This is a genomic window from Microbacterium sp. HD4P20, from assembly GCF_019449275.2.
In the GTDB taxonomy this organism is placed as follows: domain Bacteria; phylum Actinomycetota; class Actinomycetes; order Actinomycetales; family Microbacteriaceae; genus Microbacterium.
Genome location: NZ_JAHZQZ020000014.1, coordinates 226,249 through 687,621 on the forward strand (window position 1 = coordinate 226,249; position 461,373 = coordinate 687,621).

General features: G+C 68.8%; 431 protein-coding genes, 12 tRNA genes, 1 other RNA gene and 1 pseudogene (2 of these 445 cut by a window edge). 223 read left to right on the forward strand and 222 right to left on the reverse strand.

Going from position 1 to position 461,373, the window contains the following annotated elements:
• From K0817_RS09315 to K0817_RS18530, 12 genes are all read right to left on the reverse strand, one after another.
• Positions 1–468, reverse strand: partial view of a hypothetical protein gene (locus tag K0817_RS09315; RefSeq protein WP_219981182.1) — the start only. Its footprint begins 492 nt before the window's first position; the window shows 468 of its 960 coding nt (coding positions 1–468); its start codon is at positions 466–468; its stop codon lies beyond the left edge, outside the window.
• Positions 469–723: 255 nt separating this feature from the next.
• Complete coding sequence (locus K0817_RS09320; protein WP_219981183.1) at positions 724–1,086, reverse strand: hypothetical protein; 363 nt, start codon at positions 1,084–1,086, stop codon at positions 724–726.
• Positions 1,083–1,292 carry a hypothetical protein gene (locus tag K0817_RS09325; RefSeq protein WP_219981184.1) on the reverse strand — a complete coding sequence of 70 codons (210 nt, stop codon included), beginning with the start codon at positions 1,290–1,292 and terminating at the stop codon, positions 1,083–1,085. Before K0817_RS09325 ends, K0817_RS09320 begins: the two co-directional genes overlap by 4 nt.
• On the reverse strand, positions 1,289–1,555 hold the full coding sequence (locus K0817_RS09330) for a hypothetical protein (protein ID WP_219981185.1): 267 nt from the start codon (positions 1,553–1,555) through the stop codon (positions 1,289–1,291). The genes K0817_RS09325 and K0817_RS09330 overlap by 4 nt, the downstream gene beginning before the upstream one ends.
• Positions 1,555–1,989, reverse strand: a complete 435-nt coding sequence (locus K0817_RS09335) for an HK97 gp10 family phage protein (RefSeq protein WP_219981186.1) — start codon at positions 1,987–1,989, stop codon at positions 1,555–1,557. Before K0817_RS09335 ends, K0817_RS09330 begins: the two co-directional genes overlap by 1 nt.
• Positions 1,989–2,186 (reverse strand): AlpA family transcriptional regulator, encoded by a 198-nt coding sequence (locus K0817_RS09340; protein WP_219981187.1) that lies wholly within the window; start codon positions 2,184–2,186, stop codon positions 1,989–1,991. The genes K0817_RS09335 and K0817_RS09340 overlap by 1 nt, the downstream gene beginning before the upstream one ends.
• 6 nt (positions 2,187–2,192) lie before the next feature.
• Positions 2,193–4,088 carry a hypothetical protein gene (locus K0817_RS09345; protein ID WP_253735277.1) on the reverse strand — a complete coding sequence of 632 codons (1,896 nt, stop codon included), beginning with the start codon at positions 4,086–4,088 and terminating at the stop codon, positions 2,193–2,195.
• A 597-nt stretch (positions 4,089–4,685) separates the two neighbouring features.
• Positions 4,686–5,057 carry a hypothetical protein gene (locus K0817_RS09350; protein ID WP_219981189.1) on the reverse strand — a complete coding sequence of 124 codons (372 nt, stop codon included), beginning with the start codon at positions 5,055–5,057 and terminating at the stop codon, positions 4,686–4,688.
• 73 nt (positions 5,058–5,130) lie between these two features.
• The gene (locus K0817_RS09355) at positions 5,131–5,988 is read right to left on the reverse strand and encodes a helix-turn-helix domain-containing protein (RefSeq protein ID WP_219981190.1); all 858 of its coding nucleotides are present in this window, start codon (positions 5,986–5,988) and stop codon (positions 5,131–5,133) included.
• Complete coding sequence (locus K0817_RS09360; protein ID WP_219981191.1) at positions 5,975–6,217, reverse strand: hypothetical protein; 243 nt, start codon at positions 6,215–6,217, stop codon at positions 5,975–5,977. The genes K0817_RS09355 and K0817_RS09360 overlap by 14 nt, the downstream gene beginning before the upstream one ends.
• Positions 6,214–6,690, reverse strand: coding sequence for a hypothetical protein (locus K0817_RS09365; RefSeq protein ID WP_253735278.1), 477 nt, complete (start codon positions 6,688–6,690; stop codon positions 6,214–6,216). The genes K0817_RS09360 and K0817_RS09365 overlap by 4 nt, the downstream gene beginning before the upstream one ends.
• A 23-nt stretch (positions 6,691–6,713) precedes the next feature.
• Positions 6,714–6,839 carry a hypothetical protein gene (locus K0817_RS18530; RefSeq protein ID WP_301339804.1) on the reverse strand — a complete coding sequence of 42 codons (126 nt, stop codon included), beginning with the start codon at positions 6,837–6,839 and terminating at the stop codon, positions 6,714–6,716.
• Positions 6,840–7,278: 439 nt separating this feature from the next.
• Between K0817_RS18530 and K0817_RS09370 the strand changes: the two genes are divergently transcribed.
• Positions 7,279–8,340, forward strand: a complete 1,062-nt coding sequence (locus K0817_RS09370; RefSeq protein ID WP_219981193.1) for a site-specific integrase — start codon at positions 7,279–7,281, stop codon at positions 8,338–8,340.
• Positions 8,341–8,394: 54 nt separating this feature from the next.
• Here the strand turns inward: K0817_RS09370 and K0817_RS09375 are convergent.
• Positions 8,395–8,468: transfer RNA gene (locus K0817_RS09375), tRNA-Gly, on the reverse strand.
• Between the two features lie 128 nt (positions 8,469–8,596).
• On the opposite strand from K0817_RS09375, the gene K0817_RS09380 reads away from it, so the two are divergent.
• The 6 genes from K0817_RS09380 to K0817_RS09405 all read left to right on the forward strand — a co-directional run bounded on the left by K0817_RS09380 (position 8,597) and on the right by K0817_RS09405 (position 14,261).
• A tRNA-Pro gene (locus K0817_RS09380) sits at positions 8,597–8,670 on the forward strand.
• 78 nt (positions 8,671–8,748) lie between these two features.
• Entirely contained in the window at positions 8,749–10,188 is a 1,440-nt protein-coding gene (gene tig, locus K0817_RS09385) for a trigger factor (RefSeq protein ID WP_219981194.1), read from the forward strand.
• A gap of 166 nt (positions 10,189–10,354) precedes the next feature.
• Positions 10,355–10,939 (forward strand): ATP-dependent Clp protease proteolytic subunit, encoded by a 585-nt coding sequence (locus K0817_RS09390; RefSeq protein ID WP_219981195.1) that lies wholly within the window; start codon positions 10,355–10,357, stop codon positions 10,937–10,939.
• A 32-nt stretch (positions 10,940–10,971) separates the two neighbouring features.
• Complete coding sequence (locus tag K0817_RS09395) at positions 10,972–11,643, forward strand: ATP-dependent Clp protease proteolytic subunit (protein ID WP_219981196.1); 672 nt, start codon at positions 10,972–10,974, stop codon at positions 11,641–11,643.
• A gap of 190 nt (positions 11,644–11,833) precedes the next feature.
• Entirely contained in the window at positions 11,834–13,102 is a 1,269-nt protein-coding gene (gene clpX / locus K0817_RS09400; protein WP_219981197.1) for an ATP-dependent Clp protease ATP-binding subunit ClpX, read from the forward strand.
• A gap of 43 nt (positions 13,103–13,145) precedes the next feature.
• The gene (locus tag K0817_RS09405; protein WP_219981198.1) at positions 13,146–14,261 is read left to right on the forward strand and encodes an epoxide hydrolase family protein; all 1,116 of its coding nucleotides are present in this window, start codon (positions 13,146–13,148) and stop codon (positions 14,259–14,261) included.
• 13 nt (positions 14,262–14,274) lie between these two features.
• Here K0817_RS09405 and K0817_RS09410 read toward each other — a convergent pair whose 3' ends face one another.
• Positions 14,275–16,326: a M3 family metallopeptidase gene (locus K0817_RS09410; protein WP_219981199.1), complete on the reverse strand. Its 2,052-nt coding sequence runs from the start codon at positions 16,324–16,326 to the stop codon at positions 14,275–14,277.
• Positions 16,327–16,434: 108 nt separating this feature from the next.
• Between K0817_RS09410 and K0817_RS09415 the strand changes: the two genes are divergently transcribed.
• From K0817_RS09415 to K0817_RS09425, 3 genes are read left to right on the forward strand one after another with little or no spacing between them, the layout of a single operon-like run.
• Entirely contained in the window at positions 16,435–17,064 is a 630-nt protein-coding gene (locus K0817_RS09415; protein ID WP_219981200.1) for a transcriptional regulator, read from the forward strand.
• Positions 17,061–17,288, forward strand: coding sequence for a hypothetical protein (locus K0817_RS09420; protein WP_219981201.1), 228 nt, complete (start codon positions 17,061–17,063; stop codon positions 17,286–17,288). The genes K0817_RS09415 and K0817_RS09420 overlap by 4 nt, the downstream gene beginning before the upstream one ends.
• Positions 17,285–18,631: an MFS transporter gene (locus K0817_RS09425; protein WP_219981202.1), complete on the forward strand. Its 1,347-nt coding sequence runs from the start codon at positions 17,285–17,287 to the stop codon at positions 18,629–18,631. The genes K0817_RS09420 and K0817_RS09425 overlap by 4 nt, the downstream gene beginning before the upstream one ends.
• 38 nt (positions 18,632–18,669) lie before the next feature.
• Here the strand turns inward: K0817_RS09425 and K0817_RS09430 are convergent, their stop codons facing one another.
• The 3 genes from K0817_RS09430 to K0817_RS09440 form a co-directional block, all read right to left on the reverse strand.
• Positions 18,670–18,924 (reverse strand): hypothetical protein, encoded by a 255-nt coding sequence (locus K0817_RS09430; RefSeq protein WP_219981203.1) that lies wholly within the window; start codon positions 18,922–18,924, stop codon positions 18,670–18,672.
• 1 nt (position 18,925) lies between these two features.
• Complete coding sequence (gene valS / locus K0817_RS09435; RefSeq protein ID WP_219981204.1) at positions 18,926–21,505, reverse strand: valine--tRNA ligase; 2,580 nt, start codon at positions 21,503–21,505, stop codon at positions 18,926–18,928.
• Positions 21,506–21,637: 132 nt separating this feature from the next.
• The gene (locus K0817_RS09440) at positions 21,638–22,978 is read right to left on the reverse strand and encodes an MFS transporter (RefSeq protein WP_253735279.1); all 1,341 of its coding nucleotides are present in this window, start codon (positions 22,976–22,978) and stop codon (positions 21,638–21,640) included.
• A 311-nt stretch (positions 22,979–23,289) separates the two neighbouring features.
• Between K0817_RS09440 and ileS the strand changes: the two genes are divergently transcribed.
• From ileS to ndk, 4 genes are read left to right on the forward strand one after another with little or no spacing between them, the layout of a single operon-like run.
• A complete protein-coding gene (gene ileS, locus K0817_RS09445) occupies positions 23,290–26,661 on the forward strand; it encodes an isoleucine--tRNA ligase (RefSeq protein WP_219981205.1) in 3,372 nt (1,123 codons plus the stop codon).
• Positions 26,658–28,016: a folylpolyglutamate synthase/dihydrofolate synthase family protein gene (locus K0817_RS09450; RefSeq protein WP_219981206.1), complete on the forward strand. Its 1,359-nt coding sequence runs from the start codon at positions 26,658–26,660 to the stop codon at positions 28,014–28,016. Before ileS ends, K0817_RS09450 begins: the two co-directional genes overlap by 4 nt.
• Complete coding sequence (locus K0817_RS09455) at positions 28,004–28,408, forward strand: DUF4233 domain-containing protein (protein ID WP_253735280.1); 405 nt, start codon at positions 28,004–28,006, stop codon at positions 28,406–28,408. The genes K0817_RS09450 and K0817_RS09455 overlap by 13 nt, the downstream gene beginning before the upstream one ends.
• Positions 28,409–28,448: 40 nt before the next feature.
• Positions 28,449–28,865, forward strand: coding sequence for a nucleoside-diphosphate kinase (ndk, locus tag K0817_RS09460; RefSeq protein ID WP_219981208.1), 417 nt, complete (start codon positions 28,449–28,451; stop codon positions 28,863–28,865).
• A 15-nt stretch (positions 28,866–28,880) separates the two neighbouring features.
• On the opposite strand, the gene K0817_RS09465 is transcribed toward ndk, so the two are convergent.
• Positions 28,881–29,483, reverse strand: a complete 603-nt coding sequence (locus tag K0817_RS09465) for a vitamin K epoxide reductase family protein (protein WP_219981209.1) — start codon at positions 29,481–29,483, stop codon at positions 28,881–28,883.
• A gap of 324 nt (positions 29,484–29,807) precedes the next feature.
• Here K0817_RS09465 and K0817_RS09470 point away from each other — a divergent pair, with 324 nt between their 5' ends.
• A complete protein-coding gene (locus tag K0817_RS09470; RefSeq protein WP_219981210.1) occupies positions 29,808–32,105 on the forward strand; it encodes an Rne/Rng family ribonuclease in 2,298 nt (765 codons plus the stop codon).
• Between the two features lie 27 nt (positions 32,106–32,132).
• Here K0817_RS09470 and K0817_RS09475 read toward each other — a convergent pair whose 3' ends face one another.
• Positions 32,133–32,405: a DUF4031 domain-containing protein gene (locus tag K0817_RS09475; protein ID WP_219981211.1), complete on the reverse strand. Its 273-nt coding sequence runs from the start codon at positions 32,403–32,405 to the stop codon at positions 32,133–32,135.
• A 163-nt stretch (positions 32,406–32,568) separates the two neighbouring features.
• On the opposite strand from K0817_RS09475, the gene rplU reads away from it, so the two are divergent.
• The 12 genes from rplU (at position 32,569) to K0817_RS09535 (ending at position 41,786) form a co-directional block, all read left to right on the forward strand.
• Positions 32,569–32,877 (forward strand): 50S ribosomal protein L21, encoded by a 309-nt coding sequence (rplU, locus tag K0817_RS09480; RefSeq protein WP_219981212.1) that lies wholly within the window; start codon positions 32,569–32,571, stop codon positions 32,875–32,877.
• 19 nt (positions 32,878–32,896) lie between these two features.
• Positions 32,897–33,154 (forward strand): 50S ribosomal protein L27, encoded by a 258-nt coding sequence (gene rpmA, locus K0817_RS09485; RefSeq protein WP_219981213.1) that lies wholly within the window; start codon positions 32,897–32,899, stop codon positions 33,152–33,154.
• Positions 33,155–33,247: 93 nt separating this feature from the next.
• A complete protein-coding gene (gene obgE, locus K0817_RS09490) occupies positions 33,248–34,756 on the forward strand; it encodes a GTPase ObgE (RefSeq protein ID WP_219981214.1) in 1,509 nt (502 codons plus the stop codon).
• The gene (gene proB / locus K0817_RS09495) at positions 34,753–35,592 is read left to right on the forward strand and encodes a glutamate 5-kinase (protein WP_219981215.1); all 840 of its coding nucleotides are present in this window, start codon (positions 34,753–34,755) and stop codon (positions 35,590–35,592) included. The genes obgE and proB overlap by 4 nt, the downstream gene beginning before the upstream one ends.
• 93 nt (positions 35,593–35,685) lie before the next feature.
• Positions 35,686–35,910, forward strand: a complete 225-nt coding sequence (locus K0817_RS09500) for a hypothetical protein (RefSeq protein WP_219981216.1) — start codon at positions 35,686–35,688, stop codon at positions 35,908–35,910.
• Between the two features lie 9 nt (positions 35,911–35,919).
• Complete coding sequence (gene nadD, locus K0817_RS09505; RefSeq protein WP_219981217.1) at positions 35,920–36,516, forward strand: nicotinate-nucleotide adenylyltransferase; 597 nt, start codon at positions 35,920–35,922, stop codon at positions 36,514–36,516.
• Positions 36,513–37,784 (forward strand): hypothetical protein, encoded by a 1,272-nt coding sequence (locus K0817_RS09510; protein WP_253735281.1) that lies wholly within the window; start codon positions 36,513–36,515, stop codon positions 37,782–37,784. Before nadD ends, K0817_RS09510 begins: the two co-directional genes overlap by 4 nt.
• Positions 37,784–38,164 carry a ribosome silencing factor gene (gene rsfS / locus K0817_RS09515; RefSeq protein ID WP_219981218.1) on the forward strand — a complete coding sequence of 127 codons (381 nt, stop codon included), beginning with the start codon at positions 37,784–37,786 and terminating at the stop codon, positions 38,162–38,164. Before K0817_RS09510 ends, rsfS begins: the two co-directional genes overlap by 1 nt.
• A gap of 70 nt (positions 38,165–38,234) precedes the next feature.
• Positions 38,235–38,307, forward strand: a tRNA-Ala gene (locus K0817_RS09520).
• Positions 38,308–38,405: 98 nt separating this feature from the next.
• Positions 38,406–38,882, forward strand: a complete 477-nt coding sequence (locus K0817_RS09525; protein WP_219981219.1) for a VOC family protein — start codon at positions 38,406–38,408, stop codon at positions 38,880–38,882.
• Complete coding sequence (locus K0817_RS09530; protein WP_219981220.1) at positions 38,879–40,039, forward strand: PQQ-dependent sugar dehydrogenase; 1,161 nt, start codon at positions 38,879–38,881, stop codon at positions 40,037–40,039. The genes K0817_RS09525 and K0817_RS09530 overlap by 4 nt, the downstream gene beginning before the upstream one ends.
• Before the next feature lie 67 nt (positions 40,040–40,106).
• A complete protein-coding gene (locus K0817_RS09535) occupies positions 40,107–41,786 on the forward strand; it encodes an acyl-CoA dehydrogenase family protein (protein ID WP_219981221.1) in 1,680 nt (559 codons plus the stop codon).
• A gap of 220 nt (positions 41,787–42,006) precedes the next feature.
• On the opposite strand, the gene K0817_RS09540 is transcribed toward K0817_RS09535, so the two are convergent.
• From K0817_RS09540 to K0817_RS09555, 4 genes are all read right to left on the reverse strand, one after another.
• A complete protein-coding gene (locus tag K0817_RS09540; protein WP_301339853.1) occupies positions 42,007–42,795 on the reverse strand; it encodes a 3-methyladenine DNA glycosylase in 789 nt (262 codons plus the stop codon).
• A 121-nt stretch (positions 42,796–42,916) separates the two neighbouring features.
• Positions 42,917–43,630: an SOS response-associated peptidase gene (locus tag K0817_RS09545; RefSeq protein ID WP_219981222.1), complete on the reverse strand. Its 714-nt coding sequence runs from the start codon at positions 43,628–43,630 to the stop codon at positions 42,917–42,919.
• Positions 43,631–43,657: 27 nt separating this feature from the next.
• The gene (locus tag K0817_RS09550; protein WP_219981223.1) at positions 43,658–44,707 is read right to left on the reverse strand and encodes an App1 family protein; all 1,050 of its coding nucleotides are present in this window, start codon (positions 44,705–44,707) and stop codon (positions 43,658–43,660) included.
• 4 nt (positions 44,708–44,711) lie between these two features.
• Positions 44,712–45,401, reverse strand: a complete 690-nt coding sequence (locus K0817_RS09555) for a DedA family protein (RefSeq protein WP_219981224.1) — start codon at positions 45,399–45,401, stop codon at positions 44,712–44,714.
• A gap of 41 nt (positions 45,402–45,442) precedes the next feature.
• On the opposite strand from K0817_RS09555, the gene K0817_RS09560 reads away from it, so the two are divergent.
• The 5 genes from K0817_RS09560 (at position 45,443) to holA (ending at position 53,578) form a co-directional block, all read left to right on the forward strand.
• Positions 45,443–46,762 (forward strand): anthranilate synthase component I family protein, encoded by a 1,320-nt coding sequence (locus K0817_RS09560; RefSeq protein ID WP_219981225.1) that lies wholly within the window; start codon positions 45,443–45,445, stop codon positions 46,760–46,762.
• A 55-nt stretch (positions 46,763–46,817) separates the two neighbouring features.
• Positions 46,818–49,430 carry a leucine--tRNA ligase gene (gene leuS, locus K0817_RS09565; RefSeq protein ID WP_374209544.1) on the forward strand — a complete coding sequence of 871 codons (2,613 nt, stop codon included), beginning with the start codon at positions 46,818–46,820 and terminating at the stop codon, positions 49,428–49,430.
• A gap of 90 nt (positions 49,431–49,520) precedes the next feature.
• A complete protein-coding gene (locus tag K0817_RS09570; protein ID WP_253735284.1) occupies positions 49,521–50,156 on the forward strand; it encodes a ComEA family DNA-binding protein in 636 nt (211 codons plus the stop codon).
• Positions 50,153–52,513: a ComEC/Rec2 family competence protein gene (locus K0817_RS09575; protein WP_219981227.1), complete on the forward strand. Its 2,361-nt coding sequence runs from the start codon at positions 50,153–50,155 to the stop codon at positions 52,511–52,513. Before K0817_RS09570 ends, K0817_RS09575 begins: the two co-directional genes overlap by 4 nt.
• Positions 52,514–52,540: 27 nt before the next feature.
• Positions 52,541–53,578, forward strand: a complete 1,038-nt coding sequence (gene holA, locus K0817_RS09580; RefSeq protein ID WP_219981228.1) for a DNA polymerase III subunit delta — start codon at positions 52,541–52,543, stop codon at positions 53,576–53,578.
• An 85-nt stretch (positions 53,579–53,663) separates the two neighbouring features.
• Here the strand turns inward: holA and rpsT are convergent, their stop codons facing one another.
• Both rpsT and K0817_RS09590 read right to left on the reverse strand, forming a co-directional pair.
• Positions 53,664–53,924 (reverse strand): 30S ribosomal protein S20, encoded by a 261-nt coding sequence (rpsT, locus tag K0817_RS09585; RefSeq protein ID WP_219981229.1) that lies wholly within the window; start codon positions 53,922–53,924, stop codon positions 53,664–53,666.
• Between the two features lie 115 nt (positions 53,925–54,039).
• On the reverse strand, positions 54,040–54,801 hold the full coding sequence (locus tag K0817_RS09590; protein WP_219981230.1) for an alpha/beta fold hydrolase: 762 nt from the start codon (positions 54,799–54,801) through the stop codon (positions 54,040–54,042).
• A gap of 143 nt (positions 54,802–54,944) precedes the next feature.
• On the opposite strand from K0817_RS09590, the gene lepA reads away from it, so the two are divergent.
• The 12 genes from lepA (at position 54,945) to leuA (ending at position 67,864) form a co-directional block, all read left to right on the forward strand.
• Positions 54,945–56,795, forward strand: a complete 1,851-nt coding sequence (gene lepA / locus K0817_RS09595; protein WP_219981231.1) for a translation elongation factor 4 — start codon at positions 54,945–54,947, stop codon at positions 56,793–56,795.
• 9 nt (positions 56,796–56,804) lie between these two features.
• A complete protein-coding gene (locus tag K0817_RS09600; protein ID WP_219981232.1) occupies positions 56,805–57,455 on the forward strand; it encodes a DUF1990 family protein in 651 nt (216 codons plus the stop codon).
• Positions 57,456–57,460: 5 nt separating this feature from the next.
• Positions 57,461–58,678: a radical SAM family heme chaperone HemW gene (hemW, locus tag K0817_RS09605; RefSeq protein WP_219981233.1), complete on the forward strand. Its 1,218-nt coding sequence runs from the start codon at positions 57,461–57,463 to the stop codon at positions 58,676–58,678.
• A gap of 110 nt (positions 58,679–58,788) precedes the next feature.
• Positions 58,789–59,829 (forward strand): heat-inducible transcriptional repressor HrcA, encoded by a 1,041-nt coding sequence (gene hrcA / locus K0817_RS09610; RefSeq protein WP_219981234.1) that lies wholly within the window; start codon positions 58,789–58,791, stop codon positions 59,827–59,829.
• Positions 59,830–59,880: 51 nt separating this feature from the next.
• Positions 59,881–60,990 carry a molecular chaperone DnaJ gene (gene dnaJ / locus K0817_RS09615; protein WP_219981235.1) on the forward strand — a complete coding sequence of 370 codons (1,110 nt, stop codon included), beginning with the start codon at positions 59,881–59,883 and terminating at the stop codon, positions 60,988–60,990.
• 3 nt (positions 60,991–60,993) lie between these two features.
• Positions 60,994–61,725, forward strand: coding sequence for a 16S rRNA (uracil(1498)-N(3))-methyltransferase (locus K0817_RS09620; protein ID WP_219981236.1), 732 nt, complete (start codon positions 60,994–60,996; stop codon positions 61,723–61,725).
• A 53-nt stretch (positions 61,726–61,778) separates the two neighbouring features.
• Complete coding sequence (locus K0817_RS09625) at positions 61,779–62,126, forward strand: HIT domain-containing protein (RefSeq protein WP_219981237.1); 348 nt, start codon at positions 61,779–61,781, stop codon at positions 62,124–62,126.
• Positions 62,127–62,184: 58 nt separating this feature from the next.
• Positions 62,185–63,210, forward strand: coding sequence for a PhoH family protein (locus tag K0817_RS09630; RefSeq protein WP_253735339.1), 1,026 nt, complete (start codon positions 62,185–62,187; stop codon positions 63,208–63,210).
• Complete coding sequence (ybeY, locus tag K0817_RS09635; protein ID WP_219981239.1) at positions 63,207–63,677, forward strand: rRNA maturation RNase YbeY; 471 nt, start codon at positions 63,207–63,209, stop codon at positions 63,675–63,677. The genes K0817_RS09630 and ybeY overlap by 4 nt, the downstream gene beginning before the upstream one ends.
• A complete protein-coding gene (locus K0817_RS09640; protein WP_219981240.1) occupies positions 63,674–65,026 on the forward strand; it encodes a hemolysin family protein in 1,353 nt (450 codons plus the stop codon). Before ybeY ends, K0817_RS09640 begins: the two co-directional genes overlap by 4 nt.
• 20 nt (positions 65,027–65,046) lie before the next feature.
• Positions 65,047–65,949: a GTPase Era gene (era, locus tag K0817_RS09645; protein WP_374209545.1), complete on the forward strand. Its 903-nt coding sequence runs from the start codon at positions 65,047–65,049 to the stop codon at positions 65,947–65,949.
• 154 nt (positions 65,950–66,103) lie between these two features.
• Complete coding sequence (gene leuA / locus K0817_RS09650; protein ID WP_219981242.1) at positions 66,104–67,864, forward strand: 2-isopropylmalate synthase; 1,761 nt, start codon at positions 66,104–66,106, stop codon at positions 67,862–67,864.
• A 55-nt stretch (positions 67,865–67,919) separates the two neighbouring features.
• On the opposite strand, the gene K0817_RS09655 is transcribed toward leuA, so the two are convergent.
• From K0817_RS09655 to K0817_RS09665, 3 genes are read right to left on the reverse strand one after another with little or no spacing between them, the layout of a single operon-like run.
• Complete coding sequence (locus tag K0817_RS09655; protein WP_219981243.1) at positions 67,920–68,606, reverse strand: TRIC cation channel family protein; 687 nt, start codon at positions 68,604–68,606, stop codon at positions 67,920–67,922.
• Positions 68,607–68,643: 37 nt separating this feature from the next.
• Positions 68,644–69,261, reverse strand: a complete 618-nt coding sequence (locus K0817_RS09660; protein ID WP_374209539.1) for a hypothetical protein — start codon at positions 69,259–69,261, stop codon at positions 68,644–68,646.
• A gap of 5 nt (positions 69,262–69,266) precedes the next feature.
• On the reverse strand, positions 69,267–69,734 hold the full coding sequence (locus K0817_RS09665; protein WP_219981245.1) for a MarR family winged helix-turn-helix transcriptional regulator: 468 nt from the start codon (positions 69,732–69,734) through the stop codon (positions 69,267–69,269).
• A gap of 123 nt (positions 69,735–69,857) precedes the next feature.
• On the opposite strand from K0817_RS09665, the gene recO reads away from it, so the two are divergent.
• The 9 genes from recO to K0817_RS09710 all read left to right on the forward strand — a co-directional run bounded on the left by recO (position 69,858) and on the right by K0817_RS09710 (position 79,182).
• A complete protein-coding gene (recO, locus tag K0817_RS09670) occupies positions 69,858–70,598 on the forward strand; it encodes a DNA repair protein RecO (protein ID WP_219981246.1) in 741 nt (246 codons plus the stop codon).
• On the forward strand, positions 70,595–71,407 hold the full coding sequence (locus K0817_RS09675) for an isoprenyl transferase (protein WP_219981247.1): 813 nt from the start codon (positions 70,595–70,597) through the stop codon (positions 71,405–71,407). The genes recO and K0817_RS09675 overlap by 4 nt, the downstream gene beginning before the upstream one ends.
• A 138-nt stretch (positions 71,408–71,545) precedes the next feature.
• Positions 71,546–72,940: a glutamate decarboxylase gene (locus tag K0817_RS09680; protein WP_219981248.1), complete on the forward strand. Its 1,395-nt coding sequence runs from the start codon at positions 71,546–71,548 to the stop codon at positions 72,938–72,940.
• A gap of 57 nt (positions 72,941–72,997) precedes the next feature.
• Positions 72,998–73,678, forward strand: a complete 681-nt coding sequence (locus tag K0817_RS09685; RefSeq protein ID WP_219981249.1) for a DsbA family protein — start codon at positions 72,998–73,000, stop codon at positions 73,676–73,678.
• 138 nt (positions 73,679–73,816) lie between these two features.
• Entirely contained in the window at positions 73,817–74,983 is a 1,167-nt protein-coding gene (gene dusB, locus K0817_RS09690) for a tRNA dihydrouridine synthase DusB (RefSeq protein WP_219981250.1), read from the forward strand.
• A complete protein-coding gene (locus tag K0817_RS09695; RefSeq protein WP_219981611.1) occupies positions 74,973–76,337 on the forward strand; it encodes a deoxyguanosinetriphosphate triphosphohydrolase in 1,365 nt (454 codons plus the stop codon). Before dusB ends, K0817_RS09695 begins: the two co-directional genes overlap by 11 nt.
• Positions 76,337–78,187 (forward strand): DNA primase, encoded by a 1,851-nt coding sequence (gene dnaG, locus K0817_RS09700; RefSeq protein WP_219981251.1) that lies wholly within the window; start codon positions 76,337–76,339, stop codon positions 78,185–78,187. The genes K0817_RS09695 and dnaG overlap by 1 nt, the downstream gene beginning before the upstream one ends.
• 62 nt (positions 78,188–78,249) lie before the next feature.
• On the forward strand, positions 78,250–79,035 hold the full coding sequence (locus K0817_RS09705; RefSeq protein WP_219981252.1) for an ATP-binding cassette domain-containing protein: 786 nt from the start codon (positions 78,250–78,252) through the stop codon (positions 79,033–79,035).
• 74 nt (positions 79,036–79,109) lie between these two features.
• Positions 79,110–79,182, forward strand: a tRNA-Asn gene (locus K0817_RS09710).
• A gap of 70 nt (positions 79,183–79,252) precedes the next feature.
• Here the strand turns inward: K0817_RS09710 and def are convergent.
• Positions 79,253–79,819 (reverse strand): peptide deformylase, encoded by a 567-nt coding sequence (gene def / locus K0817_RS09715; protein WP_219981253.1) that lies wholly within the window; start codon positions 79,817–79,819, stop codon positions 79,253–79,255.
• A 42-nt stretch (positions 79,820–79,861) separates the two neighbouring features.
• Between def and K0817_RS09720 the strand changes: the two genes are divergently transcribed.
• Together K0817_RS09720 and K0817_RS09725 are read left to right on the forward strand one after the other, a co-directional pair.
• Complete coding sequence (locus K0817_RS09720; protein WP_374209540.1) at positions 79,862–80,950, forward strand: DMT family transporter; 1,089 nt, start codon at positions 79,862–79,864, stop codon at positions 80,948–80,950.
• Between the two features lie 52 nt (positions 80,951–81,002).
• Positions 81,003–81,076: transfer RNA gene (locus tag K0817_RS09725), tRNA-Ile, on the forward strand.
• Positions 81,077–81,167: 91 nt separating this feature from the next.
• On the opposite strand, the gene K0817_RS09730 is transcribed toward K0817_RS09725, so the two are convergent.
• The gene (locus K0817_RS09730) at positions 81,168–82,217 is read right to left on the reverse strand and encodes a BtrH N-terminal domain-containing protein (protein ID WP_253735285.1); all 1,050 of its coding nucleotides are present in this window, start codon (positions 82,215–82,217) and stop codon (positions 81,168–81,170) included.
• A 259-nt stretch (positions 82,218–82,476) separates the two neighbouring features.
• Positions 82,477–84,483: a DUF262 domain-containing protein gene (locus K0817_RS09735; RefSeq protein WP_219981254.1), complete on the reverse strand. Its 2,007-nt coding sequence runs from the start codon at positions 84,481–84,483 to the stop codon at positions 82,477–82,479.
• 142 nt (positions 84,484–84,625) lie between these two features.
• On the opposite strand from K0817_RS09735, the gene K0817_RS09740 reads away from it, so the two are divergent.
• Positions 84,626–85,399, forward strand: a complete 774-nt coding sequence (locus tag K0817_RS09740; protein ID WP_219981255.1) for a hypothetical protein — start codon at positions 84,626–84,628, stop codon at positions 85,397–85,399.
• Positions 85,400–85,557: 158 nt separating this feature from the next.
• Positions 85,558–86,061: a DUF3145 domain-containing protein gene (locus tag K0817_RS09745; RefSeq protein ID WP_219981256.1), complete on the forward strand. Its 504-nt coding sequence runs from the start codon at positions 85,558–85,560 to the stop codon at positions 86,059–86,061.
• A 155-nt stretch (positions 86,062–86,216) separates the two neighbouring features.
• Here K0817_RS09745 and K0817_RS09750 read toward each other — a convergent pair whose 3' ends face one another.
• The 6 genes from K0817_RS09750 to aceE form a co-directional block, all read right to left on the reverse strand.
• A complete protein-coding gene (locus K0817_RS09750) occupies positions 86,217–87,455 on the reverse strand; it encodes a beta-ketoacyl synthase (RefSeq protein WP_219981257.1) in 1,239 nt (412 codons plus the stop codon).
• Between the two features lie 55 nt (positions 87,456–87,510).
• Positions 87,511–87,759: an acyl carrier protein gene (locus K0817_RS09755; RefSeq protein ID WP_168913989.1), complete on the reverse strand. Its 249-nt coding sequence runs from the start codon at positions 87,757–87,759 to the stop codon at positions 87,511–87,513.
• A 73-nt stretch (positions 87,760–87,832) separates the two neighbouring features.
• Positions 87,833–88,834: a beta-ketoacyl-ACP synthase III gene (locus K0817_RS09760; RefSeq protein ID WP_219981258.1), complete on the reverse strand. Its 1,002-nt coding sequence runs from the start codon at positions 88,832–88,834 to the stop codon at positions 87,833–87,835.
• Positions 88,835–88,845: 11 nt separating this feature from the next.
• Positions 88,846–89,757 carry an ACP S-malonyltransferase gene (locus K0817_RS09765; protein ID WP_219981259.1) on the reverse strand — a complete coding sequence of 304 codons (912 nt, stop codon included), beginning with the start codon at positions 89,755–89,757 and terminating at the stop codon, positions 88,846–88,848.
• 103 nt (positions 89,758–89,860) lie between these two features.
• On the reverse strand, positions 89,861–91,078 hold the full coding sequence (locus K0817_RS09770) for a CdaR family transcriptional regulator (RefSeq protein ID WP_253735286.1): 1,218 nt from the start codon (positions 91,076–91,078) through the stop codon (positions 89,861–89,863).
• A gap of 8 nt (positions 91,079–91,086) precedes the next feature.
• Positions 91,087–93,816 (reverse strand): pyruvate dehydrogenase (acetyl-transferring), homodimeric type, encoded by a 2,730-nt coding sequence (gene aceE, locus K0817_RS09775; RefSeq protein WP_219981260.1) that lies wholly within the window; start codon positions 93,814–93,816, stop codon positions 91,087–91,089.
• Positions 93,817–93,957: 141 nt separating this feature from the next.
• Between aceE and K0817_RS09780 the strand changes: the two genes are divergently transcribed.
• From K0817_RS09780 to rnpB, 4 genes are all read left to right on the forward strand, one after another.
• Positions 93,958–94,030: transfer RNA gene (locus tag K0817_RS09780), tRNA-Val, on the forward strand.
• Between the two features lies 1 nt (position 94,031).
• On the forward strand, positions 94,032–94,763 hold the full coding sequence (locus K0817_RS09785) for a zinc ribbon domain-containing protein (RefSeq protein WP_219981261.1): 732 nt from the start codon (positions 94,032–94,034) through the stop codon (positions 94,761–94,763).
• A 6-nt stretch (positions 94,764–94,769) separates the two neighbouring features.
• Positions 94,770–96,500 (forward strand): bifunctional 3'-5' exonuclease/DNA polymerase, encoded by a 1,731-nt coding sequence (locus K0817_RS09790; protein ID WP_219981262.1) that lies wholly within the window; start codon positions 94,770–94,772, stop codon positions 96,498–96,500.
• 49 nt (positions 96,501–96,549) lie between these two features.
• Positions 96,550–96,919, forward strand: an RNA gene (gene rnpB, locus K0817_RS09795) — RNase P RNA component class A.
• A 24-nt stretch (positions 96,920–96,943) separates the two neighbouring features.
• On the opposite strand, the gene ppgK is transcribed toward rnpB, so the two are convergent.
• A complete protein-coding gene (gene ppgK / locus K0817_RS09800; RefSeq protein WP_219981263.1) occupies positions 96,944–97,708 on the reverse strand; it encodes a polyphosphate--glucose phosphotransferase in 765 nt (254 codons plus the stop codon).
• A gap of 96 nt (positions 97,709–97,804) precedes the next feature.
• Between ppgK and K0817_RS09805 the strand changes: the two genes are divergently transcribed.
• The 3 genes from K0817_RS09805 (at position 97,805) to K0817_RS09815 (ending at position 102,457) form a co-directional block, all read left to right on the forward strand.
• Positions 97,805–98,029: an SPOR domain-containing protein gene (locus K0817_RS09805; RefSeq protein ID WP_219981264.1), complete on the forward strand. Its 225-nt coding sequence runs from the start codon at positions 97,805–97,807 to the stop codon at positions 98,027–98,029.
• A 74-nt stretch (positions 98,030–98,103) separates the two neighbouring features.
• Positions 98,104–99,441 (forward strand): type I glutamate--ammonia ligase, encoded by a 1,338-nt coding sequence (gene glnA, locus K0817_RS09810; protein ID WP_219981265.1) that lies wholly within the window; start codon positions 98,104–98,106, stop codon positions 99,439–99,441.
• A gap of 13 nt (positions 99,442–99,454) precedes the next feature.
• On the forward strand, positions 99,455–102,457 hold the full coding sequence (locus K0817_RS09815; RefSeq protein ID WP_219981266.1) for a bifunctional [glutamine synthetase] adenylyltransferase/[glutamine synthetase]-adenylyl-L-tyrosine phosphorylase: 3,003 nt from the start codon (positions 99,455–99,457) through the stop codon (positions 102,455–102,457).
• Between the two features lie 100 nt (positions 102,458–102,557).
• Here K0817_RS09815 and glnA (K0817_RS09820) read toward each other — a convergent pair whose 3' ends face one another.
• Positions 102,558–103,982 carry a type I glutamate--ammonia ligase gene (glnA, locus tag K0817_RS09820; RefSeq protein WP_219981267.1) on the reverse strand — a complete coding sequence of 475 codons (1,425 nt, stop codon included), beginning with the start codon at positions 103,980–103,982 and terminating at the stop codon, positions 102,558–102,560.
• Between the two features lie 134 nt (positions 103,983–104,116).
• Here glnA (K0817_RS09820) and K0817_RS09825 point away from each other — a divergent pair, with 134 nt between their 5' ends.
• Positions 104,117–104,527, forward strand: a complete 411-nt coding sequence (locus tag K0817_RS09825; RefSeq protein WP_253735287.1) for an RDD family protein — start codon at positions 104,117–104,119, stop codon at positions 104,525–104,527.
• Positions 104,528–104,550: 23 nt separating this feature from the next.
• On the opposite strand, the gene K0817_RS09830 is transcribed toward K0817_RS09825, so the two are convergent.
• Positions 104,551–105,261 (reverse strand): DUF4191 domain-containing protein, encoded by a 711-nt coding sequence (locus tag K0817_RS09830; protein ID WP_219981269.1) that lies wholly within the window; start codon positions 105,259–105,261, stop codon positions 104,551–104,553.
• Between the two features lie 124 nt (positions 105,262–105,385).
• On the opposite strand from K0817_RS09830, the gene K0817_RS09835 reads away from it, so the two are divergent.
• Positions 105,386–106,687: a hypothetical protein gene (locus tag K0817_RS09835; protein ID WP_219981270.1), complete on the forward strand. Its 1,302-nt coding sequence runs from the start codon at positions 105,386–105,388 to the stop codon at positions 106,685–106,687.
• A gap of 18 nt (positions 106,688–106,705) precedes the next feature.
• On the opposite strand, the gene sucB is transcribed toward K0817_RS09835, so the two are convergent.
• From sucB to K0817_RS09850, 3 genes are all read right to left on the reverse strand, one after another.
• Entirely contained in the window at positions 106,706–108,481 is a 1,776-nt protein-coding gene (sucB, locus tag K0817_RS09840; RefSeq protein ID WP_219981271.1) for a 2-oxoglutarate dehydrogenase, E2 component, dihydrolipoamide succinyltransferase, read from the reverse strand.
• 64 nt (positions 108,482–108,545) lie between these two features.
• The gene (gene lpdA, locus K0817_RS09845; RefSeq protein ID WP_219981272.1) at positions 108,546–109,919 is read right to left on the reverse strand and encodes a dihydrolipoyl dehydrogenase; all 1,374 of its coding nucleotides are present in this window, start codon (positions 109,917–109,919) and stop codon (positions 108,546–108,548) included.
• Positions 109,916–111,394 carry a leucyl aminopeptidase gene (locus K0817_RS09850; RefSeq protein ID WP_219981273.1) on the reverse strand — a complete coding sequence of 493 codons (1,479 nt, stop codon included), beginning with the start codon at positions 111,392–111,394 and terminating at the stop codon, positions 109,916–109,918. The genes lpdA (K0817_RS09845) and K0817_RS09850 overlap by 4 nt, the downstream gene beginning before the upstream one ends.
• A gap of 85 nt (positions 111,395–111,479) precedes the next feature.
• Between K0817_RS09850 and K0817_RS09855 the strand changes: the two genes are divergently transcribed.
• From K0817_RS09855 to K0817_RS09865, 3 genes are all read left to right on the forward strand, one after another.
• Positions 111,480–112,400, forward strand: a complete 921-nt coding sequence (locus tag K0817_RS09855; RefSeq protein WP_219981274.1) for a proteasome assembly chaperone family protein — start codon at positions 111,480–111,482, stop codon at positions 112,398–112,400.
• 229 nt (positions 112,401–112,629) lie between these two features.
• A complete protein-coding gene (locus K0817_RS09860) occupies positions 112,630–114,000 on the forward strand; it encodes an RNA polymerase sigma factor (protein ID WP_219981275.1) in 1,371 nt (456 codons plus the stop codon).
• Positions 113,997–114,692 carry a coenzyme F420-0:L-glutamate ligase gene (locus K0817_RS09865; RefSeq protein WP_219981276.1) on the forward strand — a complete coding sequence of 232 codons (696 nt, stop codon included), beginning with the start codon at positions 113,997–113,999 and terminating at the stop codon, positions 114,690–114,692. Before K0817_RS09860 ends, K0817_RS09865 begins: the two co-directional genes overlap by 4 nt.
• A gap of 44 nt (positions 114,693–114,736) precedes the next feature.
• On the opposite strand, the gene K0817_RS09870 is transcribed toward K0817_RS09865, so the two are convergent.
• Positions 114,737–115,759: a sugar-transfer associated ATP-grasp domain-containing protein gene (locus tag K0817_RS09870; protein WP_219981277.1), complete on the reverse strand. Its 1,023-nt coding sequence runs from the start codon at positions 115,757–115,759 to the stop codon at positions 114,737–114,739.
• 44 nt (positions 115,760–115,803) lie between these two features.
• Here K0817_RS09870 and K0817_RS09875 point away from each other — a divergent pair, with 44 nt between their 5' ends.
• Both K0817_RS09875 and K0817_RS09880 read left to right on the forward strand, forming a co-directional pair.
• Positions 115,804–116,535: an alanine racemase C-terminal domain-containing protein gene (locus K0817_RS09875; RefSeq protein ID WP_253735288.1), complete on the forward strand. Its 732-nt coding sequence runs from the start codon at positions 115,804–115,806 to the stop codon at positions 116,533–116,535.
• Positions 116,532–117,581 (forward strand): alanine racemase, encoded by a 1,050-nt coding sequence (locus K0817_RS09880; protein ID WP_219981278.1) that lies wholly within the window; start codon positions 116,532–116,534, stop codon positions 117,579–117,581. Before K0817_RS09875 ends, K0817_RS09880 begins: the two co-directional genes overlap by 4 nt.
• A gap of 6 nt (positions 117,582–117,587) precedes the next feature.
• On the opposite strand, the gene K0817_RS09885 is transcribed toward K0817_RS09880, so the two are convergent.
• Positions 117,588–117,812: a hypothetical protein gene (locus K0817_RS09885; RefSeq protein ID WP_219981279.1), complete on the reverse strand. Its 225-nt coding sequence runs from the start codon at positions 117,810–117,812 to the stop codon at positions 117,588–117,590.
• 168 nt (positions 117,813–117,980) lie between these two features.
• Here K0817_RS09885 and K0817_RS09890 point away from each other — a divergent pair, with 168 nt between their 5' ends.
• A complete protein-coding gene (locus K0817_RS09890) occupies positions 117,981–120,050 on the forward strand; it encodes a type IIA DNA topoisomerase subunit B (RefSeq protein WP_374209541.1) in 2,070 nt (689 codons plus the stop codon).
• A gap of 16 nt (positions 120,051–120,066) precedes the next feature.
• Here K0817_RS09890 and K0817_RS09895 read toward each other — a convergent pair whose 3' ends face one another.
• Positions 120,067–122,526 (reverse strand): DNA topoisomerase (ATP-hydrolyzing) subunit A, encoded by a 2,460-nt coding sequence (locus tag K0817_RS09895; protein WP_219981280.1) that lies wholly within the window; start codon positions 122,524–122,526, stop codon positions 120,067–120,069.
• 68 nt (positions 122,527–122,594) lie between these two features.
• Here K0817_RS09895 and K0817_RS09900 point away from each other — a divergent pair, with 68 nt between their 5' ends.
• Positions 122,595–123,710, forward strand: coding sequence for an alkaline phosphatase family protein (locus tag K0817_RS09900; RefSeq protein WP_219981281.1), 1,116 nt, complete (start codon positions 122,595–122,597; stop codon positions 123,708–123,710).
• Positions 123,711–123,725: 15 nt separating this feature from the next.
• On the opposite strand, the gene sepH is transcribed toward K0817_RS09900, so the two are convergent.
• The gene (gene sepH, locus K0817_RS09905) at positions 123,726–124,775 is read right to left on the reverse strand and encodes a septation protein SepH (RefSeq protein WP_219981282.1); all 1,050 of its coding nucleotides are present in this window, start codon (positions 124,773–124,775) and stop codon (positions 123,726–123,728) included.
• A gap of 211 nt (positions 124,776–124,986) precedes the next feature.
• Here sepH and K0817_RS09910 point away from each other — a divergent pair, with 211 nt between their 5' ends.
• Positions 124,987–125,280, forward strand: a complete 294-nt coding sequence (locus K0817_RS09910) for a DUF4193 domain-containing protein (protein ID WP_219981283.1) — start codon at positions 124,987–124,989, stop codon at positions 125,278–125,280.
• Here K0817_RS09910 and K0817_RS09915 read toward each other — a convergent pair.
• The gene (locus tag K0817_RS09915) at positions 125,255–125,743 is read right to left on the reverse strand and encodes a DUF3093 domain-containing protein (protein ID WP_219981284.1); all 489 of its coding nucleotides are present in this window, start codon (positions 125,741–125,743) and stop codon (positions 125,255–125,257) included. The two genes, K0817_RS09910 and K0817_RS09915, sit on opposite strands and share 26 nt — an antisense overlap.
• Positions 125,744–125,755: 12 nt before the next feature.
• Between K0817_RS09915 and dut the strand changes: the two genes are divergently transcribed.
• From dut to dxs, 5 genes are all read left to right on the forward strand, one after another.
• The gene (gene dut, locus K0817_RS09920) at positions 125,756–126,208 is read left to right on the forward strand and encodes a dUTP diphosphatase (RefSeq protein ID WP_219981285.1); all 453 of its coding nucleotides are present in this window, start codon (positions 125,756–125,758) and stop codon (positions 126,206–126,208) included.
• On the forward strand, positions 126,205–126,804 hold the full coding sequence (locus K0817_RS09925; RefSeq protein WP_219981286.1) for a DUF3710 domain-containing protein: 600 nt from the start codon (positions 126,205–126,207) through the stop codon (positions 126,802–126,804). The genes dut and K0817_RS09925 overlap by 4 nt, the downstream gene beginning before the upstream one ends.
• A complete protein-coding gene (locus K0817_RS09930) occupies positions 126,801–127,565 on the forward strand; it encodes a DUF3159 domain-containing protein (protein ID WP_253735289.1) in 765 nt (254 codons plus the stop codon). Before K0817_RS09925 ends, K0817_RS09930 begins: the two co-directional genes overlap by 4 nt.
• A 134-nt stretch (positions 127,566–127,699) precedes the next feature.
• On the forward strand, positions 127,700–130,534 hold the full coding sequence (locus K0817_RS09935) for an aconitate hydratase (protein ID WP_308211898.1): 2,835 nt from the start codon (positions 127,700–127,702) through the stop codon (positions 130,532–130,534).
• Positions 130,535–130,632: 98 nt separating this feature from the next.
• Positions 130,633–132,609, forward strand: a complete 1,977-nt coding sequence (dxs, locus tag K0817_RS09940; protein ID WP_219981288.1) for a 1-deoxy-D-xylulose-5-phosphate synthase — start codon at positions 130,633–130,635, stop codon at positions 132,607–132,609.
• 66 nt (positions 132,610–132,675) lie between these two features.
• Here the strand turns inward: dxs and K0817_RS09945 are convergent, their stop codons facing one another.
• The 4 genes from K0817_RS09945 to K0817_RS09960 form a co-directional block, all read right to left on the reverse strand.
• Entirely contained in the window at positions 132,676–134,820 is a 2,145-nt protein-coding gene (locus K0817_RS09945) for a 3-hydroxyacyl-CoA dehydrogenase NAD-binding domain-containing protein (RefSeq protein WP_219981289.1), read from the reverse strand.
• 11 nt (positions 134,821–134,831) lie between these two features.
• Positions 134,832–136,037, reverse strand: coding sequence for a thiolase family protein (locus tag K0817_RS09950; RefSeq protein ID WP_219981290.1), 1,206 nt, complete (start codon positions 136,035–136,037; stop codon positions 134,832–134,834).
• A gap of 72 nt (positions 136,038–136,109) precedes the next feature.
• A complete protein-coding gene (locus tag K0817_RS09955; RefSeq protein ID WP_219981291.1) occupies positions 136,110–137,309 on the reverse strand; it encodes a ribonuclease D in 1,200 nt (399 codons plus the stop codon).
• Positions 137,302–137,898: a DUF3000 domain-containing protein gene (locus K0817_RS09960; protein WP_219981292.1), complete on the reverse strand. Its 597-nt coding sequence runs from the start codon at positions 137,896–137,898 to the stop codon at positions 137,302–137,304. Before K0817_RS09960 ends, K0817_RS09955 begins: the two co-directional genes overlap by 8 nt.
• Before the next feature lie 25 nt (positions 137,899–137,923).
• Here K0817_RS09960 and K0817_RS09965 point away from each other — a divergent pair, with 25 nt between their 5' ends.
• Positions 137,924–139,144, forward strand: coding sequence for a S9 family peptidase (locus K0817_RS09965; RefSeq protein ID WP_219981293.1), 1,221 nt, complete (start codon positions 137,924–137,926; stop codon positions 139,142–139,144).
• A gap of 23 nt (positions 139,145–139,167) precedes the next feature.
• Here K0817_RS09965 and K0817_RS09970 read toward each other — a convergent pair whose 3' ends face one another.
• Both K0817_RS09970 and K0817_RS09975 read right to left on the reverse strand, forming a co-directional pair.
• Entirely contained in the window at positions 139,168–139,611 is a 444-nt protein-coding gene (locus K0817_RS09970) for a SufE family protein (RefSeq protein ID WP_219981294.1), read from the reverse strand.
• Entirely contained in the window at positions 139,608–140,522 is a 915-nt protein-coding gene (locus tag K0817_RS09975; RefSeq protein WP_219981295.1) for a sulfurtransferase, read from the reverse strand. The genes K0817_RS09970 and K0817_RS09975 overlap by 4 nt, the downstream gene beginning before the upstream one ends.
• Before the next feature lie 141 nt (positions 140,523–140,663).
• On the opposite strand from K0817_RS09975, the gene zapE reads away from it, so the two are divergent.
• The 5 genes from zapE to K0817_RS10000 all read left to right on the forward strand — a co-directional run bounded on the left by zapE (position 140,664) and on the right by K0817_RS10000 (position 144,745).
• Complete coding sequence (gene zapE, locus K0817_RS09980; RefSeq protein ID WP_219981296.1) at positions 140,664–141,692, forward strand: cell division protein ZapE; 1,029 nt, start codon at positions 140,664–140,666, stop codon at positions 141,690–141,692.
• 186 nt (positions 141,693–141,878) lie between these two features.
• Complete coding sequence (locus tag K0817_RS09985; protein WP_219981297.1) at positions 141,879–143,150, forward strand: ammonium transporter; 1,272 nt, start codon at positions 141,879–141,881, stop codon at positions 143,148–143,150.
• Positions 143,151–143,219: 69 nt separating this feature from the next.
• Positions 143,220–143,723, forward strand: a complete 504-nt coding sequence (locus K0817_RS09990) for a type II toxin-antitoxin system PemK/MazF family toxin (RefSeq protein WP_219981298.1) — start codon at positions 143,220–143,222, stop codon at positions 143,721–143,723.
• A 10-nt stretch (positions 143,724–143,733) separates the two neighbouring features.
• Complete coding sequence (locus K0817_RS09995) at positions 143,734–144,453, forward strand: helix-turn-helix domain-containing protein (RefSeq protein WP_253735290.1); 720 nt, start codon at positions 143,734–143,736, stop codon at positions 144,451–144,453.
• Positions 144,454–144,583: 130 nt separating this feature from the next.
• Entirely contained in the window at positions 144,584–144,745 is a 162-nt protein-coding gene (locus K0817_RS10000; RefSeq protein ID WP_219981299.1) for a hypothetical protein, read from the forward strand.
• Positions 144,746–144,764: 19 nt separating this feature from the next.
• Here the strand turns inward: K0817_RS10000 and K0817_RS10005 are convergent.
• Positions 144,765–144,840 (reverse strand) — tRNA-Val (locus K0817_RS10005).
• A gap of 154 nt (positions 144,841–144,994) precedes the next feature.
• Between K0817_RS10005 and K0817_RS10010 the strand changes: the two genes are divergently transcribed.
• The 3 genes from K0817_RS10010 to K0817_RS10020 all read left to right on the forward strand — a co-directional run bounded on the left by K0817_RS10010 (position 144,995) and on the right by K0817_RS10020 (position 145,291).
• Positions 144,995–145,067 (forward strand) — tRNA-Gly (locus K0817_RS10010).
• Positions 145,068–145,120: 53 nt separating this feature from the next.
• A tRNA-Cys gene (locus K0817_RS10015) sits at positions 145,121–145,191 on the forward strand.
• Positions 145,192–145,219: 28 nt separating this feature from the next.
• Positions 145,220–145,291: transfer RNA gene (locus tag K0817_RS10020), tRNA-Val, on the forward strand.
• A gap of 572 nt (positions 145,292–145,863) precedes the next feature.
• Here K0817_RS10020 and K0817_RS10025 read toward each other — a convergent pair.
• The 3 genes from K0817_RS10025 to K0817_RS10035 all read right to left on the reverse strand — a co-directional run bounded on the left by K0817_RS10025 (position 145,864) and on the right by K0817_RS10035 (position 147,411).
• Positions 145,864–146,454 carry an FAD-dependent monooxygenase gene (locus K0817_RS10025; protein ID WP_253735291.1) on the reverse strand — a complete coding sequence of 197 codons (591 nt, stop codon included), beginning with the start codon at positions 146,452–146,454 and terminating at the stop codon, positions 145,864–145,866.
• Entirely contained in the window at positions 146,384–147,085 is a 702-nt protein-coding gene (locus K0817_RS10030; protein ID WP_253735292.1) for an FAD-dependent monooxygenase, read from the reverse strand. Before K0817_RS10030 ends, K0817_RS10025 begins: the two co-directional genes overlap by 71 nt.
• Positions 147,086–147,198: 113 nt before the next feature.
• Positions 147,199–147,411 carry a KTSC domain-containing protein gene (locus tag K0817_RS10035; RefSeq protein ID WP_219981300.1) on the reverse strand — a complete coding sequence of 71 codons (213 nt, stop codon included), beginning with the start codon at positions 147,409–147,411 and terminating at the stop codon, positions 147,199–147,201.
• Between the two features lie 188 nt (positions 147,412–147,599).
• On the opposite strand from K0817_RS10035, the gene thrS reads away from it, so the two are divergent.
• The gene (gene thrS, locus K0817_RS10040) at positions 147,600–149,591 is read left to right on the forward strand and encodes a threonine--tRNA ligase (RefSeq protein WP_253735293.1); all 1,992 of its coding nucleotides are present in this window, start codon (positions 147,600–147,602) and stop codon (positions 149,589–149,591) included.
• The gene (locus K0817_RS10045; protein ID WP_219981301.1) at positions 149,588–150,172 is read left to right on the forward strand and encodes an HIT domain-containing protein; all 585 of its coding nucleotides are present in this window, start codon (positions 149,588–149,590) and stop codon (positions 150,170–150,172) included. The genes thrS and K0817_RS10045 overlap by 4 nt, the downstream gene beginning before the upstream one ends.
• 13 nt (positions 150,173–150,185) lie before the next feature.
• Here K0817_RS10045 and pdxY read toward each other — a convergent pair whose 3' ends face one another.
• Both pdxY and K0817_RS10055 read right to left on the reverse strand, forming a co-directional pair.
• Positions 150,186–151,037, reverse strand: coding sequence for a pyridoxal kinase PdxY (gene pdxY, locus K0817_RS10050; RefSeq protein WP_219981302.1), 852 nt, complete (start codon positions 151,035–151,037; stop codon positions 150,186–150,188).
• 7 nt (positions 151,038–151,044) lie between these two features.
• Positions 151,045–152,388 (reverse strand): aminotransferase class I/II-fold pyridoxal phosphate-dependent enzyme, encoded by a 1,344-nt coding sequence (locus K0817_RS10055; RefSeq protein WP_219981620.1) that lies wholly within the window; start codon positions 152,386–152,388, stop codon positions 151,045–151,047.
• 122 nt (positions 152,389–152,510) lie between these two features.
• Between K0817_RS10055 and pdxS the strand changes: the two genes are divergently transcribed.
• From pdxS to K0817_RS10105, 10 genes are all read left to right on the forward strand, one after another.
• The gene (gene pdxS / locus K0817_RS10060; RefSeq protein ID WP_219981303.1) at positions 152,511–153,401 is read left to right on the forward strand and encodes a pyridoxal 5'-phosphate synthase lyase subunit PdxS; all 891 of its coding nucleotides are present in this window, start codon (positions 152,511–152,513) and stop codon (positions 153,399–153,401) included.
• On the forward strand, positions 153,395–154,000 hold the full coding sequence (gene pdxT, locus K0817_RS10065) for a pyridoxal 5'-phosphate synthase glutaminase subunit PdxT (protein ID WP_219981621.1): 606 nt from the start codon (positions 153,395–153,397) through the stop codon (positions 153,998–154,000). Before pdxS ends, pdxT begins: the two co-directional genes overlap by 7 nt.
• Positions 154,001–154,135: 135 nt before the next feature.
• On the forward strand, positions 154,136–154,897 hold the full coding sequence (locus K0817_RS10070; protein WP_219981304.1) for a YebC/PmpR family DNA-binding transcriptional regulator: 762 nt from the start codon (positions 154,136–154,138) through the stop codon (positions 154,895–154,897).
• A gap of 52 nt (positions 154,898–154,949) precedes the next feature.
• Positions 154,950–155,525: a crossover junction endodeoxyribonuclease RuvC gene (gene ruvC, locus K0817_RS10075; protein ID WP_253735294.1), complete on the forward strand. Its 576-nt coding sequence runs from the start codon at positions 154,950–154,952 to the stop codon at positions 155,523–155,525.
• Positions 155,526–155,608: 83 nt separating this feature from the next.
• Positions 155,609–156,235, forward strand: coding sequence for a Holliday junction branch migration protein RuvA (gene ruvA, locus K0817_RS10080; RefSeq protein ID WP_219981305.1), 627 nt, complete (start codon positions 155,609–155,611; stop codon positions 156,233–156,235).
• Complete coding sequence (gene ruvB, locus K0817_RS10085) at positions 156,228–157,256, forward strand: Holliday junction branch migration DNA helicase RuvB (protein ID WP_219981306.1); 1,029 nt, start codon at positions 156,228–156,230, stop codon at positions 157,254–157,256. The genes ruvA and ruvB overlap by 8 nt, the downstream gene beginning before the upstream one ends.
• Positions 157,257–157,334: 78 nt before the next feature.
• Positions 157,335–157,793, forward strand: coding sequence for a preprotein translocase subunit YajC (yajC, locus tag K0817_RS10090; RefSeq protein WP_219981307.1), 459 nt, complete (start codon positions 157,335–157,337; stop codon positions 157,791–157,793).
• Positions 157,794–157,840: 47 nt separating this feature from the next.
• The gene (gene secD / locus K0817_RS10095) at positions 157,841–159,595 is read left to right on the forward strand and encodes a protein translocase subunit SecD (protein ID WP_219981308.1); all 1,755 of its coding nucleotides are present in this window, start codon (positions 157,841–157,843) and stop codon (positions 159,593–159,595) included.
• On the forward strand, positions 159,595–160,584 hold the full coding sequence (gene secF / locus K0817_RS10100) for a protein translocase subunit SecF (protein WP_219981309.1): 990 nt from the start codon (positions 159,595–159,597) through the stop codon (positions 160,582–160,584). The genes secD and secF overlap by 1 nt, the downstream gene beginning before the upstream one ends.
• Before the next feature lie 71 nt (positions 160,585–160,655).
• Positions 160,656–162,908 (forward strand): bifunctional (p)ppGpp synthetase/guanosine-3',5'-bis(diphosphate) 3'-pyrophosphohydrolase, encoded by a 2,253-nt coding sequence (locus tag K0817_RS10105; RefSeq protein WP_219981310.1) that lies wholly within the window; start codon positions 160,656–160,658, stop codon positions 162,906–162,908.
• On the opposite strand, the gene K0817_RS10110 is transcribed toward K0817_RS10105, so the two are convergent.
• The 3 genes from K0817_RS10110 to K0817_RS10120 form a co-directional block, all read right to left on the reverse strand.
• Entirely contained in the window at positions 162,887–163,447 is a 561-nt protein-coding gene (locus tag K0817_RS10110) for a hypothetical protein (protein WP_219981311.1), read from the reverse strand. The genes K0817_RS10105 and K0817_RS10110 overlap by 22 nt on opposite strands.
• 73 nt (positions 163,448–163,520) lie before the next feature.
• Positions 163,521–164,795, reverse strand: a complete 1,275-nt coding sequence (locus K0817_RS10115) for a DUF349 domain-containing protein (RefSeq protein ID WP_253735342.1) — start codon at positions 164,793–164,795, stop codon at positions 163,521–163,523.
• Between the two features lie 427 nt (positions 164,796–165,222).
• Positions 165,223–165,531 carry a dioxygenase gene (locus tag K0817_RS10120; RefSeq protein WP_219981313.1) on the reverse strand — a complete coding sequence of 103 codons (309 nt, stop codon included), beginning with the start codon at positions 165,529–165,531 and terminating at the stop codon, positions 165,223–165,225.
• 227 nt (positions 165,532–165,758) lie between these two features.
• Here K0817_RS10120 and K0817_RS10125 point away from each other — a divergent pair, with 227 nt between their 5' ends.
• From K0817_RS10125 to K0817_RS10345, 45 genes are all read left to right on the forward strand, one after another.
• The gene (locus K0817_RS10125) at positions 165,759–167,048 is read left to right on the forward strand and encodes a replication-associated recombination protein A (RefSeq protein ID WP_219981314.1); all 1,290 of its coding nucleotides are present in this window, start codon (positions 165,759–165,761) and stop codon (positions 167,046–167,048) included.
• Positions 167,049–167,230: 182 nt separating this feature from the next.
• A complete protein-coding gene (gene rpsD, locus K0817_RS10130; RefSeq protein ID WP_219981315.1) occupies positions 167,231–167,860 on the forward strand; it encodes a 30S ribosomal protein S4 in 630 nt (209 codons plus the stop codon).
• 168 nt (positions 167,861–168,028) lie between these two features.
• On the forward strand, positions 168,029–168,313 hold the full coding sequence (locus K0817_RS10135; protein ID WP_219981316.1) for an ATPase: 285 nt from the start codon (positions 168,029–168,031) through the stop codon (positions 168,311–168,313).
• 62 nt (positions 168,314–168,375) lie between these two features.
• On the forward strand, positions 168,376–171,033 hold the full coding sequence (gene alaS / locus K0817_RS10140; RefSeq protein WP_219981317.1) for an alanine--tRNA ligase: 2,658 nt from the start codon (positions 168,376–168,378) through the stop codon (positions 171,031–171,033).
• Between the two features lie 13 nt (positions 171,034–171,046).
• Positions 171,047–171,514, forward strand: a complete 468-nt coding sequence (gene ruvX / locus K0817_RS10145) for a Holliday junction resolvase RuvX (protein WP_219981318.1) — start codon at positions 171,047–171,049, stop codon at positions 171,512–171,514.
• 1 nt (position 171,515) lies between these two features.
• Entirely contained in the window at positions 171,516–173,264 is a 1,749-nt protein-coding gene (mltG, locus tag K0817_RS10150) for an endolytic transglycosylase MltG (RefSeq protein ID WP_253735295.1), read from the forward strand.
• Positions 173,231–174,109: a shikimate dehydrogenase gene (locus K0817_RS10155; RefSeq protein ID WP_219981319.1), complete on the forward strand. Its 879-nt coding sequence runs from the start codon at positions 173,231–173,233 to the stop codon at positions 174,107–174,109. The genes mltG and K0817_RS10155 overlap by 34 nt, the downstream gene beginning before the upstream one ends.
• Positions 174,110–174,139: 30 nt before the next feature.
• On the forward strand, positions 174,140–175,363 hold the full coding sequence (gene aroC, locus K0817_RS10160; RefSeq protein WP_219981320.1) for a chorismate synthase: 1,224 nt from the start codon (positions 174,140–174,142) through the stop codon (positions 175,361–175,363).
• Positions 175,360–175,923 (forward strand): shikimate kinase, encoded by a 564-nt coding sequence (locus tag K0817_RS10165; RefSeq protein WP_219981321.1) that lies wholly within the window; start codon positions 175,360–175,362, stop codon positions 175,921–175,923. The genes aroC and K0817_RS10165 overlap by 4 nt, the downstream gene beginning before the upstream one ends.
• On the forward strand, positions 175,920–176,996 hold the full coding sequence (gene aroB, locus K0817_RS10170) for a 3-dehydroquinate synthase (RefSeq protein WP_219981322.1): 1,077 nt from the start codon (positions 175,920–175,922) through the stop codon (positions 176,994–176,996). Before K0817_RS10165 ends, aroB begins: the two co-directional genes overlap by 4 nt.
• Positions 176,993–177,523, forward strand: a complete 531-nt coding sequence (locus K0817_RS18710) for a GNAT family N-acetyltransferase (RefSeq protein ID WP_219981323.1) — start codon at positions 176,993–176,995, stop codon at positions 177,521–177,523. Before aroB ends, K0817_RS18710 begins: the two co-directional genes overlap by 4 nt.
• A gap of 49 nt (positions 177,524–177,572) precedes the next feature.
• The gene (locus K0817_RS10180) at positions 177,573–179,180 is read left to right on the forward strand and encodes an MFS transporter (protein ID WP_219981324.1); all 1,608 of its coding nucleotides are present in this window, start codon (positions 177,573–177,575) and stop codon (positions 179,178–179,180) included.
• Positions 179,181–179,231: 51 nt separating this feature from the next.
• Positions 179,232–179,690 carry a type II 3-dehydroquinate dehydratase gene (gene aroQ, locus K0817_RS10185; protein ID WP_219981325.1) on the forward strand — a complete coding sequence of 153 codons (459 nt, stop codon included), beginning with the start codon at positions 179,232–179,234 and terminating at the stop codon, positions 179,688–179,690.
• A gap of 97 nt (positions 179,691–179,787) precedes the next feature.
• Complete coding sequence (gene efp, locus K0817_RS10190; RefSeq protein WP_219981326.1) at positions 179,788–180,348, forward strand: elongation factor P; 561 nt, start codon at positions 179,788–179,790, stop codon at positions 180,346–180,348.
• A 19-nt stretch (positions 180,349–180,367) separates the two neighbouring features.
• Positions 180,368–180,778: a transcription antitermination factor NusB gene (gene nusB, locus K0817_RS10195; RefSeq protein WP_219981327.1), complete on the forward strand. Its 411-nt coding sequence runs from the start codon at positions 180,368–180,370 to the stop codon at positions 180,776–180,778.
• Between the two features lie 40 nt (positions 180,779–180,818).
• On the forward strand, positions 180,819–183,794 hold the full coding sequence (locus tag K0817_RS10200; RefSeq protein ID WP_253735296.1) for a DEAD/DEAH box helicase: 2,976 nt from the start codon (positions 180,819–180,821) through the stop codon (positions 183,792–183,794).
• Between the two features lie 64 nt (positions 183,795–183,858).
• Entirely contained in the window at positions 183,859–185,427 is a 1,569-nt protein-coding gene (locus K0817_RS10205) for a Rieske 2Fe-2S domain-containing protein (protein WP_219981329.1), read from the forward strand.
• Positions 185,428–185,525: 98 nt separating this feature from the next.
• Complete coding sequence (gene pyrR / locus K0817_RS10210) at positions 185,526–186,056, forward strand: bifunctional pyr operon transcriptional regulator/uracil phosphoribosyltransferase PyrR (protein ID WP_219981330.1); 531 nt, start codon at positions 185,526–185,528, stop codon at positions 186,054–186,056.
• Complete coding sequence (locus tag K0817_RS10215; RefSeq protein WP_219981331.1) at positions 186,053–187,045, forward strand: aspartate carbamoyltransferase catalytic subunit; 993 nt, start codon at positions 186,053–186,055, stop codon at positions 187,043–187,045. The genes pyrR and K0817_RS10215 overlap by 4 nt, the downstream gene beginning before the upstream one ends.
• Positions 187,042–188,388: a dihydroorotase gene (locus tag K0817_RS10220; protein ID WP_219981332.1), complete on the forward strand. Its 1,347-nt coding sequence runs from the start codon at positions 187,042–187,044 to the stop codon at positions 188,386–188,388. The genes K0817_RS10215 and K0817_RS10220 overlap by 4 nt, the downstream gene beginning before the upstream one ends.
• Positions 188,385–188,894 carry a hypothetical protein gene (locus K0817_RS10225; protein ID WP_219981333.1) on the forward strand — a complete coding sequence of 170 codons (510 nt, stop codon included), beginning with the start codon at positions 188,385–188,387 and terminating at the stop codon, positions 188,892–188,894. Before K0817_RS10220 ends, K0817_RS10225 begins: the two co-directional genes overlap by 4 nt.
• Positions 188,891–190,045, forward strand: a complete 1,155-nt coding sequence (gene carA, locus K0817_RS10230; RefSeq protein ID WP_219981334.1) for a glutamine-hydrolyzing carbamoyl-phosphate synthase small subunit — start codon at positions 188,891–188,893, stop codon at positions 190,043–190,045. The genes K0817_RS10225 and carA overlap by 4 nt, the downstream gene beginning before the upstream one ends.
• Positions 190,038–193,337: a carbamoyl-phosphate synthase large subunit gene (gene carB / locus K0817_RS10235; RefSeq protein WP_219981335.1), complete on the forward strand. Its 3,300-nt coding sequence runs from the start codon at positions 190,038–190,040 to the stop codon at positions 193,335–193,337. The genes carA and carB overlap by 8 nt, the downstream gene beginning before the upstream one ends.
• Positions 193,334–194,197, forward strand: a complete 864-nt coding sequence (pyrF, locus tag K0817_RS10240; protein ID WP_219981336.1) for an orotidine-5'-phosphate decarboxylase — start codon at positions 193,334–193,336, stop codon at positions 194,195–194,197. The genes carB and pyrF overlap by 4 nt, the downstream gene beginning before the upstream one ends.
• A 1-nt stretch (position 194,198) precedes the next feature.
• On the forward strand, positions 194,199–195,095 hold the full coding sequence (gene gmk / locus K0817_RS10245; RefSeq protein WP_219981337.1) for a guanylate kinase: 897 nt from the start codon (positions 194,199–194,201) through the stop codon (positions 195,093–195,095).
• A 90-nt stretch (positions 195,096–195,185) separates the two neighbouring features.
• On the forward strand, positions 195,186–195,440 hold the full coding sequence (gene rpoZ / locus K0817_RS10250; RefSeq protein ID WP_219981338.1) for a DNA-directed RNA polymerase subunit omega: 255 nt from the start codon (positions 195,186–195,188) through the stop codon (positions 195,438–195,440).
• Between the two features lie 91 nt (positions 195,441–195,531).
• Positions 195,532–196,725, forward strand: a complete 1,194-nt coding sequence (gene metK / locus K0817_RS10255; protein WP_219981339.1) for a methionine adenosyltransferase — start codon at positions 195,532–195,534, stop codon at positions 196,723–196,725.
• A 51-nt stretch (positions 196,726–196,776) separates the two neighbouring features.
• Positions 196,777–198,753: a primosomal protein N' gene (locus K0817_RS10260; protein ID WP_219981340.1), complete on the forward strand. Its 1,977-nt coding sequence runs from the start codon at positions 196,777–196,779 to the stop codon at positions 198,751–198,753.
• Between the two features lie 20 nt (positions 198,754–198,773).
• Positions 198,774–199,697: a methionyl-tRNA formyltransferase gene (gene fmt / locus K0817_RS10265; protein WP_219981341.1), complete on the forward strand. Its 924-nt coding sequence runs from the start codon at positions 198,774–198,776 to the stop codon at positions 199,695–199,697.
• Positions 199,694–201,064, forward strand: coding sequence for a transcription antitermination factor NusB (locus K0817_RS10270; RefSeq protein ID WP_219981342.1), 1,371 nt, complete (start codon positions 199,694–199,696; stop codon positions 201,062–201,064). Before fmt ends, K0817_RS10270 begins: the two co-directional genes overlap by 4 nt.
• A gap of 50 nt (positions 201,065–201,114) precedes the next feature.
• Complete coding sequence (rpe, locus tag K0817_RS10275) at positions 201,115–201,804, forward strand: ribulose-phosphate 3-epimerase (protein WP_219981343.1); 690 nt, start codon at positions 201,115–201,117, stop codon at positions 201,802–201,804.
• Positions 201,805–201,907: 103 nt separating this feature from the next.
• Positions 201,908–202,171 carry a phosphoribosyl-ATP diphosphatase gene (locus K0817_RS10280; protein WP_127819928.1) on the forward strand — a complete coding sequence of 88 codons (264 nt, stop codon included), beginning with the start codon at positions 201,908–201,910 and terminating at the stop codon, positions 202,169–202,171.
• A gap of 43 nt (positions 202,172–202,214) precedes the next feature.
• Positions 202,215–203,057 carry an ATP phosphoribosyltransferase gene (hisG, locus tag K0817_RS10285; RefSeq protein WP_219981344.1) on the forward strand — a complete coding sequence of 281 codons (843 nt, stop codon included), beginning with the start codon at positions 202,215–202,217 and terminating at the stop codon, positions 203,055–203,057.
• Positions 203,057–203,830: an imidazole glycerol phosphate synthase subunit HisF gene (gene hisF, locus K0817_RS10290; RefSeq protein ID WP_219981345.1), complete on the forward strand. Its 774-nt coding sequence runs from the start codon at positions 203,057–203,059 to the stop codon at positions 203,828–203,830. The genes hisG and hisF overlap by 1 nt, the downstream gene beginning before the upstream one ends.
• Positions 203,827–204,189 carry a phosphoribosyl-AMP cyclohydrolase gene (gene hisI, locus K0817_RS10295; RefSeq protein WP_219981346.1) on the forward strand — a complete coding sequence of 121 codons (363 nt, stop codon included), beginning with the start codon at positions 203,827–203,829 and terminating at the stop codon, positions 204,187–204,189. Before hisF ends, hisI begins: the two co-directional genes overlap by 4 nt.
• On the forward strand, positions 204,186–204,779 hold the full coding sequence (locus K0817_RS10300; protein ID WP_219981347.1) for a Trp biosynthesis-associated membrane protein: 594 nt from the start codon (positions 204,186–204,188) through the stop codon (positions 204,777–204,779). The genes hisI and K0817_RS10300 overlap by 4 nt, the downstream gene beginning before the upstream one ends.
• 43 nt (positions 204,780–204,822) lie before the next feature.
• Positions 204,823–205,053, forward strand: a complete 231-nt coding sequence (locus K0817_RS10305; RefSeq protein WP_219981348.1) for a DUF6704 family protein — start codon at positions 204,823–204,825, stop codon at positions 205,051–205,053.
• Positions 205,054–205,055: 2 nt separating this feature from the next.
• A complete protein-coding gene (gene trpC / locus K0817_RS10310) occupies positions 205,056–205,832 on the forward strand; it encodes an indole-3-glycerol phosphate synthase TrpC (RefSeq protein WP_219981349.1) in 777 nt (258 codons plus the stop codon).
• The gene (gene trpB, locus K0817_RS10315) at positions 205,829–207,082 is read left to right on the forward strand and encodes a tryptophan synthase subunit beta (RefSeq protein WP_219981350.1); all 1,254 of its coding nucleotides are present in this window, start codon (positions 205,829–205,831) and stop codon (positions 207,080–207,082) included. The genes trpC and trpB overlap by 4 nt, the downstream gene beginning before the upstream one ends.
• On the forward strand, positions 207,079–207,891 hold the full coding sequence (gene trpA / locus K0817_RS10320) for a tryptophan synthase subunit alpha (RefSeq protein WP_219981351.1): 813 nt from the start codon (positions 207,079–207,081) through the stop codon (positions 207,889–207,891). The genes trpB and trpA overlap by 4 nt, the downstream gene beginning before the upstream one ends.
• A gap of 53 nt (positions 207,892–207,944) precedes the next feature.
• Positions 207,945–208,907, forward strand: a complete 963-nt coding sequence (lgt, locus tag K0817_RS10325) for a prolipoprotein diacylglyceryl transferase (protein WP_219981352.1) — start codon at positions 207,945–207,947, stop codon at positions 208,905–208,907.
• Between the two features lie 193 nt (positions 208,908–209,100).
• A complete protein-coding gene (gltB, locus tag K0817_RS10330) occupies positions 209,101–213,621 on the forward strand; it encodes a glutamate synthase large subunit (protein ID WP_219981624.1) in 4,521 nt (1,506 codons plus the stop codon).
• Entirely contained in the window at positions 213,614–215,080 is a 1,467-nt protein-coding gene (locus tag K0817_RS10335; RefSeq protein WP_219981353.1) for a glutamate synthase subunit beta, read from the forward strand. The genes gltB and K0817_RS10335 overlap by 8 nt, the downstream gene beginning before the upstream one ends.
• 51 nt (positions 215,081–215,131) lie before the next feature.
• The gene (pyk, locus tag K0817_RS10340) at positions 215,132–216,580 is read left to right on the forward strand and encodes a pyruvate kinase (protein ID WP_219981354.1); all 1,449 of its coding nucleotides are present in this window, start codon (positions 215,132–215,134) and stop codon (positions 216,578–216,580) included.
• Positions 216,581–216,653: 73 nt separating this feature from the next.
• A complete protein-coding gene (locus tag K0817_RS10345) occupies positions 216,654–217,046 on the forward strand; it encodes an SHOCT domain-containing protein (RefSeq protein ID WP_219981355.1) in 393 nt (130 codons plus the stop codon).
• Positions 217,047–217,107: 61 nt separating this feature from the next.
• On the opposite strand, the gene K0817_RS10350 is transcribed toward K0817_RS10345, so the two are convergent.
• Positions 217,108–217,190 (reverse strand) — tRNA-Leu (locus tag K0817_RS10350).
• 45 nt (positions 217,191–217,235) lie between these two features.
• Here K0817_RS10350 and K0817_RS10355 point away from each other — a divergent pair.
• Positions 217,236–217,859, forward strand: coding sequence for an ANTAR domain-containing response regulator (locus tag K0817_RS10355; RefSeq protein WP_109209425.1), 624 nt, complete (start codon positions 217,236–217,238; stop codon positions 217,857–217,859).
• 46 nt (positions 217,860–217,905) lie between these two features.
• On the opposite strand, the gene K0817_RS10360 is transcribed toward K0817_RS10355, so the two are convergent.
• Positions 217,906–218,337: a PaaI family thioesterase gene (locus K0817_RS10360; protein WP_219981356.1), complete on the reverse strand. Its 432-nt coding sequence runs from the start codon at positions 218,335–218,337 to the stop codon at positions 217,906–217,908.
• 70 nt (positions 218,338–218,407) lie between these two features.
• Here K0817_RS10360 and polA point away from each other — a divergent pair, with 70 nt between their 5' ends.
• Together polA and K0817_RS10370 are read left to right on the forward strand one after the other, a co-directional pair.
• Positions 218,408–221,074, forward strand: coding sequence for a DNA polymerase I (gene polA / locus K0817_RS10365; protein ID WP_219981357.1), 2,667 nt, complete (start codon positions 218,408–218,410; stop codon positions 221,072–221,074).
• Positions 221,075–221,158: 84 nt separating this feature from the next.
• Positions 221,159–222,832 (forward strand): DUF885 domain-containing protein, encoded by a 1,674-nt coding sequence (locus tag K0817_RS10370; RefSeq protein ID WP_219981358.1) that lies wholly within the window; start codon positions 221,159–221,161, stop codon positions 222,830–222,832.
• Between the two features lie 35 nt (positions 222,833–222,867).
• On the opposite strand, the gene K0817_RS10375 is transcribed toward K0817_RS10370, so the two are convergent.
• The gene (locus tag K0817_RS10375; protein WP_219981359.1) at positions 222,868–223,500 is read right to left on the reverse strand and encodes a phosphoribosyltransferase; all 633 of its coding nucleotides are present in this window, start codon (positions 223,498–223,500) and stop codon (positions 222,868–222,870) included.
• Positions 223,501–223,611: 111 nt separating this feature from the next.
• Here K0817_RS10375 and K0817_RS10380 point away from each other — a divergent pair, with 111 nt between their 5' ends.
• Both K0817_RS10380 and K0817_RS10385 read left to right on the forward strand, forming a co-directional pair.
• Positions 223,612–224,982: an MFS transporter gene (locus tag K0817_RS10380; protein ID WP_219981360.1), complete on the forward strand. Its 1,371-nt coding sequence runs from the start codon at positions 223,612–223,614 to the stop codon at positions 224,980–224,982.
• Between the two features lie 19 nt (positions 224,983–225,001).
• Positions 225,002–225,763 (forward strand): SGNH/GDSL hydrolase family protein, encoded by a 762-nt coding sequence (locus K0817_RS10385; RefSeq protein WP_219981361.1) that lies wholly within the window; start codon positions 225,002–225,004, stop codon positions 225,761–225,763.
• A 23-nt stretch (positions 225,764–225,786) separates the two neighbouring features.
• Here K0817_RS10385 and K0817_RS10390 read toward each other — a convergent pair whose 3' ends face one another.
• Positions 225,787–226,347, reverse strand: a complete 561-nt coding sequence (locus tag K0817_RS10390) for a dihydrofolate reductase family protein (protein WP_219981362.1) — start codon at positions 226,345–226,347, stop codon at positions 225,787–225,789.
• 28 nt (positions 226,348–226,375) lie between these two features.
• Positions 226,376–227,722 (reverse strand): MFS transporter, encoded by a 1,347-nt coding sequence (locus K0817_RS10395; protein ID WP_219981363.1) that lies wholly within the window; start codon positions 227,720–227,722, stop codon positions 226,376–226,378.
• A gap of 132 nt (positions 227,723–227,854) precedes the next feature.
• On the opposite strand from K0817_RS10395, the gene K0817_RS10400 reads away from it, so the two are divergent.
• Positions 227,855–228,118: a DUF6458 family protein gene (locus tag K0817_RS10400; protein WP_219981364.1), complete on the forward strand. Its 264-nt coding sequence runs from the start codon at positions 227,855–227,857 to the stop codon at positions 228,116–228,118.
• Between the two features lie 358 nt (positions 228,119–228,476).
• On the opposite strand, the gene K0817_RS10405 is transcribed toward K0817_RS10400, so the two are convergent.
• From K0817_RS10405 to K0817_RS10425, 5 genes are all read right to left on the reverse strand, one after another.
• Positions 228,477–229,172, reverse strand: coding sequence for a GNAT family N-acetyltransferase (locus K0817_RS10405; RefSeq protein ID WP_219981365.1), 696 nt, complete (start codon positions 229,170–229,172; stop codon positions 228,477–228,479).
• Positions 229,173–229,377: 205 nt separating this feature from the next.
• Positions 229,378–230,649 (reverse strand): HNH endonuclease signature motif containing protein, encoded by a 1,272-nt coding sequence (locus K0817_RS10410; protein ID WP_253735297.1) that lies wholly within the window; start codon positions 230,647–230,649, stop codon positions 229,378–229,380.
• A 175-nt stretch (positions 230,650–230,824) separates the two neighbouring features.
• Positions 230,825–231,523 carry an AAA family ATPase gene (locus tag K0817_RS10415; protein ID WP_253735344.1) on the reverse strand — a complete coding sequence of 233 codons (699 nt, stop codon included), beginning with the start codon at positions 231,521–231,523 and terminating at the stop codon, positions 230,825–230,827.
• Positions 231,524–231,606: 83 nt separating this feature from the next.
• Complete coding sequence (locus K0817_RS10420; RefSeq protein ID WP_219981368.1) at positions 231,607–233,304, reverse strand: long-chain-fatty-acid--CoA ligase; 1,698 nt, start codon at positions 233,302–233,304, stop codon at positions 231,607–231,609.
• Positions 233,305–233,555: 251 nt separating this feature from the next.
• On the reverse strand, positions 233,556–234,125 hold the full coding sequence (locus K0817_RS10425; RefSeq protein WP_219981369.1) for a DNA modification methylase: 570 nt from the start codon (positions 234,123–234,125) through the stop codon (positions 233,556–233,558).
• Between the two features lie 4 nt (positions 234,126–234,129).
• On the opposite strand from K0817_RS10425, the gene K0817_RS10430 reads away from it, so the two are divergent.
• Entirely contained in the window at positions 234,130–234,402 is a 273-nt protein-coding gene (locus K0817_RS10430; protein WP_219981370.1) for a hypothetical protein, read from the forward strand.
• A 489-nt stretch (positions 234,403–234,891) separates the two neighbouring features.
• Here the strand turns inward: K0817_RS10430 and K0817_RS10440 are convergent, their stop codons facing one another.
• Positions 234,892–235,653: a hypothetical protein gene (locus tag K0817_RS10440; RefSeq protein WP_219981371.1), complete on the reverse strand. Its 762-nt coding sequence runs from the start codon at positions 235,651–235,653 to the stop codon at positions 234,892–234,894.
• Between the two features lie 201 nt (positions 235,654–235,854).
• Positions 235,855–236,379 (reverse strand): VOC family protein, encoded by a 525-nt coding sequence (locus K0817_RS10445; RefSeq protein WP_219981625.1) that lies wholly within the window; start codon positions 236,377–236,379, stop codon positions 235,855–235,857.
• 94 nt (positions 236,380–236,473) lie between these two features.
• Between K0817_RS10445 and K0817_RS10450 the strand changes: the two genes are divergently transcribed.
• Complete coding sequence (locus K0817_RS10450; RefSeq protein WP_219981372.1) at positions 236,474–237,430, forward strand: YafY family protein; 957 nt, start codon at positions 236,474–236,476, stop codon at positions 237,428–237,430.
• Between the two features lie 27 nt (positions 237,431–237,457).
• On the opposite strand, the gene K0817_RS10455 is transcribed toward K0817_RS10450, so the two are convergent.
• Together K0817_RS10455 and K0817_RS10460 are read right to left on the reverse strand one after the other, a co-directional pair.
• The gene (locus tag K0817_RS10455) at positions 237,458–238,054 is read right to left on the reverse strand and encodes a DUF1349 domain-containing protein (RefSeq protein ID WP_219981373.1); all 597 of its coding nucleotides are present in this window, start codon (positions 238,052–238,054) and stop codon (positions 237,458–237,460) included.
• Between the two features lie 26 nt (positions 238,055–238,080).
• The gene (locus tag K0817_RS10460; protein WP_219981374.1) at positions 238,081–238,530 is read right to left on the reverse strand and encodes a pyridoxamine 5'-phosphate oxidase family protein; all 450 of its coding nucleotides are present in this window, start codon (positions 238,528–238,530) and stop codon (positions 238,081–238,083) included.
• Between the two features lie 89 nt (positions 238,531–238,619).
• Here K0817_RS10460 and K0817_RS10465 point away from each other — a divergent pair, with 89 nt between their 5' ends.
• Positions 238,620–239,540 carry an AEC family transporter gene (locus tag K0817_RS10465; RefSeq protein WP_219981375.1) on the forward strand — a complete coding sequence of 307 codons (921 nt, stop codon included), beginning with the start codon at positions 238,620–238,622 and terminating at the stop codon, positions 239,538–239,540.
• Between the two features lie 9 nt (positions 239,541–239,549).
• Here K0817_RS10465 and K0817_RS10470 read toward each other — a convergent pair whose 3' ends face one another.
• The 3 genes from K0817_RS10470 to K0817_RS10480 are packed head-to-tail and all read right to left on the reverse strand — an operon-like array spanning position 239,550 to position 241,131.
• Complete coding sequence (locus K0817_RS10470; protein ID WP_219981376.1) at positions 239,550–239,819, reverse strand: DUF6510 family protein; 270 nt, start codon at positions 239,817–239,819, stop codon at positions 239,550–239,552.
• Complete coding sequence (locus K0817_RS10475) at positions 239,819–240,544, reverse strand: ferredoxin reductase (RefSeq protein WP_253735298.1); 726 nt, start codon at positions 240,542–240,544, stop codon at positions 239,819–239,821. Before K0817_RS10475 ends, K0817_RS10470 begins: the two co-directional genes overlap by 1 nt.
• Positions 240,541–241,131, reverse strand: coding sequence for a sulfite oxidase-like oxidoreductase (locus tag K0817_RS10480; protein ID WP_219981377.1), 591 nt, complete (start codon positions 241,129–241,131; stop codon positions 240,541–240,543). Before K0817_RS10480 ends, K0817_RS10475 begins: the two co-directional genes overlap by 4 nt.
• Before the next feature lie 143 nt (positions 241,132–241,274).
• Between K0817_RS10480 and K0817_RS10485 the strand changes: the two genes are divergently transcribed.
• Positions 241,275–241,835, forward strand: coding sequence for an HdeD family acid-resistance protein (locus K0817_RS10485; RefSeq protein ID WP_219981378.1), 561 nt, complete (start codon positions 241,275–241,277; stop codon positions 241,833–241,835).
• A 65-nt stretch (positions 241,836–241,900) separates the two neighbouring features.
• Here the strand turns inward: K0817_RS10485 and K0817_RS10490 are convergent, their stop codons facing one another.
• Together K0817_RS10490 and K0817_RS10495 are read right to left on the reverse strand one after the other, a co-directional pair.
• Positions 241,901–243,889, reverse strand: a complete 1,989-nt coding sequence (locus K0817_RS10490; RefSeq protein WP_219981379.1) for a S9 family peptidase — start codon at positions 243,887–243,889, stop codon at positions 241,901–241,903.
• 2 nt (positions 243,890–243,891) lie between these two features.
• Positions 243,892–244,656 carry an SDR family oxidoreductase gene (locus K0817_RS10495; RefSeq protein ID WP_219981627.1) on the reverse strand — a complete coding sequence of 255 codons (765 nt, stop codon included), beginning with the start codon at positions 244,654–244,656 and terminating at the stop codon, positions 243,892–243,894.
• 65 nt (positions 244,657–244,721) lie between these two features.
• Between K0817_RS10495 and K0817_RS10500 the strand changes: the two genes are divergently transcribed.
• The 4 genes from K0817_RS10500 to K0817_RS10515 all read left to right on the forward strand — a co-directional run bounded on the left by K0817_RS10500 (position 244,722) and on the right by K0817_RS10515 (position 247,581).
• Positions 244,722–245,222, forward strand: a complete 501-nt coding sequence (locus K0817_RS10500; protein WP_219981380.1) for an NfeD family protein — start codon at positions 244,722–244,724, stop codon at positions 245,220–245,222.
• Complete coding sequence (locus K0817_RS10505) at positions 245,219–246,286, forward strand: SPFH domain-containing protein (protein ID WP_219981381.1); 1,068 nt, start codon at positions 245,219–245,221, stop codon at positions 246,284–246,286. Before K0817_RS10500 ends, K0817_RS10505 begins: the two co-directional genes overlap by 4 nt.
• Positions 246,287–246,293: 7 nt before the next feature.
• Positions 246,294–247,070, forward strand: coding sequence for a glycerophosphodiester phosphodiesterase family protein (locus tag K0817_RS10510; RefSeq protein WP_219981382.1), 777 nt, complete (start codon positions 246,294–246,296; stop codon positions 247,068–247,070).
• 127 nt (positions 247,071–247,197) lie between these two features.
• Complete coding sequence (locus tag K0817_RS10515) at positions 247,198–247,581, forward strand: RNA polymerase-binding protein RbpA (RefSeq protein ID WP_219981383.1); 384 nt, start codon at positions 247,198–247,200, stop codon at positions 247,579–247,581.
• 26 nt (positions 247,582–247,607) lie between these two features.
• On the opposite strand, the gene lnt is transcribed toward K0817_RS10515, so the two are convergent.
• From lnt to K0817_RS10560, 9 genes are all read right to left on the reverse strand, one after another.
• Positions 247,608–249,179: an apolipoprotein N-acyltransferase gene (gene lnt / locus K0817_RS10520; protein WP_219981384.1), complete on the reverse strand. Its 1,572-nt coding sequence runs from the start codon at positions 249,177–249,179 to the stop codon at positions 247,608–247,610.
• Between the two features lie 59 nt (positions 249,180–249,238).
• The gene (locus K0817_RS10525; RefSeq protein ID WP_219981385.1) at positions 249,239–251,752 is read right to left on the reverse strand and encodes an RNA helicase; all 2,514 of its coding nucleotides are present in this window, start codon (positions 251,750–251,752) and stop codon (positions 249,239–249,241) included.
• Positions 251,749–252,507: a twin-arginine translocase subunit TatC gene (gene tatC / locus K0817_RS10530; RefSeq protein ID WP_219981628.1), complete on the reverse strand. Its 759-nt coding sequence runs from the start codon at positions 252,505–252,507 to the stop codon at positions 251,749–251,751. The genes K0817_RS10525 and tatC overlap by 4 nt, the downstream gene beginning before the upstream one ends.
• A gap of 67 nt (positions 252,508–252,574) precedes the next feature.
• Positions 252,575–252,817, reverse strand: a complete 243-nt coding sequence (tatA, locus tag K0817_RS10535) for a Sec-independent protein translocase subunit TatA (RefSeq protein WP_219981386.1) — start codon at positions 252,815–252,817, stop codon at positions 252,575–252,577.
• Between the two features lie 72 nt (positions 252,818–252,889).
• On the reverse strand, positions 252,890–253,867 hold the full coding sequence (locus K0817_RS10540) for a YafY family protein (protein WP_219981387.1): 978 nt from the start codon (positions 253,865–253,867) through the stop codon (positions 252,890–252,892).
• On the reverse strand, positions 253,864–254,874 hold the full coding sequence (locus tag K0817_RS10545; RefSeq protein WP_219981388.1) for a WYL domain-containing protein: 1,011 nt from the start codon (positions 254,872–254,874) through the stop codon (positions 253,864–253,866). Before K0817_RS10545 ends, K0817_RS10540 begins: the two co-directional genes overlap by 4 nt.
• Positions 254,875–254,918: 44 nt before the next feature.
• A complete protein-coding gene (locus K0817_RS10550) occupies positions 254,919–255,881 on the reverse strand; it encodes an FKBP-type peptidyl-prolyl cis-trans isomerase (RefSeq protein WP_219981389.1) in 963 nt (320 codons plus the stop codon).
• Between the two features lie 9 nt (positions 255,882–255,890).
• Entirely contained in the window at positions 255,891–256,940 is a 1,050-nt protein-coding gene (locus K0817_RS10555; protein ID WP_253735299.1) for a tRNA (adenine-N1)-methyltransferase, read from the reverse strand.
• On the reverse strand, positions 256,937–257,626 hold the full coding sequence (locus tag K0817_RS10560) for an HAD family phosphatase (protein WP_219981390.1): 690 nt from the start codon (positions 257,624–257,626) through the stop codon (positions 256,937–256,939). Before K0817_RS10560 ends, K0817_RS10555 begins: the two co-directional genes overlap by 4 nt.
• 70 nt (positions 257,627–257,696) lie before the next feature.
• Here K0817_RS10560 and K0817_RS10565 point away from each other — a divergent pair, with 70 nt between their 5' ends.
• Positions 257,697–258,560 carry a PAC2 family protein gene (locus K0817_RS10565; RefSeq protein ID WP_219981391.1) on the forward strand — a complete coding sequence of 288 codons (864 nt, stop codon included), beginning with the start codon at positions 257,697–257,699 and terminating at the stop codon, positions 258,558–258,560.
• Positions 258,561–258,568: 8 nt separating this feature from the next.
• Here K0817_RS10565 and K0817_RS10570 read toward each other — a convergent pair whose 3' ends face one another.
• The 3 genes from K0817_RS10570 to K0817_RS10580 all read right to left on the reverse strand — a co-directional run bounded on the left by K0817_RS10570 (position 258,569) and on the right by K0817_RS10580 (position 261,384).
• Positions 258,569–259,390 carry an undecaprenyl-diphosphate phosphatase gene (locus tag K0817_RS10570; RefSeq protein WP_219981392.1) on the reverse strand — a complete coding sequence of 274 codons (822 nt, stop codon included), beginning with the start codon at positions 259,388–259,390 and terminating at the stop codon, positions 258,569–258,571.
• A gap of 57 nt (positions 259,391–259,447) precedes the next feature.
• Complete coding sequence (locus K0817_RS10575) at positions 259,448–260,749, reverse strand: M20/M25/M40 family metallo-hydrolase (protein ID WP_219981393.1); 1,302 nt, start codon at positions 260,747–260,749, stop codon at positions 259,448–259,450.
• A gap of 89 nt (positions 260,750–260,838) precedes the next feature.
• Positions 260,839–261,384 carry a small multidrug efflux protein gene (locus K0817_RS10580; protein WP_219981394.1) on the reverse strand — a complete coding sequence of 182 codons (546 nt, stop codon included), beginning with the start codon at positions 261,382–261,384 and terminating at the stop codon, positions 260,839–260,841.
• 180 nt (positions 261,385–261,564) lie between these two features.
• Here K0817_RS10580 and K0817_RS10585 point away from each other — a divergent pair, with 180 nt between their 5' ends.
• A complete protein-coding gene (locus K0817_RS10585) occupies positions 261,565–262,770 on the forward strand; it encodes a sensor histidine kinase (RefSeq protein ID WP_219981395.1) in 1,206 nt (401 codons plus the stop codon).
• Positions 262,767–263,369, forward strand: coding sequence for a response regulator transcription factor (locus K0817_RS10590; protein WP_219981396.1), 603 nt, complete (start codon positions 262,767–262,769; stop codon positions 263,367–263,369). The genes K0817_RS10585 and K0817_RS10590 overlap by 4 nt, the downstream gene beginning before the upstream one ends.
• Before the next feature lie 58 nt (positions 263,370–263,427).
• Here K0817_RS10590 and K0817_RS10595 read toward each other — a convergent pair.
• From K0817_RS10595 to K0817_RS10605, 3 genes are all read right to left on the reverse strand, one after another.
• Positions 263,428–263,512, reverse strand: a tRNA-Leu gene (locus K0817_RS10595).
• A 69-nt stretch (positions 263,513–263,581) separates the two neighbouring features.
• Entirely contained in the window at positions 263,582–264,670 is a 1,089-nt protein-coding gene (locus K0817_RS10600) for a VIT1/CCC1 family protein (protein ID WP_253735300.1), read from the reverse strand.
• Between the two features lie 168 nt (positions 264,671–264,838).
• Positions 264,839–266,695 carry a DEAD/DEAH box helicase gene (locus K0817_RS10605; protein ID WP_253735301.1) on the reverse strand — a complete coding sequence of 619 codons (1,857 nt, stop codon included), beginning with the start codon at positions 266,693–266,695 and terminating at the stop codon, positions 264,839–264,841.
• Positions 266,696–266,800: 105 nt separating this feature from the next.
• On the opposite strand from K0817_RS10605, the gene K0817_RS10610 reads away from it, so the two are divergent.
• On the forward strand, positions 266,801–267,670 hold the full coding sequence (locus tag K0817_RS10610) for an SGNH/GDSL hydrolase family protein (RefSeq protein ID WP_219981398.1): 870 nt from the start codon (positions 266,801–266,803) through the stop codon (positions 267,668–267,670).
• Between the two features lie 3 nt (positions 267,671–267,673).
• Positions 267,674–268,363 (forward strand): SDR family oxidoreductase, encoded by a 690-nt coding sequence (locus K0817_RS10615; protein WP_219981399.1) that lies wholly within the window; start codon positions 267,674–267,676, stop codon positions 268,361–268,363.
• Positions 268,364–268,381: 18 nt separating this feature from the next.
• Here the strand turns inward: K0817_RS10615 and K0817_RS10620 are convergent, their stop codons facing one another.
• Complete coding sequence (locus tag K0817_RS10620) at positions 268,382–269,200, reverse strand: RNA methyltransferase (RefSeq protein ID WP_219981400.1); 819 nt, start codon at positions 269,198–269,200, stop codon at positions 268,382–268,384.
• Between the two features lie 71 nt (positions 269,201–269,271).
• On the opposite strand from K0817_RS10620, the gene K0817_RS10625 reads away from it, so the two are divergent.
• A complete protein-coding gene (locus K0817_RS10625; RefSeq protein WP_253735302.1) occupies positions 269,272–270,132 on the forward strand; it encodes a Sir2 family NAD-dependent protein deacetylase in 861 nt (286 codons plus the stop codon).
• A 323-nt stretch (positions 270,133–270,455) separates the two neighbouring features.
• Positions 270,456–271,058, forward strand: a complete 603-nt coding sequence (locus K0817_RS10630) for a histidine phosphatase family protein (protein ID WP_219981401.1) — start codon at positions 270,456–270,458, stop codon at positions 271,056–271,058.
• A gap of 6 nt (positions 271,059–271,064) precedes the next feature.
• On the opposite strand, the gene K0817_RS10635 is transcribed toward K0817_RS10630, so the two are convergent.
• The 5 genes from K0817_RS10635 to K0817_RS10655 are packed head-to-tail and all read right to left on the reverse strand — an operon-like array spanning position 271,065 to position 277,323.
• Positions 271,065–271,874, reverse strand: coding sequence for a CoA ester lyase (locus tag K0817_RS10635; protein WP_219981402.1), 810 nt, complete (start codon positions 271,872–271,874; stop codon positions 271,065–271,067).
• Positions 271,871–272,383 carry a MaoC family dehydratase gene (locus K0817_RS10640; protein ID WP_219981403.1) on the reverse strand — a complete coding sequence of 171 codons (513 nt, stop codon included), beginning with the start codon at positions 272,381–272,383 and terminating at the stop codon, positions 271,871–271,873. Before K0817_RS10640 ends, K0817_RS10635 begins: the two co-directional genes overlap by 4 nt.
• A gap of 10 nt (positions 272,384–272,393) precedes the next feature.
• The gene (locus K0817_RS10645; protein WP_219981404.1) at positions 272,394–273,569 is read right to left on the reverse strand and encodes an acyl-CoA dehydrogenase family protein; all 1,176 of its coding nucleotides are present in this window, start codon (positions 273,567–273,569) and stop codon (positions 272,394–272,396) included.
• An 8-nt stretch (positions 273,570–273,577) separates the two neighbouring features.
• The gene (locus K0817_RS10650; RefSeq protein ID WP_219981405.1) at positions 273,578–275,713 is read right to left on the reverse strand and encodes a biotin carboxylase N-terminal domain-containing protein; all 2,136 of its coding nucleotides are present in this window, start codon (positions 275,711–275,713) and stop codon (positions 273,578–273,580) included.
• 5 nt (positions 275,714–275,718) lie between these two features.
• Entirely contained in the window at positions 275,719–277,323 is a 1,605-nt protein-coding gene (locus tag K0817_RS10655) for a carboxyl transferase domain-containing protein (protein ID WP_219981406.1), read from the reverse strand.
• A gap of 137 nt (positions 277,324–277,460) precedes the next feature.
• Here K0817_RS10655 and K0817_RS10660 point away from each other — a divergent pair, with 137 nt between their 5' ends.
• Positions 277,461–278,057: a TetR/AcrR family transcriptional regulator gene (locus K0817_RS10660; RefSeq protein WP_219981407.1), complete on the forward strand. Its 597-nt coding sequence runs from the start codon at positions 277,461–277,463 to the stop codon at positions 278,055–278,057.
• 30 nt (positions 278,058–278,087) lie between these two features.
• Positions 278,088–279,908: an alkaline phosphatase family protein gene (locus K0817_RS10665; RefSeq protein WP_219981408.1), complete on the forward strand. Its 1,821-nt coding sequence runs from the start codon at positions 278,088–278,090 to the stop codon at positions 279,906–279,908.
• A 5-nt stretch (positions 279,909–279,913) separates the two neighbouring features.
• Here the strand turns inward: K0817_RS10665 and K0817_RS10670 are convergent, their stop codons facing one another.
• The 3 genes from K0817_RS10670 to pdhA are packed head-to-tail and all read right to left on the reverse strand — an operon-like array spanning position 279,914 to position 283,493.
• The gene (locus tag K0817_RS10670) at positions 279,914–281,329 is read right to left on the reverse strand and encodes a dihydrolipoamide acetyltransferase family protein (protein WP_219981409.1); all 1,416 of its coding nucleotides are present in this window, start codon (positions 281,327–281,329) and stop codon (positions 279,914–279,916) included.
• 2 nt (positions 281,330–281,331) lie between these two features.
• Entirely contained in the window at positions 281,332–282,345 is a 1,014-nt protein-coding gene (locus K0817_RS10675) for an alpha-ketoacid dehydrogenase subunit beta (RefSeq protein WP_219981410.1), read from the reverse strand.
• A complete protein-coding gene (gene pdhA, locus K0817_RS10680; protein ID WP_219981411.1) occupies positions 282,342–283,493 on the reverse strand; it encodes a pyruvate dehydrogenase (acetyl-transferring) E1 component subunit alpha in 1,152 nt (383 codons plus the stop codon). Before pdhA ends, K0817_RS10675 begins: the two co-directional genes overlap by 4 nt.
• A 165-nt stretch (positions 283,494–283,658) precedes the next feature.
• On the opposite strand from pdhA, the gene K0817_RS10685 reads away from it, so the two are divergent.
• Positions 283,659–284,132 (forward strand): Lrp/AsnC family transcriptional regulator, encoded by a 474-nt coding sequence (locus K0817_RS10685; protein WP_219981412.1) that lies wholly within the window; start codon positions 283,659–283,661, stop codon positions 284,130–284,132.
• 8 nt (positions 284,133–284,140) lie between these two features.
• On the opposite strand, the gene K0817_RS10690 is transcribed toward K0817_RS10685, so the two are convergent.
• The gene (locus K0817_RS10690) at positions 284,141–285,139 is read right to left on the reverse strand and encodes a DMT family transporter (RefSeq protein ID WP_219981413.1); all 999 of its coding nucleotides are present in this window, start codon (positions 285,137–285,139) and stop codon (positions 284,141–284,143) included.
• Between the two features lie 73 nt (positions 285,140–285,212).
• On the opposite strand from K0817_RS10690, the gene K0817_RS10695 reads away from it, so the two are divergent.
• Positions 285,213–285,767 carry a CGNR zinc finger domain-containing protein gene (locus tag K0817_RS10695; protein WP_219981414.1) on the forward strand — a complete coding sequence of 185 codons (555 nt, stop codon included), beginning with the start codon at positions 285,213–285,215 and terminating at the stop codon, positions 285,765–285,767.
• On the opposite strand, the gene K0817_RS10700 is transcribed toward K0817_RS10695, so the two are convergent.
• A complete protein-coding gene (locus tag K0817_RS10700) occupies positions 285,727–286,626 on the reverse strand; it encodes an alpha/beta fold hydrolase (protein ID WP_219981415.1) in 900 nt (299 codons plus the stop codon). The two genes, K0817_RS10695 and K0817_RS10700, sit on opposite strands and share 41 nt — an antisense overlap.
• 76 nt (positions 286,627–286,702) lie before the next feature.
• Here K0817_RS10700 and K0817_RS10705 point away from each other — a divergent pair, with 76 nt between their 5' ends.
• Positions 286,703–287,434, forward strand: coding sequence for an exonuclease domain-containing protein (locus tag K0817_RS10705; protein WP_253735303.1), 732 nt, complete (start codon positions 286,703–286,705; stop codon positions 287,432–287,434).
• A gap of 57 nt (positions 287,435–287,491) precedes the next feature.
• On the opposite strand, the gene K0817_RS10710 is transcribed toward K0817_RS10705, so the two are convergent.
• The 3 genes from K0817_RS10710 to glgA all read right to left on the reverse strand — a co-directional run bounded on the left by K0817_RS10710 (position 287,492) and on the right by glgA (position 289,850).
• Positions 287,492–287,746: a type B 50S ribosomal protein L31 gene (locus K0817_RS10710; protein WP_219981417.1), complete on the reverse strand. Its 255-nt coding sequence runs from the start codon at positions 287,744–287,746 to the stop codon at positions 287,492–287,494.
• A 115-nt stretch (positions 287,747–287,861) separates the two neighbouring features.
• Positions 287,862–288,647 (reverse strand): ABC transporter ATP-binding protein, encoded by a 786-nt coding sequence (locus K0817_RS10715; RefSeq protein WP_219981418.1) that lies wholly within the window; start codon positions 288,645–288,647, stop codon positions 287,862–287,864.
• A 9-nt stretch (positions 288,648–288,656) separates the two neighbouring features.
• Positions 288,657–289,850, reverse strand: a complete 1,194-nt coding sequence (gene glgA / locus K0817_RS10720; RefSeq protein WP_219981419.1) for a glycogen synthase — start codon at positions 289,848–289,850, stop codon at positions 288,657–288,659.
• Between the two features lie 47 nt (positions 289,851–289,897).
• Here glgA and K0817_RS10725 point away from each other — a divergent pair, with 47 nt between their 5' ends.
• Genes K0817_RS10725 through K0817_RS10735 form a run of 3 tightly spaced genes read left to right on the forward strand, consistent with a single transcriptional unit; the run spans position 289,898 to position 292,570 of the window.
• Entirely contained in the window at positions 289,898–291,142 is a 1,245-nt protein-coding gene (locus K0817_RS10725; RefSeq protein WP_219981420.1) for a glucose-1-phosphate adenylyltransferase, read from the forward strand.
• A 46-nt stretch (positions 291,143–291,188) separates the two neighbouring features.
• Positions 291,189–291,830, forward strand: coding sequence for a phosphoserine phosphatase SerB (serB, locus tag K0817_RS10730; RefSeq protein ID WP_219981421.1), 642 nt, complete (start codon positions 291,189–291,191; stop codon positions 291,828–291,830).
• Between the two features lie 32 nt (positions 291,831–291,862).
• A complete protein-coding gene (locus K0817_RS10735) occupies positions 291,863–292,570 on the forward strand; it encodes an alpha/beta fold hydrolase (protein WP_219981422.1) in 708 nt (235 codons plus the stop codon).
• 27 nt (positions 292,571–292,597) lie between these two features.
• On the opposite strand, the gene fabG is transcribed toward K0817_RS10735, so the two are convergent.
• On the reverse strand, positions 292,598–293,308 hold the full coding sequence (gene fabG, locus K0817_RS10740; RefSeq protein WP_219981423.1) for a 3-oxoacyl-ACP reductase FabG: 711 nt from the start codon (positions 293,306–293,308) through the stop codon (positions 292,598–292,600).
• Between the two features lie 134 nt (positions 293,309–293,442).
• Between fabG and K0817_RS10745 the strand changes: the two genes are divergently transcribed.
• The 4 genes and pseudogenes from K0817_RS10745 (at position 293,443) to K0817_RS10760 (ending at position 295,598) form a co-directional block, all read left to right on the forward strand.
• Positions 293,443–293,961, forward strand: a complete 519-nt coding sequence (locus K0817_RS10745) for a DUF4190 domain-containing protein (RefSeq protein WP_253735304.1) — start codon at positions 293,443–293,445, stop codon at positions 293,959–293,961.
• A 40-nt stretch (positions 293,962–294,001) separates the two neighbouring features.
• The gene (locus tag K0817_RS10750) at positions 294,002–294,367 is read left to right on the forward strand and encodes a DUF3099 domain-containing protein (RefSeq protein WP_219981425.1); all 366 of its coding nucleotides are present in this window, start codon (positions 294,002–294,004) and stop codon (positions 294,365–294,367) included.
• A pseudogene (locus tag K0817_RS10755) lies at positions 294,364–294,570 on the forward strand (hypothetical protein); the annotation flags it as partial. The gene K0817_RS10750 and the pseudogene K0817_RS10755, both read left to right, overlap by 4 nt.
• 170 nt (positions 294,571–294,740) lie before the next feature.
• The gene (locus tag K0817_RS10760; protein ID WP_219981631.1) at positions 294,741–295,598 is read left to right on the forward strand and encodes an SURF1 family protein; all 858 of its coding nucleotides are present in this window, start codon (positions 294,741–294,743) and stop codon (positions 295,596–295,598) included.
• Between the two features lie 7 nt (positions 295,599–295,605).
• Here the strand turns inward: K0817_RS10760 and K0817_RS10765 are convergent, their stop codons facing one another.
• Entirely contained in the window at positions 295,606–297,204 is a 1,599-nt protein-coding gene (locus K0817_RS10765) for an ABC-F family ATP-binding cassette domain-containing protein (protein ID WP_219981426.1), read from the reverse strand.
• A 190-nt stretch (positions 297,205–297,394) separates the two neighbouring features.
• On the opposite strand from K0817_RS10765, the gene K0817_RS10770 reads away from it, so the two are divergent.
• From K0817_RS10770 to K0817_RS10795, 6 genes are all read left to right on the forward strand, one after another.
• Complete coding sequence (locus tag K0817_RS10770; protein ID WP_219981427.1) at positions 297,395–298,042, forward strand: biotin transporter BioY; 648 nt, start codon at positions 297,395–297,397, stop codon at positions 298,040–298,042.
• 141 nt (positions 298,043–298,183) lie between these two features.
• Positions 298,184–299,224 carry an iron-siderophore ABC transporter substrate-binding protein gene (locus K0817_RS10775; RefSeq protein WP_219981428.1) on the forward strand — a complete coding sequence of 347 codons (1,041 nt, stop codon included), beginning with the start codon at positions 298,184–298,186 and terminating at the stop codon, positions 299,222–299,224.
• 38 nt (positions 299,225–299,262) lie between these two features.
• Positions 299,263–300,309, forward strand: a complete 1,047-nt coding sequence (locus K0817_RS10780; protein ID WP_219981429.1) for an iron ABC transporter permease — start codon at positions 299,263–299,265, stop codon at positions 300,307–300,309.
• The gene (locus tag K0817_RS10785) at positions 300,306–301,373 is read left to right on the forward strand and encodes an iron chelate uptake ABC transporter family permease subunit (RefSeq protein ID WP_253735305.1); all 1,068 of its coding nucleotides are present in this window, start codon (positions 300,306–300,308) and stop codon (positions 301,371–301,373) included. The genes K0817_RS10780 and K0817_RS10785 overlap by 4 nt, the downstream gene beginning before the upstream one ends.
• A complete protein-coding gene (locus tag K0817_RS10790) occupies positions 301,370–302,257 on the forward strand; it encodes an ABC transporter ATP-binding protein (RefSeq protein WP_253735306.1) in 888 nt (295 codons plus the stop codon). The genes K0817_RS10785 and K0817_RS10790 overlap by 4 nt, the downstream gene beginning before the upstream one ends.
• Entirely contained in the window at positions 302,241–303,149 is a 909-nt protein-coding gene (locus K0817_RS10795) for a siderophore-interacting protein (RefSeq protein ID WP_219981430.1), read from the forward strand. The genes K0817_RS10790 and K0817_RS10795 overlap by 17 nt, the downstream gene beginning before the upstream one ends.
• A 77-nt stretch (positions 303,150–303,226) precedes the next feature.
• On the opposite strand, the gene K0817_RS10800 is transcribed toward K0817_RS10795, so the two are convergent.
• From K0817_RS10800 to sufB, 8 genes are all read right to left on the reverse strand, one after another.
• On the reverse strand, positions 303,227–304,597 hold the full coding sequence (locus tag K0817_RS10800) for an MFS transporter (RefSeq protein ID WP_219981431.1): 1,371 nt from the start codon (positions 304,595–304,597) through the stop codon (positions 303,227–303,229).
• A 50-nt stretch (positions 304,598–304,647) separates the two neighbouring features.
• Complete coding sequence (locus K0817_RS10805) at positions 304,648–305,805, reverse strand: aminotransferase class I/II-fold pyridoxal phosphate-dependent enzyme (protein WP_219981432.1); 1,158 nt, start codon at positions 305,803–305,805, stop codon at positions 304,648–304,650.
• 43 nt (positions 305,806–305,848) lie between these two features.
• Complete coding sequence (locus tag K0817_RS10810) at positions 305,849–307,447, reverse strand: serine hydrolase (RefSeq protein WP_219981433.1); 1,599 nt, start codon at positions 307,445–307,447, stop codon at positions 305,849–305,851.
• Between the two features lie 69 nt (positions 307,448–307,516).
• Positions 307,517–307,846 (reverse strand): metal-sulfur cluster assembly factor, encoded by a 330-nt coding sequence (locus K0817_RS10815; protein ID WP_141882678.1) that lies wholly within the window; start codon positions 307,844–307,846, stop codon positions 307,517–307,519.
• A 9-nt stretch (positions 307,847–307,855) separates the two neighbouring features.
• The gene (sufC, locus tag K0817_RS10820) at positions 307,856–308,650 is read right to left on the reverse strand and encodes a Fe-S cluster assembly ATPase SufC (RefSeq protein WP_219981434.1); all 795 of its coding nucleotides are present in this window, start codon (positions 308,648–308,650) and stop codon (positions 307,856–307,858) included.
• Positions 308,651–308,664: 14 nt separating this feature from the next.
• On the reverse strand, positions 308,665–308,994 hold the full coding sequence (locus tag K0817_RS10825; protein WP_219981435.1) for a non-heme iron oxygenase ferredoxin subunit: 330 nt from the start codon (positions 308,992–308,994) through the stop codon (positions 308,665–308,667).
• Positions 308,991–310,196, reverse strand: a complete 1,206-nt coding sequence (gene sufD / locus K0817_RS10830; RefSeq protein ID WP_219981436.1) for a Fe-S cluster assembly protein SufD — start codon at positions 310,194–310,196, stop codon at positions 308,991–308,993. Before sufD ends, K0817_RS10825 begins: the two co-directional genes overlap by 4 nt.
• Positions 310,196–311,614 (reverse strand): Fe-S cluster assembly protein SufB, encoded by a 1,419-nt coding sequence (gene sufB, locus K0817_RS10835; RefSeq protein ID WP_301339812.1) that lies wholly within the window; start codon positions 311,612–311,614, stop codon positions 310,196–310,198. Before sufB ends, sufD begins: the two co-directional genes overlap by 1 nt.
• A gap of 286 nt (positions 311,615–311,900) precedes the next feature.
• Between sufB and K0817_RS10840 the strand changes: the two genes are divergently transcribed.
• Together K0817_RS10840 and K0817_RS10845 are read left to right on the forward strand one after the other, a co-directional pair.
• Positions 311,901–312,872: a COX15/CtaA family protein gene (locus K0817_RS10840; protein WP_219981633.1), complete on the forward strand. Its 972-nt coding sequence runs from the start codon at positions 311,901–311,903 to the stop codon at positions 312,870–312,872.
• Positions 312,873–312,985: 113 nt separating this feature from the next.
• Positions 312,986–313,405: a dinucleotide-utilizing enzyme gene (locus K0817_RS10845; RefSeq protein ID WP_219981438.1), complete on the forward strand. Its 420-nt coding sequence runs from the start codon at positions 312,986–312,988 to the stop codon at positions 313,403–313,405.
• Between the two features lie 73 nt (positions 313,406–313,478).
• Here the strand turns inward: K0817_RS10845 and K0817_RS10850 are convergent, their stop codons facing one another.
• On the reverse strand, positions 313,479–314,441 hold the full coding sequence (locus K0817_RS10850; RefSeq protein ID WP_219981439.1) for a heme o synthase: 963 nt from the start codon (positions 314,439–314,441) through the stop codon (positions 313,479–313,481).
• Between the two features lie 332 nt (positions 314,442–314,773).
• Between K0817_RS10850 and tkt the strand changes: the two genes are divergently transcribed.
• From tkt to pgl, 6 genes are read left to right on the forward strand one after another with little or no spacing between them, the layout of a single operon-like run.
• Positions 314,774–316,882, forward strand: coding sequence for a transketolase (gene tkt, locus K0817_RS10855; RefSeq protein ID WP_219981440.1), 2,109 nt, complete (start codon positions 314,774–314,776; stop codon positions 316,880–316,882).
• A gap of 17 nt (positions 316,883–316,899) precedes the next feature.
• Positions 316,900–318,021, forward strand: a complete 1,122-nt coding sequence (tal, locus tag K0817_RS10860; protein WP_219981441.1) for a transaldolase — start codon at positions 316,900–316,902, stop codon at positions 318,019–318,021.
• The gene (locus K0817_RS10865) at positions 318,018–319,640 is read left to right on the forward strand and encodes a glucose-6-phosphate isomerase (protein ID WP_219981442.1); all 1,623 of its coding nucleotides are present in this window, start codon (positions 318,018–318,020) and stop codon (positions 319,638–319,640) included. Before tal ends, K0817_RS10865 begins: the two co-directional genes overlap by 4 nt.
• Positions 319,641–319,654: 14 nt before the next feature.
• A complete protein-coding gene (gene zwf, locus K0817_RS10870) occupies positions 319,655–321,205 on the forward strand; it encodes a glucose-6-phosphate dehydrogenase (RefSeq protein ID WP_219981443.1) in 1,551 nt (516 codons plus the stop codon).
• Positions 321,202–322,161 (forward strand): glucose-6-phosphate dehydrogenase assembly protein OpcA, encoded by a 960-nt coding sequence (locus tag K0817_RS10875; RefSeq protein ID WP_219981444.1) that lies wholly within the window; start codon positions 321,202–321,204, stop codon positions 322,159–322,161. The genes zwf and K0817_RS10875 overlap by 4 nt, the downstream gene beginning before the upstream one ends.
• Before the next feature lie 25 nt (positions 322,162–322,186).
• Positions 322,187–322,966 (forward strand): 6-phosphogluconolactonase, encoded by a 780-nt coding sequence (gene pgl / locus K0817_RS10880; protein WP_219981445.1) that lies wholly within the window; start codon positions 322,187–322,189, stop codon positions 322,964–322,966.
• Between the two features lie 6 nt (positions 322,967–322,972).
• On the opposite strand, the gene K0817_RS10885 is transcribed toward pgl, so the two are convergent.
• The 15 genes from K0817_RS10885 to coaE all read right to left on the reverse strand — a co-directional run bounded on the left by K0817_RS10885 (position 322,973) and on the right by coaE (position 340,909).
• Positions 322,973–323,329, reverse strand: coding sequence for an RNA polymerase-binding protein RbpA (locus K0817_RS10885; RefSeq protein WP_219981446.1), 357 nt, complete (start codon positions 323,327–323,329; stop codon positions 322,973–322,975).
• Positions 323,329–323,577, reverse strand: coding sequence for a preprotein translocase subunit SecG (gene secG, locus K0817_RS10890; RefSeq protein WP_168914505.1), 249 nt, complete (start codon positions 323,575–323,577; stop codon positions 323,329–323,331). The genes K0817_RS10885 and secG overlap by 1 nt, the downstream gene beginning before the upstream one ends.
• A 131-nt stretch (positions 323,578–323,708) precedes the next feature.
• Complete coding sequence (gene tpiA, locus K0817_RS10895) at positions 323,709–324,500, reverse strand: triose-phosphate isomerase (protein ID WP_219981447.1); 792 nt, start codon at positions 324,498–324,500, stop codon at positions 323,709–323,711.
• Positions 324,491–325,705, reverse strand: coding sequence for a phosphoglycerate kinase (gene pgk, locus K0817_RS10900; protein ID WP_219981448.1), 1,215 nt, complete (start codon positions 325,703–325,705; stop codon positions 324,491–324,493). The genes tpiA and pgk overlap by 10 nt, the downstream gene beginning before the upstream one ends.
• 6 nt (positions 325,706–325,711) lie before the next feature.
• Positions 325,712–326,722, reverse strand: a complete 1,011-nt coding sequence (gap, locus tag K0817_RS10905; protein WP_219981449.1) for a type I glyceraldehyde-3-phosphate dehydrogenase — start codon at positions 326,720–326,722, stop codon at positions 325,712–325,714.
• 103 nt (positions 326,723–326,825) lie between these two features.
• Positions 326,826–327,452 carry a superoxide dismutase gene (locus K0817_RS10910; protein ID WP_219981450.1) on the reverse strand — a complete coding sequence of 209 codons (627 nt, stop codon included), beginning with the start codon at positions 327,450–327,452 and terminating at the stop codon, positions 326,826–326,828.
• 132 nt (positions 327,453–327,584) lie between these two features.
• Entirely contained in the window at positions 327,585–328,562 is a 978-nt protein-coding gene (whiA, locus tag K0817_RS10915) for a DNA-binding protein WhiA (RefSeq protein ID WP_219981451.1), read from the reverse strand.
• A 54-nt stretch (positions 328,563–328,616) separates the two neighbouring features.
• Positions 328,617–329,558, reverse strand: a complete 942-nt coding sequence (gene rapZ, locus K0817_RS10920; protein WP_301339814.1) for an RNase adapter RapZ — start codon at positions 329,556–329,558, stop codon at positions 328,617–328,619.
• Between the two features lie 29 nt (positions 329,559–329,587).
• Positions 329,588–331,525, reverse strand: a complete 1,938-nt coding sequence (uvrC, locus tag K0817_RS10925) for an excinuclease ABC subunit UvrC (RefSeq protein ID WP_219981452.1) — start codon at positions 331,523–331,525, stop codon at positions 329,588–329,590.
• Between the two features lie 4 nt (positions 331,526–331,529).
• A complete protein-coding gene (gene uvrA, locus K0817_RS10930; RefSeq protein WP_374209542.1) occupies positions 331,530–334,454 on the reverse strand; it encodes an excinuclease ABC subunit UvrA in 2,925 nt (974 codons plus the stop codon).
• Between the two features lie 122 nt (positions 334,455–334,576).
• Positions 334,577–336,478 (reverse strand): bifunctional UDP-sugar hydrolase/5'-nucleotidase, encoded by a 1,902-nt coding sequence (locus K0817_RS10935; protein ID WP_219981453.1) that lies wholly within the window; start codon positions 336,476–336,478, stop codon positions 334,577–334,579.
• Between the two features lie 170 nt (positions 336,479–336,648).
• On the reverse strand, positions 336,649–337,098 hold the full coding sequence (locus tag K0817_RS10940) for a MarR family transcriptional regulator (protein WP_253735308.1): 450 nt from the start codon (positions 337,096–337,098) through the stop codon (positions 336,649–336,651).
• A 317-nt stretch (positions 337,099–337,415) separates the two neighbouring features.
• The gene (uvrB, locus tag K0817_RS10950) at positions 337,416–339,497 is read right to left on the reverse strand and encodes an excinuclease ABC subunit UvrB (RefSeq protein ID WP_219981454.1); all 2,082 of its coding nucleotides are present in this window, start codon (positions 339,495–339,497) and stop codon (positions 337,416–337,418) included.
• Positions 339,498–339,590: 93 nt separating this feature from the next.
• Complete coding sequence (locus K0817_RS10955) at positions 339,591–340,253, reverse strand: hypothetical protein (RefSeq protein ID WP_219981455.1); 663 nt, start codon at positions 340,251–340,253, stop codon at positions 339,591–339,593.
• Between the two features lie 26 nt (positions 340,254–340,279).
• A complete protein-coding gene (gene coaE / locus K0817_RS10960; RefSeq protein ID WP_219981456.1) occupies positions 340,280–340,909 on the reverse strand; it encodes a dephospho-CoA kinase in 630 nt (209 codons plus the stop codon).
• Positions 340,910–341,279: 370 nt separating this feature from the next.
• Here coaE and K0817_RS10965 point away from each other — a divergent pair, with 370 nt between their 5' ends.
• On the forward strand, positions 341,280–342,116 hold the full coding sequence (locus K0817_RS10965) for a response regulator transcription factor (protein ID WP_253735310.1): 837 nt from the start codon (positions 341,280–341,282) through the stop codon (positions 342,114–342,116).
• 21 nt (positions 342,117–342,137) lie between these two features.
• Here the strand turns inward: K0817_RS10965 and K0817_RS10970 are convergent, their stop codons facing one another.
• The 4 genes from K0817_RS10970 to rpsA form a co-directional block, all read right to left on the reverse strand.
• Positions 342,138–343,298, reverse strand: a complete 1,161-nt coding sequence (locus K0817_RS10970; protein WP_219981457.1) for a hypothetical protein — start codon at positions 343,296–343,298, stop codon at positions 342,138–342,140.
• Complete coding sequence (locus tag K0817_RS10975; protein ID WP_219981458.1) at positions 343,295–344,971, reverse strand: cell wall metabolism sensor histidine kinase WalK; 1,677 nt, start codon at positions 344,969–344,971, stop codon at positions 343,295–343,297. Before K0817_RS10975 ends, K0817_RS10970 begins: the two co-directional genes overlap by 4 nt.
• Positions 344,972–345,003: 32 nt before the next feature.
• Positions 345,004–345,570: a GIY-YIG nuclease family protein gene (locus tag K0817_RS10980; protein WP_253735311.1), complete on the reverse strand. Its 567-nt coding sequence runs from the start codon at positions 345,568–345,570 to the stop codon at positions 345,004–345,006.
• A gap of 98 nt (positions 345,571–345,668) precedes the next feature.
• On the reverse strand, positions 345,669–347,117 hold the full coding sequence (gene rpsA / locus K0817_RS10985; RefSeq protein WP_219981459.1) for a 30S ribosomal protein S1: 1,449 nt from the start codon (positions 347,115–347,117) through the stop codon (positions 345,669–345,671).
• Positions 347,118–347,397: 280 nt separating this feature from the next.
• Here rpsA and K0817_RS10990 point away from each other — a divergent pair, with 280 nt between their 5' ends.
• Positions 347,398–347,691, forward strand: coding sequence for a DUF503 domain-containing protein (locus K0817_RS10990; protein WP_219981460.1), 294 nt, complete (start codon positions 347,398–347,400; stop codon positions 347,689–347,691).
• Positions 347,692–347,694: 3 nt separating this feature from the next.
• Here the strand turns inward: K0817_RS10990 and K0817_RS10995 are convergent, their stop codons facing one another.
• On the reverse strand, positions 347,695–348,339 hold the full coding sequence (locus tag K0817_RS10995) for an SDR family oxidoreductase (RefSeq protein ID WP_219981461.1): 645 nt from the start codon (positions 348,337–348,339) through the stop codon (positions 347,695–347,697).
• Positions 348,340–348,494: 155 nt separating this feature from the next.
• Between K0817_RS10995 and K0817_RS11000 the strand changes: the two genes are divergently transcribed.
• Both K0817_RS11000 and K0817_RS11005 read left to right on the forward strand, forming a co-directional pair.
• Complete coding sequence (locus tag K0817_RS11000) at positions 348,495–350,102, forward strand: sodium-dependent transporter (protein WP_219981462.1); 1,608 nt, start codon at positions 348,495–348,497, stop codon at positions 350,100–350,102.
• A complete protein-coding gene (locus K0817_RS11005; protein WP_219981463.1) occupies positions 350,099–350,266 on the forward strand; it encodes a methionine/alanine import family NSS transporter small subunit in 168 nt (55 codons plus the stop codon). Before K0817_RS11000 ends, K0817_RS11005 begins: the two co-directional genes overlap by 4 nt.
• Positions 350,267–350,317: 51 nt before the next feature.
• Here the strand turns inward: K0817_RS11005 and K0817_RS11010 are convergent, their stop codons facing one another.
• The 8 genes from K0817_RS11010 to K0817_RS11045 form a co-directional block, all read right to left on the reverse strand.
• Positions 350,318–351,097: an isocitrate lyase/phosphoenolpyruvate mutase family protein gene (locus tag K0817_RS11010; protein WP_219981464.1), complete on the reverse strand. Its 780-nt coding sequence runs from the start codon at positions 351,095–351,097 to the stop codon at positions 350,318–350,320.
• Between the two features lie 42 nt (positions 351,098–351,139).
• A complete protein-coding gene (locus K0817_RS11015; protein ID WP_308211902.1) occupies positions 351,140–351,580 on the reverse strand; it encodes a YchJ family metal-binding protein in 441 nt (146 codons plus the stop codon).
• A 1-nt stretch (position 351,581) separates the two neighbouring features.
• Complete coding sequence (locus tag K0817_RS11020; protein WP_219981466.1) at positions 351,582–351,947, reverse strand: TraR/DksA C4-type zinc finger protein; 366 nt, start codon at positions 351,945–351,947, stop codon at positions 351,582–351,584.
• Between the two features lie 49 nt (positions 351,948–351,996).
• The gene (locus tag K0817_RS11025) at positions 351,997–352,368 is read right to left on the reverse strand and encodes a hypothetical protein (RefSeq protein ID WP_219981467.1); all 372 of its coding nucleotides are present in this window, start codon (positions 352,366–352,368) and stop codon (positions 351,997–351,999) included.
• A 275-nt stretch (positions 352,369–352,643) separates the two neighbouring features.
• Positions 352,644–353,954, reverse strand: coding sequence for a DUF6716 putative glycosyltransferase (locus tag K0817_RS11030; RefSeq protein WP_219981468.1), 1,311 nt, complete (start codon positions 353,952–353,954; stop codon positions 352,644–352,646).
• The gene (locus K0817_RS11035; protein WP_219981469.1) at positions 353,951–354,823 is read right to left on the reverse strand and encodes an N-acetylneuraminate synthase family protein; all 873 of its coding nucleotides are present in this window, start codon (positions 354,821–354,823) and stop codon (positions 353,951–353,953) included. The genes K0817_RS11030 and K0817_RS11035 overlap by 4 nt, the downstream gene beginning before the upstream one ends.
• Positions 354,820–356,022: an acylneuraminate cytidylyltransferase gene (locus K0817_RS11040; RefSeq protein ID WP_219981470.1), complete on the reverse strand. Its 1,203-nt coding sequence runs from the start codon at positions 356,020–356,022 to the stop codon at positions 354,820–354,822. Before K0817_RS11040 ends, K0817_RS11035 begins: the two co-directional genes overlap by 4 nt.
• Positions 356,019–356,930, reverse strand: coding sequence for a hypothetical protein (locus tag K0817_RS11045; protein ID WP_219981471.1), 912 nt, complete (start codon positions 356,928–356,930; stop codon positions 356,019–356,021). Before K0817_RS11045 ends, K0817_RS11040 begins: the two co-directional genes overlap by 4 nt.
• A 182-nt stretch (positions 356,931–357,112) precedes the next feature.
• Between K0817_RS11045 and K0817_RS11050 the strand changes: the two genes are divergently transcribed.
• Complete coding sequence (locus K0817_RS11050; RefSeq protein ID WP_219981472.1) at positions 357,113–358,036, forward strand: 5'-3' exonuclease; 924 nt, start codon at positions 357,113–357,115, stop codon at positions 358,034–358,036.
• 68 nt (positions 358,037–358,104) lie between these two features.
• Here K0817_RS11050 and K0817_RS11055 read toward each other — a convergent pair whose 3' ends face one another.
• Both K0817_RS11055 and trpD read right to left on the reverse strand, forming a co-directional pair.
• A complete protein-coding gene (locus tag K0817_RS11055; protein ID WP_219981473.1) occupies positions 358,105–359,106 on the reverse strand; it encodes a PHP domain-containing protein in 1,002 nt (333 codons plus the stop codon).
• Positions 359,107–359,271: 165 nt separating this feature from the next.
• The gene (gene trpD / locus K0817_RS11060; RefSeq protein ID WP_219981474.1) at positions 359,272–360,333 is read right to left on the reverse strand and encodes an anthranilate phosphoribosyltransferase; all 1,062 of its coding nucleotides are present in this window, start codon (positions 360,331–360,333) and stop codon (positions 359,272–359,274) included.
• A 187-nt stretch (positions 360,334–360,520) separates the two neighbouring features.
• Here trpD and K0817_RS11065 point away from each other — a divergent pair, with 187 nt between their 5' ends.
• From K0817_RS11065 to K0817_RS11085, 5 genes are all read left to right on the forward strand, one after another.
• The gene (locus tag K0817_RS11065; protein ID WP_219981475.1) at positions 360,521–361,165 is read left to right on the forward strand and encodes a heme-copper oxidase subunit III; all 645 of its coding nucleotides are present in this window, start codon (positions 360,521–360,523) and stop codon (positions 361,163–361,165) included.
• 21 nt (positions 361,166–361,186) lie between these two features.
• The gene (locus K0817_RS11070) at positions 361,187–361,990 is read left to right on the forward strand and encodes a c-type cytochrome (RefSeq protein WP_219981476.1); all 804 of its coding nucleotides are present in this window, start codon (positions 361,187–361,189) and stop codon (positions 361,988–361,990) included.
• Between the two features lie 35 nt (positions 361,991–362,025).
• A complete protein-coding gene (locus K0817_RS11075; RefSeq protein ID WP_219981477.1) occupies positions 362,026–363,105 on the forward strand; it encodes a ubiquinol-cytochrome c reductase iron-sulfur subunit in 1,080 nt (359 codons plus the stop codon).
• Complete coding sequence (locus tag K0817_RS11080; protein ID WP_374209543.1) at positions 363,102–364,964, forward strand: cytochrome bc complex cytochrome b subunit; 1,863 nt, start codon at positions 363,102–363,104, stop codon at positions 364,962–364,964. The genes K0817_RS11075 and K0817_RS11080 overlap by 4 nt, the downstream gene beginning before the upstream one ends.
• A gap of 161 nt (positions 364,965–365,125) precedes the next feature.
• On the forward strand, positions 365,126–365,545 hold the full coding sequence (locus K0817_RS11085; protein ID WP_219981478.1) for a rhodanese-like domain-containing protein: 420 nt from the start codon (positions 365,126–365,128) through the stop codon (positions 365,543–365,545).
• 7 nt (positions 365,546–365,552) lie between these two features.
• Here K0817_RS11085 and K0817_RS11090 read toward each other — a convergent pair whose 3' ends face one another.
• The 6 genes from K0817_RS11090 to K0817_RS11115 all read right to left on the reverse strand — a co-directional run bounded on the left by K0817_RS11090 (position 365,553) and on the right by K0817_RS11115 (position 371,590).
• On the reverse strand, positions 365,553–366,359 hold the full coding sequence (locus K0817_RS11090; protein WP_253735313.1) for a PP2C family serine/threonine-protein phosphatase: 807 nt from the start codon (positions 366,357–366,359) through the stop codon (positions 365,553–365,555).
• Positions 366,360–366,416: 57 nt separating this feature from the next.
• Positions 366,417–366,881 carry a cytochrome c oxidase subunit 4 gene (locus tag K0817_RS11095; protein WP_219981479.1) on the reverse strand — a complete coding sequence of 155 codons (465 nt, stop codon included), beginning with the start codon at positions 366,879–366,881 and terminating at the stop codon, positions 366,417–366,419.
• A complete protein-coding gene (gene ctaD / locus K0817_RS11100) occupies positions 366,882–368,645 on the reverse strand; it encodes a cytochrome c oxidase subunit I (RefSeq protein ID WP_219981480.1) in 1,764 nt (587 codons plus the stop codon).
• 2 nt (positions 368,646–368,647) lie between these two features.
• Positions 368,648–369,541 (reverse strand): cytochrome c oxidase subunit II, encoded by an 894-nt coding sequence (coxB, locus tag K0817_RS11105; protein ID WP_219981481.1) that lies wholly within the window; start codon positions 369,539–369,541, stop codon positions 368,648–368,650.
• 169 nt (positions 369,542–369,710) lie between these two features.
• The gene (erpA, locus tag K0817_RS11110) at positions 369,711–370,085 is read right to left on the reverse strand and encodes an iron-sulfur cluster insertion protein ErpA (protein WP_219981482.1); all 375 of its coding nucleotides are present in this window, start codon (positions 370,083–370,085) and stop codon (positions 369,711–369,713) included.
• 104 nt (positions 370,086–370,189) lie between these two features.
• Entirely contained in the window at positions 370,190–371,590 is a 1,401-nt protein-coding gene (locus tag K0817_RS11115; RefSeq protein WP_219981483.1) for a dipeptidase, read from the reverse strand.
• 48 nt (positions 371,591–371,638) lie between these two features.
• Between K0817_RS11115 and K0817_RS11120 the strand changes: the two genes are divergently transcribed.
• The gene (locus K0817_RS11120; protein WP_219981484.1) at positions 371,639–372,235 is read left to right on the forward strand and encodes a DUF3043 domain-containing protein; all 597 of its coding nucleotides are present in this window, start codon (positions 371,639–371,641) and stop codon (positions 372,233–372,235) included.
• A 26-nt stretch (positions 372,236–372,261) separates the two neighbouring features.
• Here the strand turns inward: K0817_RS11120 and K0817_RS11125 are convergent, their stop codons facing one another.
• The 7 genes from K0817_RS11125 to K0817_RS11155 all read right to left on the reverse strand — a co-directional run bounded on the left by K0817_RS11125 (position 372,262) and on the right by K0817_RS11155 (position 381,428).
• Positions 372,262–373,287, reverse strand: coding sequence for a quinone-dependent dihydroorotate dehydrogenase (locus tag K0817_RS11125; RefSeq protein ID WP_219981485.1), 1,026 nt, complete (start codon positions 373,285–373,287; stop codon positions 372,262–372,264).
• A gap of 63 nt (positions 373,288–373,350) precedes the next feature.
• Positions 373,351–373,842 (reverse strand): transcriptional regulator NrdR, encoded by a 492-nt coding sequence (nrdR, locus tag K0817_RS11130; protein ID WP_219981486.1) that lies wholly within the window; start codon positions 373,840–373,842, stop codon positions 373,351–373,353.
• A 12-nt stretch (positions 373,843–373,854) separates the two neighbouring features.
• Positions 373,855–375,204 carry a histidinol dehydrogenase gene (hisD, locus tag K0817_RS11135; RefSeq protein ID WP_219981487.1) on the reverse strand — a complete coding sequence of 450 codons (1,350 nt, stop codon included), beginning with the start codon at positions 375,202–375,204 and terminating at the stop codon, positions 373,855–373,857.
• Between the two features lie 52 nt (positions 375,205–375,256).
• A complete protein-coding gene (locus K0817_RS11140) occupies positions 375,257–376,288 on the reverse strand; it encodes a hypothetical protein (RefSeq protein WP_253735314.1) in 1,032 nt (343 codons plus the stop codon).
• A gap of 119 nt (positions 376,289–376,407) precedes the next feature.
• On the reverse strand, positions 376,408–379,878 hold the full coding sequence (gene dnaE, locus K0817_RS11145) for a DNA polymerase III subunit alpha (protein WP_253735346.1): 3,471 nt from the start codon (positions 379,876–379,878) through the stop codon (positions 376,408–376,410).
• Positions 379,879–380,384: 506 nt separating this feature from the next.
• Positions 380,385–380,834: a hypothetical protein gene (locus K0817_RS11150; RefSeq protein ID WP_219981489.1), complete on the reverse strand. Its 450-nt coding sequence runs from the start codon at positions 380,832–380,834 to the stop codon at positions 380,385–380,387.
• 18 nt (positions 380,835–380,852) lie between these two features.
• On the reverse strand, positions 380,853–381,428 hold the full coding sequence (locus K0817_RS11155; protein WP_219981490.1) for a GNAT family N-acetyltransferase: 576 nt from the start codon (positions 381,426–381,428) through the stop codon (positions 380,853–380,855).
• A gap of 53 nt (positions 381,429–381,481) precedes the next feature.
• On the opposite strand from K0817_RS11155, the gene K0817_RS11160 reads away from it, so the two are divergent.
• Complete coding sequence (locus K0817_RS11160) at positions 381,482–381,958, forward strand: NUDIX domain-containing protein (protein ID WP_219981491.1); 477 nt, start codon at positions 381,482–381,484, stop codon at positions 381,956–381,958.
• A gap of 13 nt (positions 381,959–381,971) precedes the next feature.
• Here K0817_RS11160 and K0817_RS11165 read toward each other — a convergent pair whose 3' ends face one another.
• The 9 genes from K0817_RS11165 to murC all read right to left on the reverse strand — a co-directional run bounded on the left by K0817_RS11165 (position 381,972) and on the right by murC (position 389,678).
• Entirely contained in the window at positions 381,972–382,892 is a 921-nt protein-coding gene (locus K0817_RS11165) for an RluA family pseudouridine synthase (protein WP_219981492.1), read from the reverse strand.
• 1 nt (position 382,893) lies between these two features.
• Positions 382,894–383,589, reverse strand: coding sequence for a signal peptidase II (lspA, locus tag K0817_RS11170; RefSeq protein WP_219981493.1), 696 nt, complete (start codon positions 383,587–383,589; stop codon positions 382,894–382,896).
• 3 nt (positions 383,590–383,592) lie between these two features.
• Positions 383,593–384,186 (reverse strand): DivIVA domain-containing protein, encoded by a 594-nt coding sequence (locus K0817_RS11175; protein ID WP_219981494.1) that lies wholly within the window; start codon positions 384,184–384,186, stop codon positions 383,593–383,595.
• A gap of 130 nt (positions 384,187–384,316) precedes the next feature.
• Entirely contained in the window at positions 384,317–384,616 is a 300-nt protein-coding gene (locus K0817_RS11180; RefSeq protein WP_219981495.1) for a YggT family protein, read from the reverse strand.
• 9 nt (positions 384,617–384,625) lie between these two features.
• The gene (locus tag K0817_RS11185; protein ID WP_219981641.1) at positions 384,626–385,090 is read right to left on the reverse strand and encodes a cell division protein SepF; all 465 of its coding nucleotides are present in this window, start codon (positions 385,088–385,090) and stop codon (positions 384,626–384,628) included.
• Between the two features lie 32 nt (positions 385,091–385,122).
• Positions 385,123–385,809 carry a YggS family pyridoxal phosphate-dependent enzyme gene (locus K0817_RS11190; protein WP_219981496.1) on the reverse strand — a complete coding sequence of 229 codons (687 nt, stop codon included), beginning with the start codon at positions 385,807–385,809 and terminating at the stop codon, positions 385,123–385,125.
• Between the two features lie 36 nt (positions 385,810–385,845).
• Entirely contained in the window at positions 385,846–387,000 is a 1,155-nt protein-coding gene (ftsZ, locus tag K0817_RS11195) for a cell division protein FtsZ (RefSeq protein ID WP_219981497.1), read from the reverse strand.
• 176 nt (positions 387,001–387,176) lie between these two features.
• The gene (locus K0817_RS11200) at positions 387,177–388,247 is read right to left on the reverse strand and encodes an FtsQ-type POTRA domain-containing protein (protein ID WP_219981498.1); all 1,071 of its coding nucleotides are present in this window, start codon (positions 388,245–388,247) and stop codon (positions 387,177–387,179) included.
• Between the two features lie 6 nt (positions 388,248–388,253).
• A complete protein-coding gene (murC, locus tag K0817_RS11205) occupies positions 388,254–389,678 on the reverse strand; it encodes a UDP-N-acetylmuramate--L-alanine ligase (protein WP_219981499.1) in 1,425 nt (474 codons plus the stop codon).
• A 223-nt stretch (positions 389,679–389,901) separates the two neighbouring features.
• Between murC and K0817_RS11210 the strand changes: the two genes are divergently transcribed.
• Together K0817_RS11210 and K0817_RS11215 are read left to right on the forward strand one after the other, a co-directional pair.
• Entirely contained in the window at positions 389,902–390,816 is a 915-nt protein-coding gene (locus tag K0817_RS11210) for a hypothetical protein (RefSeq protein ID WP_219981500.1), read from the forward strand.
• The gene (locus K0817_RS11215) at positions 390,813–391,184 is read left to right on the forward strand and encodes a GntR family transcriptional regulator (RefSeq protein ID WP_219981501.1); all 372 of its coding nucleotides are present in this window, start codon (positions 390,813–390,815) and stop codon (positions 391,182–391,184) included. The genes K0817_RS11210 and K0817_RS11215 overlap by 4 nt, the downstream gene beginning before the upstream one ends.
• 2 nt (positions 391,185–391,186) lie before the next feature.
• Here the strand turns inward: K0817_RS11215 and K0817_RS11220 are convergent, their stop codons facing one another.
• From K0817_RS11220 to K0817_RS11265, 10 genes are all read right to left on the reverse strand, one after another.
• On the reverse strand, positions 391,187–392,272 hold the full coding sequence (locus K0817_RS11220) for a glycosyltransferase (protein WP_219981502.1): 1,086 nt from the start codon (positions 392,270–392,272) through the stop codon (positions 391,187–391,189).
• Between the two features lie 82 nt (positions 392,273–392,354).
• Entirely contained in the window at positions 392,355–393,623 is a 1,269-nt protein-coding gene (gene ftsW / locus K0817_RS11225) for a putative lipid II flippase FtsW (protein ID WP_219981503.1), read from the reverse strand.
• The gene (murD, locus tag K0817_RS11230; RefSeq protein ID WP_219981504.1) at positions 393,580–395,127 is read right to left on the reverse strand and encodes a UDP-N-acetylmuramoyl-L-alanine--D-glutamate ligase; all 1,548 of its coding nucleotides are present in this window, start codon (positions 395,125–395,127) and stop codon (positions 393,580–393,582) included. Before murD ends, ftsW begins: the two co-directional genes overlap by 44 nt.
• Positions 395,124–396,236, reverse strand: coding sequence for a phospho-N-acetylmuramoyl-pentapeptide-transferase (gene mraY, locus K0817_RS11235; protein WP_219981505.1), 1,113 nt, complete (start codon positions 396,234–396,236; stop codon positions 395,124–395,126). The genes murD and mraY overlap by 4 nt, the downstream gene beginning before the upstream one ends.
• Positions 396,233–397,663, reverse strand: a complete 1,431-nt coding sequence (gene murF / locus K0817_RS11240) for a UDP-N-acetylmuramoyl-tripeptide--D-alanyl-D-alanine ligase (RefSeq protein ID WP_219981506.1) — start codon at positions 397,661–397,663, stop codon at positions 396,233–396,235. Before murF ends, mraY begins: the two co-directional genes overlap by 4 nt.
• 22 nt (positions 397,664–397,685) lie before the next feature.
• On the reverse strand, positions 397,686–399,473 hold the full coding sequence (locus K0817_RS11245) for a penicillin-binding protein 2 (RefSeq protein ID WP_219981507.1): 1,788 nt from the start codon (positions 399,471–399,473) through the stop codon (positions 397,686–397,688).
• A gap of 4 nt (positions 399,474–399,477) precedes the next feature.
• A complete protein-coding gene (locus K0817_RS11250; RefSeq protein ID WP_219981508.1) occupies positions 399,478–400,086 on the reverse strand; it encodes a hypothetical protein in 609 nt (202 codons plus the stop codon).
• The gene (gene rsmH / locus K0817_RS11255; RefSeq protein WP_219981509.1) at positions 400,083–401,036 is read right to left on the reverse strand and encodes a 16S rRNA (cytosine(1402)-N(4))-methyltransferase RsmH; all 954 of its coding nucleotides are present in this window, start codon (positions 401,034–401,036) and stop codon (positions 400,083–400,085) included. Before rsmH ends, K0817_RS11250 begins: the two co-directional genes overlap by 4 nt.
• A 115-nt stretch (positions 401,037–401,151) precedes the next feature.
• Positions 401,152–401,583 (reverse strand): division/cell wall cluster transcriptional repressor MraZ, encoded by a 432-nt coding sequence (mraZ, locus tag K0817_RS11260; RefSeq protein WP_219981510.1) that lies wholly within the window; start codon positions 401,581–401,583, stop codon positions 401,152–401,154.
• Positions 401,584–401,781: 198 nt separating this feature from the next.
• Positions 401,782–402,150: a DUF3040 domain-containing protein gene (locus K0817_RS11265; RefSeq protein ID WP_219981511.1), complete on the reverse strand. Its 369-nt coding sequence runs from the start codon at positions 402,148–402,150 to the stop codon at positions 401,782–401,784.
• A 64-nt stretch (positions 402,151–402,214) separates the two neighbouring features.
• Between K0817_RS11265 and K0817_RS11270 the strand changes: the two genes are divergently transcribed.
• Positions 402,215–403,309 carry a polyprenyl synthetase family protein gene (locus K0817_RS11270; RefSeq protein ID WP_219981512.1) on the forward strand — a complete coding sequence of 365 codons (1,095 nt, stop codon included), beginning with the start codon at positions 402,215–402,217 and terminating at the stop codon, positions 403,307–403,309.
• Positions 403,310–403,312: 3 nt separating this feature from the next.
• Here K0817_RS11270 and K0817_RS11275 read toward each other — a convergent pair whose 3' ends face one another.
• Positions 403,313–403,663: an Rv2175c family DNA-binding protein gene (locus K0817_RS11275; protein ID WP_253735315.1), complete on the reverse strand. Its 351-nt coding sequence runs from the start codon at positions 403,661–403,663 to the stop codon at positions 403,313–403,315.
• Between the two features lie 162 nt (positions 403,664–403,825).
• Between K0817_RS11275 and K0817_RS11280 the strand changes: the two genes are divergently transcribed.
• On the forward strand, positions 403,826–405,025 hold the full coding sequence (locus K0817_RS11280; RefSeq protein ID WP_253735316.1) for a LysM peptidoglycan-binding domain-containing protein: 1,200 nt from the start codon (positions 403,826–403,828) through the stop codon (positions 405,023–405,025).
• A gap of 134 nt (positions 405,026–405,159) precedes the next feature.
• Entirely contained in the window at positions 405,160–407,100 is a 1,941-nt protein-coding gene (gene pknB / locus K0817_RS11285) for a Stk1 family PASTA domain-containing Ser/Thr kinase (RefSeq protein WP_219981513.1), read from the forward strand.
• A gap of 86 nt (positions 407,101–407,186) precedes the next feature.
• On the opposite strand, the gene K0817_RS11290 is transcribed toward pknB, so the two are convergent.
• From K0817_RS11290 to K0817_RS11300, 3 genes are all read right to left on the reverse strand, one after another.
• Entirely contained in the window at positions 407,187–408,524 is a 1,338-nt protein-coding gene (locus K0817_RS11290; RefSeq protein ID WP_219981514.1) for a class II 3-deoxy-7-phosphoheptulonate synthase, read from the reverse strand.
• Between the two features lie 61 nt (positions 408,525–408,585).
• Positions 408,586–409,275, reverse strand: coding sequence for a 1-acyl-sn-glycerol-3-phosphate acyltransferase (locus tag K0817_RS11295; protein WP_219981515.1), 690 nt, complete (start codon positions 409,273–409,275; stop codon positions 408,586–408,588).
• Positions 409,276–409,278: 3 nt separating this feature from the next.
• Positions 409,279–410,214, reverse strand: coding sequence for an ROK family glucokinase (locus tag K0817_RS11300; protein WP_219981516.1), 936 nt, complete (start codon positions 410,212–410,214; stop codon positions 409,279–409,281).
• Positions 410,215–410,367: 153 nt separating this feature from the next.
• Here K0817_RS11300 and K0817_RS11305 point away from each other — a divergent pair, with 153 nt between their 5' ends.
• Positions 410,368–412,194 (forward strand): AMP-dependent synthetase/ligase, encoded by a 1,827-nt coding sequence (locus tag K0817_RS11305; RefSeq protein WP_219981517.1) that lies wholly within the window; start codon positions 410,368–410,370, stop codon positions 412,192–412,194.
• Between the two features lie 59 nt (positions 412,195–412,253).
• Here K0817_RS11305 and K0817_RS11310 read toward each other — a convergent pair whose 3' ends face one another.
• Genes K0817_RS11310 through K0817_RS11320 form a run of 3 tightly spaced genes read right to left on the reverse strand, consistent with a single transcriptional unit; the run spans position 412,254 to position 418,034 of the window.
• Complete coding sequence (locus K0817_RS11310; RefSeq protein WP_219981518.1) at positions 412,254–412,745, reverse strand: peptide deformylase; 492 nt, start codon at positions 412,743–412,745, stop codon at positions 412,254–412,256.
• Positions 412,746–412,753: 8 nt separating this feature from the next.
• The gene (locus K0817_RS11315; protein ID WP_253735317.1) at positions 412,754–414,574 is read right to left on the reverse strand and encodes a MinD/ParA family protein; all 1,821 of its coding nucleotides are present in this window, start codon (positions 414,572–414,574) and stop codon (positions 412,754–412,756) included.
• Positions 414,575–414,626: 52 nt separating this feature from the next.
• Positions 414,627–418,034: a pyruvate carboxylase gene (locus tag K0817_RS11320; RefSeq protein ID WP_219981519.1), complete on the reverse strand. Its 3,408-nt coding sequence runs from the start codon at positions 418,032–418,034 to the stop codon at positions 414,627–414,629.
• An 86-nt stretch (positions 418,035–418,120) separates the two neighbouring features.
• Between K0817_RS11320 and K0817_RS11325 the strand changes: the two genes are divergently transcribed.
• The gene (locus K0817_RS11325) at positions 418,121–418,930 is read left to right on the forward strand and encodes a ParA family protein (protein ID WP_168914422.1); all 810 of its coding nucleotides are present in this window, start codon (positions 418,121–418,123) and stop codon (positions 418,928–418,930) included.
• 270 nt (positions 418,931–419,200) lie between these two features.
• Here K0817_RS11325 and K0817_RS11330 read toward each other — a convergent pair whose 3' ends face one another.
• The gene (locus K0817_RS11330) at positions 419,201–420,067 is read right to left on the reverse strand and encodes a hypothetical protein (RefSeq protein ID WP_219981520.1); all 867 of its coding nucleotides are present in this window, start codon (positions 420,065–420,067) and stop codon (positions 419,201–419,203) included.
• Between the two features lie 243 nt (positions 420,068–420,310).
• Between K0817_RS11330 and K0817_RS11335 the strand changes: the two genes are divergently transcribed.
• Complete coding sequence (locus K0817_RS11335) at positions 420,311–421,540, forward strand: PLP-dependent aspartate aminotransferase family protein (RefSeq protein ID WP_219981521.1); 1,230 nt, start codon at positions 420,311–420,313, stop codon at positions 421,538–421,540.
• Positions 421,541–421,565: 25 nt separating this feature from the next.
• Here K0817_RS11335 and K0817_RS11340 read toward each other — a convergent pair whose 3' ends face one another.
• The 3 genes from K0817_RS11340 to K0817_RS11350 all read right to left on the reverse strand — a co-directional run bounded on the left by K0817_RS11340 (position 421,566) and on the right by K0817_RS11350 (position 423,419).
• Positions 421,566–422,108 (reverse strand): MerR family transcriptional regulator, encoded by a 543-nt coding sequence (locus tag K0817_RS11340; protein ID WP_219981522.1) that lies wholly within the window; start codon positions 422,106–422,108, stop codon positions 421,566–421,568.
• 115 nt (positions 422,109–422,223) lie between these two features.
• The gene (locus K0817_RS11345; protein ID WP_219981523.1) at positions 422,224–422,916 is read right to left on the reverse strand and encodes a MerR family transcriptional regulator; all 693 of its coding nucleotides are present in this window, start codon (positions 422,914–422,916) and stop codon (positions 422,224–422,226) included.
• Positions 422,916–423,419 (reverse strand): FHA domain-containing protein, encoded by a 504-nt coding sequence (locus tag K0817_RS11350; RefSeq protein WP_219981524.1) that lies wholly within the window; start codon positions 423,417–423,419, stop codon positions 422,916–422,918. Before K0817_RS11350 ends, K0817_RS11345 begins: the two co-directional genes overlap by 1 nt.
• Positions 423,420–423,588: 169 nt before the next feature.
• Here K0817_RS11350 and K0817_RS11355 point away from each other — a divergent pair, with 169 nt between their 5' ends.
• Positions 423,589–423,939 (forward strand): hypothetical protein, encoded by a 351-nt coding sequence (locus K0817_RS11355; protein ID WP_219981525.1) that lies wholly within the window; start codon positions 423,589–423,591, stop codon positions 423,937–423,939.
• Positions 423,940–423,968: 29 nt separating this feature from the next.
• On the opposite strand, the gene K0817_RS11360 is transcribed toward K0817_RS11355, so the two are convergent.
• The gene (locus K0817_RS11360; RefSeq protein ID WP_219981526.1) at positions 423,969–424,370 is read right to left on the reverse strand and encodes a hypothetical protein; all 402 of its coding nucleotides are present in this window, start codon (positions 424,368–424,370) and stop codon (positions 423,969–423,971) included.
• 103 nt (positions 424,371–424,473) lie between these two features.
• Here K0817_RS11360 and K0817_RS11365 point away from each other — a divergent pair, with 103 nt between their 5' ends.
• Both K0817_RS11365 and lpdA (K0817_RS11370) read left to right on the forward strand, forming a co-directional pair.
• Entirely contained in the window at positions 424,474–425,172 is a 699-nt protein-coding gene (locus K0817_RS11365; RefSeq protein WP_253735318.1) for a copper resistance protein CopC, read from the forward strand.
• A 10-nt stretch (positions 425,173–425,182) separates the two neighbouring features.
• Entirely contained in the window at positions 425,183–426,580 is a 1,398-nt protein-coding gene (gene lpdA / locus K0817_RS11370) for a dihydrolipoyl dehydrogenase (RefSeq protein WP_219981527.1), read from the forward strand.
• A 49-nt stretch (positions 426,581–426,629) separates the two neighbouring features.
• On the opposite strand, the gene K0817_RS11375 is transcribed toward lpdA (K0817_RS11370), so the two are convergent.
• A complete protein-coding gene (locus K0817_RS11375; RefSeq protein ID WP_253735319.1) occupies positions 426,630–427,274 on the reverse strand; it encodes a CYTH domain-containing protein in 645 nt (214 codons plus the stop codon).
• Positions 427,261–427,494 carry a response regulator gene (locus tag K0817_RS11380; RefSeq protein ID WP_219981529.1) on the reverse strand — a complete coding sequence of 78 codons (234 nt, stop codon included), beginning with the start codon at positions 427,492–427,494 and terminating at the stop codon, positions 427,261–427,263. The genes K0817_RS11375 and K0817_RS11380 overlap by 14 nt, the downstream gene beginning before the upstream one ends.
• Before the next feature lie 120 nt (positions 427,495–427,614).
• Here K0817_RS11380 and glgP point away from each other — a divergent pair, with 120 nt between their 5' ends.
• The 3 genes from glgP (at position 427,615) to K0817_RS11395 (ending at position 433,638) form a co-directional block, all read left to right on the forward strand.
• The gene (glgP, locus tag K0817_RS11385; RefSeq protein ID WP_219981530.1) at positions 427,615–430,173 is read left to right on the forward strand and encodes an alpha-glucan family phosphorylase; all 2,559 of its coding nucleotides are present in this window, start codon (positions 427,615–427,617) and stop codon (positions 430,171–430,173) included.
• Positions 430,174–430,298: 125 nt separating this feature from the next.
• On the forward strand, positions 430,299–432,824 hold the full coding sequence (locus tag K0817_RS11390; protein WP_219981531.1) for a rhamnogalacturonan lyase: 2,526 nt from the start codon (positions 430,299–430,301) through the stop codon (positions 432,822–432,824).
• Between the two features lie 82 nt (positions 432,825–432,906).
• Positions 432,907–433,638 carry a glutamine amidotransferase gene (locus tag K0817_RS11395; RefSeq protein ID WP_219981532.1) on the forward strand — a complete coding sequence of 244 codons (732 nt, stop codon included), beginning with the start codon at positions 432,907–432,909 and terminating at the stop codon, positions 433,636–433,638.
• A 36-nt stretch (positions 433,639–433,674) separates the two neighbouring features.
• Here K0817_RS11395 and K0817_RS11400 read toward each other — a convergent pair whose 3' ends face one another.
• Positions 433,675–434,409, reverse strand: a complete 735-nt coding sequence (locus K0817_RS11400; protein ID WP_253735320.1) for an NAD(P)H-hydrate epimerase — start codon at positions 434,407–434,409, stop codon at positions 433,675–433,677.
• Positions 434,406–435,473 (reverse strand): YihY/virulence factor BrkB family protein, encoded by a 1,068-nt coding sequence (locus tag K0817_RS11405; RefSeq protein ID WP_219981533.1) that lies wholly within the window; start codon positions 435,471–435,473, stop codon positions 434,406–434,408. Before K0817_RS11405 ends, K0817_RS11400 begins: the two co-directional genes overlap by 4 nt.
• Positions 435,474–435,654: 181 nt before the next feature.
• Between K0817_RS11405 and K0817_RS11410 the strand changes: the two genes are divergently transcribed.
• Complete coding sequence (locus K0817_RS11410; RefSeq protein WP_253735321.1) at positions 435,655–437,346, forward strand: GspE/PulE family protein; 1,692 nt, start codon at positions 435,655–435,657, stop codon at positions 437,344–437,346.
• Between the two features lie 31 nt (positions 437,347–437,377).
• Here the strand turns inward: K0817_RS11410 and K0817_RS11415 are convergent, their stop codons facing one another.
• The 15 genes from K0817_RS11415 to K0817_RS11485 form a co-directional block, all read right to left on the reverse strand.
• Complete coding sequence (locus K0817_RS11415) at positions 437,378–438,619, reverse strand: type II secretion system F family protein (protein ID WP_219981534.1); 1,242 nt, start codon at positions 438,617–438,619, stop codon at positions 437,378–437,380.
• Complete coding sequence (locus tag K0817_RS11420) at positions 438,619–439,764, reverse strand: type IV pilus twitching motility protein PilT (RefSeq protein WP_253735322.1); 1,146 nt, start codon at positions 439,762–439,764, stop codon at positions 438,619–438,621. Before K0817_RS11420 ends, K0817_RS11415 begins: the two co-directional genes overlap by 1 nt.
• A 1-nt stretch (position 439,765) precedes the next feature.
• On the reverse strand, positions 439,766–440,449 hold the full coding sequence (locus K0817_RS11425; protein ID WP_219981535.1) for a hypothetical protein: 684 nt from the start codon (positions 440,447–440,449) through the stop codon (positions 439,766–439,768).
• On the reverse strand, positions 440,446–441,090 hold the full coding sequence (locus K0817_RS11430; protein WP_219981536.1) for a hypothetical protein: 645 nt from the start codon (positions 441,088–441,090) through the stop codon (positions 440,446–440,448). The genes K0817_RS11425 and K0817_RS11430 overlap by 4 nt, the downstream gene beginning before the upstream one ends.
• Positions 441,090–442,148 (reverse strand): type IV pilus biogenesis protein PilM, encoded by a 1,059-nt coding sequence (pilM, locus tag K0817_RS11435; RefSeq protein WP_219981537.1) that lies wholly within the window; start codon positions 442,146–442,148, stop codon positions 441,090–441,092. Before pilM ends, K0817_RS11430 begins: the two co-directional genes overlap by 1 nt.
• 44 nt (positions 442,149–442,192) lie before the next feature.
• Positions 442,193–443,044: an A24 family peptidase gene (locus K0817_RS11440; protein ID WP_219981538.1), complete on the reverse strand. Its 852-nt coding sequence runs from the start codon at positions 443,042–443,044 to the stop codon at positions 442,193–442,195.
• Entirely contained in the window at positions 443,041–444,687 is a 1,647-nt protein-coding gene (locus K0817_RS11445) for a pilus assembly PilX N-terminal domain-containing protein (RefSeq protein WP_219981539.1), read from the reverse strand. The genes K0817_RS11440 and K0817_RS11445 overlap by 4 nt, the downstream gene beginning before the upstream one ends.
• Positions 444,678–445,154 (reverse strand): hypothetical protein, encoded by a 477-nt coding sequence (locus K0817_RS11450; protein ID WP_253735323.1) that lies wholly within the window; start codon positions 445,152–445,154, stop codon positions 444,678–444,680. Before K0817_RS11450 ends, K0817_RS11445 begins: the two co-directional genes overlap by 10 nt.
• 65 nt (positions 445,155–445,219) lie before the next feature.
• Positions 445,220–445,642, reverse strand: coding sequence for a prepilin-type N-terminal cleavage/methylation domain-containing protein (locus K0817_RS11455; RefSeq protein WP_219981541.1), 423 nt, complete (start codon positions 445,640–445,642; stop codon positions 445,220–445,222).
• A gap of 36 nt (positions 445,643–445,678) precedes the next feature.
• Complete coding sequence (locus K0817_RS18540; RefSeq protein ID WP_219981542.1) at positions 445,679–446,071, reverse strand: type II secretion system protein; 393 nt, start codon at positions 446,069–446,071, stop codon at positions 445,679–445,681.
• Between the two features lie 220 nt (positions 446,072–446,291).
• Positions 446,292–446,591 carry a DUF1905 domain-containing protein gene (locus K0817_RS11465; protein ID WP_219981543.1) on the reverse strand — a complete coding sequence of 100 codons (300 nt, stop codon included), beginning with the start codon at positions 446,589–446,591 and terminating at the stop codon, positions 446,292–446,294.
• A gap of 48 nt (positions 446,592–446,639) precedes the next feature.
• Positions 446,640–447,068 carry an SRPBCC domain-containing protein gene (locus K0817_RS11470; RefSeq protein ID WP_219981544.1) on the reverse strand — a complete coding sequence of 143 codons (429 nt, stop codon included), beginning with the start codon at positions 447,066–447,068 and terminating at the stop codon, positions 446,640–446,642.
• Positions 447,069–447,086: 18 nt separating this feature from the next.
• Positions 447,087–447,884 carry a glycosyltransferase family A protein gene (locus K0817_RS11475; RefSeq protein WP_219981545.1) on the reverse strand — a complete coding sequence of 266 codons (798 nt, stop codon included), beginning with the start codon at positions 447,882–447,884 and terminating at the stop codon, positions 447,087–447,089.
• Between the two features lie 77 nt (positions 447,885–447,961).
• On the reverse strand, positions 447,962–448,615 hold the full coding sequence (locus K0817_RS11480; protein ID WP_219981546.1) for a response regulator transcription factor: 654 nt from the start codon (positions 448,613–448,615) through the stop codon (positions 447,962–447,964).
• Positions 448,612–449,808, reverse strand: a complete 1,197-nt coding sequence (locus K0817_RS11485; protein ID WP_219981547.1) for a sensor histidine kinase — start codon at positions 449,806–449,808, stop codon at positions 448,612–448,614. The genes K0817_RS11480 and K0817_RS11485 overlap by 4 nt, the downstream gene beginning before the upstream one ends.
• 122 nt (positions 449,809–449,930) lie before the next feature.
• Here K0817_RS11485 and K0817_RS11490 point away from each other — a divergent pair, with 122 nt between their 5' ends.
• Positions 449,931–450,710, forward strand: coding sequence for an ABC transporter ATP-binding protein (locus tag K0817_RS11490; protein ID WP_219981548.1), 780 nt, complete (start codon positions 449,931–449,933; stop codon positions 450,708–450,710).
• Positions 450,695–452,392, forward strand: a complete 1,698-nt coding sequence (locus tag K0817_RS11495; protein ID WP_219981549.1) for a hypothetical protein — start codon at positions 450,695–450,697, stop codon at positions 452,390–452,392. Before K0817_RS11490 ends, K0817_RS11495 begins: the two co-directional genes overlap by 16 nt.
• Positions 452,393–452,399: 7 nt before the next feature.
• Here the strand turns inward: K0817_RS11495 and K0817_RS11500 are convergent, their stop codons facing one another.
• Positions 452,400–453,392, reverse strand: coding sequence for an aldo/keto reductase (locus K0817_RS11500; protein WP_219981550.1), 993 nt, complete (start codon positions 453,390–453,392; stop codon positions 452,400–452,402).
• A gap of 156 nt (positions 453,393–453,548) precedes the next feature.
• Here K0817_RS11500 and K0817_RS11505 point away from each other — a divergent pair, with 156 nt between their 5' ends.
• Positions 453,549–454,640 (forward strand): FUSC family protein, encoded by a 1,092-nt coding sequence (locus K0817_RS11505; protein ID WP_219981551.1) that lies wholly within the window; start codon positions 453,549–453,551, stop codon positions 454,638–454,640.
• A gap of 25 nt (positions 454,641–454,665) precedes the next feature.
• On the opposite strand, the gene K0817_RS11510 is transcribed toward K0817_RS11505, so the two are convergent.
• Positions 454,666–455,619, reverse strand: a complete 954-nt coding sequence (locus tag K0817_RS11510) for a L,D-transpeptidase (RefSeq protein WP_219981552.1) — start codon at positions 455,617–455,619, stop codon at positions 454,666–454,668.
• Between the two features lie 116 nt (positions 455,620–455,735).
• Between K0817_RS11510 and K0817_RS11515 the strand changes: the two genes are divergently transcribed.
• Positions 455,736–456,449: an NAD(P)-binding domain-containing protein gene (locus K0817_RS11515; RefSeq protein WP_253735324.1), complete on the forward strand. Its 714-nt coding sequence runs from the start codon at positions 455,736–455,738 to the stop codon at positions 456,447–456,449.
• Here K0817_RS11515 and K0817_RS11520 read toward each other — a convergent pair.
• The 5 genes from K0817_RS11520 to K0817_RS11540 all read right to left on the reverse strand — a co-directional run.
• Complete coding sequence (locus K0817_RS11520; protein WP_253735325.1) at positions 456,427–456,921, reverse strand: DUF2809 domain-containing protein; 495 nt, start codon at positions 456,919–456,921, stop codon at positions 456,427–456,429. The two genes, K0817_RS11515 and K0817_RS11520, sit on opposite strands and share 23 nt — an antisense overlap.
• Complete coding sequence (locus tag K0817_RS11525; protein ID WP_219981554.1) at positions 456,918–457,487, reverse strand: mismatch-specific DNA-glycosylase; 570 nt, start codon at positions 457,485–457,487, stop codon at positions 456,918–456,920. Before K0817_RS11525 ends, K0817_RS11520 begins: the two co-directional genes overlap by 4 nt.
• Before the next feature lie 46 nt (positions 457,488–457,533).
• Positions 457,534–457,848, reverse strand: coding sequence for a hypothetical protein (locus K0817_RS11530; protein ID WP_219981555.1), 315 nt, complete (start codon positions 457,846–457,848; stop codon positions 457,534–457,536).
• A 188-nt stretch (positions 457,849–458,036) separates the two neighbouring features.
• Complete coding sequence (locus K0817_RS11535; protein WP_219981556.1) at positions 458,037–459,083, reverse strand: NADP-dependent oxidoreductase; 1,047 nt, start codon at positions 459,081–459,083, stop codon at positions 458,037–458,039.
• Positions 459,084–459,182: 99 nt separating this feature from the next.
• Positions 459,183–461,373 carry the 3' portion of a LuxR C-terminal-related transcriptional regulator gene (locus K0817_RS11540; RefSeq protein ID WP_219981557.1) on the reverse strand. Its footprint extends 125 nt past the window's final position, so 2,191 of the gene's 2,316 nt are visible here — the last part of the coding sequence; the start codon falls outside the window, past its right edge; the stop codon is at positions 459,183–459,185.

A 461,373-nucleotide genomic window follows, 5' to 3' on the forward strand; every position in this document is an offset into this window, starting at 1 on the left:
CCACGCTTCGCGCAGCCGGCCACGGTCGGCGTCCGACACGTGGTCCCACGGCGTACCTGTGGCGCGACCGTTCGCCTCGGCTGTTACGCCGCCCACGAAACCAGGGCCATCAGGATCGCGGTTCCTCAGCACGCCGATGACTCGGCTTGCTTCGTGCTCTTTCAGATCATGCGAACCGACCACGGCAAGCAAGATTGTGGATGCCGCACGCTTCTCGGCTTCGGCACGAGCGCACATTGCACAGGTGCGCCGCCAACCGTCCACGTCACCGGGCTGCCGAGAGAGCCAGTAGGCGTGGTCTGCCTTGTCGCGGGCATCGGCGAACTCGGGTTCGCGGGTCCTCTCGCCCTCGCCCTTGCGCGCCCAGCCTCCGCAGACACGACACTTGGCCCGAGGTAATGCCCGTTCGCGCTCATCCCGGGCACTCAGCGTCTCCCTCAGTCGCTGAATGGTGGCCGCGCGGTTCATCCGAGCCACCGCCCCAGATCGCGCGTCAGGTGTTCCTGCAGCGTCGTCATGCTCACACCCCCATCCCGTGCGCGCGCAGCATGCCTGCCAGCGTGACCCGTGTCGACCAAACATCGAGGGCGTGCGCGTCCACGTCCGCCGCCGAAGCCGTCAGCGACCGCAGCGGGTACCGGCATGCGGTATGACGCAGTCCTGCCGCCAGCGTTGCCCTCGTAATGGGCATTGGCCCGCCACACTTCACGCACGTTTCGATAGTCATTCGTTTCCCTCCTTCATCTCCATGCACTGAGCGCACATCGCCAAGAACGCGATCACGGAGGCGTTCACGGCGAACACCGCCGCATAGTCGCCGCGAGCCGGATCGACGGACACGCGGCAGCGCCCGCACCGCATGGCGCAATCCAGCAGCCCCGTGGCCTGTGCGCAGTCCGGGCACAGCGCCGACCGCACCGGCATGGCCGTGAATCGCACCTCGGTCGCGTGTCCGCATCCGTGATCCACGGAGGCTAGCCATGCGGCGACGTACTCGCGCGCGCGTCCGGTCAGGCCGAGCGGCCCATGCGTCGGCGCGGTGTCCTGTTCCATCGCGCCCACGAACAGCGTTTCGTCGGCGTTCATGCTCCGCGCCTCTCATCGAGCCAGTCACCACAGACGGCCAAGGGCAGATGCAGGCCGATGCCGCCAAGCGCGGACTGCACCTGTTCGGGCGTGCAACGGCGAATGTCGAGCCGTCCGAGCACCACCCGGGCAGCGTCGTCCACCGATTCGGCCAAGTGACGAGGGGCGACCTTCGCGAGCAGGTTCGGTGTCGGTGCGGCGTTCATCCCAGCGCTTCCTTGAACTCGTCGCTTCCGACCACGCAGCGGGCCAGAATTTCGGTCTGGGGGATGGACGCGCGCGGCAGGTTGGCTGCGACGATCGCCACGATGAGGGCATTCGGCAGAGGCTTGCCGATGCCGCTGCGGACCTTGAACCGGTAGGCATTACGCCGGTACACGACGCGACCGCGAAGCGCCGATGCGACCTCCACCGCGAGAGCCGCCACATCCACGCCGCCCGGAGCGGGCGTCGCACTTGCCGTGCCCATCAGACCAACCCCCGCAGGGCGAAGGTGGCGCGAAGTGATTCGGTCAGGAAGTCGTTGGCGGCCTGGCCGCGCACGCTCTTGAACGGCCAGCGGCCACCGCTTCCGGGGCTCGGGTTGACCGGCAGGTGAGAGTAGGGGGCAGGCCTCATCATGAGCCTGGGGCCGCGCTTCGCCGTGATCGGTCCTGAAGTACCGCCGAGAACGAACGGCGCGTAGTCCTCGCCGACGCCGACCCGATAAGTCGTGGAGAAGACGCCCGAAGGCTGCACGTCGCTCTCGATCGAGTCACGCACGCGGCCTGTGCGCACAGGTGCGTTCGCTTTCGCGATGGTCCGATTCTGACGGCTCATCGAGCGCATTTCGCCGAACACCATGCCACCGGGCTGGAAGGCGGCAGCGATACGGGAGTCGTAGACCTGCACGATGACGGGCATCAGACTGCCTCTCGACTGTCGTTCAGGTATCGGATCAGGTCATCGAGCGGATACCTGACCGTGCGGTGACTGAGCCGTACCGAAGCAGGACCGGTGTTCTTGTCGCGCCAGCGCTGGAGCGTCCGAGGTTCGACGCCGAGAATGTCGGCGACCTCGGCGGGTGTCAGAAGACGCGGCATCCGGTTTCGAGTAGTCATGATCCCTCAGCCCGCCACACTCTCGACCAGACGCCGAACCACGTCATTAGCGGTCCTGCGCGAGTCACCTGCTTCGTTGATGTAGAAGGTGTTGCTCATGGTCCGGCCAGCGGCGACGTGCCCGCCACCTGTCGTGCTCTTGCCCTGTGCGACTGCGGACAGCCAGCGCACGGACGGATCGACCTGGTTCAGGTCGCGGCGCAGAGGAACGATCGCCTCCGGTCCGGCCTCGCCAGCCAGGATGCGCCGAGGGCCGAGAAGAACGCCGCCAGCAGCCATCCCGCCGCCACCACCGCCGCCACCAGGCAGGCGGAGCGCCTTGCCGACAGCGTTCGACAGGCTCTTGCCAGAGAAGAAGTTGAGCACGCTCTGCCACCAGTTCGGAAGCGTGACCGTGAGGAAGTTGCGCAGGCTTCTGCCCCAATCGGCAGCCAGGTCCGCGATCGGATTCCTGCCGTGGCCGATGAGTGACAAGCCGTTGAACCAGTTCGTGATGTCCCTCCACCACGCGGGCAGCGTGACGGCGAAGAAGTTGCGAATCGTCTGACCCCACTCGTAGGCGACATCGGCCCAGGGGTTGTTGCCCGCGCCGATCAGCGTCAACCCGTTGAACCACGTCGTCACGTCGCTCCACCACGCAGGTAGAGTCTCCGTGAAGAAGGCGCGGATCGTCTGGCCCCACTCGTACGCCACGTCGGCCCACGGATTGTTGCCTTCTCCGATGAGCGACAGGCCCTTGAACCACGACGTGACGCCCGCCCACCAGGCGGGCAGCGTGTTGGTGGCGAAGTTCTGCAACGTCGCAGCGACGAGCACGAAGCCTGCGGAAGCCAGAATGGGCAGTTTGGTGAAGAAGGTGCCGAATGCGGCGTCCATACCTGCCAGAGCGCCCATCAGAGCGCCGATGGCCGCACCGACCCCGCCGAAGGCCGAGCCGATGACAGCAAACCCGCCAATCGTGCTCAACAGCCCGGTGATCTTGGTGGACGGGTCGTCCTGTGTCGCGAGTACCAGCCCGCTCCAGGCCACAGCGGCCCCGGTGAGCGCAGCGGAGAACTTGCTGACCTTATCGGTGTTCCGGCCGCTCATCACGCCCATGAATCCAGCCAGCGGGCCGACGATAGCGGTGGTGATCTTTACTGCGGCAATCGCACCCAGAGCGGTGCCGATGCCGACCAGACCGGCGCGGACGGCGTCCGGGTTCGCCCTGATGAAGCCGGTCGCGAAGTCCAGGATCGGCTTCAGCGCGTCGCCGAGGTTGTTGAGCGCGCCGACCACGGCACCAGGAATGTCCAACTGGTCGAAGAACTCGACAAGGCTCTTGCCCGGGCCTTCGAGGAACCGAGCCAGACCGTCGATGAAGTTGTTGAGGTTGTCCGTGCTCTGCTGATCGAACAGCCCGCTCAGGGCGTCGCCCAGGCTTTCCAGCAGCCCGCCGAGATGCTCGAACACCGACGCGCCACGAGTCACCCATTCGCTGTAGCCGGGTCCGTTCACGAAGTTGTCGAAACCTGTCGCGAGGTCGTTGAGCCACCCGGCAAGACCTTCGACGGCCTGCTGCATCGCGGGGTTCGCGAACGCCGCGAGCAAGGCAGCCCCGAACGTCCCTGCGGCGCGCGCGAGTCGGTCGAAGATCGGAGCAGACCCCTCGACAACCTTCGACAGGTTCTCGAAATTCCTGGTGCCAGGAGCGAGGTTCTTCGCGAAGTCTTGGATCAGGCCGTTGACGACATCGGCCACCTTCTCCAGCGGCTTCTGCAACCCTTGCACCGTGTCCGTCAGCGACTTCCACGCCTTCTCGGTATCGCGGAAGACGCGAGCCGTCAGTTCGCCGTTCAGGTCGCTGAGAGTGTCCTTCAGCCGGTCGAAGGCGGCACGCGCGGGACGCACGGCATCCGGCACGTCTTCGATGTCCCCGGCGAAGCGAGCGAATGCCGCGATCGTGACACCGAGTCCGATGCCGACAGACGTGAACGCAGAACCGAGAGTGAGGATGCCCGATGCCGCCGCCGAGGCCAAGGTGACGATCTGCGGGAGAGCGGCGGTGACCGCGCCGACAATGAGGGTCCACTGCCGCGTGTTGTGAGAGAGTCCGCGCCAGCCGTTCGAGAAGTGCTGGAGCGCGCCACCCGTCCGCTTCAGCGAGCCGGTAAGGCGAGTGAACGAGTCGTTCTTGCGGAGCAGGTTGCTCAGCGACCTATTGAACGACTGGCCGAAGTCGCGGCCAGCCCGTTCGCCTGCCCGCCGAGCGATGATCCGCACCTGACGCGGGAGGTCGCGGCCATCAGCATCAACGACGATCGTTGCGTGACCCCACACGGCGGCGATGACTCAGCCCGCCAGATCAGGGAGGCTGAACGCCTCGATAGCCGCCGTGTTCCGCATGTTCTTCACCTGAGTCTCGTGTCAATTCTCGCTGCCCATTCTACCTCGTGGAGCCACTAAAGCCCAGGTCAAACGCATTATGTGGTACACAACGAGACTGGTTCTGAGCCTGTGCTACTCCAGCCAGATCGACTCTGCGATGACGCCGTTCGCCGACCGCGAGAGACGCGCAATCGCGTCGGTCATCTCGTCGGAAACCTCTTCGACCGACACATACGCGCGCTCATGCAGACGCGCGAGCAGCGAGAAGAAGGCGGACGTGGCCTCGATCAACCGCACTCGTTCCTCGTCGAGCGGACCCGCACCGCCATTCACGATCTGTTCGACGCGCCTCTGCTCAGCGGTATCCGCGGCGACCGCAGCCACGCGTGCGGCATCCCAGCCATACGCGTACCAGTCATCTGAAGACGTGACGCGTGCGATCACGAGGCCGTCAGCGTCGTGCACGATGCAGCGGAAGGCATCTGACTGCGCGTCCTGGCTCATCACGTGATCGCTCTCGTTGACGGAAAGTCGGACTTTCCAGCGTGCGTGGCGCGATCGGTCTTAGCCATGATTTTCAGAACGGATCGTCGTCCTTGAATGCGTGAGGCGCATGTGATTCCGCCGCACTCGGAACAGAGGGCCACGGCTCAGCCCGCTTGGAAGCCGCACGTTCGGTATCCGAGAGCCGCCCGTTGAACGCCAAGACCTCGCGTACCTCGCCACTCGTGATCGAAGCGAGCGTGTCCGCTCTATACCTGCGATCGAGCGCGAAGGCATCTCCGCGCATCTCGCGATCGAGGTAGGCATGCCCACAGGTAGCGAGTTCGTACTGCACTGCGGACAGGTCCGGGTTCGGGTCGTCGGCGATCAGGCGAGCAAGGTCGGTGAGGACTTCGCGAGACTCGTCACTCAGTCGAGCCCATGCATCAGTCGGTGACACGGATGCCGCATCAGCGGCAGGAGTGTCACGCTTCGCGACTTGCTCGCGGGAGTTAACTCCGTTAGGGGAGTTATTCCGCAGATTCTGAGGCCTATGGTTATTCCGCAGATTCTGAGGCTCATTTTCTGCGGTTCTCTTCGCCAGCCGACGGGACTGAACCGCAGATTCTGAGGTTCTGTTCTTGGCGATAGCGTCGTCGGTCGCCAGCCATACGGGCACAGCCTCGAAGGCGCTGACCGCGTAGACGTTCTTCTGGTCGCCGTTGCGCCAGACCTTCTTCACGTGCACGAGGCCCGCGTCAGCGGCCTCCCTGATGTAACCGCGCAGTGCGTTCTCGCTCACGCCGAGCCTGCTGCACAGCGTTCTCATCGACGGAAAGCACTCGCCTGTTCTGGTGTTGCGCATCGCCAGCAGCGTGCCGTACGCGGCACGAGCCTGCATGCTCAGCGCACCAGGGCGCACGTCGTTCCACACCCACTCAGGCGTTTTCACGACGGGCTTCCTTGTAGTAGCCGATCCGCAGATCGTGGCGGAGCGCAATGTCATTGCCCGATGCGCGCACCTCGATGCAGCACGGCGTGACGGTGTACGACTCCAAGACGCCGATGCCCGCGAACTCCTTGCCGATGTGATGCGGGCGCAGACCGTCAGCCCTCATGGCCTGCACGCGAGCGATGCGCTCAACGCTCAGCACGTCCGGGCTCGTGGCGACGCCGATCATCGGCCGGCCTCCAGCCGGTCGGCGATGCGCTTCACGGCGCTCTCGATCGAGCGCAGCACGTCGATCACGTCGGTATCAGCAACCGTGCGCGACGGCGGGGGAGTGCGGTGTGCTGTCTCGGGCCATGCGGCATCCGCCCGCGCATGGAGTGAGGCGAGCGGGTCATTGCCCTTCTCGATGTCTGCGACCAGCCCGCGAACCTCATCGGCGGACAGGTTCTTGATCACCCACGCCTTGTCGAGCGGCTTCAGTCTGTGCTCCAACGCCACCTTGTAGAGCCAGCCTGCCTGCTTGTCGGTGGCCGGATGCCGCGCCGACTCGTGACCGCTCTCTGTGCACTCGCGGCCAGCGAAGTAGTCACGGCCAGCCTCCAGAGCCTTGAGTGCCGCGCTGACCTCGGCGTTGTCGAACGGAGCAACGTACTCATCGCACGGCTTCGCCAGGCCACGCTTCTCGGCAGCGGCGGCGAGCATGGCGATCTGCCTTTCGGACGCCATCAGTCACGCGCCTCGATGGCCTCGGCGCGAATGAACTCGCACAGCACGTCCGCCTGTTCGGCAGTGAGCCGCACGTCAGTCTCGGCGAGACGCGTGCGCACGGCCTGCGCGATGTTCGCGACCATGAGCCGCTGATAGGCGAAGGTCGTGAGCGGCCCGCCTTCCGAACCTTCGACGGAGCGTGCCCGTCCGACATAGCCACGCGCGGACGGCGGGCGGAGAATCTCGGTCGCGGGACCGGGGTGAGAGGGCTGCATCAACGTGTCGACCTTCCAACACTCGTGCACGGCATCCGGGGCCGTACTGCCCGCTCTCTCTCGCTCTCAAGTGTACAGGACGACCGCAGACTGTGAGAGCAATAAACGCCAGGTCAAGTTACCAAACTGGTGGACCAGACTGGTGGTGTGGACTGATTCGCGTTAATCTCGCTGTAACGGCTAGGCCTATCAAGGTGCAGACAGAGAGGCGTTACACATCATGGCCAGGAGAAACGGCTTCGGCTCGATCCGACAGATGCCATCGGGCCGATGGCAGGCACGCTGGACGACTGATGCAGGGGAGCGGATGACCGCGCCGCGCACGTTCGACACGAAGCGCGACGCCCAGCAGTTCCTCGCGCAGACGCAGACGGACCTCTCTAGAGGCGCGTTCATCGACCATCGCGCCGGTCAGGTCACGTTCCTTTCGTACGCCACCGAGTTCATCGCGAACGGCGGCACGCGGGGCCGACTCGCACCGAGAACAGCGGAGTTGTACACCGACCTGATCACGCGTGACCTAGAACCGCTCCACCGGGTCACCATCGCCAGCGTGAAGCCACAGGACGTGCGGTCTTGGTACACGAGCCGTGCCGCCCATCCAACGCGCCGCAGGCAGGCGTACGCCCTCGCGAAGGCTGTCTTCGGAACAGCCGTGCGCGATCGACTCATCGCGTCGAACCCGTGCACCATCGTTGGCGCAGGTGTCGCCAAGGCCGATGAACGGCCATACCTCTCACCCGACGTGCTCGCGACCATCGTTGACCGGATGCCGCAGCACTACCGAACCCCTCTGCACGTCATGTTCGGTGCGCACCTGCGGCTCGGTGAACTCGTCGGCCTGCAACGCGGAGACTTTGACGCCGAGGCCGCGACACTGCGCGTCGAGCGTCAGGTGATCGACGTGAACGGGCGACGACTGACGACGCCGACCAAGACCGGCCAGGCTCGCACCGTGGCGCTACCGCCGAGTACGGCAGCCATGCTGAAGGCGCACATTAGCGCGACGAAGGGCGCAGCCAAGAGCCCGATGTTCCTTGACTACACAGGCCGATCTTCGTTGACGAGGAACGCGACACAGCAGGCATGGCGGAAGGCGACCAAGGCTCTCGGCCTAGATCAGTTCCACGTGCACGATGTGCGGCACGCAGGCCTCACGCTGGCGGCGCAGGCAGGCGCGACGACCCGCGAACTGATGGCACGCGCAGGGCACCGAACGACGGCAGCGGCGATGACCTATCAGCACGTCGCCGAGGAACGTTCAGCCCTACTGGCAGAGCGCATGGACGCGCTCTCTGCGGCATCCGCTACGGGCACATATAGAGACGCGTCGGGCACGTATCGGGCACGCGAGGCCATCGTGGCTTGAGCCTGACCTAGCCGAGACATGAAGAAAGCCCCGAGATATCGGGGCATTCTTGTTTGGAGGGGATGACGGGAATCGAACCCGCACCATCAGTTTGGAAGACTGAGGCTCTACCATTGAGCTACATCCCCGCAGCGGCGAGCCGCGGCATCCGCCATTCTATGCCACGAATGCGCGCGGCCCGTGCGCGAGGCGAGTGCCGGGCGCGTCGGCTAGACTTCTCGGGGCCGAATGGCGCATGCACGTGCGCGAACCCGCCCGGGGCGTAGCTCAGCTTGGTAGAGCGCCCGCTTTGGGAGCGGGAGGCCGCAGGTTCAAATCCTGTCGCCCCGACATCACGGCCCACAGAATTCCAACCCCAGACTCAACCGCCGCGCTCGCGCGCGGTCCGATAGAGGAGAACGAACAGGCATGGTGAACAGCACCGTCGAGAAGCTCAGCCCGACCCGGGTGAAGCTGCACATCACGGTCAGCCCCGACGAGCTCAAGCCGTCGATCGCACACGCGTACGAGCACATCGCGCAGGATGTGCAGATCCCGGGCTTCCGCAAGGGCAAGGTGCCGGCGCCGATCATCGACCAGCGCGTCGGCCGCGTCGCCGTGCTCGAGCACGCCGTGAGCGAGGGTCTCGACACCTTCTACCGTGAGGCCGTCACGGCCAATGAGCTGCGCGTGCTGGGCCGCCCGAGCGCCGAGGTCACCGAGTGGCCGAACGAGAAGGACTTCTCAGGCGACCTCGAGGTGCAGGTCGAGGTGGACGTGCGTCCCGAGTTCGAGCTTCCTGCCCTCGAGGGCACGACGATCGAGGTCGACGCCGTCGAGGTCGACGAGGCCGCCATCGACGAGGAGCTCGACCGCCTTCGCAGCCGCTTCGGCACGCTGGTGACCGTCGACCGCCCGGCCGCGACCGGCGACTTCGTCGAGCTCGACCTGGTCGCCGAGATCGACGGGACCGAGATCGACCGCGCCGAGGGCGTGTCGTACGAGGTCGGGTCGGGCGAGCTGCTCGAGGGCATCGACGAGGCGATCGAGTCGCTCACCGCCGGTGAGGAGACCACCTTCCGCTCGAAGCTCGTCGGCGGCGATCACGCCGGTGAAGAGGCCGAGGTCGCCGTCACCGTCAAGGCTGTGAAGGAACGTGAGCTTCCCGAGGCCGACGACGACTTCGCCCAGATCGCGAGCGAGTTCGACACCATCGCCGAACTGCGTGACAGCCTCAGGGAGCGCGTCGGCCAGCAGTCGGTGTTCACGCAGGGCTCCGCGGCTCGCGACAAGCTGATCGAGACGCTGCTCGAGCGCGTCGAGATCCCGGTTCCGCCGCAGCTCATCCAGGACGAGGTGCACAATCACCTCGAGGGCGAAGGCCGTCTCGAGGACGACGTGCACCGCGCCGAGGTCGCCGAGGCGAGCGAGAAGCAGTTCAAGACGCAGATGCTGCTCGACAAGATCGCCGAGTCGGTCAACGTGCAGGTCTCGCAGGACGAGCTCACGCAGTACCTCGTGCAGTCCGCCAGCCAGTACGGCATGGCGCCGCAGGACTTCGTCAACGCGCTGCAGGAGGGCAACCAGCTGCCCGCGATGGTCGGCGAGGTCGCCCGCAACAAGGCCCTCGCGGTGGCCCTCGGCAAGGTCACCGTCGTCGACACCAACGGCGCCACCGTCGACCTCACCGGTTTCGTCGCCGTCGAGGACGAGGAAGCAGCTGAGGAAGAGGTCGTCGAAGAGGCGCAGGAGATCGCGGATGCCGCGGCCGACGCCGACGCCGTGATCGAGGCCGAAGAGGCCGAGGCCGAGGCGAAGCCCGCCAAGAAGAAGGCGCCGGCCAAGAAGAAGGCCGCCGACAAGGAGTAGCCGCTGCGACAGCAGCGACGAAGGGGGACGGATGCTGCGGCATCCGTCCCCCTTCGTCATCGAGGAGCGCATTCGAGCGCGCCCTGATCTGCCCAGGGCGAACACGGCCGGGTCGCGCCGGACGCGCCGGTAGATTCGACGAGGACCCAAGGAAACAGGAGCACACATGGCCGAACCACTTGTCGCGACGAGCGTCTTCGACAGGCTGCTGAAGGACCGCATCATCTGGCTCGGGTCGGAGGTGCGGGATGAGAACGCGAACGAGATCTGCGCGAAGATCCTCCTTCTCGCCGCCGAAGACTCGCAGAAGGACATCTACCTCTACATCAACTCGCCCGGCGGTTCGATCACGGCCGGCATGGCGATCTACGACACGATGCAGTTCGTGCCGAACGACATCGTCACCGTGGGCATCGGCATGGCCGCCTCCATGGGGCAGCTGCTCCTGACCGCCGGCACCAAGGGCAAGCGTTACATCACCCCGAACGCCCGCGTGCTGCTGCACCAGCCGCACGGTGGCTTCGGCGGCACGGCGAGCGACATCCAGACGCAGGCGCAGCTGATCCTCGACATGAAGAAGCGGCTCGCCGAGATCACCGCGGCTCAGACCGGTAAGAGCGTCGAGCAGATCAACGCCGACGGCGACCGCGACCGCTGGTTCGGCGCCGAGGAAGCCCTCGAGTACGGCTTCGTCGACCACATCCGCGAGTCTGCCTCCGACGTCATCGGCGGCGGCGGAACCGCCAACTGAGCGCACCGAAGGCGAAAGAGAGAGAACCCGCAATGCAGACACCCACCTTCGGAGCAGGCGCCCCGCAGGCGCTCCAGATGCCCGGCAGCCGCTACATCCTGCCGCAGTTCGAGGAGCGCACCGCCTACGGCTACAAGCGCCAGGACCCGTACAACAAGCTGTTCGAGGACCGCGTCATCTTCCTGGGCGTCCAGGTCGACGACGCCTCGGCAGACGACGTCATGGCCCAGCTGCTGGTGCTCGAGAGCCAGGACCCCGACCGCGACATCATCATGTACATCAACTCGCCCGGCGGCTCGTTCACGGCCATGACGGCGATCTATGACACCATGCAGTACGTCTCGCCGCAGATCCAGACGGTGGTGCTGGGCCAGGCGGCGTCGGCTGCCGCCGTGCTCCTCGCGGCCGGTGCCCCGGGCAAGCGCCTGGCGCTGCCGAACGCCCGCATCCTCATTCACCAGCCCGCGATGGGTGAGGCCGGCCACGGTCAGGCCTCCGACATCGAGATCCAGGCTGCCGAGATCATGCGGATGCGCACGTGGCTGGAGCAGACCCTGTCGAAGCACTCGAACAAGACGCCCGAAGAGGTCAACAAGGACATCGACCGCGACAAGATCCTCTCCGGCGAAGAGTCGGTGGCGTACGGTCTCGTCGACCAGGTGCTCACCACCCGCAAGCGCGGTCAGCAGGCGCTGACCAAGTAGCCCTCGACGCGCTTCGACGCCCCGTCACCCGGATCCGGGTGACGGGGCGTCGGCGTTCGCCCACTGCGCGTTCTGCTCTGGGCGGACGCCCCTCCACAACGTGCGTCGCAATCCCGCCGGATGTCGCCGCCAGAGGTTAGGCTCGGAAGACAGCCGGGGGACTGGGCCCCACGTCACGAGGAGGAGCCGCATGGCACGCATCGGTGAGAGCGCGGACCTGTTCAAATGCTCCTTCTGCGGCAAGAGCCAGAAGCAGGTCCAGCAGCTGATCGCCGGTCCCGGGGTCTACATCTGTGACGAGTGCGTCGAGCTGTGCAACGAGATCATCGAAGAGCGCATGGCAGAGTCCTCTTCGGGTGTCGTGGCCGAGTTCGACCTCCCCAAGCCGCGCGAGATCTACGCCTTCCTCGAGGAGTACGTGGTCGGGCAGAACGACGCCAAGCGCGCGCTGTCCGTGGCCGTCTACAACCACTACAAGCGAGTTCGCGCGCACGGCACGATCCAGTCCGCCGAGCAGCGCGCCGACGAGATCGAGATCGCCAAGAGCAACATCCTCCTCCTCGGGCCCACCGGCTGCGGCAAGACGTACCTCGCGCAGACCCTGGCCAAGCGGCTGAACGTGCCCTTCGCGGTCGCCGACGCCACGGCCCTGACCGAGGCGGGCTATGTCGGCGAAGACGTCGAGAACATCCTGCTCAAGCTGCTGCAGGCCGCCGACTTCGACACCAAACGTGCTGAGACCGGCATCATCTACATCGACGAGGTCGACAAGATCGCCCGCAAGGCCGAGAACCCGTCGATCACCCGTGACGTGTCGGGTGAGGGGGTTCAGCAGGCCCTCCTGAAGATCCTCGAGGGCACCGTCGCCTCCGTTCCGCCGCAGGGCGGCCGTAAGCATCCGCACCAGGAGTTCATCCAGATCGACACGACGAATGTGCTGTTCATCGTCGCGGGCGCCTTCGCCGGGCTGGAAGACATCATTTCGTCGCGCGTCGGCAAGCACGGAGTGGGCTTCGGCGCGCCGCTGCACAACAAGGGTGACGACCTCACCCTGTTCAGTGAGGTGCAGCCGGAAGACCTGCACAAGTTCGGGCTGATCCCCGAGTTCATCGGCCGCCTGCCGGTGGTCGCGTCCGTGGCGCCGCTCGACCAGGCGGCCCTCATGGAGATCCTCACCGAGCCGAAGAACGCGCTTGTCAAGCAATACCAGCGCATGTTCGAACTCGACGGTGTGACGCTCGAGTTCGACCGGGAGGCTCTGGAGGCCATCGCTGATCTCGCCGTCGCTCGCAAGACCGGTGCGCGCGGGCTGCGGGCGATTCTCGAGGACGTGCTCGGTCCGATCATGTTCGAGATCCCTTCCAGCGACGACGTCGACAAGGCGATCATCACGCGCGCCGCCGTCGAAGAGGGCGCGACTCCCACCCTGGTGCTGCGGCAGAAGCGCAAGAGCGCCTGACACGTCCGCCGCGGGTGTCGGACCCCGCCACTAGCGTCGCAGGATGACCTTGCGACCGTTCACGATCCACGTTCCCGACGCGGAGATCGCCGATCTCCACGAGCGCCTCGAACGGTTCCGCCCGCTGCCGGACTCACCACGTCGTCCTGATTCGGGAATGGACGCCGCGTATCTGCGCGAACTCGTCGACAGCTGGCGCCGATTCGACTGGCGTGCACGCGAAGCCTGGCTCAACGGGCATCCCCAGTTCCTTGCCGACATCGACGACACGACCGTCCACTTCGTCCATCTGCGCTCTGCACGAGACGATGCGCCGCCGCTGCTGGTGATGCACGGCTGGCCGCACACCTTCGCCCTGCAACTCGAGTTCGCCCAGCTGCTCCCGGACTTCCACGTGATCGTGCCGAGCTTCCCCGGATTCGGCTATTCGACGCCGTACGCGTCAGGCCCCATGACCGAGGTCCGTCTGGCTGCGACGATGCACGCCCTCATGACCAGCGTTCTCGGCTACGAGCGCTACTTCACATACGGCGAGGACGTCTCCGCCAACGTCAACGACCTCATCGCGGGCACTTACCCGGAGTCGGTGAGAGGCGTCCTCGTCACGCATTCGCACTTTCCGGCCAGCGCCGAGCGCGAATCCCTCACCGCGCCCGACGAAATCGCGTTCTTCGAGCGTCTGGATCAATGGGGAGGAGCGAACGGGGGGTACGGGCACATCCAGGCGACGAGGCCCGACACGCTCGCTGCGGCGCTCAACGACTCTCCGGCCGGGCTGCTGGCCTGGCTGGCCGAGAAGCTGGTGGAGTGGAGCGACGGGCCCGCGGAGGATCCGCGGGCCGTCGAAAGCCTGATCTCGCGTGAGCGCATCTTGACCGAGGCCATGATCTACTGGACGACCCAGTCGATCGGCTCGTCCTTCCGGCCCTACTACGAGGGTGCCGACCAGCCCGATGCGATGCCGGCCGTCGAGATCCCGGCATCCGTTCACATTCAGCGCCATGAGTGGGATTACCCGGAATCGCTCGCACGGCGCTTCTACCGCGACATCCGCGCCTTCGAGCGCCTCGAAACCGGCGGCCACTTCACGGTCGGCGAGGCGCCGCAGATGATGGCCGACCGCATGCGCGCTTTCGCGAAAGGGCTCGGCGCCATCTGATCGGGCGGCCGCGTCAGTCGGCGAGTCCCCGGCGCTTCAGAAGAGGCTTGATCTCGGCATCCCGCCCACGGAAGTCGCGGTATGCCTCGAGCGGATCCTTCGAACCGCCGACACCGAGCAGCCGCTCGCGGAAGCGATCGCCGTTCTCGCGTCGGAGGCCGCCGTTCTCGCGGAACCATTCCACGGTGTCGGCGTCGAGGACCTCGCTCCAGATGTACGAGTAGTATCCGGCGCTGTAGCCGCCCGAGAAGACGTGCGCGAAGTAGGTGGAGGAATACCGCGTGGGCACGGCGGGGTTGTCTAGCCCGACGTCGGCGAGAGCGGCCGCCTCGAAGGCGGCCACGTCGAGATCAGTGCCCGCCTCACTGGTCGATAGTGAGTGCCACGCCTGGTCGAGCCATGCGGCGGCGAGATACTCGCTCGTGGCGAAGCCCTGGTTGAACGCCTCAGACGCGTGCAGCTTGTCGACGACATCGGCCGGAAGCGGCTCGTCGGTCTCGATGTGACGGGCATAGGCCGTCAGGATCTCGGGCCAGTAGATCCACATCTCGTTCACCTGGCTGGGGAACTCGACGAAGTCCCGGAAGACGTTCGTGCCCGCGAAGTGAGGGTATGTCACGGTCGCAAACAGGCCGTGCAGGGCGTGGCCGAACTCGTGGAAGAGCGTCGTGACCTCGTCGAGCGTGAGAAGCGTCGGACTTCCCGGCGCCGGCTTCGGGACGTTGAGGTTGTTCACGACGATCGGGGCGGTTCCCCGGAGGTGCGACTGCAGCACGATCGAGTTCATCCACGCGCCGCCACGTTTGGTGTCGCGGGTGTACAGGTCGAGGATGAACAGTCCGAGCGCACTGCCGTCGGCGTTGTGCACCTCGAAGATGCGGGTATCGGGGTGATAACCGTGAAGATCACCGCGTTCGGTGAAGTCGATGCCGTACAGCTCGGTGGCGGCGCGGAACACCCCGTCCCTCAGCACGCGCTCGGCCTCGAACCACGGACGCAGCGCAGCGCGGTCGAGGTTGTACTCGGCGGCGCGCACCTTCTCGGTGTAGTAGGCCCAATCGTGAGCGGCGAGCGGGAACGGGTCCGGCTCGGCGTCAATGATCTTCTGAAGCTCGCCCTGCTCACGAACAGCATTGCGGGCGGCGGGGACGGCGAGTCGCCGCAGCAGATCGTGGACGGCCTCGGGGGAGCGGGCGGTCTCGTCGGAGGTCACGTACGCCGCGTGCGAGTCATAACCCAGGAGCTGTGCCCGTTCGGCCCGGAGTCGGACGATCTCGAGGAGCGTCGCACGGTTGTCGTTCTCGTTGCCGCGCGACCCGCGGGAACGAGATGCCTCGAGCAGGCGCGCACGCGCTGACCTGTCGGTGAGGCTCGAGAGGTAGGGGTGCCCCGTGAACAGGGTCAGAGTCACCACCCACTTGCCTTGGAGCCCTCGGTCGGCGGCGGCCCGAGCGGCCGCCGACAGCTCGCCCTCGGTGAGACCCTCGAGTTCTGCGGCGTCATCGAACACCACCGCGAGGTCGTTGGTGTCGGCGAGCAGGTTCTTTTCGAACTGCGTCGTGAGCGTCGACAGGCGCTGGTTGAGGCCGGTGAGCCGCTGTTTGGCGTCATCGTCGAGCCCGGCGCCCGCGTGGGACATCTCTGTGTAGTGCCGCTCCACGAGGTACCGCTCCTCCGGAGTCAGCCCGAGCTGATCGAGCTGCTCGTGGAGGGTCTTGATCCGCCAGTACAGTGCGGCATCGAGCTGGATCGAGTCCTGGTGCGCCGACATGAGGGGCGCCAGCTGCTCGTCGATCGCCTGAATCTCTTCCGTCGCGTCAGCCGACGACACCGTGTAGAAGGTGCGCGCGATATCGCCCAACAGGCGCCCGCTCTCTTCGAGGGGGACCATCGTGTTCTCGAAGGTGGGCATCGAGCGCACTCGTGTGATGGCCGAGATCTCGGCGGAGTGCTCGGCAAAGGCATGCTCGAAGGCGGGGAGATAGTGCTCAGGCCGGATGACCGAGTAGTCGGGCAGGCCGTAGGGGAGCGCGGTGGCAGTCAGCAGCGGGTTGTCCGTGGGCATGCTGTTCAGCCTAGTTGTCGGCGCCAGTCCGGGCAGCGACTCCTTTGCAAACTTCCAATTGCAAACTAATGCTTGCAAAGAAGTCTTTGCATGGCTATCGTGAGAAGCATGACAGACAACGACCCGGCCCAGCCGGCGTCTTCGGACAGCGCTTCGGAACGAGCCGACCGCGTCCTCGACGCGGGGGCGCTGCGCGCACTTGCACATCCGCTCCGTGTCAAGATCTACGACATCCTGAGCCAGTACGGCCCGCAGACAGCGAGCTCACTCGCGGAGCGGCTAGGTGAGTCGTCAGGTTCGACCAGCTACCATCTGCGGGCGCTGGCCAAGCACGACCTCATCCAGGAATGCGTCGACAAGGGGTCGGGGCGCGAACGGTGGTGGGAGCGTCCGGCGGGCGGCGTGTCGTTCGCCAATCCCGAGGCGCTCAAGACCCCTTCCGGCAGAGCCGCCAGTCAGATCGTCATGCGGGAGTTCTTTCAGCTCCGCCACGAGCAGCTCCTGCAGTTCGTCGACCGCGGGGTTCTGGACGAAAACGACGTCTGGCGGAAGGGAAGCATGATCTCCACCGCCACCGCTCGGCTCACCCCCGAGCAGAGCGAGGAACTCGCCGCGAAGATCATGGCGCTCATCGACGACGTCGTGGACAACTACCGAAACCAGACCGGCGAGAACGTCCGGCCCGTCACGATCAGGGCCGATCTCTTCCCGCTTCCCGAACTAGGAGGACAATCATGACCGCCCTCACCGCACACCGCGTCGCTGCGGCAGGCGTGCCTCGCGTCACGTTCCTCGATCGTGCGCTGTTGTCTGCCGCGTCGGCGCTCGACGGCATCGTGGCGGCCCGGGTCTCCCGTCGTCATCGTCCCGAGCGGCGCAGCATCATGGCAGCGCGGGATGCCGCGGCAGCTGCCCGCAGGCACGCCGAGGCGCTGGCATCCGTCGGCATCATGCCGCGATGACCGGCGCCCTCGACACCGCGACGGCGCCGGGACGGCCCGCCGGCCGACCGAAGCGCACGCCGCTCGGCCGCGACTTCGGCAAGCTGTGGACCGCGGCTGCGTTCAGCAACCTGGCCGACGGCCTGGGACGCACCGCGGTTCCGCTCATCGCCACCACGCTGACGCGCGATCCACTCGCGATCTCGGTGATCGGCGCCCTCGCGTTCCTCCCCTGGCTGGTCTTCGGACTCCCGGCCGGCATGATCGTGGATCGCTTCGACCGACGCGTCATCATGGCGGCGGCCAACACACTCCGTGGAGGCGCAGCCCTCTGGCTCGCGGTCCTCACGGCGACCGGCTCTCTGGAGCTCTGGGCTCTGTTCGTCGGAACGCTCATCTTCGGGCTGGGTGAGACGCTGTTCGACAACGCGACGAACGCGGTCATCCCGGGGGTGGTCACCAAGCCGCAGCTGGACCGGGCGAACGGACGAATGCAGGCCGCGCACATCACGATCGACATGTTCGTCGCACAGCCGATCGCCGGGCTGCTGTTCGCGGTCTCGCTCGCACTGCCGTTGTGGCTGGGGGCGGCGGGATACATCGTGCCCATCGTCCTGGCCTTGCTTCTGCCGATCTCTGCGGCGCGCCCGCTCCGCGAGCCGGCGCGCGTCACCGACCCGGGAGCGCCGGATGTGGCGGCCGGGGGCTCCGCGATGCCGGTGCCGGTGCCGCCGTCCCCGAGCAGGGTGACGGCGAGAGAGGCGATCGTCTACCTGTGGCGCAACCGCTATCTGCGTGCGATGGTCCTCTACACATCGCTCGTGGGTAGCGCCCTCTCGTTCGCGCAGGCGAGCACCATCCTGTACTTCCTCGACGACCTGGATGTCGTCCCAGCCGCCATCGGGTTCGTCACGGCGGGCGTGGGCGTCGGAGCGCTCCTCGGATCGCTCGTCGCGCCGCGACTGGTCGAGCGGTTCGGTCGCGGACGCGTCATGCTCGCCGCGAACGTCGGGGCCGCCGTCGGGCTGGGCCTGACCGGCCTGGCCCCCGAAGTGTTCTCCGCCAGCGCCGCCTATGCGCTCGGGGCCTTCTCGATCTCGGTGTGGAACGTGCCCTGGGGCGCCCTCCGTCAGCAGATCGTTCCCACCGAGCTGTTCGGCCGGGTGCTCGGCATCATCCGCATGCTGACGTGGGGCATGTTCCCGATCGCCACTCTGCTGGGCGGCTGGGTGGCGCGGATCGATCTGCGCCTGCCGTTCGTCGCGGCCGGGATCTTCATCCTCATCGCGACCATCCTCGGCTCACGGCTCCTGGTCGTGGGCACCCGCAAGGCGGGCGCGGAGGTCGACGCGGCGCACGCCTGACCCGGCGCACGCCTGACCCGGCGCGGGCCTGGTCGCGGTCAGTGGCCGCCGAACCCGGTCTCGTCGTCGTGGCGGACGACAGCTTCGCCCTCCGCATCGAGCGTGACGATGACACCCGTGTCGAGCTCCGCGATCGGGCGGCCCTCGAGCCAGGTCAGGGTCCAGCGCGGACGCGGCTGACCGAGATCGTCGCCGGGGATCGCCTCGTCGACGTCCCGGATGCTGGGGTGCAGCGCCTCGGGGACGGCGCGCGGCGGTTCGTCGCCGGAAGTCCAACGGGTTCCGAGTTGCATGTCAGTCCTCCTGGGGTGCGAACTGGATGTCGGAGACGGTCAGCTCCTCGGCATCCGCGTAGTGAATCTCGGCAATCCGGCCGACCGCCTTCAGGTCGCCCTCGGCCAGGCGAAGGGCGTCGAGGGATGCCGCCGGAGCTGAGATCGTCACGTGGTCGACGGACGTCTTCTGCGAGACCTTGGCCTCCGTCTTAGCCCGACGGATGCCGATGAGGGCGCTGCCCACGACGCTCAGCACGCCGGGGTCGCCCTCGATCTCGAGCGCCTCGGGCCACGGTGCGGTGTGCACCGAGCCGTCGTTGAACCACGACCAGGACTCCTCTGCGGCGAACACCAGGACCGGCGCGAACAGGCGCAGCATGGTCGACAGCGCGATCCGCAGGGCGAGGGCGGCCGATGCCTGACCCACGTCCGCCTGGTTGTACGCACGTTCCTTCACCAGCTCGAGGTAGTCGTCGCAGAACGTCCAGAAGAACGACTCGGTGATCTCGAGTGCGCGCGCGTGGTCGTAGGCCTGCAGGGCCTTCGTGGCGTCGCGCACGACGCCGTCGAGGGCGGCGAGCATCGACGCGTCGAGCGCGTGGGTGACCTGCGCACCTTCGGGCACCGGGAACGACAGCACGAACTTGGCGGCGTTGAGCACCTTGATGGCCAGACGCCGGCCGATCTTGATCTGCGTCGGGTTCTGCGGGTCGAACGCCGCATCGGTGCCGAGGCGACTCGAAGCCGCCCAGTAACGGACGGCATCCGAGCCGTGCTGAACCAGGATGTCAGCCGGCGTGACGACGTTGCCCTTCGACTTCGACATCTTCTTGCGGTCGGGATCGACGATGAAGCCGGAGATGGCGGCATCCGTCCACGGCGCACGATCGTCTTCCAGCGCACTGCGCAGCATGGTGGAGAACAGCCACGTTCGGATGATGTCCTGGCCCTGGGGGCGTACGTCGAAGGGTGCGACGAGGTTCCACAGCTCGGGGTCGCGCTCCCAGCCGCCGGCGAGTTGAGGCGTCAGCGACGAGGTCGCCCACGTGTCGAAGATGTCGTTCTCGCCCTCGAAGCCGCCGGGCACGCCGCGCTGGTCCTCGGTGTAGCCCGGCGGGACGTCGCTGGACGGGTCCACCGGCAGCGCGGCGGAGTCCGGCGTCAGCACGCGGCTGTAGTCGCGCTCGCCGTTCTCGTCGAGCGCGTACCAGACCGGGATGGGCACGCCGAAGAACCGCTGACGCGACACCAGCCAGTCGCCGGTGAGGCCGTTGGTCCAGTTCTCATAGCGCACACGCATGAAATCCGGATGCCACGACATCTGCTGACCGAGGGCGATCAACTTGTCGCGCAAGGACTCGTCACGAGCGCCGTTGCGCAGATACCACTGGCGCGTCGAGACGATCTCGAGGGGCCGGTCGCCCTTCTCATAGAACTTGACGGAGTGCGTGAACGGCTTGGGATCGCCGTCCATGTCGCCGGACTCCTGCAGCAGCTCGACGATGCGCTTCTTGGCGCTGAACACCGTCTTGCCGGCGAGCTCCGCGTATGCCCCCCTCGCGGCATCCGTCACGATCACATCCGGCGCTTCGGCCAGAACGCGACCGTCCTGTCCGAGGATCGTCCGGTTGGGCAGATCGAGCTCACGCCACCACACGATGTCGGTCACATCGCCGAACGTACAGATCATGGCGATGCCCGAGCCCTTGTCTTTCTGTGCGAGGGGATGCGCGAGCACGGGCACCTCGACGTCGAACAAGGGCGTGCGCACCGTCGTGCCGAAGAGCGGCTGGTACCGCTCGTCGTCGGGGTGGGCGACGAGCGCAACGCACGCGGGGAGCAGCTCGGGGCGGGTGGTCTCGATCACGACGTGACCGCTGCCGTCGGTCTTGTGGAAGGCGACACGATGGTACGCGGCGGGCTGATCCCGATCCTCGAGCTCGGCCTGGGCCACCGCCGTGCGGAAGTCGATGTCCCACAGCGTCGGAGCGAGATCCTGGAAGGCTTCGCCGCGCTCGAGGTTGCGCAGGAACGCGAGCTGGCTGACGCGCATCGTTTCGTCGGAGATCGTCCGGTACGTCTGCGTCCAGTCGACGCTGAGACCGAGCGAGCGCCAGAGCGCCTCGAAGTGCTTCTCATCCTCGACGGTGAGCTTCTCGCACAGCTCGATGAAGTTGCGGCGGCTCACCGGGATCTGGTCGGCGGCTCGGCTGGACTTGTTGTCGCCGCCCTCGTACGGCGGAGTGAACTCCGGGTCGTACGGCAGCGACGGGTCGCAGCGCACCCCGTAGTAGTTCTGCACACGGCGCTCGGTCGGCAGGCCGTTGTCGTCCCAGCCCATCGGGTAGAACACCGTCTTGCCTTGCATACGCTCGAAGCGCACCTTGACGTCGGTGTGCGTATAGCTGAAGACGTGCCCGATGTGCAGGCTTCCCGACGCCGTCGGCGGGGGAGTGTCGACCGAGAAGATGCCCTTGCGGCCGACCTCGGCGGCGCGGATCCGGTCGAACAGATACGTGCCCTGCTCGGTCCACCTCGCATCCCACTTGGTCTCGAGACCCTCGAGGGCGGGCTTGTCGGGAATCTGCGCGTCGGCCATCGGGTCTCCTCGATATGTGCGGCACCGTGTGAGCGTGCCTGAGTGTGGGATGCGGCTCGATTCTACCCGGGTGCAGTCACCAGAGAGAGCGGATGCCGGGGGCCTCCGGCATCCGCTCTCTCTTCCGTGCGATCAGACCGCGGCGGAGGCCGTCTCGGGTGCGGAGGCGAGCTCGGGCTCGGGGCGCCGGCGCGCGGCCAGCCATGCCGAGACCAGGGTCACAGCCGACATGACCGCAAGGATGATGCCCGGATGCCACCACACGAAGCCGGTCGCGGTCCCCAGTTCGAACGTCACGTACGGCACGAAGCCGCTGATCGTGGCCGCGAGGGCATACGCGAACGAGAGCGCCGAGTAGCGGAAGTTGTCGGGAAAGAGGTCGTTCATGAGCCCGCCGAGCGCCGCCCATGCCATCGTCGGGAGGATGCCGCCGACGATCATCGTCCCCACCAGGATGGGGAAGGTCGCGGACTGCAGCAGGTAGTACATCGGGAACGTGATGAGCAGCGTGCCCAGCGCGCCCCACATCACGACCTTCGCCGAGCCGATGCGGCTCGCCCAGGCCCCGAACAGCGGGATGGTGATCAGCTGCAGGAGGCCGCCGATGGTGGTCGCGATGAGGAGATCCTGGAAGCTGAACCCGAGCCGTTCCACACCGTAGTTGACCGTATAGGTGTTCATCAGCGAGTAGGAGCCGATGCCCAGCAGCGCCGCCCCGATCGCGATCGCCATCGCCGCGGGGCGCTTGGCGAACATCGTGACGAACGGGATGCGGTCGCGCCGGCCCTCCGCCACGACGCCCTGGAAGACCGGGGTCTCAGAGATCGTGAGCCGCAGGTACAGCGAGACGGCCAGCAACGGCAGCGCGAGCAGGAACGGAATGCGCCAGCCCCACTCGGCGAGCTGCTCGGCGGGGAGCGCGACCGTCATCACGATGAACACCACGGCGGAGAGGATCGAGCCGACGGGCGACCCGAGCTGCGGGATGGCGGCATAGAACGCTCGCTTGACGGGACCGGAGTGCTCGGTGGCGATGAGGATCGAGCCGCCCCATTCGCCGCCCAACGACAATCCCTGCACGATGCGCAGGAGGATCAGCAGCACGGCGCCGAGCCAGCCGGCTTGCGCGTAGGTGGGGAGCATTCCGATGAGGCCCGTCGCGACGCCCATGATCCCGATGGTCCACAGCAGTGTCGCTCGTCGGCCCAGGCGGTCGCCCATGTAGCCGAAGAGGATCGCGCCGATCGGGCGGACGACGAAGGCGACGGCGATCGTGAGGAACGCCACGCTGGTCGCGCCGATCGGGCCCAGAGGGTCGAAGAACAGCGGGCCGACGAAGAACGCCGAGAAGTACGCGAAAAGGTAGAAGTCGAAGGACTCCAGCGACGTGCCCACCATCGACGCCCACGCGACGCGGCGGGCGGGGGTTGTCGTGGCGGCGGGGGAGGTGTCGGGAGTAGCGCGGGAGCTCACGGTCGTCAATCTTGGCACGAGTCCAGAAACCACGGAGACCCTCTCATCATTCCCTGCTCGCGCGGCAACGGTAGACTCGATGCACCAGCGCTGATCCGGCCATCACCGGGGAGCTCTCGGAAGAACCGGGCCCGTCACGACGAGCCCTTACTAGAACCGAGCGGGGCAGGCCCGTCACAGCCGCAGTGAAAGAGGGCGGATGCCGGTGGATGGCATCCCGTCAATGCAGGGTGGTACCGCGGTCCGCCGGGAGACATCTCCGGGCAGGTCGTCCCGGCAGGACGCACACCAGCGAGCACCTGCGAGAGATGATGACCTACCCGAAGCCCTCACCGTTCGGACCGGCAGCCGATCCAGCACCGGTCGTCCCGAGCCCTCGCTTTCCCGATGTCGAGCGCGAGACGCTGACGTTCTGGGAGGCTGACCAGACCTTCCGCGCCTCGGTCGACCAGCGCGAGGGCGCCGAGGAATGGGTGTTCTACGACGGCCCCCCGTTCGCCAACGGGCTGCCGCACTATGGTCACCTCCTCACCGGCTACGCGAAGGACCTCTTCCCGCGCTTCCAGACCATGCGCGGCAAGAAGGTCGACCGTGTGTTCGGGTGGGACACCCACGGCCTTCCGGCCGAGCTGGAGGCGATGAAGCAGCTGGGCATCACCGAGAAGAGCGAGATCGAGGCGATGGGCGTCGCGGCGTTCAACGCCAAGGCGCGGGAGTCGGTGCTGGCCTACACGCGCGAGTGGGAGGACTACGTCACGCGCCAGGCGCGCTGGGTCGACTTCGAGCGCGGCTACAAGACCCTCAACGTCTCCTACATGGAGTCAGTGCTGTGGGCGTTCAAGACGCTGTACGAGAGGGGCCTGGCCTACGAGGGCTACCGCGTGCTGCCCTACTGCTGGCGCGACGAGACGCCGCTCTCGGCGCATGAGCTGCGTATGGACGACGACGTATACAAGATGCGGCAAGACCCCTCGGTCACGGTGACCTTCCCGCTCGTCGGTCTGAAGGCCGAGGCGCTCGGGCTCACCGGCGTGCGTGCCCTCGCGTGGACGACGACCCCGTGGACCCTGCCCACGAACCTCGCCCTCGCTGTGGGCCCCGAGGTCCGCTACGCCGTGGTCCCCGGCGGCCCGAACGGCGCCGCCGACGTGCACCACACCGCCGACGGGCAGGCCGACGAGCCCGAAGAGGCGTACGCCCACCGCTACCTGCTGGCCGAGGAGCTGCTGGGCAACTATGCCAAGGATCTCGGCTACGACTCGCCCGAGGCGGCACGTGCGGCGGTCGTGCAGACCGTCCAGGGCACAGAACTCGCAGACGTCGCCTACGACCGGTTGTTCGACTACTACGCGGATGCTGACACGTGGGGCACCCAGAACGCCTGGCGCATCCTCGTCGACGACTACGTGACCACTGCGGACGGCACCGGGGTCGTACACCAGGCCCCGGCGTTCGGCGAGGATGACCAGCGGGTGACCGAGGCCGCCGGCATCCCGCTCATCATGAGCCTCGACGACGGCGGCCGGTTCCTGCCGCAGGTGACGGATGTCGCCGGAGAGCTGTGGATGGATGCCAACCGGCCTCTCATCAGGCAGCTGCGCCAGGACGGGCGGCTGCTGCGCGAGGCGAGCTACGAGCACTCGTATCCGCACTGCTGGCGATGCCGGAATCCCCTCATCTACCGCGCGGTGTCGAGCTGGTTCGTTCGCGTGACCGAGGTCAAGGACCGGCTGCTGGCAGGCAACGAGCAGATCACGTGGGTCCCCGAGAACGTCAAGCACGGACAGTTCGGCAAGTGGCTCGAGGGCGCGCGCGACTGGTCGATCAGCCGCAACCGCTACTGGGGCTCGCCGATCCCGATCTGGAAGAGCGACGACCCCGAGCACCCGCGCATCGACGTGTACGGGTCTCTCGAAGAGATCGAGCGCGACTTCGGGCGCCTGCCGCGCAATGCCGAGGGCGAGGTCGATCTGCACCGCCCCTTCATCGACGACCTGACGCGCCCGAACCCGGACGACCCCACGGGTCGCTCCACGATGCGGCGCATCGAGGACGTGTTCGACGTCTGGTTCGACTCCGGGTCCATGCCGTACGCGCAGGTGCACTACCCGTTCGAGAACCAGGAATGGTTCGACGAGCACGCGCCGGCCGACTTCATCGTGGAGTACATCGGACAGACGCGCGGCTGGTTCTACGTCATGCACGTGCTGTCGACGGCGCTGTTCGACCGTCCGGCCTTCACGGGGGTGTCGTGCCACGGCATCATCCTGGGCAATGACGGATTCAAGGCGTCCAAGTCCCGGGGCAACTATCCCGACGTGTACGAGACGTTCGATTCGGACGGCTCGGATGCCACGCGCTGGTTCCTCATGGCCAGCAACGTCCTGCGCGGCGGGAATCTCATCGTCACGGCGGAGGGCATCCGTGCGGGCGTGCGCGAGTTCATGCTGCCGCTGTGGAACGCGTGGTACTTCTTCGCGACCTACGCGAACGCCTCCGGCTCACGCGGGTACGAGGCCTCCTGGCGCACAGACTCCACCGATGTGCTCGACCGGTACATCCTGGCGCTCACGGGCGACCTCGTGCGTGAGGTCGCAGCAGACCTCGACGGCCTGGACTCGACGATGGCGGCGGCGAAGCTTCGAGACTTCGCCGAAGCGCTGACGAACTGGTACATCCGGCGCTCTCGTGACCGCTTCTGGGTCGGCGTGACCGACGATCCGAAGAGCCGCGAGGCGTTCGACACCCTCTACACCGTGCTCGAGACGCTCACGCGCGTGGCGGCGCCGCTCATCCCGCTCGTGTCCGAGAAGGTCTGGCGGGGTCTGACCGGTGGACGCAGCGTGCACCTGCAGGACTGGCCGGATGCGTCGGCGTACCCTGCCGCCGACGACATCCGCGCCGCGATGGACGCCGTCCGGCAGGCATCCAGTGTCGCGAACGCCCTGCGCAAGAAGGAGGGCAAGCGCGTGCGTCTTCCGCTTTCGAAGCTGACGGTGGCGATGACGGATGCCGCGTCCCTCGCACAGTTCGAAGGGATCCTGCGCGACGAGCTCAACGTCAAGGCGGTCGAGCTCGTCGAGCTCGGCGACGACGTCGCGCAGCGCTACGGAATCACCAGCCGCTTGTCGGTGAACGCGCGTGCGGCCGGGCCCCGCCTGGGCAAGCAGGTCCAGCACGTCATCGCCGGTGCGAGGGCAGGTGTCTGGGAGGAGAAGGACGGCGTCGTCGTGGTCGACGGCATCGAGTTGCACGAGGGCGAGTACGAACTCACCCTCGAGGCAGGCGGTGTCGATGAGGGAACCGCGATCGCGCTGCTCGATGAAGGAGGGTTCGTGCTGCTGGACACCACCACGACACCGGATCTGGAGGCCGAGGGCCTCGCACGTGACATCATCCGAGCGGTGCAGGACACCCGCAAGGCCGCCGGGTTCGATGTGAGCGACCGCATCAGGCTGGAGCTGGCATTCGACGACGTCGAGGATCGCGTCGCGGTGGAGTCCGCGTTCGATGCAGCCGGCGTCGCGAGCGAGACGCTCGCCGTGGAGCACTCGCTCTACGGCCCCCGCGGCAGCCGCCCCGTCACGCCGGCTCCGGAGCACGTGGCATCCTTCGACGCCGGCGCCTTCGCCAATTCGGGTCCGTTCGAGGTGGCCGTCACGAGGGTCGAGGCGAACGCATGACCGACCGCGATCGCGCCCGCGCCGACGCCGTCTACGCCGCGCTGCTGGAACGCCAGGGCGAGCGCTGGGTGCAGCCGCGCGTCGAGCGCACCCGGCGCGTCCTCGAGCTGCTGGACGACCCGCAGCGGACCTACCGCGTCGTCCACGTCACGGGGACCAATGGCAAGACCTCTACGAGCCGCGTGATCGAGAGCCTCATCCGTGCCCACGGCCTGAGGACGGGACTGTTCACCAGCCCGCATCTCGAACGCTTCACGGAGCGGATCATGGTCGACGGCGAGCCGATCTCGGACGCGGCCGTGGCCGATGCGTGGGACGAGATCTCTCCTTTCGTCGACCTCGTCGACGCGGAGCTTGCCGCTGCGGACGATGCCGCACTGACGTTCTTCGAGCTGCTCACGGTTCTTGCGTTCGTGGCCTTCGCCGATGCCCCGATCGATGTGCTGGTGCTGGAAGTCGGCATGGGCGGCTCGTGGGACTCCACCAATACCGCCGACGGCGACGTCGCGGTCTTCACCCCGATCGACATGGACCACGCCGATCGCCTCGGCGACACCATCTCCGAGATCGCCGCCGTGAAGGCCGGGATCATCAAGGACGGGGCCGCGGCTGTCTCGGCGCGGCAGAACCCCGCAGCCGAGGCGGAACTTCGGCGGGCCGCCGCTGAGCGGGGCGCGACGATCGCGTTCGAGGGCGAAGGATTCGCTCTGGCTCAGCAGCGCCTGGCGGTCGGTGGCCAACTGATCAGCGTCCGCGGACTCGCCGGCGTCTACGACGACGAGTATCTGCCGATGTACGGCGCGCACCAGGGGTTCAACGCCACCCTCGCCATCGCCGCGGTGGAGTCGCTCCTCGGAGGAGGCACCCAGCCCATCTCGGGGGAAGTGCTCGCGGAGGGCCTCGGCGGCGTGACCTCTCCGGGTCGCCTGCAGTTGGTCGGCGCGAGCCCCACGGTCGTCGTGGACGCCGCGCACAACCCTCACGGTGCGCGCGCGCTCGTGGCCGCGCTGCAGGAAGCGTTCGACTTCGACGAGTGGGGCATGGTGCTGGGCGTGCTCTCCGACAAGGACGCCGACGGGATCGTCGCCGAACTGGCACCCGTGGCCGCGCACGTGTTCGCCACCGCGCCGGACTCCGAACGCGCCAACGACGCGGACGCGATCGCCGACCTGGCTGAGGCCCGCGGCGTTCCCGTCACCGTGCACACCGACCTTGCCGATGCCGCGGAGTCCGCGCGGGAATGGGCGGCGGCATCCGAACGTCGCGCGGTGGTGATCGCCGGTTCCGTCGTGCTCGCCGGCGAGGCACTCGCGCTGTCGTCCGCCGAGGACTGGAAGAGCGGGTGGGCGCGGTGACCGCCGCGGCCGAGCGGCCACGGCGGGCGCGTGGGGCGGCGGAGTCGCTGGGGGCCATCGTGCTCGGATTCGAGTCGATGATCGCGTTCCTCGCCGGTCTCGTCATCTACGGCCTGCGGGCGCTGCCCGAACCGATCGCGCCGTGGTGGGGGATCGTCGGCGGTGCCGTGCTCGCCGTCACCATGATCCTCACCGCGCGAGTGCTTCGCCATCGGTGGGGTATCGCGCTCGGATGGTTCCTGCAGCTCGTCGTGGCGCTCGGTGCGCTCCTCGTGCCGGCGCTCGCCCTCGTCGCCCTCATTTTCGGAGGCATGTATGCGTATGCGACGATCAAAGGAGCCTCGCTCGACCGCCGCAATGCGCAGCGGGCGACGGATCCCCCCACGTCCTGAACACCCTCGACTGTGCCGGTGACGGCGAACGGAGACACCCATGGCAACCGAAGAGACCCTCGTCCTCGTCAAGCCCGACGGCGTTGCGCGCGGGCTGACCGGCGCGATCCTCGCCCGCATCGAGGCGAAGGGCTATGCACTCGTCGACATCCGCCTGGTCGAGCCGGACCGCGAGCGGCTCGAGCGTCATTACGCCGAGCACGCGGGCAAGCCGTTCTACGAGCCACTCGTCGAGTTCATGATGTCGGGGCCCTCGGTCGCGATCCGACTCGCGGGCAACCGCGTCATCGAGGGCTTCCGCTCTCTCGCGGGCACGACCGACCCCACGACCGCCGCCCCGGGAACGATCCGCGGCGACTTCGGCCGTGACTGGGGGCTGAAGGTCCAGCAGAACCTCGTGCACGGCTCCGACAGCCCGGAGTCCGCTGCGCGTGAGCTCGAGATCTGGTTCCGCTGACCTTGCACCCAGGACTCAGAATGCGCGCCCGAGCACGTCCAGCTGCAGTTGGGCGAGGACGGCGATGATCGCGTAGCTCACCACCGTGATGAGCGGCATCCATCCCATCAGCCGCTCCGCGGCGCGACGGACGCCGACCGGCGCGGGCAGCAGGCCCGCCCGTAGCACGTGCAGCGTCACGGCATAGAACGTCGGGATCGTGACCGCCCACGTCACCATGCACCAGGGGCACAGCGTGCCGAGCACGAACAGGCTCTGGAAGATGAGCCAGCACACGAAGCCGAAGGCGAACAGCAGTCCCAGGGCAAACAGCAGCCAGAACCAGCGAGCGAAGCGGGCGCGGGCCAGAAGCGCCATGCCGACCACGACCGGGGCGACCCAGCCCGTGATCCCCAGGATCGGGTTGGGGAAGCCGAAGAGGCTGCCCTGCCAGGATTCGAGGTTCGCAGAGCACTGCACCAGCGAGTTGAAGTCGCACGAGGCTATGGCGTTCGGGTCGGCCAGCTTGTGCAGACGCTCCATCAGGAGGGTGAACGCCGCCCACCAGCCGATGACCCCGGCGAGCACCAGCCACACGGCGAGCACGGTGGGACGGGTGTGGGTCTGACGCTCGGGCATGCTTCGGATTATGGCATCGAGGGCTGGGCGGATGCCGCGTCGCGGGGCCGCCGCGGGCGGACGGCCGGCGGAGTGAGACTCCCGGCGTGCCGTGAATGAGCAATCCGGCGGGGGAAGTGCGATAATGGGGCTCGATGACGCGCGGCCGCGCCGCGATGAGCATCACCGAAGACTTCAGGGCGATGGACGCCCGTGGCAGCGAGAACATCCGCCCAACGCAGGATTCCGCTGCAGACCGAGTGAGTTCGCGGCACCGCAGGTGCGGCGCCGCACGAGATTTCGCCGGGCGGCGCGCGGTGCCGCCCCGCAGGGAGTGCGCCAGTGATGGCAGATGGAAACGATTCAGACCTCAATGCTCAGACCGATTCGGGTGCTCCGCTGACGACGGAGCAACCGGAGACGCCGCTGACGGAGCATTTCGAGGAGCCGAAGTCTCTCGCTGAGGAGCCGCAGACTCCCACTGAGGAGCCGCAGACTCCCGCTGAGGAGCCGCAGACTCCCGCCGATGAGCCGGCGACGGCCGCGAGCGAACCGGCGACCGCCGACGAGCCGCGAGCCGAGCAGCCCTCCGAGGAGGACGCCGACCCTTCGCAGCCGCTCACCGCGGTGAGTCTGGGCCTGCTCCCTGAGGACTTCGTGTCCGCGGTGTCGACTCAGCTCCACTTCTACGCACCCGAGATTCCCCCTCTTCCGCCGTTGCCTGCAGGGGCAGTCGAGCCGGAGGCAGAGCCTGCGTCGCCCGGCGCATCGCGCCGTCGCAACCGACGCCGCGGGGGAGAGGGCAAGGAAGAGGCATCCGCCCCCGACGAAGGCCACCCGCGCAAGCGCGCAGTGGAGCTGATCACCGAACCGCAGCGCATCAAGGGCTCCACCCGCCTGGAGGCCAAGAAGCAGCGGCGCCGTGACGGACGCGAGGCGGGTCGCCGGCGCGCCGTGGTCACCGAGGCCGAGTTCCTGGCGCGCCGTGAGGCCGTCGATCGCGCGATGATCGTGCGCTCGCGCAACGGGCGCATCCAGATCGCGGTGCAGGAGGACAACGTGCTCGTCGAGCACTACGTCGCCCGCAACCAGGACGCGTCGCTCATCGGCAATGTCTACCTGGGGCGCGTGCAGAACGTGCTGCCCAGCATGGAGGCCGCCTTCGTCGACATCGGCCGCGGCCGCAACGCCGTGCTGTACTCGGGAGAGGTCGACTGGGACGCCGTCGAGACCGGCAATCAGCCGCGGCGCATCGAGCTCGCGCTCAAGACCGGCGACAAAGTGCTCGTGCAGGTCACGAAGGACCCCATCGGGCACAAGGGTGCGCGCCTGACGAGCCAGATCTCACTTCCGGGCCGCTACCTCGTGTACGTGCCCGGCGGCGCGATGAACGGCATCTCGCGAAAGCTGCCCGACACCGAGCGTGCTCGGCTGAAGAAGATCCTCAAGGAGGTGCTGCCGGAGTCGTCGGGCGTCATCGTCCGCACGGCCGCCGAAGGCGCGACCGAGGACCAGCTCACGCGCGATGTACAGCGCCTCACGAATCAGTGGGAGCACATCAGCAAGCAGATCGAGACCATCCAGGCGCCCGCACTGCTGCATTCCGAGCCCGACCTGCTGGTCAAGATCGTGCGAGATGTCTTCAACGAAGACTTCACGAAGATGCTGATCCAGGGCGACGATGCGCATCACACGATCACGAAGTACCTCGAGTCCGTCGCTCCGGATCTGCTCGACCGTGTCGAGCGCTACGACGGCGACCAGGACCCGTTCGACGAGTTCCGCGTGACCGAGCAGATCGAGAAGGCTCTGGATCGCAAGGTCTGGCTGCCCTCGGGCGGTTCGCTCGTCATCGACCGCACCGAGGCGATGACCGTGGTCGACGTCAACACCGGCAAGTTCGTGGGTTCGGGCGGCAACCTCGAAGAGACGGTCACGAAGAACAACCTCGAGGCCGCCGAAGAGATCGTCCGTCAGCTACGCCTTCGCGACATCGGCGGCATCATCGTCGTGGACTTCATCGACATGGTGCTGGAGTCGAACCGCGACCTCGTGCTGCGACGGCTCGTGGAGTGCCTCAGTCGCGACCGCACGAAGCACCAGGTCGCCGAGGTCACGTCGCTCGGTCTGGTGCAGATGACGCGCAAGAAGCTGGGCCTGGGCCTCCTCGAGACCTTCAGCGAGCCGTGCGAGGTCTGCGCGGGCCGCGGAGTGATCGTGCATCACGACCCCGTCGTCAAGCACCGCCCGACAGGCGGGGGCGGAAGCTCTTCGTCCGGACGCCGCAACCGGGGCGGCTCGACGCCGCCGACGGGTGGCTCGAACGGCACCCATGTGATCACCGAGGGCGTCAAGTCGGCGCTCGCCCAGATCGCGGCCTCCACGATCCATCACGGTGAAGAAGCGGTCGCTCCGGTGGAGCCCGCGGTCGAAGAGCCCGTCGTGGAGCGTCCGAAGAAGGCGCGCAAGAAGCGATCGGATGCCGGGGCCAAGACTCCCAGGACCGAGAAGGACCTGCTTCTTGACTCGGTGCTCAACGCCCTGCCCGAGCCGAAGGCACCCGGTCAGGGCCGGGCGCGCCGCCGGGTGACGACTGCCGCCTTGACCGGGACTCCGGTCTCGCACACTCCCGCGGAAGACTGAGCACGCTCACGCGGGAACGTCGCGGACTCAGCGTCCGCGGCGCTCCCGCGCTGTGACGCGCAGCCCTGAGGCGATCAAGCGACGTACCAGTTCGTGGCCGCTGACGTGTTCCGCACCCGCGGCGACCAGCCGTGCGTGCGCCTCTTCGGGCACGTCGTAGTGATCCAGATCGAAGCCACGCCCGGGGATTCCGTTGGCGGCGGCGAAGGCGTGCAGTTCATGCAGGTCGGAGTCGCTCACCAGATGCGCCCAGAGCCGGCCGTGCGCGGGCCAGCGGGGGTCGTCGATGAGGATAGCCACGTGCAGATCCTATGCACCCGCCCCGCAGTGGGAACGCGTGGGCGCTTTCGCGGAGTGATGCCGCATCTGGTAAAGTAGACCCTTGGTGCGTCGAGATTTCCGCACCGAAACTTTCCTGACGTCCTGAGCGCGTGCGCGTGCTCCTAGAAGAAATAGGTGTGAAGTGGTTTACGCAGTTGTGCGCGCCGGCGGCCGGCAGGAGAAGGTCGAGGTCGGCACGATCGTCGTTCTCGATCGTCAGGCCGCGAAGATCGGCGACAAGATCCAGCTCCCCGCGGTGCTGCTCGTCGATGGCGACGCCGTCACGACCGATGCGGACAAGCTGTCGAAGGTCACCGTCACCGCCGAGGTTCTCGGTGAAGAGCGCGGACCGAAGATCGTGATCCAGAAGTTCAAGAACAAGACCGGATACAAGAAGCGCCAGGGCCACCGCCAGGACCTCACGCGCGTCAAGGTCACCGGCATCAAGTAAGCCCAGGGGAGACGTAGAGATGGCACACAAAAAGGGCGCAAGCTCCACCCGCAACGGTCGCGACTCCAACGCTCAGCGACTGGGCGTGAAGCGCTTCGGCGGTCAGCGGGTCCTCGCCGGCGAGATCATCGTCCGTCAGCGCGGCACTCACTTCCACCCCGGCGCCAACGTCGGCCGCGGTGGCGACGACACGCTGTTCGCTCTGGCAGCGGGCGCTGTCGAGTTCGGCCAGAAGGGCGGCCGCAAGGTCGTCAACATCGTGGCGGCCGCGGAGTAATCCACGGACTCACACATTCTCGAGGAAGGGGCGGGCTTCGGCTCGCCCCTTCCGTCATTACCCTGGGCTTGACCCAGAGCTGAGGGGGACCGCATGGTCACGTTCGTCGATCGGGTGACGCTGCACCTGAGTGCCGGCAAAGGCGGCAACGGCTGCGTGTCGGTGAAGCGCGAGAAGTTCAAGCCGCTCGCCGGTCCGGACGGCGGCAACGGCGGTCATGGCGGCGACATCGTGCTCGTCGCCGATCCGCAGGTGACCACGCTGCTGTCGTACCACCACTCGCCCCACCGCTCGGGTGGCAACGGCGGATTCGGAATGGGTGACCATCGCTCGGGTGCGCACGGCGAATCGCTCGAACTGCCCGTCCCGGTCGGCACAGTCGTGAAGGATGCCTCCGGCGAGACCCTCGTCGACATGATCGAGCCCGGCATGCGGTTCGTGGTCGCGCCCGGCGGTCTCGGAGGCCTCGGCAACGCCGCGCTCTCCAATCCCAAGCGCAAGGCGCCCGGCTTCGCGCTCCTGGGCACGCCCGGTTGGGAGGGGGATGTCCTCCTCGAGCTGAAGACCGTGGCCGATGTCGCTCTGGTGGGCTTTCCGTCCGCCGGCAAGTCCAGTCTGATCGCCGCCGTGTCGGCCGCGCGACCCAAGATCGCCGACTACCCGTTCACGACGCTGCACCCGAACCTCGGCGTCGTGCAGGCGGGCGACGTGCGGTTCACCGTGGCCGATGTTCCCGGCCTGATCGAGGGTGCCAGCGAAGGCAAGGGCCTCGGCCTGGAGTTCCTGCGCCACGTCGAGCGCTGCACCGCGCTCGTGCACGTGCTGGACTGCGCCACCCTCGATCCGGGCCGTGACCCGCTCTCGGACCTGGAGGTCATCCTCGCCGAGCTCGCGGCGTATCCGGTGCCCGAAGGACAGCTCCCACTGCTGGAGCGCCCGCAGCTCGTCGCACTGAACAAGGTCGATGTGCCCGAGGCGAAGGATCTCGCAGAGCTCGTCCGCCCCGAACTCGAGGCGCGGGGCTTCCGCGTGTTCGAGATCTCCACAGTGAGTCACGAAGGACTGCGTCAGCTGACCTTCGCGCTCGGCGACATCGTGGCGGCCCACCGCATCGAACGGGCCAAGACTCCGGCACCGGAGCGCGTCGTCATCCGCCCCAAGGGCTCGCAGAAGGAATTCTGGGTGCGCGTGGAGGGTGGCACGTACGGGAACATCTACCGCATCCTCGGGGAGAAGCCGCTTCGCTGGGTGCAGCAGACCGACTTCCAGAACGAGGAAGCCGTCGGGTACCTGGCGGATCGTCTGGAGAAGCTCGGCGTCGAGGACGCGCTGTTCCGCTCCGGTGCGACACCCGGTGCGACGGTCGTCATCGGCGAAGGCGACGGCATCGTGTTCGACTGGGAGCCGTCGCTGCGATCCACCGCTGAGCTGGCCACTGCACCGCGGGGTACCGATCCGCGCCTGCTGCAAGACGGCCGTCGGACGACGTCGGAGCGGCGCGAGCGCTATCACGACATGATGGATGCCAAGGCGCAGGCGCGCGCCGAGCTCGAGGCGGAGCGGCTGGCAGCGGCGGAGCGGAGCGCGGAGGGCGACGAGTGAGGTCGCTCGAGCGCGAAGGGATCGCCACCGCCCGTCGTGTCGTCGTGAAGGTCGGGTCATCGTCGATCAGCGGCGACAGCGCCCACAAGATCGGCCCGCTCGTAGACGCGCTGGCTGCTGCGCACGCCCGCGGCACGGAAGTCGTGCTGGTGTCATCCGGTGCCATCGCGACCGGGATGCCGTACCTGCTCCTCGACGAGCGTCCGAGTGACCTCGCCACACAGCAGGCTGCGGCCGCTGTGGGCCAGAACGTGCTGATCTACCGCTACCAGGAAGCGCTGCGCCCCTTCCGCATCGTCGCGGGCCAGGTGCTGCTGACCGCCGGCGACCTCGAGAACCCGACGCACCGCTCGAATGCGCGACGGGCCATGGAGCGTCTGCTGGGGCTGCGGATCCTGCCGATCGTCAACGAGAACGACACCGTCGCCACCCACGAGATCCGCTTCGGCGACAACGACCGGCTCGCGGCGATGGTGGCACAGCTCATCGGCGCCGACGCGCTGGTTCTGCTGAGCGACATCGAGTGCCTGTACACCCGGCCGCCGGACGAGCCCGGGGCCGTGCCGATTCCTCACGTCGCGTACGGCGCCGATCTGCACGACTTCGAGTTCGGGTCCGTCGTGGTCAACAGCGTGGGCACCGGCGGAGCAGCCACGAAGGTATCGGCGGCGCGGCTGGCCGCGGCATCCGGAATCGGTGTGCTCGTCACGAGCGCCGACCTCGTCGACGCGGCGCTGACGGGTCAGAGGATCGGCACCTGGTTCCAGCCGAATCCCGAGCCCGCCGCACCGGCAGCCACCGGCCCCGTCCGCACGGCCGCCGATAGGCTGGGATGAAGACCCGATCAGCCCCTCGTCGGCACCGCGGGCGCGTGAGGCATAAACTGGATCAGTCCCGCGCCTGCTGAGGCGAATCCGAACGGAGCACGAATGACACTCGCCACGATCATCGCCCTGGCCGCCGAGGAAACCGAGCACCACGGCAACGTCGCACTCGAGACGGTCGGCTACGGGATCGTCGCGATCGTGGTGTTCGCCGGGCTCGCGCTGGTCACGCTGTCGTATCGGAACGTGGCCAATCGCCACGCGCACAAGGCAGAGGCCTACGCCCGAGCCCACGCGAATGACGTACAGCGATCGGGGCACGGCCACTAGGCCGACCGTATGTCGGCGACGGGTGCCCCGAGGATCGGGGTCATGGGTGGGACGTTCGACCCCATCCATCACGGACACCTCGTCGCCGCCAGCGAGGTCGCACAGTGGTTCGACCTCGATGAGGTCGTGTTCGTTCCCACGGGCGAGCCTTGGCAGAAGGCGGAGGTGTCGCCGAGCGAGGATCGCTACCTCATGACGGTCATCGCCACGGCCTCCAATCCTGGCTTCACCGTCAGTCGCGTCGACATCGACCGCACCGGCCCCACCTACACCATCGACACGCTGCGCGATCTGAAGGCGTTGCGTCCCGACGCGGAACTGTTCTTCATCACGGGCGCCGACGCCTTGGCGCAAATTCTCAGTTGGAGGGACCATGATGAGTTGTGGGACCTCGCCCACTTCGTGGCGGTGTCCCGCCCGGGACACGTCCTCAACACCGACGGGTTGCCCAGCGACGACGTCAGTCAGCTCGAGATTCCCGCCCTCGCCATCTCGTCGACGGACTGCCGAGATCGGGTGAGTCGGGGGCACCCGGTGTGGTACCTCGTTCCCGACGGGGTCGTCCAATACATTGCGAAGCACCACCTCTACCGGAGCAAGGAATGAGCACACCCGAGCAGCCGGCAACGCCACCCCTCACGCGCAAGCAGATGCGCGAGATCCGCAACACGGGTTCGAACCCGGTGATTCCGCCCGCATCGGCATCCGAGCCTGCGCCCGACGCGGGCACGCCCGCCGCCGCGCCAGAGCAGTCGGAGCCCGTCTCGCCGGCCCCGTTGCCGCGACCCTCCACACCGGCCGTCGTGCCGCCCCCGCCCGTGGCCGACTCGGCTGTGGACCTCGGAGTCTCGCCCCTCACACGTCGTCAGGCTCGTCAGCAGGAGCGCATTCGCACAGCATCCGTGCCCGTCATCACCCCCGAGGTCGTGGCCGCCCACGCCGGCGCCCCCGCATCGCCTGCGCCGACCTTCGCGTTCCCCGCCGCCGACCGACCCGTCGAAGACGCCCGATCGGCACTTCTCGCAGAGCCCGAGACCACGGAGCCCGAGACCACCGAGCCCGAAGACACCGCGACGTCCGCCGAAGACACGGATGCCGAGCGCGAGGACCCCGAGACCGTCAGGGCCGACAGTGGCCTTCACTCGGCGTTCGGCTTCTCGGGGCAGCAGCCGGAGCCGCAGCGCGCGCCGGTCGAGGCCGCGTTCCCGTGGGCACAGCACGAAACCGCCGTCGCGCCCGCCGATGCGCAGATGGACGCGGTCCCCGGCGCGGAAGCCGGGGCGACGTCACCGTTCGGGGATCTGCCGTTCGCCCCCGTCGTGGACGCCCCGAACGAGGCTCCCGCTGATGATGAAGTCGACGAGGGAGCGCGAGCCGTCGTCAACCCGCTGCTCGGGGCCGGGCTTCTCGGCACGGCACCCACCGTAGAGCCCCTCGTGGACCTTCCCGCCTCCTTCGATCAGCTCCTCTCACGCTCGACGGGGTCGGTCTCGATGCCGAACGCGCTCATCGTCTCGCAGGCGCCCGAAGTGTCTCCGCTCGTCGGGCCCGTGACGGCCACGGGCGATGTCCTCGTGACGGGGACCTTCAACCTTCCCGAAGGCCTCGGTTCGACCGGGCACGCCAGGGGCACAGCCGACGGCAAGGAGATCGACGCGACACTGGTCGACGGCGAGCTTCCGTCGCACTCGTCGCCCACGCCGATCGCCGCGAGCTCGGCAGTCAGCACGGTCAAGACGCCGGGCGAGGTCATCAAACCGCCCGTGCCCGAGAAGGGCAACCGCCTGATGATGTCGCTCGCGATCACCGCGGGCGTCTTGGCGCTCGCACTCGCGGGCGTGCTCATCCTCGCCTTCGTGACAGGAGTCTTCTGATGACGGCGAGCACGCAGTCCCACGACATGCTGAAGATCGCGGCGGCAGCCGCGGACTCGAAGGGCGGCGAGGATCTCGTCGCCCTCGACGTGTCGGGGCCGCTGCCGCTCGTTGACATCTTCCTGCTGGTCACCGGCCGCAGCGAACGCAACGTCGCGGCCATCGCGGACGAGATCGAAGACAAGCTTCTCGAGGGCGGCCACAAGCGGCTCCGACGTGAGGGCCGCCAGGAGTCGCGGTGGGTGCTGATCGACTTCGGTGACCTCGTCGTGCACGTCTTCCACGAGCAGGAGCGCGTCTACTACGGCCTCGAGCGGCTGTGGAAGGACTGCCCCGTCGTACCCGTCGACGTGCCCGCGTCAGCGGTCACCGAGGACTGACGGTGTGCGGAGCACACTCGCGGATGTTGTAGGCTAGATGAGTTGTCCCGCACGGTTCGGGACGGCATCCGGGCCTGTGGCGCAGCTGGTAGCGCACCTGCATGGCATGCAGGGGGTCAGGGGTTCGAGTCCCCTCAGGTCCACCGAAGCAGACGCCCCGCGCATGCGGGGCGTTTCCTTTTGCGCCGATCCGATCGAAGCCGCCATTGCGCCCGAGGATGCCGTGAGCAAGGGTGAATCCATGACCTCTGTCATCCCGTTCCTGTGGTTCGACGACGCCGCTGAGGAAGCGGTGACGTTCTACACCGGTCTCATCCCCGACTCCGAGATCGTGTCGATCGGCCGCTACCCGGACGAGGTCCCGGGGCTGGGCGGCAAGGTCACGCACGTGCACTTCCGGCTCGCCGGCCGGGACTACCACGCGATGGATGCGGGCCCGCAGTTCCCCTTCACGGAGGCGATCTCGCTCTACGTGTCGTGCGCCGACCAGGCAGAGATCGATCGCTACTGGGATGCGCTCACCGCCGACGGCGGCCAGGAGCAGCCGTGCGGCTGGCTGAAGGACCGGTGGGGACTGTCGTGGCAGGTCATACCTGACCGGCTCGTCGAGCTGATCCGGAACCCCGACCCCGAAATCGCACACCGTGCCGTCCAGGCGATGCTGCACATGCGGCGCATCGACATCGCTGCCCTCGAGGCGGCCGCCGCCCAATCGTGAATCGCCCTGGAAGGTCGAAACCGTGCGTTCGCGCCGCGTTCCCCGCAGCCCTCGTCCTGACGCTGGCTGTGGCATCCGGATGCACCTCGGTACCGCTCTCGCCGGCACCTCCCTCCATCTCGGCGACCGCGGCTCCCGCGCCGACGGCCTCGGATCCCGCGCAGTGGTGGCGGGCAACGGACGATGTCGCGACGCTGGCGGCGGGACTGCAGGCGCCATGGTCGGTGGTGCCCCTCGCCGAGGGCGGCGCGCTGATCTCGCAGCGCGACGACGGCCAGATCCTCGAACTCGCGCCGGGCGGCGCACTGCGCGCCGTCGGCACGGTTCCCGGGGTGGTCTCAGGAGGGGAGTCCGGACTCCATGGTCTCGCGCTCTTCGCGCGCGACGGCGAGATGCTCCTCTACGCGTACTTCGGAGCAGCGGACGACAACCGGGTGATCCGGATGGCGCTCCTCGGTGAACCCGGGTCGCTGATGCTGGGCGAACCGGAGACGATCCTCACCGGCATCCCGCGCGCGAACACGCACAACGGCGGGAGGATCGCGTTCGGACCGGACGGACACCTGTACATCACCACGGGCGACGCGCAACGGCGCGACGCGTCACAGGATCCGGAGGCGCTCGGCGGCAAGATCCTCCGCGTCACGCCGGACGGGGATCCGGCGCCCGGCAACCCCTGGGGCAACGCGGTGTACTCCCTCGGCCACCGCAACGTGCAGGGCATCGCCTGGACGGCCGACGGCACACTGTGGGCGAGCGAGTTCGGCCAGAACACGTGGGACGAGCTGAATCGCATCGAGGCCGGCGGCAACTACGGCTGGCCGCTCGTCGAGGGCGAGGGAGGAGCACCGGAATTCATCGACCCCGTCGCGGTGTGGGCGACCAGCGAGGCGAGCCCGAGCGGGATCGCAGCACGAGACGCCACGGTGTTCATCGCCGGTCTGCGCGGAGAGCGGCTGTGGATGCTCGATACGCGCGGGGGAGCGGCCGCCGCCGAACCCGTCGCGGCGCTGGCGGGTCAGCAGGGCCGCCTGCGGGACGCCGTCGTGGCGCCCGACGGGTCGCTCTGGATCCTGACCAACAACACCGACGGGCGCGGCAGCCCGCGGCCGGAAGACGACCTGCTGCTGCGGGTGGAACTGGCGCCGGCGGAATGAGGCGACATCGTGGCGTTCCTCGTCCGTGCGCGGACGATCGTCGGACGCGGGACGCTACGGTGAGTGCATGACGCCGTTCTCTCGTGGCCAGCGCGTCATCGGCGCAGCGACGCACCACGTCGAGAATCAGCCACCGTGGCGGGTCGATGTCGATGAGTTCGCGCTCAACGCGCCGCTGCGCTCAGCCGTCGACGCGTTCGGCGCCGGCTGGGCGAGCGGTGCGCTCGACGAAGCCGGGGGACTGGTCGGATCTGCAGATTTCCAGCGCGACGCGCACCTTTCCAATGTGCACACGCCCGTCGCCCACACCCACGATCGGTGGGGGTTCCGCCTGGACGAGGTCGAGTACGACCCGTCCTATCACCGTGTGATCGCCGCGGCTCTCGCGCGCGGCGCCCACACATCCGCCTGGGCCGAACCCCAACCCGGTGCGCACACCGCCCGCGCGGCCATGTTCATGCTCTTCGCGCAGGTCGAGCCGGGCCACGCGTGCCCGGTCTCGATGACGCACGCGGCGGTCGCCTCGATCAAGGATTCGCCGTGGATCGCGCAGGAGTGGCTTCCGCGGGTGTACTCGCGCGACTACGAGCCTCGACTGCTGCCCAACGAGCAGAAGCGCAGCGCGTTGATCGGCATGGCGATGACCGAGAAGCAGGGTGGATCGGACGTACGAGCGGGCACCACCGTCGGCACGTCGATGGGCGGTCACGCGTATCAGCTGACCGGACACAAATGGTTCTGCTCGGCCCCCATGTCGGATGGGTTCCTGGTGCTGGCGCAGACGCGGCGCGGAGCGACCGACGAAGGGCTCTCGTGCCTGTTCGTGCCACGGACCCTCCCGCACGGCACGCGGAACGTCTTCCGCATCCAGCGGCTCAAGGACAAGCTCGGCAACCGCGCCAACGCGTCGGCCGAGGTGGAGTTCGACGGGACGGTCGGCCTGGTCGTCGGCGAGCCGGGGCGCGGCGTCCGCACCATCATCGAGATGGTGCAGCGCACGCGTCTTGACTGCGTGCTGGGCACAGCCGCCGGAATGCGGCAGTCCGTCGCCGAGGCGCTGTGGCATACGCGTGGACGCGCGGCGTTCGGTGCGCTGCTGGTCGACCAGCCTGTCATGACGGCGGTGCTGGCCGATCTCGCGCTCGAGTACGAGGCGGCGATGCTCACCGGGATGCGCCTCGCGCAGTTGTTCGAGGATGAGGCATCTGATCGCGATATCGCCTTGCGTCGGCTGGCGACGCCTGTGTCGAAGTACTGGGTCTGCAAGCGAGGCCCGCATCACGCGTACGAAGCGCTCGAGTGCCTGGGCGGCAACGGGTACACCGAGGCGTTCCCGCTCGCGCGGCGATACCGCGAGCAGCCGGTCATGGCGATCTGGGAGGGGTCGGGCAACGTGATCGCACTCGACGTGCTGCGCGCTCTGACACGGGACAGCACCTCGGGCGAAGCGTTCGCCGACGAACTCGCGTCCACCAAGGGCCTGTCGCCGGTGCTCGATGCCCACGCTGCCCGGACCCTGTCGCTCCTGTCCCGGCTGGCCCGCGCGGAGACCGCCGATGCCCAGCCGCAGGCCCGCCGGCTCAGCGAGGACCTCGCTCTCGCGTTTCAGGGGTCGCTCATGCTCCGGCATGCGCCGGTGCACGATGCCGAGACCTTCATCCAGGCGCGTCTGGGCGACGATCGAGGCCAGCAGTACGGCGTGCTCCCCGCGGGAACGGATGCTGCGGCCATCCTCGCCCGTCACTGAGAGCGGGCGGCGGCGGACCGCCTCGACCCAGGCTGGTCAGGTGAGAATTGCACAGCGGGTCGCGGGCGCTGTGATCGCCGGCGCCGCCGTCGTCTGCGCGGCACCGCTCCACCGAAGGACCTCGGTTCGAAGGCGTGACAGCGACGGACGACTCACTCTGGCTGCGGAGGGGCGCGGCTTGACCACGTGCGCGGAGTGGCCCTCGGTCGATTGACGTGCCTCAGCCGGCCGCGATCGCGAGCAGGCGGCGGCGGATCCGCTGCCCGCGGGCGGCGAACCCGCGCTGTTCCCGCACGTACCTCGCCTTGCCCTCGGCGGTCTCGATCGGCACGGGGTCATACCCCCACTCGCTGAGATCGTAGGGCGAGGCCCGCATGTCGAGCACCCGGACGTCGCGCGCGAGGGCGAATGCGTCCAGCAGCAGCTCTCCGGGCACGAGCGGGCCGAGCTTGACGGCCCACTTGTACAGGTCCATCCCGGCGTGCAGGCATCCCGGCTGCTCGTTCTCGGCCTGGCGATCGCGCGCCAGCGTCTCGCGATTGCGGGGCACGGCTTCCGGCGTGAAGAAGCGGAAGGCATCGAAGTGGGTGCACCGCAGATCGTGCGCTTCGACGACGGCGTCCGTCGCCGCCGCGCCGAGACGAAGGGGAATCGGATGGCGGTGCTCGCGGTGTCGGTACACCATCGCCCATTCGTGCAGGCCGAAGCAGCCGAAGCCCGGCGCGCGATCGGCCGTGGCCTGCAGAATCGTGGCGACGTTCGCGAGCAGGCGGCCTCGCTCGGCCCGGAAGGCGGTGCCGTCGACGGCTACGGAGCCGCGCGCCGCGCCCGGGCGATACCATCGCCACCCGCCGCGGGGTGAGTCGGCGGCATCCGCGAGTTCCGCGCCCTCGCCCGGATGCCAGCGACGCAGCACCGACGGCTTGTACGAGTAGTAGGTGAAGAGGAAGTCCTCGACGGGGTGTGACTCACCGCGTCCGGCACGTTCGCGGTGCGCAGCTGAGAGCATGTCGGCGCGTCGTTCGTGCGCGCTCTGGCGGGCTCGCCAGTCCGCGGCGCGGAGTACCGGCACACCGGTGGGAGCAGCGATCGTCACCGTTCGAGGATACGTGCGGCGCTCGAGCGGACACTCACTCCTCGACCGGCTCGATCAGCTCGGGGGAGTTGTTCCGCACGTTGCCCACAGCCTTGGACACGGGGTGGTCCTCGAGCGCGTCGGCCAAGGCCGGCGCGGCGTCGATCGCGGCATCGAGGACATCGCGCACGTTGTCGGTTGTGGGATCCAGCCATGCGTCGGCGTGGTCGGGATCCAGGAACAGGGGCATGCGGTCATGGATCGAGCCGAGATGGCCGATGGAGTCCCGCGTCAGGATCGTGAAGCTCAGCAGCCAGCGCTCGGGATCGTCGTCATTCTTGGTCTTGTCGCGCCACCATTCGTACAGGCCCGCGAGGAACAGGGGCTGCCCATCCGCGGGGTGGATGTAGTGAGGTGTCTTGACGCCGTCGGCGGTCTTCCACTCGTAGTACCCGGAGGTCGGCACGACCGCCCGACGCTTCTCGAGCGCGGTGCGGAACATCGGCTTGTCCTCGAGCTCTTCGGCACGTGCGTTGAACGCGCGCGCGCCGATCTTGGGGTCCTTGGCCCACCCCGGTACGAGCCCCCAGCGGGCGGCTTCGAGCCGCCTGGTGGGAGGCTCGGTCTTGGCCGAGTCGATCACGATCGCCGCCCGATCAGTGGGAGCGATGTTGTACGAGGGCTCCGGCAGGTCGTCGGCCTCCACATCGACCCGGAGCACGCCGACCAGTTCGGAGCCGGCATTTGCCACCACGAAGCGTCCGCACATGCGGCCAGCCTACGCCCGACCCCGACGTCAGCGCGGCGCGTCGGGGCTCAGCACGCCGACGCCTTCCAGCCGCTCGAGGAGACCCGCTCCGTCGCTGTCGGTCACCCACGGCACCTCGGCGGCGGCGTGATCGTTGACCGCCGTGCGGCCGCCGGCGAGCACTGCCTCGGCGGGCGAAAGCCGCCGAATGGCGACCGCCACGACGTTGTGGGGGTTCTCGTCGGTGAAGGTGGTGTAGATCTCGTCGTCGTGCTGTCCGTCATCGCCGACCAGAAGCCACTTGACCTGCGGAAACTCCTGCGCGAGACGGCGCAGGTTCGCCAGCTTGTGGTCCTTGCCGCTGCGGAACCAGCGATCGTGGGTGGGGCCCCAGTCAGTGAGCAGCAGCGCACCCGGCGGGAAGACATGACGACGCAGGAACCGCATCAGGGTGGGCGCGACGTTCCAAGCACCGGTGGACAGGTAGATCAGCGGGGATCCGGGATGGTCTCGCACGACGCGCTCCATCAGGACCGCCATGCCCGGCACCGGCTGCCGCGCGTGCTCATCGACGACGAACGAGTTCCACGCCGCCAGCAGCGGGCGAGGAAGCGCGGTCACCATGACGGTGTCATCCACGTCCGAGACCACGCCGAAGCGGATGTCGGGACCGACGATGAACGCGCGCGTCTCGATCGGCTCGCCGCCTTCGACCGACATCGTGAACGTCTGCCATCCCGGCTCCAGTTGCGCCGGGAGGCGTGTGTCGATCACCCCACCGCGGTCAGCCACGACGACGTGCTCGCTGCCGCCGATCGTCACCGTCACCTGCGCGTAGCCGATGGGGACCGCGACGAAGCTGCGCCAGCCGCGCACGCTCGCGTACTCGCCGGACTCGGTCTGCTTCACCGGGGGCACGATCATGACCCGTCCGAGCACCCGCACCCAGTCGGGCCCGGCGTAGCACGGGAATGGAGTGACCGTCGGCTTCTGACCGCGACGACGGGCACGACGCTCGCGCCAGGAGTGGAACCGGTACTCGAGGCGTGCCAGCCACAGCACCTTCGCGCGAGCGGGCGCGGCAGTGGAATCGGGCATCCCCTCAGTCTTCCACGTCCGTCAGACGGGCCCCGTCCCGTGGCTCGTCCTGACCGTCGTGATCCAGGTGCTTGCGCTCGACGCGTTCGATGACCTTCTTGCTGGCATAGACGAGCACGAGGAACACCACGATGATCGCGACGAAGATGTAACCGGCGTAGTGCAGGCGATCGGCCAGCTCGCGGTACGTGCCGGCCGCGAGAGAGGCCACCGAGATGTACAGCGCCGCCCATACGAGGCACGCGGGAACCGTCCAGGCGAGAAAGCGACGGTACGGGTAGCCGCTCATGCCGACCGTGAGGGGGACGAGCGAGTGGAGCACGGGCAGGAATCGTGACAGGAAGATCGCCGGTCCGCCTCGGCGACGCAGATACCGCTCCGAGCGCTGCCAGTTCTTCTCACCGATCCGGCGTCCCAGCCGGGAATGCTGGATCCGCGGACCCAGGAAGCGCCCGAGCCAGAATCCGATGCTCTCGCCGAGCAGGGCGCCGAGCACCACGGTGATCCCCAGCAGGATGCCCTCCGTGGGCGAGGCCACAGCAGTCGCCGCGACGATCACGACGGTGTCTCCCGGGACCACGAGACCGACGAGGACACTGGTCTCGAGCATGATGGCGACACCGGCCAGCAAAGTCCTGATCACGGGGTCGACGCTCTGCACCGCATCGAGCAGCCACGTGAGGAACTCGTTCACGCCATGAGCCTAGAGGGCTGGCCGCCCTTTAGCCTGAGAACATGTCGGAACCCCTCGTCGCCCTCCCCGTCGAACGGTGGGTGGATCCGGCGTCGGTGTTCGAGGCTCGGTTCGGCACCGACGAGCATGTCTTCTGGCTGGATGCCGGTCCCGAGGCGCGCGAGGGCTGGAGCTGGGTCGGATCCGGTGCGCCCGACGATCCGGCCGCGGTGCGCGCGACGGTGTGCGCCGGCCCAGGGGGAGTCGCGGACTCCGGGCGGTTCGCCGGCGGCTGGGTCGGCTGGGCGGGATACGACGCCGCCGCGGCCCGGGCCGGAGCTCCCTCCAGTCGGGACGACGACAGCGTCCCGCACGAACTGTGGCTGCGGACCGAGCGCATGATCGGTTTCGACCACACGCGCCGCCGTGCGTGGGCGTTCGCACCCGCGCCGGACGTTGCGCGGCTCGCGGCGGAAGTGTCGGCCATCCAGCCGACGGCAGGCGGCGGTGAGGGCACCTCGGCCGCGCCGCGCCGCGTGGCGGAGGCACGCCATCGACCGGACGAGTATGCGCAGCTGATCGAGCGCTGCCGCGAGGCGATCCGTGAGGGCGATGCGTACCAGTTGTGCCTCACGACGAGGTTCGACATCGAGGCATCCGTCGATCCCGTCGCCGTGTATGCACGGCTGCGCGCGGCCACCCCCGCCCACCACGGCGGCTTCATCCGCTCCGGTGGCGTCGCACTGCTGAGCGCGAGCCCCGAGCGATTTCTCGAGGTCGGCGCAGAGGGCGAGGCGGGCATCGTGCGCACGCGGCCGATCAAGGGGACGCGGCCCCGGGGACGGACTCCCGCTGCGGACGCAGCCCTGGTCGCGGAGCTCACCGCGAGCGACAAGGAGCGCGCCGAGAACATCATGATCGTCGACCTCATGCGCAACGACCTGTCTCAGGTCTGCCTGCCCGGCTCGGTAGGCGTCGACGGGCTGCTGCAGGTCGAGTCGTACGCGGCTGTGCATCAGTTGGTGAGCACGGTCTCGGGACGCCTCATGCCCGGCACGACGCTCGACGGGCTGCTGGGCGCGGCGTTTCCCGCCGGGAGCATGACCGGCGCGCCCAAGCTGTCGGCGATGTCGATCCTGCACCGGCTCGAACACGGTCCGCGCGGACTCTTCGCCGGTTGCTTCGGATGGGTCGGCGCCGACGGCGCACTGGACCTCGCCATGGTGATCCGCTCCATCGTGGTCGACCCCGACCGGGCGTATGTCGGGGCAGGCGGGGGAATCACGTGGAGATCGGATGCCGCGGCCGAGGTGGCCGAGGTCGGCATCAAGGCGAGGGGACCTCTGGCCGCTCTCGGCGCCGAACTGCCCTCCGGCTGGTGAGCGCGTCATTCCGCTAACCTGGAGGTCGCGCCTTGCGCGCCCCCGGCATCCCATGATTGGTTCTTCCCCCGTGAGTCAGACCCCCGACACTTCTGTGCCCGCCGACGGCAGCTCGCCCTCGGACGGCGGCTATGAGGCCTTCGCAATCCAGGAGAAGTGGCAGGCTCGGTGGGCCGAGGCCGACCCGTTCCGCGCCGGCGGCGACGAAGACACCCGCCCGCGCAAGTACGTCCTCGGCATGTTCCCCTACCCGTCCGGCGACCTGCACATGGGCCACGCCGAGAGCTATGCGTACGTCGATGTGGTGGCGCGCTTCTGGCGTCATCGCGGCTACAACGTGCTGAACCCGATCGGCTGGGACTCGTTCGGGCTGCCCGCCGAGAATGCGGCGATCCAGCGCGGCGCCGACCCGCGTGAGTGGACCTATTCCAACATCGAGCAGCACAAGAAGAGCTTCCGCCGATACGGCTCCTCGTACGACTGGAGCAGGATCCTCCACACCAGCGATCCCGAGTACTACCACTGGAATCAGTGGCTGTTCCAGCGCCTTTTCGAGCGAGGCCTCGCGTATCGCAAAGAGAGCCCGGTCAACTGGTGCCCCAACGACCAGACGGTGCTCGCCAACGAGCAGGTCGTGGACGGCCACTGCGAGCGCTGCGGCGCGGAAGTGGTCAAGAAGAAGCTCACGCAGTGGTACTTCAAGATCACCGAATACGCCGACCGCCTGCTGGATGACCTGAACCAGCTCGAGGGCTTCTGGCCCCAGAAGGTCATCCGCATGCAGCGGAACTGGATCGGCCGTTCGATCGGCGCCGACATCGACTTCGAGATCGAGGGCCGCGCCGACAAGGTGACGGTGTTCTCGACCCGGCCCGACACCCTCCACGGCGCGACCTTCATGGTGGTCGCTCCCGACAGCGACCTTGCGGCGGAGCTCGCGGCGGGATCGTCGATCGAGGTGCGCCTGCGCTTTCAGGACTACCTCGAGCGTGTTCAGCGCGAGACCGACATCGAGCGTCAGAGCACCGATCGACCCAAGACCGGCGTCTTCCTCGACCGCTACGCGATCAACCCGATCAACGGTGAGCGGCTCCCGATCTGGGCCGCGGACTACGTCCTGGCCGACTACGGCCACGGAGCGGTCATGGCCGTGCCGGCGCATGATCAGCGCGACCTCGACTTCGCGCGGGCTTTCGATCTTCCGGTGAAGGTGGTCGTCGACACCACCGCGCCGATCACTGGCGCGATCCCGGTCATCGAGCTGGATGACGAGGGTGTGCCGATCGATCCGGGTGCCGGCGACTCGCTGTCGGATCTCGACCCTGCCAAGACAGGCATCGCGCTCACCGGTGACGGTCGGATGATCAACTCCGGTTCGCTGGACGGGCTGTCGAAGCGGAACGCGATCACGCGCATCGTCGAAGAGATGACCGCAGCCGGCACCGGCCGCGCCGCGAAGTCGTACCGGCTGCGCGACTGGCTCATCTCGCGCCAGCGATTCTGGGGCACGCCGATCCCGATGATCCACACACAGGACGGTCGCATCGTGCCCGTTCCGCAGGACCAGCTGCCGCTGGAGTTGCCGGATGCCCGTGGGCTCGACCTCGCCCCCAAGGGCACGTCGCCGCTGGGCGGGGCCGCCGAATGGATCCAGACCGTCGACCCCGAGACGGGGGAACCGGCCCTGCGGGATCCCGACACGATGGACACGTTCGTCGACAGCTCGTGGTACTTCCTGCGATTCCTCGGCGCGAACGACCCGACGCAGGCCTTCTCGTCGCGCGAAGCGGACCGCTGGGCGCCCGTCGACTCGTACATCGGCGGCGTGGAGCACGCGATCCTGCACCTGCTGTACGCGCGGTTCATCACCAAGGTCCTCTTCGACATGGGGCTCGTCGACTTCACCGAACCGTTCTCGAGCCTCATCAACCAGGGCATGGTGCTGCTCGGCGGCACCAAGATGTCGAAGTCCAAGGGGAACCTCGTCGAGTTCGCGGCCAGCATGGTCGATCCCGGTGCCGACGCCTCGCGCGTGGCGATCGTCTTCGCCGGTCCCGTCGAGGACGACATCAACTGGGAGGACGTCTCGACGACGGGCGCGCAGAAGTTCCTCGCACGTGCGTGGCGCGTCGCCAAGGATGTCGCCAGCGCCCCCGATGTGGTGTGGGCAGAGGGGGATGCGTCGCTGCGTCGTGTCACGCATCGCCTGCTGGCGGATGCCCCGGGGCTGGTCGAGCAGACCAAGTTCAACGTCGTCGTCGCGCGGCTGATGGAGCTGGTGAACGCGACCCGCAAGGCCATCGACACGGGAGCGGGTCCCGCCGATCCCGCAGTACGGGAGGCGGCCGAGGCCACGGCGATGATCCTCGACCTGTTCGCCCCGCACACCGCGGAGGAGATGTGGGAGATCCTCGGATACGACGGCTTCGTCGGCCTGGTGCCGTGGCGCAACCCGGATCCGACCCTCCTGGTCGAAGAGAGCGTCACCGCTGTCGTCCAGATCGACGGCAAGGTGCGCGCCACGCTCACCGTGCCGGCACGCATCGACGCGGCCGACCTGGAGAAGCTCGCTCGAGCTGACGAGCGGGTCACCCGTTCGCTTGCGGGACGTGAGATCACGCGCGCGGTGGTGCGGCCGCCGAAAGTCGTGAGCTTCAGCACGCACTGAGGCTCCTCCCCAGGCGGTCCGCCGCTGCGGGTCTGCACAGATGATCCGGATCGGGGCCATCCACCCATCGGTGCTCTCTAGCGTGGGTGCGTGACTGGAGCCGACAGCCCCGAAACCGGCGAACGTCGCCGATTCGGGGTCGGGGCGGTGGTCGTCCTCGTGATCGCTGCCCTCGCGATCACGGTCGTCATCGGCATCTTCCGAGGGGCGGCCGCACCGGTCGACGAGATCGTCATCGACCGCACTCCGCCGCCAGGCGCCTCGGCAACCTCGACGGGCGCGGCACCCGCGGCAGGGGCGACGGCAGACCTCTACGTGCATGTGTCGGGCGCCGTCGCCGTGCCCGGGCTGTACGTGCTCCCGGCAGGCTCCCGCGTCGTCGATGCCGTGGCGGCAGCGGGCGGGTTCGCCCCGACGGCGGACCGTGCCGCCGTCAACCTCGCGCGGCAGCTCGACGACGGTGAGCAGCTTCACGCGCCGGTGGTAGGGGAGACGATCCCCGACGCGAGCGGAGCGTTCACCAGTGACGATGACGGCCCGGTGAACCTGAACAGCGCCGATGCCGCGCAGCTCGATACCCTCCCGCGCATCGGTCCCGCCATGGCGGAGCGGATCATCGCCTGGCGGGACGAGAACGGCGGCTTCACGAGCGTCGAGGACCTCCTGGCGGTGCCCGGGATCGGTGACAAGATGCTGGCCTCCCTGCGCGATCTCGTGACGGTATGAACACACGCCTCAGTGCGTCGCTGCGGCTGGTGCCCGTCGCCGCGGCCGCGTGGGCAGCCGGCGGCGCCGCCATCCTGCTGCCCGCCGCGGCCGCCGGGATGGCGGTCGCATTCTGGACGGTCGCGGTGGCGACGACGGCCGTTCTGGCTCTGCGCACTCGCGCCGCGCGAGCGCGCCGCGACGGGCAGGCGGGTGTCCGCCGCACGGCGCTCGTCCTGGTGCTCGCGGCAGCGGCGTCAGCGGCCGTCGCCTCGCACGTCGCTCTCGCCCTGCCCGCGCGCGAGGAGGCCGCAGCGTTCACGAGGGGAGATGGCCGGGCAGTCGCCGTGCTGGCGGATGTTGTGGGCAAGATCGAGCGTCGCGCCGACGGGACTCTCGCGTTCGATGCGACCGCGCTGCGCTGGGCGGCCGGGCCTCGCATGCTGGAGACGCGCGCCGAGGTCGTCGTGCGCGTGGACCCGGCCGCGGTGGATGACTTGGGGGCGCTGGATGTCGGCGCGCGCGTCAGGGTCAGCGGGACGGCGGGACCCGCGCGGCCGGGGGAGCGGGCGATCGCGGCGCTGTGGGCATCGCGTGGTGTGGAGGTGCTCCGGGCGCCCGACGGGATCGCGGGCGTCACCGCGCATCTGCGTCAGGGGCTCGTCCGTTCGGTCGCGGGGCTCCCGGGCGCGGGTGCCGGGCTGGTGCCGGGCCTGGCGGTGGGCGACACGTCGGCGGTGACGCCTGGGCTGGACACCGCCATGAAGGAGTCCTCCCTCTCACACCTGACGGCGGTGTCAGGGGCGAACTGCGCCCTGGTCGTCGGCATCGCGTTCGCCGGTGCGGCGGCCATGGGCGCACCGCGCGCCGCCCGCGTCGGGATCGGGGTGGCGGTGCTGCTCGCCTTCGTCGCCCTTGTCACGCCGGAACCCAGCGTCGTACGGGCTGCCGGCATGGCAGCGATCGCGATGCTCGGTCTCCTGCTCGGACGCACCGGCACGGGAATGGCGGTGCTCTCCATCGCCGTCACCGCCGCGCTGGTCGCAGATCCCTGGCTGGCCGCGTCGCTCGGGTTCGCACTGTCGACGGCTGCCACGGCGTCACTACTGCTGGGCGCCCGGGCCCTCGCCGACGGCTTGGCCCGCGCCATGCCCCGGCCGCTCGCCCTCGCCGTGGCCGTCCCCCTGGCGGCGCAGCTGGCCTGCGGTCCACTTCTCGTGTTGATCGCCCCGCAGGTGTCGCTGCTCGGCGTCGCCGCCAATCTGCTCGCCGGTCCGGCCGCACCTCTCACCACGATGCTGGGCCTGGCGGCCTGCCTGACCGCGCCCCTTCCCTGGATGCAAGCCGGCCTCGCCGCCCTGGCCTGGTTGCCGGCGTCGTGGATCGCCGCGGTGGCCGGCACCGTGTCGCAGATGCCGGGGGATCTGCTGCCCTGGTTCGAGGGATGGCCGGGAGCGGCAGCCCTCGCGGTCGTGAGCGCGGCGATCGCCGCCGTCGTGGTCGTGCCGGGAGCGAGCCGGCGTTCTCGCCGGCTGCGCTTGGCCGCGACCGTCGTCGTGGCGAGCGTCACGGGCGTCCTCCTCGGGGTGGGGGCACTGAGTTCGCTGGCCGGCCGCTGGACGCTGCCTGCCGACTGGACCGTACTGGCCTGCGACATCGGACAGGGCGATGCCGTTCTGGTCCGATCCGCAGGCGCCGTCGCGCTGATCGACACCGGCCCCGATCCTGAGACTCTCGCCGCCTGCCTTTCACGCGCCGGCATCGAGCGGATCGACCTGCTCGTGCTCACGCACTTCGACATCGATCACGCGGGCGGAGTGTCCGCGGTCGCCGGGCGCGTCGACACCGTCCTGCACGGCCCGCCGGACGACGGCGCAGCGGCCGGTCTCACCGTCCTGTCGCACGCCGGAGCGCATGTGGTCGAGGCATCGGCAGGACTGACCGGATCGCTCGGAGACGCGCGGTGGCGAGTGCTGTGGCCCCGGGCCGGGGGCACCGCGTTTCCTCCTGGCAACGACGCCAGCGTGGTGCTCGACGTGCGCGGCGGCGGAATACCGTCCATGCTCCTGCTCGGCGATCTTTCGGAGTCGCCGCAGCGCGCCCTGACCGCGTCCGGCGCACTCGCCGCGCCCTACGAGGTCGTGAAGGTGGCTCACCATGGCAGTGCGGACCAGGATGCCGCCCTCTACGCTGCCGCCGATCCCGCGGTCGCGATCTTCACGGTGGGTGCCGACAACACCTACGGTCATCCGCGTGACGAGATCCTGGATGTTCTCACCCGTACCGGGGCGGTCGTCACTCGCACGGATCAGGACGGGATGATCGCGGTGTGGCCGGGGGACGAGCGACTGTCGGTCTGGCGCGAGCGCGGCGGCTGAGTCGGCGCTGCTGGGTAGGCTGGTGACATGCCGCCCACCCCTCGCCGCCCGTCGGCGAAGACCGCCCGCAGCGCGATCCCACAGCTGTCGTGGCGCGCCCCGCAGCCGGCTCCGATCGTGCTGGTGTCCGGCCCTGAGGAGGTCTGCGCCGAGCGGGCCATCGCAGGCGTCCGGGACTACCTGCGGGCGGAGGACCCAACGCTCGAGGTCTCCGATCTGCGCGCTGACGACTACGCAGCCGGGACTCTTCTGGCCGTCACCTCTCCGTCCCTGTTCGGTGAGCCGCGTCTGGTCAGGGTGACCGGTGTGGAGAAGTGCTCCGACGCGTTCCTCGCCGAGGCGGTTTCGTACCTCGCGGCGCCGCAGGATGGCGCGACGGTCGTGCTTCGTCACACCGGCGCGAGTGTGCGGGGGAAGAAGCTCCTCGATGCGATCCGCGCCGGTGAGGGCGGCGGCGTCGAGATCGCATGCCCCGCGGTCAAGCGCGACTCCGACCGCTTCGATTTCGCAGCGGGCGAGTTCCAGGCTTCCCACAAGCGCATCGCGCCGGCGGCGTTGCGGGCGCTCGTCTCGGCCTTCGCCGACGACCTCACCGAGCTGGCCGCCGCGTGTCAGCAGCTGATCGCCGACGTGCCGGGCGACGTGAGTGAGCAGATCGTCGAACGGTACTACGGCGGCCGGGTGGAGATCTCATCGTTCGCCGTGGCTGACACCGCAATCGCAGGCCGGTACGGCGAGGCACTGATCGCGCTGCGGCACGCGCTAGCGTCGGGAGCCGACCCCGTGCCGCTGGTCGCGGCGTTCGCCATGAAGCTGCGCACGATGGCGCGGGTCGCCGGCAACCGTGAGCCCTCTGCGGCGTTGGCGGCGCGGCTGGGTATGAAGGACTGGCAGGTCGACCGGGCCCGGCGGGATCTCACCGGCTGGAACGAGTCGACACTCGGCATGGCGATCCAGGCGACGGCGAGGGCGGATGCCGAGGTCAAGGGTGGGTCGCGGGACGCCGTCTTCGCACTCGAGCGCATGGTCACCGTGATCGCGACGCGCCTGCCCTACGGTTCCTGACCAGCGCCCTATTCGCGCGCGAAGGACTGCTCTCGATGCGCGAAAAAGCCCGCACCCCGGAGGAGGCGGGCCTTTCGACGGCGTGTCAGAGCGCCGAGACCTGCTTGGCGATCGCCGACTTGCGGTTGGCCGCCTGGTTCTTGTGGATGACGCCCTTGCTCACGGCCTTGTCGAGCTTCTTGTTCGCTGTCGCCAGCGCCTTCTCGGCGGCGGCCTTGTCGCCGGCGGCGACAGCCTCGCGCGTACGGCGCACGTGCGTCTTCAGCTCGCTCTTGACGGCCTTGTTGCGCTCGCGGGCCTTCTCGTTGGTCTTGTTGCGCTTGATCTGCGACTTGATGTTCGCCACGTGTCGACGTTCTTTCGTTCGGAGTGAATCGGATTGAATGTGCCGTTCGGCGAGAGAGGGCGCCTGGCGGCGGTCGTGAGGGACAAACCCACACGCAAGCCAAACAAGGATTCTATCAGGTATCGGACGCGGGCCGTGCCGGGAGCCCTCCCGACGTGGTGTCTCGCTCGATGGTGGCGATCGCCACATCGAGGAGCGCGTTGAACACCGTCGGACGCATCGCGCTCACCAGGTGGCTGGTGCGCGGCACGACGATGAGTTCAGCGTGCTGAGCGACGCTGACGAAGAGTCGCTCATTGACCCGCAGCTGGTCGTACTGACCATTGATGAACCACAACGGCACCTCGATCCTGCGCAGGGCCGCGAGCAGATCGAGCACCGACAGACTGCGCAGCGCCGCGTCCTGGGTGTCGAAGGCGTAGCCGCCGGCGCCGAAGTCCTCGCGCGTCTCGGGCGGGAGCGTGCGAGCGAGCATCCGATTCGTGAACCACATGCCGCGATCGGGCAGTGAGTCGAAACCGCGCGCGAGCAGACGGTAGGTCGCCAGGCCAAGCCCCCGCGGGATCCCCGTGCACGATGCCGCGATGAATCCGGCGACGGGAGGAGGATCCTCCCGCCCGACGTACTCGACGCTGAGCAGACCACCCATCGAATGGCCCACGAGCAACACCGGTCCTCGGGCAGCGGCATCCCTCACCGCACCGTCGATCGTCGCGAAGGCCCCTTCGAGAGTGAAAGTCTCGGCCATCCGCGCGCCATGTCCGGGAAGGTCGAGGGCGTTGACCGGTATGCCGCGTCGCTCCAGGTGGGCGACCTGCGAACGCCACATCGTCGCGGACGTCCGGATCCCGTGCACGAGCACGACCTGAACGACCACCGTCTCAGGGTAGCCGGGCGCCGTGACCTCGCGGGGCGGCATGCCGCAGATCGCTGCCCGAGGGCTCAGCCCGAAAGGCGTCGCCGTGGCGTAGCCGCGAGCGGAGCGGGAGCGGGGACCTGCACCCGTAGAATCGTCTGGACATGTCACCGCGCGCCCTGAAGTCTCTCGAGCCGTCCGCAACCCCTCCTGAGCTGATCCGCAACTTCTGCATCATCGCCCATATCGACCACGGCAAGTCCACGCTGGCCGACCGCATGCTGCAGATCACCGGCGTGGTCTCGGACCGCGATATGCGCGCGCAGTATCTGGACCGCATGGACATCGAGCGCGAGCGCGGCATCACGATCAAGTCGCAGGCCGTCCGGATGCCCTGGCTTGCCGAGGGTTCCACGTTCGCACTCAACATGATCGACACGCCCGGGCACGTGGACTTCACCTACGAGGTGAGCAGGTCGCTCGCCGCCTGCGAGGGCGCGATCCTGCTCGTCGACGCAGCGCAGGGGATCGAGGCTCAGACGCTGGCGAACCTGTATCTCGCCCTCGAGAACGATCTGCACATCATTCCGGTCCTCAACAAGATCGACCTGCCCGCCGCCGACCCGGATCGATTCGCCAGGGAACTGGCCAACCTCATCGGCGGCGATCCCGACGACGTGCTGCGCGTGAGCGGCAAGACGGGCCAGGGGGTCGAGGAGCTCCTGGACCGACTGGTGCACGAGATCCCCGCGCCCAAGGGCGACCCGGATGCCCCGGCCCGGGCGATGATCTTCGATTCGGTGTATGACTCGTACCGCGGAGTGATCACCTACGTGCGGATGATCGACGGCAAGCTCTCGCCGCGCGAGCGGATTCAGATGATGTCGACGACGGCGACCCACGAGTTGCTCGAGATCGGCGTCTCGAGCCCCGAGCCCACCCCGAGTCTCGGGCTCGGCGTCGGCGAAGTGGGGTACCTCATCACCGGCGTGAAGGACGTGCGCCAGTCCAAGGTCGGTGACACCATCACGACGCTCCGCAAGCCCGCCAAGGACGCGCTGCCCGGGTACACCGACCCCAAGCCCATGGTGTTCTCGGGCATCTACCCGATCGACGGCAGCGACTACGGCGAGCTGCGCGAGGCCCTCGACAAGCTCAAGCTGTCGGACGCGGCACTTCAATACGAACCCGAGACCTCGGTCGCGCTCGGCTTCGGCTTCCGCTGCGGCTTCCTGGGGCTGCTGCACCTCGAGATCGTGACAGAGCGACTGGCGCGAGAGTTCGATCTCGACCTCATCACGACGGCTCCGTCCGTGGTCTACGAGGTGACCACAGACACCGGTGACACTGTCACGGTGACCAACCCCAGCGAGTACCCCGACGGTCGTGTGGCGTCGGTGTCCGAGCCGATGGTGAAGGCCGCGATCCTGCTCCCCAAGGACTATGTCGGCACGGTGATGGAGCTGTGCCAGTCCCGCCGCGGAACCCTGCTGGGCATGGAGTACTTCAGCGAGGAGCGGGTGGAGCTGCGCTACAACATGCCTCTCGGCGAGATCGTCTTCGATTTCTTCGATCAGCTGAAGTCGCGCACGCAGGGCTACGCGAGCCTTGATTACGAGCCCAGCGGCCAGCAGGCTGCCGACCTCGTGAAGGTCGACATCCTCCTGCAGGGCGACAAGGTCGATGCGTTCTCCTCGATCGTGCACCGAGACAAGGCGTACGCCTACGGCACGATGATGACCGAGCGACTGCGCAAGCTGATCCCGCGTCAGCAGTTCGAGGTGCCGATTCAGGCAGCGATCGGAGCGCGCATCATCGCGCGCGAATCGATCCGCGCCATGCGCAAGGACGTGCTCGCCAAGTGCTACGGCGGTGACATCAGCCGCAAGCGCAAGCTGCTCGAGAAGCAGAAAGAGGGCAAGAAGCGCATGAAGATGGTCGGCAGGGTCGAAGTTCCCCAGGAGGCGTTCATCGCCGCGCTGTCGGGAGACGTCGAGGGGAAGACCGCGAAGTAGGCTGGTGAGATGCGTCGAGGGACATTCCGGGACGACACCGTCGACTACGCCGCCGTCGGGGCTACCCAGGCGCCGGATCTGATGCACTACCCGCCGGAGCGGAGCCTGCCGGCCGAGGAGTCGTGGCGCATCGGCAGCGGCGAGGCGCGCTTCCACGCCGCCGGCGATGCGCTGCTGTCGTGGACGGCACAACGAGGCGCCGGTCTCGCGCTGACGGACGTGCGCCCGGCGTCGGGACCGATGTACTCCGGTGTGAGCTTCGACGCGGAGGGCCATCCGATCGCGCCGGCGCGCTCCGAGTCCGACCTGCGTTACGACAGCGACGGCACCCCGTACGTCGGCGCCGGTACCACGATCAGGGTCGCGGGTCGCGTCAAGGGGCTGCGGGCGGATGCCGAGCTCAGGGTCATCTTCGCCGTCGAGGAGCCGCGACGCGTGGGGTTCGCCCTCGGAACCGTGGGCGACTCGGTCGTCAGCGGCGAGGAGTCCTTCATGCTGGACTGGTATGACAACGACGAGGTGTGGTTCACGGTGCGGGCTTTCGACGCGCCCCGCGCGATGCTCTACCGTCTGCTCCCGGCGCTGACGCGACGTCGCCGCCGCGAGCTGTTCACCCGCTACCTGCGGGCGATCTCACCGCTCTACGCGACACCGGCCTGAGCCCGATGGGCTCCGCGCTTCCCCTCGGCGAGCCGGTGCCGATCGACGGGCCGCTTCCCCCTGAGCTGCGGGTCGATCCGAACGGCGACTTCAGCGTCTATCTGCACGTCCCCTTCTGCCGCGTCCGCTGCGGCTACTGCGACTTCAACACGTACACCGCGACCGAACTGCGCGGCACCCGTCAGGACGAATACGCCGACACGGTGTTGCGCGAGATCGAGCTGGCTGCCGGCCTGCTCGACCGCGCGGGCGGCCGCCGCGGGGCCGGGACGATCTTCTTCGGCGGTGGGACGCCCACCCTGCTCCCGCCGGGCGACCTTGCCCGCATGCTGGACGGGGTCCGGGCGGGGATGGGCGTCGCCGACGACGCCGAGGTCACGGTCGAGGCCAATCCCGACACCGTCTCGGCGGACGTGGCGGCGCAGCTGGCGGTATCCGGTGTCACCCGCATGTCGATCGGGATGCAGTCGGCCGTACCCCACGTGCTGGCGACCCTTGACCGAACCCATCGTCCCGAGAGCGTCCGCGCCGCGGTGTCGGCCGCACGGGCCGAGGGACTCGACGTCAGCGTGGACCTCATCTACGGCGCACCGGGGGAGTCGCTCGACGATTGGCGCCGATCCCTCGAGGTCGCGATGGACCTCGAGCCGGACCATCTCTCGGCGTACGCGCTCATCATCGAGGACGGCACGAAGCTCGCGCGGCAGATCCGCCGAGGCGAGCTGCCCGCACCCGACGACGACCTGCAGGCGGACATGTACGAGCTCGCCGACGAACAGCTGACAGTCGCGGGCTTCGAATGGTACGAGGTCTCGAACTGGGCGCGCGGGGCCGCTCATCGCTCCCGGCACAATCTCGCGTACTGGACCGGCGCCGACTGGTGGGGCTTCGGGCCCGGTGCCCACAGCCACATCGGCGGCGTGCGCTTCTGGAACGTGAAGCATCCGGCGGCCTATGCGCAGCGGCTGGCGGCGGGGGAGTTCCCCGCTGCGGCGAGGGAGGTGACGGATGCCGCGGCCCGGACGCTCGAGCGGGTGCTGCTGCGCACGCGCATCCGCGAGGGCCTTGCCTTCGCAGACCTCTCGGAGCGTGCGCGCGGGCAGGCCGCCGCGCTCATCGCCGATGGACTCGTCGACGCACCGTCGGCGCTGGCGGGACGCGTCGTACTGACACGACGCGGGCGGCTCCTGGCGGATGCGGTCGTGCGAGCGCTCACCGATTGACGCGCCTTCGGGGATCGTTGTCGCTCATCCGGTAGAATTGGCACTCCAGTCATGCGAGTGCCAGAGGTGTGATCTCCACACCCGGCGCCCAAGCAGCGTGAGGAGGCGGGATGGTCAGCGAACGCGGACTCGAGGTGCTGCGCGCGATCGTCCAGGACTACGTCGACACGCGCGAGCCGGTGGGCAGCAAGACGATCGTCGAGCGACACGCCTTCGGCGTCTCCGCCGCCACCATCCGCAACGACATGGCGCTGCTCGAGGATGAGGAGCTCATCGCAGCTCCGCACACCTCGTCTGGCCGCGTGCCGACCGACAAGGGCTATCGCGTCTTCGTCGACCATCTCGCACAGCTGCGGCCGCTCAGCTCCGCGCAGCGATCTGCCATCGCCGCCTTCCTGGACGGATCCGGCGACCTCGACGACGTGCTGGCGCGATCGGTGCGCGCGCTCACGCGACTGACCGGTCAGGTCGCCATCGTGCAGTACCCCTCCTTCGCCCGCGCGACGGTCACCCACGTCGAGCTTGTGCAGCTGGGCGGCGGACGGATGCTGGTGATCGTCGTCACCGACACCGGTCGCGTGTCACAACGGCTGACGTTCGTGCGCGCCGAGTTCGACGACGCCGATCTCGGGCGGATGCGCGCCGAACTGGGCACCCTGCTCGTCGGCCGCCCGGTCCGCGAGGGCCTGCAGCGGATCGCCGACCGGCTCGCCGCGGCGACACCCGAGCCGCCCGCGCGAGAGGCCGCGACCGATGAGATCGTGAAGGCCGTCGCCGAAGAGCTCGAGGAATTCCGTCAAGACAAGCTCGTGATGGCCGGCAGCGCCAACCTCGCCCGAAGCGAAGCGGACTTCCGCGGCAGCATCTATCCGCTCCTGGAGGCCATCGAGGAGCAGGTGACGCTGCTGCGGCTCATGGGCGAGATGGTCACCGACGAGCACGGACTCTCGGCGAGCATCGGCCGCGAGAACGAGCCGTTCGGACTGGCCGAGGCATCCGTCCTCGCCAGTGATTACGACGCGACGGGCTCGCGGGCTCGCGTGGGGGTCATGGGCCCCACACGGATGGACTACCCCACCAATCTTGCGGCGGTACGAGCCGTCGCACGCTATCTCACGCGGATGCTCGAAGAAGACGAGAGCAGCCGCTGACGCGGACGCGTACACACGATCCCGCGGCGGTGCCGCGGCAGGAAGGCGAAAGTGGCTGACCACTACGAGGTCCTCGGCGTCTCGCGAGACGCCACTCCGGACGAGATCAAGAAGGCCTACCGGCGGCTCGCTCGCGAGCTGCACCCGGATGTGAACCCCGGTGACGACGCATCCGAGCGGTTCAAGCTCGTGACACACGCCTACGACGTGCTGAGCGACCCGGAGCAGCGGACACGGTACGACATGGGCGGCGACACGCCCTTCGGCGGGGCCGGCGGGTTCGGCGGTTTCAACGACATCTTCGAGACCTTCTTCGGCGCCGGTGGCGGATCCCGCGGCGGACGCCCGCGTTCGCGCCGCGAGCGCGGGCAGGATGCGCTCGTACGGGTCACCCTCGAGCTCGGCGACGTCGTCTTCGGCGTGCACCGCGACATCGACGTCGACACCGCGGTGCTGTGCGAGACCTGCCAGGGCTCGTGCTGCCAGCCCGGCACGACTCCCGTCACGTGCGACATCTGTCACGGCACCGGACACGTGCAGCGTCAGGTGCGGAGTCTCCTGGGCAACGTCATCACGAATCAGCCCTGCAACGTGTGCCAGGGCTACGGCACGACCATCCCCTACCCCTGCGCGACCTGCCAGGGCCAAGGCCGGGTCCGCGCCCGCCGCACGGTGTCGCTCGACATCCCCGCCGGCGTCGAGACTGGTCTGCGACTGCAGCTGCCCGGCTCAGGCGAGGTCGGTCCGGCGGGCGGCCCGAACGGCGACCTGTACATCGAGGTCACCGTGGCGCCGCACGAGGTCTTCAGCCGCGACGGCGACGACATCCTGGCGACCCTCGAGGTCTCGATGCCCGACGCGATCCTGGGGACGACGACCACGATCCAGTCCATCGACGGTCCGGTCGACCTCGAGGTGCGCCCGGGGGTCCAGGCCGGCGACATCCTGACGATCAAGGGGCGGGGCATCACGCCTCTGCGCGGCACCCAGCGGGGAGATCTGCGCGTCGGGGTGCACGTCGTGACCCCCACCCGTCTCGACGCGAAGGAGCGCGCGCTCATCGAAGACTTCGCCAAACGCACCAAGGCCCCCGCGCCCAAGCTCGCCGAGTTCCATCAGGGCCTCTTCGCCAAGCTGCGCGATCGCTTCCGAAACAGCTGACGGATGCCGCTGCACTTCCTCGTCGAAGAGGCCGCGGCCGCGCAGCCTGGCGACGCCGTGGCGCTCACGGGCGCCGAAGCACACCACGCCGCGGCAGTGCGTCGTGTCCGCGCGGGGGAGCAGGTGACCGTCGGAGACGGGCGCGGCACGTGGCTGTCGGGCGTCGTGGAGTCCGCCGCGGCGCGCGAAGTCGTCGTGCGGGTCACGTCGCGCGACGACATCCCACCCGTGCGGCCACGACTCGTGCTCGCCCAGGCGCTCGCGAAGGGCGACCGCGACGAACTGGCCGTGCAAGCGGCGACAGAGCTCGGCGTCGACCAGATCATCCCGTGGCAGGCGGCGCGCAGCGTCTCGCGCTGGGACGTGAGCAAGGAGCAGAAGGCCCGTCAGCGGTGGGCAGGCATCGTGCGCGAAGCCGCGAAGCAGGCGCACCGCGCGTGGGTGCCCGACATCGCCCCGCTGCACACCACGAAGGACATCGCAGCGCGGGCCGCGGCATCCGTCGTCCTGGTCCTCGAGCCGTCCGCGTCGGTTGCGCTGTCTGCTATCGGACTCCCCGACGACGGCGACATCGTGCTCGTGGTCGGGCCCGAGGGCGGCATCGCACCCGAGGAGCTGGAGGCACTGGTCACCGGTGGCGGCCGGCTCGTCCGCTTGGGCGACACCGTGCTGCGCACCTCCACCGCCGGTCCCGCGGCGCTGGCGGTGGTGAGCACGGCGCTCGGCCGGTGGTGAGCACCGTGCGGCCATGGCGACCGGTTCGGATGCTCCGCCGATAGACTGGGCCCATGAGCGAACCCTCGATCTTCACGCGCATCCTGGGCGGAGAGATTCCGTCCGAGATCATCGCCGAGACCGAGAACGCGTTCGCGATCCGCGACATCGCGCCCAAAGCGCCCGTCCATCTGCTGGTGATCCCGAAGAGCGAGCAGTACCGGAACGTCGTCGAGCTCGCCGCGGGCGATCCCGACCTCCTCGCCGAACTGGTGGGTCTGGCGAACACCCTCGCCGCCGAACACGCCGACGGCGATTTTCGATTGATCTTCAACACCGGCCCGAACGCGGGCCAGACCGTCTTCCACGTGCACGCCCATGTGCTCGCGGGAGGACTCCAGGAAGAGAGCCTTGGTGCCTGAGGAACCCACGACCGAGCGTGACGGCGCTGTCGAGCGGATCTATGCCGATGGTGTTGCGATGGTGCAGCTGCTCGGCCCCCAGGACCGGCTGCTGCGCGTCGTCGAGAAGGAGCATCCGGACGTCGATGTCCATGTCCGCGGAAACGAGATCACGCTGACCGGGGATGCCACCGCCGTCGCGGCCGCCCGGTCGCTCGTGGACGAACTCCTGGCGATGACCAAGGCCGGTCACGCGCTGGGAGAGGACGATGTGACCTCGTCCAATCGGATCCTCCGCAACGAGGGCGGACCCCGCCCGTCCGAGGTGCTCGGCGAGGCGATCCTGTCGTCGCGCGGCAAAGTCATCCGGCCCAAGACCCTCGGGCAGAAGGCGTACGTCGACGCGATCGAAGAGAACACGATCGTCTTCGGCATCGGCCCCGCCGGCACCGGCAAGACCTACCTCGCGATGGCCAAGGCTGTCCAGGCGCTGCAGCGCAAAGAGGTCAGCCGCATCATCCTCACGCGTCCAGCCGTCGAGGCGGGAGAGCGGCTCGGCTTCCTGCCCGGCACCCTGACCGACAAGATCGACCCGTATCTGCGGCCGCTGTACGACGCGCTCAACGAGATGATGGACCCCGAGCTCGTGCCCAAGCTGATGGCCACGGGCACCATCGAGGTCGCCCCGCTCGCCTACATGCGCGGGCGAACACTCAACGACTCCTTCGTCGTGCTCGACGAGGCGCAGAACACCACGCCCGAGCAGATGAAGATGTTCCTGACGCGTCTCGGGTTCGGCACGCGCATGGTCGTGACCGGTGACATCACGCAGATCGACCTGCCGCAGGGGGCATCCGGACTCCGCCTGGTGACGCGCGTGCTCGACACGATCGACGACATCCACTTCGCCTATCTGACCAGCGATGACGTCGTGCGCCACACGCTCGTCGGGCGCATCGTCGACGCCTACAGCCAGTACGACGAGCGTCGCCTGGCCTCGCGGCGTGAGCGGGACGAGGCATCCGAGTTCGCTAACCGCGCCGAACGGCGCGCCACGCGTCCCGCGGGCCCGCGCGATCACAATCCCAAGCGAGGGCGCTCATGACCATCGAGATCGGCAACGAATCCGGCGTTGAGGTGGACGAGACCGTGCTCCTGCGGCTCATGGAGCACAACCTCGCCGAGCTGCACGTCAGCCCCGAAGCGGACGTGGCCATCCTGCTCGTGGACGAGGGCGCGATGGAAGCACTGCACGTGCAGTGGATGGACGAGCCCGGTCCCACCGACGTCCTGAGCTTCCCGATGGACGAGCTGAGGCCCGGAACAGAGGATGCGCCCGCTCCGGCGGGCCTGCTCGGCGACATCGTGCTGTGCCCGCAGGTGGCTGAGGCACAGGCCGTCGCCGCGAAGCACAGCACCCTCGACGAGCTGATCCTGCTGACCACGCACGGTCTGCTTCACCTGCTCGGGTTCGATCACGGCGAGCCCGAGGAGGAGCGCGAGATGTTCGGGCTCCAGCGCGAGCTCATCGCATCCTTTCACGCGGCAGAACGGCGACGACCCCGCGCATGACCGAAGCACTCCTGCTGGTCGGCGCGGCGCTCCTCCTCGCATTCGGCGCCCTGATGGTCGCGATCGACGCCGCTCTCGGGGTGACCTCGCGCGCCGACCTGGCAGAGCTCGGCGCCGAGGGGCGCAATGCGCGGTCCCTGCAGCGCATCGCTGCGGACCCGGAGGCGCACGCCAATGCCGTGATCTTCATCCGCGTACTCGCCGAGACGACCGCCGCCGTGCTGGTGACCGTCGCCTTCATGCTGCTGTTCGACAACATCTGGTGGGCGATGCTGGCTGCGGCGCTGCTGATGACCGGTGTCTCGTACGTCGTCGTGGGCGCCAGCCCCCGCACCGTCGGACGCCTGCACGCCAAGGGCCTGCTGCGTGGGGCTGCGCCCGTGATCCGGGGCGTTCGCATCTTCCTCGGTCCGCTCGCACACGGGCTGGTCGCCTTGGGTACGCGGATCACCCCCGGCGCGTCACGCGGTTCGTCGTTCGCCTCCGAGGAGCAGCTGCTGAGCATCATCGACGAGGCGGCCGAGAACGAGCTCATCGAGCAGGACGACCGCGAACTGATCCACTCGGTGTTCGACTTCACCGACACGTTCGTAAGGGCCGTCATGGTCCCGCGCACCGATATGGTCACCGTGGATGCCTCGGCCTCGACACGCGAGGCCATGTCGACCTTCCTCGACAGGGGCATCTCGCGCGTGCCGATTGTCGATGACGACGCCGATGACGTGGTGGGCGTGCTGTACCTCAAGGATCTCGTGCAGTTCGGCTTCCGCGATGAGGCGGGCTGGCGCGACGCGCCCATCAGCCGCATCGCGCGGCCGGCGGTCTTCGTGCCGGAGTCGATGAAGGCCGAGACGTTGCTGCAGCAGATGAAGCGGGACGCGGTTCACGTGTGCCTGGTCGTCGACGAGTACGGTGGCGTGTCCGGTCTGGTCACGCTCGAGGACCTCATCGAAGAGCTCGTCGGCGAGATCTCCGACGAGTACGACCCTCGCGGCGACGAGGTGACCGAGCTCGAACCCGGACACTTCCGGGTGAGCGCCCGCATGGGCCTCGACGAGGTCGGGGACCTGTTCGGCATCGAGCTCGAAGACGAGGACGTCGACTCGATCGGCGGCTTGCTCGGGAAGGCCCTGGGCCGTGTGCCGCAGCCGGGCGCGACGGCCGAGTACGCCGGGCTGGTGCTCACCGGGGGCGCATCTCGCGGTCGAGGCCGCGGCATCTCGACGGTCTTCGTCGAACGCGGCGAAGCGCGGCCAGAGACAGGGCGGTTCCCGCGGACCGGCGAGATCCGCACCGTCGGAGTCCGCACCGGCGAGGTGCGCACTCCCAAGAAGGGGGAGAGCCCATGAACGAACCGCACACCCCCGCGATGGAGGAGCAGCCCACGGGGCGCTCGGGCTTCGTCACCTTCGTGGGCAGGCCGAACGTCGGAAAGTCGACCCTCACGAATGCGCTGGTCGGCGAGAAGGTCGCTATCACCAGTGACAAGCCGCAGACCACGCGGCGCGCGATTCGCGGCATCCTGAACCGGCCGGCAGGCCAGCTCGTGATCGTCGACACACCAGGGCTTCACAAGCCGCGCACTCTGCTCGGGGAGCGGCTCAACAACCTCGTCGAGCAGGTGCTCGGCGATGTGGACGTCATCGGCTTCTGTGTCCCCGCCACGGAGAAGGTGGGCCCGGGCGATCGCCGCATCGCGCAATCGCTGGACGGATACCGTCGCGCCAAGAAGGTCGCGATCGTGACGAAGACGGATGCCGCTTCCCGCGAGCAGATCACCGAGCGACTCCTCGAGGTGGACCAGCTGCGCGAGGACTGGGCGGCCGTCATCCCGCTGTCGGCACTCACCCGCGACCAGCTGGACGTGCTCACCGACGAGTTGCTGTCGCTCATGCCGACGGGACCAGCGCTGTATCCCGAGGACGTCGTGACCGACGAGTCCACCGAGGACCGCATCGCCGAGATCATCCGGGAGGCCGCGCTGGAGGGCGTGCGGGACGAGCTGCCGCACTCGATCGCCGTGACGATCGAGGACATGTCCCAACGCGAGACCGGCAGCATGACCGACATCTACGCGAACATCGTCGTGGAGCGCGACAGCCAGAAGGCGATCATCATCGGGCACAAAGGCTCCCGGCTGCGGGACGTCGGAGCCCGTGCTCGCGCGCAGATCGAGCCCCTCGTGGGCACCCGCGTGTTCCTGAAGCTGCACGTTCGCGTGGCGAAGGAATGGCAGCGCGACCCTAAGCAGCTGGGCCGTCTCGGGTTCTAGACCGAGATGCACACTCGGCTGCACGGGTGTAGCCTGAAGCCATGCGTGCACGCTCGCTTCTTCTTAGCTGCCGCGACGAGGCCTCGATCTAGGGCCCTTCTCGTCGCGGAGCTTCGTGGTGGGCCCGCTCATAAGACGAGGAAGAAGCGACACCATGGAGAACACCCAGAGGCCTTCGGGCATGCCGATCCACAAGTATCGGCCGTTCCACGAGCAGATCCGTGTGGATCTGCCCGACCGCACGTGGCCGTCCCGGCGGATCACGCACGCACCGCGCTGGTGCGCCGTCGACCTGCGTGACGGCAACCAGGCGCTCATCGATCCGATGAGCCCGGAGCGCAAACGCGTCATGTTCCAGCTGCTCGTGAGCATGGGCTACAAAGAGATCGAGGTCGGCTTCCCCTCGGCCAGCCAGACGGACTTCGACTTCGTACGCCAGCTGATCGAAGAGGGCCTCATCCCCGACGATGTCACCATCCAGGTGCTGACGCAGGCGCGCGAACATCTCATCGAGCGCACCTACGAGTCGATCGCGGGAGCGAAGCAGGCGATCGTCCACCTGTACAACTCCACGAGCGTGCTGCAGCGGGAGGTCGTGTTCCGCACCGACCGCCAGGGCATCATCGACATCGCCGTGGACGGTGCCCGGCTGTGCCGGCAGTTCGAGAAGCGCATTCCCGAGACGAAGGTGTTCTACGAGTACTCGCCCGAGAGCTACACCGGCACGGAGCTCGAGTTCGCCGTGGACGTGTGCAACCAGGTGCTCGACGTCTTCGAGCCCTCGACCGACCGCAAGGTGATCATCAACCTGCCCGCCACCGTCGAGATGGCCACCCCCAACGTCTACGCCGACTCGATCGAGTGGATGTCACGACACCTGAACCACCGAGAGAACGTCATCCTCTCGCTCCACCCGCACAACGACCGCGGCACCGCGGTCGCGGCGGCCGAGCTGGGCTACATGGCCGGCGCCGACCGCATCGAAGGATGCCTGTTCGGCAACGGAGAGCGCACCGGAAACGTCGACCTGGTCGCATTGGGCGTAAATCTTCTGACCCAGGGCATCGACCCGCAGATCGACTTCGGCGACATCGACCAGGTCAAGCGCACCGTCGAGTACTGCAACCAGCTGCCGGTGCCCGAACGGAGTCCGTGGGCGGGTGACCTCGTCTTCACCGCCTTCAGCGGCTCCCACCAGGACGCCATCAAGAAGGGCTTCGAGGCGATGGAGGCACGTGCGGCGGCCGCCGGCGTAACCGTCGATGACATCGAGTGGGCGGTGCCCTACCTGCCCATCGACCCCAAGGACCTGGGCCGCTCGTATGAGGCCGTGATCCGGGTGAACTCGCAATCCGGCAAGGGCGGCGTGGCGTATCTGCTGAAGTCGGATCATGCGCTGGATCTGCCGCGGCGACTCCAGATCGAGTTCTCGGGCGTCGTGCAGGCCAAGACGGACGCCGAAGGCGGCGAGGTGACGAGCGACCAGATCTGGGCGATCTTCACCGACGAGTACCTGCCGACCACCGTCGCCCACGATCGGTGGGGGCGGTTCGAGCTGCTGGCCACCAGCACGCGCAGCGATATGTCCGGAGACGTTTCGCTGGATGTCACACTGCGCGACGGCGACACCAGCTATGACGCATCCGGGCACGGCAACGGTCCGGTCGCCGCCTTCCTCGAGGTGGTGCGTGCTCAGGGCTTCGACGTCACGCTCTACGACTATGTCGAGCACGCGCTGAGTGCCGGCGGTGACGCGCAAGCGGCGGCGTACGTCGAGCTGCAGGTCGATGGCGAACGCCTGTGGGGCGTCGGCATCGACGGCGACATTTCCACGGCATCGCTCAAGGCGATCGTGTCGGGTGTGAATCGTGCGATCCGCACCCGCGAGCATTCCGGAGCCCTCGCCGGCGTCTGACTCCACACACGAAGGGAGCGGGCTGACGGTCGAGGGGACTTCCTCCCCTCGACCGTCAGCTCTTGACGATGGGGATCGTCGACGTCTCGACCGCGACCTTGCGCCGGTACAGCGCTCGCTGCTCGGGGAGCGAGATGTCGAAGATCACCGCAAGCAGCCGGATGACCGCGGTCACGGCGATGCCGATGACGGCTGCCACCACGACATCCGCTCCAAGCTCGTATGAGCCGGCCAGGACGAGACAGCCGGCTCCCGCCGCGACGGCGTAGAGAGAGCCGACATGCATGATCGCCACCGGAAGACCCATGATCACGTCGCGCAGGATGCCGCCGCCGACGGCGGCGCACACCCCGACGAACACCGCCGGCACGAGGGGCAGGCCGAGCACGAGCGCCTTGCTGGTGCCGAAGGCCCCGAACAGCCCGATCACGAGCGCGTCGAGACCGACGATCACGGCATTGAGTCTCTGAAAGAGTCCCGCCAGCAGCATCCCTAGAAGAGCCGCTCCCGTCGCCGTCAAGAGGTACCAATTGCTCTGGAGCGTGGTGGGTGCCACGTTGAGCAGCAGGTCGCGGATGAGCCCGCCGCCCATGCCCATGACGACGCCGATGATCGCGACGCCGAGCAGATCCAGGCGCCGTTCGCCACGGAAGCCCGACGCGAACAGGGCTCCCTGGATGCCGCCGAGGCCCACGGCGATGAGGTCGGCCCACAGCGGGATCACGAAGAGCGGCTCGTCCACCGTTCCATTGTCGTCGCAGGAGTCGCAGGACGCGGGATCAGGGGATGTGAGTCCGCACTGCAGACATGAAGCCGTCCGGATCGTCCACCCACAGCCGGACGGCGTCGAGCTCGGCCGGTTCGCCGGAAACCTGCGTGATGACGGGGTGCTCGAGCATCACGAGGATGTTGGTCTCGTCGGCGATGCGGATCGCCAGCGTGCGCCCGTGCGCCTCATCGCGGATCTTGGGTGCCTTCTCAGTGACGTCGCGTGATCGCTCGACCGAGGCGACCGCCTCCCATGGCATGTCGATGTCGAGGTCGGTGCCCAGGCGGGCACGGATGCCGTCAGGTCCCACTGCGTGCGGCCGTGTGAGGTAGCCGAGCAAGAGGCCCAGCATCCAGGTGACGCCCCAGATTCCCAGAGCGAGGAGAGGGATCCTCACCCACGGCCATTGGTGGACGATGAGATCCACGATCGGAATCTCGACGGCCGAGAGCACGATGAAGATGACGAGGATCGTCATGATGGGGGAGTGGTACGCGAAGGCGCTCGCCCCCGTCGGCACGCGCGGGCGGCGGAACAGCCAGCGATAGAGGCTCTGCCACACGCCGACCTCCGCGCGCCACGCGGCGCGGGCGATCCGCGTGACGCGGCCGGGTGCCTTCTCGGTCACGACGCTCATCCGACGTCGCTCCGCTCGGCCTGGCGAGCGGCGTGCTCGGCGATCAGGGACTGAAGCCGATCGAGGATGTGCTGCAGCGCGCGGGAGGTGACCTGCAGGTCCTCGTCGTCGAGCCCGGCGACGAGGTCGCCGCCGAGAGCGGTGTGCTCAGCGTCCATGGTCTCCATGATCGACCGGCCCCGTTCGGTGAGGGTCACGAGAACCGCGCGCCGGTCGGTCGGGTGCGGTTCGCGCCGCGCGAAACCGGTGGCGTCCAGGGCATCCACGAGGGCGGTGACGTTGCGCGGGGTGACGCCGATGGCTTCGGCCAGCTGGACCTGGGTTGAAGGCCCGCTGTGATGAAGCACCCACAGCAGGTGCGTGCGGGAGGTCGTCAGGCCGCGCCGCTCCAGCTCGCTCGCCTGATCCGCTTCGAGCAGCTGCGAGATCGCGAGGAGCGTATCCAGAATCTGCGTGCCTGACATAGTGAATAGAATACATAATGTATCTCTGGAGCCGCAAAAGGGCCCGCGCGGACAGCCGGCCGTGCGTCAAACCGAGACCGCGGCGGACCGCCGCCTTCGGCCGCCTCCGGAGATAATTGACGAGTGCCCACCTACCGCGATGAAGTCGTGGTCCTGCGCACCCACAAGCTGGGTGAAGCCGACAGGATCGTGACCATGCTCAGCCGCCGGCACGGCAAACTGCGTGCCGTTGCGAAGGGCGTGCGGCGCACATCCTCCCGCTTCGGATCGCGGCTGGAGCCGTTCATGGTGGCTGATGTGCAGCTGTACCAGGGGAGGTCGCTGGACATCATCCAACAGGCCGAGTCGCTCGGCTCATACGGTGCCGACATCGCGGCGCACTACGACCGGTACACCACGGCTCACGCGATGGTCGAGACCGCCGACCGTCTCAACGAGGCCGAGGCCACACCCCAGCAGTACCTGCTTCTGGTCGGGGGACTGCGCGCGCTCGCGCGCGGTGAGCACGCGTCACGAAGCGTGCTGGATTCCTACCTGCTTCGCGCGATGGCTCTGTCCGGGTGGGCACCGGGTCTCGGTGAGTGTGCCCGCTGCGGGCGCCCCGGACCGCACGACACGTTCGTCGCTCAGCAGGGCGGGGTCGTGTGCGGCGACTGCGCACCCACCGGGGCGGCGCGCGTCGACCGCGCCACGGTCGGGCTCCTCCAGTCGCTCATGGCGGGGGAGTGGGAGCAGGTGGACGCCGCCTCAGCGGGATCCTCGGCGGCGGCATCGGGGCTGATCGCCGCCTACGCCCAGTGGCACCTCGAGCGCGGCATCCGTTCGCTGTCCCATGTCTCCGCACCACAGGAAGGCGCCCGGTGAGTCCGAAGCCCTACACGCATCGCGATGCCGTGCCCTACCGCCCGCTGGACTGGACGGGCGTGTACCCGCCCGCATACGCGAAGGGCACCGTACCCGAGCACGTCGCCCTGGTGATGGACGGAAACGGCCGCTGGGCCAACCGGCGGGGCCTGACCCGCATCGAGGGCCACAAGGCCGGCGAGGCCGCGCTCCTGGACGTCGTCGCCGGTGCGATCCAGGCGGGCGTCAGGCACCTCTCGGTGTACGCCTTCTCTACGGAGAACTGGTCGCGCTCGCCCGACGAGGTCCGCTTCCTCATGGGGTACAACCGCGACGTGCTCCACAGGCGACGCGATCAGCTCAACGAGTGGGGTGTGCGCATCCAGTGGGCCGGCCGCAAGCCACGCCTGTGGGGCTCGGTCATCAAGGAACTGCAGTACGCCGAACGGCTGACGGCGGGCAACGGTGTGCTCACGCTGACGATGTGCGTCAACTACGGCGGACGGATCGAGCTCGTCGACGCGATGCGCTCGATCGCAGACGACGTCGCGGCGGGGCGGCTGAAGCCCTCGGCGGTGTCGGAGAAGCTGATCCAGCGACGGCTCTACCAGCCGGGGATGCCTGACGTCGATCTGTTCATCCGCTCGAGCGGAGAGCAGCGCACTTCGAACTTCCTGCTGTGGGAGTCGGCGTATGCCGAGTTCGTCTTCCTCGACACCCTGTGGCCGGACTTCACCCGCGAAGACCTGTGGCACGGAATCGATCTGTACCTCGGTCGGGAGCGGCGATTCGGCGGTGCCGTGGACGTGCCTGATTCGCCGGCCGGTTGATCCGGGGCGTCCTCACCCACTCCGAGTGATGGCGCCGGGCCGGCGCACCTGGTATGCCGGTTGCAGCGGCTCGTCCCCATCGACGAGCGGCGTGAGACGGTCGTGCACCGGCCGCAGCCGGCCGATCAGGAGGAACACATGCTGCACAAGCGGGAATCCATCCGGGATGAAGTGCTCGACGGCGTCTACACGTCCACCGACCTGTCGGCCTCCATGCCCAAGTACCGCATACCCGACGACGAGCATCTCCCGCGGCACGCCTACGAGGCGGTGGCCGACGAACTCATGCTGGACGGCAACTCACGTCAGAACCTCGCGACCTTCTGTCAGACCTGGCTCGAGCCCGAGGTCAGGAGGCTCATGTCCGAGACGCTCGACAAGAACATGATCGATCGCGATGAGTATCCGCAGACGGCGGTCATCGAGGAGCGATGCGTTCACATACTCGCCGACCTATGGAATGCGCCGGACGCCGAGAACACCGTGGGGACCTCCACGACGGGTTCCAGCGAAGCGGCCATGCTCGGGGGAATGGCGCTGCTGTGGAACTGGCGCGCGCGGCGGCGCGCGGCGAACAAGCCGACCGACCGGCCCAACCTGATCACCGGGCCGGTGCAGGTCTGCTGGCACAAGTTCGCGCGCTACTGGGACGTCGAGCTGCGTGAGATTCCAATGGACGGCGACCGCTTGCTGATGACCCCCGACGAAGTGATCGCCCGCGTCGACGAGAACACGATCGGCGTCGTCCCGACTCTCGGCGTCACCTTCACCGGTGCATATGAGCCGGTCAAGGCCGTCAGTGAGGCGCTCGACGCTCTCGCCGCGGACACGGGACTGGACGTGCCCATCCACGTCGACGCGGCCAGCGGCGGCTTCCTCGCGCCGTTCGTGACACCCGACATCGTGTGGGACTTCCGCCTGCATCGCGTGAAGTCCGTCAACAGCTCGGGCCACAAGTTCGGGCTGGCGCCGCTCGGTGTCGGCTGGATCATCTGGCGGGATGCCGCGGAGCTGCCGGATGATCTCGTGTTCAACGTGAACTACCTGGGCGGCAGCATGCCCACGTTCGCGCTGAACTTCTCACGCCCGGCGGGCCAGGTCGTTGCGCAGTACTACAACTTCCTGCGACTGGGTCGCGAGGGATACCGCAAGGTGCAGCAGGCCGCTTACGACACCGCTACCCACCTGGGCGAGCAGATCGCCGGACTCGGGCCATTCGAGATCATCAACGACGGCCGGCCCGAGCACGGGATCCCCGCCGTCTCGTGGAAGCTGCGCGAAGACCAGGACCACGGATTCACCCTGTTCGACATCGCGGACCGCCTCCGCACGCGTGGGTGGCAGGTGCCCGCCTATACGCTGCCCGCCCATCGTCAGGACCTCGCGGTCCAGCGCATCCTGGTGCGCCAGGGCTTCAACCCGGACGAGGCGTCGCTCCTGATGGACGACTACCGCGCAGCGATCGCCCACTTCGACCGGCATCCGATCGTCACCCCCATGTCAGAGGAAGAAGCCGGGAGCTTTCATCACTGACGCACGCGGCATGCCTTCGACGGAATAGACCGCACCGCGCCCGCTGTTGAGTCCGGTATGACGGATGCCATCAAGATCGACGTGTGGAGCGACATCGCGTGCCCCTGGTGCTATATCGGCAAGCGCAACCTGGAAAAGGGGCTGGCCGCAGCAGCCGCCGACGAGGATGCCCCCAACGTCGAGGTGACCTTCCACTCGTTCGAGCTCTCACCCGACACACCCGTGGACTTCGAGGGCGACGAACTGGACTTCCTCTCGAAGCACAAGGGCATGCCGCGGGAGCAGGTTCAGCAGATGCTGGAGCGCGTCACGGGCGTCGCCGCCGAGGTGGGGCTGGAGTACCGATTCGACCTGCTGCAGCACACGAACACGGTCAAGGCACATGAGCTCCTGCACTTCGCCAAGGAGAACGGCCGCCAGCACGAGCTCGCCGAGCGGCTGATGTCGGCGTACTTCACCGAGGGCCGCCACCTCGGCCGCGAGGACGAGCTGGTGGCTCTGGCGACGGATGCCGGCCTCGAGGCGGAAGCCGCCCGCGACGCCCTGCGCAGCGGGCGATACCTCGACGCGGTGCGCGCTGATCAGGCCCAGGCGCAGGCGTACGGGATCAGCGGCGTGCCGTTCTTCGTGATCGACGGCAAGTATGGCGTCTCGGGTGCTCAACCCGCGGATGCTTTCGCGCAGATCGCTCGGCAGGTGTGGCAGGAGCGGCGAGAGCCCGCCGTCGTCGAGGGCTGACGGGGCCCGGACTCAGCGGGGAGGCCCGCCTCGATGACCCCGGCGATGGCGGGGTCGTCGGGCTTCAGCTGGGTCATAATCCCCAAGCTGGGCCCCGGCATTCAGCCGCGGGTCGGATTGCTATAAGAGAATGGGACAGTGACCATTGCCATCGCCCCCGCGCGCCCCCTGCGCATCGGGCCCATCGAACTCGACGCGCCCGTCGTGCTCGCGCCGATGGCGGGTATCACCAACACCGCCTTCCGTCGCTTGTGCCGCGAGTACGGTGCCGGCCTGTACGTCAGCGAGATGATCACGACGAGGGCACTGGTCGAGCGCAACGCGACCACCATGCGCCTCATCACGCACCACGAGTCCGAGACGCCTCGCTCGATCCAGCTCTACGGCGTGGACCCCGCCACGACCGAGGCCGCGGTGCGTCTGCTGGTCGAGGAGGATCGGGCCGACCACATCGATCTGAACTTCGGATGCCCCGTCCCCAAGGTCACCCGCAAGGGCGGGGGAGCCGCACTGCCCTGGAAGATCGGCTTGTTCCGCGAGATCGTCACCCGGGCGGCCCGTGCCGCCGGCGACATCCCGCTGACGATCAAGATGCGCAAGGGCATCGATTCCGACCACCTGACCTACCTGGACGCCGGGCGGATCGCCGAGGACGCGGGCGTGGCGTCGGTCGCGCTGCATGCCCGGACAGCGGCGGAGTTCTATTCGGGCACAGCGGACTGGTCGGCCATCGCGAAGCTCAAAGAGACCGTGACGAGCATCCCGGTGCTGGGCAACGGCGACATCTGGTCGGCCGAGGACGCCATGCGCATGATGGCCGAGACCGGGTGCGACGGCGTGGTGGTCGGACGCGGATGCCTCGGCCGGCCGTGGCTCTTCGGCGACCTCGCCCGATCGCTCGGGCGGCCCGGCGCAGCCCCCTCGGCGCCCGTCGACGCGACACTGGGATTCGTCGCGGCTGCGTTCCGCCGTCACGCCGAGCTCCTCGTGGACTTCTTCGAGGACGAGACACGTGGCTGCCGTGACATCCGCAAGCACGTCGCCTGGTATCTGAAGGGCTACCCGGTGGGAGGCGAAGCGCGCGCGGCGCTGGCAACCGTGTCGAGCCTCACCGAGATCGACGATCTGCTCGCGACGCTCGACCTCGACGCCCCCTATCCGGGTGCGGCCGCCGAAGGTCAGCGAGGCCGCGCCGGAACGCCGAAACGGCCCGCGCTTCCGGACCGCTGGCTGGATTCCCGGGATCTTGCCACGGAGGAGTCCTGTGCCCTCGCCGACGCGGAACTCGACCACAGTGGCGGCTGACGCCCTGGGCGCCGCTGAGCGCCCGGCGGGCTACGACGACGCTGACGCCGCTCGCTTCCACGCCGAACAGCACCGGTCCCAGCGCGACGACTTCGCGCGGGATCGGGCCCGCGTGCTGCACTCGGCCGCGCTCCGCCGCCTTGCTGCCAAGACCCAGGTGCTGAGCCCCGCCAGCCCCGCCGACTTCGCCCGCAACCGCCTCACGCATTCCCTCGAGGTGGCCCAGGTGGGTCGAGAGCTCGCGACGTCGTTGCGCCTGGCCGCCGATGTCGTCGACACGGCGTGCCTGAGTCACGACCTCGGACACCCGCCGTTCGGGCACAACGGCGAGCGCGCTCTCAATGAGTGGGCCGAGGACTTCGGCGGATTCGAGGGGAACGCGCAGACGCTGCGCATCCTGACACGACTCGAGCCTAAGGTGGTGGACGCCGACGGCCGAAGCTTCGGGTTGAACCTCACACGCGCGAGCCTCGACGCCTCATGCAAGTACCCGTGGACGGCCGATCACCCGCTCCCCGATCCGGGCGGGCGCCTGAAGTTCGGCGTCTATCCGGAGGACGAGGACGTCTTCGCGTGGCTGCGGTCGGACGCGCCGGGGCGAGTGCGGTGCATCGAAGCCGAGGTGATGGACCTCTCGGACGACATCGCCTACTCCGTGCACGACTTCGAGGACGCCGTCGTGAACGGCTATCTCGATCCGGCTCGGCTCGCCGACCCCGCCGAGCATCAGGCGCTGCTCAGCGCGATCCAGTCGTGGGTCGGGTTCGACTTCGCGCGTGATGAACTCGAGGACGCGCTGTACCGGCTCATGCGGATGCCGGAGTGGATCGACGCATTCGACGGCACCCGCGCCTCGCTGGCGCGGCTGAAGAACCTCACGTCGGACCTGATCGGCCGATTCGCCCGCGCGGCGACCACGGCGACCCGCGAGGCCTACGCGACCACGGTCCTCACCCGATACCGCGGGCACCTCGTGGTGCCGCGGGTGGTCGAGGCCGAGATGGCGGTGCTCAAAGGCATCATCGGCGCTGTGGTGGTGTCCATCGAGGGGCGCAAGGACCTCTACAAGGAGCAGCGGCGGGTTCTCAAGCGCCTCGCGACGGCACTGTGGGAGCATCCCGAGGCCTTGGACCGGCTCCACTCCCAGGATCTCGCGCTGGCCGACACGGACCGCGCGCGCCGCCGCGTGATCGTCGACCAGGTGGCGAGCCTGACCGATCAGCTCGCGATCGCGTGGCACGGTGCACTGGTCGGGCCCATCGACGCGGCGTCGCTCGGGGTGTGGGCCCCGGGGGCGCGGCCCGCCGTCGACGAGCGCCACTCCGCATCGACCGTGCGACTCGAAGGCCGCTGATGGCAGGGCGCATCCGGCAGGCCGACGTCGACGAGGTCAAATCGCGGACCAACATCGCCGACATCATCGGAGAGCGCGTCGCCCTCAAGTCGGCGGGGGTCGGGTCGCTCAAGGGCTTGTGCCCCTTCCACGACGAGCGCAGCCCGAGCTTCAACGTGCGCCCGCAGGCCGGCTTCTATCACTGCTTCGGGTGCGGCGAGTCCGGCGATGTGTACTCGTTCCTGCGGGCGATGGACCACGTCACGTTCACCGAGGCCGTCGAGCGCCTCGCCGGACGGCTCGGGTACACGCTTCACTACGAAGACGGCGGCGCAGCCCCCGAGACCGCGGGCCGCTCCCGGCTGTATGCGACCAACGCGGCGGCGGCGGAGTACTTCCGGTCCCAGCTGGCCACACCGGAAGCCGACGCGGCCCGCAGCTTTCTCGGACAACGCGGGTTCGACGCCGGCGCGGCCGCGCACTTCGGGGTGGGCTACGCCCCCAAGGGGTGGTCCAACATGCACGGCGCGCTGCGCCGGCTCGGGTTCAGCGATGAGGAACAGAGCGCCGCCGGACTGGTGTCGCAAGGGCAGCGAGGCGTGTACGACCGGTTCCGCGGGCGGGTCGTGTGGCCGATCCGCGACGTCACGGGTCAAGTGATCGGCTTCGGCGCCCGCCGCCTGTACGACGACGACAACGGGCCCAAATACCTCAACACCCCCGAGACCACCATCTACAAGAAGGCCCAGGTCCTCTACGGTCTCGATCTGGCCAAGCGCGACATCTCCCGCGAGCACCGGGTCGTGGTGGTCGAAGGCTATACCGACGTCATGGCCTGCCATCTTGCGGGTATCACCACCGCGATCGCGACATGCGGCACGGCCTTCGGGTCGGATCACATCACGGTGCTGCGACGCGTGATGGGCGACGATTCCACCGCCGGTGAGGTCGTCTTCACGTTCGACCCGGATGCCGCGGGTCAGAAGGCGGCGCTGCGCGCCTTCGCCGACGCCAAGAGGTTCAACGCCCAGACCTACGTCGCGACGGGACCCGAGGGCCTGGACCCGTGCGATCTCCGCCTCACCAGGGGAGACGGCGCCGTACGCGCATTGATGGATGCCAAGGTGCCGATGGTCGAGTTCGTCCTCGACCAGCGTGTATCCGGTTACGATCTCGCCAGTGTCGAAGGACGCGTGGGCGCGCTGCGCGCCGCCGCACCCGTCGTCGCCGAGCTGCGAGATCCGTTGCTGCAGCCGGAGTACGTGCGGGTTCTTGCTCGTCGCTTGGGCATGGACACCGAGGCGGTCCGGCGCGAGGTCGGCCGCGTCGGGCGCAGCGCCCGCGCGGATGCCGCAGGCGCCGCCGGGCCGTCGCGCGCGCCGGCGGATGAGGTCGCGATGCGCGTCTCTCTCGCGACGCTCCCGCGCAGCCCCGAGGTCGGACTCGAGAGGGACGCACTGATGGGGGTCATGCAGTTCGGCCACCGGATGGACGACACACTCGTCGCGCGCGCGCTCGACCTGCCGTTCCGGCATCCGGCACTGGACGCGGTCCGCGTCGCGACCCAGAGCGCTCCCGATCGACAGCGCCCCGGCTGGGCCGTCGATGCCGTCGCGACGGTGCGCGAGCCGTATCGGTCTTTGGCGGCCGAGCTCCTCGCCGGGGATTTCCCCGCCCTTCACGACGACGAGGCGGTCGCATCCGCGCACGACCTCGTGCGCAGGCTGATCATGCGCGGCCTCGAGAGTGAGAAGAGCGAGCTGCTCGGCGCGATCCAGCGCGTGTCGGCGGCTTCTGACGAGGGACGGCGCGTTCGGCTTCGCCTGCGTGAGATCGACGCGGAGCGCCAGGCTCTGGCCGATGGCTTCTGAAACAGGCCCCGCGCCGACGTGCCGGCTGGCGCACACACCATGCGGCACGGCAGGATGAATTCATGCCTCGACGTCGAGAAGCCGAAGTCGCCGTCCGGTGCGTGGATCTCTCCCTCGCGCGATCCGGACGGGGCGGGGTCGGTCAGCGTGTGGTCGACGGCGTGTCGTTCGACCTTCCGCATGGAGGCACGCTGGCGCTCATGGGTCCGACCGGGGCGGGTAAGTCCTCGCTGGCCGCGGTGCTGGCCGGTGCCGGCGAGCCCGGCCTGAGTGTGGCGGGCGGCTCGGCCGAGGTCGAGGGCATCCCCGTGCGAAACCCCGGGCGCGCCCATCGCCAGCTCACCTACTACGCGGGCTACCTCCCGCAGTCCGCCGGGGCACGGCTTCCCGCTCGACTCACCGTCGGGGACGTGATCGGCGAGCCGATCACGAGCCGCGACAAGCGCGTCAACCCACGCGCACTCGCGGTGCGCGTGGCGACTCTTCTCGACGAGATGCTGCTTCCGCTCGGCGCAGCGGCGAAGTATCCCTACGAGCTGAGCGCGGGGATGCGGCAGCGGGTCGCCCTCGCTCGAGCCCTCGTCCTGCAGCCCCGCGTCCTCATCGCCGACGAGCCGTTCTCGAACCTGGACGTCGAAGTCCGCAAGGCCGCCAGAGAGGCGCTGGTACGCCGCCGGCATGAACTCGGGATGGCGATGCTGGTCGTCACGAACGAGCCTGAGGTGGTGCGAGAGCTCGATGCCGACGTGCTGGTGCTGCGAGGCGGTCATGCCGTGGCGTTCGGTCACGGCACGCGCGACCTGTTGTGGACTCCCAGCGCAGAAGCAGACCGGCGCCTGGTCAGCTGACCCCGCCCGGTGTCACGACCACCCTGCGAGCTTTGCTAACATGGACTGGTTGCCCGCGCCGCGGCGCGGGCCATTCCTCCATAGCTCAATTGGCAGAGCAATCGGCTGTTAACCGATAGGTTCTTGGTTCGAGTCCAAGTGGGGGAGCGAAGGCCTCGAGGCTCCACCCTCGGGGCCTTCCTTCATTCCGCGGCCTCCGGTGTCGTGTGCGAAGCCGTCAACCCTCGAGATCGTCGATCCCGGGAGTCCAGGACTGACCGGGCCTACCCCACCCGCGCTTGCGCGCGATCTTCTGCACGGTCTTCCAGTCGCCGTCGCCGAGGCGGTCGACGTACAGGATGCCGTCGAGATGATCGAACTCGTGCTGCATGATGCGGGCGCGCCAGCCGTCGACCTGAATGCGCACCGGCCGGCCCTCGGCATCCAGGCCGGTCACCATCACCTCGTCCGAGCGGCGTAGCGCGAACCGCTCGCCAGGAAACGACAGGCAGCCTTCCGCCTCGTCGTCGGGGTCCGGGTCGCCGGGTTCGAGCGGGCGCATCCACAGCTCCGGGTTGACGATCACGCCACGCCACGGTGCGCCCTCGTCGTCCGCGTAGGCGTAGGTGTAGATCCGCAGCGGGACTCCCACCTGGGGAGCGGCGAGCCCCACACCGGGCGCGGTATCCATCGTCTCGAACATGTCGGCGATCAGCGTGCGGATCTCGTCGGTGATCTCATCCACCGGCGCGGCGGGCGAGTGGAGGACGGGATCACCCATGATGCGAATCGGGAGAACAGCCACGCCTTGAGCCTATCGACCGGCGTCGCAGGTTAGTGTCGGTGTGTGGTGTGGATGGTGGCCGAGCTCGAGGACGTGGGCGATCAGCTCGTCGGCGCGTTTCAGAACCCCGGCCTGCTCATCGGCATCCCGCTGGCCCTGCTCGGCGCAGTGTTCATGTCGTTCGGCGCACAGTACCAGCACCGCGGCGTCACCAAGGTCGAGCAGCTCAGCGGTGCGACCGGGCACGAGGGGCTGAGCGCCGGGAACCTGTTCAAACTGCTCTCGCGACCGTCGTGGGTGCTCGGAACGGTCATGCTGGGCATCGCGATCATCTGCCAGCTGACGGCCCTCGCATACGCGCCGCTGATCGTCGTGCAGCCGCTCGGGGCGATCGCCCTGGTCATCACCACGCTCCTGAACGCGCAGATCAGCGGTCACAAGCCCACCAAGCGGTCGCTGATCGCAATCGCCGCGTGTGTCGGCGGCATCTTCGTGTTCGTCACGATCGCCGCCCTGTTCGCGACCGAGAGGCCGGTGTCGAACCAGCAGCTGATCACGATCCTCGTGCTGCTAGGCGTGGTCACCCTCGTCTTCGCGGGGCTGTTCATCTGGTTCCGCAAACGCATCGGCCCGCTGTTCTACATCACCGCGGCCGGCGTCATCTATGGTTTCGTGGCAACGCTGGCCAAGGTCGTCATCGTACGCATCCAGCGCGGCGACTTCGAATGGCTCACGATGCTGTGCCTGGCCGCGCTGATCGTGACCGCCATCGTCGGTGCGTATTTCGTCCAGACCGCGTACTCGTCAGGCCCGCCCGATCTCGTCGTCGCGGGGCTGACCGTGGTGGATCCGATCGTCGCGATCCTCATCGGCCTGATCGTCCTGCAGGAGGTCGCCGGGGCGCCACTGTGGGTCTACATCGCGTTCGGCGCGGTGGGTGCCGTTGCGGTGTGGGGCGTGTTCCAGCTCGCCCGCCATCACCCGCAGATCATCAGCGACAGCCAGGAACTCCCAATCCAGCGCGGCAGCAGCGGGCACGGGATGGATGTCGCGGAGCCGCGCACCGGCTCCATCCGCGTCACGGAGGCTGTCGCCAAGGTCTGGCCGGAGCCGCCGGTGAACGACCCGGCGGACGGATCCGAAGAACGCTGAAGCGTCCGCGGCGACGCGCGCGGTAGGCTCGTCTGCGCACGGAGACGTGCGAGGGGCGGTGGCCAAGCTGGTCAAGGCAGCGGGCTCATAACCCGACGATCGTGGGTTCAAGTCCCACCCGCCCTACGAGCGTCCCCGTCCGCCCCAACGGCGGCGGGGACACGCGCAGAGCGAGCCTGCGGACGATGGCCCGCGCCGACGGCATGACGAGCACGCGTCAGCGCAGTTTTTCAGCCAGGAGCGCTGTGCCCTCCGCCTCCAGGTCGCGGATACGCCTCACCTCGTGTGCGAGTTGAGAATACGTCAACGTTCCTGACCCGGCCCGATGCGAGATCGTCCGCCAGTGGCCCGCAGAGCGCTCGAACGCCGCAGCGGCCGCGTCGAGGTTCGCGAGGCGAAGCGTCCGCGCGAAGAGAGGGCGGCCCGCGGTGGGTGCAGTGTGCTCGCGCTCGATCCCGTCCACCAGACGCGTACGCCACACAGGATTCGACCCGAAAAGGGCGGGCCAGTCGTCCCTCCCTACTCCGTCGGCGCGCTGCGCCCACTTCTCCAACCCCGAGAGGCCGAAGTTCACGTCGAAGGAATTGCCGAGCACGGGTCCGGTCATGCCTGCCACACACGCTCGGAGGCCCGCCCTCAGCGGGGTGGCGACATCGAGCTGCGCGCCCGCTGCTTCCTCCACAGCGATGACCGGATGCTTGCGCCGAGACAGCATGTATGCCGTGACGATGTCCTCCACCGACATCGTCTGCGCTGACCCCGACCCATCGAGGACACGACACCCGCCCTCCTCCGCAGGAAGGATCAGGACCACCTGTTCCTCGCGTTCGTCGGCCGACGGGTGCAACCAGTTCAATGAACCGCGCGCGAGAGGAAGGATGACCGGTCTCCGGTCGCGCAAGAGCGCGACGGTGAGTGCCTTCGTCTTGACCTGGACGTGGGGGATGCCGAGCCGATCGAGCATCGTCGGAGCCCATGGCGCGGGATGATGCTGGCAGACGATGGTCAGGAGCGGGTGGTCCACCTCGGCGTAGGTGAAGACCGCGTACATGAAACCGATGCCGCCCCCTACGCCGAAAGCGGCCTCCGGAGCGAGATCCATGCCGTGGGCACGCAAGAGGGCGACCACCAGAGCAGACGCCGGGTGCGCGTCTGCCGGCCTGGCGGGATTCCCCGCCTCCAGCATCGCCGCCGCCTGTGCGTAAGTGCGCCCGGATGCCGACATCTCGGCCCGCACCCGGGCTTTGAAGGCTTTGCGCGCGGTCATCGCATACCGCCGGCGCGTAATGTGTCGTCGTTCATCACTCACAGTTTCCGGCCGGCCGCCGACGTCCCCCACGCATCTCCCGGCGACGACCCGTGTGAATGCACCGTCGACATGTCGTCCGCGATGACCGAGTCACCTTTGCCTGGGATGCCACCGGGCGTGGGCCGGAGGACGGGCTGGCGGGCGGAGCCGCGCGCTCAGCATACCGCCGGGTTCGAGGCTGGTCGAGAAGAAGTGTCCCGGCGTCCGCCGCCGTCACTCACATCGCGTTGCCGATGTAGGAGTACTTGACGAACACCTCGGGCGCCAAGCCCGCCTCTGCGAGGACGCCCTGCACGGCGCTGAGCATGTAGCTGGAGTCCCAGCCCATGTAAAGCGAGTGCTCGTCATCCAATCGGTCCCATTGCCCGTTCCACGATTGCGCCGTGTACACCGGTCCGCCGCGCCCGCGGCTGTAGGCGACGACGGCTTCGCGCGAGTCCGCCCACAGCCGCTTGAAGATGCGGTTGAAGAGGTGCTTGACGTCGTACACCTCCCAATGCTCGCCGCAGTACTCCACGTACGACCACTCACGCTGCCAGCCGGGTGGCCAGCCGCGCCGTCGGATCGCATCGAGGATGGGAGTCAGGCCGTCATCGTCGATGGCGGGTCCACCCGGCCGCTGCCAGATCTCGACGAATCGGCCGGCGAGCTGCGCCGAGCGCGCGGCGATCGCCGCGGTGCTCCAGCTGTCGAGGGTGCCGATCGCCGCCGTGGTGGCCACGGCGCTGCGTGCATAGAGCGCGCGCTTCTCGGGGAAGGAACGGTCGAAGGCGCGTAGGGCGAGATCCTCCTCGAGCAGAGTCAGATTGCCGATCGTGTTGGCGAGGGCCCGGTGGCTGTTCTGCTCGTCCTCGCTGTACGCCGCCCATTCCCGCATGCCGTCACCGGTCCACGCGTCTGAGGGCGCGAGCGGCACGATGTGCTCGAGGTCCATGCCACCGGCGCCGTCCACGCCGGCGATGCGGCCGAGCACGTAGCGGGGGTGCGGGAGGTCGACGTACTTGAGCGCCGCAGCGACGCGCTCGTCCGACGGAGTGATGCGTGAGATCGCCGAGACGAGGGCATCGGCACTGTCGCCGCGGGCGCGACACAGTCGTGCCACGAGTCGCTCGGTACCCGTGCCGACGACGGAGCGCCGAACGAGAAGCGCCTGCACCATCTCGAGCGTTGCGATCAGGTCGTTCCGATCGAGGGCGCCGAGCTCGAAGTCGCGATACGCGAGCATCACGAGCGGGTACATCGTCGTGCCGAACGTGTTCAGATAACCGAGATGACGGCCGACCTCGGGATCCGGCGCGTCCTCCGGGACGAGCATCGTCCGATACACCCGCGAGAGCGCCCGCCACTCCTGCGCGTAGCGAATGAGCTCCGAGTAGTCGAGGCGAGGAAACTCGTGTCGGAACGCGTCGTAGACGCCACGCCCGCCGACGATTGAGACCTCGCGGCCGGTCTTCATGACGAGATACTGACGCCAGAAATCCGCAATCGACTCGCCGGTGTTCTGCTCGATCACGCGCCAGTACTCGGACTCGATCCCGCGCTGCTCGACGTGACCGAGCCCCATGAGCACGTAATTGTGGATGAGCTCGTGGTCGCGCAGCGGCTCACCGGTGGAATTGAGGCTCTCGAAGATCTGTTGCGCGTTGGCACCGGTGCCCAGGGTGATCGCCACATGCTCGAGCTTCTGCAGACCGCGCCAGATGTGGGGCGCCTCGTCGAGGCTGATCTGGCTGCGGAAAAAGGCGTAGTTGTCGTCGAAGCGCGAATCGCGGGACTCACCGGCGGGAAGCGCAAGGTCGAGCACCACTCGCTCGAACACCGACGCCCACGCGTGGTGAGGGCGCAGCTTCGTCAGCGTCGGGTCGTCGGAATGCACGAGTACGCGGGCGAGCTCATCGGCCAGCGCGGGGTCGGACTCACGGACGGTGTGATGCAGTGCCGCGACCAGCAGCATGAGGGTCGTCGTACGCTGCTGGCCGTCGATGAGGACGAGCTCCGCGGTGTCGGTGCCCCCACCCGCGGAGGACAGGATCGACCCGATGAAGTGCATGTGTCCGTCGTCCAGGTCGGCGACCGCGCGGATATCGGCGAGCAACTGCTCGCAAGCGCCGATATCCCACCGGTACTGCCGCTGGTATACCGGGACGACGATGGTCCAATCGGCTGCCGACAGCCACCCGATCGTGTTGACAGCGGTGGCGTCGACATTCGTGGCACTGACCATGGCGTGTCCAGTCTACGGGCCGGGCACGCGCGGACGAGAGTTGCCGGAGCGTCCCGGCGGGCGCCCGGAACCCCGAGGTAGGCTTGCCTAAGTTGGGCCTGTAAAAACGCGCTGGCCCGCTGACCGAAAGGCATGATTCGTCATGGGTTATATCAAGTCCGCCGCGCTCGAAGAGACCGGCTATGTCGTCCTCGACCGCTACAACCAGGAGCTCGACCCCAAGGAATGGCTCGACATCGAGTACAACGATTGGAAGTCCTCGGGCGACACACGATTCGCACCGCTGGCCAGCGCCTTCGGTGAGATCGAGTGCAACGGCTTCTGGAACCACAAGCCGCCGCGCACCGACAAGGACGGCGTGTGGATCGACTCGCAGGTCGAGAAGGCGCCGAACCTCGTGCGCCGCGCACAGGAGCCGGGCGCCAACGTCGGCCGTTGCCGCGTCATCGAGCTGCAGCCCACTCCTTACGGGGAGTGCCTGTACAACCTCCACCAGGACGACAACAACCGGCTGAACCCCGACGGGACCGGCTGGGTTGTACGCGGATTCTTCAACCTCACGGATGACAAAGACAGCTTCTTCGTGCTGCGTGAGAACCGCACCGATCCGGCGGGCGAGGTTCGCATCGCGCTCCCGGCCGGCGCTCAGCTGATCATCGACACGCAGCGCCTGTGGCACGCGGCGACCCATGTGGGCAGCGAGCCGCGCTACTGCCTCATCACCTCGTGGACCTCCGGTCCCGAGCTGGATGCGTACATCGAGAAGCACAACGGTGTGAACAGGGCCGAGAGCGTCGACGTGCCGCAGGACGTGCTCGAAGCGGGCTACGCCGAGCAGGCCCGCAAGGACGCCGCCCGGGCCGCGTACTACGCCGCGAAGGGCCAGCTCGAGGTGCAGGCGATGAGCGAGGCCTGAGCCTCACCGGAGCACCTCGGCAGGGCGGCCGAATCACACTCTTGTGATTCGGCCGCCCTTTCGGCGATAATGGCGACAGCACAACCGAAAAGCACGCTGTGAGCTCAACTCAGTGAGTCAGGTCGTAGGGGAAGACGCACCTGACGAACGGAGAGATCATGGCGACACCACAGGCGCGCGGAGTGATCTACATTCACTCGGCGCCACGGGCGTTGTGCCCCCACCTCGAGTGGGCGGTAGGGCGTGCTCTCGGGCGCGCCGTGAACTTCGACTGGACCGACCAGCCGGTTCTCACGGGCAGCCGCCGGTGCGAGTTCTACTGGGAGGGCGCCGCCGGCACCGGTGCTGCGCTGGCCACGGCGATCCGCGGCTGGGAGCACTTGCGCTTCGAAGTCACTGAGGACCCGACGCCGCGCAGCGACGGCGGGCGGTGGCTGCACACGCCGGGCCTGGGCATCCACTACGCGCAGACCGACTCCGCCGGCAACGTCGTGATCGGCGAGGATCGCATCCGGTACGCCATGGACATCGCGAGCGGCGATGCCTTCGAGTTGCAGCGCGAGCTTCAGGTCGCGCTCGGGGCGGCATGGGACGACGAGCTCGAGCCCTTCCGTCACGCCAGCGACGAGGCCCCTGTGGTCTGGCTGCACAAGGTGGGATAGTCGCCAGCGTGGAGAGACGTCAGGCGGGGCGCGGCGTGACTACCGGATGCCGGTGAAGACACTCCTGGCGCTGAGAAAGCGAATCGCCACCGCCTGAGAACGACAGACGCCCCCGGCCGGCTTCGCCGGGGGCGTCTTCGTGTCGTGTGCCGGCCCTACGCCGATGCGAAGGCCGCGACGGCGTTGTGGCCGCCGAAGCCGAACGAGTTGCTGATCGCCAGCTGCTGACCGTCGCCGAGCGGCGTCGTGGAGCCGGAGATCCGGAACGGAACCTCGGGATCCTGGGTGGTGATGTTGATCGTCGGGGGAGCGACCCCGTCCCGCAGCGCAAGGATCGTGAAGATCGCCTCCAGCGCGCCGGTGCCTCCGAGCAGGTGCCCTGTCGACGCTTTCGTCGCCGAGACGGGGATCTCTTCGACGCGCGCCCCGAACACGGCCTTGAGCGCCTGGTACTCGTTCGGGTCACCGACCGGCGTCGACGTGGCGTGTGCGTTGATGTGCGTGACATCGTCGGGGGAGGCATCCGCCATCGCCAGCGCCATGCGCACGGCACGTGCGGCGCCGAGCCCCTCGGGATCGTTCGCGGTGATGTGGTACGAATCGGCCGTCACGCCGCCACCGACGACCACGCCGTAGATCTTGGCGCCGCGAGCGCGCGCGTGCTCCTCGGTCTCGAGGATGAGCGCACCGGCGCCCTCTCCCATGACGAAGCCGTCGCGGTCGACACTGCACGGCCGGGAAGCGGTCGCCGGGTCGTCGTTGCGTCGCGAGAGGGCCTGCATCGAAGCGAACGACGCGATCGTGATGGGATGGATGGCGGACTCGGTGCCGCCGGCGATCACGACGTCGGCAAGGCCCGCACGGATGTGCTCCACGGCGTTCACGATCGACTCGGTGCTCGAGGCGCACGCACTCGCGACCGTGCGGGCGTATGCGCGGGCGCCGAAGTGCAGCGAGAGGTTTCCCGCGGCGGCGTTCGGCATGAGCATCGGCACCGTCATCGGCATGACCCGCCGCGGGCCCTTCTCACGCAGGGTGTCCCACGCGTCCAGGAGCGTCCAGACGCCGCCGATGCCGGTGGCGAAGTCGACTCCGAGCCTCTCCGGCTCGACGTCGGGGCTTCCGGCATCCGCCCATGCCTCCATCGCCGCGACCAGCGCGAACTGCGACGCCGGGTCGAGACGCTTCGCCACGGGGCGATCCAGGACCGTGTCGGGCCGCACCTTCGCCTGTGCGGCGAACGTGACCGGCAGCTGATACTGCTCGACCCATTCGTGCTCGAGGGTGCTGGTGCCGGAGGCGCCGTCCAACAGCGCCGACCAGCTCTCTGGTGCCGTCCCACCGAGAGGCGACGAAGCGCCGATGCCGGTGACGACGATGCGGGAGTTGCTCATGTGGTCCAGATCCTCGTGGGTGAGCCGGTGGGGGCCGCAGCCCCCACCGGGGCTGCTACGCCTGGTTCGACGTGATGTAGCTGACGGCGTCGCCGACGGTCTTGAGGTTCTTCACCTCGTCGTCGGGGATGGTGACGCCGAACTTCTCCTCGGCGTTGACGACGATCGTCATCATCGAGATCGAGTCGATGTCGAGGTCATCCGTGAACGACTTCTCGAGAGCGACCTCGTCGGCCGAGATGCCCGTCTCATCGGTGATGAGCTCGGCGAGCCCGGCGAGGACCTCGTCGGTGGTGAATGCCATGGTTTCTCCTGTTTCTTGGGGGGTACGACAGCCCGGGCGGGCGGATCTCAGTCTAGAGTCGTGCGGTCCGGCCTCACGGAAGGACGACGACCTGCGCGCCGAACACGAGGCCGGCGCCGAACCCGATCTGCAGCGCGAGGCCGCCGCTGAGACCGGGGTTCTCCTCGAGGAGACGGTGGGTTGCGAGCGGGATGGAGGCGGCCGACGTGTTGCCGGTCGTCTCGATGTCACGGCCGATCGCCACGGTGTCGGGCAGGCCCAGCTGCTTCGCGAACTCGTCGATGATGCGCATGTTCGCCTGGTGGGGCACGAATGCGGCGAGATCGGATGCCTCGATCCCGGCCGCCTCCAGGGCCTGTCGGGCGACCTTCACCATCTCCCACACCGCCCACCGGAAGACGGTCGGGCCCTCCTGGCGGAGCGTCGGCCAGGGAGCGAGGCCGTCCCGGAAGTCGGTGAGGGTGTGGTTCATCCCGACAGCATCTGCCTTCGAGCCGTCCGATCCCCAGATGGTGGGGCCGATGCCGGGCGTGTCGCTCGGCCCGATGACGACTGCTCCGGCGCCGTCGCCAAGCAGGAACGAGATGCTGCGATCAGTGGGATCGACGACATCGCTCAGCTTCTCCGCGCCGATGACGACCGCGTAGTGCGCGGCTCCCGCGCGGATGAGCGCGTCGGCCTGAGCGACGCCGTAGGCGAAGCCGGCACACGCGGCATTGAGGTCGTACGCCGCGGCGGGGTTCGCTCCCACGCGATCGGCGACGATCGCCGAAACGGACGGCGTCTGCTTGGGATTGCTGACGGTGGCCACGATGACGGCGTCCACCTGCGCCGGGTCAACCCCGGACCGCACGATCGCTTCGCGGGCGGCATCCGTCGCCAGATCGATCGCGTCGGTCTCGCGGACCGCACGCGTGCGCGTCACGATGCCGGTGCGCTGACGGATCCACTCATCGCTCGAATCGATCGGACCGACGAGATCGTCGTTGGGGACGGCGATCTCGCCGCGGGCAGCGCCGTAGGCATAGATGCGCGTGTGAGCGGCACCGGTGGGCTGGACGAGCGTTCGAGTCATGATGTCTCCGGTCACACGTCGGCGGCGAGCAGCGCTGCCGCGGCGTCCAGGTCGTCGGGGGTCTTGACCGCCACGGCGGGGATGCCGCGCAGAGCGCGCTTGGCGAGTCCCGTCAGCGTACCTGCAGGGGTGAGCTCCACCAGCCCGTCGATCCCCGCGTCGGCGAACGAAGCCATACACAGATCCCAGCGCACCGGAGATGCGACCTGGTTCACCAGCAGCTCCACGAAAGCCACGCCCGACGTGACGGCCGCGCCATCGCTGTTGGTCCAGAGGGTCACGGTCGGATCGGAAGCGGCGGCCGCTCCTGCAGCGGCGCGGAGCTTCTCGACGGCGGGCGCCATATAGCGCGTGTGGAACGCGCCCGCGACCTGGAGCGGGATCACCCGGGTGCCGGTCGGCGGCTCGGCGGCCAGCGCGCGGAGGCCCTCGGCGGTGCCCGCCACGACGAGCTGACCACCGCCGTTGTAGTTGGCCGGCGCCAGTTCAAGCTCTTCGAGACGGGCGAGGACGGTTGCTTCGTCGCCGCCGATGACGGCGCTCATTCCGGTGTCGGCAGCCGCGGCGGCCTCGGCCATCGCACGCCCGCGAGTGCCGACGAGGCTGAGCGCCGCCTGCTCGGTGAGGACGCCGGCGGCTGCGGCAGCGGCGAACTCGCCGACCGAGTGTCCGGCGACACCGTCGATGCGCTCGCGGCCCGGCAGCGCGTTCCACGACAGCAGACTCGCCGCGACGATCAGCGGCTGGGCCACCTGCGTGTCGCGGATCCGGTCAGCGTCCCATTCGGTGCCCGCTGCGAGGAGGTCGACACCCGACCACTCGGAGTACTGCGCGAGACGCTCGCGTGCACCCTCGACCGCGAGCCAGGGGGCGAGGAAGCCGGGGGACTGGGAGCCCTGACCGGGGAAGACCGCAATTCTCACTGTTCCATCCTGTCAATGTTCACGAGGCGGGTTCTGGCGGTTTCGTCACAAGAATGCGGGCATGCTTTGTGCGTGGCGTCCACACAGTGCACGACTCGGCCCGTCAGGATGCTCCGCGCCGAGCGGCCGTCGGGCGCCGGCGCGTGGCATCCGTGCCGATCGAGCCGAGGATCAGCGCGGTCTGGAGGATCAGCGCCTCCCGTGGGCCGGTCGCATCCCAGCCGATGACTTCCGACACGCGCTTCAGGCGGTAGCGCACCGTATTCGGGTGGACGAACAGTTCGCGCGCGGTGGCCTCGAGAGACCGGCCGTTGTCGAGGTAGGCCCACAGCGTCGAGACGAGGTCAGAGCTGTGCGCCTGCAACGGGCGGTAGATGCGCTCCACAAGGGTCTGCTTCGCGAGTGGATCGCCGGCTAGCGCCCGCTCCGGGAGCAGATCGTCCGCTTCGACCGGACGCGGCGCATGGCGCCATGCCCGCGCGACCGCGAACCCGGCGAGGGCACCCCGTGCGCTCTGTCCGGCGTCGACCAGGGCCGGCACCGTCGGACCCAGCACCAGGTATCCGCTCCCGAACCCGGGCTCCAGGCGTTTCGCGATCTCGTCGAACGGCAGGTCCGCGGCCGGCTCGTCGGCCCGTGCCGACAGCTCGGCGCGGCCGAGCACCAGCACCAGGCGCGAGCCCTGGACGCCGATCAGCACATCGACGCCGAGCTTTCGAGCGGTCCGGCGCAACTGGTCGACATCGAACTGGGGAGGTGTGGTCCCCACCAGCACCGAGACCTCGCCGTGTCCGTGCCAACCCAGAGCGGCGATGCGGCTCGGCAGCTCCTCGTCGGCCTCGCCGGTGAGGATCGAATCCACGACGAGCGCCTCGAGCCGTGCATCCCACAGCCCGCGTGCTTCTGCGGCTCGCGCGTAGACGTCCGCCGCGGCGAAGGCCACTTCGCGGGAGTAGAGCAGGATCGCCTCGCGGAGGTGCTCGCCCCTGCCCGCGACACGCTCCTCGGTCACCTCGACGGTGACTCGGATCAGCTGCAGCGTCTGCTGGAGGCTGACGCTGCGCAGCAACTCACGCGGCGCTGCCGCGAAGATGTCGGAGGCGATCCAGGGAGTGGATTGGGGATCGTCGTACCACTGGATGAACGACGTGATGCCGGCCTGCGCCACCAGCCCGACGGCGGAGCGCCGGGCCGGTGGCATCTCGGCATACCAGGGCAGGGTGTCTTCGAGCCGCTTGATGGTGACGGTCGCGATGTCGCCTGAGATGCGCCGAAGCCACGCGAGCGTGTCGTCTTTGTCCATCGCAGCGGTCGAGGGCATGCGACGCGTCAGCTCTCGCCGCCGGCGTTCCCGCTCGTTCCCGCGGTCACATCGTGTAGACGGTACTTCTCGATGGCCTGTGCCGCCAGACCACGGTCGACGACGCCGTCCGCGGCGAGTGCCTGGAGCGTGCGCACGACGATCGACGGTCCGTCGATCTTGAAGAATCGACGTGCCGCGGGACGCGTGTCCGAGAACCCGAAGCCGTCGGCCCCGAGCGTTGCGAAGCGGTGCTCCACCCAGGGCCGGATCTGGTCCTGCACCGCGTGCATGAAGTCGCTCACCGCGACGACCGGTCCCGGGGTGTCCTTCAGCTTCTGCGTGATGTACGCGGTCTTCGGCTCGGAATCCGGGTGCAAGAAGTTGTGCTCGTCGGCGGCGAGGCCGTCACGACGCAACTCGGTCCACGACGTGACCGACCACACGTCGGCCTGCACGCCCCAGTCGTCCCGAAGCAGCTGCTGGGCCTCGAGCGCCCACGGCACGCCCACGCCGGACGCGAGGAGCTGGGCACGCGGTCCGTCTCCCACGGGGGACGAGATGCGGTGGATGCCGCGGACGATGCCGTCCACGTCCACGTCCTCGGGCTCGGCGGGCTGAACGAGCGGCTCGTTGTACACCGTCAGGTAGTACATGACATTGGGGTCGGGATGGTTCCCGCCGTACATGCGCTCGATGCCGGCGCGCACGATGTGCGCGATCTCGTAGCCGTATGCCGGGTCGTACGACAGCGTGGCCGGATTCGTCGAGGCGAGAAGGTGGGAGTGGCCGTCGGCGTGCTGCAGGCCCTCGCCGGTCAGCGTGGTGCGGCCTGCGGTCGCGCCGATGATGAAGCCACGCGCCATCTGGTCGCCCGCCGCCCACTGCGCGTCGCCGGTCCGCTGGAAGCCGAACATCGAGTAGAAGACGTACACCGGGATGAGCGGCTCGCCGTGCGTCGAGTACGACGTGCCTGTGGCGGTGAATGCCGCGACGGCACCCGCCTCGTTGATGCCGACGTGCAGGATCTGCCCCTGCGGGCTCTCCTTGTACGCCAGGAGCAGCTCGCGGTCGACCGAGGTGTAGTTCTGGCCGTGGGGGTTGTAGATCTTCGCCGTCGGGAAGTAGGCGTCCATGCCGAACGTCCGCGCTTCGTCGGGAATGATGGGCACGATGCGGTGCCCGAAGTCCTTGGCGCGCAACAGGTCTTTGAGCAGCCGCACGAAGGCCATCGTGGTGGCGATCTCCTGCGTGCCCGAGCCCTTCTTCGGAAGCGCGTACGCCTCGTCTCCCGGCAGCTGAAGCCCCACGTGATGCGAACGGCGCTCCGGCAGGAACCCGCCGAGCTCGCGTCGACGATCGAGCATGTACTGGATGGTCTCGTCTTGCGCGCCGGGGTTGTAGTACGGCGGTTCGTACGGGTTCCGGTCGAGCTGCTCATCCGTGATCGGAATCCGCATCGAGTCGCGGAAGTACTTGAGATCCTGCAGCGTCATCTTCTTCATCTGATGGGTCGCGTTGCGGCCCTCGAAGTGGTGGCCGAGACCATAGCCCTTGATCGTCTTGGCAAGGATGACGGTGGGCTGGCCCTTGTGCTCGCTCGCGGCCTTGTATGCGGCGTAGACCTTGCGGTAGTCCAGACCCCCACGGCGCAGGTTGCCCCAGATGTCCTCGTCGGACCAGTCCTTCACGAGCGCGGCGGTGCGCTCGTCGCGTCCGAAGAAGTGCTCGCGGATGAAGGCGCCGTCCTCGGCCCGATAGGTCTGGAAGTCGCCGTCGGGTGTCGTGTTCATGAGGTGCACGAGGGCCCCGTCGACATCCTTCGACAGCAGCTCGTCCCACCCGCTGCCCCAGACGACCTTGATGACGTTCCAGCCGGCTCCGCGGAAGAAGCTCTCGAGCTCCTGGATGATCTTGCCGTTGCCGCGGACCGGACCGTCGAGGCGCTGCAGATTGCAGTTGACGACGAAGGTCAGGTTGTCCAGGCCTTCGTTGGCGGCGACCTGAAGCTGCCCACGACTCTCGACCTCGTCCATCTCCCCGTCGCCGAGGAAGGCCCACACCCGGGAGCTCGAGAGGTCCTTGATCCCGCGGTTGGTGAGGTACTTGTTGGTCATCGCCTGGTAGATCGCGTTGATCGGGCCGAGCCCCATCGACACGGTCGGGAACTGCCAGTACTCGGGCATCAGACGCGGGTGCGGGTACGACGGCAGACCCTCAGGTGCCTTCGACTTCTCCTGACGGAAACCGTCGAGCTGCGCTTCGCTGAGACGTCCTTCGAGGAAGGAACGTGCGTAGATGCCGGGGGAGGCATGCCCCTGGATGAAGATCTGGTCGCCACCGTTGGGGTCGTCGAGCCCGCGGAAGAAGTGATTGAAGCCGACTTCGTACAGTGACGCCGATGAGGCGTAGGTGGAGATGTGGCCGCCGACCCCGATGCCCGGACGCTGTGCCCGATGCACCGTGACGGCGGCGTTCCACCGGATCCAGCGGCGGTAACGTCGCTCGAGTTCTTCGTCACCGGGGAACTCGGGCTCGTTGTCGGGCGCGATGGTGTTGATGTAGTCGGTGGTGGGAACCTGCGGCACGTTCAGCTGCAGCTCATGCGAGGTCTGCAGCAGGCTGAGCATGATCTCGCGGCCGCGGCCGTGGCCCTTGGCCTGCACGAGCTGCTGGAGTGACTCTCGCCACTCAGAGGTCTCATCGGGATCGCTGTCGAGGGGTTCCTGCGAGTACGGATCCTGATCGTTGACAGTCACAGATGACCTTTCGTCGTCTGGCAGATCGTGCCAGGTAATCGCTACCGTGCGGCGCAGGCTTTGTCTGCCGTGCACAACGCACCATCTGCCAGCCTACCGAGTTCGAGGGGCGACGGACGCACCTCGTAGACTGGGTTACGAGGGCCTTTAGCTCAGCTGGTAGAGCGCCACGTTTACACCGTGGATGTCGTCGGTTCGATCCCGGCAGGGCCCACGTGAATGCCAGCCCCGCCGACCAGCGCCGCCTCATCGACCTCGCGCAGCTCGACGCTCGCATCGGTCAGGCGGACAACGCCCGCAAGAACCCGCCGCAGGCAGCTCGCGTGCAGGAGCTGCTGGCGCGTCGTCAGCAGCTCGCGCAAGAGTTGAGCGTGCGCCTCGGAGCGCGCGACGACCTGCGCACCGAGCTGTCGCGGATCGAGTCCGACGTCGCCGTCGTGGACGCGCGCGCCGCTCGCGATACCGAGCGGCTCGCCGCGTCGAGCAACTCCAAGGAGGTGCAGGGGTTCCAGAGCGAACTCGAGGCCCTTGCCCGCCGCAAGAGCGACCTCGAGGACGCGGAGCTCGCGGTCATGGAGCGCCTCGAGGAGGCCGACGCCGCCGTCGCCGAGCAGGAGGCGCTGATCGCGGCGACGAACGCCGAAGGTGCCGATCTGAGCGCAGACGGCAAGCGAGCCGTCGCCGAGGCCAATGCCGTCTTCGAAGCGGCGACGCGCGACCGAGCAGCCGTGGCGGGCGCGGTGCCGGCCGACCTCCTCGCACTGTACGAGAAGCTCGTGGTGCGGACCCCGGGCGCTGCGCTGCTGCGACGGCGCACGTGCGAGGGCTGCAACATGGTGCTGTCCGGAAGCGACCTCAACACGCTGCGCCATGCGGCGGACGATGCCGTCGTGACATGTCCCGAATGCGGCTGCATCCTCGTCCGGGATGAGGAGTCCGGTCTGTGACACACCGTGGGCGCCGCTGACCCGCCCGCCTGGATCGTCCTCGGGCGCAGCGGCGACGGTGTGGTCGCCGTGGAGCTGGATCAGTCCGGTGACGAGCGTGATCGGCACCGCCTTCCGGCATCCGGGCTCGCGGAGTGGGTCGCCGACGAGGAATCCTCGTGGTCTCCCCGGTGGGTCTGGAACGACACACCACCGTGGTATGGCGGCCTCCTCGCTCGGGGCGTACGCGTGGGCCGCTGCCACGATCTGCGTCTCAGTCACGCGATTCTCCGCGGATCCGCGCTCGTGAGCCCGGATGCGGCGGTGCGCAGCGCGGTCGGCTGGGATGCCTCGCCGTACGTCGAGCCGGACCCCGAGGCCCCCGGACTGTTCGACCTCGAGGACGCCAAACCCCCAGCCGGGACTCCCGTGGATGTGGATGCCGCACTCGCGGAGTTCGCGAGCCAGCGCGAGGCCATCGCGGAGAGCACCGATCCGGGACGGCTCCGGCTTCTCACGGCAGCCGAATCGGCGGGAGCGCTGATCGCCGTGGAATTGCGCGCTGCCGGGCTGCCGTGGGACGCCGCCGAGCACGACCGAATCCTGACCGAGACGTTGGGGGAGCGTCGCACCGGCGGCGCTCAGCCGGCACTTCTGGCGGCAGCCGCCGCGCGCGTCCGCGAGGCGCTCGGCGATCCGGCGGTGAGCCTCGACTCGCAGCCGAAGCTGCTGCGCGCGCTTCACCGCGTCGGCGTCCTCGTGGATTCCACGAGCCGGTGGGAGCTGGCCGAGCAGCGGCATCCCGTCATCCAGCCGCTCTTGGAGTACAAGAAGCTCTCGAGACTGCTCTCGGCCAACGGCTGGGCGTGGCTCGACGAATGGGTGCACGATGGCCGCTTCCGTCCGGTCTATGTGCCTGGCGGTGTCGTGACCGGGCGGTGGGCGTCTTCCGGCGGCGGCGCATTGCAGCTGCCGCGTCAGCTGCGCGAGGCGGTCCGCGCCGATCCGGGCTGGAGCCTCGTGGTCGCCGATGTCGCCCAGCTCGAGCCACGTGTGCTGGCGGCGATGTCGGGCGACCATGCCCTCGCCGCGGCGGCGCGTGGTCGCGATTTGTACGCCGGCATCGTCGACAGCGGAGCCGTCGCGACGCGCCAGGAGGCGAAGATCGCACTCCTGGGCGCCATGTACGGAGCGACGACGGGAGAGTCGGGCCGCCTCGTGCCGAGGTTGCGGCGAACGTACCCGCGTGCCATGAGCCTGGTCGACGACGCCGCGAGGATCGGCGAGGACGGCGGGCTGGTCTCGACGTGGCTCGGTCGCACGACCGCGCTGCCCTCGGCCGAGTGGTCTGTCATGCAGTCACAGGCGACACAGGTCGAGGCATCCGGCGCCGACGAGACGCGCGCACGCCGATCGGCCCGTGATCGCGGCAGATTCACGCGCAACTTCATCGTCCAGGGCACGGCGGCCGAGTGGGCCCTGGCGTGGCTTGCCGATCTGCGGGCCCGGCTCGCTGCGCTGCCGGCCGTTCCTCTCGCAGATGCAGCGCCCCGCTCCGGTCCGGTCTTCGCTCGACAGGCGCACCTTGCCTTCTTCCTCCACGACGAGGTCATCGTCCATGCCCCGCAGGAACAGGCTGAGGCCGCTGCGCAGGCGGTGACCGATGCCGCCGCCACAGCCGGCAGGATCCTGTTCGGTGAGTTCCCCATCGACTTCCCGCTGGACGTGCGCGTCGCCGACACCGCACTCAAGGCGTGAGGCGACGCAGTCCGTGGTCAGGGCGCGCCGGTAGACTCGACTGTGCGAATGGGTCGGCTGGACGGTCGCGTCGCGGGCGGTTCGCCGTCTCGCGCCGAGGAACGTCCGGGCTCCACAGGGCAGGGCGGTGGGTAACACCCACCCGGAGAGATCCGCGAGACAGTGCCACAGAGAGCAGACCGCCGGGACATCCGTCCCGGTAAGGGTGAAAGGGTGGTGTAAGAGACCACCGGGGTCGTGGTGACACGATCCGCACGGCAAACCTCGCCCGGAGCAAGGCCAGACAGGGGATGACGACGCGGCCCGCCGAGTCCCCGGGTAGGCCGCTGGAGCGGCACGGCAACGTGTCGCCGAGAGAGATGACCGTCCACGGGGCTTCGGCCCCCGGACAGAACCCGGCGTACAGGCCGGCCCATTCGCACTCTCGTCCGAGGCCGCCCGAGTCAGTCCCGGGCGAGCGCGGCAGCCCCGATGATTCCCGCGTTGTTCCGATGCACGGCCGGCACGATCGGCGTCTTGAGGTCCAGCAGATGCAGGAACTTGTCAGCGTGCTTGGACACCCCGCCGCCCACGACGAAGAGATCCGGGCTGAACAGGAACTCGATGTGGCTGTAGTACCACTGCAGGCGCTGCGCCCATTCCTCCCACGTGAGCTCGTCTCGCTCCATCGCGGAGTAGGCCGCGTACGCCTCAGCATCCTTCCCGTGCTTGGCCCGCTGCACGTGACCCAGCTCGGAGTTGGGGACCAGCACGCCGTTGTACAGCAACGCCGACCCGATGCCGGTACCGAGCGTCGTCAGGATCGTGAGCCCTCGCTGGTCCTTGGCGGCGCCGTAGCGCATCTCGGCGACTCCGGCGACGTCGGCGTCGTTCGCGAAGTGGATGTCGCGTCCCAAGCCCTTCTCGAAGAACTTCTCGGCCTCGAAGTCGATCCACTTCTCCGACACGTTGGCTGCCGACAGCGTCATGCCGTTCTTCACGATGGCGGGAAAGGCCACCCCCAGCGGCACCGTCTCGTCGTCCGCGACGCCCAAGGTCGAGAGCACCTCGGTGACCGCCGCCAGCACGTCGGGCGGCTGGGCGCCCTCGGGCGTGGCGACCTTGACGCGATCGCTGATCAGCTCGCCGCGGTCAAGATCCACGATCCCCGCTTTGATGCCCGTGCCGCCGATGTCCACGCCCACGGCGCGCGTCGCGAGTGATGCCATGCCACCACCCTATCGAGGCGATCGCCCTACGAACCGTGGCCCGTTACTAGGATCGACCAGACAGAGCACCGCAAGCCGTGATGTGAGGAGCGCGCGATGACCAGCGACAGCGAGAAGTACTGGTACAACCTCAAGACCGGCGAGGTCGAGAAGGGCTTCGAGTCGCCCGCGGTCGATCGTGCGGGGCCGTTCGAGACGCCGGAGGAAGCGGCACGGGCACCCGAGATCCTCCGTGAGCGCTCCCGCGCCTGGGCCGAGGAAGAGGCGCGTGACAATGACTGGGGGAGCGGCGTGTCGGGCGACGCGCGCGGCGACCAGTAGTCTGGCATCGGCCGTGCGGCCAGCCCAGCGAGCCGTGCGGGCAGGCCAGCGCAGCGGGCGCCGGAGAGGATGCGATGGACAAGCAGCGTGACTTCGTTCTGAGGACGATCGAGGAGCGGGGCGTGAAGTTCGTCCGCCTGTGGTTCACGGACGTCATCGGCACGCTCAAGTCGGTGGCGATCGCCCCTGCGGAGGTCGAGGGAGCCTTCGGCGAGGGCCTCGGCTTCGACGGCTCGGCGATCGAAGGGCTGACCCGCTCGTACGAGTCGGACTTGCTCGCCCATCCCGATCCGACGACGTTCCAGATCCTCCCCTGGCGGGGAGAGATCGACCCGACCGCGCGCATGTTCTGCGACATCACGACGCCGGACGGACAGCCCGCGGTGGCCGATCCGCGACACGTGCTCAAGCGCACGCTCGCTAAAGCGGCCGACGCCGGCTTCACCTTCTACACTCACCCCGAGATCGAGTTCTACCTGCTGAAGTCCTCGACGTTCGGCGCTGAGGGGCCCGAGCCCGTCGATTCCGCCGGCTACTTCGACAACGTTCCGGGCGGCACCGCGCACGACTTCCGCCGGCGGTCGGTCCGGATGCTCGAGGATCTCGGCATCTCGGTCGAGTTCAGCCACCACGAGGGCGGACCGGGGCAGAACGAGATCGATCTGCGGTACGCCGATGCGCTGGCGACGGCCGACAACATCATGACGTTCCGCACCGTCGTGAAGGAGGTGGCGATCGAGCAGGGCGTGTATGCGACCTTCATGCCCAAGCCCCTCACAGGCAAGCCCGGCAGCGGCATGCACACGCACATGTCGCTCTTCGAGGGCGACGTCAACGCCTTCTACCAGGAGGGTGCGCAGTACCAGCTCTCGAAGGTGGGCCGTCAGTTCATCGCCGGCCTGCTGCGGCACGCCAACGAGATCTCGGCCGTGACGAACCAGTTCGTGAACTCGTACAAGCGGGTGTGGGGTGGCGACGAGGCACCGAGCTTCATCTGCTGGGGTCACAACAACCGCTCGGCGCTCGTGCGCGTTCCGCTGTACAAGCCGAACAAGGGCCAGTCGTCCCGCGTCGAGTACCGAGCGCTCGACTCCGCCGCCAACCCCTATCTGTCGTTCGCGCTCATGCTCGCGGCAGGTCTCAAGGGCATCGAGAACGAGTACGAGCTTCCGGCCGAGGCCGAGGACAACGTGTGGTCGTTGACGGATGCCGAGCGCCGGGCTCTGGGCTACGCACCGCTGCCGGCGAGCCTCGACCACGCGCTGGAGTACATGGAGGAGTCGGAACTGGTGGCCGAAACGCTCGGCGAGCAGGTCTTCAACTACGTGCTGCTGAACAAGCGACGCGAGTGGCAGGAGTATCGCTCCCAGGTGACGCCCTTCGAGCTCAAGAGCAACCTCGAGATGCTCTGACGCCGGCCGACGCATGTCCGCGAGCGAACGACCGGGAGCGCTGACTCCCCTCGCGAAACTCGGCTTCAGCCGCCTGGGCGACGCCGACGACTTCCTGCGCGAGCTCGCCGACGAGGCGCGCGTACCCCGTGACGCGGCCCTGGAAGGGGCGACCTTCGCCGCCGATCCGGACGAGGCCCTCAGCGCGCTCACGCGGCTGGCAAGACGCGATGCGCAGGCCGTGAGGGCGCTCCGCGATCAGCCGCGGGGATGGCGCGCCCTGTGGGCGCTGCTGGGCGCGTCGTCGGGATTCGGCGACTTCTTCTTCCGCCACCCCGAAGAGCTCGCCGAGCTTCAGTACGCCGGGGTGAGCCTCCCGTCCGAGCATGAGATGCGCACGACGCTGCTCGAATCCATCGGAGCAGTGGATGGCTTCGCCGCCGACGGCAGCGAGTCGGCGTGGGTCGCGCTACGCGTGCGCTACCGCCGCGTTCTGGCCCGCATCGCCGCGTTCGATCTGCTCAGCGCTTCGCCGGTGGACGAGATCGCGGCCGTCTCGGCGCGACTGGCCGACGCCGCCGGTGCGGCGCTGGAGGCATCCCTCGCGGTGGCGCGCACGCGGGTCTCGGGCGGTGTCGCCGGAGTGAGCCTCTTTCCCCGCGACCAGGTGGCCCGTACGGGGCTCGCGATCATCGGGATGGGCAAGGCCGGCGCCCGCGAACTCAACTACGTCAGCGACGTCGATGTCATCTTCGTCGCCGGGGCCGACGACGACACGACGCACGAGTTGGGGGAGAGCCGGATCGTCGACATCGCCACGCGGCTCGCGGTGCAGACCATGCGGGGCATTTCGGGGGTCGAGCTGGAGCCACCGCTGTGGGAGGTCGACGCGAACCTCCGGCCCGAGGGCAAGCAGGGCGCCCTCGTGCGCACGCTCGACTCGCACGCGGCGTACTACGAACGGTGGGCCAAGAGCTGGGAGTTCCAGGCGCTCCTGAAAGCTCGCCCGATCGCCGGCGACGAAGCGCTGGGCGGTGCGTACATCGATGCCGTGCAGCCCAAGGTGTGGACCAGCGCTGCCCGAGAGAACTTCGTCGACAGCGTCCAGCGCATGCGCGAGCGCGTCACCGAGCACATTCCGGCGCAGGAGGTGGCGTACCAGATCAAGCTCGGGCCAGGCGGCATCCGCGACATCGAGTTCACCGTGCAGCTGCTGCAGCTCGTGCACGGGCTGAGCGACGAGGGCATCCGACAGCGAGGCACGCTGGCGGCACTGGACGCGCTCGTCGTAGAGGGTTACATCGGCCGCGCCGAGGCATCCGCGTTCTCCCGTGACTACCGTGTGCTGAGGCTGCTCGAGCATCGTGCGCAGCTGCGGCACCTGCGCCGCACCCACTTGATGCCTTCCCGGCCCGAGGAGCTGCGCGTCCTGGCCCGCTCCTCGTCACTCGCAGAAACCGGCGAGGACGTCTGGAAGCTGTGGGAGGCGGTCAAGCGCGAGGTGCGTGACATCCACGTCCGGCTTTTCTACCGGCCACTGCTCTCGGCGGTCGCCGCCCTTCCCGCCGACGAACGGGCCCTGTCCACCGCACAGGCCCACGATCGACTCGCCGCCATCGGTTTCACGGATCCGGCGGGGGCGCTCCGCCACATCGCGGCGCTCACCGGCGGGCTCAGCCGGAAGGCCACGATCCAGCGCCACCTCATGCCCGTGATGATCCGGTGGTTCGCAGACGGCGTCGATCCCGACTACGGGCTCCTGGCGTTCCGTCGCCTGAGCGAGAAGCTGGGTGACACGCATTGGTTCCTTCGCATGCTGCGCGACTCGTCCGGCGCGGCCGAGAGCCTCTCGCGCGTGCTGTCGGGCTCCCGCTACGTCGGCGAGCTTATGGAGTGGATCCCGGAATCGGCGGCCTGGCTCGACGATGCCGCCCTGCTGAGGCCCCGGTCCGGCGTCGCTCTGCAGGAGGAGGCGCGCGCCATCCAGGCGCGGCACGACACGATCGACGACGCGATGCGAGCCGTGCGCGCCCTTCGGCGCCGCGAGCAGCTTCGAGTCGCGATGGGGGCGATCCTCGGCACCATCACCATCGGCGAACTCGCCGCGGCGCTGACGACCATCACGGATGTCACGATCCAGGCCACGCTGCGGGCGGTCCGCCGCGAGATCGTTCCTCCCGCCGACGCCGATCTCGACTTCTCCGTCATCGCGATGGGTCGCTTCGGGGGCGCTGAACTCGGGTTCGGCTCCGACGCCGACGTCATGTACGTCTATCGCGCGAACGCAGTGGAACCACAGCGGGCGCAAGATCTCGCGGTCAAGCTGGTCTCGGCGCTGCGCAGCTACTCCGAGGACCAGCGCGTACCGCTCGAGCTCGACGCCGATCTGCGGCCGGAAGGCCGCAACGGGCCGATCGCGCGCTCGCTCGAGGCGTACGAGGAGTACTACCGTCGCTGGGCAGTCCCGTGGGAGGCCCAGGCGCTGCTGCGTGCCCGGGGGGTTGCGGGCAGTGTGAAGCTGATCGACGCATTCACTCGCATGGCCGATCAGGTGAGGTACCCGACGCGGATCGATGCCGCGGCGGTGCGTGAGATCAAGCGCATCAAGGCACGCGTTGAAAGCGAGCGACTGCCGCAGGGCGTCGATCCGACGCGGCATCTCAAGCTCGGGCCAGGCTCGCTCAGCGATGTCGAGTGGCTCGTTCAGCTGCTGCAGCTGCAGCACGCCCATGCTGTGCCGGCGATGCGCACGACGGCCACGCTCGGCGCGCTCGAGGCCGCTCAGGATGCGGGGCTGATCGCCTCCAGCGCCGCCGATCGGCTCGCCGAGGCGTGGCGGCTGGCCAGCCGCCTGCGCTCGGCCAACACCCTGCTGTCAGGGCAGACCAGCGACGTCCTGCCGGTGGACCGCAACAAGCTCGACGGCATCGGGCGCCTCCTGGAATACCCGGCCAGATCAGCGACACAGGTCGAAGAGGACTACCTCGGCACGACCCGGCGGGCACGTCGGGTGTTCGAGAAGCTCTTCTACGGCTGATCTCGGACACGCCGCACTTCGCGCGGCCACGGCGTGCCGGGTCGCCGGCGGCAAAGCACGAGGGCTCCGGTCTCCGGAGCCCTCGTACTGCGAAACGAACTCAGACGCTGAAGTACAGCTCGTACTCGAACGGGTGAGGACGGGCGTTGAGCGGCTGGATCTCGTTCTCGATCTTGTACTCGATCCAGGTCTCGATCAGCTCGGGGGTGAACACGTTGCCGCGCGTGAGGAACTCGTGGTCGGCGCGCAGCGCTTCGAGCGAGTCCAGCAGCGAGTTCGGCACCTGCGGGATGTTCTTGGCCTCCTCGGGCGGGAGCTCGTAGAGGTCCTTGTCGACGGGCTCGTGCGGCTCGATCCGGTTGATGATGCCGTCGATGCCGGCCATCAGCTGCGCGGCGAAGGCCAGGTACGGGTTGCCCGAGGCGTCCGGCGCACGGAACTCGATGCGCTTGGCCTTGGGGTTGGAGCCCGTGATGGGGATCCGGACGGCCGCGGACCGGTTGCCGGCCGAGTACACCAGGTTGACCGGTGCCTCGTAGCCCTTGACCAGCCGCTTGTAGGAATTGAGCGTCGGGTTGGTGAACGCGAGCACCGCCGGCGCGTGCGCGAGCAGGCCGCCGATGTACCAGCGCGCCGTGTCGGAAAGCTGCGCGTAGCCCTTCTCGTCGAAGAACAGCGGCTTACCCTCGAGCCACAGCGACTGGTGGGTGTGCATGCCCGAGCCGTTGTCGCCGAAGAGCGGCTTCGGCATGAACGTCGCGACCTTGCCCCACTCGAGGGCGGTGTTCTTGACGATGTACTTGAACTTCAGGATGTCGTCGGCCGCGTGCACCATCGTGTCGAAGCGGTAGTTGATCTCGGCCTGGCCGCCGGTGCCCACCTCGTGGTGCGCGCGCTCGAGCTGCAGGCCCGACTCGATGAGCTTCAGCGAAATGTCATCGCGCATGTCGGCGTGCTTGTCGACGGGCGAGACCGGGAAGTAGCCACCCTTGTACGGGGTCTTGTTGGCCAGGTTGCCGCCCTCTTCGACACGACCGCTGTTCCACGCTCCCTCATCGGAGTCCACGAAGTAGAAGCTCTGGTTTTGCTTCACCTCGTAGCGGACGTCGTCGAAGATGTAGAACTCCGCTTCGGGGGCGAAGAACGCCGTGTCGGCGATACCGGTCGAGGCGAGGTACTTCTCGGCCTTCTTGGCGACCTGACGCGGATCCTTGCCGTAGATCTCGCCGGTGCGCGGGTTGTAGATGTCGAAGACCATGATGAGGGTCTTCGCCTCCCGGAACGGGTCGAGGTATGCGGTCGACACATCGGGAATCAGCTGCATGTCCGATTCGTGGATGTTCGCGAAGCCCCGGATGGAGGAGCCGTCGAACAGCTGGCCGACGGTGAAGAACTCCTCGTCGACGGTGGCTGCCGGAATGTTGAAGTGCTGCTGCACGCCAGGAAGGTCCGTGAACCGGATGTCGAGGAACTTCACGTCCTCGTCCTTGATGAACTTCAGCACCTCGGATGAATCTTTGAACATTAAGACTCCAGAGGTAGGGCATTCGGGACCGCCCGCGCGAGGCGCGGACTTGCTGGCAACGTACCGTCAGGGGATTGCCCCGCAGTGTCACCAATGTTTCCGGCATGTTACAGGCGCCTGGATACGCTGGTGTCGTGACACAGAGCGTGCAGGACTATCCCGGGGAGCGGCTCGGCCTTCCTCGAGAAGGCGCCGGCTCGATCGGCCGGCCGGGTCGGCGGATCGGCGCCCTTTTCATCGACTACGGCGCGGCGTATCTCATCTCCGGATTCTTCGGATGGGATCCGCTGGTGATCCTGGCCCTGTTCGCCGCGATCCAGATCGTCTTCCTGCCCACGCTGCAGGGCAGTCCCGGACATCGACTGTTCGGACTGCGCCTGCTGCGCGTGGGTGGCGCCGATCAGGGTGGGGGAGGCTGGGTCGGCCTATGGCGGCCGGTCGTGCGCACGGCACTGCTCATCGTGGTCATCCCCGCGGTGATCTGGGATGCCGATCAGCGCGGTCTTCACGACAAGGTCGCCGGAACGGTGCTCGTACGGTCGTGACGGCCCCCCGAGGCCCCCGAGTGTCAGCGGGGACGGGGTGCGCGCACCTTCGTCGGGTCGACGCCCTTGGGAATCGGCAGTGAGGTCAACGACTGCGAAACGGACTCGATGCGCTTGATGACGGCGGCCATCGTCGCACGATCGATCTTCTTGGGGAGCGCCTTGATCGTCGATGCCAGCTTGGCGATCGGCACCTCGTCGGCGCCGTGCCCGACGTACAGCACCGTGACCGGCACTCCCGAGGCCACGCGCTGAACCTTTGCGCGCTCATCGTTCACGAGCCTGGTGAGACGCCCGCGAGCGCCTTCGCCGATGATGACGACACCGCCGCGTCCGACAGCGCGGTAGACCGCCTCTTGGGTCTTGGGGTTGATGCCGACCGGCATCTCACTGGCCTGCCAGCGGCGGCCGAGAGAGGTGGACAGCACGTGACCGGTCGCTCCCGGCATCCCGTCGATCTTCTTGTACATCGCCCGAGTCGACATGCGCGTCATGGTCATGAGCGAACCGAGGACGCCGAGCATGAGTCCCGTGATGCCCCACAGCACCACGCTCCAGGGCGCAACCGGCGGGATGGCGAAGCCGATCCCCACGCCGACGGCGATGCCGAGCAACAGGACGCCGGCCAGCAGGAACGGAAGCCAGCGGAACTCCTTCTGCGTGAAGGTGAAGAGGGTGCGGATCTGCGAGAAGAAGCCGGGGCGTTTCTCGGGCGTCGTACTGCGGGCGGCCATGCCGACAGCCTACCTTTTGCGCAGGCTCGCCTCGGCTCCTCCCCAGGTGGCAATCAGCGTCTGTTCGCCCACAGCTTCGGAAGATGAGCCCGACGGCACCCGGCGGAACGTCGAGACTGGCGCTGTGACTGCCGAAGGACCCTTGAGCGCCCACTATCGGATCGTGCGGGCCGTGCGTGCGCCCGAGGACGGGCCGTGGCCGGGCCGGCTCGTGCGCGCAGCATCGGGCGAGACCGGGGTGCTCGTCGACGCCGCCGTGCTCGGCAGCGCTTGGAGCGGATGGGATGCCGCGGCCGGGGGTCACATCCTGACACCGCTGGACATCGTCCGCAGGATCGACGGACACGACGTGTTGCTTCCCGTGTGCACCGAGCCGCTCGAGGCGTTCCTTCGACGCCGCGCGATCCGGATGCCGGTCGGCGCCGGCGAAGCGGTCACCCTCGCCGTCAGCGTGCTGCGGGGGTGCGCGGAACTGGCCGCGACCCCCGAGATCGCCGGGGAGTGGTGGCTCGATGACACCGGGCGACCGGTGCTCGCCTCCGAGCTCTCGTCCCGGCGCGCGTTGGACGCCGCCGCCGAGGCGCTCCGGTCCGTCGTCGTCGACGCGCGCCTCGAACGCGTCTGGGACCTCGCCCTCCGCGCGATCAGTGCTCAGCGTGTCTCGGCGCGCGAACTGCTCGACGCCGAGGACGCGCTGTTCGCCGCCGCAGCGCCTGAGCCGCTGACGACCGTGACGCTGAGTCCACGCAGCGCCGTCGATGCGGCACCGACATCGCGGGACACCGCCGCGGCCGTGGCCGCGGAACCGCCGCGCAGCACGTGGCAGACGCTCGTCGGCCACGTGGACGCCGACTTCGCAGACACCCTGTCGCGCGTGACGACCGGCATCTGGCGGCGCGCACGTGCCCGTGAACGACCACGGCGCGCGCCATGGGTCGTCGGCGGTGCGGTGGCCGCTGCCGTGCTCGCCGGTGGCGCTCTCTGGCCCGCCGCAGGTGGCGAGATCACCGAGGGGGAAGCCGCGCCGACGGCGCCCGCAGTGGAGCCGGCCCCAACCGGTCCGGCCGGTGCGGGAGCGGCGACGGAGGAATCCGTCCCTGAGACTGCACCTGACGCCACGACCGAGGCGCCCGCGCAGGATCTGGCCGCCGTGGGAGCCGCACTGCTGACGGAGCGCCTCGCGTGCGGTGACGACGAGACGTGCCTCGCGCGGGTCCTGTCCGACCCGTCGACGCCGCTCGGAAGCGGGGCCATCGACCTCGCCGCCTCCGAGCGCGTGGTGACGCTCCTGGACGATTTCGGAGACGTCGCGGTGCTCCGTGTCGACGCAGCGGACGAATCACTGCCGGCGCAGCTCGCCGTGCTCGTGCGCCAAGACGAGGAATGGCTGCTGCGCGACGTGCATGACGTCGCGCAGCAGCCGTAGTCGGACCGCCGGAGCGGATCAGATGCCGAGCTGAGCCTGGAAGTCGGCGGCCTCGAGTCGCGCCTTGACAGCGCCGAGGAAGCGGGCGGCGTCCGCGCCGTCGATGATGCGGTGGTCGTACGAGAGCGCCAGGTACACGTAGGAGCGCACCGAGATCGCGTCCTTGCCGTCCACCACGACGACGCCGGGCTTCTTGACGACGGCGCCGAGTCCCAAGATCGCCGACTGCGGCAGGAACACGATCGGAGTGTCGAAGAGCGCCCCGCGGGAGCCCGTGTTGGTCAGCGTGAAGGTGCCGCCGGCCAGCTCATCGGGCTTCAGCTTGTTGTCGCGCGTGCGGGCGGCGAGGTCGGCGATCTCACGAGCGAACTGCGCGAGGTTCTTGCCGGCGGCATCCTTCACGACCGGCGTGAGCAGGCCGCGCTCGGTGTCGACCGCGATCGAGATGTTCTCGCTGGCCGGGTAGACGATGTCGTTGCCGTCGACGGTCGCGTTGATGATCGGGAACGCCTGCAGCGCTTCGACCGCCGCGACCGCGAAGAACGGAAGGAACGACAGCTTGTCGCCCGTCTTGGCCTGGAAATCGGCCTTGACGGCATCCCGGTAGGCCGCCAGCTTCGTCACGTCCACCTCGACGACCGTCGTGAGCTGCGCGGTCGCCTGCATCGAGGCCACGGCTCGCTCGGCGATGACCTTGCGCAGGCGCGACATCGGCTGAGTGGTGCCGCGCAGTTCCGAGACCTCGAGCGCGGGAGCGGATGCCGCGGCGGGAGCGGGGGCGGATGCCGCCTCCGCGGCCTTGAGCACGTCCTCCTTGCGGATGCGCCCGCCGACCCCGGTGCCCTTGACGGTGGCGAGGTCGACACCCTGCTGCTGAGCGAGGCGACGCACGAGCGGGGTCACGTACGCCACGCCGTCGGAGTCTTCGCTCGACCCGAGCGACGGCGCCGAGGCAGCCGGTGCTGCGGGAGCAGGCGTGGTCTGGGCGGCCGGTGCGGCTTCCTTGGTGGGCGCGGGCGCTGCCTCGGCAGCCGGCGCGGCCTGCGCTTCAGGCTCTGCTGCGGCCTCGGGCGCGGGGGCGGGCTCAGCAGGAGCCTCGGCCTTCGCGGGAGCCGGTTCCTCGTCCGGCGCTGCGCCCGCCTCGCCGATACGGGCGAGCGGCGATCCGACCGCGATGGTCTCGTCTTCCTGGACGAGGATCTCCTGGAGCACCCCGGCGAACGGCGAGGGGATCTCGGTGTCGACCTTGTCGGTCGATATCTCGAGCAGCGGCTCGTCGACCGCAACATCGTCGCCGACCTTCTTGAGCCAGCGGGTCACGGTTCCCTCGGTCACGCTCTCGCCTAGTTCGGGCAGGACGACGTCCTTGCCGTCGGCGGCGGGCGCGGGCGCTTCGGCGGCGGGCGCGGGCGCTTCGGCTGCGGGCGCGGGAGCCTCGTCGGCGGGCGCGGGAGCCTCGTCGGCGGGCGCAGCGGGCTGCTCGGCGGCGGGAGCCGGCGCAGGGTCGGGCTCGGCGGATTCGGCGGCGGGCGTCTCGGGCGCTGCCTGCGCACCGGAGCCGTCCCCGATCTTGGCCAGCACGGCGCCGACCTCGACGGTCTCGTCCTCTTGGACCAGGATCTCCTCGATCACACCGCTGACGGGCGACGGGATCTCCGTGTCGACCTTGTCCGTGGAGATCTCGAGCAGGCCCTCGTCCGCCTGGACCGTGTCGCCGACCTTCTTGAGCCAGCGGGTGACCGTTCCCTCTGTGACGCTCTCACCGAGAGCGGGGAGGACCACGGAAGTGCTCATGACGATGTCTCCTTCGGAATGGATATCGGATCTAGCTTAGTGATGGCGGGGGCGCCCCTGGGCGTCACAGGGCGTGCAGCGGTTTGCCCGCGAGCACGAGGAACGCCTCGCCGAGGGCCTCGCTCTGCGTCGGGTGCGCGTGGATCAGCGGCGCGATGTCTTCGGGGTGCGCCTCCCAGCCGACGGCGAGCTGGCCCTCGGTGATGAGCTCGCCGACCCGGTCGCCGATCAGGTGGACCCCCAGCACCGGACCCGCCTTGGCGCGGACGACCTTGACGAGGCCGCTCGTGCCCAGGATCTCGCTTTTGCCGTTGCCGGCCAGGTTGTACTCGTACGCCACAATCCCTTCAGACCCGTGGGTCTCGGCTGCTTGAGCTTCGGTGAGACCGACGGACGCGACTTCCGGGTGGCTGTACGTCACCTTCGGGATCTGCGCGTCGGGCACGACGGCGGGCGACAGCCCGGCGATCTCCTCGGCGACGAAGATCCCCTGCTGGAAGCCGCGATGCGCCAGCTGCAGCCCCGGAACGATGTCACCGACTGCCCAGACGTGATCCACCGCGGTGCGCAGACGATCGTCGGTGACGACGAAGCCGCGGTCGAGGCCGACGCCCGCCTCCTCGTAGCCGAGGCCTGTCGTCACCGGCCCCCGTCCGACCGCGACGAGGAGATAGTCCGCCTCGAACGACTGCCCGCCCTCGAGGGTCACGGTGACGGCGTCGGCGGTCTGCGCGGCGGACTGGAAGCGCACGCCCAGCGACGAGGCGATGCCGCGGCGCCGGAACGCCCGCTCCAGCCCTTTGCTCAGCGCGATGTCCTCGTTGGGTACCAGGTGGTCAAGCGCTTCGACGATCGTCACCTCGGCGCCGAAGGAGCGCCAGACGCTGGCGAACTCCACGCCGATGACCCCGCCACCGAGGATGACGACGCGACCGGGGACTTCGTCGAGCTCGAGCGCCTGCTCGCTCGTCAGGATCCTTCCGCCGATCTCCAGTCCGGGCAGCGTGCGGCTGTAGGACCCCGTGGCCAGGATGACGTCGGCGGCGCGGTAGACATCGTCGCCTACCCGCACCGACGGTCCGCCCTCGAGCCGGCCCTCGCCGTGCACGACCGTGATCCCGCGCGCCTTGACAAGGCCTTCCAGCCCCTTGAACTTCTTGGCGACGATGCCCTCACGGTAGGCGCGGACGCCGGCCGGGTCGATGCCGTCGAACGACGCACGGATGCCGATGGCCGAGGCATCCCGTGCCGTATCGGCGACTTCCGCCGCATGCAGCAGAGCCTTCGTCGGGATGCATCCGCGATGCAGGCAGGTGCCCCCCACCTTGTCCTTCTCGACGAGGGCGACGGACTTTCCCAGTTCCGCGGCGCGCAGCGCGGCGGCGTACCCACCGCTTCCGCCGCCCAGGATCACCAGGTCGAAGCTGTGATCGGTCATCGGGTCTCCTCTGCAAGGGCCAGGCGGATGAGGCTGCGCACGGTGGCAGCCGTCGGTCCCTTGTCGACGTGGCCGTAAGCGCCGCCCTTGTTCATGCCCACTCCGGCGATGTCCAGATGCACCCACGGGATGCGCGGGGAGTCGGCATCTTCTCCGACGCGTCCGACGAAATGCTGCAGGAACAGGCCGGCGAACAGCGACCCGCCGGCGGGATCGCCGATCTTGGCGTTCTGCAGATCGGCGATCGGCGAGTCGAGCTCGTCGACCATGTGTAGCGGCAGCGGCAGCTGCCAGGCAGGCTCGCTCGCCTCCGCAGCGGCCGCGAGGTACTCGGCGACCGCCTCGTCGTCGCCCATGACGCCGGCGTGGCGCGTTCCGAGAGCGATGGTGATGGCGCCGGTGAGGGTCGCGACATCGATGAGGAGGTCGGGCTTCTCGCGGCTCGCGGCGACCAGTCCATCGGCGAGCACGAGTCGTCCTTCGGCATCGGTGTTCAGCACTTCGACCGTTGTGCCGTCGAGCATGCGCAGCACGTCGCCCGGGCGAGTGGCGCGACCCGACGGCATGTTGTCGGCGATGCACAGCCACGCGGTCAGCTTCACGGGCGCACCGATGGCGGCGACACCGCGCAGCACGGCCAGTACCGTCGCCGCCCCGCACATGTCGTACTTCATACCCACCATCGAAGCGGCCGGCTTCAACGAGAGGCCGCCGGTGTCGAAGGTGATGCCCTTGCCGACGAGCGCGATGTGACGGCGTGCGTCGCTCGGGGCGTATTCGAGCCGCACGAGGCGAGGCGGTCGGTCAGACCCCTGCCCGACACCCAGGATGCCGCCGTAGCCCTGTGCCCGCAGCGCGACCTCGTCGAGCACTTCGATCGTCACCGCGAGGTTCTCGACGGATTCGGCGGCGCGCTCGGCGAAGTCTGCGGGGCCGAGCCATTCAGCGGGCGTCGAGACGAGGTCCTTCACCAATGCGACCGCGGAGGCCGTCTCGATCACGATGGCGAGGGCGCGGTCGTCGGCGGGGGCCGTGCCATGCACGATGACGCGCGAGGCGCGGGCCTTCGGCGGGTCGGTCTTGTAACCGTCGAAGCGATAGCCCCCGAGCGCAGCGCCTTCGGCCGTCGCCGTCCACAGCGCGGCGTCGGCGAACGGCGTGGCGACAGCGACCGTCGCGAAGCCGGTCAGGATCCGGATCGCCGCGCCGATCGCGTCGCGCAGGGCCGCGGCATCCGGTGCGGTGCCGGTCCCCACGACCGCGAGAGGACGAGTGGTCGTCTCCGGGGCGTGGACGCGGACCAGGGCCCCCACTGCGCCGGTGAATCCCACTGCCAGGAGCGCCTCTCGAAGCCCGGGCCAGTCGGCGAGATCCGGGGCCTCGTCACCCTCGAGCGGGGGAAGCCCCAGCACGAGCGCGTCGGCGTCGGTCTCTCGGATCGGGACAGTGCGGTACTCGAGGTCGGGAAACGACATGACGTCCATCCTAGGGACGCGACGTGTTCGCTCTGAGCGCCACTGTCGCGACCCGGCTCCCGCGCGCTGCTCGTACCATGGACGCATGCCCTTTCCCGGTCCGCTTTTCGAGCGTTCGGCATCTGCGCCGCCCGTCCCGCGCGGGCTGCCCTTGGTCATCGCCCTCACCGGATTCACCGACGCGGGCAGCGCCGTCAGCCGCGTGATCGACTATTTCCGAGACGAACTGTCGCCGACGCCGCTCGTGGTGTTCTCCAACGATGCGCTGCTGGATTACCGCGCGCGGCGCCCGCTGGTCTCGTTCGAGAAGGACCACCTGACGGACTACCGTCCGCAGCGGCTCGAGCTGTCGTTCGCGCACGACGCGCTCGGCCAGCCGTTCCTGCTGCTGGCGGGGTACGAGCCGGACTTCGGGTGGGATGCCTTCGCCCAGGCCGTCCTCGACTTCGTCGAGGCGTTCGGCGTATCGACCGTGACGTGGGTCCATGCGATTCCGATGCCGGTGCCGCACACGCGTCCGATCGGGACCACGGTCAGCGGCACGCGCGCCGAGCTGACCGAGGCGCACTCGGTCTGGCAGCCGCACACGCAGGTGCCGGCGACGGCGGGACACCTTCTGGAGTACCGTCTCTCGGCGGCCGGGGTTCGGATCGCAGGGTTCGTCCTGCTGATCCCGCACTACCTCGGCGACACCGAGTATCCCGCCGCCGCGCTGGCGGCCTTGGACAGCCTCACGGTCGCGACCGGGCTCGTGTTCGCCGGCGACGAGCTGCGCGATGAGAACCGGGATTACCTCACGAAGGTGAGCGAGCAGATCGAGGGCAGCGAAGAGCTCGCGCGAATGGTGCAGGGCCTGGAAGAGCGGTACGACGCGTACATGGCCGGCTCGACACTGGCGACGCCCATGGTCCACATGGGAGATCTGCCCAGCGCCGACGAACTGGCCGCTGAGCTCGAGCGATTCCTCGCGACGCGTCCGGGCGACGACGACAAGCGCGGCAGCTGATTCGGAATGCCCCGGCGGGCCAGGGCGTTGCACCTCGAAGAGATAGAGGTGCGCGAGCTGGCAGGGGTGATGCTGGCGGCGCACGGCAAGTATGAGATACTGGATGCCCTGACCCGTTGTCAACCGTCTCGGTGAGGCTTCTCATCGAAACGTGGACTTGACAAGGGTCTTACTAGTGTCCGAAATCGACCGGGGCGTGAGGCGAACGCCCACCGGTGAAAGGCGAAACGTGACTCCAGGCACGAACACCAAGGCCCGCGCGGCCGCGAAGGACACCGAGGCGGAGGAGGAGACGACGACGCCCACCGCGGCGAAGGCTCCCGCCAAGACGCCTGCCAAGAAGGCGCCTGCCAAGAAGGCCGCTGCCAAGGGCAAGGCGACCAAGACCGCTTCCGCGCGCGCCACGAAGACCGACGACGAGTTCGAGGATGACGTCGAGGTGATCGACGAGGACGTCGAGCTCGAGTCGGCCGACGATGTGGCCGAGGTCTCCGCAGACGACTCCGAGCAGCCGGCGAAGGGTGAGGCGAAGGCCGCCGGCGATGCCGCCGGTGCGACCGACGACGACGAGGAGGACGAGGAGAGCACCAAGCCGGCGTTCACCGAGCCTCTTCCCACCGGAGCGATCGTCATCTCCTCGAGCGACGAGGACGACGTTCCCGTCTACTCGACACAGATCACCGGTGCCACCGCCGATCCTGTCAAGGACTACCTGAAGCAGATCGGAAAGGTCCCGCTGCTGAACGCGGCCGAAGAGGTCGAGCTCGCGATGCGTATCGAGGCGGGCCTGTTCGCCGAGGAGAAGCTCTCGCACATGTCGACGGCCGAGAAGTCGTCGCAGCTGGGCCTGGATCTGCAGTGGGTCGCCCGAGACGGCCAGCGCGCGAAGAGCCACCTTCTGGGCGCCAACCTGCGCCTCGTGGTGTCGCTCGCCAAGCGGTACACCGGGCGCGGCATGCAGTTCCTGGACCTGATCCAGGAGGGCAACCTCGGCCTCATCCGCGCCGTCGAGAAGTTCGACTACACCAAGGGCTTCAAGTTCTCGACGTACGCGACGTGGTGGATCCGCCAGGCGATCACGCGCGCGATGGCCGACCAGGCCCGCACCATCCGTATCCCCGTGCACATGGTCGAGGTCATCAACAAGCTGGCCCGCGTGCAGCGGCAGATGCTGCAGGACCTCGGGCGCGAGCCCACTCCCGAGGAGCTCAGCCGCGAGCTGGACATGACTCCCGAGAAGGTCATCGAGGTGCAGAAGTACGGCCGCGAGCCGATCTCGCTGCACACGCCGCTCGGTGAGGATGGCGACAGCGAGTTCGGCGACCTCATCGAAGACACCGAGGCCGTGGTTCCCGCCGATGCGGTGGGCTTCACGATGCTGCAGCGTCAGCTCGAGTCGCTCCTGGACTCGCTCTCGGAGCGTGAGGCAGGCGTCATCCGCATGCGCTTCGGGCTCGGCGACGGACAGCCGAAGACTCTCGACCAGATCGGCGACACGTTCGGGGTGACCCGTGAGCGCATCCGCCAGATCGAGTCGAAGACGATGGCCAAGCTCCGCCACCCGTCGCGATCGCAGTCGCTGCGGGACTACCTCGAGTGAGTGAGGCGAACGCCGGCAAGGCGCTCACCGTCTCGATCGAGGGCTCGTCCTACGCCCGCATCCCGATCCGCACGCGGGTCGTGATGCCGGGTGACGACCTCGATGCATTCGTCCGCGAGTACGCCGAAGAGATCGTGAGACCCGACGACCTCCTCTTCGTCACCGAGAAGATCGTCGCGATCACCCAGGGCCGCTCGTACCTGGTCGACGACATCGAGCCCCGCCGGCTCGCGCTGTTCCTTTCGAAGTACGTCACCCGCACGCCGTATGGAATCGGTCTGGGCATGCCCGAGACGATGGAGATGGCGCTGCGGGAATGCGGCACCATCCGCATCCTGTTCGCGGCTGCTGTGTCGGCCGTCACGAAGGCGTTCGGACGCAAGGGCGACTTCTATCGCATCGCCGGCGACAAGGCCCGCGCGATCGACGGCCCGACCAGCGGCACGATTCCGCCGTACAACAAGGCTGTCGTCCTGGGTCCGGAGCGTCCGCGCGAGGTCGCCCGGCATCTGAAGTCGCTGCTGGGTGGCGTTCCCGAGGTCGCCGTGGTCGACATCAACGACCTCGGCGGCAACATTCTCGGCTCGACGCTCGACAAGGCGGGGGAGAAGCGCCTGGTCGCGATCCTCAAGGACAACCCGCTCGGTCAGGGCCATGAGTCGACGCCGCTGGGCGTCGTCCGCGCGGTCTGACGCTTCTGTCGGAGGGCTGGCCCGCAGTGCTCTGCCCTCTGACGTCAGAAGCCGATCGCGGCGCGATAGCGCGGCTTGTGCCCGGTACGGATGCCGGTGACGCTCGGCTTGTTCTCGTAGACGCCGGCCCCCCAGTTGCCCTCCACGAGCACGGGTCCCTCGGGAGTGACCACGATGTCCCACCCGACGTACTGCACCTGCGGCACGACACGCGCGACCTCGTCGACGAAGGCACGGACTTCGTCGATCATCGGCAGCCGGAAGTCTGCGATGACGAAGCCGCTGTCGGGATGCCGCTCGTGTACATGCCCGTGTGAGTCATAGCCGGGCCCGACGGCTTTCCCGTCGTCGTCGAGCATCGTGTAGAAGCCGCCGAACGACATCTGATCGCTCACGGCGCCACGGCCGAACTTCTGAGCCATCGCCAGAATGTGCGTCTGCTTTCCGTCGAAGAACGCCGTCACGCGCGTGGTGTTGACCGTTCCCGGACAGACGGCGGCGATGTCCTCGTGCTGCCGGATCACCTCTTCGAGCAGCAGCTCTCCACGTTCGAGCAGGCCGCGATGGAACACATCCCAGTCCTCGACCTCTTCGGCCCGATACCGGTGCACCCCGGTTCCGGCTTGGCCGACCGGCTCCTTGGTGACCACGGTGCCGTGGCCTTCGACGAACGCGCGCACGGCGTCGGCATTGCCCCGTTCGACGACCATCCAATCGCGGCGGAGGAAGTCGCTGAAGATACCGTCGAACTCCACCTTGTCCTGGAAGACGTGGCGGAAATCAGGGTGGTCGTACTTCTGCGACAGCTGGTTCGACACCGGGTGCGTCATGTAGGTCTCGCGCTCGGCGCGGCTGAGGATCGCGAAGTCGTAGTCGACGTAGTCCTGGAAACCCACCTGGCGGAAGCCCGCCGACCACAGCATGTCGGCCAGCACGACGGGCGTCCACCGCCCGTGATCGCGAGCGCTCTCTTTGGCGCGGGCGAACACCGACCCGACGTCGATGCGGCGGGCTCGGCCGGCGAGATAGCGAAGGCGGGGCGCGAGGCCGAGGCCGTGAGAGGGCATGCGTACTCCGGGTCGGGAACGGGGGACCCGGATAGTCTAAAGGCGTGAGTTCCCCCGACCCTGGCCGCGACGTGTGGGCGGACAGGGCAGTTGCTTGCAGCTCGCCCGTGGCATGGATCTCACGCTCGGCGCTGTCCGCGAACGCGCGCTTGGCCTGGGGCGATGGCCTGCGTCTCTTCTCGCCCTCGATCGTCGAAGCGGATGCATGGGGGCACGGCGCAGGTCTGGTGAGCGAGGTGCTCGCCTCCGAGGGTTTCGTCCCGGCTGAAGAGCATCGGCGATCTTCTGCCGCTCGCGACTCCCCGCCGCCCGTCGCGGAGCGCGGTGCCACACTCTCGCCCGAGACGCTCTTCGGGCTGCCGGGTGGCTCCGAGGCCACGAGACCGGCCCTGCGGCTGACCGGTACCGTGCTGTCGGTGAAGGACCTGCGTGCCGGTGAAGGGGTGTCGTACGGCTTCGCGTACCGCGCACCTGTCGACACCCGGGTCGCGCTCGTCACCGGCGGGTACGCGCAGGGGATCGTGCGCGCCCTCGGCGGCACGGCGGACGTCGCGATCGCGGGGGAGCGCCATCCGATCGTCGGGCGTGTCGCGATGGATGTGTGCGTCGTGGAGATTCAGGATGCCGCTGCCCGGCGCGCCGACGATGTCCTCTTCCTCGGCGACCCCGCACGGGAAGAGCCATCGCTTGCGGGTTGGGTGCGGGGGACGGGCCTGCGTCCAGCGGAACTGATCACCACCGTGGGTTTGCGGGCGATCCGCCGGGAGGCGCCATGACCGCACGGCTTCACGTCGACCTCGCGGCGCTCGCGGCGAACATCACCCGTGTACGAGCGACGGTGGGCCCCGCCGAACTCATGCTCGTGGTGAAGGACGACGCGTACGGGCATGGGCTGGAGCCCGTCGTGCGTCGCGCCGCGGCGTCGGGCGTCCGCTGGTTCGGGGCGTTCGACGTGCGCACCGGCACGGCTGTACGCGCGGCTGCGGGCGATGACGCCAGGATCTTCGCCTGGATCGCGGCGTCGCGGGCCGACCTCGATGCCGCCCTCGCCGGTCGGCTCGACCTGGGCGTCGGTGACGCCGAACTGCTCGAAGAGCTGGCGGATGCCGCACGCGAGCGCGGCGTGACGGCGCTCGTTCATCTGAAGATCGATACGGGCCTGCACCGCAACGGCGTACGCCCGGAGAACTGGCCGACGTTCGTCGGGCGGGCCGCCGAACTCGAAGCCGAGGGCGTGATCGAGGTGGTGGGCGTCTGGAGCCACATCGCCGAGGCATCCGACGCCGAGGACGACCAGGCGCGCGTCCTGTTCGAAACGGCGCTCGGCCAGGCGTCGGCGGCCGGGCTTCGCCCCGTCCTGCGCCATCTCGCGGCGAGTGCGGCGTCCTTCGCGCGTCCGGAGTTCCGCTACGACCTGGTCCGTGTGGGGGCGTTCTGCTACGGCATCCGCTCCGCCGGGGGACCTCCCGCAGAAGAGCTCGGGCTGGTCCCGGTCGCACGGCTCGAAGCCGATGTGGTCCAGGTGACACGAGACGAGGTACGCGTCGGGCTCGGCGCGCTGGACGGGTTGCCGTCGTCGTTGCAAGGCCGCGCATTCGTGGGTACGCCGGCCGGGGCTCGCTCGCTGCGGTCCATCGGCGACCGCGAGTCTGTGGTCGCCGGCTGGCCGGGCGCGACCGCTACTGACATCGTGACGTTCTTCGGTCCGGGCCGGCGAGGAGAGCAGGCCACGACCGATCTGGCCGAACTGATCGGCACCATCGGGGAGGAGATCGCCGTCAGGATCTCTCCGCTCGTCCCCCGCCACTACGACGGGGACTGAGCCGGATCAGACGGTCTCGGTCAGGCGGGCCGTCTCGTCGTGCCACGACGTGGCGATCGAGCGGAGCTTCTCTTCGTACTTGCGCCCGTGGTGCGCGCAGAACAGCAGCTCACTGCCGTTGACCTCGGCGGCGATGTAGGCCTGAGCGCCGCACGAATCGCAGCGATCCACCGCGGTGAGACGGTATTCGAGGACGGCGGTCTGCTCTTGGGTAGTCGATAGCGTGGTCATCTCGGTGCCTCCTCGTATGCGTAGAACTCCGTCGCGGTCATGAAATACAACCACGTCCAGGTTCGGAGAATGCCCGGAAGCCTCCACATTTCGCTGAGCGCGTACGCGCGGGGCCGCGGACGCGTGTCGCCGCGGTCCCGTCGTCGCCCGCGATTACGATGAGAGATTGTGACCGCCGAGTACTCTGCCCATCATCTCCAGGTGCTTGAAGGGCTCGAGGCGGTCCGCAAGCGCCCGGGCATGTACATCGGCTCGACGGACTCTCGCGGCCTCATGCACTGCCTGTGGGAGATCATCGACAATGCCGTCGACGAGGCATTGGGGGGTCACGGCACACGCATCGATGTAGTGCTCCACTCCGACGGCAGCGTCGAGGTGCGCGACCGTGCCCGGGGCATCCCGGTGGACATCGAGCCACGCACCGGGCTCTCGGGCGTCGAGGTCGTTTTCACGAAGCTCCACGCGGGCGGCAAGTTCGGCGGCGGCTCGTACGCGGCATCCGGCGGGCTCCACGGCGTGGGCGCCTCCGTCGTGAACGCGCTGTCGGAGCGACTGGATGTCGAAGTCGATCGAGGCGGCAAGACGTGGGGGATGTCGTTCCATAGGGGCGAGCCCGGAGTCTTCGCCAACGGCAGCCCCAGTTCGGTCTTCACACCCTTCGAGAAGAGTTCCGAGTTGCGCGTGGTCGGCAAGGCCGCCCGCGGCGTCACCGGCACCCGCATCCGGTATTGGGCAGACCCGCAGATCTTCACCAAGGACGCCGCGTTCAACGTCCAGGAACTCGAGCAGCGGGCTCGTCAGACCGCGTTCCTGGTTCCGGGACTTGAGATCGTCATCAGCGACGAGCGCGGCGAAGAACCCGTCGAGACGAGCTATCGCTACGACGGAGGCATCTCGGAGTTCGCAGAATTCCTCGCACCCGACAGCGCCATCACCGACACCTGGCGACTGACCGGCACCGGCACCTTCACCGAGACCGTGCCGGTGCTGCAGCCGACGGGCGCGATGGTCCCCACCGAGATCGAACGCGAGTGCCACGTGGATGTCGCGGTGCGCTGGGGCACCGGCTACGAGACCGCGACGCGATCGTTCGTGAACATCATCGCCACGCCCAAGGGCGGCACGCACCAGACCGGCTTCGAGCAGGCGCTGATGAAGGTGCTGCGCACGCAGGTGGAGCAGAACGCCCGGCGCCTGAAGGTCGGAAGCGACAAGCTTGAGAAGGACGACATCCTCGCCGGACTCACCGCCGTCCTCACGGTGCGTCTGCCCGAGCCCCAGTTCGAAGGGCAGACGAAGGAGGTGCTCGGCACGCCGGCCGTCCGCCAGATCGTGACCAACGTGGTCACCCGTGAGCTGACGGCACGCTTCACCTCCGCCAAGCGCGACGACAAGGCCCAGACGTCGCTGCTGCTGGACAAGGTCGTCTCCGAGATGAAAGCGCGCATCTCGGCGCGTACGCACAAGGAGACACAGCGACGCAAGAACGCGCTCGAGTCCTCGTCGCTTCCCGCCAAGCTCGCCGACTGCCGCGCCACCGATGTGGGCGAGTCCGAACTGTTCATCGTCGAGGGTGATTCTGCGCTCGGCACGGCGAAGCTCGCGCGCAACAGCGAGTATCAGGCCCTCCTGCCCATCCGCGGCAAGATCCTCAACGTGCAGAAGGCTTCTGTCAGCGACATGCTCTCGAATGCCGAGTGCGCCGCGATCATCCAGGTGATCGGCGCGGGCTCAGGGCGTTCGTTCGATCTCGACACCGCGCGCTACGGCAAGATCATCCTGATGAGCGACGCCGACGTGGACGGCGCGCACATCCGGACGCTGCTGCTCACGCTGTTCTTCCGCTACATGCGCCCCCTGATCGACGACGGGCGCGTCTACGCGGCGGTCCCGCCACTGCACCGCGTGGTGGTGATGAACCCCGGAACCAAGCCGAACGAGACGATCTACACCTACTCCGAGCAGGAGCTGCACACTCTGCTCACCAAGCTCAGCAAGGCCGGCAAGCGCTGGCAGGAACCGGTCCAGCGCTACAAGGGTCTGGGGGAGATGGACGCCGACCAGCTCGCGACCACCACGATGGATCGTGCCGGCCGCACACTGCGGCGCGTGCGGATGCAGGATGCTGAGGCCGCCGCCTCCGTCTTCGAACTTCTCATGGGCAACGACGTCGCACCGCGCAAGGAGTTCATCGTCGACTCCAGCGACCGCCTGGCGCGGGACCGCATCGACGCGTGACGCGGAGGAGCGCTCGCTAGCGGATGCCGGTGCCCACGGCGCCGATGACGCCGTCCAGCGGCACGCCCGAGGCATCACGCTTCGCCTCGCCGGGCGGCAGCGCGCGCGTCGCACCGTCGGTGCCCACGGCCCGCGGTTCGGTTCCGACCCAGGCGAGAGTGAGAGCGTCCTCGCCCTTCAGCAGGCGCTGAGCCCGCACGCCGCCGGTCGCCCGGCCCTTGGCGGGGAACTCACTGAACGACGACACTTTCGCGCTTCCGGCATCCGTCCCCGCCAGGGCGGTCGTGGAACCAGCGACAGTGACGACCACAGCCTCGAAGTCGGACGGACCGACGACGTCGAACGCGATCACCTGCGCGCCGTCGCTCAGGCGGATGCCCGCCATGCCGCCGGCTGATCGGCCCTGAGGGCGCACCGACGACGCGTCGAAGCGCAACAGCTGCGCATCGCTTGCGACGAAGACCAGCTCGGCGCCGTCCGAAGCCGGTGCGGCACCCACCACACGGTCGCCGTCCCTGAGCGCGATGATCTCGATGTCGTGCTTGGTGCCGAGCTCCGTGGCGGAGACCCGCTTGACGATGCCCTGTTGGGTGCCCACCGCGATGGGCGGTGTGTCGGTGAGCGGCACCACCGCGACGACGTGCTCGCCGCCGGACAGCCCGAGGTACTGGTCGGCGCGGGTGCCGGCCGCCAGCTGGACGGAGTTGCCGGGCACCGAGGGCAGGTCGACGGGCGAGAAGCGGATGAGACGCCCCGCGCTGGTCACCGCCCCCACATCGCCACGCGTCGTCGTGTCGACCGACGAACGGACGGCGTCATGCTTCGAGCGGCGCGAGGGCGGCACGATCCCGCTGCTCGCGGCATCCGCCGACAGCACCGCACGCACCATGCGGCCGGTCGCAGAGAGGAAGACGCGGCACGGTTCGTCCGCGATCTGGAGGTCGGCGGCCGCGGCGGCGGCGCGAGAGCGCGGCGCGACCGGTCCACCGTTGAGCAGAAGAGTCCGACGCGGGGTGCCGAACTGCTCGGCCGCGGCATCCAGTTCGCGGGCGACCTGCGCGCGCAGGAGCACGTCGCTCGCGAGCAGCGTCTCGAGCTCGGCGATCTCGGTCTTCAGCTTGTCGCGCTCGGCCTCGAGTTCGATGCGTGAGAACTTGGTGAGCCGGCGCAGCCGCAGCTCGAGGATGTACTCCGCCTGCAGCTCCGACAGATCGAAGACGTCCATCAGGCGTCCGCGCGCCTGCTCGCCGTCGTCGGAGGTACGGATGACCTGGATGACCTCGTCGATGTCGAGGATCGCGATCAGCAACCCCTCGACGAGGTGCAGCCGCTCTTTGCGTCGCGCAAGGCGGAATCGGCTGCGTCGCGTGACGACGCTCAGCCGATGGTCGAGGTAGACGCGCAGCAGCTCCTTGAGTCCGAGCGTCTGGGGCTGCCCCTCGACGAGCGCCACGTTGTTGATGCTGAAGGAGTCCTCGAGCGGCGTGAGCCGGTACAAGTGGTCCAGGACCGCCTGCGGGTCGAATCCCGTCTTGATGCCGATGACCAGGCGCAGACCCTTGTGCCGGTCGGTGAGGTCCGTGACGTCGGCGATGCCCTGCAGCTTTTTCGCGGTCACGGCGTCTTTGATCTTCTCGATGATCCGCTCGGGGCCCACGAGATACGGGAGTTCGGTCACCACGAGCCCGGTGCGGCGGGGCCCCAAGGGCTCCACCGCGACCTTCGCGCGCGTGCGGAAGCTTCCGCGCCCGGTGGCATAGGCATCCTTGATGCCGTCCAGCCCGACGATGATCCCGCCGCCGGGAAGGTCGGGCCCGGGAACGAACTCCATGAGCTCTTCGACGGTCGCGTCGGGATTCTCGAGCAGATGAGTCGCAGCCCCGACCACTTCGATGAGGTTGTGGGGAGCCATGTTGGTCGCCATGCCGACCGCGATCCCGGTGGTGCCGTTGACGAGCAGGTTGGGGAACGCCGCGGGAAGCACCTCGGGCTGCTGGAACTGGCCGTCGTAGTTCGGGATGAAGTCGACGACGTCTTCGTCGAGGTGCTCCGTCAACGCCAGCGCCGACGGCGCCAATCGGGCCTCTGTGTAGCGGGGAGCGGCGGGCCCATCGTCGAGCGACCCGAAGTTGCCGTGACCGTCGACCAGAGGCACCCGCAGCGAGAACGGCTGCGCGAGGCGGACGAGCGCATCGTAGATCGGCGCGTCGCCATGCGGATGCAGCTTTCCCATGACCTCGCCCACGACGCGCGCGCTCTTGACGTGTCCTCGGTCGGGGCGCAGGCCCATGTCGGCCATCTGGAAGAGGATGCGCCGCTGCACCGGCTTGAGGCCGTCGCGCGCGTCGGGGAGCGCGCGAGAGTAGATGACGGAGTACGCGTACTCGAGGAAGGACGTCTGCATCTCTGACGAGACGTCGACATCCTCGATGCGGCCGTGGTCGGCGGGGACGGGTTCGGTGCGGGAAGCGGGCATAGACGAATGGGGCCTCGGGTGACGGAGGAGCGGCAGGGGGCTTCAGGCGGTGTGCGAGACTGGCCCCGATGTCCCTCAGCCTACCCGCGGACCCGCCCCACGCCCGGAGCCTCACCCGTGTCGTGCCCGAGATCTCGGCGGCGCTCGACGGCCGCTCGGACTGGTTCGGCCCGGCGCGCAGCGCGATCGTGTGGGTGCTGGACGGGCTGGGCGCCCACAACCTCGCGGCGCGAGCCGGACACGCTCGATTCCTCGCTGGAGCACGCTCGAAGAAGGATGCCGCACGGACCGTCTTCCCCTCGACCACGGCGGCGGCGCTCACGAGCCTGCTCACCGGTACGATGCCCGGTCAGCACGGTCTGGTCGGCTACCGCGTCCGCGTCCCGGGCACCGACGATGTCGTCAACCAGCTTCGCGGCTGGGACACCGACGGACTGCCGCTGTCGTTCCAGCGCGCCACGTCGCTCGCCGATTCGCTGGGCCGGCCGTTCTTCACCGTCTCACGGACCGAATACGCCGGCACGGGATTCACCGCCGTGACACTCGGCGGCGCCGCGTTCCACGGGGTCGACGATCTCACCGATCGCGTCCGCCTCGCGGCCGACCTCGCGGCGCGGCATCCGGGATCGATCGTCTATCTCTACGCCCCAGACCTCGATTCGATCGGGCACAAGCGCGGCTGGGAGTCGGGTGACTGGATCTCGGTGCTCGAGAGCGTCGACGCCGCCGCGCGGACGCTTGCCGCGTCGCTCGCGCCCGGTATCGGCGTCGTGGTCACCTCGGACCACGGGATGGTCGACGTGCCGCGGCATCGCCACGTGCTCCTCGGCGAGTCGGACGCCCGACTTGCCGGCGTGCGATTGATCGGGGGCGAGCCCCGGATGCTGCACCTCTACGCCGAGCCGGGGGAGGAGGCCGCCGTGCTCGCGCGATGGCGCGAAGCCGAAGGTTCGCGATCGTGGGTCCTGTCGCGAGCCGAGATCGTGGCGTCGGGCCTGATGGGCGTCATCGATCCGAGCGTGATCGAGCGGATCGGCGATGTGGTCGTCGCACCGCGCGCCGGCATCGCGTACTACGACGATCGTCTGGCCGACAAGGCGCCACAGCGGATGGTCGGCCAGCACGGATCGCTGACCGACGAGGAACGGATCGTGCCGCTGATCCGCCTCGGGGCCTTCGCCTGAGGGGGCGCGCGGCGCTCAGTCCTCGGTGCGTGCGCCGAAGACGATCTCATCCCACGAAGGCATCGACGTTCGACCTTTGCGGCGCCCCGCCTCGGCGACCGCGGGGGCGGCAGCGGGGTAATCCGGCGAGGCATCGGGCGACTCGGTCTCGTCCTCCGCGGGCACGCCGTCGTATCCGGGTTCGAGCGCGTCGAACAAGGCGACAGGCGCCGTTCCGCGCGTCGGGGCGGCCATCTCTTCGGATCCGGGGAGCGGCTCGCGCTGACCACGACGACGGCGCAGCGCCTCGAGCAGATCGGCCGTCTCGGCCGAGGTGACGAGAGGCTCGTCTGCGCGCTTGATGGCAGCCTGCTGCACGGCAGGCGCCGTGGGGGCCGGGAGATCGGGCGACTCGAGATCCGCGTCAGGAAGCCGCCGCGGACCGAAGGCGCCGCTGTCGAAGCGGGAGTCGTCTTTCGGCGGCGCGCTCTCGAGGGCGCGCAGGCGCGGTATCAGCCCCTCCGGCAGCGATCCCTGACGCGAGAGCTGGATCGCATCGGCGTTCAGGGGCGACAACGTGCTGCGGCGCGGGTCGAAGCCCCACCGCGCATCGTGCTCGACATCCTTCGAGGCGAACTCCAGCTTGATCACCCAGCCGGTCGGTTCCTTCCAGCTGGTCCAGCGTTCGCCGGTGGCGCTGGCTTCGGCCAGCTTCGCCCGCACCGCCGAGCCGAAGGTGGCGTGGCCCTCGACATCGAAGTCGCCGCCGAGGAGCACCGGCACCGCGAGCGCCTGGCCGACGATGTGCTCACGCTCGGCCAGCACAGGGCCCTCGAAGCGGGTGACGTCCTCGACGCGGGCGCCGAGCATCTCGGCGACCTCTCTGGCCGACAGACCGGCACGGATATGGGCCTGGATCTCACGCGGACTGGGACGATCCGCCTGTGGGTCTGCATCGCGGTCACGACGGGTCCGGCGCAATTCCGCGCGGAGCACCTCGTCGACCACGAGAGAGAACCTGTCGCCCGAGTCGGTCGCCAGGATGAGCTTGTCGTCCTCGGTTCCGATGACCTTGAGCTGTTCCATGCGAAAAGCCCCTCCGATCCCTGCGTGTGGCCCCATGGTGTCACAGCGGGTCGCGTGCGCCGGGAATATCCGGCGCGTGGCGCGAGTTTCACGCCACGCACCGACGAGCCCGACCGGATCGCATTTGCGAAATGACAGGCGGTCGTGCAAACTATCGCCGCCCCGCAAGGGCGAGCGCAACCCGCGATCCCGGAAGTAGAGACCTTCACGAATGGCCACCGATTACGACGCCCCCCGCAAGACCGAGGACGACAGCGAGTCGATCGAGGCTCTGAAGGAGCGCGTGCCCGACAAGCTCTCGGGCTCTGTCGATGTGGAGGACTCCGACAACCCGTCCGGCTTCGAGCTGCCCGGCGCGGACCTGTCCGACCTCGAGCTCGATGTCGTTGTGCTGCCTCCGCAGGAGGACGAGTTCACGTGTGCGAACTGCTTCCTCGTGAAGCACCGCTCACAGCTCGATCACGACAGCGCCGACGGGCCTATCTGCTCGGAGTGCTCCGCGTAACCTGAGCACGTCTCACCGCGGCGGCGAGGCGATCCGGCGTTCGCGACGAGATCGTCCACGCCGTCGTCGGATCGTCGGGGTCGGTCACCGGAATCACGACGACTCCGTCGATCCCGCCCCGGATGAGGTGCCAAGATCGGGGATCCAGGCCCGCGCCGCGGGCGTGGCGCGCGGCATCCCCGAGGTGCACCTCAGGCACGCCGAGGAACTCCACACCGATGTGCGCGCGACCGGTGCGTAGCTCGCCGCCCCGCACTTCGACGACGGGAGACGCCGCGAGCAGCAGTCCGATGATCGCAATGCCGACGACCGCGCCGATCACGAGCGCGATCGTCGTATCGATCGGCGAGAACACCAGCGCAGCCATGGGCGCGGCGATGGCGGCCGAACCGAGGATCCACAGCGATGGGCCGAGCCTCTCACGATAGACGTCGGCTCCCACACTGCGCGCTGTCTTCTGCATTACCCTCGTTGGGTGACTGAAACGGTGGACGTCCCCATTATCGCCCCCGAGGTACCCGCGTACGCCCACCCCGGTGATGCGGGGGCCGATCTGGTGTCATCGGAAGCGCTGCGCCTGGCGCCCGGGCAGCGCGCGCTCGTGGGCACCGGCGTGCGGATCGCCCTCCCCGAGGGCTACGTCGCCTTCGTCGTTCCGCGCAGCGGGCTGGCCGCCAAGCACGGCATCACGGTCGTCAACGCACCCGGAACGGTGGATGCCGGCTACCGGGGGGAGATCAAGGTCATACTGCTCAACACCGACACCGAACACGCACACGACATCGCTGTGGGCGATCGCATCGCCCAGATGATCGTGATGCCCGTGCCACGCGTGCGATTCATCCCGGTGGATTCACTGAGCGAGAGCGCACGGGGCGAAGGCGGCTTCGGCTCCACCGGCTACAAGAAGGACGGAGTCCCCGCATGACAGACCCCACCCCCACCGACGCGCCCCGCAAGGTCGCCCCTCTCGACCGCACCGAAGCGGGACCGTTCGACGAGTCCGAGGCCAACCCGGTGCGGCCCTACATCGACCTCGGGGGAATCAAGATCCTTCCCCGGGAGGGACTGAACCTGCGGCTGGAGGTCGAGGAGCAGACCAAGCGCATCGTGGCGGTCGGCCTCGACTACGCCGACTCCACGCTCCAGGTGCAGCCGTTCGCAGCACCCCGCTCGGCCGGGCTGTGGGAGGAGACGCGCGAGCAGATCCGCCAGCAGATCCGCCAGCAAGGCGGCCGGGTCGAGGAACGCGAAGGCCCTCTCGGGCCTGAGCTCCTCGCCGAGGTGCCGGTCGTCTCGGGGCCGGACGGCACCGCCGGCAAGCGGCTCGCCCGCTTCATCGGGGTCGATGGGCCCCGCTGGTTCCTTCGCGGCGTCATCGGCGGTGCGGCGACGAGCGATGTCCACGCGGCGGCGAAGGTGGAGGAACTCTTTCGTTCGATCGTCGTGGTTCGCGGCGGATCCCCGATGCCACCGCGCGATCTCATCCCGCTGCGGATGCCGGCCACCCCGGGCTCCGCGTGAGCGAGCGGCCCGATGTGACGCCGCCCGGGCCGGAGCCCGAGCCGACGTCGGCGTCCGAGGTGTTCGGAGCGGCACTGGGAAGTGCCGCTCGGCGCGCCGGGCTCGATCCCGCCGAGAACAAGAGCACCGGTCACGTCGTGTGGACCGCGATGGGGGGCTGGCGCGGCATCCTCGAGTCGGTTCTGCCGGGCCTGGTGTTCATCGTCGTCTACACCGTGACGATCGATTCGGGCACCGGCGACGGCAACCTCTGGCTCGCGCTGGGGCTGTCGGTGGGAATCGCCCTGGTCTTCACGGTCGTGCGCCTCCTCTCCCGGCAGCCGGTCACCGCAGCGATCGGCGGCCTGGTCGCGGCCGGAGCCGCCGCTGGCTTCGCCGCGTTCACGGGCGAAGCGGGCAACAACTTCATTCCGGGCTTCATCACCAACGCCTTGTACGGCTCGGCGTTCTTGATCTCCGCCCTCGTGGGCTGGTCGCTGATCGGCCTCGCGGTGGGCTTCCTGATGGGCGAGGGCACGGCGTGGCGCTCCGACCGACGCAAGCGGCGAGCCTTCTTCTGGCTCGCGATCGCGTGGGCGTCGCTGTTCGCCGCGCGCCTGCTGGTGCAGCTGCCGCTCTACCTCGCCGATCTGGCCGGTGAGCCGGGGGCGATCACGGCGCTCGGCACGCTGAAGCTGGTGATGGGCCTTCCCCTCTTCGCCCCGCTGGTGGCGGTCACCTGGCTCGCGGTCCGAGCGCTCTATCCACCCTCGGTGAAGTGATACATTTATCTTGATATCGAGATAAATTCTTCCCCGGCGGATTAGGTCGACCTCACTAGCCGACGACTCCGGTGCGAGGGAAGATGGGGATGCCGGGCTTCGGCCCGATCCCGCCGCCGACGAAGGAGACAGACGTGTCCACGGTTGACAGCTTCGGTGCCAAGAGCACCCTGACGGTCGGCAGCACCGACTACGAGATCTTCCGAATCAGCACCGTCGATGGCTACGAGAAGCTTCCGTTCAGTCTCAAGGTGCTGCTCGAGAACCTGCTCCGCACCGAAGACGGCGCGAACGTGACGAAGGCCCAGATCGAGGCGCTCGGAGCGTGGGATGCCGATGCCGAGCCCAGCACCGAGATCCAGTTCACGCCGGCGCGCGTGGTCATGCAGGACTTCACGGGAGTTCCGTGCATCGTCGACCTCGCTACCATGCGCGAGGCGGTCGAGACCCTGGGCGGCGACCCCAAGCGGATCAATCCGCTCTCTCCGGCCGAGATGGTCATCGACCACTCGGTCATCGCCGACCTCTTCGGCAGCGAGCACGCGCTCGAGCGCAACGTCGAGATCGAGTACGAGCGCAACGGCGAGCGGTACCAGTTCCTCCGCTGGGGGCAGACCGCGTTCGACGACTTCAAGGTCGTGCCGCCCGGCACCGGCATCGTGCACCAGGTGAACATCGAGCACCTCGCCAAGGTGATCTACGACCGCGAAGTGGGCGGCGTGCTGCGCGCCTACCCCGACACGTGTGTGGGCACCGACTCCCACACCACGATGGTCAACGGGCTCGGAGTCCTCGGCTGGGGCGTCGGCGGCATCGAGGCCGAGGCCGCGATGCTCGGCCAGCCGGTCTCGATGCTCATTCCGCGTGTCGTGGGATTCAAGCTCTCGGGCAGCATCCCGACCGGTGTGACGGCGACGGATGTCGTTCTCACGATCACCGACATCCTGCGCCAGCATGGCGTGGTCGGCAAGTTCGTCGAGTTCTACGGCGAGGGCGTGGCATCCGTCCCGCTCGCCAACCGCGCCACGATCGGCAACATGAGCCCCGAGTTCGGCTCGACAGCCGCGATCTTCCCGATCGACGACGTCACGATCGAGTATCTGCGCCTGACCGGCCGCAGCCCCCAGAGCCTCGCCCTCGTCGAGGCCTACGCCAAGGAGCAGCGACTGTGGCACGACCCCGCGGTCGAGCCCGTCTTCAGCGAGTACCTGGAGCTGGACCTGTCCACCGTGGTTCCCTCCATCGCCGGGCCCAAGCGCCCGCAGGACCGCATCCGGCTCTCGGACGCCAAGTCGCAGTTCGAGCAGGACATCCTCAACTACGCGAACGCCAGCGAATCCACCTCGATCGTCGATCTCGAGTCGAAGCACTCGTTCCCCGCGTCGGACCCCGGAACGGTTCCGGGCGAGGAAGAGCCGGTCACGCGCACGGTGCACATCGCCAGCGGCGGACCTGCTGCGGCGTCCAAGCCCGTCACGGTGACGCCGGAGGACGGCAGCCCGTACATCATCGACAACGGCGCCGTCACGATCGCTGCGATCACGTCGTGCACGAACACGTCCAATCCGTCTGTCATGCTCGCGGCGGGCCTGCTCGCACGCAACGCCGTGAAGAAGGGGCTCAAGGCCAAGCCGTGGGTCAAGACGACGCTCGCTCCCGGTTCGAAGGTCGTCACCGACTACTACGAGAAGGCCGGCTTGACCAAGGACCTCGAAGACCTCGGGTTCTTCACCGTGGGCTATGGGTGCACGACCTGCATCGGCAACTCGGGTCCTCTCATCGAGGAGGTCTCGGCGGCCGTACAGCAGAACGACCTCGCGGTCACCGCCGTCCTCTCGGGCAACCGCAACTTCGAGGGACGCATCAACCCCGACGTCAAGATGAACTACCTGGCGAGCCCGCCGCTGGTGATCGCCTACTCTCTCGCCGGCTCGATGCATTTCGACTTCGAGACCGATCCGCTCGGTACGGACCAGGATGGCAACGACGTCTTCTTGAAGGACATCTGGCCGGACGCCGCTGAGGTCCAGGCCACGATCGATTCGTCGATCAGCGAGGACATGTTCACCAAGCAGTACGCCACCGTGTTCGAGGGCGACGAACGCTGGAAGAACCTGCCGACCCCGACTGGCGACGTCTTCGAGTGGGACGAGTCCTCCACCTACGTGCGCAAGCCCCCGTACTTCGACGGCATGACCATGGAGCTCACCCCGGTGTCGGACATCCAGGGGGCACGTGTGCTGGCGGCGCTCGGCGACTCGGTCACGACCGACCACATCTCGCCCGCAGGCAACATCAAGGCCGGGACCCCGGCCGCGCAGTACCTCACCGAGCACGGCGTGGCACAGAAGGACTTCAACTCCTACGGCTCGCGCCGTGGCAACCACGAAGTCATGATCCGCGGGACCTTCGCGAACATCCGGCTGAAGAACGAGGTGGTCGCCGCCGTCAACGACGGCCAGATCGTGGAAGGCGGCTACACCCGCGATTTCACGCAGCCGGACGGCCCGCAGTCCTTCATCTACGACGCGAGCCAGAACTACCAGGCTGAGGGCATCCCGCTCGTCATCTTCGGCGGCAAGGAGTACGGCTCGGGCTCGTCGCGCGACTGGGCGGCCAAGGGAACGAGCCTGCTGGGCGTCAAGGCGGTCATCACCGAGAGCTTCGAGCGCATCCACCGCTCCAATCTCATCGGCATGGGGGTGGTTCCGCTGCAGTTCCCGGCCGGTCAGAGCTGGCATTCGCTGGGCCTGGACGGCACCGAGATCGTCTCGATCGAAGGGCTCGAGCAGCTCAACGAGGGCGTGACGCCCAAAACGGTCCGCGTCACGGCGGCCCCCAGCGAGTTCTCGGCAGCCGGCAAGCAGACCGTGGAGTTCGACGCCGTGGTGCGCATCGACACGCCCGGTGAGGCCGACTACTACCGCAACGGCGGCATCCTGCAGTACGTGCTCCGCTCGCTGGTCTGACAGCCGATTCACGGGGACCGGAGGCGTGAGAGCATCCGGTCCCCGTGTCATGCCCGGGTAGACTTGCAGGGCCCTTCCGGGGCCGGAAAGGAGCCGGGATGTCGTTGTTGCCGTCCATCAGCGGACCCCGTGATCTCGATCCGCTGAGCCTCGACCAGCTCGAGCAGCTCGCGGACGAGATCCGCCGATTCCTGGTCGAGAACGTCTCACGCACCGGCGGCCATCTCGGGCCGAACCTCGGCGTCGTGGAGTTGACCATCGCGTTGCACCGCGTCTTCGACTCACCTGCAGATCCGATGATCTTCGACACCGGGCATCAGTCCTACGTCCACAAGCTGCTGACCGGCCGCCATGACTTCTCGCGGCTCCGTGCGCGCGGCGGGCTCGCGGGCTACCCGCAGCGTTCCGAGAGCCCTCACGACGTCGTGGAGTCGTCGCACGCCTCGAGTTCGCTGAGCTGGGCAGACGGCGTCTCGCGGGCGCTGACGCGCACCGGTCGCAAGGATCGCCATGTCATCGCGGTCGTGGGTGACGGTGCTCTCACCGGCGGCATGACGTGGGAGGCGCTGAACAACATCTCCGACGACAACGATCGCAACCTCATCATCGTCGTCAACGACAACGGACGTTCGTACGCGCCGACGATCGGCGGGATGGCGCGCTATCTGAATCGCGTCAGGACGGCCGAGACGTACCGTTCGCTCCACCGCAGTTCGGACACCCTGTTCCGCAAGCTCGGTCCTGCGGCGCGTGCGGTGTATCGCGGAGTCCGCGGCGGCACCCACGGGTTCCTCTCGCGCTTCACCAACAACGCCGCACTCTATTCGAACCTCGACATCAAGTATCTGGGGCCCGTCGACGGGCATGACCTGCCTACCCTGATCGAGACGCTCGAACTCGCGAAAGAGTACGGCGCCCCGGTCATCGTGCACGCGATCACCGAGAAGGGACGCGGCTATGCGCCGGCGCTCGAGGACGAGGCCGACCAGTTCCACGCCGTCGGCAAGATCGACCCCCTCACCGGTGAGGCCGTCGGCGGTGGCAGCGGCATGGCGTGGACCGATGTCTTCGCCGATGAGCTCGTGGCGATCGGCGACGAGCGCGACGACGTCATCGCCATGACCGCCGCGATGCTGCGTCCCACGGGTCTGTTGCCGTTCGCACAGCGCTTCCCCGACCGCGTCTACGACGTCGGCATCGCCGAGCAGCACGCCGTCGCCTCCGCCGCCGGTCTCGCGTTCGGCGGAATCCATCCGGTTGTGGCGATCTATGCGACCTTCATGAACCGGGCGTTCGACCAGGTGCTGATGGATGTCGCCCTGCATCGGGCGGGTATCACCTTCGTCCTCGACCGTGCCGGTGTGACGGGGCCGGACGGTCCGAGCCACCACGGCATCTGGGATCTTGCGATGCTGCAGCTCGTCCCGCGTATCCGGATCGCCGTGCCGCGCGACGAGGTCCGGCTGCGCGAGGAGCTCCAGGAGGCGGTCACCGTCGACGACGGCCCTACAGTCGTGCGGTTTCCCAAGGGCAACGTCAGCCCGGAGCTTCCCGCCCTCGAGCGTCTCGCGGACGGCGTGGACGTCCTGGTGCGCTCCTCGGCGCAAGACGTGCTGCTGGTCGGGATCGGGCCGATGGCGCACACCGCCGTCGATGTGGCAGGCCGTCTGCGCGCGCAGGGCATCGGGGCGACAGTCGTCGACCCGCGCTGGGTCGTGCCTGTGCAGCCGTCGATCGTCGAGCTCGCGGCATCCCATCGCCTCGTGATCACGATCGAGGACGGCATCCGCGTCGGTGGCATCGGCACCCGCGTGCGACAGGTGCTGCGCGAAGCCGGCGTCGACACCGCGGTCGATGAGCTGGGCCTTCCCGACGAGTTCATCGACCATGGCACCCGCGACGAGATCTTCGAGGATGCCGGGCTCACGCCCGCGAAGATCGCGCAGGACGTCGTTGCCCAGGTGCTGGGCACTCGCATCCCGGTGGCACGCGGAGCCCAGACCGGCGAGCCGACACCGACGAGCGAGATCCCGACCATCGGCGACCTCGCCCGGGCACGCGACGCCCGCGACTAGCCGGCGGTACATCGAAGGGGCACGTTCTCGCTGACGAGAACGTGCCCCTTCGCCCCTTCTGAGTGGCTACGACTCGATGCCCTTGATCACGGGGTGATGGAACGTGTCGCCGAAAACGCGGTCCGAGGCGCCCTCACGATCGAGGTAGGGCGACGCGCCGCCGTCGATGAACGGCCATCCGGCCCCCAGGATGAGGCAGAGGTCGATGTCCTCCACCTCGGGGACGACGCCCTCGTCGAGCATGATCCGGATCTCGTGCGCGAGGCCGTCCTGCACGCGCTGGAGGATCTCCGCGGGGGATGCCGGGGACGAGCCCACCGCGGGCTTCAGGATCTTCTCGGCGGCCTTGGTCCAGCCGGTGACCCTGCCACCCTTGTCTTTCTCGACGACCTCGGGCAGCTCAGCGAGAGCATGGAAGTTCTCATTGGCGTAGAAGCGATCGGGGAATGCGCGGACCATGGTGTCCTGCACGTGAGCGGCGACCTTCCAGCCGACGAGGTCTATGAGCTGGAACGGGCCCATCGGCAGACCCAGAGGCGCGAACGCCTTCTCGACGTCGACGATCGGCGTTCCTTCGTACACCGCGCGCGCTGCTTCTCCCATGACCTTCGCGAGCAGCCGGTTGACGACGAAACCCGGCGCATCGGCGGTGAGGACGGCGTTCTTGCCCAGATTCTTCGCCACGACGAACGCAGTCGAGAGCGCAGCATCCGAGGTCTGCGGCGTCTTCACGACCTCGATCAGCGGCATGACGGCCACGGGATTGAAGAAGTGGAACCCGACCAGGCGCTCCGGGTGCGCGAGTTCGGCGCCGATCTCCTCCACGGACAGCGACGAGGTGTTGGTGGCGAGGATGGCGTCCTCGGCGACGATCTGCTCGATCTCGCCGAACACCTGCTGCTTGACACCGACCTCTTCGAAGACGGCCTCGATCACGAAGTCGCAATCGGCGAAGAGCGCCTTGTCGGTGGTGCCGGTCACCAGCGCGCGCAGCCGATTCGCCGCATCGCCGTCCAGGCGGCCCTTCGCCTCGAGCTTGCCGATCTCGTCGTGGATGTAGGCCACGCCCTTGTCGACGCGCTCCTGATCGAGGTCGGTGATGAGCACAGGCACCTGCAGCTTGCGCACGAACAGGAGCGCGAACTGACTGGCCATGAGCCCGGCGCCGATGATGCCGACCTTCGTGACCTTCTTGGCGAGCTCCTTGTCGGGAGCGCCGACAGGGCGCTTGGCGCGCTTCTGCACGAGGTCGAAGGCGTACATGGACGCCGCGAACTGGTCGCCGGCGACGAGGTCGGCCAGCGCCTCGTCCTCTCGTGCGAAGCCCTCGGCCTTCGTGCCGCTCTTGGCCTTGTCGAGCAGTTCGAGCGCTGCGTACGGCGACCGGGGGACGGTGCCGATCTTCGACTCCAGCATGCCGCGCGCCATCCTGATGGCGATGGGCCACTTCGTCAGGCGCTCGATCTTGCCCGGCTCGTTCTTCCGATCCACCTTGACGGTGCCGTTGAGCACGCCGTCCGTCCAGCGAAGCGAGTCCTCGAGGTAGTTCGCCGCGGGGAACATCGCATCGACGATGCCGTAGTCCAGCGCCTGCTGCGGCTTGAGCATGCGGTTCTGCTTGAGCGGATTGGAGATCACGACCTCGAGGGCGTTCTCGATGCCGATGAGGTTCGGCAGCAGGTAGGCACCACCCCAGCCGGGAATGATGCCGAGGAACACCTCGGGCAGTGCGATCGCCGCGGCCGAGGCATCGACGGTCCGGTACGTGGAGTTCAGCGCGATCTCAAGACCGCCGCCCAGCGCGAGCCCATTGACGAAGGCGAAAGACGGCACCCCGAGATCGGACAGCTTGCCGAGCACGTGGTGGCCGAGCTGCGCGATCAGGCGGGCGTTGTCCTTCGAGCCGACCTTCGAGATGTCGGAGAGGTCGGCGCCGGCAGCCAGGATGTACTGCTTTCCGGTGATGCCGACCGCCTGAATCTCGCCCTTGCCGGCGCGCGTGCGCAGGCCGTCGAGGGTCTCGCCGAGCTCCGTGAGGGTCGCAGGCCCCAGCGTGTTGGGGCGCGTGTGGTCGCGTCCGTTGTCGAGGGTGATGAGGGCGAGCACCTTGCCGGACGCGAGGCGGATGTCGCGCACGCGGGAGCGGGTGATCACCTCGCCGTCGGTCAGGGCCTGGATGGGGGAGAAGTCGATCTGTTCGTAGTTCGTCATTCCTGCGAGCCTTACTTCTTCCGCTTGCCGTCGTAGTGAGGGTTCTCCCAGATGACCGACCCGCCTTGGCCGAGTCCGACGCACATGGCTGTGAGGCCGTAGCGGACGTCGGGACGCTCGGCGAACTGGGCCGCGAGTTGGATCATCAGGCGCACGCCGGACGCGGCGAGTGGGTGGCCGACGGCGATCGCGCCACCCCACTGGTTGACGCGGGGGTCGTCGTCCGCGATGCCGAAGTGGTCGAGCAGCGAGATGACCTGAATGGCGAACGCCTCGTTCAGCTCGAACAGCCCGATGTCGTCGATCTTCAGACCGGCCTTGCGCAGTGCCTTCTCCGTCGCCGGGATCGGTCCGATTCCCATGATCTCGGGCTGCACGCCGGCGAAGGCGAATGAGACCAGCTTCATCTTCGGCGCGAGCCCGAGCTCCTTGACGGCTCCGCCGCCCGCCAGCAGCGACATCGTCGCGCCGTCGGTGAGGGGCGAAGAGGTGCCGGCCGTGACTCGGCCGTGCGGACGGAAGGGCGTCTTGAGGCCCGCAAGGTCTTCCATCGTCGTCTGCGGACGACGTCCTTCGTCCTCGGTCGCGAGTCCCCATGACCCTTCGGCGTCCTTGATCGCCACCGGCACCAGGTCCGTCTGGATCTTGCCTGTGTCGTAGGCCGTCTGGAGCTTGTGCTGGCTCAGCATGCCGAAGCGGTCGGAGCGCTCCTTCGTCAGGTGCGGGAAACGATCGAAGATGCGCTCGGCGGTCACACCCATGTTGAGTGCACCAGGGTCGACCATCTTCTCCGCGACGAATCTCGGGTTCGGGTCCGCGTTGCCGCCGATGGGGTGGTGTCCCATGTGCTCGACGCCACCGGCGAGAGCGACGTCGTACATGCCGACGCCGATCGATCCCGCCATGGTCGTCACACTCGTCATGGCACCCGCGCACATGCGGTCGATGGCGAAGCCCGGCACCGTCTGGGGGAGTCCCGCGAGGATCGCCACGCTGCGGCCGAGGGTCAGGCCCTGGTCGCCGGTCTGCGACGTCGCGGCGATGGCGACGTCATCGATGCGGTCCTTGGGAACGCCCGGGTTGCGCTCCATGAGTCCGATCGTCGCCTTGACGGCGAGGTCGTCCGCTCGGGTGTTCCAGTACATGCCCTTCTCGCCGGCGCGCCCGAACGGGGTGCGCATTCCATCGACGAAGAAGACGTCCGAAATCTCGGCCACTCTGCCTCCAAACATAGGGATGACGCCAGCCTAGGAGGGGCAGGAGAACGGCCGGAATCGGGTAGCGGAAACCTACGAAGCCGTTTCGGACGCTGTCAGCGACTCTTGCACGGATCCCACAAAGGCATCGACGATCAGCTGTGCAGTCTGCTCAATCTGCCATGACCGGGCTCCCAATGCCAGGAGCGATTCCCCGACGGATGCCGCCGTCAGAGGCTGCGGGGGAGTCCAGGCCACCCGCCGCAGCACGTCGGGGGTGAGGAGATTCTCGGTCGGCATGCCGAGCTGCTGCGCCCGCAGCTCGACGACGGGGCGCGCCGCCTTGAGGCGCGTGTCGGCCTCGGGGTTGCGGTCGGCCCACGCACGCGGCGGGGGGAGCGTGTCGCCGCCGGTCGCCCTCTCCAGCGGGAGCTCGGACGACGCGCGTCCTGCTTCGATCGCCGCCCACCATCGGTCCAGCTGCGACCTGCTCGCGCGGCCCGTGAACTCCTTGACGGCCGCGAGCGCGCTCTTGGATCTGGGGTCTGCCAGCACAGCGGCCACGAGGGCGCGATCCGGCACCAACCGGCCCGGGGCGACATCCTGCTCCCGGGCGAACTCCTCACGCGCCGTCCACAGGGAGCGGGCGACGGCGAGGGCCTTGCGGCCCCGCACCGTGTGCAGACCGCTCAGCCGCCGCCAGGGCTCGTCGCGGGGCGGCTTGGGCTCCCGAGTGAGCACGGCTTCGAACTCCTGCGCGGCGAAGTCGGTCTTGCCCTGCTCGGCGAGTTCCTGCACGAGCTTGTCACGGACATCGACGAGGTGCTCGACATCGAGGGCCGCATACTCCAGCCACGCCTGCGGCAGCGGACGCGTCGACCAGTCGGATGCCGAGTGGGCTTTGGCGAGCGTGATGCCCAGGGCATCCTCGACCACCGCCCCCAGGCCGACGCGCTCATGCCCGAGCAGGCGTGCCGCGAGCTCCGTGTCGAACAGCGTCGCGGGTCCCAGCCCGATCTCACGCAGCGACGGAAGGTCCTGGCTCGCCGCGTGAAGAATCCATTCCTCGCCGCCGATCGCCTCCTGCAGCGCCTGGAAGTCGCCGATGGGGGGCGGATCGAACAGGAAGAGTCCGGCGTCGCGCCGGAAGACCTGCACGAGATACGCGCGCTGCGAGTATCGGAAGCCCGAGGCGCGCTCGACGTCGACAGCAACCGGACCATGTCCGGCACCGAGCAGGCGAGCCGCTTCGACCGTACCTTCGACCGTATCGATGACGACGTATTCAGCCACGCGCCGACCTGCGTGAACCCAGCATGGCAATCCCTTCCGAGCCCGGCGGGAGACCCGCGAGCATGCACACCAACTCCGCCCATGCTTCCACGTGCGCGGCGATGGCGCCTTCCGGAGACCAGGAAGCCCGCAGTTCGATCTGCGCGCCGTCGCCTTCCGCGGCCAGCGTGCCGAACCCTTTGGACAGCGTCTTGGTAGCGGTGCCGGAGGCCGCGTGGAAGGTGGCGTCACGGGACTTCAGAGCGTCGGTCAGCCATGCCCATGCGACATCGGCCAGCAGGGGATCAGTGCCGATTTCGGGTTCGAGCGGCGCCTGCGCGAAGCACACGATCCGCCAGGCCCCGTTCCAAGAGGCGGGTTCTTCCGGGTCATGCAGCAGCACCAGCCGGCCCGTGCCGTACGGCGAGTCCACACCCTCGGCGTCCTCCTCGGCGCGCACGTCGCCCGCGATCGCGATGGCGTGCGGGGCGATGCCGGCCGGAGCCGGGATCTCGCGCACAGTCAGATCGGCGCGGAACTTCACTGCGCGCACGTCCTCCGCCGCTTGCGCGAACGAGGACGGTGTCCCGGGGGGACGCTGGTCAGCCACGCCGACAGACTAGGCTGAGGCCTCGATGGTCGTCTCCAGGCGCGCCGCGATGCGCGGCGCCTCACCCGCTCTCGTGGCCGGCGTCAGGGGCGCGCTCACCGTCTTGAGCGTGGCCTTGGCCGGCACGCTCGGGCTGCTCGCCGCCGGATCGGTGCGCATGGCCCGCAAGGTCGTGACCCCAGCCGGGCGCGTCCCCGACACGCGGATCCTGTCGCTCGACACGGTCGCCCAGACGATCACCCTCTCTCGCACACCCGACACAGAGTTGCCGGGGCGCTACGGCCTGTTCACCACCGGTACCGCGGACTACGTCAAGCTCGGGTCGGTGCTCTCCGAGAGCGACGGGAGCGTCACGCGCAAGCTGTTGACGCACGTCGGCTCGGACGCTCGGCTCGCCCCGGACGCTGCGTTCAGCGGCTGGTATTTCGACCGCCCTGAGCAGCTGCACCTGCCCTTCAGCCCCGAACTCATCGGCTCGTCGGTCGGCCCGTGCCCGGCTTGGCTGTTCCCGGCGGGCGACGGAGACGTCTGGGTGATCCAGGTGCACGGGCGCGGCACGAACAGAGCCGAGTGCCTTCGCGCCGTCCCGCTGTTCCATTCACTCGGCATCACGTCGCTCGTCGTGTCCTACCGCAACGACGGCGAGGCTCCGCGGAGCAGGACCGGCGCCTATACCCTCGGCGCGACGGAATGGCGCGACGTCGACGCCGCCGTGGGATTCGCGCGCCGGCGCGGGGCTCGCCGGATCGTCGTGATGGGCTGGTCGATGGGTGGGGCGATCGCCCTGCAGCTGTCGCTGAACTCGGCGCATGCCGACGCCATCGCAGGGTTGATCCTGGAGTCTCCGGTCGTCGATTGGCGCATCGTTCTGGAGTATCAGGCCCGCGCTCAGCGCGTCCCTCAGCTCGTCAGCGGACTGGCCATCGGAGCCCTGAAGTCGGAGTGGGCATCGCCTGTCACACGGACCGGCGGGGCGATCCCGTTCGATCGACTGGATATCGTCGCACGGGCGGCCGAGCTGCGGCATCCGCTCCTGATCCTTCACAGCGACGACGACGGATTCGTGCCATCGGATGCCTCGCACGATCTTCTCGTCGCGCGTCCGGATCTCGTCGAGCTGCAGGTGTTCCACGTCGCCCGTCACACCAAGCTCTGGAACTACGACCAGGAGCGTTGGAGCGAGAGCATCCGGTCGTGGCTCGTCGCTCAGGGCGTCACGTCAGAGGTCGCGACCGCCGGCGAATGACGGGTGGGCGCTCGTGGCGCTCGTCACGCCCCGGTCGGTCGCTTGGCGGCCACCTGCCGCTTGGCGCGCAGGAGCATCCCGGTCATGCCCGAGATCCGCAGCGGCGAGACGACGCGCGTCAAGCCGATGCTCTGCGGGAAGTCCGCCGGGATCGCGAGCACCTCGTCGGCGGTCAGTCCCGTGATCCCCTGCGCCAGGATGCTCGCGAACCCGCGAGTCGTCGGCGCCTCGGCCGGCGCGGTGGCGTGCATCGCGACCCTGTCATCGGCGTCCACGTCGATGATGATGAAGACGGGGGATTGGCACTCCGCGACTCTCTCGTAGAGCTCGGGGTGGTTCTCGTATTCCGGGGGCACCGCAGGCAGCTCCTGCGAGAACTCCAGGAGCAGCTGGAGGCGATCGGGCTCGGGCAGATCGAGGAAGTCGTCGCGGATGCCGGCGAGGGTCTCAGGAAGGGCGTCGGTCATGGTCGCACGCCTGATCCGGCAGAGCCCGGCTCCGCACCCGTGGCGATGGGCACCCGTACGGCACTGCCCCACTCCGTCCACGAACCGTCGTAGTTGCGAACGTCCGCATAGCCCAGGAGGTGTCGCAGCACGAACCACGTGTGACTCGACCGCTCACCGATCCGGCAGTAGGCGACGACGGAGTCGCCCTCGCGCAGACCGGCCTCGTCGCGGTAGATCGCCTCGAGCTCGGCGCGCGGCTTGAAACCGCCGTCCGCGGCGACGGCCCGACCCCAGGGAACGCTCTTGGCCGTGGGGATGTGGCCGGCGCGCAGCGCACCCTCCTCGGGGTACGCCGGTGCGGACGTACGCGAGCCGTCGTACTCCTCCGGCGAGCGCACGTCGATGAGCGGACCCGTGCCGATGTGCGCAACGACGTCCTCCTTGTATGCGCGCAGCACCGAGTCGTCGCGTTCGACGACGGGGTAGTCCGTCGGCTCGGGCGATGACGCGTCGGTCGTGATCGGACGGCCCTCCGCGATCCATCTGTCGCGTCCGCCGTCGAGCAGCCTCACGTCCTCGTGCCCGAAGAGCGAGAACACCCACAGCGCGTACGCGGCCCACCAGTTGTTCTTGTCGCCGTAGATCACGACCGTGTCATCGCGCGCGATGCCCTTGCGACTCATCAGCCGGGCGAACCCCTCCCCGTCGACGTAGTCGCGCACGACGGGGTCGTTGAGCTCGGTGTGCCAGTCCACCTTCACCGCGCCGGGGATGTGCCCGGTCTCGTAGAGGAGGACGTCCTCGTCGGACTCGACGACGACGAGTCCCGGCTGACCGAGCCTCTCCTGGAGCCACGGTGCGGTCACGAGGCGTCCCGGCTCGGCGTACTCGGCGAACTTCTCGGACGACGTGTCGATCTCGACAGGCATGCGCTGCTCCTCGGGGCGGGGACGAAAGTGCGACGACTAGGGTTGAACCGTCTTCTTCGACCATAGATTCCCCGGCGGGCCGGCGCATCACCGCGCCGTACCCGGGTCCGGGCTCCGGCCACCCCTCGACTCAGGACACGCATGACACCCTCCGCCACCCGAACCGGCGTCCTCCATCTCATCGAGCGCACGCCGCAGCTCACCGGGGCGGGGATGGTCGCAGCGCTCGTCCCCCCACCGCAGTTCGCCGACGCCACCTTCGACACCTATCGGGCAGACCCGGAGTATCCGTCGCAGCAGGAGGCCAAAGACCTCCTCGGGGTGTTCGCCGATGCCGCAGCTCCTGCCAAGGGCGGGTTCTTCCGGCGTGCGAAACGTCCCGAGACGAAGCCGGGCGTGTACCTCGACGGCGGGTTCGGCGTGGGCAAGACGCACCTGCTGGCGGCGGTCTACCACGCGATGCCGGCCCGCCGGAAGTATTTCGGCTCGTTCATCGAGTACACCGCCCTGGTGGGGGCGCTCGGCTACCAGAACACCGTGGACCTCTTCCGGGGCGCTGATCTCCTGTGCATCGACGAGTTCGAGCTCGACGATCCCGGCGACACCATGGTGATGACCCGCCTGCTCGGCGAACTCGTCGCTTCCGGTACTCGCCTGGCCGCGACATCCAACACGCCCCCCAACGCCCTCGGCGAGGGTCGGTTCGCCGCCCAGGACTTCCTGCGCGAGATCCACGCGATGGCATCGAGCTTCCAGACGATCCGGATCGACGGCACCGACTACCGTCATCGCGCCCTCGACGGACACGCGGCGGTGCTCACCGAGCCGGAGTACGAAACGGCCGTCGCGGATGCCGCAACCCGCGGTCTCGTCTCCGACGACCGGTTCTCGGATCTCGTCGCACACCTGGCCCGCGTGCACCCGTCGCGCTACATCACGCTCATCGAGGGCCTTTCGACCGTCGGCCTGCGCGATGTGGCACCGTTCGCCGACCAGTCGGCGGCACTGCGGTTCGTCGCCTTCATCGACCGCGTGTACGACGCAGAGCTGCCCATCCGCGCGACGGGCACGTCGCTGGACCTGGTGTTCCCCGACGAGATGCTCGCGGGCGGCTACCGCAAGAAGTACCTCCGGGCGATCTCGCGACTGGTCGCCTCTACTCTCGCCTGACCCGGCGCGCCGCCTCTTGCGAGCACTTCGGGGGACGCTCCCGCCTGCACGAAACACGATGTTTACGTGCGGCGGCCTCGTGTAACGAGCGGGAAACACGGGGTGGACCGCTGCCGAAACGGCACCTCGCAACACTGAGGGAACCCGACGCTACACCTGCGTCCCTGCAGAGAGGTTCCCCTCGAGATGGATCAAGGAAACACCGCATTCATCCTGATATGCGCAGCGCTCGTCCTGTTGATGACGCCAGGACTCGCGTTCTTCTACGGCGGACTCGTCAAGGCCAAGAGCGTCATCAGCATGATGATGCTCAGCTTCGGTGCACTCGGGCTCATCGGCGTGCTCTGGGTGCTCTACGGCTACGCGATCGCGTTCCCGTCGACGGCAGAGGGCACGATCCAGGCGCCCTGGGCGATCGACTTCAACGAGCTCGGGCTCACGAGCCTGCTCGACGCCGGTGAGGGCGCCTACCCGCCACTCGCGTTCGTCGCCTTCCAGGCAACCTTCGCGATCCTGACGGTCGCCCTCGTCTCCGGCGCCATCGCCGACCGTGCCAAGTTCGGCTCGTGGATGATCTTCGCGCTGCTGTGGGCCACCATCGTCTACTTCCCGGTCGCCAGCTGGGTCTTCAACTTCGGCCTCGCCGAGGACGGCAGCTTCGCGTACGGCGGGTGGATCACGATGGGTCTGCAGGAGTGGTTCGGTGCCGGCGCGATCGACTTCGCCGGCGGAACCGCGGTCCACATCAACGCCGGTGCGGCAGCTCTGGCCCTCGCGCTCGTCCTGGGCAAGCGCCTCGGCTTCCAGAAGGGCGTGCACGTCCCGCACAACCCGCCGTTCGTCCTGCTGGGCGCCGGCCTGCTGTGGTTCGGATGGTTCGGCTTCAACGCCGGCTCCGAGCTCGCCGCCGACGGCGTCGCCGCGCTCGCCTTCGTCAACACGATCGCCGCTCCCGCGGCCGCGCTGCTGGCGTGGCTGGTCGTCGAGAAGTTCAAGGACGGCAAGCCCACCTCGGTGGGCGCGGCATCGGGCGCTGTGGCGGGTCTCGTCGCGATCACCCCCGCCTGCGCGTCGGTCACGCCGTTCTGGGCCATCGTGCTCGGCTTCATCGCCGGCGCTGTGTGCGCCCTGGCGATCGAGCTCAAGTACAAGTGGGGCTTCGACGACTCGCTCGACGTGGTGGGCATCCACCTGGTGGGCGGTCTCATCGGAACGCTGTACATCGGGTTCTTCGCCACCGACGTGGGCCTGTTCATGGGTGGCGGCGCCACGCAGCTCCTCGTCCAGGCGATCGCCGCGTTCGCGGTCATGATCTACTCTTTCGTGCTCGCTTATGTCATCGGCCTCGCGATTGAGAAGACGATCGGCTTCCGCGTCAAGAACGAGGACGAGGTCGCCGGTATCGACACCGTCGTCCACGGCGAGGAAGGCTACGTGCTCGAGGGCACGCGCGCCTGAGTCGAGGATCCCCCCGGGTGGAGGGGCGTCGCGGGAGACCGCGGCGCCCCTCCGCGCTATCGTGCCGGTATGACTGCGCGCCCCGGCATCCTCAGCCGTATCAAGCGGTTCTTGACCGCGACGACGCAGACGGATCCCCCGACGCGGGCGGCGTCGGGATCGACCGCCACCGTCGAGGTCGCACCACCCGCAGCAGAGGCTCTGCGCATCGGGTACACGCCCGATCGCGACGGCGAACCCGACGCGGGCGAGATCGTGTGGACGTGGGTCCCGTACGACGAAGCGGACGGCAGAGGCAAGGACCGGCCCGTGCTGGTGATCGCCCGACAGGACACGGACCGCGTGTATGCCGTGCGCCTGACGAGCAAGGCGCACGACGGAGACCGCGACTACCTCGCGATCGGGATGGGCGACTGGGATCCACGCGGACGCCCATCGTGGGTGGACGTGGAGCAGATCTTCAGTGTCCATCGAGCAGGCATGCGTCGTGAGGCGTCCGCTCTGGATATCGAGCGGTTCGTCCGCGTCGCGGACGCGCTGCACCGCCGGTACGGGTGGGATGTCGGCAACTGACGGGGTGATGATGCCGATCGAGAGTGAAGACCGGGAAGCCGATTCGCCGTACGTAGCGCGTGTGTGGCGTGGGCGCACGTCGGGCGCCGGCGTCATGAACTCGGTGTCGACCTCGACATGGGAGCTCGTCTTCTGGCAGGACGGCGGCGTGATCCGCGCCGCCGCGCGCGGGCCTGAGACCCGACCCACCGAGGTCCGTATCGACGGCGAGTCCGAGTCCATCGGAATCACCTTCTCCCACGGCACGACCATGCCGCACCTGCCTTCCCGCCGCCTCATCGACTCGGACGCCGAAAGCCCGCACGTCGATGGACGCAGATTCGTGCTGCGTGGCGAGGAATGGGAGATACCCGGTTTCGACGACGCAGAGCATTTCGTGCAGAAGCTGGTGCGCGCAGGGGTGCTCACGCGCGATCCGCTCGTGGACGACGTCGTATGGGGCGGCATGGCGCGCGTCGGAACACGGTCGGTGCAGCGACGCGTCGCGGCGGCCACGGGACTGACGGCGGGAGCCATCAGGCAGATCGAGCGCGCGAGACAGGCGGCGGTTCTGCTCGGCGAAGGGTTGCCCATCGCGCGGGTGGTGCACGAGCTGGGGTTCTACGACCAGCCACACCTCGCGCGATCGCTCCAGCGGTTCATCGGGCGTTCGGCCACTGAGCTGCGGCAGCCTGGGGCGGGTGATGCGCTGTCGCTTCTATACAGGACCGACATGGACCATCCTTCGTAGCGTGAGGCATCGCGGCAGTCAGCCGGCGCAACAGCTCACCGTGCCACCACGCCGGAGAACGCAGCGACCGCTCAGCTGCTCGCGGATGAGGTCCGTCTGATCAACTACGACCGTCGCGGCAGGGGCCGGGGTGACGCACGGCGACGCCACGTGGCCCCGCCTCGCCGTGGGTGCGCGAGCGGTCGCCGACATCCTGCCCACCGCGTCGCTGGGTGCGGTGCCGGGGGAGAACCACAGCACGACGGCCGACGTGCTCGCCGACGCGCATGGAACCTTCGTGAGGGAAAGCTGACATGGGTGAGGAGGACTGGTGGTGGGCGATACCAGACTCGAACTGATGACCTCTTCCGTGTGAAGGAAGCGCGCTACCAACTGCGCCAATCGCCCGTTCCCCGAGGGGGACGAGTAACGATCCTACCGGATGCTCGCGTGCCGCTCGCACCACTGCGATGTGACACGCGCGACCGCCGCTCGGTTTTGCAGGACCGCGAGGATCGGCTAAAGTCATTCAAGTGCCCGGGTGCGAATCCGGGAGCGAAATGCGGATGTAGCGCAGTTGGTAGCGCATCACCTTGCCAAGGTGAGGGTCGCGAGTTCGAGTCTCGTCATCCGCTCGAGTGCAGAGGTCCCTCCCTGGGATCGAGGCACGTGGGGTCAAACCACACGCGGTGGCGTGGCCGAGCGGCTAGGCACCGGCCTGCAAAGCCGTTTACACGGGTTCGAATCCCGTCGCCACCTCGCCTGCACAACTGAATAGCCCGAACGGGCGCGATTGGCGCAGCGGTAGCGCGCTTCCCTGACACGGAAGAGGTCACTGGTTCGATCCCAGTATCGCGCACACTGAAACCCCCGGAGACCCCGGGGGTTTATTTGTGCTTTGCGTGAGTTCCGTGCAACAGACGTGCAAGACGCGATCAGCAGGGACCGCCTCGGCGAACCGTCGCCCTCGGGGGCTGGGCCCCTGCAAAATGGCGACGCCGGCGTGCGCTGGGCAACTGTAATCGGGGGTGCAGGCGTTGGCGGAGGCCGCCGTGCGGCACGGGTGCGTGATCTACCAGCCAAGGATCCTGCGTACGAAGGCCCAGATTGCAACGAACACGTCAAACCCCCCACCATTTCCGTTGGACTTCCGATGATCCGGCACGGACGACCCGCAATACAAGACCGCCGTTCACTCGAGGCTTGCCGACCATGCCCCCTCAATTCGAGGTCGTCATGCCAATGGATCTTGTCGGCGACCGAAGCGACGCGGCTCGCGCGCCGGTCGAGATTGGAGCAACAGTGAGCTACGTCGACCGCTTGGGCAACTCGCACACTGATGGCTTCGCGCTCGACCTGGACGATCTCAAGGGCACGCTGAACCTCGATACCCCGGCGCACCACGAGTACCCGCGGAATTCCGCGGGTCTTCTACCTTCTCGAATTGCTCGACGGACGGACGTGCTCGGGACGGATGCCGAGCCCGATCAGGCGCGCGATGAGACGCCGCACGACAGGCGACGCGAACCGCAACGCGGTAACGACCCCACGCGGCAGGAAGCGCCCTGAAGCCGTCCGTCGGGTGATGCCGGCATGGGCTGCGCGTTGAATCCGCTGCATGATGCGCACTGGCGCCGCGCGGCGACGCTGTACGCGGTGCAGGGTGGCAGAGGAGACACCGCCGCGGCGTAGCTCGTCAGTGATCGCGTTCGCGAGGGCGACCGCATCCTGGATCGCGTAGTTCACGCCCACACCTCCGACGGGCGACATCGCGTGCGCGGCGTCCCCGATCGCGATGAAGCCATCGCGGTGCCAGCGGTCGAGACGGTCAAGACGCACGGCGAGCAGCTTCACCTGGTCCCAGTCGGTGAGGGCGCCTACGACAGGCGTCAGGACAGGGGCGATCTCGGCGATCGAGGCTCGCAGCGCCGCGAGGCCCGCAGAATGGAGGTCATCGAACCCGCCTTTGCGGATGACCATTCCCGCCTGGTAGTACTCCCCGCGGTCGATCGTCAGGACCATCCCCTTCGCCGACAAGTACGCGAGCGTCGGGGGAGGGGCGTCGGGGGGGTTTCGGCAGGTGGAACCAGAGGATGTCGATGGGCACACCGAACCCGCGCGGGGTCAGATCCGCGGCCTCGCGCACGACGGAGTGCCGTCCGTCGGCCGCCACGCTGAGCGGTGCGAGGTATTCCACGTCGCCGTCGGGTCCGGCGGCGCGGACGCCCCGGATCCTGCCGTCGTCGATCACGACCCCGGTCGCCTCCGTTTGCATGCGCACCTCGAAACCGGGGTAGGCACGCCCCTCCTCGACGAGGAAGTTCAGCAGGTCCCATTGCGGTGCCAGCACGAGGAAGTCATTGGGTCGGGGGAGTGTGCGGAAATCGACCATCGTGATCCGCTCACCGTCGAAGACCGCATCCAGCGTCGGGAGCCGGGTGACGGGGAGTTGCAGGAAGCGATCACGGATGCCGAGTTCGCCGAGCACCGTAAGCGTCGAGGGATGGATCGTGTCTCCCCGGAAGTCGCGGAGGAAGTCGGCGTGCTTCTCCAGCACGGTGACTCGCAATCCCGCGCGGGCGAGCAGGAACCCGAGCATGACCCCGGCCGGCCCGCCGCCGGCGATCACGCAGTCCCGTTCGACGGTCGTCACAGCAGCGCCCGAATGCCGGTCATGCTCGAACTCTAGTGGCAGGGGGATCCCGCGGCCCGGGCAGCGGCACGAAAGCATGCAACGCGGTTATCGCTGACACAGACATCACCGGCTCAGCGCACCTGGCGCGCCGGGTACACGTTGCGGATATGGGTGGCGAAGAACCGGCCCACGCTGTCGGCGTGGACCAGAGCGCGGTGCACGGACGGCGGAACTGCGAAGTATTGGTAGACGTCGCCAGAGGTGAACTCGAGCTCGAGCAGCGCGGTGGCCGGGTCGTACCCGGCCGACGCGATCACCGTCGACTCCAGTCTCTGGCGCTTCATCGATCCGAGGCTACGCCTTCGAGGCAGGATGGACGGGACTACACTCGTGGGATGGAACTCGTCCGGTCGATCGCCGCTGTCACGCAGGCGACGACTGGTACGCGAACGCTCGGCGCCTGAGCGGGCGGGGCGCGGGGCGCGCCCGAAGCTGAGTAGCCTTGATCCGAGCCACTTCCAGGAGAGTTTCCGTGTCTGACGCCGTGCCCTATCCCGCCGACGGGTTCGCCCTTTTTCCCGACCGTTCCGTGGTCGCCCTCCGTGTCAACGGAGAGCTGAAGGATCTCGCGACGCAGGTTCTCGAGACGGATGCCGTCGAGCCGGTCACGATCGACAGCCCGGACGGTCTCGACATCCTGCGGCATTCGGCGGCACACGTGCTCGCGCAGGCTGTGCAACGCATCAACCCGCAGGCGAATCTCGGCATCGGCCCGCCCGTCACCGACGGTTTCTACTACGACTTCGATGTGAAGGATCCGTTCACCCCCGAGGACGTCAAGGCCATCGAGAAGGAGATGCAGCGCATCGTCCGCGAGGGCCAGCGCTTCGTGCGTCGCGCCGTCACCGACGAGGAAGCGCGTGCGGAACTGGCCGCGGAGCCGTTCAAGCTCGAGCTGATCGGCTTGAAGGGCGGCGCGGACAAGACCGAAGGCGCCTCCGTCGAGGTGGGGGCCGGCGAGCTCACGATCTACGACAACGTCGATCGCGACGGGCAGACGGTCTGGAAGGACCTGTGCCGCGGCCCGCATCTGCCGAGCACACGGATGATCGGCAACGGCTGGGCGCTCCAGCGGATCGCCGGCGCGTACTGGCGGGGGAGCGAGAAGAACCCGCAGCTGCAGCGCATCTACGGCACCGCGTGGCCGACGAAGGAAGCTCTGCGGGCCTACCAGTCGCGGCTCGAAGAGGCCGCAAAGCGCGACCACCGCAAGCTGGGCAAGGAGCTGGACCTCTTCTCGTTCCCCGACGAGATCGGTTCGGGCCTGTCCGTCTGGCATCCGCGAGGCGGTGTCGTGCGCGGCGAGATGGAGCAGCACGCGCGTCGTCGCCACATCGAGGGCGGCTACAACTACGTGTACACGCCGCACATCTCGAAGGAGGATCTGTTCCTCACTTCGAACCACCTCGTCACGTACAAGGAGGGCATGTTCCCGCCGATCGTGATGGACGAGGAGCGCGACGAGCACGGCGAGATCGTCAAGCACGGCCAGGACTACTACCTCAAGCCGATGAACTGTCCGATGCACATCCTGATCTACAAGGAGCGTGCGCGCAGCTACCGCGACCTGCCGATGCGGCTCGCCGAGAACGGCACCGTCTATCGCAACGAGCTCTCGGGCGCCCTGCACGGCCTGACCCGAGTGCGCGGCTTCACACAGGACGACTCGCACCTTTTCGTCACCCCCGAGCAGCTCGAGGCCGAGACCACTCGGGTCCTGGAGTTCGTCGTCTCGATGCTCCGCGACTTCGGGCTCGACGAGTTCGAGCTCGAGCTGTCGATGCGCGACGACGAGAAGGACAAGTGGATCGGCTCGGACGAGTTCTGGGACTACTCGACGAACGCGCTGCGGAACGTCGCGCTGGCCAGCGGGCTCAAGCTCACCGAGGTCCCCGGCGAGGCGGCGTTCTACGGACCGAAGATCGACCTCAAGACGCGGGATGCCATCGGTCGTGTGTGGCAGCTTTCGACCGTGCAGGTCGACCCGAACCTGCCCGAACGCTTCGAGCTGGAGTACACCGATCGCGACGGCCAGAAGAAGCGGCCGATCATGATCCACCGCGCCCTGTTCGGCTCGATCGAGCGGTTCTTCGCGATTCTGCTCGAGCACTACGCCGGGGCGTTCCCGGTGTGGCTGTCGCCCGTGCAGGTGGTGGGTATCCCGGTTGCCGAGGAGTACGCCGACTATCTCGGCGAGGTGATCGCGCAGCTGCGCTCGGGCGGTGTGCGGGCCGAGCTGGACCACTCCGACGATCGCATGCAGAAGAAGATCCGCACCCACACCACGCAGAAGGTCCCGCTGCAGCTCATCGCGGGGGAGCAGGACCGATCTGCCGGCACCGTCTCGTTCCGCTTCCGCGACGGCTCGCAGGAGAACGGCGTGCCGATCGCGGATGCGGTGCGCCGCGTGCAGGCGGCGATCGCCACGCACGCTCTGGTGAACACGGCGGAGGAGTTCGCGTGAGCCCGGTCGACGAGGGCGGGGACGAGGCGCGGAAGACGGATTCCTCGGACCAGTCCCTTGTCGACGCGGCGACGCTCCCCGGAGTGCCGGACGAGTTCCAGCGTCTGTGGACGCCGCACCGTATGGCGTACATCCAGGCGGGCCCCGAGGTGCTGCGCCACGACTGCCCGTTCTGTGAGGCGCCGCGCAAGTCCGACGAGGACGGACTCATCGTCTTCCGCGGCAGCACCGCGTATGCGCTGCTGAACCTCTTCCCGTACAACTCGGGACACCTCCTGGTCTGCCCCTACCGTCACATCGCGACGTACGACCAAGCGACCGACGAGGAGGTCGCCGAGATCGGCCTGCTCACGCAGCAGGGGATGCGCGTGCTCCGCCAGGTATCGCGCTGCGACGGCTTCAACATCGGCATGAACCAGGGTCATGTCGCCGGCGCCGGCGTCGACGAGCACCTGCACCAGCACGTCGTTCCCCGGTGGGCTTCGGACGCCAACTTCTTCCCGATCATTGCGAAGACCAAGGCGCTGCCGCAGCTGCTGGGCGAGGTCCGCCGCGCTGTCGCCGACGCCTGGCCCGGCTGACCCGAGACTCGCCTCAGCGCACCTGCTGCACGTCGAACTGGAGGCGCGGGTGGGCGTACGACTCCTGCGACTCGACCAACTGCAGCTCGCGCTCGCCTGATGCGTGAGTGCGCTCGAGCAGGTCGAACACGCTCGATGTGGTGCGTGCGAGTGCGTCGGCGGGATCGCCGGTGCGGCGCAAGTGCGCGGTGAACAGCGCAGCGGTGACGTCACCCGAGCCGTTGGCCTTCAGCGGGATGCGGGGCGTTTGGACGATCCACGCGCCGTCGTCGGTGACGGCGAGCATCTCGATCGTGTCCTCCGGGCGGTCCGGTCGTTCCACACTCGTCACGAGCACCGTCCTAGGCCCCATGGCGCGGGCGATGTCCACCGACGCGAGCGTCGACTCCAGGTCCGCCGGCTCGGTCTCGGTGAGGAAGCCGAGCTCGAACTGATTCGGCGTGATGATGTCGGCGGCCGGCACCACGCGGTCGCGCAGGAGCACCGGGATGGCGGGCGCGACGAAGCACCCCGAGGTGGCGTTGCCCATTACGGGGTCGCACGCGTAGACGGCATCGGGGTTCGCGGACTTCACACGCGCGACGGCGTCGAGGATGACATCGGCGATGCCCTCGCCGCCCTGATATCCAGACAGCACGACATCGATCTGCCCGAGGACGCCACGCTCCTCGATGCCGAGGATCACGTCGCGCACGTCGTCGGGGCTGATGAGGGGACCGCGCCATGCGCCGTAGCCGGTGTGGTTCGAGAAGTTCACCGTGTACACCGGGAGCACCTCGACGCCGATGCGCTGCAGGGGGAACACGGCCGCGGAGTTGCCGACGTGCCCGAAAGCCACGGCCGACTGGATCGACAGGATCTTCACCGGTCGATCATCCCACCTGTCCGGGCGCCAGTCGTTCCCGCAGGGCGTCCACGGCCGCGGCGATGTCGTCGGCGAGCTGTTCGGCATCATCGTCGTCGAGGTCGTGCACAGTGAGCCGTAGCCGATCGGAGGGCGCGGCGTCCGCCACCAGGAACTCGTCGCCGCTGCGGGCGAGCCAGCCGCGCCGCATGAGCCGGTCGGTCACTGTGCGCGCGGTCACCGGAAGCGCGACCCATAGGTTGAGCCCGTCGCCCGGCTCGGCAGCAATTCCGCGCGCAGTCAGACGTCGGGCGAACGCGGCATTGCGCGCCGCGTAGCGCGCGCCGGCACGGTCGATCGCAGCGACCACGCCAGGGTCGGTCACCAGCGCGAGCGTGAGGCGCTGGAGCAGATGGCTGACCCAGGTCGTCCCAGGGGTCAGGCGCATCGCGAGCCGCTCGGCGGTGTCGGGATCCGATGCCGTCACGGCCAGACACATGTCGGGTCCGAGGAACTTCGACACCGAGCGGATGAGTGCCCAGCGACGGTGCTCGGGACCGATGAGCGAGTGGAACGGACGCTGCGACAGCAGAGAGAAGTGGTCGTCCTCGATCACGAGCACGTACGGATGGTCGGCGAGCACGTCGCGCAGCTCTGCCGCCCGCTGCGCCGACAGACTGGCGCCGGTGGGGTTCTGCGCACGTGGAGTGCACACGACGGCGCGAATTCCCTGTTCGAGCGCGTCGCGCAGCCCGGCGACGGTCATACCCTCGTCGTCCACGGGCACCGGCACCGGCCGATACCCGCCGAGCCGTACCGTGTGGATGCTGGCGAGGAAGCACGGATCCTCGAGCGCCACGGCGTCGTCACGGGTCAGCGACTGCGCGAGGAGTCGTTCGACGGCATCCGCGGCTCCGCTCGTGATCGTCAGTCGCATCGGGCCGGCTGACCCGAGATCGTCCTGCATCCACGAGCGGGCCCAGCTCTCCAGGTCGGGATCGATGACCGGCTCGCCGTACAGCACCGGCCGTCCGGCCATGCTCTGCAGCGCCTTCGATGGGTCGGGGATGAGGTCGGGATCGGGGTTTCCGGTGCCGACGTCGCGCAGCACCGTGTCGGCGGCGAAGCCCTCCTGCGCGACGGGGGAGCGGTGTGCCACGCGCGTCCCGCCGCGGCCTCGTGTGACGACGACACCGGCCTGCGTGAGCTGGCGGTAGGCGGCGACGGTCGTGTTGCGGTTGACCCCGAGGCTTTCCGCGAGAGTGCGCACGGGAGGGAGCGGATCACCGGGCCTCAGCATCCCGCGCTCGACGAGGCCGCGCAGGCTGTCGGCGATCTCCGACGCCGTGCGCCCGCTGATTCCGTGGTTCATGTCACCGTTCATCGCCTTCCCGAGTGTAGGCCCGGTACATGCTATCTTTTGGCCTAGGCCAATCACCACGACTGTCCGTCCGCGTGCGCCCGGGGTGGCGCATCCATCGAAGGGAACCCCCTGTGACCAGTGCCGACACCGGAACCAGCCGCGTCAAGCGCGGCCTTGCCGAGATGCTGAAGGGCGGCGTGATCATGGACGTCGTCACCGTGGAGCAGGCCAAGATCGCCGAGGACGCCGGCGCCGTCGCCGTGATGGCACTGGAGCGGGTTCCCGCTGACATCCGCGCGCAGGGCGGGGTGTCACGGATGAGCGACCCCGACATGATCGACGGCATCATCGACGCCGTCTCGATCCCGGTGATGGCGAAGGCGCGCATCGGGCACTTCGTCGAGGCGCAGGTGCTGCAGGAACTGGGTGTCGACTACATCGACGAGTCCGAAGTGCTCTCGCCGGCCGACTACGTCAACCACATCGACAAGTGGAACTTCACCGTTCCGTTCGTATGCGGTGCGACGAACCTCGGCGAAGCGCTGCGCCGCATCAACGAGGGCGCGGCCATGATCCGCTCCAAGGGCGAGGCCGGCACGGGCGACGTCTCGGAGGCCACGAAGCACATCCGCAAGATCACGAGTGAGATCAACGTTCTGCGTTCGATGACGAAGGACGAGCTCTACGTCGCAGCCAAGGAGCTGCAGGCGCCGTACGACCTGGTCGCAGAGATCGCTGAGACCGGAAAGCTCCCCGTCGTGCTGTTCGTCGCCGGTGGCGTCGCCACACCCGCCGACGCCGCGATGATGATGCAGCTCGGTGCCGACGGGGTCTTCGTCGGCTCCGGCATCTTCAAGTCCGGCAACCCCGCTGAGCGCGCCGCTGCGATCGTGAAGGCGACCACCTTCTTCGATGACGCCAAGGTCGTCGCCGACGTCTCGCGGGGCCTGGGCGAGGCCATGGTCGGAATCAACGTCGCCGACCTTCCCGCACCGCACCGCCTCGCCGAGCGCGGCTGGTGACCACGAGCCGCCTCCGCGTCGGCGTGCTCGCCCTGCAGGGCGACGTGCGCGAGCACGTCCGCGTCCTCGCCGATCGGGGCGCGGAGGCCAGCCTGGTGCGGCGACCGGCCGAGCTGGCGGGCGTCGATGGGCTGGTGATCCCCGGTGGCGAGTCCAGCGTGATCGACAAGCTGTCGCGGGCGTTCGGCATGCGCACCCCGATCCAGGACGCGATCTCGGCGGGCATGCCGATGTACGGCACATGCGCCGGGCTCATCCTGCTGGCCGATCGCATCACCGACGGCATCGAGGGCCAGCAGACCTTCGGCGGCCTCGATGCGACCGTGCGGCGCAACGCGTTCGGCACTCAGGTGGACTCGTTCGAGGTCGACCTCGATGTGCCGGTACTGGGGGAGCCACCGGTGCACGCGGTGTTCATCCGTGCGCCGCTCGTGGAGTCGGTGGGCCCCGGCGTCGAGATCCTGTCGCGCCTCGCCGACCACCGGATCGTCGCGGTGCGCCAGGGACCGCTCCTCGGCACGGCGTTCCACCCGGAGGTCACGGGCGAACACCGCTTCCACGAGATGTTCCTCGACATGGTCCGCGACCGTTCCGTCTGACGGCGCCCGGCGGCAGAGGCACCGCCGCCTCCGGGCGCGCGTGACGGACGGGCTTAGAATAGTCTGCCGGTGGCCGCGCCCCCGGCGATCGCGCGGAGCCGCGCACGCACCGCCGAACAGGATCACAGGAGGACCATGTCCGGGCATTCCAAGTGGGCGACGACCAAGCACAAGAAGGCCGTCATCGACGCACGCCGTGCGAAGTCGTTCGCCAAGCTCATCAAGAACATCGAGGTGGCAGCAAAGATCGGCGGTGCCGACCTGGCGGGCAACCCGACCCTGTACGACGCGGTGCAGAAGGCCAAGAAGACTTCGGTGCCCAACGACAACATCGATCGCGCCATCAAGCGCGGCGCGGGCATCGGCGGCGAGGCCGTCGAGTACACCTCGATCGTGTACGAGGGTTACGGACCCAACGGCGTCGCCCTCATGATCGAGTGCCTCACCGACAACAAGAACCGCGCCGCCGCAGAGGTGCGCACCGCGCTCACCCGCAACGGCGGAAGCCTCGCCGACCCCGGCAGTGTCGCCTACAACTTCACCCGCAAGGGTGTGATCGTCGTCTCGGGCGACGGCACGACCGAGGACGACGTCATGATGGCGGTCCTCGAGGCGGGTGCCGAAGAGGTCGAGCCGCACCCGCAGGGCTTCGAGGTCGTCACCGAGGCCTCCGATCTCGTGAAGGTGCGCTCGGCGCTCCAGGACGCGGGCATCGACTACGAGTCGGCCGACGTCGAGTTCGTGCCGAATCTCAAGGTCGAAGTCGATGCCGACACGGCTCGCAAGGTGTTCCGGCTGATCGACGCGCTCGAAGACAGCGACGACGTGCAGAATGTCTACAGCAACTTCGACCTGAGCGCCGACGTGCAGGCCGAACTCGAGAACGACGAAGACTGAGCAGCGGGCGCGCCTGGCCGGGGCATCCGTCCTCCTCACCTAGCGTGGGGGAGTGACCTCCGGTTCCTCCCGTTCGCCGCTACGTGTGCTGGGCATCGACCCCGGCCTCACGCGCTGCGGCGTGGGCATCGTCGATGTGGCCCCGGACCGCTCTGCGCAGCTGGTGCACGTGGGCGTGGTCCGGTCCGATCCGAGCGAGCCGATCGAAGCGCGGCTGGCGCTGATCGCGACCGGCCTCCGTGCCGTCATCGCAGCGCACCGGCCCGACGTCGTCGCGGTCGAGCGCGTCTTCGCCCAGCACAACCGCCACACGGTCATGGGCACCGCGCAAGCGAGCGGTATCGCCCTCCTCGTCGCCGGCGAGAGCGGGCTTCCGGCAGCGACGCACACACCTTCCGAGGTGAAAGCGGCGATCACCGGATACGGATCGGCCGACAAACGGCAGGTACAGGCGATGGTCGCCCGCGTGCTGCGGCTAGACGCACTGCCGCGGCCCGCCGACGCCGCGGACGCCCTGGCGCTGGCCCTATGCCACGCGTGGCGCGGCGGCCCGGCCGCAGCGGCATCCGGCCCCCTCACTCCCGCACAGCGGGCATGGGCCGACGCGGAGCGACTCAGCCGACGGTGACACGTCCCGCGTCCCGCGTCGCTGAGCGCGTCCGTGAGCGTGTCGCTCGAACAAACCTCCGAACCGACCCGTAGGCTCGACGCATGATCTCGTCAGTCCGCGGCACGGCCGTCCACGTCGATGCGGATTCCGTCGTCGTCGAGGTCGGCGGGGTTGGCCTGCACGTCGCCGTGACACCCCAGGTGGCGCGTGCGACGTCCCTCGGCGAGGCCGTGCTCCTGCATACGACCCTCATCGTCCGCGAGGACGCCCTCTCGCTCTTCGGATTCGAGACGCGCGAAGAACTCGCCGTGTTCACGCAGCTCCTGGGGGTCACCGGTGTGGGACCGAAGTCCGCCCTCGGCGTGCTCGCAACGCTGACCGTGCCGCAGATCGCCGACGCGGTCGCCGCGGACGACGACGCGCCGTTCCGCCGCGTCTCGGGCATCGGCCCCAAGACGGCCAAACTGATCGTGGTGCAGCTCACCGGCAAGGTCATCGCCTCGCGTCCCTCCGTCGCGGGCGGAGCGGATGTCGCCACCGCCGGCGGCGTGACAGCCCAGGTCGTCCAGGCCCTGATAGGCCTCGGGTGGTCGGAGCGCATCGCCGCCGACGCCGTCGAGACGGCAGCTGTCGACGCATCCGAAGGCGATCGCGCCTCGGTGCCTGCACTGTTGCGCCTGACGCTCGCGGCGCTCGGTCCGGCGCGGAAGGAGTCTGTGAATGGTTGACGTCCGCGATGCCGACGAGCCCGCCGACGAGACCGAGCTGGCCATCGAGGGCGCCCTGCGCCCGTCGTCGCTGGCCGAGTTCGTCGGGCAGCAGAAGGTGCGCGGGCAGCTGCAGCTGCTACTGGATGCCGCCCGCATTCAGCAGCGCCCGGCGGATCACATCTTGCTGTCTGGACCGCCGGGGCTCGGCAAGACGACCCTGGCGATGATCGTCGCCCACGAGAGCAACCGGCCGCTCCGGCTGTCGAGTGGTCCGGCGATCCAGCACGCCGGAGATCTGGCCGCGCTGCTGTCGAGTCTGACTCCCGGTGAGGTCCTCTTCATCGACGAGATCCACCGAATGGCGCGCTCCGCGGAAGAGATGCTGTACCTCGCGATGGAGGACTTCCGCATCGACATCATGGTCGGCAAGGGGGCGGGCGCCACCAGCATCCCGCTTGATCTCGCACCGTTCACGCTGGTCGGCGCCACGACCCGCTCCGGCATGCTTCCGAATCCTCTCCGCGACCGCTTCGGTTTCACCGCACACCTGGAGTACTACGAACCCGAGGAGCTCGAGCGGGTCCTCGAAAGGTCGGCTGCGATGCTCGGCGTCGCCGTCCCGCCCGGCCCGCGAGCGGAAATCGCGCGCCGGTCGAGAGGCACACCTCGCATCGCGAACCGCCTGCTGCGCCGCGTCCGCGACTACAGCATCGTGCACGGCAACGGCAGGGGGGCCGATGCGGGCATCGTCGATGCGGCGCTGGACCTGTACGACGTCGACGCGATCGGCCTGGACCGGCTCGACCGCGCCGTCCTCGATGCACTCGTGCGGCGCTTCCGTGGAGGACCGGTGGGGCTGGGCACCCTGTCGGTAGCGGTCGGCGAGGAGTCCGACACGATCGAGTCCGTCGTCGAGCCGTACCTCGTGAGGATCGGCTTCATCGGGCGCACGCCGCGCGGCAGGGTCGCGATGCCGGAGGCGTACGCGCACCTCGGGGTCGCGTCGGCCGAATCGGTGTTCGGGTTCAATGACCTATAATCGCTGGAGGCTTTCGCCCACCCCCCTTGAAAGGCAGCGCCGCCTGGCGTGCCTGAACCGAAAGGTGCTCTCGCCTCCATGGACATCGCTACCTTCCTGAGCAATTACGGCCTCATCATCCTGCTGGTCGTGCTCCTCGTCTTCATGTTCTGGAGCTCGCGCCGTCGGATGCAGAAGCAGAAGCTCGAGCAGGAGCAGAAGGCGCGTGAGACGGTCCCGGGCGCCGAGGTCCTGCTGCAGGGTGGTCTCTACGGCACCATCGTGTCGTTCGACCCCGACAACCTCGACCAGCCGGCGATCGTGCAGCTCGCGCCCGGCGTCGAGATCAAGGTCCACAGCCAGGCCATCCTGCGGGTGGTGAACCCCACCGAAGGCGCCGTCAGCGAGGACGAGTACCTCGCCTCGGAAGAGAGCCACGCCGAGTACGCCGAGGGCGTCGCCAGCGGCGACATCTCCTCGATCAGCGACGACCAGCGCGTCGCCAGCAAGGAAGAGAACGACCCCGACGCCGACTCCGGTCCGAAGTCACGAGACTGACCGTCTGACCGACCGGCCGCACGGCCCTCTCTCCAGAAAGCGAAGACGTGGCGACATCCACTCCCGTCCGGCATGCGTGGCGCGCGCTGATCGGCCTTCTCGCCATCACCGCCGTGCTGTTCGGCATCAACGCGCTCGGCGTGTACGTGTTCAAGGGCAGCTCGTGGGTCCCTGAACTCGCGCTCGACCTGCAGGGCGGCACGCAGATCGTGCTCGAGGCGCAGACCGAGGACGGCGCCGATCCGTCCACCGAGCAGATGCAGCAGGCGGTCACCATCATCCGCCAGCGCGTCGACGCATCGGGTGTCGGCGAGGCCGACGTCACCACGCAGGGCGGCAACCAGATCGTCGTCCAGATCCCCGGTCAGGCCGACGAAGAGACCCGCAACCGCATCGAGGCCTCGGCCCAGCTGCAGCTGCGCGCCGTGCTGGTGGCGGGTGCGCCGACGAACACCTTCATCGGCGAGGACGGCAACGAGACGCCGTACCCGACTCCGGACCCCACGCTCGCCGCGACCCCATCCGTCGCGCCGACCAACGGCAGCGATACGGCATGGGTCACGCCGCAGCTGTCGGCCGCGTACCAGGCGTACGACTGTGCCGACCCCGCCAACGACCCCGCCAGCGCACCGGCCGACGAGCCGCTCATCACGTGCGAGGCCGACGGCAGCTTCAAGTACATCCTCGGACCGGTGGAGCTGGACGGATCGTCGATCGACGACGCGACGTTCGGCCTGCAGACCACGAACAACCAGTGGGCCGTCAACCTGCAGTTCGACGGAGAAGGCACCGAGGTCTTCAGCGAGATCAGCCAGCGCCTGTACGGTGCGCAGCCGCCGTTGGACCAGTTCGCGTTCGTTCTCGACGGCTATGTGCTGACGGCCCCCTCCATGAACGCCCCGATCATCGACGGCCGGCCGAGCATCACGGGCAACTTCACCCAGGAGACCGCGAAGGTGCTCGCCGATCAGCTGAAGTACGGCGCGCTGCCGCTCAGCTTCGCTGTCGAGAGCTCCAACTCGATCTCGGCGACCCTCGGATCACAGCAGCTGCAGATCGGGGTCATCGCGGGCCTCATCGGCCTCGCGCTGGTCGCGCTGTACTCGCTCATCGTCTACCGATCGCTCGGGTTCGTCATCATCGCCTCGCTCGCGGTGATGGCCGTGCTCACCTATGTCGCACTGTGCATTCTGGCCTGGCGCATGGGCTTCCGTCTGTCGCTGGCCGGAGTCGCCGGTCTCATCGTCACGATCGGATTCACGGCGGACTCGTTCATCGTGTACTTCGAGCGCATCCGCGATGAGCTGCGCGACGGCAAGTCCATCACGAGCGCGGTCGAGGACGGCTGGGGTCGCGCCAAGCGCACGATCTACATCTCGAAGTCGATCAACGTACTCGCCGCGGTCGTGCTGTACATCCTGGCCGACTCGACGGTGAAGGGCTTCGCGTTCACGCTCGGTCTCACCACCGCGATCGACGTGCTCATCTTCATACTCTTCACCCATCCGGTCATGCAGCTGCTCGCACGCACGCGCTTCTTCGGGTCGGGGCATCCGCTGTCCGGACTCGACCCGACCGCTCTCGGCGCGGTCTACCGGGGCCGCGCCCAGTTCCGTGCGCCGGTGGCTGATGTCGCGACGACCGCGGCCGCACGCCGTGCCGCCAAGTCCCGTGGTGAGGCGGTCCGCCGCCAGACGATCGCGGAGCGCAAGCAGGCCGAGCTCGCGGCCGGCGGTGCGGGAACCGCACCGAAGCAGAGCGGCCCCAAACCCGCGAAGACCGCCAAGGAGGGGGACGACTGATGCGCTCCATGAGTCAGCTCGGCAATGACCTCTACACCGGCAAGACCTCGTTCCCGTTCGTCGGGCGCCGGCGCCTCTGGTTCCTGATCGCTGCGATCCTTGTGATCGGGTCGGCACTGGTGCCGCTGATCCGCCCGATCCAGTTCTCGATCGAGTTCACCGGCGGCTCGCAGTTCACGGTCAACGGTGTCGCAACCACTGACCAGTTGATGGCGACCGAGGCCGTGCTGTCGGTCGTCCCCGGCGCGACGACGAAGGTCGTCACGATCGGCGACGACGCGGTGCGCGTGCAGACCGACCAGATGACGGATGCCGAGAGCCGAGAGGTCTCGGAAGCTCTCGCCACTGCCTACGACGTACCGGCGAGCGAGGTGAGCTACTCGTTCATCGGCCCGAGCTGGGGTGCCGACGTCACCCGCACGTCACTGTGGGGTCTGGCCATCTTCCTCGCGCTGACCTTCTTGATCCTGGCGCTGTACTTCCGCACGTGGAAGATGTCGGTGTCGGCGATCATCGGCCTGGTGGATGTGCTCATCATCACGATCGGCGTGTACGCGCTGTTCGGCTTCGAGATCTCGCCGGCGGCCGTCATCGGGTTCCTGACGATCCTGTCGTACGCGCTTTACGACACGACGGTCGTCTTCGACAAGATCAGGGAGAACACCAGCGAAGACGGGGAAGTGTCCGGTCGCACCTTCGGGGACTCGGTGAACCTCGCCGTCAACCAGACGCTGGTGCGCTCCATCAACACAACGGTCGTGGCGGTCCTGCCGACGGGGGCGATCCTCTTCCTCGGCCTGCTGTGGGTCGGCGCCCAGACGCTGACCGACCTGTCGCTGTCGATCTTCGTGGGAACCATCGTCGCGGCGTACTCGACGATCTTCGTGGCCGCGCCCCTGTACTCGCTGCTGCGCGAGAACGAGCAGGCGATCAAGACGCGCGACGAGCGCGTCGTCACCGCCCGCGAGCTCGCCGGCACTCCTGCCTGAGATCGCCCCCGGCCGGGCGACCGGCGCGGCGGGCGTAGGATTGTGAGGTCCAGCGGAGGGGAGGCGATCGCATGACCGAGACCGTCCCTCCCGCCCAGACCTCGTCGCTGCGGCGACTCGTGCCCCGCATCTTCTCGCGCTCGGCACGGCGGGACGATGTCGAGCAGCTGCTTCGGACGGTGCGCACGCATCACCCCAAGGGCGATCTGTCGATCATCGAGCGAGCCTATTCCGTCGCCGATCGCGCGCACACCGGACAGACGCGGCAGAGCGGCGAGCCCTACATCACGCACCCGCTCGCGGTGGCGCAGATCCTCGCCGATCTGGGGCTCGGCCCCCGTGCGATCGCCGCCGCGCTTCTGCATGACACCGTCGAAGACACCCAGTACTCGCTCGAGACTCTGAGCGCCGAGTTCGGCGACGAGGTCGCGATGCTCGTGGACGGTGTCACGAAGCTCGACAAGGTCAAGTACGGCGAGAGCGCGCAGGCCGAGACCGTCCGCAAGATGATCGTCGCGATGTCGCGTGACATCCGCGTCCTGCTGATCAAACTCGCCGACCGCCTGCACAATGCGCGCACGTGGGGGTTCGTGCCGCCTGAGAAGGCGCGCAAGAAGGCGACCGAGACGCTCGAGATCTATGCCCCGCTGGCACACCGCCTCGGCATCCAGGCCATCAAGTCCGAGCTCGAGGATCTGTCGTTCGCGGTCCTGCACCCGAAGCTCTACGCCGAGATCGACAGCCTCGTCAAGCAGCGCACGCCGCAGCGCGAGCAGTACGTGCAGAACGTGATCGACGCGGTCGACGCAGATCTGCGGGAACTGCGCATCCGGGGCCGGGTCATGGGCCGCCCCAAGCAGCTGTACTCGGTGTATCAGAAGATGGTGGTGCGCGGACGCGAGTTCGACGACATCTACGACTTGATCGGCATCCGCATCATGGTGGGCAGCGTTCGCGACTGCTACGCGGTGCTGGGCGCCATCCATGCGCGCTGGACGCCATTGCCCGGCCGATTCAAGGACTACATCGCGACGCCGAAGTTCAACCTCTACCAGTCGTTGCACACCACGGTCATCGGCCCGGGCGGTCGCACCGTCGAGATCCAGATCCGCACCAATGAGATGCACCAGCAGGCCGAGTACGGCGTCGCGGCGCACTGGAAGTACAAGGAGCGGCTGGCCGGCGGCAAGGCGGATCCCAAAGCCATCGACACCGACATGGCGTGGCTTGCGCACATCTCGGACTGGCAGGCCGAGACGGCCGACCCGGGAGAGTTCCTCGACTCGCTGCGGTTCGAGATCGGCGCCAAAGAGGTGTACGTCTTCACCCCGAAGGGTCGTGTCGTCGGTCTGCCGGCAGGTGCGACGCCGGTCGATTTCGCGTACGCCGTGCACACCGAGGTCGGTCATCGCACCATGGGCGCGAAAGTCAACGGCCGGCTGGTGCCGCTGGAGTCCGAGCTCAAGAGCGGCGACGTCGTCGAGGTGTTCACCTCCAAGAATCCGGATGCCGGTCCGAGCCAGGACTGGCTGGGATTCGTCAAGAGCACGCGTGCCCGCAATAAGATCCGCGGCTGGTTCACGAAGGAGCGCCGCGAGGAGGCGATCGAGCAGGGCAAGGAGTCGATCGCGCGCGCGATGCGGCGCCAGAATCTGCCGCTGCAGCGGCTGATGAGCCAGGACTCGTTCTCAGAGGTCGCCCACCAGCTGCGCTACGAGGACGTGTCGGCGCTCTACGCCGCCGTCGGCGAGGGCCACGTGTCCACCCAGTCCGTCATCGAGAAGGTCACGGCCCTCGTCGCCGCCAACGACACCACGACGGGTCCTATCGACCTTCCGTCGGTGGGCCGCACACGGTCCGCTTCTCGCGGCGGCGATTCCGGCATCCTGGTCCGCGGCGCTCCCGACATCCTGGTCAAGCTCGCGAAGTGCTGCACGCCGGTGCCCGGCGATCAGGTGGTCGGATTCGTCACGCGAGGGAGCGGCGTTTCGGTGCACCGCAGCGACTGCACCAACGTCGCATCACTGATGCAGGATCCGGCGCGCATGATCGACGTCGAGTGGGGGTCCACCACCAAGAGCGTCTTCCTCGTGCAGATCCAGGTCGAGGCGCTCGACCGGTCGGGCCTCCTGAGCGATGTCACCCGCGTGCTCAGCGAGCACCACGTGAACATCCTCTCGGCAACGGTGTCGACGACGAACGACCGGCTCGCGCTCAGCAAGTTCGTCTTCGAGATGGGTGACATCGTGCACCTCGACCGCGTGCTCAACGCCGTTCGGCGCATCGACGCCGTGTACGACGTCTACCGCGTGACCTCGTCCTGACCTGCGGCGGCGAGCACGTCGCGCAAGAGCGCCAGACCGATCCGCTTGTGCGGAAGCACTCCGGCCTCCAGCCGGGCGATCGCCGGTGCGAGTGCATCGGGGAGCGTTCGGCCCAGCAGCGTTGCGGCGCGCGCGTGCCGTTCGTCATCGATCCTGGCCAGATCGATGAGGGTGCGCACCGGAGTGGTCACACGGATGCCGCCGATGATGTGAAGGTCGCTCGCCGGCACCGCGAGGTCGCGGTACACGAGTCGGCGATCGGGCGTGCGGTGCAGGCGGCGGGTGACGGCGCGCTGCACGGTGTGGCGTGACGGTGGCAGCGGCAGCGCCCCGTGGATCCAAGCCGCGGTCAGATGGGTCGCGGCGAGCGAGTCCCCGAGCCTGCGGGCCAGTGATCCGGCCCGCAATGCGGTGGTCTCGACGGCGTCCGCCGGGATGTACGCGTCACCGAGATCGACCAGGTCGCCGTCCAGGCACGCCGCCGAGAGCTCTGCGGACGAGAGCCGGTCGCCGGCGAAGTACAGGAACGGTGACGCCATCCTGGAAGTGTGCCGCACCGCGGTGATCGACGGATGCCTCGACCCGTCGATCTGTGGACAACGTGCGCTGCCGTCAGCCGCCGAGGGCGTTCAGCCACGCGCGGCGCGCTTCGAGCGCCTCCTTCGCCTTCGCGACCGCCTTCGCATCACCCGACTTCTCCGCTGCCGCGACCTCTTCTTCCAGCTTCTCGATCGCGTCGGTGAGCTGGCGCGTCATGTCGTTGGCGCGGGCCTTCGTCTCGGGGTTGTTCCGCTTCCAGTCGGTCTCTTCGCGGGTGCGCAGCGACTGCTCGATCTTGCGGAGCTCGTCGTCGAGGGCGCGCTCGGCGTCGCGAGGGAAGATGCGGCCGATGTCGTCCCACTGCCGCTGGATGCTCGTGAGCAGAGCGCGGGCCTTGGCGATGTCGCGCTCGTCCGGCACCGCCTTGGCCTCTTCGAGCAGCACGCGCTTGGCGTCGATCTTCTCGCGCGAGGCCTCGGCATCCGCGGCTTCTCGCTCGATCCGCGCGCCGTACAGCGCGTCACCGGCAGCCTTGAAACGTGCCCAGAGCGCATCGTCGACCTTCTTGCCGGCCCGACCTGCGGCCTTCCACTCGTCGAGCAGGTCGCGGTACGCCGGGATGCCGTCCTCGCCCCGGGGCGCCAGCGCCTCGGCACGTTCGACGAGTCGCGTCTTGCGGTCTCGCACCGTCTTGTGCGCCTCGTCGAGTTCGGCGTAGAACGCGCGGCGGTGCTTGTCGACGATGGCGCGCGCGTCGCGGAATCGCTTCCACAGCTGCTGGGCCGTCGACTTCGGCAGCCGGGGACCGTGCTGCTGCTGCGCCTGCCACTGCTCGAACAGTGCGTTGAGGTCGGCGGTCGCCTGCTTCCACTGCACACTGCGGGGGTCGCGCGCGGCGAGGGCCTCGGCCTTCTCGACGAGTTCGGTGCGCGCCTTGACCGCGTCCTCGACGGCTTCGCGGGCTGCAGCGGCCTCGGTTTCGGACGCGGCGGCGAGCGTCTCGGTCAGCGCGGCGAGGCGCGCGGCAAGACTGGCGAGATCGCCGACCGCGGCCGCTCCCTCGAGCTTGGCCTCGATGGTGCGCGCGGTCGCACGCAGATCGGAAGCCGACGCGCCGCCCCGGCGGTGGCGCACCTCGAGAAGTGTCACCTCGCTCGCCAGATCGGCGTACTTGCGCTCGTAGTAAGCCAGTGCCTCTTCGGCCGACCCGTCGGGGTACTGTCCGACGACCCGCCAGCCACCGGACTCGCGCACCGACACGGTGCCGTCGTCGTCGACCCGACCCCAGGGCTCGCTCTCTCGCGCGGCAGCCGGGCTCGCCGGCGCCGGGGAGGCCGCGCGTGCCACTGCGGCGGGAGTGGGGACGGGAGGAGCGGGACGGACCTCCGCGGGCGCCTCTTCGACCGTAGGCTCTTCAGCGGGCGCCTCTTCAGCGGGCGCGTCCGCGGCGGCCACGTCGTCTGCCGGGGCGTCGCGAGTCACCTGGTCCGGAGCGTCGTCAGGCTGCACCGCGTCCGGAGCGTCGTCAGGCTGCACCGCGTCCGGAACGTCGTCGGGCGTCACCTCGAGCGGCGCCACGTCTTCGTCGGCTGCGGTCGCGGCGGCCTCGATCTGGCTGGTCTCAGGGCCCTCGGGGGCTTCATTGTCGGCGGTGGGCTCTGCTGCGGCAGTCACGGAAATGCACCTCATCACGGCTTGCGCCGTCTGCGGGAGTTTGGACGGCTCCCCAGCCTAGTACGGCCGGTGCCCCGCATTCGGTGCGGGTTGAGCTGCCTCAGGGGGTGGGCGTGGGCGTGGCGCCGGAGTCCGGCGACGGCGTCGGGGACGTCGGCGTCGTCGATCCGGTGGGCGACGGAGTCGAGGTCGGCGTGGGAGTCGGCTCGGGCGCGCCCGGACCTGCCACGAAATAGACGGTCTGCGAGGCGATCAAGCCCACGATGAGCAGCCCGCCCGCGATGCCGGCGATCAGGTTGTCGCGTGTGCGCCGGCGGATCTGCCGGTCATGGAAGTCACGGCGCGCCTGATACAACCGGGCGCGCTCCCGCTCGGCGCGGGCATCGCGATCTTTTCCTCCGACCGCCACAGGGGCCTCCTTCGCTCCGGTGTCGGCCCGGAGCCGGGTTGATCCTATGGGGCGGCCGTGGTGACGGCCAAACCCTGGGCCGGTCCGGAGTCGGATCCCCGGGATAGCCTGGAATGGTGACGACGCCCGCCCCCTCTCCACGTGCCGCAGGCGCGTCGCGTGGAGCTTCCGGGAGCGCAGGCCCGCAGACCGCGTTGTTCCAAGGGCAGACTCCTCTCGCGGTTCGCATGCGCCCGGTCTCGCTCGACGAGGTCGCGGGCCAGTCGCATCTGCTACGCGCGGGCTCGCCGCTGGTGACGCTGGCGAATCCGGATGCCTCGGCGCGCACCGGCACGTCGGTCATCCTGTGGGGGCCTCCCGGCACGGGAAAGACCACGCTCGCGCAGGCCATCGCGCGCTCGTCAGGACGGCGCTTCGTCGAGCTCTCAGCCGTCACCGCCGGCGTCCGAGATGTCCGGGAGGTCATGCAGGAGGCGCTCACACAGCGGGATCTCTACGACCAGTCGACGATCCTCTTCCTCGACGAGATCCACCGTTTCACCAAGGCGCAGCAGGACGCCCTTCTTCCTGGCGTCGAGAACGGCTGGGTCGTGCTGATCGCCGCGACGACCGAGAACCCGTCGTTCTCGGTCGTCTCACCGCTGCTGTCCCGCTCGCTCCTGCTCACCCTCAAGCCGCTCACCGACGAGGATCTGTGCGTGCTGATCGACCGTGCCGTCGCGGATCCGCGGGGTTTGGCGGGCGCCGTGTCGCTGTCGGACGAGGGCCGGAGCGCCCTGGTGCGACTGGCCTCGGGCGACGCCCGCCGCGCGCTCACCGCGCTCGAAGCGGCGGCATCCCTCGCCGTCCCCGACGAAGCGGACGGCAGTGACGGCGAAGCTCCCGAGATCACCTCGGAGCACGTGGCGCAGGCCGTCGACCGTGCGCTCCTGCGATACGACCGTCAGGGCGATGAGCACTACGACGTGATCAGCGCGTTCATCAAGTCCATCAGGGGATCGGACGTGGATGCCGCGATGCATTACCTCGCCCGCATGATCGAGGCGGGGGAGGATCCTCGCTTCATCGCGCGGCGCCTGATCATTTCGGCAGCCGAGGACATCGGCCTCGCCGATCCGCAAGCGCTGCCGATCGCCGTCGCGGCCGCCGATGCCGTCCAGTTCATCGGCATGCCCGAGGGAAGGATCCCGCTCGCCGAGGCCACGGCGTATCTGGCGACGACGGCGAAATCCAACGCCGCCTACCTGGCGATCAACGCGGCGATCGCCGATGTGCGCTCCGGCGGCTTCGGCCCCGTCCCGGTGCATCTGCGAGACGCTCACTACGCCGGTGCGAAGCGTCTGGGCCACGGCAAAGGGTATGTCTACCCCCACGACGCCGAGATCGGGATCTCTGCCCAGCAATACCTGCCCGACGAGCTGCGCGGACGCCGCTACTACGAGCCCAAGGCGCTCGGCGCCGAGCGCGACGTGCAGGCGCGGCTGGAGAAGATCCGCCGGATCCTCGACGGCCAGTGACTCCGAACGGCCGCCGCGGGGCCCTCTGCTAGACTTGACCGGCTCGAAACCGAGTTTTCGGGCATCCCCTCTCTTCCTCACCACCTTCCGGCATGCCCCGGCGTGCAGTCCGGACAGGGCGAAGACAGGCGATACGCCCGCGAGCCGTGAAAGACACGGCAGCGTCAAGAAAGGAACACTTCGTGGCTACGAAGTCCCAGGATCGCCGCAAGGTGCGTCTGTCGCGCGCCCTCGGCATTGCACTGACCCCCAAGGCGGCCAAGTACCTCGAGAAGCGTCCGTACGCTCCGGGTGAGCACGGCCGCACCAAGCGCAAGCAGGACAGCGACTACGCCGTCCGTCTGCGCGAGAAGCAGCGTCTGCGCGAGCAGTACGGCATCCGCGAGAAGCAGCTGCGCATCCAGTTCAACGAGGCCCGCCGCACCCAGGGTCTGACCGGTGAGAACCTCGTCGAGCAGCTCGAGATGCGACTGGACTCGCTCGTGGTCCGCGCCGGGTTCGCTCGCACCACGGCGCAGGCGCGTCAGCTCGTCGTGCACCGTCACATCCTCGTCGACGGCCAGCTCGTGGACCGCCCGTCGTTCCGCGTGAAGCCGGGCCAGGTCATCCACGTCAAGCCCAAGAGCGAGGGCCTCGAGCCCTTCCAGGTGGCCGCCGCCGGTGGTCACGCCGAGGTGCTGCCCCCGGTTCCGAGCTACCTCGAGGTCGAGCTCGACAAGCTGCAGGCCCGTCTCGTGCGCCGCCCCAAGCGCGCCGAGGTTCCGGTCGTCTGCGACGTCCAGCTCGTCGTCGAGTACTACGCGGCGCGATAAGCGCTTCTGCGAACACGATTCGGGTGGAGGGCGCCGGGGAAACCCGGCGCCCTCCGTCGTCAGCAGCGCTGTCTTCGCGGTTGCCGAGCACGTCGCTCTGCAACGGTGCCGGGACACGCCTACGATGGGGGGATGCCGCGCCCGCGGCCCCTAGCGAGGAGTGATGACATGAAGAACCTGTTCTGGTTCGTGCTCGGCATCGCCGGCGGCTTCGTCGTGGCGCACCTCATGAACAAGGATCCGCGCGGACACGAGATCCTCACCGATGTGGACGCCCGCATCTCGGAGTTCACCGATCGCATGGGCGACGCATACCGCGAGCAGGAGGCCCGGTTCTCGGGTCTCGTCGATGATGTCAAGGACGCAGCGCGGGCGGCGGCATCCGGCGCCACCGATGTCGCGACCGACGCCGTCGACGCCGTCTCCGACGCCGCACGCAAGCTCACCGACTGACCCAGCGGAGCCCGCCCCCGGGTCGACCCGGGGCAATGGCCCGCGCATCTGCGAGGACCCGAATGAAGACCGCCGAGATCGCCCAGCGCTTCCTCGACTACTTCGAGAAGAACGGCCACACCATCGTGCCTTCGGCATCGCTGGTGACCGACGACCCGGCGCTGCTGTTCACCGTGGCGGGCATGGTGCCGTTCATCCCGTACCTCAGCGGTGACGTGCCCGCACCCTACGCCCGTGCCGCAGACAACCAGAAGTGCATCCGGACGAACGACATCGAAGAGGTCGGAAAGACGCCGCGGCACGGCACGTTCTTTCAGATGCTCGGGAACTGGTCGTTCGGGGACTACTTCAAAGAGGGTGCCATCCGCTTCGCGTGGGAGCTGTTGACCGCGGCCGAAGAAGACGGCGGACTCGGCTTCGATCCGAAGGACCTGTGGGTCACGGTCTACGAGGACGACGACGAGGCCTTCGAGCTGTGGCAGACGGTCGCCGGCTTCCCCGAGGAGCGCATCCAGCGCCTCGGCAAGGACACCAACTACTGGAGCACCGGTCTTCCCGGCCCGGCGGGCCCCTGTTCGGAGATCTTCTTCGACCGCGGCCCGGCGTACGGCATCGACGGCGGTCCCGCCACGGACGACGACCGCTACGTCGAGATCTGGAACCTCGTGTTCATGCAGTACGAGATCACCAACGTGCGCTCGAAGTACGACTTCGACATCGTGGGGGAGCTTCCCGCGAAGAACATCGACACCGGCATGGGCCTGGAGCGCATCGCGTTCATCAAGCAAGGCGTCGACAACATGTACGAGACCGACCAGGTCCGCCCGGTCCTCGACAAGGCGGTGGAGCTGAGCGGCCGCACGTACGGCGCGAACCACGACGACGACGTGCGCTTCCGAGTGATCGCCGACCACGTGCGCTCTTCACTCATGCTCATGTCGGACGGCGTCACGCCGTCCAATGACGGCCGCGGCTACATCCTGCGGCGCTTGATGCGCCGCGCGATCCGCTCGATGCGGCTGCTGGGGATGGAGGGCCCGACGTTCGCCGAGCTGTTCGCGGCATCCCGCGACGCCATGAAGGACGCGTACCCGGTCGTCGAGACGGACTGGGCGCGGATCTCGCAGTACGCGCTGGCCGAGGAGGCGACCTTCCTGCGCACGCTGGCGGCAGGGGAGTCGATCCTCGACGAGTCGCTGGATCAGACCAAGGCCTCCGGCGGCACCACCGTCGCGGGTGCCGAGGCCTTCCTGCTGCACGACACCTACGGCTTCCCGATCGACCTGACGCTCGAGATCGCGCAGGAGGCGGGGCTCACCGTCGACCGCGCCGCGTTCGACACACTCATGCAAGAGCAACGGTCACGCGCGAAGGCCGATGCGAAGGCCCGCAAGCGCCAGCTCGCCGACACCAGCGTCTACCGCGACCTGCGCGCACAGGGCGAGACCGTGTTCACCGGCTACACCGACCTCGAGACGCCTTCGCGGGTGCTCGGCGTCCTCGTCGACGGAGTCTCGGTCGATCGAGCCGGCACCGGGCAGATCGCCGAGGTGATCCTCGCCGATACGGCCCTGTACGCCGAGTCCGGCGGTCAGGTCGCCGACAAGGGCGTCATCGTGGGACCGGGCTATGAACTGGACGTCATCGACGTGCAGAAGCCGGTGCCCGGCCTCATCAGCCACACCGTGGAGGTCACCAGCGGCGAGGTCGGCGTGGGGCAGGCCGCCACGTCGATCGTGGATGCCGCGAATCGTCGCGCCGCCCGCCAGGCGCACTCGGCGACGCACCTCGTGCACGCCGCGCTGCGCGACACGCTCGGCCGGACCGCGACTCAGGCGGGATCGCTCAACCGCGCCGGCTACATGCGCTTCGACTTCACGTGGGGTCAATCGCTGTCGGACGCCACCAAGACCGAGATCGAAGAGATCGCCAACAACGCCGTGCGCGACAACCTCGAAGTCACGACGCGCGTCCTCGCGCTGGACGAGGCCAAGTCGCTCGGCGCGATGGCTCTCTTCGGCGAGAAGTACGGCGACACCGTCCGCATGGTCGACATCGGGGGCCCCTGGTCGCGCGAGCTGTGCGCCGGGACACACGTCTCCAGCAGTGCGGAGGTCGGCCTCATCAGCCTGGTCGGCGAGTCGTCGGTGGGCGCGTCCAACCGCCGCGTCGAAGCACTTGTGGGACTCGATGCGTTCCGATCGCTGGCCGCCGAGCGCGCCCTGGTCTCGCAGCTGACGTCCACCCTCAAGACGCCGCGCGAACAGCTTCCCGCGCGGATCGCCGAGCTGACGGCCAGTCTCAAAGCCGCCGAGAAGAAGATCGCGGCCTTCGAAGCGAAGGCCCTGGGCGATCGGCTTCCCGCGCTCGCGTCGACGGCCGCGCGGGTCGGCGGCACCGTCGTGGTCGCCGAGTCCCTCGGCACGGCGTCATCGGCCGACGACGTCCGCTCACTCGCACTGCAGGTCCGCGAGCGGCTCGGGTCGGACGCGGCGGTGGTCGCATTGGGAGCCGAGGTGAACGGCCGCCCCGTGGTGATCGTCGCCACCAACGATTCCGCACGTCGTGCCGGGGTCAAGGCCGGAGTGCTCGCCAAGGGCGCGGCCGCGGTGCTCGGCGGTGGCGGTGGCGGCCGGGACGACGTGGCGCAGGGCGGCGGAACGGATGCCTCGGCCCTGCCCGCCGCACTCACCTCGGTGAAGGACGCCCTCGACCTGTGAGCGGGAGGGGCTGGTGAGCGACTTCCGGCGCGGCGTGCGGCTCGGTATCGACGTGGGCAGGGTCCGCGTGGGCGTCGCGCGCTCGGATCCGGACGGTCTGCTCGCGACTCCTGTCGAAACCGTCCCGCGCGACGACGCGGCCCTCGCCCGCATCCGGGCGCTTGCGGACGAGCATTCCGCGTTCGAGTTGCTGGTCGGTCTTCCGCTCAACATGCGGGGGGAAGACACCGCGTCCACCGAGGACGCACGGACGTTCGCCGCGGCTCTGGCGACAGCATCCGGAGTCCCGGTGCGGCTCGTGGACGAACGACTCTCGACGGTTTCGGCACACGCGGCATTGCGCAGTTCGGGCAGAACCCAGCGTTCGTCGCGTAGCATCGTTGACCAGGTCGCCGCAGTCGTCCTGCTTCAGCAAGCACTCGACGTCGAGAAGAGCACCGGACGGCCCCCCGGAATCCCCGTCTCCCAGGAGCCCGCCTGACATGCCCGATTCACCCTCCGACGATCCGTTCGCGGATCTTTACGGCAAGCTCCCCGACCCCCGCGCGCGCGCGAGCGGTGCCGGCGGCTCGAGCGCCGGCGCCGAAGACGCGGGAGGTTCCGGGACGACGGCGGACGGCGCGCCGCTGTCTCGCCGGGCTGCGCGCGAAGCGGCCGCACGCCGAACCGGGTCGCAGCCGACCGTGCCGGCACAGATACCACCCGCCGCCCGGCCGACAGCGCGCGGTGAACACCCGGCTGCCGACGACTCCGGCAGCGGCTTCCAGCCGGTGCCGCTGCGTGCACCTCGTCCCACCGAGCAGGCCGACGCGCAGGACGAATCCGCCGGCGACGCCTGGATCTTCGCCGATGCGGCAGCAGCCCCTGCTCTGCCGTACAGCCGGACCGGCGCCACCGCGACCGTGCCGGCCCCGGATGCGGCGCGCGACGCGCAGGCCGCCGGCGCCGGCGCCGCTCGTCATCCGGAGCAGAGCCGCGAGACGAGCGGCACCGGCTCTCCGACCGGACACCGCGCCGACGCGGCCAGCACCCGCGAGGTGCGTGGCGGCCGCCGAGGTGGCGCTCCGACGGCGACGCTGGACGACCTCTTCAGCGGAAACGGCTCGACGGACGAGCTCGGCGACGTCCCGCCGCCGAAGAACCGGCGCCGCCGCCGCATCGGCGGCTGGATCGCCCTCGGCGTCGTGCTCGTGATTCTGGGTGGTATCGCGGGCGGGGCCTGGTACGTCTGGACCACGTACGAGGACAACATCCGCGAGGTCATGGGCTGGGAAGAGCCCAAGGACTACGAACCGGGGCTCGCCAACGGCGAGGTCTTCGTGACGATCGCTTCTGGCGACACGGGTTCGCCGATCTCGCAGTCGCTGTACGACGCGGGGGTCACCAAGACCCCCGAGGCGTTCTACGACTACTTGATCGAGACCGGCCAGAACCCGCCGTTCCAGCCCGGCGTGTTCCGGCTGCAGGAGCAGATGACCTCGGAGGCTGCACTCGCGGCGCTCCTGGATCCTGCGAACAAGATGGAGCTCACGGCACAGATCCCCGAGGGCTTCACCGTCGATGGCACGCTGGAGCGGCTCGCTGAAGGCACCGCGATACCGCTGGAGGAGTTCCAGGCGGCCGCGGCCGACCCGGCGGCGTACGGCGTGCCCGCCGACAGCCTCGAGGGCTGGCTGTTCCCGGCGACGTACACGTTCGATCCCAGTGTGACGGCGCAGTCGGCGATCCAGACGCTCGTCGACCGCACGATCCAGTCGCTTGACCAGGCCGGCGTGCCCGTGGAAGACCGGCAGGAGATCCTGACGATCGCCTCGATCATCCAGCGCGAGGCGCGGTTCGAAGCGGACATGCAGAAGGTGTCGCGTGTCATCCAGAACCGTCTCGACCCGAACAATCAAGAGACCTTCGGCCTGCTGCAGATGGACTCGACCGCGCAGTACGGCTACGGCGAGCTGCACGAGGGATCGGCGAGCACCTCGGAAGAGGCCCAGTACGACCCGAATCCGTGGAACACGTACGTGCACGCCGGCCTGCCCATCGGGCCCATCGCCAATCCTGGCGACGTCGCCATCAACGCGGCCATGCATCCCGCGGACGGCCCGTGGCTGTACTTCGTCACCGTGAACCTCGACACGGGCGAGACCATCTTCACCGAGACCTACAACGAGCACTTGCGGTATGTCGACCAGATGCAGCAATGGTGCTCCGAACACCCGGACTCGGGGTGCTGACCGACGCGGCGACGCGCCTGGAGGTCTGGGGCGACCCGATCGCGCACAGCCGATCGCCGCAGCTGCACGCGGCCGCGTATGCCCTGCTGGGACTCGAGTGGACCTACGGGCGCCGCCGCGTGGATGAGAGTTCCTTCGACGCGGAACTGACCGGTCTGGATACCGCCTGGCGCGGGCTGTCGCTCACGATGCCGTTGAAGGGCGCCGCGTTCCGTGCCGCCATAAGCCATGACCGTGCCGCCGCGCTCACCGGCGCCGTAAACACCCTGCTGCTGAGCCCGGAGGGGCCGAGAGGTTTCAACACGGATGCCGGCGGCATCGTGCGCGCGTTGGCGGATGATGCGGTCACGGCGCTGCCGCGGGCCCGTGTCGTCGGTGCGGGCGCGACGGCGACGTCCGCGCTGGTCGCACTCGGCGAGCTCGGTGCTCGAGAGGTCGAGGTGATCGCTCGACGCCCTGAGGCCGTTGCGCCGCTGCACGACCTCGGCGCGCGGCTCGGTGTGCGCATCGTCGCCGGCACGTTCGAGGCATCCGGCTATGACGACGTTCCCGTCACGATCGCGACGCTTCCAGGAGATGCGAGGCTGCCGGACGCCGCGGGCGCTGCTCTCGCACGCGCGGGGGGACTCCTGCTCGACGTCGTGTACGGCCATTGGCCGACCGCGCTCTCCGCGCACTGGGAGGGTCGCGGCGGGAGGGCACGGTCCGGACTCGGGATGCTGCTGTACCAGGCGCTGCTGCAGATCCGGATCTTCCGCAACGGCGACCCGGGTGCGACGCTGCCGAACGAGCGGGCGCTCGTCGAGGCCATGCGCACTGCGCTCGAAGAGCCGCGCCCGGCGTAACGGGCGTCCGGCACGTGGGAGACTGGAGCAATGCTCCGCGTGCTCACGGCCGGCGAATCCCACGGCCCCGAACTCGTCGCCGTCATGGAGGGCCTGCCTGCGGGCGTCCCCATCTCCCGTGCCGCGATCCAGGCAGACCTGGCCCGCCGGAAGCTCGGCTACGGCCGCGGGTCGCGCATGAAGTTCGAAGAGGACGAGCTCACGATCTCTTCGGGCGTCGTCCACGGCTCGAGTCTCGGCAGCCCCATCGCCCTGCGCATCGGCAACACCGAGTGGCCGAAGTGGGTCGAGGTCATGAGCCCCGAGCCCGTCGAGCTCACCGAGCGCTCGCGCGGCCGCGGCGCGGCGCTGACCCGCCCCCGCCCCGGGCATGCCGACCTCGTCGGCATGCAGAAGTACGGCTTCGACGAGGCCCGGCCGATCCTCGAACGCGCGAGCGCCCGCGAGACCGCGGCCCGCGTCGCGCTCGGCGCCCTCGCCCGTGCCTTCCTGGGCGAACTCGGCATCAGCCTGGTAAGTCACACGCTCTCGATCGGGCCGGTGCGCGTGCCCGAGGGCGCGCTCCTTCCCACGCCCGACGACGTCGACGCGCTCGATGCCGATCCGTTGCGCTGCTTCGACGCCGCCACGAGCGCGGCGATGGTGGCCGAGGTCGATGACGCGCGCAAGCACGGCGACACGCTGGGCGGTGTCGTCGAGGTGCTCGCGTACGGGCTCCCACCCGGACTCGGCTCGCACGTGCACTGGGACCGGCGATTGGACGGCAAGCTCGCCCAGGCGCTCATGAGCATCCAGGCGATCAAGGGCGTCGAGGTCGGCGACGGCTTCGTCACCACGACCCGGCGGGGCTCCGAGGCGCACGACGAGCTCCACATCGCGGGCGAGGGCATCACGCGCTCGAGCGACAAGGCCGGCGGCACCGAGGGCGGGATGTCGACGGGCACCGTGCTGCGCGTCCGCGCGGGCATGAAGCCCATCGCGACCGTGCCGAAGGCGCTGCGCACGGTCGACGTCGCCACCGGCGACGCTGCCTCCGCCCACCACCAGCGCTCGGACGTGTGCGCCGTGCCCGCGGCCGGCGTCGTCGCCGAGGCCATGGTGGCCATCGTGCTCGCCGAGGTCGTGCTCGAGAAGTTCGGCGGCGACAGCGTCGCCGAGACCCGCCGCAACCTCGACGGCTACCTCGCGGCCATTCCCGCCCAGCTGCGCACCGCTGCTGCGAGTGACATCGGTCTGGCCGCCGACCCGGTATGAGCCCGCATCCCGAAGCCATCGTGCTGATCGGCCCGATGGGGGCCGGCAAGACGAGCATCGGCAAGAAGGTCGCCCGGGCCCTCGGCATCCCGTTCTACGACTCGGACGTCGCGGTCGTACGCGAGCACGGCCCGATCGAGCAGCTGTTCGCGGAGCACGGCGAGGCGCATTTCCGCGCCCTGGAACGTCAGGCCGTCGTCGGCGGCCTCACCGGCGGAGGCGTCGTCGCCCTTGGCGGCGGGGCTGTGATGGACCCTGCCACGAGAGCCGACCTCCGCGCACACCGCGTCGTGCTGCTCACCGTGTCGCCCAAGATCGTCGCCGGTCGCGTGCGTGAGTCGAATCGGCCGCTGCTGCAAGCAGACGACGCGATCGCCCGCTGGGCCCAGATCTACGACGAGCGCCGGCCCGTCTACGAACAGCTCGCCGACGTGACCTTCGACACGTCGAGCGGACCCCTGCAGAACATCGTCGACGCGATCGTCACGTGGGTGCGGCGCACGGACGCCGGAGAGCTCGCGCGCGACGAGCCCGTGCAAGACCAAGAGGAGCAGCGATGACGGACGCCACGACCATCAGCGTGAGCGGAGACGCGAGCTACGACATCACCGTCGGCCACGGCATCCTGTCCACGCTCTCGGACGCGCTTCCTGCCGCCGCGCGCAAGGTGCTCGTCATCCACCCGCCGACGCTCGCCGAGCAGGCCGAGCGCCTGCGAGCGCAGCTCGTGGGGGAGCGCGAAGTGCTGCTCGCCGAGGTGCCCGATGCCGAGGCGGGCAAGCGCATCGAGGTGGCTGCCTTCTGCTGGCAGGTCATGGGCAAAGCCGACTTCACCCGCACGGACGCGGTCGTCGGATTCGGCGGGGGAGCGGTGACCGATCTCGCCGGCTTCGTCGCGGCGACGTGGCTGCGCGGCGTCGAGATCGTCCAGGTGCCCACGACGGTCCTCGGGATGGTCGATGCCGCCGTCGGCGGCAAGACAGGCGTCAACACGGCAGAGGGCAAGAATCTCGTGGGCGCGTTCTGGACGCCGCGCGCGGTGGTCTGCGACCTCGATCTGCTCGACACGCTCTCGCGCAACGAGCGCGTCGCCGGCTATGCCGAGGTCGTCAAAGCGGGCTTCATCTGGGCGCCCGAGATCCTCGACCTCGTCGAGGCCGACCCCGAGACCGCCGTCGACCCGCGCAGCGACGTCTTCCGGCGCACCATCGAGCTCGCGATCGATATGAAGGCGCGGGTCGTGGGCGAGGATCTGCGCGAGGCCGGCCTGCGTGAGATCCTGAACTACGGTCACACGCTCGGTCACGCGATCGAGCACGCCGAGCGGTACCGCTGGCGCCATGGCGCTGCGATCTCGGTCGGCATGGTGTTCGCCGCGGAACTGTCACGGCTGGCCGGACGTCTGCCGGATGCCGCGGCCCAGCGTCACCGCGACATCCTCGACGTCCTCGGTCTGCCGACGACCTATCGCCCCGGCGCATGGCCCCAGCTCCTGGCCACGATGCAGCGCGACAAGAAGAGCCGCGGCGGCATGCTGCGCTTCATCGTGCTCGACGACATCGCAAAGCCCACCGTGCTGCAGGCGCCGGACGAGTCCCTGCTGTTCGCCGCGTACCAAGAGGTCGCGGGGTGACGCCCCCGCGCGTACGCCGCATCGGCGCTGACGAGTGGGAGCGCGTGAAGTCCCTTCGACTCGAATCCACGAGCGATCCGGATGCGGCCATCGCCTTCCTCGAAAGTCCCGACGAGGTCGCGGCTCGGCCCGACTCGTTCTGGGTCGAGCGCGCCCAGCAGGCGGCCACCGGCGAGACAGCCGCGCAGTTCGTCGCCGTATCGGAGGACGCGTGGGTCGCCAGCCTCTCGGTGCTCATCCGCGCGACCGGGCAGACCGACCACCTGGGCCGCTACATCGACGACCGGCGCGCGGATGTCGTGGGCGTCTACGTCCATCCGACCTATCGGGGCACCGGTGCGGTGGACCTGCTGCTGGACGCCGCCGCGGAGTGGGTCCGCGGCGCCGGCCTCACGATGCTCTCGCTCGATGTGCACCGCGACAACCTCCGCGCCCAGGCCGCGTACCGCCGGTGCGGCTTCGCGCCCACCGGGGAAGAGATCACCGGCCCCATCGGGCCCGAGATCGTCATGTCGCGCACGCTCTGAGAGACTGACGTCGCGCGCCGGCGGAGGCGCCCGTCGGACGGAGCAGCACATGAGCAGCAGCACGGAAGCCCCCACCGGCGGTCGTGTCATCCTGATCACCCTCATCCTCGTCGCCGCGGTGGCGAATCTGCCGCTGTCCGTGGCCAACGTCGCGCTGCCCGACATCGGCAAGGCTTTCGACGCCTCGCAGACCCAGCTCAACCTCGTCGCCGTCGGATACTCGCTCGGGCTCGCCGCCTCGGTGCTGTGGCTCGGCGCCTTTGGGGACCGCTACGGACGCAGGATGATGCTGGTCATCGGGGTCGTGCTATCGCTTCCGGCGGCCCTGCTCGCCGCGTTCGCCCCGTCGATCACGGTGCTGATCCTTGCCCGCGTCGTCGGCGGCATCGCCGCCGGCATGGCGTACCCGACGACGCTCGCGCTCATCACCGCACTATGGTCGGGCCCGCGGCGAACGCGATCGATCGCACTGTGGTCGGCGATCGGCGGCGCGATATCGGCGCTCGGACCCCTGATCTCGGGAACGATGCTGACATTTCTGCCGTGGGGGTCGGTCTTCCTGGTCACCGTGCCGCTCATCGTGGTGGCGTTCTTCATGATCGTGAAGTTCGTGCCGAGTCACGTGAACGAATCGTCCGATCCGGTCGACAACCTCGGCGGCATCCTCTCGCTGGTTCTGGTCGGGGCTCTGATCCTCGCGATCAACTTCGCGGCGGTGCCTGACGCGGGAATGCTCGTGCTCGGCCTGACGGTCATCGGCCTCGCTGCGCTCATCGCGTTCGTGATCCGTCAGCGCCGCGCGCGCAACCCGCTGTACGACCTGAGGATCGCGGCCCGCCCCATCTTCTGGGTCGCGGCCTGCGCCGGTGTCGTCGTCTTCGGATCGCTCATGGGCGCGTTGTTCATCGGGCAGCAGTTCCTGCAGAACGTGCTGGGCTACTCGACCATGCAGGCGGGCTTCGCGGTCTTGCCCGCGGCGATCTGCATGATCCTGTTCGCACCACGCTCGGCGAAGCTCGTCGAGGCCCACGGCGCCCGATTGACGCTCCTGCTGGGCTACGCGGCGGTGCTGCTCGGCTTCCTCACGATGCTGCTGCTGTGGCGCGAGGGTTCCCCGTACTGGGTGGTCGGCGTGGGGTATGCGTTCGTGGGTGCAGGCGTCGGCCTCGCGGGTACGCCTGCCTCGCACGCGCTCACGGGTGCCGTTCCGGTGCGCCGCGCGGGCATGGCCTCCGGCACGGCTGATCTGCAGCGCGACCTGGGCGGCGCCATCATGCAGTCGATCCTCGGAGCGCTGCTGACGGCCGGGTACGCGTCATCGGTCGCCACGCTCGTGGCACAGTCGCCCGACAGCGATCAGGTCACGTCGTCGGTGCAGAGCCAGCTCACCAAGTCGTTCTCGAGCGCCGCGAACATCGCCGAGCAGTACCCGCAGTACTCCGACGCGATCGTGCAGGCCGCAAAGGAGTCGTTCGAGCAGGGCCAGCAATGGGCGTACCTGGCGGGTGTCGTTGCGGTGCTGCTCGGCGCAGCGCTGGTGTTCTGGAAATTCCCCAAGGCCCAGCGCGAGCGTGAGCTGCTGGCCGAGTACCACGTCGAGGACGAGGGTGAGGACGAGGGTGGCGAGCCGCGTGTCGTGCCGCACACGACGCAGTGACGGGCCCGCCGCGGGCCGACCATGGCCCGGCGCACCGCTAGGGTGGGGCGCGTGAGCACCCCCCTGCGCCTCCTGCTCGTCAACGGGCCGAACCTGAACCTGCTGGGGACCCGCGAGCCGGGGATCTACGGGTCGCAGACCCTCGCGGATGTCGAGCGGCTCGTGACGGATGCCGCCGCCACCCGGGGTTTCGAGGTGCGCGCAGTGCAGAGCAACCACGAGGGTGTGCTGCTGGATGCGATCCACGCCGCCCGTGAGGACTGCGCCGGTATCGTGATCAATCCCGCGGGATTGACGCACACGTCCGTGGTGCTGCGCGATGCTCTCGCCGGCGTCGCACTCCCGGTGGCCGAGGTCCACATCTCGGACGTCCGGCAGCGCGAGCCCTTCCGCCACCACTCGTACGTGTCGGACGTCGCCCTCGTCCATGTGATCGGTGAGGGCGTCTCCGGGTACGCGACCGCGGTCGACCTCCTCATCGACGTCATCGCCGGCCAGGCCGACGACTGACGAATCCGATCGCCGATCGGGCATCCCGTAGAATCGAGCGTCGGTCGGCGCGGCAAGCACGACCGGATCACCGAAACGAAACGGAAACTCCACACCCATGGCATCCACCGCAGATATCAAGAACGGCGTCGTCCTGAACATCGACGGTCAGCTCTGGAGCGTCGTGGAGTTCCAGCACGTCAAGCCCGGCAAGGGCGGAGCGTTCGTACGCACCAAGCTCAAGAACGTGATGACCGGCAAGGTCGTCGACAAGACGTTCAACGCCGGAGCGAAGGTCGAGATCGAGAACGTCGATCGTCGCGACTTCACCTACCTGTACAACGACGGCGAGGGCTTCGTCTTCATGGACGTCGCCGATTACGACCAGATCACCGTGGGGGCGGCCACGGTGGGTGATGCCAAGAACTTCCTGCTCGAGAATCAGCAGGTGCAGATCGCGCTCAACAACGGCAACCCGCTGTACGTCGAACTGCCCGCATCCGTGGTCCTCGAGATCACCTACACCGAGCCGGGGCTGCAGGGCGACCGCTCCTCGGCGGGCACCAAGTCTGCGACCGTCGAGACCGGATACGAGATCCAGGTTCCGCTCTTCCTCGAGACCGGCACCAAGGTCAAGGTCGACACCCGCACGGGCGACTACCTCGGCCGCGTCAACTGATCGCGGCAGTGCTGGTCTGATGAGTGCTCGCACCAAGGCGCGCAAACGCGCGCTCGACATCCTGTTCCAGGCCGACGTCCGGGGCGACGAGATCGCGACGATCCTCGCGGCCGAAGCGAAGCGGGCCGCGAACGAGCCCGCTCGGCAGGCCTCGTGGCTGTACGCCCGCGAGATCGTCGACGGTGTGATCGACAACCGCGACGCGATCGACGAGCAGATCACCTCCTTCGCGAAGGACTGGTCGCTGGCACGCATGCCCGCCGTCGACCGAGCGCTGCTGCGGATGGCCGCGTGGGAGATCCTGTACAACGACGAGGTTCCTGCGGCGGTCGCCATCGACGAGGCGGTCGAGCTTGCGAAGGAGTTCTCCACGGACGACTCCGGCTCGTTCGTGCACGGCGTGCTCGCGCGCATCGCCCGGGCATCCTGATCCGGCCCGCTTGTCGGCGGGTCTTGCGAGGATGGATCCCGTGACTGCGCCGGACGGGTCCTCGTGGCGTGATCTCCTCGCACCGCCCGCGGCACCGGCCGCGCGCACCGCGACCGCCCTCGCGCTCGGCGTCGAGCTGCGCCAGCGGATACGCCGGGGACCATCGGGGTGGGAACCGGCACGCGTCGAGACGGCGACTCCGCGCGGGCTGCACCAGCACGGCCACGACGTGCTGGTCGGGCTGCGCCCGCTCGAACGCAGCGTTCGCAGTGATGCCTGGATCAAGGGCGCGGTGTCATGGGACGCACTGCGCCGCCCGAATCTGGCATATGAGCCCGCCCAGGCGCGCTGGTTCGCCGAGCTGTACAGCATCGCGCGGGACATCCGCTTGTTCGGCGCGTTCTCCGATGCCTCGGAGTGGCTGACCCTCGACGATGTCGAGTCGACTCTGCTGTGGCCGCATCTGAAGGCGGCGCCGCAGCACGGCATCTCCCTCGTCCCGACCAAGCGCGCCGCCACGGTCTCTGTCGCCCGCGACGCCTCCGTCACGGTGCGGGCGCAGTCCTCCGCAGCCGGCCTCTCGGTCGAGGCCGTCGTCACGATGGATGGGAATCACGCGGATGCCGGATTCCTGCGTCCGATCGGACGTTCGGGCATCTACCGCTTCGCCGCCCGACGCGACGGCATCGAACTCGTCCTCGCAGAGCTCACCTTGCCCGACCCCGTCCCCGCGCTCCTGTCTGCGCGCGCGCCCGTCATGATTCCGCCGGCTGAGACAGCGGAGTTCGTGCGCGAGCACCTCCCTCGCATCGCGCGCCAGGTCGTCGTCGAGACAGCGGGAGTCGAGATGCCACCGCCCCCGCGACCTGAGCTCGTGGTGACGGTGCGCTTCGCGCCGTCGCATCGCCTCGACTACGCCCTGGCGTGGCGATACGGCGGGGCCGCGCCGGTGCCGTTCACGGTTGAGACCGCGACCGAGACCAAGAGCGCGCCCAGCCGTGACGAGGCGGCAGAAGCCGAGATCCGTGCCCGTGTCGAGGCGCTGTGGGACGAGGCATCGCCGGTCGCATTCGCCGCGACGGCAACGCTCTCGGGCCTGGACGCGGCCGAGTTCGGCGCGCGCACTCTGCCCGCCCTCGAGGCCGACCCCGACGTCCACGTCGCCATCACGGGTGAACGTCCGCGCTATCGCGAACTCGCGGGTGACCCGCGCATCGCGGTATCGACGGTCGAGTCCACGGACTCCGACTGGTTCGACCTGGGCGTGGTGGTGACGATCGACGGCCGCAAGATCCCGTTCTCGAGCCTGTTCACGGCCCTCTCGCGCGGCCGAAAGAAGGTCCTGCTCAGCGACGGCGCGTACTTCTCGCTATCGCATCCGTCGCTGCAGCGGCTGCGCGATCTCATCGACGAGGCGGGAGAGCTCGACGAGTGGGAGACGGGACCGCGCCTGAGCCGGTACCAGACGGATCTGTGGGCCGACTTCGAGGACCTCGCCGACGAGGCCGAGCCGGCGCTGGCGTGGCGCGAGACGGCCGAAGGACTTCGCGACGCCGCCGGCGTCCCCTCGGTTCCCGCGCCCCGGGAGCTGCGGGGTGAGCTCCGCCCGTATCAGCGCGCCGGCTACGAGTGGCTCGCGTTCCTCTGGCGACACCGTCTCGGCGGCATCCTGGCCGACGATATGGGGCTGGGAAAGACGCTGCAGATGCTCTCGCTCATCGCCCACACGCGCGAGGCGGGCGAGCACCGGCCGTTCCTCGTGGTCGCGCCGACGTCGGTGCTGTCGACGTGGCAGACCGAGGCCGCGCGCTTCGCGCCCGGCCTGCGCATCGCGATCGTCGATGCCACACGCGCGAAACGGGGGACGACGCTGCCGGATGCCGCGGCATCCGCAGACATCGTCGTCACCTCGTACACGCTGCTCCGGCTCGACGAGGCCCGATTCGCGCGCGTCGCGTGGGCGGGACTCATCCTCGACGAGGCGCAGTTCGTCAAGAACGCACGGACCAAGGCGTACCGCGCGGTGCAGGCCATGCAGGCCGAAGTCGTCTTCGCCATCACCGGCACCCCGCTCGAGAACAGCCTGACCGAGCTGTGGGCGCTGCTCTCGCTCACCGCTCCGGGACTGTTCCCCTCAGCCCGGCGGTTCCGCGAGGACTACGTCGGCCCCATCGAGAAGGGCAAGGTGCCCGAGAACCAGGACGGCGGCGCGTACCGGATTGCGCGGCTCGCCCGCCTGCGCCGCCGCATCCGCCCCCTGGTCCTGCGTCGCACCAAGGAGCTGGTGGCGGCAGACCTGCCCGCCAAACAGGAGCAGGAGGTGCGCATCGAGCTGAGCGCGGCGCACCGGGCGCTGTACGACACCGTGCTGCAGCGCGAGCGTCAGAAGGTTCTCGGCCTGCTCGATGACCTGGACCGCAACCGCTTCATCGTGTTCCGCTCGCTCACGCTGCTGAGGATGCTCAGCCTCGCGCCCGAGCTGATCGACCCACAGCACGCCCACATCCCGCCGAGCAAACTGACGACCCTGTTCGAACAGCTCGACGAGGCCCTCGCGGAGGGTCATCGGGCGCTCGTGTTCAGCCAGTTCACCTCGTTCCTGGGCCTCGTCTCTGCGCGGTTGGAGGAGCGCGGCATCCCGTACGCGTACCTCGACGGGTCCACGCGCGACCGCGACGCGGCGGTGGCAGCATTCCGCGAGGGAGCGGCCCCGGTGTTCCTCATCAGCCTCAAGGCGGGCGGGTTCGGCTTGACCCTCACCGAGGCCGATTACGTCTTCCTTCTCGATCCGTGGTGGAACCCGGCCGCCGAGGCGCAGGCGATCGATCGCGCCCACCGCATCGGGCAGCACCGGAGCGTCATGGTGTACCGACTCATCGCGAGCGGAACCATCGAAGAGAAGGTCATGGCCCTGCAGCAGCGCAAGTCACGGCTGTTCCGGTCGGTGATGGACGACGATGCGTTGTTCGGCAGGGCTCTGGACGCCGACGACATCCGTGGTCTGTTCGAGGTCTGATCAAGCCGGCGCCTAGAATCGTGTGGGTTCGACGGAACGAGTACCGGAAAGGGGAGCACAGCCCATGCGCATCACGGGCCTCGGCCACGCCGGGATGTTCATCGAGACGGCCGGGGGAAGCATCCTCTGTGACCCGGTCATCGGACCGACCTTCTTCGGGTCCTGGTTTCCGTTCCCCGACAACCGCGGGCTGGACTGGGAGCGATTCGGCAACGCCGATTTCCTGTACGTCTCGCACCGGCACCGCGACCACTTCGACCCGGCGCTGATGCATCGCCACGTCCCGAAGAGCATCACGGTGCTGCTGCCGGATTATCCGACCGACGACCTCGAGCAGGACCTGCGGCGGCTCGGCTACGAGAACATCGTTTACACCCAGGCGGGCGTCCCCCTCGAGTTCGGCCCGCTGAAGCTCATGATCACGCCTCTCCGCGCGCCCAGCGACGGCCCGATCGGCGACTCGTCGCTGAGCGTCGACGACGGCACCGCGAGCATCCTGAACCAGAACGACTCCCACCCTCTCGACCTCGAGAAGCTGCTGACCTTCTCCAAGCCCGAGGCGTACTTCACACAGGTCTCCGGCGCGATCTGGTGGCCCATGGTCTACGACCTGCCCCAGGACGCCAAGCAGAACTTCGCCAAACTCAAGCGCGACGCGCAGAACAAGCGCGCGATGTACTACATCGAGAAGGTCGACGCCGAGCACGTGTTCCCGATGGCGGGCCCGCCGATGTTCTTGCGCGACGAGCTGTTCAAGTACAACGGCTGGGGCCTGGACGATGACGCGATCTTCACCGACCAGCGCCAGTTCTTGCAGCACATGAAGCAGGCCCGGCCCGAGCAGAAGGGCTACGAGTTCCTGCCAGGAACCGTCGTGGAACTCGACGGTGGTGAGCTCTCGGTCACGCAGACGCTGTACACCGATGCCGAGATCGACCGGATCTTCGACGACAAGTGGTCCTACCTCGCCGAGCAGCGCGACACGCGACAGGACGAGATCGCAGCTGAAGAGGCATCTCGCGCTGCGGTGCTTCCGCCTGACGAGATGCTCGCGGCGATCAAGGAGTGGTGGGAGCCGCTGCTGCGCCGCGCCCGGACGATTCGCAACGGCGTCGGAGGCGTGGTGCGATTCCGCATCGGCGAGCTCGACATGGTCGTGGACTTCCCCAAGGCGAAGGTGCGCGAGTACGCGGGTGAGGAGTGCATCTACTGGTACACGATCCCTGCCGACCTGGTCTCCACCAACATCGCCGACGGCGAGATCGACTGGTCGAACTCGATCTTCCTGTCGATGCAGTTCGAGGTCGGTCGCAGCGGAAAGTTCAACGAGTTCCTCACGACCTTCCTCAAATGCCTGTCGCGCGACCGCATCGAGTACGTCGAGAACTGGTACGCCGAGCAGACCGACCAGACCGAGGATGCCCGGCTGGGCGACTGGATCGTGCAGCGGCGTTGCCCTCACCTGCGCGCGGACCTCACCAAGACGGGAAAGATCGAGGACGGCGTGCTCACCTGTTCGCTGCACGATTGGAAGTGGGAGCTCGCGAGCGGAAAGTGCCTGACGAGTCAGGGCCACGCGATCCGCGCCTCGCACGTCGGGGCCGACGCCGAGGCGCCGCAGCCTGCCGCGTGAGCTGAACGTGTCGGTGACCGGTCACCAGGACCGGTAGACTCTCGGGGAATCACAGCAACCTTTAACCCCGTCCTGTGAGGCGGAGAAGGGAGCGGCGGATGAGCACGCGCACCGTGCTGCACGAGGCCGACATCGCCCGAGCCCTGACTCGGATCTCCCACGAGATCCTCGAGTCCAACAAGGGACCCGACGGCCTGATCCTCCTCGGCATCCCCACACGCGGGGTGACGCTCGCCCACCGGGTCGGCCGCCTCATCGGGGAGTTCTCCCACGCCGCCATTCCAGTGGGGGCACTGGACGTCACGATGTACCGCGACGACCTGCACCGCAACCCCACGCGCGCACCGCAGCCGACGCAGATCCCTCCTGGCGGCATCGACGGCAAGGTCGTGGTGCTCGTGGACGACGTCCTGTTCTCCGGCCGCAGCATCCGCGCGGCACTCGACGCACTGCAGGACATCGGGCGCCCGGCTGCGGTGCGGCTGGCGACGCTCGTGGACCGCGGCCATCGGGAACTGCCGATCCGCCCGGACTTCGTGGGCAAGAACCTGCCCAGTTCACGCGACGAGCGGGTCAACGTCCATCTGGCCGAGATCGACGGGCGCGAGGAGGTGACGATCGAGTCATGAGACACCTTCTCGACACCAAGTCGCTCTCGCGGGACGATGCGCTGCGCATCCTCGACGTCGCCGAGGACATGGCCGACACCCAGCGTCGCGAGGTCAAGAAGCTCCCGACATTGCGGGGCAAGACGATCGTCAATCTCTTCTTCGAGGACTCCACGCGCACGCGCATCTCGTTCGAGGCCGCCGCAAAGCGGCTGTCGGCCGACGTCATCAACTTCTCTGCCAAAGGCTCCAGCGTCTCGAAGGGGGAGTCGCTGCAGGACACCGCCCAGACCCTGCAGGCGATGGGGGCGGATGCGGTCGTCATCCGCCACGGCGCCTCGGGTGCGCCGCGCACGCTGGCCACGAGCGGCTGGATCACCGCCGGTGTGGTCAACGCCGGCGACGGCACGCACGAGCACCCGACCCAGGCGCTGCTCGACGCCTTCACGATCCGAAAGCGCCGCTTCGGCGACGACAGCCGCGGGCGCGACCTGGCCGGCCTGTCGGTCACGATCGTCGGCGACATCCTCCACTCGCGCGTGGCGCGCTCGAATGTCTGGCTGCTCCACTCCCTCGGCGCGCAGGTGACACTCGTCGCCCCGCCGACGCTCATTCCGCAAGACGTCTCGACGTGGCCGGCGCGCATCTCGTACGACCTCGATGCCGCGATCGGCGAGGCTCCGGACGCGCTCATGATGCTCCGAATCCAGCTCGAGCGCATGAACGCCGCCTATTTCCCCACTGAACGGGAGTATTCGCGGCGCTGGGGCCTGGGCGCGGACCGCCTTGCCGCCCTGCCGCCGGATAGCATTGTCATGCACCCCGGACCCATGAACCGGGGCATGGAGATCTCCGCCGAAGCCGCCGACTCACCGCGTTCGACAGTGCTCGAACAGGTGGCGAACGGCGTGTCGGTGCGCATGGCCGCGCTCTACCTGCTGCTGGCAGGCGCGGAGGAGCAGCCGAACGGCCACAGCCGCACGCCGAACGAGAAGGGGAGCATGAGATGAACGTGTCTCGATTCGCCGCAGACGCGGCCTCGCCACCGGAGACCTTCCTCTTCCGTGGGGCGTCGATCGAAGGTTCGGACGCCGCTGACATCGTCGTCCAGGACGGCGTGATCGCCGAGATCGGCATCGGGCTCAGCCGAACGGGAGCGACCGTCGTGGACGTCGACGGCCTCATCGCGCTGCCCGGCCTGGTCGACCTTCACACGCACCTGCGCGAGCCCGGCTACGAGGCATCCGAGACGATCCTCACCGGGTCGCGCGCCGCCGCCGCCGGCGGCTACACCGCGGTGTTCGCCATGCCGAACACCTCGCCTGTCGCCGACACCGCCGGCGTCGTCGAACAGGAGCTCGCGCTCGGCGAGGCAGCCGGTTTCGTGACACTGCAACCCATCGGCGCCGTCACGGTCGGGCAGAAGGGCGAGCGGCTCGCCGAACTGGGCGCCATGGCGGATTCGCGGGCTCGCGTGCGGGTGTTCAGCGACGACGGCTTCTGCGTCTGGGACCCGCTCATCATGCGGCGAGCTCTCGAGTACGTGAAGGCGTTCGACGGCGTCATCGCCCAGCACGCGCAGGATCCGCGTCTCACCGAGGGCGCTCAGATGAACGAGGGAGCCGTGTCGGCCGAACTGGGCCTGGCCGGCTGGCCGGCTGTGGCCGAGGAGTCCATCATCGCGCGCGACGTCCTGCTGGCCGAGCACGTCGGCTCGCGTCTGCACGTGTGCCACCTGTCCACGGCGGGATCGGTCGACATCATCCGGTGGGCCAAGAAGCGGGGCGTGAACGTCACCGCGGAGGTCACACCGCACCACCTGCTGCTCACCGAAGAGCTCGTGCGCGACTACGACGCGCGCTTCAAGGTCAACCCGCCGCTGCGGCGCGAAGAAGACGTCCACGCGGTGCGCGAAGGGCTGGCCGACGGCACCATCGACATCGTCGCGACCGATCACGCCCCCCATCCCGCCGAAGCGAAGGCATGCGAGTGGCACGCCGCCGCCAACGGGATGGTCGGGCTCGAGAGCGCACTTCGCGTCGTCCACCAGGCCATGGTCGACACCGGCCTGCTCACGTGGGGCGACGTCGCACGTGTCATGTCGCGGGAACCGGCCCGTATCGGACGGCTGGCCGGACATGGCACACCGCTCACGGTGGGACACCCGGCATCCCTCGCCTTCTACGACGCGTCGCCGGCTCGCCCCTTCACGGCGGGCGATCTGCGGGGCCGCAGCACGAATTCGCCGTATGTCGGACGCGAGCTGCCCGGCGAGGTGCGCTGGACCCTGCACGGCGGCACCGCGACCGTCGCCGACGGCGCGCTGCTGACGCAGCCGGGGGTGCGCGCATGAGCCGCGGGGGCGCTCTCGCGATCATCGTGCTCGTCGCTGTCCTGCTCGTCAGCGCAGGGGCGTGGGCGTGGTGGCGCCGCACTCGACGGGACGCGCAGCCGCTCGTGCTGGCGGGGAACCTTCCGGTCGGCGCACGAGTGCGCGCGACATTCGACGTGCTGTACGTCGCGACGACCCGCCACGACGCTCCGCTGGAACGCATCGCGGCGCCCGGCATGGCGTTCCGCTCGAGGGCGACCGTCACCGTCGCCGACGAAGGCGTCGCCGTGGCCATGACCGGCCAGGAGCCCTTCGTGCTGCGCCCTGACCGCATCGTCGACGTCGGCCAGTCCACGGTCGCGATCGATCGCGTCGTCGAAGCGGGCGGCCTGACCAGACTCAGCTGGCGCACCGAGCTCGGCTCGACCGTCGACAGCTACTTCCGACCGCAGGATGCCTCGGCCCGCGCCCTCGCCGATGCCGTGGCCGGCATCCTCACCCCGAACCAGACGGGAACCGACGCATGAACCCTCTCTTCCACACCGAACCGGCCGTGCTCGTGCTCGAGGACGGCACCCGCCACGTCGGCCGCGCCTACGGCGCGCGCGGCACCACCCTCGGCGAGGTCGTCTTCGCCACCGGAATGACCGGGTACCAGGAGACCCTCACCGACCCGTCCTATGCCGGCCAGATCGTGCTGCAGACCGCACCCCACATCGGCAACACGGGCATGAACGACGAGGACCCCGAGTCCCGGCGCATCTGGGTGGCGGGCTACATCGTGCGCGATCCCTCGCGCGTCGTGTCGAACTGGCGCGCCGACGAATCCCTCGACGACGCGCTCTCGCGCGATGGAATCGTGGGCATCAGCGGCATCGACACGCGCTCCGTCACGCGCCATATCCGCTCGGCAGGCAGCATGCGCGGCGGGATCTTCTCCGGCGACGCCGCGGCGATCGACCCCGAGGTGCAGGTGCGGCTGGTGAGCGAGGCGCCGCAGATGGCGGGCCAGAACCTGTCGGCGGCGGTCTCGGTGGCGGCGGCGCAGGTCACCCGCGCGACCTCGGACCGGATCGGCAACCTCGCGGTGCTCGACCTCGGCGTCAAGCAGGCGACCGTCGACAACCTCGCTGCCCGTGGGTTCGACGTCCACGTGCTGCCGCAGGATGTGACGATCGATCAGATCCGCGCGATCGATCCGGTGGCGGTGTTCTACTCCAACGGTCCCGGTGACCCGGCGGCGTCGGGGGACCACGTCGAGCTGCTGCGCGGCGTTCTCGACGACCAGCTGCCGTTCTTCGGCATCTGCTTCGGCAATCAGCTGCTGGGCCGCGCGCTCGGGCTGGGCACCTACAAGCTGCCGTTCGGGCACCGCGGCATCAACCAGCCCGTGCTCGACAAGTCCACCGGCCGCGTCGAGATCACCGCGCACAACCACGGCTTCGCCGTCGAGGCCCCGCTGGACGGTGAATTCGACAGCCCGAACGGCTATGGCCGCGTCGAAGTGAGCCACATCGGTCTCAACGATCGCGTCGTCGAGGGCCTCCGCGCCCTCGACATCCCGGCGTTCTCGGTGCAGTACCACCCGGAGGCGGCGGCCGGCCCGCACGATGCCAACTACCTGTTCGACCGGTTCCGCGACATGGTCGTGGCGCACCTGGAGAAGAAGAATGCCTAAGCGCTCAGACATCAACTCCGTCCTGGTCATCGGCTCGGGCCCGATCGTGATCGGCCAGGCGTGCGAGTTCGACTACTCGGGCACCCAGGCGTGCCGCGTGCTGCGCGAGGAGGGCGTGCGCGTCATCCTGGTCAACTCCAACCCCGCCACGATCATGACCGACCCCGACTTCGCCGACGCGACGTACATCGAGCCGATCACGTGGCAGGTGATCGAGACGATCATCGCCAAGGAGAAGCCCGACGCGATCCTGCCGACGCTCGGCGGTCAGACGGCCCTCAACGCCGCGATCGACCTGCACAACCACGGCATCCTCGAGAAGTACGACGTCGAGCTGATCGGCGCGAACTTCGAGGCGATCAACAAGGGCGAGGACCGCCAGATCTTCAAGCAGCTCGTGCTGGACGCGGGCGCCGACGTCGCGGCATCGCGCATCGCCCACTCTATGGACGAGGTGCTCGCGGCCGCGGACGAGCTGGGCTATCCGCTCGTCGTGCGCCCGTCGTTCACGATGGGCGGCCTCGGATCGGGCTTCGCGTACGACGAGAAGGATCTGCGCCGCATCGCCGGCGCGGGACTGCGCGACTCGCCCACCACCGAAGTGCTGCTCGAGGAGTCGATCCTCGGGTGGAAGGAGTATGAGCTCGAACTCATGCGCGACACGGCCGACAACACCGTCGTGGTGTGTTCGATCGAGAACGTCGACCCGGTCGGTGTGCACACCGGAGACTCGATCACCGTTGCGCCGGCGCTCACGCTGACCGACCGCGAGTACCAGAAGCTGCGTGACATCGGCATCGACATCATCCGCGCCGTGGGCGTGGACACCGGCGGCTGCAACATCCAGTTCGCCGTCGATCCCGCCAGCGGCCGCATCATCGTCATCGAGATGAACCCGCGCGTCTCGCGCTCGTCGGCGCTGGCATCCAAGGCCACCGGGTTCCCGATCGCCAAGATCGCCGCCAAGCTGGCGATCGGCTACCGCCTCGATGAGATTCCGAACGACATCACGAAGGTGACGCCGGCGAGCTTCGAGCCGACGCTGGACTACGTCGTGGTGAAGGTGCCGCGGTTCAACTTCGAGAAGTTCCCCGCCGCCGACACCACACTGACGACGACCATGAAGTCCGTCGGCGAGGCGATGGCGATCGGCCGCAACTACGCCACCGCCCTGCAGAAGGCGCTCCGCTCACTCGAGAAGCGCGGGTCCAGCTTCCACTGGGGGGACGAGCCGCGATCGGCGCAAGAGCTCCTCGACATCGCCAAGCGGCCGACGGATGGCCGCATCGTCGTGCTGCAGCAGGCGCTGCGCAAGGGCGCCACGGTCGCGCAGGCGTTCGAGGCCACCGGCATCGACCCGTGGTTCCTCGACCAGATCGTGCTCATCAACGAGGTCGCCGAATACGTGCGGCACGCCGGCGAGCTGGATGCCGCGACCCTGCGCATCGCGAAGGAGCACGGCTTCAGCGACGTCCAGATCGCACAGCTGCGCAGCGCGTCGGGCGAGATCGGCGAGACCGAGATCCGCGGCATCCGTCATGCCCTCGGCATCCGTCCGGTCTACAAGACGGTCGACACGTGTGCGGGGGAGTTCCCGGCGCTCACGCCCTACCACTACTCGAGCTACGACTTCGAGACCGAGGTCTCGCCGTCGGAGCGCACCAAGGTCGTCATCATCGGCTCCGGCCCGAACCGCATCGGGCAGGGCGTCGAGTTCGACTACTCGTGCGTGCACGCGTCGTTCGCGCTGTCGGACGCCGGCTACGAGACGGTCATGGTCAACTGCAACCCCGAGACCGTGTCGACCGACTACGACACGTCAGACCGTCTGTACTTCGAGCCGCTCACGCTCGAGGACGTGCTGGAGGTCCTCCACGCCGAGGCGCAGTCCGGCACGATCCTGGGCGTCGTGTGTCAGCTGGGCGGCCAGACACCGCTGGGCCTGGCCAAGGGCATCGAGGACGCCGGGTACACGATCCTCGGCACCAGTCCGGCCGCGATCGATCTGGCCGAGGAGCGCGAGCAGTTCTCGCATCTACTCGACGAGGCGGGGCTGCTCGCGCCGCGCAACGGCACGGCGATCGACGCCGAAGGCGCCGTGACCGTGGCCGAAGAGATCGGGTACCCGGTGCTGGTGCGTCCCAGCTTCGTCCTGGGCGGGCGCGGCATGGAGATCGTCTACTCGACCGATGCCCTGCGCGACTACTTCGTGCGCATCGCCGATCAGGCGATCATCGGCCCGGGAATGCCGCTGCTGGTGGACCGCTTCCTCGACGACGCGATCGAGATCGACGTGGACGCGCTCTTCGACGGCACCGAGCTGTACATCGGCGGTGTGATGGAGCACCTCGAAGAGGCCGGCATCCACTCCGGCGACTCCAGCTGCACACTGCCGCCGGTGAGCCTCGGTCGCACCGACATCGATCGCGTGCGCGTCGCGACGCACGCCATCGCCGAGGGCGTGGGTGTGCGGGGCCTGCTCAACGTGCAGTTCGCGATCTCGGCGGGCGTCCTCTACGTCATCGAGGCCAATCCGCGGGCGAGCCGCACCGTGCCGTTCGTCTCGAAGGCGCTGGGCATCCCGCTGGCCAAGGCTGCGTCGCGCATCATGGCCGGCAGCACCATCGCCGAGCTGAAGGACGAGGGGATGCTGCCCGTGCAGGACGGCTCCCGCGTGCCGCTGGACGCGCCGGTGGCCGTGAAGGAGGCCGTGCTGCCGTTCAAGCGCTTCCGCACCGCCGACGGGCAGACGGTGGACTCGGTGCTCGGGCCGGAGATGCGCTCGACGGGTGAGGTCATGGGCATCGATCGTGATTTCCCGACCGCGTTCGCGAAGTCCCAGGAGGCCGCCTACGGCGGTATGCCGCTCGAAGGCACCGTGTTCATCTCAGTCGCAGACAGCGACAAGCGCGCGGTCATCCTCCCGGCGCATCGCCTGCAGGAGCTGGGCTACGACCTCGTCGCCACCGAGGGCACCGCTGAGATCCTCGCCCGAAACGGCATCGCGGTACGCGTCGTGAGCAAATACTCCGAGACGCAGGAGTCCGGCGGCACCAACATCGTCGACCTGATCAACGCCGGCGAGATCGACATCGTGGTGAATACCCCGTCCGGGGGGTCGGCCCGTGCCGACGGCTACGAGATCCGCGCGGCAGCGGTGGCCGGCGACAAGGCGCTCTTCACGACGATGGCCGTGCTGGGCGCCGCGGTCAGCGCGCTGCCCGTGCTGCGCGAGGGCTTCGCCGTGAAGAGCCTGCAGGAGTACGCGGCCGACCGGCTGGCACGCCGATGACCGATCCCGCCACGACCTCGTTCGGCGAGCGGCTGCGCACGGCGATGGCCGCTCGCGGACAGCTGTGCGTGGGGATCGATCCCCACGTGCACCTGCTCGAGGACTGGGGATTGGATGCCTCGGCCGCCGGCGCCCGCGAGTTCGGGCTGCGCACCGTCGAGGCCGCGGCCGAGGCGGTGGCCGTCGTGAAGCCGCAGGTGTCGTTCTTCGAGCGCTACGGCTCGGCTGGCTTCGCCGCGCTCGAGGAGGTCCTCGCCGCCGCGCGCGCGGCCGGTCTTGTGGTGATCGGCGACGCCAAGCGCGGCGACATCGGCACCACCATGGACGCCTACGGCGAGGCGTGGCTGACTCCGGGCTCGCCGCTCGAGGTCGACGCGGTGACGGTCAGCCCCTTCCTCGGGGTCGGAACCCTCGAGGGCACCTTCGCCCTCGCCGAGCGGGAGGGCAAGGGGGCGTTCGTCCTGGCTGCCACCAGCAATCCCGACGCGTTCACCGCACAGCGCGCGCGCCTGGAGTCCACGACGCAGTCGGGGTCCGAGACGGTGTCGGGCGCGATCGTCCACGAGGTGTCCGCGCGCAACGCGCGCGTGACGCCACCGGGGGAGTGGGGGAGCATCGGGTTCGTCATCGGCGCCACGGTGGACTGGGCGGATGCCGGCCTCGAGCCGTTCGCGCCGACCGCGCCGATCCTCGGTCCGGGCTTCGGTCATCAGGGCGCCGAGCCAGCGCAGCTGCGCTCCCGCTTCGGCGCACTGGCCCCCGCGGTGATAGCGTCAGAGAGCCGCAGCATCCTGGCTGCCGGACCCGACCGGCTCGCCGCGCGCATCAAAGAGCGCGCTCTTCTCTACCGTGGTGACTGACATGCCTGATTCCCGCACTCCGCCCGAAGTAGATCGGGTCGCAGCATCCCGCCGCGCCGTCGCCGCTCGTCGCGAGCGGGCCGCCCTGAAGAAGGACGTGGCGATGCGGGTCATCACGCCGCAGGAGCTGCTGCGTCGAGCACTGGCCGATCCGTCCGCGCCGGTCGCCGCGATGCGCGTGCCGGAGTTCCTCACCGCGATCCCGGCCATCGGCGAAGGCAAACGCGACCGCATTCTGAAAGAGCTCGAGATCTCGCCGGTGAAGCGGCTCGGCGGACTGGGGTCGCGGCAGCGCGAAGATCTGCGCCGCTTCCTCGACGAGCGCTGGCCCGAGCTGCAGCCGCGAGGCAACCGAAGCCGCCTGGTGGTCCTGGCGGGGCCCACCGCGGTGGGCAAGGGGACCGTCGCGTCGCACATCAAGGAGCATCACCCCGAGATCCACTTGTCGGTGTCGGCGACGACGCGCAAGCCCCGGCCGGGCGAGGTGGACGGTGAGCACTACTACTTCGTCGACGATGGCGAGTTCGACCGCATGATCGCCGCCGGCGAGCTGCTGGAGCACGCGACCGTCCACAACGCCTCGCGCTATGGCACGCCGCGCCGCCCGATCGAGGCAGCGCTCGCGGCGGGCCGCACGGTCCTCCTCGAGATCGACCTGCAGGGGGCGCGGCAGGTGCGCGCGGCCGACTCGTCGGCGACGCTGGTGTTCCTGCTGCCGCCGAGCTGGGACGAACTGGTCCAGCGACTGGTCGGGCGGGGCACCGAGGACGCGGCCGAGCGAACCAGGCGCCTGCAGACCGCGAAGGCCGAGCTCGCCTCGCAGGGCGAGTTCGACTACCGCGTCGTCAACGACGACGTGGCCCGGGCGGCAGACGAAGTCGCCCGCCTTGCGCGCTGAGCGTCCAGCCTCGCGTAGAATGAGAGGATGCCTCGGCACGCCGAGGCCCGAAAGACTTCCATCCCGTCATCCGATCCAGGAGGTTTCGCCATGGCCGGAACGAATCAGGGCATCATCGAGCCCCCCATCGACACTCTTCTCGAGAAGGTCGACTCGAAGTATCAGCTCGTGATCTACGCGTCCAAGCGGGCGCGTCAGATCAACGACTACTACTCCGACCTGCACGAGGGCAACCTGTTCGACAACGTCGGCCCGCTCGTGGACTCCACGGTGGAGGACAAGCCGCTCACCATCGCACTTCACGAGATCCACGAGGACAAGCTGCGTCTGCGCCACACCGAGTAGCAGACCGCCGTCACGTCCCGATGCCCCCGAAGCTGACATGTCCGCTCTCGGGGGCATACTGGTGCCCGCACCCTTCCGATCTGGAGCATCGATGACCGACCTGCGTCTGTTCACGTCCGAATCCGTCACCGAGGGGCATCCCGACAAGATCTGCGACCAGATCTCGGACTCGATCCTCGACGCGATCCTGACCGAGGATCCGGATGGCCGGGTCGCCGTCGAGACGCTCGTGACCACTGGCCTCGTGCACGTGGCGGGCGAGGTGTCGACGTCGGCGTACGTCGAGATCCCCGCGATCGTTCGCGACGTGGTCAATCGCATCGGCTACACCTCCAGCGAGACCGGCTTCGACGGCGACTCGTGCGGAGTGAGCGTGTCGATCGGCGCGCAGTCCTCCGACATCGCCGCCGGCGTCGACAAGGCCTTCGAGCGCCGCGAGGACGGGTCCGAAGACCCCCACGACCTGCAGGGCGCCGGCGATCAGGGCATCATGTTCGGCTACGCCACCACCGAGACGCCCGAGCTCATGCCCATGGCGGCGTGGACGGCGCACCGCATGGCCGAGCGCCTGGCTGAAGTGCGACGCTCGGGTGCACTGCCGTTCCTGCGCCCCGATGGCAAGACGCAGGTCACGCTCGGCTACGACGGACAGACGCCGAAGACCGTCGAGTCGGTCGTGCTGTCGACCCAGCACAATCCCGACATCTCGCAGAAGGCCCTCCGCGCGGCCGTGCGCGCCGAGGTCATCGATCCGGTTCTGGAAGCGACTGGGCTCGATCTGCCCGATGTGCAGTTCTACATCAACCCGGCGGGCCCGTTCGTGATCGGCGGCCCGAAGGGCGACGCCGGCCTCACCGGCCGAAAGATCATCATCGACACGTACGGCGGTGCGTCGCGGCACGGCGGCGGAGCATTCAGCGGCAAGGACCCGTCGAAGGTGGACCGCTCGGCGGCCTACGCGATGCGCTGGGTCGCAAAGAACGCCGTCGCCGCCGGCCTCGCCGAGCGCCTCGAGGTCCAGGTGGCCTATGCGATCGGCAAGGCGAAGCCCGTCGGCCTGTACGTCGAGACCTTCGGCACCGGACGTGTGTCGGACGAGGCGATCACGCGCGCGATCCTCGACGTCTTCGATCTGCGCCCGAAGGCGATCATCGACCAGCTCGATCTGCTGCGCCCGATCTATGCCCAGACAGCGGCATATGGGCACTTCGGCCGTGAACTGCCCGAGTTCACGTGGGAGCGCACCGACCGCGCCGAGGCCCTGCGCGCGGCCGCGGGGCTCTGAAGACCGCCGCGTGAGCGCGGTGCGTGACGCAGCAGGCCCGGGGAGGCGGCGGTGACCGCGCGTCGTGTGGCGAGAGTGCTCATCGACTCCCCGCTTCCTCAGCTCGACCGTCTCTTCGACTACTCCATCCCCGACGAGCTCGCGTCAGATGCGGTGCCCGGCGTGCGGGTACGTGTGCCACTGCGCAGCGCGGGTCGGGTCGTGGACGGCTATCTGGTCGAGATCGGTGAGCCGGACGCGTCGGACCGCCCGCTGTCAGAGCTGGACGCCGTCGTGTCGCCGGTCCCGGTGCTGACTCCGGGCCTCTACGCGCTCGCCCGGCGGGCGGCCGACCGCGCCGCGGGCTCGGCGAGCGACATCCTGCGGCTGGCGATCCCGCGGCGCATGGTGCGCGCCGAGAAGGCGTGGCGCGCGGCCGAGGCGCCGGCGACGCCTGCGGTGTCTGCCGAGTCCTCAGCCTGGGCGCTCGAGGTGCTCTCGGCGTATCCGGGACTGGACGAGGCCATCGACGCCGGCGAGCGCCTCGCCGTGGACGCCCCGCCGAACCCGGCGCAGCTGCCCGACGGCACCCCTGTCGGGTCGTGGGCGGTCCTGCTGGCCGCGTCCGCGGTGCACGCCCTGGCCGGCGGGCGCAGCGCGATCGTCGCCGTGCCGGATCATCGCGACCGCGCACAGCTCGAGGCGGTGCTCGCGGCTCACGTGCCCGCGGATGCGCTCGTGCGCGATGATGCGAAGCGCAGCGGCCCCGAGCGCTACGCGGCGTTCCTGCGCACGCTGGCCACCGCACCCTGCATCGTCATCGGCAACCGCTCGGCGGTGTACGCCCCGGTCGCCCAGCTCGGCCTGGTCGCACTGTGGGATGACGGCGACCCGCTGCTGGCTGAGCCGCTCAGTCCGGGCGTGCACGCGCGGGACGCCGCGCTGCTGCGTCAGGAGCTCGACGGAGGCGCCCTCGTCTTCGCCGGTCACACCCGCACGACCGACGTCGAGCGTCTCGTCACGGTCGGGTGGGTGCGCGATCTACCCGCCGCGCGCCGACGCAGTCCGCGCGTCGTGCTGACCGCGACCCGCGAGGGCGAGTCGCGCGGCGCGAGGGTGCCCTCGTCGGCCTTCGCCGCGGCCCGCGAGGCACTCGAAAGCGGACCCGTACTGGTGCAGGTCTCCCGGCCCGGCTACGCACCCGTGCTGGTGTGCGCCCAGTGCCGGCATCCCGCGCGCTGCGCGCACTGCGGGGGCCCGCTCCACGCAGCCCGCCAAGGTGCGGTGCCCGCCTGCACGTGGTGCGGCAGGACGGCCACGCGCTGGGCGTGCACCGAGTGCTCGGCCACGCTGCTGCGCATGGCGTCGTCGGGCAGCGAGCGCACGGCGGACGAGCTGGGCCGCGCGTTCCCCGGGACGCGCGTGATCGTCGCCGACGGCGACCACCCGGTGCGGCAGGTCGATGGCCGGCCCGCGCTGGTCGTCGCCACTCGCGGGGCCGAACCGCCGGCGGTCGGCGGCTACCGCGCCGTCATCCTGCTGGATGGCGACCGGATGCTGCTGGCCGAAGATCTGCGGATCGCGGAGTCCTGCCTGCGCTGGTGGTCCAACGCTGCGGCGCTCGCGGCGCCCGGCGCCCCGGTGCACCTCGTCGGGGTGGGCGGCGCGGTCGCCCGGGCTCTGGCGACATGGACGCACGCGGCGTACGCGCGCGCCGAGCTGGCGGATCGCGCCCCGCTGCGGATGCCGCCGACGGTCCGGGTCGCGGCCATCGACGGGGCGCGTGCCGCGGTCGAGGCCGCGCTCGTCGAGCTGCGCCGCGCTGTGCCCGAGCTGGACGCCGAGGCCGTGCTCGGACCGCTGCCGCGCGGCGAAGCGACGCGCGCACTGGTGCGGTTCGAGTACGGGCTGGGGGCACGGGTGGCGCAGAGTCTTCGGGCGTCCGTCGTGGCGGCAGCGGTGAAGGGTCGCCGCCCCGCGAAGGGACGGGCGGCGGGCACCGCCAATACACTGAGAGTCCGGGTGGACGTGCCCGACCTCGATCTCTGATCCGCCACGCTGGGAGCTTCATGCGCCTCGTCTTCGCCGGCACGCCGGCGCCCGCCGTCCCGTCGCTGCGGCGGCTCGCGGCATCCCATCACGAGATCGCGGCGGTGATCACGCGCGCCGACGCTCCGCTCGGGCGCAAGCGCGTGCTGACGCCGTCGCCGGTCGCAACGGAAGCGGAGGAGCGCGGTTTCGAGATCATCCGCGCCGATCGCCTGGACGCGGGCGTCACGGAACAGGTCACGGCGCTGGCTCCCGACCTCGGGGTGATCGTCGCTTACGGCGGACTGGTGCGCGAACCGCTGCTGTCGGCACCTGCCCACGGCTGGATCAACCTGCATTTCTCGCTCCTACCCCGCTGGCGAGGGGCGGCGCCCGTTCAGCACGCACTCATCGCCGGAGACCAGCGCACCGGCGCGAGCGTTTTCCAGCTCGTCCCCGAGCTGGACGCCGGTGACGTCTTCGGTGAGGTCGCGATCGACATCCCGTCCGACGCGACCGCCGGCGACCTCCTCGGTACGCTGGCCGCCGACGGCGCCGACCTGCTCGTCGACGTGGTGGATCGCATCGCACAGGGCACCGCGATCGCGCGACCACAGCATGGCGAGCCGACGTACGCGTCCAAGCTGGGTGACGAAGACGCCCGTATCCGCTGGCCCGAGCCCGCCGAGGCCGTGCTGGGCCGCATCCGCGGCGTGACACCGGAGCCCGGAGCGCACACGTCCGTCGACGGCGGTCGTCTCAAAGTGCTGGCCGCGCGTCGCGCCGACCCCGACGCGCCGGCGCTGCCGCCGGGCGCGCTCGCTCTTCACGGTCGCGAGGTGATCGCGGGAACGGCCTCCGCCGCGATCCTCCTCGAGACCGTGCAGCCGGCCGGCAAGGGTCCCATGAGGGCAGCCGACTGGTGGCGCGGACGTCGCGACACCGATGCGGTGGTGGCGGCGTGAGTGCCACGGTGGCGGCGCGCCGCGTCGCGTATGAGACCATCCGGGCCGTGCACGAGTCCGACGCATACGCCAACCTGCTGCTGCCCACGTCGATCGTGCGGGCGGGCCTGGCCGGTGGCGACGCCGCGCTGGCCACCGAGCTGACCTACGGCACCCTCCGCCGCCAGGGCACGTACGACGCCGTGATCGCCATCGCCGCCGACCGTCCGGTCCACGAGATCGATCCCGCCGTGCTCGACGCCCTGCGTCTGGGCGTGCACCAGCTGCTGTCCACGCGGGTGGCCTCGCACGCCGCCGTCAACGAGTCTGTCGAGCTCGCGCGGGCCGCCGCCGGCCGGGGCGCGGCGGGCTTCGCGAACGCGGTGCTGCGACGCGTGTCGCGCGATACTCCCGGCGACTGGATGACACACGTCGCGGCGAGTGCACGGTCGGACGACGAGCAGCTCGGACTGCTGTTCTCGCACCCGGTCTGGGTGGTTCGCGCGTTCCGGCGCGCTCTGGCCGCCGAAGGTCGCGCCGATGAGCTGGAGGCACTGCTCACCGCTGACAATGCTGCGCCGCGCGTGACGATGGCGGTCCTGCCCGGACTCGCCGACGCGCCCGAAGACGCCCGACGCACCCCGTTCTCGCCGATCGGGTTCCGCCTCGGCGGCGGCGACCCCGAGGGAATCATCCGCGGCTCGGGCGGTCGCATCCGCGTCCAGGACGAGGGTTCGCAGCTGGCGGCGCTTGCGCTGACCCGCGCATTGCCGGTCGTCGAGGGGGAGCGGTGGCTCGACCTGTGTGCCGGTCCTGGCGGCAAGACGGCCGTCCTGGCCGCCGAAGCGCTCACCCACGGCGCGTCCCTCGACGCCAACGAGATTTCGCCGGCGCGCGCGGGGCTCGTCCGCCGGGCGCTCGAGGGCGTGCCCCTGGAGGTGCCGGTGTCGGAGCAGGATGGGCGCGTCCGGGCCGCCGAGGCACGTGGGGCATACGACCGTATCCTCGTCGACGCGCCATGCACGGGCCTGGGCGCGCTGCGCAGGCGCCCCGAAGCGCGATGGCGCAAGGCGCCCGGCGACCTCCCGTCCCTGACCGCGCTGCAGCGCGAGTTGCTCGACGCCGCCGTCGGGGCCCTCCGGCCCGGCGGTGTCGTGGCGTACGTGACGTGCTCGCCACACCTCGCCGAGACCGCCGGAGTCGTCGCCGACGTGCGCCGGGAGTGGGGCGCGGCGCTCGAGGAGTTGTCGGCCCGCGATGTCATCGCGCAGCTCTCGGATGCCGACCCCGGCCTCCCCGCGCAGGCCGACGGCAGCGGCCGTGCCCAGCTGTGGCCGCATCGGCACAACACCGACGCGATGTCGGTCACCCTGCTGCGTCGCGTGTGAGCGAGAGGTCCGGGCCCGGCGCGGGAGCGGCCCTCGACCATAATGGACGCGTGCTTCCCACTGACGAGACCGCCCGCGAGGTCGGCATCCGGATCAATCCCAGCATCCTCGCCGCCGACTTCGTCAACATGCAGGCCGAACTCGCGCGCATCGCGACGGCCGACTTCGTCCACGTCGACGTCATGGACAACCACTTCGTGCCGAACCTGACGTTCGGCCCGCAGATGGTCGAGCGCATCCAGGCCACGAGCCCCGTGCCGCTGGACGTGCACCTGATGATCTCGGATCCCGACAGATGGGCGCCCGGCTATGCCGAGCTCGGCGCCGCCTCGGTCACCTTCCATCTCGAGGCAGCAGCCGAGCCGGTCGCCCTCGCGCGGCGCTTGCGTTCGATCGGCGCGCGAGCGGGCATCGCCGTCAAACCGGCGACCGCCGTCGACGGGCTGTTCGACCTGCTCGAGGACTTCGACCAGATCCTCGTCATGACGGTGGAGCCCGGCTTCGGCGGACAGTCGTTCATGCCCGAGACGATGCCGAAGCTGCAGCGCCTGGCACACGAAGCGCGCCGGCGTGGTTCATCGGTGTGGCTACAAGTCGACGGCGGGATCGGCGAGTCCACCATCGCCCAGGCCGCGGAAGCCGGGGCCGACACGTTCGTCGCGGGCTCGGCCGTCTTCGGCGCGGACGACCCTGCGAACGCGATCGCCGGCCTCCGCGCCGCCGCGAGCCGGCATCTGTGATGAGCGGCGACGGGGCTCCCGCGCGTGGCAAGCGTGGGTCGGTCCTCGACGCGGACACGTCACGCAGGTCCGTGCCGCCTCGCCGGGGCGATAACCTGGCTTGGTGAAGACGTTCGACACGCTGTTCGCCGAGCTCGCCGCGAAGGCGGCCGAGCGTCCCGAGGGATCGGGCACGGTCGCGCAGTTGGACGCCGGCGTGCACGCCATCGGTAAGAAGATCGTGGAAGAGGCCGCCGAGGTGTGGATGGCGGCCGAGTACGAGTCGACGGATGCCGCAGCCGAGGAGATCTCGCAGCTGCTGTACCACCTGCAGGTGCTGATGCTCGCGAAGGGGCTGAGCCTCGAGGATGTCTACCGACATCTCTGAGCGCGCATCCTCGTCCGCCCTCGAACCCGAAAGCCCCGCTGCCATGCTGCGAATCGCCGTGCCGAACAAGGGCTCGCTCGCCGAGACCGCCTCCGACATGCTTCACGAGGCCGGCTACACCGGCCGCCGCGACCCGAAGGACCTTCACGTCATCGACCCTCAGAACGAGGTCGAGTTCTTCTATCTGCGCCCCAAGGACATCGCCACCTACGTCGGCTCCGGCGCCCTCGACGTCGGCATCACGGGCCGTGACCTGCTGCTCGACGCCCGCATGCCCGGGGCACGCGAGATCGAGGCGCTGGGCTTCGGCGATTCCACGTTCCGCTTCGCGGGCCCGCCCGGCCGATTCTCGACGGTGCAGCATCTCGAGGGCGTGCGCGTCGCGACCGCGTACCCCGGACTCGTCGACGGCTTCCTCGACGACCACGGCGTCGCCGTCGACCTCGTGCCGCTGGACGGCGCTGTCGAGTCCGCCGTGCGCCTCGGCGTGGCGGATGCCGTCGCCGACGTGGTGTCGACCGGAACCACGCTCCGTCAGGCCGGACTCGAGATCTTCGGGCCGGTGCTGCTGCAGTCCGAGGCGGTGCTGATCGCCGGCCCGACCGACGTGGACGCGACACAGACGCTCCTGCGGCGCCTGCGCGGCGTCATGGTCGCCCGCCGCTACGTCATGGTCGACTACGACCTTCCCGCCGAGCTCGTCGACGAAGCGGTGAAGATCGCCCCTGGCGTGGAGTCGCCGACGATCTCGCCGCTGCGCGATCCCGCATGGGTCGCAGTGCGCGTGATGGTGGCCCGCGCCGGCGTCAACCACGTGATGGACGCGCTGTACGCGATGGGCGCGCGCGCGATCCTGGTGACGGCGATCCACAACGCGAGGCTGTGATGAGTCTGGTCTGCCGTGTGATCCCCTGTCTCGATGTGGCCGCGGGCCGCGTGGTCAAGGGTGTGAACTTCCAGAATCTGCGCGACATGGGCGACCCCGTCGAGCTGGCGGCGGAGTACTTCCGTCAGGGCGCGGACGAGATCACGTTCCTCGACGTCACCGCGACGGTGGACGACCGCTCCACCACGTACGACGTGGTGCGTCGCACCGCCGAGGAGGTCTTCATCCCGCTGACCGTGGGCGGGGGAGTGCGCTCGTCCGACGACGTCGCGCGCCTGCTCGCGGTGGGGGCCGACAAGATCGGCGTCAACTCCGCCGCGATCGCCCGTCCCGCCCTCCTGGACGAGATCGCCGACCGGTTCGGCGCGCAGGTGCTCGTGCTCTCGCTCGATGTCAAGCGCACCGAGGGCACCGAATCGGGGTTCGTGGTCACCACCCACGGCGGTCGGACCGAGACGACCCTCGACGCCCTCGCGTGGGCGCGCGAGGCGATCGAGCGCGGGGCGGGTGAGCTCCTGGTGAACTCGATCGACGCTGACGGCACGAAGCAGGGATTCGATCTCGAGCTCGTCGCGCTCATGCGCGAGTTGTCGAGTGTTCCCGTCATCGCTTCCGGGGGCGCCGGGCGCGCAGCCGATTTCGGACCGGCCATCGCGGCGGGCGCCGACGCCGTCCTGGCGGCATCCGTCTTCCACTCCGGTCAGCTCACGGTGGGTGATGTCAAGGCCGCCATCGCCGCCGACGGCATCGCGGTGCGGGAGGTGACGACGTGACCGAGTCCGTGGATGACCGCATCGGCCGTGTGGCCTTCAACGACGACGGCCTGGTCGCCGCCATCATCCAGCAGTGGGACTCGCACGAGGTGCTCATGCTGGGATGGATGGATGCCGAAGCGCTGCGCCGCACGCTCACCGAGGGGCGCGTGACGTTCTGGTCCCGCTCCCGCCAGGAGTACTGGCGCAAGGGCGACACGTCGGGCAACATCCAGCTCGTGCGGGGTGCGCGACTGGACTGCGACGGCGACGCCATCCTGCTCGAGGTGGAGCAGATCGGTCCTGCCTGCCACACCGGCACGAGGACGTGCTTCGATGCGGACGACCTCGACCCGGTCGTGGCGGAGCGGCCGGCGTGATCCGTAGCGCGCGCCTGCTCGCCGTCGTCGTCATCGTGGCATGCGGCGCGATCGGCGTCATCTCGTCCACACAGACATGGCTGACGGCGGTCCTCGACGACGGCGTCGGGCATGCGCTCGAGGTCCCCGGCGCGTCGGCGATCCCGGTGCTCGCGCCGCTGAGCCTCGCCGTGCTCGCGCTCGGCGCCGCCCTGTCGATCGTCGGCCTGGTGCTGCGGTACGTGTTCGGCGTTCTCTCGGTGCTCATCGGCCTGACGCTTGCCTGGCTGAGCGCCCACGTGGCCTTCGGGCATCCGGTCTCGGCCGTGGCATCCGTCGTCACCGAGTCCACCGGCATCGCGGGCGAGTCGTCGGTGGCGGATCTGGTCGCCTCGATCACGGCGACGCCATGGCCCGGGATCACCCTCGCGACGTCGGTCGTGCTCGTCGCCGCAGGCGCATTCACCCTGGCCGGCGCACGACGCTGGGCCGCCACCGGGCGGCGCTACCGCACCGACGAGAGCACGCACGCTGCGACCGGCGGATCGCGCCCGCACGACGCCATCGACGACTGGGACGACCTGTCGCGTGGCGAGGACCCCACCACCTGACCGCTAGACTGGCGGCATTCCGCGCTTTTCCAGGAGGACACCCATGAGCGACAACATCGGCGACCCCGGCCACGGACACTCGCCCGCAGCCTGGACAGCCGTCGTGATCATGCTCGTCGCCGTCACTCTGGGCGTCGTGTTCTACTGGTTCGACATGCCCGCCCTGGTGTGGGCCTCCGCCGGGCTCCTCCTCGTCGGGCTCATCGTCGGCTGGGCCCTGTCGAAGGCCGGGTACGGCGCGAACGGCTCGAAGTACACCCCGAAAGAGCACTGATCGTGCTCGCCGACCTCACGGCCGGCGCGGTTGAGGATGCCGAGCTCCGCGCGTCGGCACGCCCCGTGGCGGCGCTCGAGGCCGCGGCCCTCGGGCAGCCGCCCGCCCGCGACGCCCTCGCCGCGCTCGCCCCGGCCGATCGCGTGAAGATCATCGCGGAAGTCAAGCGTGCGAGCCCTTCGCGGGGCGACCTGGCCGACATCCCCGATCCGGCGTTCCAGGCCAGACGATACGAGGAAGGCGGCGCTTCGGCCATCTCGGTGCTGACCGAGGGACGACGGTTCAAGGGCAGCCTCGCCGATCTCGAGGCCGTCACCTCTGCCGTATCGGTGCCCGTGCTGCGCAAAGACTTCATCGCCACCGAGTACCAGGTGCTCGAGGCGAGGGCCTCGGGCGCGGACCTCGTGCTCCTCATCGTCGCCGCACTCGAGCAGGAGGTGCTCGAGCGACTGCACGCGTTCACCCTCGCGCTCGGCATGACACCACTGGTCGAGACGCATTCGAAGTCCGAAGTCGACCGCGCCGCCGACATCGGCGCGCGGCTGGTGGGAGTCAACGCGCGAGACCTGTCGACGTTCGAGCTCGACCGCGACCTCTTCGGCCGCCTGGCCGACCGCATCCCCGCCGACGCCATCAAGATCGCCGAGTCGGCGGTGCTCGCACCCGCCGACGTCGCCCACTACCGCGCGGCGGGCGCCGATGTGGTGCTCGTCGGGGAGGCCCTCGTGACGAACGATCCCGTGTCCACCCTGCACACGTTCCTGGAGGCCGGAGCATGAGTCTTCGCGAAGCGCCCGGACCCCTCTTCGGAGAGTTCGGCGGACGCTACATGCCCGAATCGCTCATCGCGGCGATCGACGAACTGACCGAGGAGTACGAGGCCGCCAAGGCCGATCCCGCGTTCCAGTCCGAGCTCGTGCGCCTCCTGCATTCGTATGCCGGACGCCCGTCGCCGATCACTGAGGTGCCGCGGTTCGCCGCACACGCCGGCGGGGCGCGCGTGTTCCTCAAGCGGGAAGACCTCAATCACACCGGCTCGCACAAGATCAACAATGTCCTCGGCCAGGCGCTGCTCACCAAGCGTCTCGGCAAGACGCGCGTCATCGCCGAGACGGGCGCCGGGCAGCACGGCGTGGCGACCGCCACCGCGGCCGCGCTCTTCGGCTTCGAGTGCACCATCTACATGGGCGAGGTCGATACTGAGCGCCAGGCCCTGAATGTCGCCCGCATGCGCCTGCTCGGCGCTGAGGTCATCCCCGTCACGACGGGGTCGCGCACCCTCAAGGACGCGATCAACGAGGCGTACCGCGACTGGGTGGCCAGCGTCGAGACGACCAACTACATCTTCGGCACGGCTGCCGGTCCGCATCCCTTCCCGGCGATGGTGCGCGACTTCCAGAAGGTGATCAGCGAAGAAGCGCGCGCGCAGCTCCTCGAGGAGGCCGGGCGGCTTCCGGATGCCGTCCTGGCATGTGTCGGCGGCGGTTCCAACGCGATCGGCATGTTCGACGCGTTCCTGGACGACGACGGCGTCGCGCTGTACGGCGTGGAAGCTGCCGGCGACGGCGTCGACACCGATCGGCACGCCGCCTCGATCGAGCGTGGACGCCCCGGCGTCCTCCATGGCGCGAAGACGTTCGTCCTGCAGGACGAGGACGGTCAGACCGTGGAGTCCCATTCGATCTCGGCAGGGCTGGACTACCCGGGAGTGGGTCCCGAGCACGCGTGGCTCGCCTCGATCGGACGCGCGCAGTACATCCCCGCCAGCGACGACGAGGCGATGCAGGCACTGCGGCTGCTGTCCGAGACGGAGGGGATCATCCCGGCGATCGAGTCGGCGCACGCTCTCGCGGGGGCCTTGCGCATCGGGCGCGAGCTGGGGGCGGACGCGATCCTCGCGGTGTGCCTTTCGGGCCGGGGCGACAAGGACATGGACACCGCCGCACGCTACTTCGAGCTGTACGACGCGACGGTCGTCGGTTCCGCGCCGTCGGATGATGCCGCCAAGGGAGAGGGCACCAAGCTATGACCTCGCGGGTGGCGGCGGCGATCGACGCCGCACACGCCGGGGGACGAGGCGCCTTGATCGGCTATCTGCCGATCGGCTTCCCCGATCTGCAGGCGAGCATCGATGCCGCGGTGACCCTGGCCGAGAGCGGCGCCGATGTGCTCGAACTCGGACCGCCGTACTCCGACCCGGTCATGGACGGCACGGTGATCCAAGAAGCGACGCAGGCCGCGCTCGCGGGCGGGTTCCGCCTGCGCGACACCTTCACGGCGGTGCGCGAGATCACCCGGCGCGTCGATATCCCGGTGCTCGTGATGACCTACTGGAACCCGGTGCTGCAGTACGGGGTCGACCGCTATGCCGATGACCTCGCGGCCGCCGGCGGCGCAGGACTCATCACGCCCGACGTCACGCCGGAGGCGGCGCCGGAATGGATCGCCGCCAGTGAGCGCACCGGCCTGGACCGGGTGTTCCTGGCCGCCCCGACATCCACCGACGAACGTCTCGACTTGATCGTCGCCAACTCGACCGGCTTCGTGTACACCGTCTCGACGATGGGCATCACAGGTGAGCGGGAGCAGCTGGATGCCGCCGCCCGCACACTCGTCGCACGTCTTCGCGATCGCGGCTCGGCGAGCCCCGACGGCATCGTCCGCGCGTGCGTCGGCATCGGGATCTCCAACCCGGCGCATGTGGCCGGCGTCCTCGAGTACGCCGACGGCGCGATCGTCGGCACGGCGCTCGTGCGCGCGCTGCGCGACGGGGGCCAGGACGGTCTCGCCGCAACCGCTCGCGCGCTCGCTTCGGGCACCGCGCGGACCTCGAACTAGACTTCTGAGGTCGGCCGCCGCCGAACTCTCACCAGCAAGGACACGGTTCTCCCATGATCAACGCCGCCGCGAGCGTCGTCGCCAGCATCCCGAGCCCGTCGATCAGCTACATCGACCTCGGTCCACTGCGCATCCACTTCTACGCACTGTGCATCATCACGGGCATCATCATCGCGGTGTTCCTGACGAACCGTCGCCTCACCAAGCGAGGCGCAGAGCCGTGGGTCGTCATCGACATCGCACTGCTCGCGGTGCCGCTCGCGATCGTGGCGGCTCGCATCTACCACGTCGTCACCCACTGGGACTTCTACTTCGGCGAAGGAGCGAACCCACTCTCGGCGCTGTACATCTGGGAGGGCGGCATCGCCATCTACGGCGCCCTCATCGGCGGGGCGGTCGGCGCATGGCTCGGATGCCGGTGGACCGGCATCCGGTTCTGGACCTTCGCCGACGCACTGGCTCCAGGACTCCTGCTCGCACAGGCGATCGGCCGCTTCGGCAACTGGTTCAACCAGGAGCTGTTCGGACTCCCCACCGACTTGCCGTGGGGACTCGTGATCGACTACCCGAACCCGGCGTGGCCGATCGGGCTGCCCGAAGACACCCTCTTCCACCCGACCTTCCTGTACGAAGTGCTGTGGAACGGTCTGGGCGTGCTCGTGCTGCTGTGGGCGGGCGCACGCTTCCGGTTGCAGTGGGGCCGCCTCTTCGCCCTGTACCTCGTCTGGTACAGCGCCGGGCGCATCGTGTGGGAGTCCATCCGCATCGACCCGAGCGACATCTTCTTGGGCATCCGCACCAACGTGTGGGCCGCGATCGCGGGAGTCCTCCTCGGTCTCGTGATCTTCTTCGTGCAGAAGCGCCGCCATCCCGGATACGAGCCGTCGCCGTATGTCCCCGGACGCGAGTGGACCCCGGAAGGGGCTGTACAATCGCAGGACACCGACGACTTCGTCGACGTCACCGACCCCCCGACGTCCGTCGTCGACGAACGGGCGCCACAAGCGCAGCCGTGAGCCGGGTTCTCACTCAGAGCCGCCACGATCAACGCGATCTTCTCCCGAGAACGCGCCCCAGGGCCGACGTCGTCCCATCTTGAGCATCAACGTGAGGACGGTAGGTATGGCTTCGAGCCCCCGTCGTCTCGCCTCAGTGAAGGCGAACACCCCCGCTGCTTCGGCCCTCGCGGGCCTTCCCGAGAAGCAGGGCATGTACAACCCTGCGTTCGAGAAGGATGCGTGCGGCCTGGCGATGGTCGCGACCCTGCGCGGACACGCCGGACACGACATCATCGACCTGGCGCTCACGGCGCTGCGCAACCTCGAGCACCGCGGAGCCATCGGCTCCGACGCCGGGACCGGCGACGGTGCCGGCATCCTGACGCAGATGCCCGACGCGTTCCTCCGCGCCGTCGTCGATTTTCCGCTGCCTCCGGTCGGAGAGTATGCGGTGGGAATGGTGTTCCTTCCGCGGGACGATGAGGCGCGGGCGACTCAGAAGGCGGGGATCGAGCGGATCGCGGCATCCGAGGGCCTCACCGTGCTGGGGTGGCGCGATGTGCCGACCTCGGACGAGCACCTGGGCAAGCTCGCGTTCCAGGCACGGCCGGCGTTCGAGCAGCTGTTCGTCTCGCGGCCCGCGGAGGGCGACACCCCGGCGCTGTCGGGCATCGCACTCGACCGGCGTACCTTCCGCCTGCGCAAGCGGGCGCGCACCGAGCTCGACGCGTACTTCGTCTCGCTGTCGGCTCGTACCCTCGGCTACAAGGGCATGGTCACCACGCTCCAGCTCGAGCCGTTCTATCCCGACCTCCAGGACGAGCGCTTCGCCTCCGAGCTCGCCGTCGTCCATTCCCGTTACTCCACGAACACCTTCCCGTCGTGGCCGCTCGCGCAGCCGCTGCGCATGCTCGCCCACAACGGCGAGATCAACACGGTCAACGGCAACCGCAACTGGATGCGTGCGCGCCAGTCGCAGCTCGAGTCCGAGCTGCTCGGCGACATCCGCCCGCTCCTGCCCATCTGCACGCACGGTGCCAGCGACTCCGCATCGTTCGACGAGGTGCTGGAGCTGCTGACCCTCACCGGTCGCAGCCTGCCGCACGCGATCTTGATGATGGTGCCGGAGGCGTACGAGAAGCAGGCCGACATCGATCCGAAGCTGCGCGCGTTCTACGAGTACCACTCCATGCAGATGGAGCCGTGGGACGGCCCGGCCGCCCTCATCTTCACCGACGGCACGCTCGTGGGCGCGACGCTGGACCGGAACGGACTCCGCCCCGGCCGCTGGACCGAGACCACCGACGGTCTGATCGTCATCGGCAGCGAGACCGGCGTTTTGGACTTCGAACCCGAGCGCATCAAGCGGCGCGGGCGACTGCGTCCCGGACGGATGTTCCTCGTCGACACGGCGCAGCGGCGCATCGTCGAGGACGACGAGATCAAGGAGCAGCTCGCTGATCTGGCGCCGTGGCAGGAGTGGCTCGACCACGGCCGTGTGCGCCTGGCGGATCTGCCCGAGCGTGAGCACATCGTCCACCCGATCGCCTCGATCACGCGACGTCAGCGGACGTTCGGCTATACCGAGGAAGAGGTGCGGATCCTCCTGACGCCGATGGGTCAGACCGGCGCGGAGCCCCTGGGCGCCATGGGCAGCGACACGCCCGTAGCCGTGCTGAGCGATCGCCCCCGACTGCTCTTCGACTACTTCACGCAGCAGTTCGCGCAGGTCACCAACCCGCCCCTGGACTCCATCCGAGAAGAAGTGGTGACCTCGCTGTCACTCGGACTCGGGCCGGAGCGAAACCTGCTCGACTGGGGCGCCGACCACGCGCGGGCGATCACGCTCGATTTCCCCGTGATCGACAACGACGAGCTGGCCAAGCTCCAGAACATCGACAAGGCGCTTCCGGGACGCCGTTCCGTGACGATCCGCGGGCTCTACCACCTCGACTCGGCCGCCGGCGCGATGAAGGCACGCATCGACGAGATGTGCGCCGAGGTCGACGAGGCGATCGAGAACGGCGCGGAGTTCATCATCCTGAGCGACCGGGACTCGAACAAGGACCTGGTGCCGATCCCGTCGCTGCTGATGCTCTCGGCGATCCACCATCACCTGATCCGCCGCGAGAACCGCATGAAGGTCGGACTGGTGGTCGAGGCGGGCGACGTGCGCGAGGTGCACCATGTCGCGACGCTCATCGGCTACGGCGCGTCGGCCGTCAACCCCTACCTCGCGATGGAGACAGTCGAGTATCTCGTCCGCGCGGGCTTCATCACCGGCGTCTCGCCCGAGAAGGCCGTGAAGAACCTGATCTACGCGCTCGGCAAGGGTGTGCTCAAGATCATGTCGAAGATGGGCATCTCGACGGTCTCGTCCTACGCGGGCGCCCAGGTCTTCGAGGCCATCGGCCTGTCGCAGGAATTCGTCGACACCTATTTCACCGGCACCGAGACCAAGCTCGGCGGGATCGGGATCGAGCAGATCGCCGCCGAGAACCAGGCCCGGCACGACTTCGCTTACCCCGAGGACGCCGCCGTGCGCGCACACGAGCGACTGTGGACCGGCGGCGAGTACCAGTGGCGACGCGACGGTTCGCCGCACCTGTTCAATCCCGACACCGTCTTCCGGCTGCAGCACTCCACACGCACCCGGCGCTACGACATCTTCCGCGAGTACACCAAGCTCGTCGACGACCAGGCGAACGAGCTGAAGACGCTGCGTGGCCTCTTCCGGTTCAAGACCGAAGGACGCACCCCGGTGCCCATCGACGAGGTCGAACCGGTGTCGTCCATCGTGAAGCGGTTCTCGACCGGCGCGATGAGCTACGGCTCGATCTCGAAGGAGGCGCACGAGACCCTCGCGATCGCGATGAACCGCCTCGGCGGCAAGTCCAACACCGGCGAAGGCGGCGAGGACGTGGACCGGCTGCTCGACCCCGAGCGGCGCAGTTCCATCAAGCAGGTGGCCTCGGGTCGCTTCGGTGTGACCAGCCTGTATCTGACCGAGGCCGACGACATCCAGATCAAGCTCGCGCAGGGCGCCAAGCCCGGCGAGGGCGGCCAGCTGCCACCGACCAAGGTGTACCCGTGGGTCGCGCGCACGCGGCACGCGACGGCGGGTGTGGGCCTGATCTCGCCGCCGCCGCACCACGACATTTACTCGATCGAAGACCTCAAGCAGCTGATCTTCGACCTGAAGCGCGCCAACCCGGGCGCCCGCGTGCACGTCAAGCTCGTGAGCCAGTCCGGCATCGGCGCGGTCGCGGCCGGCACCGCCAAGGCCCTGGCCGACGTCATCCTGGTCTCCGGCCACGACGGCGGCACGGGTGCGAGCCCCCTCAACTCGCTCAAGCACGCCGGAACCCCGTGGGAGCTCGGCCTCGCCGAGACGCAGCAGACCCTCATGCTCAACGGCATGAGAGACCGCGTGGTCGTGCAGGTCGACGGTCAGCTCAAGACCGGTCGCGACGTCGTCATCGGCGCGCTGCTGGGCGCCGAGGAGTTCGGCTTCGCGACGGCACCCCTGGTGGTCTCGGGCTGCATCATGATGCGCGTGTGTCACCTCGACACCTGCCCGGTGGGCGTAGCGACGCAGAACCCGGTGCTGCGGGAGCGCTTCAACGGCAAGCCCGAGTTCGTCGTGAACTTCATGGAGTTCATCGCCCAGGAGGTACGCGAGTACCTCGCCGAGCTGGGCTTCCGCTCCCTCGATGAGGCGATCGGGCGTGCCGAACTGCTGGACGTGAACGGTGCGGTCGAGCATTGGAAGGCCAGCGGCCTGGACCTCACGCCAGTCCTCCAGGGCCCCGTCTTCTCCGAGGACGAGTCGCGCCGCAACACCAAGCCGCAGCTGCACGAGCTCGACGCGCACTTCGACGTGCAGCTGCTCGAGCGGGCGCGCGAGGTCATCTCACACGGCGGACAGATCACGATCGACCTGCCGATCCGCAACACCGAGCGGGCCGTCGGCACCCTCCTCGGCCACCACGTGACGCGCGCGCGGGGCGAGAACGGCCTGCCGTCGGGCAGCATCGTGGTCAACCTCACCGGCTCGGCGGGCCAGTCCCTCGGGGCCTTCATGCCGGCGGGCATCACGCTTCGTCTCGAGGGCGACTCGAACGACTACGTGGGCAAGGGCCTCTCGGGTGGCCAGATCGTCATCCGACCGCCGCGCCGCGCGGCCTTCGATGCGTCGCAGAACGTGATCGCCGGCAACGTGATCGGCTACGGTGCGACGCAGGGCACGCTGTTCCTGCGGGGCGTCGTGGGGGAGCGGTTCTTCGTCCGCAACTCGGGCGCCACCGCGGTGGTCGAAGGTGTCGGCGATCACGCGTTGGAGTACATGACCGGCGGTCTGGCGGTGATCCTCGGTGCCACCGGGCGCAACCTCGGCGCCGGGATGTCGGGCGGCACGGCGTACGTGTACCGACTCGACCGCAAGCTGGTCAACCGCGAGGCCCTCGCGACGGGCGAACTCGAGCTCGGCGAACTCGGGTCAGGGGATGCCGCGATCCTTCGCGACCTGCTCGTGCAGCACATCGCCGAGACCGACTCGACCCTGGCCCAGGCTCTTCTCGATGACTTCGAGAGCGAGCTCGACAATTTCGTGAGGGTCATGCCGCGCGACTACGCCGCCGTGCTGCAGACCCGTCAGAACGCGGTCGCCGAGGGGCTCGACCCCGACGGCGACGTGGTGTGGAACCGCATCCTGGAGGTGACGGGTGGCTGATCCCAAGGGCTTTCTGAAGGTCACCGAGCGCGAACTGCCGCCGCGGCGGCCCGTGCCGGTGCGCATCATGGACTGGAAAGAGGTCTACGAGCCCGGCGACTCCGCCGTGCTTCGTCGCCAGGCCGGGCGCTGTATGGACTGCGGCGTGCCGTTCTGTCACAAGGGCTGCCCGCTGGGCAACCTCATCCCGGAGTGGAACGACCTGATGTGGCGCGGTGAGGGCCGCGCCGCGATCGAGCGCCTCCACGCGACGAACAACTTCCCCGAGTTCACCGGACGCCTGTGCCCGGCGCCGTGCGAGAGTTCGTGCGTCCTGGGCATCAACCAGCCCGCCGTCACCATCAAGCAGGTCGAGGTCTCGATCATCGACGAGGCCTTTGCGAGCGGCTGGGTCGAGCCGGAGCCGCCGGGGCGTCTCACCGGCAAGACGGTCGCCGTCGTCGGATCGGGGCCGGCCGGCCTCGCCGCCGCGCAGCAGCTGACACGTGCCGGGCACACCGTGGCCGTCTTCGAGCGTGACGACCGCATAGGCGGACTCCTGCGCTACGGCATCCCCGACTTCAAGATGGAGAAGAAGCACCTCGAGTCGCGCCTTCGCCAGATGCAGGACGAGGGCACGCGCTTCCGCGCCGGCGTCGAGATCGGCAAGGACATCTCGTGGAGCGATCTGCGTGCGCGCTACGACGCGGTCGTGGTCGCCACCGGCGCAACCGTGCCTCGTGATCTGCCGATCCCTGGTCGCGACCTGGCGGGTGTGCACTTCGCGATGGAGTACCTCGTCGAGTCGAACAAGGCGGTCGCCGGCGACGCGGTGCCCAACCAGATCACCGCCGAGGGCAAGCACGTGGTGGTCATCGGCGGCGGCGACACCGGCGCCGACTGCATCGGGACCGCCCACCGCCACGGCGCGCTCAGCGTCACGAACCTGGCGATCGGGCGTCGCCCTCCGGGCGAGCGTCCGGAACATCAGCCCTGGCCCATGACCCCGACCCTCTTCGAGATGCAGTCCGCTCATGAAGAGGGCGGCGAGCGCTCGTTCCTGGCCTCCTCCGTCGAGTTCCTCTCGAACGACGTGGGGGAGGTGCGTGCGCTGCGCGTAGCCGAGACCGAGTTCGTCGACGGACGTCGTGTGCCCAAGAGCGGCACGGAGCGGGACATCCCGGCCGACCTCGTCCTCATCGCGATGGGCTTCACCGGCCCCGAGCAGGCGTCTCTCGACGAGCAGCTGGGAGCGCAGTTCACCGACCGCGGCAGCCTGCTCCGCGAGGACGACTACCAGACGACGACTCCCGGCGTCTTCGTCGCCGGCGACGCCGGCCGCGGACAGTCGCTCATCGTGTGGGCGATCGCGGAAGGACGCGCGGCCGCCGCGAGCGTCGACCGCTACCTCATGGGCCAGACCCAGCTGCCCTCGCCCGTCCGCCCGCAGGATGTCGCCATCGGCCTGCAGCCCGCGTAGGCTGGCCGAGGCATTCGCCCCCTTCACACCCCACCCGGAGAAAAACCACGGATGAGACGCGCCAAGATCGTCGCCACCCTGGGACCCGCCACGTCGACGTATGAGATGGTCCGCGCGATCATCGACGCCGGCGTGGATGTGGCCCGATTCAACCTGAGCCACGGGGACTACTCGGTCCACGACAACAACTTCGCCAACGTGCGCAAGGCCGCGGATGACGCCGGTCGCGCCGTTGCGATCCTCGTCGACCTGCAGGGCCCCAAGATCCGCCTCGGCAAGTTCGAGAACGGACCCCACGAGCTCTCCGTCGGCGACATCTTCAAGATCACCACCGAAGACATCCTCGGCACCAAAGAGATCGTCGGCACGACTTTCAAGGGCCTTCCGAACGACGTCAAGGCCGGCGACTTCCTGCTCATCGACGACGGCAAGGTGCGCGTCGAGGTCATCGAGACCGACGGCACTGTCGTCACGACCAAGGTGATCGTCGGCGGCCCGGTGTCGAACAACAAGGGCATCAACCTGCCCGGTGTCGCGGTCAACGTGCCGGCGCTGTCGGAGAAGGACGAGGCCGATCTGCGCTGGGGCCTCCAGGCCGGCGCCGACATCATCGCGCTGTCGTTCGTGCGCAGCGCGAAGGACGTTCAACGCGTCCACGTGATCATGGCCGAAGAGGGGCGCCACGTCCCGATCATCGCGAAGATCGAGAAGCCGCAGGCCGTCGACAACCTCGAAGAGATCATCGACGCATTCGACGGCATCATGGTCGCGCGCGGCGACCTCGGCGTCGAGCTCCCGCTGGAGGCGGTGCCAATCGTCCAGAAGCGCGCGGTCGAGCTGTGCCGCCGCATGGCCAAGCCGGTCATCGTCGCGACGCAGATGCTCGAGTCGATGATCGAGAATCCGGTGCCCACGCGCGCTGAGACCAGCGACGTCGCCAACGCCGTGCTCGACGGCGCGGACGCCGTGATGCTGTCCGGCGAGACAAGCGTCGGCAAGTACCCGGTGACCGTGGTCGAGACCATGGCGCGCATCATCAACTCCACCGAGGAGCACGGCCTCGAGCGCATCCTGCCGCTCACGACGAAGCCGCGCACGCAGGGCGGTGCCATCACGCTGGCTGCGATGGAGGTCGCGGAGTTCGTCGAGGCCAAGTTCCTCTGCATCTTCACCGAGTCCGGCGACACCGCGCGGCGCATGTCGCGCCTGCGTCCCCGCATCCCCATGATCGGGTTCGCGCCCGACCCGGCGATCCGCCGCCGCATGGCCCTCACGTGGGGCGTCCGCTCGACCCTCGTCGAGCACGTCGCCCACACCGACCTGATGTTCATCCAGGTCGACGACTACCTGCTTGCGAACGACCTCGCAAAGGTCGGTGACAAGGTCGTCGTGATCTCCGGATCGCCTCCCGGGATCATCGGCTCGACGAACGACATCCGGATCCACAAAGTGGGCGACGCCGTCCACGGCAAGGCGCCGATCTACAAGACACGGGACTGAGAGACCTCCGGGCGGGCGGTTGCGACCACTACTGTGGGTCGCACTCGCCCGTTGGTCTGTGAAAGGTGTCCCGATGTCCCTCTTCGGTGAACTGTTCTGGTTCCTGCTGTGGAGCTTCTACTTCGTCGCCTACCTGTACGTCGTCATCGTTATCATCACGGACCTGTTCCGCGACCACGAGCTCAACGGCGGGTTCAAGGCGCTGTGGATCATCGCGCTGGTGTTCGTGCCATTCCTCACCGCACTGATCTACATCATCGCCCGCGGCAAGGGCATGGCGCAGCGTGCCCAGGCCTACGGTCGTGGCGTGGTGCCCGAGTCCGACGACTATCGTCCGGCTGCCTCGGCGAGCCCGGCCGACGACATCGCCAAGGCCAAGGCGCTCCTGGATGCCGGCACGATCTCACAGGGGGAGTTCGACGCCCTCAAGAGCAAGGCGCTCGGAAACCAGTACTTCGGCGCGTAGCAGCCGATCACATGAGCGGATGCCCCGGCCCGGGGCATCCGCTCATCGCTGTCGTGAACCGTGCCGGTGGTGGGAGTCGAACCCACACGCCCTTTCGGGCAACCGAGTTTGAGTCGGTCGCGTCTGCCATTCCGCCACACCGGCCGGCGCCTCGCGGCGCGTCCGCGAACGACCATACCGTAGGATTCAATGGTGACTGAGCAGGAACAGACCGCCGCATCGACGGCTTCCACCCCCCGTCGTGTCGTGGTGGCCGAGGACGAATCGCTGATCCGACTCGACATCGTCGAGATCCTCCGCGACAACGGATTCGATGTCGTCGGCGAGGCCGGTGACGGCGAGACCGCGGTGGCGCTGGCGACCGAGCTGCGACCCGACCTCGTCATCATGGACGTCAAGATGCCGCAGCTGGACGGCATCTCGGCAGCCGAGAAGCTCAGCAAGAACCACATCGCCCCTGTCGTGCTGCTGACCGCCTTCAGCCAGAAGGAGCTCGTCGAGCGCGCGAGCGAGGCAGGCGCCCTCGCCTACGTCGTCAAGCCGTTCACGCCGAACGATCTGCTGCCGGCCATTGAGATCGCGCTGGCCCGCTACGAGCAGATCATCACGCTCGAAGCCGAGGTCGCCGACATGGTCGAGCGGTTCGAGACCCGCAAGCTCGTCGACCGCGCCAAGGGCCTGCTCAACGAGAAGATGGGCCTGTCCGAGCCCGAGGCGTTCCGCTGGATCCAGAAGGCGTCCATGGACCGCCGCCTCACCATGCAGGATGTCGCTAAGGCGATCATCGAGCAGCTCGCGCCCAAGAAGGGCTGAGAAGACTTCGAGAACGCGGATGCCTCCAAGGGGGCATCCGCTTTTCTCATGTCTGCGGCAGATCCTTGATGTGGTTCGTTATGCGGACGGTGGAACAGCGTCGTCCCTGATCGTCGGAGACGACGATCTCGTGCACCGCAAGACTGCGACCGAGGTGGACAGGGGTGCAGACGCCGGTCACATATCCGCTCGTGGCTGATCGGGTGTGAGTGGCGTTGATGTCGACCCCGACCGCCAGGCGGCCGGGCCCGGCGTGATAGTTCGCATGCATGGATCCCATCGACTCGCCCAGCACGACGTATGCGCCGCCGTGGAACAGCCCGACCGGCTGGGTGTTGCCCTCCACCGGCATGCGGGCCACCGCCCGCTCGGGCGTGAACTCGACCCACTCGAAGCCCATCTTGTCTGCGAGTGTTCCCAGTCCGCGGCCGAGAGCCCACTCGAGGGCGTCCTGATCTGCGAGGGAGTGTTCGGGCATGAAGACACCTTCGGTCTTGCGCGGTCCTGGGGGAGATCTGGCTGTCCGCGGGCCTGGCTAGGCTTGCAGGGTGACGGACTCCGCAAAGCCTACCCTTCTCGTCGTGGACGGCCATTCGCTGGCGTACCGCGCGTTCTACGCCCTTCCGGTCGACAACTTCTCGACGAAGGACGGCCAGCACACCAATGGGATCTACGGATTCCTGGCGATGCTGATCAACCTCATCAAGGCGGAGAAGCCCACCCACCTCGCGGTGGCGTTCGACACGTCGCGGCAGTCCTTCCGCAGCAGGGAGTATCCCGAGTACAAGGCGAATCGGTCCGAGACTCCGTCCGAATTCAAGGGACAGATTCCGCTGCTGCAGGAATGCCTCGCAGCGATGAGCATCCGCGTGCTTCAGCAGGAGGACATCGAGGCCGACGACATCCTCGCGACACTTGCCGCCCAGGGCGCCGCCGACGGCTTCCGCGTGCTCGTGTGCTCGGGCGATCGCGACACCATCCAGCTGGTCAACGACGACATCGTCCTGCTCTATCCGAACGTGCAGGGCGTATCGCAGCTCAAGCGTTACGACCGCGAGGCCGTGATCGAGCGATACGGTGTGCCGCCCGAGCAGTATCCCGACATCGCGGCGCTGGTCGGCGAGACCAGCGACAACCTGCCGGGCGTCCCGAAGGTGGGGGAGAAGACCGCCGTCAAGTGGCTCACGCAGTTCGGGTCGCTCGACGCACTCCTCGAGGGCGCGGACTCGATCAAGGGCGTGGTCGGCAACAACCTGCGCGAGCACGTCGAGGACGTGCGGCGCAACCGCATGCTCAACCGTCTGATGACGGACGTGGACCTGCCGCTCGGGCCGAGCGACCTCGAGGTGCAGCCGATGGACGCGCAGGCAGTGCGCGACATCTTCGCGCGTCTCGAGTTCAAAACGCTGATTCCACGCGTGGCCGAGCTCGCCGGGATCGAACAGCAGATGGCCGCCGTGACTTCTGCCGCCGCGATGCTCGCCCCGACGGCGCAGGAGCTGCCGCCGGGCGAGCTGGCGTCGTGGCTCGATGACGCCACGGGCGACGTCGGCGTCACGGTGGTCGTCGAGGGCGGCCGGCCGCGGCGGGTCGGATTTGCCACGAACACTCCCACGGTCTCTGCGGTCGAGGCGACGCTCACGCCCGAGGTGGAGCAGGCGATCGCGCCGTGGCTCACCTCGGACGCGCCGAAAGTCTTCAGCGACGCCAAACCGCAGATCAAGGCCCTGCGCCGGGTCGGCCTGGGCATCGGCGGCCTGGCGTTCGATGTGGTCGTCGCCGGCTGGCTGCTGCGGCCGAGCTTTCCCGACAAGACACTCGCGCACCTGGTCGACCGGTACCTCGACGAGAAGCTTCCCGAGGCCGACCCGACGCAGCTGGTTCCCGAGACCGAGGGTGCCACTCCCGGCCAGCTGTCGTGGTACACGCTGCGGGTCGCAGAAGCCGTGCGGGCCGAGATGGCTCCGAGTGTGGCCGCTGTGCTCAGCGACATCGAGCTGCCCACGCTGAGGGCCCTCGCCGACATGGAGCTGGCGGGCGTCGCGGTCTCGCACGACACTCTGGCCGAGTTCTCGGGCGAGCTCGCACAGCGCGCGGACGCCCTCGCGCAAGACGCCTACACGGCCATCGGACGCGAGGTCAATCTGGGGTCGCCCAAGCAACTGCAGGAGGTGCTGTTCGACGAGCTGCAGCTGCCCAAGACGCGCAAGACGAAGACCGGGTACTCGACGGACGCGGCGGTGCTGGCCGACCTGCAAGAGACCAATCCCCACCCCTTCCTGGATCTGCTGCTGCAGCACCGCGAGGCGACCAAGCTGCGCCAGATCATCGAGTCGCTCGACAGCGCGATCGGTGGCGATGGGGCGATCGGCCCCGACGGCCGCATTCACACCACGTATGTGCAGACCGGCAGCCAGACCGGGCGCCTCTCGAGCACCGACCCCAACCTGCAGAACATCCCCATCCGCACCGAAGAGAGCCGTCGCATCCGCTCCGCGTTCGTCGTAGGCGAAGGATACGAGACGCTGCTCACGGCCGACTACTCGCAGATCGAGATGCGGATCATGGCGCACCTGTCCGAGGACCCCGGGCTCGTCGAGGCGTTCAATTCGGGCGAGGATCTGCACCGATTCGTCGGTGCACGCGTGTTCGCCGTGGCGCCCGAAGACGTGACCTCCGCGATGCGCACCAAGGTCAAGGCGATGTCGTATGGCCTGGTCTACGGATTGTCGGCGTTCGGGCTGTCGAAGCAGCTGCGCATCGAGCAGTCCGAGGCCAAGCAGCTGATGATGGAGTACTTCGCCCGCTTCGGCGCCGTGCGGGACTACCTGCGCTCCTCCGTCGAGCAGGCGCGGATCGACGGCTACACCGAGACGATCTTCGGCCGTCGACGCCCGTTCCCGGACCTCGCGAGCCCCAACCGCGTGCTGCGAGAGAACGCCGAGCGTGCCGCTCTGAACGCCCCCATCCAGGGCAGTGCCGCCGACATCATGAAGATCGCGCTCTTCCATATCCACGACGACTTCGCCGATCGCGGGATGCTCTCGCGCGTGCTGCTGCAGATCCACGACGAGCTCGTGATCGAGGTGGCTCCGGGGGAGTGGGATGCCGCGGAGCAGATCGTGCGTGAACGCATGGGCGATGCCGCCGACCTCTCGGTGCCTCTCGAGGTGCAGATCGGGCGCGGCGGGGATTGGAACTCGGCCGGGCACTGACCACACCCGCGCGCTCGTCAACGGCCCTCACGCCACCGGGACGCGCGTTTGTCGAGATCCCGTGTCGTCTCTAGGCTCAGACGCATGACTGAAGAATCCCGCACGCCCACGCAGATCGACACGATCGCCGATGCATGGGTGGACACACTCGCCGAGCTCGAGCCGACGCTTGCGACCTACATCGGTCGCGCAGAGTTCAACGATCGCTTCGGCGACTACAGCCCTGCCGGCCAGGAACAACTGATCGCCGAGGGCCGCAAGACGCTGTCGGAACTGACGGCCGCCACCCCGGTCGACGACATCGACGCGGTCACCCAGGAGGATCTCGCGCGCGAGATCCAGCTGGGCCTCGACCTGCACGACGCGCAGTGGCACCTGCGCGACGTCAACGTGATCGCCTCGCACGCGCAGGACATCCGCCAGGTGTTCGACCTCATGCCGACCGCGACCGCCGATGACTGGTCGGTCATCGCCACGCGGCTCGGCGCCGTCTCGGGAGCGGTCGACGGATACGTCGAGTCGCTGCGTGAGGGCATCGCCCGCGGGGTCGTCCCGGCTCGACGTCAGGTCGTCGAGGTGGTCAGCCAGATCGCCCGGTACACCGAGGAGGGCGGCTTCTTCTCCGCGTTCGCGGCCGAAGCGGCGCCCGAGGAGGGGCAGCTTCCGGCCTCTCTCGCCCGCGACCTGGCCGACAACGCCAACGCGGCCCGCGTTGCCTACGACGCTCTCGCGCAGTTCCTGTCATCCGAACTGGCGCCGGTCGCGACGGAGAAGGATGCGGTCGGTCGCGACCTGTACGCGTTGCACTCGCGACGATTCCTGGGCGCCACGGTCGACCTCGACGAGACGTACGAGTGGGGCGTCGAGGAGCTTGCGCGCATGGTCGCCGAGCAGGAGTCGATCGCGAACGAGATCAAGCCCGGCGCCACGGTCGAAGAGGCCGTCGCGTTCCTCGAGAAGGATGCGAGCCGCAAGCTGCGCGGCACCGATGCCCTGCAGAAGTGGATGCAGGAGACGAGCGACCGCGCCGTCGCCGAGCTCGGCCGGACCCATTTCGACATTCCCGAGCCCATCCGTCGCCTCGAGTGCATGATCGCGCCGACGAAGGAAGGTGGCATCTACTACACCGGTCCGACCGACGACTTCTCACGCCCCGGCCGCATGTGGTGGTCAGTGCCCGAGGGCGTCGAGGAGTTCGACACCTGGCGTGAGCTCACGACGGTGTACCACGAGGGCGTGCCCGGACACCACCTGCAGATCGGCCAGGCCGTCTACAACCGCGCGCAGCTCAACTCCTACCGGCGCCTCCTCGGCGGCACATCGGGTCACGCCGAGGGGTGGGCCCTGTACGCCGAGCGCCTGATGGAGAAGCTGGGCTACCTCGACGACCCTGCAGACCGCCTGGGGATGCTGGACGGTCAGCGTATGCGCGCCGCACGCGTGGTCCTCGACATCGGCGTGCACCTCGAGAAGCAGCGACCCGACGGCGAGGGCACCTGGGATGCCGAGTTCGCACTGGAGTTCATGCGACACAACGTGAACATGTCGGATGAGTTCGTGACGTTCGAGGTCAATCGCTATCTCGGCTGGCCCGGCCAGGCGCCCTCGTACAAGGTGGGCCAGCGGATCTGGGAGCAGCTGCGCGACGAGGTCGCCGAGCGCGAGGGCGCCGACTTCTCGATCAAGAGCTTCCACAAGCGCGCGCTCGACATCGGCGGCGTCGGGCTCGACACGCTGCGCATGGCCCTCATGCGATGACGACGCGACCCGGTTGCTGAGAGTGTCCGACACTCTCAGCGACCGGGGTCCGAACCGCGCAGCAGCTCGACGACCTGCTCGTCCGTGGTCTGGGTGAAGTCGTCGTAGTACTGGCCGACCGCCCAGAAGTCGTGCTCGCGGTTCGGGCAGACGAACTCGTCCACCGCGTCCGGCGGCGGTTCCCACCGCGCCGGCGCCACCGGCACCGCCAGCACGATCCGCTGCGGTTCGCGTGCCCTCAGGGCGCGGCACGCAGCGACCGCACTCGATCCCGTGGCCACGCCGTCGTCGACCACGATCGCCGTGCGACCGGTCACCGCGGCGGAACGGGCACCGAAGGCATCCGTCCGCCGCGCGAGCTCATCGCGTTCGGCCGCCTCGACGGCGTCGAGATCCCGCTGCGACATTCCCGCCCATTGCATCGCGGACGGCGTGACGATGCGCACGCCGTCGGCGATCGCGCCGACGGCGAACTCCTCGCGACCCGCCGCACCCAGCTTGCGGACCACCACCACATCGAGGGGGAGCGACAGCTCCGTGGCCACGGCGGCAGCCGTGACGACTCCGCCGCGCGGAATGCCGAGCACGACGGCATCCGTCCCGCGCCACTTCCCGAGCGATTGCGCCAACGCGTGGCCCGCATCGACCCGATCGGCGAACAGTGCCATGCTTCCACGCTACGCTCGCGGCCGTGGCGTGTCTCCGGGTGTCGGCCCGGCAGGTTGCCGCTCTGTGACGGCCGCGTTCCGCGCCGGGCCCCGCTTCCGTAGCATGAGCGCATGACGGATGCCGCAATCCCGGCCGCCTCCACGGCCACGACATCGGAGCGCCTGGATCGCCTGCCGTTCACCCGGCAGCATCTGCGGGTCCTCACCGGCTCGGGCATCGGCTGGGCACTGGACGCGATGGACGTCGGGCTGATCTCGTTCGTCATCGCGGCGCTCGCGGCGCAGTGGTCGCTGGCGCCGACCGAGACGGCCTGGATCGCGTCGATCGGCTTCATCGGCATGGCGGTCGGCGCGTCACTGGGCGGGCTGCTGGCGGACAGGTTCGGACGCCGGCAGATCTTCGCGGTCACGCTGGTCGTCTACGGCATCGCGACCGGTGCCAGCGCCCTGGTCGGCGGGCTTGCGCTGCTGCTGGTCCTGCGGTTCTTCGTGGGTCTGGGGCTCGGCGCGGAACTTCCCGTAGCCAGCACGTACGTCAGCGAGTTCGCTCCGGCGCGCATGCGGGGCCGCCTCATCGTGATCCTCGAGGCGTTCTGGGCCGTCGGGTGGACCGCGGCGGCGCTCATCGGATTCTTCGTCATCCCCGGGTCGGACGCCGGGTGGCGCTGGGCGTTCGCCCTCGGCGCGATCCCTGCGGTGTACGCGCTGATCGTTCGCTGGGGCCTTCCCGAGTCACCGCGCTGGCTCGAGCTGCGAGGGCGTCACGACGAGGCGGACGCGATCATCCGCTCGTTCGAAGCATCGGCCTCGGTGACCGCGCAGGCTCGGCGCCGGCTCACCACCGGCGCGATCGAGATCGTCCGCCCGGCCGCCGCGACGGCGGGGGAGCGCCTCGCCGCATTGTGGTCGGGAGAGTTCCGTCGCCGCACTCTGTCGCTGTGGATCGTGTGGTTCTGCGTCAACTTCTCGTACTACGGGGCGTTCATCTGGATCCCATCTATCCTGGTCGCCCAGGGCTACGACTTGGTGCGCTCCTTCGGGTTCACGCTGATCATCACGCTCGCTCAGCTTCCCGGCTACGCCGTCGCTGCCTGGCTCATCGAGGTATGGGGCCGCCGCTTGACGCTGTCGGTCTTCCTCGTCGGCTCTGCGACCTCGGCGGTGTTCTTCGGCACGGCGTCGAGCGAGGCCGTGGTCCTGGCTGCCGGGATGGCCCTGTCGTTCTTCAACCTGGGCGCGTGGGGCGCCCTCTATGCCGTCACTCCCGAGACGTACCCGACGTCACTCCGCGCGACCGGCTCTGGCTGGGCCGCCGGCGTCGGCCGCATCGCCTCGATCCTCGCACCCCTGTCGGTGCCCGTGCTGCTCGCGGCCGGAGGCGCCCCGCTGCTGTTCGTCGTCTTCGCGGTCTTTTTCGCCGTGGCCGCTGCCGCGACGTGGGGCCTCGCCGACCGTCGCGGCGCCGCACTGGACGACCGCTGACGCGGCATAGGCTGGGGCGGTGGCATCCGTTCGATATGTCGCCATCGGCGACTCCTTCACCGAGGGCGTCGGCGACGAGCTTCCCGACGGTCACGTGCGCGGATGGGCGGATCTGGTCGCGCAGGGGTGGGCGGATGCCTCGGGGGAGCCGATCGACTATGCCAACCTCGCGATCCGCGGCAAGCTGGTGTGGCCGATCGTCGAGCAGCAGCTCGAACCGGCACTCGCGCTGAAGCCGACTCATCTGTCTTTCAACGGCGGCGGCAACGACATGCTGCGGCCCCGCACCAGCATCTCTCGCGTCGTCGAAGCCTTCGATCACGTGCTGCGCCGTTGTGATGAGGAAGGTGTCGGGCTCATCGTGCTGGCTGGAGCGAACCCGTCCGGCCAGCTGCCTCTGAGCCGCTTGATCCAACGTCGCGGAGATCTGCTGTCGGACGCTGTGGCTTCGCGCCTGCGCGGGCGTGACGACGTCGCCACCGCGTTCAACTGGTATGACCGGGAGCTCTCGACCCCGCCGTACTGGTCGGAGGATCGGCTGCACATGAACTCGCGCGGCCATCATCGCGTGGCCGCGCGAGTGCTGACCGCGCTCGGCATGGAGCCGCCGACCGACTGGTGGTCACTGCCCCCGCTGCCTGCCGGCGCGCCACGCGGTGTCGCGTACTACCGCGACCACGTGGGTCCGTGGGTGCGGCGGCGACTCACCGGCACGTCGTCGGGAGACGGCCGTGCCGCGAAGTTCGGCGAGTGGACCCCGATCGTGCCCTCCGTGGGCTGAGCCAGCCGGGGGAGGAGGGCTCGTCAGCTCGGCGGGCGCACCGAGTAGACCAGTTCGGCGAACTGCCCCGCCTGCCGTACCCAGTCCAGGCGCAGCCGGTCCGATTCGAGCCGGCGGGGTAGCAGCGGCCGTCCCGAAACCAGAGTGACTGGGGCCACCGAGACCCTCACCTCGTCGAGAAGGCTCGCGTCGGCGAACTGACCGACCAGGTCGCCGCCACCCACGAGCCACACGTCACCGTCGGCCGCAGCATCCCGAATCTCATCCCACGCCGCGGAGACATCACCCGAGCGGAACCGGATATCGGCGCCGGGCACGCCCGGCAGCTCACGTGAGGACAGCACGAACGACGGTTTGTCGCCATATGCCCATCGTTCGGGATGCTCGAGCAGCTTCTCGTGGGCGAGGATCCACTCGTAGGTCGTTGATCCCATGACGAGGGAGCCGATCCCTTCGAGGAAGTCTCCGAAGTCGTTCTCGGCATCGTCGGCCCCCGGGACCGCGAAGAGCCACTCCAGCGAGTCGGCGTCGTCGGCCAGGAAGCCGTTGAGGGTCGTGGCGGTGTTGAAGATCACGCGAGTCATGGCCGCAAGGGTAGCCAGGGGTTCCGACTCAACGCCGTCCTCGGGGTACGCGCGGCCCTCGCGGGGGGTCGATACCGAGCCGGATGCGGGTGCGCTTGCGTTCGGTCACGATGAACGCCGTCCCCAGCAGCCACAGCGGCAGCTGGGTGAGGAACGCTATGCGGAACGCGTCCAGCGAGTACGTCGACGGCGTACCGGCCCCTTGCAGGTCGAGGGCGAGCCCGATCAGCAAGATCGCGACGAGGGCCGCCAAGAACCCGCCCGCGTTGGTCACGCCGGTCGCCGTGCTGAGCCGATGTGACGGGTTGTGCGTGCGTGCATGGTCGAACGCGATCATGGACGCGGGTCCGCCCATGGCCAGGGCGACGGCCAGCGCGAACAGGAGCCACAGCGGCGCAGGGCCCGGATAGGCGATCACGGCGAGCCACGCCACGACCTGCACCGCCACCGCGGGGAGCACCAGCGCTTTGGATCGCAGATGCGGGCTGCGTCGCGAGAGCTCGCCCATGACCGGGCCGAACAGCATGCCCACCACGACATAGGTCGACATGATCGTCGCGGCTTCGGCGACGGTGCGGCCCTCGCCGGCGGTGAGGAAGGGCATGCCCCACAGCAGCACGAAGGCCGTACCCGCGAACGGCGTCGTGAAGTGCGACCAGAAAGCGAGTCGGGTGCCCGGATGCGCCCACGCGGCACGGATGCCGACGCCCGTGTCGACGGCTGAGGTGACGACACGGATGGCGCCGGTGTCGGTGTCGACCGATACGTCCTCGTCGCGGTCCGGCGGATGGTTGCGGATCAGCAGAGCGACCAGGATCGCGAACAGCACGCCGAGACCCGCGATGCTGCCGAAGGTGATCGTCCACGTGGTGGCGTGAACCAGCGCCGCCAGCGGGATCAGCGCGATCAGTTGGCCGGTCTGGCCCACGATGCCCGTGAATTGCACCATCATCGGTCCGCGCTGGGCGGGGAACCATGTCGCTATCAGCCGCAGCACCCCGGGAAAGACCGCGGCATCGCCCGCCCCGAGCAGCATACGGGCGATGATCGCGACGCCGACGCTGGGGGAGAGGGCCATGGTGAGCTGACCGACTGCCATCAGCAGCATCCCGATCGTCATGATGGGGCGCGCGCCGAAACGATCCAGCAGCACTCCGATCGGGATCTGCATGCCGCCGTACACGGCGAGCTGGACGACGGCGAACAGCGACAAGGTCGCGGCGTCCGCGTCGAACCTGGCGGCGGCATCGACGCCGACGGCGCTGAGCGAGGATCGGTTCGTGATCGCCAGCACGTAGGCCGACACACCGACGAGCCAGATGAGCCATGCCCGGGCTCCCGGACCGGCGAGGGGAGTCCGGGTCGCGCGCTGCACCCCTCCACAGTAGCCAGGCAGCTCCTGTCAAGCCCTTCCCTGTGAGCCGGCAGGTAGGTCACTGTGTATGCGGGACGATTCCGTCCCGAAACAGGGGAGGGCTTGTCGCCGCGCCCCGGAAAGGATCCTGGCATGAGCATTGGAGCAGGCATTGCGCTGTTCGCAATCGGCGCCATCCTCGCGTTCGCGGTGAACGTGGAGGTCTCATGGGTGAACCTGGACATGGTCGGGTACATCCTGATGGCGGCGGGAGCTGTGATCTTCGTGATCGGAATCGTGCTGATGGCGCGCCGTCGGCGTACCGAGTCGGTGACGCACACCGCCGTGGACCCGTCCGCAGGAGACCGTGTGACGCGTCGCTCGACGAGCGCGCCGGACGACTCGGTCGGTATCTGACACAAAGCTGACCCCGGGGCGGCACCGCGCGGTGCCGCCCCGTCTTTGCGTAGCGTGGGATTGTGACGCTTCTTCCCGACCCGGTGTGGCCCGTGGTCGTTCTCGCCGCGATCCCGCTGGTGGATGATGGCGCCGATCAAGTTCGCCGCCGCCGCAGGCCTGACTCTCGGGATTCGGATCCCCGGACTGGCCGCCCTGACGACCGCATGCCTCGTCGCCTACTTCATCGTGGCGATCACGATGCGCACCAGGGGCGCGAGACTTCGATCGCAACCTGTTCGTGAACGCGATCGGCATGCTGGTGCGGTGCGCCGCGACGGGCGTGTACTGCTTCCTGATCTGAGCGGGGAAGCGGGAGTCAGGAAGCAGACGAACCGGATGCTGCGACCTGCGCGCGGAACCCTTCGATGCCATACATCTCAACGGGTGTGCCGAGGAGCTCCGCGTGCTGGGATCGGAGCGACTCCCAGCGCTCATGCGACATCGTGTACCGGTGGTGCGGCACTGCGGCTCCCTCGCGGGCGACGTTGACAGTGCCGTCGTATTCATAGTCGATTCGACGCGAGACCGCGTTGGACGGGCCGTTGTCTGCGAACGCACCGGACGTCGCCTCGCGCGCATTGAGGCCGGCGAAGATCAGGTGAAGCGCGAGGACGCGCATTCGAGTTCCGATGCCGCTGCCCTGGTGGGTCATGCCGAGCCACGAGCCGGTCTGCACGCGCCGCAGCACGCTCCAGTCATCGGCGACGAGCCCTTGGACTCCGACGGGCACGCCGTCGCTCGTGACCGCGAACTCGAGCGCGAATCGGGACGGCGACACCTGGGAACGCAGATTCCACTGATACGTCAGCACGCTGCGTGCCACCTCATCCGGCGTTCCTCGCGTCCACGGGTGCTCGAACGGCATCGCGTCGGGGCCATGGATCCCGCGGGACGCGAGCGCGGCGAGTTCGACCAGCAGATCGTCGTCCATCCAGCGCAATTCGAGGTCGCCCGCACGCACGCGGACGGCGGAAGCGGGCCAGAGTCTGGCCAGTACATCGGGATGCGACATCCCGGCAGTCTGCCAGAAGCCGACGACGGGAGCGGAGACCACAGACGCAAGACATCTGCCATGTCAACCACCCATTGCGACATCCGCGGCTGGGGCCGCCGCGGCTGACGGTGCCTGCGGTTCGTGGTGTCAAGAGCGGCGCTCAGGCGCGGGTGCGCGTGGCCGCGGCAGCGCGTGGCTCCCGTTCAGCGGCGGAGCGCTCGTTTCAGAAGGGTGCGTCGGCGACGGAGTGGTCGCGGGGTGTGGTGAAGGCGGGGACGCGTCGTTCGGGTTGCACGATGTACCGCCGCCCGGCGGGTGAGAGCCATTGGATGGCGCCGCCGCTGCCGGGGATTTGGGTGACGGTCCAGTCCGAGTTGTCTTTGACCAGGTGATGGCCCTTGCACAGGGGTGTCAGGTTGCGCAGGTCGGTGTCGCCGCCGTCACTCCACCGGATGGTGTGGTCGACCTCGCACCTGCTGGCGGGGAGGGTGCAGCCGGGTCCCATGCACCGGTCGGCGCGCCATTTCACCAGTTTCCGGAGTGCAGCGGGGGGTTCGTACCGGTCGCGGCCGACGGAGAGGACCATCCCGGTCTCGGGGTGGGTAAGCACCCGCATCCAGGTGGTATCCCCACCGCACAACTCCCGCGCCCGGGGCAACGGGATGGGGCCGATGCCTTCCACCACCGGCGGATCACAACTCTCCGCCACCTCATCGTCCAGCAGGGCCAGGGCGGGGACGGTGACGACCACGGTGGCCCGGATCCCCCGCGCCGCGGCGGGGACCGCATCGGTGGTGCCGTCGATGAGCAGATCACAGACCACATCCGCGCGCACCTGATCCAACGTGCGCGTTTCCTCAGCGTCGCGGTCGGTCTTGTCGTCGTGGCGGTGGCGGCCGGTGATGGTCTTGGCGATCGCGGTCACCCGACCGTGGATGGCCTGCACCTCCACCAGGGGTGCGTACACGCACAGGGTGCCCATCCCGTCCCGCCCGGGCTCGACCCAGACCCGCCGGTCCCGCACCGCGTCCCGGTGCCGCTCTTCCAACGTCGACGCCTGCACCGTCTGAATCAAGCTCCGCAAGGCCCGCCGGAACGATCCCACCGGCTCCGCCTCCGCCAACCCCACCGCCCGATCCACAACCTGGCCGCGCAGCTCTGTCGGGATCTCGTCGATCAGGTCCACGAACACCTCGGCATGCTTCTCCGTGATCCGCCCCGCCGACAACGACGCCAACACCCCCGGATACCGCCCCGTCAACGCCTCTGCGAGCACCAGGAGTCTGCCGGCGGTGTACTCGGTGACCCGCATCGCCGCAGCCAACTCCAACCGGATCGACCGCTCCACAATGTCCAACACCCCGACACCACGACCGACCGCCTCGGCCAGCATCTCCCGCCGCATCGCATCGATCCGCACCAGCCGTTCCGCGGCGAACACCGACAACATCGTCGCCGTCTCCGTCACCAGATCCACCGCATCCGGGATCGGCATCCACTCGGCAGCATCCGGAACACCCTCCCAACCCCACAGGTCCGAAGGATCAACCGAAGAAGCATCCGCCATACCCCAACAGTAGTAATTACCTACGACACTGATGACCCGGATGAAGGGTCGCGCCCAAATCTTCTTGCGCAAGGTGCGGTCTCTTGCCTCGCAACGACACCACTCAGTCGAGGAGGTGGCGGAGGTAGCGCTCGGGGGCGGCAAGGTAGGACCGCCAGTGCTGGACGAGCTCCAAGTCTTGCCACTGAGCCTCACGCAGACCCCACTCGCCGACCTCCACGATCTTCGCTCCGGGGAGCGACGCGAGGACAGGGGAGTGGGTCGCGCACAGTACCTGTCCTCCCTCTGCGGCGATGCGATGCAAGGTCGAGATCAAGGTCAGTGTGGAGGCGAATGACAGTGCTGCCTCGGGCTCATCGAGACAGTAGAAGCCGGGGGAGTCGAACCGCGTGTCCAGCACCGCCAGGAACGACTCTCCGTGGCTCATCTCGTGGAAGACCGGCTCCACGCGGGCCGACGGGTTCTCCTCGAGGTACGTGTAGAAGGAATGCATGGTCTCCGCACGGAGGAAATAGCCCCACCGTGGTGCCCCGATTCCGCGCTGCAGCCGCAACCAGTCAGACAGCAGCGATTCGCTGCGTCGCGTGCTGTGGCGTGCCGACGTGGAACCGCCCTCAGGGGCGAACCCGTAGGCCATCGCCACGGCCTCGAGCAGTGTGGACTTGCCGGACCCGTTCTCTCCGACGAGAAACGTGACGCCGGGAGCGAGCTCAAGACCCTCGTCGAGCACTTGCGCCACAGCCGGGATCGTCACCGGCCATCGGGTCCGATCAACCGTTGCGTCGTCGTCGTGCCGCGCTATCGCGACGACAGGGGGCTGTCGAAAGTCTGCCGGGCGCACACACGCAGTGTCGCATGACCCGGCGACCCCGCATCGCCGCGGTGCTAGACCGAAAGCAGGCGCTCGCGAACCTCGCGGCGCAGGACCTTGCCGATGAGCGACCGGGGCAGGTCATCGACGGCGACGATCCGCCGTGGCACCTTGTACGCCGCGAGCCGGGTGCGGCAATAGTCGCGCAGCGCCTCGACGTCGAGATCGGCACCTTCGCGGAGGACGACCGCCGCTGCGACATCCTCGCCTCCGCTCGATCGCAGAAGCGCCACGACGGCCGCTCCGACGACGTCGGGGTGCGCCTCCAGCGCGTCCTCGACCTCCGTGGGCGACACATTGAAGCCGCCGGTGATGATCAGTTCCTTCAGCCGGTCGACGATCGTGACGAAGCCGTCCGCCGAGACCGTGGCGATATCGCCGGTTCGCAGCCAACCGTCAGGCAGCAGAGTCGCCGCAGTGTCACCGGGCCGGCCCCAGTACCCCTGGAAGACCTGAGGCCCGCGGATGAGCAGCTCTCCCGCCTCGCCGAGGGGCCGATCGACCGTGGGGTCGTCGGGATCGACGACGCGGATCTCGGTGCTGGGGAACGGAACCCCCACCGCGCCGGGCCGGCGGGTCGGGCCGATGGGATTGCCGAGCGCGACGGGGGAGGTCTCGGTCATCCCGTAACCCTCTACGAGAAGGCCGCCCGTCGCCTCCTCCCAGCGGTCGACCGTTGCGACCGGAAGGCTCATCGCACCCGAGATAGCGAACCGGACCGTCGAGAGGTCGAGTGTGCCGCGGGACGCGGCGCGGGCCAGCTGATCGTAGATGGGAGGCACAGCTGGAAGGAACGTCGGGGGAGTGTTGCGCGCAGCATCCTTGACCAGATCCAGGTCGAACTTGGGGAAGAGCACGAGTCGGGCGCCGATGCTCATCGCGAAGGTGAGACACAGCGTCATCCCGTACGCGTGAAAAAGCGGGAGCACGCCGTAGAAGACCTCTTCGCCCTCCACAAGTCCCGGCACCCACGCGCGGCCCTGCGTCGCGTTGGCGAGCAGGTTCGCGTGCGTCAGGATCGCACCCTTCGGGGTTCCCGTGGTGCCGCTGGTGTATTGCAGCAGTGCAATGTCGTCGACGTCGGGCCCTGCGACATTCCGCGAGATACGACGGTGGCCGAGCAATCTGCTCCAGCGCACCGCGCCCCTGGTCGTGGGCACACTCGTCAGCTGCGCTCGCGAAGCGCGGGCCCGGGGGAGGGGGGCACGCAGCAACACGCGTTTGACCAGGGGGAGAGCTTCCGTGATGTCGACGCTGACGATCCGCTCCAGTTTCAGATCGGACGGGAAGTCCGCCAGCGTATCCACGGTCTTGTCCCACGCGATCGCGATGCGCGCGCCGTGGTCCTCGAACTGGTGGCGCAGTTCCCGCGCGGTATAGAGCGGGTTGTGCTCGATCACGATCGCACCGAGACGGAGCGCGGCATAGAACGCCACGACATGCTGCGGGCAGTTCGGCAGCACGATCGCCACCCGATCGCCCTTGCGGACTCCGAGCCGGCGCAGACCCTCTGCGGCGCGTTCGATCTGCTCGCCGAGATCGCGGTAGCTCGTCACCGCACCAAAGAATTCGAGAGCGGGCCGCCGCCCGAAGGTGCGCACGCTCTCAGTCATCATCTCGGTCAAGGTCTGCGTCGGCTCGCCGATCTCGGCGGGAACACCGTCCGCGTACGCGGAAAGCCACGGCCTTGACTCAAAGGGGTTGCTCGACATGCTTCCATCCTGCCGGGATATCCACGGCATGGTCGCCGCGTGCCGGCAGGGACGCCCTACGCCTCTCGCCGCGGCGAGAGGCGTAGGGCGTCCAGAGCACCCGCCACGTGGGATCGCCGACGGATGCCGCTGGCGCTGTCGGCGCCCACGTTCAGGGCATCGCCTCGCGCTCGCGTGCCTCGCGCTCTCGTGTCACGCGCTCTCGTGTCACAGGCTCGCGTGTCACAGGCTTGGCTGTCACAGGCTCGCATTCACTCGTCGATGTACCACGGGCATTCGTCTGAGTCGCTCCGCTGTTCGGGCTCGAGTCCTCGCAGATACTCCAGGCATCCACCCAAGACGGGTACTTCCTCGGCGACCGGCTCAGAATCTCCGGCCTGAAACGACATACGCACCATCGATCCCGCCGCGGCATCCATTCCCTCGATCAAGGGAGGATCCTCCAGGCTGTCGCGCTGCCCGTAGCTCACGGTGGACTCGGCGGGGACCGGTATCTCGAGAGCGGCGTCGGATTGCTCGCCGACCTCGATGCGCAAGACCTGCGGCTCGTCGCTGTTGTTGACGATTGCGGCGACGAGATGCCCCTCGGTGCCCGCGTCGTTCGCGACGACGAGCACGTTGCGGACGCTGAGGGGCCCGACTCCCTCGATGTTGACTCCATCGCCCGCGGAGGGGCGATAGGCGTTCTCATCAACGAAGAATCCGCAGCCGGTCGCGCCCATCAGCACAACGACGCTCATCACCAACGTGGCGAGGAATCGCGGGAGCGTCGCGCGCGGCCTTTCCGCGCCAGGGGGAGAGTTCGGGAGGCTGATCGTCATCAGCATGCCCTCACCGACCGGTCGGGGGAAGGTTGTCCACGCCGTGCCGGTTCGGAGGCTCCGGTTCCTTGGCGGTCTCGGGAGACACGGCCGATTCACGCGAGGGCTCGCCGGTGTCGGGATACTGCGGCTTGTCGAGCTCGCTCACGTCTGCGTGTTCTTCCTCCGGAGGAAGATGGTCGAGGGGTTGCTTCCTGTCGTCTCGATCAGTCATGACTCCAGCCTCGGAATGAATCCGCATCTGGGGCAGGGGGTTGTCAACAAGGCGCTGACGTGATCCACGAGCCGGAGGTCCACAGGTGCCCCGCATACTTGACCTGCGGGGAAACCGCGCTACCCGTTTGTTGTCTATTCCGAGTTGGCGGTCGGCGCATCCTCGCAGAGGAAAAGTGCGTGAAGCGGGGGAGGGCGGCCCTGATTTCAGTGGAGGCGTCATCAATGACGACGGCAATCGCAACTAAGAGCGCATCAGCGTTCCTTACGGGGGGAGAGAATCCCACTCCGAGGCGATGAGCCACCAGCGGAGCGAGCGCGAAGCCTCTCGCTTCGATCCCAACCACAACGTCGACCTGTTCTTCTTTCAGCAAGTCGGCGAGGCCAGCCACAATTGCAGCAAGTGAGTTTGCGTTGCGAAGCATCGACCGGGTGTCCGCATCACGGTCGATCCAGCGAAAGTGTTGAAGAACGTGTGAGCGAACAGCCGCGATCGCGTGAACGATGGGTGCTCTACTCTCGAACGTGTCGTGGGTGTTTGCGCTCGATGCGCTTACGGCACGTATGTCTGGGAGAAGTAGTCCGCTCGCAGTTCAAGCGAGTCCTCACGCGGAACTGCCCGCACGCTGATCGTGCGCGGGTCCAGGAGGTTGCCCGAAATCTGGAGTTGCGGTGTAGCGCCCATTGCGGTCGCGAGTTCCGCGGGCGACTGCCCGTGCGGAGGCGCGACCTGCAGCACTAAGGTGCATCCGCCGCTGGAACAGGACTTTTCCTCGCTCAGGATCTGCGCCTCGTCGGGCAAACCAACCGACGTAGCCGCCGGCGTGTCCCCCTCCGTCGCACCCATGAACAGTAGGCCCACGTGTGCTGCATAGAAGAGGAGCAGGACGGCGAGAACCGAGAAGATCAGACCAGCGGTCATCACCGGACGGCCCCTAGCGGTGCGTTCAGGCGCCTGTGTCCCCTCGCGCTCAGCGTGCTGCTCTGCCCGGGCGCTACTCATATTGCCCAGTCTGGCACCCTCAAAGTCGATTGCGAGGTTCGCACACAGATTGCAAAGGTCGACGGTAGAACCCCTGAAACGCAATTCCGCGATCGCGGCGGTGTCGGCATCGGGTTCAATCCCGATCGTCTTAGGAAAGACTTCCGACAGCCGTCGCAGCAGGTTCCCGGTGCCGCATCCGACGTCGACCGCAGTGTCTCCGCCATGGCGTCGCACCGCCCGTGCGTGCCTGAGTACAAACCTCACGTAGGCGTCATTGTGCGACCAGGGGTGAGCTGCGTTGACACGGCCTAGTGCCGCCAGGAATCCCATTTCACTAGCCTAAGAAAGCGCCATCCTTGGCGGATGGCAGCGATTGCAATTTCTGCAATGGCAATTGCGAAAGTGCTGGTCAGACAGCACCAACGGGGGAGCCACCGTGCAATGGTATGGTTCGAGTTGACATAATGTGGATTATCGGCGATACCGTCGGAACCCGGTGCGACTCTGGGACGACGCCATGCCGGACTCCGCTCAGCGAGTCGGTGCGCTACTGCGCCGCTGCGTCTGTCCGGAGAGTTCGGCATCGAGCGTCTCCTGCGCGATGCGCATCTGCTCTGCGTACCGCGGTTCTCGCAGGCGCTGCCACATCACGTCCTCCGGAACGTCCTCGACGTGGCTCACAACCCACCAGATGTTGCCGAACGGGTCCTTGATGCGTCCTCCGCGCTGTCCGAAAGCGCTGTCGCTGAGTTCCGTCACGATCGTCGCGCCGTTCGCGAGCGCCCTCGCGAACGCTTCGTCTGGATCGGGCACCCACACGCGGAGCAGGCTGGGCATCCCTGGCCACTCGGGACGACGGTCGAAAGCAAGGACGACCGTGTCGCCCACCCTGATCTCTCCATGACCGATCGAACCGTCCTCCGTGGCGACGCGCGCCAGTTCCTCGCCGCCGAATGCTCGCGCGATGAAATCGAGCAACGCGCCCGTGTCATCGGTGACCACCCACGGCGCGATGCTCGTGTAGCCGGCGGGGGCAGTGTTCTGTGTGTCCATCATCGTCCGTTCCCATCTGTCGAATTCGTGCTGCTGGAACCAACGGTAAAGACGAAATAGGACAGTTCTTGTCCTGCGCGTGAGGAAAGATGAGGACATGCCCGGGCCCACCTCACGCCTTCTCAGCCTCTTGTCGCTGCTGCAGACCCCGCGCACCTGGGCCGGCAGCGAACTCGCTGAACGTCTGCGGGTCACCCACCGCACGGTGCGACGTGATGTCGACCGCCTCCGCGAGATGGGCTATCCCGTCGAAGCGGATCTCGGGGTCCACGGAGGATATCGCTTGGTCGCGGGCACATCGATGCCGCCGCTTCTCTTCGAAGATGACGAGGCGGTTGCGGTGGCACTGGGTGTTCGGACCATCGCCGCGCAAGGTCTCCCCGGACTTGAGGACGCCGGTCTTCGCGCCCTCGCCAAGCTCAGCACGTCGCTTCCCTCTCGACTGCGGCACCGCGTCCGGAATCTGGGTGGGACCGCGATGACGTGGCGCGTTCGCGCCGACTTCCCCACCGATCCGGATGTCCTCACGATCCTCGCGTCCGCAACCTCGAATTCAGAGCGCGTGCGCATGCAGTACGAGCGTCGCGACGGAGAGCGCGGAGCGCGCCACATCGAACCGCGCCGGCTCGTCAGCTCACACGGACGCTGGTACCTCGTCGCGTTCGACGTGGAGCGAGACGGATGGCGCACCTTCCGCGTCGATCGCATCCGCGAGCCACGCCCGACGGGCGCGCCCGCACGCAACACGATGCCGGATGAGGATGTCCTGGCGCATCTCGAGGCGAGCGAGCGAGCGATGGAATCGACCTACCGCGCCGACATCATCCTCCTGCTGCCGCTGAACGTCGCCAGGGAACGGCTGCGCGATCACGTCGGCGACGGCGATCTCACCGCCGAAGGAGACGTTACGCGCTGGCGCAGCGCTGAGGACACCGCCCCCTGGCTTGCCATCCGCCTGCTGCTGCTCGGTTGCGCCTTCCACGTCAACTCGCCCCCAGCCCTCCGGACATACCTCGACGCCGTTCATGAACGAACCGCGCCCATCCCCCTCTGAAGCCGCTGGCGCGACGAGGACGCCGTGTCAGGAGCCGTCGCGCAGATCTGCCGGTGCTCGGTTGCTCAACGCGATCTCGTCGAACCGCGCATCGCAGGACGCACCCAATGGCGCCTGTGACATGAAGCCCACCAGCGCCGTGGCGCGCGTGTGCATCCGGAACACCCGGACGAAATCCCAATGCGCGCCATCGGCTGACGCGTGGAACGCGTATGCCGACCCGAGTCGCGATACCCGGAGATGGACGAGCGGCTGCTCGACGATCGTCGAGTTGCAGTCGTCGGAGAACTCGTTCGTGACGACGCTCACCACCATCGCCTGACCGGCGGGAGAGAATTCGAAGCAGAGCTTCGCCCAGTGGTCCTCGTCGAACCAGAGCCCGAGGACGGCCGCGTCGAAGGTCGACCGCGGTCCCTGCACCCTGACGCGAGCGCTGAGGGCGAAGTCGCCCTCGGGTCGGAACCCGAGCAGGGTCGCACCATGCTGACTCGGCCCGCCGAGTGGGTCATTGCTCCAGTCCACGCCGGCCGCCGCCTCCAGGCGCAGCTCGCCCGCATCGCGGTCGAAATGGGCCGGTGATGGTCCATTCGTCCACTCGAGGCCGGGAAGTCCATCAATGTGCATCGTGCTCTCCTCGTCCGGTCGAACCATCAGACGGTCCACGCGCCGCCGCGCATGAGCACCCGGCCCGCGAGTTCGTTCGTCTCACGCCACGCCTGGATCTTCCTCGGTCGCAAGATGAGGAAGACGTAGTTCGCGAGTCCGCGTGGGTCCCAATCCGCCTGCCGGGCGTACGCCTCGCCGATCGCCGTGTCGGCGTCGACGCCGACGGAGCGCTCGAGCTCGGCGTCGATCAGCACGACGTCACGCGTCGGGCCTAGGGCGAGACGCGCACGACCACCCGCGAGGATGTTGCGCGCCGTCACCGAGCCGGCCTCCAATGCGATCACGGCGCGATCACCGATCCACGCGAGCGACAGCGGCACGAGGTGAGGCTCGCCGCTCCCCGACGCGGTCGAGACCCACGTATCCGCAGCGGGCGCGGTCAGCATCTCGAGCGCATCGGCCTTGCGGGCGGCTCCATCACGGGGCTCCGGCATCCGTCACGTCCTTTCGTCGACGCGTGTCATTCTGACAGAGCCGCCCCGCCGATTCGGACGCGCGACCGCCTTGTCTCTACGCTCGAACCATGCTGGAATCGCTCACCGGGTTCGTCGTGGTGGGCGTCGCGATCATCGTCGGCTGGATCATCGGGCGCATCGACCTGCTCGGCGAGCACGCGCGTCCGGTGCTGGCGCGTCTCACCTTCTTCGTGCTGTCGCCGTTTCTGCTGTTCGTCGTCCTCGCGCAGGCGGACGTGCGCACGCTCTTCTCGGCCCTGCTGCCGGTGTCGGCCATCGCCGCCGTCGCGGTGATGGTCGCCCATGCCCTCATCGCACGCCTCGCATGGCGGCGCTCTGTCGGCGAGACGGTGATCGGCGCCCTCAGCGCCGGCCAGGTGAACTCCAACAACATCGGCATCCCGCTGTCGCTGTACCTGCTCGGCAGCGCAGCGTATCCCGCGCCGGTGATCCTGATGCAGCTTCTGGTCTTCACGCCGGTCACGATGGCGATTCTGGATGCCGTCACCACGGCGCGCTCGTCATTGTGGCGGGCGATCGCCAAGGTCCTGACCAACCCCATCGTTCTCGGCTCCGTGCTGGGCACGCTGGTGTCGGTCTCGGGAATCGAACTTCCGCCCGTCGTGATGGAGCCGGCGCAGCTGCTCGCGAACGCCTGCGTGCCGCTGCTCCTCATCGCCTACGGGATCTCGCTGCACGGCCAGCGCGTGCTCGGCCCCTCCGGCCGACGGCGCGACATCATGCTCGCCACGACACTCAAACTCGTGGCCATGCCTGTCATCGCGTGGGCGGTCGCCGAGTTCGCCTTCGGGCTTTCGGCTCACGACGTCCTGATCGTCACCGTCTTGGCGGCGCTTCCCACGGCGCAGAACGTCTTCAACTACTCGCAGCGCTACGACATCGGCGAGACGATCTCACGCGACACCGTCTTTCTCACCACCGTGGGGTGCGTACCTGTGCTCATCACCATCACAGTGCTCCTCGGGTGAGGCGACACCTCACTCGCGGACCAGTTCGCGCAGACTTCCGATGATGAGCCGCACCCCACCGTCGGCGCGCACCACCGTCATGAGGGTGTGCGTGCAGCCACGGCACCGAATGATGGCCGCCGAGTCGTCGAGTTCCACGACTGTCTCAGCGAGCGGAGCCGCCACGCCGCACGTGCCGCACTGGCATCTCATCGTTGTGACGTCGACCGTGAAGACCTCGGCAAGCAGTCCCGCGACGGCGTTGCCGTCGACGTGACTCCCCGCGTTTCGAATCTGCATCACGCACCTCCGAATCGTTCGGTCCTGATGCGCGCAGGCGCATGCCCGAGCCCCACCAGCGTGTCGGCGACGTGTTCGACGAAACCTGTCGGGCCGCACACGTAGATGATCGGTTCGCGCTCCGGCTCCCAGATTGCGGCGCGCAGCGTCGCCGCGTCGAGCCTGCCGGCACGACCACCCCATCCCGCGGGCGCCTCTCGCGTGTACGCCCACGTCACCGCCACTCCCCCGTCGGATTCGCCGGCGACGAGCTCATCGCGATATATCGCGTCACCGGCGCGCCGGACGGAGTAGACGAGCCGGAAGGATGCCGTCGCCCCGGCATCCTTCGCTGCACGCGCCATCGCCATCAGCGGTACGATCCCTGACCCGCCTGCCACGAGCTGCACTGGAGCCTCTCCCCCGGCGCGCCACACGAAGTAGCCGCCGAGAGGGCCCTTCACCTCGAGCTCATCACCGATCGCGACATCGTGCACGAGGTACGGCGACACCTCTCCATCCGGCACTTCGTCGACGGCCAGTTCGATCACGTCAGCGGGGCCGTACGAGCCCAGCGAGTACGAGCGCACCGCCTGGTAGCCGTCCTCAGCGGTCAGCCTCACATCGACGTGCTGCCCCGCCTCGTTGCCCGGCCATCCGCCCACGGCGAGACGAAGCACACGAGCAGAAGGAGTCGCGGTGACCGTCTCGACCACACGGGCCATGTGCCAGCCGCCGACGGTCACCAATACCGCTCCTCAGTCCACGGGTCGCCGTGCATGTTGTAGCCGTTCTGCTCCCAGAATCCGGGTTCGTCGTTGTCCATGAGGGTCAGCCCACGCACCCATTTCGCGCTCTTCCAGAAGTACAGGTGCGGAACGAGCAGTCGGGCGGGTCCGCCGTGCTCCGGGTCCAGCGGTTCGCCCTCGAACTCGAACGCCACCCAGGCCCGTCCGCGCACCTCGTCGAGCGGGATGTTCGTGGTGTAGCCGCCATACGAATGCGCCATGGCGTACGAGGCATCGGTCTCGACGTGTTCGAGCAGCGATTCGAGCGGGACCCCGCGCCACGACGTGCCCAGCTTCGACCACCGCGTCACGCAGTGGATGTCGGTGTGAACGTCCTCGACGGGCAGTGACAGGAACTCGTCCCAGGACCACGACACCGACTCGCCCGACTCGGTTCGGATGTCGAACCTCCATTCGTCCGGATCGATCCGCGGCGTCGGGCCGGCCGATAGGACGGGAAAGTCCTCGGTCAGGTACTGCCCCGGCGGGAGCCTCGGATCACTCTCACGCCGACGGGCTCCGAATCCCCTCGAGATGACCGCCATCTGCGTACTCCCTCCGCGCGACCTGTCGCACGCTCACGGTAGCGCGCTCGTCGCGACACACGCCGGCACTGGCGCAAGAGTTCGACTTGGGGTCTAAGCTTTAGCCGCACCACGTTCAGGGAACTCTCAGAAAGGACCCTCCCATGTCCACCGAATACGCGGCCGAGAAGTCGGCCGTCAACGGCATCCGCACCGCCCTCGGGATCGGCGGCGTTCTCGCGGTGATCGTCGGCATCCTCATCCTCGTCTGGCCCGGCAAGACCGCCATGGTGGTGACCGCGATCATCGCGATCTACGCCATTGCAGCGGGACTCGTCTACGCCGGTCTCGGAATCTTCTCCAAGACGAAGGGCGGGTGGGCTCGTGTCGGGCACATCCTGCTCGGCATCCTGTTCATCATCGGCGGCGTGGTCGCCCTGTTCAACCTGGGTCAGACCGCGGTCTGGCTCGCACTGTTCATCGGCATCCTCGTCGGCATCATGTGGATCGTCGAAGGCATCGTGTCGCTCTCCACGCTCGGCGACGCCTCGTCGAAGGGGTGGACGATCTTCTTCGCGATCCTCAGCATCATCGCGGGCATCGTCGTGCTGTTCTCCCCGATCTGGGGCACCATCGTGCTGTGGTGGCTGCTGGGCATCTCGCTCGTCGTCCTCGGCATCATCAACATCGTCCGCGCCTTCACATTCGGCAAGGGCGACCTCTGATCTACGCCTGATCGAGAACGGCCCCGGAAGCAAGGCTTCCGGGGCCGTTCTGCGGTGTCTTGCGATCAGGACACGGGCAGGTGACGCTGCCACCAGTCGAGGACGGCCTCGAAACGCTGCACGCGGTGACGAGGCTGGCCCGAGCGCGTGAGTTCGTGGTTCTCGCCCGGGAACACCAGCATCTCGGCGTCGGTGCCTTGGCGCTTCAGCGCCGAGTAGTAGCGCGTCGCCTGCTCGAGCGGGCATCGGAAGTCGAGCTCGCTGTGGATCACGAACGTGGGCGTCGTGACGTCGCCGACCACCGCCATCGGGCTCTGCCGCGCGATGTCGTCGCCCGACGGGCCGACGTACTCGTCCCCGAAGAAGGTGCCGATGTCGCTCGTTCCCTGGAAGGTGGCCGGGTCGAGGAAGCCGCGCTCGACGATGGCTCCGGCGAACCGCTGATCGTGCGCGATCACCCACGCGGTGAGGTAGCCGCCGTACGAGCCTCCCATGATCCCGACGCGCCCGCCGTCCAGGCGAGAATCGTCGGCGAGAGCTCCCTCGAGGAAGTCGATGACGTCGTCGAAATCGAGCGTGCCCATCTGCTGACGGATGCTGCGCCCGTGCGCGCGTCCGTAGCCGGCGGAGCCGCGGGGGTTGCAGTAGACCACCGCGTACCCCGCGTCGACGAGGACCTGCGTCTCGTCGAAGAGATGGATGCCGTACGAGGCATACGGTCCGCCGTGGATCTGCAGAATCACGGGGAAGGGTCCGTCTCCTTCGGGCGTGGCCACCCAGCCGTGCACGGGATAGCCCTCGCGCCCGGTGACGGTGAGCTCCCGAGGGACGACGATTCCGGATGCCGCAGCGCCGGCGCCGAACGCGGTCAGCGTGCGCGCCTCGCCCGATTCGATGAGAACGAGCTCGCCGTGCGAATCCGGTCGCGCGACGGCCGCCACGACGCGCTCGCCGGCCGCCGCCTGGCCACCGACCTCGACGTCGCCGCCGAGCACCTCCGAAACCTCGCCCGCGCGGGTCACGCGGAGCAAGGTGACGCGGCCGCGCGTGCGGTGCTGCACCAGGAAGTCGTCGTCGACCGGTTCGATGTGACTGCCGACCTCGCCGAGGTCGATCGTCTCGGCATCGGTGAGTCGTCGCGGGCCGCCCTCCTCGAGCAGCCACAGCCCCACCCCAGGTGCGATGAAGTCGATCCCTTCGTCGCCGACTTCGTGGCCGAGCACGGCGATGGCGCCGTCGCCGGCGGTCTCGACGCCGTACAGCGAGAGTCCGGCATCGACGGCGAGGACCTCGCGCACGCCTGACCCGTCCGTGGCGACGGCGACCAGACGGGAGCGCAGATCCCGCCGGTCCGATTCGATGGCGTCCGGCACGGTGAGAAGCTCGCGGCCGTCGGCCGTGAAGACGAGCCCGCCGTGCGAGGCATCGCCCGTGGTGAGCTGCCGGGCCTCGGCCGCGACGATCGTCTTTGCAGGGGCCTTGGAATCCTCGGGGAGGACGGCCGCGGCCGGCTCGTAGAAGGGCTCGCCGTCGACAGATGGCGCGGCGATCACGAACACGTGCGCGGGACGGTCGGCGACGTAGCCGAGACCATTGGCATGCCAGCGGATGCCGGTGATGTGACGGGGAGCCTCGGCCGCGGCATCCAGCCCCTCCACGCTCCCATAGCGACCCTTGTCAGGCACGCGAGCAAGGAAGCCCAACGTCGTTCCGTCCGGCGACCATGCGAAATGCTCGACGCCGAGCACCGCATCGGTGGCCTGGACCGGCTCCCCACCCGCGGCTGCGACGACGTGCACCTGCGGCTTGCCTTTCGCGTCGAGCCGGAGGAACCCGATCCGCGAGCCGTCCGGCGACAGCCGCGGCGCGGCATCCGCCACTCCCCTCGTGAGCCGTCGGGGCGCACCGTCCGGAAGATCGACGCGCCATACCTGGCCCACTCCCCGATTGGCCACGAGGTCGGGGCGCGACGTCGCGAAGACCGCGAAGGATCCGTCGGGAGCGATATCGGGGCGTCCGACCGAGACGAGCTTCTCGATGTCTTCGGCGCGCACGGTCACTCCCCTGCGAACGACGACACGTCGCCGACGAGGCGCGTGTTGTCAGCGGGAACCGGATCGAGCGCCGCGGCAGCGACCTCTGCGGCGAACTCCCCCACGTTGTACAGCTTGCCGGCGTCCTCGCGGCGCGCCGCGATGGCACCCGGGTTGGCCCGCTCCAGCAGAGTCGCGGTGATGGTGCCCTCGATCATGTCGCCCGAGACCACGACGAACTCGACCCCGCGTTCGGCGAGCGTCGGGATGCGCTCGCGGAGCGCGTCCTCGCCGGCGCGCTTGGACAGCGCGACCGGCTCGTACTCCGGCATCGTCGCGGTGCTGCGGATGAAGTGGGCCTGATGGCTGGTGACGAACACCACGCGCGATCCCTCCTTCAGCAGGGGCAGGGCCGTCTCGAGCACGCGCACCTGCGCGTCGCGGTTCAGCTGGAGCGCGTAGTCCTCGGCCATGCCGGACTCCATGCCGCCGGACGCGTTGAGCACGAGGATGTCGAGTCGGCCGAACGTGCGCTCAACCTCGTCGAACATCGCCTGGACCGAAGCGGAATCGGTCAGGTCGGCGCCCACGACGAGCACCTCGACACCGAGTTCGCGCAGCTGCGCGCCGAGCTTCTCGGCCCGCGGTGCCTTGTTGCGGTAGTTGATGACGACGTTGGCTCCCGCCTCGGCGAGATAGCGCGCGGTGTCGGCGCCGATGCCGCGCGAGGAGCCGGTCACGAGAGCCGTCCGGCCGCTCAGCGAACCGGCGGGAAGCGGTGGGGATATCGGGTCGTTTGACAGGGTCACCCAACGACCCTACCTGGTAGGTTCGAGGCAAGAGGAGGCGCATCGTGGAGCTCATCCAGACCATCGAGCAGTGGGCGTGGATCGGCTGGCTCGTGCTGATACTCGCGTTTCTCGTCATCGAGATGCTCACGCTCGATTTCACGTTCCTGATGCTGAGCATCGGCGGCCTCGCCGGTCTCGGCGCCGACCTGCTCGGCGCACCGCTGTGGCTGCAAGTCATCGTCGCCGCGGGCGTCGCAGCCGTACTCGTGCTCTTCCTGAGGCCTCCGCTGTTGCGGCGGCTCAGGCGGGGTGAGGATCCGGCGCTGTCGAACGTCGATGCGCTCGTCGGACTGGCCGGCACGGTCGTCTCGACGGTCAGCGGTCACAGCGGCCAGGTCAAGCTCTCCAACGGAGACCTGTGGACCGCGCGCGCGGAGTCCGGCGAGCTGGACCCCGGAACGCCTGTGCGCGTGAGCCGCATCGATGGCGCGACGGCCTTCGTGCGCTCCATCGCCCCGACAGGGACGATCCTGCCGCCCGCCACCGAGGAGCCCCGGCCATGAACGATATCGAAGCCTTCATCCCCACCGCGATCGGCTGGCTCCTCGCGATCGCGGTCTTCATCTTCGTACTGGTCGTCATCGCCCGCTCGATCCGGATCATTCCCCAGGCGAACGCCGGGATCGTGGAACGTCTCGGCCGCTACCACAAGACTCTCACTCCGGGCCTCAACCTCCTCGTCCCCTTCATCGACCGGCTCCGCCCGCTCATCGACATGCGTGAGCAGGTCGTGTCTTTCCCGCCGCAGCCGGTGATCACCGAGGACAACCTCGTGGTGTCCATCGACACGGTCGTCTACTTCCAGGTCACGGACGCTCGAGCGGCCACGTACGAGATCGCCAACTACCTGGGTGCCGTCGAGCAGCTGACCACGACGACTCTTCGGAACGTGGTCGGCGGGTTGAACCTCGAAGAGGCGCTCACCAGTCGCGACAACATCAACGGACAGCTGCGCGTGGTGCTCGACGAGGCCACCGGCAAATGGGGCATCCGCGTCGGTCGCGTCGAGCTCAAGGCCATCGATCCGCCGCACTCGATCCAGGACTCGATGGAGAAGCAGATGCGGGCCGAGCGGGACCGGCGTGCTGCGATCCTCACCGCAGAGGGGTCCAAGCAGTCGCAGATCCTCGAGGCAGAGGGCCGTCGGCAGGCCGAAATCCTCCGCGCCGAGGGTGACAAGCAGGCGGCCGTCCTTCGCGCGCAGGGTGAGTCCGAGGCGATCGAGATGGTCTTCAACGCGATCCACGTCGGTGATGCTGACGAGAAGCTCCTCGCGTACCAGTACCTGCAGACGCTCCCGAAGATCTCCGAGAGCCCCTCGAGCAAGCTGTGGATCATTCCCAGCGAGCTGACCGAGGCCCTCAAGGGCATCGGAGACGCCTTCGGTGGTCGCACGTCCACGTCGTCGCCCTCGGCCACCCGGGCCACCCGTGACCGCGAACGTTCGAGCGCGGCCGCCGACGAGGCTCTGGCGGAAGCCCAGGCAGCCGCCTCCACCGCCGATGCCATCGCCGCGCAGGCCAGGGAGTCCACGCCCGGTGCTACGGGCGGCGAGATCCCGCGCTGAACCAGGGATGCCGCACCCCTGGTTCGAAGGCATCACCACGCCGCGCGTGCTCGCGCACCGGGGACTGGTGACGCCGGATGATGCCGCTGCGGGAATCGCCGAGAACTCGTTCGCGGCGGTGGCAGCTGCCCACTCGGCCGGCGCGGAGTACATCGAGTCCGACTGCCACCTCACCGCCGACGGCGTGGTGGTGCTCTTCCACGACGACGACCTTTCGCGCGTCACGGGAGACCCGCGGCGCATCGCGGACGTGTCTTCGCGCGAGCTCGAGAGCCTGATGGCCGATCGCGGCGGTCTCATCACGCTGCAGCAGGCGCTCGAGTCGTTCCCCACAGTGAGGTTCAACCTCGACGTGAAGGCCGAAGTGGCCGCTGTCCCGGTCGGAAGGGCGGTGGCAGCCCATGGTGAGCGCGTGCTGCTGACGAGCTTCTCAGACGCTCGGCGCCTGACTGCGCTCGCCGCCGCGCAGGACGCGGGCGGCAGCATCCGTCCGGCGACATCGGCGGGCACCGGCACGACAGCCCGCGTGCTGGCCGCCGTCGCGTCACGCTCAGACAGACTCGTCGCCCGCGCCCTCGGCGCCGTCGATGCCCTGCAGGTGCCCGAGCGTCAACGCCGTCTCCGGGTGGTCTCACCTCGTCTCATCGCCGCCGCGCATCGGCACGGCGTGGAGGTGCATGTGTGGACCGTGAACAGCCCGGACGACATGCGTCGGCTCGTCGCCATGGGCACGGATGGTATCGTGACGGATTGCGCTGATGTCGCCCTTGCGACGCTAGCCTGATCACCCCCGACCGGCGGCGTCCCGCGCCCGCTGTGCATCCACTGTGAAACGCCGCTCAACGCGGCCGCTTCGGATGATCCCCACAGGTGGCTTCGTTATACCTGTACAGCGACGAGAGGACCACAAAATGGCAGACCGCAGTCTGCGCGGCATCCGACTCGGCGCCCAGAGCCTACAGAGCGAAGAGGGCGTCGTGTTCCATGAACGCGCACAGCACACCTACACCTGCACGTCGTGCGGACGTGACACCATCCTGACTTTCGCGGCAGACGCCGAAGTCCCGCCGGCCTGGGAGTGCCGCACGTGCGGCGCCGAGTCGCTGCTGCGGGTCGGAGACGGCACCGCGACGGTCGATCACTCCGGCGACAAGACCCCGCGCAGCCACTGGGACATGCTGCTCGAGCGCCGCACGATGCCCGAGCTCGAGGAGCTCCTCGAGGAGCGTCTTGCGTATGTCCGCGCGCGACGCGGCGCGGGCGAGGACATGACGGTCGACAAACTCAGCGCCTGACCCTTCGCGATTGCGCGACGCCGGCCCTACGGGGCCGGCGTTTTCGCGTGCCGTCGCGCGCTCAGGCGTACGGTGACGCCCAGTACGAGCAGCACCGCGACGCTTCCCCACGACAGCACCGCATCCACCCACGGCCCGACAATCGTTGCCGGAGTGAGGCCGGTGCGCAGCGGCACGTCCGTCAACATATGACCGGGTTCGTCGGCGGGAAGCCCCTCGATGGTGCTGCCGTCCGCCGCGATCACCTGGCTGGTCCCGACGGTTGAGAGGTTCACCACGGCGCGTCCGGTCTCGATGGCCCGCAGCCGGGCGACCGCCAGCTGCTGGAGGTTCTCGTCCGTGCCACGGAAGTCGGCGTTGTTGGTCTGGAAGAGGTAAACCCTCGCGCCGTCGCGCGCACCCTCCCACACCAGCGCGTCGTAGATGACGTCGAAGCAGATCGCCAGACCTGCGAGCGTGCCGTCGATGTCGAACACCGGTGCGTTCTGACCCGGCGTGTAGTCACGACCGATCATGCGGATCAGGTCAGGCGCGATGGCGTCGTAAAAGCTCCGATCAGGGACGTACTCGCCGAAGGGCACCGGGTTGCGCTTGTCGTACGTCTGCTCGATACCCTCCCCCGCCCGCCACAGGAACGACATGTTGAAGTACGCGTCGCCGCGCTGGTCGATGCGGTTGGCGAGAAGCGGCGCGTCCAGCTCCCGTGAGACCCTGTCGAGGGCGGATGCCGCGGCCGGCGATTCCGCCGGATCGAGGTCGACGCTTCCCTCGGGCCACAGCACGACGTCGACGTCTTCTTCGCCGAAGAGCGGCATGGTGGCCTCATACTGCGACTCGAGGATGTCCCCGGCCGCGCGTTCGTCGAAGTACCCCGCCGGGCCGTTCCCCTGCGCGCTCGCGACGCGCATCGTGCCGGCCGGCGTCGTCGGCCATGCGGGCACGAGGGTCAGAACGGCCACGATCGCCGCAAGAGCCGCCGCCGGGAGCAGATTGCGATACCCACCGGACCGGCCGCGGCGCGGCATCCGGATCATCTCGATCGCGGCCGCGACGACCGCGACGACGACGAACGTCAGCCCCGCGGTTCCCGTCCACGACACGACCTCGATGAGCGGCCCGCTCACCTGACTGGTGCCCACGCGGCCCCAGGGGAATCCGCCGTAGGGGAAGCCGCCGGTAACGGCCTCGCGAGCCGTCCACAGCCCTGCGACGAGCACCGGGAGCACGACCAGCCGTGCGCGGCGCCCGGGAACGAGACGCGGCACCCAGCGATACGCCAGGGCGATGACCGCCGCGCCCGCCGCGACGAACAGGGACTCGAACGCCGAGAGCGCGATCCAGGGCAGCGGCCCGACCCACTCCGCGGTGAAGTCCACATTCATCAGATAGAACGCCAGTCCGTAAGCCAGCCCCGCGAGCAGCGCGCCGCCGACCTGTCGTCCGATCAGTGCGACCAGCCCCAACGCGATCGAGGGGAACGCCATCGGCCACCAGCCGACCGACGGGAAGGCGACGTCCAGCAGCAGGCCTCCGGCCGCTGACACGGGCACGGCCGCCCACAGCGGGAGCAGCGGGCGCGGTGCGGCGTCGGGGGGCACGCAGTCCACCCTAAGCGAGCTGAGGAGACCTTCCTGTGCGCATCCCCAGCAGTGACGGGTCAGACCGTCGAATACGCGACGATCCCGCGCCGCACGGCGTCGAGCGCCCTGCGGGCAGTGGACGCGACCGGCTGGTCTGCCACCAGCGAGAGCTGGTCGAGCAGGTCGATCGTCTGTTTGGTCCAGCGCACGAAGTCGCCGGCCGCCATGTCGGCCTCGCTCAGCACCGCATCGAGCGTGCCGCCCCGCGCCCACGCGTGCATGGCCGGCGCGAGGCTGGCCGACGGCGCCTCGGAGCCGGGAAGCCGGTGCTCTCGTTCGAGGTCGTCGAGCGACTGCCAGAGGTCCGATGTCGCGGTGAACGCCGGGCGGAACGGTCCGCGCGGCAGCCCCCGCTCCCCCGGGCCCGCATCGTCGCGGCGCGGCTCGTACACGAGCGAACACGCCAGCGCGGCCAGGGCTGGGGCATCCAGCTGCGTCCAGAGCCCTCGCCGCAGCGACTCGGCCACCAGCAGATCTCGTTCACCGTAGATGCGCCGCATCGTCCGGCCGGCGTCCGTCAGCGTGTGCGTGCCGTCGTCGGCGGCCCGCACGTAGTCGAGCTCGGCCAGGACATCCACCACGCGGTCGAATACCCGCGCGACGGTACCGGTGCGCATCTCGATCTGCTGGCGGATCTTGCCGATCTTGCGCTTGAGCGTGAAGTAGCGCTCACCCCAGCGCGCGTGCTTCTCGCGGTCGGGGCACTGGTGGGACGGATGCCGCACCATCCGCTTGCGCAGGCTCGCGATGCGGCGCTGACGTTCGTCGCGGGTGCGGCGCGAGGCGTTCGCGTCCTTGCGGTTGAGTTTCTCGAGGTCGCTCAGCTCGCGACGGATCCCCGCGTACTCGGCGAAGTCTCCGCGATCGCAGGTCATCGCCTTCTCGTAGCCGGCGAGGGACTCCTCCTGCTCGCGCACCTCGCGCGCCAACCCGACAACCGAGCGGTCGGCTTGGAACTGCGCGAACGACGACTCCAGGATCTCTCTCGCGCGTGGCCGGCCGAACTGATCGATCAGGTTGACCGCCATGTTGTACGTCGGCCGAAAGCTGGAGTTGAGCGGATACGTGCGCCGCGAAGCCAGTGCCGCCACGGCCTGGGGATCGAGCCCTTCGGTCCACTGGATGACCGCGTGGCCCTCGACGTCGATGCCGCGGCGACCTGCTCGGCCGGTGAGCTGGGTGTACTCCCCCGACGTGATCGCGACGCGTGCTTCGCCGTTGAACTTCTCGAGCTTCTCGAGCACCACGGTCCTCGCCGGCATGTTGATACCCAGCGCGAGGGTCTCGGTCGCGAACACCGCCTTGACCAGCTTGCGCTGGAACAGCTCCTCGACGACCTCTTTGAAAGCCGGCAGCAGCCCGGCGTGGTGCGACGCCACGCCGCGTTCGAGGTTGTCGAGCCAGTCCCAGTAGCCCAGGACCGCGAGATCCTCTTCGAGCAGGTTGCGCGTGCGGTCCTCGACGATCGCCCGGATCTCGCGACGCTCGTCCTGCGACGTCAGGCGCACCCCGGCGCGTCGCACCTGCTGCACGGCGCCGTCGCAGCCGACGCGACTGAAGATGAAGAAGATGGCCGGCAGCAGGTTGGAACGCGAGAGCAGCTCGACCACGTCAGGACGGTCGAGGCGCTCGACGCGCCGGACGTTCGCCGAGCGCACCGGCCGCTGCATCCCCCGCTTCGGACGGCGGCGGGATGCCTCGTATCCGGCGTGGCGCGCACTGTTCGCGGCCTGCACGCGACGGTTGTTGTCGAAATGCGAGTCCGTGAACGAGCGGATCCGCATCAGCTCCTGGTTGACCTGAGCGGTTGCCACGCCCGCGCGGTCATCGAACAGCGGCAGCAGGTCGCCGCGCACCAGCACGTGCTGCTCGAGCGGCACCGGGCGCGTCTCCGACACGATCACCTCGGTGTCGCCACGTACGGTGTCGAGCCAGTCGCCGAACTCCTCGGCGTTCGAGACGGTCGCCGACAGCGATACCAGGCGCACGGTGGGTGCGAGGTGGATGATGACCTCTTCCCACACCGCGCCGCGGAACCGGTCGGCGAGGTAGTGCACCTCATCCATGATCACGTAGCGCAGTCCGCGCAGCGCCGGAGAGTCGGCGTACAGCATGTTGCGCAGCACCTCGGTCGTCATCACGACGACCCGGGCGTTGCCGTTGATGTTCGTGTCGCCCGTGAGCAGACCGACCTCGTCGGCGCCGTAGACATCCTGCAGCTCGCGGAACTTCTGGTTCGACAGTGCCTTCATCGGCGTCGTGTAGAACGCCTTGTCGCCGTAGCCGCCGACGACGGGCTCCCGCATCGCGAGGTGCACGGCGAACTCGCCCACGATGGTCTTGCCGGCACCGGTCGGCGCCGCGACCAGCACGCTGCGTCCCTCTTCGAGGGCCTGGCATCCGGCGATCTGGAACGGGTCGAGGGTGAAACGCTGGGATGCCGCGAACGCCGCGGTGATGGGGTGGCTCCGGTCCAGCTGGGCCGCGTCACGCGCTCGCGCGTATCGCTCGGCTGGGCCGGGATCGGTCATGCGCCCGCCCCAGGCGGCAGGAGCGTCAGATCGCGCTTCGCCTTGCGCCGATCGAACAGCAGGGACAGTCCCGCGGCGGCGAAGAACAGCACGACCAGGATCCCGGCGAGCATCAGCATGCTGACCACGTCCGCGGCAGGCGTTGCCAGGGCGGCGAACGCGGTCGCGATGAGAACAGCGACGCGCCAGCCCTTCAAGATGGCACGTCCGGAGATGACCCCCGCGATGTTGAGGGCGACCAGAAACACCGGCAGCACGAAGGAGACGCCGATCACGATCATGAGCTTGAAGACGAAGTCGTAGTACTCCGGCGCGTTGTAGAAGTTGACTCCGCCCTGGGGCGTGAAGCTCCACATCAGCTCGATCACGTGCGGAACGATGAGCACCCCGACGTAGCAACCGGCGAAGAACAACGGGACTGCCGCGGCGACGAATCCGATCGTGTAGCGGACCTCTTTCCGGGTGAGGCCGGGCATGATGAACGCCCAGATCTGCCACAGCCACACCGGGGCTGACAAGAAGATGCCGATCGAGAAGGCGATCCTCATCCGCATGTCGAATGGAGACGTCACCGAGGTGAAGTTCAACGCCGCGAAATTGTCGCCGCGTTCTTCGGTGATCTCGCGGATGGGGCCTGTGATCCAGTGGATGATCGGATCGGTGATGATGAACGCCACCACCATGCCGATGACGAGCGCAATGGCGGCGATCATGAGGCGCTTGCGCAGCTCCACCAGGTGCTGGCCGAGCGACATGCGCTTGTCGCGCTTCGGCGCCTCCGGCCCGTCCATGGGCACGGAACCGGCTGTTGCCACCATGCCGCTAGGGCTTGGGATCTGGCGTGCCGTCGATCCGGGGCGCGGAGGCGGCAGCGGAGGTCGAGTCGACCGTGGAGGCCTGGTCGTCAGCGGGCTTGTCCTCCTCCTTCATGGCCTTCATCTCACCCTTGAACACGCGGGCCGACTGCCCCATGCTTTTCGCGAGCGCAGGGAGCTTCGCCGCACCGAACAGCAGAAGGATGACGAGCAGCAGGATCACAAGGTGCCAGCCGTTGAGATTAGCCATGAGGTGCTCCGTTGTTCGCGTCAGCCGGGGATCGCCCCAATTCTAACCACGTAGTGCCCACGTGACGACCGATCAGCGATACTGCGCGAGTCCTGCCTCTGCCCAATCGACGACCGCGCGTCTCGCCGCCACGGGCTCGAGCACCTCGAAGCCGCCACCACGGCGGGCCGCCACACGGCGCAGGCTCAGCTCGTCGGCGACCCGCATGGTCGCCACGACGGTGGCATCGGGCCCGGAGCCGTCGACCGACTCGATGGTGGCGCGGTCGAGGTAGTCGCCCAGCAGCGGTGCGACAGCCTGTGGGAACCGCACCCGGGCGACGACGTCGCCCTCGCCGGACTGGAACCATCCAGAGCCCGGGTCTCCGGTGTGGGTGATCGGGATGTCGGTGAGCTCGAGGTCGCTGACTCGGTCGAGGTGGAAGGTGCGCATGGCCTCGCGCAGGTGACACCATCCCTGGAGGTACCACTGGTCCCCCGCGATATGCACCTTGGTGGGATCCACGGTGCGCGTGGTGGGCGCGGCATCCGGAGCCTTGTAGGTGAACGAGACCGCCACGCCGCGCCGCACCGCCGTGGCCACCCGGTCGCGCGCGGCGTCGACCGGCTCGGGCGCGACGATCACCTCGGCGGGCGTGCCGGACGCGCCGCGTGCGAGCTTCGCCAGGAGTCCGGCATACAGATCGGTGTCGCCCACTCCAGGGATGGAGCGCGCCAGCTGGAGTCCTGCCAAAAGGGCCGCCGCCTCGCGGGCGGTGAGCTTGGGGGCGCGCTCGAGGGCGACGGAGTTGGTGATCACGATGAGATCCCGCTCGTCGAGCAGATCCCAGTCGATGTCGAACAGGTCGTTGGCCATCTGCCAGTAGCCCTGCTCGCCGGGCAGACCGATCACGGTCAGCTTCTCGACCATCGCACGCATCTGATCGGTCGACACGTCGAACTCGTCGGCCGCCTCGGCGAGCGAGACCTCGCCCTTGCCGATCAGATAGGGCACGAGCTGGAGCATGAGGGCGGCCCGGTCGGTCGCCACGAGCGGCTTGCGCGCGGTCATGATGCCTCCCCCGTCATCGCGTCCCGGTGGAGGTCTCGCACAGCGGCAAGGCGGTCGATCACGCGGTCGCGCAGATCCAGCGGCTCGACCACGCGCACCTCCGGACCGTAGGACGCCAGCTCGTCGGCGAAGATGTGACCGTCGACGTACGGCACCCGGATCCCCTGCTCGGCAGGCTGCGCGCGCCGGGCCAGCCGCAGAGCCGCCTCGGTGCCGGGGTTGACCTCGAGCAGCGCGGTGTGGCGTGCCGCGACCTCTTCCAGTCCCGCAAGCGCGCGCTCGCCCGCACCCTCGCGCAGCGCCGCATCGAAGGATTGGCGGGTGACGGTCACGGGTCCCACGATCCGCGAGAGCAGGAACGTCCGGTCGGCCGCGACATCCAGATCGATTCCGAACACGTGCCAGCGGCCTTCGTACTCGACGAGCGCGAGCGGCTGCACGCGCCGGGTGCGGGGTGCCTCCTCGCCCGGCTTGAGATACGGGAAGGTGACGACGCGACTCTGCTCGATCGCCTGCTGCAGCAAGGGGAACGACGGGTCATGCAGGCTCAACCGCGGCGAGAACCCGATGATGGGCTCATCGACGAGATCTCCGAGTGCCCGGATCTTGCGCAGCCCGCTGCGCGCGTCGTCCGACATGGAGCTCTCGCTCCACACTCCGCCCGCGAGGTTCAGCAGCGCGAGCTCGGCGGCGGTGAACTCGATGTCGTCGGGCAGTTCGTACTCGGCCGTAGGGATCCGGTAGCGCGCTTCACGAAGGTCGTCGGGATCGGCCCAGTCGCCGATGGTCTCGATGGGCACACCGAGCCCGCGCAGGCTCTCTTTGTCGCGCTCGAACATCTTCTCGAGCGCATCCTTCGACGCGCCGGCATCGCTCTGCTCCCGGTATCCGGCGACGGAGGACAGGATGGTGTCCTTCGTCAGCCCCTGGTCGGTTGCGATGAGCGCGACCACGAGATTGACGAGCCGCTCTTCGGGCGGGATCTTCGCGGGAGCGGTGGCAGGCACTCGCCCATCTTAGGTCCGCCGGACGGCCCAGATGCGGTGGACGCCTACGATTGCGGCGCGGCGTCCAGACCCAGGATGTCGATCACGAACACCAGTGTGGAGTTCGCCGGGATCGAGCCCTGCTCCTGCTCGCCGTAGCCGAGCTCGGGCGGGATGACGACAAGCACCTGGGAGCCCACGGTCTGCCCTTCGAGCGCCTGGGCGAACCCGGGGACGACACCGTCGAGTGTCATCGACGCCGGCTGAGCGTCCCACGAGCTGTCGAAGGGCTCGCTCTCGCCCCAGACCACTCCCGTGTAGTGCACCCGCACCGGTTCGTCGCCGGTCACCTCAGGACCATCGCCCTTCTTGATGGTCTGGATGGCCAGCTCGTTCGGCGGAGCGCCCTCGGGGATGATGAGGCCCGGGTGGCCGTCGGGAGCCCGCACGACCGTGGGCATGCCCGTCCCGCTGTTGAACTGGTCCGCTCCGTTCGCGGCGCGCAGATACACCTTGCGCACGTCCACGACGGCAACGGCCGAGTCGTCCTCCGCGAGCCCGAGGCTGGCGGCCGACTCGGCTTCGATGTCGCCGGGGGCAAGTGCGATCGCGACGCGCGAGCCCTCGGTCGCGCACTGCAGCGCCTCATCGAAGCCGGGGAAGTTCTGCGCCCACTGCGACACCGGGTAGACCTGCGACAGGTCGCCGTCGTAGGGCGTCGCCACGAGCGGCTCGCCCGTCTGACCGCTGAACAGCGCGACGTCCACGACGACCAGCTGGTCGGATGCCGTGATGGCGGTGCCGTCACCGGTCTCGACGTCTTCGAACGCGAGGTGGGGCGCGCGCAGCGGCGTGAAGACGTCGACCTCGGGCTCGGCATCCGTGTCGCCCGTCACCTCGATGAGGTCCATCACATCCGCGTCGGAGACCGCGGGGCGGGAGCAGTCTGCGGAGTTCGGCAGGGAGCAGCCGGCGAGGCCGACGGTCACCAGTCCCAGGACGACGAGGGCAGCGGGGTAGGAGCGCACCGGAACAGTTTAGGCGGACTCGGAAGACGGTCGCGAAGCGGCCTCCTCCGGTGCCTCGTCGGCCGGCTCTCCGCCAGGGAGCTCGGCGGCCTGGCGTGCGCCTTCGGCGGCGCGTTCGGCCTCGCGCACGCGCTTGCGGAGATTCTTGTCGGTGATCTGCCGGTCACCGACGGCGCCGGGCGTCCACAGTTCGACGTCCTCGTCGCTGAAGCTCGTCTTGGAGGCGCGTCGCTTCACCTCGGGTGGCACGGCTCCGGGGGCGAGCCGACGCGCCCAGATGAGGAAGCCGGTGTGGGCCACCATGCGGTGGTCGGGGCGCACTGCGAGGCCCTCCACGTGCCAGCCGCGCACCATGGTCTCGTTGGCGTCGGGGTCGGTGAACAGCCCGGTACTGCGGATGTACTCGGCCACCCGGCTCAGCTGCGTCGCTGTGGCGACGTAGCAGACGACCACGCCGCCGGGGGTGAGCGCCTCGGCCACCGCATCGATGCACTCCCACGGCGCCAGCATGTCGAGCACCACACGGTCGACGGATGCCGGGGCCACCGCGTGCGGCAGGTCTTCGGCGAGATCGCCGACCACGACGTCCCAGTTCGCGGGCAGCTCACCCACGAAGGTCTCGACGTTGGCGCGGGCGACCGCGGCGAAGTCTTCGCGGCGCTCGAACGAGACCAGCCGCCCCGCCGGGCCGATGGCCCGCAGCAGCCACAGCGACAGCGCACCCGAGCCCACGCCCGCCTCGACGACCGTTGCGCCGGCAAAGACATCGGCCTGGGCGAGGATCTGCGCGGCATCCTTCGGGTAGACGATCGCGGCGCCGCGCGGCATCGACATCACGAAGTCTCGCAGTAGCGGGCGGAGCGCGAGGTACTCGTGGCCGCTGCTGTTGGCCACGACCGACCCGTCGGGCAGGCCGACGAGGTCACCGTGTCGCAGCACGCCGTGGTGGGTATGCAGTTCACCATCCTCGCGCAGCGTGATCGTGTGCAGACGCGCCTTCGGGCCGGTGAGCTGGACGCGGTCCCCGAAGCGGAACGGGCCGCTCATGCGCGCCGTCATCGCGCCGCCTCCGCGAGACTCGCGTGATGGGCGCTGTGGAAAGCGACCAGGTCGTCGGCGGTGCGACCGTCGAGGCTCGGCCACACCGCGTGCGCGCCGGCGCCTTCGACCGAGAGCATGAGGGGGACCCCGATCGCCGCTGCCCCGGACGCCACCGCCGAGCGCAGTCCGTTCGGCGAGTCCTCGATGGCGACCGTCTCGGCCGGATCCACTCCGAGCGCTTCGCATGCCTGCAGGTAGGGGTCGGGAAAGGGCTTCGGCCGGGTCGCGTCGTCACCGGCGATGATCACGTCGAATGCCGCAAAGTCGATCAGATCCACGACCGCGGTGGCCATCCGGCGCATCGACATCGTGACGAGCCCGGTCTTGATACCCGCCTCGCGCAGGTTCGCCAGCAGCTCCCGTGCGCCGGGCCGGAACGGGACGCCCGTCACGGCGAGCTGGCGCATGACCTCATCGGTGAGGTGGTCGATGATGGCGTCCACGCTCATACGGACGCCAGCTTCCTGGAAGATGCGCGCGGAGTCCTCCAGGCCGAGCCCTACCAGCGCCAGCGCCTGCTCGTGCGACCAGGTGCCGCCGAAGCTCTCGACGAGCGGGGTCTCGGCAGCCATCCAATACGGCTCGGTGTCGACGAGGGTTCCATCCATGTCCCACAGGACAGCGGCGAGGCGCGGCGCATTCACCGTCCAAGCCTACCCGGGGGCGGCCGGGCCTATTCTGGAGGGAACCCGCTGGGCGGGTGGAGGAGGTCTCGTGGACGGACTGGGTCGCCGTGTACTCGTCGCCGGATTCGACGGGTGGAACGATGCGGGTGAAGCCGCGTCGTCCGCCATCACGCGCCTGCGTGAAGGCGGCGCATATGAGCCGGTGTTCTCCGTCGACCCGGAGCTGTACTTCGATTACCAGTACACGCGGCCGCAGGTGGTCGCCGACGGCGAGGGCAAGCGCACGCTGCAGTGGCCGGAGGCCACGCTGCTCAAGCCGGTGCGCGCCACCCGTGGCACCCAGCTGTGGCTGCTGACGGGCGTCGAGCCGGCCCGCGCGTGGCAGGCGTTCGCCTCGGAGTTCATCGACGTGGCCCTGCGCGAGGACATCACCGGGTTCGTCTCGATCGGCTCGATGATGTCGGACGTGCCGCACACCAGGCCGATCTCGGTGTTCGGGGGCAGCGACAACGAGGCGCTGCGCACCGCGCTCGAACTCGAGCGGAGCACCTACGAAGGCCCCGTGGGCATCCTGAGCGTTCTGGGACACGCCGCCGACACGGCGGGGATCCCGTCGGCGAGCCTGTGGGCGAGCGTGCCTCACTACGTCGCCGGCCACACTCCGTCACCCAAGGCCACGCTCGCGTTGCTCGACAAGCTCGAGGACATCACGGGCGCTGCCGTCCCACGCGGCGATCTCGCGACCGAGGCGGCCGCGTGGGAGGCATCCATCGATGCCGCCGCCGCCGACGACGAAGAGATGACCGAGTACATCCGCCAACTCGAGCGCACGCGCGACACGTGGGACTCCCCCGAGGCGTCCGGCGATGCGATCGCGCAGGAGTTCGAGCGCTACCTGCGCCGTCGCGGGGACGGGCCGAGCAAGCCCGGGCGCGACGACCCTCGTCGCTGACCCGGCCGCTAAGCCTGGATCGCTCCCATGCTCAGCAACACGAGCAGCAGCGAGCCGAGCGCCACGCGGTACAGCACGAACGGCAAGAAGCTGTGCTTCGAGATCCAGTTCATGAAGAACGCGATCACACCGAGGGCGACCACGAACGCCACGCCGGTGGCGAGGGCCGTCTCGCCGAGGGTGAACACGCCCGGAGTATCCCAGTTCTTGAACAGCTGGAAGAAGCCGCTGCCGAACACCGCCGGGATCGCCAGCAGGAACGCGTAGCGTGCCGCCGCGGCCCGCTCGTAGCCCATGAACAGGCCCGCCGTGATGGTGCCGCCCGACCGCGACACGCCCGGGATGAGCGCGAGTGACTGCGCGAAGCCGAAGATGACGCCGTTTCCGACGGTGATGTCCTTCAGCTTGCGCTTCTTCGCCCCGACGTGGTCGGCGATGCCCAGCAGCACGCCGAAGAAGATGAGCATCCCCGCGACGAGCCACAGCGAACGCAGGGTGGTCTCGATCTGATCCTGGAACAGCAGACCGAGCACCACGATCGGGATGCTGCCGACGATGATGAGCCAGCCCATCTTGGCGTCGGGATCGTTGCGCGGGATCCTGCCGACGAGCGCTCTGCACCAGTGCCCGATGATCCGCACGATGTCGCGCCAGAAGAACACGACGACCGCCGCCTCCGTGCCGATCTGCGTGATCGCGGTGAACGCGGCGCCGGGATCCTGGGCCGAGGGCAGGAACTCCCCCAGGATGCGCAGGTGCGCGCTCGACGAGATCGGGAGGAACTCGGTCAGGCCCTGGACGAAGCCGAGGATGATCGCCTCGAGAAGCATGGGCGCCTTTCAGCCGTGGGAGACGGATGCCGCGGGCCGCGGCATCCGTCGGTCATTTCAGTACGTTCGCAGCAGGTCGGTGAGCACCGACTGCCCGAAGACCAGCGCGTCGATCGGAACCCGCTCGTCCACGCCGTGGAACATGCCGGTGAAGTCCAGCTCGGCGGGAAGCCGCAGCGGCGCGAAGCCGTAGCCGGCGATGCCGAACGCGGCGAGGGCCTTGTTGTCGGTGCCCCCGCCCATGAGGTACGGGATCACCGGGGCACCGGGGTCGTGCCGCGAGAGAGCGCCGACCATCGCGTCGACGATGCCGCCGGAGAAGGGCACCTCGAGTCCGATGTCCTGGTGGACGATCTGCACCTCGACACGGTCGCCGACGATGCGGCGGATGTCGGCGAGCGCCGCCTCCTCGGTACCCGGCAGTACACGCACGTCGATGAGCGCCTCGGCGCGATCGGGGATGACGTTGTGCTTGTAGCCGGCGACGAGGCCGGTCGGGTTGGTGGTCGTGCGCAGGGTGGAGCGCAGGAAGCCGGACGCTGCGCCGGTCGCCGCGGCGACCGCGTCGGGTTCGGCCGTGCTGTGACCGGTGAGCTCGGCGAGGCGCTCCACCATCTCGCGCGTGGTGTCGGTCAGCGTCACCGGCCACTCGGTGCGGCCGAGCGCCGCGACGGCCTCGGCCAGCGCGGTCACGGCGTTGTCGGCGTGCAGGCTGGAACCGTGCGCGGCGCGACCGCGAGCGACGAGGCGGATCCAGACCAGGGCCTTCTCACCCACCTGCAGCAGGTACACGCGGCGCTCACCGAGCGCGATCGAGTATCCGCCGACCTCGCTGATGGCCTCGGTCGCGCCCTCGAACCACTGTGGCCTGTCGTTGACGACGAGCGCGGATCCTTCGACGCCGCCGTTCTCCTCGTCGGCGAAGAACGCCAGCACGAGGTCGCGCTCGGGCAACTCGCCGGCGCGCAGGATGTCGGCCACCGACGTCAGGATCATGGCGTCCATGTCCTTCATGTCCACGGCCCCCCGGCCCCACAGCATCCCGTCTTTGACGACGCCCTCGAACGGGTCGACGCTCCAGTCCTCGGCGATCGCCGGCACGACGTCCAGATGGCCGTGCAGAACCAATGCGGGCTTGTCGCGATTGCGCCCTGGCACGCGCGCCATGACATTCGTGCGCCGGTGGATGGGCTCGTAGTACTCCGGCGTCAGCCCGAGCTTCTCGAGGTAGGCGCCGACGTACTCTGCCGCTTCGCGTTCGCCCGCAGCCCGGCCGCCGCCGTGATTCGTGGTGTCGAAGCGGATGAGATCGCGTGCCACCGAGGCGACTTCGGGAAGACCGAGATCGGGTGAAGGCATGAGGTCAAACCTACCTCGGCGCGGCTGCTCGACGCGTCCTGGGGCGGCGCCGCGTGGCGCCGCCCCAGGACCTCTCTCCCGTCGCCCGCTCAGTGGACCGCGGACATGGCGCCGCTGACGACGAATGTCAGCAGGGTCGTCCACGCGACGATCGCGAGCCCCTGCCAGAACAGGATGCGCGCGGGCCGGACGCCTGCCCCGGCGAGCAGCGTCGCGGTGAACTGCGTGGGCAGCAGAAGGGGTCCGAGCAGGCTCACGCCGGGGACGCCGTAGCGTTCCAGAGCCCGCTGGAATTTCGCCTTGCGGGCCGTCCCGCGCCCGCGGTCGCCGTCCGCCGGCGCGGCGGTTTCGGTGATCTCGGTCCCGCCGGCCGCGACGAGGCGGCGCTCGCGGGTGCGTGTCACGACCGCCACTCGTGTGCGGGCCGTGAGCAGGACGAGCACGGCGACGCACACGAAGTTGCCCACGATGCCGGCCACCGCGGCGATCGCGGGATGGATGCCGCCGATGATCCCGATCGCCGCCGCACCCTCGCCCTCGATGAACGGCACCGCACCCGCGGCCGCGACGATGAGTGGCTGGACGAGCGCGGGCACCTGGGCCACGAGGTCCTGGAAGATCTCGATGAGATTCATGACGTGCTCCTGTCGGTCGATGCGGGCGAGTTCTCGATCGGCGACGGCGCCCGGTATCCGTTCGTCGCAAAACAAGTCCATCGACACAGGAGAGATGCCGGAAGTGCCGTGTTGTCACCGGATTCCGGGTGCTTCGCACCTCCCGGGCATGACATGTGTCATGGACTTAGGGTGGGACGCATGACGAGCCCCGCCGCGCCCGCCGACACCGAGACCGCGGCGCAGCGACGAGGAAGGCTGCGCCTGACCCGCGGCATCACCGCGACGTGGTGGTACACCGTCTCAGCGGTGGTGTTCCTCGAGCTCATGATCGTGGTCGTCTGGGCGGCAGCGCTCGCCGAAGCCGGCCGCGGCCTCCCCGCCATCGCAGCCGTCGGTCTGGGCGGCCTGGTGTGGTGGGGGGCGACCTTCCTGCTGCTGCATGAGTACCGACAGCGGGACGAGGACGAGCGGCTCGCGCGGGGGCCCCGCATCATCGTGCCTCTGCTCATCGCCGCATGTTTCGGCGGCGTCGCCGGAGTGGTGTCGGGACTGTGGCTGCTAGCCGTGCTCCCGGTCGTGCAGGCTCTGATCCTGCTCAAGTGGCCGCCGGGGATCCGAGTGCGCGCGGTGATCGCCGCAACGGCGCTACTGGCCGTGCTGTGGTTCGTCGATGGCCGCCTGAGCGTCTCGAACGCGGGATCCAGCTGGTGGGTGCTCGGGTTCTTCTCGGTGTCGCTTCCCGGCATGACGGTGCTTTCGCTGTGGTGGTGGGACGTCTTGATGACTGTGAACAGCGCCCGCGCCTCCGAAGCGCGCCTGGCGGCGACGCAGGAGCGCCTGCGTGTCGCGACCGACGTCCACGACCTCCAGGGTCACCACCTGCAGGTGATCGCACTTCAGCTGGAGCTGGCAGAACGCCTCATGGCGGACGATCCCGGCGCCGCGCTCACACACCTCCGCGCTGCCCGCAAGAGCGTCGACGACGCGCGCCAGGGCACACGAGACCTCGCCCTGCGCTTCCGCTCCGTTCCGCTGACGGATGAGATCGAAAACGCCGCCGATCTGCTCCGCGCCGCTGGCACGTCGGTGCACGTTGCGGTGGATGCCGACGCCGACCGCGCACCCGCATCCGTTCTGGGTCCCGTCATCCGCGAGACCACGACGAACGTGCTGCGTCACGGCGGTGGCCGGTGGGCTCGACTCTCGCTCACGCGCGAGCCGGAGGCGTGGCGCTACGAGATCGCGAACGACGCTCCGGATGCCACGCCCAGCCCCGACGGAGCCGGGATCGAGGGGATCGGTCGACGCGTGGAGGACGGCGGCGGGACGGTCGAGGTCCGGCGCGAGGCGCAGGAGTTCGCCGTGATCGTGCGCGTCCCGCTGACTCCGCAGCCGTCGCCGTGATCCGGGTGCTTCTCGCCGACGACGAGGCGATGATCCGCTCGGCTCTGGCGGCCTTGCTGCGGTTGGAGCCCGACATCGAGGTCGTCGCGGAGTGCGCGGACGGCGAGGAGGCCGTCGCTGAGGCGCTGCGCCTGGTTCCCGACGTGTGCCTCCTCGACCTCGAGATGCCCGGTCTGGACGGCGTGGAGGTCGCGGCGCGGGTCACGCGGACGGTCGCCACGCGGTGCATCGTCGTGACGAGGCACGCGCGCCCGGGCGTGCTGCGGCGAGCGCTCGCATCGGGGGTCTCGGGATTCCTCCCCAAGTCCCGGGGGGCCAACGAAGTGGCCGAGGTCATCCGCCGCGTCGCATCAGGAGGGCGCTACGTCGACCCCGAGGTCGCCGCCGACGCCTTGAGCGACGAACGCTGCCCGCTCACCGATCGCGAGCTTGATGTGCTGCGCGCCGGACGGCGGGGCGAGACCACCGGTCAGATCGCACGCAGCCTCTCGCTCGCACCCGGCACGGTGCGCAATCACGTGTCGGCGATCCTCAGCAAGCTCGCGGTGGGCACACGCCAGCAGGCTGTCCTGCTCGCCGAGGAGCGCGGCTGGATCTGACGCGCCGAGGCTCGCCGGAAGACGAAGAAGGCCCCCTTACGGGGGCCTTCCACATGTGTGCGCGAGGGGGGACTTGAACCCCCACGCCCTTAACGGGCACTAGCACCTCAAGCTAGCGCGTCTACCTATTCCGCCACCCGCGCAGGTGGTTTGCGGTTTCGCAACCGAGGAACGACATTACCACGTCACCTGTCGTTCAACGAATCAACGGATCACCCCAGCGACACCCCGAAGACCAGTCCCAGGAGGTACGTGATGAGCGCCGCTCCGTACCCGATCGCGAGCTGGCGCAGCGCCCGCCGCAGCGGCGATCCGCCCGACAGGACACCCACAGCGGCACCCGTGCACAGCAGGGCGATGCCCACCAGCACCAGCGCCGTGACGACCGCGGCGAGCCCTGTCATCCCGAAGATCCATGGCAGGACGGGGATGATCGCGCCGGAGGCGAAGAACAGGAAGCTCGACAGCGCCGCACCCCAGGCCTTACCCACCACCTCGTGCTCGTCCGCGATGCCGATCAGGCCGGTGTCGGCGCCGACACTGCCCGACGCTCGCGCGGCCGACACGATCCCGTGCGCCCGCGCGAGCGCCTCGGACTCGGGCATTCCGCGCGTGCGATAGACGAGCGCGAGCTCGTTGGCATCCAGGTCCAGATGCGGGATCGCGCCGTCGGCGTAGTCGCTGGGCTCGGTGGCCGCGAGCAGCTCGCGCTGCGACCGCACCGAGACGAACTCGCCCGCCCCCATGGACAGTGCGCCGGCGAGAAGGCCGGCGATGCCGCTGAACAGCACGAACTGCGCCGGCACCCCGGTGGCACCCACGCCCATGACGAGCGCGAGGTTCGACACCAGCCCGTCGTTGGCACCGAAGACCGCGGCGCGGAAGGTGCCCGACAGCCGTCGCCGGCCGCGGGCGGCCAGGCCACGCACGACCTCGTGGTGCACCTTCTCGTCGGCAGCCATCGCGGCGGGTGCGAAGGGCTCGTCGTCGTACGGAGACCGCGCCTCGGCGTTCTGAGCCAGGGCGAGGACGAAGATCGACCCGAAGCGCTTGGCCATCGAGCCGAGCAGCACGGTGCGGACGTCGGGTCGAGGCAGCCGTGCCGGCTCGCCCCCGAGCAGCGTGAGCCAGTGGGCCTCGTGGCGACCCTCGGCGTCGGCCAGCGCGAGCAGGATCTCACGCTCCTCGCCGGTACGCCGCGCCGCCAGTTCGCGGTACACGCGAGCTTCCGCGCGCTCGCTGACGAGATACCGCGCCCACCGCTTGCGGTCGCGGGCGGTCGGCTCGACGGGCGGGCTCACACGGGCCTCCTGTGGGCTGGTTGGGATCTGGTCAACGCTAGCCAGCCCCACGCTCCCGCACCGGCCGGATCCGCCGATTGCCAGCATTTCGGGGATCCGAACGTCCCTGCTCGTGGTGAGCCGGCAGCAGACGGGGGCCTTCACGGTGCCCGGCCCGGCGGATCCGCCTCAAGAGTGCACGCGCTTGCGCAGCACCTCGATGCGGGCCTGCAGTTGCGCCACCGTGGCGTGCGAGACCGCCGGTCCCCCGCAGATCCGCCGGAGCTCGGCGTGCACCAGCCCATGTGGCTCGCCGGACTGGCGTGCGTAGAGGCCGACGAGGCTGTTGAGCAGCTGACGCTGCTCCTTGAGCGTGCGGTGGAGGGCCTGTGGCGGCGCTGCCGGATCGGGAGCGTCCGCATCCTCGCCCTCGCGGGCGGTCCTCGCCTCGCGGACCTGCCGGTGCCGGCTCTGCCGGGCCTGCCGCTGCAGGAGCAACTCATGCACGTGCTCGGGCTCGAGCAGCCCCGGGAGCCCCAGGAACTCCTCCTCCTCGGGCGTTCCGGGCACCGCCAGCTGGCCGAACTCCTTGCCGTCGAACAGCACGCGATCGAAGTGCGCGAGCGATCCGAGCGCTTGGTAGGTGAACTCCTCCGTGAGCGCGTCGGATGCCTTGTCCTCGCGCTCGGCCGCGTCCATGAGGTCTTCTTCGGCGTTCCACTCGTCGTCGCCCGAGTCGCGGTCCAGCGCGTGATCGCGCTGCCGCTCCATCTCGTTGGCAAGGCCCAGCAGCTGCGGCACGTTCGGCAGGAAGACGCTCGCGGTCTCGCCGCGTCGGCGGGCCCGCACGAAGCGGCCGATGGCCTGCGCGAAGAAGAGCGGCGTCGAGGCGCTGGTGGCGTACACGCCGACGGCGAGGCGCGGCACATCGACACCTTCCGACACCATCCGCACGGCGACCATCCAGCGACTCGTCGCCTTCGCGAACTCCTCGATGCGGCCGGATGCCTCGGCCTCGTCCGAGAGCACGACGGTCGGCGCTTCGCCCGTGATGCCCTGCAGGATCGCGGCATAGGCTCGAGCCGCGGTCTGATCTGTCGCGATCACCAGGCCGCCGGCATCCGGAACATGCTCCCGCACCTCGCTGAGGCGCCGGTCGGCCGATCGCAGCACGGCGGGGATCCAGTCGCCCTCCGGGTCGAGCGCGGTGCGCCAGGCCTGCGCCGTGATGTCCTTCGTGTTGTCCTGCCCGAGCTGCGCCTCCATCTCGTCGCCGGTCTTGGTGCGCCATCGCATGTGGCCGGCGTAGACCATGAAGATCACAGGCCGCACGACGCCGTCCTCGAGCGCGCGCCCGTACCCGTAGGCATAATCCGTGCGTGAGACGCGGATCCCCTTGGCGTCGGGGTGATACTCGACGAACGGGATCGGCGCGGTGTCGCTGCGGAACGGGGTGCCCGACAGCAGCAGGCGTCGCGTCGCGCGGCTGTATGCCTCGCGCAGGGCGTCGCCCCAGCTGAGCGCATCGCCGCCGTGGTGCACCTCGTCCAGGATCACGAGGGTACGCGCGTCCATCGTGAGGCGCTGATGGACGGATGCCTTCACCGCCACCTGCGCGTAGGTCACGGCGACACCGTGGTACTGGCGCGCCGGCACCGCGTGGCGGTTGCTGAAAGCGGGATCGAGCTTGATCGACACGCGTGCCGCGGCATCCGCCCATTGCGTCTTGAGATGCTCGGTCGGGGCGACCACGATGATGCGGTCGATGATCCGCCGCCGCAGCAGCTCGCTGGCCAGCCGCAGCGCGAAGGTCGTCTTGCCGGCCCCGGGCGTGGCCGCGGCGAGGAAGTCGCGCGGACCGGCGCCCTCCCCGTCGGGGCCGTCCAGCGAGAAGTAAAGGTCGAGCGCCTCGGCCTGCCACGCGCGCAGCCGCTGCGCCGTGCCCCACGGGGCACGCTGAGGATACGTCGGCGAGAGGTGCTCCGCCGCGAAGCTGCCGATGTGGGGCTCGCCGTGGCGCGCATCGAGCACGGCTTCGTCGGTCACCGAATGCACCCCTCCCCGTGGACAACGAGTCCCTACGATAAACGAACCGCACGACACCCGGCCCGCGATACCCTGGGCATCGGTCACGAGCCGAGGAAGATGTCGATGCGCACCAGCGAAGATTCCCGCACCCCGTACGTCCCCAATGCCGGACCGCACCCGTGGCGCCGCTACGTCGCCATCGGAGACTCGTTCACGGAGGGCGTGGGCGACCCCGACCCCTCGGCGCCGAACGGCCTGCGCGGCTGGGCGGATCGGGTGGCCGAGGTGCTGGCGCAGCAGGTCGAGGACTTCGCGTACGCGAACCTCGCGATCCGCGGGCGCCTCATCAGTCAGATCGTCGCAGAGCAAGTCGAGCCGGCGATCGCCCTCAAACCCGATCTCGTGACCTTCTCGGCGGGCGGGAATGACGTCATCCGCCCCGGTTCGGATCCGGATGCCGTGGCCGAGCTGTTCGAGGACGCGGTGGTGCGCCTCTCCCAGGGTGGCGCGACAGTCGTCGTCTTCACCGGCATCGACACGGCGTTCACGCCGGTCTTCCGCGGCATCCGGGGCAGGGTCGCGATCTACAACGAGAACATCCGCGCGATCGCCGATCGCTACGACTGCATCGTCGCCGATCAGTGGGCGCTCAAGGAGGTGCAGGACATGCGATTCTTCGATGACGACCGCCTGCACTACAACACCCTCGGGCACCACGAGGTCGCACGCATGGTGCTGCGCGCACTGAACGTGCAGAACGAGCTGCAGCCCATGCAGCCCGACGCGATCCCGTTCCGCACGTGGCGCGAAGCCCGCGCGAACGATCTCGTGTGGGCGCGCGAGTACTTCGTGCCGTGGATCCTCCGACGGGTGCGGCATCAGTCCTCCGGCGACACGGTCACCGCGAAACGGCCCGCCCCGAGCCCCGTGCACCTCGCGGCGCCGCCCGGTGTGGACCTCGACGCCGCGAACGACGACGAGAGCGGGGCCTGAGCCATGACGACGCATCTGATCACCGGCGCCGGCTCGGGAATCGGCGCCGCGCTGACCGAGAAGCTCGCCGCCCGCGGCGACGAGCTCTGGCTTCTCGCACGCGACGCCGGGAGGGCCTCCCAGTTGCGGGAGCGCTACGCCGGCGCCCGCACCCTCGTCGGTGATCTCGCAGAGCCCGCACGGCTGTCGTGGGCATTCGGACACCAGGAGCTGCCGTCACGGCTGGACTCGCTGGTCCACGTCGCCGGCATCGTCGAGCTGGGGCCGGTGGCCGAGACCCCCGTGACGACCTGGCAGCACCAGCTGAATGTCAACGCGATCGCACCCGCCGAACTGACCCGGCTCCTGCTGCCCGCCCTCCGGGCGGGTCGCGGACACGCCGTCTTCGTCAACTCCGGTGCGGGGTTGCGCGTCCACCCCGAGTGGGGCTCGTATGCGGCGAGCAAGTTCGCGGTGCGGGCGATCGCCGATGCCCTGCGTGAGGAGGAGCGACCGCACGGGGTCCGCGTGACCACGGTGTATCCCGGCCGGACTGCGACGCCCATGCAGGAGAAGGTGCATCAGCAGGAAGGCGCCTCCTACGACGCCTCCCGCTGGATCGACCCGGCCTCGGTCGCGACGACCATCCTCGCGGCGCTCGACCTGCCGCGAGATGCCGAGCTGACCGAGCTCATGGTGCGTCCCGGCGCCTGAGCCGGTCCCGGCGGCTCGTCAGCGGGCGCGCAGGTGCCAGAGCGCGACGGCGCTCGCGGCGGCGACATTGAGGGAATCGACCCCGCCTGCCATGGGAATCGTCACGACAGTATCGGCGGCGGCGAGCGCGGCACGGCTCAGGCCGTCGCCCTCCGCGCCGAGCAGCAGCGCGACACGTTCCCGTCCCGTCCCGTCGAACGCGTCCAGCGGCACGGCGTCGTCACCGAGTGCCAGCGCGGCCAGATGGAACCCGGCGTCGTGGAGCGCCGTGCGCGCCTCGCCCCACTCGGGCAGCCGGGTCCACGGCACCTGGAACACCGTCCCCATGCTCACCCGCACGCTGCGGCGGTAGAGCGGGTCCGCGCAGCGCGGGCTCACCAGCACCGCATCCGCGCCGAGCCCGGCGGCGGCCCGGAAGATCGCGCCGACGTTGGTGTGGTCGACGATGTCTTCGAGCACCACGACCAGCCGCGCGCCGGCCACCGCCTCGGCCACCGACGGCAGCGCGGGCCGGTGCATCGACGCGAGCGCGCCGCGGTGCACGGCGTACCCCGTGAGACTCTCGGCCACCTCGGGTGTGACGACGTAGATCGGCACAGCGGGTGCACGGGCCGTGGGGACGGCCACCAGCATCCGGATCTCATCCAGCCACTTCTCCTGCACCAGCACCGAGCGCGGTCGGTGACCGGCCGCGATCGCGCGGGCGATCACCTTCGCCGATTCGGCGATGTACAGCCCGCCCTCGGGTTCGAGCACCCGCCGAAGTGCGACGTCGGTCAGGTCGCGGTAATCGGCCAATCGGGCATCCGCCGCCGAATCGACCCACTCGATGCTCACCCGACCACTCTCGCAGAGTCCGTAACCTCCCCGAAAACCGCGCGGCTTACACTCGAGCGAGGGGGTGAGCTGTGACCACGACGATCGAGAGCGACTTCGACGCCGCGACGACGGATGCCGTGGCCGCTGCCGTCGCCGCGCTCGCCGGGCGCCGCATCGGCGTGCTCACCGGCGCCGGCGTGTCGACGGACTCCGGGATCCCCGACTACCGCGGCAACGGCGCGCCCCGGCGCACCCCCATGACGGTGGAACAGTTCCTCTCCAGCGAGACCGCCCGGCGTCGCTACTGGGTGGGCAGCCACTTGGGCTGGCGCGCGTTCGCGGCCGCAGAGCCCAACGCCGGGCACCGCGCGATCGCCGATCTCGAGGCGGCCGGTATCGCCACCGGCGTCGTCACGCAGAACGTCGACGGGCTGCACGTGCGCGCCGGCAGCCGCCGGGTGGTGGAGCTGCACGGCACGATGCGCCGGGTCTTCTGCACCCATTGCGGTCAGGTGTTCGACCGTCGCGACCTCGCCGCGCGCGTCGAGGCCGAAAACCCATGGATCCTCGTCCCCGAGAACGTCCCCCTGGGCCCCGACGGCGATGTGCTGCCCGAGAGCACCGACGGCTTCCGCATCCCGGATTGCAGTGTCTGCGGGGGAATGCTCAAGCCTGACGTGGTCTTCTTCGGCGAGTTCATCCCCGCCGGCAAGTTCCGTGAGGCCGAGCAGCTGGTGCACACCAGCGAAGGGCTCGTGATCGCGGGGTCATCCCTCGTGGTCAATTCCGGCATCCGGCTGCTCGAGCGGGCGCGGCGCCGCAAGCTGCCGATCGTCATCGTGAACCGCGGTGTCACCCGGGCCGATGCCCGCGCGAGCGTGAAGGTCGACGCCGGCACCAGCGAGGTGCTCCGCGCCCTGGCATCCGCCCTCCCCCCGTTGCGCTCCTGAGCCTCGCGCTCCCCCGCTCCTTCGCCGAGCATGTCGCTCCCGCGCCGAGCATGTCGCTCCTTCGCCGAGCATGTGTGTTTCGCGCCGAGCATGTGTGTTTCTCGCCGAGCATGTGGGGCATGGTCGCGGAGAAACAGACATGGTCGCGGAGAAACAGACATGGTCGCGGAGAAACACACATGGTCGCGGCGAGACGGACATGGTCGCGGAGAAACAGACATGGTCGCGGAGAAACGCACATGGTCGCGGAGAAAAAGACATGGTCGCGGCGAGACGGACATGGTCGCGGCGAGGGGTGCTCAGAGCGCGGGTAGGCTCGAGGAGTGACCGCGCTGATCCTGATCCGCCATGGCGAGACCGACTGGAATCGCGACCGGCGCATCCAGGGGGCGACCGACATCCCCCTCAACGACACCGGCCGCGCGCAGGCCCACGAAGCGGCCACGGCGCTGCGTGAGCGCCTCGACCTGGTGGGGGTCACGGTCGCCTCGAGCGACCTGGCGCGGGCACGCGAGACGGCGGAGATCATCGCCGGCGACCTGGGCCTCGCCGTCCCACGCACCTATCGCGGCCTGCGAGAGCGCTCCTACGGCGAGGCGGAGGGCTTGGACGTCGACGAGTTCCGACGCCGCTGGGGCGACTGGCACTCCGCCGAGGTGCCCGGCGCCGAGCCGTGGCCGGACCTGCGGAAACGCGGTATCGCGGCCCTGGGTCAGGTGGTGCGCGACCACCGCCGCGCCACCGCCCCGACGGCATCCTCCCTCATCGTCGTCGGCCATGGCGCGTTCATCCGCGAGATCATGCGGCACGCGACGGCCGGCGAGCTGCCCCCGGTGGGCGAGCGCCTGGCGAACGGGTCGGCCCACGACTTCTTCTACGAGCCGGACCGCCTGCGGCTCGTGGCGTATGCGGGACTGGTCGCCTAGGAGCCGTCAGCGACTCGCGCGCTCGAGCACTCGCCGCGCGTGACGAAGCACCGGCTCATCGACCATGCGGCCGTCGAGCGAGAACACGCCGCGTTCGCTCTGGGCGGCGGCCAGCACGCTGCGCGCCCACGCCACCGACCGCTCGTCGGGGCGGTACGCGTCACGGATGATCGCGACCTGGCTCGGGTGGATGCACGCGGTGGCCGAGAATCCGGATGCCGCGGCATCCGCCGCCTCGACGGCCAGGCCCTTCGCGTTGTCGATGTCGAGATGCACCGCGTCGATGGCCGCTTTTCCGCGGGCTCCGGCCGCCAGCAGCACTCGTGAGCGGGCGTACCGCGCGATGTCGCGATAGCGACCGTTCGCCTTGCGGCTCGACGTGCCGCCGAGACTCGCGACGAGGTCCTCGGCGCCCCACATCAGCGCGACGACGTTGTCCAGCGCCGCCAGGCGATCGGCCTGCGCGACCCCTTTGGCCGTCTCGCACAGGGCGACGACTTCGAACCGCTGATCGATCTTCGCCGTCCGCTTGGCGGACTCGGCCTTGGCCAGCATGATCCGGCGATAGTCGGTCTGCGAGAGCGTGGCGAGGTCGGCGGTGAAAGCGGGGGTGTCGGCGGGGTTGACTCGCACGATCACCCGCGCTGGGTCGAGCTCGGATTCGATCAGGTGGCCGCGCGCCGCGGTCTTGTCGCCGGGTGCGACGGCGTCTTCGAGGTCGAGGATCACCGCGTCGGCGCGCTCGAATGCCTTGCGATAGCGTTCCGGGCGGTCGGCCGGGCAGAAGAGCAACGCGGGTCCGAGGTCGAAGGTCATGCCGTGGCCTCCGAACCTGCCGGGGTGCGCCACATGAGCGCGACGCGGGTGGCGACCGCGACGGTCTCGCCGCGCTGATTGCGACCGGTGTGCCGCAGCGTCACGATCCCCTGACCCGGGCGCGAGGCGGACAGTCGCTTGTCGACGACCTCGGTCTCGGTGTAGAGCGTGTCGCCGTGCAGCAGTGGCGCGGGAAAGGAGATGTCCGAGAGACCCAGCTGCGCGACGAGCGTGCCCTGCGTGATCTGCGAGACGGATGCCCCGACCATGGTCGCGAGGGTCCACATCGAGTTCATCAGGCGCTCGCCGAACGGCTGCGTCGCGGAGAACGCGGCATCCAGGTGGAGCGCCTGCGTGTTCATGGTGAGCGAGGAGAACAGCACGTTGTCGGCTTCGGTCGCAGTGCGGCCCGGTCGGTGCAGATACCGCGCCCCGACCTCGAGTTCGTCGTAGTACAGGCCCCGCTGCACGATCGCGGGACCGGCGTCGGCAATGGTGTCGTCGCTCACGATCGCCACGCTACCCTCCAGCGACGCCGAGCGCCCGGGCGATGACGAGCAGCTGGACCTCGCTGGTGCCTTCGCCGATTTCGAGGATCTTCGAGTCGCGGTAGTGCCGCGCGACGGGGAATTCGTTCATGAAGCCGTTGCCACCGAAGACCTGCGTCGCATCGCGGGCGTTGTCCATGGCGGCGTCACTCGCCGTGAGCTTCGCGATCGCAGCTGCGGTCTTGAACGGCTTGCCCGCGTCGCGCAGGCGGGCGGCGTGGTGCCAGGCGAGACGCGAGACGTGCACGCGCTGTTTCATGCGGGCCAACAGGAACTGGATGCCCTGGCGCGTGGAGAGCGCTTCGCCGAACACGGTGCGCTTGCCCGCGTAGTCGACGGCGGCTTCGAGGCATCCCTCCGCCGCGCCGGTCGAGAGAGCGGCGATCGCGATACGACCCTCGTCGAGGATGTGGAGGAAGTTCGCGAAGCCCCGGCCGCGCTCGCCGAGGAGGTTGCCCTCGGGAACGCGCGCGTCCTGGAAGGTCAGCGGGTGCGTGTCGGATGCCCGCCACCCGACCTTGTCGTATCCCGGCTCGACGGTGAAGCCCGGAGTGCCGTTGGGGACGATGATCGTCGAGATCTCCTTTCGGCCGTCGCTCTCTCCCGTGACCGCGGTGACGGTGACGAACCGTGTGATCGACGTGCCCGAGTTGGTGATGAACTGCTTCGAACCGTTGACCACCCATTCGCCACCGCCTTCTGCATCAGCACCGACCAGGCGCGCGGTGGTGCGAGTGGCACCGGCATCCGATCCCGCTTCCGGCTCGGTCAGGCCGAAGCCGGCGAGCGCCCGGCCGGCGAGCAGATCGGGCAGCAGCTCCTGCTTCTGCTCCTCGGTGCCGAACCGGAACACCGGCATGGCCCCGAGGCTCACGCCGGCCTCGAGCGTGATGGCGATGGATTGGTCGACGCGGCCGAGCGCCTCGATCGCGAGGCACAGTGCGAAGTAGTCGCCGCCCTGGCCGCCGTACTCCTCGGGGAAGGGCAGGCCGAACAGGCCGAGCTCCCCCATCTGCGCCACCACGTCCATCGGCAGCGTGTGCGTGCGGTCCGCCTCGTACGAGCGGGGCGCGACGATCTCTTCGGCGAACGCGCGCACCATCCCGGCGAGCTCGCGCTCGTCCTCGTTCAGGTCGTACTCGTCCATGATGCTCCTCAGGGTCGGGAGGTGGGAACGGATGCCTCGTGGGCGGTGTCCGCGTGTGAACGGTCAGCGGGGTCGGAGTCGCCAGGCCCCTGGGCGGGAGGCGCGACGTGGGCGAGCACCTGGTCGCGGCGCACCTGCTCGCCCGGCGAGACGTCCACGCGGACGACGCCGTCATGCGGGGCGAGCACGGGATGCTCCATCTTCATCGCCTCGATCGTGACGATCCGCTCGCCGGCCGCAACCGCGGTGCCGTCGGCCACGTGGACCGCGACGACAGCGCCCGGCATCGGCGCGCGCAGCTCGGGGTGGGTGGTGGCGGTGGCGCGCCCTCGGGCTGCAAGGCGGCGACGCATGGCCTCTCGCCTGCTCAGCGGCCGAAGTCGGTGCGTCGCGCCGTCGGCGTGCACCCACACCGCGCCCTCCGTGTCCGCGGCGGTGACCGTGCCCGCCGGCATCGCTCGTCCGATCTCGCGCGCGTGCGACCGAGAGGAACCCGTCGACACGACGGCCCCGATGCCGCCCGGGACCGCGGCGGACAGCAGCGCGCCGGCATCCGTCTCGAAGGTGCATTGCGGCCGCACCGCCTCGGCCCCCGGGCGCCACCCGACAAGCGCACTCCACACGGCACCGGAATGCACCGGTCGTGTGCTCTCGCCGAGTGCCCACGTCGCGCGCGACGGCGACGAGTGCTCTCGATGAGCGGACGTGACGACGGATGCCGCGGCCGCCAGCGCACGCTCGCTCGGCGCCGGCGCCGCGAAGGGCGGCAGCCGGTCGATGAGGCCGGTGTCGAGGTCGCCCGCGCGAACGGCCGGGTCGGCCAGCAGCGCTCGCAGGAACGCGATGTTCGACTCGACGCCCAGCAGCACGGTGTCGGCGAGCGCCGCATCCAGGCGCGTGAGCGCGCCCTCGCGATCGGGAGCGTGCGCGATCACCTTGGCGATCATCGGATCGTAGTCACTGGTCACGACGGATCCGGCCTCGACCGCGGAGTCCGTCCGCGCCTCGGAGGCCGCGCGCCACGCGAGGACTTCTCCCGCGGCGGGCAGGAATCCCCGCTCGGGAGTCTCGGCGTATACGCGCGCCTCGATCGCGTGACCGTCGAGCTGCACGTCTTCCTGAGTGAAGCCCAGCTCGTGCCCCGCGGCGATGCGGAGCTGCTGTTCGACGAGATCCACGCTCTCGTCCGTCCCGATGCGCGCCACCAGTTCGGTCACGGGGTGCTCGACCTGCAGCCGTGTGTTCATCTCGATGAAGAAGAACTCCTCCGGCCGGTCGGCGGCGACCAGAAACTCGACGGTGCCGGCTCCGCGATAGTCGACGGATGCCGCGGCCGCACAGGCGGCCCTGCCCAGGCGCTCGCGAGTCGCGGCGTCGACCACCGGCGAGGGCGCTTCTTCGATCACCTTCTGGTGGCGACGCTGCAGCGTGCACTCGCGCTCGCCGAGGTGCACGACGTGACCGTGCTGGTCGGCGAGCACCTGCACCTCGATGTGGCGCGGGCGCTCGATCAGTCGCTCCAGCAGCAGTGCGTCGTCGCCGAACGCGGCCGCGGCGACACGCCGGGCGGTCGCGAGGGCATCGGGCAGCTCGGCGGCGCTGCGTACGACCTGCATGCCTTTGCCTCCGCCACCCGCCGAGGGCTTGAGTAGCAGCGGGAATCCCGCACCTTCGGCCGCCGCCGCGATCTCGCCGTCGGTCATCCCGATCGCACTGAATCCCGGAACGGTCGGGACCTCATGCGCTGCGACATGGTCCTTCGCGCGGATCTTGTCGCCCATGATCTCGAGGGCGCGCTCCCCCGGCCCGATGAAGACGATGCCGGCGTCGGCGCACGCGCGTGCGAACGCCACGTTCTCGGAGAGGAAGCCGTATCCCGGGTGCACGGCGCCGGCGCCGCTCTCGCGTGCCGCGGCGATCACCGCGTCGATGTCGAGGTACGAGGCGCTCGCGGCGGCCGGCCCGATGCGCACCGCGACGTCCGCCTCGCGAACGTGCGGGGCACCCGCATCGGCATCGCTGTAGACGGCGACGGAACGGATGCCGAGGCGCCGGAGCGTACGGATCACCCGGCGGGCGATCTCGCCCCGGTTGGCGACGAGGACCGCCTCGAAGAGCCGGTCGGGCTGAGCGGGAGCTGACATGGGCATCACATCCGGAACAGGCCGAATCGGGGCTCGGGAAGCGGCGTGCGAGAGACGACATCCAGCGCGAGGCCGAGCAGGTCTCGCGTGTCGAGCGGATCGATGATGCCGTCATCCCACAGGCGCGCCGTCGCGTAGAAGGGGTTGCCCTGTTCTTCGTACTGCGCGCGGATGGGCTCCTCGAAGGCCGCCTGGTCCTCGGCCGACCACTCCTCGCCGCGCGCCTCGAGCTGATCGCGTTTGACGGTGGACAGCACCGAGGCGGCCTGCATCCCGCCCATGACGGAGATGCGGCTCGCCGGCCACGTCCACAGGAACCGGGGAGAGTATGCGCGCCCGCACATCGAGTAGTTTCCGGCGCCGAACGATCCACCGATGACGACGGTGAGCTTCGGCACGCGCGTGGTGGCCACCGCGGTGACCATCTTCGCGCCGTCTTTGGCGATGCCGCCGGCTTCGGCATCCCGTCCGACCATGAAGCCCGAGATGTTCTGCAGGAACAGCAGCGGCACGCCGCGCTGGTCGCACAGCTCGATGAAGTGCGCGCCCTTCTGGGCCGACTCGCTGAACAGCACGCCGTTGTTGGCCACGATGCCGATCGGGTGGCCGTGCAATCGCGCGAACCCCGTCACCAGCGTCTGGCCGTACTCGCGCTTGAACTCGTGGAATTCGCTGCCGTCGACCAGACGCGCGATCACCTCGCGCACGTCGTAGGGCTGATTGACGTCCACCGGCACGACGCCGTAGAGATCCGAAGGATCCGCGGCGGGCGGTATGCCGGGCACGACCTCCCATGCCGGAGCCGTCGGTGGCGGCAGTGTGGCGACGATGTCGCGCACGATCTCGAGGGCGTGCTCATCGTCTTCGGCGAGGTGATCGACCACGCCCGAGCGGCGCGCGTGCAGCTCGCCTCCGCCCAGCTCCTCGGCCGTCACCACTTCGCCGATCGCCGCCTTCACCAGTGGCGGCCCGCCGAGGAAGATGGTCCCCTGGTCACGCACGATGACGGTCTCGTCGCTCATCGCCGGCACGTACGCACCGCCCGCGGTGCACGAGCCCAGCACAGCGGCGATCTGCGGGATGCCCGCCGCTGACAACCGGGCCTGGTTGAAGAAGATGCGGCCGAAGTGATCACGGTCGGGGAAGACCTCGTCCTGCTTGGGCAGGAACGCTCCCCCGGAGTCGACGAGATAGATGCACGGCAGGCGGTTCTCGAAGGCGATCTCCTGCGCGCGCAGGTGCTTCTTCACAGTGAGTGGGAAGTACGTGCCACCTTTGACCGTCGCGTCGTTGCACACGACCATCACGTGCCGGCCGTGCACGAGTCCGATTCCCGCAATGACTCCCGCAGCCGGTGCCTCTCCCCCGTACAGGCCCTCCGCCGCGAGCGGCGCCACCTCGATGAACGGGCTGCCCTCGTCGAGCAGCCGTGTGACGCGATCGCGAGGCAGCAGCTTGCCGCGGGCCACGTGCCGGTCACGCGAGGTGGGAGGACCGCCGAGGGATGCCTCAGCCAGGCGCGCTCGCAGCTGCTCGGCCAGAGTGCGCTGGGCCTCGAACGTCCGTCGGAAGACGTCGTCGCGGACGGCTGTCACGGCCAGCACGCTCATGTCGTCTCCTTCGCGCATCTTCGTCGACGTCACGATCGGATCACACCTGTTGTCGAGGCGGGAGCCGATTGGTTAGTGTTCACTAACTGAGGTTCAGGTTAGCGAGCCTTAACTGAAATGACAAGTGGAGCACGCGTATGACCGGCGGTGTCACGGACCGAGAGCGCGCCAAGGCGGATCGTCACGCCTCGATCCTGCAGGCGGCTGCGGGGCTGTTCGCCGAGCGCGGCTTCAGCGGCGTGAGCCTGGAAGACATCGGCGGCGCCGTCGGCATCAGCGGGCCCGCGCTGTATCGGCACTTCGCCAACAAGCAGGCCCTCCTGGGAGCGATCCTCATCGAGGTCAGCGAGCGTCTCCTCGCCGGGGGGCACGCCGTGACCTCTGCGCACACGGCGGCCGGCGAGCAGCTCGACGCGCTCATCGCATTCCACGTCGAATTCGCGCTACGCGACGCCGACGTCATCCGCGTGCAGGACCGCGACCTCGCCAGCCTCAGCGACGACGACCGCCATACCGTGCGGCGGCTGCAGCGCGAGTACGTCGAGGTGTGGATCGGCATCCTGGCGGCGCTTCACCCCGAACGCGACCACGACGAGCTACGCGTGCGCGCGCACGCGTGCTTCGGCCTCATCAACTCCACGCCGCACAGCGTGCGCGCGCAGCGCTCGGCGCCCGCAGACCGCGACGTGCGCGGCATCCTGCGTTCGATGGCACGCGCCGCCCTCATCACATGACGCACGTTCCTGCCCTAGTCTGAACGCACCATGGCGGGGCAGAATCACACGGACGACGCAGACGGGGCGGGTCGCGTCGAAAAGCCGCAGACGCCATCGCCCTCGCGTGCGAATGGCGGTGCAGACGCCGACATCAGCTCGCGTCGCGACTTCCTCAAGCTGGGCGGGCTCGCCGCCGCCGGGCTGGTCGTGGGCGGCGGCGTCGGGGCGGCGGCCGGCACTTCGATCGGGTACACGCTGGGCTACCGCGAGGGTTCGCTCGACATCGGAGCCGTTCCGGCGCGGTCCGAGCCGGGCTTCGATCACGTCGTGGTGGTCATGGGAGAGAACCGCTCGTTCGACAACCTGCTCGGCTGGCTCTACACGCCCGATACCGTGCCCGAGGGCGAGACCTTCGACGGACTGGCGTTCGCGGACTACGCCAACCCGGCCCCGACCGGCGAGCGCATCGCGGCCCATACCTACAGCGGTCCGACCGACGAGATCATGGGGCGGCCCAACCCGGATCCCGGCGAGGAGTACCCCCACGTCAACACCCAGCTCTTCGGCACGGTCGCTCCCGCCGCGAACGCGACCCGCCAGGTCGACGGCATGACGTCACCGTTCAACGCGCCGCCGCCGGGAACGAAGCCCACGATGGACGGATTCGTGCGCGACTACGCCAACAACATCGAGCGGCATGGCAAGAAGCCGACCGTCGACGAGCTCTCCCACATCATGGGGGGCTTCTCGCCCCAGCAGCTCCCGGTGCTCTCGACCCTCGCGAAAGGCTTCGCGGTGTTCGACGCGTGGTTCGCGGCCGTCCCGTCTCAGACGTACTGCAACCGGTCGTTCTTCCATGCGTCGACGTCGCACGGCTACGTCACGAACAAGCACGGCGGCGGCTACGACAAGTGGCTGGACGCGCCGCCGACGCCGACCATCTTCAACCGCCTCGAAGAGGCGGGCATCTCGTGGAAGATCTACTTCGACGAGCAGCAGCTGGTGTCGATGACCGGCATGATGCATGCCCCGGTGCTCGAGGAGTACTGGCGCACCGGCCGTTTCGGCCACATGTCGGAGTTCTTCGAGGATGCCGCCGCCGGTCGACTGCCCGCGTACGCGTTCATCGAGCCGCGCATGGTGTACAACCACAACGACTTCCACCCGCCGTTCGGTGTGTTCCGCGAGAGCGAGGTCGATGGGCAGCTGGTGCTCGATTCGGCCGTCTCGGACGTGCGCGCCGGCGAGAGGCTCGTTGCCGACGTGTACGACGCCGTCAAGCACAGCGCCACGCCCGACGGCTCGAACGCGATGAACACGCTGCTGCTCATCACCTTCGACGAGCACGGCGGCACGTACGACCATGTCCCTCCCCCGTCGGCCACGCCCCCGGTCGCCGGGGAGGAACCGGGCGAGATGGGCTTCGCGTTCGACCGGCTCGGCGTTCGCGTACCGGCCATCGCCGTCTCGGCGTACACGCGATCGGGCACCATCGTGCACGACGAGCTCCACCACGCTGCCGTCATCGCGACGCTCACGCGGCTCCACGGCCTGCGGCCGCTCACGCGAAGGGATGCCGAGGCGGGCGACCTCTTCTCGATCGTGAACCTCGACACACCGCGCGACCCGGCGACGTGGCCCGTGGTGCACCCGATGTACGTGCCGCCAAACCCTCATGAGGATCAGCACATCGACCTCGCACAGGGTGCTCACAAGGACAAGCCGCTGAGCCCTCCGGGGCGGGGTCTGCTGGGCCTGCTGCTCGCGCGGTACGGCCCACCGGGCGTGCCCGAACCGACCACGTACGCCGAGGCGTACGACGTGCTGCAGGCGCACGGTCTCGGATTGTTCTACCCCAAGATCGACTGATCCCTTCAGCGCAGCAGCATCGCTCGACCCGGCTCGCGCAGGATGTGGGCCACCTCCGCAAGGAAGCGCGACCCCTGCTCGCCATCGACCAGCCGATGATCGAACGACAGGGCAAGCGTCATGACATCGCGCAGCGCGATCTCGCCCCTGTGCTCCCACGGCTGACGGCGCATCGCGCCGAGGGCAAGAATGCCCGCTTCACCCGGGTTGATGATGGGGGTCCCGGCATCCACGCCGAACACGCCGACGTTCGTGATCGAGAACGTGCCGCCCCTCATGTCGCCCGGTGCGGTCTTGCCCGCCCGGGCGGTTTCGGCCAGCTCGCGGATCGCGTCGGCCAGCTCGGCCAGCGTGAGTTCGTGCGCGTCACGGATGTTCGGCACGACCAGCCCACGTCCGGTCGCCGCGGCGATCCCCAGATTCACGTAGTGATGCTCGACGATCTCGCCGGCTTCCTCGTCCCAGCGGGAGTTCAGCGCGGGATGGCGAGTGAGGGCGAGGCACACCGCCTTGGCGGCGACCGCGAGGATGCCGATCCGGTGATCCTGGAGCGATCTGTCGGCCTTCAGCGAGGCCACCAGCTCGCTGGTGGCGGTTACGTCCACGGTGAGGAACGTCGTCACGTGCGGCGCTGTGAAGGCGCTGCGCACCATCGCCTCGGCTGTGGCCCGCCGGACACCGCGGATCGGGGTACGAGTGACACGCTCGGCGGACGGCGCCGTGGGCGACGGTACGGCAGCTGACGAGGGTGTCATCGGTGACCCGGCCGTCGCGCCGACCCGAGCGGCATAGGTCTCGACATCGGAGCGTGTGATGATGCCGGCGGCGCCGGTGGCCTCCACCAGCGCCAGATCGACGCCGAGCTGCTTCGCGAGCTTGCGCACCGGAGGGGTCGAGCGCGGCCGTTCGGCGGGCCGATCGGCGATCTCGCCGATCTGGATGGCGTCGTGGGGAGCCGCCTCGAGGACCGCGGTGTCGGAGGGGGTCGCGCGCGTGCCCACCGCGCGAGCTCGGCGGCGGGGGCGCTCTCCGCTGCGCGCGGCGGCCCCGTAGCCGACGAGATTGGGCTCAGCGGCGGACGCGTCCGGCGTGGCTGCCTCTGGCGCGGTCGCCGCTTCTGAAGCTGCCTGATCTGGGGCGGTGGCTTGTGTCAGTGCGGCGTCACGTGCCGGGGCATCCCCCTCCTCCGTGTCGAAGGAGATGAGCACCGACCCCACCGTGATGACGTCGCCGGCGGCGGCGTGCAGCTTGGTCACGGTGCCGGCGTGGGGCGAGGGCAGCTCGACGACGGCCTTCGCCGTCTCGACCTCGGCGATCGTCTGGTTCAGTGCGACGGTGTCGCCCTCGGCGACGAGCCATTGCACGAGCTCGGCCTCGGGAAGACCCTCGCCGAGGTCGGGAAGCCGGAAGTCCTGGGCCATTATCACGCCTCCACCAGACCGGACAGGCTGTTCGGCCGGTCCATCACGCGGTCGACGGCATCCATGATGCGGTCCAGGTCGGGCAGATGGTACTTCTCGAGCTTCGCCGGCGGATACGGGATGTCGTGCCCCGTCACCCGCTGCGGCGGCGCCTCCAGGTAGTGGAAGCACCGCTCGGTGACGCTCGCGACGAGCTCAGCGCCGACGCCCGCCTCGCGCGCGGCCTCGTGCGTCACGACGACGCGACCGGTCTTGCGGACGGATGCCGTCACAGTGCGGTAGTCCACCGGGGAGAGCGATCGCAGGTCGACGACCTCGATCGAGATGCCGTCGTCCTCCGCCGCGGTTGCGGCATCGAGCGCGATCGCGACCTGCGAGCCGTACGTGAGCAGCGTCACGTCGGTGCCCTCGCGCACCACCCGTGCCAGCCCCATGGGCGCGGCGTCGGCCAGCTGGAGATCCAGATCGACCTCGCCCTTGGTGTGATAGAGCCGTTTCGGCTCGAAGTACACCACCGGGTCGTCGGAGGCGATCGCCTGTCGCAGTGCGACGTACGCGTCCTGCGGGTTCGACACGGCGACGACCCTGAGGCCCGACGTGTGCACGAAGTACGCCTCCGGCGACTCGGAATGGTGCTCGGCGGCACCGACGCCGCCGGCCCACGGAATCCGGATCGTGATGGGCATCTTGACGTTGCCGCGCGTCCGGTAGTGCAGCTTGGCGACCTGGCACACGATCTGGTCGAACGCCGGATAGACGAAGCCGTCGAATTGGATCTCGACGACCGGCCGATAGCCGCGGAACGCCAGCCCCACAGCCGTGCCGACGATGCCGGCCTCGGCGAGGGGCGTGTCGATGACACGCTGGGCGCCGAACTGATCCAGCAGGCCGTCGGTGACGCGGAAGACCCCGCCCAGCTTGCCGATGTCTTCACCCATCATGAGCACCTTGGGGTCATCCGCCATGGCACGACGGAGGCCTTCGTTGATGGCCTTCGCCATCGTGAGCTGCGTCATCGCCCGACCCCCTCCGGTGCCGTTTCGGACTCGGCGCCGGCGAAGCCGCCGAGGTACGCCGAGAACCAGGTGCGCTGCTCTTCGAGTCCCGAGTGCGGCTCGGCGTAGACGTCGTCGAGCACGGTGACCGGCTCGCGCGTCACCGCGGTCATCGCCGCGTCGCGCACCTGGGCGGCAAGCGCGTCGGCGTCGGCGTCGACAGCCGCGGCGAACTCGTCGTCGAAGTCCCCCGTCGAGCGCAGGAGAGCTTCCACGCGGGCGATCGGATCGCGCCGGCGCCAGCTCTCGACCTCGTCCTTGTCGCGGTAGCGCGTGGGGTCGTCCGATGTGGTGTGCGGGCCCATGCGATAGGTCACCGCCTCGATGAACACCGGCCCCGCGCCGCGCCGCGCGTGGTCGAGCGCCCAGCGCATCGCGGCGAGGCACGCCAGCACGTCATTGCCGTCCACGCGCAGGCTCGGGATGCCGAAGCCCGGCGCCCGGCCAGCGATCGGGAACTTGGCCTGCACGCTCACCGGCTCGGAGATGGCCCAGTGGTTGTTGGTGCACACGAACACGACGGGGGCACCGAACGACGAAGCGAAGACCATCGCCTCGTTGACGTCGCCCTGGCTGGACGCGCCGTCCCCGAAGTAGGCGACCGACACCTGGTCCGTGCCGTCGCGCTGGATCCCCATCGCGTAGCCGACGGCGTGCAGCGCCTGCGCCCCGATGATGATCTGCTGCGACGCGGTGTTCAGATCGTGAGGGTCGTAGGTGGAGTGTTCCTCGCCCCGCCACGCGAGCACGTAGTCCGCGGGCTTCGCCCCGCGCGCGTAGACGACCCCCGTCTCGCGGTAGCTCGGGAAGGCGAAGTCGTCACCGCGCAGCGCGCGGGCGGTGCCGATCTGGGTGGCCTCCTGCCCTTGGCAGGGCGGCCACAGTGCCAGCTGCCCCTGGCGCTGCAGGGCGACCCCCTCGGTGTCGATGCGGCGCACCAGCACCATGTCGCGATAGAGATCCCGCAGTGCGGCGGCGTCGATGTCCGCAACCCAGCGGTCGAGCTCGGGATCGGTGAGGCGCCTGCCGTCCGGCGTCAGGAGGCGCGCGACATCGTCGATGTCGGCGGCGAGGTCGGCTGTCGGAGTCAGGGTGTGCGTCATCGTCATCACTCCTCGTGCGAGGCTCCCTCGTGAGGAGCCGCGTGGTGTGGCCGGCGTCGTCACCGGCTAAGCCCGAGGGTACGTCCGCGTCGCACATGGCTCAAGCATGTGCCGCGTCCTTGAGCATGTTGACAACCGAGACACCCGCAAACCGTGCTAACGTTTCGCACTATGGGTGCTCTCGATCACGTCGACCTGGAGCTGCTGGCAGCGCTCTCCGCCGACCCGCGCGCGACGGTCGTCGCGCTCGCCGAGCGTCTCGGCATGTCGCGCAACACAGTCCAGGCGCGCATGGCCCGTCTCGAGCGCTCGGGCGTGTTCCTGTCCTACGAACGCGCCATCTCGTCGGCCTCGCTCGGCTTCCCGATCGAGGCGTTCATCAGTGTCACCGTGCGACAAGCCGAGCTTCCGCGCATCGCCGACGAACTGGCCCGCGTGCCCGAGGTCGTGCAGGCGCACGGGCTCTCTGGCCAGGTCGACCTCCTGGTGCGCGTCGCCTGCCGCGACACGCAGCACCTCTTCGACACGGACGCCCGCATCCTCGCGATCGGGGGCGTCGAGCGGACAGAGACGTCTCTGGTCATGGGCGAGGTCATCCCCCATCGCGTCACGCCGCTCATGGAGCTCGCGCGCCGCGAGCCGTAGCCGCCGATCTACGGCAGCGGGACGGATGCCGCGGCCCGCACCGCAGGCCGGGAGCGCAGGTCGTCCACTTTCACCAGGACGACTCCGGCGAGGATCAGCGCACCGCCGACGAACTGGATGGGCGCCGGCACCTCGGCGAGGAAGACCCAGGCGAAGCCGAGCGCGAACAGCACTTCCGACAGCCCGACGAACGAGGCGACGCGCGAGCCGATCCGCGGCACCGCCATCACGCCGAGCGCGTAGCCGAGCGTCGTCGCGATCGCCGCGACCCACAGCAGCGGCACCCACCAGGGCACCGCGGCGCCGGCCAGCACCACCGAGACCGCCGGGGCGCGGAACGGCATCACCCCCACCAGGCACAGCACCGCCATCACCACCGCGCCGGTGAGCAGTCCGCTCGCCGCGAGGGCGAGCGGGGGCAGGTCGCCCCCGGCGCGCTCGGAGATGATGAAGTACGCGCACACGCACACCGCCGCCGCCAGCGCGAAAAAGGTCCCGAGCAGGTCGAAGGACGCGCCCGAGATGTCGACGACCAGCACCAGCCCCGAGATCGCGACCGCCGAGCCCCACAGGACGAGCGCCGATGGCGCCCGCCGCGTCCGCAGCCAGACGAAGAGCACGAGCATGACCGGCGCGAGGTATTGGATCAGCAGTGCCACCGCCACCGGCATCCGCTGCATCGCAGAGAAGAAGAAGAGCTGACACCCGAGAACGGGCATGAGCCCGAACCCGACGATCAGCCGCCAGTGCCGGCGGAGGAATCCGCGCTGACGGCGCATGGCGAGGAACAGAGCGGGTGACAGCACGAGGCCCGCGACGCCCATGCGCACGAGCAGAGCCGCACCGAGCGACCACCCCGCCTCGAGCAGGGGCTTGACGAACGGCCCGCTCGACGAGAACGCGAGAGCGGACGCGACCGCGAGCACGAGACCCGTGGTGCGCTGCCGCGTCGACGCGGATGCGTGACCCAGGCCGATGATGGGAAGGGACGCGGTAGAAGCGGTCATGGCGGCATCCGGATGTCAGGAGTGAATGTTGCTTACACTGGTGACAGTAGGGTTTCGACAGTCAGGAGTCAACATGGTCTTCATCCATGACACCGAACAGAATCTCAAGGCGGCCGCTTACCTGGTCAACACACTGCCCGGATTCGACTCCGAAGACACCCTCACGTCGCTCGAGGACCTCGAGGCGTACCTCGCCGAGAACCCCTATACCGGGGTGATCCGCCGCGATCACGCCGAGCTCGCCGCTCTCCGCGAGATCCGGCCGCGCCTGCGCCGGCTGTGGGAGGTGGACCGCGAGCACGCGGTGCCGCTCGTGAACGAGATGCTCCACGACGGACACGCGCTCCCGCGTCTGATGAAGCACGACGGCATCGACTGGCACATCCACGCCACGTCCGACGATGCGCCGCTGCCGACGCGCGTGCTGGTGGAGGCTGCCCTGGCGTTCGTGGACGTGATCCGCGCCGACCAGTACGACCGCATCCGGGTCTGCGCGGCCGACGACTGCGACTCGGTGTACGTCGACTACTCGAAGAACGGATCCAAACGGTACTGCGACACCGGCAACTGCGGCAACCGCATGAACGTCAACGCGTACCGGCGTCGGAAGGCGCGAGAAACCGCGTGATCGCGTCGGCTGCGGGAGCCGGCGTCTCATAGTGGATCAGATGCCCGACGTCGGGGATCTCGACCAGCATCGCGTCGGGGAACATCGTCGCCAGCCGTCGCTCGGCCTCGATCGGCGTGATGTCGTCGCGCTGCGCGGCCACCAGCAGCGTCGGCTGCGCGATGCGCGGCGCGAACTCGCGCACATCATGCGCCACCGACGCAACGAATGCGTCGTGCAGCACGTCGCGGTCGGAGAAGCGGGAGAAGTAGGTGTCGTGCTGATCGTGGACGAACCGACGGATGCCGGGATCCTTCGTCTTGGCCATCGTCACGCTCATCACACGCACGATGAGCCCGTTTCGCAGCAGCGCATCGCCGAGCCGCCGGGGAAGACGCGCGCCCGCCCAGTAGTAGAAGATGGCCAGCCGCGTGAGGAGCCCGCGTGGTCCTTCCAGCGCGGGTGCACCGATCGGGTTCACCAGGATGACCCGGGGCGTGTCGAGTCCTTCGGCGACGGCGGCCGCGACCACGATGGAGCCGAACGAGTGCCCGAGGATCACGGCTCCGGGAGCCACGGCGCCCGCGAAGGCGCGCAGCCACTCGGAGTAGAGAGCGAGATCGTGGGTCCTGCCGGTGATGGGCGCGGTCTCGCCGAAGCCGGGCAGGTCCGGCGAGATGACGCGGATGCCGGGCAGATGGGCGACCACGGGCTCGAGTCCATGGTGCTCGCCGCGAAAGCCGTGCACGGCAACGATCGTGATGTCGGCGTTGGCGGGCCCGTATTGCCAGTACGCGGTGGACCCGCCCAGCACCCGTACCTCATGCCGCTCGACCGGGATGGCGCCGAGCAGCGGGGCATAGGGGTTGGGGGCGGTCACCCGTCGAGTCTACGAGGCCGCCGTCCCGCGGAGCGCCTGCGCCAGGATGTCGGATGCCACGCATACCGTGATCGGCATGAAGTCCTCGCCCGCCGATCAGCTCGCACTGTGGGACGTGCCGGACTGGGTGCGCGTGGTGGGTGTCTTCGATCTCGAGACGACCGGTATCGACGTGACGACCGACCGCATCGTGACGGCGCATGTCGGCCTGCTCGACGGATCCGGCTCGGCGATCCGCGCGCGCGACTGGCTCGCCGATCCCGGTGTGGAGATCCCCGAGGGCGCGAGTGCCATCCATGGGATCACGACCGAGCACGCGCGCCGGGACGGGCGCCGGGCGCCGGAGGTCATCGCGGAGGTCGTCGAGGCGCTCCGCGGACTGCTCGAAGCCGGCATCCCCGTCGTCGCCTACAACGCGCCCTTCGACTTCTCGCTCCTCAAGTACGAGGCGATCCGTCACGGCATCGCCCCGATCATCGATCCGGCCCCGGTGATCGATCCGCTCGTCGTCGACAAGGCGTACGACCGGTGGCGACGCGGCAAGCGCACGCTCGAGGTCGTGGCCGCGCACTACGCGGTGCGTCTGGACGGCGCCCACGAGGCGGCGGCCGACGCCGTGGCAGCCGGGCGCGTCGCGCAGGCGCTCGCCGAGCGCTTCGCCCCATGGCTCCCGGGCACCGCCGCCGAACTGCACACCCGCCAGATCGGCTGGGCGCGGGCCCAGGCCGCCAGTCTGACGGACTATTTCATCCAGATCGGTCGGCTCGATCCCGACGAGCGCCTCGACGGCAGCTGGCCGATCCGCTGAGCCGCACCGCAACGAGAAAGACCCCGCCCGAGGGCGGGGTCTTTCGTCGCGGAGAGGCTACTTGGAGCCGCCGAAGTTCTTGAAGCGCTGGTTGAACTTCTCGACGCGGCCGGCCGAGTCCATGATGCGCTGCTTGCCCGTGTAGAACGGGTGCGAGGCGGACGAGATCTCGACGTCGATGACGGGGTACTCGACGCCGTCGAGCTCGATCGTCTTCTCGCTGGTCACGGTCGAGCGCGTGAGGAACGTGTCGCCCGAGCCGAGGTCGCGGAACACGACCGCACGGTAGTCGGGGTGGAGGTCTGTCTGCATGATGGTCCTTTGAAGGTGGTGCCCTGGATTTTGCCAGAGCGGTCAAAGTCTGCGGTGCGAGCGCACCAAAGGTCGATTCTAACAGCCCACGGCCGAAGCCGGGAATCGCCCGTCGTCAGTGCGCGGCGCGCGCCGCGTACCGGCCGTCCTCCGCAGAGAGGCGGATGCGCGCGCCGAAGGTGTCGGTGAGGGTCTGCTCCGTGAGCGTCTCGCGGATGGGACCGGATGCCACGGCCTGTCCGTCGCGCAGCAGCAGCACGTGCGTGAAGCCGACGGGGATCTCCTCGACGTGGTGGGTGACCATGATCATGGCGGGCGTGGTCGGGGCCTGCGCGTATCCGCTGAGGAGCGTCAGGAGTTCCTCGCGCGCGCCCAGGTCGAGGCTCGCGGTGGGCTCGTCGAGGAGCAGCAGCTCAGGGTCGGTCATGACGGCGCGCGCGATCTGGACGCGCTTCTGCTCGCCGTCGCTCAGCGTGCCGAAGGTGCGGTCGGCGAGGTGGTCCAGCTTCCACTCCGCCAGCACGCGAAGCGCGCGTCGCTCGTCGATGTCTTCGTAGTCCTCGCGCCACCGACCGAGCACCGAGTACGCCGCCGTGAGCACGACGTCCAGGACAGTCTCTTCGGGCGGCACCCGCCGAGCCATCGCCGACGAGGCGAAGCCGATGCGCGGGCGCAGTTCGAACACATCCGTGCGCCCCAGCCTCTCGTCGAGAATGCTGACCGTCCCCGACGTCGGATGAAGCAGCGTGTCGGCCATCTGCAGCACCGTGGTCTTGCCCGCGCCGTTGGGTCCGAGGATCACCCAGCGCTCGTCATCGCGCACGCTCCAGTCGAGGTGATCGACGATGTTCCGGGCGTTCCGGCGGACGACGACGTCGGAGAATTCGAGCACCTGGGGCATGCCGCTAGCCTATCGGCCGGCCGCGAGCACCTCGTCGTACAGCGCGGCGGTCTGCACGGCGATCCGGTCCCAGCTGAAGTCGTTCGCCGCCCGCTCGCGGCCCGCGGCGCCATAGGCGCGAGCCTGCTCGGGGTCGCTCACCACCTCGGTGAGGACGCGGGCCAGGTCGGCCACGAAGCGCTCTGGATCAGTGGGGGTGCCCGTGCCGTCCTGCTCCTGCGCGATCGGCACCAGCCGACCGGTGACGCCGTCGACGACGACCTCCGGGATGCCGCCGGTCGCCGTGCCCACGACCGCGGCGCCGCATGCCATCGCCTCGAGGTTCACGATGCCCAGCGGCTCGTAGACCGACGGGCACACGAACGTGGTGGCCGCGGTGAGCAAGGTGCACAGCTCATGCCGGGACAGCATCCGGTCGAGCCACACGACACCGTCCCGTGTGCCCTGCAGCCCGCGCACGAGCTCTTCGACCTCCGACATGATCTGCGGCGTGTCGGGGGCGCCCGCGCACAGGATCACCTGCACATCCGCCGGCAGGCGCTGGGCGGCGCGGAGGAAGTACGGCAGCCCCTTCTGACGGGTGATGCGGCCGACGAACACGACCGAGGGCCGGTCCGGATCCACGCCGAGCCGGGCCAGCAGTGCAGGGTCTTCGACGGGATGCCACGCCGCCGTGTCGATGCCGTTGTAGATGACCCGCACCCGCTCCGGCTCCAGCGCCGGGTAGCTGCGGAGGATGTCGGCCCTCATCCCCTCGCTCACCGCAACGATCGCGGCTGCGCCCTCGTACGCGCTCTTCTCGATCCAGCTCGACACGGCATAGCCGCCGCCGAGCTGCTCCGCCTTCCACGGGCGCAGCGGCTCGAGGCTGTGGGCCGTGACGATGTGCGGGATGCCGTGAAGGAGCGACGCGAGATGGCCGGCGAGGTTGGCGTACCACGTGTGGGTGTGCACCACGTCGGCGCCGGCGACATCGGCGACGATCTCCAGATCGATCCCGAGCGTCTGCACCGCGGCGTTCGCCGAGGCCAGCTCTGCCGGCACCTCGTACGAGGTGGTGCCCGGTTCGTCACGATCAGCGCCGAAGGCCCGCACCCGCACGTCCACGAACGAACGGAGCGCCTTGACCAGCTCGGCCGCGTGAACGCCGGCCCCTCCGTAGATCTCCGGCGGGTACTCCTTCGTGACGATGTCGACGCGCATGTCTCGAACGCTAGTACACCGGCCGGAACGCGTCATAGTGTGGTGCCATGCCAGCAGCTCCCAAGGTCTTCGGAATCATCCTCGCCGGCGGAGAGGGCAAGCGGCTCATGCCGCTGACGGCGGATCGCGCCAAGCCCGCGGTCCCCTTCGGCGGCCAGTATCGCCTCATCGACTTCGCGATCTCGAACCTCATCAACTCGGGGCTTCGGCAGATCGTGGTGCTCACGCAGTACAAGTCCCACAGCCTCGACCGTCACATCTCTCAGACGTGGCGGATGTCCGCCCTCCTGGACTCGTACGTCGCCTCGGTCCCGGCGCAACAGCGACTGGGCAAGCGCTGGTTCTCCGGCTCGGCCGACGCGATCCTCCAGAGCCTCAACCTGATCAACGACGAGCAGCCCGACATCGTGGTCGTGATCGGTGCCGACCACGTGTACCGGATGGACTTCCGGCAGATGCTCGCCGCTCACATCGACTCCGGAGCGCGGGCCACGGTCGCCGGCATCCGTCAGCCGATCTCGCTCGCCAACCAGTTCGGCGTCATCGACGTCGACAAGGACGACCCGACGAAGATCAACGAGTTCCTCGAGAAGCCGCTCGACGCGACAGGGCTCGCCGACGCGCCCGACCAGGTGCTCGCCTCGATGGGCAACTACATCTTCGACACCGAGGCGCTCATCGAGGCGGTCGAGGCGGATGGCGAGCTGCCCACGTCGAACCACGACATGGGTGGCGACATCGTGCCGTACTTCGTCGGTCGCGGCGAAGCGGGCGTGTACGACATGAACCGCAACGACGTTCCCGGCTCGACGGATCGGGACCGCTACTACTGGCGCGACGTGGGAACGATCGACTCGTTCTTCGACGCGCATCGCGATCTGATCTCGACGCTGCCGATCTTCAACCTCTACAACACCGACTGGCCCATCCACTCGCAGGCGGTGAACTCGCCGCCGGCGAAGTTCGTGCGCGATTCGGTCGGACGAATCGGCAATGCCATCGACTCGATCGTCTCGCTGGGATCGGTGCTCTCGGGGACGCATCTCGAGCGCAGCGTCGTCGGACCGTGGACGCTCGCGGGCGGAGGCTCGACGATCACCGACTCGGTGCTGTTCGACCACATCCACGTCGGCGCCGGCGCACGCATCCATCGTGCGATCCTCGACAAGAATGTCGTGCTCGACGAGGGTGCGACGGTCGGTGTCGATCGGGAGCGGGACCTCTCCCGCGGCTACACCGTCACCGACAGCGGCATCACGGTCGTCGGCAAGGGCATTCGCGTCGAACGGTGACGGCGGCGGTTCGTCGGCCGCCTCCAGCGCCCGCTAGCGTTTGAGGATGCCCGCCGCGACCGCCCGATTCCTCGTCGTGCTCGACGCCGACTCCACATTGATCCGCAACGAGGTCATCGAGCTCATCGCCGATGAGGCCGGCCGCGGCGCTGAGGTCGCCGCAGCCACGGAGGCTGCCATGCGGGGCGAGGTGGACTTCGCGACGAGCCTGCGCTCGCGCGTCGAAGCTCTCGCCGGTGTGCCGGTCTCGGCGTTCGCGCGGGTGCTCGCGCGCATCGAACCGACGCCCGGCGTGCGCGAGCTCATCGCGGCAGTCCACGCTCGTGGCGGCGCCGTAGGCGTCGTGTCGGGCGGCTTCCACGAGATCCTCGACACCGTCGCTCCGGACCTCGGCGTCGACGTGTGGCGTGCCAATCGCCTGGCGACGGTGGACGGCGCACTCAGCGGCGTCGTGTCGGGTGGCATCGTGGATGCCGAGGGCAAGGCCGAGACGCTCGGCGAATGGGCGGCCCAGCACGGCGTGCCGCTGAGCCGCACGATCGCGATCGGGGACGGCGCGAACGATCTGCTCATGATGGCCGCCGCGGGGCTCGGAGTCGGCTTCAATGCCAAGCCCGCGGTGCGTGCCCGCGCAGACGTCGTGATCGGGCCGGTCGACCTGCGCGAGGTCATCCCGCTGCTCCCCTGACCTGTGTCGGAAGGGACCGCTACCGTCGAGGCATGCACATCATCCTCGTCCCCGGACTCTGGCTCGACGCCGCGACATGGGGTGAGGTGACGCCCGCCCTCGAGGCCGCCGGTCACCGCACCCACCCCTTGACGATGCCGGGTGTCGGCGCTCCGGCCGCGCAGTCGAGCGGAATCGGCATCGCCGACTGGGTGGCCGCCGTGGTCGCCGAGATCGACGCCCTCGACGGCCCCGTGGTGCTCGTCGGTCACTCCGGCGGCGGCAACGTCGTCTACGGAGCACTCGATGCCCGACCGGAGGAGGTCGCGCACGTCGTGTTCCTCGATACGTTCCCTCCGACGGACGGCAGCTCGATCTGGGAGTTCCCCGTCGTCGATGGCGTCGTCCCGTTCCCGGGCTGGGATTCCTTCGACGAGGGAGAGGTCGCCGATCTCGACCCTCAGACGCGGGCGGATGCCGCCGCCCGCGCGAAGTCGGTGCCCGAACGCGTGCCCACCGACCCGCTCAGCCTCTCGAATGAGCGGCGTCGCGCGGTGCCCATGACGATGATCACCAGCACGATGCCGGCGGACGACATCCGCGCGATCATTCGCGAAGCACCCGCATGGGCCGCCGAGCTGGCCGCAGCCGAGAAGCTCGAGGTCGTGCAGCTGCACGGCGCCGGCGAAGCGACGGGGCATTGGCCGCAGTTCTCCCGGCCGGGGGCCGTCGCCGAGGCGATCCTGCGAGTGCTCGACTGATCGCGGCCTTCGCGGTGCTGCTCCCGCTCAGTGCCCCATGCCGAGGCCGCCGTCGACGGGGATGACCGCGCCTGAGATATAGGCGGCGTCGTCCGAGGCGAGCCATGTGACGACACCTGCGACTTCGTCGGCGGTGGCGAAGCGTCCGGCCGGAATGCTCTTCTTGTATTCAGCCTGCGTCTCCGCCGTCAGCTCGGCGGTCATGTCGGTCTCGATGAAGCCCGGTGCGACGACGTTCGCGGTGATGCCCCGTGCGCCGAGCTCGCGGGTGAGCGAACGCGCGAAGCCCACGAGCGCGCTCTTGGACGCCGAGTAGTTGATCTGCCCGGCCGAGCCGTAGAGGCCGACGACGCTCGAGATGAGGATCACCCGGCCCCAGCGCGCGCGCAGCAGACCCTTGGACGCGCGCTTGACCACCCGGAACGCACCTCCGAGGTTGGTCGCCACGACTGAGTCGAAGTCTTCCTCGGTCATCCGCAGCAGGAGCGTGTCCTTCGTGATGCCGGCGTTGGCGACCAGGACCTCGACGGGACCCAGTGTGTTCTCGACCTCCGAGAACGCGGCATCGACGGCCGCGGCATCCGTCACGTCCGCCCGCACCGTCAGGGTCCCCTCGGGCCCCTCGCCGGAGCGCGCGGTGACGGCGACGCGGTAGCCCTGAGCGACGAAGCGCTCGGCGATTGCACGGCCGATGCCGCGGTTTCCGCCGGTGACGAGGACGACGCGATCGCTGGACATGGTGTGGCTCCCGGGGTGTGGCGGACCGCCCCAGCCTACCGGCGGCAGGGATGGTCCCCCGGCTCGCCCGCTGTGCAATTGACACTGCGGGCATCCGCTGGAACGCTGGACCCGACTTCGACGAAAGGCGCCCCGTGAGCGACCACACCCCCGACGCACCCGTGCCCGGCCCGACCGGACAGCCCGCTCCCCCGTCGCCGCAGCCCGGACAGGGCCAGTACCCGGCTTCGCAGCAGGGCGCGCACCCGCAGCCGGGCGCGTATCCGCCGCCGGCGCAGGGCGCCTACCCTCCGCCGGCACAGGGCGCTCAGCCTCCCGCATACGGCGCGCCCGCGTACGGAGCCCCGTACGGTACTGCACCGGCGTACGGCTACGGCGCGCAGCCGAAGACCAACGCGCTGGCGATCGTCTCGCTCATCGCCTCGATCGTAGGCTTCATCGGGATCCTTCCGATCATCGGCTCGATCGGCGGCGTGATCACCGGCCATATCTCGCTGAATCAGCTCAAGACAAACGGTGAGAACGGTCGCGGCATGGCCCTTGCCGGGACCATCGTCGGTTACGTCGGACTCGCGTTCTGGATCATCGGCGGGATCGCGCTGTTCTCGTTCATCGCGTGGGCAGCCAGCCAGAGCTCGCAATACGGCTACTGACCGCGACCGCACGGCGCAACCGGCGTACCCTGGAAGCACCGTGAAGAGTTCGACCCACGCCCCTTCGGCGACATCGCTGCCGCGCGCGCCGCGCGACGAGGCCGGCGCGCGCTCGACCCGGTACCTCCTCATGATGGCCATCCGGATCGCCTGCCTGATCCTCATGGTCGTGATCACCCCGTACGGCTGGTACACGTGGGTGCTCGGTGCAGCCGCCATCTTCCTCCCCTACGTCGCGGTGGTGTCCGCCAATGTGGGTCAGGAGGCGCGAAGCAACCGCCGCGAAGACCCCGAGCCGTCGTTGCCGGCCGCCCCGACACCACTCGAGCCGCCGGCCGCCGGCCGCGTGATCCGCATCCAAGAATCGCGTCCCGCACCATCCGAGCACCAGGAACCGCACGCATGAGCGCAGCACCGCGCGAGCCCGTCGCCGATGCGACCTGCTCGCGCGCCGGATGCCGCGCTCCGGCCGGCTGGCGCATCGACTGGCGCAATCCCCGCATTCACGGCGCCGAGCGCATCAAGACGTGGGTGGCCTGCGGCGAGCACCGCGACTATCTGCGCGACTTCCTCGCCGCGCGAGACTTCCCTGTGGCGGTCGCGGCCCTCGCTCCCACACCCGCACCTGCGAAAACACGGGCGGGTGTCGGCGACACGCCGGAGTCGGATGCATCGGACCGGCGTGTCGCGTCATCGACTGGTGTTTTCGCATCGAGCGCCGAGCCCGCGAGGCAACCAGGCAATGAGGCATCGCCGTGAGCGCCCGCCGAGAGGTGAGCATGCAGCGACTGCCGCGGGCAGGCCGCTGGGCCATTTACATCGGGTTGGCTGTCGTGTTCGCCATCGCGTGCGCGTTCCTATCGAATTGGCAGTTCTCACGCAACGAGGAGCGCAGCGCGCAGCTGGCTCTCGTCGCGCAGAACTACGACGCTTCGCCCGTGCCGCTGGCCGAGCTGATTCCGACCGGCAGCGCGCTCGATCCACAGGACGAGTGGCGTCCGGTGACCTTGACGGGCCGCTACGTGAGCGAGGACCAACTGCTGGTACGAAACCGGCCGCACGGCGGCACCTCCGCCTTCGAGGTGCTGGTGCCGTTCCGGCTGGACGATGGGCGCGTGCTGCTCGTGGACCGCGGCTGGGTCCCCCCAGGCGAAAGTCAGCCCGAGCCCGACGCCGTGCCCGGCCCACCGTCTGGTGAGGTCACCGCGGTCGTGCGGCTTCGACCGGGCGAGCCGCTCCCGGCTTCGGGACGGTCGGCGCCAGAGGGCCAGGTGCCCACGATCAACCTGTCGCTGTCGGCCGATGCCGTCTCGTCCGCCACCGGCGAAGCGATGGAGCTGAGCGCCTACGGAGTGCTCGTGTCGGAGAATCCCGCGGCCGAGAACACGCCGAACGCCCTCGAGTCGCCCTCGGAAGATCCGGGACCCCATCTGTCGTATGCGATCCAGTGGATCCTGTTCGCCGCGATGGGATTCATCTTCATCGGCTACGTCATCCGCACTGAGCGTCGCCATCGGCGAGAGGACGCCGAAGACGCAGCCGAACAGCGGTCGGACGGGCCGCGTCCGGGATCTCCTCGACGTCGCGATCGCGACGCCGAGGACGAGGATGCCCTCCTGGACACAGCCGGACGCTGAACGGCGTCTACGCGAGGCTGATGAGCTCGGCGTAGTCGCGGCCCCAGATGTCTTCCACACCGTCGGGGAGGATGAGCACACGCTCGGGATTGAGCGCCTCGACCGCGCCCTCGTCGTGCGAGACGAGCACGACCGCACCCTCGTAGTGCGAGAGCGCTCCGAGAATCTCCTCCCGCGAGGCGGGGTCGAGGTTGTTCGTCGGCTCGTCGAGCAGCAGCATGTTCGCGCTCGAGACCACCAGTGTCGCCAGCGAGAGCCGGGTCTTCTCTCCGCCCGAGAGCACTCCCGCCGGCTTGAGCACGTCGTCGCCGGTGAAAAGGAATGAGCCGAGCACCTTGCGAGCCTCGGTCGCCGTGATGTCGGGCGCGGCCGACATCATGTTCTCGAGCACGGAGCGAGAGACGTCCAGATTCTCGTGCTCCTGCGCGTAGTACCCCACCTTGAGGCCATGGCCCGGCTCGATCTGACCGGTGTCGGGCTTGTCGACGCCGGCGAGGATCCGCAGGAGCGTGGTCTTGCCCGCACCGTTGAGCCCGAGCACGACGACCTTCGAACCGCGGTCGATCGCGAGGTCGACGTCGGTGAAGATCTCGAGGGATCCGTACGACTTCGACAGTCCGGATGCCATGAGAGGCGTCTTGCCGCAGGGAGCGGGCTTGGGGAACCGCAGTTTGGCGACCCGGTCCTCCTGCCGCACGTCGTCCAGGCCGGACAGCATCTTCTCGGCGCGCGCCACCATCTGGTGCGCCGCGGCGGCCTTGGAGGCTTTGGCGCCGAAGCGCGCGGCCTGCAGCTGCAGCGCTGTGGCCTTCTTCTCGACGTTGACCCGCTCCTTCTTGCGACGTTCCTCGTCGGCGACCCGCTGACGCAGGTAGTTCTTCCAGTTCATGTTGTAGACGTCGATGACCTGGCGATTGGCGTCGAGGTAGAACACACGGTTCACCGTCTCGCCGACGAGCTCGACGTCGTGGCTGATGACGATGAGGCCGCCCTTGTAGCCCTTGAGGAATTCCCGCAGCCACACGACGCTGTCTGCGTCGAGGTGGTTCGTCGGCTCGTCGAGGATCATCGACTCGGCATCCGAGAACAGGATGCGGGCGAGCTCGATGCGTCGTCGCTGACCACCCGACAGCGTCTTCAACGGCTGGTCGAGAATACGGTCCGGCAACGACAGATTGTGCGCGATCGAGGCGGCTTCCGCCTCGGCCGCATAGCCCCCGAGCGCCTCGAAGCGCTCCGTGAGGTTCCCGTACTTGCGCATGGCACGGGCCGCGGCATCCGCGTCATCATCCCCCATCGCCAGGGATGCCTCGTGCATGCCGATGGCGATCGTGCCGAGCCCTCGCGCGTCGAGGATGCGCGTGCGGGCGAGAATCTCGGGGTCTCCGGAGCGCGGGTCCTGCGGCAGGTAGCCCAGCTCCCCGATGCGATCGACCTTGCCGTCGGAGGGAATCACGTCACCGGCCAGCACCTTGGTGAGCGTGGTCTTCCCGGCGCCGTTTCGGCCGACGAGGCCGACCTTGTCGCCCGCCGACACGCGGAACGACACGTCCGACATCAGCACGCGCGCGCCTACGCGGATCTCGAGGTCGTGCACGGCGAGCACAGCGATCGTCCGTTCCGTTGGTGGTGAGGGGGCATGGCCGAACGGCCAGCCTCCCAGTATAGGCCGCGGGAGCGCACGCCTGGCCCCACGTCGCGCGGTCACCGGCCTGTCGGATGCCGACAGGCCGACTGCCCATCATTGGTGGACGTCGACCAATAAGTCGACCCAGCGTGCCCCTAGGCTGAGTGCCATGTCATCCATCGCCGCTGCGCCATCCGCCTCCGCCGGGTCTCGTCGAGTGCTCGCCGACGTCATCGTCCGTCCGTCCTCCCGTGCTCGCGCATTCGCGCTCGACGCGGGCCTCGTCATCGCCGGCGCCGCGATCGTCGCACTACTCGCGCAGGTCGAGATTCCGCTGTGGCCGGTCCCGATCACCGGACAGACGCTCGGCGTCATCGTGGTCGGCGCAGCGCTCGGCGCATGGCGCGGCGCCGCCGCGCTGACCACCTACATGCTCGCCGGACTCGCCGGGCTGCCGGTGTTCGCCGGTTTCACCGGCACGATCGCCGCCGTGGCCAAGCCCAGCTTCGGTTTCGTGATCGGTTTCATCTTCGCGGCGTTCCTGGCCGGCTGGTTCGCGCAGCGCGCGTGGGATCGCCGCCCCGTTCTGGCGTTCGCGGGTTTCGCCGCCGCCAGCGTCGTGCCGTTCCTGTTCGGCATCCCGTACATGGCGTTCATCCTCAACGCCCTGCTCGGGCTGGACCTGTCGTTCCTCGAGATCCTGCAGGCAGGCCTCTTTCCGTTCATCGTCGGCGGCCTCGTGAAGGCCGCGCTCGCTGCCGCGATCATCCCCAGCGCCTGGGCGCTCGTCCGCAAGGCCGACGCGTCCAAGGATTGACGCGCAATCGACGCGATCATGACGAAGCCCCGGCCTCGGCCGGGGCTTCGTCATGTTGCGACAGATGGATTCGCACGACGGAGCACTCCCAGGTAATGTAAGGCTGTCCTTACTTCCCCCCTCACCTCTCGGAGGATCACCGTGCCCCGATTCCGTCATGCCGCCGCGGCCACCACAGTCGCCGCCCTCACCGCCCTCGCGCTGGCCGGCTGCTCCAGCGCCGGCGCAACCGATGCCGCCGGAGAAGACGGCGGGGCCTCCGACGCCTCGGGATCGTTCCCGGTGACAATCGAGCACGCGTTCGGCGAGACCACGATCGAGGCCCAGCCGGAGCGTGTGGCGACAGTCTCGTGGTCCAACCAGGAGGTTCCGATCGCGCTGGGTGTGGTTCCGGTGGGCATGGCCGAGGTGACGTGGGGCGACGACGACGCCGACGGTGTTCTGCCGTGGGTCGAGGAGAAGCTGGAAGAGCTGGGCGCTGAGACGCCCGTCCTGTTCGACGAGACCGACGGCATCGACTTCGAGGCCGTGGCCGACACCCAGCCGGATGTCATCCTCGCCGCATACTCGGGGCTGACGCAGGAGGAGTACGACACGCTTTCGAAGATCGCGCCGGTCGTCGCCTATCCCGAGGTCGCGTGGGGCACGTCGTACGAGGACATGATCCGCCTCAACGCCACCGCCCTCGGCCTCGGCGACGAGGGCGAGGCCCTCATCGAGGAGTTGCAGGCAGAGGTCGAGACGGCGCTGGCGCAGCATCCCGCACTCGCGGAGTCGACGGTGCTGTTCTCGTACATCGACCCGTCGGACTTCAGCCAGGTCGGCTTCTACACCAGCCTCGACACGCGGCCTGGCTTCCTCACCAGCCTGGGGCTCCCCGAGCCGGCCGTCGTCACCGAGGAGTCCGAGGGCAACGATGCGTTCTTCGCCGAGATCAGCGCCGAAGAGGCGGACCGCTTCGCCGACGTCGACGTCTTCGTGACCTACGGCGACGCCAGCGGCTCGATCATCCCGCTGCTGCAGGCCGATCCGCTGCTGTCACAGATCCCCGCGATCGCCGAGGGCCGCATCGCGATCCTCGAGGAGTCGACGCCGCTGGCCGCGTCCGCCAACCCGTCGCCGCTGTCCATCGGCTGGGGCATCGACGAGTACTTCGCGCTGCTGGCCGGCGCGTTGGACTGAACACCCGGCTCCCCTCCGACGACCGCGAGATCCGAACCGTGAGTGCCCTGCAGACGGAGACGCCGCTGCCGGATGCCGCTACCCTGCGGCGTCCGGCGGCGGTGCGACTGATGTGGCTCGGGATCGGCATCGCTGTCCTCGCCGCACTCTGCATCGCTTCCGTTGCCTTCGGCGCTCGCGACGTCTCGCTCGCGGATGTCGTCGCCGGCCTCGCCGGGAGCACCGGCGATGTCAGCCAGGCCGCCGTGGTCGCGCGCCTGCCCCGCACCGTGCTGGCGCTGATGGTGGGCGCGGCCCTCGCGATGGCCGGCACCGCGATGCAGGCGGTCACTCGCAACCCGCTGGCCGATCCCGGCATCTTGGGCATCTCGGCCGGCGCCGCCCTCGCTGTCGTCATCGGCATCGCCTTCTTCGGAATGTCGGGGCCGTACGCGTTCATCGTCGCGGCGGTCACCGGCGCCGCCGTCGCGGCGGTATTCGTCTACGCCGTCGGCTCGCTCGGGCGGGGCGGTGCGACACCGCTCAAGCTCGCGCTCGCCGGTGCCGCCGCGACGGCCGCGTTCATGTCCCTCGTGAGCGCCATCCTCCTCCCCCGCGCCGACATCTCGGAGATGTTCCGCTTCTGGCAGATCGGCGGCGTGGGGGGCGCGACCTGGGACCGGATCTCGGTCGTCGCCCCGGTGCTCGCCGTCGGCGCGATCGTGTGCCTCGCGTGGGCGCGAGGGATGAACTCCCTCGCTCTCGGCGACGACGTCGCGGCCGGGCTCGGCGAGCACGTCTTCCGCACGCGCCTGGTCGCCTTCGCGGGTGCGGTCGTCCTTGCCGGCGCCGCCACCGCCATCGCCGGCCCGATCGCGTTCGTCGGCCTCGTCGTGCCCCACATGTGCCGGCTGCTCGTCGGCACCGATCACCGCTGGCTGCTGCCCTTCTCGGCCATTGCCGGCGCGGCGCTGCTCGTGGCGGCCGACATCGTGGGCCGCGTGATCGCGCGTCCGGAAGAGATCGAAGTCGGCATCATCACGGCGCTGATAGGTGCACCGTTCTTCATCTGGATCGTCCGCCGCCAGAAGGTGCGGGAACTGTGAGCACATTCATCGAGGCGGATCGGCCGCCGGCGATCGCCGAGCGCACCGCGGCGGTGATCGCCGGGCGGCGGCGCCGCGTGCGGCGCCACGCGGTCGTGACGAGCATCCTGGGCGTCGCCATCGTGGGCGTCTTCCTCGTCTCGCTCATGGTGGGCAAGTCGTTCTATGGTCTCGATGAAGTCGCCCGGGTGGTGCTCGGCGAAACCGTTCCCGGTGCCTCGTTCACCGTCGGCGAGCTACGACTGCCGCGCGCCAGTCTCGCGGTGCTGGCGGGCTTCGCCTTCGGGGCGGCGGGTGTGACCTTCCAGACCATGCTCCGAAACCCGCTCGCCTCGCCCGACATCATCGGCATCACGTCCGGGGCCAGTGCCGCGGCCGTTTTCGGCATCGTGGTCCTCTCGCTCAGCGAGACGCTCGTGGCGCTGCTCGCTGTGCTGGGCGGCCTGGCGACGGCGCTCGCGATCTACCTGCTGTCGAACAAGGGCGGCTTCACGGGAACGCGCCTCATCCTCATCGGGATCGGTGTCGCGGCGATGCTCGATGCCGCCGTCACTTACACCCTCTCCAAGGCGGCGGTGTGGGATCTGCAGTCGGCGCTGCGATGGCTGGCCGGCAGTCTCAACGGCGCGACGTGGTCGATGGTCGTGCCGCTGGCCCTCGCGAGCGCCGTGCTGGTCCCGATCCTGCTCGCACAGGGCCGCGGGCTCGGCGTCATGCGCATCGGCGACGATGCCGCTGCCAGCCTGGGCGTGCGCCTCAACGCCACGCGGGTGATCGCGATCGTCGCGGCAGTCACGCTGCTGGCGTTCGCGACGGCGGCGACTGGCCCGATCGCCTTCGTCGCGTTCATGGCCGGCCCGATCGCGGCCCGCATCGTCGGCCCGGGCGCCTCGCTGCTGCTTCCGTCGGGTCTGGTCGGTGCCCTGCTGGTGCTCGTCGCCGATCTGCTCGGGCAGTTCGCGTTCGACACCCGGTATCCGGTCGGCGTCGTCACGGGCGTCCTCGGGGCGCCGTATCTCATCTACCTCCTCATCAGGATGAATCGCTCCGGAGGGTCGCTATGACCGCATCCCACAGCCTGTCGGCCCACGCGCTCACTCTCGCCTATGGCGACCGGGTGATCGTCGACGACCTCGAGTTGGAGATCCCGCCCGGCCGCATCACCGCCATCGTGGGGGCGAACGGATGCGGCAAGTCGACGCTGCTGCGCGCGCTTGCTCGTCTCATCTCCCCGAAGGCCGGGCAGGTGGTGCTCGACGGCAAGGCGCTCCACGCCCGCCCCTCCAAAGAAGTGGCGCGCACGCTGGGCCTGCTGCCGCAGAGCCCGATCGCCCCCGAGGGCATCGCCGTGGCCGACCTCGTGGGGCGCGGCCGCCACCCGCATCAGAAGCTGCTCGCCCGCTGGAGCGCGCGCGACTACGAGGTCGTTGCGCAGGCACTCGCGGCAACCGGCACCGACGACCTGGCCGACCGCTCGGTGGACGAGCTGTCCGGCGGGCAGCGCCAGCGGGTGTGGATCGCGATGGCGCTCGCACAGGAGACCGACATCCTCCTGCTGGACGAGCCCACAACCTTCCTCGACGTGGCGCACCAGATCGAGGTGCTGGATCTGCTCACCGACCTCAATCGCGATCGCGGCACGACGATCGTCATGGTGCTGCACGACATGAATCTCGCAGCTCGCTACGCTGACCACCTCTTCGCCCTGCGCGCGGGCCGGGTGGTCGCCAGCGGCGCCCCGGGCGAGGTCATGACGGGAGAGCTGATCCGCGAGGTTTTCGATCTCGACGCGCTCGTCGTGGCCGACCCGGTCTCCGGCGCCCCCATCGTGCTCCCCCGCGGTCGCCACCACGTGACGGCGTCCGCGCCGGAGCCCCTCCCGCAGCTCGCCGGCGCACGCGCCGCTGCAGCCGATCAGACAGGAATCGCCGATGGCCTCCCCCACTGACACGAACCGCTTCTTCCGTGCGCGGGTAATCGCGATCACCGACCTCACTCCGAGCTTCCGGCGCTTCACGTTCGGGGGCGACGATCTCGCCGACTACGGCGACCCCGGCTTCGATCAGCGCGTCAAGATCGTCTTCCCGACACGATCCATCGATCTGAACGCAATGCCGACGGGCGAGGACTGGTACGCCCGCTGGCGCGATCTGCCCGAGGACCAGCGCCCGCCGTTTCGGACCTACACCACGCGCTACGTGCGCAATGAGCGGTGCGAGGTCGACGTCGACATGGTCTCGCACGACGTGCTGGGTCCGGCGTCGGACTGGATCGCGCGTGCGCAGGTCGGCGATGAGGTGCTGATCTTCGCCCCGACCAGGGCCCACACCGGCGTCAGCTACGGCATCGACTTCGTGCCCCCGGCGCAGGTGGAGAGCATCCTGCTGGCGGGCGACGAGACGGCGGCCCCGGCCATCGCCGCGATCCTGGAGCAATTGCCCGCCGATGCGACCGGCGTCGTCGCGCTCGAAGTGCCGCACATCGGCGACCTGGCCTATCTCCCGCACCATCCCGGATTCGAGTACCGGGTGGGCGCGCGTGACGCCGGCGCCCGGCACGGGCATCTGGTCTCGTCGGTGACGGATGCCGCAGCCCATCTCGCACCGGCCGGTCGCGGCGCCGACGTCGAAGAGGTCGACATCGACACCGACATCCTCTGGGAGGTGCCGCGAACGGCGAAGGGGGGCGCGGCGCTCAAGAGCGCGCGTCTGTACGCGTGGCTGGCCGGCGAAGCGGGAGCGATCAAGGCGCTGCGACGCCACCTCGTCGCCGAGCGCGGGGTCGACCGCCGCGCCGTGGCGTTCATGGGCTACTGGCGACTCGGCCGCGCCGAGAATTGATGCGACTCGGATCAATGCGACGAAGGAGCGTTGATCCTCAGTCGCATCAAGGTTGAGCGAGCGAAGCGAGCCGGAACCTACGATGCTTCCTGCGCGCGGCCCATCCGCAGCCCTGGAATGAGGGCCACGAGCGCCAGCAGCGCTGCGACGGCGAACACGGCGGGGAATCCGGCATCCGTGCCCGCCAGCGCAGTGAAGACGAGGCCCAGCATCGCGATCGCCGACGCCGCGCCGATCGAGTCCGAGATCGAGAGCGCCGACGAGTTGAACCCCTGGTTCTGCGGTGTCGAGTAGGCAAGCGTGAGCACCGTCAGGCGCGGATACATCAGGCCCATGCCGGCGCCGGCGAACGCCCACCCGCCGATGAGCACCGCGGGATGCAGGTGCCCGACCGCGGTCACGGCCGCGATCACCAGCGACGCGACGAGCAGGGAGCCGCCGGTCAATGTGATGCGGGCGTTGCCGATGCGGTCGCCGAAGCGCCCCTGCACGTCTGCGGCGGCGGCCCAGGCCAGCGCGGCGGCGGTCAGCCCCAGCCCTGCCCACGTCGGCGAAAAGCCGTACTCGTCGATCAGGAGGTACGGCACGTAGATCTCGGCTCCGAACAGCGCGCCCGCGATGAGCCCGCGCATCAGGACCACGCTGGGCAGGCCGCGCGCGGCACGGAGGGTTCCGCGCGGCAGGAGCGGTCGGGCAGCGAGCCCGATGACCACGACCGACGCGACGACCGCGGCCCACGCCCAGCTTCCGAGTTCACCCGCCAGGCTCAAGCCGAGCGCCCCCGTGGCCACGGCGATCGCGCAGACCAGGCGCGGCCACACGCGGCCGGACGCAGGGTCGTCGGTGGACAGCGGCTGGCCATGCAGGCGCGCCACGACGAGCGCGAACGCCACGACGGTCAATCCTGCGACGCCGAGGAATACCCATCGCCAATGCAGGAACTCCGTGACCGCTCCGGCGAGGAACGGTCCGATGAGCGAGGGCACCACCCACGCGGCAGAGAAGGCGGCAAAGACGCGTCCGTGCAGCGCGGGCGGATACACGCGCGCAACCACGACGTACAGGGCGACGGTCTGACCTCCCGTCCCGAGCCCCTGCACGAGACGTCCGAGAACGAGGAGGGGCATCGTGGGTGCGAGCCCCGCGATCAGCAGACCGACGACGAACAGCACGACGGCGGTCGTGAGCGGGGCGAGCACGCCCCCGCGGTCGCACCACGACCCCACTGCGACCATGCCGATCACACTGGTCGCGAGTGTTCCGGCGAAGGCGACCGCATAGAGCCGGTCGCCGTCGAGGTCGGCGCTCACGACCGGCATCACGGTGGTCACTGCGAGGGATTGGATCGCCGCGAGGAAGATCAGGGCGACGGCGCCGACGGTCACCCACACGAAGCGCGATTGCCAGATGCTCGCCGATTCGGAGCGGTTCACGGCCGGCGATGTCATCAGGCCAGGCTAGCCGCCGCCGACGCTGCCGCCTGGCCGCGATGTGCGCGTCATCGCGAGATCTGTGCGATGCGCTGCACGGCTTCGCGCAGGACCTCGGGCGAGCACCCGAAATTGATGCGGACGTGGCCACGACCCTCTTCGCCGAACAGCGGACCGAGGTGCAGCGCGACGCGCGCATCGCGGAGGATCTTCACCGCCGGGTTGTCGCCCCACCCGAGATCGCGCAGGTCGACCCACGCGAGGAACCCGGCATCCGGGATGCGATAGCGGGCTGCAGGAAGATGCGCGGCCAGAAGATCGGCCAGGAGCATGCGGTTCTCATCGAGGGCTGCGAGCTGCGCGTCGAGCCAATCGTCGCTCTCCGGCGAGAAGGCCGCGACGGCGGCGATCGCGCCGAAGAGCCCGGTCCGCCATTCGACTTCGGCCGGCAGCGCACGCACGACTCCGGTCGTCTCGTCGGCGGCCGTGACCATGAGGGCGCACTTCAGCCCGGCGAGGTTGAACGCCTTGCTCGCGCTGACGACCGCGTACCCGACGCGCGCCGCGACGGGTGACGCATTCAGGAACGGTGTGAACGCCGCGTCCCGGTGTGTGAGTGGGGCATGAATCTCATCACTGATCACCACGGCGCCGAAGCCGGCCGCGATGTCGGCGAGAGCTGCCAGGGTCTCGCGGGAGTGTACGGTGCCGGTCGGGTTGTGCGGGTTGCACAGCAGGATCGCCCTGGCCCCGCCGGCGAAGGCCGCTTCGATGGCGAGCAGATCGAGTTCCCACGACGTGCCGGTGTCACGAAGCGGCACCCGTTCCACGACGGCGCCAGCCTCTGGGACGCACTCGAAGAACGGCGGGTACACCGGGGTGGTCACGATGACCCGATCGCCAGGCTCCACAACGCGGCGCAGGATCTCGACGACGCCCATCATGACGTCGCACGTCGTGCGGACCCTCGAAGGATCCACCTCCCATCCGAAGCGCCGCGCGGCGAATCCCGCGTAGGCGGTGACGATCCCCGGGTCGGGGGGCGTGTAGCCGGTGTCGCCGAGTGCGACGGCGCGGCCGAGCGCCGCCGTTATCGCCGGTGCCGGCGCGAAGTCGGTCTCGGCGACGAACAGCGGCAGCACATCGTCGCCATACGTGCGCCACTTGGTGCTGGACCGCTGTCGCAGCTGATCGAGGGGAAGGGCCTGAAGTGGGGTGACGCTCACCGTTCGACCCTACCGAGCAGCGCAGCCCGTGAGCCGCTCCGCGTCACTGTGTGAAGGTGCCCAGCCCGTGCTGGTCGAAGTACTCGAGCACGAGAGTGGACCCGTCGAAGGTCGCCTTCGAGATGCTGCCTGCGGTGCCGTTCTCGCCCGTGAGACGGAAAACGAATTCGTCACCCGACCAGTGCTCGAGCGACCATCGTCCGGTGGGGCCTATGGCGAGCTCGAGCTCGCCGCCGACGACGCTGACCGTCGCCGGCCCGAAGTAGTCGTTTCCGTAGGTGCCCGCGTAGGACGCGAGGTCCGCGGCGGGCGCGGCGTCGGTCGGCGGGTCCTCCCCCACCAGTTCGCCGAACGGCGCCATCTGCCGCTCGAATACCGACGTGTACAACGCCAGCCAGTCGCGGCGCTCCGCTCCGAACTGCGCGATGTCTGCGAACCGCGCGGCGATCGCCTCGGCAACGCCGTTGGCGCTGGCATTCGAGAGCACGACGATGCCGAGTCCGGCACCCGGGAGCATCTTCACGATCGTGCCGGCGCCCAGCGCGAATGCTCCGGAGTGGTTCACGTCGACCAGCCCGCCCACCGTCGTTCCCACGTTGAAGCCGTAGCCGTAGGTGCTGGCGCGCGCGCCGAACGCGCTCGGCGGCCCCACCACCATCTGCGGCGACATCGCCGGCAACAGCGACGCGGGATCTACGAAAGTCTCGCCATCGTGTTGGCCAGCAGCCAGCAGCATCGTCATCCAGGTCGTCATGTCCGTCAGACTGGAGCTCGCACCGCCGGCAGGAGACTGCGCGTCGGGCTGGCGCGGCTCGGGCGTGACGATCCACTCGCCGTCCTGTTGGACATGCCCGAGCGCCCGATTCTCGCGTGCTTCCAGGTCTTCGAAGCGGGAGCTCGTGGACGCCATCCCGAGGGGCTCGTAGAGCAGTCGCTCCGACAACGCCGCCCATTCCTCGCCGGCGGCACGCGCGACCGACTCACCGGCGGCGGTGATGTCGAAGTTGCCGTAGTGGTACACCGAGCGGAAGGGCTCGAGCGGAATCAGTCGCAGCCGTTCCAGGATGGCCTCGCGGTCGTAGCCGATGTCCTCCAGCTCATCGCCCGCATGCTCGAAGAGTCCGGAACGGTGAGCGAACATGTCGGCGATCGTGACGTGCGATCCTGCATAGGGGTCCGACAGTGTGAAGCCCTCGAGATGCTGCGAAACAGGGGTGTCCCACGTGACCAGCCCCTCGTCGATCGCCCGGGCCACGACCGTTGCCGAGAGCGACTTCGACACCGATGCCAGCGCGAAGACGGTGTCGGTGTCGACGGGTTCGCCGCTGTCGACGTCGCGGACGCCGAACCCCTCCGCGAAGAGCAGTTCACCTCGGTAGACCACGCCCACGACGATCCCCGGCGTGCCGGTCGCGTCCATCGCCGTGGCGACGGATGCCTCCAGATCGGCGATCGCGGCGTCCACGCCGTCGGGCGTCACTGTCGCCAGCGCGTCGGCGCTCGGATCCTCGCTCACCGTCGGCGCGGTCGATGGCGACGGGCTCGTCGATGCGGGTGCACCGAAGCTGCACCCGCTCAGCGTCGCGAGGGCCGTGACGGCCCCGATGGCAGCAATGATGGAGCGTCTCCCGCGAATGCGCATGGGCTGAGTGTGTCATGCGCTCGGGGGTCCCGCGAGGTTAGGTCCCGAACAGATTCCGGGATCGCCGGGTCAGATGGCGAAGCCGAGGGCACGCATCATGTCGCGGCCGTCGTCGGTGATCCGCTCAGGGCCCCACGGCGGCATCCACACCCAGTTGATCCGGAACCTCTCGACGACCTCGTCGAGGGCCTGTGCCGTCTGCTCCTCGAGCACGTCCGTCAGCGGGCAGCCCGCGGACGTCAGCGTCATGTGGATCACCAAAGCGTCGTTCTCGTCGTCCCACGCCAGATCGTAGATGAGGCCGAGGTCGACGACGTTGATCCCCAGTTCGGGGTCCATGACGTCCTTGAGAGCCTCGGTGACCTCGTCGAACTTCTCGGGTGTGAGCGTTGCGGTCATATAACGATCCTACGCTTCGGTGGCGACGGGAGCCTCGGCAGGCTCTTCGGCGCCCGCAGGGAGGAAGCGGTCGTAGCCTTCGTCCTCGAGCCGATCGGCGAGCTCGGGCCCGCCCTCTTCGACGATGCGGCCGCCGACGATCACGTGGACGAAGTCCGGGTGGATGTAGCGGAGGATCCGCGTGTAGTGCGTGATGAGCAGGACGCCGAGGTCGCTCTCGGCCTTGGCGCGATTCACGCCCTCCGAGACGACCTTGAGTGCATCCACGTCCAGTCCGGAGTCCGTCTCATCCAGCACGGCGATCTGGGGCTTGAGCAGCTCGAGCTGCAGGATCTCGTGGCGCTTCTTCTCGCCCCCCGAGAAACCCTCGTTGACGTTGCGCTGCGCGAACTTCGGGTCCATGCGCAGGGCCTTCATCGATGCCTTGACGTCCTTGGTCCAGCTGCGGATCGAGGGCGCTTCTCCCTCGATGGCGGTCTTCGCGGTGCGGAGGAAGTTCGTGACCGTCACGCCGGGAATCTCGACGGGGTACTGCATGGCGAGGAACAGCCCCGCCCGGGCGCGCTCGTCGACGGACATCGCGAGGACATCCTCGCCGTCGAGCGAGATAGACCCGCTCGTGACGGTGTACTTCGGGTGACCGGCGATCGTGTACGCCAGCGTGGACTTGCCAGAGCCGTTGGGGCCCATGATGGCATGAGTCTCGCCGGTGCGGATCGTCAGGGTCACGCCGTTGAGGATGGGCGTGGTTCCGGCATCCGTCTCGACCGTCACGTGGAGGTCGCGGATCTCGAGGACAGACATGTTCAGTACCTTCTTCAGTTCGCTTCGATTGTGACGGTCGGGTCGATGAGCACATCGTCGCCGTCGATCGTGACCGCGAACACCGGGACCGGTTCGTACGCGGGGAGGTTCAGGGGCTTGCCGGTGCGCAGCGAGAACGCCGACCCGTGGGCCCAGCATTCCAGCGTCTCACCGTCGACGAAGCCCTCGGCGAGCGAGATGTCGCCATGAGTGCAGGTGTCGCCGATCGCGTGCACCTCGCCGTTGGAGTCCAGGACGACGGCCATGGCAACGCCGTCGATCTCGACGCGATGGGCTTCGTCCTGCACGAGGTCGCTGAGAGCGCACGCCCGCTGCGCGGTCATCGGGCGGTCTCCGCCGCCACGAGGCCCTGGGCGAGCTCCGTCTCGATCGCCGCGAAGAGCTCGGATTCCAGGTCCGCCACGCCGATCTTCTGCACGATCTCGGCCAGGAAGCCGAGCACGACGAGCCGACGTGCCTCGTCCTCACGGATGCCACGGGCCTGCAGGTAGAACAGCTGCTCGTCGTCGAAACGACCGGTCGCGCTGGCATGGCCGGCTCCGCGGATGTCACCGGTCTCGATCTCGAGGTTCGGGATCGACTCGGCGCGCGCACCGTCGGTGAGCACGAGGTTGCGGTTCGCCTCGTACGAGTCGGTGCCCACGGCATCCGGGCCGATGAGGACGTCGCCGATCCACACGCTTCGCGCGCCCTCGCCCTGCAGTGCGCCCTTGTAGAGCACATCGCCCGTCGTCTCGGCGCCCTTGTGGTGCAGGTACACCTGACTCTCGAGGTGCTGCCCCGAGTCGGAGTAGCTGAGGCCGTACAGCTCACCGCGCGAACCGGTGCCGGCCAGCTCCACGCTCGGGTTCACGCGCACCACGCCGCCGCCGAAGCTGACGACGATGTGCCGCAGCGTGGCGTCGCGCTCGACACGGGCCTGGTGGGATGCCGCGTGAACGGCGTCATCGTCCCACTGCTGCACGGTCACCAGCTCCAGGTGAGCGCCCTCGCGGACGATCACCTCGACGTTCTGGGCGAACTGGGCGGATCCGGTGTGCCGCAGCACGACCTGGGCGCGGCTGTGGCGAGAGGCCTCGATCACGATGTGCGCGTGCGCCAGCAGTTCGGCGCCGGCACCGCTGAACTCGACCACGACGGGCTGAGCCAGCTCGGCCTCGACCGGGATCGACACGTACAGTGCCTCGGCGGATCGGTTCCACACGACGGCGGCGGGAAGGTCTTCGGGCACGAAGACCTCGCCGCGCGGTGCGGTGCCGGTCGCAAGCCCCGCGGCGGCGACCGGGCCGGCCACGGCGAGCGAGATCGCGCCTTCGTCCCCGGCGGCGTCGGCGAACAGTCGCGACATCCGCGCGACGGGGGTGTGCTTCCAGTTCACCTCGCGGCCGGTGGGCGTCTCGAAGGCCGCCGGGTCGTACGACCGGAGGCGCTCGGATCGGGTCTGCACCGGCACGAAGGCACCGGCACCGTCGGTGTGGCCCTTCGCACCCGGGATGGTTGCGGGGGCCTGTGTCACGGAGCTCACTAGCCGACGGATCCTTCCATGCCCATCTCGATGAGCTTGTTGAGTTCGAGCGCGTACTCCATGGGAAGCTCGCGTGCGATGGGCTCGATGAACCCGCGCACGATCATCGCCATGGCCTCGTCTTCGGGCATGCCCCTGCTCATGAGGTAGAACAGCTGCTCTTCGCTGACCTTCGACACCGTGGCCTCGTGACCCAGCTGCACATCGTCGACGCGGATGTCGATCGCCGGATAGGTGTCCGAGCGGGAGATCGAATCGACCAGGAGCGCATCGCAGCGCACGGTGTTGGCCGAGTGGTGGGCGTTGGCGTCGACGCGGACCTCGCCGCGGTAGCCGGCGCGCCCCCCGCCACGGGCGATGGACTTCGACACGATCGAGGACTGCGTGTACGGCGCCATGTGCACCATCTTGGCGCCGGCGTCCTGGTGCTGCCCGGGGCCGGCGAACGCCACCGAGAGGGTCTCGCCCTTGGCGCGCTCCCCCATCAGGAAGATCGACGGGTACTTCATCGTGACCTTCGAGCCGATGTTGCCGTCGATCCACTCCATCGTCGCGCCCTCATGGGCGACGGCGCGCTTGGTGACGAGGTTGTAGACGTTGTTCGACCAGTTCTGGATGGTCGTGTAGCGGACCCGCGCGTTCTTCTTCACGATGATCTCGACCACGGCCGAGTGCAGCGAGTCGCTCTTGTAGATCGGCGCCGTGCAGCCTTCGATGTAGTGCACGTACGAGCCCTCGTCGGCGATGATCAGCGTCCGCTCGAACTGGCCCATGTTCTCGGTGTTGATGCGGAAGTACGCCTGCAGCGGGATCTCGACGTGCACTCCCGGGGGCACGTACACGAACGAACCGCCCGACCACACCGCGGTGTTCAGCGCGGCGAACTTGTTGTCGCCGGCGGGGATGACGGTGCCGAAGTACTCCTCGAAGAACTCCGGGTGCTCGCGCAGCGCGGTGTCGGTGTCCATGAAGATGACGCCCTGCGCCTCGAGCTGTTCGTTGATCTGGTGGTAGACCACCTCGGACTCGTACTGCGCGGCGACTCCGGACACGAGCCGCTGGCGCTCCGCCTCGGGGATGCCGAGCTTCTCGTAGGTGTTGCGGATCTCCTCGGGGAGCTCCTCCCACGATCCGGCCTGCTTCTCGGTCGAGCGCACGAAGTACTTGATGTTCTCGAAGTCGATCTCACTGAGGTCAGCGCCCCACGTGGGCATCGGTTTGCGACCGAAGAGCTGATAGCCCTTGAGCCGGGTCTTCAGCATCCATTCGGGCTCGCTCTTGAGCGCCGAGATGCCGCGCACGACATTCTCGTTGATACCTCGCTGCGCGACAGCGCCCGCGGCATCCGTGTCATGCCACCCGAACTCGTAGACCCCCAGGCTTTCCAGCTCCGGGCGGTCGATCAGCACATCAGACATCGTCTTGTTCTCCTCCGGGTCCTGCGGTGTCATCCGCCCCGGCATCCCGCTCCTCTGGTGGAGATTCCGGAGGAGGATGCCGCTTTCTGGCCCTCTCAGTGGCGCCGGCCATCGCGCCTAGACTGTCAGTGGTGCGCTGCGCACCATCCACATGGTTGGGTGCGCGCGCCACCGACCCCTCGATTCTACAGGTTCCACCCTGCCCGGGACGCGCTGCGTCACACGGCGGATGCTGCGCCCGATGCGCGACCGAAGCGTGGAGCAGCCTCAGGAGGCGACGACCAGCATGTCCGCGGACCAGGCGACACCATTGACCACGACACCACGCCGCGGCTTCGCACAGCGTGCGTGGGACTGGCTGCCCGATCGCGTGGACCGGCGGGTGATCGCGGCGGCGTGGGCGACCCTGGTCGTCCAGATCGGCATCGTCGGCACCGGAGGGCTGGTGCGGCTCACCGGTTCCGGGCTCGGCTGTCCCACGTGGCCGCAGTGCACCGCGGACTCGCTGGTGCCGACCGAGGAGATGGGGATCCACGGCGTCATCGAATTCGGCAACCGGCTGCTGACGTTCGTCCTGGTCATCGTGGCGATCGCCACGTTCCTGTTCGTGGTGCGCATGCGCCGGCAGCGACGGGATCTGTTCTGGCTGAGCCTCGCCATCGGCCTCTACGTCCCGCTGCAGGCCATCATCGGCGGCATCACGGTGCTCACGAACCTCAATCCATATGTCGTCGGCCTGCACTACTTCGCGTCGGTGATCCTCGTGGCCCTCGCGGCCGTCCTCGTCGTCCGCGTCTATGCGGTACCGGGGCCGCGCGTCCTGGCGGTCCCCCGCTGGTATGCGGCGACGACGCACGCGACGAGCGTGTTCGTGCTGATCACCGTGGTCGTCGGAATCCTCGTCACCGGCTCCGGGCCGCACGCCGGCGACGGCGGCGCCGCCCGCAACGGCTTGAACCCCGAGTTCATGCAGCACGTCCACTCGTGGCCGGCCTACATCACACTCGCCCTCACTCTGGTACTCGTGAGCGGCTCGTGGCGCACGCCCCCGGCGCTGCGGCTGCGCCTGTGGACCGTGCTTCTGCTGGGCGTCGAGATCGCACAGACCGGCGTCGGTCTGTGGCAGGCACGCGCAGGTCTGCCGATCTGGCTGGTCAATATCCACATGGTGCTGGCCGTCGTGCTGGTGGCCGCGATGACCGCGGTGGTCATGAACCTCAAGGCCCCTCTCGGGGCACCCATCGACCAGGGCCGCTGACGGCGGCCGGCGCACAGGCGATCCATAGGAGGCGCATCGCTCCGGCACGGGGTGGCTTGCGAGGGTGGGGATGCAGCGGCCGCCCGGGCCGCGCCCCGAGGAGTGATCCACCCATGTCCACGCGACCCCCTCTCGTCCGTAGCGTCCCGTTCTGGGGCCTCGTCGCCGTCTCGCTCGCGACCGCCGGCACCGGCGCATACCTCCTGAGCGACAGACTCGGCAGTATGGCGACGACTCTCACCGCCGGCACGGCGACCACCGTCGACGTGTACGTCGGGCAGTCCGTCGCCGTCTCGGGCGCGATCGTGCTCGGTGCCGGAATCGTCGGCCTGCTGCTGGCTCTCGGCATCGCCGCGCTGTCGACCCTCCGCCCGCACGCGGTGGCCCCGGCCGTCGAGCCCAGCGACTCGCCGCACGAGGCCTCCCTCGACGACGACACGGAGCACGACCATGGCTACGAGCACGGCCTCGGCTACACCGAGGCGATCGTCACGGCCCCGGCCGACGAGGACGCCCCGGTACCCACGCGCTGACGCCGCATGAACGACGAGACCCCCCGCGCCTGCGGGGGGTCTCGTCGTTCATGCGGCGCTTCGCGCCACCACGTCAGAAGGGCAGCAGCGGGTCGACCGCGATCGCCACGAAGATCAGCGTCAGGTAGGTGATCGAGGCGTGGAAGACCCGCATGGGACGCGGCTCCGTACCGCGTACCGCGCGGTTGTACAGCCGGTGCGACTCATAGATGAACCAGCCGCCGAAGACCAGGGCCGAGACCGAGTACACCATGCCCATTCCTGCCACCGGGACGAGCAGCAGCGAGCACACGACGGTCGCCCACGCGTACAGGATGACCTGCAGGCCGACCTGTGACCCGTTGCGCGTAGCGCCGAGCATGGGCACGCGTACCTCTTCGTACTGCTCCTTGTACTTCATCGACAGCGGCCAGTAGTGCGGCGGGGTCCACAGGAACACCAGCGCGAACAGGATCACCGGCGGCCACGCGAGCGACCCGGTCACGGCGGTCCAGCCGATCAGCACCGGGAAGCAGCCGGCGATACCGCCCCACACGATGTTCTGCTCGGTGCGGCGCTTGAGGATCATCGTGTAGATCACGACGTAGAAGAAGATCGCGCTCGCCGAAAGCGTCGCTGCCAGCCAGTTCGTCGTGAACCACAGCCAGACGGTGGAGCCGACTGCGAGACTCCACGCGAAGATCAGCGCGCCGCGCGGTGACACCTCGCCGGTCACGAGCGGCCGGTTGACCGTGCGCTGCATGTGGGCATCGATGTCGCGATCGAGGTACATGTTGAACGCCGCCGCCGAGCCCGCGCTCGCCGTGCCGCCGATCACGGTGGCCAGCACCAGCCAGAGGTTCGGGAATCCGCCCTGAGCGAGGATCATCACCGGCACAGTGGTGACCAGCAGAAGCTCGAGCACGCGCGGCTTCATCAGTGCGACGTAGGCACGAACGGTTCGGCCGAGGCTCTGGCCGGTCGGGCGGGACTGGTCGGCAGCGGATGCGTCGGCCCCAGCCGTCGCAGCGGATGCGTCGGCCCCAGCCGTCTTCATGTCGTCCATCGCCCCCGCAATCGCCGCCTGCAGAACTCGCCAAGTCTATTGCATCGCCTCCACGGCCCCGGCGCGACGGCGGATGGCCGTCTCACACCCGCTCGACGTGCCGCGTGAGCAGAACGTGACCGCCACGACACGATGCCGACACGGAACCGGGCGCCCCGTTCGCAAGACTGCGTCACACAGAGGGATCGCATGGCCTGCGCGGCACACCGCTTCGCTATGCTGAGACCACACGCGCGCCCGCCGCCGATTCCCCTTCTCCATCCGGACAAGGGCCGCGGACCGGCACAGTTCTGCGGGCGCACCTCCTCGAGAAAGGCGGCCCGGTGTCGGTTCTGCGTTGGGATGAGATCGATCGGCGCGCGGTGGACACCGCCCGTGTCCTTGCCGCGGATGCGGTGGAGAAGGTGGGCAACGGCCACCCCGGCACCGCGATGAGCCTGGCGCCGGCGGCGTACCTGCTATATCAGCGGGTGCTGCGCCACGACCCTGCTGACACGCACTGGCTGGGGCGCGACCGGTTCATCCTGTCGGCCGGCCACTCGTCGCTGACGCAGTACATCCAGCTGTACCTCGGCGGCTTCGGCCTCGAGCTGGACGACCTGAAGGCGCTGCGCACGTGGGGCTCGAAGACTCCCGGCCACCCGGAGTATCGGCACACCGCGGGTGTGGAGATCACGACGGGCCCGCTGGGTCAGGGCTTGGCGTCCTCGGTCGGGTTCGCATACGCGGCCCGGTACGAGCGGGGGCTGTTCGATCCGGAGGCGCCCGAGGGCCAGTCCCCCTTCGATCACCACATCTATGTCATCGCCAGCGACGGCGATCTGCAGGAGGGCGTGACCAGCGAGGCGTCGAGCCTGGCCGGGCACCAGCAGCTGGGCAACCTCATCGCGATCTACGACTCCAACCAGATCTCGATCGAGGACGACACCGACGTCGCCTTCACCGAGGACGTGCAGAAGCGGTACGAGTCGTACGGCTGGCAGGTGCAGGTCGTGGACTGGAAGAAGTCCGGCGAGTACGTCGAAGACGTCGCCGAACTGTTCGCCGCGATCGAGGCGGCCAAGGGCGAGACCGACAAGCCGTCCCTGATCATCCTGCGCACCATCATCGGCTGGCCCTCGCCCGGCAAGCAGAACACCGGCAAGATCCACGGCTCGGCACTCGGCGCCGACGAGCTGGCGGCGACGAAGAAGGTCCTCGGTTTCGACCCGGAGCAGTCGTTCGTCGTCGCGGACGACGTGCTCGCGCACACGCGCTCGCTGAAGGACCGCGCTGCCGAGGCGCGCGCCGAGTGGCAGAAGTCGTTCGACGCGTGGGCTGAGGCCAACCCCGAGCGCAAGGCGCTGCTGGACCGCCTGGAGGCGGGCGAGCTGCCCCAGGATGTGGCATCCGCTCTGCCCTCGTTCGAAGCCGGCAAGGACGTCTCGACCCGCGCGGCATCGGGCCTCGTCATCAACGCACTGGCGGCGAAGCTCCCGGAGCTGTGGGGCGGATCGGCCGACCTGGCCGAGTCGAACCTCACCACGATCAAGGACGCGAAGTCGTTCATCCCGACCGAGTGGTCCACCGACGAGTGGTCTGGCGACCCGTACGGTCGGGTGCTGCATTTCGGCATCCGCGAGCACGCGATGGCCGCGATCGTCAACGGGATCAAGCTGCACGGCCCGACCCGGCCCTTCGGCGGCACGTTCCTGATCTTCAGCGACTACATGCGCCCCTCGGTGCGTCTGGCCGCGCTGATGGACATCCCGTCGATCTTCGTGTGGACCCACGACTCCGTCGCGCTCGGCGAGGACGGCCCCACGCATCAGCCGATCGAGCAGCTGGCCACGCTCCGCGCCATCCCCAACTTCACCGTCGTGCGGCCCGCCGACGCCAACGAGACGGCCGCCGCCTGGCTGGAGCTCCTGCGCCGCCAGGGTGGCCCCGCCGGCATCGCCCTGACGCGCCAGAACATCCCCGTCGTCGCCCGCGGCGACGGGGAGGCATCCGGTGAGGTGTTCGCCTCGGCCGACAACGTCGCCAAGGGCGCATACATCCTCGCCGAAGCTGCCGGCGGCACCCCGGATGTGATCCTCATCGCCACCGGCTCGGAGGTGCAGCTCGCCGTCGCGGCGCGCGAGACGCTTGCTGCCGAGGGCGTGAACGCCCGTGTCGTGTCGGCGCCCTCGCTCGAGTGGTTCGCCGAGCAGGACGAGGCGTACCGCGAGAAGGTTCTCCCCGCCGCCGTCAAGGCGCGCGTGTCGGTCGAGGCCGGCTCCGCGCTCACGTGGCGCGGCATCGTCGGCGATGCCGGCCGGTCCGTCGCGATCGACCACTTCGGTGCGTCGGCCGACTACAAGACCCTGTTCCAGAAGTTCGGCATCACCGCCGACGCGGTCGTCGCGGCGGCCCGCGAGACCATCGGCGCCGCGGCAGCGGCGGCCGAATAATCCGAGGAGAAGGCACCATGAGCACCCCCACCGAGAAGCTGGTCTCCGAAGGCGTGAGCATCTGGCTCGACGACCTGTCGCGTGAGCGGATCACGTCGGGCAACCTGACCGAGCTGATCTCGACGCGCAACGTCAGCGGCGTCACCACCAACCCGACGATCTTCCAGGGCGCCATCGGCGGCGGCGGTCACGCCTACGACGAGCAGATCACCGCGCTGGCGCGGGCGGGTGCGTCGGTCGACGAGGCGATCTTCGCCGCGACGACCGACGACGTGCGAGACGCGGCCGACATCTTCCGTCCGGTCTTCGACGCGACCGACGGAATCGACGGCCGCGTGTCGATCGAGGTCTCCCCCGACCTCGCCCACGACACCGAGGCGACGATCGCGCAGGCCAAGGAGCTGGCGGCCACGGTCGCGCGCCCCAACGTGCACATCAAGATCCCCGCGACCAAGGCCGGCCTGCCGGCGATCACCGCGGTGCTGGCCGAGGGCATCTCGGTCAACGTCACGCTGATCTTCAGCCTGGAGCGTTACGCCGAGGTCATCGAGGCGTTCCTCGCGGGCATCGAGCAGGCTCAGGTGAACGGCCACGACATCTCGACCATCCACTCCGTGGCGTCGTTCTTCGTCTCGCGCGTGGACTCCGAGGTCGACAAGCGCCTGGTCGCGATCGGCACCGACGAGGCGCTCGGGCTGAAGTCGCTCGCCGGCGTAGCGAACGCGCGCCTGGCCTACGAACTGTTCGAGAAGGAGTTCGCCACCGACCGCGCGAAGGCGCTGACGGATGCCGGAGCCCACGTCCAGCGTCCGCTGTGGGCCTCGACCGGGGTCAAGGACCCGTCGCTGCCCGACACCCTGTACGTCACTGAGCTGGTGGCGCCCGGAACCGTGAACACGATGCCCGAGAAGACGCTCGAGGCGACGTTCGACCACGGTCAGGTGGCCGGCGACACCGTCACCGGCACCTACGAGGCGGCGCACAAGGTCTTCGCCGATCTCGCCGCCGTGGGCGTCGACTTCGACGATGTCACCCAGGTACTCGAGGACGAAGGCGTCGACAAGTTCATCGCCTCGTGGCACGACCTCCAGGCAACGGTCAAGACGGCGCTCGAGGGCGCCGTCGAGGCCGCGCGATGAGCTTCGACATCCATCTCAGCGGCCACGTCAAGTCGGTCGTCGAGGCGACGCTTCCCGGGCTGGTCGACAGCCTGGTGGCGTCGGGGATCACAGCGGGTGACGGGAGCCTGTGGGGTCCGGCCGCCGAGGACGAGGCATCCCAGCGCCTCGGCTGGGTCGAGGCCGTCAGCGTCTCGCGTCCACTCGTCGCCGAGATCGAGGCGCTGCGCGTCGAGCTCCGCGCGAAAGGCGTGACGCGGGTGGTCCTCGCCGGTATGGGCGGCTCGTCGCTTGCTCCCGAGGTCATCGCACAGACCGCCGGCGTGCCGCTGGTCATCCTCGACTCGACTGCGCCGGGCCAGGTGCTCGCCGCCATCGACGGCGACGCCGAGGCGGGCGACCTGACCCGCACGGTGCTCGTGGTGGCGTCCAAGTCGGGATCGACCGTCGAGACCGACTCGGCCAAGCGCGCGTTCGAGGCCGCCTTTCGCGACCTCGGCATCGACCCGCGCGAGCGCATCGTCGTCGTCACCGATCCGGACTCACCGCTCGACCAGTCGGCGCGCGCCGACGGCTACGCCGTTTTCAACGCCGACCCCACGGTCGGCGGCCGTTATTCGGCGCTGACCGCGTTCGGCCTCGTACCCACCGGACTCGCCGGCGTCGACATCCGCGAACTGCTGGACGAGGCCGAGGCGACTCTCCTCGAGGTCGCGATCGACAGCCCCGACAACCCCGCACTCGTCCTTGCCGCGGCGATCGCCGGCGGCGAGCCCCGGCGCGACAAGCTGGGCCTGGTCACCGACGGCACCCACATCGTGGGCCTGCCGGATTGGATCGAGCAGCTCGTCGCCGAGTCGACCGGCAAACAGGGCACCGGCATCCTGCCCGTCGTCCTTCTGCCGGTCTCGCCCGAGCTCGAGAGCCGCCCCGCGGATCTGCAGGTCGTGCGGATCGTGGACGAGGCCAAGCAGTTCCACCTGTTCGAGCAGCACGAGGGCGAAGTGCTCATCAGCGGCTCGCTCGGCGCGCAGTTCGTGGTGTGGGAATACGCCACGGCCATCGCCGGACGGATGCTGGGGATCAACCCCTTCGACCAGCCTGACGTGGAGTCCGCCAAGGTGGCCACCCGCGGTCTGCTCGACGCGCGACCGGAGCCGACGGCTCCGGTGTTCACGGCGGACGGCGTCGAGGTTCGCGTGTCGGACCCCGAACTCGCAGCATCCGGAACCGTCGCCGGTGTCCTCGACGCCTTGTGGGCGCGGCTGCCCGAAGACGGCTACGTCGCCATCCAGGCCTACGTGAACCGCCTCGAGCTGCCCCAGCTCGCCGGACTGCGCGAGCTCGTCGCCGCCGATTCCGGGCGCCCCACCACGTTCGGCTGGGGCCCGCGGTTCCTTCACTCCACCGGTCAGTTCCACAAGGGAGGCCCGGCGAACGGGGTCTTCCTGCAGATCCTCGAGCAAACCGATGTCGACCTCGAGATCCCCGACCGTCCGTTCACGTTCGGCCAGCTCATCCAGGCCCAAGCCGCCGGCGACGCCAGCGTTCTGGCCGAGGGTCACGGCCGCCCCGTGGTCACCCTCACCCTGACCGACCCCCAAATCGAAGTGCTGTCGCTGTTCGAAGCGGCCCAGTAGGAGCCCATCGCCCCATGACCGTCGAGATTTCGCGCGGGCACAACCCGCTGCGTGACCCCGAAGATCGACGCCTCAACCGCATCGCCGGTCCGAGTGCGCTCGTCATCTTCGGTGTCACGGGAGACCTGTCCCGCAAGAAGCTCATGCCCGCCGTGTACGACCTCGCCAACCGGGGGCTCCTCCCCCCGGGCTTCGCGCTCGTCGGGTTCGCGCGCCGGGACTGGGAAGACCAGGACTTCGCCAAGGTCGTGTACGACGCGGTGCGACAGCATGCGCGCACCGAGTTCCGTGACGAGACGTGGCAGCAACTGCTCGAGGGCATCCGCTTCGTCTCGGGCGAGTTCGACGACCCGGACGCCTTCCGCAGGCTGCGCGAGACGGTCGACCGCCTCGACACCGAGCGCGGGACGATGGGCAACCACGCGTTCTACCTGTCGATCCCGCCGAAGGCCTTTCCCGTCGTCGCCGAGCAGCTGAAGAGCTCGGGGCTCGTCGACGACACCGCCGATCGCCCCGACCGGTGGCGACGCGTCGTCATCGAGAAGCCGTTCGGCCACGACCAGGAGTCCGCGACGGCGCTGAACGACGTCCTGCGTTCGGCGTTCCCGACCGACTCGATCTTCCGCATCGACCACTACCTCGGCAAGGAGACGGTCCAGAACATCCTGGCGCTGCGCTTCGCGAACGAGCTGTACGAGCCGATCTGGAACCGCAACTACGTCGACCACGTGCAGATCACGATGGCGGAGGACATCGGGGTGGGAGGTCGTGCGGGCTACTACGACGGCGTCGGCGCGGCTCGCGACGTCATCCAGAACCACCTGCTGCAGCTCATGGCGCTCACCGCCATGGAAGAGCCGATCTCATTCGACGCGAAGCATCTGCGTGCCGAGAAGGAGAAGGTGCTCGCCGCGGTCACTCTGCCGGACGACCTCGCCCGCTCCACCGCACGCGGACAGTACGCCGGCGGGTGGCAGGGCGGCGAGAAGGTGCTGGGCTTCCTCGAAGAGGACGGCATGAACCCGCAGTCCACGACCGAGACGTATGCCGCGGTCACCCTCGAGGTCAACACCCGCCGCTGGGCCGGGGTGCCGTTCTACCTGCGCACCGGCAAGCGCCTGGGCAGGCGTGTGACCGAGATCGCCGTGGTCTTCAAGCGTGCGCCCGAACTGCTGTTCTCGCGCAGCCAGACGTCGGGCCAGGGTCAGAACGCCCTCGTCATCCGCGTGCAGCCCGATGAGGGCGTGACGATCCGGTTCGGCTCGAAGGTGCCCGGCGCCGGCGCGCAGGTGCGCGACGTCACCATGGACTTCGGTTACGGCCACGCCTTCACCGAGGCGAGCCCCGAGGCGTACGAGCGACTGATCCTCGATGTGCTCCTCGGCGACCCGCCCCTCTTCCCCCGCCACGAGGAGGTCGAGCTCTCGTGGAAGATCCTGGACCCCATCGAGCGGTTCTGGGACGAGCAGGGCGGACCCGTTGAACAGTATTCGCCCGGGTCGTGGGGCCCGGCATCCGCGGACGAGATGCTCTCCCGCGATGGACGCAGCTGGAGGCGCCCGTGATCGTCGATCTTCCCGACACCACCGTCAGCAAGATCTCGCGCGCGCTGGTGAGCGTGCGCGAGGAAGGCGGCGCGGTCGCGCTCGGCCGCGTGCTGACACTCATCATCCTGACGCGCGAGGGCGCGGTGGAGGAGGTTATCGAAGCCGCCAACGACGCCTCGCGCGAGCACCCGATGCGCGTCATCGTGCTCATGATCGGCGACGGTCTCGAGGCGGATCCGCGCCTGGACGCGCAGATCCGGGTGGGCGGCGATGCCGGAGCCAGCGAGGTGGTGACGCTGCGCGTGTTCGGCGATGCCGGCAATTCGAACCTCGAGAGTCTCGTGACCGGCCTGCTCCTGCCCGACGCACCTGTCGTGGTGTGGTGGCCGAACCGCACACCCGAAGGCATCTCGAAGACCTCGATCGGAAGGATCGCGCAGCGCCGGATCACGGATGCCGCGACCAAGGCAGACCCGTCAGCCTTCGTCGCCGGGCTGGGCGGGCAGTACGCGCCGGGCGACACCGACCTGTCGTGGACGCGCCTGACCCGCTGGCGGGAGCAGCTCGCGGCGATCCTCGACCAGCCGCCATACGAGCCTGTGACCGCCGTCCGTGTGAGGGGCGCCTCGGATTCTCCCTCGACGGCGCTCCTGGCCGCCTGGCTGCGGCTGACGCTGGATGTTCCGGTGGACTGGGACTATCTCGACCCCGCGGAATGGCCGCACGGCATCAAGTCGGTCGCCCTCGAGCGCGCCAGCGGCGAGGTGCTGCTGGAGCGTCCCACCCCGGGGCGCGCCACTCTCACCCAGCCCGGACAGCCCAGTCACGAGCTCGCGTTTCCCCGCCGCACACTCCGCGAATGCCTCGCGGAGGAGCTTCGTCGCCTCGACCCGGACGTCCTGTATGGTCGAGTCATCACGGAGGGCTGGGAGCTGCTGGACCCTCCGGCGACGAAGGAGACGCCAGACGTATGACGAGTCGTTCGGGTGAGTGACGCGGATGGTTGAGGCCTGGGCAGAGAAGCGGGTCGTCATCAGTCCCGATCCCTCGACGCTCGCGGATTCGGTCGCCGCCCGGTTCCTCAGCCGGGTCGCCAAGCGGACGGGCGAGGGCAAGCTGGCCCACATCTCGCTGACGGGCGGCTCGATGGGCGCAGCGGTCCTGGAAGCGGCGGCACGCCACCCCCGCATCGACCGCATCGACTGGTCGTTCGTGCATTTCTGGTGGAGCGATGAGCGCTTCCTGCCCGCGGCCGACGAGGAGCGCAACGAGAAGCAGGCGCGCACTGCCCTGCTGGATGCGATCGATGTGCCGACGGCCAACATCCATGCCATCGCCGCCGACGGCCAGAGCGCGGACGCGGATTCCGCGGCCTCGGAGTACGCCGCAGAGCTCGCGCGCTATCCCGGCCCCGACGGACCGTGGCCGGCGTTCGACGTGTGCTTCCTCGGAGTCGGACCCGATGCGCATATCGCGTCGCTGTTCCCGGACCGGCCCGAGATCCAGATCAAGGACCGCTCTGTCGTCCCGGTGCACGACTCCCCCAAGCCGCCCGCCGAGCGGGTGACCATGACCCGCCCCGTCATCAACGGCTCCAAGAGAGTGTGGATGGTGGTCTCCGGCGCCGACAAGGCCTCAGCGCTGGGCCTGGCTCTGGCGGGCGCGAGCTACGCGAGCGTGCCGGCCGCCGGCGCCAAGGGCCGCAAGCGCACGATCTTCTTCGTCGATGAGGCGGCGGCCTCGCAGGTGCCGCCCGAGCTCATCGATCGCGAATACTGACGCCGGTCAGCTCTGGCCGCGTCGCTCGCGCAACTGCTTGAGAGCGTCGTCGAGGAGTGCCTCGGCCTCTTCCTCGGTGCGGCGCTCCTTGACGTACGCCAAGTGCGTCTTGTACGGCTCCGTCTTGGCCACGGCGGGAGGATTCTCTTTGTCGCGGCCCGCCGGCAGGCCGGAGTGCGGCGAATCGATGGTCTCGGGGATCTCCTCTTCGGGGATCCCGGCCGCGAAGTAGCGCACCGTCTCGTTGCCGAGCGCGTCCCAGTATGAGACGGCGATGCGGTCGGCGTGGAAGCCGTGGTCCTGCTCGCCCATCGGCCCGGCGCCGACGCGGGTGCCGCGGATCGCGTTTCCCCCGGTCGCCATCAGAGCGCCTGGAACTTCGTGATGAGGCCGAGCGCGACGATGGCCGCGAACCAGGCGAGGGCGAGCACGACCGTGAAACGGTTGAGGTTACGCTCGGCGAGGCCGGACGAGCCGAGCGCCGATGTCATGCCGCCTCCGAACATGTCGGACAGTCCGCCACCGCGCCCCTTGTGGAGCAGGATCAGAAGGGTCAGCAGGAGGCTCGTGATGCCCAGGAGCACCTGCAGGACGAATTCGAGGATCTGCACAGTCGTAGAAGCCTTTCGCAGCGATCGGACGCCGATCGCACAAGGGTCCAGTATAGCCATCTGGCCGTTTTGTCTCGCCCCGGTCGCTCAACGCCCGCGCGTCGAGCGACCGGAGGCGAGACGGAGCGTTTTCACACGCCGACGTGCTTCTGGTACCGGATGATCGCGGCGAACTCGTCCACGACGAGGCTCGCACCACCCACAAGGGCACCGTCGACGTCGGGTTCGCGCATGAAGCTGGCGATGTTGGCCGCCTTCACCGAGCCGCCGTAGAGCACGCGGGTCTTCGTCGCGGCATCCGGCCCCAGCTTCTCGGCGACGACCGCGCGCAGCGTGGCGCAGACATCCTGCGCCTGCTGTGGAGTGGCCGCCTGACCCGAGCCGATGGCCCACACCGGCTCGTATGCGACGACGATCTCGGCATCAGCCTTCACGCCGGCGAGGGCCGCCGACAGCTGCGCGACCGGCACCGCGCTGGCGCCGAACTGCTCGAGGTCTTCGCTCGTCTCACCCACGCAGATGACGGGCACGAGGCCATGCCGAAGCGCCGCCTGCACCTTCGCCGCCACGACGTCGTCGCCCTCGGCGTGGTACTGCCGGCGCTCGGAGTGGCCGATGATGACATAGCGGTTGTCGAGCTTCGCGAGGAAGGCACCCGACACCTCACCTGTGTAAGCACCCGCGTCATGCGACGACAGGTCCTGCGCGCCCAACGCGAACGGGATCTTATCGGCATCGAGCAGGGTCTGGACCGTGCGCAGGTCGGTGAACGGCGGGAACACCGCGACCTCGACCGAGCCGTCCTCGTGCTTGGCGTCCTTCAGCGTCCAGTGCAGCTTCTGGACGAACGCGACCGCCTGCAGGTGGTCGAGATTCATCTTCCAGTTGCCCGCGATGAGCGGTGTGCGTCCTGCTACTGCCATCCGAGGACCTCCAGTCCGGGAAGCTTCTTTCCTTCGAGGAACTCCAGGCTGGCGCCCCCGCCGGTCGAGATGTGCCCGAACTCGTCGTCCGCGAAGCCGAGCTGGCGCACGGCGGCGGCGGAATCGCCACCGCCGACGACCGATAGCCCATCCACCTCGGTGAGCGCCTTGGCGACGGCCTTCGTTCCGGCGGCGAAGGCGGCCATCTCGAACACGCCCATGGGTCCGTTCCAGAACACCGTCTTCGAGTCGCGCACGGCATCGGCGAAGATGACAGCGGTCTCGGGACCGATGTCGAGCCCGAGCCCGGATGCACCGAAGGCGGTCGCTTCGATCGCCGAGGCCGGTGCGACGACGTGGTCGGCATCAGCCGAGAACGACGCCGCGACGACCGCGTCGACCGGGAGGACGAGTTCCACCCCGAGCTCCCGCGCCTTGGCCATGTACCGCGTGACGGTGTCGAGCTGGTCCTTCTCGAGCAGGCTGGATCCGACCTTGTACCCCTGCGCGGCCAGGAACGTGAACATCATGCCGCCGCCGACCAGGAGTCGGTCCACTCGCGGGAGCAGGTGGTCGATGACCCCGAGCTTGTCGCTGACCTTGGAACCGCCCAGTACGACCGTGTAGGGCCGCTCGGGCTTCTCGGTGAGGCGGTCGAGGACCTCGACCTCCTTTTCGATGAGAGACCCGGCGGCGGACGGCAGAATCTGGGCGAGGTCGTACACCGACGCCTGCTTGCGGTGCACGACACCGAAGCCGTCCGAGACCAGCACGTCGCCGAGCTCGGCGAGCTGCTCGGCGAAGGCCCGGCGCGCGGAGTCGTCCTTCGCGGTCTCGCCCGGGTTGAATCGCAGGTTCTCGAGCACCGCGACGTCCCCGTCCTCGAGGGCGGCGACGGCCTCGTGGGCCGACTCCCCGACCGTGTCACGCGCGAAGGCGACCGGTTTGCCCAGCAGTTCGGCCAGCCGCTGGGCGACCGGTGCGAGGCTGAACGCGACGTCGGGCGCCCCGTCCGGGCGACCGAGGTGCGAGCAGACCAGGACGCGTGCGCCCTGGTTGATCAGAGCGTTGAGCGTGGGGAGCGTGGCCCGCACACGGCCATCGTCCGTGAGACGTGCGTCCTTCAGGGGGACATTGAGGTCAGCACGGACGATGACGCGCTTGCCGGCCAGCGGACCCAGGCTGCTGAGGGTGCGCAGGGCCATGGCGGGTTACAGGCGCTCGGCGACGTACTCGGTCAGGTCGACGAGGCGGTTCGAGTAACCCCACTCGTTGTCGTACCAAGCCGAGACCTTGACCAGATTGCCGCTCACGTTGGTCAGCTCCGCGTCGAAGATCGACGAATGCGGGTTGAGCTGGATGTCGCTGGAGACGATCGGGTCCTCGGTGTACTCGAGGTAGCCGGCCAGGCGCCCGTCTGCGGCGGCAGCCTTGTACGCCCCGTTGACCTGCTCGGCCGTGAGGCCCTCGGTGGGCGTGACGATCGTCAGATCGACGATGGAGCCGGTGGGAACCGGAACGCGGTAGGACGAGCCGCTCAGCTTGCCGTTCAGCTCGGGCAGCACTCGGCCGATCGCCTTGGCGGCACCGGTGGAGGCGGGAACGATGTTGATCGCGGCGGCGCGAGCGCGACGCAGGTCGCTGTGGGGGCCGTCCTGCAGGTTCTGGTCGGCGGTGTAGGCGTGCGCGGTCATCATGAAGCCGCGCTCGATGCCGAAGGCGTCGTTGAAGACCTTCGCCAGCGGGGCGAGGCAGTTCGTGGTGCACGAGGCGTTCGAGATGATGACGTGGTTCTCGGGGTCGTACTCGCCCTCGTTCACGCCCATGACGATCGTGACGTCATCGCCGCTGGCGGGAGCAGAGATGAGAACTTTCTTGGCACCGCCCGCGATGTGCTTCTTGGCGTCCTCGGCGTTGGTGAAACGGCCGGTCGACTCGATGACGATATCGACGCCCAGGTCGCCCCACGGGAGGTTGGCGGGGTCGCGCTCTTCGAAGACCTTGATGGACTTGCCGCCCACCGTGATGGAGTCGCCGTCGTACGAGACCGTCTCGCTCAGCGGGCCGCCGACCGAGTCGTACGTCAACAGGTGCGCGAGCGTCTTGTTGTCGGTGAGGTCGTTCACCGCCACGATTTCGAGGTCTGCGCCCTGCGCGAGGGCCGCGCGAAGGTAGTTGCGTCCGATTCGGCCGAAGCCGTTGATGCCGATCTTGACAGCCACGGAGTTTCTCCTGAGATGTGTCGTGCGCGAGTGCGCGGTTTGGTGCGATTCAGACGGGGACAACGGCGTCCCGGCGGGCGCACCCGCCGGGACGCCTCGCCAGCTAAGACAGTACCAGCAGGCCCGCGGTCTTCTGCCGGGCGGCGTCGAGGCGCAGCGCCACGTTCTGCCAGTCCACGATGTTCCACGCCGCCTTGACGTAGTCGGCCTTGACGTTGAGGTAGTCCAGGTAGAACGCGTGCTCCCACATGTCCAGCTGGAAGACGGGGATGGTGCCCTGGGCGGTGTTGCCCTGCTGGTCGAACAGCTGCTGCACGATGAGCTGCTCGCCGATCGGGTCCCAGCTCAGCACGGACCAGCCCGAGCCCTGAATGCCCATGGCCGCCGCCGCGAAGTGCGCCTGGAACTTGTCGAAGCCGCCGAAGAACTCGTCGATCGCGGCACGCAACTCGCCTTCGGGCTCACCGCCGCCGTTGGGCGACAGGTTGGTCCAGAAGATGGAGTGGTTGACGTGACCGCCGAGGTGGAAGGCCAGATCCTTCTCGAGCTTGTTCACGTTCGCGAGGTTGCCGCTCTCACGCGCTTCCGCCAGCTGCTCGAGGGCGGTGTTCGCACCGGTGACGTAGGCCTGGTGGTGCTTGCTGTGGTGCAGCTCCATGATCTTGCCGCTGATGTGCGGTTCGAGCGCGGCGTAGTCGTAGGGGAGGTCGGGCAAGGTGTACTTCGCCATATTCTCTTCTTCCTGTCGGCGCGCGCCGAATTCCTCGGCGCAGCGAGGGTGACGGGTTCATCCTACTGAGGCTCAACGCCCTGGCGCGGGGGTTGCTTCCCTTGATGACGTCGAGTATCCGGATGCCCCGGCTCAGTCTTCCAGGCCGGCGGGAACAGCAGCGTCGGTGCCCGGCACGCCGTCGGTCTCGGCCTTCTTGTCGGCCATCGCGAGGAGCCGGCGGATGCGTCCGGCCACCGCGTCCTTCGTCAGCGGCGGATCGGCGTGGTGACCGAGCTCGTCGAGGCTCGCATCCCGGTGGGCGAGCCTGAGGTCGCCGGCTTCGCGCAGGTGCTCGGGCACTTCGTCGCCGAGGATTTCCAGCGCGCGCTCGACCCGCGCGCAGGCGGCCACGGCCGCCTGCGCCGACCGGCGGAGATTGGCATCGTCGAAGTTGACGAGCCGGTTGACGCCGGCACGCACTTCTCGCCGCTGGCGCATCTGGTCCCAGTCGGACGCGGCGCGGACGGCACCCATGGCGGCCAGCGCGGCGCGGATCGCTTCACCCTCGCGCACCACGACGCGGGGCACGCCGCGCACCTCGCGGGCTTTGCCGGCGATGCCCAGCCGATGGGCAGCCCCGACCAGTGCCATCGCCGCCTCAGACGACGGGCATGTGATCTCGAGGGCTGCAGAGCGTCCCGGCTCGCTCAGCGAGCCCGCCGCCAGGAACGCACCGCGCCAGATCGCGGCCAGATCGCCGCGAGAACCGGTCGTCAGCTTGTTGGGCAGGCCGCGCACGGGGCGCCGACGCTGGTCGAGCAGACCGGTCTGACGCGCAAGGGTTTCGCCGCCCTCGATCACCCGCACGGCGTAGTGGCTGCCGTTGCGCGCGCCCGAGCCCTGCACGTGGACGAGTTCGGGGCGGACGCCGTACAGCTCCACCAGGTCGCGCGCGGTGCGGCGTGCCAGCACGTCGGAGTCCACCTCAGCCTCGACCGCCACGCGGTTGGCGATCGAATGGAGCCCCCCCGAGAACCGCAGCAACGAGGTCAGCTCTGCCACGCGGGCCGTCGGGCGCGGGTCGCGCACGGTGATCAGCTCGGCCTTCACGTCAGCAGTGAGCGACACGGGTCTCCTTCGCGGATGGGTCTCGGAACGAAGGACAAGCCTACTCGGCGGAAGTCATTCACGCCCGAGGTCGCGATGCTTCACGCGCACCGCGACTCCTTGCGCCCCGGCCAGGCGGTCGGCGAGCTCCCGTGCCATCACGACGGACCGGTGCTTGCCGCCGGTGCAGCCCACCGCCACGACCGAGTGCCGCTTGTTCTCACGCTGGTACCCGGCGAGCACCGGGCGCAGGGCGGCGGCGTAGGCCTCGATGAAGTCCTCGGCGCCCTCCTGATCGAGGACGAACGCCCGCACGTCGGCATCCTCGCCGGTGAGCGGCCGCAGTCGTTCGTTCCAGAACGGGTTGGGGAGGAACCGCATGTCGGCGACGAGGTCGGCATCCGGTGGCAGCCCGTACTTGAAGCCGAAGCTCAGGATGGTGAGCGTGTGCCGCGCGGCGTTCTCCTCGGAGAAGAGGTCGCTCACCTGCGTCGCCAGCTGATGGATGTTGTACCCGGAGGTGTCGATGATCACGTCCGCGCTCTCGCGCACCGCAGTGAGCCGTGCCCGCTCCAGGCGGATGCCGTCGAGAATGGTGCCGTCGCCCTGGAGCGGATGCGGCCGGCGCACGGCTTCGAACCGCCGTACGAGCACCTCGTCCGAGGCATCCAGGAACATCAGCCGGATCTGCCGCCGCTCCCGCAGCGAGCGCATCGCCTCGGGCAGATCCGAGAACAGGTCTCGTCCCCGCACATCCACCACGACCGCCACGCGAGGGAGCACGCCGGCCGCGAGTTCCGTGAGATCCAGCAGCGGCTTGAGCATCTGCGGAGGAAGGTTGTCGACCACGTACCAGCCGAGATCTTCGAGCGCGTTGGCGGCGGTCGAGCGCCCCGCTCCCGACATTCCCGTCACGATGAGCACTTCGCCGCTGCGGTTCGGCTCCGCGCTCACGACCGTGCCGTCCTCGCTCTCGCCGGCCTGAGCCGTACTGTCGCGACCTGTCGCCTCGGTCATGACCACCCCCGTCGCTCCCAGCCTATCCGTCAGCCCGTGAGGTGCAGGTGGATCGCCGCGGCGAGCTTCGGCCCGACACCGGGGAGTTGCGCGATCTCGTCCGGCGTCGCCCGCTTGAGCGCCGCGACGGATCCGAAGTGCCGCAGGAGGGACTTGATCCGCGCCTCCCCCAACCCGGGCACCTCGGCCAGCACGCTCTGGATGTCGCGCCGGCGCCGCTTGCGCTGATGGCTGATCGCGAAGCGGTGCGCCTCGTCTCTCAGCCGCTGCAGCAGATAGAGCGCCTCCGACGTGCGCGGAAGGATCACGGGGTACTCCTCCCCCGGCAGCCAAACCTCCTCGAGCCGCTTGGCGATGCCGCACAGTGCGATCTCTTCATGGCCGGCGTCGCGAAGTGCGCGTGCCGCGGCCTCGACCTGAGGCTTGCCGCCGTCGACCACGAGCAGCTGCGGCCGGTAGGCGAATCGGGGGCGCTTGCGGCTCGTGACCACTTCGGCATCGGGGTCGGTGACGATCTCAGCATCCGGTGAGACGACGGATGCCGCCAGCTCGGTGGCATCGTTCTCCTCGGGTCGATCGAGGTACGCCAGACGGCGCGTGAGCACCTGATAGAGCGAATCGGTGTCGTCGGTCGTCTCGGCGACCCCGAACGAGCGGTACTGGTCCTTGCGCGGCAGGCCGTCTTCGAAGACGACCATTGACGCCACCACGTTGGTGCCGCCGAGATGCGACACATCGAAGCACTCGATGCGCAGCGGCGCCTCGGCGAGATCGAGGGCCTCCTGCAGATCGGTCAGCGCCTGGCTCCGCGCGACGTAGTCACTGGTGCGCCGGGTCTTGTGCAGCATGAGAGCTTGCTGGGCGTTCAGCTTCGCGGTCTTCATGAGCTCGGCCTTGCGTCCGCGCTGGGCCACCTGGATCGTCACGGACTTCCCGCGCCGTTCCCGCAGCCACGCCTCGAGCTCGACCGCATCGTCGGGCATCGAGGGGACGAGGACCTGACGCGGGATGTCGACGCTCGACGCGTTGCCGTACGCGCGCTGCACCACTTGGTCGACGAGGTCTCCCCCCGAGATGTCGAGCTCTTTCTCGATCGTCGTGGCCCGGACGCCCCGCACGCGACCGCCGCGGATCACGAAGTGCTGCACGGTCGCGGCCAGTTCGTCCTCGGCGATGCCGAACAGATCGGCGTCGGTGTCGGGGGCCAGAACGAGTGCACTCTTGTTGAGGACCGCGTCGATCGCCTGGAGCTTGTCGCGATAGACCGCGGCCGCCTCGTAGTCCATCGCGGCCGCCGATTCGCGCATCCGTGCCGACAGCTCCCTCGTGAACCGCTGGTCACCGCCGGCCATGAACGCGACGAAGTCGTCGACCATGGCGCGATGCTCCTCGATGGTCACCTTCATCGAGCACGGGCCGCCGCAGCGCCCGATCTGACCGGGGAAGCAGGGCCGGCCGCTGGCCATGGCCTTCTTGTACGACGCGTCGCTGCACGTGCGAATCGGAAAGACCTTGATCATGAGGTCGATCGTGTCGTGCACCGCCCACACCTTGGGGTACGGGCCGAAGTACTTCGCGCCTGCGATCCGGCGATTTCGCGTGACGATCACCCGCGGCGCTTCGTCGGCGAGGGTGATCGCCATGAACGGATAGGACTTGTCATCCCGATAGCGCACGTTGAACGGCGGATCGAACTCCTTGATCCACTGGTACTCCAGCTGCAGCGAGTCGACGTCCGTCGCGACAACGGTCCACTCCACGGACGCCGCGGTGGTGACCATGCGGCGCGTGCGCTCATGGAGCGTGTGCAGCGGCGCGAAGTAGTTCGACAGGCGCGCGCGCAGGTTCTTCGCCTTGCCGACGTACAGCACGCGACCGGAACCGTCACGGAACCGGTAGACGCCCGGATTGGTCGGGATCTCGCCGGGCCGCGGCTTGTACGAGACCGTGGGCACGGACCTGACCATCGGGTCAGCCGGCCTTGCGCGCCTCGACCAGGTCGGCCGACGCCAGGCCCAGGACCTCCGCGAGGAAGGCGCCGGTGTGGCTGCCGTCGACGCGAGCGACCTGCTCGGGCGTGCCGGTCGCCACCACCTCGCCACCGCCCGCGCCGCCTTCGGGCCCCAGATCGATCACCCAGTCCGAGGACTTGATGACGTCGAGGTTGTGCTCGATCACGATGACGGTGTTGCCTTTCTCGACCAGCCCGTTCAAGACCTCGAGCAGCTTGCGCACGTCCTCGAAGTGCAATCCCGTCGTGGGCTCATCCAGCACGTAGATCGACCGGCCGTTCGTGCGGCGCTGCAGCTCGGTCGCGAGCTTGACGCGCTGCGCCTCGCCTCCCGACAGGGTCGTCGCCGACTGCCCGAGCCGCACGTACCCGAGCCCGACGTCAACGAGAGTCTTGAGATAGCGGTGGATCGCCTGGATCGGCTCGAAGAACTCCGCGGCCTCGGCGATGGGCATCTCGAGGACTTCGGCGATGTTCTTGCCCTTGTAGTGCACGGCGAGCGTGTCGCGGTTGTACCGCTTGCCGTGGCACACCTCGCAGTCCACGTACACATCGGGCAGGAAGTTCATCTCGATCTTGATCGTGCCGTCACCCGAGCAGGCCTCGCAGCGCCCACCCTTGACGTTGAAGCTGAAGCGCCCCGGCAGATAGCCGCGCACCTTCGCCTCGGTCGTCTCGCTGAACAGCGTGCGGATCCGGTCGAACACGCCGGTGTAGGTGGCGGGGTTCGAGCGCGGCGTCCGGCCGATCGGCGCCTGATCGACGTGCACCACTTTGTCGAGGTTGTCCAGGCCTGTCACTCGCGTGTGCTTTCCTGCCACCCGCCGAGCGCCGTTGAGGCGCGTCGCGAGCACCTGGTACAGGATGCCGTTGACCAGCGAGGACTTGCCCGACCCGCTCACGCCGGTGACCGCGGTCAGGACACCGAGAGGAAAGCCGACCGTGACGTTCTTGAGGTTGTTCTCGCGGGCGCCCACGACCGTGACCTGGCGCGTCTTGTCGATCTTGCGCCGCCGCTTCGGGATGGGGATCGCGCGCCGGCCCGACAGGTAGTCGCCCGTGATCGAGGACCGATCGGCGAGAAGTTCGGCGAGCGGACCGGAGTGCACCACGTCGCCGCCGTTGACGCCCGCGCCGGGCCCGATGTCGACGAGCCAGTCGGCGGCGTGGATCGTCTCCTCATCGTGCTCGACGACGATGAGCGTGTTCCCGAGATCGCGTAGCGCGACCAGCGTCTCGATGAGACGGCGGTTGTCGCGCTGATGCAGGCCGATCGACGGCTCGTCCAGCACGTACAGCACGCCGGTCAGGCCGGATCCGATCTGCGTGGCGAGCCGGATGCGCTGCGCCTCACCGCCCGAGAGCGTCGCAGCAGCACGGCTGAGGCTCAGATAGTCCAGCCCGACGCGGATGAGGAAGTCCAGGCGCAGCCGGATCTCGCGCAGCACCTGCGCGGCGATCGTGGCCTCGCGCTCGGTGAGCGTCAGCTTCGCGAAGTACTCGCGGGCTTCGCCGAGGCTCAGGCGCGAGGCATCCGCGATGGAATGCCCGTGCACCAGCACCGCCAGCACTTCCGGCTTCAGCCGGTCGCCGTCGCAGACCGGGCACGGCACCTCGCGCAGGTACTCGGACCACCGCTGGCGCTGCGTGTCGGACTCGGCCTGCGTGTACTGCCGCTCGATGTAGGGCACGACCCCCTCGAAGCCGGACGAGTAGCGCATCTCGCGCCCGTATCGGTTCTTCCACCGCACGGTGACCTTGTAGTTCTCGCCGCGCAGCACGGCCTCGCGCACGTCGGCGGGCAGCTTCTTCCACGGCGTGTCGAGCGAGAAACCGAGATCGTTCGAGAGCCCCTCGAGCAGACGCTCGTAGTACTGGAACAGCCCCTTGCCCTGCGTGGTCCACGGGATCAGCACGCCCTCCCGGATGGAGAGGTCCTCGTCGCCGAGCATCAGGTCGACATCGACCGACATGCGGGTGCCGAGTCCTGAGCAGGTCGGGCACGCCCCGAACGGCGCGTTGAACGAGAACGTCCGAGGCTCGATCTCGGTCAGCTGCAGCGGATGCCCGTTCGGACACGCCAGCTTCTCGGAGAAGGACTGCCACGCGGCATCGCCCTCCTCGTCGACGAAGTTGACCTGCATGAGGCCGCCGGCCAGCGAGAGCGCCGTCTCGACGGAGTCGGTCACGCGGTCCAGGATGCCGGGAGCCGCCACCAGCCGGTCGACCACGACGGCGATGTCGTGCTTGTAGCTCTTCTTCAGGGTCGGTGGCTCGGCGAGCTGGATCAGCTCGCCGTCGACGATCGCACGCGCGTAGCCCTTGGCGCCGAGCTCTTTGAAGAGGTCGACGAACTCGCCCTTCTTCTGAGAGACGATCGGGGCGACGATCTGGTAGCGCGTGCGTTCGGGAAGCTCGATCAGCTGATCGGCGATCTGCTGGACGGTCTGGCGCTGGATGACCGCGCCGCACTCGGGACAATGCGGTACGCCGATCCTCGCCCACAGCAGGCGCATGTAGTCGTGGATCTCGGTGATCGTGCCCACCGTCGAGCGGGGATTGCGGTTGGTCGACTTCTGGTCGATCGAGACCGCAGGGCTCAACCCTTCGATGAAGTCCACATCCGGCCGGTCGACCTGGCCGAGGAACTGGCGGGCGTAGGCGCTCAGGGACTCGACGTACCGGCGCTGACCCTCGGCGAAGATCGTGTCGAACGCGAGACTGGACTTGCCGGAACCCGAGAGGCCTGTGAAGACCACGAGGGAATCGCGCGGAATGTCGAGATCGACGTCCTTGAGATTATGGACACGGGCACCGCGGACGCTGAGTTTTCCGCTGTTGTTTCCGGCAGCGTTTCCGGGCATGGCGACAGGGACGATGGGCACCCGACAAGTCTAGGTGGGGCCTCCGACATGGGACCTGGGAGCCGGACTCGGTCGGCGAAGACTCAGGATGCCGCGGGGCGCTCGGCCCCGCGGCATCCGTCTGTCACCGGTGGCTCTCCCGATCAGGGAGCGGGAGGAATCGTGAACGAACCGACCGGACCGAACCGGCGGTACGTGTCGTTCTCGATCGTGAGGTCCGGGTAGTTGGCCGCCGTGATGGTGCCCACCTCGGCCACCCAGTCGGCCAATGCGGTCTGGTACGTCACCCCGAGCGTCGTGAACGGAACATCGTCCAGCGGGTAGTTGTCGCCGCCGCGGAACGTGAAGTCGTTCGTCACGAACCAGAACGTCTCGTCAGGGGCGACGACGACACCGCCGGAGACGACCGTGACGCGCGTGCCGTCGGCCTTGGTGACCACGGCCTCGCGGATCCGCTCGCCCGGCGTGACGATCGTGGTGGGCGCCTCGAAGACCTGTGCCTGAGCCGCCGGGTCGTAGACGAACTCCACGCCACTCCACTGTCCGAATCGGCCGTTGCCCGTCGCCGGCAGCGACGACACACTGTGCTCCAGTACCTGCTTGAGCTTCTCGCCGTCGATCTCGGCGATCGACACGAGGTTGAAGAAGGCCCCGATGTCGAACGTCGTCAGCTCGGTGACGTCGGAGCCGGGGGCGACCTGCACGTTGTTGCGGATGCCGCCGCTGTTGAGCAGTGTGACATCGGCCTGGCCGACGCCGTATTCTCCGGCCCGGTCCCGAGCGGCCTCCATCATCGCGTCAGTGAACAGGTCGCCGACGTTGGTCTCGCGGAAGCGGACCGGCGGGTTCGCACCGTCGAGCCACACCTCGGTGGTGGCGAGGACGTTGTCGGCGAGGGCCGATACGTACTCGGCGACCGGCGCCTCGACGTTATCGGCGATGAACGGGTCGCGCGGACCGTCCAGCGGCACCGGAATCAGAGCCGACTGCTCCTCGACGACGTCGATGACCTCGCCCTGCTTGTCGAAGCGCAGCACCAGACGGCCGATGTCGCGGTAGTTGCCCACGGTCGTGACGACGGGGACCGGGTTGCCGTCGGCGTCTGTCGCGGTCGCGGGGAACGGGTCCAGCCGCTCGACGCCGCCGCCGGCGATGGCGGCGTCCACACCGGTGATCTCACCGATGAGCTCGACATCGCTCGCGATGCTCTGCAGGTGGCTGGACAGGATGATGATGTCGACACCATCAGCCGTCAGCGCGTCCACTTCGGCCTGGACAGCCTCGGCGGCATCCGACGTGGTGACGTTGCGAGGGCTCGAGATGGACCGCAGGTCCTCGTAGATCGCACCGACGACCCCGATCTGACGGCCATCCTTCTCCACCACGGTGCTGCCGGCGATGCGCCCCTCGTCTTCGAGTGCGGCGAGCCGTGGCTCACCCGAGACGTCGAGGTTCGCCGAGACGAAGGGGATGTCACCGGTCGCCTCGATGAAGTCCGCGAGCAGGTCGGGGCCGAGGTCGAACTCGTGGTTGCCGATCGTGATCGCGTCGAAGCCGCCCTCGGTGTAGACGAGCGCGTCGTAGAACGTGCCGTCCGGGCTGTTGAGCGAAGCGTTGAGCCTCGGGCCCGAAAGGTAGTTGTCGCCAGAGGAGATCGTGATCGCCGCGCGCGGGTTCAGCTTCTCATGCACCTGCTTGGCGCGCGGGCTGGCCTGAGGGGGCAGAGTGCTGGCAGCCGGGGCTTCGCCCTCGGCTTGCAGGTTCTTGAGGTCGGCGACGAACCGGGCAACGCCGGGGTCGGAAGCGGTCGGCAGGAGCGCGGACTCACCGTCATTGATGTGCAGCACTGTGAGCTCGAAGGTCCCGGCGGCGGCGGGAGGAGGGCCGCCGTGCCCGTTGCCGTTGCCACCGGGATTGCTCGGCGGCGCCGCCTGGGCGGGGGCGATACCACCGACCGCGAGGGCCAGGGCGGCGACGCCCGAGAGGGCCCCGACGGCGAGATGCCGGCGGACGGGATTGGGGTCGGACTTTGACCGAGATCGCATGGGGTTTCCTCTTCATCGGACCGGGTAGGACGATTCGGCGTGTGCGAAGGGGTTCGACGCCTCACGCCAGGGCGAGCCTAGGAGTTTCCCGTGAGTATGCCAACGGTCATGAGAAGGAGCTCATCGAAGGGCAACGCAATCGAGACCCGCTCGTCGGTCGCGGACCCAAATCAGAGGGTGCCGCCACCGGCGAAGCGGACCAGTGCATCGCGCAAGCCCGCAACCTCGGCGGCATCCATTCCGGTCGCCGCCATCACGCGCCGCGGAACATCGAGGGCTTCGCCTCGGAGCGCCAGTCCTGCCGGAGTGAGATCGATGTCGAGGATCCGCTCGTCGGTGGCACGGCGGGTCCGCGTGACCCTCCCCTGCACCTCCAGGCGCTTCACCAGGGGCGACAACGTGGCGGGTTCCAGCGCGAGCGCGGCCGCGAGGTCTCCCAGCGAGCGCGGCGAGTCTTCCCACAGCGCGAGCATCACCAGGTACTGCGGATGGGTGAGGCCGAGCGGCTCGAGGATCGGTCGGTAGATGCCGACGACATTGCGTGCGGCGGTGACCAGGGCGAAGCACACCTGGTTGTCGAGTTTGAGCAGGTCGTCCGGGGAGGGTGTTGCGGCAGTCACCAGTGAATCCTAGCGACCTAATCATTAGTACACTAACTATCATGACGAATCCGGATGACCCTCGCACCAGCAGACGGCCGCTCCGCGAACGGGTGCGGGAGGCAGGCGGGTGGTATCAGTGGATCAACGCGACGCTGATCCGGGCTGCGGGCCCCCCCGCCGTCGGGCCGTACGAGGCGGCTCCCCCACCCTCGGCGGCGGAACGCGCCGAACGCGCGTGCCCACTATGCGGAGCCCCGATCTCGCGGCACGATATCGACCGGTCCGGTCCGAAGCCGCTCATGCACTGCCCGTAGCGGCCGGGCGCGCGCTCGGCGTCAGGCGTGGCCGGCGCGCTCCATGGCGCGCAGCTCCTTCTTGAGATCCTGCACCTCGTCACGCAACCGCGCCGCGAGCTCGAACTTCAGCTCGCCGGCGGCTGCCAGCATCTGCGTGCTCAGGTCGGCGATGGTGGCCTCGAGCTGCTCCGCTCCTTCGGCGGCGATCCCCTCGCGTCGCAGCTGCGGCGTCGGAGACTTGCCCTTGCCGGACTTGTTCTTGGCCGCCGCCTTGCCGCGCAGCATCCGGTCGGTGTCGGAGGCCTCGCGGGCGAGCACCTCGGTGATGTCGGCGATCCGCTTGCGCAGGGGCTGCGGATCGATGCCGCGCTCCTTGTTGTACGCGACCTGCTTCTCGCGGCGCCGGTCGGTCTCTTCGATCGCGTTGCGCATCGAGTCGGTGATGCTGTCGGCGTACATGTGCACCTGGCCCGAGACGTTGCGCGCTGCGCGACCGATGGTCTGGATGAGCGACGTGCCACTGCGGAGGAAGCCCTCTTTGTCGGCATCCAGGATGGCAACCAGCGAGACCTCGGGAAGATCGAGCCCCTCGCGCAGCAGGTTGATGCCGACGAGCACGTCGTACACCCCGGCGCGCAGTTCGCTCAGCAGCTCGACGCGTCGCAGAGTGTCGACGTCGGAATGGAGATAGCGAACGCGGACGCCGTGCTCGCCCAGGAAGTCGGTGAGCTCCTCGGCCATCTTCTTGGTCAGCGTCGTGACGAGCACCCGCTCGTCACGCTCGGTCCTGATGCGGATCTCTTCCAGGAGGTCGTCGATCTGCCCCTTCGACGGCTTGACGATGATCTCGGGATCGACCAGGCCGGTCGGGCGGATGATCTGTTCGACGACGCCGTCGGCGATGCCCATCTCGTAGCGGCCCGGCGTCGCGGAGAGGTACACCGTCTGCCCCACCCGCTCCTTGAACTCGTCCCAGCGCAGCGGGCGGTTGTCCATCGCGCTGGGCAAGCGGAACCCGTGCTCGACGAGTGTCCGCTTGCGCGAGGCATCCCCCTCGTACATCGCACCGATCTGCGGGACGGTGGCATGCGACTCGTCGATGACCATGAGGAAGTCGTCGGGGAAGAAGTCCAGCAGGGTGTGCGGCGGCTCGCCGGGCATGCGGCCGTCGAGGTGACGGGAGTAGTTCTCGATGCCCGAGCAGAAGCCGAGCTGTTGCAGCATCTCGAGGTCGAAGGTGGTCCGCATGCGCAGACGCTGCGCCTCGAGGAGCTTGTTCTGAGACTCGAGCTCGTTCAAGCGCTGCTCGAGCTCGTGCTCGATGGTTCCTATCGCGCGCTGCACCGTCTCGGTCCCCGCCGCGTAATGCGTCGCGGGGAAGATGGGCACCGAGTCCATGCGCTGCAGGACGTCGCCCGTCAGCGGATGCAGCATGTACAGCGCCTCGATCTCGTCGCCGAACATCTCGATGCGGATCGCGTACTCCTCGTACACCGGGATGATCTCGATCGTGTCGCCACGCACGCGGAAGTTGCCGCGCGAGAAGTCCACGTCGTTGCGGTTGTACTGCATCGCGATGAACTTGCGGATGAGCGCATTGCGGTCGTAGCGCTCCCCCACCTGCAGCGCGACCATCGCGCGCAGATACTCCTCGGGCGAGCCGAGACCGTAGATGCACGAGACCGTCGAGACCACCACGACGTCGCGGCGCGAGAGCAGCGAGTTGGTCGTGGAGTGCCGGAGCCGCTCGACTTCGGCGTTGATCGAAGAGTCCTTCTCGATGAAGGTGTCGGTCTGCGGGACGTACGCCTCGGGCTGGTAGTAGTCGTAGTAGCTGACGAAGTACTCCACCGCGTTGTGCGGCATGAGCTCGCGGAACTCATTGGCCAGCTGTGCGGCCAGCGTCTTGTTGTGCGCGAGCACGAGCGTCGGCCGCTGCACGGCCTCGACGAGCCACGCCGTGGTCGCGGACTTTCCGGTTCCGGTCGCACCGAGCAGCACGACATCGGTCTCGCCCGCGTTGATGCGGGCGGCGAGCTCGGCGATCGCTTGCGGCTGGTCCCCCGACGGCTCATAGTCGCTCACGACCTCGAACGGCCGCACGGATCGCGTGGTCTGCACACCTCAAGCGTAGGCGGCCCCTCCGACATCGGGGCCGGCAGACGCATCGCAGCGGGCGTGGGGGCCCACGCCACCGGCCGCGCCGACGAGCGGTCAGCCTCCGAACCCGCCTCCGCCGTCGAACCCGCCGCCGAAGCCTCCGAATCCTCCGTCGAACCCGCCGCCCATCCCGCCGTCGGCGCCGCCGGCGCCCGCCGCGCCGCCGTCGAAGCCGGCACCCGGATCGTAGGTCTCACCGATCCAGCCGGGCTCGGACGCGAGGTGGAGCGATCCGGCACCCATCGTGTAATAGGTCATCACCGCGGTGGAGGCGAGAACGTTGTTCGCCATGAGCAGCATGACGCCGCTGCTCGCGAGCAGTCCGCGCACGTCCAGGCCGTCGCGCGCATCGACCCACGGGAGGTCGTCGCCCCGAGGGTCGGCTCGCGTCGCCGTCGCCGTCACCGTGCCAGACCCGTCTCCGCCCCCGGCCGCTCGCCGGGCGCGGTGCTCCTCCGCCCGGCGGACGAGCCGCGCCAGCACCGTCGGGTCGTCCGTGGCGGCATCGCGCTCGGAATCCGCCATGAACGGACGCAGCTGCTCGAACATCGCGCGGCGCCGCTCGGCGGGCACTTCTCGGAACGCAGAGGCGTGGGCACTCTCGATCACCGACGCCGGCAGTGTGTTGAGCAGGTAGACGTACCGCGCGATGCGCTCTTCCTCGCTCAATGCCTGGTACGGCGTCCGGCGCCGCCGGAATCTCGAAAGCACGCCCATGTGAACCTCCGCCTGTGCGAGAAAGCCTACGCCTCGCTCGCTGCGGCGCGGGCCGCGATGTGCTCATTCAGCCGCTGCCACACCTCGTCGACCTGCCGAAGGGTGTCCTCGAGCGCACCATCGGTGTCGATGACGACATCCGCCACAGCCAGCCTGTCCTCGTCCGATGCCTGCGAGGCGATGCGCGCATCCGCGTCGGAGCCGCTCATGCCGCGCAGCTCGACCAGCCGGCGCCGTCGCACGTCGGCCGGTGCGTGGGCGACGATGACGAGCTCCCACGGATCGCCCACGCGGGCTTCGACGAGAAGCGGGACGTCGTACACCACGACGGTCGCGGGGTCGTCGGCCAGGGCCTCCGCGAAACGCCGTGCCGACTCCGCGCGCACTGCCGGGTGCACGATCGCGTTCAGCTGTGCGACCGCGGCCTCGTCGCCGAACACCCGAGCCCCCAGTGCGGCCCGATCGAGCGACCCGTCGGTTCGGAGCATCCGCTCGCCGAATTCCGCCGCGATCGCGGCGAGCACCCGCGAGCCCGGCTGTTGCACGTCGCGGACGAGCTGATCGGCATCGACGATCACGGCTCCGTGTTCGGCGAGCCGCCGGGCGATCGTGGACTTACCCGACGCGATGCCGCCGGTGAGTGCGACGAGAGGCATGATTCGAGGATGCCACGACCGCACCCCTGGGGCGCGCACACGCGGCCACGGATCCTGGGCGCTTCCTGAGCCGGGCTTGAGCCTGGTCTGAGGACGCGGCGGTACCGTCGAGGCACCCGAGAAGACAGGCCCGCCTGCGGACCTGGGGAGGGCGCGGCACAACCGTCGGAGGTGGCGAAGTGACGTCTGGCGACTGCCCGTCCTATCGCACGCGCCGTGCCGGCATCAGGCGCGGCGGGGTCTGTTCTGGGCACGGCGGAGCGGCGACCGTGGGGGCGGTCGCCGCTCCCGCCGATGCGCGCCGGTGCGCGGGGCGGGACAAGGGGAATGGTCCCGCCCTCCACGGCGCCTATCCGGAGGGAGCGCGCTGATGCCCGGTGTGGAGCACCCGTTCCGCGCCGTGTTCTGGGATATCATGGCCGACGACATCCAGGATCCGGTGAGCGAGTCACCGGATGCGGAAGGTGCATCGGTGGAAGAGTCGCGCGTGGCCGTCGTCATCGAAGACGAGGAGGACATCCGCTCGCTCCTGTCGACCGTCCTCGCTCAGGCCGGATTCGACGTGCACGGCGCCGGAGACGGGCCGACCGGCATCGAGCTGGTGCGCCGGCATCTCCCGCTCGTCACGACCCTCGACGTCAACATGCCCGGCATCGACGGATTCGAAACCGCCAAGCGCATCCGGGCGATCAGCCCGACCTATATCGTGATGCTCAGCGCCCGCACCGAGGAGATCGACGCGCTGCAGGGACTCGAGGCGGGAGCGGACGACTACGTCGCCAAGCCTTTCCGGCCCCGTGAGTTGCGGGCGCGCATCGACGCCATGCTCCGGCGCCCTCGCCACGTGGCGTCGGGCGGCGGCGGCGCCGCCGTGGAGCCCGCCTCAGGCTGGCGGGAGCATCATGGCCTGCGGCTGAACGCCGAGACGCGGCTCGTGACCGTCGACGACGAAGATGTCGATCTCACCCGCAGCGAGTTCGACATCCTCGCCGATCTTCTGGCGGCCGGGCGCCGCGTGCGTGCCAAGTCGGACCTCGCACTGATGCTACGAGGCGAGCAGCACACCGGCTTCGAATTCGTGAGCGACAGCGACGCCCGCGCGATCGAGGTGCACGTCGCGAATCTGCGCCGCAAGCTCGGCGAGTCGCCGTCCCAGCCACGATGGATCGAGACCGTCCGCGGAGTGGGCTACCGGCTGACCGCGTGAGGGTTCCGGCCGGGGATACCGCTACGGCGCGTCACCCATGAGCACCGACGTCTCCACATGGCGGGCCGCGCGACCGGCAGCCTCGCGGGCCGCGCGCATCAGTCCCTCCGGCTCGTCGTCTCCGCTCTGGCTCAGAGCGACCCCGACGCCTACCACCGGGATCACCCCTCCGCCGACCCGTCCCAGATCATCGAAGAGTCCACGGTAGATCGCCGCGGCGTGGTGTCGTGCCTCGTGCGCGGAAGGCATCGCAACGGCGACGAGCAGGCCGGTGACGCCGTCCTCGGCGACCATGGCGTTCGTCGGGGCGTGCGTGCGCACGCCGGCTCGTGCGGCCTCGCCGAGTGCTGCGGCGACCTCGCTGCCGAATGCGGTCGATATCTGCTCGAGGTCTTCGACACGGACCGCGATCACCGCAACGGTCTCGGAGCGCGTGGCGGCGCGCTGGCACAGGCGGGCGAGCCCGGCACCGAACTCGGCCGCCCCGCCGATATCGGCGGCGGATTCGGCGGAGCGCCGCAAATACCCGCGAACCGGCGCACGTGTCGCACGCAGCACAGACGTCACCACGACGGCGACGATCGTGAGGGTCACGGTGAGGAAGCTGGTGCTCAGTGTCCCGAAGACCGACTCGAACAGTTCGCTCCCCGGTCCCGCCATGACGAACACCGTCGTGCGCACCACGTAGTAGAGGGACTGCACGCCCAGGACGGCGCCCAGTACCCAGGCCGTCCGCGACTCTCGCAGCGCCCCCCGCAGGCACTCCGCCGCTCCGGCGCCCGCGAACACCACCAGAGCGATGAACATCCACAGCGCGCCCGCCCAGTCACCACCCTGGCGCCCTTCGACGGTGACAGCGAGGGCGGCCGCGGCGACGGCGCCGGTCACCAGCAGCGACGGCCAGATCATCGGCCGCCCGTTGAAGCGCCGGCATCCGAGCCACATGCATCCGGTGGCGGCGACGAAGGCGGCGTTTCCGACGGCGATCGCCCACCACCCGTCTTCGGATCGTGCCCACACCATGTACGCGAGCGTGGTCAGCATGCCCGAAAGGAAGCCGACGGACCAGATGCGGCCCGCCCCCTCGTCACGACGCAGGAACGTCTCGAGGATGAACAGGATGCCGCTGACATTGACCACGAGCGCGGTCATGACCGTGACGCTGGCGAGGTCGAGGCTCATGAGGTGCTTTCCTCTGTCTCGCGAGCCGGAAGCTTCACGATGAAGGTGGTGCCCGTCCCGAGCGCGCTGTGCAGACCGAGCTCGCCGCCGTGCGCGCGCACGATGTCACGCGTGATCGCCAGGCCGAGCCCGGTTCCCGATCGCCGCCCGCCGCCCGCCTTGTAGTACCTCTGGAAGAGCCGCGAACGGTCGGCCTCGGAGATGCCCACGCCCGTGTCGCGCACCAGGATCCAGCTCGATGCGCCGTCGGTCGTGGTTCCCAGGTAGACGACGCCGCCGTCCTTGTTGTATGTGATCGCATTGGCGACGAGGTTGTCGACGACCTGCCGCAACCGAAGCGGATCGGCCCACACGGGCGCCGGTTCGAGGCCGGTCGTGTCGATCGTGATCCCGCGCGTCTGGGCGCGCGGCACGGCGGCCTCGGCCGCGGGCAGTACGATGTCGCGCGCGTCGACGTGCTGGGGAGCGAGGGATGCCTCGACCGACGAGGGCGAGAAGCTCGAGGCGGTCAGGATGTCGGCGACGATGCGCAGCAGGCGCTCCGCGTTGCGCTCGGCGATGTCCAGATCGGCGCGGACCGTCTCGGGAAGCCCGGGATCCTCGATCGCAAGATCGAGGTATCCCAGGATGGACGTCAGCGGCGTGCGCAGCTCGTGCGAGACCGACGCAATGAGTTCGTCGCGCGCCCGGAGCGCGTTCAGCTCGGACGTGACGTCACGCGAGACCACCACCGCGCCGGCATCTGCCCCGTCGGGATCGGTGAGTCGCCGGGCGCTGATCGTCAGCGCACGTCGCGTCGCCGGATCCGACCCGAACCACACCACCTGGTCGTCGAACGACTCGCCACGCCGGGCGCGCTCCACGGGAAGCTCGCCGGCCGGCAGTCTCGTCGTCCCATCGTCACGGAACGCGGGCTCCACCGACTCGGTGTCCAGAGCCTGCTGCAACCGGGCCTGCGCGTCGTTGGCGACCGTGATCGCGCCGTCCGCGTCAATGCGCACGACACCGAAGTCGACGGCGTCGAGCATCTCGGTGACCACCTGCTCCTGCCGCCGCGTCTGGGCGAGCACGCTGCGCAGCAGCTGCGACTGCTTCGCCAGCAGCATGCGCTGGGCATCGGATCGGCGGGTGATGAGGTGGCTGGTCGTCGCGACCGCGAACAGCACGAGCGGAAGCAGGAGGGTCCGGTAGGTCGCGTCGGCGGCGCTCAACGCGGTGAGCACGCCGGTGATCCCCGCGATGGAGACCGCGGCGGCGACCAGTCCGAGCAGCCCGAAGCTGCCGGCCAGCCACGTCGTCGGAAAGATCCACAGCAGACCCAGCGCCGACTCCGGCGCGGCGATCTGCATGACGGTGATCGCCAGGACATCAAGCGCCGGCACGGCCGCGACCCAGCCTCGAGCCAGCCGGTTCCACGGCACCAGCAGCGTCGCACCGGTGACTGCCATCACAGCCACGACACCGGCGAAGAAGAGCACCGGGTCGCCGGGGAACTCGCTGACGGCGATGAGCGCGCCGAGCACGAACACGACCGACGTCAGCAGCAGCTGGTTCAGGGTCGCGGTGCGATCTCGCGTGCGGTCGACGACATCCGGATCCGGTTCCCGCGCGCGCCATCGCCCGAGAGCCAGTCGGGCAGGCGCGTGCGGGGCGTCCTGCGTGGCGGCACTCATACCGTGACCGTAACGGATGCCGCGCCCCGACGTCAGGACCGGAGGGCGATGGCCTCGCTCACCCACCTGGCGTAACGATCCCAGGGATCGATGTCACCCGCTCGCACGTCGCCGACGTGAGCGAGCAGTCGATCGGATGCCCGGAACCACTCCGTGCCTCCGTGGCGTTCCTGGGCGAACTGCTCGTGCCGACGCCGTTCCAGAGCGCGATCCCCTCGCTCGAAGGCGAGCAGATCCTCGTGCCAGATGGCGGCGAGGCGCTGCCGGGGATTCGCCGATGTGCCGATCTTCACGCGATCGGCGTATCGGAGGTAGTAGACCACGTCGACGCGAGGCGGCGGCAGCTCGTGATCGGGGACCTCGCCATGGCGCCACTCGCACACCGCACACTGCCACCCGGACCGCCAGTGCACACCGAGCCGCGAGCCGCACAGCAGGCACGGCGAGGGCAGCAGATCAGTGACTCCGTGCTCGGCCTCAGACCACTCCGCCACCATGGTGACGTGCCGGTCGCACAACGGTACCGGGACGCCGCCGCGCACGGCGCCGCGGCATCCGTCGTCGTCCACGAGGCATCGCGGCGGTCGTTGCGCGCTCACGCGACGACCCTACGCGCAGCCATCCCCACGAACGGCGAAAGGACCGCCACGCGAGGTGACGGCCCTTTCGGCTGTGCGTCGCAGAGGCGACGGACGGATCAGCGACCCGAGAGCTTCTCGCGCAGCGCAGCGAGGGCCTCGTCATCGGCGAGAGTGCCACCCGACCCGGTCTCAGACGAGAACGAGCTGGAGCCGGTCTCTGCCGGAGCGGCGGCTTCGGCCTCCTGAGCCTTGATGACGGCAGCCTTGTGCGCCTCCCAGCGCGAGTGCGCAGCGGCGTACTCCTGCTCCCACTTCTCGCGCTGCTCGTCGAAGCCTTCCTTCCACTGGTTGGTCTCGGAGTCGAAGCCCTCGGGGTACTTGTACTCCCCGTTCTCGTCGTACTCCGTGACCATGCCGTAGAGGGCCGGGTCGAACTCGGTGCCGAAGGGGTCGACCGACTCGTTCGCCTGCTTGAGCGAGAGCGAGATGCGGCGACGCTCGAGATCGATGTCGATGATCTTGACGAAGACCTCTTCGCCCACCGACACGACCTGCTCGGCGAGTTCGACGTGCTTGCCCGACAGCTCCGAGATGTGCACGAGACCCTCGATGCCGTCCGCGACACGCACGAAGGCGCCGAACGGGACGAGCTTGGTGACCTTGCCCGGCGCGACCTGACCGATCGCGTGCGTGCGGGCGAAGACCTGCCACGGGTCCTCCTGCGTCGCCTTGAGCGACAGCGAGACGCGCTCGCGGTCCAGGTCGACCTCGAGGATCTCGACCGTGACCTCCTGGCCCACCTCGACGACCTCGGATGCGTGCTCGATGTGCTTCCACGAGAGCTCGGAGACGTGCACCAGGCCGTCCACGCCACCCAGGTCGACGAACGCGCCGAAGTTGACGATCGACGAGACCGTGCCCTTGCGGACCTGGCCCTTGTGCAGGTTGTTGAGGAACGTGGTGCGCGACTCGGACTGCGTCTGCTCGAGGAGCGCGCGCCGTGAGAGCACGACGTTGTTGCGGTTCTTGTCGAGCTCGAGGATCTTCGCCTCGATCTCCTGGCCGAGGTACGGCGTCAGGTCGCGGACGCGGCGCAGCTCGATGAGCGAGGCCGGAAGGAAGCCGCGGAGGCCGATGTCGACGATGAGGCCACCCTTGACGACCTCGATCACGGAGCCGGTGACGACACCGTCGGTCTCCTTGATCTTCTCGACGTCACCCCACGCGCGCTCGTACTGCGCGCGCTTCTTGGAGAGGATGAGGCGGCCTTCCTTGTCCTCCTTCTGGAGAACGAGGGCTTCGACCTCGTCGCCGACCTTGACGACCTCGTTGGGGTCGACGTCGTGCTTGATGGAAAGCTCACGCGAGGGGATGACGCCCTCGGTCTTGTAACCGACGTCGAGGAGGACCTCGTCGCGGTCGATCTTCACCACGGTGCCCTCGATCAGGTCGCCGTCGTTGAAGAACTTCAGAGTCTTCTCGACCGCGGCCAGGAAGTCCTCGGCAGATCCGATGTCGTTGATCGCGACCTGCTTGGTGGCCGGGGCGGTCGTTGCGCTAGTCATGTAGTGGGTTGTCCTTGTTGGGTTGGGTGTCGGGCCTCGGCACGTCGCGGTGTCTTGCTTCAGAACGCTGAGCGAGCGAAGCGGGACGAAGCGCGAGCCGAGGCGAAGCGGATTCTTTTCGTGCGATGTCACATGGTCCTTGCGGATCCTCGGCGCCGGTGTCGACCGGTCGCCTAGGCGTGGCGAGATAGCCACACGAGTGACGGTCCAGGGTACCAGAACGCAGGGGTCCGCCGCGATGTTCCGTCCCGTTGCGAATCGGGCCTGCCACGATGGAGGCATGTGGATCGGGTGGATCGAGTTCGACCTGCTGCTGGGCGATGTGCACTCCCTCAAGGAGAAGCGAAGCATCCTGCGCCCGATCATCGCCGATCTGAGCCGGCGGACCGAGGCCGCCGTCGCGGAGGTCGCCGATCATGATCTCCACCGGCGCGCCGTCGTCGGCGTGGCTGTCGTGGCATCGGGGTCTTCGCACGTGCGGGACGTTCTCGACCGCGCCGAGCGGACGGTGGCCGACCGGCTGGAGATCACTCTCCTCTCGGCGCGGCGAGGCCTGCACTCCAGCGACGATTGACCCTCAGCCGGCGACCGCGCGGCCGATCGGCTCGTTCCCGCCGCCGAAGCGGATCGTGCGCCCGATGGTGGAGTCGTCGGCGATCGTCGCCGCGATCACGGCGGCCACATCGGCGCGCGACACCGCACCGGCACCCTCGGGATCCACCTCGATGCGCCCTGTCGCCGGCTCGAGCGTGAGCGAGCCCGGCGCCAGGATGGTCCAGTCGAGCCCGGACCCGGCCAGATGCTGGTCTGCCTCCCACTTGGCCTGCGCATAGGGGAAGAACGTCGAATCTGCGGGGACTCCATGGTCGGCCCGGGAGCCGATCCACGAGACCATGACGTAGCGCACCGCCCCGGCAGCCGCTGCGGCATCCATCGTCCGGACCGCGGCGTCGCGGTCGACGGCATACGTGCGATGCGGATCGCCGCCGCCGGCCCCGGCGGACCACACGACGACGTCGTTGCCGCTGATGAGGTTGGTCAGCTGCTCGAGGTCGAAGGACTCGATGTCGGCCACGAGCGGCTGAGCGCCCGTGCCGGCGACGTCGGCCTCGTGGGCGGGATTGCGCACGACAGCGGTCACGGTGTGCCCGCCTGCCACGAGCAGCGGCTCGAGCAGGAGGGCGACCTTGCCGTGCCCGCCGAAGATCAGGATGCGTGCCATGGGGTGTCTCCTTCGTCGCCGGGTGCACCGTCGCCCTCGAGCCTATGCCGACGCGCAACGGCCGCGAGATGCTCTGGAGGAAACCAACCGTCCGCTGCTAGCGTGCCAGGGGCAGGGCCGGTTCGACCGGCAGGACCGCTGAAGGGAACGAAGACGTGACCGACGCCGAAGGCTCCCCCGCAACCCGGACGACCGCCGCGAAACCGCGCGAGGAATGGACCGGCCAGCTGGGATTCATCCTGTCCGCCATCGGCTCGGCCGTGGGCCTGGGCAACATCTGGCGATTCCCGGGCGTGGCCTACGAGAACGGCGGCGGCGCGTTCCTCATCCCCTACCTGGTCGCGCTGCTCACCGCCGGCATCCCGATCCTCTTCCTCGACTACGCACTCGGCCATCGCTTCCGCGGTGCGGCGCCGACGGCGTTCCGTCGGGTCGGAAGGGCCTTCGGTCGCTGGACCGAGTCACTCGGCTGGTTCCAGGTCGCCATCGCCTTCGTCATCGGGCTGTACTACACGGTGGTGATCGCGTGGGCGCTCAGCTACTTCGTGTTCTCTTTCGACCTTCGCTGGGGCGATGACCCGGCCGGGTTCCTCACCGGCGAATACCTCCGCGTCGGCGAGCCGGGGATCAGCTTCGAGTTCGTGCCGAACGTGCTGATCCCCCTGGCGATCGTGTGGATCGCCGCGATCGTCGTGCTCGCCGCCGGCGTCGCGAAGGGACTGCAGCGCGTGAACGTCGTGTTCCTCCCGCTCCTGGTCGTGGCGTTCCTCATCCTGGTCGTTCGTGCGCTGTTCCTGGACGGCGCCGCGGAAGGACTGAACGCGCTGTTCACCCCGAACTGGGCAGCCCTCGCCGACCCCAACGTGTGGATCGCGGCCTACAGCCAGATCTTCTTCTCGCTGTCGATCGCGTTCGGCATCATGATCACGTACGCCTCGTACCGTCGCCGCCGGTCCAACCTGACCTCTCCGGGCCTCGTCGTCGCCTTCGCGAACTCGTCGTTCGAGATCCTGGCGGGCATCGGCGTCTTCGCGACCCTGGGCTTCTTCGCCTTCCAGCAGGGCATCGCGGTCGCAGAGCTCGAGGGGCTGACGGGCGTCGGGCTCTCATTCATCACATTCCCCGCCATCGTGTCGCAGATGCCCGGAGGTCCGCTGTTCGGCTGCCTCTTCTTCGGGTCGCTCACCCTTGCCGGATTCACTTCGCTGATATCGGTGCTGCAGGTGGTGTCGGCGGCGATCCAGGAGAAGTTCCGGCTGTCCCGGCGCGCGGCCGCGGTGGGTATCGGAGGCGTGTCTGCTGTGCTGTCGCTGCTGCTGTTCTCCACGACGACCGGCCTGCTCGCCCTCGACGTCACGGATCAGTGGGCCAACAACATCGGCATTGTGGCGTCCGCCGTCATCATGACCATCCTGATCATCTGGGTGCTCCGTCGAGGACAGGAGCTGCGCTACCACCTCAATGCCGTCTCCACCTTCAAGGTGGGACGCATCTGGATCGCGCTCGTCGGCGTCGTGGCACCCGTGGTGCTGGGATACATGCTCATCTCCCGCATCGTCGCCCTCATCGTGGAGGGCTACGCGGACATGCCGAGCTGGTACCTGCTGCTCTTCGGATGGGGCACCATCGCGTTCCTCGTCGTCGCTGCGATCGTCATGACCGCGCTCCGGTGGCGCGAGTCCCCCGATGACTTCGCCCCGTGGCCGGAATATCCCCCGGCGTCCGAACCCGCCGCGGCGACCGACAGGAAGGTGTCGTCATGACCCCGCTCGCGATCACGTTCCTGGTGCTCGCCGTCGTCGTCGTGTGGGGCGGACTGGTGGCCAGCACGCTCTTCTTGCGCCGCCGTCCCGACGTTGCGGAGTATCCGCCGGGCGCCCCCGACGATCATCGGCAGGATGACGCGCCGGTCGTGCACGACACCTGACCCGTCGCCCACCCCGGGCGGCTCACGACGGGTTCGGTGGAGCCGGGACGCTCAGTTGAGACTGCGCGTCGACGCCGGGATCGCACCGTCGCGGTACAGCTCGGCCGCGACATCCTGCAGCGCCGTGAGCGCGACCCGCTGCGGCATCGGTCCGTACGAGACCCGGGCAACGCCCAGTGCCTCGTACTGCGCGGCAAGCAGAGTGCCGGGCAGCCCGATCACACTGACCTTGCGCTCGCCGATCCCGTCGACCAACCGGCGGGTCACGTCGGCATCGAGAATGCCGGGTACGAAGATGAGGTCCGCTCCTGCGGAGAGATACGCCCTTCCCCGCTCGATCGCGTCGTCGACGGACGCCTCGACCGGTCGGTCGCCCGCGCGGACGAAGGCATCGGTGCGGGCGTTGAGCACGAACGGGACGCCTTCGGCCTCTCCGGCAGCGACGATCGCCTCGATCGCCGCGACGGACTCGTCGAGGGGGCGTAGCCGGTCCTCGACGTTCGCACCGACGATTCCCTTGTCGATCGCGCGGCGCACCGTCTCTCCGGGATCCCCGAATCCGGCGTCCAGGTCGGCGCTGACCGGCAGGTCGCCCACGGACTCGACGATGCGGCCGACCATGTCGAGCATGAGATCCCTCGGGATGTTCTCGCCGTCGGCGTAGCCGAACGTCGCGGCGATGGCGTGACCCGCCGTGGCGATCGCCCGGGTCTCGGGGAGTGCCGCGATCGCCTTGGCCGACACGACGTCCCACACGTTCACCATCCGCAGGATCTCGGGGGCGGCGTGCAGTCGTGCGAGGGTCTGTGCCTTCTCGGCCTGAGTGGTCATGTCTCAACGCTAGCGGGCACCGGCGGACCGGAGGCGCGCAGATCAGATCGCCGTCACCTGTCCGTCGACGTACCACCAGCTGCCGCTCTGCCGCACGAAACGGCTGCGTTCGTGCAGCTCGCCCTGTTCTGCCCCGTGGCGCCAGGTCGCACGGAACTCCACAGTCCCGCGCGCATCTTCCGGGCCGCCGGCCTGCGTCTGGACGATCTCGAGCCCTGTCCAGCGCAGCGCGGGGTCCAGCGTCACGTCGTCCGGTCGTGTGCCGGGATGCCATGACGCAGCGAGATACCGCGCGTCACCCACGACGAACGCGGTGTACCGCGACCGCATGAGCCGCTCCGCGGTCCGCGCGGGCCTCCCCGCGAGGACGGCGCCGCAGCATCCGTCGAACCACTCCCCACTGCCGCAAGGGCAGTCCGCCCCGGCCGCGACACGGGCGAAGCCCTCGCGTGGCACGCCGGACGCCGCCCGACCGAAGGACACCTCAGGCCCCCGCCTTCTCGGCGCACGTCACGCAACGCGTCGCGAACGGACGGGCGCGCAGACGAGCGATCGGGATGCCACGACCGCAGTCGACGCAGACGCCGTAGGTGCCGGCCTCCCACCGCTGCACGGCGTCGTCGATCTCCGCGCTCTCGCGGCGTGCGGCGTCCTGCAGACCCACCGCGCGTGCCCACTCGCCCGACAGGGTCACGCCCTCGGGGTCGTGCTCATCGTCGGCCACGGCCGAGCCCCTGTCCTCCCGGAGCTCGGCGATCGTCGCATCCATCGCGACCAGGCGCGCGTTCGCGTTCGCGCGGAGCTCGTCCAGGAGCTCTCGGAGCTCGGTCCGATGAGCAGCGGTGGTCATCGCACGACAGTACGCCGGATCCGGACCGGGCAGTCGGAAACGAGCCGCATCACCCCGAGACCTCCACGGTGAAGGTCACGTCCTGGATCCCGCCGTTCTCGTTCGACAGGACGACCGTGGTGGTGCCATCGGCCAGAGCCTCGACCCCCGGGTTGTACGTCGCCCCTCCCTCTTCGCGGCCGGCGACGAAGGTCGCGACCTCGGGATCGGCGACTTCGCCGCGGTAGCTGTCGACGGCGAGGTCGCCGGTGTCGATGTTGAGCACCTGCCCGACCACGAGGTCCACCGTCGCACCCTGGAGTGTGCCCACGTCACGTGTCACCGGGGCGACGACCGGCGCCGGGGATGCGCACCCGGCCAGGAACAGCCCCGAACCGGCGGCGGCGAGGACGAGGGCGATCAGGCGCGTCGAGGTGGTCATGCCGTCATGATGGCAGGCCGTCGCCCCCGTGGCCAGCATGAGGCGAACGTCGGGGAGGGCCATAAGGATCTCCCAGGTCTCGGTGGAATCCTGACGCAGGCGTCGCCGTGCGAGACACCCGAATCTCGCCGGCGACGCTCACGGGAGAGCGAGCCCCTTCCTCGTGTCCGACCCCCCGGGCACGAGGGGTGGTCTCATCGACCGCCCGGAGCCGGCGATCCGCGAACCCCCCACGCGGTCGCCGGCTTCCTCGGGTCGCAGATGCCGCCCTGCGCTCACGCTGCGGGTTCGGCGCTCCGACCGAGCACGAACGTGCGCCGCGCCCGATGCACGAGGCGCACGACGGCCCGCACCGGGACGCCGATCGTGTAGGCGATCGCCCCCGAGGCGGATGTGTCGCTTCGGCCCAAGGCGACGCGGCGTTCCCACGCGTCGCGCAGTGCTCCCCCGCGTCGTGGCAGCGCCGCACGCGGCGGCAGTTCTCCCGCTCGCCGCCGTGTGATGAGCTCGGCCGCCACCTCTTCCCAGTCGTCGGCCTCGGCGGGGTGGAAGTAGTTGTCATGCAGCCAGCCGGCGGCGGGATGCCGCAACCGTCGCGCCACGATGTCTTCCTCGCTTCCGAGCAGACCGGCGTCCGCGAGAGTCTCGTTGATGAGGGCCCGCGACACGCCGAACGTGTCGAGCGCGATCACCGGAAGGCCGCGCGCGATCGCCTCGATCGCGGCGGTCGAGCTCACGGTGACGAGCCCTTGGGCCGTGTCGAGCGCTCTGCTCATGGGCGCCGTGGAGGTCACCAGGTTCGGGGGCAGCGGACCGAATGTCGCGAGCAGCTCGGGATAGCCGTCATGCTCGATGTGCGTCTGGTGCTCGCCGTCCGCCGCGCGCAGCTTCACCACGACCCGGCGCGACGGGTCGGCCTGTGCCGCGCGGACGAGCATGCGGGCGATGCGCAACCGGTCGGTGCGGGTGGCGGGCACCCGCGCCTGGGCCGCGAAGACCAGGTCGGTAGGGGGTCGCTCCCCGCTTGCCTGCGATGCCTCATCGCCGACCGACCCCGCACCGCCACCGGTGCGGGCGAACGGCAGCGTCGCCAGCGCGAAGCGCGCGCCGAAGCCGGTCCGCTCCGACAGCGCCGTGAACTCCCGCAGCTCGCGCCGCGAATGCACGATGAACTGGTCGCACTGGGTCCGGTAGACGAGCGCCTTCCGCGTCGCAGGGATGGAGATCCCTGGAAGACCGGTCACGATCACCGGTCGCGGCCGGAGCGCGGCGACGTCGCGAGCCAGCACGCGCACCAGCGGCCCCCGCGCGGCCAGCAGCACGGCATCCGGCCGCAGTTCCCCCAGCCGCGCCGACAAGCGCGCGTACGGGATTCGCTCGACGTCGTGCGTGGCGAGCCCGGAGTCGCTCAGCGCGGCAGCGCGCTGCGACTCGCTCACGACGAGCGGGGTCTCGAGCACCAGCAGAGTGACATCGTGTCGGTCGGCGACGGTGCCCAGGAGAGCCGCCGCCCACTTCACGTACGAATCGGTGTCGGCGATCGCGATGATCCGCGACCGGACGCCCGCGCGTGAACCGCCCCTCACGCCGGGACGCGGCGCAGCTTCGCCATGGGTGCGAGCTCGCTCTGGTAGACGCGCTTGACGCCGTCGCCGAGCGCCGCCTCGATGACACGGATGTCGCGCACCAGGTGCTGCAGGCCCGTGGGCTCCAGCGAGGCGGCGTGGTCCGAGCCCCACATCGTGCGGTCGAGGGTGATGTGGCGCTCGACGGCGACGGCGCCCAGCGCGATTGCCGCCAACGAGATCTGCAGGCCGCGCTCGTGTCCGGAGTAGCCGACGGGCACGCCGGGGAAGCGCTCGCGGAGCGCCGGGATCATCCGCAGGTTCGCCTCACCGGGCTCCATCGGATACGTCGACGTCGCATGCATGAGCAGGAGCCGCTCGGTGCCGAGCACGTCGATCGCCCCGTCGATCTCGGCGATCGTCGACATGCCGGTCGAGAGGATGACCGTCTTGCCGGTGTCGCGCAGCGCCCGCAGCAGATCGTGGTCGGTCAGCGAAGCGGACGCGACCTTGTGGGCGTGCACACCGAGGTCTTCGAGGAACGCGACACTGGGCTCGTCCCAGGGCGAGGCGAACCACTCCAGGCCGCGGAGCATCGCGTGATCCGAGATCTCGATGTACTGATCGCGGTCGAACTCCACGCGGTACCGGTACTCGAGGTACGTCATGGTGCCCCACGGCGTCTCGCGCGGGATGTCGCGCATGTGCTCGGGCGTCGCGATCTCGGGAGTGCGCTTCTGGAACTTCACCGCGTCGGCTCCGGCGTCCGCCGCGACGTCGATGAGGCGCCTGGCCAGCTCCACGTCGCCGTTGTGGTTGAGTCCGATCTCGGCGATGACGTAGGCGGGGCGCCCGCCTCCGATGACGCGGGAACCGATCGTGACGGTCATGATGCCTCCTGTGGTGCGGTGAAGGGGTCGGTCAGGGCAGGTGCTGCGGAGCGCGCGGCGAGGACGCGTTCGGCGAGGTCGCGCACGGCGCCGTCGCCGCCGGGACGATCGAGCACCACGCGCGCGGCGGCCAGAACGAGTGGATGCGCGTCGGGCACGGCCACCGGCCACCCGACGATCTCCAGGCAGGGCAGGTCGTTGACGTCATTGCCCAGATAGGCGATGCGAGAAAGCGGGATACCGCGCGCCGACGCCCACTCGCGCAGCGCCGTCGCCTTGTCGCCGGCGTTCTGCAGCACCTCCACGCCGAGCTTGCGCCCGCGCGCGGCGACGACCGGGTTGGACTCCGTCGACAGGATGAGCAGCGGGATGCCGGCCGCGCGCAGCAGCGAGACGCCCATGCCGTCGGCGCGACTCACGGTCACCGCCTCGACGCCCGCCTGATCCACACGCACCGTGTCGTCGGTGTGCACGCCGTCGAAGTCGGTCACCACCGCATCCGCTCGCACGGGTGCAGAACGGTCCACGAGCGGTGCCAGAGCCCGGGCGACGTCGAGCTCCTCCGGGGTGTCGATCTCGATCGCGGTGCGAGGCTCCACCTCGGCGATGCCGACGCTGCCGAAGAAGCGGTGCCCCCCGGCACGGAAGCCGGCGGCACGCAGCACATAGAAGGCGCCGGTCTCGAGATAGTGCGGATCGCGGTCCTGCCGGCGCGGTCGCACATCCATGTCGTGATTGATCGCCTGCGCGGCGCCGCCGGCACCCTTCTCCCACAAGAAGCCGTACGTCTCGATCGCCGAGAAGACGCTGTCGCGACGCCTCGATCGCACGAGCTGGACCGCATCGGTGAGGGCGTCGATATCGATGAACGGCGAGGTCGGCTGCAGGAACGCGACCACCCCCACCTCCACGCCCCGTGCTTCCAGCTCGCCGATGGCGTGCAGTAGCGCACTCTCGGACGACGCCTGATCGTCGGCCAGCCGGCCGGGCCGCTCGACGATCTCGGCGCCCCACTCCTCGGCGACCGCAGCGATGTCGCCGTCGTCGGTGGTGACCACGACGCGGTCTATCGCCGCACAGCGCTGCGCAGCATCCACCGCTCGCGCCACCAGCGGCACACCGCCCACGCGTCGCAGATTCTTGCGCGGAATCCCCTGTGATCCTCCACGCGCAGGGATGATCGCCACGACCTCGCTCATGCGCTGACCACCCCTGTTGCCCCGCGCAGTACGCGCGTGTGCAGACGCGAGCCCGTCCCGGCCAGGACGAGCGGAATGGTCGTCGTCGTACTGGAGGGCAGCGTGTGGATGTCGAGGGGTTCACGCGCACCCGCAAGCACCAGTTCCACCGGGAGCCGCGTCTCGCGGATGCGAAGCCCGGGGGTCGCGGCGACCGCAGAGAGCTGCTCCGGCGTCTCGCGACGATGCGGCAGATAGACCGCGTCTCCTGCTGTGACCTCCCTGACCCAGGCGAGGTAACCCGCGAGAGGCATCCGTCCGTCGACCGGCCGCGCGCTGCCCAGCACGATACGACTCCCGAGCTCGGGGGCCGCCGGCGCACTGGCGCGGGTCCACGCGAAGTCATGGCGACGGATGCCGAAACCCCGGTCGGACAGCGCGTCCAACCGGTCCTCCCCCAGATCGAAGGCGGTGAAGATCTCAACACGCCGGGCTGCCGCCCGCCGGCGCACCATCTCTGCGGCAAAGGGAGCGGCCACGGTCGTGAGGCCGCGCTCGGCGATCGAGGGGCGGGCGTAGGGTCGGCGACCGAGCAGCGTGTCGGCGTACGCGAGCGCGAGGGCGCCGTCGTCGAGGAAGCTGATCCGGTGCGGCCTCAGCACGCTCGCGGCCAGCCGGAACTGTCCCGAGAACCCGTCGCCCACGAGCCAGTGCCCGTGGCGGGCGAGGAGGCTCCACGGAATGCCGAGGTACGGCTCGAGATCGCGGAACCGCGCGCCGCGGGAGACGAGCTCATCGGCGGTCTCGGAGATCTGCGCCGTGAGACGGCCCGCGACGGGGATCGTGATGCGGTGGTCGGCGGCCCACTCGGCGGCGCCGAGCAGCTGCAGCGGCGATTCCACCCATGCCAGCACGTCTTGGGTGCCCATGTCGCCTCCTCCGACGCCTCAGCGGCTGCGCGGCCGCGCGCCGTCTCCCCACGGTGCGCGGGACATGTGAACACAATCGGTCCCGGCAGGCGACCGGCGGCCGGCGGGCAGGTGAACGGAAGGTGCGCCGTCCGCGGCCGATCCCCGTGCAATGCGTCAGAGCCGCGTGCCAGTATGAAGCGGTGACCGACCGCCTCATGCTGCTCGACTCGGCGTCCCTGTACTTCCGCGCGTTCTACGGTGTGCCCGACACCGTCCGGGCGCCCGACGGCATGCCGGTGAACGCGGTGCGCGGCTTCCTCGACATCATCACGAGGCTCGTCACCACCTATCGGCCCACCCACCTCGTGGCGTGCTGGGACGACGATTGGCGGCCGCAGTGGCGCGTGGATCTCATCCCGACGTACAAGACCCACCGGGTTGCCGAGGTCGTCGCCGTCGGGCCCGATGTCGAGGTCGTGCCCGACCCGCTGGAGGCGCAGGTACCAGTGATCCGCGACACCCTGGATGCGCTGGGCCTGCGGATCCTGGGCGCACCCGCGCACGAGGCCGACGACGTCATCGGCACGCTCGCGACGACGGCGACCATGCCCGTCGACATCGTGACCGGCGATCGGGATCTCTTCCAGCTCGTCGACGACGCGCGCGACGTGCGCGTCATCTACACGGCGCGCGGCATGAGCAACCTCGAGGTCGTCACCGACGCGACTGTCGTGGCGAAGTACGGCGTGCTGCCCGGGCAGTACGCCGACTTCGCGACGCTGCGCGGCGACTCCTCCGACGGCCTGCCGGGGGTCGCGGGAATCGGGGATAAAACCGCGGCCGCCCTGCTGGCTGCGCACGGCGACCTCCCGGGGATCCTCGCTGCCGCAGAGAGCGGCGAAGGCATGTCGGCGGGGGTGCGTGCGAAGCTGCTCGCGGGGCTCCCGTACCTCGCGGTCGCTCCGCAGGTCGTCGCCGTCGTACGGGACCTGCCGCTGACGGTGCCCGACACGCGGCTACGACCGCTCGATGACCAGGGCAAGGCTGATGCGGCAGCGCTCGCCGAGCGATGGGCGCTGGGCACGGCGATGACCCGCATCGTCGACGCCCTGGACGCCTTCTGACGCGCCGAACCACTCTTCGGCGCCGCCTGTCATGCGAGCGGACGGTCACCCGCCGTGCGAGCGGACGGTCACCCGCCGTGCGAGCGACCGGTCCACTGGCGGAGCCGGTCCAGCCCCCACGTGGTGACGATGCGCTCGGGTGGGATGCCGATCCGCTCGGCCCGCTCGGCGCCGTAGTCGAGCAGCGACAGCTGCCCCGGAGCATGGGCGTCGGAATCGATCGAGAAGAGGCATCCGATCTCGAGAGCCAGCGTCATGAGCTCGTCGGGAGGGTCCTGACGCTCGGGCCGCGAGTTGATCTCCACCGCGACGCCGTTCTCGGCGCAGGCCTCGAACACCGGTCGCGCATCGAAGGTGGATGGCGGCCTGGTGCCGCGCGAGCCTTCCACCAGCCGTCCGGTCACGTGGCCGAGGACGTCCACGCGCGGGTTGGATACCGCCGTCACGAGCCTGCGGGTCATCGGCCCGCGCTCCATGCGCAGCTTCGAGTGCGCCGAGGCGACGACGACATCCAGCTCGTCGAGCAGATCCGGATCCTGGTCGAGCGTGCCGTCGTCGAGGATGTCGACCTCGATGCCCGACAACAGCGTGAAACCGTCCCCGCTCATGCCCGGCACCACATCGAGCTGGGCACGAAGCCGCTCCGCCGACAGGCCGTTCGCCACGCGCAGACGCGGCGAGTGATCGGTAAGTGCCAGGTACTCGTGGCCGAGACGGCGCGCGGCGTCGACCATCAGTTCGATCGTCGTGAGTCCGTCGGACCAGTCGCTGTGCGAGTGCAGATCCCCGCGCAGCGAACCCCGCAGGTTCGATGCCCGCTGCACGCCCGCCCGTTCCCGAAGGTCGGTCAAGTACGACGGCACGCCCCCGGCCAGCGCCTCCTGGATCACGGCGAAGGTTGAGTCGCCGACACCCTTTCGTCGTCGCAGGGAAGCGGCATCGCGAAGTTCGGCATCCGACAGTCCCGCGATCGCGTCGGCCGCCGCGCGGAACGCCTTGGACTTGTAACGCGACGACCGCTCGCGCTCGAGCAGCGTCGCGATCTCGGTGAGCGCCTCGTGCGGATTCACGCGTTCTCCGGCTTCGGACTGGGCGCCAGGTCAGACGGCTCCATCGATCTGTCGACCGCGGTGGTGAGCGCCGTCATCGCGTCCTCCTGAAGGTGGCTGTTCAGGCACACGCTAGCGGGAGGCGGCGACGGCGTGGAAGACGGTGGCCCGCGCGCGGGGTCGTGGTCAGCCGGCGAGTTCGTGCGTGGTCGTCACCCAGCGATCGAGGGTCGCCGCCGCCGCGCCCCCGTCGATGGCGGCGGCAGCCTCGTCTCGGGCCTCGGCGAGTCGCTCGAGGATCGGGCGCTGCACCTCGGTCGCATCCCGGAACAGGCGATACGCGACGATTCCCGCCGCGGCGTTGAGCAGCACGATGTCGCGGACGGCACCACGCTCCCCCTGCAGGACCTGGTGGACGACGGCGGCATTGTGGGCGGGGTCGCCGCCCAGCAGGTCGCCGATCTGGGCCAGCGGGATCCCCAGATCGCGCGGATCCAGGTCGTGCTCGTGCACGTCGCCGCGGCTGACCTCCCAGAGCCGGCTGTGGCCCGTCGTGGTGAGCTCGTCCAGGCCGTCGTCGCCGCGGAAGACCAGTGCGGTCGCACCGCGCGTGCGGAAGACGCCGGTGATCAGTGGCACCCGGTCCAGGTGCGCGACTCCGACCGCGTTGGCCTCCGCGCGCGCGGGATTGCACAGCGGGCCCAGGAAGTTGAACACGGTCGGCACCCCCAGCTCGCGGCGCGACGGACCCGCGTGGCGGAATCCGGGGTGGAACGCTGTGGCGAAGGCGAACGTGATCCCCGCGCGTGAGAGCGTCTCGGCGACCGCCTCGGGCGAGAGCGTGAGGTCGATTCCGAGGGCGCCGAGCACGTCCGACGAGCCCGAGGCCGAGCTCGCGGCCTTGTTGCCGTGCTTGACCACCGGGACACCGGATGCCGCGGCCACGAGCGCGGCCATGGTGGACACGTTCACCGTGCCGAAGCGATCTCCTCCGGTTCCGACGATGTCGAGCACGGCGGCGTCCACCGGCAGGGGCAGCGCCGCCTCGAGGATGGCATCGCGGAAGCCGACGATCTCGTCGACGGTCTCGCCCTTCGCGCGAAGCGCCAGCAGGAAGCCCGACAGCTGCGACGGCGTCGCCGTGCCCGACATGATCTGGCGCATCGCCCACGTCGACTCCGACACGCTGAGGTCGCGCCGATCGAGCAGCGCGGTCAGGATTCCCGGCCAGGTGTAGAGCTCCGCCATAACCGAGAAGCCTAGCGGCGGCGTGGGATCGCAACGCTTTCGTGACGCCTCGGCCCGCGCGCCAGACGATCGGCGTGTTCACCGCACGTTCACGGTGGACTCGCGGGGTTCTCTTAGGGCGTCCTAAGTTCCGGCGGCGGCAAATCGAGCCCTCCGATGCGAAAATCACCGCGTCGCATCGGCCATAATGGGGTGTGTGACGACCTCCACAGCGACCTACTCCCAGGCCATGCGGTCCGTCAAGCGGCCGGATCCGGTCGCTGTCGGCACGATCGTGTGGCTCGGCAGCGAGGTGATGTTCTTCGCGGGCCTCTTCGCGATCTACTTCACCCTCCGCAGCACCTCCCCCGATCTGTGGGCGGAGAGCACGCAGCTGCTCAACGTTCCGTACGCCCTCGTGAACACCATCATCCTGGTGCTCTCGTCGGTCACGTGCCAGATGGGCGTCTTCGCGGCCGAGCGGTTCCAGCCCTACACGGTGAAGTCCAACTCCTTCTGGCAGCGCTGGGGCATGGTCGAGTGGTTCTGGCTGACCTTCGCGCTCGGTGCGATCTTCGTCTCGGGCCAGGTGTGGGAGTACGCGCAGCTCGTCGCCGAAGGCATGCCCATCGACGCGAACGCGTACGCGTCCGCCTTCTATCTGACGACCGGCTTCCACGCCCTGCACGTGACCGGCGGTCTGATCGCCTTCCTGCTGGTGATCGGCCGTGCGTACGCCGTGAAGAACTTCGGGCGCAAGGAGATGACGTCTTCGATCGTCGTGTCGTACTACTGGCACTTCGTCGACGTCGTCTGGATCGCCCTGTTCGCCGTCATCTATTTCTTGAAGTAAGAGCGGAGCTGATTCACCGACATGGCACGAGAGACCACGCGCCGCTCGAATGGACGCCGGAGCCCCTGGGCCACCGCCGCGCTCATCGGCCTCGGACTGCTGATCACCGGCGGCGTCTACGCCGGGGCATCCGCCGCGATGGCGGCCACCGCACCGCAGACGACCGTCGACTCGGCGCTCACCGTCGAAGACGGTGAGCGGCTGTTCCAGGCGAACTGCGCCACCTGTCACGGGCTCGACGTCCAGGGAACCGACGACGGCCCGTCGCTCTACGGCGTCGGCGAGCTCGCCGTCCACTTCCAGATGAGCACCGGCCGCATGCCCCTGCAGATGCAGGGACCCCAGGCCCCGCAGAAGCCTGTCCAGTTCACGGATGAGCAGATCGCCGCGATCGGCGAGTACATCCAGTCGATCGCTCCCGGCCCGAGCTTCCCCGACGAGGAAGTCCTCGACGGCGAAGGCAACGCTGCCGAGGGAGGCGAGCTGTTCCGCATCAACTGCGCGATGTGTCACAACGTCGCCGGCGCGGGCGGCGCACTGACCGAGGGCAAGTACGCTCCGGCTCTCCACGAGGTCACTCCGCTGAACATGTACGCGGCGATGGTCACGGGTCCGCAGAACATGCCGGTGTTCAACGACATGACGCTGACGACCGAAGAGAAGCGCGACGTCATCACCTACCTGCTCTATCTGCAGGACAACCAGTCGGCGGGCGGATTCTCGCTCGGCTCGTTGGGGCCGGTGTCCGAGGGCCTCTTCATCTGGATCTTCGGGATCGGTTCGCTGATCGCACTGACCGTATGGATCACGGCGAAGTCCAACTGATCACGAACCAACACGCAACACTGACGAGGAGCAGCATGGCACACGAGGACGACCCGCTCGAGCACGAGAGGGCTTCCTGGAAGCCCTCCCCCGGGCTCGCCGTCGCGGTGAACGACCCGGTGCGCAACCCGGAGCTCCCCCCGCACCGCGAGCGGATGACCGACAAGGACCCGGTCGCCATGAAGCGCGCGGCCCGCACGGTCTACACGCTCTTCTACCTGTCGATCGCGGGCAGCATCTGGGCCATCGCGGCATACATGCTGTTCCCGATCGAGAGCGGCCGGATCATCGACATCCGCCACAACAACCTCTTCATCGGTCTGGGAATCGCTCTCGCCCTCCTCGCGATCGGCATCGCCGCGATCCACTGGTCCAAGGCGATCATGTCCGACAAGGAGTTCATCGAGCCCCGCCACGCCACGCGGGGACGTGACAGCACCCGTGAGGCCGCCATCGGGGCTTTCGCCGCCGCGAACGAAGAGTCCGGGTTCGGGCGTCGCGTCATGATCCGCAACTCGATGATCGCGGCGCTGGTCGCATCCGTGGCTCCCGGCATCGTCCTCTTCCGCGGTCTGGCCCCGTTCAGTTCGCCCGAGCACCCGCATGCCGGTGACCCGGTCTACCTTCTCGAGCACACCATGTGGAGAGAAGGCGAGCGGCTCGTCCATGACCCGAGTGGCGAGCCCATCCGCGCAGCAGACCTCACGCTCGGCTCCGCCGTGCACGTCATCCCCGAGTCCCTTGCCGAGCTCTCGCACCACGACGGCTACCTCGAAGAAAAGGCCAAGGCCATCGTCCTCGCGGTGCGGCTGCTCCCTGAGCAGCTCACCGAGTCGGAGGAGCGCCGGGAGTGGTCGTACAACGGCATCGTCGCCTACTCCAAGGTGTGCACGCACGTCGGCTGCCCCGTCGCGCTCTACGAGCAGCAGACGCACCACCTGCTGTGCCCCTGCCACCAGTCGCAGTTCGACGTGACCGACCACGCGAAGGTCATCTTCGGGCCGGCCGCGCGCCCGCTGCCGCAGCTGCCCATCACCGTCGACGACGAGGGCTACCTCGTGGCACGCAGCGACTTCCACGAACCCGTCGGCCCGAGCTTCTGGGAGCGTCATTGAGTACCGCCACTCACCCCACCGAGAACGTCACTCGGGAGCCGGCCTCGTCTTCGGAGCCCATCCCGGCGCGTGACAAGCCGCTGGGCGGCCGCTTCATCGGCGCCACCGCGAACTACATCGATGAGCGCACGAGCCTGTCGGGCTTCGTCAAAGAGCTCGGACGCAAGATCTTCCCCGACCACTGGTCGTTCATGCTGGGTGAGATCGCCCTGTGGAGTTTCGTCGTGGTGCTCCTGTCGGGCACGTTCCTCACGTTCTTCTTCCAGGCGTCGATGGTCGAGACGCACTACTACGGCGCCTTCCTGCCGATGCGTGGCATCGAGATGTCCGCCGCCATGGCGTCCACCCTCGAGATCTCCTTCGACATCCGCGGCGGTCTGCTGGTTCGTCAGATCCATCACTGGGCCGCGCTCGTGTTCGTCGCCGGCATCGGTGTGCACATGCTGCGCATCTTCTTCACCGGCGCCTTCCGCAAGCCCCGCGAACTGAACTGGGTGATCGGCTTCATCCTGTTCATCCTCGCGATGGCCGAAGGATTCACCGGCTATTCGCTGCCCGACGACGTGCTCTCGGGCAATGGCCTGCGCATCATCGACGGCATGATCAAGGGCATCCCGCTCATCGGCACCTGGACCTCGTTCCTGCTGTTCGGCGGCGAGTTCCCCGGCACCGCGATCGTCGGACGCCTGTACACCCTGCACATCCTGCTGCTTCCGGCGATCCTCGTCGCTCTGCTCGTCCTGCACCTGATGCTCATGGTCATCAACAAGCACACACAGTTCGCGGGTCCGGCCCGCTCGAACAGCAACGTCGTGGGCTACCCGATGATGCCGGTGTACATGTCGAAGATGGGCGGCTTCCTCTTCATCACGTTCGGCGTGATCGTGCTCGTCGCCTCGCTGTTCACGATCAACCCGATCTGGAACTACGGCCCGTACGACCCGTCTCCGGTGTCGGCCGGTACGCAGCCGGACTGGTACATCGGCTTCGCCGACGGCATGCTGCGCCTCATCCCGCCGGGCTGGGAGTTCGTCTTCCTCGACCGCACGTGGTCCTTCAACATCCTCGTGCCGCTCGGCGTGATCGGCATCTTCCTCGTTCTCGTCCTGATCTACCCCTTCATCGAGGCGTGGGTGACGGGCGACAAGCGCGAGCACCACATCGCGCAGCGCCCGCGCAACGCCGCGACGCGCACCGCGATCGGCGCGGCCGGTGTGACCACGTACGCGGTGATGTGGGCCGCGGCGTCGTCGGACATCATCGCCACCCATTTCTGGCTCACGATGGAAGGTGTCATCCACACCCTCCAGGCGCTGCTGATCTTCGGCCCGATCGTCGCCTACTTCGTCACCAAGCGCATCTGTCTCGCGCTGCAGAAGAAGGATCGCGAGATCGCCCTGCACGGCTACGAATCGGGCCGCATCGTGCGCCTCCCCGGTGGCGAGTACATCGAGGTCCACCAGCCCGTCGACGAGTACGACCGGTACAAGCTGGTCGACCACGAGATCTACGAGCCGCTCGTCGTGCGCCCGAACGCCAAGGGGAACATCCCCTGGCACGAGAACCTGCGCGCTTCGATCTCGCGCTGGTTCTTCGAGGACCGGCTCTCCCCCGTGACGCAGACCGAGCTCGATGCGGCACTCGCGCATCAGCACCACGCGCTGGACCACATCGCGGAGGAAGAGCACGCTGAGCTGCAGGCCGCGCACGAGCGCGCCGGCGTTCCGGATGCACCACACACGCCGATCGACGACGGCCACAACTCCGAGACGGCGGTGCGCCCGTCGAACGTGATCGTGCCGGAATCTCAGCCGGGGACTCGCGCGCCGCGCGACGGCGACAAGGAATCCGACGCCTAGCACGTCGCGTCGAGCGAGCCGGATGCCCGGCACGACCCTCACCGGTCGTGCCGGGCATCGCTCGTCGTACGCGAGGGGGCGGAATATGAAACGGCAGGATTCCGCCGCTGGATGTCGGCCGCAGCGCCCGGGCATGACGGGCCGGTCCGTAGGGTGAGAGCATGACGGACGCCTTGACCTACTACTCCACGAAGCTCGCCCTCGAGACGGATGCCTCCGACGTGTACGCCGCCCAGAAGGCCGGTGAGGATTTCGTGTTGGTCGACGTCCGGAGCGACGAAGCGTGGGCGCAGGGACGCATCTCGGGCGCCGTCCACATGCCGTACCGCGAGATCGCGGAACGTGCGACGGTGGAGATCAACCGTTCGACGCCCGTGGTGGTGTACTGCTGGAGCCCGGGCTGCAACGCGGGGGCGAAGGGAGCGGTGGAGTTCGCAAAGCTGGGATACGCCGTACGAGAGATGATCGGCGGCTACGAGTACTGGGTGCGTGAGGGTCAGCCGACCGAGAACGACGGCGGCGGGCTGCCCCGGGTATTCGATCCCCAGGTGATGGTCGTGCGCGGCGCAGCAGTCGGCTGAGCGTCGCTCAGGCCGACTCGAGCCCCTCCATGAACCGGGCCCTCGCCGCACCGTAGAACGTCGTCTCGTGCGGGGGTGCCGCCGTGGAACGCCCCGGGACCACGTCCGCGACGATCACGGTGACGTTGTCGAAGGTCCCGGCGTCCAGGGCGAGCCCGACGCCGGCCGTGGCGGCATCCTCGACGCGGTCGTGAGCCGTCAAGAGCGCATGGATGTCGGCATCCGGCACATAGTCGGTCAGACCATCGCTGCACAGCAGCCATCGATCCCCCGCGCGGGGCTCGTGCTCCACGATCGTGGGCGCGTCGCGTTCCGCACCGCTGAGCGATGCGGTGATCACGTTGCGGCGCGGATGGGATGCCGCATCCTCTTCGGCGACGATGCCCCGATCGACGAGCACCTGCACCAGGGAGTCGTCACGCGTCTGCCGCGTCAGCACTCCGTCCCGCAGGCGATACGCGCGGGAGTCCCCCGTATGGGCGAGCAGCAGTGACCTCGAACCCGCCACGAAGATGCCGGTGAACGTGGTGGCCATTCCGGTCAGCGCGGGATCACGCTCGACGTGGGCACGGAGATCCCAATTGGCAGCGCGCACGCTCGCGGCCAGCTGTTCGGCCCCCAGCCCGGTAGGCCGCCCGGCCGCGAGCCGGTGCACGAACGCCGCGGACGCGAAGTCGCCTGCCGGTCCCCCACCGACCCCGTCGGCCACCGCGGCGCCCCACGCGGCGGTGAACGCGGCGTCCTGATTGACCGGGCGATGCGCCCCGACATCGGAGACGGCGGCCGCACGCAGAACGACGTGAGGCTCCATCATCGATGAAACCTCACGTCTGCGAGCCTGCACGGCGGAGGGATGTGGTCCGGTGCCGGATCAGCGTGCGAAGTAGCCGCGGTAGTACTCGTACACCCAGCCGACGATCGCAACGACGAACACCGCGATGCCGATCGGCATGAGCCAGGCGCCGACGGCGAGACCGATCATCGCGAGAGCCGCCGAGAAGGCGAGGACGATGGGCCACCAGGACCACGGGCTGAACTCTCCGAGCTCCGGGTCGCCGTCGTCGATATCGGCCGTCAGAATGTCTTCGGGCAGCTCACCGCCCTGCGCCTTGTGCACCTTCGCGATGTAGAAGGCGATCAAAGCGGCCATGAAAGCCGTGAACAGCAGCGCGACGCTGCCGACCCATTCGATCGACAGGGTCATCGTCTCCCAGTAGGACTGGCCGCCTGTCGCGTTGGTGTCCCAGTGCGAGATCAGATTCCAGACGGTGTACATCACCGCCACGAGGAAGAAGAAACCGGCGAGCAGCCACCACAGTCCCGCGTTCGTGCGCACTTACTTCACCTTTCCCTCGGCCACGTCGGCAACCGGGGCTTCGGGGGCGTCCTTCGCAGGTCCGACGCCGACAGGGATGCCGGCTTCGGGGTGGTTCAGGTCGAACGCGGGCCGCTCGCTGCGAATCCGCGGGATCGACGTGAAGTTGTGCCGCGGCGGCGGGCACGAGGTCGCCCACTCCAGCGACGCGCCGTAGCCCCAGGGGTCGTTCACCGTCACCTTGGGCGCCTTGCGCGTGGTGATCCATACGTTGAACAGGAACGGGATCATCGAGGCGCCGAGCAGCATCGCGCCGATCGTCGAGACCTGATTCTCCCAGGTCCAGCCATCGGCCGCGGAGTAGTCCGCATACCGGCGGACCATGCCGTCCACACCGAGCCAGTGCTGGATCAGGAAGGTCATGTGGAACCCGATGAACAGCATCCAGAAGTGGACGTAACCGAGCCGCTCGTTGAGCATCTTGCCCGTCCACTTCGGCCACCAGAAGTAGAAGCCGGCGAACATCGCGAACACCACGGTGCCGAACACGACGTAGTGGAAGTGCGCCACGACGAAGTACGAATCCGACAGATGGAAGTCCAGCGGCGGCGAGGCCAGGATGATGCCCGTCAGACCACCGAAGACGAACGACACGAGGAACCCGAGCGCGAACACCATGGGCGTCTCGAAGGTCACCGACCCGCGCCACATCGTGCCGATCCAGTTGAAGATCTTCACGCCCGTCGGCACCGCGATGAGCATCGTCATCAGCGCGAAGAAGGGCAGCAGCACGGCACCCGTGACGTACATGTGGTGCGCCCACACCGCGACCGACAGCGCCGCGATCGCGATGGTCGCGTAGACGAGCGTCTTGTACCCGAAGATCGGCTTGCGGCTGAACACCGGGAAGATCTCCGACACGATGCCGAAGAACGGCAGCGCGATGATGTACACCTCAGGATGCCCGAAGAACCAGAACAGGTGCTGCCACAGCAGAACGCCGCCGTTCGCGGGATCGTAGATGTGAGCACCGAGCACGCGGTCCGCCGCCGCGGCCAGGATCGCCGCGGCGAGCACGGGGAACGCCATCAGGATCAGGATGCTGGTGACCAGCGTGTTCCACGAGAAGATCGGCATCCGCCACATGGTCATGCCGGGCGCACGCATGGTGATGATCGTCGTGATGAAGTTCACGGCGCCGAGGATGGTGCCGAAACCGCTCATACCCAGGCCCAGCATCCACAGGTTACCGCCGGCACCCGGCGAGAATGTCGCGCTGGCCAGTGGCTGATACGCGAACCAGCCGAACGACGCGGCGCCCTGCGGCGTCAGGAAGCCGGCCACGGCGATCGTCGAGCCGAAGAGGAACAACCAGAAGGCGAACGCGTTCAGGCGGGGGAAGGCGACGTCGGGGGCACCGATCTGCAGCGGCAGGATGGCGTTCGCGAAGCCCGCGAACAGCGGGGTGGCGAACATCAGCAGCATGATCGTGCCGTGCATCGTGAAGAGCTGGTTGTACTGCTCCTTCGTCGGCACGATCTGCATCCCGGGCTCGAAGAGCTCGGCCCGGATGATCAGGGCCATCACCCCGCCCAGCAGGAAGAAGATCACCGATGCGATGAGGTACAGGTAACCGATCGTCTTGTGGTCGGTGGAGGTGATCCACTTGACGATGATGTTGCCCTTCTGCTCGACGCGCGTGGCGCTGAGCAGTGCGGCTTGACGCGGCGGCAGGGTGGTCGGGCGACCCTGCGTCGTCTCCTCGAGCGGAAGCGTCGTCGCCATGATCAGTTGTCTCCCTCTTCGTCCTCAGGGGTCCCACCTGTGCCCGGCATGTTCTGCAGGCGGTCGTAGGCGTCGTTGATGTCGCCCGTCTGATCGGCGTCGCGGAGTGTGTCGAGGTAGTCCTCGTACTCGTCCGCGCTCACGACCTCGACGTTGAACAGCATCATCGAGTGGTACTCCCCGCACAGCTCTGCGCACTTGCCGGCGTACGAGCCCTCCCGGGTCGGCGTGAAGGACCAGTAATTGTCCTTGCCGATGTACATGTCCTTCTTGTACAGGAAGTCGATGATCCAGAACGAGTGGATGACATCGCGGGACTGCAGCTTGATCTTGACGCTCTGGTCGACAGGGAGCACCAGGGTGGGCAGCTCGCTCGTGATGTTGCCCTGGTCGTCGGTCTGCGCCTGGACACCCATGGTCCAGACGGTGTCCTCTTCGGTCTCGCCGTCGTACTGGAAATCCCACGACCACTGCTTGCCGATCGCGGTGATCTCGACATCCGGGTCGTCGTACTGCGTCTCGAGGATCGTCTGGTCACGCGCCGTGAAGGCGAAGAAGCCGATCACGAGGATGAGCGGCACGATCGTATAGAAGATCTCGATCGGCATGTTGTACCGCAGTTGCACCGGCAGTCCGCGCTGGCCCTTGCGGCGGCGGTAAGCGATGGCCGCCCAGCCCATCAGGCCCCACGTGATGACGCCGACGGCGAGGAGGACGATCCACGAGTTGACCCACAGCCCGGCGACCATGTCGGTGCGGTCGGTGGCGGGCTCGCCGCTCTCGATGAAGCCGGGAAGGTAGCCGTGCAACTCCGTCGGGGTGCATCCGGCGAGGACTGCAGCCGTTGCGATCCCGAGTGGGAGAACGGCCCAGCGGATACGGCGTTTCGAAGGCACGGTGCACCTTTCCGGATCGCGAACAGGACTCTCGCCAGTCTAGGGCAAGCGCCCAGTGGATTCAGGCCATCCGCCCAGGTTGAGTCGGCCGCCGAGAACGGAAAAAGGCGGGCCCGGACGCCTTTTCAAGCGCCCGGGCCCGCCGGAAAAGTACCGCGTCGTCAGCGGGTCAGTGGAAGCTGTCGCCGCATGCGCAACTGCCGGCGGCGTTCGGGTTGTCGATCGTGAAGCCCTGCTCCGAGATGGTGTCCTTGAAATCGATCATCGCGCCGTCGAGGTACGGAACACTCATGTCGTCGACGATGACCTCGACGCCGTCGAAGTCGACGGTCTTGTCGCCGTCGAGCGAGCGCTCGTCGAAGTACAGCTGGTAGATCAGGCCGCTGCATCCGCCCGGCTGGACGGCCACCCGCAGTCGCAGGTCGTCGCGTCCTTCCTGCGAGAGCAGGCTCTTGACCTTGAGCGCGGCGGCGTCGGTCAGCTGCACACCATGCTCACGGCTGGGCGCCTGAGTCTGGTCAGTCGTCAGTGCGGTGTCGGTCATGGCACTCCTCCGGACGGGCCGCCCGGGATGATGGGTCCGTGAGGGCGGCGGGATGCTTCGATTCTACGCGCGCCGACCGTGAGGCGGCTCCGAACCGGGTGTGTTCACGAATCCGACGTGCGGGCGTCCAGCTTCTCGAGCAGCAGCGCCTCCGACAGGACAGCGTTGCGGAAGGTCTCCAGGTGCAGCGACTCGTTGGGGCTGTGGGCGCGCGCGTGCGGGTCCTCCACCCCGGTCACGAGGATCTGCGCGCGCGGGAACTCGCGGACAAGATCCGCGATGAACGGTATCGAGCCGCCCACGCCGATGTCGACCGACTCCACGCCGTATCCCTCGTGAAGCGCCTCGCGCGCGGCGGCGACGGCCCAGCCCGACGTGTCCACGAGGAACGCGTCGCCGCAGTCCTGGTCGAAGAACTCCAGCTCGGCTCCGAACGGCGCGTGGGCGCGCAGGTGCGCCTCGATGGCGGCGTACGCGTCGCGCGCGGCCTGTCCCGGCGCGATCCGCGCGCTGATCACGACGGAGATCTCGGGGCTCAGGGTGTTGGAGGCGTTGACGACGCTCGGCGCATCGATCCCGGTCACCGTGATCGACGGCTTGTTCCAGATCCGGCTGAGGATGCTGCCGCGACCGACGGGCGAGACGCCGTCCGGTAGGCCGGCTTCGTCGCGCAACGTCTCTTCGCTGTACGGCGGGGTCTCGGAATCCCGTTCGGTCAGTCCCGCGACGGCGACGGCGCCCTCGTCGTCCCACAGGGTCGACAGCAGGGTGACGGTGGCCATCATCGCGTCGGGCACCGCCCCCCCGAACATGCCGGAGTGCGAGGCATGCTCGAGGGTCTTCACGCGCATCGTGAACCGGGCGTTGCCCCGCAGCGAGACGGTGAGTGCCGGCGTCTTGTCATCCCAGTTGCCCGAGTCGGCGACGACGATCACGTCGGCGCGCAGCGCGTCGGCGTTGTCGCTGAGGAACTGACCGAACGAACGCGACCCCGCCTCCTCCTCGCCCTCGAAGAAGAGCGCCACGCCCAGGTCGAAGTCCTCACCCACGGCTTCTTTCAGTGCCCGCAGGGCGGCGATGTGCGCCATGATGCCCGCCTTGTCGTCGGCCGCGCCCCGCCCGTACAGGCGACCGCCGCGAACGGTGGGCTCGAAGGGCGGCGACTCCCACAGCGTCTCGTCGCCCGCCGGCTGCACATCATGGTGCGCGTACAGCAGGATCGTCGGCCTCCCGTTGCGCGCAGCCCGCGTGGCCAGCACCGCCGGGTTGCCTTGCTCCCCCGTGCCGGGGATCGCCGCGGTGCGGATTTCGACGTTCTCGAACAGTCCCGTCTCGCGCACCAGGGCGGCGACCGCCTCCGCACTGCGCTGCACCTCGCCGGGGTCGAACCCCGGGAAGGCGACGGACGGGATGCGTACCAGCCCGCCCAGATCGGCGAGGGCGGAGGGGATACCGGATGCCGCGGCTTCGCGCACAGCATCCTGTCGGGAGAGCTCAGAGGTCATGCGGGTAATCTTAAGGCGCACCCCATTTCCTGACTCCAAGGAACACTCGTGGCCAAGACACCCGCAGCATCCGCCTCGAACGAGGCCCCTTCCGAGGGACCCGTTCTCAACGGCGCACCCGTCGGCGGCGCCACGACCAAGGGACGGCCCACCCCCAAGCGCTCCGAGCAGGAGGCCGCCCGCAAGCGCCCGCTCGTCGCCGACACCAAGGAAGCCAAGGCCCGCGCCCGCGCGGACCTCGCCGCTCAGCGCGAGAAGGCGCGCCTCGGCATGGCCGCGGGCGACCCCCGCTACCTCCCGGCGCGCGACCAGGGCGCGCAGCGCAAGTTCGTGCGCGACTGGGTCGACGCCGGCTGGCACCTGGGCGAGGCCGTGATGCCGGCCATGGTGGTGGTCATCCTCGCGACCTTCATCCCGGCTCCCGCCGTGCAGTACTACGCCTTCATCGGCCTGTGGATCTTCATCCTCTTCGTCATCGGCGACATGGTGATCACCTCCATCACCGTCAAGCGCGCCGTGAAACGGAAGTTCGGCGAGGGGAAGATGGAGAAGGGCCTCGGCTGGTACGCCGCGATGCGCACCGTTCAGATGCGCTTCCTGCGTCTTCCGAAGCCCCAGGTGAAGCGCGGCAAGAAGCCCGCCTGACCGGTTCCGGGTCGGCGAGCAGTCGCTCAGCCCAGCTTCGCGAGCCCTCGGTTGATCTGGCGCGCCCAGAGCGGCCCGCGGTAGAGGAACCCGGTGTACCCCTGCACCAGGGTGGCACCGGCATCCATCCGCTGCTTCACATCGGCGGCGGTCTCGACACCGCCTACCGAGACGACGCAGAAGTCCGACGGAACTACCGCTCTCACGAGGCGGAGCACTTCGAGTGAGCGGGCCTTGAGCGGCGCGCCCGACACGCCGCCCTCGCCCGCGGCCGCAATGGTCGCAGAGTCGGTCACGAGGCCGTCGCGCGAGATCGTCGTGTTCGTCGCGATGAGGCCGGCAAGGCCGAGTTCGACGGCCAGCTGGGCGATCGCCTCGACCTCGTCGTCTGCCAGATCGGGCGCGATCTTCACCAGGAGCGGAGTCGCGCCCGCAGCGTCGTGGACGGCCCGCAGCAGCGGGCGAAGCGTCTCGACGGCCTGCAGACCTCGCAGCCCGGGGGTGTTGGGCGACGAGACGTTCACGACGAGGTAGTCCGCGAGCGGCGCGAGCAGGGACGCGCTGCGGACGTAGTCGGCGGTGGCGTCGGCCACCTCCACCACGCGGCTCTTGCCTATGTTCACGCCGAGCACGGCCCGCCGAGAGCGGCGCCGGATCTTCCGCAGTCGCTCGGCGGCCGCCTCCGCGCCGTGATTGTTGAACCCCATGCGATTGACCACGGCGCGGTCCGGAATGAGCCGGAACAGCCGGGGACGCGCGTTGCCCGCTTGCGGGATCGCTGTGAGAGTCCCGACCTCGACATGGCCGAAGCCGAGCGCGAAGAGGCCCGCGGCGCCCTTCACATCCTTGTCGAAGCCGGCAGCCACGCCGAAGGGTGATTCGAAGCGCAGCCCGAGCGCGGTGGTCGCCAGCTCCGGTGCGGGCCGGGTCAACGCACGCGCCGCCCACGAGAACGGCGGGAGGCCCAGCATCCGGATCACCGCCATCGCCGCATGGTGAGCCGACTCGGGATCCATGCGCGACAGTACGGTGCGGAACAGGAGCGGATACATCGCGTCCAGGCTATCCGGTCGCACCGCGCGCTCAGGACTCTGGCGGGGGCTGCCCGAGGGGGATCAGTCGCCGGCGGGGGCGTCCGCGCCGCCGGCGGGACGCGCCTGACCGTGGTCGACCCGCAGCTGCTCGATCGCGGCCTCGAAGTCCTCGAGCGAATCGAACGCCTGGTAGACGCTCGCGAACCGCAGGTATGCCACTTCGTCGAGCTCTCGCAGCGGGCCTAGGATCGCCAGTCCGATCTCGTTCGCGTCCAGCTGCGACGCGCCCGTCTGCCGGATGCTCTCTTCGACGGTCTGCGCGAGCACCGCCAGATCCGCCTCGGTGACCGGACGGCCCTGACAGGCCTTGCGCACGCCCGACATGACCTTCTCGCGGCTGAACGGCTCGATCACACCGGAGCGCTTGATGACGTTGAGACTCGCCGTCTCCACGGTGGTGAAACGACCGCCGCACTGGGGGCACTGCCTTCGGCGACGGATGCTGAGGCCGTCGTCACTGGTGCGGGAATCGATCACGCGGGAATCGGCGTGGCGGCAGAACGGACAGTGCATGGCAGAGACAGCCTACGCCGTGGCGCCGGACGGGCTCCCGGTCTGGCCCACCGTGGAGTCTGCCGCGTCGAACCGGGCCGTGATCGCCTCACCGTGGGCGGGCAGCGCCTCGGCCTCGGCGAGCGTGACGATCGCGTCGCGCACGACGGCGAGGGCGGCGCGGTCGTACTCGATGACCTGCTGGGGCCGCAGGAACGTCGCCGCCGAAAGGCCGGCCGAATACCGGGCCTGACCGCCGGTCGGCAGGACGTGGTTGCTGCCGGCGAGGTAGTCGCCGAGGCTCACGGGCGTCGCGTCGCCGACGAAGATCGCACCCGCGTGCACGAACACCTCCGGGCGAGGGTCCGCGACGTGGAGCTCGAGGTGCTCAGGAGCGTAGGCGTTGCTGAATGCCGTGGCCGCGGCGAGGTCGTCGACGAGCACGATCGCGGACTGCGGGCCCGTGAGCGCCGCCGACACGCGAGCGGCGTGACGGGTCGCCGCGGCCCGGGGACCGATCTCGTCCTGCACGGCCGAGGCGAGGCGCATCGACGGGGTGACGAGCACCGCGGAGGCCTGCTCGTCGTGCTCGGCCTGGCTGATCAGGTCCGCCGCGACGAGGCGGGCGTCGGCGCTGTCATCGGCGACGATGAGGATCTCTGTCGCGCCGGCCTCGGCATCCGTACCCACCAGGCCGGCCACCGCCCGCTTCGCGGCGGCGACGAAGTTGTTGCCCGGGCCGGTCACGACATCGACGGGTTCCAGGCCGAGGTCGGGTACGCCGTGGGCGAGCGCGCCGATGGCGCCCGCTCCCCCCATCGCGTACACCTCGACGACGCCGAGGAGGCGTGCCGCCCCGAGGATGACGGGGTGCACGCGGCCGCCGAAGTCGCGCTGCGGCGGCGAAGCGAGGGCGATCTCGGAGACACCGGCGACCTGCGCCGGCACGACGTTCATCACGACGCTCGACGGGTAGACGGCCTTGCCACCGGGCACGTAGAGGCCGACACGGCGCACCGGCTGCCAGCGCTGCATCACGCGGGCGCCGGGGCCGAGCTCGGTGACCGCGGGAGCGGGCACCTGTGCGGCCGAGGCCTCGCGCACGCGTTCGATCGCCTGCTCGAGTGCTGACCGCACCGCCGGGTCGAGCGACTCGAGGGCCTCGTCGAGGTGGACCGCAGGAACCCGGACGTCGTGGCCCGTGACGCCGTCGAAGCGCTCGGACTGCTCGCGCAGCGCGACAGTCCCGCGTTCGGCGACGTCCTCGACGATGCGCGCCGCGGCGACGAGGGCCTCTTCGCGTGCGGCGGTGGCACGTGGCACGGTCGCGAGCAGTTCGGCGGGCGTCAGCTCGCGCCCGCGCAGATCGATCGTCCGGAGCATCCTTCTACGGTATCGCGGCGGCCGGCCGCCGTCGGATCGAGCAGACAGCCGTTCAGCCTCGGGTCACCCCGGAGACGTCGTGAAGGTAGCCGATGCGGCCGTCCTCGTGCCGCACCACGAACACCTCGCCGCGATCCTCGATGACCAGCGCCCACGCGGTCGGACCGATGCGGAACACCGGGATGCCGATCTCGTCGACGACATCGCGCTCTTCGGGAACGAGCGCCCAGAACGCCTGGTGGCGCGCCTGGCCTGTGGAAGCAGCCGACGCGGCCGGATCCGACCCGGCGGATGTCGGCTCCCACTCCTCGGCCTCAATGACCGTCGTCTCCGTCGTCTCGGACGCGGGGGGTCCGGACGCAGCGGTGGAATCGGCATCCGGCGCCGTCTCTGCGGGCGCAACGTCACGGGCCGTTCCCGAGTCGGCTGCATCATCGGCAGCCGAGGGGTAAGGAGCGGGCGCGGCGGGCGGCGCAGGCGCCTCATCGTCCCCGTACGCGCCCTGGGGCGCGCGCTCCGCGGGGGCGGTGACCGGGCGCGGTGACACCGGACGGACCGGACGGGCGGCGCGGTGCGCGACCGTCTCGGGCCGCCCGCTGAAGTCCTGTGCGAACGGCGCGATGAAGGGCGCGAGCACGGTGAGGAACACGCCGGCGAGCATGAGGAAGAACTCGACCCACACGACCCACGTGCCAGGGAAGAACCGCTGGTTGGCAAGCGTGATGAACGAGTTCCAGATCGTGGTGAGCCACAGCACCGTCGAGACCGAGAACGCTACCGAGGCGAACTGGTCGATGCCGAGGGAGCCCACACGGCGAATGCCCTCCGGCGAGAGACGGCGCAGCACGATGAGGAAGACGGCCGCGGTGGGGACGCCGATCGTGAGCACCCAGTCGATGCCGTTGCTCCATACGGACGGGCCGCGGCCGACTTCGCCGTAGATCGGGAAGAACGAGACGACGAACGCGACGAGCCAGGTGCCCATCAGTGCGACCTCGCGGATCGAGAACGGCCCCAGACCGTACTGAGGCGCCTCCTCGGCGGTCGCCGCGTCGTTGTTCGGTTCCCTCTGGTCCTCAGTCACGTTCGTCCCTTCCGGCGGGCTTACGAGGCCCGCGCCGTCCTGATCCTACCCACGCCGCATGAGACCGCCATGAGATCGCAGGCTCCTTCACACCGTCACCGATGGCACACGTGCATGACTCAGCCGAGACACTGCGGCCCCAGCAGCCCCTTCAGCTCGCCGTAGAGATCGGGGGTGATGCGAACGGGATGCGGGACCTCGAAGACTTTGGCGACGTTGCCGCTGTGCAGCTTCATCGTCACCTCCGTCCCTCCCTTGTGCCGTTCCAGCATCTGAAGCAGCTCGCCGATCAGTGCCTCGTTTGCGCGACGCTCCGGCATCACGAGCACGAGGCTCCCGGCTTCGTCCATCGTGCCCAGATCCGGGCTGAACGTGGACTGCGCATGGAGGTTCATGCCGTCGTCTCGCCGAGACACCCGCCCGCGCACCACGAGGATCGAGTCGGCCACGAGCATCGGCGCGAACTCGGTGTAGGTCTTGCCCATGAACATCACGGTGATCTCACCGTCGAAGTCCTCGACGGTGATCATGCCGTAGGGGTTGCCGCTCTGCTTCGCGACGCGGTGCTGGACGCTCGTGACGAGACCGGCGATCGTGACCTGATCGCCGTCGCCGACGTCCTCTGAAGCCAGCAGGTCGTGGATGCTCGTCGAGGCATGCTTCGCCAAGGGGATCTCAAGGCCCGCCAGCGGATGATCCGAGACGTACAGGCCCAGCATCTCGCGCTCGAACGCCAGCTTGTCCTTCTTGTTCCATTCCGGCCGATCGGGAACCTTCGCCGCCCGCTGCGGTTCGTCCTCGCCCCAGAGCGAATCGAAGTCGAAACCTACCTCGCCGTTGGCTTCGCGGCGCTTGTCGAGCACGGCCGCCTCCGCGGCATCCTCGTGGATCTCCATCAGGGCGCGCCGGGTCGATCCGAGCGAGTCGAATGCTCCGGCCTTGATGAGCGACTCGACGGTGCGCTTGTTGGCGACGTGGACGGGCACCTTCGCGAGGAAGTCGTGGAAGCTCGTGAAGCCGACGTCGGCGCGCGCGGCGACGATCCCGTCGACGACGTTGGTGCCCACGTTGCGCACCGCGCCGAGCCCGAAGCGGATGTCTTCGCCCACGGCGGCGAAGTACCGGATCGACTGGCCGACGTCGGGCGGGAGCACCTTGATGCCCATGCGCCGACATTCGTTGAGGTACACGGCCATCTTGTCTTTGGAGTCGCCGACGCTCGTCAGCAGCGCCGCCATGTACTCGGCCGGGTAGTGGGCCTTCAGGTAGGCCGTCCAGTACGACACCAGGCCGTAGGCAGCGGAGTGCGCTTTATTGAACGCGTAGTCGGAGAACGGCAGCAGGATGTCCCACAACGCCTTGATGGCGTCCTCGCCGAAGCCGTTGTCAGCCATGCCACGGTGGAAGCCCTCGTACTGCTTGTCGAGCTCGGACTTCTTCTTCTTGCCCATCGCCCGGCGAAGGATGTCGGCTTGGCCGAGGCTGAACCCCGCCACCCGCTGGGCGATCGCCATGACCTGCTCCTGATAGATGATCAGGCCGTAGCTGGTGTCGAGGATGTCTTTCAGCGGCTCTTCGAGCTCGGGGTGGATCGGGGTGATCTCCTGCTGGCCGTTCTTGCGCAGCGCGTAGTTGATGTGTGAGTTGGCGCCCATCGGTCCCGGGCGGTAGAGCGCGATGACGGCAGAGATGTCTTCGAAATTGTCGGGCTTCATCAGGCGCAACAGCGATCGCATCGGCCCGCCGTCGAGCTGGAACACGCCCAGCGTGTCACCACGCGTCAGCAGGTCGTACGAGGCCTGGTCGTCCAGCGACAGATCCTCGAGCACGAGCGGGTGGCCGCGGTTGGCCTCGATGTTGTCGAGGGCGTCATTGATGATCGTGAGGTTGCGAAGCCCCAGGAAGTCCATCTTGATCAGGCCGAGCGACTCGCACGCGGGGTAGTCGAACTGCGTGACGATCTGGCCGTCCTGCTCGCGCTTCATGATCGGGATGATGTCGATCAGCGGCTCGCTGGACATGATGACGCCGGCGGCGTGGACGCCCCACTGGCGCTTGAGGTTCTCCAGGCCCACCGCGGTGTCGAAGACGGTCTTGGCCTCGGCATCCGTCTCGATCAGCGTGCGGAATTCGGAGGCTTCTTTGTAGCGGGGATGCTGGGCGTCGAACATGCCCTCCAGCGGCATGTCCTTGCCCATCACGGCCGGCGGCATCGCCTTGGTCAGGCGCTCCCCCATGCTGAACGGGAACCCCAGCACGCGTCCCGCGTCCTTGAGTGCCTGCTTGGCCTTGATGGTGCCGTAGGTGACGATCTGCGCAACGCGCTCGTCGCCGTACTTCTCGGTGACGTACTGGATCACCTCGCCGCGTCGGCGGTCGTCGAAGTCGACGTCGAAGTCGGGCATCGATACACGGTCGGGGTTGAGGAACCGCTCGAAGATCAGACCGTGTTGCAGCGGATCGAGATCGGTGATCTTCATCGCGTACGCCGCCATCGAGCCCGCGCCCGAGCCACGACCCGGTCCGACCCGGATGCCGTTGCGCTTGGCCCAGTTGATGAAGTCGGCGACCACGAGGAAGTACCCCGGGAATCCCATCTGGGTGATCACGCCGGTCTCGTACTCGGCTTGCTTGCGCACCTCGTCGGGGATGCCGTTCGGGTAGCGCTCGTTGAGGCCGTTCTCGACCTCCTTGATGAACCAGGACTCCTCGGTCTCGCCCGCGGGGACCGGGAACCGAGGCATGTAGTTCGCGCTGGTGTCGAACTCGACCTCGCACCGCTCCGCGATCAGCAGCGTGCTGTCGCAGGCCTCGGGGTGGTCACGGAACACCTGCCGCATCTCAGCCGGCGACTTCACGTAGTAGCCGTCGCCGTCGAACTTGAATCGCTTCGGGTCATCCAGCGTCGAGCCTGACTGCACGCACAACAATGCGGCGTGGCTTTTCGCGTCGTGCTGGTGCGTGTAGTGCAGGTCGTTCGTACCGACCAGCGGGATGTCGAGGTCCTCCGCGATCTTGAGCAGGTCAGCCATGACCCGGCGCTCGATCGAGAGACCGTGGTCCATGATCTCGGCGAAGTAGTTCTCCTTGCCGAAGATGTCCTGGAACTCCGCGGCCGCCGCGCGCGCGGCGTCGTACTGCCCGAGCCGCAGCCGGGTCTGCACTTCACCCGAGGGGCAGCCGGTCGTTGCGATGAGCCCCTTGCTGTACTTCTGCAGCAGTTCACGATCCATGCGGGGTTTGAAGTAGTACCCCTCGATGCTCGCCCTCGACGACAGCCGGAAGAGGTTGTGCATGCCCTCCGTGGTCTCGGACAGGAGGGTCATGTGCGTGTACGCACCCGAGCCCGACACGTCGTCGTCGGACTGCTCGGGCGTGCCCCAGCGCACACGGGCCTTGTCGGAGCGATGCGTGCCCGGCGTGACATAAGCCTCGATGCCGACGATCGGCTTGATGCCGGCATCCTTCGCGGTCCGGTAGAACTCGTAGGCCGCAAAAGTGTTGCCGTGGTCGGTGACAGCGATCGCCGGCATGCCCAGCCGCACCGCCTCTTGCACCATCGGGCCGATGCGGGCTGCCCCGTCGAGCATCGAGTACTCGCTGTGCACGTGCAGGTGAACGAAGGAGTCGGATGCCACGGATCGAGTCTACGGAGCAGCTCCGACGTCGCTGCCGGTCAGGGCGGGTGTCGCCTGCCCTCCCGGGAAGGTCGCTTCACCCTCGAGTCGAGGGTGAGGGTCGGGGCGCCGCGCCCGGAATCGGATCCGTAGGCGCGGATCTCTGCGGCGACACGCCGGGCGCGCTGTCGGCGAGCCCGGCGTGTCGTACGGCGGGTCCGCAGGAGCGGATCCGATTCTGTGTCGGCGGTGCCGGCGACCGGGTGGAACGGATGCCCCGCCCGGCGTCGTCGGAGTCTCGGTGACGTCACTCGGTGGCGGGCACGTGTCGCGCCGCGCAGCGAGTGCTCCGATCCCCCGCGCGTGCCGTTCGAAGAGCTCCGCGAACACCGCGGGGACATCGAAGGACCGGCGGATGATCTCGCTGTCAGTACTCACATCGAGTATTGCCGGATGCCGCGCTGATGGTTCACACGGACTCAGAAGTCGGTGTCCAGCGCGTACTGCTGCTGCCACGAATCCGGCCGCTCGATGCCGAGGCCGTACAGATAGCGGATGAGCTGGCCGTGGTGCTGCGTCTCGTGTTCGAGCAGGGCGATCACGTACCGCAGCGAGTCCTCGTCGTCCGTGGCGACGCCTGCCACCCACTCGTCCACGTCGGACGCCGTCTGGACGAAGGCGGCGCGCAGGGCCGCGGCATCCGTCGTCTGCTCATGCGTGACCGGACTCGAGAAGCCCTGCCAGTCGCCGGCGCGTGCGGCGCGGGGAAAGCTCTCGCGAGCGCCCAGCACGCACCACAGCTGGTGGCCCACCGTGTCGGACGGCAGATCGGCGAGGTGCGAGCCCAATTGCTCGGACGTCACCGTATCGACGAAATCGAGGTAGAGCGTGTTCGCGCGGTCGAGCCGGCGGCGCAGCAGGTCGTTCACGGTCTCAGGTTAGGTCGCTCAGCGCAGTTCTCGTCGCATGAGCACGCGCGGGAACCCCGCCAGCACCGAGCTGGTGTCGGCGGCCTTCGCGAAACCGGCGTGCTCGAACAACCGGCGCGTGCCGACGTAGGCCATCGTGAGATCGACCCTCGCGTCGCCGTTGTCGACCGGATAGCCCTCGATCGCCGGGGCGCCCTGCTCGCGTGCGAACACGACCGCACCGTCGATGAGCGCGTGCATGACACCCTTCTTGCGATGCCCTGGGTGCACCCGGAAGCACCACAACGACCACACGTCGGCGTCGTCGACGTACGGGATCTTGCGGAACGTCGCGAAGTGCGTGCGGGACCGTGGCGCCACGGCGGCCCAGCCGACGACCTCGTCGCCGTCATACGCGAGCACTCCGATCGGGTACTCCTCTTCGACCATGAGCCGTCGCACACGCTCGGCCCGCTCCGGACCGCGCAGCGCGTTCGCCTCTCTGGAAGGGATGCGGTAGCTCAGGCAGAAGCACACGCTCGACTCGGGCTTCTTGGGGCCGATCACGGTGGCGACATCGTCGAACACGGTCGCCGGTCTCACATCGATCGCCATGCGCCCAGTGTGGCCGCGGCATCCGACATCGTCCCGCATCGTAGGGTGACAGCATGCCGACCCCGGATTTCGTGCTCGACCTTCGCCGACAGATCGGGACTGCGCCGCTGCCGCTCGTCGGCACGACGGCCATAGTCCTGCGCGAGAACCTGATCCTGCTGGGGCGACGCAGCGACAACGGCGCGCTCACGCCCATCACGGGCATCGTGGACCCGGGCGAGGAGCCGGCGGACGCCGCAGTGCGTGAGACGCTCGAGGAGGCGGGCGTGGTCTGCCGTGTGGAGCGCCTGGTGTGGGTTCACCAGCTGCCCCGGGTCGTTTATCCGCACGGCGACCAGGTCGATTACCTCGATCTGGTGTTCCGCTGCGCGTGGATCTCGGGCGAGCCGCATCCCGTCGACGGCGAGATGACCGAGGTCGGCTGGTTCGACGTCGGCGGGCTGCCCCATCTCGAGTTGCCCGACATGCGCCGCCGCATCGAACTCGCCCTCGCGCCGGAGGGCGTCGCGCACTTCGAGGGCGGACTCTGACGACGGGGCCCGGCTAGTCTCCCCGCAGCACCTCGAGCGCGTGCGCAAGGTCGGCAGGGTACGGCGAGACGAGCGTCATCCACTCCCCCGTCGCCGGGTGTGAGAACGAGAGCTCGTGCGCGTGCAGCCACTGGCGGGTGAGTCCCAGCCGGGCCGACAGTGTCGGGTCGGCACCATAGAGCGGATCGCCGACGCACGGATGCCGGTGCGCAGCCATGTGCACCCGAATCTGGTGCGTGCGACCGGTCTCGAGATGGATCTCGAGCAGGGAGGCCCCGCGGAACGCCTCGAGCGTCTCGTAGTGCGTGATGGAGTCCTTGCCGTCGGGGATGACGGCGAACTTCCAGGAGTGGTTCGGGTGACGTCCGATCGGCGCGTCGATCGTCCCCGCGAGGGGATCCGGATGCCCCTGCACGACCGTGTGGTACACCTTGTCGACCTCGCGCTCCTTGAAGGCGCGCTTGAGTGCGGTGTAGGCCCGCTCGGACTTGGCCACCACCATCAGCCCGCTCGTGCCGACGTCGAGACGGTGCACCACGCCCTGCCGCTCGGCGGCTCCGGTCGTCGCGATGCGGTATCCGGCGGCGGCGAGGGCGCCGAGCACGGTCGGACCCTCCCAGCCGAGCGACGGGTGCGACGCCACGCCCGAGGGCTTGTCGACCACGACGATCTCGTCGTCGTCGTAGACGATGCCCAGGTCTGGCACGGCGAGCGGCACGATCCGCGGCTCCTCTTTGGGAGCCCACGACACGTCGAGCCACGCGCCGCCGCGCAGCTTGTCGGACTTCGCGAGCGTTCGTCCGTCCATCACCACGCCGCCCGCTTCGGCGACGTCGGCCGCGAACGTGCGCGAGAAGCCCAGCATCTTCGCCAGCGCGGCGTCGACCCGCGCGCCGTCGAGACCGTCAGGGACGGGAAGGCTTCGCGACTCCATGTCAGGCCTTCGAGGCGTCGGTCGGTCCGCCGTCCGCCTCCGATGGTGGTGCCAGCGGGTCTGCAGCGACGGTGCCCGATGTCTCGGACGCAGCCGAGAGACCGGACGTGGCATCCGTCGAGCCTTCGTCGTGGTCGTCGGTGGTGCGGCGCTCCCGCGTGCCGTCGAGATGAATGCCGACGAGCACCAGGATGGCCACGCCGATCATCATCGAGACGATGAAGATGTCGGCGATGTTGTAGATGGCCGGCGACATGCCCGGGAAGAACCACATCCAGGGCGTGTTTATGAAATCGACGACGTGGCCGACGGCGAAGCCGGGCTCACGCAGGATGCGGTCGGTGAGGTTGCCCAGAACGCCGCCGAGCAGCAGACCCAGCGCGACCGCCCACAGGCGCGATGTCACCCGAGTGGCGGCAAGCCACACGATCACCCCTGCGACCACTGCCAGTGCGATCGTGAAGATCCAGGTGACACCCTCGCCGAGCGAGAAGGCCGCGCCAGGGTTGCGCGTGAGATAGAAGCTCAAGAAGTCCCCGAAGACCGGGACCGTCTCCTGGTAGGGGAGGTTCTCTAGTGCGACGTGCTTTGCGAACTGATCGGCGGCCAGCACCAGCACCGCGAGAATCGCGATGATGGCGCCGGCCGCCGCGTGACGACCCTTCGACGATCTCAGGGGCCGAGGTCGGTCTGTCAACGCCTAGAGGCCGATGGCCGACACCGGCTGTGCGCCGGACGTCGTCGCGGTCGTCTCGAGGTCACGCAGCTTGCCCTCGATGTAGCTCCGCAGCTGAGCGCGGTAGTCGCGCTCGAAGTTGCGCAGCTCCGAGATGCGGCCTTCGAGCGACGAGCGCTCGCGGTCGAGCTTCGCGAGCTCTTCGCGGCCGCGCGTCTCGGCTTCTGAGACGATCGAGGCCGCCTGGGCCTTGGCGTCGGCGATCAGCTGGTCGCGCTGGGCGATGCCCTCGGCGACGTGCTCGTCGTGCAGGCGCTGTGCGAGCTCGATGATGCCGGCGCTCGCGGCGGGCGCGCCCGCACCGGTCGCAGCGGCCGGGGCCGGAGCAGGTGCCTCGGCGATGACCGGGGCGGGGGCCGGCTCGGCAGCGGGGGCGGGAGCGGAACCAGACTCGTACGCCGCCAGCTTCGCCTTCAGCTCATCGTTCTCGGCGATCGTCTTGCGCCACTCGACGACGATCTCATCAAGGAAGTCGTCGACCTCATCGGGGTCGAAACCCTCCTTGAAGCGCACGTGCTGAAATTGCTTGGTGACGACGTCATCGGGGGTCAATGCCATGGTGATTCCTCTTTCGAGCGTCTGGTCGCTGGCCGATGTCGGGGCCGCCGGCTGACGGCCGACGGTATCAGGCAAGCATAGTCGTGGCGTCCGAGAGTGTCGAAGGAGTACGTGCTCGGCGCCCCGCGCGTCACGCGGCGATGGCGCGAGTGACGCTCAGCAGGATGAAACACAGCAGCATCGTCAGCGCGAAGCCGAAATCGATGGCGATGGCGCCGACGCGGAGGGGCGGGATGAAACGACGGAAGAGCTTGATCGGCGGGTCGGTGAGCGTGTAAACGATCTCGGCGGCAACGAGCCCGGCACCCCGAGGACGCCACTCCCGGTTGAAGAACGGGATCCAGTCGAGGATCAGCCGCGCGAGCAGTACGAAGACGTACAGGAGCAGCGCGAGGTTGAGGACCGATGCGATGAGTTGGACGACAGCCACTTAGCCAGACTACGGCTGTGCGAAGGGAACGGATTCCGCGTCGGCATGCGCCACGCCGCCGTCGCCCGAGACGGCGACGTTCTCGGGCGAAAGCAAGAAGACTTTGCTCGTCACACGCTCGATGCGGCCATAGAGGCCGAGTGACAGGCCACTCGCGAAGTCGATCAGCCGGCGCGCGTCGGCGTCGCTCATCTGCGAGAGGTTGATGATGACCGGGATGCCTTCCCGGAAGTTCTCGGCGATCACCTGCGCGTCGCGATACTGCTTCGGGTGCACCGTGAGGATCTCGCTCACCGCCTGCGGCGCCGGCTGGCGCACGACGGTGGGCCGGTGGATCGGCGTCACCGGGGCAGCGGGCTTGTCCAGGGCCTGCTCGGTCTTGCGACCGCGCTGCTGGGGGGCCGGCTCTTCGTAGACCTCTTCCTCATCGGCGAGGCCCAGGTACACCATGGTCTTCTTGAGCGGGTTCGACATCGCATCCTCCGTAGTGCTCATCTGTTCCGAGGTTAACCGTGATCCGGCCTTGGGCCCGTGATTGCCGACCCGATCCGCAGGTGTGTCGCGCCCGCCGCGATCGCTTCCGCGAAGTCGGCGGTCATCCCTGCCGAGATCCAGTCGGCGTCCGGGACCACCCGGCGCACCGTTTCGGCGCAGCGGCGGAGCCGTTCGAATGCCGGCGCCGGCGGCTCGTCGAGCGGGGCCACCGCCATGACGCCGCGCACGCGCAACGTCGACAGCGCAGCCGTGTGCGCAGCGAGGGCTTCCAGCTCGCCCGGGGCCACCCCGCCCCGGCCCGCGTCGTCGGTGAGGTTCACCTGGAGCAGCACGTCCAGCACCGCATCGCCCGGTTCCCCGGCACCGTGCAGCGCGTCGGCGAGACGCGGCCGGTCGACGGAGTGGACGACGGATGCTGCGGCCCGGATCGCGCGAGCCTTGTTGGTCTGCGCCTGCCCGATGAAGTGCCAGCGCAGGCCGTCCAGCGCGGCGGCGTCGGCAGCCTTGCGCGTGAACTCCTGCTGGCGATTCTCGCCCACGTCGCGCACGCCGAGCCGGTAAAGCTGCTCGACGAGCGCGACGGGATGGAACTTCGTCACCACGATGCGTGTCAGCTCGGACGGATCGCGACCGGCCGCGCGCGCGGCATCCGCTATCCGCTGATCGACCTCGGCGAGGCGTGCGGCGAGATCGGTCATCAGGGTGACTGGCTGATTGCTGTAGTGCCGACGCGCTTACTTCAGGAAATCCGGGATGTCGAGGTCGTCGTCGCCGAAGGCCGAGTCGTACGACGTCTCGGACATGGCGCCCACCGACACCGGCACAGCGGGAGCGACAGGCTCGACGTCGCGGTCCTTGGCGGCGTCGTCAGCGGTCGTCGACGGCAGCGCGGGCGCTGCCTGCACGCGCGACGCCGTGATCGGCTCGATGCGCTGCTGCGGCTCCCCGCCGTCGAAGCCGGCGGCGATGACGGTCACTCTCACCTCATCGCCGAGGGTGTCGTCGATGACGGTGCCGAAGATGATGTTCGCCTCGGGGTGCGCCGCCTCTTTGACCAGCTGCGCGGCGTCGTTGATCTCGAAGATGCCGAGGTTCGAGCCGCCCTGGATCGACAGCAGCACGCCGTGCGCGCCTTCGATGGAGGCCTCGAGCAGGGGCGATTCGACCGCGAGCTCGGCGGCTTTGATCGCACGATCCGCGCCACGCGCGGATCCGATGCCCATGAGCGCGGATCCCGCGCCCTGCATGACCGACTTGACGTCGGCGAAGTCGAGGTTGATCAGACCCGGCGTCGTGATCAGGTCGGTGATGCCCTGCACACCGGCGAGGAGCACCTGGTCGGCCGTGGCGAACGCCTCGATCATCGAGATGCCGCGGTCGCTGATCTCGAGCAGGCGGTCGTTCGGGACGACGATGAGGGTGTCGACCTCTTCCTTCAGCTTGCCCACGCCGGTCTCGGCCTGCTGCTGGCGTCGGCGACCCTCGAACGAGAAGGGCTTGGTCACGACACCGATCGTCAGCGCTCCGATCGACTTGGCGATCTTCGCCACGACGGGAGCGCCGCCTGTGCCGGTGCCGCCGCCCTCGCCCGCGGTGACGAACACCATGTCGGCGCCGCGCAGAGCCTCTTCGATCTCTTCGGCGTGGTCTTCGGCGGCGCGACGACCGACCTCGGGATCGGCTCCTGCGCCGAGTCCGCGCGTCAGCTCGCGACCCACGTCGAGCTTGACGTCGGCGTCGCTCATCAGCAGTGCTTGGGCGTCGGTGTTGATCGCGATGAACTCGACACCGCGCAGGCCGAGCTCGATCATGCGATTGACGGCGTTGACGCCGCCTCCGCCGACACCGACCACCTTGATGACGGCGAGGTAGTTCTGGTTCTGGCTCATGCCGGCCTCCGTAGCCCTGGACCTGTTAACCTTCAACCTCTAGTAGAGGTATAAAGAATTGCCCGGTATGCAATTCCCGTTGTGACGAAAGTAAGCGGATGCCGCGCACGCGGCCGGACCCGGACGGCGTGTCGCGCCAACCCGGCCTCAAGAGCGCCTGATCGGACGACGACGGATCAGCGGATGACGATCGCGTCGGGTGACGAGACGTCGTAGCTGATGACGCCCGCGGGCGGGTGCGAGATCATCGCTCGAGCCAGCACGAGCGCCTTGTTCGCGGATTCCTCGGCGCTCCCCCACACCACCTGTGCGTTCGATTCGCCGAGCGAGAGCGTGACGTCGTCGGGCGTCGTCGCCGACACCGCGGTCACCTGTGCGCGCAGCTCATCGGGCAGCGACCGCATCACCTGACCCACAGCCGAGAACGCATCGGAGTCCGCTCCGCCGGTGATCGACAGCAGAGGCGTGCCGGGGCTGGGCTGGGCCGAAGTCGACAGCGCGACACCCGCCGCGTCGACGAGGGTATAGCCGGCGCGAGTCTCTATCAGGCCGATCGGGGTGCGCTCCACGATCCGCACCACGAGGTCGTGCGGGGGCCGGGCCTCGAGCGTGTACGACTCCACCAGCGGGAACGCGACCAACTCGGCCTTCACGGCGCTCTCGTCGACGAGCGGCAGCGGCGTGCCGACCTGGCCCTCGAGCGCGTCGACGATCTCAGCGGCATCGAGCTGCTCGACGCCGACAACCACGACGCGCTCCACCGCGAACAGCGGACTGTAGGCGGCGCCGATCGTCGCCAGGGCGAGGATGACGACGGATGCTGCAGCGCCGAGCCACAGCGCACGGCGGCGCCGCTGACGCACGGTGAAGCGCCGGACTTCTGCGCGCAGCGCCTTGCGGCGCGCACGCGCGGCCCGCCAGACGTCACGGAACCCGACATCTCCCGACGCGGATGAGTCGGCGGTGTCGCCCGAGGTCCCGGGCTCAGATCCGGGCAACGGCAGTGGACTCCCGAGCGGGATGACGGGCGCGGTGAGGTCGTCGCCGTCTTCGGCGACGCCGGCTGCGGCCGCGGCGATGGTTGGCTCGGTGGGCTCGGTGGAAGGGCCGGAACGACCCGCACCAGCGGCAGCATCCTTCGTCGTCTCGCCGCGCGGCGCGCGCGCGTCGCGACGGCCGCGAGGCGAGGCATCCGCCTGCTCCGCCTCTCGCGCGGACGGCTGCGGCAGCGGCGACGGACGGCGCATGCGGCGCTACTCCCCCGTGTCCGAACGCGGGTTCGGCGCGGTTCGGCCGAGGGCCTCGAGCACCTGCGGGATGATCAGGTTGACGTTGCCGCAGCCGAGAGTGATGACGTAGTCGCCCTCGCGGGCGACCGTCGCGGTGTAGTCGGCGGCCTGCTGCCAGTCCGGGACGAAGTGGACATGCGACGGATCCGCGAACGCGCCGCTGACGAGCTCGCCGGTCACACCGGGCACCGGATCCTCGCGGGCTCCGTACACGTCGAGCATGACGGTGTGATCCGCGTACTGCTCCAGAACGTGCGCGAACTCGCGATACATCTCCTGCGTGCGGGAGTAGGTGTGCGGCTGCTGGATCGCGATGATGCGTCCGTCGCCGACCACCGTGCGGGCAGCCGCGAGGGCGGCAGCGACCTCCGTGGGGTGGTGTGCGTAGTCGTCGTAGACGCTCACGCCCCGTTCGACCCCGTGCAGCTCGAAGCGGCGGATCGTGCCCGCGAAGCCCTCGACGGCGCGCACGGCGGGCTGGAGTCCGTGCCCGAGAGTCAGGAGGACGGCGACGGCACCCGCGGCGTTGATCGCGTTGTGCGCTCCCGGCACAGGCAGCCGGGCCTCGACAGTGGCGCCGTCGTAGGTGAGACGGAAGGTGACCGGACCGTCGGTGACGATGTCGCTCACGCGCACGGTCGCGTCCGCCGACTCGCCGAAGGTGACGACACGCGGGTGGGTCAGCTGCGAGGTCACGATCTGAGCGCCCGGGTCATCGGACGAGATCACGACGGCCTCGCGCGCGTCGTTCGCGAACCGCGCGAACGCCGCGTAGAACGCGTCGGCCGAGCCCCAGTGATCGAGATGGTCCGGGTCGACGTTCGTGACGAGAGCGATCGACGTGTCGTACAGCAAGAAGGTGCCGTCGGACTCGTCGGCCTCGATGACGAACAGGTCGTCCGAACCGCTCGCGCTCGAGACGCCGAGCTGGGAGATGACCCCGCCGTTGACGAAGGCCGGATCGGCGCCGAGGTCGCGCAGCGCCGTGACGATCATGCCGGTGGACGTGGTCTTGCCGTGGGCGCCGGCGACCGAGACGAGCCGTCGTCCGCCAATGAGCCAGTACAGCGCCTGCGACCGGTGGATCACGTGGAGCCCGCGCTCCTTCGCGAGCAGGAACTCCGGGTTCTCGGGCCAGATGGCGCCGGTGTGCACGACCGTGTCGACGTCGTCCGCGAGGTTCGCAGGGTCGTGGCCGACGTAGACGGTGGCGCCGAGCGCCTCGAGATCGCGGAGCCCCGGGCTGTCGGCGCGGTCCGAGCCCGAGACACGGATGCCGCGATCGAGGAACATGCGCGCGAGGCCCGACATGCCGGAGCCGCCGATCCCGATGAAGTGGGCGGCCTCGATGTTCTCGGGGATGGGAAGGCTGAGGTCGGGTCTGATCATGACCGTCCAATCCTAAGTTGGGCGCCGCTCCCTCGGCCCCCGGCGCGCGGGCCGCCCTCGCGCCCCCGCCCTCGCACGACGTCCGCGCCCTTCCACCCCGCCCGGTTCGTTCGCCACATATGTACGCCGAAACCCGCGATTCGCGTACATATGTGGCGAATGAACGGTCGGGCTGGCGCGGTTTGTGTTGACACATTGCCACAACGCGTAGCACAATGTGTGCATGGAGCCGGACTGGGAGTACGTACGGACCATGAACGTCGTCATCATGGGGGTCTCGATCGTCGTCTGCGCGGTCGTGGTGATCCTGGTGAGCACGAGGTCGTCGGCATACGCCCGCGCCGACCGGTTCTCGCAGCAGATCCGTCTGCCATACGGCTCGGCACGGACGCGGGAGTCCGTGGTAGCGCGGGTGCAATCGGCTAGCCGCGCGAGCGCGCTCGCGATGCTGGTCGGGATCCTGGCCGCCGCCTGGCTCCTCCTCACCCCGCTCGCAGCCACCCCCGCCTTCCCGCTCTACGTGATCTTTCCCGTCCTGATCGCGACGGCGATCGTGTCCGCCCTCGCGAGCGTGCGCGAGCGCCTCTTCCATCCCGCGCCGAACGCCCCGCGCGTCGCGCGCGCTCGGGCTGTGGGCGTCGTCGACTACCTCGATCCCGTCCGAAGGATGCTCCCCTGGCTGCTCGCGTGCGCCGCCGGGGCGTCGGTCGTTGCACTCGGCATCGCGCTCGCGCGGACGCCTGAAGGCGTCAACGGCGTGCTCGCGACGGCAGCCTTCGTCTTCGCAGCCGTCGCCGTGGCGACTCTGGTCGTGGTGCCTCCGTTGGAGAGACGGGTGCTCGCTCAGGCGCAGCCTGCGACCGACACTCTCGAGCTCGCCTGGGACGATGCGTTCCGCTCCACGACGATCGGCCAGCTGCGCCTCTCGATGGCGTTCGCGGCGTGGGGGGTGATCGCGTCGTCCGTCGGAGCGATATGGATCGGCGCCGACGGCGCCTTCAGCGGGCTGGCCTGGCAGTTGCCGACCCTGGGACTCATCGCGCTGCAGTTCGTCTACCCCGGCACGGGCCGACGCCTGCCCGCCGCGCTCTATCCCGACTGGCTCCGCCGGCCGGCCACGGTCGGAGGAACCGCATGATCGTCATCGACCCTTCGTCTCATGTCCCGCCGTTCGAGCAGTTGCGCGCGGGGCTCCTTGACGCCGTCTCGTCGGGCGAGCTCGCCGCGGGCGAGCGGCTGCCCACGGTGCGGCGGCTGGCCGAAGACCTCGGCGTCGCGCCCGGTACCGTCGCCCGTGCGTACCGCGAGCTCGAGGCAGCCGGGATCATCGAGACCCGCGGACGCAACGGCACCTTCGTGTCGTTCCACGGCGATCCCGCCCACCAGCAGGCCCAGCGGGCGGCGGCGGCCTTCGCCGAACAGGTGCGCGCGCTGCGGCTCGACACGGACGAAGCCCTGGCCCTCGTGGCAGCGGCCCTGCGCGCCGGCGGCACCGCGCCGGCCTGACCCTACGGCACGAGGGCCTCGTCGATCATCGCGACGACGTTCTCGGTGCCGTTGCGGGTGCCGACGGATGCCGCGGCCGCCGTCATCGCGGCACGCCGGGTCTCGTCGGCCAGCAGCGGCACCACCTCGGACCGCACCCGATCGCCCGTGAACTCGGCATCCGGAATCAACACCGCCGCCCCGGACCGCACGGCGGACGCGGCATTCAGGGCCTGTTCCCCGTTGCCGACCGCGTATGGGACGTACACCGCGGGGATACCGAGGGCGCTGATCTCGCTGACCGTCGCCGAACCAGCGCGAGACACGATGAAGTCCGCCAGCGCGAAGGCGAAATCCATCCGGTCCAGGTACCGACGCACCGCATAGCCGTCCACGCCGGGATCGGACAGATCGGACCGCTCCCCCGTCGCGTGGAGAAGCTGCCAGCCGGCGTCGAGGACGTCTCGCCAGGCCCCACCGTGCCCATCGCCGAACGCCTCGTTCAGCCGTTGGGCCCCCAGCGACCCGCCGAACACGAGCACCACGGGCCGGGATGCATCGAGGCCGAAGTACGTAGCCGCCTCGCGGCGGACTGCCCCGCGGTCGAGATCGACGATCTCGCGCCGCAACGGCATGCCGACCACGCGAGCCCCCTTGAGCGGCGTGCCCTCGAACGCGACGCCGGAGCCGGCCGCCCAGCGCGCACCGAGCACGTTGGCAAGACCCGGCCGGGCGTTGGCCTCGTGCACGACGAACGGCACCCCGGCGCGCCGCGCCGCGACGTAGGCGGGGGCGGAGGCGTACCCGCCGAACCCGACGACGACATCCACGCGGCGGGCCGCGATGTGCTCCCGCACCTGTGCGATCGCGCGCCGGAACCGGTTCGGGAACGCCACGGCCGCGCGGTTCGGCCGCCGCGGGAAGGGCACCTTGTCGACGAAGAGCAGCTCGTAGCCGCGCTCGGGCACCAGACGCGACTCGAGTCCCTCCCGCGTGCCGAGCACGAGCACATCGGAGGCGGGTTCGCGCGCACGCAGCGCGTCGGCGACGGCCAGGAGCGGGTTGACGTGCCCGGCGGTGCCGCCGCCGGCCAGAAGGTAGGTCGTCATCCGCACGATTCTCCCACGGGCGCGTCGGCACACCGTGACGTGACGGACAGGGGACGGATGCCGCGCCCGCCGGATCCGCGACTCAGCCCCGCGTAGCGGCTTCGCGTGTGCGGCGAGCGCGCGCCTGCGCGATCGCGGCCTCCCGCCGCGCGACCGAGGCGGGCAGCGTGCGGGCGAACGAGAGCAGCACACCGCACGCGAGCAGCACCGACAGCAGTGACGTCCCGCCCTGCGACATGAACGGGAGCGGCACACCGAGCACCGGGAACACACGCAGCACGACGCCGATGTTGATCAGAGCCTGGCCCACGATCCACACCGTGATGCCGCCGGCGGCGATGCGCACGAACGGGTCGTCGGTCTTGCGGATCACGTGGAACGCCCCCACCGCGAAGAGCGCGAACAGTGCCAGCACAACGGCGCACCCGATGAGGCCCAGCTCTTCGCCGACGATCGCGAAGATGTAGTCGTTCGCAGCCGCCGGAAGCCAGTCGTACTTCTCACGCGAGTTGCCCAGGCCCAGCCCGAAGATGCCGCCGCTCGCGAGGCCCCAGATTCCGTGGAGGGGCTGATAGCAGTCGTTGAAGTAGTCGTCGAGGCAGTTGGGATTCAGGAAGCTCATGAACCGGCGCATACGGTCCGGGCTCGTGAGGAAGTAGAAGGCGACGAACCCGGCGGCGGCGAGGGCGGGGAGAACGAAGACCCGAAGCTTGACTCCGGAGAAGAAGAGCGCGCCGAGCACCACCAGCACCAGGATCATGGCGGTGCCGAGGTCCCGACCTGCGATGACCGTGGCGATTGCCAGGCCGGCGACCGGAACGAGTGGGATATACACATGGCGCCAGTCGGCAAGGAGTGTCCGCTTGCGAAACAGCACGAAGGCGACCCACAGCGCGAGGGCGAGCTTGAGGAACTCCGACGGTTGCGCCTGGAAGCCGCCGATGTTGATCCAGTTGCGGTTCCCATCGGCCTCCTCCTGGCCTAGAGGAGTGAACACCAGCAACTGCAAGACGACGGCCAAGATGAGTGCCGGCCACGCGATCCGCTTCCAGAAGCTCAGTGGGAAGCGGCTGGCGATGAGCATGAGAGGGATGCCGATGATCGCGAAGAGCCCCTGCTTGAGCACGATCTCCCAAGGCGCCTCGCCGCGGGCGGTCGCCGTCGCAGACGTCGCCGACAGCACCATGACGAGGCCGAAGACGGTCAGCAGCAGGGTGGTCGAGGCGATGAGGAGGAACTCGCTCGGCACGGGAGCGAACACCCGCCCCAGCGACACGCGGGCCGCAAGGCCGCGCTTGGCGGATGGCTCAGGCTGGCCCGGCCGGACCGGTCGGGTCTCGGTGGTCGTCATCCTCAGCCCCCGCCCCGATCCGTTCCTTCACCGCTGCCGCGAACTTCTCGCCGCGATCCGCGTACGACGCGAACTGATCGAAGGATGCTGCGGCGGGAGCGAGCAGGACCACGTCCCCGTCACGTGCCACCCCGACCGCCAGCTCGACGACCCGCGTCATGACTCCCTCAGTCTCATCGGCCTCGACCTCGAACACCGGCACCGCCGGCGCGTGTCGTGAGAACGCCGCGATCACGGCGTCGCGCTCGGCGCCGATAACGACGGCGGCCTTCACCGATGACCCGCGTTCGGCGACGAGGTCCGAGATGTCGACGCCCTTGAGGAGCCCGCCGACGATCCACACCGCGCCGGGGTAGGCCGCGAGTGACGAGGCCGCCGCGTGCGGGTTGGTCGCCTTGGAGTCGTCCACCCACGTGATGCCCGCATGACGCGCCACGACCTCGATGCGATGGGGGTCGAGACGGAAGCCCCGCAGTGCGTTGCGAATGGCCGCCGGCGCGACGTCGAGCGATCGCGCCAGGGCGGCCGCCGCGAGGATGTTGGCCGCGATGTGCGGTGCACCCAGGCCTTGAGCGGCGAGGTCGGCGACCGTCGTCAGCTCGAGCGCGCTGGTGCGGCGGTCGTCGAGGAAGGCGCGGTCCACCAGGATGCCGTCGACCACACCGAGGTCGCTCGGCCCGGGGACGCCGAGATCGAACCCGATGGCACGCGCGCCCTCGACGACGTCGGCGTCCTCGACCATGTGGCGGGTGGCCGCATCCGCCTTGTTGTAGACGCAGGCCACGCGCGTGTTGTCGTACACGTGCGCCTTGGCATCGCGGTAGTCCTCGAACGAGCCGTGCCACTCGAGGTGGTCGTCGGCGAGGTTCAGGCACACCGCGGCGTGTGGCGACACGGGGTCGGGGCCGACCTGCAGCCCGAGGTACCACAGCTGGTGACTCGAGAGCTCGACGACGAGCGCATCGAACCCGGCAGGGTCGCGTACCGCGTCGAGCACGGGCGTCCCGATGTTTCCTACGGGGGCCGCACGCAGCCCGCCGGCGACGAGCATCGTCGCAGTCAGCCGCGTCGTGGTCGTCTTCCCGTTCGTCCCGGTGACGAGGATCCAGTCCGCGAGGGCGCCATCGGCGCGCACCACCTTGTCGCGCACGCGCCACGCCAGCTCGATGTCTCCCCACAGCCCGATGCCCGCCTCGCGGGCCCACGCGATGACGGGATGCCGCGGAGGGAACCCCGGCGATGCCACGACGACCTCGGGGGCGAACTCCGAGAGCTCGGCGGGGACGGCGTTCAGTGCGCCGGTCCACAGGCGGGCGCCGATGACGGGCAGCAGACGCGCGTACTCCTCATCGGCCTTCTCGGTGAAGACGAAGACGTCGGCGCCGAGTTCGGCGAGGGTGTCGGCGACTGAGAACCCGGTGACCGACAGCCCCAGCACGGCGACGCGCAGGCCCTTCCAATCGGCGTTCCAGCTCGTGAGCCCGGCGAGTCGGTCTGAGGTCATGTCCGCGAGAGCCATTCGACGTAGAAGAATCCGACCCCCGAGACGGCGAGCAGGCCGGCGATGATCCACATGCGCACGACGATGGTGATCTCGGACCAGCCGCGCATCTCGAGGTGGTGGTGCAGCGGGCTCATGAGGAACAGGCGCTTGCCCCGCGTGATCTTGAAGTAGATCCGCTGGAGGATGACCGAGCCCGAGGCGATGACGTAGACACCGGCGACCAGGATCAGCAGGAGCTCGGTGCGCGTCAGGATCGCCATCGCGGCGATGACGCCGCCGATCGCCATCGAGCCCACGTCGCCCATGAAGACGTTCGCCTTCGGCGCGTTCCACCACAGGAACCCGATGAGGGCGCCGACGAACGAGGCCGAGACGATGGCGAGGTCGAAGGGGTCGCGCGTCGGGTAGCAGGCGGCCTGCGCGGCGGTCGACAGGGCTTCCCCTCCCCAGCACGCCTGGTTGAACTGCCAGAAGGCGATGAGGCTGTATGCGCCGGTGACGAAGATGCCCGAGCCTGCCGCCAGGCCGTCGAGCCCGTCACTGAGGTTGACCGAGTTCGACGTGGCGACACCGATGATCGAGATCCACAGCAGGTAGAGGATCCAGCCGACGATGAGACCCAGTGCCATGAACGACAGCGCGGGCACATCGCGGAACACCGAGACGAACGGCGATGCCGGGGTTTGCTCCCACCGGTTGGGGAAGTTCAGCGAGACGACGCCGAACGGCACCAGCACGAGGATCTGGCCGACGATCTTGCGCCAGCCGCTGAGCCCGAGGCTGCGCTGACTGCGCACCTTCATGTAGTCGTCGATGAAACCCACGGCGCCGAGCCCGACCATCATCCACAGCACCAGCCAGCCCGAGATGGTCGGCGGGTTGTTGCCGGTGTACGCGCCGACGAGGTAGCCGACGATCGTGCCGGCGATGAAGATCGTTCCGCCCATCGTGGGCGTGCCGCGCTTGGCCTGATGACTGGGATTGTGGACGTTCTCTGGGGTCCGGATGACCTGGCCCCAGCCCCACGCCCGGAACAGCCGGAGGAACACCGGAGTGAGGAAGAGCGTGAAGGCCAGCGAGATCGCAGCCGCAGTCAGGAGTGATCTCACGAGAACGATTCTCCCAGACGATCGCCGAGGAACCGCAGCCCCGCGGAGTTGGATGACTTGACCAGCACGCGGTCGCCGTCGCGCAGCTCGCCACGCAGATACTCGAACGCGTCGTCGGCGGTCTCGAAGAACACCGCTTCGTTGTCCCACGACCCCTGGGCGACGGCCTCGAGGTACATGCGGCGTGCCTCGGTTCCGACCACGACGATGCGCTGGATGCCCAGGCGCACCGCCAGCAGACCCACCCGGTCGTGCTCCTCCTCGGCGTACTCCCCCAACTCGCTCATGGCGCCGAGCACGGCGACAGTGCGCTCACCCGGTCCGGTGATCTGTGCGAGGGTGCGCAGCGCTGCCGCCATCGAATCGGGGCTGGCGTTGTAGGCGTCGTTGATGATCCGGACCCGGTCGGAGCCGAGCGGCTGCATGCGCCATCGCTCGGCGATCTCGACCGTCTCCAGGCGCGCGACGGCGTCGGCGAGGCTCACACCGAGCGCGGTCGCCGCCGCGATCGCCGCGAGGGCGTTCATGACGTGGTGCTCACCGAGCACCCGGAGCCGCACCGGAAGCGTCGCGCCGTCGGCGGTGACGACGAAGGACGTCCCGGATGCCGTCACCGCGACATCATCGGCACGCACATCGGTCGCTGCCGGCCCGCGCCCGAACCACCGCACTCCGGCGGCCTTCTCGGCGGCGATCGGCGCCATCGCCGCGACACGGGCGTCGTCGGCGTTGAGGATCGCCAGTCCCCCGGGGCGGATCGCCCGCACGAGCTCCGACTTGGCGTGAAAGGTCGCCTCGATGCCGCCGAAGCCGCCGGCGTGCGCCATGCCCACCATCAGCACGATCCCGACATCGGGATCGACCAGCCCCGCGAGCCGCGCGATCTCGCCGGGCGCGCTCGCGCCGAACTCGCTCACGAGGAACCGTGTCCGCTCGGTGACGCGCAGCATCGTCAGCGGAGCCCCCACCTCGTTGTTGAACGAGGCTTTCGGGGCAACGGTCTCGCCGTCACCCTCCAGGATGCGGGCGAGCAGATTCTTGGTGGTGGTCTTTCCGTTCGACCCCGTGATGCCCACGACTTTCAGGCCCGTAGCGTCGACCGCCGCGGCATCCCTCGCCCGCTTCACGACCTCGCGCGCGAGATCCGCGAGCGCGGCGACGGCGTCCGGCACCACCACTTGCGACACGGCTGCTTCGACCGGCCGCTCCACGATCGCAAGGGCAGCGCCTGCCGCGGCTGCGGCGCCCACGAAGAGATGCCCGTCGGTGGCCTCGCCGGGCTTGGCGACGAAGATGTCGCCCGGCCCGATGAGCCGCGAATCGGTGTCGACCGCACCCGAGACGAGGGTCTGCGGAGTGTCCCCCGCGGTCGGGCGGGCCTCGCCTCGGACGGCGTGGGCGAGTTGAGCAATGGTGAGCGCGATCATGGGTCTCCGGCCGGTGAGGAGGCTACCCGAACTTGGGCAGCAGCTCCGGCGCCGTCGTCGAGGGCATGACGCGGTAGGTCTTGAGCACCTGAGTCATGGCCTTCTGGAACGCGGTCGCGTTGGCCGCAGACGATGTTACCTTCGTCGGCTCGTCGAGCGTCACGACGACGACGTACTTCGGGTCGTCGGCGGGAGCGAAGCCCACCATGGTCGTGTAGTAGACGCCCTGCTTGTAGCCGCCGTTGACGAGGTCCGGCTTCTCACCGGTACCCGTCTTGCCGCCGATGCGGTACCCGGGAATCTCGACCGACTCGGCATACGGCGCCTGGAGGAAGACGTTCTCGAGCATCGCGCGCATCTGCGCCGACGTGCCCTCGCTGATCACGCGCTCGCCCTCGGGCCGCTCCGGCTCGACGACCGTGCCATCGGGCAGCGTGCACGACTCGACGATCGACAGCGGCATCTTGACGCCGTCGTTCACGATCGCTCCGTATGCGCGGGCGAGTTCGGGCATCGTGGTCGCGACACCCTGTCCGAACGAGGTGTTGTACTTCGTCTGGGCGCCCCACTGGTCGACGGGATGGATGACGCCGACGCCCTCTTGCGGATAGCCCGACGAGGTGCCGTCGCCGATGCCGAATCGCTTGAAGTAGTCGTAGCGCACCTGTGGGCTGACGGTCTCGCTGAACTTCGAGATGCCGGCGTTCGACGAATCGATGAGCACCCCGGCGAGCGTGTACTCGTATGCCGGGTGCTGGAACGAGTCGCGCACCCGTGCGCCGTCCTCGAAGTTCTCGAGACTCGACGCGACGACCGTGGACTGTGGCGACTGACCGCCCGCGTCGATCACGGTCGCGGCGGTGAGCGCCTTGAAGGTCGATCCCGGTTCGAACGAGCCCCGGAAGATGCGGCTCGTCCGCAGCTCGGCCGCGGTGGCATCGACCTGGTTCGGATCGACCGTCGGGTACTCGGCCGCGGCGCGCACCTTGCCGGTCTCGACCTCGTAGACAAGGATCGCGCCCTGCTGGGCACCCATGTCCTGCGTCTGCTCGGCGATGAGCTGCTGCAGGTACCACTGCAGATCGCGGTTGACCGTCAGTTCCAGCGTGCCGCCGTCGGTCGCCGGTCTTTCGACCGCCGTTCCCGGGATCACGACGCCGTCCTTGCCCTTCTGGAAGAGCCGCTCGCCGTTCGTCGCGGCCAGGCAGTCGTCCTGCGTCTGCTCGAAGCCCTCGAGCGGCACTCCGTCACTGCCGACGAAGCCGACGAGATTGCCCGCGACAGCACCATCGGGATACATCCGCGCCGGATGCTGCAGGCAGTCGATGTACGGCATGCTCAGGTCGGCGAGTGCACGGTAATGCTCTGTCGACACACCCTTTTTCAGGTAGACGAACTGCGACTCGGGGCGCTCCGCCAGCTCCGCCTCGACGATCCCGCGCACCTCTTCGGGCGTCTGTCCCGTGATCTCGGCGACGTCGACCGAGACGTCCGCCCACAGCGGGTAGTCGGACTTGCCCTCGAGCACCTCCGCGTCGATCTGCGTGATGAGCAGCGGATCGAGCTGGCAGTCGTAGCGAAGGATGCTGCCGGCGAGCGTCTGGCCGTTCTCGTCGACGATCTCACCTCGGGTGCCATGCAGCACCTGCTCTCCGCCGAAGGCTCGGTCCAGGGAGTCCTCGATGTGCTCACCCGCGTTGACGACCTGGATGTCGACGAGACGCACGATGAATCCGGCGAGCACCGCGAGCACGACCGCCAGCGCCACCACGGTGCGGCGGCGCGGGCTTCTCGTGCTTCGGGTCGTCATGGATTCAGTGTGTGCTCGGGGTGGGCAGTCCGTCGGTCAGCGGCGGCGGAGTGTTCGATACTCCGCTGTCCGTCGACGCGTCTGCGACCTCCACCGGCACGCCGTCGATGGTGGCATCGGGCACGGTGACCAACGGCGTGTCAGCGATCAGGGCGTTGGGGACGGCGCCGCGCCCGATCGCGTCGATCGACGACGATCCCATGGCAACCTCGGAGGCGCCGAGAATGGCACCGTCGCTCAGGCGCAGGTAGGACGGCGACTCGTCGATGACCATCCCCAGCGCGGCTGCGTTGGCCGCCAGGTACTGCGGTGAGCTGAGCCCCGCGACGTCGTCGTAGAGGATCTGCTTGTCGTAGGTGAGCTCGCGCTGCTGCTGGGCGAGGGCCGACAGCTCGTACGATCCCTGCGTCGTCATGATCGACAGCGCCATCTGTGCACCGGCGATGAGGAATGCGCCGAGCACCGCCACGACACCGTAGAGCAGTTTCGGCCGCCGTCGACGCGCCGGTGCTTCGACAGCGCGGAGCCGCCGATCGGGGGCATCCCGCCGGTCCGGTGCGATGCGTCCGCGGGGACCCGGGGCGGTCGCGAGCGCGTGCGAGGTCGTGCTCATACGTCCTCCCTCACTCGTTCTGCGGCGCGCAGACGCACCGGTGTGGCCCGCGGGTTGGTGGCGCGCTCCTCATCGGAGGCGAGCTCGGCGCCCTTGACGAGCAGTCGGAATCTCGGGGCGTGCTCGGGCAGTTCCACCGGCAGCCCCGCCGGCGCCGTCGAGGCCTTCGCCTCGGCCAGCGCCCGCTTGACCAGACGGTCTTCGAGGGACTGATAGGCGAGCACGACGATTCGTCCGCCGACGGGCAGGATGCCGAGGGCCGAGGGGACCGCGCGCTCGAGCACCGACAACTCACGATTGACCTCGATGCGCAGCGCCTGGAACACCCGCTTCGCGGGGTGCCCGGTGCGCTGTGCCGCGTACGGCGTCGCAGCGATCAGGATCTCGACGAGACGGCCCGAGCGCTCGATCGGAGCCTCCGCGCGCGCCGCGATGATTGCGCGCGCATAGCGCCCGGCGAGTTTCTCCTCGCCATAGCGCTCGAAGATGCGGCGCAGGTCGCCCTCGCCGTAGGTGGCCAGGACGTCAGCGGCGGTGGTGCCGGAGGACTGGTCCATGCGCATGTCGAGCGGCGCGTCCTTCGAATACGCGAATCCGCGGTCGGCGACGTCGAGTTGCAGCGACGAGACGCCGAGATCGAACAGGATGCCGTCAGCCTTCGCGAGGCCCGCCGACGCGACGGCATCCGCGATCCCGTCGTACACCGTGTGCACGAGCGTCACGCGATCGCCGAACCGGGCGAGCCGCTCGCCGGCGATACGCAGGGCATCGGTATCGCGGTCGAGGCCTACCAGGTGCAGTCCCGGGAATCGCTCCAAGAACGCCTCGGAGTGGCCGCCCATGCCGAGCGTCGCGTCGACGAACACCGCTCCGTCGCGTTCGAGCGCGGGTGCCAGCAGTTCGATGCAGCGGTCCAGAAGGACAGGCGTGTGGATGTCGCGGAGGTTCATGATGTCAGGGCCTCTGCCGTGCGTCTTCCCCAGATCCTGATCCCCATCCGCTCTCTGACCTGGCGCCGGGGAAGTGCGTCAGGGTGTGAGCGGCTGGGAGTCAGGACCGAGGGCGTCAGAACAGGCCCGGGATCACCTCCTGCTCCAGCTCGGCGTAGGTTTCTTCGTTGGCTTCGGCGTAGGTGTTCCACGCGGTGGCGTCCCAGATCTCGGCGTGAGCGCCGACACCGGTGACGACGAGGTCGCGCTCGAGGCCCGCGTAGGCGCGCAGCGGCGGCGGGATCGTGATGCGGTTCTGGCTGTCGGGCTTCTCAGCGCTCGCCCCCGAGAGGAACATGCGCAAGAAGTCGCGGGCCTGCTTGTTGGCCAGCGGTGCTTCGCGGATGCGCTCGTGCACCCGCTCGAACTCCTCCGTGCTGAACACGTAGAGGCAGCGGTCCTGTCCGCGCGTCACGACGACACCGCCGCCGAGGTCATCACGGAACTTCGCCGGGAGGATGACGCGACCTTTGTCGTCGAGCTTGGGAGTGTGCGTGCCCAAAAGCATCGGTCCACCACACCCCCTTCGTCCGGCCCCCCGGGTTGCACGCCACTTTACTCCACTCTCCTCCACTTCACCACCATTGAACCGTTCCGCCACTCCCTGGCGCCCCCCAGTGACGTTCGGGCCACCGCTCGGAGGCAACAAAAAAGCACCGACCCGAAGGTCGGTGCTCAATTGGCCGATGTCAGCCGGCGTGGAGGCTCAGCTCTCCCCTTGCCGCCTGTCCCAGCGATCATTCATGCGATCCATGAAGGAGGAACTCTTCTGAGGTGCTCTCGCGGTCTGATCGGGTTCGGTCCGGACCCGCCCCGGACCTCGTCCGGGGGTGACCGCCAGAACCACGCCGCCGAGCATGATGACGAAGCCGATCACGCCGACGACGATGAGTGGCACCGATACCCCGACGATCAAGCCGCCGAGGCCCAGCAGCACGAGGATCGTGCCGTAGACGATGTTGCGATAGCTCAGGCTGCGTCCGCCCTGGGGCGCGCTGACGACATCTGCGTCGTTGCGCATGAGATGGCGCTCCATCTCGTCGAGCAGGCGCTGCTCCTGTTCGGAGAGTGGCATGCATCCCCCTCTGTACTTCCGTTGGCTCGATTCTACGCGTGCCGTAGATCACTAGGCTAGGCCCGTGTCAGGCCCCGCAGAGACGATCGAAGCCATTTCCCAGCGACTCGACACCTTCGTCTCGGCTCAGCGGTCGGATATCGCGGATGCCGGAGCCGAGGCGGCGCTCTTCGTCGACTCGGCCGCACGCGCGACATCGGGCGGAAAGCGACTGCGCGGAAGGTTCTGCGTCGCCGGGTGGAGCGCAGTGGAGGAGACGTCCGGCCGCCCCGCCGCGCTGTCCACCGCCGTGGTGACCGCGTCGGCCGCGCTCGAGCTCTTCCACGCAGCGGCACTGGTCCACGACGACCTGATCGACAACTCCGACACGAGGCGGGGTCGCCCATCGACCCATCGCGCGCTCGAGGCCGCGCACCGCGATGCCGGATGGACCGGCGACGCCGCCGCTTTCGGCAGGTCGTCGGCCATCCTGCTCGGCGACCTCCTCGTGGCGTGGAGCGACGACCTCTTCGAGGAGGGACTGGCGGCCCTCCCTGCCGACCGTGCGGTCGCCGCGCGATCCGAGTACGCCACGATGCGGCGCGAGGTGACCCTCGGGCAGTTCCTCGACGTCGCCGAGGAATCGGCCTTCCTGTCGGAGCCCGACGACCGGCACGCCGAGCGTGCGCTGCGGGTGGCATCCTTCAAGTCCGCCCGATACAGCGTGCAGCAGCCGCTCGCCGTCGGCGCCGCTCTCGCCGGTGCCGACGCCGCGCAGGCCGCCGCCCTTGCGGCCTTCGGCCACCCGCTGGGTATGGCATTCCAGCTGCGTGACGACGTGCTGGGTGTCTTCGGGGACGAGCGCGAGACCGGTAAGCCGTCCGGGGACGATCTGCGAGAGGGCAAGCGCACCGTGCTGATCGCGTACACGCGCGAGGCGGTGCCGTCGACGTCGCGGCGCCTCATCGACGAGCTGGTGGGCGATCCGTCGCTCGACGCCGGGCAGATCGCGTCGCTGCAGCGGACCATCGCCGACAGCGGCGCGCTCGAGCGAGTCGAGCAGCTCATCGCGCGCTATGCCCACGAGGCCGATCGCGCACTGTCGGGTGCACGGCTCGGAAACGCCGCGGTGGGCGAGCTGCGCGACCTGGCGCGTGCGGCCACCGTGCGGGTGGCCTGAGGTTCAGGCGAGCGTCTGGGCGACGCGTCGCACCTCGCTCTTGCGGCCGGCACGCAACGCCTCGATCGGTGCGATGCCGATCGACTCCTCCGCAGTCAGCAACCAGTCGATGGCCTCGTCGTCGCTGAAGCCGGCGTCGTGCAGCACGATGACGGTGCCGCGCAGCGACGCGATCGGGTGGCCGTCCCTGACGAACAGCGACGGAACCTTGAGCGCCCCGTCGCGACGCGATCCCACGAGATGAAAGTCGTCGAGCAGGCGCCGGACTCGACCCAGCGGTTCACCCAGCACCTCCACCAGCTCGGGGAGGGTGAGCCATTCGGTCTCGATGCGGGAGGCGTCGTCAGTGGTCACACAGCAACTATCTCAGATCGCACATGGCCGGAGCCACGCCGGCCTCCGCTCGAATGAAGCCCCAGTAACCCCATCTACCCCAGAAGCCACACATATAACACCTGTTGACAGTAATTGACATCCGTGACACGGTTTTCGGAGTCGACTGAGGGGGGAAATCTCGTGCGACAGACCAGCCGCACCCGTCGCCAGGGTGTTCCGCGTCCACTCCTGACCGGCGTTCCCATCGCCGTCGTCGGCTCGATCGCGCTGTCGCTCACCACCGCGCCAGCCCACGCCGTTCCTGGCGGCGCGGAGCCTCGGACCACCCCCGACCGCGCGGCATCCGGCATCCGGCCGCACGCGATGAAGTCCGGCAACCCTGCGGTCGCCGCGGTCGAGCAGAGCACCTACACGGTGCAGGCCGGCGACACGGTGAGCGCGATCGCCTCGCGATTCGGCGTGCGCACGGCCGACCTGCTCGCCCTGAACGGCCTCGGGTGGAAGTCGATCATCTACCCGGGCCAGGTATTGACGCTCGTCGGCGGCGCCGCGGCTCCGACTGCACCCACGTCGGCGACGGCGGCGAGCTACACGGTCCAGCACGGCGACACCGTGAGCGCGATCGCCAAGCGCCACGGCGTCAGCACGCACGCCGTGCTGGCGGCCAACGGCCTCGGATGGTCGTCGATCATCTTCCCCGGACAGACCCTGGCGCTGCCGGGCAACACCGCACCTGCCGCCGCCGCTCCGGCGCCCGCGCCGGCGCCCGCGCCGTCACCGCCGGCTGGTACCACTTACACGATCGTGGCCGGCGACACCATCAGCGCCATCGCGAAGCGGCACGGAGTCGGCACGGACGCCGTGCTCGGCGCCAACGGCTTGGATCGGTCGTCCATCATCTATCCGGGCCAGACGATCGCCATCCCGATCGCGGCCGTGGCCGCTTCCGCACCTGCAGCGCCCGCCGTCGCGGGCCTGGACGCCGAGCAATCTGCCAACGCGCAGCTGATCGTGCGCGTGGGTCGCGAGCTGGGCGTACCCGATCGTGGCATCGCCATCGCCCTCGGCACCGCGATGCAGGAGTCCTGGATCCGCAACCTCGACTGGGGCGACCGTGACTCCCTGGGTCTGTTCCAGCAGCGCCCGAGCACCGGCTGGGGCACCGAGGCCGAGGTTCGCGATCCGGTGCGCTCGATCAAGGCGTTCTACGGCGGGGCATCCGATCCGAACGGCTCGCGCACACGCGGACTGCTCGATATCCCGGGCTGGGAGGGCATGTCGTTCGCCGGCGCCGCGCAGGCCGTGCAGATCTCGGCGTACCCAGAACGCTACGCGCAGTGGGAAGCCCCCGCGTACGCCTGGCTGGCGGCGCTGGGCTGATCCCGACACGCGCCGCGGCCGTGCCCTGCGATATCCGGCATCCGGCGGATTCCGGGCATCGCCCGCGCGTAACGGTACGGTCGCAGGGTGCGCCGCTCCGCGGGCTCGCAGGTGCGCGTCCGTAGACTCTCAGCGTGAGCACGAGTCAGCAGACGGACCCGCTGATCGGCCGTCTCGTCGACGGTCGGTACCGAGTGCGTGCTCGCATCGCCCGCGGAGGCATGGCCACCGTGTACGTCGCCACCGATCTGCGGCTCGAACGCCGCATCGCCCTGAAGGTCATGCACGGCCATTTGAGCGACGACACCGTGTTCCAGAGCCGGTTCATCCAGGAGGCGCGCGCCGCCGCTCGCCTGGCAGACCCGCACGTGGTCAACGTGTTCGATCAGGGCCAGGACGGCGACATGGCGTACCTCGTCATGGAGTATCTGCCCGGGATCACACTGCGCGAACTCCTGCGCGAGCAGCGACGTCTCACCGTGCCGCAGGCCGTCAGCATCCTGGACGCCGTGCTTTCGGGCCTCGCCGCCGCACACAAGGCCGGCATCGTCCACCGCGACGTCAAACCTGAGAACGTCCTGCTGGCCGAGGACGGCCGCATCAAGATCGGCGACTTCGGTCTCGCGCGGGCGACCACGGCGAACACCGCGTCGGGCGCGCAGCTGCTCGGCACGATCGCCTACCTTGCGCCCGAACTCGTGACACGCGGTACCGCGGACGCCCGCAGCGACATCTACGCCCTCGGCATCATGCTGTACGAGATGCTGACGGGCGAACAGCCGTACAAGGGCGAGCAGCCGATGCAGATCGCATTCCAGCACGCCACCGACTCCGTCCCCCGACCGAGCGTGAAGAACCCGGGCGTCCCCGAGCCGCTCGACGAGCTCGTGCTCTGGGCGACCGAGCGCACGCCGGACGATCGCCCGATCGACGCCAGCGTGATGCTCGAGCGTCTGCGCGAGATCGAGCGCGAGCTCGGCATCACCCCCGCCGTCACGCGAACGACGGCCATGGGCGTTCCCCGCGACGACGTGACGGCGACCGGCGAACTGACCGCAGTGCTGCCCGCCACCTCGACGACAGTTCCCACCGCCACCATGGAAGAGGCCGACAACGCCGGCCGGCTGCGTCGCGCCACCAAGCGCCGCCGCACGAAGGGCGCATGGCTCGTCACCGTCGTCGTGCTTCTCGCGGCCCTCGCGGCCGGGACCGGGTGGTGGTTCGGCTCGGGCCCCGGCTCGCTGATCGCGGTGCCCGACGTGTCGGGTGGGACATTCGCGGCAGCGCAGGAGCGGCTCGCACAGGACTCGCTCGTCGCCGTCGAGCGCGGCGAGAGCAGTCTCGAGGTGCCGGCGGGCACAGTGATCCGGACCGATCCCGTGAGCGGCACCCGTGTGGACCGCGACGCGGAGGTTCTGGTCTACGTCTCGCTCGGCCCTGCTGAAGTGCAGATCCCGCGATTCATCGACAGCACTGAGACCGATGCTCGTACCGGACTGGACGCACTGGAAATCCGTGTCGACGCCGAGAACGCGGGGTTCTTCACCGACCCCTCGCCGGGAACCGTCGTCGGTGTCATGGTGACGCCCGCGGACGGTTCGGAACCGTTCCCGTGCGGCGACGGCTGCACCGCTCATGAGGGCGACGCCGCTCAGCTGTGGGTGTCGCTCGGACCCGTCCCCGATGTCGTCGGCGACAGCGAGGGCTCGGCGCGCAGCACGCTGGAAGGCGTGAATCTGATCGTCGCCGATGAGAGCACGACGGAGACGAGCGAGACGATCGAGGAGGGCCGTGTGATCCGGGTGGCGGGCCCGGACCGGTGGTGGCAACCCGGAGACAGCGTCACCCTCGTCGTGTCGACCGGCCCGCCGCTCTTCGAAGTGCCGCAGGTGGTTGGAGACACGCGCGACCAGGCGATCGACAAGCTCGAGGCGGCAGGCTTCGAGGTGGACTTCGCGCCGTTCTTCGGTGTGGTGCCGAATGACATCACCGAGGTGACGGCATCCGACCCTGCCGCCGGCGAGCTGCGTGTACGCGGAACCCGCGTCTACATCCAGCTGACCGTCACCGGCTGACGAGCGATTCCGCGACAGAAAGAGATTCCAGGATGCCTCGGGTGAGGCATCCGGGAATCTCTGCGTCGTAAAGGCGCAGGGGCGCGTCAGCGCTTCTCGAGCTCCTCGGCCACGAGGAAGGCCAGCTCGAGGCTCTGCATGTGGTTCAGGCGCGGATCGCACAGCGACTCGTAGCGGGTCGCTAGAGCGGCCTCGTCGATCTCTTCGGACCCGCCCAAGCACTCGGTGACGTCGTCGCCGGTGAGCTCGACGTGGATGCCGCCCGGGAACGTGCCCACAGCGCGGTGAGCGTCGAAGAAGCCGCGCACCTCGTCGACCACGTCATCGAAGCGACGCGTCTTGTAGCCGGTCGGCGTCGTGATCCCGTTGCCGTGCATGGGGTCGGTGACCCACAGCGGCGTCGCACCCGAATCGCGCACAGCCTCGAGCAGCGGCGGCAGCGCGTCGCGGATCTTGCCGGCGCCCATACGGGTGATGAAGGTGAGACGACCGGGCTCGCGCTGGGGGTCGAGCTTGTCGATCAGCGCGAGCGCCGTCTCTGGGGTGGTCGAGGGGCCGAGCTTCACGCCGATCGGGTTGCGGATCTTCGAGAAGTAGTCGACGTGCGCGCCGTCCAGCTCGCGCGTGCGCTCGCCGATCCACACGAAGTGCGCCGAGGTGTTGTAGGGCGTGCCGGTGCGCGAGTCGATGCGCGTGAGGGGACGCTCGTAATCCATGAGCAGACCCTCGTGGCCGGTGTAGAACTCCACACGCTTGAGCTCGTCGAAGTCGGCGCCCGCCGCCTCCATGAAGCGGATCGCTCGGTCGATCTCGTTCGCCATGCGCTCGTAGCGGACGTTGGCGGGGTTCTTCGCGAAGCCCTGGTTCCACGAGTGCACCTCGCGCAGATCGGCGAAGCCGCCCTGCGTGAAGGCGCGAATCAGGTTGATGGTCGATGCGGCGGTGTGGTACCCCTTCATCAGCCGCTGGGGGTCTGCCTGGCGCGAGCCCTCCGTGAAGTCGTAGCCGTTGACGATGTCACCGCGGTACGCCGGCAGGGTGACCTCGCCGCGCGTCTCGGAATCGCTCGAGCGGGGCTTGGCGAACTGCCCGGCCATGCGACCCATCTTCACGACGGGCATGGAGGCGCCATAGGTCAGGACGACGGCCATCTGCAGCACCGTCTTGATGCGGTTGCGGATCTGCTCGGCGGTGGCACCCGCGAAGGTCTCGGCGCAGTCGCCGCCTTGCAGCAGGAACGCGCGTCCCGACGCGGCATGGGCCAGGCGCTCGCGCAGGTTGTCGACCTCGCCGGCGAAGACCAACGGGGGCAGGGTTGCCAGCTCGGCGGACACCGCGGCCACCGCGTCGGCGTCAGGCCATGCGGGTTGCTGCTTGATGGGCAGGGTCCGCCAGTGGTCGAGCGCGTCGAGCTGCTGAAGCATCCCTCGAGTCTATCGGCGCGATCATGCCACCCGGCGCCGCGTGACGAGGGTCACCGTGGGGTCATCGAGCCGGGGTCTTCAGCCGGTCCTTCACGCTGGACGCGTAGACGTCCTCGTACTCCTGCTCGCCGAGTCGCTGCAGCGAGACCATGATCTCGTCGGTGATCGAGCGGAGGATGTACCGGTCTCCCTCCAGCCCGTAGAAGCGCGAGAAATCCAATGGCTCGCCGATCACGACGCCAACCCGCACGATGCGTGGCATGCGCGTGCCGATCGGCATCATCGTGTCAGTGTCGACCATGACCACCGGCACCACGGGCACGTGAGCCTCCAGCGCCATGCGGGCGATGCCGGTGCGGCCCCGGTACAGCTTGCCGTCCGGGCTGCGAGTGCCCTCCGGGTAGATGCCGAGCAGGTCGCCACGGCCCAGCACCTGCAGTCCGGTATTGAGGGATGCCTCGGACGCCTTGCCGCCGGAGCGGTCGATGGGGATCATGCCCGTGGCCTTGAAGAACATGCGCGTGGACCAGCCCTTGAGGCCCTTGCCTGTGAAGTAGTCGCTCTTGGCCAGGAATGCGACGGGCCGGTCGATCATGAGGGGCAGGAACACCGAGTCGACGAACGAGAGGTGGTTGCTCGCGAGGATCGCCGCACCCTCGACGGGCACGTTGCGGCGGCCGATGATCCAGGGGCGCCAGATCGCCTTGACGATCGGGCCGATCACCACGTACTTCATCAGCCAGTAGAACATCGTCTACGCCTCCGCGGATGAGAGGTCGGCGGCCCCGATGAGGCCCGCGTCGTTGCCGAGTTCGGCGATAGCGAACTCGGCGACCGGGCGATCGCCGTAGCCGGGTAACGACGTCTCATAGGCGATCCGCACCGGCTCGAGAAGCTCATCGCCCAGCTGCGCCACTCCCCCGCCGATCACGAACAACTCGGGATCGAGCACAGCCTGAAAGCCTCCGCAGGCCTCCCCCAGCGCGGTGGCCACGCGGCGCAGCGCTTCGACAGCACCCTCGTCTCCGGCCAGAACCAGGCGCGACACGGCTGGCCCGGTGATCGTGCCCTTCTCGGCGCGGACCGCGGCGAGGGCGGCGCCGATGCCGCCGGCATCGGCGATCGCGTTGGCCTCGCGCTGCAGAGCGCGTCCGGACGCGTACTGCTCGAGGCATCCGTTCTGCCCGCACCCGCAGGGCAGGCCGTCCCGGATGAAGCGCATGTGGCCGAGCTCGCCGCCGATGCCGTGACCGCCACGGAAGAGCGCGCCGTCGATCACGACCGCCCCGCCGACGCCCGTCCCCATCGTGAGCATCACCATGTGCTCGACGTCGCGACCCGCGCCGAAGCGGAACTCCGCCCATCCGGCGGCGTTCGCGTCGTTCTCGATCGTCACCGGCATGTCGATGCGGGCCTCGAGCACCGCCTTGAGCGGCTCGTTGCGCCACGCGATGTTCGGCGCGTGGATGACAGTGGCGCGATCCCGGTCGATGAAGCCAGCGGCGGCGACGCCCACGGCGCCCACATCGTGACGCGTGGCGAGGTGGTGCGCCATGTCGATGACCGCGTCGGCGAGTGCTCCGGTGTCGATCGGCGTGTCCACGCGGAGCTTCTCGACGATGCGGCCCTCGCCGTCGACGACACCTCCCGCGATCTTGGTTCCGCCGATGTCGATCCCGACCTTGAGCACTGCACTCCCTCTCCGGCCGCCGCGCGTGCGACAGCGCCTTGAAGTCTAGCGAGCGGCCGACCTTCCACACCCACACTGGTCGTCACGCGACAGCGGATTAGACTCGGACCAGATCCACCCGAGATTCATCCATCCGGTACCGAAGGAGCTGCCGTGGTTCAGTTCGAAGTCCCTGCGATCGTCCCCGCCGACCCGCAGGCAAACATCACCGACCTTCTGGTCGAACGTGTCAAGCAGACACCCGACCGGGCGCTCTTCGCCGTGCCGGACGGAGACGGCTGGCGCGACATCACGGCCGCCGACTTCCAGCGGCAGGTGATCGCCCTGGCGAAGGGCTTCGCCGCCGCCGGCCTCCAGCCCGGCGACAAGGTGGGGTTCATCGCGCGCACCACCTACGACTGGACCCTGGTCGACTTCGCGCTCTTCTTCGCCGGGGCCGTGATGGTCCCGATCTACGAGACCAGCTCTCCCGCGCAGATCGCCTGGAACCTCACCGATTCCGGCGCGATCGCTGTGATCACCGAATCCGCCGATCACAGCGCCCGGGTGGAAGAGGTGCGCAGCGAGTTGCCGCTGATCCGTTCGGTGTGGGAGATGGCCCGTGGCGACCTCGACACGCTCGTCGCCGATGGCGCGACCATCACCGACGATGAGATCGAGCGCCGCCGCAACATCGCGAACGGCGCCGACATGGCGACGCTCATCTACACCTCGGGGTCGACGGGGCGCCCGAAGGGCTGCGTGCTCACCCACAGCAACTTCGTCGAACTGACGCGCAACTCGGCCAAAGCGCTGAGCGACGTCGTCCAGACTCCCGGCGCATCCACCTTGCTGTTCATCACGACGGCGCACGTGTTCGCCCGCTTCATCTCGATCCTCAACATCCACGCGGGCGTCAAGACCGGCCACCAGCCCGACACCAAGCAGCTGCTGCCTGCTCTCGGCTCGTTCCAGCCCACGTTCCTGCTCGCCGTGCCGCGCGTCTTCGAGAAGGTGTACAACTCGGCCGAGCAGAAGGCCGAGGCCGGCGGCAAGGGCAAGATCTTCCGCGCCGCCGCGCACACGGCGATCGAGCACTCCGCTCTCCTGCAAGAGGGCAAGAAGATCCCGCTCATGATGAAGATCAAGTTCGCCCTGTTCGACAAGCTGGTGTACTCCAAGCTGCGGACGGCCATGGGCGGCCGCGTGACCTACGCCGTGTCGGGTTCGGCGCCGCTCGGTCCGCGGCTAGGGCACTTCTTCCACAGCCTCGGCGTGACGATCCTCGAGGGCTACGGCCTCACCGAGACCACCGCGCCCGCGACGGTCAACCTGGCGAACAAGTCGAAGATCGGCACGGTGGGCCCGGTGCTCCCCGGCGTCGGCATCCGCCTCGCCGAAGATGGCGAGATCCAGGTGCGCGGCATCGACGTGTTCAAGGAGTACTGGCGCAATCCCGAGGCCACGGCCGCGGCGTTCGACGGCGACTGGTTCAAGACCGGTGACATCGGTTCCTTCGACCAGGAGGGCTTCCTCACGATCACCGGACGCAAGAAGGAGATCATCGTGACCGCCGGCGGCAAGAACGTGGCGCCGGCCGTGCTCGAAGACCCGATCCGGGCGAACCCGATCGTGGGGCAGATCGTCGTCGTCGGCGACCAGAAGCCGTTCATCTCGGCGCTGATCACCCTCGATCCCGAGATGCTGCCCACGTGGCTGGCGAACAACAACCTCCCCGGCGACATGTCGCTGGACGAGGCCGCCAAGAACCCGGCGGTGCGCGCAGAGGTCCAGCGCGCCATCGATGAGGCCAATGCGCACGTGTCGCGCGCCGAGTCGATCCGCAAGTTCACGATCCTCCCGACGGAGTGGACCGAGGCCAGCGGCCACCTCACGCCCAAGATGAGCATCAAGCGCAACGTGATCCTCGACGACTTCGCCGGCGACGTCGACGAGCTCTACGCCGTGCCGGTCAACACCACGAACGTCTCACTGTCGTAGGAGACGACGGATGCCGCGGCCCGGGCCTTCTCGAAGGCTCGGGCCGCGGCATCCTCGCGTCAAAACCAGTCGGACTCGCGGATCTCACGCATGGCGATGCGGCGCTCCTCGGGAGTAAGCCGGTCGAGGTAGAGCGTGCCGTCGAGGTGATCGGTCTCGTGCTGCAGGGCCTGGGCGAGCAGACCATCGCCCTCGACCACGACCTCGTTGCCGGCGAGATCGATGCCGACGACCTTCGCGTGCGGGTAGCGGACGGCGTCGTGCCAGAGTCCGGGAACTGAGAGGCATCCCTCGCCGATCGGCTCGGGGTCGCCCGAGGTCTCGACCAGCACGGGATTGATCACATAGCCGATGTCGCCGTCGATGTTGTAACTGAACGCTCGCAACCCGACGCCGATCTGGCAGGCGGCGAGACCGGCGCGGCCGGGGAGCTCGACCGTGTCGAGCAGATCCTTCACCAGGGCGCGCACGCCGTCGTCGATCTCGTGGATCGGAGCGCTGACCGACTTCAGGACGGGGTCGCCGAAGACGCGGATGGGACGAACTGCCACGGGGTACCTCAGGCAGCCGGCGCGTAGGAGCGCAGACCCTCGATCACCACGGCCGCGAGCTCGCGCGCCGCGAGACGGGTGGCGGGCTGCAAGTCACGGAACACGATGGCGCTTCCGGTCGCGATGTGCGCGTCATACGGCATACGGACCACGGAGCGCACCCGCGTGCGGAAGTGTGCCTCCAGCTCGTCCAGCTGCACCAGCGGCTGGCCCGGGCGCGCATTGTTCAGCACCACGACCGCGCCGCGCACCTTGTCGGAGAAGCCGTTGGTCTCGAGCCATGTGAGCGTCTCTGACGCCAGGCGGGCTTCGTCGACGCTCAGCCCCGCCACGATCACGATCTGATCGGCCAGATCCAGCGTGGCCCCCATCACGGAGTGCACGATGCCGGTGCCGGTGTCGGTGAGCACGACAGAGTAGTAGTGCGCGGCGAGGGAGGCGACGTCCCGATAGTCGTGGTCATTGAAGGCCTCGGAGACGCGCGGGTCGGTGTCGGAGGCGACCACGTCCAGTCGCGTCTCGTCGCGAGCGACGATGTTCGAGAGGTCGTTGAAGCCCACGACATCGCCACGGACGCGGACGAGGTCACGTACGGTCTTGCCGCTCTCGCGCGAGATGCGCTCGGCCAGGGTGCCCCGGTCGGGGTTGGCGTCGACGGCGATCACTCGGTCGTCGCGGGCATCGGCGAGCGCCATGCCCAGCAGTGTCGTCACGGTGGTCTTGCCCACGCCGCCCTTGCGCGAGAGCACCGGCACGAACCGCGCCCCGCCCGCGAGCGGTGCGGCGATGCGGCGGTCCAGCGCCTTGCGGGCACGGGCACGCTTGCTGTCACCGAGGTTGATGCGGCGGCCCGAGATCGAGTACACCAGGTGCTGCCACATCCCCTCCGGCTCGGAGCGCACGATCTGATGGGGATCGAGCAGCCGGTCGGCGGTGAGCAGGTCGGCCGTCTCACGGTCGGCCTCGAACTCACCGAGGCGCTTGGACGTCAGCGTGACGCCCCGGAGCGAGTGAGCACGCTCGACGGCGCGGTCGGCGACGGGCATGGCGCCGGTGTGGTGCGCCTCGCGTCGCGTCGGCGGCACCGTCGACGCCGAGGTCGGCGCGGGCGAAGCCGGGGGAACGGATGCCGCGCCCTGAGAGGCGCGCGGACCCGCGCCGGCCGGCTTATCGTCTGCGGGCGTCTGGGCGGTCATCGGCTCCTCCGCGGTCGCGGCGCCCGCGTCCGCCAGTCCGGCGGCGAACTCCGCGTCATCGAACTCGGCATCCTCGAACGTCACCGCATCGTACTCTTCGGTGCCGAACTCATCCACACCCGACGCCTCGGCCCCGACGGCGTCGGGGCGGCCCGCGTCGGGTGACACGCCATCGCCCTCGGGCTCCGGCGCGTGGTCAGCGGCGTCATCCGCGGGCTCACCATCGGCGGCGGCCTGGGCAGTGGGGTCCTCTTCGAGCACCTCGTCGGCGTCGGCGATGTCCGCGGCCTGGGAACGGTCGAAGCCGTCGGCCTCGACCGTCCACTCCTCGAGGCCGGGCTCGGCCTCGATGATCTCGGCCTCGGCGGTCTCGACGGCCGGCTCCTCGGCTCGCACGTTGGCGATGACCACGGGCAGCTCTGCGTCGGCGGGGATCTCCACGACGAACGGCACTTCGTCGTCGATGACATCGTCGTCGGCGAGATCGTCCTCTGATTCGGTCGGCAGCTCGACGTTCACCTGCGCCGTCGCACCGCCGAGGATGCCGAGTCCAGTCGTGTCGAGGCTTCCGGTGTCGGAGAGCACGCCGTTCACGGCTTCGTCGGGCGTATGGTCGGGTCGGTCGGGCGTCACTGCGGAGATCTCCAGGGCAGAAGGGCGTTTCGGGCGGATGCCACCCTCCAGGCTACTGGGCGGGGCGGACCACGACCAAAAGGTCGCCCGCGTCGACCTGTGCCGTCTCGGCAATCGCGAGGCGCTCCACAACCCCGTCGACCGGCGCGGTGATCGCCGCTTCCATCTTCATCGCTTCGATCGAGGCCACCGGCTGACCGGCCACGACCGCATCGCCCACGACCGTCTTGAGCGTGACCACACCCGAGAACGGCGCCGCCACCTGCCCCGGCCTGGACGTGTCGGCCCTCTCGGCCTGACGGGACTCGACCTGGATGCTGCGGTCCCGCACGAACACCGGCCGCAGCTGACCGTTGAGCGTCGTCATGACGGTGCGCATGCCCTTGTCGTCGGCTTCACCGATCGCCTCCAGCCCGACGAAGAGCTGCACACCGCGCTCGATCTCGACAACGTGTTCGTTGCCCGGCATCAAGCCGTAGAGGTAGTCGGCGGTGTCGAGCACGCTGAGGTCGCCGAACACTTCGCGGCGCTGCTCGTACTCGCGGGTCGGTGCCGGGAAGAGCAGCGTGTTGAGCATCGCGCGGCGTGACGCGGCATCCGATTCCAAAGCGGCCGACTCGCCCTCGGTCAGCGGCGTGACCCCGATGCTCACGGTGCGACCCTGCAGGACCTTGGTGCGGAACGGCTCCGGCCAGCCGAAGGGCAGCTCACCCAGCTCTCCGGCCATGAAACCCACGACCGAGTCGGGGATGTCGTAGTTCTGCGGGTTCTCGGCGAAGTCCTTGGGGTCGGCCTTGACGGCCGCCAGGTGCAGCGCCAGGTCGCCGACCACCTTCGAGGACGGGGTGACCTTCGGCACGCGCCCGAGGATCTCATTCGCGGCGGCGTACATGTCCTCGATGAGTTCGAAGTCCTCCGACAGCCCCAGCGCGATCGCCTGCTGGCGCAGGTTCGACAGTTGTCCGCCCGGGATCTCATGGTGGTACACCCGCCCCGTAGGACCGGGCAGCCCGGACTCGAACGGTCGGTAGAGGTGCCGCATCGCCTCCCAGTACGGCTCCAGGTCGCTCACCGCGCCCAGGTCGATGCCGGTGTCGCGCTCGGTGTGCGCGAGCGCCGCGACCAGCGCCGACAGCGACGGCTGGCTGGTCGTGCCCGACATCGGCGCGGCGGCCGCGTCGACGGCATCCGCCCCTGCCGCACTCGCCGCGAGCAGGGTCGCGAGCTGCCCGCCCGCGGTGTCGTGGGTGTGTACGTGCACCGGAAGATCGAAGTTCTCACGCAGTGCCGCCACCAGACGGGATGCCGCGGCCGGCCGCAGCAGGCCCGCCATGTCTTTGATCGCCAGCACGTGCGCCCCTGCCGCCGCGATCTGCTCGGCCACCCGCAGGTAGTAGTCGAGCGTGTAGAGGTCCTCGGCGGGGTTGAGCAGGTCGCCGGTGTAGCAGACGGCGACCTCGGCGACGGCCGTGCCACTCTGCAGCACGGCGTCGATCGCCGGGCGCATCTGCGACACGTCGTTCAGCGCGTCGAAGATGCGGAAGATGTCGATTCCGGATGCCGCGGCCTCGCGCACGAACGCATCGGTGACCTCGGTCGGGTACGGGGTGTACCCCACCGTGTTCCGTCCCCGCAGCAGCATCTGGATGGCGATGTTCGGCAGCGTTGCGCGCAGCCGGTCGAGGCGCTCCCACGGGTCCTCGCCGAGAAACCGCAGGGCGACGTCGTAGGTCGCGCCGCCCCAGGCCTCGACCGACAGCAACTGCGGCGTCAGGCGTGCGACGTACGGCGCGACCGTGACGAGGTCCTTGGTGCGCACACGTGTCGCGAGCAGCGACTGGTGCGCGTCGCGGAACGTCGTCTCGGTCACGGCGAGGGCGTTCTGCTCGCGGAGTGCCTTGGCAAACCCGGCGGGACCGAGCTCGAGCAGACGCTGCCGTGATCCCGCGGGAGCCTCGACGGTGAGGTCGACGACCGGGAGCTTCAGCCTCGGGTTGACCGTGACGGGGTTGTCGCCGTGCGGCCGGTTCACCGTCGTGTCGGTGAGCCAGTTGAGGATCTTCGTGCCTCGGTCCTTCGACTCGCGGCCCTTCAGCAGACCGGGCCGCTCGTCGATGAACGCCGTCGACACGTCGCCGGCGACGAACGAGGGGTCATCGAGCACCGCCTGCAGGAACGGGATGTTCGTCGAGACGCCGCGAATGCGGAACTCGGCGAGAGCACGTCGGGCCCGCACGACGGCCGCCCCGAAGTCCCGGCCGCGGCAGGTGAGCTTGGAGAGCATCGAGTCGAAGTGCGGACTGATCTGCGACCCCGCCGCCGTCGTGCCGCCGTCCAGTCGGATGCCCGCGCCGCCGGGTGACCGGTACGTCGTGATCTTGCCGGTGTCGGGCCGGAAGCCCTGGGTCGGGTCCTCGGTGGTGATGCGGCACTGCAGCGCCGCTCCGCGCAGGCGGATGCGGTCCTGCGTGAGCCCGAGCTCGTCCAGCGACTGGCCGGCGGCGATGCGCATCTGCGACTGCACGAGGTCGACGTCGGTGACCTCCTCGGTCACGGTGTGCTCGACCTGGATGCGAGGGTTCATCTCGATGAACACGACCTCGCCGGTGCGCGGGCCCGCCGTCTCGAGCAGGAACTCCACCGTGCCGGCGTTCTCGTAGCCGATGGAGCGAGCGAACGCGACGGCGTAGGCGTGCAGTGCGTCGCGGACCGCCGGATCGAGGTTCGGCGCCGGCGCGATCTCGATCACCTTCTGGTGGCGACGCTGCACCGAGCAGTCGCGTTCGAACAGGTGAACGGTCTCCCCCGCCTTGTCGGCGAGGATCTGCACCTCGACGTGCCGGGGGCGCTGAACGGCCTGCTCGAGGAACACGCGTGCATCGCCGAAGGCGCTGTCGGCTTCGCGCATGGCCTCGGCGAGGGCCGGCGCGAGCTCCTCGCGCTGCTCGACGCGCCGCATCCCGCGTCCGCCGCCGCCGGCGACGGCCTTCACGAAAATGGGGAAGCCGATGTCGTCGGCCTGCGCGAGCAGGGCGTCGACGTCGTCCGAGGCATCCGTCGATCGCAACACCGGCACGCCGGCTGCGACGGCATGCTGCTTGGCGGTGACCTTGTTCCCCGCCATCTCGAGCACGCTCGCCGGCGGTCCGATGAAGGCGATGCCGTTCGCGGCGGCCTTCTCGGCCAGGTCGGGGTTCTCGGAGAGGAAGCCGTATCCCGGGTAGATCGCGTCGGCGCCGGCCTCCTTCGCGACGCGGACGATCTCGTCCACGTCGAGGTAGGCGCGTACCGGATGCCCCTTCTCGCCGATCTGATACGCCTCGTCGGCTTTCAGCCGGTGCAGCGAGCTGCGGTCCTCGTAGGGGAAGACCGCGACGGTGCGCGCCCCCAGCTCGTAGGCCGCTCGGAAAGCGCGAATGGCGATCTCACCACGGTTCGCGACCAGGATCTTGCGGAACATTCGACCTCCGTGGGCGGCGGTGCGGGCGGGCCCCTGGAAACGGGCTGAGTGTGCTCTCAGCCTAGGGGACGGTAACGTGGTGCCTTGTGCACGTCCTATCCGTCAGCTCGCTCAAGGGAGGCGTCGGCAAGACGACCGTGACTCTCGGACTCGCGTCGGCGGCTTTCGCCCGCGGTGTCCGCACGCTCGTCGTCGACCTCGACCCGCAGTCCGACGTGTCGACGGGCATGGACATTCAAGTCGCCGGTCGACTGAATGTCGCCGATGTCCTCGCCAATCCCAAGGAGAAGACGGTCCGCCAGGCCATCACCTCCAGCGGCTGGGCGAAGGTGCATCCGGGCACCATCGACGTCATGATCGGCAGCCCGTCCGCGATCAACTTCGACGGCCCGCACCCGAGCGTGCGCGACGTCTGGAAGATGGAAGAGGCGCTGGCGACGATCGAGGCGGACTACGACCTCGTGCTGATCGACTGCGCACCGTCGTTGAACGCGCTCACCCGCACCGCGTGGGCGGCCAGCGACCGCGTGATCGTCGTGACCGAGCCGGGACTGTTCTCGGTGGCCGCCGCCGACCGCGCCCTGCGCGCGATCGAAGAGATCCGCCGCGGTCTCTCCCCTCGACTGCAGCCGCTCGGGATCGTCGTGAACCGCGTGCGCCCGCAGTCGATCGAGCACCAGTTCCGCATCAAAGAGCTGCGGGACATGTTCGGGCCGCTCGTACTCGCACCGCAGCTGCCCGAGCGCACGTCGCTGCAGCAGGCGCAGGGCGCGGCCAAGCCGCTGCACATCTGGCCCGGCGACTCCGCGCAGGAGCTGGCAGCCGACTTCGACTCGCTCCTGGACCGCGTGATGCGCACCGGCCGCATCCCGGTGCCCGACGACACCCGCGCCTGACCCCTCTCCCCTCGCTCCCCTCGCTCCCCTCTCCCCCCGCTCCTCTGCGGCCCTGCGGCATCCCCCACCACCGGGGTTCGTTCGCCACATATGCACGCAAAACCTGCGCTCTTGCGTGCATATGTGACGAACGAACCTCTGTGTGAACGCGCGCAGCAGCGTAAGTACGACCATGCATATGGGCTGCTCAGCGGGTGGCAGAACGGAACTGGGCGCGCACGCGCCGGACCAGCGCGCCGGGCTGAGAGAACAGCTGGTCACGTGGGACTCTCACGACACGCCAACCGAGGTCCGCGAGGCGCTCAGGTTCTCGATATCGCGTTGCCACTGAACGGGGTCGGTGCGGTGCTGGTCGCCTTCGTATTCGATGGCGATCTTTTGATCGGGGTATGCAAGGTCCACGCAGCCCACGAAATCGCCAGATTCGTCATAGACATCGACATCGAGATCTGGCTCGGGCGGGCCAGCCTCCACGAGAGTCAGCCTGACCCAGGTCTCGGGTCCCGAAGCCGACCCCGGCCGGATCAACGCGATCGCTTCCCTGAGCCGGCCGACGCCGACGCGGCGTCCCGCATGCGCGGCCCGCTCGAGTTCCGCCAGCGTCGCGAGCGCGGGCCGTTCGATGCGACCGAACGGGCCCGGAATGCGGGGAGTGCGCACCAGCGCATCCCCCACGGCGACGACGTCAAAGAGGTGCGGGAGCGACGCTGCCAGCATCGCCCACGTCGTCGCAGGATCGGTCACGCGGACGCCGCGCTCGGGATGTTCGACGATGGAAACGAGACTGGGCTTGATCTGGTGGCCTATCGCGCCGCGGATGCGGGTGGCGCGCCCGGGCGAACCCACATGCAGTTCCGCCCGTAGCGCGATCCGAGGTGGGAGGGGTAAACCCCAGATCACGGCAGCCGTCGCGAAGCAGAAGTACTCTGCCGCGTGCATGTGAACCGTCCATTGCGCGACGGCCCGCAACACGCGCTCTCCACTCGCTGCGAAGGCGTCCTCGTTCTCGATTTCCGAGCGGACTGCTCGGATACCGCGGAAAGGTCGATCGAATCGCGGGTCGTCGACCCACCGACGCGGCAGCCCCGCGCGGCGAGCATCGGGAACTCGGAAGGCGTCGCCATCCATGGTTGTCACGGACTTCACGGTGCCAGATTGGCGGCGTCCACCGCCGGATTTCTCCACAGCCGTGCTGCGACCCACCTCCCTGAACGACGCGAGACGCGAGGAGGCGCGGCTGCGGGCGGGGCGGGCGAGGCGCGGCGGGGCGGTGGGCGCAGCGTCAGCACAATGCGCACGATGTGGGCAGAATGCGCGCTAAGTGCGTGGTGAAATGCACAGGACTTGCCTTTCGCGGCGATGTCGCTGAACATATCGATCATGGCACCGATGACGCTGCATCCCGACAGCCTTGCCGTTCACGCCGGACGCGATGACCTCGCGGCTCTCGGCGTGCACGCGCTTCCCCTCGACCTCTCGTCCACGAACGCCCTGCCCGACATCGACCTCGGCGGGCTCTCGTACGAGGTCCTCGCGACCGGCGGCCACCCGTTCGAGGGCGGCTCGAACGTGTACGCCCGGCTGTGGAACCCGACGGTCGCCCGGTTCGAGGAAGCACTGGCCCGCCTCGAGCACGCCGAAGAGGCCGTGGCGTTCTCATCCGGCATGGCGGCAGTGACCGCCGCGCTGCTGACGCTCGCACACGAGCAGGGCCGGCGGCACGTCGTCGCGGTGCGGCCGCTTTACGGCGGCACCGATCATCTCCTCGCCTCGGGGCTGCTGAGCGTCGAGACGACCTACTGCACGGTCGGGGCGGGTGGGGCGGATGCCGTCGCCACCGCGATCCGCGACGACACGGCGCTGGTCGTCGTCGAGTCCCCCGCCAATCCGTCGCTCCAGCTCGTCGACATCCGGGCGGTCGTCGCGGCGGCGGGCGATGTGCCCGTGCTGGTGGACAACACGTTCGCGACCCCGGTCCTGCAGCAGCCTCTCGACCTTGGGGCAGCGCTTTCGCTGCACAGCGCCACCAAGTACCTCGGCGGCCACGGCGACGTCGTCGGGGGCGTGATCGCCTGCGATGCGCGAACCGCCGCCGCCCTGCGCCGCACCCGTGCGGTCACCGGAGCGCTGCTGCACCCGCTGGCCGCCTACCTGCTGCACCGTGGTCTCGCGACCCTGCCGGTGCGCGTGCGGGCGCAGCAGCAGAACGCCCGCGTCGTCGCGCGATGGCTGGCCGACCGCGATGACATCGCCCGGGTCCACTTCCCGGAGTTCCCCGAATGCGACCCGCAGGGCCTCATCGGCACGCAGCAGTCGGGACCAGGCGCCATGATCGCGATCGAGCTCGCCGGCGGCTACGACGCCGCGCGGGCGCTCACCTCGTCGGTGCGGCTGTTCACGCATGCTGTTTCGCTGGGAAGCGTCGACTCGCTCATCCAGCATCCCGCCTCACTCACTCACCGGCCGGTGCAGGCCGACGCGAAGCCTTCCGACGCGCTCGTCCGGCTGTCGATCGGCCTCGAAGACCCCGCCGACCTCGTCGCCGACCTCGAGCAGGCGCTGTCTGTGCGCACGGTGGAGCACGCTGCCGCGGATGCCGCGGCGCGATGATCGCGGCCGCGCCGGGGCCGCTCGTTCAGGCGGTGCGTGCGGCGCGACGCAGGGCGAGTTCGTCCATGGCGTCGAGCTTCTCGACCTCGAACTCGACGAGTTCGGATTCGACCTCGCGCAGGACCTTGCCCACCGCGATGCCGAAAACGCCCTGACCGCGGCTCACGAGGTCGATGACCTCGTCGTTCGAAGTGCACAAGTACACGGATGCGCCGTCGCTCATGAGGGTCGTGCCCGCGAGGTCACGGATGCCCGACGCGCGGAGCTGGTCGACCGCGGTGCGGATCTGCTGCAGCGAGATGCCGGTGTCGAGCAGTCGCTTGACGAGCTTCAGCACGAGGATGTCGCGGAAGCCGTAGAGCCGCTGCGAACCGGAGCCACTGGCGCCGCGGACCGTGGGCTCGACGAGCTCGGTGCGGGCCCAGTAGTCGAGCTGCCGGTATGTGATGCCGGCAGCTCGCGCCGCGACGGCACCGCGGTAGCCCACCTCGTCGTCCATTGCAGGCAGCCCGTCGGTGAAGAGGAGTTCGGCGACGAACGGCTCGTTGTCGGACGCGTCTCGTGTCATGCCTATCCCCCCTCCGGATTCGGATATCTCCACGCTAGATGAGCACCCGCCTTGCGGCAACGACATCCGCTGTTGATGGTGCGGCGTGTCGCGGCCGCGACGCCGTGGAGGCGCGTCAGGACAGCAACCGGTCCAGCGCGGAGCGCACGAAGATCGATCGAACCTCGTCGAGACGCTTGGCCAGTTCAGGGGCCACTTCCCCCGCGCGGCCGCGGGACGTGGCATCCGTGCGTCTCAGCAGCGGAGCCAGTGCGGACTCGACGAGCGCGACATCCCGTTCGGCGTTCTGCCGCAGCGCCCGCACATGCCGCGGCTCTATGCCGTGCCGATCGAGCGCGACGAGCGCGCGCAGTAGGGCGACCGACTGTTCGGTATAGCTCTCGCCCGCCACGAGCACTCCGGTGCTGATGGCGTCGTTGAGCAGTTGCGGGGCAGCGCCCGATGCCGCAAGCAGCTCATCACGACGGTAGCGGCGCGGCGCGGGAAGGATGGACGGCGGTGGCACCGCCGTCGGCGTGGCCGGATTGCGGCCGGCGTCGACGTCTTCGAGGTAGTCGCGGATCACCGACAGCGGAAGGTAGTGATCGCGCTGCAGGGTCAATGCGAGCCGCAGCCGCTCGAGGTCGTCCTGCGAGAACTTGCGATACCCCGACTCGGTGCGCAGCGGGGTGACGATGCCCTGCACTTCGAGGAAGCGCAGCTTGCTGGACGTGAGCGACGGGAACTCCGGCGACAGCCGCGCGAGCACTTGGCCGATGCTGAGAAGACCCGCGGACGATGATCGTTCGCGGGCGGAGGCAGCGGGCATCAGACTTCCGCGGTCTGAGGAAGATCGGCCGGAGAGACGAAGAAGTTGAGGCGGAACTTGCCGACGCGCACTTCGGCGCCGTTGGTCAGCGCCGCCCGGTCGACGCGTTCGCCGTTGACGTAGGTGCCGTTCAGCGAACGCTGATCGACCAATTCGAATGTCGTACCGGTGCGGGTGATCTCGGCGTGACGGCGTGAGACGGTGACGTCATCGAAGAAGATGTCCGCCTCGGGATGCCGGCCGACGGTCGTCACGTCGGTGTCGAGCAGGTAGCGGGCCCCCGCAGTGGGTCCCGAGCGCACGAGCAGCAGTGCGGCACCCGACGGCAGCGCCTCGATCGCGTCGAGCTCGGCTTCGCCCAGCTCGCTTCCGAACGGCACGAACGACAGATCGGAGTCGTGTCCGAACGTCTGGGTCGTGTCTGCGGGTCGATCGGACTGATGCGCGTCGGCCCCGGCAGCCCGGCGAATATCGCCCTGGTCGGGTCGGCGGTCGTCCTCCACGTTGTCCTCCTTCGACGCCCCAGCCTATCCGATCGCGGGTGCCGCGAAAGAGCCGGTTTCCCGGATTCGGCGCGGCGGCAATGTTTCGCCTCGTGTCGACGGGCGTGCCCGGCGGGACGTCGAAGCCTAGCCTGGCGGAGTCAGAAATCCGACGAGCAAGGAGTCCACCGTGTCGAGCCCACACCGCCACATTCCGCCCCTCGAGGTGCGTGAGCGTGCGGCGTGCATGTGCGACCACGGCGACTTCTGCACCTCGTACGCCCCGGGTCACGCTTTGCACCTGATTCAGGCGCGACTCGCCTCGGCGACGCCGTCCGATTGGGCCGACGCTATCGTCGAGGCCGCGGATGCCCGTTCAGGCTTCGTCATCGTGCGGACCCTCGGCGATGGCTCGGCCGTCGCCCTGTGGAACGGCGCGGGAGCCGCGGGTCGCCTGACCGTGGGCACGCCGGTGGCTCTCCACGAGCGCTATCACGTACTCGCCGTCGGCAGCGAGCGCTTCAACGTCCTGCGCGGCTGAGCCGCCCCACGGCGGGGACAGGGTGAGCCTCAGCTCATCGCCATCATCTTGTCTTTGACCGCCATGCAGGCATCCATGCAGGCCTTGCACGACTGAGCGCACATCTTGCAGACCTCGCTGTGGTCGGCGTGCTCCATGCACTCGTCCATGCAGGTCTGGCACATCGCGATGCACGCATCGAGCATCGCCATCATGGATGCCGGAGTCATCCCCTGCATGCGCATCATCGAGCGCATCATGGTGTTGCACATGTCGGCGCAGTTCATGCACGCCGGCGCGCACGACATCATCTGGGTGGAGCACACGGTGCACGCCTGCTCGCAGGCCGAGCAGGCGTCCATACAGGCCTGCAGGACCGCCATGTCCATCTCCTGCATGCCGGGCATCGACATCATGTCCTTCGACATGGCGCCCATCATCATGCTGTCCATCGCCCACCTTCTTCCGTTGTCGGGTCGGCGGGCAGGTCGTCCCGCCTGCGGCCATGCTAGACCTCGAAGGTCCGGTATCGAAGGGCCGGTTAGGCTCGATCGCGTGTTGTCACAAGGAATTCACACCGTCCGCCCCCTCCGTGCCGTCGCGCTCGTCGCGACAGCGCTGCTGGCCCTCATCGGTGTGCTGGTGACGGCATCCCCCGCCGCCGCGCACGACGAACTGCTGGGCAGCGACCCCGCCGCCGACAGCACGGTCGATGCCCTCCCCGCCGAGCTGACCCTCACCTTCAGTGGAGTGATCGGCGCCGAGGACGGTGCGTCAGAAGTGCAAGTGACGGATGCCGAGGGCACGACTCTCACCGATGGCACCCCGACCGCGCAAGATAACGTGCTGACCCAGCCGCTCGCCGCCGAGGGATTGGGGGGAGAAGCATCCGGTCCCATCACGGTGCTGTGGAAAGTCGTCTCGAGCGACGGGCACCCCATCTCGGGCGAGTTCTCGTTCACCGTCGCCCGAGACCCCTCGCCCGACCCCACCGCAACCAGCGAGCCGGCTCCGGCACCCACCGCGACGGCGGAGCCGAGCCCGACCGCGACACCCGAGGCGACGCCCTCGACCGCACCGGTCCCGGACGAGGGCTCGAACGTGCTGCCGTGGGTCATCGTCGGCGTCGTCGCGGTTGCCGTGCTGGGCGCCGTGACCTACCTTCTGGTCTCACGGTCGCGGCGCGAGCGGGCGCTCGCCGAGGGTCCTGCCGACGGGGTGCAGCCCGGCTCCGAGCCCCCGGCCGACCGATAGGCTTGGAGTCATGCCTCACTACGACGTCGTCATCCTTGGCGCGGGCCCCGGCGGGTACGTCGCGGCCGTCCGCAGCGCTCAGCTCGGCCTCTCGGTCGCGATCATCGAAGAGAAGTACTGGGGCGGTGTCTGCCTCAACGTCGGCTGCATCCCCTCCAAGGCGCTTCTCAAGAACGCCGACCTGGCCCACCAGTTCCACCACAAGGCGGAGCTGTTCGGTATCTCGGGCGACGTCTCGTTCGACTTCGGCGTCGCGTGGGATCGCAGCCGCAAGGTGTCCGACACGCACGTCAAGGGCATCCACTACCTGATGAAGAAGAACAAGGTCACCGAGTACGAGGGCCGCGGTTCGTTCACCGGACCCAACGCGCTGCAGGTGACCAAGGCCGACGGGACCACCGACGAGGTCACCTTCGACAATGCCATCATCGCCACCGGCTCGCGCGTGCGACTGCTGCCGGGCGTTCAGCTCAGCGACAACGTCGTCACCTACGAGGAGCAGATCCTCTCGCGCGACCTGCCCTCTTCGATCGTGATCGTGGGCGCAGGAGCGATCGGCATGGAGTTCGGCTTCATCCTCGCCAACTACGGCGTGAAGGTCACGATCATCGAGTTCCTCGACCGCGCGCTTCCGAACGAAGACGCCGACGTGTCGAAGGAGATCGCAAAGCAGTACAAGGGTTACGGCATCGACATCCTCACCTCGACCAAGGTCGAGACGGTCACCGATCACGGCGACAAGGTCACCGTCGCCTATACGACCAAGGACGGCACCGCCGGCTCCATCGACGCCGACAAGGTGCTCATGTCGATCGGCTTCGCCGCCAACGTCGAGGGCTTCGGGCTCGAGAGCACGGGCGTGAAGCTCAGCGATCGTGGCGCGATCGACATCGACGACCACATGCGCACCAACGTCCCGCACATCTACGCGATCGGTGACGTCACCGCCAAGCTGCAGCTCGCGCACGTCGCCGAGGCCCAGGGCGTGGTCGCCGCCGAGACGATCGCCAAGGCCGAGACCATGACGCTCGGCGACTACCGCATGATGCCCCGCGCGACCTTCTGCTCGCCCCAGGTGGCATCGTTCGGCCTCACCGAGCAGCAGGCGCGCGACGCCGGTTACGACGTGAAGGTCGCGAAGTTCCCCTTCTCGGCCAACGGCAAGGCGAACGGCCTGGGCGAGGCCATCGGTTTCGTCAAGCTCATCGCGGACGGGGAGCACCTGGAGCTGCTCGGCGGCCACATGATCGGACCCGACGTGTCGGAGCTGCTGCCCGAACTCACGCTCGCGCAGAAGTGGGACCTCACCGCGCTCGAGGCGGCGCGCAACGTGCACACGCACCCGACGCTGTCTGAGGCGGTGCAAGAGGCCTTCCACGGCCTCGCGGGTCACATGATCAACCTCTGACGCCAATGTCGAAGGCCCGGGACGCTCGTCCCGGGCCTTCGTCGTGAGGTCAGTGGCCGAGGGCTCGCGCGAGTTTGGAATCGGATGCCGCGGCCCGCGCGCCCGCGGCGAACGCGGCCTGGGCCACCGCCGTGAAGAAGGCCGCGCGCTCGTTCGCGTCGGCCGGGCCGGCGGGGCCGAGCTCGACCTCCCACTCCTGCCACGCGCGCTCGACGCCGGAGCGTTCGTCGCGCGTGTGCACGTGGTCGTCGGCGAACTCGGCGACCACGGCTCCAGATGCGTCGAGGAGAAGCGACACGGTGCGCACATTGCGGATGCGCGCGAGCGGGAGGAAGGGGCCCCGTGTCACGTCCGCCAGTTCGTCGAACGCGGCACCGGGAGGAAAGCCGTCCTCACCGAGCGACCACTGCAGCTCGACGCGACCGCCGTCCGCGCGGCGCGGCCCTTTGATGTGCCACCCGGCGTCCGGCCCGCCGGTGCGGCGGCGCAGCGCATAACCTGCGCGGGCAAGAGACAGCTGGGCATCATCGAGGTAGGTGGCGTCGAGCTCCCGCACCTCTTCCCCACTCACCGATGCGACTCCGGGCACGTTCGACCAGTCCGGCGCCGTCACGCCCTCGTCGACGTCGAACTTCAGCTCGACCTCGACCGATCGGGTCGCACCCCGAGCTGAAGCGCCGTCACCGTCGGTCACGTGCGGTGTCGTTGTACGGGTCGATGTCGTCTTCGGACTCGACGAACCAGAACTCGGCCTCGGTGGGGCCATCGCCCTCGCCGGTGTTCTCGGGCGAGCCCTTGCGCTCGTAGACCACCTGCGTCTCGCTGTAGGGAACGATCATGCGATCCAGCCGTGGGTCCTCAAGGGGCAGGAGCTGTCCGTCGAGCGGTCCGCCGTGAAGTCGTGCGATAGCCATGAGCCGAGCCTAGCCCCGGCGTCGCGGTCACAGGCGGGCCTTGACACGCCGCGCCCGCGGTCGCGTTCGCCGGGCGTCATGCGTGCAAGCGCTTCCAGCTTGGGCCCCTAGAATGCACGCGTGAAGGCCATCCGAACGTTCACCGTCCGCCCCGTGCTCGCCGAACCCCTCGCCCCCCTGGATCGCCTCGCGTCGAACTGGCGTTGGTCGTGGAGCCGCTCCACGCACGCACTGTTCGCATCGATGCACCCGGCGCTGTGGGACGAGATCGGCGCGAATCCCGCCCGCATGCTCGGAGCGGTCGGTCAGGAGCGTCTGGACGAGCTCGCTCAGGACGAATCGTTCGTCGCCCGTGTGCGAGAAGAGGACGAACGGCTCAGCGCCTATCTCACCGGGGAACGCTGGTACCAGGGCATGGCGGGCAGCAAGCCCGCCCACATCGCGTACTTCTCCCCCGAGTTCGGCGTCGACGGCTCACTGCCGCAGTACTCCGGTGGCCTCGGCATCCTCGCCGGCGATCATCTCAAGAGCGCGTCCGACCTGGGCGTCCCCCTCACCGGGGTGGGCCTGTTCTACCGAGCCGGGTATTTCCGCCAGTCAATCGGCGACGACGGCTGGCAGCGCGAGAGCTACCCCCTCTTGGACCCGTACGGGCTGGGCCTGACGCTGCTCCGCGATCACGGCGGCTCCCCCGTCGAGATCACGCTCGACCTTCCCGGCGACCGGCGCCTGCACGCCAGGATCTGGGTGGCCGATATCGGGCGGGTTCCGCTGCTGCTGCTCGACTCCGAGACGCCGTCGAACTCCGACGACATGCGCAAGGTCACCGACCGTCTCTACGGCGGTGGCGGCGAGCACCGCCTGCTGCAGGAGCTGCTGCTGGGCGTCGGCGGTGTGCGCGCTGTGCGCGCATGGTGCGAGATCACCGGCCGACCGGCTCCGGAGGTGTACCACACCAACGAGGGCCACGCCGGATTCCAGGGACTCGAGCGGATGTCGGAACTCATCACACGCGATGGGCTCACGTTCGACGAAGCGCTGGCCCAGGTTCGCGCGTCCACGGTCTTCACCACGCACACGCCGGTTCCCGCCGGCATCGACCGCTTCTCGCGCGACCTCATCGCCGGGGTGCTGGCAGGCGGTCTCTTCCAGGGCCTGGACGCCGGTCGCGCGATCGCGCTGGGGCTCGAGACCTGGGACGGCGGCGACCAGGGCGTATTCAACATGGCGGTGCTCGGCCTGCATCTCGGCCAGCACGCGAACGGCGTGTCGGTGCTGCACGGCGCGGTGAGCCGCGGCATGTTCGGGCACCTGTGGCCCGGCGTCGACACCGACGAGGTGCCGATCACGTCGATCACCAACGGGGTGCACGCTCCCACCTGGGTGCACCCGGCCCTGAAGGCGCTGAGCGAGCGAGTGTGGGGCGACGCCTACACCGATACCCACGACTGGACCGACCGCGAGGCGGTCACCGACGCCGAGTTGTGGGGCGTTCGCCAGCAGATGAAGGGCGCACTCGTCGCCGAAGCACGACGCCGGGTAGCCGGCTCCGTGGCCAACGGCAATGGAGTGACGCATTCTTGGATCGGCGACCTGCTCAGCCCCGACGTGCTCACAATCGGCTTCGCGCGACGCGTGCCGACCTACAAGCGCCTCACGCTCATGCTGCGGGACCCCGAACGCCTCACCCGGTTGCTGACCGACCCCGAGCGACCGGTGCAGATCGTGATCGGCGGCAAGTCGCATCCGGCCGACGACTCGGGAAAGATCCTGATCCAGCAGCTGGTGCGCTACAGCCGTGACCCGAAGGTGCGGGGTCGGATCGTCTTCCTGCCCGACTACGACATCACTCTCGCCAAGGACCTGTACCCCGGCTGCGACGTGTGGCTGAACAACCCGCTGCGCCCGCTCGAGGCCTGCGGGACGAGCGGTATGAAGGCCGCGCTCAACGGCGCGCTGAACCTGTCGATCCTCGACGGCTGGTGGGACGAGTGGTTCGACGGCGAGAACGGCTGGGCAATCCCCAGCGCCGACACCGCAGCGAATGACGAGGAGCGCGACGACGCCGAGGCGGCGTCCCTGTACGACCTCATCGAGAACCAGCTGGTGCCGAAGTTCTACGAGCGTGAGGGCGGCATCCCGCTCGCGTGGCTGGGCATGGTGCGCCACACCATGACGGACCTCGGAACCAAAGCCACGAGCGACAGGATGGTGAAGGACTACGTCCAGCGACTGTACGTGCCGGCAGCCGCGCACGATGCTGCGCTGCGGGCCGACGGCTTCGGCCAGGCCAAGGCGCTCGCGGCCTTCATCGGGCGCGTGAAGGATGCGTGGAGCCGTATCTCGATCGCGAGCGTAGACAGCTCCGGCATCCCTCAGCAGGCGCAGGCCGGCGACACGCTCGAAGTGCGGGCCGACGTGCGGCTGGACGGACTGTCGCCCGAGGACGTTGCGGTCGAACTGGTCTACGGCCGCACGGACGAGGACGACGCCCTGGCGGCTGAGCACTCGGTGCACCGCCTGGTGCCGGCGGGATCGGCGGTCGACGGGGTCGTGACGTTCACGGGTGCTCTGCCGCTCAACGTCACAGGCACGTTCGGCTACGCGGTGCGCGTCGTGCCGCGGCACGAGCAACTGGTGTCTCCGGTGGAGCTGGGCCTGGTGACGTACGCCTCCTGAGCGTCACTCCTGCACGCTCGCCGGATTAAATCGTTCCAATCTCCGGCGCGAAACCATTGACCGCGGGGTCGGACTCGTCTACTGTCGGCGCGGAAAGCGTATTCCACCGACCGAGGGACTCGACGATGAACCTCCGCAGAACATCCGTCCGCGCACTCGTGGCAGGTACCGCCGCGTGCGCCCTTGCCGTCGGGCTCGCTCCGCCGGCGTACGCAGAAGCGCCCACCCCCAGCAGCCAGCTCGAAGCGCTCGATCGCGGTCTGGTCGCCGTCGCGACCGAGGAGGGCGTCTTCCTCAGCTGGCGCCTGCTCGCGACCGAGGCCGGCCCCGCCACCGATACGGGGGTGAGCGGGCCGTCGTTCGCGGTGTTCCGCGACGGCCAGCGCATCGCGACAGTCGACGCCAGCACGAACTACGCCGACCCGGAAGGCACGACGTCGTCGACCTACACGGTGGCCCCCGCCTGGCACGACATCACGGGCGAGCAGTCGGCGCCTACATCGGTGTGGAGCGAAGGCTTCTACGACCTGCCGCTGCGCAAGCCGGACGACGGCGTGACCCCGGCAGGCGAGGCGTACACCTACGCGGCGAACGACGCCTCCGTCGCCGATGTGGACGGCGACGGAGCACTCGAGTTCGTCATCAAGTGGGACCCGTCCAACGCCAAGGACGTGTCGCAGAAGGGATACACCGGTCCGGTGTACATCGACACCTACGAACTCGACGGCACGCTGCTGAACCGCATCGACCTGGGCGTCAACATCCGCGCCGGCGCCCACTACACGCAGTTCATGGTCTACGACTTCGACGGCGACGGGCGATCCGAGACGATGCTGAAGACCGCCCCGGGCACCACCTCGATCCAATACGACGCCGGCGGAGCCGTCGTCGCCGAAGCGAGCATCACGATGCCCGCCGAAGATGTCGCAGCCGGCTACTCGCACGCCGATGACTATCGCCTGAGCGCTGCCGGCTACCGGGAGCACCTCATCGAGATGTTCCAGGGATGGTCGGAGCATCCTGAAGTCGTCGCCGGCACGTGGCCCGCCACGCTCGAGGAGGCGTTCGGCATCCCCATCGAGCACGAGTATCCCCTCTCGACCGAGTCGGCGACCGCGCTGGCCGACTACTTCATCACCACGTACGCGCCCGCCCGGAGCGGGCGCAACGACCTGACCACGTTCGAGGGCTTCATCCTCGACGGACCGGAGTACCTCACGGTGTTCGACTCGGCCACCGGCGCCGAGCTCGAGACAGTGCGGTATGAGCCCGGGCGCGGCGACGACGGCCTGCTGTGGGGCGACTACGCGATGTCCCGCATCGAGCCCGGCAACCGCGTGGATCGCTTCCTCGCGGGCGTCGCCTACCTCGACGGAGTCCGCCCGTCGGCCGTCTTCGCGCGCGGCTACTACACCCGCGCGACGATCGCGGCGTACGACTGGGACGGCGAGCACCTGCAGCAGCGCTGGTTCGTCGACAGCGGGCACGTGCCCATGACGAATCCGTTCAACGACGGCCCGCACGGGCGTGACGGGACCGATCCGGAGTACGGCACGCTCACGACGCAGGGCTTCCACTCGCTGAGCGCCTCCGATGTGGACGGCGACGGAAAGCAGGAGATCGTCTACGGCGCCGCCACCATCGACGACGACGGCGGTCTGCTCTACAGCTCCTTCGACGTTCTGCCCGAGGGCAGCGCCGCACCCGGCGACAACGTGCGCCTGGGGCACGGCGACGCGATGCACGTCACCGACATCGACCCGGATCGCCCGGGCCTGGAGATCTGGACGGTGCACGAGGGTGGCGCCTACGCGCCGTACGGCTCAGCGATGCGGGATGCTGCGACCGGCGAGGTTCTCTTCGGCGCCTACTCGGGTCGCGACACCGGCCGCGGCATGATCGGCGACGTGCGCGCCGATGTGCCGGGCATCGAGGTCTGGGCGAGTATGCCCAACGGCACCGACGGCTCAGGTCTGCTGAGCGCGACCGGCGGCGCGCTCGAGCCGTCGACACCCGGCACCAACCAGTCGATCCGCTGGGCCGCCGATCTCACCACGCAGGTGGTGAACGGCTCCGGCGATGCAACCCCGACGATCGACGACTGGACGCGCGGGACCCTCCTCACGGCCGAAGGCACCCGCACGAACAACGGCACCAAGGGCAATCCGTCTCTCGTGGCCGACGTCCTGGGCGACTGGCGCGAAGAGCTGGTGGTTCGAACCGTCGACTCGAGTGCGGTGCGCATCTACACCAGCACCGAGGTCACGACCCACAAGCTGCCGACGCTCCTGCACGACGCGCAGTACCGGGCCGAGGTCGCGCGTCAGAACACGACCTACAACCAGCCGTCCTACACGAGCTACTACCTCGCGAGCGACATGGACTTCGCGAACGTGCCGGTGCGCACCGAGGCGGCCACACCGCGGGCGCCGAGGTTCATCGACCCGCGGGGATCGCTGGCGGACTTCGTGATCGTGGTGCCCGACCGCCGCTTCGACTACTACGTCGACGGCGAGAAGGTGCGCGCCCCGCTCGTCAGAGTCGCGCGGGGCGAGGAGGTCACCGTCACCGCCGTGCCGAAGGCCGGCATCTCGGTGGCCGCGGGCGCCGAGTCGACCTGGACGTACACTTTCAGCGCCGGCCGGCGCTGATCACGCCGACGGATGCCTCGGCACAGGCTGGCCGGTCCAGTCCGGTGCCGAGGCATCCGTTCGCGCCCCTTAGGCTGTGCAGGTGAAGCCCTTCGTCCTCCTCGCCACTCGAGCCGAGGACGTCCCCGCCGACGAGGAGTACGCACTCTTCCTCCGCTACAGCGGGCTCGAGGAGCGCGATCTGGTGCGCGTGCGGCTCGAGGCCGGACCGATGCCGCGACTGGACCTCGACGGCCTCTCGGGCATCTTCGTCGGCGGCGGTCCGTTCAACGCCTCCGACCCTGTCGAGACGAAGTCGCCGGTTCAGCGGCGGGTCGAGGCCGAGTTCGATGTGCTCCTGGACGAGGTCGTGGCGCGGGACTTCCCCTTCCTCGGGGCCTGCTACGGCGTCGGCACCCTCGGTGCTCACCAGGGCGCCGTGATCGACCGCCGCTACGGCGAGCCGATCAGCGTCGTACCCGTCGCCAAGACGCGGGCCGGAGCATCCGACCCCCTTCTCGACGATCTGCCGGTGAGGTTCGACGCGTTCGTCGGCCACAAGGAGGCGATCTCGCAGCTGCCGGCCACCGCGACGCTGCTGGCCTCGTCGCCGGCGTGCCCGGTGCAGATGTTCCGGGTCGGCGCGAACGTGTATGCCACGCAGTTCCACCCCGAGCTCGACGTCGAGGGCATCACGACGCGCATCCACGCCTACGCCGGGCACGGCTACTTCGGTGCCGACGAGCTCGAGCTCACTCTGGCTGCCGTGCACCGGGCCGCGGTCTCTCACCCGAGCCGCCTGCTGCGCGCCTTCGTCGAGCGATACGCACGATAGGTCGAGCGATACGCACGATAGAAGGGGCGCTGCCCCTCATCCGGTGACGACACGTGCGACGGACGCCTCCCCCGCCGGCACGAAGCCTTCCAGCTCCGGTCCGAGTCCGATGTCGGCGAGTACGAGCTCTCCGGCCAGCTCGGGGCCTCTGCCCGTGACGAGGCCGGCCTTGACGGCACCGAACGTGACCGTGACGGATGCCGGCAGGACATGCGCGCCGCTCTCTCCGGTGTCGGGGTGAAGGCCGCTGGGCAGATCCACGGCGATCACGCGCGAGCGTCCGGCGCGCACGGCCGGAAGCAGCGCGTCAACTGCCTCCCGCGCGTTGCCGCGAAGCTCGAGGTCGGTCGTCCCGATTCCGAGGATCCCGTCGAGGATGATGTCGTACGCCTCAGCTGCCTCTCTCACCGCGGGGATCTCCACTCGCCGTGCGCCCGCGCCCAGAGCTGCGGCGAGCCCGGTCTCGTTCACACGCACCCCGACGGTCAGTACGTCGACGTCCAGCTCGTCGGCCAGGATGGCAGCCGCGTACAGCGCGTCGCCGCCGTTGTCGCCGCTGCCGGCGAGAACGAGCACGTGACGGGCATGGGCGGTGTGGATCGGATGCGGCGACGAAACCTCTCCGTCGACCTCGTCCGCGTCGCGGGACAGGCCGCGGACGACCTCCGCGAGAGCGGCTGCGGCGCGCCCCATGAGAGGTTGCTCCGCAGCGAGCAGCGGGGCCTCCGCGATCCGCACCTGCTCGGCGGTGAACACCGGTACCTGCGTCACGCGTGCGCCCCCTCCGGGTCGTGTCCGGAGTCGTCGTCCGATCCGTCGTCTTCCTTCGCGGCGGCGCGCGCGTCCGCTCTCTCGGCCGCCGCCGCCTTGCGTGCGAGCCGCAGCTCCTCGGCTGCGACGGCCGCCGCATCCTCCGCCTGACGCACCCGTCGAATGGCGAACGTGGGAGATCCGTGCCGCTCGCGCACTCTATCCACGCGCTCACGCTCACCGACGATCACCCATGTTCCCGCCAAGAGCATCACGTGTGCCGAGAGATTGAGCCAGATCAGGAGGGCGATGAGCGACGCGAACGACGCCAGCAGCGGGTTCGTGTCGGCGCCGCCGATGAAGAGGCCCGACAGCTGCTGAAGCACGATCAGCCCGACCGCTCCCACGAACGCCCCTGACCACAGCGATCTCGGGTGCGCGCGCACCCCGCTCAAGGAGACGAAGGCGAGCGCGATCACCGCCATGTCGAGCGCGAACACCACGAGGATCGACACGGCGCGCGTCGCGAGGTCGGCGACAGGTTCGCGACTGATACCCAGCCAGTCCAGCACGGTTCCCGCGAACGCCGTGCCGGCGAACGTGGCGCCGGCCGTCAGGACGAATCCACCCCCGATCGCCAGGGCGAGGGCGAGGTTGCGCAAGATCACCCACAGGAACATCATGTCGTCGTGCACGTCGTCCGCGAGCGTGCGCAGCGCGTTGCGCAGGGAGCCGATCGCGCCGATCGATGCACCGACGAGAGCGACGAGTGCGATGATCCCTGCCACGGTGAAGCCGGCGGGCGCATCGATCTCGCTGACGTCGACCACACCATCTGGCCCGACCAGGCCCGGGATGGCGGCATCCACCGAGCGCACCAAGGAATCCATCGCCTGCGGGTTGCCGCTCAGCCACAGCGCCACGAAAGAGAAGCCCAGCAGGACTCCTGCGAACACCGAGAACAGCGTGCGGTACGTGACGCTGTCCGCCAGCATCGGCCCGCGCCGCTCGGAGTAGTGCAGCAGCACCCGTACCGGCTTGAGCGACAACGCCCAAGCCGTCATCCGCTTGATCAGGTCACCCATGCGCGTCACCCTACCGAGCCGCGAGAATCCGCGGTCCCGGCTTGACGCGCGCGCCGCGGTATGTCCATGGGGAGCCGGTCCGGTGCGCACTGCCCTCGGCAGGGTCGGCGCCCATCGCCCGGGGGGGGAAGAGCATTGCCGTCGGAATCTGCCCAGCAGCCGCATCCGCGGAGAACCTAAGATGAGCGTGGAAAGGTGGCCGGTGAGAGGACTCGCGCAGACGCTGGTGCGAACCGGCGTGGTCGATGCCGACGACATGTCGGATGTCGTCGCTCGCGCCGGCGAGGGCGCCGAGCTACGGCACGAGATCGTCACGGCACGGCTGGCCACCGAGACCCAGATCGCCCAGGCGATCGCCGAGCAGTCCGGGCGGCCATTCGTCGACCTCGGCTCGACCACCCTCGACTCCGACATCATCGCGCTCGTGCCGGCTGCACTCTGCCGGCGCTACCAAGTCATTCCCATCGCCCGGGGTCGACGCCAGCTCACGGTCGGCATGCTCGACCCCGGCGACCTGATCGCGCTGGACGACCTGGCGACCGCCACCGACCTGAACATCGTGCCCGCCGTCGTCGCCGCCGACGCCCTCGCAGCGGCGTTCACTCGCTTCCTCCGCTCCGACGAGGAGCTGAGCGATCTCTCCGAGCAGATCGGTGAGAGCGCGGCCGTCGACGCGGGGCCCGGCGGCACCGAGTCCATCGAGGACCAGACGGGTGACGCACCGATCGTGCGCTTCGTCAATCTGCTGGTCACCCAGGCCATCAACGACCGGGCAAGCGACATCCACATCGAGCCCGGCGAGCGCCAGCTCACCGTTCGCTATCGCATCGACGGGGTGCTGCACGAGATGCAGAAGGCCGACCGCGCCATCCAGGACGGGGTGATCTCGCGCCTGAAGATCATGGCGTCGATCGACATCGCCGAGCGCCGCAAGCCCCAGGACGGGCGACTGTCGGTGCACCACGACGGCCGCCAGGTCGACCTGCGCCTCGCGACCCTGCCCACGGTGTGGGGCGAGAAGATCGTCATGCGCATCCTCGACAACCGGGCGCAGTCGCTGACGATGGGCGACCTGCGGTTCTCCATGGTCAACGAGAAGCGCTTTCGTGAGGCGATCACCCGCCCCCACGGCATGGTGCTCGTGACGGGCCCGACAGGCTCGGGCAAGTCGACCACGCTGTACACCGCGCTCAACACCGTCGCGAACCCGCGTATCAACGTCATCACCGTCGAGGACCCGGTCGAGTACCGTATGGCCGGCATCAACCAGGTGCAGGTGAACCCCCGCGCCGGCATGACCTTCCAGGCGGCGCTGCGATCGATCCTGCGCTCCGACCCCGACGTGGTCCTGGTCGGCGAGATCCGCGACAAAGAGACGGCGACCATCTCCATCGAAGCGGCGCTGACCGGTCATCTCGTGCTCTCGACGCTGCACACGAACGACGCTCCCAGCGCCCTGACACGATTGACTGAGATCGGCTGTGAGCCCTTCCTCGTCGGCACCGCCCTCTCGGCGGTGGTCGCCCAGCGGCTGGCGCGACGCCTGTGCCTGAAATGCCGCGAGGCGTACCGCGAGTCTCGTGAGGCGCTCGAGTCGGTGCGGTTCCCGTTCCATCCGTCGGATCCGCCGGTGCTGTACCGCGCCGTCGGCTGCAATGCCTGCTCGGGCACCGGCTACAGCGGGCGCGTGGCGCTCCACGAGGTGATGACGCTCAGCGAGGGCATCGAGCAGCTCGTCGTCGCCCACGCGACGGGCAGCGACATGCGTGCGCTGGCGATCGAGGAGGGCATGGTGTCGCTGCGAGAAGACGGCTTCAGCAAGGTCGCCGAAGGCATCACGACGATCGAAGAGGTTCTGCGCGTCGCGATCTGAGTGATGCGATGACGGATGCCGCGGCCGCTCTCTACCCGCCCTGCTGTCCGAGTTCTCCGTAGATCGAGAAGATCGGCATGTACAGCGAGATCACCATGCCGCCGATGATGATCCCGATGCCGACGATCAGGATGGGCTCGATCGACGCGGTGAGCTGATCGGTGGCGGCCTCGACCTCGTTCTCGTAGAAGTCAGCGATGCTCGTGAGCATGTCGGCCAGCGTTCCCGACTCCTCGCCGACGGCAGCCATCTGCGACACCATGAGCGGGAAGACCCCCGCCTTCGCGAGCGGCGCCGAGAACGACTTTCCCTGCTTCACCGACTCCTGGATCTCGCGGACCGCTTCCTCGATCTTCCAGTTGTTCGACGCCGTGCCCACAATAGACAGGGCCTGCACGAGCGGCACGCCGGCGTGCAGCATCATCGAGAGACTGCGCGTGAACCGGGCCACCGCGATCTTCGTGGCCAGCGGGCCGAACACCGGGAGCTTCAGCCGCCATGGGTCCACGATCCTGCGCACCCTGTCATCGCGGCGGTTGCGCACCCACCACATCGAGCCGGCCACCGTCACCACGATCATCACGGGCAGGAGCCACACCATGTTGTTCGACAGGGTGACCAGGATCTGCGTCGGGAGAGGCAGCGCCGAGCCGAGGTTGGTGAACATGCCCTCGAAGATCGGCACGACGAAGGTGACCATCGCGATGACGCCGAGGATCGCGATCACGAAGACGATGATCGGGTAGGTGGTGGCTGACTTGATCTTGCCCTGCAGCTCGGCCTCGCCTTGATAGGTCTCGGCGATGGTGGCCAGCGACTGTCCGAGGAATCCGCCCGCCTCACCGACCTTGACCATGCTGACCATGAGGGGCGGGAAGATGTCAGGATGCTTCTCCAGCGCGGCCGAGAAGGATGAGCCGGACTCGATCGAGGCGTGCACGCCCACGAGCGCCCGCTGCAGCTTCTTGTCCTCCGCCTGCTCGATCAGGATCGACAGCGTGCGCATGAGGGGCAGGCCGGCATTGATGAGGCCCGCCATCTGCTTCGCGAAGACCGCGAGCGTGCCGACCTTCACGCGCTTCTCGAAGCCGGGGATCGAGATCTCCTGATTCAGGCCGGTTTTCGAGGTCAGGGTCACTTCCAGCGGTGTCAGCCCCTGTGCCCGGAGCTTCGCCGTGACGGCGCTCTCGTTCGGCGCCTCGAGCGAACCCTTGACGATTCCCCCGCCCGTGGCGTCGACCGCCCGGTAGGTGTATTCCTCGATGAGTGCCATCAGCTCTCCCAGCCCATCAGCTGCCGCTCTCCGGAGTGCATCGTCCACGACTCGGCGTCGAGATCGCGGGGTCGAACGCGCGCATCGTCGAGTGACGACGGATCCGCGGCGTACGACTTCGCGAGTGACATCGAGATGCTGCCGTCCTCGACGAGACGGCGCAGATCCTGGTCCAGGGTGTGCATGCCCAGCGCCCCGCCTGCCTGCAGCATGGAGTAGATCTGGCTGACCTGACCCTCGCGGATGAGGTTCGCGATGGCCGGCGTGTTGATGAGCACCTCGGTGGCGATCACACGCCCGTCACTCTGTGCCATGGGAAGCAGCGTCTGGCTCATGATGCCCTGCAGCGTGTCGCCGAGCTGAGTGCGCACCTGCGTCTGCTGATCGGGCGGAAACGCGTCGACGATCCGGTTGATCGACTTCGCCGCGCTCTGTGTGTGCAGCGTCGACAGCACGAGGTGACCCGTCTCGGCCGCTGAGAGCGCGGTAGAGATCGAAACGGGGTCACGAAGCTCGCCGATGAGGATGACATCGGGATCCTGACGGAGCACGCGGCGAAGGGCCTCGGCGAACGACCGGGTGTCGCTCCCGATCTCGCGCTGATGGATGAGCGCGGTGCGGCTGGTGTGCTGGAACTCGACGGGATCTTCGACGGTGACGATGTGCGCCGGGAGCGTGCGGTTGACGATGTCGATCATCGCCGACAGCGTGGTCGATTTGCCCGAGCCGGTGGGGCCTGTCACGAGGACGAGACCGCGTGGCCGCAACACCAGGTCGCGGGCGACCGCGGGCACGCCGAGCTGCTCGAGACTGAGCGCCTTGTCGGCGATGAACCGCAACGCCACGGCGACGTCGCCCAGCTGGCGGAACACATTGACGCGGAATCGGGCGACGTCCGGCACCGAGTACGACAGGTCGACTTCGCCGTGCTCGCGGAACTCGGCGATCTGCTCCGTGGTCATGAGACCGCCCACCGCCGCCTCGAGCCAGTTCGTGCCGGTCGGCTCTTCGTATCCCGGGATCCGTGTGAGGTCGCCCTTGACTCGCATGAGAGGCGGGTGGTTGGCCGTCAGGTGCACGTCCGAGGCGCCGGCTCGTCCGGCGACGCCCAGCATGCCGGCGAGGGTGGTGGAGTCGTAGGTCATGTCAGTCTTCCGTCCGGGTGAAGGCGAGCGCTGAGACGGTGAGCGTGCCGTCGCTGAAGGTGCCGTCGATGAGTGAGAGGAGGCGCGGACCTCGGCCCAGAGCGTCCATGAACGCGGCAGCCTGCGTCGCGTCGGCGACCTCCACCGTGATCGTGATCGGAATCTGCCGCTGCGGTGGCTCCTCCGCGCTCGCCGCGGGATCCCCCGGCGCCTCACCGTTCTGCGTCGCGTCCGTCGCGGTTGTCTTGTCTTCGGCCGCGGCGGTCGGCTCGGGTGCCGGCTGGGCGGCCGTCTCGGATGCAGCTGCCGCGCCTTCCTCGACCGCCGCCGTTCTCGGCGCGAACGCCTCCGGCTCGACCGCGGAGATGGACTCGATTGTGGCGCCGGACTCCGACGCGACCACGGTCACGATCTCGAAGACGTCGTCGAGCTGCGGTATGGCGGCGACTTCGCGGCGAAGCCCTGCCACATCAGTTTCGATCTCGGCGATCCGGCGTGAGGCCTCCGTCAACTGCACGACTTGGATGTCGTAGATGCCGTTGGTCTGTGCGACGGTGCGAGTGTCGGCATCCGTCCGCTGGGCTTGCCCGTACAGCGGGAAGGCGCCGAGCAGGGCGCCGGCGACGAGGATGCCGACGATCACGACGGCCCCGAGAACGTTGATCAGCTGCTTCGAGATCTTCACTTCTCGTCCTCGTCCGCTGCATAGTCGCCGGAGTAGACCGACTGGTCGAACTCGACCCGGAGCTCGTAGGTGTACCCGGTCTCGGATGCCGTGCTCTGCCATCCGTCGATATCGAGAACGCCGGGCACGGGACGTAGCGCACGCACGATCGGCACGATCTCGTGCGGCGTTGCGCTCGCGAGTGACAGCGTTCCTGATGCACCGACCGCCGCGGAGGGGTCCTCGCCCTGCGGCACTCCTCCGGGCGCGAGGCTGAACCCTTCGACGGTGACACCGTCGGGGAGGGTTCTCTGCACGGTGGCGAGCACCGAGCTCCACTCGAGATCCGTCGCCATCGCCTCCGCGCGGAACGCCGACAGCTCGGACTGGAGGTCGAGAGTGGAGCGGACATCGGCGAGCGCGGCGAGGTCGCCGAGAAGGGCCGTCGTACGCGCGTTCTCAGCGCTCAGCCGCTGCTGTGCACCCAGCAGCAGGGCGTAGGAGCCCGCCGTCGCAAGCAGGATCACGGCCATGGCGGCCACGAGCGCAAGCGACCAGCGACGGATCACCTTGTTCCGCGCGCGGCGCACCATCTCGGCGCGCGGCATGAGATTCACACGCGGCACGCCTGCGAACGAATACCCCGGACTGTCAGCCGACATCAGCGTCCCTCCCCGAGTGCGATGCCCACCGTCGTGAGCAGGTTCAGGTCGTCCTCGCCGTGGGGCATGACCTTGCCCGAGGCGACACGGCCGACCCCCATGAACTCGACCGGGAGCGGCAGGCCGGCAGCGAGCGCCTCAGAGACACCCGGCACGGCGGCACCCGCGCCACTGAGCAGCACGCGGGTCACCGGCCGGTCGGCGGAGCGGTCCGAGTAGAACCGCAGGGTGCTGCTGAGCCGGGTGACGATGTCGGCGATCGCCGCGGGTGACATGCCTGCGGGACGTACAGCCGTACGTGCTCCCGATCGCTGGCGCCGCATCGGCGCATCGACGCGGGACGGAACCGTCTCGAGGGCCTCGACCGGCTGCGCCTCATCGTGCGCGGCCAGCTCGCTCAGGCTGGCGGTCTCGCGCGCCATGACGGCCCCGGTACGGATCTCCATCGGGATGATGCGCACGAACTGCGGCACGCCCTCACGCACCACCACGACGTAGCTGGTGTGGTCGCCGAGGTGGAAGGCCGCCACGGTCTCGCCTCCGAAGCCGGCGCGGTTGATCGCCCGAGCAAGGCCGAAGGGCGCGAGATCGACGACGTCGACCCGGATCTTGGCCTTCGCGGTGGTCGCGAGCAGTTCTTCGACCGTTTCGGCAACGGCCGCCACGAGGAGCCCTGTCACCTGACCGCCGTGCTGCGTGGTCGGGTGGAAGTCGAGCACGGCCTGATCAGCGGGTACGGGCAGCAGGTCCTGCACCTGGAACGGGAGCGCCTGCTTCAGCAGGTCGGGTCGCAGCGCGGTGGTCGTGTACTCGCGGACGAGAATGCGGCGACTGCCCAGGCCCAGCACGACCTGCTTGCCCTTGATGCCGGACCGGCTCCACAGCTGGCGGAGCGCGAGCGCGACGGCGTCCTTGTCGAACACTTCGGAGTCCTTGGCCGCGCCGGGAGGCAGCAGCACCGATCCGAACGCGACGATGACCGGGGCCTTGCCGCTCGACACCTCGACAGCGCGCACGCCCTCTTCGGTGATCTCCAGCCCGACAATCGTCTTGGCCATGGCCCTTGCCCTTCTTTCGATTCGTCCGCGCCGCAGTCGTTCCGCTAGGCGGTGACGAGAAGTCCTAAGTACCCACGCGCGAGCGACTCGCCCGCGATGATTCCCACCCATGCCCCGGCGATCATCCACGGGCCGAACGGGATCGCGGTCTTGCGGCCCGCCCGTCGGGCGAGCAGGAGAGCGATTCCGAACACGCCGCCCAGCACGAACGCCGCGAAGGCACCGACGATCAGCGGCCCCCAGCCGAGCCACGCGAGCACGAGGCCGACGACGCCCGCCAGTTTGACGTCGCCGCCGCCCATGCCGGCGGGGCGCACGAGGCGCAGGATGAAGTAGAACGCGTAAAGAATGGCAGCGCCGATCGCCGCACGTAGAAGCGCCTCCCACGGCGCGCCGAGCACGCACGCGATCGTGAACAGGATGCCGACCACGATGTAGCTCGGCAGGACGATCGCGTTCGGCAGCCGGTGCGTGTCGAGGTCGATGAGCGTGAGCGCGATACTGATCGCCGCGAAGTACAGGTATGCGACGACGATCACGGCGAGCGCCCACCAGTCAGCGGCGTCCGGTCGTTGAGCGAGCGAAGCGAGGCGAAACGCGTCCGCGAACGCCCACACCACCCCGGCGAACGCCACGCCGGTAGCGAGCTCGACCAGCGGGTACCGCGGCGAGATGCGCGCCGTGCAGCCGGCGCACTTCCCCCGAAGGAAGAGCCACGAGATGACCGGCACATTCTGCCAGGGCCTCACCGGTGTGCCGCACTGCGGGCACCGGCTCTCGCGCGTGAGCGGGACGCCGGCGGGCACGCGAGAGATCACGACGTTCAGAAACGAGCCGATCACGAGTCCCAGAAGACCCGCGAAGACGACGACGGGGAGGAGCGCGGGGTCGATCACGGCACGTCTCGCAACGAGAGAAGGTCACCCATGCCGGAGGGGATGCCGCCGGAGCCACCGCTGCCTGGCCAGGGCTCGACATCCTTGCCGAAATCGTAGCCAGGGACGTTGCGGGGTGCGAAGGCCACCGTGACGCCTCCGCCGAACTCCAGTCGGCCGGAGTAGACCTGGCCCCGGAGAGTGGCTATGCCGCTGTTGAACTTCATCAGGCAGGGCGTGTAGATGTAGACCGCGATCTGAGGGTCGACCGTTGATTCGTTCAACTGCTGGGAATCCTGCGCCGGCCATGCACACTGGGGGCCGGGAGTGCCCGGCTGGCTGTCGGGGGTGATGAGGAAGATCGTGTGAGGCTGCCCATCAGCGCTCTTGAACTTGGTCCCCGAGAGGAACCAGCGGTGGGCGATGATCGCAATGTCGTGGTTGATGGTGACTTCCTTGTTCGCACCGCCGGCGTTCGTGTCGAAATTCCCTGCGCATGCGCGGATGTCGAAGATCATCCTGCTGCTCAGTGCACCTGCGACCGCAGTGACGTCGGCGGAGTTGCCGGACCACTTGTCGCAGGCGGAGCCCGTGACCGTCGTGAGCTGGTAGCCCTCGTCCGCCCATGCCTGCGGCGGCGTGGTGGCGTTCACGGGGGTGAACTCCACATCTTGCCAGTCAGGGATCTGCGGAAGAGTCGGTGCGGCGAGCTCGGTGTTCTTGACGAGAGCGCCCTGGACGATGGAGTCGGCGGAAGTCTTCCAGATGCCGTAGCCGCCCTTGTAGACGAAATTGCCGAGGATCGTGCCGCTGCCCAGCGTGCTGGATCCAGAGCCGGCAGCGCTCACGCTCCCGTACACCGTGCCGCCGTTCAGTGTGAACGTGCCGCCGAGGAAGGCATTTCCCTCAGTGCCGCCGGATGTGCCGATGATGCCCGCGATCGTGTGGTCGACGTTCTTGGGAGCGACCAGGTTGCCCTCGATCGTGCCGCCGTTGATGTTGGCTCTGCTGCCGATGTACGCGTTGCCTTCGACCAGGCAGCCGCTGTCGAGCTGCAGCTCCCCGGTCTTCGTATAGATGTCACCGGGGAAGACCGAGCCCGAACCGCACGCGATGTTCCCTATCGATGCGTAGAGACCGGCAGAGCCGGTGAACTCGTCGATGCCGACCTCGCTGTTGATCTCGTCGTACACGTAGGAATTCATCCGCGTGTTCAGCCCATAGGTGTAGAACAGGCCCGGGCCACCCGCGGTGGGCGGCGTCGCATCCGGAGCGACGTCGAGCTCGTACACCGCTCTCACGGTCGTGCTGCCGCCGCGGCTGGACGTGCCCGTCGATTCGAGGACGACCAGCTTGGTGGATTCGTCGCACGTGCTGGTGGCGGAGTACGTCGAGCCCGCTCCGAGCTCTACGTCGGTCAGCGTCTGGTCGCACACGTCGCCCCCCGTGGCCGCGGCGACCAGTTGGGCGATGCCCGCGTCGGCAGCGGCACGCGACTGCGCAGTGCTGCGGCTGTCGACGGCGACGCCGCTGGTGTTGGTGACGATCACGGCGAGCGTGAGCGCGCCGATGCTGAGCACGAGCATGATGACGAGCACCGAGACGAGGGCCGAGCCGCTCTCATCACGTCGCGCTCGCCATCGCCGTCGCAGAACTACCAGCATGCCGGCGCTCCTCCCCCGGCGGCCACGGCCTGCGCGGTGACAGCGGTCGTGACGGGAACCGTCGCGTCTCCGACGGAGACGGATATGCCGAGATCGATCCCTCTCGTGCCGGCGGCGGCGAATGCCCGTCCCCCCGACAGGGTGCCGCTTGCACCCTCGGTGAGGGCGCTCCACCCGCTGGTGTCGGCGTCGCGGGCGTCGGCTCCGGTGCTGTAGCGCAGAGCGCCGCCCGCATCCAGCGCCCACGCTCGGCACTCGAAAACTCCGGCGGCGGTGATGACGACGGCATCGATACGCAGGCCGACGCTGTCGACCGCGACCGCGGTGGCGTTGCGCATCGACGACTGCAGCGAGGCGTTCACGACGTTTGCCTTTCCGGTCGCGCTGTCACGCGCTGTCGTCTGCTTCTGGGCGGCGAGCCCGTTGGCGAAGAGGAGCGCGAGCAGTCCGACGAAGAGGCCGGACATAACGATGTAGACGATCAGTTCGACGAGCGATATCCCAGCCTCGTCTGGGCATACCCGGCGCGGGATCATGGCTCTGACACCAGCACGAGGGTGGGGATGGCGACGAGCGAGAGCCCCGTGGCGCTGAGCACTTCCACGGTCACGGCGACCGTAGCCGGGTAGAGCGCCGCGTCCGTCGGGCAGGCGCCGATGTCGACGGTCGCGCTCAACCCGGTTCCCGCGGGGTCGGAGATCGCGCCCTCGGCGGGGACGGCCTGCGCCGCGAGTTCGGAGCATCGGGATGGCCCCGTGCGATCGATGCCGAAACCGGCCTTGATGGGCGCGAGCTGTGCGCTGGCCAAGGCGGTCGCTGCGACGAGATTCCGGTTGACCACGCTCGTGCGGGCGGCGCCGATGGTGAGGGGCAGCACGGCGAGGGCGAGCACCATGAGCAGGAACATCGCGATGATGACCTCGACGAGGCTGAAGCCTTCTTCGTGGCGTGCCACGGTGATCACCTCCCGGCCGATCGTTCGCTGGAACGGTTATGGCGTGGGCAGGACGCAGCCCGGACCAGACTGCTGAGCGGCGGTCACACCGGTCTTCGTAGCCTCGACACAGAAGCCATCGAGCGTCCTGTCCGTGCCGACCCAAGCCACCGTGACGTCGTCCTTGCTCAAGTTGTCAAAGGTGAATCCGGTCAGCCCGTCCTGGGCGATTGCCGACGCCGCCTGAGTAGCGCCGTTCGCTGCCGCCGTCTTGAGGGCGTTCGTTTCCGCCTCCGACTGAAGGTTCAGGAAGATCGGGATGGCGACGGCGGCGAGGATCCCCAGGATCACGACGACGACGATGAGCTCGATGAGCGAGAAGCCGGCCTCACCGGACTCTTCACGGCGGGCCTTCTCGGCCTGGATGTAGTTACGCACGAAGGAACGCATTGCGGTTCTCTTTCTCTAAGGATGACAGAAGACATCCCTGATCAGACCGCGTTTTCGCCCAGTCGCCCAGTCATTTCAGGCTGGCGATCGAAACCATGCGAGTGCATGTTCCCAACCCCCGTCGACCATCATGAGAGAACTCTCATCTTGAGTCAAGCCAGATCGCTCAAGATGCGATCAGTGATTCCTCAGGAGCGTGAGCAGATCGCTCAGGATTGCGTCACGCGTCCAGCACTTCGATCCGGACAACCACGACGGATCCCTCGCCGATGGCCTCGGCATCCCGCACCGTCTTCTTCAGCGGCAGCACGTACGACCCGCTCCCCGAATCGGGAAAGATCGACGTCGCCCACTCGCACCCACCGATGCGGGCGCGCACCCGCACCGATCCGAACCCGCGGTAGGGCCGTGGGATCTCGCGGATCTCTTCGCTGAGCTCCGGCGGAACCGACGTGAAGAACCACGACGAGTCCTCGCGGGCACTCCACCGGAAGACATCCGACTCGAACTCGATCAGCACGCATCGAGCCTAGCCACGGCCGCCGACGACGACCGCAGAACCGTCACGTCACAGGTGCTCGCCGGGGGCGCCGCCGTACCGGTCGACGAGCCGTTGCAGGCAGTGCGACCACCCCTCGACGTGGCTCGCACGATCGTCGGCCGAGAGGAATCCGGAGTGCCGCACGACCACCCGCGTCGCACCGCCGGCCGCGCGGGCGAGCGTGAACTCGACGTCGGTCGAGTGCTCCTCGCCGGCCCATCGCCACGCGAGCCGCAGCGATTCGGGTGCGTCGTAGGTGAGCACCGCCGCCTCGATGGCAAGCCCGGCCGACTCGGACCGGACCTGCCATCGACCGAGCTCGAGCAGCTCCACGACCGCTGTGGTCTCGAAGTTCGGCGGCCAGATCCACGCCGCCAGCCTCTCGGACTCGGTCAGATCGGCCCAGACAGCATCAACGGATGCCGCCACCAGCGCTTCTTCGGTCAGTTCGAGCATGCCCAGACCTCCATCGGTTCAGCCGCCGTAACGCGGTGCCCACTCGTCGCTCTCGGGTTCCCAGCTGGCCCCGTTCTGTGCGCCCGCCGGCTCCTCGCGACGCCGCCAGGCGGCACCCTCCGGCCAGCTCACGGCGAACGTCGTCGCGACCTTGGCGATGCGGCGGGACAAACCGGACACCGTCTGCACCGGTCGGGCCGAGACCGGCATGCGCAGCTGCGGGTCATACCGCACGCCATCGGACTCCCGCAGGCGGATCGTGAGGTCGAGATCGTCGTGGATGCGCGCGTTCTCGCGGTCGACCTGCTCCCGCACCCGCTCCCAGATGCTCGTGCGCATGGCGAAGTTCGAGCCGAACACGAGGGGGATGCCCAGCCACTTCTTGATCCAGTAATGCCCGCCGCCGATGTACCAGCGCTCGCCCAAGTAGTTCTGCAGCGCAGAGCCGCCGTAGAACTCCGCACCGCCGGTCAGCACCCCCAGCGACGGATCGGCGACGAAGGCGCGCACCAGCCGGGCGATCCAGTCCGGATGCGGGCGCGAATCGGCGTCGAGCCGCGCGATGATGTCGGCCTCTGCCATCGCCTCGTCGTAGCCCCGAGCGGCGGCAGGCCAGATGCCGATGACGGGCTCGGCCACCACGACGGCGCCGTGGCGGCCCGCCACGGCGGCCGAGGCATCCGCGCTGCCGTTGTCGACCACGATGACCTGGTCGGCGGGGTGCGTCTGAGCGTCCAGCGCGGCGAGGCACTCCTCCAGAAAGTCAGCGTCATCGCGGCACGGAATCACAACGACGACGCGCGGGACGAGGGGCACAGCCACACGATACTCCCGCGCCACGCCCTCGGCGCGCGCCCTGCCGATGGCGTCGGGCCGCGCATGCGCGCGTCCGCTCACCGCGCCCCTCGGCTGCGCGCCTCGTGCGCCGCGATCGCCAGCTGCACGCGGTTGTCCAGTCCCAGCTTGGCCAACGCCGAGGAGATGTGCGCCTTGACGCTGCCGACTGAGAGGTACAGCCGCTCGCCGATCTCTGCGTTGGCCAAGCCGTCGGCCACGGCCATCGCCACGTCGCGTTCGCGATCGCTGAGGCCCTCGAGCGGGTCTTCGGTCATCGGCCGCTCGCCCCTGGCGACATGGTCGATCAGCTGGCGAAGCACGATAGGCGACACGCGCGACTCCCCCGCAGCGGCCGCGTGGATCGCGGCGATGATCTGGTCGGGCGGCGTGTGCTTGAGCAGGAACCCCGCCGCCCCGGCGCGCAGCGCGTCAAGCACGATCGGCTCCGCCCCGAAGGTCGTCAGCATCACCACGGCGGGCTGCTCGCGTACTGAACCGCACAGCTCCCGCAGCGCCGACACGCCATCGGTGCCCGGCATGCGCACGTCCAGCAGCACGACATCCGGCCGGTTGCGAACGACCGCGTCGACGAGCTCGCTGCCGTCCGCGGCCTCGCCCACGACCTGCACTCCCGGGTCACCGGCCAGCAGCATCCGCAGCCCCGCGATCACCAATGGATCGTCGTCGACCAGGAGCACACGCACGCTCATCGGCTGCCCACCGGCAGTTCCGCCACGACACGGAACTCACCCTGTTCCACCCCGGCGCGAAACCACCCGCCCTCGATCCGCACCCGCTCCTCGAGACCCACCAGCCCGTTGCCGTCTGGCGAGACATCCCATCTCGTGACGCCCGGCGGCACCGGATTCGCAGCGACGATCGTCAGCTGCGACCGATCCTGGCGCAGCCGCACCGTGACCGGCGCGGCGGGGGCGTGCTTTCGGGCATTGGTGAGGGCCTCCTGCACCACGCGGTACGCCGCGCGCTGAGTGGTCTCGCGCAGACGCTCGGGCCGGGCATCGCTGTCGAAGTCCACCTGCTGCCCGGCTGCGGCGGCGTCGTTCAGCAGCCGCTCGAGGTCGGTCAGCCGTGGCTGCGGCGCCGCGACGCCGAGCTCGTCGTCGCTGCGCAGCAGTCCCAGCAGCTCGCGCAGGTCCTCCACCGCGCCCTGAGCGTTGCTACGGATCACTCCGGCAGACTCGTGCAGCTCGCGAGGGTCCGGGGGATGCGGCGAGCTGGCCCGGTACTCCAAGGCTCCGGCGTGCATCGACAGCAGCGAGATGCGGTGCGCGAGCACGTCGTGCATCTCGCGCGCGATGCGCTCGCGTTCGTCGCGGCGCGTCGTGCTGAGGCGTTCCTCGTAGCGTTCGCGATCGCGGGCCGCGGATTCGCGCAGCCCGACGATCAGCTGACGCCGTGCTCGCCCGAGCAAGCCGATGCACAGGGTGAGGGCGTACATGAGAGGCACCACGATGAGCCACACCAGCCACGTCATCCCCGGCAGGGGCGCGACCGCATGGTACGGGAGCGCCGCGAGGACGTGGAGCGTCGTGACCAGCAGCGCCCACCGGATCGGTGCGAGCAGTCCCATCCGATACACGGCGACGAGCGCACCGACCATGGCGGTGATCGAGACGGCGCCCGGCACGATGAGCAGGACGCCGACCGTCAGCGGATACCTGCGCGTCCACCAGATGGAGGCAGACGCGAAGGCGCCCAGCGCGATGTCCCACGGCCACCACCACCCGAGGATCTGCGGATGCACGCCGGGACTGGCCATGACCCAGCCGACGAGAAGCGCGGTCCCGAACAGCGCGGCGTCGGTCGCCCACTCCCCGCGCGTGCGTCCCGCCGCGGGCGACAGCCGTTCGGCCACTCGCCGCCACGTCGCAGAGGCTGCCATGCCTCGATGATACGGACGACGGATGCCGCGGCATCCGTCCGCCTGAGGTCCCTGGCCGACCGACGCGGGGTTCTGGCCGATCGGCCGGTGCGCAGGGCGATCGGAAAGCGTGGAATGGGGGCATGACAGCACAGCACGACGACACACCGGCCCTGGAGATGCGGAGCCTGCGCCGCGAATTCGGCGACAAGGTCGCCGTCGACGACATCGACCTCACCGTGCCGGTAGGCTCGTTCTTCGGCGTGGTCGGACCCAATGGCGCCGGAAAGACGACGGCGCTCTCGATGGCCGTCGGGCTTCTCAGACCGACGTCGGGCAAGGCGTTCGTGCAGGGCCTGGACGTGTGGTCCGATCCGGTCGAGTCCAAGCGCCGCCTGGGAGTGCTGCCCGATGGGCTCGCCCTCCCTGAGCGGCTGACGGGCGGTGAGCTGCTGACGTACTGGGGACGTTTCCGCGGGATGGCGACAGAGACCGTCGCCGCACGCACGGCCGAGCTGCTGCGCATCCTCGAGCTGGAGGAGGCCGAGGGCCTCGGCACGCTGGTCGGCGAGTACTCCACGGGTATGCGCAAGAAGATCGGACTGGCCACCGCGCTGCTGCACACGCCCCGTGTGCTCGTGCTGGACGAGCCGTATGAGGCGGTCGATCCGGTGAGCGCGCGCGTGCTCACCCGGATCCTGCGGCGCTTCACCGAAACCGGTGGTTCGGTCATCATCTCGAGTCACGTGATGGCTCTGGTGGAGCAGCTGTGCGACCGAGTCGCGATCGTCGCCGAGGGCCGCGTCCTCGCGCAGGGCACTCTCGACGAGGTGCGAGCCGGGTCGAGCCTCGAGGACCGGTTCGTCGAGCTCGTCGGAGCTCCCGAGGTGAACGAGGAGGAGCTCGCATGGATCGGTGGCTGATCTCGCTCAAGTTCGCGATGCTGCGCAACTCCTCTGCGGGACTGCGCCGGGCCGGATGGGTGATCGGGGCGCTTCTGGTGGTGGCGACGTGGGCCGGTGCTGCGCTCGCAGCCGACTCGGGGGTGCGCCACGACTTCCTGACGCTCGTGCTGGCGATGTGGCTCATCGGCGGAATGTTCGGCCCCGTGCTGATGAGCGGCGCGGGCGTGCTGCGGGCCGACTACTTCGCGTTGCTCCCGCTGTCACGCGGACAGCTGGGCCGCGGGCTGCTGGCCACGGTGTTCGTCGGTGTCGCGGCGACGTATGTGCTGCTGGCGGTCCTCGCGGTCAGCTGGCACGCCGCGGTGCTGAGCCCCGTCACGATCGTCGTGGCGGTGGTCGGGTCGATCCTCACCTGGATCCTCGTGATCGCGTTGTCGCGGCTGGTCTACGGTGCGCTCGGCGCGGCGATGCGCACGCGGCTGGGTATCGAGATCGCCGGGGTTCAGTGGGGCATCCTCCTCGCGGCGATGTTCGCCGGCTGGATGATCGTCTCGGTCGCCTTCCAGTCCATCCCGCAGCTGCTGCAGGCGGGGCTTCCCGCAGGACCCATCACGGCTGTGCTCGATTCCCTGCCGACCTCTTGGACCGTACTCGCCGTGGAGGCCGCCGCGGCGGGCGATTGGGGCACCTCCGCCGCCTGGCTGGCAGCCCTCGTCGTGCTCGACGTCGTCTGTGTGGTGAGCACCGTCGCCCTGCTCGTTCCCCGGTCGCAGCGAGTCACCGCCCGGCGCGGTCGTCCGCGCTCGCGCGCACTGGTCGCCGGCGGCGGCATCCTTCCCGCGACGCCGACCGGCGCCGTCATCATGAAGGAACTCCGTCAGTGGCGGCGCGACCCGTGGCGTGCGCTCGAGGCGAGCACCGCGGTGTGGACGGGTGCCGTGATCGGCGTGTTCGCGTTGCTGGGCGGCTATACCGCGCCCGCCGGCGCCTTCGCCGGAGTGATCGTCGCCATCATGGTGGCGCTGTCAGGGTGCAACCTCTACGGGCAGGACGGCTCGGCGGTGTGGCAGAACGTCGTGGGTGAGAGCACGTGGTCGGTGCGGGCCGACGTCCGCGGCCGGCAGTGGGCGATGGCGCTCGTCTTCCTGCCGAGGGCGCTTCTCGTCTCGATCGTGTTCGTCCTGCTCGCCCAGGCATGGTGGGCGATTCCCTTCGTCATCGCAGCGCTCCCCGCGACGGTCGGCGCGGCAGCGGGCGCGGCGATCCTCACGTCCGCCGTCGGGGTCTCGCCGGGCGTCGATCCTCGCCGACGGGTCGGTCCGAACGACGCGAACGGCAACATCGCACTGCACATCTGGATTGCGCTGGCGGCGACGGCGATCGGCGTGGCGCCGACGATCGGCATGATCGTGTGGTCCGCCACTAGCGGTTCCACGCCGGTCATGATCGCGACCGCGATCGTCGGCGTGCTCAACGGCTTCGTCGCAGCGTGGCTTCTCGGCCGCGTCGCGATCGGCTACCTCTCGACCCGCATGGTCGACGTGTTCAGCCGCATCCGCTACGGCAGGATCTTCCGTGACACCGGCTCGGGACTGCTCGATCAGCTCGCCGCATCGACCCTGAAGGGCGAGCAGGTGGCGCTGGAGGCGAAGCAGAAGGAACGGGACAAGCGGCTGGAACGCGCACGCACCAGCGCCTGACGCCGCCTCACCACAGGGGGTGGATGGCCTCGCGCAGGCGCCGGTCATACACGTCGCGCACCACGGCGTCGAAGGCGCCGACATCGAAGCCGCCCTCGAGCAGTGCCGCGGCGTCGGCGTTGGACTGCGCCTGGCCCACGTTGCGCGCGCCGGGGATCACGCTCGTGACCCCCGGCTGCGCGGCGATCCAAGCGAGCGTGGCCGCCGGCAGGGTGACGCCGTCCGGCAGTGCGGCGGCGAGCTCGGCCGCGGCATCCAGTCCCGTCTCGTAGTCGACCCCTGAGAACGTCTCGCCCCGGTCGAACGCCTCGCCGTGGCGGTTGTAGGTGCGGTGGTCGTTGTCGGCGAACGTCGTGGTCGGTGTGTACCGTCCCGAGAGCAGTCCCGACGCGAGCGGCACGCGCGCGAAGACCGCCACACCGGCGGCGGCCGCGGCCGGCAGCACCTCGTCGAGCGGCTTGAGGCGGAACGGGTTGAAGATGATCTGCACGTTCGTCACGTGCGGACGCGCGATGGCGGCGAGCGCCTGCGCGCAGGTCTCGACCGAGACACCGTAGGCGGCGATCCCGCCGCTCGCGACGAGGGCGTCGAGGGCGTCGTACGTCGCGTCGTCCTCGATCACGGCGGTGGGCGGGCAGTGCAGCTGCACGAGGTCGAGGGTGTCGACGCCGAGGTTGCGACGCGATCGGTCGGTCCATGCGCGGAAGTTCTCGGGCGTGTAATTGCCGGGCTCCTGCGCGAGCCGCCGGCCCATCTTGGTGGCGACGGTGACGCCGTGGCCAGGTCTCTCCGCCAAGAAGCGCCCGATCAGCGTTTCGCTGCGCCCGTCGCCGTACACGTCGGCGGTGTCGAAGAGGGTCACGCCGCGGTCGACGGATGCCGTCAGCACTGCGGCGGCCTCGTCTTCGCTCACGGCACCCCAGTCAGCACCGAGCTGCCAGGTTCCGAGTCCGACCGCCGAGATCGATCGGCCGGTCCGTCCGAGAGAGCGCTGCTGCATGGGGGGATCCCTTCGTCTGAGGTGGGGCGCACCGGGTGGGCCCGGATGGGGTCGCACGCGTGCCCGCCAGGATCGCGCCGCTCAGGCGCACCGCCTACCGTATCGGTTGGGCAGCCTGCTCAGCGCTGCGTCCGTCTCACCCAGTGGAGGTATCGCGTGGCCGAGAAGCGGAGTCGGCGCGTCCGCCGCGACGTGAGGGCCTGGACCTCGGAGGTCGTCGCCCAGTCCCGCCTGCTGCTCGCCGCCAAAACCGCAGCCGCCGCTGTGCTCGCCTGGTACCTGGCGCCGCTCATTCCGTTCGCCGAGGACCAGTACTCGTACTACGCACCCCTGGGCGCGCTGGTCACGATGTCGCCGACGCTCGCCCGCTCGGCGCGGGTCGGAGTCGAGGCCCTCGTCGGGCTCGGCCTGGGCATCGTCTTGGGGCTGGCGGGTCTGCTGCTGGTCCATGCCGGTGCCCCGGGCGGCGTGGGGCTGGGGATCGTCATCGCGGCGGGGGTGCTCGCCGGGGGCATCCCGCGCCTGGGGGCCGGCGGCGATTGGGTGGCGCTCGCCGCACTCTTCGTGCTGCTCCTGGGAGGCAGCGACGCCGAGGACTTCTCGGTCTCGTATCTCGTCACGATGGCTTTCGGCGTGCTGGTCGGACTGGCCGTCAACCTGCTGATCTATCCCCCGCTGTACCTCCGGCGAGCGAGCGAGCGGCTGTCGGCGCTGCGCGGTGTGGTCACGACCAAGCTGGAAGAGCTGGCGGATGCGGTCGCTGCCGGCGAGCTGGACGTACAGCACCTCGAAGCCGCCCTCGATGAACTCGGCCGCACCATCGCCGCCGTCACCGCCGAGGTGCGCGAAGCCGAGGAGAGCGGGCGAGGCAACCCGCGCCGCCGCGGTGCGCGCCGCGCGATCGAGGACGAGAACGCGCGGCGGATGAACGCGCTGGAACGGACGGCGTTCCTGACCCGGGATCTGGTCGACTTGCTGCTGCGGATGCAGGAACAGCACAGCCCGGGTCTCGCGTCCCCCGTGCGCGAGACACTCGCCGTCGCGATCCGCCGCGCAGCCGGCATCATCGGCACACCGATCGGCGCCGATGAGGCCCCCGACCGCCTGGATGATGCGGCCGCGGCGGTCGATGCACTGCAGCACGCGATCGAGCAAGAGCGTCGCGGGCCGGTCTCGGCGGTTGCGGACGACGTGGCCGCGGCGGTGTGCCTGCGGCGCATCGTGGATGCGTCACGACCCTTCGTCTGAGGAGGCGCGAGGGTGGGGGCGGCGGTCAGGGGTTGACGATCACCGGAGTGCCGTGGGGCAGCGCGGCGAGCCGGGTGATGGCATCAGGGTCGACGCGGAGGCAGCCGTTCGAGATCGCTCCCGAGCGCTCGTCGTGGTAGTGGAAGGCCGTGACCGCGGCATCCGCTCCCCCGAAACCGTCCAGCGTCGGCGACTGCACCGACAGATACACGATCGGGTGGCCGCGCGTGTACCCGTATTCGGGAACGACGCGCGTGGTCATGATGTAAGCGCGGCCGAGCGGTGTCGGCGTCGCAGCCGTACCCCACGCGAAGTCGTCGGCGATCCGCTCGGCGACCCCGTCGCGCACGATGTCGATGGTGCGAGCCGAGATGCTGACGACCACGCTTTCCGGCGCCGGCGCCAACTCGACGTCCGAGACCCGCATCCATCCCGCGACCTGAGCCGCATTCCCCTGCGAGGGAACGGCTTGACGGCCGGTCAGCAGCACTTTGACCCAGTGCTCCTGCCGCTCCACGATCGGGACCGTGGTGCCGTCGTACGAGTACTCGCGCGGAAGGTAGGCCACCGGCTCGCCGAGTGGATCCGCCCACACCGGCGCGCCGACGCCGAGGGGAAGGGCGCGCTCGGCGGTGGCCGCGGCGAAGGGGGCGTCGTCGACGGGGAGCTGCGGGATCACGGCGAACACGTTCACCTGCGGCAGCGTCGACACATCGTACGGATTCGCGTTCTGAGGAAAGCCGGCGACAGTCGGCGTCGGCGTGACGGCGGGGGCGGGGGTGGGCGTCGTCGTGGCGGTCGAGCTCGGTGACGGCGTCGCCGCGGCGTCCTGCGCGGGCATGCCCCGCAGCACACCGACCACGATCGCGGCGATCACGAAGACCGCTGCGCCGGCCAGGGCCCACCAGAGCGCCCGCCGGCGTCCGCCACCCGCATCGCGCTCCGCGGGGACGCCGTTCGCAATCGATTCATCCCCCATGACTCCATGGTCGGTGTCGACGACGGATGCCGCAACCGCGCCAGCCCACGTGCGCAACATGTGCGGCCGCGCACTGCGAGTCCGGTTTCATCTCACCTCGGGTCTACGCTGGCGCTGTGGGCAGTGACGACGAGAGCATCCACGTCGTCGGAATCCTCGGCGCGGGCAGGGTGGGACTGGTCCTGGCGCGGCTGGCGGTGGATGCCGGGTACCGCGTTCTCCTCTCCGGTTCCGGCGACCCCGCGCGCATCGCCGCGCAGGTCGCGGCCCTGGGCCCGGCGGCCAGCCCCGTCGAAGCATCCGTCGCCGCACGTGGGGCGGACGTCGTCGTGCTCGCGCTTCCGCTGCCGCGGTACCGCGACCTTCCGGTCGAGGCGTTGCAGGGCACTCTCGTCATCGACGCGATGAACTATTGGTGGGAGGTCGATGGGCTGCGCGAGGACCTCGGCGATCTGCGCACCTCGACCAGCGAGATCGTGCAGCGATTCCTGACCGGCGCGCGAGTGGTGAAGGCGTTCAACCACATGGGATACCGGGATCTGCAGGACGAGGCCCGTCCGGCCGGGACTCCCGGACGCAAAGCCATCGCGATCGCCGGGGATGACGCCGCCGACCTCGCGGCCGTCGCCGCGCTGGTGGACGACTTCGGCTTCGATCCGGTGATCTCCGGGCAGCTCGCCGACGGCATCAAGCTCGAGCCGGGAGCGGAGGCGTTCGGCGCCGACGTCGACGCCGCAGAGCTTCGCGGGATGCTCGACCGATTCGCGACGTCGCAGCGCGGACGTGTGATCGCACGCGCCCGTGGGATCAGGACGGACGCAGCCGGATGAGCAGTCCGAGTGCGCTGTCGAGGACTGTCACCCCGATGATCGTCACGACGTAGACGACGAGGTCCCGGGCGTCGAAGACCGTGCCGAGCAGCAGCATCGCCGGTGCGAATTCCGAACCCCACGCCAATGGCAGCCCGGTGAGCTGGAACAGCTCGACGCCGATGCACCACACAGCCGCGATGCCACCGATCGCCGGCGGGGGCAGCCGCGCGGCGAGCACGACCACTGCGAGATAGGCCGCGGCCGCATAGAGCGCATCGGCAGCGATGTCGGTTGCCGCGGTGTCGGCGAGCAGACCGTGCACCGTGAGTCCTGCCACGATCACCGCGGCGAGCAGACCTGCCGCTGAAATGCGGCGGATGCGCACGGCACGATCTCGAGGGGATGCCGGTGGGATTTCGGTCGCATGTCCGGAGTCGTCGCTGCCGGGGTCGACGCCGTCCGGCCCCGCGCCGCCGGGCTCGGCGGTCATGCGATGACCCCCGCCGCCTTGGCGGGGGCCGCATAGGCGGTCGCCAGCGACGCGACCGTGTCGTGTGCGTTCAGCCCGCTCGGGTTGGGCACCACCCACAGCTCCGACTCCGCGAGCGTCTCGGTCTGCCGGCCGCCGACGGCGCGCGGGCGGGCAAACCCCTGGCGGTAGGCGGTGAGTCCGACGACGGCGACCACACGCGCGCGCCAGGCCGCGGCATCCCTCGTCAGTCGCTGCGCCCCTTCGCGAAGCTCGGTCAGTTCCAGTTCGTCGGCGCGTACGGTGGCGCGGTGCACCAAGTTGGAGATGCCGATGCCGGCATCCAGCAACATCAGTTGGTCAGCCTCGGGCATCCCATTCTCGTGGATCTGCGGCATCCGTGGGATGATCCCCGCCGCGACGAGCGCCGGGTAGAAACGGTTGCCGGGGTGGGCGAAGTGGACACCGGTGGCCGCCGTCCACAAGCCCGGATTTATGCCGACGAAGACGAGCCGGGGGCTCTCGGGTAGGAGATCGGGTACGGTGCGGCCGCGGAACGACTCGAGCTCGGCACGCGTGAAACCCATCGCCCCAGTGTCTCGCACGGGGGCGATGGACGCACCGTGTCGGTTCTCAGGGAGCTTGCGGCCCGCGCTCCTCCAGCGTGAAGTAGTTCGACGGTGACCCGTCGGCCCGCGTCGCCTGGTACGAGAAGCTCAGTCTGCGCTCGTCGAACGCGGCGAGCCATTCATCCCACGTGATCTCACGCAGGTCACTGGTCTCGGTGTCGACGCCGAAGTCGAAGTCGAACCGCAGCGCACCGACGCCACCGGGATTGTGCGGGTCGTCGACCGTCGCGGGGTTCGCGTGCCGGTCGTCTGCCCACTGCCGGATCTCGTCGTGGTCCGTGGTGACGTGGCGCTCAGCTTGTTCGTTGTGCTCATGCATGGTCGTCCTCCTCTCTCCACCACACTGCGACCGGTCGTCGTCGGCTTCCAGGGGCTTGCCCGACGACCTCGCGGGCGCTACATGCCAAGCGGTCAGCGCACAGTGGCAGGGACGTTCGCAGCACTGGTGAGAAGCACCGACTGTGCGCTGGTGGTCGAGCTCAGGTCACGTGTTGGGTTGTGTCGTGCTCATGATGATCTCCTTGTAGATGTCGATCGCTGTGCGGCTGCTGTTCGCGTCGCGCCGATCCGTGCGACGACCTTGCCGCGAGTGCTTGCTGATCCGAATGCTTCAAGCGCTGCGGGGATCTCGTCGAAGTCGACGGTCTTGCTGACGATCGGACGGATAGTCCCGTCGTCAACGAGCGCGGCGATGGACTTCAACTGATCGCCGTTTGCGCGCATGAGCAGGAACTCGTACGAGACGCCGAGCTTCTTGGCCGCACGGCGAACACTGCTACTGAGTGCGCGGGTTGCGAGCTCGAGTATCTTGCCTAGGCCTGCTGCCTTCGCGAACGCCGGTGTCGGTGGGCCGGAGATGCCGATGACGATGCCACCCGGGCGAACGACATGGAGCGACTTCATCACGCTCTTCACCCCGAGAGAGTCGAGAACGAGGTCGTAGCCGGAGAGTTCCTGCTCGAAGTCCCGGGTGCGGTAGTCAATGACGACATCGGCACCGAGGCTGCGTAGGAACTCTGCGTTTGATGCACTGGCCGTGGTTGCAACGGTCGCGCCGAGGTGCTTGGCGAGCTGGATGGCGATCGTCCCGACACCGCCGGCGCCGGCATGGATCAGTACTCGCTGACCTGGCCGCACCTTCCCCATCTCTACGAGCGCCTGCCAAGCCGTGAGAGCCACCAACGGAAGCCCCGCGGCAGCTTCGACGGATACTGAGCGCGGCGCAAGCGCAAGATCAGATTCCGCAACAACGACCCGCTCGGCGAAGGTGCCGATAGCGCCATCTCGGGGACGAGAGTAGACCACGTCGCCGACCGAGAAGGAGGTCACGCGAGGCCCAACCTCGACGACCGTCCCCGCGAGGTCGTGACCCAACACGAACGGTGCACGGTAGGGAAGGATCCGCCGGAACTCGCCCAGCCGAATCTTCTCGTCCAACTGGTTCAGTCCCGCGGCCGCAACCTCGACCAACACCTCCCCAGCGCCTGGTTGAGGCACGGGAGTGTCGATCACTTCGAGTGGCTGTTTGTAGTGCGAAACGGCGATTGCCTTCATGGTCTGACATCCTTCTGAGCAGGGGTCTAATTATGACTCCGTACAATTATGAGCCTGCTCAGTTTCTTTGTCAAGCGCAGCATCGTCAGTGGCATGGGCTCATGGGTGGGCGGCCCAAGCCGCGAGCTGCGCACGAGATTGCATGCCCAACCGAGCAATCGCGTGGGAGATGTGTCCCTCGACGGTCCGCGGAGACAGCGATAGACGGTCCGCGATCTCCCGCGATCCGAGGCCCTGGCCCAGGAACTTCGCAACCTCTTGTTCCCGCGCCGTCAGGCGTCGCCCCGCTTGCGGGCCTCGGGCGACGGCGTCCCTGTCGCCCGCCGCGTAGCGCAACGCCTGTTCGAAGGTCATCTCGGCCCCCTGGGCGAGCAGCTCCGCGAGGCGGTCGCGCCGCAGGTTATCCGCGAGGAGCTCTGCGCACTCCCGCGAGTGCCCCGCGAAGTGGGTCGAATGGGTGTCGGCTTCGATGCCCATCTGGGCCCATGTCGCCCGAGCAGCGCCCAGGAGCCGCGCGGAGCGCTCCCAGTCCCGTCCCGAGGCTGCGATCCAGGCGAGGACATCGAGCTTGAGAGCGTGGCCCAGTCGGTCGAAGGGCAGGCGGGGGTCGAGCGACTCTCGCGCGGCCGCGAGCGCGGCACCGAGATCCCCCTGCTTCCAATGGAGGTACGCACGCACCCAGGCGAACTGGGAGCTGCCGTAGAAGTCGCCCCGGGCGCGGCAGAAGCTTGCCGCCCGTCGAGCGACCCTATCGAACCGGCCGCGATCGCCCGTCTCCGCGAGGGCCCGCAGGAGAATGAGCGAGCCGAACACGACGCCGTCGACGGAACTCGTCGCGACGAAGTGATCGGCAGCCGGCGCGAAGAGGCCGATGGCGAGATCCACCTCTCCCGCCCAGAGGGCATCGACCCCGCGCAGGAGCTGGACGCGCGCCGCACGCTCAGCACTGTAAGGCCATCCGTCGACAGCTTCGAGTCGGTCGAGAAGTTGGCGAGCCTCGTCGAGCGACCCTTCGAGCAGGAGCAGCCAGGCGAGGACCCAGGCGGCCTCCGCCGCGTCGGCATCCAGACCCTCGACGAGCGCGAGGCCACGGCTGAGCCAGTACCGCCCCTCGCGGAGGCGTCCGGCGATCCCCCAGTGGTGCCGGAGACTGGTCGCGATCGCGAGGCCGCCGGCGGTTTCGCCCGGAGTCGAGAAGCTCCAGTGCATCGCCTGATGCAGATTGAGTCGATCCGCCTCGATGACCGCGACGGCGTGCGGTTGCTGCGGGCCGAACCACTCCTCTCGCGCGCTCTCGGCGAGCGCGGCGAAGTGATCTCGGTGACGCCGACGGATCTCGTCCTCCCGGCCGGACGCGGTCAACCGTTCGGAGCCGTACAGGCGGAGCAGGCCCGGCAGCCGAAACCGCACGGCATCGCCGACGGGAATCGCGATCAGCACCGATTTCGCCACGAGCGCGTCGATGACTTCCCACACGCCGTCGGCGGAAAGCCCCTCGGTGCCGCACACGGCACGAGCGGCACGGAGGTCGAAGCCCTGAATATCGAATGCCGACGCACTCGCCCACACCTCACGCTCCAGGTCGTCGCAACTGCTCCACGACCATTCGGCGAGCGTGCGGAGCGAGCGATGGCGCTCGGGCAGGAGGTCGTCTCTGACGGCGAGCGCGTCCAGGGCGACCGTGATGTCCTCGAGCAGCTCCGTGAGCGACATTGTCCGCAGACGCGACGCCGCGAGCTCGAGCGCGAGCGGCAGCCCGTCGAGCTGACGGCAGATGGACGCCACGGACCGGGCGTTCTCGCCGGTGACGTCGAAGTCGGGTCTCACCGCGCGGACACGGTCGACGAAGAAGCGCACGGCGTCGTGCGCGATCGCGTCGCGAGGATGCTCGACCCGATCGGGCTCCGGCGCAGACAGCCCCGGGACGGTGACCACGCGCTCGTGGACGCTGCCGATGGCGCGGCGGGTCGTGAGGAGGATGCGCGGCCCGTCCACCGCCGACAGCAGACGAGCCAGTGACCCGATCACCTCGTCGTGTCTCCCCTCGGCGTTGTCGAGCACGAGCAGAGTCCTACCGCCGGCGAGCAGTGCGACGAGCCGCCGACGCGGATCGTCGCGCGAGCGGTCCCCCGGCGCGATGACGCTCAGCAGACCGTCCTCGAGGAGTGGGCCGGGGGTCTGCGCGGAGAGATCCGCGAAGACCACGCCGTCGGGGAAGCTGTCGACCACCGAATGCGCGACCTCGAAGGCCACGCGAGACTTGCCGACGCCTCCGACGCCGACCAAGGTC

Coding starts and splice junctions, on each gene's coding strand:
- K0817_RS09320 (WP_219981183.1), bottom strand. CDS start 1,086: ATGAACGCCGACGAAACGCTGTTCGTGGGCGCGATGGAACAGGACACC.
- K0817_RS09325 (WP_219981184.1), bottom strand. CDS start 1,292: ATGAACGCCGCACCGACACCGAACCTGCTCGCGAAGGTCGCCCCTCGT.
- K0817_RS09330 (WP_219981185.1), bottom strand. CDS start 1,555: ATGGGCACGGCAAGTGCGACGCCCGCTCCGGGCGGCGTGGATGTGGCG.
- K0817_RS09335 (WP_219981186.1), bottom strand. CDS start 1,989: ATGCCCGTCATCGTGCAGGTCTACGACTCCCGTATCGCTGCCGCCTTC.
- K0817_RS09340 (WP_219981187.1), bottom strand. CDS start 2,186: ATGACTACTCGAAACCGGATGCCGCGTCTTCTGACACCCGCCGAGGTC.
- K0817_RS09350 (WP_219981189.1), bottom strand. CDS start 5,057: ATGAGCCAGGACGCGCAGTCAGATGCCTTCCGCTGCATCGTGCACGAC.
- K0817_RS09360 (WP_219981191.1), bottom strand. CDS start 6,217: ATGATCGGCGTCGCCACGAGCCCGGACGTGCTGAGCGTTGAGCGCATC.
- K0817_RS09365 (WP_253735278.1), bottom strand. CDS start 6,690: ATGCTCGCCGCCGCTGCCGAGAAGCGTGGCCTGGCGAAGCCGTGCGAT.
- K0817_RS18530 (WP_301339804.1), bottom strand. CDS start 6,839: ATGGTCGCGAACATCGCGCAGGCCGTGCGCACGCGTCTCGCCGAGACT.
- K0817_RS09370 (WP_219981193.1), top strand. CDS start 7,279: ATGACCGCGCCGCGCACGTTCGACACGAAGCGCGACGCCCAGCAGTTC.
- tig (WP_219981194.1), top strand. CDS start 8,749: ATGGTGAACAGCACCGTCGAGAAGCTCAGCCCGACCCGGGTGAAGCTG.
- K0817_RS09390 (WP_219981195.1), top strand. CDS start 10,355: ATGGCCGAACCACTTGTCGCGACGAGCGTCTTCGACAGGCTGCTGAAG.
- K0817_RS09395 (WP_219981196.1), top strand. CDS start 10,972: ATGCAGACACCCACCTTCGGAGCAGGCGCCCCGCAGGCGCTCCAGATG.
- clpX (WP_219981197.1), top strand. CDS start 11,834: ATGGCACGCATCGGTGAGAGCGCGGACCTGTTCAAATGCTCCTTCTGC.
- K0817_RS09405 (WP_219981198.1), top strand. CDS start 13,146: ATGACCTTGCGACCGTTCACGATCCACGTTCCCGACGCGGAGATCGCC.
- K0817_RS09410 (WP_219981199.1), bottom strand. CDS start 16,326: ATGCCCACGGACAACCCGCTGCTGACTGCCACCGCGCTCCCCTACGGC.
- K0817_RS09415 (WP_219981200.1), top strand. CDS start 16,435: ATGACAGACAACGACCCGGCCCAGCCGGCGTCTTCGGACAGCGCTTCG.
- K0817_RS09420 (WP_219981201.1), top strand. CDS start 17,061: ATGACCGCCCTCACCGCACACCGCGTCGCTGCGGCAGGCGTGCCTCGC.
- K0817_RS09425 (WP_219981202.1), top strand. CDS start 17,285: ATGACCGGCGCCCTCGACACCGCGACGGCGCCGGGACGGCCCGCCGGC.
- K0817_RS09430 (WP_219981203.1), bottom strand. CDS start 18,924: ATGCAACTCGGAACCCGTTGGACTTCCGGCGACGAACCGCCGCGCGCC.
- valS (WP_219981204.1), bottom strand. CDS start 21,505: ATGGCCGACGCGCAGATTCCCGACAAGCCCGCCCTCGAGGGTCTCGAG.
- ileS (WP_219981205.1), top strand. CDS start 23,290: ATGACCTACCCGAAGCCCTCACCGTTCGGACCGGCAGCCGATCCAGCA.
- K0817_RS09450 (WP_219981206.1), top strand. CDS start 26,658: ATGACCGACCGCGATCGCGCCCGCGCCGACGCCGTCTACGCCGCGCTG.
- ndk (WP_219981208.1), top strand. CDS start 28,449: ATGGCAACCGAAGAGACCCTCGTCCTCGTCAAGCCCGACGGCGTTGCG.
- K0817_RS09465 (WP_219981209.1), bottom strand. CDS start 29,483: ATGCCCGAGCGTCAGACCCACACCCGTCCCACCGTGCTCGCCGTGTGG.
- K0817_RS09470 (WP_219981210.1), top strand. CDS start 29,808: ATGGCAGATGGAAACGATTCAGACCTCAATGCTCAGACCGATTCGGGT.
- rpmA (WP_219981213.1), top strand. CDS start 32,897: ATGGCACACAAAAAGGGCGCAAGCTCCACCCGCAACGGTCGCGACTCC.
- obgE (WP_219981214.1), top strand. CDS start 33,248: ATGGTCACGTTCGTCGATCGGGTGACGCTGCACCTGAGTGCCGGCAAA.
- K0817_RS09500 (WP_219981216.1), top strand. CDS start 35,686: ATGACACTCGCCACGATCATCGCCCTGGCCGCCGAGGAAACCGAGCAC.
- nadD (WP_219981217.1), top strand. CDS start 35,920: ATGTCGGCGACGGGTGCCCCGAGGATCGGGGTCATGGGTGGGACGTTC.
- K0817_RS09510 (WP_253735281.1), top strand. CDS start 36,513: ATGAGCACACCCGAGCAGCCGGCAACGCCACCCCTCACGCGCAAGCAG.
- rsfS (WP_219981218.1), top strand. CDS start 37,784: ATGACGGCGAGCACGCAGTCCCACGACATGCTGAAGATCGCGGCGGCA.
- K0817_RS09525 (WP_219981219.1), top strand. CDS start 38,406: ATGACCTCTGTCATCCCGTTCCTGTGGTTCGACGACGCCGCTGAGGAA.
- K0817_RS09535 (WP_219981221.1), top strand. CDS start 40,107: ATGACGCCGTTCTCTCGTGGCCAGCGCGTCATCGGCGCAGCGACGCAC.
- K0817_RS09540 (WP_301339853.1), bottom strand. CDS start 42,795: ATGCTCTCAGCTGCGCACCGCGAACGTGCCGGACGCGGTGAGTCACAC.
- K0817_RS09545 (WP_219981222.1), bottom strand. CDS start 43,630: ATGTGCGGACGCTTCGTGGTGGCAAATGCCGGCTCCGAACTGGTCGGC.
- K0817_RS09550 (WP_219981223.1), bottom strand. CDS start 44,707: ATGCCCGATTCCACTGCCGCGCCCGCTCGCGCGAAGGTGCTGTGGCTG.
- K0817_RS09560 (WP_219981225.1), top strand. CDS start 45,443: ATGTCGGAACCCCTCGTCGCCCTCCCCGTCGAACGGTGGGTGGATCCG.
- K0817_RS09575 (WP_219981227.1), top strand. CDS start 50,153: ATGAACACACGCCTCAGTGCGTCGCTGCGGCTGGTGCCCGTCGCCGCG.
- holA (WP_219981228.1), top strand. CDS start 52,541: ATGCCGCCCACCCCTCGCCGCCCGTCGGCGAAGACCGCCCGCAGCGCG.
- lepA (WP_219981231.1), top strand. CDS start 54,945: ATGTCACCGCGCGCCCTGAAGTCTCTCGAGCCGTCCGCAACCCCTCCT.
- K0817_RS09600 (WP_219981232.1), top strand. CDS start 56,805: ATGCGTCGAGGGACATTCCGGGACGACACCGTCGACTACGCCGCCGTC.
- hemW (WP_219981233.1), top strand. CDS start 57,461: ATGGGCTCCGCGCTTCCCCTCGGCGAGCCGGTGCCGATCGACGGGCCG.
- hrcA (WP_219981234.1), top strand. CDS start 58,789: ATGGTCAGCGAACGCGGACTCGAGGTGCTGCGCGCGATCGTCCAGGAC.
- K0817_RS09620 (WP_219981236.1), top strand. CDS start 60,994: ATGCCGCTGCACTTCCTCGTCGAAGAGGCCGCGGCCGCGCAGCCTGGC.
- K0817_RS09625 (WP_219981237.1), top strand. CDS start 61,779: ATGAGCGAACCCTCGATCTTCACGCGCATCCTGGGCGGAGAGATTCCG.
- K0817_RS09630 (WP_253735339.1), top strand. CDS start 62,185: ATGGTGCAGCTGCTCGGCCCCCAGGACCGGCTGCTGCGCGTCGTCGAG.
- ybeY (WP_219981239.1), top strand. CDS start 63,207: ATGACCATCGAGATCGGCAACGAATCCGGCGTTGAGGTGGACGAGACC.
- K0817_RS09640 (WP_219981240.1), top strand. CDS start 63,674: ATGACCGAAGCACTCCTGCTGGTCGGCGCGGCGCTCCTCCTCGCATTC.
- era (WP_374209545.1), top strand. CDS start 65,047: ATGGAGGAGCAGCCCACGGGGCGCTCGGGCTTCGTCACCTTCGTGGGC.
- leuA (WP_219981242.1), top strand. CDS start 66,104: ATGGAGAACACCCAGAGGCCTTCGGGCATGCCGATCCACAAGTATCGG.
- K0817_RS09665 (WP_219981245.1), bottom strand. CDS start 69,734: ATGTCAGGCACGCAGATTCTGGATACGCTCCTCGCGATCTCGCAGCTG.
- K0817_RS09680 (WP_219981248.1), top strand. CDS start 71,546: ATGCTGCACAAGCGGGAATCCATCCGGGATGAAGTGCTCGACGGCGTC.
- K0817_RS09685 (WP_219981249.1), top strand. CDS start 72,998: ATGACGGATGCCATCAAGATCGACGTGTGGAGCGACATCGCGTGCCCC.
- dnaG (WP_219981251.1), top strand. CDS start 76,337: ATGGCAGGGCGCATCCGGCAGGCCGACGTCGACGAGGTCAAATCGCGG.
- K0817_RS09705 (WP_219981252.1), top strand. CDS start 78,250: ATGCCTCGACGTCGAGAAGCCGAAGTCGCCGTCCGGTGCGTGGATCTC.
- K0817_RS09730 (WP_253735285.1), bottom strand. CDS start 82,217: ATGACCGCGCGCAAAGCCTTCAAAGCCCGGGTGCGGGCCGAGATGTCG.
- K0817_RS09735 (WP_219981254.1), bottom strand. CDS start 84,483: ATGGTCAGTGCCACGAATGTCGACGCCACCGCTGTCAACACGATCGGG.
- K0817_RS09740 (WP_219981255.1), top strand. CDS start 84,626: ATGGGTTATATCAAGTCCGCCGCGCTCGAAGAGACCGGCTATGTCGTC.
- K0817_RS09745 (WP_219981256.1), top strand. CDS start 85,558: ATGGCGACACCACAGGCGCGCGGAGTGATCTACATTCACTCGGCGCCA.
- K0817_RS09750 (WP_219981257.1), bottom strand. CDS start 87,455: ATGAGCAACTCCCGCATCGTCGTCACCGGCATCGGCGCTTCGTCGCCT.
- K0817_RS09755 (WP_168913989.1), bottom strand. CDS start 87,759: ATGGCATTCACCACCGACGAGGTCCTCGCCGGGCTCGCCGAGCTCATC.
- K0817_RS09760 (WP_219981258.1), bottom strand. CDS start 88,834: ATGACTCGAACGCTCGTCCAGCCCACCGGTGCCGCTCACACGCGCATC.
- K0817_RS09770 (WP_253735286.1), bottom strand. CDS start 91,078: ATGCCCTCGACCGCTGCGATGGACAAAGACGACACGCTCGCGTGGCTT.
- ppgK (WP_219981263.1), bottom strand. CDS start 97,708: ATGGCATCACTCGCGACGCGCGCCGTGGGCGTGGACATCGGCGGCACG.
- K0817_RS09805 (WP_219981264.1), top strand. CDS start 97,805: ATGACCAGCGACAGCGAGAAGTACTGGTACAACCTCAAGACCGGCGAG.
- glnA (WP_219981265.1), top strand. CDS start 98,104: ATGGACAAGCAGCGTGACTTCGTTCTGAGGACGATCGAGGAGCGGGGC.
- K0817_RS09815 (WP_219981266.1), top strand. CDS start 99,455: ATGTCCGCGAGCGAACGACCGGGAGCGCTGACTCCCCTCGCGAAACTC.
- glnA (WP_219981267.1), bottom strand. CDS start 103,982: ATGTTCAAAGATTCATCCGAGGTGCTGAAGTTCATCAAGGACGAGGAC.
- K0817_RS09830 (WP_219981269.1), bottom strand. CDS start 105,261: ATGGCCGCCCGCAGTACGACGCCCGAGAAACGCCCCGGCTTCTTCTCG.
- sucB (WP_219981271.1), bottom strand. CDS start 108,481: ATGAGCACTTCCGTGGTCCTCCCCGCTCTCGGTGAGAGCGTCACAGAG.
- lpdA (WP_219981272.1), bottom strand. CDS start 109,919: ATGACCGATCACAGCTTCGACCTGGTGATCCTGGGCGGCGGAAGCGGT.
- K0817_RS09850 (WP_219981273.1), bottom strand. CDS start 111,394: ATGTCGTTTCCCGACCTCGAGTACCGCACTGTCCCGATCCGAGAGACC.
- K0817_RS09855 (WP_219981274.1), top strand. CDS start 111,480: ATGCCCTTTCCCGGTCCGCTTTTCGAGCGTTCGGCATCTGCGCCGCCC.
- K0817_RS09870 (WP_219981277.1), bottom strand. CDS start 115,759: ATGCCCTCTCACGGCCTCGGCCTCGCGCCCCGCCTTCGCTATCTCGCC.
- K0817_RS09880 (WP_219981278.1), top strand. CDS start 116,532: ATGACCGCACGGCTTCACGTCGACCTCGCGGCGCTCGCGGCGAACATC.
- K0817_RS09885 (WP_219981279.1), bottom strand. CDS start 117,812: ATGACCACGCTATCGACTACCCAAGAGCAGACCGCCGTCCTCGAATAC.
- K0817_RS09895 (WP_219981280.1), bottom strand. CDS start 122,526: ATGCCCGCTTCCCGCACCGAACCCGTCCCCGCCGACCACGGCCGCATC.
- K0817_RS09900 (WP_219981281.1), top strand. CDS start 122,595: ATGTCCCTCAGCCTACCCGCGGACCCGCCCCACGCCCGGAGCCTCACC.
- sepH (WP_219981282.1), bottom strand. CDS start 124,775: ATGGAACAGCTCAAGGTCATCGGAACCGAGGACGACAAGCTCATCCTG.
- K0817_RS09910 (WP_219981283.1), top strand. CDS start 124,987: ATGGCCACCGATTACGACGCCCCCCGCAAGACCGAGGACGACAGCGAG.
- K0817_RS09915 (WP_219981284.1), bottom strand. CDS start 125,743: ATGCAGAAGACAGCGCGCAGTGTGGGAGCCGACGTCTATCGTGAGAGG.
- K0817_RS09925 (WP_219981286.1), top strand. CDS start 126,205: ATGACAGACCCCACCCCCACCGACGCGCCCCGCAAGGTCGCCCCTCTC.
- dxs (WP_219981288.1), top strand. CDS start 130,633: ATGTCGTTGTTGCCGTCCATCAGCGGACCCCGTGATCTCGATCCGCTG.
- K0817_RS09945 (WP_219981289.1), bottom strand. CDS start 134,820: ATGACGAACTACGAACAGATCGACTTCTCCCCCATCCAGGCCCTGACC.
- K0817_RS09965 (WP_219981293.1), top strand. CDS start 137,924: ATGGTCGTCTCCAGGCGCGCCGCGATGCGCGGCGCCTCACCCGCTCTC.
- K0817_RS09970 (WP_219981294.1), bottom strand. CDS start 139,611: ATGACCGACGCCCTTCCTGAGACCCTCGCCGGCATCCGCGACGACTTC.
- K0817_RS09975 (WP_219981295.1), bottom strand. CDS start 140,522: ATGCCTGTCGAGATCGACACGTCGTCCGAGAAGTTCGCCGAGTACGCC.
- zapE (WP_219981296.1), top strand. CDS start 140,664: ATGACACCCTCCGCCACCCGAACCGGCGTCCTCCATCTCATCGAGCGC.
- K0817_RS09985 (WP_219981297.1), top strand. CDS start 141,879: ATGGATCAAGGAAACACCGCATTCATCCTGATATGCGCAGCGCTCGTC.
- K0817_RS09990 (WP_219981298.1), top strand. CDS start 143,220: ATGACTGCGCGCCCCGGCATCCTCAGCCGTATCAAGCGGTTCTTGACC.
- K0817_RS09995 (WP_253735290.1), top strand. CDS start 143,734: ATGCCGATCGAGAGTGAAGACCGGGAAGCCGATTCGCCGTACGTAGCG.
- K0817_RS10025 (WP_253735291.1), bottom strand. CDS start 146,454: ATGGTCCTGACGATCGACCGCGGGGAGTACTACCAGGCGGGAATGGTC.
- K0817_RS10035 (WP_219981300.1), bottom strand. CDS start 147,411: ATGAAGCGCCAGAGACTGGAGTCGACGGTGATCGCGTCGGCCGGGTAC.
- K0817_RS10055 (WP_219981620.1), bottom strand. CDS start 152,388: ATGAACCACGGAATCAGCGGGCGCACGGCGTCGGAGATCGCCGACAGC.
- K0817_RS10070 (WP_219981304.1), top strand. CDS start 154,136: ATGTCCGGGCATTCCAAGTGGGCGACGACCAAGCACAAGAAGGCCGTC.
- ruvA (WP_219981305.1), top strand. CDS start 155,609: ATGATCTCGTCAGTCCGCGGCACGGCCGTCCACGTCGATGCGGATTCC.
- ruvB (WP_219981306.1), top strand. CDS start 156,228: ATGGTTGACGTCCGCGATGCCGACGAGCCCGCCGACGAGACCGAGCTG.
- yajC (WP_219981307.1), top strand. CDS start 157,335: ATGGACATCGCTACCTTCCTGAGCAATTACGGCCTCATCATCCTGCTG.
- secF (WP_219981309.1), top strand. CDS start 159,595: ATGCGCTCCATGAGTCAGCTCGGCAATGACCTCTACACCGGCAAGACC.
- K0817_RS10105 (WP_219981310.1), top strand. CDS start 160,656: ATGACCGAGACCGTCCCTCCCGCCCAGACCTCGTCGCTGCGGCGACTC.
- K0817_RS10110 (WP_219981311.1), bottom strand. CDS start 163,447: ATGGCGTCACCGTTCCTGTACTTCGCCGGCGACCGGCTCTCGTCCGCA.
- K0817_RS10125 (WP_219981314.1), top strand. CDS start 165,759: ATGCGCCCGGTCTCGCTCGACGAGGTCGCGGGCCAGTCGCATCTGCTA.
- K0817_RS10135 (WP_219981316.1), top strand. CDS start 168,029: ATGAAGAACCTGTTCTGGTTCGTGCTCGGCATCGCCGGCGGCTTCGTC.
- alaS (WP_219981317.1), top strand. CDS start 168,376: ATGAAGACCGCCGAGATCGCCCAGCGCTTCCTCGACTACTTCGAGAAG.
- mltG (WP_253735295.1), top strand. CDS start 171,516: ATGCCCGATTCACCCTCCGACGATCCGTTCGCGGATCTTTACGGCAAG.
- K0817_RS10155 (WP_219981319.1), top strand. CDS start 173,231: ATGGTGCTCCGAACACCCGGACTCGGGGTGCTGACCGACGCGGCGACG.
- aroC (WP_219981320.1), top strand. CDS start 174,140: ATGCTCCGCGTGCTCACGGCCGGCGAATCCCACGGCCCCGAACTCGTC.
- K0817_RS10165 (WP_219981321.1), top strand. CDS start 175,360: ATGAGCCCGCATCCCGAAGCCATCGTGCTGATCGGCCCGATGGGGGCC.
- aroB (WP_219981322.1), top strand. CDS start 175,920: ATGACGGACGCCACGACCATCAGCGTGAGCGGAGACGCGAGCTACGAC.
- K0817_RS10180 (WP_219981324.1), top strand. CDS start 177,573: ATGAGCAGCAGCACGGAAGCCCCCACCGGCGGTCGTGTCATCCTGATC.
- efp (WP_219981326.1), top strand. CDS start 179,788: ATGGCATCCACCGCAGATATCAAGAACGGCGTCGTCCTGAACATCGAC.
- nusB (WP_219981327.1), top strand. CDS start 180,368: ATGAGTGCTCGCACCAAGGCGCGCAAACGCGCGCTCGACATCCTGTTC.
- K0817_RS10205 (WP_219981329.1), top strand. CDS start 183,859: ATGCGCATCACGGGCCTCGGCCACGCCGGGATGTTCATCGAGACGGCC.
- pyrR (WP_219981330.1), top strand. CDS start 185,526: ATGAGCACGCGCACCGTGCTGCACGAGGCCGACATCGCCCGAGCCCTG.
- K0817_RS10215 (WP_219981331.1), top strand. CDS start 186,053: ATGAGACACCTTCTCGACACCAAGTCGCTCTCGCGGGACGATGCGCTG.
- K0817_RS10220 (WP_219981332.1), top strand. CDS start 187,042: ATGAACGTGTCTCGATTCGCCGCAGACGCGGCCTCGCCACCGGAGACC.
- K0817_RS10225 (WP_219981333.1), top strand. CDS start 188,385: ATGAGCCGCGGGGGCGCTCTCGCGATCATCGTGCTCGTCGCTGTCCTG.
- carA (WP_219981334.1), top strand. CDS start 188,891: ATGAACCCTCTCTTCCACACCGAACCGGCCGTGCTCGTGCTCGAGGAC.
- carB (WP_219981335.1), top strand. CDS start 190,038: ATGCCTAAGCGCTCAGACATCAACTCCGTCCTGGTCATCGGCTCGGGC.
- pyrF (WP_219981336.1), top strand. CDS start 193,334: ATGACCGATCCCGCCACGACCTCGTTCGGCGAGCGGCTGCGCACGGCG.
- gmk (WP_219981337.1), top strand. CDS start 194,199: ATGCCTGATTCCCGCACTCCGCCCGAAGTAGATCGGGTCGCAGCATCC.
- rpoZ (WP_219981338.1), top strand. CDS start 195,186: ATGGCCGGAACGAATCAGGGCATCATCGAGCCCCCCATCGACACTCTT.
- metK (WP_219981339.1), top strand. CDS start 195,532: ATGACCGACCTGCGTCTGTTCACGTCCGAATCCGTCACCGAGGGGCAT.
- fmt (WP_219981341.1), top strand. CDS start 198,774: ATGCGCCTCGTCTTCGCCGGCACGCCGGCGCCCGCCGTCCCGTCGCTG.
- hisG (WP_219981344.1), top strand. CDS start 202,215: ATGCTGCGAATCGCCGTGCCGAACAAGGGCTCGCTCGCCGAGACCGCC.
- hisF (WP_219981345.1), top strand. CDS start 203,057: ATGAGTCTGGTCTGCCGTGTGATCCCCTGTCTCGATGTGGCCGCGGGC.
- K0817_RS10305 (WP_219981348.1), top strand. CDS start 204,823: ATGAGCGACAACATCGGCGACCCCGGCCACGGACACTCGCCCGCAGCC.
- trpB (WP_219981350.1), top strand. CDS start 205,829: ATGAGTCTTCGCGAAGCGCCCGGACCCCTCTTCGGAGAGTTCGGCGGA.
- trpA (WP_219981351.1), top strand. CDS start 207,079: ATGACCTCGCGGGTGGCGGCGGCGATCGACGCCGCACACGCCGGGGGA.
- lgt (WP_219981352.1), top strand. CDS start 207,945: ATGATCAACGCCGCCGCGAGCGTCGTCGCCAGCATCCCGAGCCCGTCG.
- gltB (WP_219981624.1), top strand. CDS start 209,101: ATGTACAACCCTGCGTTCGAGAAGGATGCGTGCGGCCTGGCGATGGTC.
- pyk (WP_219981354.1), top strand. CDS start 215,132: ATGAGACGCGCCAAGATCGTCGCCACCCTGGGACCCGCCACGTCGACG.
- K0817_RS10345 (WP_219981355.1), top strand. CDS start 216,654: ATGTCCCTCTTCGGTGAACTGTTCTGGTTCCTGCTGTGGAGCTTCTAC.
- K0817_RS10355 (WP_109209425.1), top strand. CDS start 217,236: ATGGTGACTGAGCAGGAACAGACCGCCGCATCGACGGCTTCCACCCCC.
- K0817_RS10360 (WP_219981356.1), bottom strand. CDS start 218,337: ATGCCCGAACACTCCCTCGCAGATCAGGACGCCCTCGAGTGGGCTCTC.
- K0817_RS10370 (WP_219981358.1), top strand. CDS start 221,159: ATGACTGAAGAATCCCGCACGCCCACGCAGATCGACACGATCGCCGAT.
- K0817_RS10375 (WP_219981359.1), bottom strand. CDS start 223,500: ATGGCACTGTTCGCCGATCGGGTCGATGCGGGCCACGCGTTGGCGCAA.
- K0817_RS10380 (WP_219981360.1), top strand. CDS start 223,612: ATGACGGATGCCGCAATCCCGGCCGCCTCCACGGCCACGACATCGGAG.
- K0817_RS10390 (WP_219981362.1), bottom strand. CDS start 226,347: ATGACTCGCGTGATCTTCAACACCGCCACGACCCTCAACGGCTTCCTG.
- K0817_RS10400 (WP_219981364.1), top strand. CDS start 227,855: ATGAGCATTGGAGCAGGCATTGCGCTGTTCGCAATCGGCGCCATCCTC.
- K0817_RS10405 (WP_219981365.1), bottom strand. CDS start 229,172: ATGTCGCATCCCGATGTACTGGCCAGACTCTGGCCCGCTTCCGCCGTC.
- K0817_RS10410 (WP_253735297.1), bottom strand. CDS start 230,649: ATGCCGATCCCGGATGCGGTGGATCTGGTGACGGAGACGGCGACGATG.
- K0817_RS10420 (WP_219981368.1), bottom strand. CDS start 233,304: ATGTCGAGCAACCCCTTTGAGTCAAGGCCGTGGCTTTCCGCGTACGCG.
- K0817_RS10425 (WP_219981369.1), bottom strand. CDS start 234,125: ATGACGATCAGCCTCCCGAACTCTCCCCCTGGCGCGGAAAGGCCGCGC.
- K0817_RS10430 (WP_219981370.1), top strand. CDS start 234,130: ATGCCCTCACCGACCGGTCGGGGGAAGGTTGTCCACGCCGTGCCGGTT.
- K0817_RS10440 (WP_219981371.1), bottom strand. CDS start 235,653: ATGGGATTCCTGGCGGCACTAGGCCGTGTCAACGCAGCTCACCCCTGG.
- K0817_RS10445 (WP_219981625.1), bottom strand. CDS start 236,379: ATGATGGACACACAGAACACTGCCCCCGCCGGCTACACGAGCATCGCG.
- K0817_RS10450 (WP_219981372.1), top strand. CDS start 236,474: ATGCCCGGGCCCACCTCACGCCTTCTCAGCCTCTTGTCGCTGCTGCAG.
- K0817_RS10455 (WP_219981373.1), bottom strand. CDS start 238,054: ATGCACATTGATGGACTTCCCGGCCTCGAGTGGACGAATGGACCATCA.
- K0817_RS10460 (WP_219981374.1), bottom strand. CDS start 238,530: ATGCCGGAGCCCCGTGATGGAGCCGCCCGCAAGGCCGATGCGCTCGAG.
- K0817_RS10465 (WP_219981375.1), top strand. CDS start 238,620: ATGCTGGAATCGCTCACCGGGTTCGTCGTGGTGGGCGTCGCGATCATC.
- K0817_RS10470 (WP_219981376.1), bottom strand. CDS start 239,819: ATGCAGATTCGAAACGCGGGGAGTCACGTCGACGGCAACGCCGTCGCG.
- K0817_RS10480 (WP_219981377.1), bottom strand. CDS start 241,131: ATGGCGGTCATCTCGAGGGGATTCGGAGCCCGTCGGCGTGAGAGTGAT.
- K0817_RS10485 (WP_219981378.1), top strand. CDS start 241,275: ATGTCCACCGAATACGCGGCCGAGAAGTCGGCCGTCAACGGCATCCGC.
- K0817_RS10505 (WP_219981381.1), top strand. CDS start 245,219: ATGAACGATATCGAAGCCTTCATCCCCACCGCGATCGGCTGGCTCCTC.
- K0817_RS10510 (WP_219981382.1), top strand. CDS start 246,294: ATGCCGCACCCCTGGTTCGAAGGCATCACCACGCCGCGCGTGCTCGCG.
- K0817_RS10515 (WP_219981383.1), top strand. CDS start 247,198: ATGGCAGACCGCAGTCTGCGCGGCATCCGACTCGGCGCCCAGAGCCTA.
- K0817_RS10525 (WP_219981385.1), bottom strand. CDS start 251,752: ATGACCGATCCCGGCCCAGCCGAGCGATACGCGCGAGCGCGTGACGCG.
- tatC (WP_219981628.1), bottom strand. CDS start 252,507: ATGTCGCTCGGCCAGCACCTGGTGGAGCTGCGCAAGCGCCTCATGATC.
- tatA (WP_219981386.1), bottom strand. CDS start 252,817: ATGGCTAATCTCAACGGCTGGCACCTTGTGATCCTGCTGCTCGTCATC.
- K0817_RS10540 (WP_219981387.1), bottom strand. CDS start 253,867: ATGACCGCGCGCAAGCCGCTCGTGGCGACCGACCGGGCCGCCCTCATG.
- K0817_RS10555 (WP_253735299.1), bottom strand. CDS start 256,940: ATGACGGCGCGCATGAGCGGCCCGTTCCGCTTCGGGGACCGCGTCCAG.
- K0817_RS10570 (WP_219981392.1), bottom strand. CDS start 259,390: ATGCTTCTCGAGGCGATCATCCTCGGCTTCGTCCAGGGCCTGACCGAG.
- K0817_RS10575 (WP_219981393.1), bottom strand. CDS start 260,749: ATGCCTTCACCCGATCTCGGTCTTCCCGAAGTCGCCTCGGTGGCACGC.
- K0817_RS10580 (WP_219981394.1), bottom strand. CDS start 261,384: ATGAATCTCATCGAGATCTTCCAGGACCTCGTGGCCCAGGTGCCCGCG.
- K0817_RS10585 (WP_219981395.1), top strand. CDS start 261,565: ATGACGAGCCCCGCCGCGCCCGCCGACACCGAGACCGCGGCGCAGCGA.
- K0817_RS10610 (WP_219981398.1), top strand. CDS start 266,801: ATGCGCACCAGCGAAGATTCCCGCACCCCGTACGTCCCCAATGCCGGA.
- K0817_RS10615 (WP_219981399.1), top strand. CDS start 267,674: ATGACGACGCATCTGATCACCGGCGCCGGCTCGGGAATCGGCGCCGCG.
- K0817_RS10635 (WP_219981402.1), bottom strand. CDS start 271,874: ATGACCTTCGACCTCGGACCCGCGTTGCTCTTCTGCCCGGCCGACCGC.
- K0817_RS10645 (WP_219981404.1), bottom strand. CDS start 273,569: ATGGACGAGTACGACCTGAACGAGGACGAGCGCGAGCTCGCCGGGATG.
- K0817_RS10650 (WP_219981405.1), bottom strand. CDS start 275,713: ATGTCAGCTCCCGCTCAGCCCGACCGGCTCTTCGAGGCGGTCCTCGTC.
- K0817_RS10655 (WP_219981406.1), bottom strand. CDS start 277,323: ATGAGCGTGCTGGCCGTGACAGCCGTCCGCGACGACGTCTTCCGACGG.
- K0817_RS10660 (WP_219981407.1), top strand. CDS start 277,461: ATGACCGGCGGTGTCACGGACCGAGAGCGCGCCAAGGCGGATCGTCAC.
- K0817_RS10665 (WP_219981408.1), top strand. CDS start 278,088: ATGGCGGGGCAGAATCACACGGACGACGCAGACGGGGCGGGTCGCGTC.
- K0817_RS10670 (WP_219981409.1), bottom strand. CDS start 281,329: ATGGCCCAGGACTTCCGGCTTCCCGACCTCGGCGAGGGTCTTCCCGAG.
- K0817_RS10675 (WP_219981410.1), bottom strand. CDS start 282,345: ATGACGCAGCTCACGATGGCGAAGGCCATCAACGAAGGCCTCCGTCGT.
- pdhA (WP_219981411.1), bottom strand. CDS start 283,493: ATGACGATGACGCACACCCTGACTCCGACAGCCGACCTCGCCGCCGAC.
- K0817_RS10685 (WP_219981412.1), top strand. CDS start 283,659: ATGGGTGCTCTCGATCACGTCGACCTGGAGCTGCTGGCAGCGCTCTCC.
- K0817_RS10690 (WP_219981413.1), bottom strand. CDS start 285,139: ATGACCGCTTCTACCGCGTCCCTTCCCATCATCGGCCTGGGTCACGCA.
- K0817_RS10695 (WP_219981414.1), top strand. CDS start 285,213: ATGGTCTTCATCCATGACACCGAACAGAATCTCAAGGCGGCCGCTTAC.
- K0817_RS10705 (WP_253735303.1), top strand. CDS start 286,703: ATGAAGTCCTCGCCCGCCGATCAGCTCGCACTGTGGGACGTGCCGGAC.
- K0817_RS10710 (WP_219981417.1), bottom strand. CDS start 287,746: ATGCAGACAGACCTCCACCCCGACTACCGTGCGGTCGTGTTCCGCGAC.
- K0817_RS10715 (WP_219981418.1), bottom strand. CDS start 288,647: ATGCCCCAGGTGCTCGAATTCTCCGACGTCGTCGTCCGCCGGAACGCC.
- glgA (WP_219981419.1), bottom strand. CDS start 289,850: ATGCGCGTCGACATCGTCACGAAGGAGTACCCGCCGGAGATCTACGGA.
- K0817_RS10725 (WP_219981420.1), top strand. CDS start 289,898: ATGCCAGCAGCTCCCAAGGTCTTCGGAATCATCCTCGCCGGCGGAGAG.
- serB (WP_219981421.1), top strand. CDS start 291,189: ATGCCCGCCGCGACCGCCCGATTCCTCGTCGTGCTCGACGCCGACTCC.
- K0817_RS10735 (WP_219981422.1), top strand. CDS start 291,863: ATGCACATCATCCTCGTCCCCGGACTCTGGCTCGACGCCGCGACATGG.
- fabG (WP_219981423.1), bottom strand. CDS start 293,308: ATGTCCAGCGATCGCGTCGTCCTCGTCACCGGCGGAAACCGCGGCATC.
- K0817_RS10760 (WP_219981631.1), top strand. CDS start 294,741: ATGCAGCGACTGCCGCGGGCAGGCCGCTGGGCCATTTACATCGGGTTG.
- K0817_RS10770 (WP_219981427.1), top strand. CDS start 297,395: ATGTCATCCATCGCCGCTGCGCCATCCGCCTCCGCCGGGTCTCGTCGA.
- K0817_RS10790 (WP_253735306.1), top strand. CDS start 301,370: ATGACCGCATCCCACAGCCTGTCGGCCCACGCGCTCACTCTCGCCTAT.
- K0817_RS10795 (WP_219981430.1), top strand. CDS start 302,241: ATGGCCTCCCCCACTGACACGAACCGCTTCTTCCGTGCGCGGGTAATC.
- K0817_RS10800 (WP_219981431.1), bottom strand. CDS start 304,597: ATGACATCGCCGGCCGTGAACCGCTCCGAATCGGCGAGCATCTGGCAA.
- K0817_RS10810 (WP_219981433.1), bottom strand. CDS start 307,447: ATGCGCATTCGCGGGAGACGCTCCATCATTGCTGCCATCGGGGCCGTC.
- K0817_RS10815 (WP_141882678.1), bottom strand. CDS start 307,846: ATGACCGCAACGCTCACACCCGAGAAGTTCGACGAGGTCACCGAGGCT.
- sufC (WP_219981434.1), bottom strand. CDS start 308,650: ATGTCTGTCCTCGAGATCCGCGACCTCCACGTGACGGTCGAGACGGAT.
- K0817_RS10825 (WP_219981435.1), bottom strand. CDS start 308,994: ATGACCGCGCAGCGGGCGTGCGCTCTCAGCGACCTCGTGCAGGACGAA.
- sufB (WP_301339812.1), bottom strand. CDS start 311,614: ATGTCTGATGTGCTGATCGACCGCCCGGAGCTGGAAAGCCTGGGGGTC.
- K0817_RS10840 (WP_219981633.1), top strand. CDS start 311,901: ATGTCCGCGGACCAGGCGACACCATTGACCACGACACCACGCCGCGGC.
- K0817_RS10845 (WP_219981438.1), top strand. CDS start 312,986: ATGTCCACGCGACCCCCTCTCGTCCGTAGCGTCCCGTTCTGGGGCCTC.
- K0817_RS10850 (WP_219981439.1), bottom strand. CDS start 314,441: ATGAAGACGGCTGGGGCCGACGCATCCGCTGCGACGGCTGGGGCCGAC.
- tal (WP_219981441.1), top strand. CDS start 316,900: ATGAGCACCCCCACCGAGAAGCTGGTCTCCGAAGGCGTGAGCATCTGG.
- K0817_RS10865 (WP_219981442.1), top strand. CDS start 318,018: ATGAGCTTCGACATCCATCTCAGCGGCCACGTCAAGTCGGTCGTCGAG.
- zwf (WP_219981443.1), top strand. CDS start 319,655: ATGACCGTCGAGATTTCGCGCGGGCACAACCCGCTGCGTGACCCCGAA.
- pgl (WP_219981445.1), top strand. CDS start 322,187: ATGGTTGAGGCCTGGGCAGAGAAGCGGGTCGTCATCAGTCCCGATCCC.
- K0817_RS10885 (WP_219981446.1), bottom strand. CDS start 323,329: ATGGCGACCGGGGGAAACGCGATCCGCGGCACCCGCGTCGGCGCCGGG.
- tpiA (WP_219981447.1), bottom strand. CDS start 324,500: ATGGCAGTAGCAGGACGCACACCGCTCATCGCGGGCAACTGGAAGATG.
- pgk (WP_219981448.1), bottom strand. CDS start 325,705: ATGGCCCTGCGCACCCTCAGCAGCCTGGGTCCGCTGGCCGGCAAGCGC.
- K0817_RS10910 (WP_219981450.1), bottom strand. CDS start 327,452: ATGGCGAAGTACACCTTGCCCGACCTCCCCTACGACTACGCCGCGCTC.
- rapZ (WP_301339814.1), bottom strand. CDS start 329,558: ATGACCGAGGCGACAGGTCGCGACAGTACGGCTCAGGCCGGCGAGAGC.
- uvrC (WP_219981452.1), bottom strand. CDS start 331,525: ATGGTCAGGTCCGTGCCCACGGTCTCGTACAAGCCGCGGCCCGGCGAG.
- K0817_RS10935 (WP_219981453.1), bottom strand. CDS start 336,478: ATGCGATCTCGGTCAAAGTCCGACCCCAATCCCGTCCGCCGGCATCTC.
- K0817_RS10955 (WP_219981455.1), bottom strand. CDS start 340,253: ATGGGCGTGCTTTCGAGATTCCGGCGGCGCCGGACGCCGTACCAGGCA.
- coaE (WP_219981456.1), bottom strand. CDS start 340,909: ATGCCTCTCGTCGCACTCACCGGCGGCATCGCGTCGGGTAAGTCCACG.
- K0817_RS10965 (WP_253735310.1), top strand. CDS start 341,280: ATGCCCGGTGTGGAGCACCCGTTCCGCGCCGTGTTCTGGGATATCATG.
- K0817_RS10970 (WP_219981457.1), bottom strand. CDS start 343,298: ATGAGCCTCGACCTCGCCAGCGTCACGGTCATGACCGCGCTCGTGGTC.
- K0817_RS10975 (WP_219981458.1), bottom strand. CDS start 344,971: ATGAGTGCCGCCACGCAGGACGCCCCGCACGCGCCTGCCCGACTGGCT.
- rpsA (WP_219981459.1), bottom strand. CDS start 347,117: ATGACTAGCGCAACGACCGCCCCGGCCACCAAGCAGGTCGCGATCAAC.
- K0817_RS10990 (WP_219981460.1), top strand. CDS start 347,398: ATGTGGATCGGGTGGATCGAGTTCGACCTGCTGCTGGGCGATGTGCAC.
- K0817_RS10995 (WP_219981461.1), bottom strand. CDS start 348,339: ATGGCACGCATCCTGATCTTCGGCGGGCACGGCAAGGTCGCCCTCCTG.
- K0817_RS11005 (WP_219981463.1), top strand. CDS start 350,099: ATGACCCCGCTCGCGATCACGTTCCTGGTGCTCGCCGTCGTCGTCGTG.
- K0817_RS11010 (WP_219981464.1), bottom strand. CDS start 351,097: ATGACCACTCAGGCCGAGAAGGCACAGACCCTCGCACGACTGCACGCC.
- K0817_RS11020 (WP_219981466.1), bottom strand. CDS start 351,947: ATGACCACCGCTGCTCATCGGACCGAGCTCCGAGAGCTCCTGGACGAG.
- K0817_RS11025 (WP_219981467.1), bottom strand. CDS start 352,368: ATGACCACCTCGACGCGCCTGATCGCCCTCGTCCTCGCCGCCGCCGGT.
- K0817_RS11035 (WP_219981469.1), bottom strand. CDS start 354,823: ATGACCGTCACGATCGGTTCCCGCGTCATCGGAGGCGGGCGCCCCGCC.
- K0817_RS11040 (WP_219981470.1), bottom strand. CDS start 356,022: ATGAGCGAGGTCGTGGCGATCATCCCTGCGCGTGGAGGATCACAGGGG.
- K0817_RS11045 (WP_219981471.1), bottom strand. CDS start 356,930: ATGGGCACCCAAGACGTGCTGGCATGGGTGGAATCGCCGCTGCAGCTG.
- trpD (WP_219981474.1), bottom strand. CDS start 360,333: ATGGCGGAGCTCTACACCTGGCCGGGAATCCTGACCGCGCTGCTCGAT.
- K0817_RS11065 (WP_219981475.1), top strand. CDS start 360,521: ATGGGGTGTGTGACGACCTCCACAGCGACCTACTCCCAGGCCATGCGG.
- K0817_RS11070 (WP_219981476.1), top strand. CDS start 361,187: ATGGCACGAGAGACCACGCGCCGCTCGAATGGACGCCGGAGCCCCTGG.
- K0817_RS11075 (WP_219981477.1), top strand. CDS start 362,026: ATGGCACACGAGGACGACCCGCTCGAGCACGAGAGGGCTTCCTGGAAG.
- K0817_RS11085 (WP_219981478.1), top strand. CDS start 365,126: ATGACGGACGCCTTGACCTACTACTCCACGAAGCTCGCCCTCGAGACG.
- K0817_RS11090 (WP_253735313.1), bottom strand. CDS start 366,359: ATGATGGAGCCTCACGTCGTTCTGCGTGCGGCCGCCGTCTCCGATGTC.
- ctaD (WP_219981480.1), bottom strand. CDS start 368,645: ATGGCGACGACGCTTCCGCTCGAGGAGACGACGCAGGGTCGCCCGACC.
- erpA (WP_219981482.1), bottom strand. CDS start 370,085: ATGACCGACACCGCACTGACGACTGACCAGACTCAGGCGCCCAGCCGT.
- K0817_RS11115 (WP_219981483.1), bottom strand. CDS start 371,590: ATGACCTCTGAGCTCTCCCGACAGGATGCTGTGCGCGAAGCCGCGGCA.
- K0817_RS11125 (WP_219981485.1), bottom strand. CDS start 373,287: ATGTATCCGCTCCTGTTCCGCACCGTACTGTCGCGCATGGATCCCGAG.
- nrdR (WP_219981486.1), bottom strand. CDS start 373,842: ATGCACTGTCCGTTCTGCCGCCACGCCGATTCCCGCGTGATCGATTCC.
- hisD (WP_219981487.1), bottom strand. CDS start 375,204: ATGCTCCGGACGATCGATCTGCGCGGGCGCGAGCTGACGCCCGCCGAA.
- dnaE (WP_253735346.1), bottom strand. CDS start 379,878: ATGCTCGACGGGGCAGCCCGCATCGGCCCGATGGTGCAAGAGGCGGTG.
- K0817_RS11155 (WP_219981490.1), bottom strand. CDS start 381,428: ATGGCGATCGATGTGAGACCGGCGACCGTGTTCGACGATGTCGCCACC.
- K0817_RS11160 (WP_219981491.1), top strand. CDS start 381,482: ATGCCGACCCCGGATTTCGTGCTCGACCTTCGCCGACAGATCGGGACT.
- K0817_RS11165 (WP_219981492.1), bottom strand. CDS start 382,892: ATGGAGTCGCGAAGCCTTCCCGTCCCTGACGGTCTCGACGGCGCGCGG.
- K0817_RS11175 (WP_219981494.1), bottom strand. CDS start 384,186: ATGGCATTGACCCCCGATGACGTCGTCACCAAGCAATTTCAGCACGTG.
- K0817_RS11185 (WP_219981641.1), bottom strand. CDS start 385,090: ATGTCGAACCCGCTCAAGAAGACCATGGTGTACCTGGGCCTCGCCGAT.
- K0817_RS11190 (WP_219981496.1), bottom strand. CDS start 385,809: ATGACCGATCTCGCCGCACGCCTCGCCGAGGTCGATCAGCGGATAGCG.
- ftsZ (WP_219981497.1), bottom strand. CDS start 387,000: ATGAGCCAGAACCAGAACTACCTCGCCGTCATCAAGGTGGTCGGTGTC.
- K0817_RS11200 (WP_219981498.1), bottom strand. CDS start 388,247: ATGCGCCGTCCGTCGCCGCTGCCGCAGCCGTCCGCGCGAGAGGCGGAG.
- murC (WP_219981499.1), bottom strand. CDS start 389,678: ATGATCAGACCCGACCTCAGCCTTCCCATCCCCGAGAACATCGAGGCC.
- K0817_RS11210 (WP_219981500.1), top strand. CDS start 389,902: ATGGAGCCGGACTGGGAGTACGTACGGACCATGAACGTCGTCATCATG.
- K0817_RS11215 (WP_219981501.1), top strand. CDS start 390,813: ATGATCGTCATCGACCCTTCGTCTCATGTCCCGCCGTTCGAGCAGTTG.
- K0817_RS11220 (WP_219981502.1), bottom strand. CDS start 392,272: ATGACGACCTACCTTCTGGCCGGCGGCGGCACCGCCGGGCACGTCAAC.
- ftsW (WP_219981503.1), bottom strand. CDS start 393,623: ATGACGACCACCGAGACCCGACCGGTCCGGCCGGGCCAGCCTGAGCCA.
- murD (WP_219981504.1), bottom strand. CDS start 395,127: ATGACCTCAGACCGACTCGCCGGGCTCACGAGCTGGAACGCCGATTGG.
- murF (WP_219981506.1), bottom strand. CDS start 397,663: ATGATCGCGCTCACCATTGCTCAACTCGCCCACGCCGTCCGAGGCGAG.
- K0817_RS11245 (WP_219981507.1), bottom strand. CDS start 399,473: ATGACGACCCGAAGCACGAGAAGCCCGCGCCGCCGCACCGTGGTGGCG.
- K0817_RS11250 (WP_219981508.1), bottom strand. CDS start 400,086: ATGAGCACGACCTCGCACGCGCTCGCGACCGCCCCGGGTCCCCGCGGA.
- rsmH (WP_219981509.1), bottom strand. CDS start 401,036: ATGAACCTCCGCGACATCCACACGCCTGTCCTTCTGGACCGCTGCATC.
- mraZ (WP_219981510.1), bottom strand. CDS start 401,583: ATGCTTTTGGGCACGCACACTCCCAAGCTCGACGACAAAGGTCGCGTC.
- K0817_RS11265 (WP_219981511.1), bottom strand. CDS start 402,150: ATGCCACTCTCCGAACAGGAGCAGCGCCTGCTCGACGAGATGGAGCGC.
- K0817_RS11290 (WP_219981514.1), bottom strand. CDS start 408,524: ATGCTTCAGCAGCTCGACGCGCTCGACCACTGGCGGACCCTGCCCATC.
- K0817_RS11295 (WP_219981515.1), bottom strand. CDS start 409,275: ATGTTCTACTGGCTGATGAAGTACGTGGTGATCGGCCCGATCGTCAAG.
- K0817_RS11320 (WP_219981519.1), bottom strand. CDS start 418,034: ATGTTCCGCAAGATCCTGGTCGCGAACCGTGGTGAGATCGCCATTCGC.
- K0817_RS11335 (WP_219981521.1), top strand. CDS start 420,311: ATGGCACCGATGACGCTGCATCCCGACAGCCTTGCCGTTCACGCCGGA.
- K0817_RS11340 (WP_219981522.1), bottom strand. CDS start 422,108: ATGACACGAGACGCGTCCGACAACGAGCCGTTCGTCGCCGAACTCCTC.
- K0817_RS11345 (WP_219981523.1), bottom strand. CDS start 422,916: ATGCCCGCTGCCTCCGCCCGCGAACGATCATCGTCCGCGGGTCTTCTC.
- K0817_RS11360 (WP_219981526.1), bottom strand. CDS start 424,370: ATGGACAGCATGATGATGGGCGCCATGTCGAAGGACATGATGTCGATG.
- lpdA (WP_219981527.1), top strand. CDS start 425,183: ATGCCTCACTACGACGTCGTCATCCTTGGCGCGGGCCCCGGCGGGTAC.
- K0817_RS11380 (WP_219981529.1), bottom strand. CDS start 427,494: ATGGCTATCGCACGACTTCACGGCGGACCGCTCGACGGACAGCTCCTG.
- K0817_RS11390 (WP_219981531.1), top strand. CDS start 430,299: ATGAACCTCCGCAGAACATCCGTCCGCGCACTCGTGGCAGGTACCGCC.
- K0817_RS11405 (WP_219981533.1), bottom strand. CDS start 435,473: ATGGGTGACCTGATCAAGCGGATGACGGCTTGGGCGTTGTCGCTCAAG.
- K0817_RS11410 (WP_253735321.1), top strand. CDS start 435,655: ATGAGCGTGGAAAGGTGGCCGGTGAGAGGACTCGCGCAGACGCTGGTG.
- K0817_RS11415 (WP_219981534.1), bottom strand. CDS start 438,619: ATGGCACTCATCGAGGAATACACCTACCGGGCGGTCGACGCCACGGGC.
- K0817_RS11420 (WP_253735322.1), bottom strand. CDS start 439,764: ATGACCTACGACTCCACCACCCTCGCCGGCATGCTGGGCGTCGCCGGA.
- K0817_RS11430 (WP_219981536.1), bottom strand. CDS start 441,090: ATGTCGGCTGACAGTCCGGGGTATTCGTTCGCAGGCGTGCCGCGTGTG.
- pilM (WP_219981537.1), bottom strand. CDS start 442,148: ATGGCCAAGACGATTGTCGGGCTGGAGATCACCGAAGAGGGCGTGCGC.
- K0817_RS11445 (WP_219981539.1), bottom strand. CDS start 444,687: ATGCTGGTAGTTCTGCGACGGCGATGGCGAGCGCGACGTGATGAGAGC.
- K0817_RS11450 (WP_253735323.1), bottom strand. CDS start 445,154: ATGTCCGGCCTCTTCGTCGGACTGCTCGCGCTCCTCTTCGCCAACGGG.
- K0817_RS18540 (WP_219981542.1), bottom strand. CDS start 446,071: ATGCGTTCCTTCGTGCGTAACTACATCCAGGCCGAGAAGGCCCGCCGT.
- K0817_RS11470 (WP_219981544.1), bottom strand. CDS start 447,068: ATGCTCGAACTGACCGAAGAAGCGCTGGTGGCGGCATCCGTTGATGCT.
- K0817_RS11480 (WP_219981546.1), bottom strand. CDS start 448,615: ATGAGCGTGCGTGTGCTCCTGGTCGACGACGATCCATTGGTGATCGCG.
- K0817_RS11485 (WP_219981547.1), bottom strand. CDS start 449,808: ATGGCAGCCTCTGCGACGTGGCGGCGAGTGGCCGAACGGCTGTCGCCC.
- K0817_RS11490 (WP_219981548.1), top strand. CDS start 449,931: ATGACAGCACAGCACGACGACACACCGGCCCTGGAGATGCGGAGCCTG.
- K0817_RS11495 (WP_219981549.1), top strand. CDS start 450,695: ATGGATCGGTGGCTGATCTCGCTCAAGTTCGCGATGCTGCGCAACTCC.
- K0817_RS11500 (WP_219981550.1), bottom strand. CDS start 453,392: ATGCAGCAGCGCTCTCTCGGACGGACCGGCCGATCGATCTCGGCGGTC.
- K0817_RS11510 (WP_219981552.1), bottom strand. CDS start 455,619: ATGGGGGATGAATCGATTGCGAACGGCGTCCCCGCGGAGCGCGATGCG.
- K0817_RS11520 (WP_253735325.1), bottom strand. CDS start 456,921: ATGACCGCCGAGCCCGGCGGCGCGGGGCCGGACGGCGTCGACCCCGGC.
- K0817_RS11525 (WP_219981554.1), bottom strand. CDS start 457,487: ATGGGTTTCACGCGTGCCGAGCTCGAGTCGTTCCGCGGCCGCACCGTA.
- K0817_RS11530 (WP_219981555.1), bottom strand. CDS start 457,848: ATGCATGAGCACAACGAACAAGCTGAGCGCCACGTCACCACGGACCAC.
- K0817_RS11535 (WP_219981556.1), bottom strand. CDS start 459,083: ATGAAGGCAATCGCCGTTTCGCACTACAAACAGCCACTCGAAGTGATC.